The sequence below is a fragment of the Paenibacillus woosongensis genome, from assembly GCF_030122845.1.
Lineage (GTDB): Bacteria > Bacillota > Bacilli > Paenibacillales > Paenibacillaceae > Fontibacillus > Fontibacillus woosongensis_A.
This window is the reverse complement of record NZ_CP126084.1, coordinates 4,033,237-4,494,609: the sequence shown is the minus strand read 5'-3', so window position 1 is coordinate 4,494,609 and position 461,373 is coordinate 4,033,237. Positions and strand designations below refer to the sequence as shown.

At 50.5% G+C, this 461,373-nt stretch carries 431 protein-coding genes, 20 tRNA genes, 3 rRNA genes, 9 pseudogenes, 4 riboswitches and 2 other annotated features (2 of these 469 cut by a window edge); of the genes and pseudogenes, 329 read left to right on the top strand and 134 right to left on the bottom strand.

The window, feature by feature from the left end:
• A protein-coding gene (locus QNH46_RS20775; protein WP_283925846.1) for a ring-cleaving dioxygenase crosses the window boundary here: on the top strand, positions 1-265 show its 3' end. Its footprint begins 707 nt before the window's first position; only the last 265 of its 972 coding nucleotides appear in the window; its start codon lies beyond the left edge, outside the window; it ends in the stop codon at positions 263-265.
• A 233-nt stretch (positions 266-498) separates the two neighbouring features.
• Positions 499-1,392, top strand: coding sequence for an SDR family oxidoreductase (locus tag QNH46_RS20770; RefSeq protein ID WP_283928517.1), 894 nt, complete (start codon positions 499-501; stop codon positions 1,390-1,392).
• 103 nt (positions 1,393-1,495) lie between these two features.
• Here QNH46_RS20770 and QNH46_RS20765 read toward each other — a convergent pair whose 3' ends face one another.
• Positions 1,496-1,912, bottom strand: a complete 417-nt coding sequence (locus QNH46_RS20765) for a DUF2500 domain-containing protein (protein ID WP_283925845.1) — start codon at positions 1,910-1,912, stop codon at positions 1,496-1,498.
• Positions 1,913-2,372: 460 nt separating this feature from the next.
• Between QNH46_RS20765 and hflX the strand changes: the two genes are divergently transcribed.
• Entirely contained in the window at positions 2,373-3,644 is a 1,272-nt protein-coding gene (gene hflX, locus QNH46_RS20760) for a GTPase HflX (RefSeq protein ID WP_283925844.1), read from the top strand.
• Positions 3,645-3,716: 72 nt separating this feature from the next.
• Here hflX and QNH46_RS20755 read toward each other — a convergent pair whose 3' ends face one another.
• Positions 3,717-5,297, bottom strand: coding sequence for a sensor histidine kinase (locus QNH46_RS20755; RefSeq protein WP_283925843.1), 1,581 nt, complete (start codon positions 5,295-5,297; stop codon positions 3,717-3,719).
• The gene (locus QNH46_RS20750; protein WP_283925842.1) at positions 5,294-5,977 is read right to left on the bottom strand and encodes a response regulator transcription factor; all 684 of its coding nucleotides are present in this window, start codon (positions 5,975-5,977) and stop codon (positions 5,294-5,296) included. Before QNH46_RS20750 ends, QNH46_RS20755 begins: the two co-directional genes overlap by 4 nt.
• Before the next feature lie 190 nt (positions 5,978-6,167).
• On the opposite strand from QNH46_RS20750, the gene QNH46_RS20745 reads away from it, so the two are divergent.
• The gene (locus QNH46_RS20745) at positions 6,168-7,100 is read left to right on the top strand and encodes a manganese-dependent inorganic pyrophosphatase (RefSeq protein WP_283925841.1); all 933 of its coding nucleotides are present in this window, start codon (positions 6,168-6,170) and stop codon (positions 7,098-7,100) included.
• Between the two features lie 135 nt (positions 7,101-7,235).
• On the opposite strand, the gene QNH46_RS20740 is transcribed toward QNH46_RS20745, so the two are convergent.
• Positions 7,236-8,504, bottom strand: coding sequence for an MFS transporter (locus QNH46_RS20740; protein WP_283925840.1), 1,269 nt, complete (start codon positions 8,502-8,504; stop codon positions 7,236-7,238).
• Between the two features lie 183 nt (positions 8,505-8,687).
• On the opposite strand from QNH46_RS20740, the gene QNH46_RS20735 reads away from it, so the two are divergent.
• Both QNH46_RS20735 and QNH46_RS20730 read left to right on the top strand, forming a co-directional pair.
• Complete coding sequence (locus QNH46_RS20735) at positions 8,688-10,973, top strand: PAS domain S-box protein (protein WP_283925839.1); 2,286 nt, start codon at positions 8,688-8,690, stop codon at positions 10,971-10,973.
• 88 nt (positions 10,974-11,061) lie between these two features.
• A pseudogene (locus QNH46_RS20730) lies at positions 11,062-12,111 on the top strand (SulP family inorganic anion transporter); the annotation flags it as partial.
• A gap of 175 nt (positions 12,112-12,286) precedes the next feature.
• Here QNH46_RS20730 and QNH46_RS20725 read toward each other — a convergent pair.
• Together QNH46_RS20725 and QNH46_RS20720 are read right to left on the bottom strand one after the other, a co-directional pair.
• Positions 12,287-12,589: a hypothetical protein gene (locus tag QNH46_RS20725; RefSeq protein WP_283925838.1), complete on the bottom strand. Its 303-nt coding sequence runs from the start codon at positions 12,587-12,589 to the stop codon at positions 12,287-12,289.
• Between the two features lie 22 nt (positions 12,590-12,611).
• Positions 12,612-13,229, bottom strand: coding sequence for a TetR/AcrR family transcriptional regulator (locus QNH46_RS20720; protein ID WP_283925837.1), 618 nt, complete (start codon positions 13,227-13,229; stop codon positions 12,612-12,614).
• Between the two features lie 105 nt (positions 13,230-13,334).
• On the opposite strand from QNH46_RS20720, the pseudogene QNH46_RS20715 reads away from it, so the two are divergent.
• The 3 genes and pseudogenes from QNH46_RS20715 to QNH46_RS20705 form a co-directional block, all read left to right on the top strand.
• Positions 13,335-14,444 (top strand): annotated as a pseudogene (locus QNH46_RS20715) (MMPL family transporter); the annotation flags it as partial.
• 104 nt (positions 14,445-14,548) lie between these two features.
• Positions 14,549-15,265 carry an MBL fold metallo-hydrolase gene (locus QNH46_RS20710; protein ID WP_283925836.1) on the top strand — a complete coding sequence of 239 codons (717 nt, stop codon included), beginning with the start codon at positions 14,549-14,551 and terminating at the stop codon, positions 15,263-15,265.
• Positions 15,266-15,286: 21 nt separating this feature from the next.
• A complete protein-coding gene (locus QNH46_RS20705; protein WP_283925835.1) occupies positions 15,287-15,850 on the top strand; it encodes a TetR-like C-terminal domain-containing protein in 564 nt (187 codons plus the stop codon).
• Between the two features lie 404 nt (positions 15,851-16,254).
• Here QNH46_RS20705 and QNH46_RS20700 read toward each other — a convergent pair whose 3' ends face one another.
• On the bottom strand, positions 16,255-16,824 hold the full coding sequence (locus tag QNH46_RS20700; RefSeq protein WP_213593894.1) for a type II toxin-antitoxin system PemK/MazF family toxin: 570 nt from the start codon (positions 16,822-16,824) through the stop codon (positions 16,255-16,257).
• Between the two features lie 225 nt (positions 16,825-17,049).
• Between QNH46_RS20700 and QNH46_RS20695 the strand changes: the two genes are divergently transcribed.
• Both QNH46_RS20695 and def read left to right on the top strand, forming a co-directional pair.
• A complete protein-coding gene (locus QNH46_RS20695) occupies positions 17,050-17,307 on the top strand; it encodes a YqkE family protein (RefSeq protein WP_213593892.1) in 258 nt (85 codons plus the stop codon).
• Between the two features lie 50 nt (positions 17,308-17,357).
• Entirely contained in the window at positions 17,358-17,939 is a 582-nt protein-coding gene (def, locus tag QNH46_RS20690) for a peptide deformylase (RefSeq protein ID WP_283925834.1), read from the top strand.
• A gap of 69 nt (positions 17,940-18,008) precedes the next feature.
• On the opposite strand, the gene QNH46_RS20685 is transcribed toward def, so the two are convergent.
• Positions 18,009-18,932: an AEC family transporter gene (locus tag QNH46_RS20685; RefSeq protein WP_283925833.1), complete on the bottom strand. Its 924-nt coding sequence runs from the start codon at positions 18,930-18,932 to the stop codon at positions 18,009-18,011.
• A gap of 188 nt (positions 18,933-19,120) precedes the next feature.
• On the opposite strand from QNH46_RS20685, the gene QNH46_RS20680 reads away from it, so the two are divergent.
• From QNH46_RS20680 to QNH46_RS20640, 9 genes are all read left to right on the top strand, one after another.
• Positions 19,121-19,765, top strand: a complete 645-nt coding sequence (locus QNH46_RS20680; protein ID WP_283925832.1) for an ATP-binding cassette domain-containing protein — start codon at positions 19,121-19,123, stop codon at positions 19,763-19,765.
• Positions 19,726-19,962, top strand: a complete 237-nt coding sequence (locus QNH46_RS20675) for a hypothetical protein (RefSeq protein WP_283928551.1) — start codon at positions 19,726-19,728, stop codon at positions 19,960-19,962. Before QNH46_RS20680 ends, QNH46_RS20675 begins: the two co-directional genes overlap by 40 nt.
• Before the next feature lie 40 nt (positions 19,963-20,002).
• The gene (locus tag QNH46_RS20670; protein ID WP_283925831.1) at positions 20,003-20,284 is read left to right on the top strand and encodes a hypothetical protein; all 282 of its coding nucleotides are present in this window, start codon (positions 20,003-20,005) and stop codon (positions 20,282-20,284) included.
• A complete protein-coding gene (locus tag QNH46_RS20665) occupies positions 20,254-20,541 on the top strand; it encodes a hypothetical protein (protein ID WP_283925830.1) in 288 nt (95 codons plus the stop codon). Before QNH46_RS20670 ends, QNH46_RS20665 begins: the two co-directional genes overlap by 31 nt.
• 311 nt (positions 20,542-20,852) lie before the next feature.
• Entirely contained in the window at positions 20,853-22,145 is a 1,293-nt protein-coding gene (locus tag QNH46_RS20660) for a homocysteine synthase (RefSeq protein WP_283925829.1), read from the top strand.
• A gap of 105 nt (positions 22,146-22,250) precedes the next feature.
• A complete protein-coding gene (locus QNH46_RS20655; protein WP_283925828.1) occupies positions 22,251-22,400 on the top strand; it encodes a hypothetical protein in 150 nt (49 codons plus the stop codon).
• Positions 22,401-23,290: 890 nt separating this feature from the next.
• Complete coding sequence (locus QNH46_RS20650) at positions 23,291-25,234, top strand: heavy metal translocating P-type ATPase (protein WP_283925827.1); 1,944 nt, start codon at positions 23,291-23,293, stop codon at positions 25,232-25,234.
• Between the two features lie 183 nt (positions 25,235-25,417).
• Complete coding sequence (gene trxB / locus QNH46_RS20645; protein ID WP_213593865.1) at positions 25,418-26,371, top strand: thioredoxin-disulfide reductase; 954 nt, start codon at positions 25,418-25,420, stop codon at positions 26,369-26,371.
• Between the two features lie 72 nt (positions 26,372-26,443).
• Positions 26,444-26,692 carry a glutaredoxin family protein gene (locus tag QNH46_RS20640; RefSeq protein ID WP_283925826.1) on the top strand — a complete coding sequence of 83 codons (249 nt, stop codon included), beginning with the start codon at positions 26,444-26,446 and terminating at the stop codon, positions 26,690-26,692.
• A gap of 112 nt (positions 26,693-26,804) precedes the next feature.
• Here QNH46_RS20640 and QNH46_RS20635 read toward each other — a convergent pair whose 3' ends face one another.
• Positions 26,805-27,002 carry a hypothetical protein gene (locus QNH46_RS20635; RefSeq protein WP_213593861.1) on the bottom strand — a complete coding sequence of 66 codons (198 nt, stop codon included), beginning with the start codon at positions 27,000-27,002 and terminating at the stop codon, positions 26,805-26,807.
• 280 nt (positions 27,003-27,282) lie between these two features.
• On the opposite strand from QNH46_RS20635, the gene QNH46_RS20630 reads away from it, so the two are divergent.
• Positions 27,283-28,425 (top strand): transglutaminase domain-containing protein, encoded by a 1,143-nt coding sequence (locus tag QNH46_RS20630; RefSeq protein WP_283925825.1) that lies wholly within the window; start codon positions 27,283-27,285, stop codon positions 28,423-28,425.
• A 120-nt stretch (positions 28,426-28,545) separates the two neighbouring features.
• On the opposite strand, the gene QNH46_RS20625 is transcribed toward QNH46_RS20630, so the two are convergent.
• Complete coding sequence (locus tag QNH46_RS20625; protein WP_283925824.1) at positions 28,546-30,006, bottom strand: amino acid permease; 1,461 nt, start codon at positions 30,004-30,006, stop codon at positions 28,546-28,548.
• A gap of 95 nt (positions 30,007-30,101) precedes the next feature.
• A riboswitch (Lysine riboswitch) is annotated at positions 30,102-30,296 on the bottom strand.
• 134 nt (positions 30,297-30,430) lie between these two features.
• Positions 30,431-31,579 (bottom strand): virulence factor, encoded by a 1,149-nt coding sequence (locus tag QNH46_RS20620; protein WP_283928516.1) that lies wholly within the window; start codon positions 31,577-31,579, stop codon positions 30,431-30,433.
• Positions 31,580-31,749: 170 nt separating this feature from the next.
• Between QNH46_RS20620 and QNH46_RS20615 the strand changes: the two genes are divergently transcribed.
• The 7 genes and pseudogenes from QNH46_RS20615 to QNH46_RS24640 all read left to right on the top strand — a co-directional run.
• Complete coding sequence (locus QNH46_RS20615) at positions 31,750-31,977, top strand: hypothetical protein (protein WP_283928550.1); 228 nt, start codon at positions 31,750-31,752, stop codon at positions 31,975-31,977.
• A complete protein-coding gene (locus QNH46_RS20610) occupies positions 31,910-33,259 on the top strand; it encodes a cytochrome ubiquinol oxidase subunit I (RefSeq protein WP_283925823.1) in 1,350 nt (449 codons plus the stop codon). Before QNH46_RS20615 ends, QNH46_RS20610 begins: the two co-directional genes overlap by 68 nt.
• Complete coding sequence (locus QNH46_RS20605) at positions 33,256-34,287, top strand: cytochrome d ubiquinol oxidase subunit II (protein ID WP_283925822.1); 1,032 nt, start codon at positions 33,256-33,258, stop codon at positions 34,285-34,287. The genes QNH46_RS20610 and QNH46_RS20605 overlap by 4 nt, the downstream gene beginning before the upstream one ends.
• A gap of 8 nt (positions 34,288-34,295) precedes the next feature.
• On the top strand, positions 34,296-34,397 hold the full coding sequence (gene cydS, locus QNH46_RS24645; protein WP_413773754.1) for a cytochrome bd oxidase small subunit CydS family protein: 102 nt from the start codon (positions 34,296-34,298) through the stop codon (positions 34,395-34,397).
• A 106-nt stretch (positions 34,398-34,503) separates the two neighbouring features.
• Positions 34,504-35,454, top strand: a complete 951-nt coding sequence (locus QNH46_RS20600) for an MBL fold metallo-hydrolase (protein WP_283925821.1) — start codon at positions 34,504-34,506, stop codon at positions 35,452-35,454.
• 164 nt (positions 35,455-35,618) lie between these two features.
• A complete protein-coding gene (locus tag QNH46_RS20595) occupies positions 35,619-37,244 on the top strand; it encodes an ABC-F family ATP-binding cassette domain-containing protein (RefSeq protein ID WP_283925820.1) in 1,626 nt (541 codons plus the stop codon).
• A gap of 455 nt (positions 37,245-37,699) precedes the next feature.
• Positions 37,700-37,885, top strand: a pseudogene (locus tag QNH46_RS24640) (transposase); the annotation flags it as partial.
• Positions 37,886-37,983: 98 nt separating this feature from the next.
• Here the strand turns inward: QNH46_RS24640 and QNH46_RS20590 are convergent.
• Positions 37,984-38,172, bottom strand: a complete 189-nt coding sequence (locus QNH46_RS20590) for a hypothetical protein (RefSeq protein ID WP_283925819.1) — start codon at positions 38,170-38,172, stop codon at positions 37,984-37,986.
• Between the two features lie 194 nt (positions 38,173-38,366).
• On the opposite strand from QNH46_RS20590, the gene QNH46_RS20585 reads away from it, so the two are divergent.
• The gene (locus tag QNH46_RS20585; RefSeq protein ID WP_283925818.1) at positions 38,367-39,239 is read left to right on the top strand and encodes a cation diffusion facilitator family transporter; all 873 of its coding nucleotides are present in this window, start codon (positions 38,367-38,369) and stop codon (positions 39,237-39,239) included.
• A 236-nt stretch (positions 39,240-39,475) separates the two neighbouring features.
• Complete coding sequence (locus QNH46_RS20580; RefSeq protein WP_283925817.1) at positions 39,476-40,516, top strand: C40 family peptidase; 1,041 nt, start codon at positions 39,476-39,478, stop codon at positions 40,514-40,516.
• A gap of 94 nt (positions 40,517-40,610) precedes the next feature.
• Here the strand turns inward: QNH46_RS20580 and QNH46_RS20575 are convergent, their stop codons facing one another.
• Positions 40,611-40,934, bottom strand: coding sequence for a hypothetical protein (locus QNH46_RS20575; protein ID WP_283925816.1), 324 nt, complete (start codon positions 40,932-40,934; stop codon positions 40,611-40,613).
• A 128-nt stretch (positions 40,935-41,062) separates the two neighbouring features.
• Between QNH46_RS20575 and QNH46_RS20570 the strand changes: the two genes are divergently transcribed.
• Positions 41,063-41,647, top strand: coding sequence for a hypothetical protein (locus QNH46_RS20570; protein ID WP_283925815.1), 585 nt, complete (start codon positions 41,063-41,065; stop codon positions 41,645-41,647).
• A gap of 83 nt (positions 41,648-41,730) precedes the next feature.
• Here the strand turns inward: QNH46_RS20570 and QNH46_RS20565 are convergent, their stop codons facing one another.
• Positions 41,731-41,895, bottom strand: coding sequence for a DUF1328 domain-containing protein (locus QNH46_RS20565; RefSeq protein ID WP_283925814.1), 165 nt, complete (start codon positions 41,893-41,895; stop codon positions 41,731-41,733).
• A gap of 262 nt (positions 41,896-42,157) precedes the next feature.
• Here QNH46_RS20565 and QNH46_RS20560 point away from each other — a divergent pair, with 262 nt between their 5' ends.
• From QNH46_RS20560 to QNH46_RS20505, 12 genes are all read left to right on the top strand, one after another.
• Positions 42,158-42,664, top strand: a complete 507-nt coding sequence (locus QNH46_RS20560; protein ID WP_213593839.1) for a DUF948 domain-containing protein — start codon at positions 42,158-42,160, stop codon at positions 42,662-42,664.
• Between the two features lie 48 nt (positions 42,665-42,712).
• Positions 42,713-43,240: a hypothetical protein gene (locus tag QNH46_RS20555; protein ID WP_283925813.1), complete on the top strand. Its 528-nt coding sequence runs from the start codon at positions 42,713-42,715 to the stop codon at positions 43,238-43,240.
• A gap of 116 nt (positions 43,241-43,356) precedes the next feature.
• Complete coding sequence (locus QNH46_RS20550; protein ID WP_283925812.1) at positions 43,357-43,701, top strand: YflT domain-containing protein; 345 nt, start codon at positions 43,357-43,359, stop codon at positions 43,699-43,701.
• Positions 43,702-43,842: 141 nt separating this feature from the next.
• A complete protein-coding gene (locus QNH46_RS20545; protein ID WP_283925811.1) occupies positions 43,843-45,015 on the top strand; it encodes a PP2C family protein-serine/threonine phosphatase in 1,173 nt (390 codons plus the stop codon).
• Positions 45,012-48,680 (top strand): response regulator, encoded by a 3,669-nt coding sequence (locus QNH46_RS20540; protein WP_283925810.1) that lies wholly within the window; start codon positions 45,012-45,014, stop codon positions 48,678-48,680. The genes QNH46_RS20545 and QNH46_RS20540 overlap by 4 nt, the downstream gene beginning before the upstream one ends.
• Before the next feature lie 80 nt (positions 48,681-48,760).
• The gene (locus tag QNH46_RS20535) at positions 48,761-49,633 is read left to right on the top strand and encodes a CheR family methyltransferase (protein WP_283925809.1); all 873 of its coding nucleotides are present in this window, start codon (positions 48,761-48,763) and stop codon (positions 49,631-49,633) included.
• A gap of 29 nt (positions 49,634-49,662) precedes the next feature.
• Positions 49,663-51,357 carry a response regulator gene (locus QNH46_RS20530; protein ID WP_283925808.1) on the top strand — a complete coding sequence of 565 codons (1,695 nt, stop codon included), beginning with the start codon at positions 49,663-49,665 and terminating at the stop codon, positions 51,355-51,357.
• Between the two features lie 54 nt (positions 51,358-51,411).
• Positions 51,412-51,750: an STAS domain-containing protein gene (locus QNH46_RS20525; protein ID WP_283925807.1), complete on the top strand. Its 339-nt coding sequence runs from the start codon at positions 51,412-51,414 to the stop codon at positions 51,748-51,750.
• Positions 51,751-51,768: 18 nt separating this feature from the next.
• Positions 51,769-52,221 (top strand): anti-sigma B factor RsbW, encoded by a 453-nt coding sequence (gene rsbW, locus QNH46_RS20520; protein WP_283925806.1) that lies wholly within the window; start codon positions 51,769-51,771, stop codon positions 52,219-52,221.
• Complete coding sequence (locus tag QNH46_RS20515; protein ID WP_283925805.1) at positions 52,218-52,991, top strand: sigma-70 family RNA polymerase sigma factor; 774 nt, start codon at positions 52,218-52,220, stop codon at positions 52,989-52,991. Before rsbW ends, QNH46_RS20515 begins: the two co-directional genes overlap by 4 nt.
• Positions 52,992-53,204: 213 nt before the next feature.
• Positions 53,205-53,864 carry a magnesium transporter CorA family protein gene (locus QNH46_RS20510; RefSeq protein ID WP_283925804.1) on the top strand — a complete coding sequence of 220 codons (660 nt, stop codon included), beginning with the start codon at positions 53,205-53,207 and terminating at the stop codon, positions 53,862-53,864.
• Positions 53,865-53,867: 3 nt separating this feature from the next.
• A complete protein-coding gene (locus QNH46_RS20505) occupies positions 53,868-54,029 on the top strand; it encodes a hypothetical protein (protein WP_283925803.1) in 162 nt (53 codons plus the stop codon).
• A gap of 92 nt (positions 54,030-54,121) precedes the next feature.
• Here the strand turns inward: QNH46_RS20505 and QNH46_RS20500 are convergent, their stop codons facing one another.
• The 3 genes from QNH46_RS20500 to QNH46_RS20490 form a co-directional block, all read right to left on the bottom strand.
• The gene (locus QNH46_RS20500; RefSeq protein ID WP_283925802.1) at positions 54,122-54,346 is read right to left on the bottom strand and encodes a hypothetical protein; all 225 of its coding nucleotides are present in this window, start codon (positions 54,344-54,346) and stop codon (positions 54,122-54,124) included.
• A gap of 53 nt (positions 54,347-54,399) precedes the next feature.
• A complete protein-coding gene (locus QNH46_RS20495) occupies positions 54,400-54,720 on the bottom strand; it encodes a DUF5665 domain-containing protein (protein WP_283925801.1) in 321 nt (106 codons plus the stop codon).
• 97 nt (positions 54,721-54,817) lie between these two features.
• The gene (locus QNH46_RS20490; protein WP_283925800.1) at positions 54,818-55,186 is read right to left on the bottom strand and encodes a YtxH domain-containing protein; all 369 of its coding nucleotides are present in this window, start codon (positions 55,184-55,186) and stop codon (positions 54,818-54,820) included.
• Between the two features lie 195 nt (positions 55,187-55,381).
• On the opposite strand from QNH46_RS20490, the gene QNH46_RS20485 reads away from it, so the two are divergent.
• Both QNH46_RS20485 and QNH46_RS20480 read left to right on the top strand, forming a co-directional pair.
• Entirely contained in the window at positions 55,382-56,395 is a 1,014-nt protein-coding gene (locus QNH46_RS20485) for an asparaginase (protein ID WP_283925799.1), read from the top strand.
• 146 nt (positions 56,396-56,541) lie between these two features.
• Entirely contained in the window at positions 56,542-57,261 is a 720-nt protein-coding gene (locus tag QNH46_RS20480; RefSeq protein WP_283925798.1) for a pirin family protein, read from the top strand.
• 134 nt (positions 57,262-57,395) lie between these two features.
• Here QNH46_RS20480 and QNH46_RS20475 read toward each other — a convergent pair whose 3' ends face one another.
• Entirely contained in the window at positions 57,396-57,623 is a 228-nt protein-coding gene (locus QNH46_RS20475) for a DUF1128 domain-containing protein (RefSeq protein WP_155611993.1), read from the bottom strand.
• A gap of 134 nt (positions 57,624-57,757) precedes the next feature.
• Between QNH46_RS20475 and yyaC the strand changes: the two genes are divergently transcribed.
• The 6 genes from yyaC (at position 57,758) to QNH46_RS20445 (ending at position 63,616) form a co-directional block, all read left to right on the top strand.
• Positions 57,758-58,303 carry a spore protease YyaC gene (gene yyaC, locus QNH46_RS20470; RefSeq protein ID WP_283925797.1) on the top strand — a complete coding sequence of 182 codons (546 nt, stop codon included), beginning with the start codon at positions 57,758-57,760 and terminating at the stop codon, positions 58,301-58,303.
• Between the two features lie 101 nt (positions 58,304-58,404).
• Positions 58,405-59,205, top strand: coding sequence for an alpha/beta fold hydrolase (locus QNH46_RS20465; RefSeq protein WP_283925796.1), 801 nt, complete (start codon positions 58,405-58,407; stop codon positions 59,203-59,205).
• A 167-nt stretch (positions 59,206-59,372) separates the two neighbouring features.
• Positions 59,373-60,020 (top strand): DUF6483 family protein, encoded by a 648-nt coding sequence (locus QNH46_RS20460; protein WP_283925795.1) that lies wholly within the window; start codon positions 59,373-59,375, stop codon positions 60,018-60,020.
• Positions 60,021-60,079: 59 nt separating this feature from the next.
• On the top strand, positions 60,080-61,246 hold the full coding sequence (locus tag QNH46_RS20455) for a class I SAM-dependent methyltransferase (protein ID WP_283925794.1): 1,167 nt from the start codon (positions 60,080-60,082) through the stop codon (positions 61,244-61,246).
• 128 nt (positions 61,247-61,374) lie between these two features.
• On the top strand, positions 61,375-62,733 hold the full coding sequence (locus tag QNH46_RS20450; RefSeq protein WP_283925793.1) for an O-antigen ligase family protein: 1,359 nt from the start codon (positions 61,375-61,377) through the stop codon (positions 62,731-62,733).
• Positions 62,734-62,740: 7 nt separating this feature from the next.
• Positions 62,741-63,616, top strand: a complete 876-nt coding sequence (locus tag QNH46_RS20445) for a tetratricopeptide repeat protein (RefSeq protein ID WP_283925792.1) — start codon at positions 62,741-62,743, stop codon at positions 63,614-63,616.
• On the opposite strand, the gene QNH46_RS20440 is transcribed toward QNH46_RS20445, so the two are convergent.
• Positions 63,613-63,915: a dehydrogenase gene (locus QNH46_RS20440; RefSeq protein WP_430691952.1), complete on the bottom strand. Its 303-nt coding sequence runs from the start codon at positions 63,913-63,915 to the stop codon at positions 63,613-63,615. The genes QNH46_RS20445 and QNH46_RS20440 overlap by 4 nt on opposite strands.
• 165 nt (positions 63,916-64,080) lie before the next feature.
• On the opposite strand from QNH46_RS20440, the gene uptA reads away from it, so the two are divergent.
• The 18 genes from uptA (at position 64,081) to QNH46_RS20350 (ending at position 78,351) form a co-directional block, all read left to right on the top strand.
• Positions 64,081-64,695 carry an undecaprenyl phosphate transporter UptA gene (gene uptA / locus QNH46_RS20435; RefSeq protein ID WP_283925791.1) on the top strand — a complete coding sequence of 205 codons (615 nt, stop codon included), beginning with the start codon at positions 64,081-64,083 and terminating at the stop codon, positions 64,693-64,695.
• Between the two features lies 1 nt (position 64,696).
• Positions 64,697-65,263 carry a thioredoxin family protein gene (locus QNH46_RS20430; RefSeq protein WP_283925790.1) on the top strand — a complete coding sequence of 189 codons (567 nt, stop codon included), beginning with the start codon at positions 64,697-64,699 and terminating at the stop codon, positions 65,261-65,263.
• 1 nt (position 65,264) lies between these two features.
• On the top strand, positions 65,265-65,891 hold the full coding sequence (locus tag QNH46_RS20425; RefSeq protein WP_283925789.1) for an MBL fold metallo-hydrolase: 627 nt from the start codon (positions 65,265-65,267) through the stop codon (positions 65,889-65,891).
• 91 nt (positions 65,892-65,982) lie between these two features.
• A complete protein-coding gene (locus tag QNH46_RS20420) occupies positions 65,983-66,312 on the top strand; it encodes a hypothetical protein (protein WP_155611984.1) in 330 nt (109 codons plus the stop codon).
• A gap of 143 nt (positions 66,313-66,455) precedes the next feature.
• On the top strand, positions 66,456-66,986 hold the full coding sequence (sigY, locus tag QNH46_RS20415) for an RNA polymerase sigma factor SigY (protein WP_283925788.1): 531 nt from the start codon (positions 66,456-66,458) through the stop codon (positions 66,984-66,986).
• Positions 66,976-67,311, top strand: a complete 336-nt coding sequence (locus QNH46_RS20410; RefSeq protein WP_283925787.1) for a DUF5345 family protein — start codon at positions 66,976-66,978, stop codon at positions 67,309-67,311. Before sigY ends, QNH46_RS20410 begins: the two co-directional genes overlap by 11 nt.
• Entirely contained in the window at positions 67,308-67,550 is a 243-nt protein-coding gene (locus QNH46_RS20405) for a hypothetical protein (RefSeq protein WP_283925786.1), read from the top strand. The genes QNH46_RS20410 and QNH46_RS20405 overlap by 4 nt, the downstream gene beginning before the upstream one ends.
• Before the next feature lie 4 nt (positions 67,551-67,554).
• Entirely contained in the window at positions 67,555-67,749 is a 195-nt protein-coding gene (locus tag QNH46_RS20400) for a PLD nuclease N-terminal domain-containing protein (RefSeq protein ID WP_430218696.1), read from the top strand.
• Positions 67,750-68,667: an ABC transporter ATP-binding protein gene (locus QNH46_RS20395; protein ID WP_283925785.1), complete on the top strand. Its 918-nt coding sequence runs from the start codon at positions 67,750-67,752 to the stop codon at positions 68,665-68,667. It abuts the gene before it with no gap.
• Complete coding sequence (locus QNH46_RS20390; protein WP_283925784.1) at positions 68,664-69,449, top strand: ABC transporter permease; 786 nt, start codon at positions 68,664-68,666, stop codon at positions 69,447-69,449. The genes QNH46_RS20395 and QNH46_RS20390 overlap by 4 nt, the downstream gene beginning before the upstream one ends.
• A 118-nt stretch (positions 69,450-69,567) precedes the next feature.
• The gene (locus QNH46_RS20385) at positions 69,568-69,951 is read left to right on the top strand and encodes an ATPase (protein WP_155611977.1); all 384 of its coding nucleotides are present in this window, start codon (positions 69,568-69,570) and stop codon (positions 69,949-69,951) included.
• A 191-nt stretch (positions 69,952-70,142) separates the two neighbouring features.
• The gene (gene gatC, locus QNH46_RS20380; RefSeq protein ID WP_155611976.1) at positions 70,143-70,430 is read left to right on the top strand and encodes an Asp-tRNA(Asn)/Glu-tRNA(Gln) amidotransferase subunit GatC; all 288 of its coding nucleotides are present in this window, start codon (positions 70,143-70,145) and stop codon (positions 70,428-70,430) included.
• A gap of 118 nt (positions 70,431-70,548) precedes the next feature.
• Positions 70,549-72,003 carry an Asp-tRNA(Asn)/Glu-tRNA(Gln) amidotransferase subunit GatA gene (gene gatA, locus QNH46_RS20375; RefSeq protein WP_283925783.1) on the top strand — a complete coding sequence of 485 codons (1,455 nt, stop codon included), beginning with the start codon at positions 70,549-70,551 and terminating at the stop codon, positions 72,001-72,003.
• Between the two features lie 43 nt (positions 72,004-72,046).
• On the top strand, positions 72,047-73,486 hold the full coding sequence (gatB, locus tag QNH46_RS20370; RefSeq protein ID WP_283925782.1) for an Asp-tRNA(Asn)/Glu-tRNA(Gln) amidotransferase subunit GatB: 1,440 nt from the start codon (positions 72,047-72,049) through the stop codon (positions 73,484-73,486).
• 46 nt (positions 73,487-73,532) lie between these two features.
• Positions 73,533-74,009: a GNAT family N-acetyltransferase gene (locus tag QNH46_RS20365; RefSeq protein WP_283925781.1), complete on the top strand. Its 477-nt coding sequence runs from the start codon at positions 73,533-73,535 to the stop codon at positions 74,007-74,009.
• A gap of 119 nt (positions 74,010-74,128) precedes the next feature.
• Complete coding sequence (locus tag QNH46_RS20360) at positions 74,129-75,982, top strand: DUF4097 family beta strand repeat-containing protein (protein ID WP_283925780.1); 1,854 nt, start codon at positions 74,129-74,131, stop codon at positions 75,980-75,982.
• An 83-nt stretch (positions 75,983-76,065) separates the two neighbouring features.
• Positions 76,066-76,491, top strand: coding sequence for a Fur family transcriptional regulator (locus QNH46_RS20355; RefSeq protein WP_155611972.1), 426 nt, complete (start codon positions 76,066-76,068; stop codon positions 76,489-76,491).
• A gap of 153 nt (positions 76,492-76,644) precedes the next feature.
• Complete coding sequence (locus QNH46_RS20350) at positions 76,645-78,351, top strand: glycosyl hydrolase family 18 protein (protein ID WP_283928513.1); 1,707 nt, start codon at positions 76,645-76,647, stop codon at positions 78,349-78,351.
• A gap of 58 nt (positions 78,352-78,409) precedes the next feature.
• Here QNH46_RS20350 and QNH46_RS20345 read toward each other — a convergent pair whose 3' ends face one another.
• Positions 78,410-78,787 carry a YgzB family protein gene (locus QNH46_RS20345; protein WP_283925779.1) on the bottom strand — a complete coding sequence of 126 codons (378 nt, stop codon included), beginning with the start codon at positions 78,785-78,787 and terminating at the stop codon, positions 78,410-78,412.
• 121 nt (positions 78,788-78,908) lie between these two features.
• Here QNH46_RS20345 and QNH46_RS20340 point away from each other — a divergent pair, with 121 nt between their 5' ends.
• The 23 genes from QNH46_RS20340 to QNH46_RS20230 all read left to right on the top strand — a co-directional run bounded on the left by QNH46_RS20340 (position 78,909) and on the right by QNH46_RS20230 (position 88,396).
• Positions 78,909-79,796, top strand: coding sequence for a nucleotidyltransferase-like protein (locus QNH46_RS20340; protein ID WP_283925778.1), 888 nt, complete (start codon positions 78,909-78,911; stop codon positions 79,794-79,796).
• 330 nt (positions 79,797-80,126) lie between these two features.
• A 16S ribosomal RNA gene (locus QNH46_RS20335) occupies positions 80,127-81,682 on the top strand.
• Between the two features lie 83 nt (positions 81,683-81,765).
• A 5S ribosomal RNA gene (gene rrf, locus QNH46_RS20330) occupies positions 81,766-81,882 on the top strand.
• A gap of 45 nt (positions 81,883-81,927) precedes the next feature.
• A tRNA-Ile gene (locus QNH46_RS20325) sits at positions 81,928-82,004 on the top strand.
• Between the two features lie 41 nt (positions 82,005-82,045).
• Positions 82,046-82,121, top strand: a tRNA-Ala gene (locus QNH46_RS20320).
• Positions 82,122-82,523: 402 nt separating this feature from the next.
• Positions 82,524-85,451: ribosomal RNA gene (locus QNH46_RS20315) — 23S ribosomal RNA — on the top strand.
• Together the 16S, 23S and 5S rRNA genes with 18 tRNA genes alongside form the textbook arrangement of a ribosomal RNA operon.
• 145 nt (positions 85,452-85,596) lie before the next feature.
• Positions 85,597-85,672: transfer RNA gene (locus tag QNH46_RS20310), tRNA-Asn, on the top strand.
• 3 nt (positions 85,673-85,675) lie between these two features.
• A tRNA-Ser gene (locus tag QNH46_RS20305) sits at positions 85,676-85,767 on the top strand.
• 42 nt (positions 85,768-85,809) lie between these two features.
• Positions 85,810-85,884 (top strand) — tRNA-Glu (locus QNH46_RS20300).
• 216 nt (positions 85,885-86,100) lie between these two features.
• Positions 86,101-86,176: transfer RNA gene (locus QNH46_RS20295), tRNA-Val, on the top strand.
• 12 nt (positions 86,177-86,188) lie between these two features.
• Positions 86,189-86,262, top strand: a tRNA-Met gene (locus QNH46_RS20290).
• A gap of 16 nt (positions 86,263-86,278) precedes the next feature.
• Positions 86,279-86,355 (top strand) — tRNA-Asp (locus QNH46_RS20285).
• Between the two features lie 122 nt (positions 86,356-86,477).
• Positions 86,478-86,553: transfer RNA gene (locus QNH46_RS20280), tRNA-Phe, on the top strand.
• 23 nt (positions 86,554-86,576) lie between these two features.
• A tRNA-Thr gene (locus QNH46_RS20275) sits at positions 86,577-86,652 on the top strand.
• A gap of 3 nt (positions 86,653-86,655) precedes the next feature.
• Positions 86,656-86,741, top strand: a tRNA-Tyr gene (locus QNH46_RS20270).
• A 12-nt stretch (positions 86,742-86,753) separates the two neighbouring features.
• Positions 86,754-86,827 (top strand) — tRNA-Trp (locus QNH46_RS20265).
• Between the two features lie 27 nt (positions 86,828-86,854).
• Positions 86,855-86,930: transfer RNA gene (locus QNH46_RS20260), tRNA-His, on the top strand.
• 23 nt (positions 86,931-86,953) lie between these two features.
• Positions 86,954-87,029, top strand: a tRNA-Gln gene (locus QNH46_RS20255).
• Positions 87,030-87,035: 6 nt separating this feature from the next.
• A tRNA-Gly gene (locus QNH46_RS20250) sits at positions 87,036-87,110 on the top strand.
• Between the two features lie 11 nt (positions 87,111-87,121).
• Positions 87,122-87,195: transfer RNA gene (locus tag QNH46_RS20245), tRNA-Cys, on the top strand.
• An 11-nt stretch (positions 87,196-87,206) separates the two neighbouring features.
• A tRNA-Leu gene (locus QNH46_RS20240) sits at positions 87,207-87,292 on the top strand.
• A gap of 26 nt (positions 87,293-87,318) precedes the next feature.
• A tRNA-Leu gene (locus QNH46_RS20235) sits at positions 87,319-87,400 on the top strand.
• Positions 87,401-87,568: 168 nt separating this feature from the next.
• Positions 87,569-88,396 carry an aldo/keto reductase gene (locus QNH46_RS20230; RefSeq protein WP_283925777.1) on the top strand — a complete coding sequence of 276 codons (828 nt, stop codon included), beginning with the start codon at positions 87,569-87,571 and terminating at the stop codon, positions 88,394-88,396.
• 144 nt (positions 88,397-88,540) lie between these two features.
• Here the strand turns inward: QNH46_RS20230 and QNH46_RS20225 are convergent, their stop codons facing one another.
• Both QNH46_RS20225 and QNH46_RS20220 read right to left on the bottom strand, forming a co-directional pair.
• Positions 88,541-89,035, bottom strand: a complete 495-nt coding sequence (locus QNH46_RS20225) for a cation:proton antiporter regulatory subunit (protein ID WP_155612604.1) — start codon at positions 89,033-89,035, stop codon at positions 88,541-88,543.
• Positions 89,036-89,153: 118 nt separating this feature from the next.
• Positions 89,154-89,504: a hypothetical protein gene (locus QNH46_RS20220; RefSeq protein WP_283925776.1), complete on the bottom strand. Its 351-nt coding sequence runs from the start codon at positions 89,502-89,504 to the stop codon at positions 89,154-89,156.
• Between the two features lie 580 nt (positions 89,505-90,084).
• Here QNH46_RS20220 and QNH46_RS20215 point away from each other — a divergent pair.
• From QNH46_RS20215 to QNH46_RS20155, 13 genes are all read left to right on the top strand, one after another.
• The gene (locus tag QNH46_RS20215; protein WP_283925775.1) at positions 90,085-92,976 is read left to right on the top strand and encodes a Na+/H+ antiporter subunit A; all 2,892 of its coding nucleotides are present in this window, start codon (positions 90,085-90,087) and stop codon (positions 92,974-92,976) included.
• A 2-nt stretch (positions 92,977-92,978) separates the two neighbouring features.
• On the top strand, positions 92,979-93,317 hold the full coding sequence (locus tag QNH46_RS20210) for a Na(+)/H(+) antiporter subunit C (protein WP_283925774.1): 339 nt from the start codon (positions 92,979-92,981) through the stop codon (positions 93,315-93,317).
• Positions 93,310-94,791 carry a Na+/H+ antiporter subunit D gene (locus QNH46_RS20205; RefSeq protein ID WP_283925773.1) on the top strand — a complete coding sequence of 494 codons (1,482 nt, stop codon included), beginning with the start codon at positions 93,310-93,312 and terminating at the stop codon, positions 94,789-94,791. The genes QNH46_RS20210 and QNH46_RS20205 overlap by 8 nt, the downstream gene beginning before the upstream one ends.
• Positions 94,792-94,796: 5 nt before the next feature.
• Positions 94,797-95,273 carry a Na+/H+ antiporter subunit E gene (locus QNH46_RS20200; protein ID WP_283925772.1) on the top strand — a complete coding sequence of 159 codons (477 nt, stop codon included), beginning with the start codon at positions 94,797-94,799 and terminating at the stop codon, positions 95,271-95,273.
• A complete protein-coding gene (locus tag QNH46_RS20195) occupies positions 95,270-95,563 on the top strand; it encodes a Na(+)/H(+) antiporter subunit F1 (RefSeq protein WP_283925771.1) in 294 nt (97 codons plus the stop codon). The genes QNH46_RS20200 and QNH46_RS20195 overlap by 4 nt, the downstream gene beginning before the upstream one ends.
• Positions 95,547-95,954, top strand: coding sequence for a monovalent cation/H(+) antiporter subunit G (mnhG, locus tag QNH46_RS20190; protein WP_283928512.1), 408 nt, complete (start codon positions 95,547-95,549; stop codon positions 95,952-95,954). Before QNH46_RS20195 ends, mnhG begins: the two co-directional genes overlap by 17 nt.
• Before the next feature lie 197 nt (positions 95,955-96,151).
• Entirely contained in the window at positions 96,152-96,451 is a 300-nt protein-coding gene (locus QNH46_RS20185) for a hypothetical protein (RefSeq protein WP_213593104.1), read from the top strand.
• Positions 96,452-96,503: 52 nt separating this feature from the next.
• Positions 96,504-97,178, top strand: coding sequence for a PspA/IM30 family protein (locus QNH46_RS20180; RefSeq protein WP_283925770.1), 675 nt, complete (start codon positions 96,504-96,506; stop codon positions 97,176-97,178).
• A gap of 5 nt (positions 97,179-97,183) precedes the next feature.
• Entirely contained in the window at positions 97,184-97,672 is a 489-nt protein-coding gene (locus tag QNH46_RS20175; protein ID WP_283925769.1) for a PspC domain-containing protein, read from the top strand.
• Between the two features lie 2 nt (positions 97,673-97,674).
• On the top strand, positions 97,675-98,382 hold the full coding sequence (locus QNH46_RS20170) for a PspA/IM30 family protein (RefSeq protein ID WP_283925768.1): 708 nt from the start codon (positions 97,675-97,677) through the stop codon (positions 98,380-98,382).
• A 124-nt stretch (positions 98,383-98,506) separates the two neighbouring features.
• Positions 98,507-99,157 (top strand): cell wall-active antibiotics response protein LiaF, encoded by a 651-nt coding sequence (gene liaF, locus QNH46_RS20165; protein WP_283925767.1) that lies wholly within the window; start codon positions 98,507-98,509, stop codon positions 99,155-99,157.
• Between the two features lie 21 nt (positions 99,158-99,178).
• Positions 99,179-100,252 carry a sensor histidine kinase gene (locus QNH46_RS20160; protein ID WP_283925766.1) on the top strand — a complete coding sequence of 358 codons (1,074 nt, stop codon included), beginning with the start codon at positions 99,179-99,181 and terminating at the stop codon, positions 100,250-100,252.
• Positions 100,242-100,886, top strand: a complete 645-nt coding sequence (locus QNH46_RS20155) for a response regulator (protein ID WP_373870990.1) — start codon at positions 100,242-100,244, stop codon at positions 100,884-100,886. Before QNH46_RS20160 ends, QNH46_RS20155 begins: the two co-directional genes overlap by 11 nt.
• Before the next feature lie 18 nt (positions 100,887-100,904).
• Here QNH46_RS20155 and QNH46_RS20150 read toward each other — a convergent pair whose 3' ends face one another.
• From QNH46_RS20150 to QNH46_RS20140, 3 genes are read right to left on the bottom strand one after another with little or no spacing between them, the layout of a single operon-like run.
• Positions 100,905-102,065, bottom strand: a complete 1,161-nt coding sequence (locus QNH46_RS20150) for a Ger(x)C family spore germination protein (RefSeq protein WP_283925765.1) — start codon at positions 102,063-102,065, stop codon at positions 100,905-100,907.
• A 3-nt stretch (positions 102,066-102,068) separates the two neighbouring features.
• A complete protein-coding gene (locus tag QNH46_RS20145; RefSeq protein ID WP_283925764.1) occupies positions 102,069-103,559 on the bottom strand; it encodes a spore germination protein in 1,491 nt (496 codons plus the stop codon).
• The gene (locus QNH46_RS20140; protein WP_283925763.1) at positions 103,556-104,647 is read right to left on the bottom strand and encodes a GerAB/ArcD/ProY family transporter; all 1,092 of its coding nucleotides are present in this window, start codon (positions 104,645-104,647) and stop codon (positions 103,556-103,558) included. Before QNH46_RS20140 ends, QNH46_RS20145 begins: the two co-directional genes overlap by 4 nt.
• Positions 104,648-104,781: 134 nt before the next feature.
• Between QNH46_RS20140 and QNH46_RS20135 the strand changes: the two genes are divergently transcribed.
• The 6 genes from QNH46_RS20135 (at position 104,782) to QNH46_RS20110 (ending at position 111,929) form a co-directional block, all read left to right on the top strand.
• Entirely contained in the window at positions 104,782-105,627 is an 846-nt protein-coding gene (locus tag QNH46_RS20135; RefSeq protein WP_283925762.1) for a hypothetical protein, read from the top strand.
• Between the two features lie 183 nt (positions 105,628-105,810).
• Positions 105,811-107,358 (top strand): glucose-6-phosphate dehydrogenase, encoded by a 1,548-nt coding sequence (gene zwf / locus QNH46_RS20130; RefSeq protein WP_155612620.1) that lies wholly within the window; start codon positions 105,811-105,813, stop codon positions 107,356-107,358.
• 194 nt (positions 107,359-107,552) lie between these two features.
• Complete coding sequence (locus QNH46_RS20125; RefSeq protein WP_283925761.1) at positions 107,553-109,151, top strand: FAD-dependent oxidoreductase; 1,599 nt, start codon at positions 107,553-107,555, stop codon at positions 109,149-109,151.
• Positions 109,148-109,480 (top strand): 4Fe-4S dicluster domain-containing protein, encoded by a 333-nt coding sequence (locus QNH46_RS20120; RefSeq protein WP_283925760.1) that lies wholly within the window; start codon positions 109,148-109,150, stop codon positions 109,478-109,480. Before QNH46_RS20125 ends, QNH46_RS20120 begins: the two co-directional genes overlap by 4 nt.
• A 72-nt stretch (positions 109,481-109,552) precedes the next feature.
• The gene (locus QNH46_RS20115; protein ID WP_283925759.1) at positions 109,553-110,194 is read left to right on the top strand and encodes a nitroreductase family protein; all 642 of its coding nucleotides are present in this window, start codon (positions 109,553-109,555) and stop codon (positions 110,192-110,194) included.
• 151 nt (positions 110,195-110,345) lie between these two features.
• The gene (locus QNH46_RS20110) at positions 110,346-111,929 is read left to right on the top strand and encodes a peptide chain release factor 3 (RefSeq protein WP_283925758.1); all 1,584 of its coding nucleotides are present in this window, start codon (positions 110,346-110,348) and stop codon (positions 111,927-111,929) included.
• A gap of 138 nt (positions 111,930-112,067) precedes the next feature.
• On the opposite strand, the gene sspI is transcribed toward QNH46_RS20110, so the two are convergent.
• Positions 112,068-112,301, bottom strand: coding sequence for a small acid-soluble spore protein SspI (gene sspI, locus QNH46_RS20105; protein ID WP_155612625.1), 234 nt, complete (start codon positions 112,299-112,301; stop codon positions 112,068-112,070).
• Between the two features lie 126 nt (positions 112,302-112,427).
• On the opposite strand from sspI, the gene QNH46_RS20100 reads away from it, so the two are divergent.
• Positions 112,428-113,102, top strand: a complete 675-nt coding sequence (locus tag QNH46_RS20100) for a potassium channel family protein (RefSeq protein WP_213593129.1) — start codon at positions 112,428-112,430, stop codon at positions 113,100-113,102.
• 20 nt (positions 113,103-113,122) lie between these two features.
• Positions 113,123-113,920 carry a TrmH family RNA methyltransferase gene (locus QNH46_RS20095; RefSeq protein ID WP_283925757.1) on the top strand — a complete coding sequence of 266 codons (798 nt, stop codon included), beginning with the start codon at positions 113,123-113,125 and terminating at the stop codon, positions 113,918-113,920.
• A gap of 161 nt (positions 113,921-114,081) precedes the next feature.
• Here QNH46_RS20095 and QNH46_RS20090 read toward each other — a convergent pair whose 3' ends face one another.
• Complete coding sequence (locus QNH46_RS20090; protein ID WP_283925756.1) at positions 114,082-114,723, bottom strand: S-layer homology domain-containing protein; 642 nt, start codon at positions 114,721-114,723, stop codon at positions 114,082-114,084.
• 12 nt (positions 114,724-114,735) lie between these two features.
• Positions 114,736-117,468 carry a S8 family serine peptidase gene (locus QNH46_RS20085; RefSeq protein ID WP_283925755.1) on the bottom strand — a complete coding sequence of 911 codons (2,733 nt, stop codon included), beginning with the start codon at positions 117,466-117,468 and terminating at the stop codon, positions 114,736-114,738.
• 326 nt (positions 117,469-117,794) lie between these two features.
• Between QNH46_RS20085 and QNH46_RS20080 the strand changes: the two are divergent.
• The 4 genes and pseudogenes from QNH46_RS20080 to QNH46_RS20065 form a co-directional block, all read left to right on the top strand.
• Positions 117,795-118,415: pseudogene (locus QNH46_RS20080) on the top strand (MBL fold metallo-hydrolase); the annotation flags it as partial.
• A 211-nt stretch (positions 118,416-118,626) separates the two neighbouring features.
• Positions 118,627-118,845: a copper chaperone CopZ gene (gene copZ, locus QNH46_RS20075; protein WP_283925754.1), complete on the top strand. Its 219-nt coding sequence runs from the start codon at positions 118,627-118,629 to the stop codon at positions 118,843-118,845.
• A 172-nt stretch (positions 118,846-119,017) separates the two neighbouring features.
• Positions 119,018-121,438, top strand: coding sequence for a heavy metal translocating P-type ATPase (locus QNH46_RS20070; protein ID WP_283925753.1), 2,421 nt, complete (start codon positions 119,018-119,020; stop codon positions 121,436-121,438).
• A gap of 19 nt (positions 121,439-121,457) precedes the next feature.
• The gene (locus QNH46_RS20065) at positions 121,458-122,273 is read left to right on the top strand and encodes a DUF8832 domain-containing protein (protein ID WP_283925752.1); all 816 of its coding nucleotides are present in this window, start codon (positions 121,458-121,460) and stop codon (positions 122,271-122,273) included.
• 93 nt (positions 122,274-122,366) lie between these two features.
• Here the strand turns inward: QNH46_RS20065 and QNH46_RS20060 are convergent, their stop codons facing one another.
• Positions 122,367-123,347 (bottom strand): cation diffusion facilitator family transporter, encoded by a 981-nt coding sequence (locus QNH46_RS20060; protein WP_283925751.1) that lies wholly within the window; start codon positions 123,345-123,347, stop codon positions 122,367-122,369.
• Between the two features lie 151 nt (positions 123,348-123,498).
• Between QNH46_RS20060 and QNH46_RS20055 the strand changes: the two genes are divergently transcribed.
• Together QNH46_RS20055 and nadE are read left to right on the top strand one after the other, a co-directional pair.
• Entirely contained in the window at positions 123,499-123,870 is a 372-nt protein-coding gene (locus QNH46_RS20055; protein ID WP_283928511.1) for an ArsR/SmtB family transcription factor, read from the top strand.
• Between the two features lie 398 nt (positions 123,871-124,268).
• Complete coding sequence (gene nadE / locus QNH46_RS20050) at positions 124,269-125,096, top strand: NAD(+) synthase (RefSeq protein WP_283925750.1); 828 nt, start codon at positions 124,269-124,271, stop codon at positions 125,094-125,096.
• A 76-nt stretch (positions 125,097-125,172) separates the two neighbouring features.
• Here the strand turns inward: nadE and QNH46_RS20045 are convergent, their stop codons facing one another.
• Together QNH46_RS20045 and QNH46_RS20040 are read right to left on the bottom strand one after the other, a co-directional pair.
• On the bottom strand, positions 125,173-126,129 hold the full coding sequence (locus QNH46_RS20045; RefSeq protein WP_283925749.1) for a hypothetical protein: 957 nt from the start codon (positions 126,127-126,129) through the stop codon (positions 125,173-125,175).
• Entirely contained in the window at positions 126,095-126,784 is a 690-nt protein-coding gene (locus tag QNH46_RS20040) for an ATP-binding cassette domain-containing protein (protein WP_283925748.1), read from the bottom strand. Before QNH46_RS20040 ends, QNH46_RS20045 begins: the two co-directional genes overlap by 35 nt.
• 694 nt (positions 126,785-127,478) lie before the next feature.
• On the opposite strand from QNH46_RS20040, the pseudogene QNH46_RS20035 reads away from it, so the two are divergent.
• Both QNH46_RS20035 and yunB read left to right on the top strand, forming a co-directional pair.
• Positions 127,479-129,724 (top strand): annotated as a pseudogene (locus QNH46_RS20035) (ATP-dependent helicase).
• Positions 129,725-129,824: 100 nt separating this feature from the next.
• Positions 129,825-130,586: a sporulation protein YunB gene (yunB, locus tag QNH46_RS20030; protein ID WP_283925747.1), complete on the top strand. Its 762-nt coding sequence runs from the start codon at positions 129,825-129,827 to the stop codon at positions 130,584-130,586.
• 34 nt (positions 130,587-130,620) lie between these two features.
• On the opposite strand, the gene QNH46_RS20025 is transcribed toward yunB, so the two are convergent.
• Positions 130,621-131,682 (bottom strand): M23 family metallopeptidase, encoded by a 1,062-nt coding sequence (locus QNH46_RS20025; RefSeq protein ID WP_283925746.1) that lies wholly within the window; start codon positions 131,680-131,682, stop codon positions 130,621-130,623.
• Between the two features lie 175 nt (positions 131,683-131,857).
• On the opposite strand from QNH46_RS20025, the gene lipA reads away from it, so the two are divergent.
• Together lipA and QNH46_RS20015 are read left to right on the top strand one after the other, a co-directional pair.
• Positions 131,858-132,757, top strand: coding sequence for a lipoyl synthase (gene lipA, locus QNH46_RS20020; RefSeq protein WP_213593156.1), 900 nt, complete (start codon positions 131,858-131,860; stop codon positions 132,755-132,757).
• 25 nt (positions 132,758-132,782) lie between these two features.
• The gene (locus QNH46_RS20015; protein ID WP_283925745.1) at positions 132,783-133,154 is read left to right on the top strand and encodes a YutD family protein; all 372 of its coding nucleotides are present in this window, start codon (positions 132,783-132,785) and stop codon (positions 133,152-133,154) included.
• 154 nt (positions 133,155-133,308) lie between these two features.
• Here QNH46_RS20015 and QNH46_RS20010 read toward each other — a convergent pair whose 3' ends face one another.
• The 3 genes from QNH46_RS20010 to ylbJ all read right to left on the bottom strand — a co-directional run bounded on the left by QNH46_RS20010 (position 133,309) and on the right by ylbJ (position 137,109).
• Positions 133,309-134,760 (bottom strand): S41 family peptidase, encoded by a 1,452-nt coding sequence (locus QNH46_RS20010; RefSeq protein ID WP_283925744.1) that lies wholly within the window; start codon positions 134,758-134,760, stop codon positions 133,309-133,311.
• A 137-nt stretch (positions 134,761-134,897) separates the two neighbouring features.
• Positions 134,898-135,701: an NAD kinase gene (locus tag QNH46_RS20005; protein WP_155612642.1), complete on the bottom strand. Its 804-nt coding sequence runs from the start codon at positions 135,699-135,701 to the stop codon at positions 134,898-134,900.
• 124 nt (positions 135,702-135,825) lie between these two features.
• Complete coding sequence (gene ylbJ / locus QNH46_RS20000) at positions 135,826-137,109, bottom strand: sporulation integral membrane protein YlbJ (protein WP_213593161.1); 1,284 nt, start codon at positions 137,107-137,109, stop codon at positions 135,826-135,828.
• Between the two features lie 390 nt (positions 137,110-137,499).
• On the opposite strand from ylbJ, the gene QNH46_RS19995 reads away from it, so the two are divergent.
• Positions 137,500-137,877, top strand: coding sequence for a globin domain-containing protein (locus QNH46_RS19995; RefSeq protein ID WP_213593163.1), 378 nt, complete (start codon positions 137,500-137,502; stop codon positions 137,875-137,877).
• 59 nt (positions 137,878-137,936) lie between these two features.
• Complete coding sequence (locus tag QNH46_RS19990) at positions 137,937-138,635, top strand: DUF2225 domain-containing protein (protein ID WP_283928510.1); 699 nt, start codon at positions 137,937-137,939, stop codon at positions 138,633-138,635.
• Between the two features lie 101 nt (positions 138,636-138,736).
• On the opposite strand, the gene QNH46_RS19985 is transcribed toward QNH46_RS19990, so the two are convergent.
• Together QNH46_RS19985 and QNH46_RS19980 are read right to left on the bottom strand one after the other, a co-directional pair.
• Positions 138,737-138,970, bottom strand: coding sequence for a hypothetical protein (locus tag QNH46_RS19985; RefSeq protein ID WP_283925743.1), 234 nt, complete (start codon positions 138,968-138,970; stop codon positions 138,737-138,739).
• Positions 138,967-139,143 (bottom strand): YycC family protein, encoded by a 177-nt coding sequence (locus QNH46_RS19980; RefSeq protein WP_155612647.1) that lies wholly within the window; start codon positions 139,141-139,143, stop codon positions 138,967-138,969. Before QNH46_RS19980 ends, QNH46_RS19985 begins: the two co-directional genes overlap by 4 nt.
• Positions 139,144-139,230: 87 nt before the next feature.
• On the opposite strand from QNH46_RS19980, the gene QNH46_RS19975 reads away from it, so the two are divergent.
• Positions 139,231-141,033, top strand: coding sequence for a M3 family oligoendopeptidase (locus tag QNH46_RS19975; protein WP_283925742.1), 1,803 nt, complete (start codon positions 139,231-139,233; stop codon positions 141,031-141,033).
• Between the two features lie 439 nt (positions 141,034-141,472).
• Complete coding sequence (locus QNH46_RS19970) at positions 141,473-141,883, top strand: O-methyltransferase (protein ID WP_155612649.1); 411 nt, start codon at positions 141,473-141,475, stop codon at positions 141,881-141,883.
• Between the two features lie 108 nt (positions 141,884-141,991).
• Here the strand turns inward: QNH46_RS19970 and QNH46_RS19965 are convergent, their stop codons facing one another.
• Positions 141,992-142,213: an alpha/beta-type small acid-soluble spore protein gene (locus tag QNH46_RS19965; protein WP_019635874.1), complete on the bottom strand. Its 222-nt coding sequence runs from the start codon at positions 142,211-142,213 to the stop codon at positions 141,992-141,994.
• 171 nt (positions 142,214-142,384) lie between these two features.
• A complete protein-coding gene (locus QNH46_RS19960) occupies positions 142,385-143,359 on the bottom strand; it encodes an aldose 1-epimerase (protein ID WP_283925741.1) in 975 nt (324 codons plus the stop codon).
• Positions 143,360-143,818: 459 nt separating this feature from the next.
• On the opposite strand from QNH46_RS19960, the gene trpS reads away from it, so the two are divergent.
• From trpS to QNH46_RS19945, 3 genes are all read left to right on the top strand, one after another.
• Complete coding sequence (gene trpS, locus QNH46_RS19955) at positions 143,819-144,802, top strand: tryptophan--tRNA ligase (RefSeq protein ID WP_213593488.1); 984 nt, start codon at positions 143,819-143,821, stop codon at positions 144,800-144,802.
• A gap of 221 nt (positions 144,803-145,023) precedes the next feature.
• Entirely contained in the window at positions 145,024-145,962 is a 939-nt protein-coding gene (gene cyoE / locus QNH46_RS19950; protein ID WP_213593174.1) for a heme o synthase, read from the top strand.
• 37 nt (positions 145,963-145,999) lie between these two features.
• Complete coding sequence (locus QNH46_RS19945) at positions 146,000-146,599, top strand: SCO family protein (protein ID WP_283925740.1); 600 nt, start codon at positions 146,000-146,002, stop codon at positions 146,597-146,599.
• A 4-nt stretch (positions 146,600-146,603) separates the two neighbouring features.
• Here QNH46_RS19945 and QNH46_RS19940 read toward each other — a convergent pair whose 3' ends face one another.
• The 3 genes from QNH46_RS19940 to QNH46_RS19930 form a co-directional block, all read right to left on the bottom strand.
• Complete coding sequence (locus QNH46_RS19940; protein WP_213593178.1) at positions 146,604-146,951, bottom strand: toprim domain-containing protein; 348 nt, start codon at positions 146,949-146,951, stop codon at positions 146,604-146,606.
• A 150-nt stretch (positions 146,952-147,101) separates the two neighbouring features.
• Complete coding sequence (locus tag QNH46_RS19935) at positions 147,102-147,224, bottom strand: sporulation protein YjcZ (RefSeq protein WP_155612655.1); 123 nt, start codon at positions 147,222-147,224, stop codon at positions 147,102-147,104.
• A gap of 149 nt (positions 147,225-147,373) precedes the next feature.
• Positions 147,374-148,540, bottom strand: a complete 1,167-nt coding sequence (locus tag QNH46_RS19930; RefSeq protein ID WP_213593489.1) for an MFS transporter — start codon at positions 148,538-148,540, stop codon at positions 147,374-147,376.
• A 253-nt stretch (positions 148,541-148,793) separates the two neighbouring features.
• Between QNH46_RS19930 and QNH46_RS19925 the strand changes: the two genes are divergently transcribed.
• The 12 genes from QNH46_RS19925 (at position 148,794) to QNH46_RS19870 (ending at position 162,197) form a co-directional block, all read left to right on the top strand.
• The gene (locus QNH46_RS19925) at positions 148,794-149,234 is read left to right on the top strand and encodes a hypothetical protein (protein ID WP_155612657.1); all 441 of its coding nucleotides are present in this window, start codon (positions 148,794-148,796) and stop codon (positions 149,232-149,234) included.
• A gap of 20 nt (positions 149,235-149,254) precedes the next feature.
• Entirely contained in the window at positions 149,255-150,406 is a 1,152-nt protein-coding gene (locus QNH46_RS19920; protein WP_283925739.1) for a transglutaminase domain-containing protein, read from the top strand.
• 99 nt (positions 150,407-150,505) lie between these two features.
• Complete coding sequence (locus QNH46_RS19915; protein ID WP_213593182.1) at positions 150,506-152,557, top strand: peptidoglycan D,D-transpeptidase FtsI family protein; 2,052 nt, start codon at positions 150,506-150,508, stop codon at positions 152,555-152,557.
• A gap of 182 nt (positions 152,558-152,739) precedes the next feature.
• A complete protein-coding gene (locus QNH46_RS19910; protein ID WP_283928509.1) occupies positions 152,740-154,758 on the top strand; it encodes a peptidoglycan D,D-transpeptidase FtsI family protein in 2,019 nt (672 codons plus the stop codon).
• Between the two features lie 204 nt (positions 154,759-154,962).
• Positions 154,963-155,937 carry a metal ABC transporter solute-binding protein, Zn/Mn family gene (locus QNH46_RS19905; protein ID WP_283925738.1) on the top strand — a complete coding sequence of 325 codons (975 nt, stop codon included), beginning with the start codon at positions 154,963-154,965 and terminating at the stop codon, positions 155,935-155,937.
• Between the two features lie 48 nt (positions 155,938-155,985).
• A complete protein-coding gene (locus QNH46_RS19900; protein WP_155612661.1) occupies positions 155,986-156,744 on the top strand; it encodes a metal ABC transporter ATP-binding protein in 759 nt (252 codons plus the stop codon).
• Between the two features lie 6 nt (positions 156,745-156,750).
• Positions 156,751-157,710, top strand: coding sequence for a metal ABC transporter permease (locus QNH46_RS19895; RefSeq protein ID WP_283925737.1), 960 nt, complete (start codon positions 156,751-156,753; stop codon positions 157,708-157,710).
• A complete protein-coding gene (locus QNH46_RS19890; RefSeq protein WP_283925736.1) occupies positions 157,710-158,591 on the top strand; it encodes a metal ABC transporter permease in 882 nt (293 codons plus the stop codon). Before QNH46_RS19895 ends, QNH46_RS19890 begins: the two co-directional genes overlap by 1 nt.
• A 152-nt stretch (positions 158,592-158,743) precedes the next feature.
• Complete coding sequence (locus tag QNH46_RS19885) at positions 158,744-159,193, top strand: GNAT family N-acetyltransferase (RefSeq protein WP_196427261.1); 450 nt, start codon at positions 158,744-158,746, stop codon at positions 159,191-159,193.
• A 111-nt stretch (positions 159,194-159,304) separates the two neighbouring features.
• Positions 159,305-160,021 (top strand): Cof-type HAD-IIB family hydrolase, encoded by a 717-nt coding sequence (locus QNH46_RS19880; protein ID WP_244996718.1) that lies wholly within the window; start codon positions 159,305-159,307, stop codon positions 160,019-160,021.
• 7 nt (positions 160,022-160,028) lie between these two features.
• The gene (locus tag QNH46_RS19875) at positions 160,029-160,514 is read left to right on the top strand and encodes a DUF456 domain-containing protein (RefSeq protein WP_283925735.1); all 486 of its coding nucleotides are present in this window, start codon (positions 160,029-160,031) and stop codon (positions 160,512-160,514) included.
• 48 nt (positions 160,515-160,562) lie between these two features.
• A complete protein-coding gene (locus tag QNH46_RS19870) occupies positions 160,563-162,197 on the top strand; it encodes a putative polysaccharide biosynthesis protein (RefSeq protein WP_213593192.1) in 1,635 nt (544 codons plus the stop codon).
• Here QNH46_RS19870 and QNH46_RS19865 read toward each other — a convergent pair.
• Positions 162,194-163,450, bottom strand: coding sequence for a DUF2515 family protein (locus QNH46_RS19865; protein WP_283925734.1), 1,257 nt, complete (start codon positions 163,448-163,450; stop codon positions 162,194-162,196). The two genes, QNH46_RS19870 and QNH46_RS19865, sit on opposite strands and share 4 nt — an antisense overlap.
• A 111-nt stretch (positions 163,451-163,561) precedes the next feature.
• On the opposite strand from QNH46_RS19865, the gene QNH46_RS19860 reads away from it, so the two are divergent.
• The 6 genes from QNH46_RS19860 (at position 163,562) to QNH46_RS19835 (ending at position 168,954) form a co-directional block, all read left to right on the top strand.
• Complete coding sequence (locus QNH46_RS19860; protein WP_155612668.1) at positions 163,562-163,933, top strand: thioredoxin family protein; 372 nt, start codon at positions 163,562-163,564, stop codon at positions 163,931-163,933.
• Between the two features lie 221 nt (positions 163,934-164,154).
• A complete protein-coding gene (locus QNH46_RS19855; RefSeq protein WP_213593198.1) occupies positions 164,155-165,135 on the top strand; it encodes a COX15/CtaA family protein in 981 nt (326 codons plus the stop codon).
• A gap of 83 nt (positions 165,136-165,218) precedes the next feature.
• Positions 165,219-165,953: a Cthe_2314 family HEPN domain-containing protein gene (locus QNH46_RS19850; RefSeq protein WP_283928508.1), complete on the top strand. Its 735-nt coding sequence runs from the start codon at positions 165,219-165,221 to the stop codon at positions 165,951-165,953.
• A gap of 93 nt (positions 165,954-166,046) precedes the next feature.
• Positions 166,047-166,203: riboswitch (SAM riboswitch) on the top strand.
• Positions 166,204-166,326: 123 nt separating this feature from the next.
• Positions 166,327-167,343 (top strand): methionine ABC transporter ATP-binding protein, encoded by a 1,017-nt coding sequence (locus QNH46_RS19845; protein ID WP_213593200.1) that lies wholly within the window; start codon positions 166,327-166,329, stop codon positions 167,341-167,343.
• Positions 167,343-168,011, top strand: a complete 669-nt coding sequence (locus QNH46_RS19840) for a methionine ABC transporter permease (protein WP_155612671.1) — start codon at positions 167,343-167,345, stop codon at positions 168,009-168,011. Before QNH46_RS19845 ends, QNH46_RS19840 begins: the two co-directional genes overlap by 1 nt.
• Positions 168,012-168,093: 82 nt before the next feature.
• Positions 168,094-168,954, top strand: coding sequence for a MetQ/NlpA family ABC transporter substrate-binding protein (locus QNH46_RS19835; RefSeq protein WP_283925733.1), 861 nt, complete (start codon positions 168,094-168,096; stop codon positions 168,952-168,954).
• A 202-nt stretch (positions 168,955-169,156) separates the two neighbouring features.
• Here QNH46_RS19835 and QNH46_RS19830 read toward each other — a convergent pair whose 3' ends face one another.
• Positions 169,157-169,420 (bottom strand): hypothetical protein, encoded by a 264-nt coding sequence (locus tag QNH46_RS19830; protein ID WP_283925732.1) that lies wholly within the window; start codon positions 169,418-169,420, stop codon positions 169,157-169,159.
• A gap of 49 nt (positions 169,421-169,469) precedes the next feature.
• Here QNH46_RS19830 and QNH46_RS19825 point away from each other — a divergent pair, with 49 nt between their 5' ends.
• Positions 169,470-170,243 carry an SDR family oxidoreductase gene (locus tag QNH46_RS19825; protein ID WP_283925731.1) on the top strand — a complete coding sequence of 258 codons (774 nt, stop codon included), beginning with the start codon at positions 169,470-169,472 and terminating at the stop codon, positions 170,241-170,243.
• Positions 170,244-170,404: 161 nt separating this feature from the next.
• On the opposite strand, the gene QNH46_RS19820 is transcribed toward QNH46_RS19825, so the two are convergent.
• On the bottom strand, positions 170,405-170,650 hold the full coding sequence (locus QNH46_RS19820) for a NifU family protein (protein WP_055105863.1): 246 nt from the start codon (positions 170,648-170,650) through the stop codon (positions 170,405-170,407).
• 82 nt (positions 170,651-170,732) lie between these two features.
• Between QNH46_RS19820 and QNH46_RS19815 the strand changes: the two genes are divergently transcribed.
• Positions 170,733-170,975 (top strand): YuzB family protein, encoded by a 243-nt coding sequence (locus QNH46_RS19815; protein WP_373870989.1) that lies wholly within the window; start codon positions 170,733-170,735, stop codon positions 170,973-170,975.
• Here the strand turns inward: QNH46_RS19815 and QNH46_RS19810 are convergent.
• Positions 170,972-172,033 (bottom strand): NAD(P)/FAD-dependent oxidoreductase, encoded by a 1,062-nt coding sequence (locus tag QNH46_RS19810; protein WP_155612675.1) that lies wholly within the window; start codon positions 172,031-172,033, stop codon positions 170,972-170,974. The two genes, QNH46_RS19815 and QNH46_RS19810, sit on opposite strands and share 4 nt — an antisense overlap.
• An 81-nt stretch (positions 172,034-172,114) precedes the next feature.
• Positions 172,115-173,221 (bottom strand): aminofutalosine synthase MqnE, encoded by a 1,107-nt coding sequence (mqnE, locus tag QNH46_RS19805; RefSeq protein WP_155612676.1) that lies wholly within the window; start codon positions 173,219-173,221, stop codon positions 172,115-172,117.
• A 244-nt stretch (positions 173,222-173,465) separates the two neighbouring features.
• Between mqnE and QNH46_RS19800 the strand changes: the two genes are divergently transcribed.
• Positions 173,466-173,822 (top strand): HesB/IscA family protein, encoded by a 357-nt coding sequence (locus QNH46_RS19800; protein WP_155612677.1) that lies wholly within the window; start codon positions 173,466-173,468, stop codon positions 173,820-173,822.
• A 129-nt stretch (positions 173,823-173,951) separates the two neighbouring features.
• On the opposite strand, the gene QNH46_RS19795 is transcribed toward QNH46_RS19800, so the two are convergent.
• Together QNH46_RS19795 and QNH46_RS19790 are read right to left on the bottom strand one after the other, a co-directional pair.
• The gene (locus QNH46_RS19795) at positions 173,952-175,178 is read right to left on the bottom strand and encodes an AI-2E family transporter (protein ID WP_213593211.1); all 1,227 of its coding nucleotides are present in this window, start codon (positions 175,176-175,178) and stop codon (positions 173,952-173,954) included.
• Between the two features lie 157 nt (positions 175,179-175,335).
• Complete coding sequence (locus tag QNH46_RS19790; protein WP_155612679.1) at positions 175,336-175,551, bottom strand: hypothetical protein; 216 nt, start codon at positions 175,549-175,551, stop codon at positions 175,336-175,338.
• Between the two features lie 196 nt (positions 175,552-175,747).
• Here QNH46_RS19790 and QNH46_RS19785 point away from each other — a divergent pair, with 196 nt between their 5' ends.
• Positions 175,748-176,410: a YheC/YheD family protein gene (locus QNH46_RS19785; RefSeq protein ID WP_283925729.1), complete on the top strand. Its 663-nt coding sequence runs from the start codon at positions 175,748-175,750 to the stop codon at positions 176,408-176,410.
• A gap of 283 nt (positions 176,411-176,693) precedes the next feature.
• Positions 176,694-176,834, top strand: a complete 141-nt coding sequence (gene sda / locus QNH46_RS19780; RefSeq protein ID WP_148499871.1) for a sporulation histidine kinase inhibitor Sda — start codon at positions 176,694-176,696, stop codon at positions 176,832-176,834.
• Between the two features lie 28 nt (positions 176,835-176,862).
• Here the strand turns inward: sda and QNH46_RS19775 are convergent, their stop codons facing one another.
• The gene (locus tag QNH46_RS19775; protein WP_213593215.1) at positions 176,863-177,111 is read right to left on the bottom strand and encodes a hypothetical protein; all 249 of its coding nucleotides are present in this window, start codon (positions 177,109-177,111) and stop codon (positions 176,863-176,865) included.
• Between the two features lie 72 nt (positions 177,112-177,183).
• Complete coding sequence (locus QNH46_RS19770) at positions 177,184-178,119, bottom strand: NAD(P)/FAD-dependent oxidoreductase (RefSeq protein WP_230873930.1); 936 nt, start codon at positions 178,117-178,119, stop codon at positions 177,184-177,186.
• 486 nt (positions 178,120-178,605) lie between these two features.
• Between QNH46_RS19770 and QNH46_RS19765 the strand changes: the two genes are divergently transcribed.
• On the top strand, positions 178,606-179,799 hold the full coding sequence (locus QNH46_RS19765) for an NAD(P)/FAD-dependent oxidoreductase (RefSeq protein ID WP_155612683.1): 1,194 nt from the start codon (positions 178,606-178,608) through the stop codon (positions 179,797-179,799).
• 1 nt (position 179,800) lies between these two features.
• The gene (locus QNH46_RS19760; RefSeq protein WP_155612684.1) at positions 179,801-180,043 is read left to right on the top strand and encodes a hypothetical protein; all 243 of its coding nucleotides are present in this window, start codon (positions 179,801-179,803) and stop codon (positions 180,041-180,043) included.
• A 69-nt stretch (positions 180,044-180,112) separates the two neighbouring features.
• Here the strand turns inward: QNH46_RS19760 and hemQ are convergent, their stop codons facing one another.
• A complete protein-coding gene (hemQ, locus tag QNH46_RS19755) occupies positions 180,113-180,859 on the bottom strand; it encodes a hydrogen peroxide-dependent heme synthase (protein WP_213593219.1) in 747 nt (248 codons plus the stop codon).
• A 207-nt stretch (positions 180,860-181,066) separates the two neighbouring features.
• Between hemQ and QNH46_RS19750 the strand changes: the two genes are divergently transcribed.
• Entirely contained in the window at positions 181,067-181,360 is a 294-nt protein-coding gene (locus tag QNH46_RS19750; RefSeq protein ID WP_155612686.1) for a YuiB family protein, read from the top strand.
• A gap of 79 nt (positions 181,361-181,439) precedes the next feature.
• Here QNH46_RS19750 and QNH46_RS19745 read toward each other — a convergent pair whose 3' ends face one another.
• From QNH46_RS19745 to QNH46_RS19730, 4 genes are all read right to left on the bottom strand, one after another.
• Entirely contained in the window at positions 181,440-181,790 is a 351-nt protein-coding gene (locus tag QNH46_RS19745) for a helix-turn-helix domain-containing protein (RefSeq protein WP_283925728.1), read from the bottom strand.
• A 144-nt stretch (positions 181,791-181,934) separates the two neighbouring features.
• Positions 181,935-182,528 (bottom strand): TasA family protein, encoded by a 594-nt coding sequence (locus QNH46_RS19740; protein WP_283925727.1) that lies wholly within the window; start codon positions 182,526-182,528, stop codon positions 181,935-181,937.
• A gap of 78 nt (positions 182,529-182,606) precedes the next feature.
• On the bottom strand, positions 182,607-183,197 hold the full coding sequence (gene sipW, locus QNH46_RS19735) for a signal peptidase I SipW (RefSeq protein WP_283925726.1): 591 nt from the start codon (positions 183,195-183,197) through the stop codon (positions 182,607-182,609).
• A gap of 24 nt (positions 183,198-183,221) precedes the next feature.
• The gene (locus QNH46_RS19730) at positions 183,222-183,941 is read right to left on the bottom strand and encodes a hypothetical protein (RefSeq protein ID WP_283925725.1); all 720 of its coding nucleotides are present in this window, start codon (positions 183,939-183,941) and stop codon (positions 183,222-183,224) included.
• A gap of 702 nt (positions 183,942-184,643) precedes the next feature.
• On the opposite strand from QNH46_RS19730, the gene QNH46_RS19725 reads away from it, so the two are divergent.
• The 3 genes from QNH46_RS19725 to dnaI all read left to right on the top strand — a co-directional run bounded on the left by QNH46_RS19725 (position 184,644) and on the right by dnaI (position 187,517).
• Positions 184,644-184,844, top strand: a complete 201-nt coding sequence (locus tag QNH46_RS19725) for a hypothetical protein (RefSeq protein ID WP_283925724.1) — start codon at positions 184,644-184,646, stop codon at positions 184,842-184,844.
• 141 nt (positions 184,845-184,985) lie between these two features.
• Positions 184,986-186,515, top strand: a complete 1,530-nt coding sequence (locus tag QNH46_RS19720) for a replication initiation and membrane attachment family protein (RefSeq protein WP_213593231.1) — start codon at positions 184,986-184,988, stop codon at positions 186,513-186,515.
• Positions 186,516-186,563: 48 nt separating this feature from the next.
• Complete coding sequence (dnaI, locus tag QNH46_RS19715; protein WP_213593233.1) at positions 186,564-187,517, top strand: primosomal protein DnaI; 954 nt, start codon at positions 186,564-186,566, stop codon at positions 187,515-187,517.
• 129 nt (positions 187,518-187,646) lie between these two features.
• On the opposite strand, the gene QNH46_RS19710 is transcribed toward dnaI, so the two are convergent.
• Entirely contained in the window at positions 187,647-187,802 is a 156-nt protein-coding gene (locus QNH46_RS19710; RefSeq protein ID WP_213593234.1) for a YqzM family protein, read from the bottom strand.
• Positions 187,803-188,059: 257 nt separating this feature from the next.
• On the opposite strand from QNH46_RS19710, the gene trxA reads away from it, so the two are divergent.
• A complete protein-coding gene (gene trxA / locus QNH46_RS19705) occupies positions 188,060-188,377 on the top strand; it encodes a thioredoxin (protein WP_213593236.1) in 318 nt (105 codons plus the stop codon).
• A gap of 104 nt (positions 188,378-188,481) precedes the next feature.
• Positions 188,482-190,377: an excinuclease ABC subunit UvrC gene (gene uvrC / locus QNH46_RS19700; RefSeq protein WP_213593492.1), complete on the top strand. Its 1,896-nt coding sequence runs from the start codon at positions 188,482-188,484 to the stop codon at positions 190,375-190,377.
• Here uvrC and QNH46_RS19695 read toward each other — a convergent pair.
• Positions 190,346-192,070, bottom strand: a complete 1,725-nt coding sequence (locus QNH46_RS19695; protein WP_283925723.1) for a CPBP family intramembrane glutamic endopeptidase — start codon at positions 192,068-192,070, stop codon at positions 190,346-190,348. The two genes, uvrC and QNH46_RS19695, sit on opposite strands and share 32 nt — an antisense overlap.
• Positions 192,071-192,346: 276 nt before the next feature.
• A riboswitch (cyclic di-AMP (ydaO/yuaA leader) is annotated at positions 192,347-192,510 on the top strand.
• Positions 192,511-192,621: 111 nt separating this feature from the next.
• Between QNH46_RS19695 and QNH46_RS19690 the strand changes: the two genes are divergently transcribed.
• Positions 192,622-193,956 carry a TrkH family potassium uptake protein gene (locus tag QNH46_RS19690; RefSeq protein ID WP_283925722.1) on the top strand — a complete coding sequence of 445 codons (1,335 nt, stop codon included), beginning with the start codon at positions 192,622-192,624 and terminating at the stop codon, positions 193,954-193,956.
• A 15-nt stretch (positions 193,957-193,971) separates the two neighbouring features.
• Positions 193,972-194,640: a potassium channel family protein gene (locus tag QNH46_RS19685; RefSeq protein WP_283925721.1), complete on the top strand. Its 669-nt coding sequence runs from the start codon at positions 193,972-193,974 to the stop codon at positions 194,638-194,640.
• Positions 194,641-194,708: 68 nt separating this feature from the next.
• On the opposite strand, the gene QNH46_RS19680 is transcribed toward QNH46_RS19685, so the two are convergent.
• Both QNH46_RS19680 and QNH46_RS19675 read right to left on the bottom strand, forming a co-directional pair.
• The gene (locus QNH46_RS19680) at positions 194,709-195,233 is read right to left on the bottom strand and encodes a hypothetical protein (RefSeq protein ID WP_283925720.1); all 525 of its coding nucleotides are present in this window, start codon (positions 195,231-195,233) and stop codon (positions 194,709-194,711) included.
• A gap of 137 nt (positions 195,234-195,370) precedes the next feature.
• On the bottom strand, positions 195,371-196,276 hold the full coding sequence (locus tag QNH46_RS19675) for a LysR family transcriptional regulator (protein ID WP_283925719.1): 906 nt from the start codon (positions 196,274-196,276) through the stop codon (positions 195,371-195,373).
• Between the two features lie 321 nt (positions 196,277-196,597).
• Here QNH46_RS19675 and QNH46_RS19670 point away from each other — a divergent pair, with 321 nt between their 5' ends.
• From QNH46_RS19670 to QNH46_RS19625, 10 genes are all read left to right on the top strand, one after another.
• The gene (locus QNH46_RS19670; RefSeq protein WP_283925718.1) at positions 196,598-197,269 is read left to right on the top strand and encodes a succinate dehydrogenase cytochrome b558 subunit; all 672 of its coding nucleotides are present in this window, start codon (positions 196,598-196,600) and stop codon (positions 197,267-197,269) included.
• A 250-nt stretch (positions 197,270-197,519) separates the two neighbouring features.
• On the top strand, positions 197,520-199,265 hold the full coding sequence (gene sdhA / locus QNH46_RS19665) for a succinate dehydrogenase flavoprotein subunit (RefSeq protein WP_283925717.1): 1,746 nt from the start codon (positions 197,520-197,522) through the stop codon (positions 199,263-199,265).
• A 12-nt stretch (positions 199,266-199,277) separates the two neighbouring features.
• Positions 199,278-200,042, top strand: coding sequence for a succinate dehydrogenase iron-sulfur subunit (sdhB, locus tag QNH46_RS19660; protein WP_283925716.1), 765 nt, complete (start codon positions 199,278-199,280; stop codon positions 200,040-200,042).
• A gap of 657 nt (positions 200,043-200,699) precedes the next feature.
• Positions 200,700-201,827 carry an ABC transporter substrate-binding protein gene (locus QNH46_RS19655; protein WP_283925715.1) on the top strand — a complete coding sequence of 376 codons (1,128 nt, stop codon included), beginning with the start codon at positions 200,700-200,702 and terminating at the stop codon, positions 201,825-201,827.
• A gap of 59 nt (positions 201,828-201,886) precedes the next feature.
• On the top strand, positions 201,887-202,759 hold the full coding sequence (locus QNH46_RS19650) for a branched-chain amino acid ABC transporter permease (protein WP_213593254.1): 873 nt from the start codon (positions 201,887-201,889) through the stop codon (positions 202,757-202,759).
• Between the two features lie 9 nt (positions 202,760-202,768).
• Positions 202,769-203,734 (top strand): branched-chain amino acid ABC transporter permease, encoded by a 966-nt coding sequence (locus QNH46_RS19645; RefSeq protein ID WP_283925714.1) that lies wholly within the window; start codon positions 202,769-202,771, stop codon positions 203,732-203,734.
• A complete protein-coding gene (locus QNH46_RS19640) occupies positions 203,734-204,510 on the top strand; it encodes an ABC transporter ATP-binding protein (RefSeq protein WP_213593259.1) in 777 nt (258 codons plus the stop codon). The genes QNH46_RS19645 and QNH46_RS19640 overlap by 1 nt, the downstream gene beginning before the upstream one ends.
• A gap of 17 nt (positions 204,511-204,527) precedes the next feature.
• A complete protein-coding gene (locus QNH46_RS19635) occupies positions 204,528-205,235 on the top strand; it encodes an ABC transporter ATP-binding protein (RefSeq protein WP_283928507.1) in 708 nt (235 codons plus the stop codon).
• A gap of 366 nt (positions 205,236-205,601) precedes the next feature.
• Positions 205,602-206,159 (top strand): L-2-amino-thiazoline-4-carboxylic acid hydrolase, encoded by a 558-nt coding sequence (locus tag QNH46_RS19630; RefSeq protein WP_283925713.1) that lies wholly within the window; start codon positions 205,602-205,604, stop codon positions 206,157-206,159.
• Positions 206,146-207,381: a Zn-dependent hydrolase gene (locus QNH46_RS19625; protein ID WP_283925712.1), complete on the top strand. Its 1,236-nt coding sequence runs from the start codon at positions 206,146-206,148 to the stop codon at positions 207,379-207,381. Before QNH46_RS19630 ends, QNH46_RS19625 begins: the two co-directional genes overlap by 14 nt.
• Before the next feature lie 181 nt (positions 207,382-207,562).
• On the opposite strand, the gene QNH46_RS19620 is transcribed toward QNH46_RS19625, so the two are convergent.
• Entirely contained in the window at positions 207,563-208,348 is a 786-nt protein-coding gene (locus QNH46_RS19620; RefSeq protein ID WP_283925711.1) for an IclR family transcriptional regulator, read from the bottom strand.
• A 226-nt stretch (positions 208,349-208,574) separates the two neighbouring features.
• Between QNH46_RS19620 and QNH46_RS19615 the strand changes: the two genes are divergently transcribed.
• The 5 genes from QNH46_RS19615 (at position 208,575) to QNH46_RS19595 (ending at position 212,404) form a co-directional block, all read left to right on the top strand.
• Entirely contained in the window at positions 208,575-209,345 is a 771-nt protein-coding gene (locus QNH46_RS19615) for a YwaF family protein (RefSeq protein WP_283925710.1), read from the top strand.
• Between the two features lie 74 nt (positions 209,346-209,419).
• Entirely contained in the window at positions 209,420-209,968 is a 549-nt protein-coding gene (locus QNH46_RS19610) for a mismatch-specific DNA-glycosylase (RefSeq protein ID WP_283925709.1), read from the top strand.
• 142 nt (positions 209,969-210,110) lie between these two features.
• Positions 210,111-210,905: an amino acid ABC transporter substrate-binding protein gene (locus tag QNH46_RS19605; protein WP_283925708.1), complete on the top strand. Its 795-nt coding sequence runs from the start codon at positions 210,111-210,113 to the stop codon at positions 210,903-210,905.
• 77 nt (positions 210,906-210,982) lie between these two features.
• Complete coding sequence (locus QNH46_RS19600; RefSeq protein WP_283925707.1) at positions 210,983-211,642, top strand: amino acid ABC transporter permease; 660 nt, start codon at positions 210,983-210,985, stop codon at positions 211,640-211,642.
• Positions 211,643-211,657: 15 nt separating this feature from the next.
• A complete protein-coding gene (locus tag QNH46_RS19595) occupies positions 211,658-212,404 on the top strand; it encodes an amino acid ABC transporter ATP-binding protein (RefSeq protein WP_283925706.1) in 747 nt (248 codons plus the stop codon).
• Positions 212,405-213,058: 654 nt separating this feature from the next.
• Here the strand turns inward: QNH46_RS19595 and QNH46_RS19590 are convergent.
• Together QNH46_RS19590 and QNH46_RS19585 are read right to left on the bottom strand one after the other, a co-directional pair.
• Complete coding sequence (locus tag QNH46_RS19590) at positions 213,059-214,690, bottom strand: response regulator transcription factor (protein WP_283925705.1); 1,632 nt, start codon at positions 214,688-214,690, stop codon at positions 213,059-213,061.
• Between the two features lie 6 nt (positions 214,691-214,696).
• Positions 214,697-216,499, bottom strand: a complete 1,803-nt coding sequence (locus QNH46_RS19585) for a sensor histidine kinase (protein ID WP_283925704.1) — start codon at positions 216,497-216,499, stop codon at positions 214,697-214,699.
• Positions 216,500-216,621: 122 nt separating this feature from the next.
• On the opposite strand from QNH46_RS19585, the gene QNH46_RS19580 reads away from it, so the two are divergent.
• From QNH46_RS19580 to QNH46_RS19535, 10 genes are all read left to right on the top strand, one after another.
• Positions 216,622-217,503 (top strand): carbohydrate ABC transporter permease, encoded by an 882-nt coding sequence (locus QNH46_RS19580; protein ID WP_283925703.1) that lies wholly within the window; start codon positions 216,622-216,624, stop codon positions 217,501-217,503.
• On the top strand, positions 217,503-218,333 hold the full coding sequence (locus QNH46_RS19575) for a carbohydrate ABC transporter permease (RefSeq protein WP_213593295.1): 831 nt from the start codon (positions 217,503-217,505) through the stop codon (positions 218,331-218,333). Before QNH46_RS19580 ends, QNH46_RS19575 begins: the two co-directional genes overlap by 1 nt.
• A 60-nt stretch (positions 218,334-218,393) precedes the next feature.
• Complete coding sequence (locus QNH46_RS19570; RefSeq protein WP_430691951.1) at positions 218,394-219,692, top strand: ABC transporter substrate-binding protein; 1,299 nt, start codon at positions 218,394-218,396, stop codon at positions 219,690-219,692.
• Positions 219,693-219,865: 173 nt separating this feature from the next.
• On the top strand, positions 219,866-221,866 hold the full coding sequence (locus QNH46_RS19565; RefSeq protein ID WP_283925701.1) for a beta-galactosidase: 2,001 nt from the start codon (positions 219,866-219,868) through the stop codon (positions 221,864-221,866).
• A gap of 158 nt (positions 221,867-222,024) precedes the next feature.
• Positions 222,025-223,374 (top strand): GH1 family beta-glucosidase, encoded by a 1,350-nt coding sequence (locus QNH46_RS19560; protein WP_283925700.1) that lies wholly within the window; start codon positions 222,025-222,027, stop codon positions 223,372-223,374.
• A gap of 130 nt (positions 223,375-223,504) precedes the next feature.
• Positions 223,505-223,777, top strand: a complete 273-nt coding sequence (locus QNH46_RS19555) for a DUF2207 domain-containing protein (RefSeq protein WP_283925699.1) — start codon at positions 223,505-223,507, stop codon at positions 223,775-223,777.
• Positions 223,778-223,829: 52 nt separating this feature from the next.
• On the top strand, positions 223,830-224,048 hold the full coding sequence (locus tag QNH46_RS24455) for a DUF2207 domain-containing protein (RefSeq protein WP_430691950.1): 219 nt from the start codon (positions 223,830-223,832) through the stop codon (positions 224,046-224,048).
• Between the two features lie 64 nt (positions 224,049-224,112).
• On the top strand, positions 224,113-224,493 hold the full coding sequence (locus tag QNH46_RS19545) for a hypothetical protein (protein WP_283925697.1): 381 nt from the start codon (positions 224,113-224,115) through the stop codon (positions 224,491-224,493).
• A 104-nt stretch (positions 224,494-224,597) separates the two neighbouring features.
• A complete protein-coding gene (locus QNH46_RS19540; RefSeq protein WP_283925696.1) occupies positions 224,598-225,353 on the top strand; it encodes a hypothetical protein in 756 nt (251 codons plus the stop codon).
• Between the two features lie 69 nt (positions 225,354-225,422).
• On the top strand, positions 225,423-225,587 hold the full coding sequence (locus QNH46_RS19535; protein WP_283925695.1) for a hypothetical protein: 165 nt from the start codon (positions 225,423-225,425) through the stop codon (positions 225,585-225,587).
• A gap of 455 nt (positions 225,588-226,042) precedes the next feature.
• On the opposite strand, the gene QNH46_RS19530 is transcribed toward QNH46_RS19535, so the two are convergent.
• The 3 genes from QNH46_RS19530 to QNH46_RS19520 form a co-directional block, all read right to left on the bottom strand.
• A complete protein-coding gene (locus tag QNH46_RS19530) occupies positions 226,043-226,771 on the bottom strand; it encodes an HAD family hydrolase (protein ID WP_283925694.1) in 729 nt (242 codons plus the stop codon).
• A gap of 75 nt (positions 226,772-226,846) precedes the next feature.
• Complete coding sequence (locus tag QNH46_RS19525; RefSeq protein ID WP_283925693.1) at positions 226,847-227,653, bottom strand: TPM domain-containing protein; 807 nt, start codon at positions 227,651-227,653, stop codon at positions 226,847-226,849.
• Positions 227,650-228,309 carry a LemA family protein gene (locus QNH46_RS19520; RefSeq protein ID WP_283925692.1) on the bottom strand — a complete coding sequence of 220 codons (660 nt, stop codon included), beginning with the start codon at positions 228,307-228,309 and terminating at the stop codon, positions 227,650-227,652. Before QNH46_RS19520 ends, QNH46_RS19525 begins: the two co-directional genes overlap by 4 nt.
• A gap of 358 nt (positions 228,310-228,667) precedes the next feature.
• On the opposite strand from QNH46_RS19520, the gene QNH46_RS19515 reads away from it, so the two are divergent.
• Entirely contained in the window at positions 228,668-228,841 is a 174-nt protein-coding gene (locus tag QNH46_RS19515) for a hypothetical protein (RefSeq protein WP_196427170.1), read from the top strand.
• 738 nt (positions 228,842-229,579) lie between these two features.
• Here the strand turns inward: QNH46_RS19515 and QNH46_RS19510 are convergent.
• The 3 genes from QNH46_RS19510 to QNH46_RS19500 all read right to left on the bottom strand — a co-directional run bounded on the left by QNH46_RS19510 (position 229,580) and on the right by QNH46_RS19500 (position 231,346).
• The gene (locus tag QNH46_RS19510; RefSeq protein WP_283925691.1) at positions 229,580-230,029 is read right to left on the bottom strand and encodes a threonine/serine exporter family protein; all 450 of its coding nucleotides are present in this window, start codon (positions 230,027-230,029) and stop codon (positions 229,580-229,582) included.
• A gap of 24 nt (positions 230,030-230,053) precedes the next feature.
• Positions 230,054-230,815, bottom strand: a complete 762-nt coding sequence (locus tag QNH46_RS19505; protein WP_283928506.1) for a threonine/serine exporter family protein — start codon at positions 230,813-230,815, stop codon at positions 230,054-230,056.
• A 192-nt stretch (positions 230,816-231,007) separates the two neighbouring features.
• Positions 231,008-231,346, bottom strand: a complete 339-nt coding sequence (locus QNH46_RS19500) for a L,D-transpeptidase (RefSeq protein WP_283925690.1) — start codon at positions 231,344-231,346, stop codon at positions 231,008-231,010.
• Positions 231,347-231,527: 181 nt separating this feature from the next.
• Here QNH46_RS19500 and QNH46_RS19495 point away from each other — a divergent pair, with 181 nt between their 5' ends.
• From QNH46_RS19495 to QNH46_RS19445, 11 genes are all read left to right on the top strand, one after another.
• Positions 231,528-232,841 (top strand): extracellular solute-binding protein, encoded by a 1,314-nt coding sequence (locus QNH46_RS19495; RefSeq protein WP_283925689.1) that lies wholly within the window; start codon positions 231,528-231,530, stop codon positions 232,839-232,841.
• Between the two features lie 72 nt (positions 232,842-232,913).
• Positions 232,914-233,789, top strand: a complete 876-nt coding sequence (locus QNH46_RS19490) for a carbohydrate ABC transporter permease (RefSeq protein ID WP_283925688.1) — start codon at positions 232,914-232,916, stop codon at positions 233,787-233,789.
• A 15-nt stretch (positions 233,790-233,804) separates the two neighbouring features.
• The gene (locus QNH46_RS19485; RefSeq protein WP_155611338.1) at positions 233,805-234,647 is read left to right on the top strand and encodes a carbohydrate ABC transporter permease; all 843 of its coding nucleotides are present in this window, start codon (positions 233,805-233,807) and stop codon (positions 234,645-234,647) included.
• Between the two features lie 78 nt (positions 234,648-234,725).
• The gene (locus QNH46_RS19480; RefSeq protein WP_347342929.1) at positions 234,726-236,471 is read left to right on the top strand and encodes a cache domain-containing sensor histidine kinase; all 1,746 of its coding nucleotides are present in this window, start codon (positions 234,726-234,728) and stop codon (positions 236,469-236,471) included.
• On the top strand, positions 236,452-238,032 hold the full coding sequence (locus tag QNH46_RS19475; RefSeq protein ID WP_283925686.1) for a response regulator transcription factor: 1,581 nt from the start codon (positions 236,452-236,454) through the stop codon (positions 238,030-238,032). Before QNH46_RS19480 ends, QNH46_RS19475 begins: the two co-directional genes overlap by 20 nt.
• 43 nt (positions 238,033-238,075) lie before the next feature.
• The gene (locus QNH46_RS19470; protein ID WP_283925685.1) at positions 238,076-240,634 is read left to right on the top strand and encodes a beta-mannosidase; all 2,559 of its coding nucleotides are present in this window, start codon (positions 238,076-238,078) and stop codon (positions 240,632-240,634) included.
• Between the two features lie 572 nt (positions 240,635-241,206).
• Positions 241,207-242,289: a diguanylate cyclase gene (locus tag QNH46_RS19465; RefSeq protein WP_213593323.1), complete on the top strand. Its 1,083-nt coding sequence runs from the start codon at positions 241,207-241,209 to the stop codon at positions 242,287-242,289.
• 176 nt (positions 242,290-242,465) lie between these two features.
• The gene (locus QNH46_RS19460) at positions 242,466-243,770 is read left to right on the top strand and encodes a spore germination protein (protein WP_244996703.1); all 1,305 of its coding nucleotides are present in this window, start codon (positions 242,466-242,468) and stop codon (positions 243,768-243,770) included.
• 14 nt (positions 243,771-243,784) lie between these two features.
• A complete protein-coding gene (locus QNH46_RS19455; RefSeq protein ID WP_283925684.1) occupies positions 243,785-244,075 on the top strand; it encodes a hypothetical protein in 291 nt (96 codons plus the stop codon).
• Positions 244,075-244,884, top strand: coding sequence for a hypothetical protein (locus QNH46_RS19450; RefSeq protein WP_283925683.1), 810 nt, complete (start codon positions 244,075-244,077; stop codon positions 244,882-244,884). Before QNH46_RS19455 ends, QNH46_RS19450 begins: the two co-directional genes overlap by 1 nt.
• The gene (locus QNH46_RS19445) at positions 244,881-246,053 is read left to right on the top strand and encodes a Ger(x)C family spore germination protein (protein ID WP_283925682.1); all 1,173 of its coding nucleotides are present in this window, start codon (positions 244,881-244,883) and stop codon (positions 246,051-246,053) included. Before QNH46_RS19450 ends, QNH46_RS19445 begins: the two co-directional genes overlap by 4 nt.
• Positions 246,054-246,180: 127 nt before the next feature.
• Here the strand turns inward: QNH46_RS19445 and QNH46_RS19440 are convergent, their stop codons facing one another.
• Entirely contained in the window at positions 246,181-246,537 is a 357-nt protein-coding gene (locus tag QNH46_RS19440) for a hypothetical protein (RefSeq protein ID WP_213593332.1), read from the bottom strand.
• A 150-nt stretch (positions 246,538-246,687) separates the two neighbouring features.
• On the bottom strand, positions 246,688-246,864 hold the full coding sequence (locus tag QNH46_RS19435) for a hypothetical protein (RefSeq protein ID WP_196427172.1): 177 nt from the start codon (positions 246,862-246,864) through the stop codon (positions 246,688-246,690).
• A gap of 194 nt (positions 246,865-247,058) precedes the next feature.
• Here QNH46_RS19435 and QNH46_RS19430 point away from each other — a divergent pair, with 194 nt between their 5' ends.
• From QNH46_RS19430 to QNH46_RS19390, 9 genes are all read left to right on the top strand, one after another.
• Positions 247,059-248,063 (top strand): LacI family DNA-binding transcriptional regulator, encoded by a 1,005-nt coding sequence (locus QNH46_RS19430; RefSeq protein ID WP_283925681.1) that lies wholly within the window; start codon positions 247,059-247,061, stop codon positions 248,061-248,063.
• A gap of 126 nt (positions 248,064-248,189) precedes the next feature.
• Positions 248,190-251,417, top strand: a complete 3,228-nt coding sequence (locus tag QNH46_RS19425) for a cellobiose phosphorylase (protein WP_283925680.1) — start codon at positions 248,190-248,192, stop codon at positions 251,415-251,417.
• Positions 251,418-251,673: 256 nt separating this feature from the next.
• On the top strand, positions 251,674-252,273 hold the full coding sequence (locus tag QNH46_RS19420) for a hypothetical protein (RefSeq protein ID WP_283925679.1): 600 nt from the start codon (positions 251,674-251,676) through the stop codon (positions 252,271-252,273).
• Complete coding sequence (locus tag QNH46_RS19415; protein ID WP_283925678.1) at positions 252,270-253,682, top strand: phage baseplate assembly protein V; 1,413 nt, start codon at positions 252,270-252,272, stop codon at positions 253,680-253,682. The genes QNH46_RS19420 and QNH46_RS19415 overlap by 4 nt, the downstream gene beginning before the upstream one ends.
• Positions 253,679-254,308 (top strand): hypothetical protein, encoded by a 630-nt coding sequence (locus QNH46_RS19410; protein ID WP_283925677.1) that lies wholly within the window; start codon positions 253,679-253,681, stop codon positions 254,306-254,308. Before QNH46_RS19415 ends, QNH46_RS19410 begins: the two co-directional genes overlap by 4 nt.
• A 16-nt stretch (positions 254,309-254,324) precedes the next feature.
• Positions 254,325-254,849 (top strand): imm11 family protein, encoded by a 525-nt coding sequence (locus tag QNH46_RS19405; protein WP_283925676.1) that lies wholly within the window; start codon positions 254,325-254,327, stop codon positions 254,847-254,849.
• Between the two features lie 106 nt (positions 254,850-254,955).
• Complete coding sequence (locus tag QNH46_RS19400) at positions 254,956-255,282, top strand: DUF4280 domain-containing protein (protein ID WP_430691849.1); 327 nt, start codon at positions 254,956-254,958, stop codon at positions 255,280-255,282.
• Between the two features lie 80 nt (positions 255,283-255,362).
• Positions 255,363-258,179: an HNH endonuclease gene (locus QNH46_RS19395; protein WP_283925674.1), complete on the top strand. Its 2,817-nt coding sequence runs from the start codon at positions 255,363-255,365 to the stop codon at positions 258,177-258,179.
• 17 nt (positions 258,180-258,196) lie between these two features.
• The gene (locus tag QNH46_RS19390) at positions 258,197-258,664 is read left to right on the top strand and encodes a DUF6985 domain-containing protein (protein ID WP_283925673.1); all 468 of its coding nucleotides are present in this window, start codon (positions 258,197-258,199) and stop codon (positions 258,662-258,664) included.
• A 311-nt stretch (positions 258,665-258,975) separates the two neighbouring features.
• Here QNH46_RS19390 and QNH46_RS19385 read toward each other — a convergent pair whose 3' ends face one another.
• Positions 258,976-259,179: a helix-turn-helix domain-containing protein gene (locus tag QNH46_RS19385; protein WP_283925672.1), complete on the bottom strand. Its 204-nt coding sequence runs from the start codon at positions 259,177-259,179 to the stop codon at positions 258,976-258,978.
• 427 nt (positions 259,180-259,606) lie between these two features.
• Between QNH46_RS19385 and QNH46_RS19380 the strand changes: the two genes are divergently transcribed.
• The 4 genes from QNH46_RS19380 (at position 259,607) to imm48 (ending at position 263,338) form a co-directional block, all read left to right on the top strand.
• A complete protein-coding gene (locus tag QNH46_RS19380) occupies positions 259,607-259,885 on the top strand; it encodes a DUF6809 family protein (RefSeq protein ID WP_283925671.1) in 279 nt (92 codons plus the stop codon).
• A gap of 149 nt (positions 259,886-260,034) precedes the next feature.
• Positions 260,035-262,365 carry a hypothetical protein gene (locus QNH46_RS19375; protein ID WP_283925670.1) on the top strand — a complete coding sequence of 777 codons (2,331 nt, stop codon included), beginning with the start codon at positions 260,035-260,037 and terminating at the stop codon, positions 262,363-262,365.
• Between the two features lie 24 nt (positions 262,366-262,389).
• Positions 262,390-262,872 carry a hypothetical protein gene (locus tag QNH46_RS19370; RefSeq protein ID WP_125084753.1) on the top strand — a complete coding sequence of 161 codons (483 nt, stop codon included), beginning with the start codon at positions 262,390-262,392 and terminating at the stop codon, positions 262,870-262,872.
• Positions 262,873-262,897: 25 nt separating this feature from the next.
• Positions 262,898-263,338, top strand: a complete 441-nt coding sequence (gene imm48, locus QNH46_RS19365; protein WP_283925669.1) for an Imm48 family immunity protein — start codon at positions 262,898-262,900, stop codon at positions 263,336-263,338.
• Between the two features lie 285 nt (positions 263,339-263,623).
• Here imm48 and QNH46_RS19360 read toward each other — a convergent pair.
• Positions 263,624-264,774 (bottom strand): IS3 family transposase gene (locus QNH46_RS19360; RefSeq protein ID WP_283925668.1). Its coding sequence is split into 2 segments (ribosomal slippage): positions 263,624-264,519 and positions 264,519-264,774, totalling 1,152 coding nucleotides; the frame shifts between segments, so codons are not numbered across the junction.
• Positions 264,775-264,878: 104 nt separating this feature from the next.
• On the opposite strand from QNH46_RS19360, the gene QNH46_RS19355 reads away from it, so the two are divergent.
• Positions 264,879-265,316 carry a hypothetical protein gene (locus tag QNH46_RS19355; RefSeq protein WP_283925667.1) on the top strand — a complete coding sequence of 146 codons (438 nt, stop codon included), beginning with the start codon at positions 264,879-264,881 and terminating at the stop codon, positions 265,314-265,316.
• Between the two features lie 407 nt (positions 265,317-265,723).
• On the opposite strand, the gene QNH46_RS19350 is transcribed toward QNH46_RS19355, so the two are convergent.
• A complete protein-coding gene (locus QNH46_RS19350) occupies positions 265,724-266,947 on the bottom strand; it encodes an IS256 family transposase (RefSeq protein ID WP_283925666.1) in 1,224 nt (407 codons plus the stop codon).
• Between the two features lie 549 nt (positions 266,948-267,496).
• Between QNH46_RS19350 and QNH46_RS19345 the strand changes: the two genes are divergently transcribed.
• The 6 genes from QNH46_RS19345 (at position 267,497) to QNH46_RS19320 (ending at position 274,930) form a co-directional block, all read left to right on the top strand.
• Complete coding sequence (locus QNH46_RS19345; RefSeq protein ID WP_283925665.1) at positions 267,497-267,799, top strand: toxin-antitoxin system YwqK family antitoxin; 303 nt, start codon at positions 267,497-267,499, stop codon at positions 267,797-267,799.
• A gap of 481 nt (positions 267,800-268,280) precedes the next feature.
• Positions 268,281-269,081, top strand: a complete 801-nt coding sequence (locus QNH46_RS19340; protein ID WP_283925664.1) for a response regulator transcription factor — start codon at positions 268,281-268,283, stop codon at positions 269,079-269,081.
• Positions 269,082-269,221: 140 nt separating this feature from the next.
• Positions 269,222-270,616 carry an ABC transporter substrate-binding protein gene (locus QNH46_RS19335; protein ID WP_283925663.1) on the top strand — a complete coding sequence of 465 codons (1,395 nt, stop codon included), beginning with the start codon at positions 269,222-269,224 and terminating at the stop codon, positions 270,614-270,616.
• A gap of 63 nt (positions 270,617-270,679) precedes the next feature.
• The gene (locus tag QNH46_RS19330; RefSeq protein WP_283925662.1) at positions 270,680-271,651 is read left to right on the top strand and encodes a carbohydrate ABC transporter permease; all 972 of its coding nucleotides are present in this window, start codon (positions 270,680-270,682) and stop codon (positions 271,649-271,651) included.
• A gap of 3 nt (positions 271,652-271,654) precedes the next feature.
• Positions 271,655-272,509, top strand: coding sequence for a carbohydrate ABC transporter permease (locus QNH46_RS19325; RefSeq protein WP_283925661.1), 855 nt, complete (start codon positions 271,655-271,657; stop codon positions 272,507-272,509).
• A gap of 531 nt (positions 272,510-273,040) precedes the next feature.
• Positions 273,041-274,930, top strand: coding sequence for a sensor histidine kinase (locus QNH46_RS19320; RefSeq protein WP_283925660.1), 1,890 nt, complete (start codon positions 273,041-273,043; stop codon positions 274,928-274,930).
• Positions 274,931-274,977: 47 nt separating this feature from the next.
• Here QNH46_RS19320 and QNH46_RS19315 read toward each other — a convergent pair whose 3' ends face one another.
• From QNH46_RS19315 to ytaF, 5 genes are all read right to left on the bottom strand, one after another.
• Entirely contained in the window at positions 274,978-275,223 is a 246-nt protein-coding gene (locus QNH46_RS19315) for an NHLP leader peptide family RiPP precursor (RefSeq protein ID WP_283925659.1), read from the bottom strand.
• 70 nt (positions 275,224-275,293) lie between these two features.
• On the bottom strand, positions 275,294-276,244 hold the full coding sequence (locus QNH46_RS19310; protein WP_283925658.1) for a hypothetical protein: 951 nt from the start codon (positions 276,242-276,244) through the stop codon (positions 275,294-275,296).
• 210 nt (positions 276,245-276,454) lie between these two features.
• Complete coding sequence (locus tag QNH46_RS19305) at positions 276,455-276,754, bottom strand: spore coat protein (RefSeq protein WP_283925657.1); 300 nt, start codon at positions 276,752-276,754, stop codon at positions 276,455-276,457.
• A gap of 121 nt (positions 276,755-276,875) precedes the next feature.
• Complete coding sequence (locus tag QNH46_RS19300) at positions 276,876-277,643, bottom strand: class I SAM-dependent methyltransferase (RefSeq protein WP_283925656.1); 768 nt, start codon at positions 277,641-277,643, stop codon at positions 276,876-276,878.
• A 128-nt stretch (positions 277,644-277,771) separates the two neighbouring features.
• Entirely contained in the window at positions 277,772-278,383 is a 612-nt protein-coding gene (gene ytaF / locus QNH46_RS19295) for a sporulation membrane protein YtaF (RefSeq protein WP_283925655.1), read from the bottom strand.
• Positions 278,384-278,541: 158 nt separating this feature from the next.
• On the opposite strand from ytaF, the gene tatA reads away from it, so the two are divergent.
• Positions 278,542-278,748: a twin-arginine translocase TatA/TatE family subunit gene (tatA, locus tag QNH46_RS19290; RefSeq protein ID WP_213593387.1), complete on the top strand. Its 207-nt coding sequence runs from the start codon at positions 278,542-278,544 to the stop codon at positions 278,746-278,748.
• 106 nt (positions 278,749-278,854) lie between these two features.
• On the opposite strand, the gene QNH46_RS19285 is transcribed toward tatA, so the two are convergent.
• The 3 genes from QNH46_RS19285 to QNH46_RS19275 all read right to left on the bottom strand — a co-directional run bounded on the left by QNH46_RS19285 (position 278,855) and on the right by QNH46_RS19275 (position 282,149).
• On the bottom strand, positions 278,855-279,409 hold the full coding sequence (locus QNH46_RS19285) for a hypothetical protein (RefSeq protein WP_283925654.1): 555 nt from the start codon (positions 279,407-279,409) through the stop codon (positions 278,855-278,857).
• Positions 279,410-279,760: 351 nt separating this feature from the next.
• Positions 279,761-280,924 (bottom strand): multidrug efflux MFS transporter NorA, encoded by a 1,164-nt coding sequence (gene norA / locus QNH46_RS19280; RefSeq protein WP_283925653.1) that lies wholly within the window; start codon positions 280,922-280,924, stop codon positions 279,761-279,763.
• Between the two features lie 634 nt (positions 280,925-281,558).
• On the bottom strand, positions 281,559-282,149 hold the full coding sequence (locus tag QNH46_RS19275) for a beta-galactosidase trimerization domain-containing protein (protein WP_283925652.1): 591 nt from the start codon (positions 282,147-282,149) through the stop codon (positions 281,559-281,561).
• A 101-nt stretch (positions 282,150-282,250) separates the two neighbouring features.
• Here QNH46_RS19275 and QNH46_RS19270 point away from each other — a divergent pair, with 101 nt between their 5' ends.
• The 5 genes from QNH46_RS19270 to QNH46_RS19250 all read left to right on the top strand — a co-directional run bounded on the left by QNH46_RS19270 (position 282,251) and on the right by QNH46_RS19250 (position 285,095).
• Positions 282,251-283,300 carry a glycoside hydrolase family 88 protein gene (locus QNH46_RS19270; protein ID WP_283925651.1) on the top strand — a complete coding sequence of 350 codons (1,050 nt, stop codon included), beginning with the start codon at positions 282,251-282,253 and terminating at the stop codon, positions 283,298-283,300.
• Positions 283,221-283,466 carry a glycoside hydrolase family 88 protein gene (locus tag QNH46_RS19265; RefSeq protein WP_283925650.1) on the top strand — a complete coding sequence of 82 codons (246 nt, stop codon included), beginning with the start codon at positions 283,221-283,223 and terminating at the stop codon, positions 283,464-283,466. Before QNH46_RS19270 ends, QNH46_RS19265 begins: the two co-directional genes overlap by 80 nt.
• An 82-nt stretch (positions 283,467-283,548) precedes the next feature.
• A complete protein-coding gene (locus QNH46_RS19260; RefSeq protein WP_213593407.1) occupies positions 283,549-283,938 on the top strand; it encodes a DivIVA domain-containing protein in 390 nt (129 codons plus the stop codon).
• Positions 283,939-284,188: 250 nt separating this feature from the next.
• The gene (locus QNH46_RS19255; RefSeq protein WP_283925649.1) at positions 284,189-284,653 is read left to right on the top strand and encodes a Dps family protein; all 465 of its coding nucleotides are present in this window, start codon (positions 284,189-284,191) and stop codon (positions 284,651-284,653) included.
• A gap of 91 nt (positions 284,654-284,744) precedes the next feature.
• Entirely contained in the window at positions 284,745-285,095 is a 351-nt protein-coding gene (locus QNH46_RS19250) for a DUF488 domain-containing protein (protein WP_283925648.1), read from the top strand.
• Positions 285,096-285,144: 49 nt separating this feature from the next.
• Here the strand turns inward: QNH46_RS19250 and QNH46_RS19245 are convergent, their stop codons facing one another.
• On the bottom strand, positions 285,145-285,480 hold the full coding sequence (locus tag QNH46_RS19245; RefSeq protein WP_283925647.1) for an iron-sulfur cluster biosynthesis family protein: 336 nt from the start codon (positions 285,478-285,480) through the stop codon (positions 285,145-285,147).
• Between the two features lie 380 nt (positions 285,481-285,860).
• Here QNH46_RS19245 and QNH46_RS19240 point away from each other — a divergent pair, with 380 nt between their 5' ends.
• The 5 genes from QNH46_RS19240 to QNH46_RS19220 all read left to right on the top strand — a co-directional run bounded on the left by QNH46_RS19240 (position 285,861) and on the right by QNH46_RS19220 (position 289,431).
• Positions 285,861-286,403 (top strand): nitroreductase family protein, encoded by a 543-nt coding sequence (locus tag QNH46_RS19240; protein WP_347342927.1) that lies wholly within the window; start codon positions 285,861-285,863, stop codon positions 286,401-286,403.
• A gap of 260 nt (positions 286,404-286,663) precedes the next feature.
• The gene (locus tag QNH46_RS19235; protein WP_283925646.1) at positions 286,664-286,960 is read left to right on the top strand and encodes a transposase; all 297 of its coding nucleotides are present in this window, start codon (positions 286,664-286,666) and stop codon (positions 286,958-286,960) included.
• Between the two features lie 11 nt (positions 286,961-286,971).
• Entirely contained in the window at positions 286,972-287,832 is an 861-nt protein-coding gene (locus QNH46_RS19230; protein WP_283928504.1) for an IS3 family transposase, read from the top strand.
• A 747-nt stretch (positions 287,833-288,579) separates the two neighbouring features.
• Positions 288,580-289,002: a V4R domain-containing protein gene (locus QNH46_RS19225; RefSeq protein WP_283925645.1), complete on the top strand. Its 423-nt coding sequence runs from the start codon at positions 288,580-288,582 to the stop codon at positions 289,000-289,002.
• Between the two features lie 90 nt (positions 289,003-289,092).
• The gene (locus tag QNH46_RS19220; RefSeq protein WP_283925644.1) at positions 289,093-289,431 is read left to right on the top strand and encodes a cupin domain-containing protein; all 339 of its coding nucleotides are present in this window, start codon (positions 289,093-289,095) and stop codon (positions 289,429-289,431) included.
• A gap of 76 nt (positions 289,432-289,507) precedes the next feature.
• Here QNH46_RS19220 and modB read toward each other — a convergent pair whose 3' ends face one another.
• Both modB and modA read right to left on the bottom strand, forming a co-directional pair.
• Positions 289,508-290,185: a molybdate ABC transporter permease subunit gene (gene modB, locus QNH46_RS19215; RefSeq protein WP_283925643.1), complete on the bottom strand. Its 678-nt coding sequence runs from the start codon at positions 290,183-290,185 to the stop codon at positions 289,508-289,510.
• Positions 290,182-290,964, bottom strand: a complete 783-nt coding sequence (gene modA, locus QNH46_RS19210; protein WP_283925642.1) for a molybdate ABC transporter substrate-binding protein — start codon at positions 290,962-290,964, stop codon at positions 290,182-290,184. Before modA ends, modB begins: the two co-directional genes overlap by 4 nt.
• A gap of 154 nt (positions 290,965-291,118) precedes the next feature.
• On the opposite strand from modA, the pseudogene QNH46_RS19205 reads away from it, so the two are divergent.
• The 6 genes and pseudogenes from QNH46_RS19205 to QNH46_RS19180 all read left to right on the top strand — a co-directional run.
• Positions 291,119-291,810 (top strand): annotated as a pseudogene (locus QNH46_RS19205) (PAS domain-containing protein); the annotation flags it as partial.
• Positions 291,797-292,242 (top strand): annotated as a pseudogene (locus QNH46_RS19200) (molybdenum cofactor biosynthesis protein MoaE). The pseudogenes QNH46_RS19205 and QNH46_RS19200, both read left to right, overlap by 14 nt.
• 32 nt (positions 292,243-292,274) lie before the next feature.
• The gene (locus tag QNH46_RS19195; RefSeq protein WP_430691949.1) at positions 292,275-292,469 is read left to right on the top strand and encodes a MoaD/ThiS family protein; all 195 of its coding nucleotides are present in this window, start codon (positions 292,275-292,277) and stop codon (positions 292,467-292,469) included.
• A gap of 52 nt (positions 292,470-292,521) precedes the next feature.
• Entirely contained in the window at positions 292,522-293,538 is a 1,017-nt protein-coding gene (gene moaA, locus QNH46_RS19190) for a GTP 3',8-cyclase MoaA (protein ID WP_283925640.1), read from the top strand.
• 33 nt (positions 293,539-293,571) lie between these two features.
• Entirely contained in the window at positions 293,572-294,297 is a 726-nt protein-coding gene (locus tag QNH46_RS19185) for a YwiC-like family protein (RefSeq protein WP_283925639.1), read from the top strand.
• A gap of 313 nt (positions 294,298-294,610) precedes the next feature.
• The gene (locus tag QNH46_RS19180; protein WP_283925638.1) at positions 294,611-294,832 is read left to right on the top strand and encodes a KGG domain-containing protein; all 222 of its coding nucleotides are present in this window, start codon (positions 294,611-294,613) and stop codon (positions 294,830-294,832) included.
• 115 nt (positions 294,833-294,947) lie between these two features.
• Here the strand turns inward: QNH46_RS19180 and QNH46_RS19175 are convergent, their stop codons facing one another.
• Complete coding sequence (locus tag QNH46_RS19175) at positions 294,948-296,642, bottom strand: methyl-accepting chemotaxis protein (RefSeq protein WP_283925637.1); 1,695 nt, start codon at positions 296,640-296,642, stop codon at positions 294,948-294,950.
• Positions 296,643-296,788: 146 nt separating this feature from the next.
• Here QNH46_RS19175 and thpR point away from each other — a divergent pair, with 146 nt between their 5' ends.
• Positions 296,789-297,358: an RNA 2',3'-cyclic phosphodiesterase gene (gene thpR, locus QNH46_RS19170; RefSeq protein ID WP_283925636.1), complete on the top strand. Its 570-nt coding sequence runs from the start codon at positions 296,789-296,791 to the stop codon at positions 297,356-297,358.
• A 251-nt stretch (positions 297,359-297,609) separates the two neighbouring features.
• Positions 297,610-298,371 carry a cell wall hydrolase gene (locus QNH46_RS19165; protein WP_283925635.1) on the top strand — a complete coding sequence of 254 codons (762 nt, stop codon included), beginning with the start codon at positions 297,610-297,612 and terminating at the stop codon, positions 298,369-298,371.
• Here the strand turns inward: QNH46_RS19165 and QNH46_RS19160 are convergent.
• Complete coding sequence (locus QNH46_RS19160) at positions 298,362-299,516, bottom strand: MGDG synthase family glycosyltransferase (protein WP_283925634.1); 1,155 nt, start codon at positions 299,514-299,516, stop codon at positions 298,362-298,364. The two genes, QNH46_RS19165 and QNH46_RS19160, sit on opposite strands and share 10 nt — an antisense overlap.
• Positions 299,517-299,812: 296 nt before the next feature.
• On the opposite strand from QNH46_RS19160, the gene QNH46_RS19155 reads away from it, so the two are divergent.
• Both QNH46_RS19155 and QNH46_RS19150 read left to right on the top strand, forming a co-directional pair.
• Positions 299,813-300,388: a TetR/AcrR family transcriptional regulator gene (locus QNH46_RS19155; RefSeq protein ID WP_283925633.1), complete on the top strand. Its 576-nt coding sequence runs from the start codon at positions 299,813-299,815 to the stop codon at positions 300,386-300,388.
• Between the two features lie 67 nt (positions 300,389-300,455).
• A complete protein-coding gene (locus QNH46_RS19150; protein ID WP_283925632.1) occupies positions 300,456-302,633 on the top strand; it encodes a YhgE/Pip family protein in 2,178 nt (725 codons plus the stop codon).
• Positions 302,634-302,707: 74 nt separating this feature from the next.
• On the opposite strand, the gene QNH46_RS19145 is transcribed toward QNH46_RS19150, so the two are convergent.
• Both QNH46_RS19145 and QNH46_RS19140 read right to left on the bottom strand, forming a co-directional pair.
• Positions 302,708-303,121, bottom strand: coding sequence for a bactofilin family protein (locus QNH46_RS19145; RefSeq protein WP_283925631.1), 414 nt, complete (start codon positions 303,119-303,121; stop codon positions 302,708-302,710).
• Between the two features lie 34 nt (positions 303,122-303,155).
• A complete protein-coding gene (locus tag QNH46_RS19140; protein ID WP_283925630.1) occupies positions 303,156-304,133 on the bottom strand; it encodes a M23 family metallopeptidase in 978 nt (325 codons plus the stop codon).
• Positions 304,134-304,269: 136 nt separating this feature from the next.
• On the opposite strand from QNH46_RS19140, the gene cls reads away from it, so the two are divergent.
• Positions 304,270-305,700, top strand: a complete 1,431-nt coding sequence (cls, locus tag QNH46_RS19135) for a cardiolipin synthase (RefSeq protein WP_283925629.1) — start codon at positions 304,270-304,272, stop codon at positions 305,698-305,700.
• 39 nt (positions 305,701-305,739) lie between these two features.
• Here the strand turns inward: cls and ligD are convergent, their stop codons facing one another.
• On the bottom strand, positions 305,740-306,624 hold the full coding sequence (gene ligD, locus QNH46_RS19130) for a non-homologous end-joining DNA ligase (RefSeq protein WP_283925628.1): 885 nt from the start codon (positions 306,622-306,624) through the stop codon (positions 305,740-305,742).
• Positions 306,625-306,839: 215 nt separating this feature from the next.
• On the opposite strand from ligD, the gene QNH46_RS19125 reads away from it, so the two are divergent.
• A complete protein-coding gene (locus QNH46_RS19125; protein ID WP_283928503.1) occupies positions 306,840-307,787 on the top strand; it encodes an ATP-dependent DNA ligase in 948 nt (315 codons plus the stop codon).
• Between the two features lie 3 nt (positions 307,788-307,790).
• Here the strand turns inward: QNH46_RS19125 and ku are convergent, their stop codons facing one another.
• Positions 307,791-308,714, bottom strand: a complete 924-nt coding sequence (ku, locus tag QNH46_RS19120) for a non-homologous end joining protein Ku (protein ID WP_283925627.1) — start codon at positions 308,712-308,714, stop codon at positions 307,791-307,793.
• A 250-nt stretch (positions 308,715-308,964) separates the two neighbouring features.
• On the opposite strand from ku, the gene tsaE reads away from it, so the two are divergent.
• From tsaE to tsaD, 4 genes are read left to right on the top strand one after another with little or no spacing between them, the layout of a single operon-like run.
• A complete protein-coding gene (gene tsaE, locus QNH46_RS19115; protein ID WP_283928502.1) occupies positions 308,965-309,453 on the top strand; it encodes a tRNA (adenosine(37)-N6)-threonylcarbamoyltransferase complex ATPase subunit type 1 TsaE in 489 nt (162 codons plus the stop codon).
• Positions 309,450-310,340 carry a tRNA (adenosine(37)-N6)-threonylcarbamoyltransferase complex dimerization subunit type 1 TsaB gene (gene tsaB / locus QNH46_RS19110; RefSeq protein WP_283925626.1) on the top strand — a complete coding sequence of 297 codons (891 nt, stop codon included), beginning with the start codon at positions 309,450-309,452 and terminating at the stop codon, positions 310,338-310,340. Before tsaE ends, tsaB begins: the two co-directional genes overlap by 4 nt.
• A 21-nt stretch (positions 310,341-310,361) precedes the next feature.
• A complete protein-coding gene (rimI, locus tag QNH46_RS19105; protein WP_213593474.1) occupies positions 310,362-310,886 on the top strand; it encodes a ribosomal protein S18-alanine N-acetyltransferase in 525 nt (174 codons plus the stop codon).
• Entirely contained in the window at positions 310,877-311,932 is a 1,056-nt protein-coding gene (gene tsaD, locus QNH46_RS19100) for a tRNA (adenosine(37)-N6)-threonylcarbamoyltransferase complex transferase subunit TsaD (protein WP_283925625.1), read from the top strand. The genes rimI and tsaD overlap by 10 nt, the downstream gene beginning before the upstream one ends.
• A 90-nt stretch (positions 311,933-312,022) precedes the next feature.
• Here the strand turns inward: tsaD and QNH46_RS19095 are convergent, their stop codons facing one another.
• Both QNH46_RS19095 and QNH46_RS19090 read right to left on the bottom strand, forming a co-directional pair.
• Positions 312,023-312,451, bottom strand: coding sequence for a bactofilin family protein (locus QNH46_RS19095; protein WP_283925624.1), 429 nt, complete (start codon positions 312,449-312,451; stop codon positions 312,023-312,025).
• Positions 312,451-313,473 carry a M23 family metallopeptidase gene (locus QNH46_RS19090; protein ID WP_283925623.1) on the bottom strand — a complete coding sequence of 341 codons (1,023 nt, stop codon included), beginning with the start codon at positions 313,471-313,473 and terminating at the stop codon, positions 312,451-312,453. Before QNH46_RS19090 ends, QNH46_RS19095 begins: the two co-directional genes overlap by 1 nt.
• Before the next feature lie 295 nt (positions 313,474-313,768).
• Here QNH46_RS19090 and QNH46_RS19085 point away from each other — a divergent pair, with 295 nt between their 5' ends.
• The 3 genes from QNH46_RS19085 (at position 313,769) to QNH46_RS19075 (ending at position 315,981) form a co-directional block, all read left to right on the top strand.
• Positions 313,769-314,599, top strand: coding sequence for a VanW family protein (locus QNH46_RS19085; protein ID WP_283925622.1), 831 nt, complete (start codon positions 313,769-313,771; stop codon positions 314,597-314,599).
• 91 nt (positions 314,600-314,690) lie between these two features.
• Positions 314,691-315,107, top strand: coding sequence for a DUF6157 family protein (locus QNH46_RS19080; RefSeq protein WP_283925621.1), 417 nt, complete (start codon positions 314,691-314,693; stop codon positions 315,105-315,107).
• 70 nt (positions 315,108-315,177) lie between these two features.
• Entirely contained in the window at positions 315,178-315,981 is an 804-nt protein-coding gene (locus QNH46_RS19075) for an AAC(3) family N-acetyltransferase (protein WP_283925620.1), read from the top strand.
• Positions 315,982-317,187: 1,206 nt separating this feature from the next.
• On the opposite strand, the gene QNH46_RS19070 is transcribed toward QNH46_RS19075, so the two are convergent.
• The 4 genes from QNH46_RS19070 to QNH46_RS19055 all read right to left on the bottom strand — a co-directional run bounded on the left by QNH46_RS19070 (position 317,188) and on the right by QNH46_RS19055 (position 323,591).
• Entirely contained in the window at positions 317,188-320,817 is a 3,630-nt protein-coding gene (locus QNH46_RS19070) for a glycosyl hydrolase 115 family protein (RefSeq protein ID WP_283925619.1), read from the bottom strand.
• Positions 320,818-320,957: 140 nt separating this feature from the next.
• Positions 320,958-321,812, bottom strand: coding sequence for an SDR family oxidoreductase (locus QNH46_RS19065; protein WP_283925618.1), 855 nt, complete (start codon positions 321,810-321,812; stop codon positions 320,958-320,960).
• A 1-nt stretch (position 321,813) separates the two neighbouring features.
• Complete coding sequence (uxuA, locus tag QNH46_RS19060; RefSeq protein ID WP_283925617.1) at positions 321,814-322,905, bottom strand: mannonate dehydratase; 1,092 nt, start codon at positions 322,903-322,905, stop codon at positions 321,814-321,816.
• An 11-nt stretch (positions 322,906-322,916) separates the two neighbouring features.
• Positions 322,917-323,591, bottom strand: coding sequence for a GntR family transcriptional regulator (locus tag QNH46_RS19055; protein WP_283928501.1), 675 nt, complete (start codon positions 323,589-323,591; stop codon positions 322,917-322,919).
• A gap of 141 nt (positions 323,592-323,732) precedes the next feature.
• Between QNH46_RS19055 and uxaC the strand changes: the two genes are divergently transcribed.
• From uxaC to QNH46_RS19010, 9 genes and pseudogenes are all read left to right on the top strand, one after another.
• Positions 323,733-325,142 carry a glucuronate isomerase gene (gene uxaC, locus QNH46_RS19050; protein ID WP_283925616.1) on the top strand — a complete coding sequence of 470 codons (1,410 nt, stop codon included), beginning with the start codon at positions 323,733-323,735 and terminating at the stop codon, positions 325,140-325,142.
• Positions 325,143-325,210: 68 nt separating this feature from the next.
• Positions 325,211-326,815, top strand: coding sequence for a response regulator (locus QNH46_RS19045; protein ID WP_283925615.1), 1,605 nt, complete (start codon positions 325,211-325,213; stop codon positions 326,813-326,815).
• Entirely contained in the window at positions 326,812-328,566 is a 1,755-nt protein-coding gene (locus tag QNH46_RS19040; RefSeq protein ID WP_283925614.1) for a cache domain-containing sensor histidine kinase, read from the top strand. The genes QNH46_RS19045 and QNH46_RS19040 overlap by 4 nt, the downstream gene beginning before the upstream one ends.
• A 154-nt stretch (positions 328,567-328,720) precedes the next feature.
• On the top strand, positions 328,721-330,424 hold the full coding sequence (locus QNH46_RS19035) for an ABC transporter substrate-binding protein (RefSeq protein ID WP_283925613.1): 1,704 nt from the start codon (positions 328,721-328,723) through the stop codon (positions 330,422-330,424).
• 220 nt (positions 330,425-330,644) lie between these two features.
• Positions 330,645-331,508: an ABC transporter permease gene (locus tag QNH46_RS19030; protein WP_283928500.1), complete on the top strand. Its 864-nt coding sequence runs from the start codon at positions 330,645-330,647 to the stop codon at positions 331,506-331,508.
• Between the two features lie 27 nt (positions 331,509-331,535).
• Entirely contained in the window at positions 331,536-332,474 is a 939-nt protein-coding gene (locus tag QNH46_RS19025) for a carbohydrate ABC transporter permease (protein ID WP_283925612.1), read from the top strand.
• Positions 332,474-333,514: an endo-1,4-beta-xylanase gene (locus tag QNH46_RS19020; RefSeq protein ID WP_283925611.1), complete on the top strand. Its 1,041-nt coding sequence runs from the start codon at positions 332,474-332,476 to the stop codon at positions 333,512-333,514. The genes QNH46_RS19025 and QNH46_RS19020 overlap by 1 nt, the downstream gene beginning before the upstream one ends.
• Before the next feature lie 36 nt (positions 333,515-333,550).
• Positions 333,551-333,996: pseudogene (locus tag QNH46_RS19015) on the top strand (family 43 glycosylhydrolase); the annotation flags it as partial.
• A 96-nt stretch (positions 333,997-334,092) separates the two neighbouring features.
• A complete protein-coding gene (locus tag QNH46_RS19010; RefSeq protein ID WP_283928499.1) occupies positions 334,093-334,746 on the top strand; it encodes a beta-xylosidase family glycoside hydrolase in 654 nt (217 codons plus the stop codon).
• A gap of 93 nt (positions 334,747-334,839) precedes the next feature.
• Here the strand turns inward: QNH46_RS19010 and QNH46_RS19005 are convergent, their stop codons facing one another.
• The 4 genes from QNH46_RS19005 to QNH46_RS18990 all read right to left on the bottom strand — a co-directional run bounded on the left by QNH46_RS19005 (position 334,840) and on the right by QNH46_RS18990 (position 339,967).
• On the bottom strand, positions 334,840-335,217 hold the full coding sequence (locus QNH46_RS19005; protein WP_283925610.1) for a rhodanese-like domain-containing protein: 378 nt from the start codon (positions 335,215-335,217) through the stop codon (positions 334,840-334,842).
• 50 nt (positions 335,218-335,267) lie between these two features.
• Complete coding sequence (cysK, locus tag QNH46_RS19000) at positions 335,268-336,191, bottom strand: cysteine synthase A (RefSeq protein ID WP_283925609.1); 924 nt, start codon at positions 336,189-336,191, stop codon at positions 335,268-335,270.
• A 177-nt stretch (positions 336,192-336,368) separates the two neighbouring features.
• Positions 336,369-337,256: a hypothetical protein gene (locus QNH46_RS18995; protein ID WP_283925608.1), complete on the bottom strand. Its 888-nt coding sequence runs from the start codon at positions 337,254-337,256 to the stop codon at positions 336,369-336,371.
• Between the two features lie 743 nt (positions 337,257-337,999).
• Positions 338,000-339,967, bottom strand: a complete 1,968-nt coding sequence (locus tag QNH46_RS18990; RefSeq protein WP_283925607.1) for an ABC-F family ATP-binding cassette domain-containing protein — start codon at positions 339,965-339,967, stop codon at positions 338,000-338,002.
• 222 nt (positions 339,968-340,189) lie between these two features.
• Between QNH46_RS18990 and QNH46_RS18985 the strand changes: the two genes are divergently transcribed.
• The 11 genes from QNH46_RS18985 (at position 340,190) to QNH46_RS18935 (ending at position 352,328) form a co-directional block, all read left to right on the top strand.
• Positions 340,190-340,861 (top strand): 5-formyltetrahydrofolate cyclo-ligase, encoded by a 672-nt coding sequence (locus QNH46_RS18985; protein ID WP_283925606.1) that lies wholly within the window; start codon positions 340,190-340,192, stop codon positions 340,859-340,861.
• On the top strand, positions 340,831-341,325 hold the full coding sequence (gene moaC / locus QNH46_RS18980; protein ID WP_283925605.1) for a cyclic pyranopterin monophosphate synthase MoaC: 495 nt from the start codon (positions 340,831-340,833) through the stop codon (positions 341,323-341,325). Before QNH46_RS18985 ends, moaC begins: the two co-directional genes overlap by 31 nt.
• A 98-nt stretch (positions 341,326-341,423) precedes the next feature.
• Positions 341,424-341,909: a MogA/MoaB family molybdenum cofactor biosynthesis protein gene (locus tag QNH46_RS18975; protein WP_055105663.1), complete on the top strand. Its 486-nt coding sequence runs from the start codon at positions 341,424-341,426 to the stop codon at positions 341,907-341,909.
• Positions 341,910-342,051: 142 nt separating this feature from the next.
• A complete protein-coding gene (locus QNH46_RS18970; RefSeq protein ID WP_213594361.1) occupies positions 342,052-342,279 on the top strand; it encodes a twin-arginine translocase TatA/TatE family subunit in 228 nt (75 codons plus the stop codon).
• Positions 342,280-342,331: 52 nt separating this feature from the next.
• The gene (gene tatC / locus QNH46_RS18965; RefSeq protein ID WP_213594363.1) at positions 342,332-343,090 is read left to right on the top strand and encodes a twin-arginine translocase subunit TatC; all 759 of its coding nucleotides are present in this window, start codon (positions 342,332-342,334) and stop codon (positions 343,088-343,090) included.
• 317 nt (positions 343,091-343,407) lie between these two features.
• On the top strand, positions 343,408-343,689 hold the full coding sequence (gene groES / locus QNH46_RS18960) for a co-chaperone GroES (RefSeq protein ID WP_110931659.1): 282 nt from the start codon (positions 343,408-343,410) through the stop codon (positions 343,687-343,689).
• Positions 343,690-343,755: 66 nt separating this feature from the next.
• Complete coding sequence (gene groL / locus QNH46_RS18955; protein ID WP_213594365.1) at positions 343,756-345,375, top strand: chaperonin GroEL; 1,620 nt, start codon at positions 343,756-343,758, stop codon at positions 345,373-345,375.
• 318 nt (positions 345,376-345,693) lie between these two features.
• Positions 345,694-346,392, top strand: a complete 699-nt coding sequence (locus QNH46_RS18950; RefSeq protein WP_283925604.1) for a response regulator transcription factor — start codon at positions 345,694-345,696, stop codon at positions 346,390-346,392.
• Between the two features lie 254 nt (positions 346,393-346,646).
• A complete protein-coding gene (locus QNH46_RS18945; RefSeq protein ID WP_283925603.1) occupies positions 346,647-350,981 on the top strand; it encodes an SGBP N-terminal domain-containing protein in 4,335 nt (1,444 codons plus the stop codon).
• 521 nt (positions 350,982-351,502) lie between these two features.
• On the top strand, positions 351,503-352,060 hold the full coding sequence (locus tag QNH46_RS18940; RefSeq protein ID WP_283925602.1) for a hypothetical protein: 558 nt from the start codon (positions 351,503-351,505) through the stop codon (positions 352,058-352,060).
• Positions 352,061-352,121: 61 nt separating this feature from the next.
• Complete coding sequence (locus QNH46_RS18935; RefSeq protein ID WP_283925601.1) at positions 352,122-352,328, top strand: BC1881 family protein; 207 nt, start codon at positions 352,122-352,124, stop codon at positions 352,326-352,328.
• Between the two features lie 167 nt (positions 352,329-352,495).
• On the opposite strand, the gene QNH46_RS18930 is transcribed toward QNH46_RS18935, so the two are convergent.
• From QNH46_RS18930 to QNH46_RS18890, 9 genes are all read right to left on the bottom strand, one after another.
• Positions 352,496-353,419, bottom strand: a complete 924-nt coding sequence (locus QNH46_RS18930) for an AEC family transporter (protein WP_283928498.1) — start codon at positions 353,417-353,419, stop codon at positions 352,496-352,498.
• Positions 353,420-353,557: 138 nt separating this feature from the next.
• A complete protein-coding gene (locus QNH46_RS18925; protein ID WP_283925600.1) occupies positions 353,558-354,184 on the bottom strand; it encodes a hypothetical protein in 627 nt (208 codons plus the stop codon).
• A 251-nt stretch (positions 354,185-354,435) separates the two neighbouring features.
• Entirely contained in the window at positions 354,436-354,852 is a 417-nt protein-coding gene (locus QNH46_RS18920; RefSeq protein ID WP_244996837.1) for a Na+/H+ antiporter subunit G, read from the bottom strand.
• A complete protein-coding gene (locus QNH46_RS18915; protein WP_283925599.1) occupies positions 354,830-355,114 on the bottom strand; it encodes a Na(+)/H(+) antiporter subunit F1 in 285 nt (94 codons plus the stop codon). The genes QNH46_RS18920 and QNH46_RS18915 overlap by 23 nt, the downstream gene beginning before the upstream one ends.
• A complete protein-coding gene (locus QNH46_RS18910) occupies positions 355,114-355,596 on the bottom strand; it encodes a Na+/H+ antiporter subunit E (protein WP_283925598.1) in 483 nt (160 codons plus the stop codon). The genes QNH46_RS18915 and QNH46_RS18910 overlap by 1 nt, the downstream gene beginning before the upstream one ends.
• Positions 355,597-355,637: 41 nt before the next feature.
• The gene (locus tag QNH46_RS18905) at positions 355,638-357,116 is read right to left on the bottom strand and encodes a Na+/H+ antiporter subunit D (protein WP_283925597.1); all 1,479 of its coding nucleotides are present in this window, start codon (positions 357,114-357,116) and stop codon (positions 355,638-355,640) included.
• Positions 357,109-357,447, bottom strand: a complete 339-nt coding sequence (locus QNH46_RS18900) for a Na(+)/H(+) antiporter subunit C (protein WP_283925596.1) — start codon at positions 357,445-357,447, stop codon at positions 357,109-357,111. The genes QNH46_RS18905 and QNH46_RS18900 overlap by 8 nt, the downstream gene beginning before the upstream one ends.
• 4 nt (positions 357,448-357,451) lie before the next feature.
• A complete protein-coding gene (locus QNH46_RS18895) occupies positions 357,452-357,874 on the bottom strand; it encodes a Na(+)/H(+) antiporter subunit B (protein WP_155611440.1) in 423 nt (140 codons plus the stop codon).
• Positions 357,861-360,263: a Na+/H+ antiporter subunit A gene (locus QNH46_RS18890; RefSeq protein WP_283925595.1), complete on the bottom strand. Its 2,403-nt coding sequence runs from the start codon at positions 360,261-360,263 to the stop codon at positions 357,861-357,863. Before QNH46_RS18890 ends, QNH46_RS18895 begins: the two co-directional genes overlap by 14 nt.
• 402 nt (positions 360,264-360,665) lie before the next feature.
• Here QNH46_RS18890 and QNH46_RS18885 point away from each other — a divergent pair, with 402 nt between their 5' ends.
• The 6 genes from QNH46_RS18885 (at position 360,666) to QNH46_RS18860 (ending at position 369,277) form a co-directional block, all read left to right on the top strand.
• On the top strand, positions 360,666-361,364 hold the full coding sequence (locus QNH46_RS18885) for a universal stress protein (protein WP_213594387.1): 699 nt from the start codon (positions 360,666-360,668) through the stop codon (positions 361,362-361,364).
• Between the two features lie 291 nt (positions 361,365-361,655).
• Positions 361,656-363,110: a polysaccharide deacetylase family protein gene (locus tag QNH46_RS18880; RefSeq protein WP_283925594.1), complete on the top strand. Its 1,455-nt coding sequence runs from the start codon at positions 361,656-361,658 to the stop codon at positions 363,108-363,110.
• Positions 363,111-363,145: 35 nt separating this feature from the next.
• Positions 363,146-364,459 (top strand): nucleotide sugar dehydrogenase, encoded by a 1,314-nt coding sequence (locus QNH46_RS18875; protein ID WP_283928497.1) that lies wholly within the window; start codon positions 363,146-363,148, stop codon positions 364,457-364,459.
• 37 nt (positions 364,460-364,496) lie between these two features.
• A complete protein-coding gene (locus QNH46_RS18870; RefSeq protein ID WP_283925593.1) occupies positions 364,497-366,365 on the top strand; it encodes a glycosyltransferase family 2 protein in 1,869 nt (622 codons plus the stop codon).
• 30 nt (positions 366,366-366,395) lie between these two features.
• A complete protein-coding gene (locus QNH46_RS18865) occupies positions 366,396-368,171 on the top strand; it encodes a polysaccharide deacetylase family protein (RefSeq protein WP_347342925.1) in 1,776 nt (591 codons plus the stop codon).
• A 38-nt stretch (positions 368,172-368,209) separates the two neighbouring features.
• A complete protein-coding gene (locus QNH46_RS18860; protein WP_283925592.1) occupies positions 368,210-369,277 on the top strand; it encodes a glycosyl hydrolase family 18 protein in 1,068 nt (355 codons plus the stop codon).
• A 162-nt stretch (positions 369,278-369,439) separates the two neighbouring features.
• Here the strand turns inward: QNH46_RS18860 and QNH46_RS18855 are convergent, their stop codons facing one another.
• Genes QNH46_RS18855 through QNH46_RS18845 form a run of 3 tightly spaced genes read right to left on the bottom strand, consistent with a single transcriptional unit; the run spans position 369,440 to position 372,404 of the window.
• Positions 369,440-370,360 carry a glycine betaine ABC transporter substrate-binding protein gene (locus tag QNH46_RS18855; protein WP_283925591.1) on the bottom strand — a complete coding sequence of 307 codons (921 nt, stop codon included), beginning with the start codon at positions 370,358-370,360 and terminating at the stop codon, positions 369,440-369,442.
• A 3-nt stretch (positions 370,361-370,363) separates the two neighbouring features.
• On the bottom strand, positions 370,364-371,206 hold the full coding sequence (locus tag QNH46_RS18850) for an ABC transporter permease (RefSeq protein WP_155611448.1): 843 nt from the start codon (positions 371,204-371,206) through the stop codon (positions 370,364-370,366).
• Positions 371,190-372,404, bottom strand: a complete 1,215-nt coding sequence (locus QNH46_RS18845; RefSeq protein WP_213594398.1) for a quaternary amine ABC transporter ATP-binding protein — start codon at positions 372,402-372,404, stop codon at positions 371,190-371,192. Before QNH46_RS18845 ends, QNH46_RS18850 begins: the two co-directional genes overlap by 17 nt.
• A gap of 251 nt (positions 372,405-372,655) precedes the next feature.
• On the opposite strand from QNH46_RS18845, the gene QNH46_RS18840 reads away from it, so the two are divergent.
• Positions 372,656-373,204, top strand: a complete 549-nt coding sequence (locus QNH46_RS18840) for a GbsR/MarR family transcriptional regulator (RefSeq protein WP_213594400.1) — start codon at positions 372,656-372,658, stop codon at positions 373,202-373,204.
• A gap of 94 nt (positions 373,205-373,298) precedes the next feature.
• Here QNH46_RS18840 and QNH46_RS18835 read toward each other — a convergent pair whose 3' ends face one another.
• Positions 373,299-375,539, bottom strand: coding sequence for an alpha/beta hydrolase family protein (locus QNH46_RS18835; RefSeq protein ID WP_283925590.1), 2,241 nt, complete (start codon positions 375,537-375,539; stop codon positions 373,299-373,301).
• A 251-nt stretch (positions 375,540-375,790) separates the two neighbouring features.
• Positions 375,791-377,083, bottom strand: coding sequence for a lytic polysaccharide monooxygenase (locus QNH46_RS18830; RefSeq protein WP_430691948.1), 1,293 nt, complete (start codon positions 377,081-377,083; stop codon positions 375,791-375,793).
• A 518-nt stretch (positions 377,084-377,601) separates the two neighbouring features.
• On the opposite strand from QNH46_RS18830, the gene QNH46_RS18825 reads away from it, so the two are divergent.
• The 8 genes and pseudogenes from QNH46_RS18825 to QNH46_RS18790 all read left to right on the top strand — a co-directional run bounded on the left by QNH46_RS18825 (position 377,602) and on the right by QNH46_RS18790 (position 388,271).
• Complete coding sequence (locus QNH46_RS18825; protein ID WP_213594404.1) at positions 377,602-378,570, top strand: AraC family transcriptional regulator; 969 nt, start codon at positions 377,602-377,604, stop codon at positions 378,568-378,570.
• Between the two features lie 81 nt (positions 378,571-378,651).
• A complete protein-coding gene (locus QNH46_RS18820) occupies positions 378,652-379,650 on the top strand; it encodes an N-acetylglucosamine kinase (protein WP_213594406.1) in 999 nt (332 codons plus the stop codon).
• Entirely contained in the window at positions 379,640-380,950 is a 1,311-nt protein-coding gene (locus tag QNH46_RS18815; protein ID WP_213594408.1) for a 6-phospho-beta-glucosidase, read from the top strand. The genes QNH46_RS18820 and QNH46_RS18815 overlap by 11 nt, the downstream gene beginning before the upstream one ends.
• A 206-nt stretch (positions 380,951-381,156) precedes the next feature.
• The gene (locus QNH46_RS18810; protein ID WP_283925589.1) at positions 381,157-382,125 is read left to right on the top strand and encodes an ABC transporter permease; all 969 of its coding nucleotides are present in this window, start codon (positions 381,157-381,159) and stop codon (positions 382,123-382,125) included.
• A 27-nt stretch (positions 382,126-382,152) separates the two neighbouring features.
• On the top strand, positions 382,153-383,046 hold the full coding sequence (locus tag QNH46_RS18805; RefSeq protein WP_283925588.1) for a carbohydrate ABC transporter permease: 894 nt from the start codon (positions 382,153-382,155) through the stop codon (positions 383,044-383,046).
• Between the two features lie 85 nt (positions 383,047-383,131).
• Positions 383,132-384,805, top strand: a pseudogene (locus QNH46_RS18800) (extracellular solute-binding protein).
• A gap of 100 nt (positions 384,806-384,905) precedes the next feature.
• Positions 384,906-386,480, top strand: a complete 1,575-nt coding sequence (locus tag QNH46_RS18795) for a response regulator (RefSeq protein ID WP_283925587.1) — start codon at positions 384,906-384,908, stop codon at positions 386,478-386,480.
• A 27-nt stretch (positions 386,481-386,507) separates the two neighbouring features.
• Positions 386,508-388,271, top strand: a complete 1,764-nt coding sequence (locus tag QNH46_RS18790) for a sensor histidine kinase (protein WP_283925586.1) — start codon at positions 386,508-386,510, stop codon at positions 388,269-388,271.
• Here QNH46_RS18790 and aspA read toward each other — a convergent pair.
• Both aspA and QNH46_RS18780 read right to left on the bottom strand, forming a co-directional pair.
• On the bottom strand, positions 388,247-389,686 hold the full coding sequence (gene aspA / locus QNH46_RS18785; RefSeq protein WP_283925585.1) for an aspartate ammonia-lyase: 1,440 nt from the start codon (positions 389,684-389,686) through the stop codon (positions 388,247-388,249). The two genes, QNH46_RS18790 and aspA, sit on opposite strands and share 25 nt — an antisense overlap.
• 97 nt (positions 389,687-389,783) lie before the next feature.
• On the bottom strand, positions 389,784-391,040 hold the full coding sequence (locus QNH46_RS18780) for a GNAT family N-acetyltransferase (RefSeq protein WP_283925584.1): 1,257 nt from the start codon (positions 391,038-391,040) through the stop codon (positions 389,784-389,786).
• A gap of 208 nt (positions 391,041-391,248) precedes the next feature.
• Here QNH46_RS18780 and QNH46_RS18775 point away from each other — a divergent pair, with 208 nt between their 5' ends.
• The gene (locus tag QNH46_RS18775; protein WP_283925583.1) at positions 391,249-391,410 is read left to right on the top strand and encodes a hypothetical protein; all 162 of its coding nucleotides are present in this window, start codon (positions 391,249-391,251) and stop codon (positions 391,408-391,410) included.
• A 16-nt stretch (positions 391,411-391,426) separates the two neighbouring features.
• On the opposite strand, the gene QNH46_RS18770 is transcribed toward QNH46_RS18775, so the two are convergent.
• The 5 genes from QNH46_RS18770 to QNH46_RS18750 all read right to left on the bottom strand — a co-directional run bounded on the left by QNH46_RS18770 (position 391,427) and on the right by QNH46_RS18750 (position 394,795).
• Positions 391,427-391,594, bottom strand: coding sequence for a hypothetical protein (locus QNH46_RS18770; protein ID WP_283925582.1), 168 nt, complete (start codon positions 391,592-391,594; stop codon positions 391,427-391,429).
• The gene (locus QNH46_RS18765; RefSeq protein ID WP_283925581.1) at positions 391,552-392,118 is read right to left on the bottom strand and encodes an ABC transporter permease; all 567 of its coding nucleotides are present in this window, start codon (positions 392,116-392,118) and stop codon (positions 391,552-391,554) included. Before QNH46_RS18765 ends, QNH46_RS18770 begins: the two co-directional genes overlap by 43 nt.
• Entirely contained in the window at positions 392,119-393,054 is a 936-nt protein-coding gene (locus tag QNH46_RS18760; protein ID WP_283925580.1) for an ABC transporter ATP-binding protein, read from the bottom strand.
• A gap of 71 nt (positions 393,055-393,125) precedes the next feature.
• Positions 393,126-394,088, bottom strand: a complete 963-nt coding sequence (locus QNH46_RS18755; protein WP_283925579.1) for a sensor histidine kinase — start codon at positions 394,086-394,088, stop codon at positions 393,126-393,128.
• Positions 394,085-394,795 (bottom strand): response regulator transcription factor, encoded by a 711-nt coding sequence (locus QNH46_RS18750; RefSeq protein WP_213594424.1) that lies wholly within the window; start codon positions 394,793-394,795, stop codon positions 394,085-394,087. Before QNH46_RS18750 ends, QNH46_RS18755 begins: the two co-directional genes overlap by 4 nt.
• 160 nt (positions 394,796-394,955) lie before the next feature.
• On the opposite strand from QNH46_RS18750, the gene QNH46_RS18745 reads away from it, so the two are divergent.
• Both QNH46_RS18745 and QNH46_RS18740 read left to right on the top strand, forming a co-directional pair.
• Positions 394,956-396,203, top strand: a complete 1,248-nt coding sequence (locus QNH46_RS18745) for an MDR family MFS transporter (protein WP_283925578.1) — start codon at positions 394,956-394,958, stop codon at positions 396,201-396,203.
• A 93-nt stretch (positions 396,204-396,296) separates the two neighbouring features.
• A complete protein-coding gene (locus QNH46_RS18740; RefSeq protein ID WP_213594565.1) occupies positions 396,297-396,557 on the top strand; it encodes a hypothetical protein in 261 nt (86 codons plus the stop codon).
• Positions 396,558-397,302: 745 nt separating this feature from the next.
• Here the strand turns inward: QNH46_RS18740 and QNH46_RS18735 are convergent.
• Both QNH46_RS18735 and QNH46_RS18730 read right to left on the bottom strand, forming a co-directional pair.
• Positions 397,303-398,070, bottom strand: coding sequence for a methyl-accepting chemotaxis protein (locus tag QNH46_RS18735; RefSeq protein WP_283925577.1), 768 nt, complete (start codon positions 398,068-398,070; stop codon positions 397,303-397,305).
• A 21-nt stretch (positions 398,071-398,091) separates the two neighbouring features.
• Positions 398,092-398,298: a hypothetical protein gene (locus QNH46_RS18730; protein WP_283925576.1), complete on the bottom strand. Its 207-nt coding sequence runs from the start codon at positions 398,296-398,298 to the stop codon at positions 398,092-398,094.
• Between the two features lie 61 nt (positions 398,299-398,359).
• On the opposite strand from QNH46_RS18730, the gene QNH46_RS18725 reads away from it, so the two are divergent.
• The 9 genes from QNH46_RS18725 (at position 398,360) to QNH46_RS18685 (ending at position 406,202) form a co-directional block, all read left to right on the top strand.
• Positions 398,360-398,545, top strand: coding sequence for a hypothetical protein (locus QNH46_RS18725; protein ID WP_283925575.1), 186 nt, complete (start codon positions 398,360-398,362; stop codon positions 398,543-398,545).
• Between the two features lie 113 nt (positions 398,546-398,658).
• Positions 398,659-399,756 carry a LolA family protein gene (locus QNH46_RS18720; RefSeq protein WP_283925574.1) on the top strand — a complete coding sequence of 366 codons (1,098 nt, stop codon included), beginning with the start codon at positions 398,659-398,661 and terminating at the stop codon, positions 399,754-399,756.
• Positions 399,757-399,980: 224 nt separating this feature from the next.
• Complete coding sequence (alr, locus tag QNH46_RS18715) at positions 399,981-401,165, top strand: alanine racemase (RefSeq protein ID WP_283928495.1); 1,185 nt, start codon at positions 399,981-399,983, stop codon at positions 401,163-401,165.
• A gap of 256 nt (positions 401,166-401,421) precedes the next feature.
• Positions 401,422-401,703: a CopG family ribbon-helix-helix protein gene (locus tag QNH46_RS18710; protein ID WP_019638235.1), complete on the top strand. Its 282-nt coding sequence runs from the start codon at positions 401,422-401,424 to the stop codon at positions 401,701-401,703.
• Between the two features lie 3 nt (positions 401,704-401,706).
• On the top strand, positions 401,707-402,057 hold the full coding sequence (locus QNH46_RS18705) for a type II toxin-antitoxin system PemK/MazF family toxin (protein ID WP_125082509.1): 351 nt from the start codon (positions 401,707-401,709) through the stop codon (positions 402,055-402,057).
• Positions 402,058-402,262: 205 nt separating this feature from the next.
• Complete coding sequence (locus QNH46_RS18700) at positions 402,263-402,625, top strand: DUF4190 domain-containing protein (protein ID WP_283925573.1); 363 nt, start codon at positions 402,263-402,265, stop codon at positions 402,623-402,625.
• 134 nt (positions 402,626-402,759) lie between these two features.
• Positions 402,760-404,988 (top strand): Tex family protein, encoded by a 2,229-nt coding sequence (locus QNH46_RS18695; RefSeq protein WP_283925572.1) that lies wholly within the window; start codon positions 402,760-402,762, stop codon positions 404,986-404,988.
• 141 nt (positions 404,989-405,129) lie between these two features.
• On the top strand, positions 405,130-405,849 hold the full coding sequence (locus tag QNH46_RS18690; protein ID WP_244996863.1) for a hypothetical protein: 720 nt from the start codon (positions 405,130-405,132) through the stop codon (positions 405,847-405,849).
• Positions 405,850-406,128: 279 nt separating this feature from the next.
• A tRNA-Arg gene (locus tag QNH46_RS18685) sits at positions 406,129-406,202 on the top strand.
• A 122-nt stretch (positions 406,203-406,324) separates the two neighbouring features.
• On the opposite strand, the gene QNH46_RS18680 is transcribed toward QNH46_RS18685, so the two are convergent.
• Positions 406,325-408,196, bottom strand: a complete 1,872-nt coding sequence (locus QNH46_RS18680; RefSeq protein WP_283925571.1) for an arginine--tRNA ligase — start codon at positions 408,194-408,196, stop codon at positions 406,325-406,327.
• Between the two features lie 52 nt (positions 408,197-408,248).
• Positions 408,249-408,468 (bottom strand) — a binding site (T-box leader).
• A gap of 197 nt (positions 408,469-408,665) precedes the next feature.
• On the opposite strand from QNH46_RS18680, the gene QNH46_RS18675 reads away from it, so the two are divergent.
• The 5 genes from QNH46_RS18675 (at position 408,666) to QNH46_RS18655 (ending at position 415,495) form a co-directional block, all read left to right on the top strand.
• Positions 408,666-409,703, top strand: coding sequence for a LacI family DNA-binding transcriptional regulator (locus QNH46_RS18675; protein WP_155611484.1), 1,038 nt, complete (start codon positions 408,666-408,668; stop codon positions 409,701-409,703).
• Between the two features lie 135 nt (positions 409,704-409,838).
• A complete protein-coding gene (locus QNH46_RS18670) occupies positions 409,839-411,170 on the top strand; it encodes an ABC transporter substrate-binding protein (RefSeq protein WP_283928494.1) in 1,332 nt (443 codons plus the stop codon).
• Positions 411,171-411,253: 83 nt separating this feature from the next.
• Entirely contained in the window at positions 411,254-412,192 is a 939-nt protein-coding gene (locus QNH46_RS18665; RefSeq protein WP_283925570.1) for a carbohydrate ABC transporter permease, read from the top strand.
• Positions 412,192-413,031, top strand: coding sequence for a carbohydrate ABC transporter permease (locus QNH46_RS18660; RefSeq protein ID WP_283925569.1), 840 nt, complete (start codon positions 412,192-412,194; stop codon positions 413,029-413,031). Before QNH46_RS18665 ends, QNH46_RS18660 begins: the two co-directional genes overlap by 1 nt.
• 31 nt (positions 413,032-413,062) lie before the next feature.
• Positions 413,063-415,495, top strand: a complete 2,433-nt coding sequence (locus tag QNH46_RS18655) for a hypothetical protein (protein WP_283925568.1) — start codon at positions 413,063-413,065, stop codon at positions 415,493-415,495.
• A gap of 86 nt (positions 415,496-415,581) precedes the next feature.
• Here QNH46_RS18655 and QNH46_RS18650 read toward each other — a convergent pair whose 3' ends face one another.
• Complete coding sequence (locus tag QNH46_RS18650) at positions 415,582-415,959, bottom strand: PilZ domain-containing protein (protein ID WP_283925567.1); 378 nt, start codon at positions 415,957-415,959, stop codon at positions 415,582-415,584.
• 138 nt (positions 415,960-416,097) lie between these two features.
• Between QNH46_RS18650 and QNH46_RS18645 the strand changes: the two genes are divergently transcribed.
• On the top strand, positions 416,098-416,247 hold the full coding sequence (locus QNH46_RS18645; RefSeq protein ID WP_283925566.1) for a hypothetical protein: 150 nt from the start codon (positions 416,098-416,100) through the stop codon (positions 416,245-416,247).
• Here QNH46_RS18645 and QNH46_RS18640 read toward each other — a convergent pair.
• The 4 genes from QNH46_RS18640 to QNH46_RS18625 all read right to left on the bottom strand — a co-directional run bounded on the left by QNH46_RS18640 (position 416,244) and on the right by QNH46_RS18625 (position 418,415).
• Entirely contained in the window at positions 416,244-416,735 is a 492-nt protein-coding gene (locus tag QNH46_RS18640) for a glutathione peroxidase (RefSeq protein WP_283925565.1), read from the bottom strand. The genes QNH46_RS18645 and QNH46_RS18640 overlap by 4 nt on opposite strands.
• Positions 416,736-416,740: 5 nt before the next feature.
• Positions 416,741-417,322, bottom strand: coding sequence for a thioredoxin family protein (locus QNH46_RS18635; RefSeq protein WP_283925564.1), 582 nt, complete (start codon positions 417,320-417,322; stop codon positions 416,741-416,743).
• A gap of 241 nt (positions 417,323-417,563) precedes the next feature.
• Positions 417,564-418,031 (bottom strand): hypothetical protein, encoded by a 468-nt coding sequence (locus QNH46_RS18630; RefSeq protein WP_283925563.1) that lies wholly within the window; start codon positions 418,029-418,031, stop codon positions 417,564-417,566.
• 310 nt (positions 418,032-418,341) lie between these two features.
• Positions 418,342-418,415, bottom strand: a tRNA-Arg gene (locus tag QNH46_RS18625).
• 296 nt (positions 418,416-418,711) lie between these two features.
• Between QNH46_RS18625 and QNH46_RS18620 the strand changes: the two genes are divergently transcribed.
• The 24 genes from QNH46_RS18620 to murC all read left to right on the top strand — a co-directional run bounded on the left by QNH46_RS18620 (position 418,712) and on the right by murC (position 455,467).
• Positions 418,712-419,536 (top strand): hypothetical protein, encoded by an 825-nt coding sequence (locus QNH46_RS18620; protein WP_283928493.1) that lies wholly within the window; start codon positions 418,712-418,714, stop codon positions 419,534-419,536.
• A gap of 201 nt (positions 419,537-419,737) precedes the next feature.
• Positions 419,738-421,081 carry a trigger factor gene (gene tig / locus QNH46_RS18615; RefSeq protein ID WP_213594469.1) on the top strand — a complete coding sequence of 448 codons (1,344 nt, stop codon included), beginning with the start codon at positions 419,738-419,740 and terminating at the stop codon, positions 421,079-421,081.
• 266 nt (positions 421,082-421,347) lie between these two features.
• Positions 421,348-421,938: an ATP-dependent Clp endopeptidase proteolytic subunit ClpP gene (gene clpP / locus QNH46_RS18610; RefSeq protein WP_155611494.1), complete on the top strand. Its 591-nt coding sequence runs from the start codon at positions 421,348-421,350 to the stop codon at positions 421,936-421,938.
• A 12-nt stretch (positions 421,939-421,950) separates the two neighbouring features.
• Complete coding sequence (gene clpX / locus QNH46_RS18605; RefSeq protein ID WP_155611495.1) at positions 421,951-423,207, top strand: ATP-dependent protease ATP-binding subunit ClpX; 1,257 nt, start codon at positions 421,951-421,953, stop codon at positions 423,205-423,207.
• A 120-nt stretch (positions 423,208-423,327) separates the two neighbouring features.
• On the top strand, positions 423,328-424,452 hold the full coding sequence (gene ispG, locus QNH46_RS18600; protein ID WP_155611496.1) for a flavodoxin-dependent (E)-4-hydroxy-3-methylbut-2-enyl-diphosphate synthase: 1,125 nt from the start codon (positions 423,328-423,330) through the stop codon (positions 424,450-424,452).
• Between the two features lie 945 nt (positions 424,453-425,397).
• Positions 425,398-427,107 (top strand): ATP-dependent protease LonB, encoded by a 1,710-nt coding sequence (lonB, locus tag QNH46_RS18595; protein WP_283925562.1) that lies wholly within the window; start codon positions 425,398-425,400, stop codon positions 427,105-427,107.
• A 159-nt stretch (positions 427,108-427,266) separates the two neighbouring features.
• Positions 427,267-429,603, top strand: a complete 2,337-nt coding sequence (lon, locus tag QNH46_RS18590; RefSeq protein WP_283925561.1) for an endopeptidase La — start codon at positions 427,267-427,269, stop codon at positions 429,601-429,603.
• Positions 429,604-429,617: 14 nt separating this feature from the next.
• The gene (yihA, locus tag QNH46_RS18585; protein ID WP_283925560.1) at positions 429,618-430,235 is read left to right on the top strand and encodes a ribosome biogenesis GTP-binding protein YihA/YsxC; all 618 of its coding nucleotides are present in this window, start codon (positions 429,618-429,620) and stop codon (positions 430,233-430,235) included.
• A 210-nt stretch (positions 430,236-430,445) separates the two neighbouring features.
• Positions 430,446-431,033, top strand: coding sequence for a non-ribosomal peptide synthetase module (locus tag QNH46_RS18580; protein ID WP_155611500.1), 588 nt, complete (start codon positions 430,446-430,448; stop codon positions 431,031-431,033).
• 310 nt (positions 431,034-431,343) lie between these two features.
• A complete protein-coding gene (gene speD, locus QNH46_RS18575; protein ID WP_155611501.1) occupies positions 431,344-431,742 on the top strand; it encodes an adenosylmethionine decarboxylase in 399 nt (132 codons plus the stop codon).
• Positions 431,743-431,985: 243 nt separating this feature from the next.
• Positions 431,986-433,398 (top strand): glutamyl-tRNA reductase, encoded by a 1,413-nt coding sequence (hemA, locus tag QNH46_RS18570; protein WP_283925559.1) that lies wholly within the window; start codon positions 431,986-431,988, stop codon positions 433,396-433,398.
• A 225-nt stretch (positions 433,399-433,623) separates the two neighbouring features.
• A complete protein-coding gene (locus QNH46_RS18565; protein ID WP_283925558.1) occupies positions 433,624-434,316 on the top strand; it encodes a precorrin-2 dehydrogenase/sirohydrochlorin ferrochelatase family protein in 693 nt (230 codons plus the stop codon).
• A 2-nt stretch (positions 434,317-434,318) separates the two neighbouring features.
• Complete coding sequence (gene hemC, locus QNH46_RS18560) at positions 434,319-435,278, top strand: hydroxymethylbilane synthase (RefSeq protein ID WP_283925557.1); 960 nt, start codon at positions 434,319-434,321, stop codon at positions 435,276-435,278.
• An 8-nt stretch (positions 435,279-435,286) separates the two neighbouring features.
• Positions 435,287-436,831 (top strand): uroporphyrinogen-III C-methyltransferase, encoded by a 1,545-nt coding sequence (gene cobA, locus QNH46_RS18555; protein ID WP_283925556.1) that lies wholly within the window; start codon positions 435,287-435,289, stop codon positions 436,829-436,831.
• A 454-nt stretch (positions 436,832-437,285) separates the two neighbouring features.
• Entirely contained in the window at positions 437,286-438,293 is a 1,008-nt protein-coding gene (hemB, locus tag QNH46_RS18550; protein ID WP_283925555.1) for a porphobilinogen synthase, read from the top strand.
• Positions 438,294-438,364: 71 nt separating this feature from the next.
• Complete coding sequence (gene hemL / locus QNH46_RS18545; RefSeq protein ID WP_283925554.1) at positions 438,365-439,666, top strand: glutamate-1-semialdehyde 2,1-aminomutase; 1,302 nt, start codon at positions 438,365-438,367, stop codon at positions 439,664-439,666.
• On the top strand, positions 439,663-440,571 hold the full coding sequence (locus QNH46_RS18540) for an RluA family pseudouridine synthase (protein WP_283925553.1): 909 nt from the start codon (positions 439,663-439,665) through the stop codon (positions 440,569-440,571). Before hemL ends, QNH46_RS18540 begins: the two co-directional genes overlap by 4 nt.
• Before the next feature lie 171 nt (positions 440,572-440,742).
• Complete coding sequence (locus QNH46_RS18535; RefSeq protein ID WP_283925552.1) at positions 440,743-442,104, top strand: LysM peptidoglycan-binding domain-containing protein; 1,362 nt, start codon at positions 440,743-440,745, stop codon at positions 442,102-442,104.
• Positions 442,105-442,588: 484 nt separating this feature from the next.
• Positions 442,589-444,769, top strand: coding sequence for a glycoside hydrolase family 6 protein (locus QNH46_RS18530; protein WP_430691848.1), 2,181 nt, complete (start codon positions 442,589-442,591; stop codon positions 444,767-444,769).
• Between the two features lie 96 nt (positions 444,770-444,865).
• Entirely contained in the window at positions 444,866-447,073 is a 2,208-nt protein-coding gene (locus QNH46_RS18525; protein WP_283925551.1) for an endo-1,4-beta-xylanase, read from the top strand.
• 46 nt (positions 447,074-447,119) lie between these two features.
• Positions 447,120-449,468, top strand: coding sequence for a glycoside hydrolase family 9 protein (locus QNH46_RS18520; protein WP_283925550.1), 2,349 nt, complete (start codon positions 447,120-447,122; stop codon positions 449,466-449,468).
• A 93-nt stretch (positions 449,469-449,561) separates the two neighbouring features.
• Positions 449,562-449,836: a binding site (T-box leader), on the top strand.
• 82 nt (positions 449,837-449,918) lie between these two features.
• On the top strand, positions 449,919-452,591 hold the full coding sequence (locus QNH46_RS18515) for a valine--tRNA ligase (protein WP_283925549.1): 2,673 nt from the start codon (positions 449,919-449,921) through the stop codon (positions 452,589-452,591).
• A gap of 120 nt (positions 452,592-452,711) precedes the next feature.
• Positions 452,712-454,088 (top strand): bifunctional folylpolyglutamate synthase/dihydrofolate synthase, encoded by a 1,377-nt coding sequence (locus tag QNH46_RS18510; RefSeq protein ID WP_283925548.1) that lies wholly within the window; start codon positions 452,712-452,714, stop codon positions 454,086-454,088.
• Positions 454,089-454,147: 59 nt separating this feature from the next.
• Complete coding sequence (gene murC, locus QNH46_RS18505; RefSeq protein WP_430691847.1) at positions 454,148-455,467, top strand: UDP-N-acetylmuramate--L-alanine ligase; 1,320 nt, start codon at positions 454,148-454,150, stop codon at positions 455,465-455,467.
• An 82-nt stretch (positions 455,468-455,549) separates the two neighbouring features.
• Here the strand turns inward: murC and QNH46_RS18500 are convergent, their stop codons facing one another.
• From QNH46_RS18500 to QNH46_RS18485, 4 genes are read right to left on the bottom strand one after another with little or no spacing between them, the layout of a single operon-like run.
• Positions 455,550-456,359: an energy-coupling factor transporter transmembrane component T family protein gene (locus tag QNH46_RS18500; protein ID WP_283925547.1), complete on the bottom strand. Its 810-nt coding sequence runs from the start codon at positions 456,357-456,359 to the stop codon at positions 455,550-455,552.
• Positions 456,356-458,134 (bottom strand): ABC transporter ATP-binding protein, encoded by a 1,779-nt coding sequence (locus tag QNH46_RS18495; RefSeq protein ID WP_283925546.1) that lies wholly within the window; start codon positions 458,132-458,134, stop codon positions 456,356-456,358. Before QNH46_RS18495 ends, QNH46_RS18500 begins: the two co-directional genes overlap by 4 nt.
• Positions 458,134-458,733 (bottom strand): ECF transporter S component, encoded by a 600-nt coding sequence (locus QNH46_RS18490; protein ID WP_283925545.1) that lies wholly within the window; start codon positions 458,731-458,733, stop codon positions 458,134-458,136. The genes QNH46_RS18495 and QNH46_RS18490 overlap by 1 nt, the downstream gene beginning before the upstream one ends.
• Positions 458,734-458,735: 2 nt before the next feature.
• The gene (locus tag QNH46_RS18485) at positions 458,736-459,371 is read right to left on the bottom strand and encodes a YkoF family thiamine/hydroxymethylpyrimidine-binding protein (protein ID WP_283925544.1); all 636 of its coding nucleotides are present in this window, start codon (positions 459,369-459,371) and stop codon (positions 458,736-458,738) included.
• A 130-nt stretch (positions 459,372-459,501) separates the two neighbouring features.
• Positions 459,502-459,615: riboswitch (TPP riboswitch) on the bottom strand.
• A gap of 137 nt (positions 459,616-459,752) precedes the next feature.
• Between QNH46_RS18485 and QNH46_RS18480 the strand changes: the two genes are divergently transcribed.
• Both QNH46_RS18480 and QNH46_RS18475 read left to right on the top strand, forming a co-directional pair.
• Positions 459,753-460,871, top strand: coding sequence for an SPOR domain-containing protein (locus QNH46_RS18480; RefSeq protein ID WP_283925543.1), 1,119 nt, complete (start codon positions 459,753-459,755; stop codon positions 460,869-460,871).
• 161 nt (positions 460,872-461,032) lie between these two features.
• Positions 461,033-461,373: the 5' portion of a Maf family protein gene (locus QNH46_RS18475; RefSeq protein ID WP_283925542.1), read on the top strand. 277 nt of this gene lie beyond the right edge of the window; only the first 341 of its 618 coding nucleotides appear in the window; its start codon is at positions 461,033-461,035; its stop codon lies off the right edge, out of view.

The following is a 461,373-nucleotide window of genomic DNA, read 5'->3' as shown; positions in this document are numbered from 1 at the left end:
GAATGAGGAGGAGCTGCGCGCCTGGGTCACCCAGCTGAAAGCGGCGAGAATCGCTAGCTCCGGTTATGTGGACCGCTTCTACTTCCGGTCGCTGTATTTTAGAGAACCGAACGGCATATTGTTCGAGATCGCTACGGATGGCCCGGGCTTTGACACAGATGAGGATATCGAGCATTTAGGTGAATCCCTTGCTCTTCCGCCCTTTCTGGAGGCGAAGCGCGAGCAGATCGAGGCTCATCTGAAGCCGCTGGATACCGTACAATAACCGTTGCTTATAAGCCTGATAAATAGATTGTTAGCACGACCCAAGAGAGACCCGCGGGCATGGAAATCATGCTGTCTGAGGGTCTTTTTTGGCTTAGATTTCTTTCGTTCGTGATATAAGACAAAAGATGTCATATATACTGGGGTAACCTATAGAGGAATACCGTACAAATCACCGGGAGGGAATGATTGAACATGAATACGAAACTGGAGAGGGAACGGCTGGACAGCTTAATGACGAGCGTAAATCGAAATTCTTTGCAAGGAAAGGTGGCCGTCGTGGCTGGTGCGACAAGAGGGGCTGGACGAGCAATAGCGGTGACGCTGGGAACAGCAGGAGCTACCGTATACTGCACAGGGCGAAGCGTTCGCGGGAATCCATCCGATCTGCAGCGCTCCGAGACGATCGAGGATACGGCCGAACTGGTTACGGCTTGCGGAGGCAAAGGAATCCCCGTCCGGACGGACCATACGGTGGAAGAAGAAGTGAAAGCCTTGTTTGAGCAGGTTCGCACAGAGCAGGAGGGACAGTTGGACATTCTTGTGAATGATTTATGGGGCGGCGAGCATTTAACCGAGTGGGGCGTTCCCTTCTGGGAATCCTCCTTGGCGAAGGGGCTGCTTATGCAGGAACGGGCGGTCAGAGGCCATATGATTACGAGCTACTATGGAGCGCCGTTAATGGTTGCACGGCAGTCGGGGCTCATCATTGAGGTTACGGATGGGATAAGCTACAACTATCGCGGTAATCTGTATTACAGCCTGGCCAAAATATCCCCGATCCACTTGGCAGCCGCCATGAACGAAGAGCTGCGCCCCTATCATGTGACTGCATTAGCGGTAACGCCGGGATTTCTGCGGTCGGAGCAAATGCTGGAGCATTTCGGCGTAGAAGAGGAAAACTGGCAGGACGCCATCGCCCAAGAGCCGCATTATGCCGAATCGGAAACGCCGTATTTCCTGGCGCAAGGAATCGCTGCGCTTGCTGCCGATCCTCAGGTTGCTGCGAAAGCGGGACGGGTATGGTCAAGCTGGAGCCTGTCCGACGAGTACGGCTACCGCGATATCGACGGTCGCAAGCCGCATTGGGGCAATTATGCCCAGGCTCAGGGGTTGCCGGTCAATTGATTTTTATAAGCCTGCCTTAGTTATCGCAATCCGCTTGAGCTCTCTTTGATCCCGAAATCATCGGAGGCGGGGCAGCTAGCCCCGCAATCCGGTTATTGTAATCCTAATAAGCTCTCTCCCGGCTTCTCTCCATACTTCGCTCGAAGGCGACAATCCATTCGCCCTGCACAAGAGCATATCCGGTATCACCTTCGGCGACGAGCCCGTACAGGTTCTTGACGTCAAGATACTCTTTACGGTCTCCATTGTCGAATTGCAGGGTGATGTAATAGTGGGTCCGCGATGTAGAGGAGTGCATGTGATCGTCCGCATGGTGGCTGGAATGATGCTCTACGTATGTGCGCTTTGATACGACGGTGGCAAAAACCGATTCCTGGGGCGAGCGCTTGTTTTGGACGTATTTGACTCCGTTTGAGATGAATACAGCGATGATTATTCCAAATATAATGATGAAAATAATGGGGAAAAGAGTGGACATCGTATTAAAAAATCCCATAGGTGAAAAACCGAAATCAGACATATGGCAAGCCTCCTTCACAATATAAACGCAACTAAAATGCAAATGGTTTCGCTATATTGTTTTACTATTCCAAAATGGTTCGGCTTAGACGCTGCTCCGCAATTTTCTCTTCATTGTGCCCTTTTGTAAATTATGTTAATATGAAAATACTTCTTAACAAGAACGGAGGGTTCCCTGTGATTTACATTAAATTCCGTTATACCACTTTGCGCGGCTAATTGAATAGTGCTCAAAGGCTCTGCCCTGTGCAGGGCAAACGGGATAGGTGTGCTATCATAAAGGGGATCTTTATAATAGAATATGCCGATCGCTGCTTGCTGTCCGCTGACGGTGAGCGCTATTTGCCGTAGGCGGGATGCCGCGGCAATCTTGTTTGCATGACACAGGGGGATGCCTGTGTCTTTTTTGTCATATCATAATTCAGTAACTCGGCATCAATGCCGGAGGAGGTCATGCATATATGGAACAATTGCAGCAGAAGGCGATTCTAGTAGGAGTGAACCTGGATCATCAGGAGGACTTTGAATATTCCATGGAAGAGCTGGCGAATTTGACGGAGGCCTGCCATATTGAAGTTGCCGGCACGCTAACGCAAAATTTGCCCAAGATCAATAAATCCCACTACATCGGAACAGGCAAAATCAGCGAAGTCCGCGGGCTGGTTGAGGGGCAGGAGGCGAATCTCGTCATCTTCAACGATGAGCTGTCCCCTTCGCAAATCCGCAATTTGGAGGCGGATCTGGAGTGCAAGGTCATCGACCGGACGGTGCTCATACTTGATATTTTTGCCCAGCGGGCCAAGACGAGGGAGGCTCAGCTCCAGGTCGAGATCGCTCATATGAAATACATGCTGCCGCGTCTTGTCGGGATGAGGGAGTCCCTCGGCCGCCAGAGCGGCGGCGTAGGCACGAAGAACCGCGGGGCAGGGGAGACGCGGCTTGAGCTGGATCGCCGGCGGATCGAGGAGAAGATCACGGTGCTGAGCAAAGAGCTGGAGGAACTCGTAGCCCACCGCCAGACCCAGCGCAAGCAGCGCAAGAAGAAGGAGCTGCCCGTCGTGTCTTTGGTAGGGTATACCAATGCCGGCAAATCGACGATTATGAATGCGCTGATGGAACGGTACAACCCAGCGCAGGAGAAGCTGGTATTTGAGAAGGATATGCTGTTCGCCACGCTGGAGACCTCGGTACGGAACATACCGCTGCCGGACAACAAGGCTTTTTTGCTTACAGATACGGTCGGCTTTGTCAGCAAGCTCCCGCATCATCTGGTCAAGGCGTTCCGCTCCACGCTGGAGGAAGTGGCGGAGGCCGATCTGCTGATTCACGTTGTCGATTTCAGCAACCCGGAATATGAGCGGCTGATCAAGATTACGAACGAAACCTTGAAGGATATCGGCATTACCGATCTTCCGGTGATCTATGCGTACAACAAAAGCGATTTGACCGATCATTCCGTACCGAAGGTTGAAGAAGACCGGATCTATATGGCCGCGAAGCCGCGAATCGGCATCGAGGAATTGGTGCAGTCTATCCGGAAGTCCATTTTCAAGGATTATATCCGCTGTGAGATGCTGATTCCGTATGATCAGGGGGCGATCGTATCCTATTTCAATGAGAATGCCAATATTGAATCCACCAGCTATGAGGCTGAAGGCACCAAGCTGACGATGGAATGCAAGCAAAGCGATTACAGCAAATTCAAGCAGTACATTATTGAAGCGGATAGCTAGAAAAATAAACCCATCAGCAAGGCCCGGACAGACACTCCATGAGTGCTGTCCGGGCCTTGTGCCGGGTTCGGCTTAATTACGCAGCTCCCGCCTCGCATTCAACGGCAATCTTACCTCGAATGCGGTGCCTTCTCCGGGCTGGCTCATAACGTGAATTTCGCCGCCATGCGCTTCTACAATCGACTGGCTGATAGAGAGGCCAAGGCCAGCACCTCCTTGGCTTCGCGTCCGCGAAGCGTCGCTGCGGTAGAAGCGGTCGAATACGTGCGGTAGGTGCTCGGGCGGGATGCCGCAGCCGTTGTCGCGAATGGACAGCAGGGCTTCCTTCGGCGTAGCGGTCAGCGTGACGGTAATCAGGCCCTGCCCAGGATCGGTATGCTGCACCGCATTGCTGAACAGGTTGAGGATGACCTGTTTGATCGCGTTGCCGTCATACATCCCCATAACTCCTCCAGTCAGGACGAAACGGGTCGTCCGCTCCTTGGCGAGCATTCGCAAATGGGGCTCCATCTCCGAAACGAGGGAATCCAGCCGCGTCTCCCGCAGCTCCAGCTCGGGCTGGCGGTCCAGCTTGGCGAGCAGCAGCAGATCCTCGACCAGCTTCTTCATGCGTGTCGATTCGCCAAGCATGCTCTTCAAGGAGGCCTGCAATTGCTCCGGATTTGCCGCCGCTCCGCGCAGAAGCACCTCCAGAAAGCCGTGGATGGAGGTGAGCGGCGTCCGCAGCTCATGCGAAGCATCCGCGATGAAGCGGCGCATTTGCTCCTTCGCTTCCCGTTCGCCTTCGAAGGAAATCTCCAGCCGCTCCAGCATTCCGTTAAACGACTGGGCGAGGGCGTCGATCTCCGTCTGTCCCTGCCTGGAAGGGAAGCGGATGCTCAGGTTGCCGGCATTGATGTCCTCGACGGTGCGAACCATGCGGTTCAGCGGATGCAGCGTCCGGCGCAGCAGGGGCAGGTAGAGCATCAGGCCGCAGGCCAGGGCAACCGCCGACAGGCCGGCGAACGTCAGCAGCTGGCGCAGGACGATACTCTGCAGCGGCGCGGTGTCCTTGCCGATCTGGATCAGACCGTATTGGGTGCCGGGTCCACCTGCAGGACGGAAGACGACGAGCTGCTCCCGTCCGGTCTCATCCTGAACAACCTCATAGCCGCTGTGCACCATATGCTTCAATTGCTCCAGGAGAGCGGCGTATTTCACGGCAGATAACCGCGGCGAGACCATACCCGCAGCACCAGTCAGGTCAGTGAACATGCCGCTCTCTGAAATATAGGCGATCGACATGTCGGGCAGGAACAGCAGCGGCCGATCGCCGGAATTGTCCGAGCTGTTCTTCTCCGCAGTCGAGGCCGCAGGGTCGGCAGGAACTGCAGGAACTGCAGGGGCTGCTTCCCCGCTGAACCCCTGCACGCGAATGTTCAAGCGCTCGGCGCCGGGACTGCCGAAGAGCTCCTTCGGCAGTCCCCGCATTTGGAGCAACGTTTCCGCCTGGTTCTTGTACAGGAAATCCTTCATAATAACGTACTGCAGCGCGCCGATCAGCAAAAGCAGCGCCGCGAGCACGAGCAAGGAACGGGACAGCAGCTGGATCCGGAGAGAGCGAGGGGCTGCCGCGCTTCGGATGCGGCTCTGAATGAGCTTCAGCCTGCTCATATATCGACCCTGTATCCGGCTCCGCGCAGCGTCCGGATGAGGCGATGCTCTTTATCATGCAATTTATCGCGCAGCGACCGGATGTACACCTCGACGATATTTTCTTCGCCGCCGAAGTCATAGCCCCATACTTTGTCCAGAATGGTCGTCTTGCTCAGCACGATGCCGTGGTTGATGACGAGATATTTAAGCAGCTCGTACTCCGTGGGAGAGAGCTCTAGTACCTGATCGTGGTACAGGATTTCTTTCTTCTTGTCATTGACGCGGAACGGGCCGATCGCCACTTCGCCGATCAGCGCAGGGAATTGGTTGCGCAGACGGGCGGCGATGCGAGCCAGCAGCTCCTCGAAGCTGAACGGCTTGATGACGTAATCGTCGGCCCCGATCGTCAGTCCCTTGACCCGGTCTTCGACTTCATCTTTTGCCGTCAGCATAATAATGGAGGCGTGCAAGCCGCTTTTTTTCAGCATCCGGCAGACCTCCCAACCGTCCATGCCCGGCATCATCACGTCCAGAACAACGATATGCGGCTGGAATTCCGCGGCCAGATTTACCGCGCTTAGTCCGTCGTGTGCGCTTTGCACCTCATAACCTTCGTTGATGAGTCCGAGCTCCAGAAATTGAACGATGTGGGGCTCGTCATCGACGAGCAGAATTTTTATGCCTTTCAAGTGAGTCATAAGGTTGAAGCCTCCTCTTGTAGCGACTGGCAGTTTAGTTCTTACTTAATTATAGGGGATGTTGCTGAAAGTACGCTGAAAAAAACGATTTCGATGTAAAATATTTGAATCTAGGACTCTATCATCTTGATTGTCCGAGGCCTTGTAGGATATACTTTTCTAAGCTAATGAGTAAAAGGAGAGTATTGAGATGGACAAAGTATTGATTTTCGGTCACAAAAATCCGGATACGGATACAATTTGCTCCGCCATCGCTTATGCGGACCTGAAAACCAAGCTGGGCTGGAATGTCGAAGCCGTTGCTCTTGGCAGCGCAAATGGGGAAACTCAGTTCGCTTTGGATCGTTTCGGTTTCACAGCTCCCCGCATTGTGGAGAGTGTAGCGGACGAAGTGAAGGATGTCATTCTCGTTGACCACAATGAACGCCAGCAGAGCGTTGCGGATATTGATCAGGTGCGCGTAGCTGAAGTTATCGACCACCACAGAATCGCCAACTTTGAGACCAGCGGGCCGCTTTATTACCGCGCGGAGCCTGTCGGCTGCACGGCAACGATTCTGAACAAAATGTATAAAGAGAACGGCATCGAGGTTCCAGCGAATATTGCAGGCTTGATGCTGTCGGCGATCATTTCCGATTCCCTGCTGTTCAAATCTCCGACCTGCACCGAGCAGGACGTTGCGGCTGCTCGCGAGCTGGCTGCTATCGCCGGCGTGAACGCGGAAGAGTACGGCCTGGACATGCTCAAAGCGGGAGCGGACTTGAGTGACAAATCGATCGAGGACCTGATTTCCCTCGATGCGAAGGAATTTGAAATGGGCAGCTCCAAGGTAGAGATCGCCCAGGTTAACGCGGTTGACGTAAATGACGTATTGTCGCGCCAGTCCGAGCTGGAAGCAGCGCTGGCAGGCATCGTGGAGAAGAAGGGACTCGACCTGTTCCTCTTCGTCGTGACGGATATCCTGAACAACGACTCCGTGGGACTTGCTGTTGGTAAGGATGCTGCTGCGGTGGAAGAAGCTTACGGCGTTAAGCTCGTTGACAACAAAGCGGTGCTTAAGGGCGTAGTGTCCCGCAAATCGCAAATCGTACCGGTATTGACGGACATTTTCAATAAACGCTAATTTACGCAAAGAGCCCGGAGGCTGAATTCTGCCTCCGGGCTCTTTTTACATATTGACAATAAGTTTGCCATCATTGCCGGCATTGGTGCTGCGTCACTTTGCCGATTGCGGTTTAAAATAATAGAATGAGGAAGTTTAAACCGAATCCATGGCTGAGCCTGCATCCGCACTCAACGGGTTAGGGTCAGGCTTGTGTTTGAAGATCGGGATAAGGATCAGTGCTCCGATCAGCATGACTACTCCCGAGACGGCATAAATTTCGACGAGCGGGAACGTTTTTTTCAGCAGACCGGCCAGGGACATCATGATGACCATCATCCCCATGAACATTGGACTGAGCACGCCGTTCACCCGGCCGACGTAAGACTGCTCGGTCCATTGGAGAATCAGCGTGTTGATGCCGATTTGGATGCACGGGAAGGTGAGGCCGTTGATGAATTGCAGTGTTAGCGTTAGCGGAATGCTGGTCGAGAAGCCCATGCCGGCGATACATACGGCACTGACCGTCATTCCGAAGGCAAGCAGCAGCTGAGGCGCGAATTTCTTCGTTAGTGTCATGATCAGGATGCCGCCGAGAAGCATGGCACCGCCGTTAACCATGAGCAGGAACTGCAGGAACTCTTTAGGCTGCCCCAGTCTTTCGGTAACGACGAAGAGCCCCAAGGTTTGAATGGTGCCGACCGCAAAGCCTGCAATCGCAAAGGTAGCACCCAGCACTTTCAGGACTTTGCTGCGCCAGACGTAGCGGAAGCCATCGGCCAGCTCCTGGCGGATGTTGGACGTGCGTTCCTCTTTGTGTTCCGGCTTCTCATCCGCAGGCAGACGGAACAGGACGAGGGCGGACAGCAGGAAGGCTACGCCCATAACGGCGATTGAATTTTCAATCCCGAATTGATGGTAAGCATAGATGCCGAGCGCAGGTCCGATGATCATAAAGATTGCAACGAGCGATTGGAACAGAGCCATGCCTTGCTGCAATTGATCGGGGTGAACATGCTGTTTGAACAGCTTCATGACCGAAGGCTGCGAGAATTGCGATAGGATCGCTGATACAAAGGTAGCCAGGTAGATCGTTTCCCAGGAACCGTACAGCAGTGTCAGCAGAACGACAAATACGGATATCGCGGACAGGAAATCACACCAGATGATCGTGCGCTTCGGCAGCCATCTGTCAGCGAAGGCCCCGCCGATAAAGGAGAATACAAAGATCGGGGCGAATTCGACGACGGAGATCAGTGAAATTGCGAGCGGATCCTCATTCGTCATATCTGTGACGAACATCAGGATGGCGAAATTCCTAACCCAAATTCCAATCTGCAGCAGGACATTTGAGATGAGGATGGTCTGGTAGAACCGATTGCGAAAAAGGCTTCCGTGATTCGAAGCTTGCCCAGCTGTGGACATGATTTATCACCTCAAATATGGTTTCTCTTTAGGTGGGCACAGAACGCCCCCTAGCAACAATAATGCATTTCAGTCTTCTTGAAAAGAGAAAATTCAACTATAATTATTTTCTGTATATCTTCATTTTTTTTCGATCGTGAACTCACTTGATGTACGAACACCCTACTGGACGGAGGCAGAGACATGAGCATCAGGGAAGATGGACAGCTGTCTACTCACGGGCACCGGAAAGAGAACTCAAATCAGCGTGAAATTGGCCAGTACTACTACAAGCAAATCGTCAACCATGCGGGAGATATCATTTACTGCTGTGATGAAGAAGGGATATGCGAATATATCTCGCCGTCCGTAGAGCCTTCTCTCGGCTACGTCCCGGAGGAATTGCTGGGCCGCCGTCACACCGAACTATGCCATCCTGATGACCGGGAGATGCTTCGCGGCGGGGGCAGAATCGAGCTGCGCCTTAAGCATAAAGATGGAAAATACGTATGGTTCGAATTCAATATTACCCGGCTGGGCACCCGGGAAGGGCTGGAGAAGCCGGTCATTCTCGCCGTCGGCCGCGACATTTCAAAATGGAAATACGAGCGGGCGATTCTGTCTGAAACGATGCGCACCGCGTTAATCGGCAGCTGGGAATGGGATCTGGCAAGGGATGAGATCGTCTTGTTCGATTACGTATATGAAATGTTCCACATTAAAAAGGGCTCCGTAGTCACAACCACCCAGCTTGTAGAGCTGATACAGGAAAATGAGCGGAAGCAATTCATAGAAGCGATTCGGCGAGCGATGGAAGAAGGGAAGCTTGATTTCGAATTTCAATATAAACACGGGGATGGCGCGACAGGCTATTATTGCTTAAAAGGCATCGTAGCCTATGATGAGGATAAGAGGCCTGTCAAGATGAATGGAACCGTGCAGGACATTACGGAACGCAAAAATATCGAGCGTAAAATCCAGGAAACGGTTGAACGTTATACTTCATTGAAGAAGTACAATCATGACGCCGTATTCTCTCTTGACCTGGAGGGCAATATTATCAATGCGAACGTCATGGCTGTGAAGATGACCGGTTACGAAATTGAAGAAATGGCCGGCAAAAGCTTCTCGCGTTTTATCGGGGAGAAGTACGTCCAGCGCATCCTGAAAGAGGCGATCAGCGATCCGAGCATCGAAAAGCTGATTGATAAGCTTCATACGAAGCAGGGCGAGACGGTAGAGGTATTGACGACGATCGCGCCGATTATTATCAACAACGAGAACGTAGGCTTCTATATTATCGCCAAAGATATTACCGAGCAAAAAAGACTGCTCATCGCCAAAGAAGCAGCCGAAAGCACGAACAAGGCCAAAAGCGAATTTCTGGCCATGATGAGCCATGAAATCCGCACGCCGATGAACGGGGTCATTGGCATGACGGATCTGCTGCTGGAAACGACAGAGCTGGATAACACCCAGAGGGAATACCTGGGTATTATCCGCAAGAGCGGAGATACCCTGCTGAGCATTATCAACGATATCCTCGACTTTGCCAAAATCGAATCGGGAAAGACCGTGCTGCACAAGGAGCTGTTCGATATCCGCAAGTGTATCTCCGAGACGCTGGACGTGCTTACCCCTAGAGCTTATGAAAAGGGGCTGACGATGAAGTACGACGTCCATCCCGACGTTCCGGACGCCTTGATCGGCGATCCGGATCGCCTGAAACAAATATTTCTCAATTTGGTCGGGAATGCGGTGAAGTTCACCTTTAACGGCGGAGTATCGATATCGGTGGAGCTGCTGGAGAGGCAGGATCAATACGTCAGATTGAAGGTTATCGTGAAAGATACCGGAATCGGCATTCCCAAGGATAAAATATCGCATCTGTTCGAACCGTTCTCCCAGCTCGATCATTTCATGACGCGCAATTATGAGGGCACGGGGCTGGGGCTGGCAATTACGAAACGGCTGATTGGTCTGATGGACGGTGATATTTGGGTAGAGCCTGCAGATGGGTTGGGCGCTACTTTTGTATTTCATATTATGCTGAAAGAGCCCCCAAGGCAGACGGCAGCCGGCAAAGGAACGGACGGAGCTGGCCAGGACGGAACCCACGCGCAAAAGCTGAAGATTCTTGTGGCTGAAGATAATGAGATTAATCAGATCGTGCTGAAGAAAATGCTTGAACGGCTCGGCCATCACATCACGATCGTTTCGAACGGCATAGAAGTTATACAGAAAATTGCCTATGAACCGTTTGACCTTATTTTTATGGATGTGCATATGCCTGAGCTAAACGGGCTTGACGCGACACGGGTCATCAAGGAGACTGTACCTGCAGACAAATGGCCGGTGATCGTCGCCGTCACCGCTAATGCCTTGAAGGGCGACAGAGAGAACTGCCTGAATGCGGGGATGGATGATTACATCAGCAAACCGATCAAGAGCACGACCATTGCGGAAATTATCGCCAAGTATTTCGGATAATCAGACTAACTGAGTCGCATATAGTGAACAACGCCTTGCATACGAACGATGCAGGTTTTTTTTTATGAAGGACAGAGAAGGGGAGCAAATGGCTCTATTTTGCAGGAATAATATAGGAGGATTACATCATTTATTTAAAACATCAAATATTCGTGCGGCTTGGTTCTCGAACGTACGTGCTGATTTGCTGTCCGGCCTGACGGTTGCTTTTGCTTTAATCCCCGAGGCAATCGCCTTCTCGCTATTGGCTGGAGTGAGCCCGATGGTAGGGCTGTATGCTTCATTTTTCATCGCCGTAGTGATTGCTTTTGCGGGGGGAAGGCCGGGAATGATCTCGGCAGCTACTGGGGCAATGGCGCTGTTGATGGGCGGCCTCGTTCGCGACTATGGCATCGAGTATCTCTTTGCAGCTACAATTCTCGCCGGCGTCATTCAAATTATTCTTGGCGCGCTGCGGCTTGGAAAATGGATTACCTTTTTGCCGCATTCCGTCATGGTGGGATTCGTAAATGCATTGGCGATCCTGATCTTTATGGCCCAGCTTCATTATTTTGCGGGCGAAGGCTGGGTGATGTATGCCCTAGTTGCACTGACTCTAGTTATTATTTATGTATTTCCCCGGATGACGAAGGCATTTCCTTCGGCCTTGGCAGCAATGATCATCGTATCCGTCATTACCATGCTGCTTGGCCTGGACGTCAAGACGGTGGGAGACATGGGTACGATCACGAGCGCTTTGCCGGTGTTCCATCTTCCTGAGGTAGGCTTGACGTGGGACATGCTCAAGGTGATTTTTCCGGTATCTTTATCATTAGCCGTAGTTGGGCTGCTTGAGTCATTGATGACGGCGACTTTGATCGATGAGATTACCGATACGCCAAGCGATAAGCACCGCGAGATGAAGGGGCAGGGACTGGCTAACATCGTTCCGGGCTTCTTTGGCGGGATGGCGGGCTGTGCCATGATTGGCCAGTCGATGATTAACGTCAAGTCAGGTGGACGAACCCGGTTGTCTACACTGGTGTCGGGTGTTGGACTGTTGTTCCTCATCATCGTGCTCGGCGATGTCGTCAAAGCGATCCCTATGGCAGCCCTGGTTGGCGTAATGTTCATGGTTTGCATAGGCACGTTCAATTGGGGTTAAGTCATTGCGAAATACCAGGAACAGGGCAAGAAGGTACAGATCGTTGGGCTAAACAGGGAAAGTTCAGAGCTCGTTGACCGGGTTGGATTATTCGTTCCCGGAGAACAGGGTTAATGTACAGAAAAAAGGCAGATCCTCATAACATGAATGCGGCCTGCCTTTAATATTTTTATAGGAGACTAAATCTTTCAAGCTGATCCTGGAGTCCTTCCCGGGTTAGAATTTCCACCTGCTTCGGCCCGATCAAATCGAAGTGAGGATAAGTGTCCCGGCGATGAATGTATTTCGGGTTCAGCCCGTTATCCTCGCACCATACCGCCAATCGCTCCAAATCATTGCACCCGACTTTGGTGACGGTCGTAATGCCCGGAAAGCGCGGATCCAGCCAGTAATGCGTCAAGTATGCAATTTCTCCTCGCGAGGCTCGCTGTTTCCAGGCGTTCAGCTCGTCCCGGGTGATCCCAAAGGCCATGGCTTTCATCCCTTTGCTGTCATTATTTGTGAATGCCCCTCCACAGAAAGGCTACGATTTTAGCTGCTGCTTCCTCATGCGTCTCGAACAAGTACGCATTATTCGAATAGAGCCGTTCACCAATCCTTAGCATGGACACATATAAATGCGCCGTAAGAAAAGGGTCATCGCAGTGGATCTCCCCCTGCCTGGCGGCATCGGCGAAGCCGGTCTCCAGCGCCTCGTACAGGGCGTTCTCATGCTGGTTCAACTGATTATGCTGCTCCTCGGTCAAATGATGCTTCACCTTTTCCGCCATGTCGTCCATATGTATCTGCGGAACGCGCAAATAATTTTGGGCAATGAGCTCAAGCCGTTCCCGAAAAGAGCCTGGCTGAGCAAGCAGCGTCTCGATCCGCTGCCTCACATTGACGAGTACAGCGACCATCGAGGCCACGAACAGTTCGTTTTTGGTTGGAAAGTAGTAATAGACGGAAGCTTTGGTTACGCCCGAATGCTGCGCAACCATATTCATGGAGACGGATTCGAAGCCTTTCTCCATAAACAGCTTAGAGGCTATGAATAAAATATGCTGCGAAGTAGGCAGCCCTTCCTGCTGCACGGGAGGCCTTCCCAAGGGCTTCTTGTTCGGTGCTTTCATTAAGGTCACCTCAAATTACTTTACTGACGAATCATTATACCATAAGAAGCTGTTCAAATAATCCTCTTTCCTTGGACAGGCAGCCAATGAAAATAGACGATTGCAGGTATTTCCATTGATGCGGTCGGATTGTTCTCGAGCGCGGACGTATCGCTGCTTATTGCCACGGTGCTGCTCGTACTCGTGCTGCTGCTGCTTATTTACAGATCTCCGATATTGGCGATGATTCCTTTGATCGGGGTAGGCTTTGCCTACGGGGCGGCCAGCCCGATTCTCGGTAAAATGGCCGACATGGGCTGGATCACCGTCGATTCGCAGGGAATTTCCATCATGACGGTACTGCTGTTCGGCGCGGGAACGGACTATTGCTTGTTCATGATTTCGCGTTTCCGGCAAGTTCTCGGAGAAGAACGTGATAAGACGAAGGCGCTTGTCCGCGCATTCAAAGACTCCGCCGGAGCGGTCGCAATGAGCGGCTTCACCGTCGTCATTGCCTTGCTTGTGCTTTTATTCGCCAAATACGGCGCGGTTCACCGGTTTGCGGTGCCGTTCAGCTTATCGATCCTGATCATGGGCGCAGCCAGTCTGACGCTTGTTCCTGCGCTGCTGGCTATCTTTGGTCGGGGCTCCTTCTATCCGTTCGTGCCCCGTACACCGGAAATGATTGCCGAAAGAGCCCGGAAGAAGGGCAAGCCTGTTCCGGCGATTTCCCCGGCAGCAGCCAAGCAGCAGGGGGGCCTGATCGGCAGGGCGGTAACGCGCCACCCGTGGCTTATCATTACAATCACCGTCATTTTTCTGGGCACCTGCGCACTGAATGCCACCCGGATCGAATATACCGTGGACTTATTGTTGACGTTTCCCGAGAGCAGTCCGTCACGGGAAGGCTTTGCTGTTATCGGCGACAAGTTTACTCCAGGCGAGCTGGCCCCGATTAAGCTTATGGTCAATACGGAAGGGAAGGACGTGCCTCTAAAAGAAACGTTCTCCGCTCTCGCTTACGTTAGTAAAGTGTCGGAGGCGGCAGAAGGGAGCGGCAACCCGGATATTAAAGCTATAGATATCGAACTGAATCTGAACCCGTATTCCAATGAAGCGATGGCGCTCCTTCCAGAGCTGCGGGAGACAGCAGAAAGAATGCTCCAGACAGCTGGCATTACTGCACCGGAGGAGCAGGTATGGATCTCGGGGCAGACGGCGGCCCAATATGATACAAGGTGAGCCGTATTCGGCAAGTTAAAAAATAATGCTTGAAAAACTAATACCATTAGTTATAATAAAAACTAATGGTATTAGTTTATGTGGAGGAGCGTGTGCGGATGAGGATCATTCAGCGTGAATATTTAAGGCAATTAACGTTTATGCCCAGAGTGTTTCCGGTAAATTGTTACCTGGTTGAGGAGGAGGAGAGCCTTACTTTAGTAGATGCCGCTCTTCCCTATAGTGCGGCCGGGATCATGCAGGCGGTCAAGGATAGCGGCAAACCGCTGGTACGAATCGTATTGACCCATGCCCATGATGACCATGTAGGGGCTTTGGATAAATTGAAGGCGAGCTTTCCAGAAGCAGAGGTTTATATATCCGAGCGTGATGCTCTGCTGCTTGCCGGCGACCGGAGCCTCCAGCCTGGCGAGCCGCAGATGCCGATCCGGGGCGGGGTGCCCAAATCCGTCAAGACCCGGGCGGATCATCTCGTCCGAGAAGGAGACAGCATCGGCTCCCTGCAGGTCATTGCTGCTCCCGGCCACACACCGGGTTCGCTCTCGCTGCTCGACATGAGAACAAGGACACTGCTCGTCGGCGATGCTTTCCACACAAGAGGAGGGCTTACCGTATCGGGGCATCTGCGTCTAAGCTTTCCTTTCCCGGCGCTGGCTACATGGAATAAAGAGGCCGCAGTCGCAAGCGCGGTCAGGCTGGCGGAGCATCGGCCCGCCCTGATTGGGGCAGGGCATGGAGAGATGCTGAATGATCCGGACAGGGCGATGCAGGCAGCAATACTGGCGGCGCGGCGCCAATTGGAGCGAAATAATTAGAACTTATGAGGAGTGTTCAACATGCCACCAAGACCTGGTCTTGATACCCATACAGTATTGATGGCTGCGGTGGAGATTGCCGACCAGCAGGGCGTTCAGGCCGTAACGATCGCTTCGGTCGCAGCCGCCCTAGGAGTTCGTTCTCCATCGCTGTATAACCATATCCGCGGGCTCGAAGAGCTGAAAGCTCTGCTTGCCCTGTATGCTCTGGAACAGCTCTATAGCAGTGTTCGTGAAGCAGTGGAAGGGCTGGCGGGAAAGGAGGGGCTTGTATGTTTTGCCCACGCCTATATCCGCTTTGCCCGCCTGCATCCCGGACTGTACGAGAGCGCCCAGCTCATGCCGCAAGGGATGAACCGGGAGGAAATCGGGCTGGCGAAGGAACGTGTTGTTGATCTGGTGCTGCAGCTTCTAGAGCCTTACGGGCTTCCGCAGGAGGATGCCCTGCATGCAGTTCGCGGACTGCGGAGTTTGATTCATGGCTTCGCCGCGCTGCAGAAACTCGGCGGCTTCGGCCTGCCGCTATCTGTGGAGGAGAGCCTGGACTTCAATTTGCGGGTTTTTCTCAAGGGGCTGGCGCAATAATTTGGTTAGAGTACAGCGGGTTTGGTTAAATATTACACAAGGGAGAACACAATAATCCCCGCAAGGAAGGAGCCTCCCTGCGGGGTGAATTTGCCCACGACCAGGTGGGCGACATAGATTATTATGTGCAGAACACAGGCGCAACATGACACCTGTGGATAAGATTCCTAATAATACGAAAGAGGAGCCGAGGCTCCTCTTCTGACTCAATACACGTAGAACGTGTGAGTTTATCCACGACGAGGTGGATGACATAATAAAACTCTACGAACAAATCACTTGTTTAAATAATAACCTTTTTCCAGCCGTATGTCAATTTTTTTGGATTATTTTCCCCCTCCATTTTCACTCATTGCGTCTAATTGCGTCCTGCAATCGTGAGCGCAAAGCGCCCCTACAAGCCCCTAAAAGCCCAGCGTCCATTTCAGCCGGTTTTCCAGGCGGTTCATATCCTCTTCATCCAAATTACCGAGGTGCTCCTTTAAGCGTATTTTGCTGACAGACGTAGCTTCTTCCGTTTTGGCAGCGGAATCGAAGGCAAGGAAGTCATATTTGCTTTTGAACAGAAAATAATGACTTTGAAAACGCGGAATCGGTTTGCCTTCCTTCGTTAAAACCGGTTGGCCGGTTTTCGGACTGGTGCGTGTTTTTAAATTTTTGGTGAGCGGTACGACGATGACGTTGCCAGACGTAGAGTTTACCGTATTGTTCGATACGACGACGACAGGCCGCTCTTCGTTTTGCTCGCAGCCGATATTTTCTCCGAAATTGCAAAAATGTACTGCACCCCGGGCCATTCTCCGTTTCATTTGCACCTTCTCATGCTCAATCCAGTATTGCGCCATTTCGATTTTAACGGGCTTCCAGGCGTTGATTTGCTCCTCTTTCAATTTTTGCAGCGCTCTGACGCGGGCACTGGGCTGGGATGCGGATCTATTCACAGCATGATGATTGTTTTCCTGCTCGTTTCTCATACGTTCTCTCCTCCAAGCCTTGGGAATGGACATATTGTAGAATTACACACGTTTGCCCTGATCCTAAACAAATATTGTCAAAATTTTTAATAAAGATGGAATCGGAAGAAAATCAACTTGAAGCCGGGGAGAAGGATTGTTGACAAATAAATTTGACCGTATGATACTTTAGGCAGGCATGAACCATGAACTTAAGAGGAAGTCAGAAATAGAGGTGAACCGAGAATGGCCAAGAGAAGAGATTCCAAGCCTTCGACTGCTTCCAAGGGAGATAAGCCCGCGACGCTTAAAGATCTGCTTGGGGCGGATACGATCAGCAAGCTTAAAGAACAGGCCGCGAATCTGGAGCGTGAGCAAGAGGAGCGGAAGGCTGCTGCCCGAAAACAGGCGGAAGAGGCTCGTCGGGCGGAGCAGAAAAGATTGGAGAGCGATTTTGAGTATTTGCTGAATAACAGCGACATGGATTGGCATAAATACAAATAAGCTCAGATTGCGCATAAATCTGGTAATAAAGGTGGATGAGTGGTTCATTTATGAGTAAATTCAATAGAGACTATTTGATTACTATGGACGATATCGTAAGAGAGGGCAGTGATATTCTCCGGGTGGTCACCGAGCCTGTTAGCATTCCGCCGACGAAGGAAGACCAAGAAGAGATGGCAGCGATGCTGCAATTTTTGAAGAACAGCCAGGACCCCGAAATGTCCAAAAAATACAAGCTTCGGGCCGGTGTTGGACTATCGGCTAACCAGATTGGCCTTAATAAACGGATGTTTGCGGCCTATCTCACCGATGATCACGGACAATCCCGGGAATATGCCCTCTATAATCCGAAAATTATCAGCCATTCCGAAGCGATGATCTATTTGCCGGAGAGCGAGGGCTGCCTGTCCGTCGACAGATCCGTTCAGGGATTCGTCCCCCGCTACGAGAAGGTGCAGGTCAGGGCCTATGATGGGGAAGGCAATGAGGTGAAGCTGCGGTTCAAAGGCTTCGACGCGATCGTCATGCAGCATGAAATCGATCATTTGAACGGCATTATGTTCTACGATCATATCAATAAAGAGCATCCTTACAAGCTGCCGAGCGGCGTGCCTATCGCGAGCTTGTATTAGAATCTGCTTCAGCATTTAACGAAGACCAACCCGTTTTGCGGGTTGGTCTTTTGGTATTTCCCCTTGGCTTTACTGCAGCAGGACGATCAGTACCGGCAAAGTGACAAAGGAGGCGATCGTCGTCCACAGTACGCATTTGGATACTGTCTGCGGCGAGGCGCCGAATTTCTCGGCGAGCGCTGAAGCGTTCACTGCAGCAGGCATGCAGGCGAGGATGAACAGTACGGCGAACAGCACGCCGTCGATTTGCAGCAGCCAAAGGGCGAGCAGGGCGACTATAGGCGACAGCAGCATCCGGGTGGCGATACCGGCCCGGAATGCCCGTTTGGAGCCCGCATTCATCGGAACGCCGGCTACACCAACCATTTGCGCGCCGAGGATGGCAAGCACGACGGGTGAATAAGCGGCTGCAGCCATCGATATGCCCTGAGCGATGCCGAAGGGCAGTGAGAATCCGGTAGCTCTGAGCAAAATGGCGGCAGCGGCTGCATATATGGATGGCAAGGTAAATACCGATTTCACCGCTTGCTTCATGGAAAAGCTGGAGCGTGCCGCCAAATACACGCCTATCGTATTGACGATGATCATTTGGCCGATGACGTAGACGGAGGCTTTGTCCAGTCCGAGCTGGCCGAAGGCGAGCAGAACGAGCGGCAGGCCGTAGTTTACACTATTTGTAAACGTCGCAACGAGAGTGAGCCCCGCTTTTTCATCGGACGGAAGCTTTAGAAGCCGGCCTGCCGCGGCGGCGACCAGCCAGAGCAGTATAAGATTCAGCAGCGAGAAGCCAAGCGTCTGGTAAATGTCTTGATATGAAATATCCGCCTTGGCCAGCGTCTCAAGGATCAGGGCCGGGTTCAGGAAATACAGGTAGAGCGTAACCAGCGGTCTGGTATCGAGCTTCTGAAATCGCTTGAGGAGTGCCCCCGAAATGACGGGAATTGAGATCGGCACGATGACTTGCAGCATGGTGTTTAGGACAGAATACAGCATCAATAATCTCCCTCCAGCCGAGTAGGGACGGCTATATAGACTCTAGCAAAAATTCCGCCGGCGGTCTAAGAAAAAAATAAATCTGCGCGAAACGCGAACTTTTTGATCCGCTATCCCGTTACAGTAGCAGAAGCCAACCGCGCGGGGTTATTCATTACATTACCGTTATGAAATGAGGAAATGATGGCATGATCAAGATCAACCATTTGTATAAAATGTACCGGAAGGGCCATATGGCGCTGGATGACGTCAATTTGACGATCGGCGAGGGCATGGTCGGCCTTCTCGGGCCTAATGGTGCAGGCAAAACCTCGCTGATGCGCATCCTGGCTACATTAATCCGTCCGAGCTCGGGAGACGCATTGATTCATGGAGTATCGCTGAAGAACGCGGAGGACATCCGGAAAATGATCGGGTATTTGCCGCAGCAGTTTCAAGTATATCCTCAACTGACTGGAGCGGAATTTTTGGATTATGTCGCCGTAATGAAGGGAATGAGCGATCCGCGCAAGCGCAAGGCGGAAATTTCCCGCCTGCTGGAGGAGGTCAACCTTGCGGAGAAGGGAAATAAGCGCATCCGCACGTATTCCGGCGGCATGAGAAGGCGCCTTGGAATTGCTCAGGCGCTGCTCGGCTCCCCTCAGGTGCTGATCGTTGACGAGCCGACTGCCGGATTGGACCCGGAGGAGCGCGTGCGCTTCCGCAATCTGCTTAGCGGTTTAGCCTGGGCCGGATTGTGCTGCTGTCCACGCATATCGTTGCGGACATTGAGAGCAACTGCCGGCAGATCGCCGTGCTTGATCGGGGGGAAGTACGGTTTTCTGGGGATTTAACGCGCTTGCAGACCGCCGGCGAAGGCAAGGTATGGGAAGGGATCGTTGAAGAGAGCCTGTTCGCTAAGCTGGACCCGATGTCCATCGTATCCACCCGGCGCACGGATGATGGGCTGCTCTGTCGGATCATCGCCGATACCCCGCCTATAGATATGGATGCGTCCGTAGTTCGTCCTACCCTGGAGGATGGCATTTAGCGCTGCTAAGGTCTTCTCAGGAGGAAGGAGCGGGGCAGCGATGATGAAATGGAAGCGCCAATTTGCGCTGGAATGGAATCATATTTTCCGCAATCCTTGGCTGATGGGGCTGCCGGCCCTTTACGGGGTACTGTATACATGGTTTCTGTCGGCGGTCTCGCCGCTGAACAATCTTTTTAACGAGGCCTACAGCTTTCATGCTCTGGTTCATACACTTACGCTGGGTATCGTCATGCTCCTGGGCATTCTGGCCATTCGCCGCGACATTAGGCGGGAGTTCTGTCGTCTTCTTTGTTTCCGGTTATCACGCCGCTCATGCTGATCGCATCCATGCTGTTCAGCTACCGGACCTGGAATCCCGGAATGCGTTCGATCGAGAGCATTACTCCTTATCCTCCGGCACTTGTCATGTACAGCCGCATGCTGATGGTCATCGCCCTGATCGTCGTATGGGCCTTCATGAGCTCGGTGGTCGTGAGCGTACGCATCTTCCAGGTCGGCGAATTTGTCCTGCCGCTGGGCCCTTTTCTGCTGCAATATTTCATCCGCAAATTTTCTGTGAATTCCCAGAGCAGATAACTGTCCACATGTGTATAACCCTAATCTGGCTGGAATCATGGGTGCTAACGGGTCGATAATGTGAATATGTTGACGGTTCCTGCCCCGTTCTTCGGAAATTATGAACAGTATGCACATATCCATGCACATATGAACAAATTAGCCGCGGTTTTCAGCCGTCGGCTTATTTGTTGTCTACAGCAAATCGAGAAAATGAATAATTCATAGGAATTTTATCGGATTTGGTATTTTCAAACGCTTCATTATGTGAGAGAATATGAAAAAAACAATGACATCCTTTTGGGTATGCAAATTTAAAGGAGGATTTAACTATGTCTGAAGAGCGTCAACTCGGTCTTGAAACACTTGCGGTTCATGCGGGTCAGGAAATTGATCCCACTACTTATTCTCGCGCGGTACCGCTGTATCAAACAACATCCTATGGCTTCCGCGATACGGAGCATGCGGCCAATTTGTTCGGACTGAAGGAATTTGGCAACATTTACTCCCGTATCATGAACCCGACGAACGATGTGTTCGAGAAAAGAATCGCGGCGCTCGAAGGCGGCGTTGGCGCACTTGCCACGAGCTCCGGTCAGGCAGCGATTACGTTCTCGATCCTGAATATCGCAGGTGCCGGGGATGAAATCGTCTCCTCCGCAACGTTGTACGGCGGAACGTATAATCTGTTCTCTACTACGCTAGCGAAGCTGGGAATCAAAGTGACTTTCGTGGATTCGTCCAACCCGGAAAATTTCCGCGCGGCGATCACAGATAAGACCAAAGCTCTGTATGCAGAGACGATCGGTAATCCGAAGGGCGATGTCCTTGATATCGAAGCGGTAGCCGCGATTGCTCACGAACACGGCATTCCGCTTATCGTAGACAACACCTTCCCAAGCCCGTACCTGCTTCAGCCGATTAAGCACGGGGCAGACATTGTTGTGCACTCAGCAACGAAGTTCATCGGCGGACACGGCACTTCCATTGGCGGCGTCATCGTTGACGGCGGGAAGTTCGACTGGAAGGCCAGCGGCAAATTCCCGGGGCTGACCGAGCCGGATCCGAGCTACAACGGCGTTGTCTATACGGAAGCGCTTGGCCCGCTGGCTTACATTATTAAAGCCCGCGTACAACTGCAGCGCGACCTGGGCGCATCCTTGTCTCCATTTAACGCTTGGCTGCTTCTTCAGGGTCTGGAGACGCTGCATCTGCGCGTAGAACGCCATAGTGAGAACGCGCTTAAGGTAGCGAAGCATTTGGAAGCACATCCGAATGTCGAATGGGTCAGCTATGCTGGACTTCCTAGCCATGAATCCTATGCGCTTGCCCAGAAATATCTGCCAAAGGGCCAAGGCGCAATCCTGACCTTTGGAATCAAGGGCGGCGTAGAAGCTGGCCGCAAGCTGATCAACAGCGTGAAGCTGTTCTCGCACTTGGCCAACGTCGGCGATTCCAAATCCTTGATCATTCATCCGGCAAGCACGACGCATCTGCAGCTGTCTCCGGAGGAGCAATTGTCGGCAGGCGTTACTCCTGGACTCATTCGCCTGTCCATCGGCACAGAGTCGATTGAAGATATCCTCTATGATCTCGATCAAGCGATTGCGGCAAGCCAGGCCTAATCATCTGTTTATATCCTGTTAGAGCTATGCGAGTTTGAACGCTGCTCCCGAAGGTTTGTCAACAAGCTTTGGGAGCAGTTTTTTTAATTGGCAATAGCACCGTTTATGAGTTTTGCGATTATTGGTGGTGGCAGCGGCGGTGGTAACAGTTGGGCAACAGCGGTGGCTGCAACGGCAGTGAAAGTATCGGGCAGTGACTACGGCGATTGCGGTGGCTATTATGGCTGCAACGACTATAGTGACTACAGTGACTAGTAGCTGCAATGACTGCAATGTCTAAAATAGTGACTGAGAGTGACTAAAGTGACTGTAGGTGAATTTAACGACTCCAAATGACTGTAAGGACGGTAGTAGCTCTAGTGGCTGCAATACTCCATGACTATAGCAGCAGCTATAGCAGCTTTAAGTAGCTCAATGGCATAAGTAGCTGAAAAAGCTTAACTGTCAACGGTGGTACTGTTAGTGAGGTTGAGTAATTATCGTGACAGGAGTTTATAGTGGTAGTGATCGACTGGGAATTACGATACTAACTGCATTTGTTGCAATTAGAATGAGGTACTCGTCATGCGGCGCTATAACTAACTGTATTTCTTACAATTAAATTAGCCAATTACGGGTTGCGATGGTGAAAAGGGACATTTCAGATGTAAGAAATACATTTATAATGCAATATTGCTCGGAATGAAGCTAAATAGATGTATGAAATACAGTAAGTCTCAATGAAGATCCGCCTCAGCTAAAACCCACCGCCAGCCAACTCTCTACCTGCTAAAGTTCACTACCCAAACACCCCAAACACCCAAACACCCAAACACCCAAACACCCAACATCCCCCTACAAGCCCGGCTCACCCATCGTTCTCCCCGCTAAAAACCTACTCAACAGCTATCAGAATGATGGAGGGAGGACAACGGGTCGTCTTTCACAAACGAATTTGTCTACTCACCTATTTACACAAAGCGAAAAAAGGCTTAAAATGAATCTAAAGTTTCGCTGAGGAAAAATTATTGTTCTGATCCAAAAATGATTATCGTTCTCAATTACATGCTGCTCCGGGATTTTCCCGGGGCAGCATGTGCCATTTTAAGGGCATTAACAATAGTATTCATTCTCAATTAGATACCACATCAAGGGAGGAGATTTATATGCAAGCGATACACAAAAGAGTTAACGCAATTCAGCAATCCGCGTCCGCAAATTCGCCGGATCCGCGGAGACGGCGGCGCCAGTCGCTGCTTCACATGCTGAAGCATCGGGAGATTATTATTGCGCTGGGCAGTGGCGTGCTTATGTTAACGGCTTGGGGAGTAGGATCGTTCTCGCAAACGATATCCGTGCTGCTCTACATTGCCGCTTATTTTACGGGAGGATTCATGAAAGCCAAAGAAGGGCTAGAGACGTTAATCAAGGATCGCGATCTGGACGTAAACCTGCTGATGATCGCCGCGGCGCTGGGAGCTGCCTCTATTGGCTATTGGAATGAAGGCGCGATGCTCATCTTCATTTTCGCCTTGAGCGGCGCGCTGGAGTCCTTTGCCAGCGAACGCAGCCATAAGGATATCTCCGAGCTGATTTCCTTAAAACCGGAAACTGCGGTAAAGGTGGGCCAGGACGGGATGAAGGTCGTCCCTGTGGAAGAATTGGCGATCGGCGACCTTCTGCTCGTGAAGCCGGGCGAGGTAATTCCCGCGGACGGAGTAGTGCAAAGCGGCAGTTCGGCCGTCAACCAAGCTGCCATTACGGGGGAATCGATACCGGTGGATAAAGCGCTAGGCGACAGCGTGTTTGCCGGAACATTGAACGGAGAAGGAGCTCTGTATGTTGAAGTAACGAGCCCGGCTGAAGGAACTCTCTTTGCCAAAATTATCGCACTCGTCGAGCAGGCGCAGAATGAGACGCCGGAGTCCCAACGCTTCATCAAACGGCTGGAAGGCATTTATGCCAAAACTATCGTGGCAGCGACAGCAGCGCTTATTCTGCTTGCTCCGCTGGTGCTCGGCTGGAGCTGGTCGTTTACTTTTTATAAAGCGATGGTCTTCCTCGTCGTGGCTTCACCTTGCGCTCTGGTCTCTTCTGTGATGCCAGCGATGCTATCGGCCATGTCCAAAAGCGCTAGAAAGGGCGTCCTCTTTAAGGGGGGAGCGCATATGGACAATTTGGGCAACACGAAGGTAGTGGCTTTCGACAAGACGGGCACGTTAACGGCTGGGCAGCCGGTCGTCACCGAATTGTTCGTGGCTGACGGCTATGACCGCTTGGATGTGCTGGCGGCTTGTGCTTCCGCTGAAAGCTTGTCTGAGCATCCGCTTGCCAAGGCGATCGTAAACAAGGCAGTCAGCGAAGGTCTGCAAATCAAGGAGGCCGAGGATATGAGAGCCATTACTGGCTGGGGCATCGAGGCCAGAGTGAATGGACGGATGTGGCGCATTGGCAAGGCTAGTGAGCAGGACGCCGCCATGCCGGCCGCATTGATGGAGCGGCTGAAGATATTGGTAGGAGAGGGCAATACCGTCTCGCTGATTATGCAGGACAATGATTATGTGGGCCTGGTTGCTCTGCAGGATGTCATTCGCCCTCAGGCGGTTGCTGCAATCTCCAAGCTGCGCGAGATGGGGATTGCCACGGTGATGCTGACGGGAGACCGTAGCGGGACGGCCGAGGCTATAGCGAGAGAGGCTGGCGTGGATCAGGTGTTTGGCGATTTGCTGCCGGAGGATAAGGTAAATCATGTTCGAAGCCTCCGGGAAAAGCACGGACATATCGTGATGGTCGGCGACGGCGTCAACGATGCCCCAGCCCTTGCATCCGCCACGGTCGGCATGGCTATGGGCACGGGCGGAACAGGAGCCGCACTTGAGGTGGCGGATGTCGTGCTGATGAACGATAATTTGGAAATGGTTGCGGAGACCGTAGCATTGGCTCGCCGCGCCCGCAGAATCGTGAAGCAAAATCTCGTGTTTGCCGCGGCCGTCATTCTGACGTTAATCGTAGGCAACTTTGTTCAAGGCATATCGCTTCCGCTCGGTGTGATTGGGCATGAGGGCAGCACGCTTCTCGTCATTTTGAACGGGCTGCGCCTGCTTCGTTGAAGCAGGGCAGTTCCTTCCCGGATTCATAGATCCTTCATGCAACCTTCACGGAACACGGCTAACGCAAATATTGACCTTAATTAATCATTACTTGATAATAAAGATGAGGTACTGTAATGAAAATGAATGAATAGATATGCGGCACTCATGTAAAATTATTGCCTTGAAGGAGGATGTAATAAGATGTATAAATCCATTATTATCGGAACGGGCCCGGCAGGGCTGACCGCGGCAATTTACCTGGCCCGCGCGAACCTGAAGCCGCTCGTTATTGAAGGGCCTCAGCCTGGAGGCCAGCTGACCACAACGACGGATGTAGAGAACTTCCCCGGCTTCCCGGAAGGAATCATGGGGCCTGAGCTGATGGATAATATGCGCAAGCAAGCGGAGCGTTTTGGCGCTGAATTCCGTATGGGATGGGTGAACTCGGTCGATATGAGCAGCCGTCCGTTCAAACTTCAAGTGGAGGGCATTGGGGAGCTGGTGTCCGAAACACTAGTAATTTCGACGGGAGCTACCGCCAAATATCTTGGAATTCCGGGCGAGCAGGACAATGTGGGCCGTGGCGTAAGCACCTGCGCAACCTGCGACGGCTTTTTCTTCCGCGGGAAGGAAATCATCGTCATCGGCGGGGGCGACTCTGCGTTGGAAGAAGCAGGCTTCTTGACAAGATTCGCCTCCAAGGTAACGCTGGTTCACCGCCGGGACGAACTGCGCGGCTCGAAGATCATGCAGGACCGCGTGCGGGCCAACGAGAAGGTGGAATGGGCGCTGAACCGGACGCCGATTGAAGTCCTGACGAACGAAATGGGCGTAACCGGGCTTAAAGTACGCAATAATGCGACCGGGGAAGAGGAAGTTATCCCGGCCAGCGGTGTATTCGTAGCGATTGGGCATCATCCGAACACCGGCTTCCTGGGTGGTCAGATCGATACGGACGAGAATGGCTATATCATTGTGAAGCCGGGAACGTCCGAGACGAACGTACCGGGCGTATTCGCTTGCGGCGACGTTCAGGATACCCGTTACCGCCAGGCTATTACGGCTGCGGGAAGCGGCTGTATGGCAGCGATCGATTGCGAGAAATTCATAGAAAGCCTGGAGCATGAGGCTGCTGCAGCTGCAGCTGCGAAATAACAGATAACTACTAGATAATAGATATAGATATATAGAATAGATAAACCTGGGGTAGGGAAGAGGATAAATCATATGAGTCAAGTTATCGTATATACAAGCACGAACTGTCCGAACTGCCATCGGGTCAAGAGCTATCTTGCGGAGCGTGGCGTTTCTTACGAGGAGCGCAACGTGCAGAGAAACAAGGAGTTCGCTCAGCAGGTATTGGATATGGGAATACAAGTCGTCCCGGTCACGGTTATTGGCGAGCAGCGCATTCCCGGATTGAACAAGCTTCAATTTGATAAGGCATTAGCCGAGCATGCATTGCTTCAAGCCTAAGGCTGAAAGCCATGGCTTCCAATTCATCGAAATAAGAACAAGAAGAGGAGAACGGTTAGCCCGTTCTCCTCTTATATTCCATAGATGCGAAGACAAAGTTGTATAAGTATTGTTAAACAATCAAGCCGGCAACAAACTGGAATACGATATAACTAACAATTCCGCTGCCGATCAGAATGAGCCCGCTCTTCTTCCGCCCTTGGAACAGGCGCAGTAAACCTAAGCTGCCTAGTGGGGCAATGATCAGGATAAAAAACATCACAGTAATAAAAAGTTCAACGGAAATGTCCGATATATTTACTATAGTCATATACATGTCTCTCCGTTCCTAATATGGCTGATCGCGCAATGATATTTATCACACTATTTAATATGTTTTATATTATACCTAAACTGCTATCCATTTAAAAGGAAATCGTATAGGAAAATAAGGCATTTTAGCGTCTTTTTTGTCATGAGGACACAAAGTCGAAAGCGGCGGTAGGAGACTGAGGATTCGACAAAACTAGAAGCCCTTTTCATATTAGGTTATGTTACAATGGGCTTGAACTAACGGGAAAAGCTATATTTTTATGCAGAAGGGTTGGGATATGATGAAGCAGCAAATCGCAAAACGATGGATTACGGCTGGGATTGCATGTGCAATTGTGTTTGGTGCCGTACCGCCGGTCGTCGGTTATAGTGAAGTATACGCGCAATCGGAAATCGCTGCAGAGAACGTAGCCGTAACCTCTTCAACGGAGCTTCAATCCGTATTAGCCGAGCTTATGGGAGCCAGGAAAACGAGCATCACTTTGAAATATCAGGGCGCGACGAGCAACCTGAAGGATATTTTGAAGGAAGCTGTGAACGGGGCGCTGGAGAGCGATCCTTACACCAAGTATGTCGTTGACCGTTATACATATTCGTGGAAAGGTACCTCCGGTTCGGCCAAGATCACCTTTCAAGTATACTACCGGGAGACGGCAGAGCAGTCGGCTTACGTTGACGAGAGGGTAAAGGCGATTTTGAAGGAAATACTGAAGCCCGGCATGAATGAACATCAGAAGATTAAAGTGATTCACGATTATGTCGTGTTAAATATGAAATATGATGAGAAGCTGCAGAAATATACCGCATATGAAGGCTTGAAAACAGGCGAAGCGGTATGCCAGGGATATACGCTGCTAACGTACAAGCTCCTGCAGCAGGCGGGAATCAACAATCGAATCGTCGAAGGCAGTGCTGGGGGCCAATTGCATGCCTGGAACCTCGTATATTTGGGAGGACATTGGTACCATCTTGATACGACGTGGGATGATCCTGCTCCGGATATGCCGGGTGTCGTTAAATACGGCTACTATATGCGGACGGACGAGCAAATGAGAAAGACGCATACCTGGAATAACGTATATCCGGCTGCAAAGCAATCCTATCGTCAGACGCTCGGATCGCTAATTGCAGCAGGCGGCCAAGCGGCTGCCGGACTGCTGGAGCTGGAGAAGCAGCTGGAATATACGCTCTACCGCCCGGATGCTGCCCTAAGCACGGCCCAGGGAATTCAAGCTCAGGTCAAGCAGGCGAACGCCAGCAAACAGCAGACGGTAACGGTCCGCTATGCCGGCTCAGAGCGGCAGCTCGTCGATCATTTGGGAAGCCTGTATGATCTTGGCCTCAGCCATATTTCTTATCTGGCCGAGCCGCTGGAAGGCACTCATGATCTGCGGGTCGAAATTCATTGGGAGAATAATTGAGTTAGCTATTATTGAGTTCATTTGCCTATAAGAAAGGAGCTGCCCCCGAGTAGATTCATCTACTTCGGGGCAGCTCCTTTTTGCACGTACACCTGTTTCTAACGTATGGATCGATCGGTCTTATTTTCGTGCTGGCGGCTCCAGCTCGCATTCCTGCAGGGGAACTACTTTGGTGCGTTTAATCCATTTGTACCCGAGCCAGATGACCAGGAACAAGGGAACGCTGATATATGACACAACGACACCGTACCAATCGATCTGCCCTCCGGTGAAGGCCGACAGATTTTGCCCCAGAATGACGACAATACATAGTACAAAGGCAAAGATCGGACCGAACGGGAACCATTTAGCCTTGTAGGGAAGATCGTTCAGGTCCCGGCCTTGGGCAATATAGGCCCGCCGGAAACGGTAGTGGCTGATCGCGATGCCGAGCCAGGTAATAAATCCGCACATCCCCGAGGCGTTAAGCAGCCACGTATACACGATCCCGTCTCCGAACAGGGAGGCCAGGAAGGCGGTCATTCCAACCAGCGTCGTCAGCAGCAGCGCATTGACCGGCAATCCCCGGCGGCTGAGCCGCGCGAGGAACTTCGGCGCTTTGCCCCGCTTGGCTAGCGAGTACAGAACGCGGGAGGACGCATACATGCCGGAATTGCCTGCGGACAGAACGGAGGAGAGAATGACCGCGTTCATCACCGAGGCGGCGAAAGCCAGTCCGGCTTTTTCGAAGACGAGCGTGAACGGGCTGACGCCAATGCTCTCGATGCCATCCTTCAGCAAATTAGGATTCGTGTAAGGAATGAGCAAGCTGATGACGAAAATCGCCAAAATGTAAAAAATAAGGATGCGCCAGAATACCTGACGGATCGCACGGGGAACGTGTTCCCGCGGGTTGTCGCTTTCGCCGGCGGCGACGCCGACCATTTCTGTTCCCTGGAAGGAGAAACCCGCGGCCATAAATACGCCGAGGAAGGCGAAGAATCCGCCGTGGAACGGCGCATCGCCGATCGTGAAATTTTTGAAGCCGACGGCTTCGCCGCCGATAATGCCGAAGATCATCAGCACGCCGACCGCCAGAAATATAATGACTACCGCAACCTTAATGGTGGCAAACCAATATTCCGATTCGCCGTATCCCTTAACAGATAGAAGGTTGAGACCCAAAATGAGGGCAAGGAACAGAACGCTCCACAATAGGGATGAGCTGTCCGGGAACCAGTATTTAATAATCAGCGTTGCCGCTGACAGCTCGGCCGCAATCGTAATCGCCCAGTTATACCAGAAGTTCCAGCCCATGGCGAAGCCCAGAGATGGATCGACGAAACGCGAGGCGTAAGTCTCGAACGAACCCGAATCCGGCATATACGTAGCCAGCTCGCCCAGGCTCGTCATCAGAAAATAGACCATGATTCCAACGGCGGCGTAAGCGAGAAGGGCACCACCGGGGCCCGCCGAGGCGATCGCTCCTCCACTGGCGAGAAACAAACCGGTCCCAATTGACCCGCCGAGGGCGATCATCGTCATATGGCGGGCTTTGAGTCCCCGGTTCAATTGAGATGTGTTTGTCTTGTTGCTATCCATTGTCTGCATCCTCTCAGTTTAAATCAATAAAAAAAGAAAAAGACCGCCGGAAAGGTTCCGCGGTCTTATCGTTATACCGTGACCCCATAAACAATCCTCAAGATAGCACAACACGGCTTTCCGCAGGAGTCAGCCGTGACAGTTCTGTCCCTTTCGGCAACAGCCCCAGCATGTCCGTCCATGGGAAGCAGGACGTTCACGCTTCGGCGATGCTGCCTTTCCATCCGGTTCATCGGCGGCTTCCAGCCTCCCCGGACGTACTGATCAACATCGCGACCTCTACCTCATCCGAAATGCCGATGAGGCTCTTATTAAATTGTCAGATGAACTGATTACTCAGTATATAACAGCGGCCTGCCAAGGACAATCATCAAATATTGACATCAAGGCCGATGGATCAAACAGAGCAATTGGAATCAGGCAATCAGGCGTCCTTAGCGCTATTCTGTCTGTGCTGCGCCATTTGCTGCCAGATCGTACCCGCAGCCTGCTCTCCAGATTCGATCCGCTCGAGCGCCATCCGCGCCTGAAGGCCAACCTCGAATTCCGGGTCATCCGAGGCAGCGCGGAGCGCGTCGCGCGCCTCATCTGTGCCGACCTCGTAGAGGAAGCGGGCCGCCCGCCAGCGAACAAGCTTGCTCGAATCCTGCAGCGCGGCAATCATTGCCTTCGTCGCCGCCGGATCGCCGATGTCCGACAGCGTATCGCCTGCCGTGCGGCGCACCGCCGGGGACTTATCGCGCAGCGCCTCATAGAGCAGGTCCATGGCCGGCTTGCCGATATCGCCGAGGTAGACGACGGCCAGGCGGCGCACCTGCATTTGCTTGTCGCCAAGCGCCTCGGCAAGCAGCGGCAGCGCTTCGGCATCCGGCTTCAGCGCCTCCAGGCCTGCGTAGCGAACGCGCCAGTCGTCGCTCTGCATCCGCTCGCGCACCTCGTCCAGGCTAAGCTCGCGGCGCTGCTCGACGAATTCGCCTTCGCTGCTGCCGTGCTCGATCGCCTGCGCCACGAGCGCCCGCAGCCGTTCCGGCGGGTATGCCGCCTCCAGCTCCTGCTCTACCTCGCGGGCGATATCCGCCAGCTCGCCGTAACGCACGCCGTAGTCGGTCAGCTTGCGTTCCTTGATCAGCGTCGCGCTGGACACCTCGGTCACCGCGGCCACGAAGCGCTCGCTGAGGCCGATCCGCTCCTCCTGGCTGCCGGATTTCACGCGGATCTGCATCGGGATGCTGCGGAAAAATTGCACGAAGACCTGCGCTTCGCCGTAGCCTTGCGCAGCCTCCGAATCGCTCTGCTCCCATGCGGAAGCAATGCCCTCCTGGCCGAACTGCGATTGAACCTCGGTCAAGATCGCCGACCAATCGGCATTGCCCTTCCGGTCAAGAGCAACGAAGTCGGCGGTATGAAAGACGCTCTTCACCCCCGGGATATGCAGCATTCTTGCAATCCATGACGGGGCTGAGCGTTCGTTGTCTAGCGTATATGTTTTGCGGATGCCCGGCTCCAGACTTTCACTCAGATGGAGCTTCATCGTATTCGGGCTCGGCGTCGGTTCGATAAATACAATTTTCATCATTTGTTCACACTCCTTTCAATTTATTGTACATCAAGGAAAGGGTTAACCCAAGTCTCGGAAGCAAGCCCGGAAGAACGGTATGCCCAGGACCGGTCAGGAATAAAAAGGAACCCGGGCGGCACACTACAGGTAGACAAATCGATTCAAAGGGGAGGCGCATCGTTATTATGTATCAGCGGCAGGAACGGATACTTATCCTTGTCTGCTTCGTCGTAGCAGTCATTATGCTGTATGCCACCATCAAGAGCGCCTTCCGGTATTTGGGCGCGCCAGCGGAGCCGGAACCCGGGCGCTGGATTATGACGAGAAGGGAGCCGAGCCAGACCCATGTTCTCTATGGACCCAGTCACATTGAGCCGGATTCTAACCGGCCTCACTTTGTTTGTACATATTAATTTCGCCTCAATCGGAGTAGGCGTCCCGCTCATTATCGCTTTGGCCGAATGGAGGGGGATTACGCATAAGGATCCCCATTATTCCCTGCTCGCCCGCAGATGGGCCCGCGGATTTGTTATTTCCGTCGCAGTTGGCGTTGTCACGGGCACATCGATTGGCCTGCAGCTCAGCTTGCTGTGGCCCAGCTTCATGCGCGTAGCCGGGCAGGCGATCGCTCTTCCGCTGTTTATGGAGACGTTTGCTTTCTTTGTCGAAGCGATTTTTCTCGGCATATACTTGTATACATGGGAGCGGTTCAGACGGCCGATCCTGCACCTGCTGCTGCTGATCCCGGTCGTGCTTGGGGCATTTTCTTCGGCATTTTTTATTACCACGGTCAATGCCTTCATGAATACGCCCCAGGGATTTACGCTGGAGAACGGTGTTTTTACGAATATCGACCCGCTTAGAGCCATGTTTAACCCGGCTACGCCGACCAAGGTATCGCACGTGCTGGCGTCTTCGCTGACGATGAGCTCGGGGCTGCTGGCGGGCATTGCCGCTTACAGCTTGCTTAAGGGGCGCAATCACCCCTATTTCAAAAAAGCACTCAAGCTCACGGTAACATGCGCGTTCGTCTTTGCGGTATCCACGGCGGTCATTGGGGACTTCTCCGGCAAATTTCTGGCGAAGTACCAGCCGGAGAAGCTGGCGGCAGCGGAGTGGCACTTCGAGACGATGGAGAAGGCTCCCCTCATTTATGGAGGGATTCTGGATGAGAACCATGAGGTGAAATATGCGCTGCGGATTCCTTACGCGCTCAGCATCCTGGCGGGCAGCACCCCAAGCACCAAAGTGATTGGCCTCGAGGAATATCCCCAGGACGACTGGCCGCCGCTGCTTATTCACTACATGTTCGATATGAAGGTGACGATCGGCATGCTGCTCGTTCTCATTCCATTCCTGTTTCTGCTGCGCCGCTGGCTGCCTGGCCGCAACAAGGGCTATCCAAAATGGCTGTTGATCGGCATTCTTACGCTGGGGCCGTTTGCGATGGTGTCGATCGAGCTAGGATGGATGTTCGCCGAAATCGGGCGGCAGCCCTGGATCGTTCGCGGCTACATGAGAGTCGTTGATGCGGCGACGACTTCGCCGAATGTCGGCTCGATGCTCCTGCTGTTCATTATTTTGTATCTCGTCCTTTGCGTATCGTGCGTTTACGTATTAGCCAAGCTATTCCGCAATAAAGACGTGTTTACGGAAATGAGAGAGCGGGGAATCGAGGAAGGAGGTCAGGGATGAGCTACGAAATCATCGGAATTACGGTGCTCTGGACGTTTCTATTTGGCTATTTGATCGTGGCATCGATCGATTTCGGAGCCGGTTTTTTCAGCTATTACAGCGTCATAACCGGGCAGAAGAACCGAGTTCACCATATTATTCAGCGTTATCTATCCCCCGTCTGGGAAGTGACGAACGTATTCCTGATCTTCTTCGTCGTCGGCCTTGTCGGCTTCTTTCCGATTTCAGCGTACTACTACGGTACGGCGCTGCTCGTTCCGGGCAGCCTGGCCACGGTGCTGCTGGGGCTTCGCGGGGCTTATTACGCCTACAACACCTACGGAAGCAGCAGGGAAGACAACAAGGTTTATATGGCGATCTATGGGGCGACGGGATTGCTGATTCCAGCGGCACTATCGACGGTGCTGGCCATATCCGAAGGCGGCATCATCCGGGAAGAGGGCGGCCATGTTGTCCTGAATTGGGCGAGTTTCTTCGCTAGTTCCTACACCTGGTCCGTCATTGTGCTGGCGCTCGTCTCCGTGCTGTACATTTCCGCCATGTTCTTGACCTATTACGCAAAAAAAGCGGGAGACCGCGTGGCCTTCGAAGTGCTGCGAGGATATGCGCTCTTGTGGAGCGCACCCACGATTGCCGCTTCTGTGCTGGCTTTTTTTCAGATCAATCGGCATAATCCCGAGCATTTCCAAAATATGCTCAGTATGGCTTGGATGTTTATTGCATCGTTCCTGTGCTTTCTGCTCGCCGTCTATTTCGTTTGGAAAAGAATCCGTCTGGGCTGGTCCTTTCTGCTCGTGATGCTGCAATTCGGCTTTGCCTGGTACGGATACGGGCGATCCCATTTGCCCTATATTCTCTATAAACAGGTCAGCATTTACGAAGGCTTCACGAACGAAACGATGGCGGTGGCGCTCATTACGGCGTTTATTGCCGGGCTGTTCATCCTGATCCCTTCGCTTGTGCTGCTGATGCGTTTGTTTCTATTCGACGCCAAATACATTCGGGGAGGATCGCCGAAGAAGGGGTGAGCTAAGCCATGGAGCATTTTTTGATGATGAGGGCGCCGCAGCTGGTCCTGATCGCCGCGGTCGTGTTTTTATTCGTTTACGCCTACCGTTATAAAGATCCTATCGACTGATTTGATTCAATCCTTTGCTTTTACGGGTGTATATGTTCTAAATATAGTAAAATAAAAAACGCAAAGAACAAACTGGAGGGGAGATAGAAGGAGGGTATCCTCAAGCATGGCCAAGAAACGCTATACGAACATCGACAATGTCAACACTGACAAAACCTTAAAGCAGTTCAGACAATGGCGGGAGGAGCGGCGCAGCAAGAAGAAAGACTACTCCTACATCATTCCGAACTCTACGCCGCAGCTTGATTTTTTGCGGGCCAATACAACTGAGCTTACTGTGACCTGGATAGGCCACGCTACATTCCTGATTCAATACAAGGGCCTGAATATCGTGACCGATCCCGTCTGGGCCGGGCGAATGGGATTTCAGCGCAGGCTTGGAACGCCGGGAATACCGATTGCTGACGTACCTGAGCTTGATGTTATTCTTATTTCCCATTCCCACTATGATCATATGCATATTTCTTCCATCCGCAGGCTGTATGGGGCAAACACCCAGCTCATCGTGCCCATCGGCTTAGGACGCAAGCTGCGGCGCAAAGGGTTTAAGCGCGTTCACGAGCTGAGCTGGTGGGAGCATCTGGAGATCGAAGGCGCCAAAATTTCGTTTGTGCCGACCCAGCATTGGACGCGGCGGACGCCGTTTGATACGAATACGTCGCATTGGGGCGGATATGTTCTGGAACCGGCGAGGACAACGGAAGGACAGCAGGAGCATGTCGTTTATTTCGCCGGCGACAGCGGTTATTTCCGCGGCTTTGAGGAGATTGGCAGGCGCTATAAGATCGATATAGCCTTATTGCCGATTGGCGCCTATGAACCGGAATGGTTCATGACCTCGCAGCATACGACTCCGGAGGAGGCGCTGCAGGCATTTCTCGACGTGAAGGCCAAGCTGATGATTCCGATGCATTACGGGACGTTTCGGCTTGCCGACGATACCGCGCGGGAGGCGCTTGATCGCTTGGAGGAGGACCGGAAGCGCAGGGGTATCGCGGAAGAGGCTATCAAAATCCTGCTTCATGGCGAGACGCTCCGATATCCGGGAAGCGGATAGCGAACTCCGGCCAAGACCGCACGAAGGATATACAGTGACTGCAAAGACGCACATGACGTGCGTCTTTTTTTGCGGGCAAATCGTTTTCGACTGGGGCGGGCGGCCATGATTTATGCTATAATGTTGACCAGTGTGTATTATTGATAAAGGATGGTAATGCCGAAATGATAAGTACTACTGGTGTAACGCTCCGCTATGGAAAACGAGCACTTTTTGAAGATGTGAATATAAAATTTACGCCGGGGAACTGCTACGGCCTCATCGGCGCGAACGGGGCGGGGAAATCCACCTTCCTGAAAATCTTGTCTGGAGAAATCGAGCCGAATCAGGGCGAGGTGCATATGTCGCCGAACGAACGCCTTGCGGTGCTGAAGCAGAACCATTACGAGTATGACGAGTACCCTGTCCTGGAGACGGTGATCATGGGGCATACCCGTCTGTATTCCATCATGAAGGAGAAGGACGCCCTGTATGCGAAGCCTGATTTCTCCGAAGAGGACGGCATGCGCGCTGGCGAGCTCGAAGGAGAGTTCGCGGAGCTGAACGGCTGGGAAGCCGAATCGGATGCGGCTGCGCTGTTGATCGGGCTGGGCATTCCGCGCGAGCTTCATGACAAGAAGATGGCTGAGCTGAGCGGCAACGAGAAGGTGCGGGTATTGCTGGCTCAGGCCTTGTTCGGTCGCCCGAACAACCTGCTGCTGGATGAGCCGACGAACCATTTGGATTTGGAATCGATTCAATGGCTCGAGAACTTCCTCATGGACTATGAAGGAACGGTTATTGTCGTATCTCACGACCGTCACTTCTTGAACAAGGTTTGTACGCATATCGCGGACATCGACTTCGGCAAAATTCAGCTGTACGTCGGCAACTACGACTTCTGGTATGAATCTAGTCAATTGGCGCTGCAGATGCAGCGTGATGCGAACAAGAAGAAGGAAGAGAAGATCAAAGAGCTTCAAGCGTTTATTCAGCGTTTCTCCGCGAATGCTTCGAAATCGAAGCAGGCTACATCCCGGAAGAAGCAGCTGGACAAAATCACGCTCGACGATATCCGTCCTTCGAACCGGAAATATCCGTTCCTGCACTTCAAGGCGGAGCGTGAGGCCGGCAAGCAGCTTCTGAGCGTAGAAGGCTTGACCAAGATGGTGGAAAGCGAGAAAGTACTGGATAACGTCAGCTTCGTTGTTAATAAAGGCGACAAAATTGCTTTTGTTGGGCCGAACGGCCTGGCGAAGACGACCTTCTTCCAAATCGTAATGGGCGAGCTGGAAGCGGACGCTGGAGAATACAGCTGGGGCGTAACGACGTCGCAGGCGTATTTCCCTAAAGATAACTCTAAATATTTTGACGGCGTTGACCTCAACTTGGTCGAATGGCTGCGTGAATATTCGCACGACCAGGATGAGACCTTCCTCCGCGGCTTCCTGGGCCGGATGCTGTTCTCCGGGGAAGAGGCGCTGAAGAAAGCGAGCGTCCTGTCCGGGGGCGAGAAGGTTCGCTGCATGCTGGCGAAAATGATGCTGAATGGCGCGAACGTGCTTCTGTTTGACGAGCCGACGAACCACCTGGACTTGGAGTCCATTACGGCACTGAATAACGGCTTGATCGATTTCGACGGCACGATTCTGTTCACGTCACATGACCATCAGTTCATCCAGACGATTGCCAACCGGATTATCGAAATTACGCCAAATGGCATCATCGACCGCGTTATGACCTACGATGAATACCTGGAGAGCGAAGAGATTCAAAATCTGCGCAAGCAAATGTATCCTGAAGATAAATAATCGCCAAACCTGGCGCTAAATGCAGAAGGGGCTGTCCCAGAAGTCATCATAGATGACTGAGGGGCGCCCCTTTCTCCGTTTCTGTGGAACCGACTTTGTGGAACCAACTTCTGTGGAAGCAATTTCTCCCTTGCCTGCATCCCTTCTTAAGCTCATCCTATATAACTGGTAGACATAAGCTGTCCGACACTAAATGGAATTCATGTATCTAATAATGCTCTAAACGAATGGTTCAATGGATTAGATGGATTTTATGCACCTAAAATCAAGAATCCCGCCCATGATGGACAATTCCCTTTTTCTAAAGACATAAAATCCATTTAAATCTACTTTTCTTTCTTTACCGCGGAAACTAACTACTATAATTCCAATTAGAACGTGAAATCCGCGATTCATGCTCGGCGTAAGGGGTGGAGCGTATTTGGTCTCATCAAGGGGACCGGAGATAGAGCGCGCGCATGATCGAGCCGGAGTCTGTGTTTGGCGATATGAAGAACAACCGGGGCTTCAAAAGGTTCCTGCTTCGAGGCTGATCAACAGTAAATCTGGAGCTCGGGTGGCTTTCCCTTGCCCACAATCTGCTTAAGACAGCAGCCGTTGATGCCAAAAACCAAGGAGCTAAGCGAGAACAAACCGCTTAGCTTCTTGGTTTTTTACGATTTCTATCCTATTTTGCTGGTGAGGGTGCTCCAAGGATTACTTTTGGGATACCCTCTTTTGCGTCTTGGAGCTGCTTCTCCTATGACCCGCCTGTACGGCGACGCTGGTTATTCGGCTTTTTATTGTTCTGGCTCTTCAATGTTTTTGTTTGTTGATTTCCGGAGAATCCTGGCTTATTCGCCGCAGCCTGCTGCTGTTTTTTCTGCTGCAGCTTCTGGCGCATCGCTTCGGCCAAGTCGATTTTCCGCGGTTCGTTGCTTTCTGTCATGTCGATCATCTCCTATAGGGAAAGGGGTTGCTCTTATTCTATACGTTTTTAAATTATTGGACAACGGGAATAATGAATAACGTTCGCTTTAGCCCGGGGCAACACTGTTTCTCTAGACTCACACGAAGTTCATTTGCTACGATGATATAACCATATTTTGTTTTTCAAATAGAGAAGGAGCTGGAGGTGCAGATTTGGACATTTATAAAGATATACGCAAAGGAGAGCGGGGAGCCTGGATCAGCATTTCCGCTTACCTGGTTCTATCTGCATTCAAACTGATTTGCGGATATCTCTTTGCATCGAGCGCCCTTTTGGCAGATGGCTTCAACAACGTAACCGATATCGTGGCTTCGCTTGCGGTATTGATAGGATTGCGCATATCCCAGAAACCGCCTGATTCCGATCACGCTTACGGGCATATGCGAGCGGAGACAATTGCTGCTTTAGTGGCCTCTTTTATTATGGCGATGGTGGGAATTCAAGTCATTTACGGTTCGATTCGTTCACTTGTGGCAGGAACAGAGACTGAGCCGGATATTCGCTCGGCGGGGGTTGCATTGATCTGTGCGGCAGTGATGTGGCTCGTTTATGCCTATAATCGCAGGCTGGCGAAGCAGATTAACAATCAGGCGCTAATGGCAGCGGCCAAGGATAATTTTTCTGATGCATTGGTGAGTATCGGGGCGGCCATCGGAATTATCGGCGCGCAATTCGGGCTTCCGTGGCTGGATACCGTTGCCGCCTTTGCAGTCGGCCTGTTAATTTGCAAGACCGCCTGGGATATATTCAGGGACTCAACGCATCGGTTGACCGACGGCTTCGACGAGAGCGAGCTGGGAGATCTGCGGAGCTCCATTTCAAGAATCCAAGGCGTAGAAGGGATACGGGACGTGAAGGCGCGCGTCCATGGCAATCATGTGCTGGTTGACGTCGTCATCGAAGTAGACCCGCTGCTTACCGTGATGGAGAGTCACGAAATCAGCGATCGCGTTGAGGAGCAGATGCGGCGCATCCGCAATGTCATGCATGTTCACGTTCATGTTGAACCGAAGACCGGGACGTAGAAAAGAACCGTTAGAGTGTACATGCTCTGACGGTTTTTTATGTTGGGGTGAAAAGGTACTAAGACCTATTTTCGGAATTTATACTAGGTATTTCGTAGCCCAGTCAAATACATAACACGAAAATCGACTTATTTAGACATTTATCGACAAAGGATATAATGGTTAGAAGTTAAAAAGAAAGGAGGAATTAACAGAATACCCCATATTTCCAACTACATCTAGGAGGTTTTTCATCAATGAAACGGAGTGTGGCGATTTTATTATCGAGTGCCATGGCATTATCCATTTATTCTTCCATGCCGGCGTTGACTTCGGCAGCGGCTTCATCCCAGAGTGCCGTGCAGTCTACGGGCCAGATCGTGGCAGGCGTCAATTTGCGAGACAAGCCGTCTCTGTCAGGAAAGGTCATCGGCTCATTGAAGAAGGGGACGTCGGTGCAAATTCTGGAACAAAGCAACAGCTATTTCTATAAGGTGAAGGATGCCGCAGGGAATGTCGGATATGTGAGCGCGGCGCCAAAATATATCACGGTTAATGGTACGGCTTCTGCACCGGGGTCAGCGGAGACGAAGCAAAGCGGCCGCGTTATCTACGGAGTGAATCTGCGCACAGCGCCGTCCACGTCCGGGGAAATCATTACGATGCTGAAGAAAGGCACTGGCGTCACTATTTTGGAACAAACCAACAAATCATTTTACAAGGTAAAGAGCGAGAATGGTCTGACCGGTTATGTCAGCTCATCGAGCAAATATATAGAGCTCGCCAAGGGCGGTACGTCCCAAGGGAACGGCGGTTCATCTGCTCCTGCTCCTCAGCCATCCATTCCGGCGAATATCAAACAGCAGGTGGATAAAGTGATCCAAACGGGCAAGCAGTATATGGGCACGCCTTACGAATTCGGATCCAACCGAAATACGACGACTACCTTCGACTGCTCCGATTTCGTAAAACATATTTATAAGAAAGCCCTTGGCATTACGCTGCCATCTGATTCCCGGAAGCAAGGAGCGTGGATCAAGGAGAACAGCCAGCCGGTCTATCAGATTAGCGATCTGAAGGCTGGGGATCTGGTCTTTTTTATGAGCTATAAAGGTTCGTCCGCTTCCGCTTACGCGGGGATCGACAGGGACAAGGAACGGATTACACATGTTGCCATGTATATCGGAGACGGCCAGCTGCTGCATACTTATTCCGTCAAATCGGGCGGCGTCCGGATTGATAAGTTCGATGGTTCGTGGGAACGTCGTTTTCTATACGGGGGCAGTGTGCTGAAATAGTTTAGCCCCAAACTAAAAATCGCTCCGCAGAACCCGGGAAATCCCTGGCTCTGCGGAGCGATTCGTGCATGAAGGCATAATCCTATGGTATATATTAGCTATAGTCCGGCACATAGTTTGGAACGTAAATCCAGGCCTTGCCGAGCCAGGTGTATATTTCCACCCAATCGTCGATGATTTGGCCAGTCGGATGTACCGATTGCGGGGCAAGGGCGCTTAGCATATCGCCGTTCGGAGCGCTATAGAAGCTAGTAATGCTTAACAATTCAATCGGGTTCGGAGCGATCACCGTGTATTCAGCCTGAATGATAGGTTCGTCAAGAACCGGCACGACAGGATCGGCTTCAGCTGCTGAGGCTCCGGTAGCCAGGGCGGCAGAAATCATGACGGAAGCGGTAATGGCTGCAAATTTTTTCAATTGAAACTCCTCCTTGAACATATTTGGTTGTATTCTTTGTCGTACTTATGTAATAAACAATCAAGCAACTTCAGAATCATGATAAATGATAGATTTTAATAAATGGGTTGTTAAAGGAGCGATTTGGCGTGAACAAAAGACGGTCATGGGGGCGGCTGCTGCTCTTGCTTCTGCTGGTATTCGCTTTGCTTGCGGCTGCTGCAGTCTGGTATATCCGCCCGGAGCGCAGCCTCGATTTAAATTACTCGGAAATACGCTGGAAGGACAAGCTGGAAAGGATGATCGAAACCCGCAGGCCGGAAGTGGAGCTGACGGAGAAGGAAGTGAATGATCTGGCCAAGCAAAATTTGATCCGCGCCCTGCAGAGCCGTGGCGAACTCCCCGTTAAGATTACAGGCACGGAGTTCGAGCTTGGCGGCAATCGGCTTACGGTCTATTTGAACGGTGCATGGGGGGCATTGGAGTTCGGGGGCGAAGCCCGGTATGTTATGGAATATTCGCGCGACCGGTTAGTTTTGACCCCGGAAGAAGTCAGAATCAGAAGTCTGTCACTTCCACCGCAAATCTTCGGGCTGGGGAAGGTGGAAGTGGATCCCGGCCCCTTTGTACCTGAACCGGTTGTCATACGGGACATAGTCTTCCACGATCAGCAAATAACGGTTAAGCTTACACTGGATTGGCTTGAAATCGCACGGTACTTGTCTTCCTACTAATGCAACAAAAAGGCGGCTGCTTCGTTATGAAGCGCCGCCTTTTTCAGCAGGGATTTGCCGAACGGATGATAGTCCTTATCTATTTAAAGTGAATGGCTGCGTCCGGTGAAGAGAGAAATCACGAACAAGATGAGGAAAATGAAGAAAAGCACTTTAGCGATCGAAGCAGCTGCTGCTACAATGTTAAAAAATCCGAAAATTCCTGCAATAATCGCTATCATCAGAAAAATAACTGACCATTTCAACATGATAATCACCTTTCCTTCATAGTAAAATAGTGTAGTATGAGGCTTAAAGCGACAAAGGCTGGATGTGTAAAATGTCCTATGCGAAGTGATTCCAAAATTGCTGTTCCGTCGCTTGTAGTTGTCATTAACCGGGTGAAATCTGGATGAAACAGAGGGCCCTTATGCAGAAAGCTCCCTAAAGACAGACGTTGTTTCGTCCAGAAAGGCCAAGGGTAACTAAGGAATATCGACGGAAGTCAGGACAGGAAAGAGAGGGAATGGTATGATTTGGCAGATTAGTGTTGCAATCATTGCCGCAGCATTTGCGGTACTAGTCGTTTTTCTAGTAAAAACTTTGCAGGCTGCGGAGAAGTCTCTGGATAAAACGACCCAGACGCTGCAGGAAATCCAGAAGACGGTGGATGAACTCAGCTATGAAGTCAAGCAGGTCGTTAGGCAGGCGAATAGCATTACAGAGGATGTCGAGCATAAGATGAAGCAGCTCGATCCCGTGCTGGAATCCGTGAAGAATGTAGGAGATGTATTAAACGAGGTGACCCTTGCGGCTAAGCAGGTATCCTCTTCGCTAATCGGCAGGGTGAAGAAAACCGCGCATAAAGCGAAAAGTACGGCTGGACCGGAGCAGGGCGCAAGTGAAGAGCATCCGATCGACCGTTCTATGCATACTTATGGCTCGGCCTACGATGGTCCGGCCAATTCCAAGCCGGATCCCGGTTGGATGAAATGGGTGGATATCGCCTCTGGCGTTTGGCAAAAATACCGCTCGTGAACATAGGATAGGAACGGATCGGCAAGTTTCCAAGAAGAGGTGAGAATGATGCTGAACATGATGTTATTGCTGCTCGGGCTCTTAACAGCATTTCCAGACCATACTCCAGCAACCGTGGACAGCATTCCGCGGCTTCCTGTGAAACTTGCCCAGGCGCAGCAATCCAATCTCAAGCCGATTACGGAATTTGAGTCGATGGGTGAGGTGAGCCTTTTCGACGACCGCGACAGCGTCATCCGAAAGAAAGGCAAGCCGCTGTCGATCAACAAGGATGTTTATTCGGGCTATACTGAATATCAGTACAAGGACATTACTGTCGGATTAAGTGAGGATTTTGTATATTATGTCCATGTGGACGTGGACGCAAGTGCGGAGGGCTGCCCCGGAAAAATCCAATTGAACGGACAATGGCTCCCGCTGCAGAAGCAGGAGATTGCGCAGGCTCTCGGGGAGCCTGACTTGAAGGCGGAAGACGGAGATGTGTATATCCGTGATTTGGCGGCGGTAAAAATATATCGCCATCCTGCGACAAAAGCTATCGTAGGCGTCGACATGTTCGATACGATCGCATTTTAATCATGTTGAAATAAAAATATGAAATATACGGTTTCAAACGATGCGGAAAAGGGTAATAACAGCCCGTGGCGACAGAGAAGGATAGGATTCATTATAGACAAAGGAGAGTGCTGACAATGAGTATGACGGACAAGAAGTCTTATGCCAAGGTGGTTCAGAACGGAGTTCAGGCGGTAGAAGCCGTAAATGAGCTGCGCTCGGCCGGATACGCGAAGGACGATATCTTTGTGCTCGCCCATGAGCAGGACCGTACGGAACGAATTGCAGACACATCCGATGCGAATGAAATCGGCATTAAGGAGGAAGGCATCTTCGATGCCATCGCCAACCTCTTCCGTTCGCGCGGCGACGAACTCCGCGCCAAGATCGTATCCTTGGGATTCACGAAATCAGAGGCTGCCTTTTACGAGAAGGAGCTGGATTTGGGGAAAGTACTAGTTATAGCAAGATATACGGCTTAATGAAGAGGAACTCTCGCCCTGAAGCTATAGGATCAAAACATGGATAAGGAATGGGGAACCGCTCTCCCCCATTCCTTATCTATGTTTTTTTACGCAGAACGAGGAGTTTAGGGCCTATTTTTCGTTGTGAGGAGAATTCAGGTGAAAATATTAATCGTGGATGACAATCCGACTAACATAATTATCATTCGAGAAATATTAAAAAAGGAAAATTATAGAAAAACGGTTGCGGCTTCTTCCGCGGCGGAGATGTTCCAACGGCTGGGAATTGAAGAACCAGGAGGCGAGCTGATGCCTGGGTCTTCTTCTGATATTGATTTGATATTGCTGGATATGATGATGCCGGAAATGGACGGTATTACGGCCTGCCGCATCATTCAGAAATATGAGAGGCTAAAGGATATTCCCATCATTATGGTTACCGCAGTCGGCGACTCCAAGAAGCTGGCTGAAGCTCTTGACGCCGGGGCGGTCGATTATGTGACGAAGCCGATCAATAAAGTAGAGCTCATGGCGAGAATCCGCCTGGCGCTCAGGCTAAAGCAGGAGAAGGATTGGCATAAGGAAAGAGACCAGCGAATTCAGGAGGAATTGAAGCTAGCCGCGCTGGTGCAGCATGCCGTTCTAAGCTCCGCCATCGACGATCTGCAGTTCGCAATCGATGCCATGTACAAGCCGTCCTTTGAGCTGGCCGGGGATTTGTATTCCTGGTATCCGCTCGGTGAAGGGCGGTACGGTGTAATACTTCTGGATATGATGGGTCATGGAATATCTTCATCTTTGTTCTGCATGTTCATCGCTTCGGTGCTCAAAGATACGGTCAGCACCTACGTTGAACCTGAGAAGGTCGTGCAGGAGCTGAATCGGCGCTTTAATCAGCTTCATATCGAAAATCAGCTTGTGCAATATTATTTTACGGCCATTTACCTTGTCGTCGATACGAAGCATAAGAAGATCGATTACGTCAACGCCGGACATCCTCCAGCGCTGTTCTTCCAGAAGGGGAGAGAGGTGGTCAGGCTGGAAACGGTATGTCCGCCTGTAGGATTGTTCGACAAGATGGAGACCGAGACTCATACGATTGCGTATGAAGGAGAAGGCCATATCGTCCTGTATACCGATGGTTTAATGGAAGTGGTGGAAGGGACGCAGGAAGAGCAGATCGGATACCTGGAACGGACCTTGGACGGGAGCCGCAGGCTGGACAAGGATTTGATGCAGCGGTTATTTTTTGACGAGGGACACCTGCAGGAGCGGGAAGATGATAAGTGCCTGGTTTGGATCACGCTTAAAGAAGGAGAGGTTAGCGAATGAAAATCAGGAGCAAGTTAATTATCGGCTTCAGCTCACTTCTGATCATCATGCTGGTATTGACTTTTGCCAGCTACGAACGGCTGCATTTTATGAATACCCAGCTGGATCACGTGTATCAGGACGGCTATATGAAAGTAAAGGCTTCTACGGGAATGCGCGGCGATGTGAACGATATGGCCCGGATCCTTACGAATATGGTTCAGGTGAAAAACCAGGATTATTTTGTGCAAGAGAGCGGCAAGCTCGAGAAAAGAGCAGAGTCAGCGCAGCAGAATATGCAGCTGCTCCGTAACAGCCTGACGAACGGGGATGAGCGTCAGCTCATCAAGAAGATTGATGAGGCAAGCCTGGACTTTACAAACTATCAAGCGCGCATTATAGCGCTTCTGAGCAATGAGCAATATGATCGTGCGAACGAATACCGGATTTCCTCCGGACAGGATATCCAGGATCGTTTGCTGGATACGCTGAATGATCTTAAGGATTACCTTGATATTCAGATTGAGGCCGAAATCAAGGAGGCAAATGATGCGTATAAGAGCTCGATCCAGATTACGGTCGCGACGATGACGTTCGGCCTGCTCTTGGGGCTTGGTATCGTGCTGTGGGTGCTGCCAAGCATTACCAAGGGGCTTAGCGTCGTTAATGCCATGATCAAGCACTTCGGCAAGGAGCAGTTCGAAGAGATCCGAAACATATCGTTCCAATCTAGAGACGAGATAGGCAGCGTAGCTCGTGTCTTCCAGGAGCTGAGCGAGGATCTGCGGGAGAAGCAGGAGCTTGAGAGGAGGTTCGTGCAGCAGCAGAAGGATTTGAACTGGATTAACTCGAACCTGGCGCGAATAACCGAACTGCTGCATGGCATCAATTCGCTGGAACAGATATCGCAGATGTTCATCAATGAGTTTACCCCGGTTCTTGGCGGAACAGTCGGCGCCATTTATATCCGGAAGGAGAGCGAAAACCCGGACGAGCTATATCTGGCGGGAAGCTATGCCAAGGAAGGCGAATTGAACTCTCCGGCCATGTTTAAGGTTGGCGAGGGACTTATCGGCCAGGTTGCCCTTGATCATAAGCCGATATCCCTTAGCGAAACGCCGGCCGATTACTTGTCCGTCCGCTCGGCATTGGGTGAAGCGAAGCCTGCCCATGTGCTTATTTATCCAATCCTGTTTGAAGACGAGCTGCTGGGCGTCGTCGAATTGGCCTGCCTGGATCAATTTACATCACTTGAGGAGCAATTGCTTGGAGAACTGACGGTGAATTTGGGCGTCGTATTAAATAACGTCAACCGCAGGCTTCGTGTCGAAGAGTTGCTGCGCGAATCGCAGGCTCTGACGGAGGAATTGCAGGTGCAGTCGGAAGAGCTGCAGACGCAGCAGGAAGAGCTTCGCCGCTCCAATGAAAGCATGGAGAAGCAGACAGCGGCGTTGAAGCGCTCTGAGGAACTGCTGCAGCGGCAGCAGGAGGAGCTGGAGCACTACAATACGGAGCTGATCGCCAAGACCCGCGCCCTCGAGGAGCAGGTTCAGGAAGTTAAGGAGAAGAACGAGGAGATCGAGAAAACGAAGGAAGAACTGGAGCGCCATGCCTCCCAGCTTGCTGTCACGAGCAAATACAAGTCGGAGTTTCTGGCGAATATGTCGCATGAGCTGCGTACTCCCCTGAACAGCCTGCTTATTTTGTCACAGCTGCTGTCGGAGAATAAGGACAATAATTTGACGCCAAAGCAGGTTGAATATGCCCAGACGATTCATATGTCTGGAACGGATCTGCTGAAGATGATCGATGAGATCCTCGATTTATCGAAGGTGGATGCCGGCAAAATGGAAGTAAATCAGGAGTCGGTCAGCATGGAGGAGCTGGAGCGGTTCGTCGAGCATAATTTCCGTCCCGTTGCAGAAAGCAAAGGCATCCAGCTGCGGCTGGAAGTAAGCCCCGAAGTGCCGGAACGAATTATGACCGACGGCCACCGCGTAAAACAGATTTTGCGAAACCTGCTCTCGAATGCATTTAAATTTACAAATGAGGGCGAGGTTGCATTCCTGGTCAATATGGCCTCCCCGGAACAATTGCCTAGCTACCTCGAGGACAACCGCGAGTACTTGGCGTTGACGGTCAGGGATACCGGAATCGGTGTGCCGGAGGATAAGACAGACTTGATCTTTGAGGCCTTCCAGCAGGTGGACGGGACGACGAGCCGCAAATACGGCGGAACCGGCCTCGGTCTCTCGATTAGCCGGGGTTTGTCCGCGCTGCTTGGCGGCGGAATCGGCCTTGTTACCAAGGAAGGGGAAGGCAGCAGCTTCACGCTGTATTTGCCGAAGGAACCGGGATCCAAGCTGTTTGGGGCATCGAAAGAGGCGGCTGCAGCTGCCGTCATTGGATCTCCGGGGCTGAGTCAGGTGGCCTTCGCGCTGCCTGCGCCGGCAGAGGAGCAAGCTGCTGCGCCCCATCCGATTGAGGATGACCGGGAACTGATCGCAAGCGAGGACAAAGTACTGCTTATTATCGAGGATGACGTCGTATTTGCCAAAATCCTGCTGGAAATGTCACGGAATCACGGATTCAAAGGACTCGTTGCCGTTCAAGGCGACGAGGGACTGCGCCTCGTTCATAAATATTTGCCGGATGCGATCATTCTGGATATTCAGCTGCCTGTCATGGATGGCTGGTCGATTCTGAACGAGCTGAAGAGCGATGCCAAGACAAGGCATATTCCGGTACATGTCATTTCTGTCGTCGATGACGTGAAGCAGGGTTTAATGATGGGAGCGATCGCCTACTTGCGCAAACCATCCTCAAGAGAGCATCTCGAACGAGCCTTCACTTATATTGAGTCCTATACGGAGAAAAGCTTGAAGCATCTGCTGATCGTGGAGGATGATGAAATTCAGCAGAAATCGATTATTGAATTGATCGGCCATGACGATGTAGCCATAACGGCTGTGTCTACTGGAGCAGAGGCTCTCGAAGAACTGCGGACGAAGCATTACGACTGCATGGTGCTCGATCTGATGCTGACGGATATGACCGGCTTTGAATTGCTGGATCAAATCCGGGACGACGAGAAGCTGAACGACCTGCCGATCATTATTTATACCGGCAAGGATTTGGATAAGAAGGAAGAGACAAGGCTCCGCAAGTATGCCGAGTCGATCATTATCAAGGACGTTAAATCGCCGGAGCGGCTGCTCGACGAGACGACACTGTTCCTGCACCGCGTGGAAGCGAACCTGCCGGAGGACAAACGGAAAATACTTCAGAAGCTGCACAACAAGGAGGAGCTGTTCGAGGGTAAGAAGATTCTGCTCGTAGACGATGACGTCCGGAACGTATTTGCGTTATCCAGCGTGCTTGAAGGCTATCGGATGAACGTGGTTTATGCCGAGAATGGCCGGGAGGCGCTCGAAATATTGGAGGAGCAAAACGATTTCGATCTTATTCTGATGGATATGATGATGCCTGAAATGGACGGCTATGAAGCGATGCGCCGCATTCGGGAGAAGCCGGAGTTCGCGAAGCTTCCAATCATTGCCTTGACCGCCAAGGCGATGAAGGAGGATCGCTCGAAATGCATCGAGGCCGGAGCGTCCGATTATGTGAAGAAGCCGATCCAAACGGATCAATTACTCTCATTAATGCGCGTATGGTTGTATTCGTAAGCAGAATAACGGGGTAATAATATTTTAGAAGGCTGTCCAGGCAGCAAGCTGTATTTCATTGAGAAAGCGGAGTTGAATTCATGTCATCCAGTGATTCTATAGACTTTGAAGATGATATTCCTTATGACCCTAACCAGATCGAGCGTGAGAATATCGAGATTGAGCTGCTGCTGGAGGGAGTCCATCGTCTTTACGGTTATGATTTTCGAAATTATGCCGCTCCCTCTCTGCGCAGAAGGATTTGGCATCATGTGCATTCCGAGCAGCTGCAGACGATTTCCGGATTACAGGAGAAAATATTCCATGACCGGGAGTGTTTTGAGCGTTTTGTGAACAACCTGTCGATTCCGGTGACGGAAATGTTTCGCGACCCGAATCTGTTTCGGGTATTTAGGGAGAAGGTTATCCCCCTGCTGCGAACTTATCCTTATATTCGCATTTGGCATGCGGGCTGCTCCACGGGAGAAGAAGTGTACTCCATGGCTATATTGCTTCATGAGGAAGGTCTCTACGATAAAGCCCGCATTTATGCTACCGATATGAACGACAGATCGCTGCAAATGGCCAAAGAGGGGATCGTCGGGATCCAGAAAATGAAGCAGTATACGAAAAATTATTTGGAGGCGGGCGGGACGCGCTCGTTCTCCGAATACTATACGGCGAAATATAACTCGGTTATTTTTCAGCCGTTTCTGCGCAAGAACATTATTTTTGCTGAACATAACCTCGCGACAGACCGCTCCTTCAATGAGTTTAATGTGGTATTTTGTCGTAACGTGATGATCTATTTTGACGAAACGCTGCGAAACCGCGTTCATTCCCTAATTCACGAAAGCTTAAGCCACTTTGGCGTACTGGTGCTGGGTGCTAAGGAATCGATTCATTTTACGGACTTCACGGACTGCTACGAGGCGTTGGATCGTGCAGAGAAAATATATCGAAAGGTCAAGTGAGCTTTCGACAGAATTGGCAGGAGGATTTCATGGGGGTTGAAGAACCGATTCACATTTTGTTGGTAGACGACCGTCCTGAGAATTTAATGGCCCTGGAAGCCGTGCTGGGCAGCGAACAATATAAGCTCGTACTGGCCACATCGGGCCAAGAGGCGCTCAAATATTTGCTCAAGGATAATTTTGCCGTGATCGTGCTTGACGTGCAGATGCCGGGAATGGATGGCATTGAGACAGCCAGGCTGATCAAGGCCCGGGATAAGACGAAGGATATACCGATTATATTCATTTCGGCGAACAGCAAGGATGCAGAGCATTTATTCGAGGGCTATTCGGCGGGTGCGATCGATTATATGGTCAAACCGTTTATTCCGCAAATTTTAAAATCGAAAATCGATGGCTTCGTGGATATGTACATCACGAACCAGCGCCATAAGACACAGAGCATGCTGCTGCAGCAGAAGACGCAGGAACTGGAACGGATCAACGATGAATTGGTGAAGGCCAAGGAGGCAGCGGAGATTGCCGCGAAGGCCAAGACGGAATTTTTAGCGATGATGAGCCATGAGATCCGTACCCCGATGAACGGTGTCATCGGCATGATCGATTTGCTGCTGGAAACGGAGCTGCAGGATGAACAGAAGGGATATGCCGAAATCATCCGCAACAGCGCGAATACCTTAGTGACGATCATTAATGATATACTCGACTTTACGAAAATGGAATCTGGAAAAATGGAGCTGGAGGAGAGCCCGTTTGAGCTTCGAGCCGGCATCCAGGAAGTGTTTAACCTGTTTTCGGTCGATGCCAGCCGCAAGGGCTTGGAACTCGTGTACTTTATGGATGATGGCATTCCCCAGGTCCTTTATGGGGATATGGGGCGATTACGTCAGGTGCTGATTAATTTGATAGCCAATTCCATTAAGTTCACCGACCAGGGCGGGATTTATTTGGTCGTATCTTCAAGCCGGGACAAAGACGATCCGGATAAGCTCATTCTGGAATTCACGGTGAAGGATACCGGTATCGGCATTGCTCCCGACAAGGTCGACAAGCTCTTCAAGCCGTTTTCGCAATTGGATTCGTCCATGACGAGAAAATACGGGGGAACCGGCCTCGGCCTCGCCATATGCCAGACGCTGGTACAGTTGATGGGGGGCGAAATCCGGGTGGAGCCCCAGGAGGAGAAAGGGGCTGCCTTTACCTTTTCGGTCCAGGTGCGCAAATGTGTAGACGAGGATGAAGAGCCGAATTATTGCGTCTGTCCTCCAGTGGAAGGCAGGCTCCTGCAGCCAGAGCGGATGCTTGTTGTCGATGACCATCCGATCAATCAGCGCCTCATGGTCAGTATGCTGAACAAGCTGGGTTATGAAGCCAGCGTAGCTGAAGACGGGGCCGAGGCTGTCCGTATGGCTCTGGAAGGGGACGGGTATTCAATGATTTTCATGGATTTGCAGATGCCCGTCATGGACGGGCTCGAAGCTACAGAACGGATTCGTGAAGGCCAGTGCCCGGACAGGCAGCCGCCCGTCATCATTGCCATGACGGCGAATGTGATGGAGGGCGTAAGGAGCAAGTGCCTGAAGGCGGGGATGAACGATTACATCAGCAAGCCGGTGAAGCTCAGCTCTGTGAGGAAGATGATCGCCAAGTACAGCAGCGGAGCTATTCAGGGATCGATGAAGCAGCTGCAGGAGACGTACCGGGAAAGCGTGGTTGATTCATAACTCGTCCTTTCGGGTTATGAATAGAGAAAACATTTTTTCAGGAGAGAGTGGTCTATGAATACAAATAAGAATGATAAGTTTTCAGCTACATCGCAACTGGAGAATGGCACCTGCACGGTGTACTTACGAGGAGAGCTGGATTTGTCTGTAGCTCCTGATTTCCGTCAAGTGATGGAGCCGCTCGTCGGAGATGGGGAACTGCATCTGATCATCAACATGAAAGACTTGAAATATATCGATAGTACGGGTATCGGAATTCTGTTGTCTATCCTGAAAGCACGACATGGCATGAAGGCGGAGTTCCTGGTAGTGGAAGTACCTGATCAAATCCAGAAACTCTTCGACATGACTGGGATTGCCAAGTTTTTTACCGCACAAGAGAATTCCCAATAGGAAAGGATCGAAGTAAGAATGAAAGACGAAGTTCAGAGAGTAGTTATCAGTTTGCCGGCGACTGCGGATTATGTGGATATCGTCAGATTGAATCTTTATGGCGTAGCCTCTAAGATCGGATTTTCCTATGAAGAGATCGAGGATATGAAGGTTGCAGTCTCGGAAGCCTGCAATAATTCCGTATTGTATGCGTACAAGCAAGAGCCAGGAATAATGGAAGTGACCTTTGAAGTGCACAAGGATGCTTTATCGATTACGGTTAAAGACGAAGGGGAAAGCTTTGATTCTTGGGGAATTGCTGCAAATCGGGCATCGTTACACGACAAGGAATTGAGTGAGGCTCAAATTGGCGGGCTGGGCTTTTATCTCATGGAGGCGCTTATGGATGACGTAAGCGTGGAAAGTGCGGCCGGCCAAGGGACCAAGGTTGTTCTTACGCGTCGGCTCGTAAAGAGCGAGGAGAAGGTATGAGCGATAAAATGACTCCCCCCGAGTCTTTGAATGAATCAACCAGCCTGATCTGGAAATATCAGCAAACGAAAGACAACGAGATTGTGACGGTTCTCATTCAGAAATACGAGCCGATGGTTAAGATGGCAGCAGGCAAAATCGCCCGCAACCGCCCTGACCTGTATGAGGATTTATATCAGGTCGGACAGATGGCGCTGATTCGGCTGCTGCAGCAGTATGACATCGAACTGGGCATCCCGTTTGAGCCTTATGCCATGAAAAGCATGATCGGGCACATGAAGAACTTTCTGCGGGACAAGTCCTGGTACATCCAGGTACCGCGCCGTATCAAGGAGAAGGGCGCCCTTGTCCAGCAGGCAATCGATGAGCTGACAGTGAAATTGGAACGTTCCCCCGACGTGAAAGAAATCGCCGAATATTTGGATCTTTCGGTGGAGGAAACGGTCGAAGTACTCGCTGGGCGGGAATGCTACCACTATGTATCGCTGGATTCTCCTTTATCCCAGGACGAAAGCGCGGCTACGCTCGGTGAACTAATCAGCTCGGAAGCCAATGATTATGACACCGTAGAGAAGCGGATGGATTTGCAGCAGGCGCTTAGCCAGCTGAAGGAGCAGGAGCAGCAGGTATTGCTGCTGGCCTTCCAGGAGGGGCAATCCCAGCGTGCCATCGCCCAACAGTTGGGGGTTTCGCAAATGAGTGTTTCCCGGATCCAGAAAAGAGCGACAGAGAAATTGAAGCAAATTATGTCAAACTCTAATCTATATTAGTGGTTTGCATGGGATAGGACATAAAGGCACGCTTTCTTCCGAAAGGAACGGCGTGTCTTTTCGATGAGAGGGGGACGAAGCTTGAACCACGAGAAGCGGGGGCAGCGCCTTATTACAAGCGGGCAGGGATGGAAGTGGCATGACCTTGAAATTATTCAGGAGCTTCGTCAGTAAATACCTGATACAGAGGAATGGCTGGATATTATACCTTCCGTGGACACGAATTATTTATCGGTGCGGTTTCCTGACGGAAAGAATGCGATCATGTTCGGCTCGCTCGTCTATTCCGTGGAAGAGGAAATGCAGGAAATCAAGGACTGCGTGCATAGCCATTTTTTTGTGAACAAGGATTGCTTCATTACCCTTAATCTGGACGCCCATACCCGGGAAAGAATGCAAATGCGGGAGAAAATGCTGATGCTGCACGCCTGCAGGCTGCCGGTCGAGGGCATGTTCGTATTGATTCGCACGATTCTCCACTATATTCATATCGGCATGGACCGGTTTGAGCAAAATCTCCGCAAGGTCGAAGAGATGATGCAGAAGCATAACAAGAAGCATTTAATGGACCAGATACTGAATTCCCGTTTTGAGCTGCTATATTGGTCTAACCTGTTTATTCCCTTTCAGGAAATCGTGACGGCAGCCCGGGAGGCATATTCGGCAGGAGAACTGGAAGACAGCGTATATTTCAAACACCTGGTGTTCCGGACGGAGCGTATGCACGTGCTCTTCAAGCATTACGAGAAGGAGATTGATACGCTGATTTCCATCGATGAGGCCGTTTCCGCTTTTCGCGGGAATGATATTATGAAGACGCTGACCATTATGACGGCGATCTTTACACCAGCAACGGTGATTGGGGCCATTTGAGGCATGAATTTCGACTTTTTGCCTTGGGTCAAGACGGGCATCACCGGGTTTTTAATCATTAGTGCGATAACCATTTTCAGTACCCTCGCCTTTTATTTATGGATGAACATGAAGGGGGGGACAGGGGATCTGCTGCAGGTGGACAAAGAGGATTCACATCTGTAAATAAAACAAAACGGTGAAAGAACCTGGCGCGGAGGCGTCAGGTTCTTGTGTTTGTCCGGGCTCTGGTTACCGTCCTGAGCGGCTTGCCCAGGCTATTGTTCCGGATCGGGGCTAAGTCCCCGCGCTTCATCCTCGCTGTTGGTCGACATTTCATCCATATCCTCGCCAAGCTGCTTCAAGTCCTCCATATCGTTGACCATGGAGCCGTTCTCGGCTTCGCGGATGCTCTTATGCTCCGGATACTCGCCTTCGCGCGCTTCCCTGATTTGCTTATTCACATATTTCTCTTGCTCCTGCTCCGGACTGAATCGGGCCATCATCATCATCTCCTCTTTCGTAATAGGGCTTCACGCCTTATTACAGTGTGCCGTTACGGCTTGGATTTAATGTAATCCTGCAGCTCTTTGATGTAATCGCCTACCATAGGGATATCTACGAACAGACTCAGCACCCAGCCCAGCAGACCAAGCACGACAAAGGTGCCGACGCTCAGGCCGAGGCCGCGCGACAGGCCGGCCATGAAATTAGTAAGTATACGCTTTTTGGGGCTTGTATAGTTCTCGAGAATATCTTTGAACTCCGCTCTTTCCAGCAGATCGGCAATATAGTCCAGCCTGCCATTCAAGCGTTTGACTTCGTGCCTCAGTTCAAAGGGATGCTCCTGAGGATCGAATGGTTGAGTGCGCGCCATGACGTTCCCTCCTCGAATGTGGCATGAATTAGTGCTTCATAGGATGAAAAAATAAGTAGCCAGCTCTAAGAGCTGGCTACTTCAGAGGACAGCCCCGTCATGATTGCTTGGCTTCATTCATCACATCATCGGAGGCGCGTTTGACATCCTCGGCTACATCGGCGGATGCTTCTTTGGCGCTGTTAAAAATTGTTCCCGCACTTTCGCTGACCGTTTTGGCGAGATCCGTCGTTTTCTCGGTCACATTCTTCGCGAGGTCAGTCGCTTTCTCGCCTACGACGGCGGCGACCTCCTTCGATTTATCCGTAGCTGCGCTCAGCTTCTCGGTCAAATCGCTGCGAAGCTCGCGTCCCGGCTTGGGCGCGTATAGAAGAGCGGCGGCCGCTCCGAGCAGTGCGCCGATGACAAGGCCTTTAGTAAACGTAGAACCGCTTTGAACCTGGCAGTCCATTTCTTCTTTATTCATGTCTCATCGCTCCTTATATGTCCGTTTGTCGTCATTGACAGAAGTTGTTCAGCTTACTTCCTATATAAACGTCAGAAGAAGGAGTGAAACAAGAAATCTCCCTGCTGGGCCGCTCAAATTGCCCGATATGGCACCAGCGAAGCCGCTGTACTATACTGGAATGGCACGGGTTCATGAAAGGGGAGTATAAGAGCGATGGACAGCTTGAGAGATACATTATTGATTGAGGAATATCGCGCAGGCATTCTGGAATGCAGTCATCGCGGGAATATATGCGTAGTGGATGAAGAAGGCCGGGTACTGATGCATGTCGGCGATCCGCACGCCCGGGTATTTACCCGTTCGGCCGCGAAACCATTTCAAGCCATTCCGGCCATTCGGGCCGGCATTAAGGATACTTATCGTTTAACCGATGCCGAAGTAGCGGTGATGACCGCCTCTCATCGCGCAGAGGATGTTCATATTGATGTGCTGGAATCCCTGCTCTCCAAGATCGGGGTAGAAGAAGAGGGCCTGGTATGCGCTCCCAGCCTGCCGCTGGACGGCAAGTCCCGGGAAGCGCTTCTTCGGTCCGGGGGGCAGCGGCGCAGACTATACCATAATTGTTCGGGTAAACATCTGGGTGTGCTCGCTTATTGCAAAATGAAGGGCTTTGACTTAGGGAGCTATCATGAGCCGGACCACCCGGTTCAACAGGAAATCGTCGAAGCGCTGGCCCGGCTTGCCGGTATTTCGGCGGAACATATCGGACGGGGAACGGATGGCTGCGGCTTTCCGGTATTCGCTTTGCCCTTGTCGTCATTAGCCGCCGCTTACATGAAACTGGCTTGTCCCGACCGGATTGAGGACGAATGCACGGCCGAAGCCGTACGGCAAATTACCCGCGCTATGAATGCCCATCCCGAGCTTGTCGGAGGCAGCGGGCGCATCGATTCCGCCCTGCTGGAAGATGACAATATTATCGCCAAAGGCGGCTTTAAAGGCGTATATGGCTTTAGTCTCAGACGGGAACGGCTGGGCGTCGCCTTTAAGGTATCCGACGGTTCTGAGGAAGAATGGGGAAGGATTGTCCTGGAAATCTTGAAGCAGCTCAATTATAGCAATCGGGAGCTGATGCTCAAGCTGGAGGAACAATTCCCAGCCCGCATTTTGAATGACGAGGGGAATGCCGTCGGCCAAACGGAGACTGTATTCACATTGAAGAATTAGTGTTCTGCTCCAGACTCCGGCTCTTTCAGACGTACTTTGATTAGTGTTTTTGCGTTAAGGGTAAGAAATATTCAAACCATCTCAAACCGCCATCTTAACGCCATGAATCCAAGTATTGATCTTGATAGAGAGCGAGGAGGATAACGATGATCAAAGTGGTCACCGCAGAGGAACGCCATACTTCGGACAAGGGAGCCATTCATAGCGAATTCAGCTTCTCCTTTGCCGATTATGATGATCCGAGCAATGCTCATTTCGGCTGTCTGCTTGCTTTAAATGACAACGTCGTTCAGCCTGGCCAAGGGCTGGCACCCCATCCGCATCATGACCTGGAGATCGTCACCTATGTAGTATCAGGGACGCTGCGGCATGAGGATGATCTCGGCAATAGGCAGGATCTGGCGGCAGGGAGTGTACAGGTCATGAGCGCCGGAGCAGGCATTCGCCACGCCGAGAGCAATCCATCGCCCACAGAGCCTGTGCGCTTTATTCAGATGTGGTTCCTGCCTGTCCAGAGGAATTTGAGGCCGGCATGGGATAGCCGATGGTTTCCTTGGCAGGAACGGGAGGGGCTGCTGAAGCCTGTTATTGAGCCTGGGGGGAGCGGTGGCAGCCTGCGTATGAATCAGGATGTCCGGCTGTTCATTCCGAATCTGCAAACGGGCGAAGAGCTGGTTATCCCGTTCGGCCGCGAGCGCCGAACGCATTTATTCATGCTCGCTGGCCATATTGATTTGTACTGCGGGAAGCAAAAGTTCCCGCTGCGCCCCGGTGATGCAGCCCGCATACGGAATGCGGAGGAGCTCTCCGTATGCAGCACCGGCAGCGAAGAGGCAGCCGAATTCATATTGATCGATCTGCCTTAATATAGGAACAGCGTCTACGGACGTATTTGCACAAAGACAGAAGAGTCCGGTACCCGCTAGCGCGAAAGTGCGAAAGCGGATGCCGGACTTTTCTTTAGTTCTGACATGTTCTTTGGTAAAAGTCAGCAGGAATATTAATTGCCTCTAAGCTGGCCGAGCTCCTTAGCGAGTGCTTCCACTTCCGAGATGCTCAGCCGTTCTTTGTTCATCACGATTTCATATACTTCCAGAATGTCGTCGTAGCGGTCGACATGGAAGGCCGAAGCCGACATGGCTGCCCCTGTTGCCATCCGTAATTTCGCTTTAATTGCTTCGATCATATATTCCACGTTCTCCTGGGTTTTCTGTGTCAAATCTACCATGATCGCTCATCCTCTCTTTAAAATGCTCGTTCTGACCTCATTGTATTGTATCACGGCCGTCCGTCCGGTTCTATGTTTTGCGGTGAAAGGACGGTTAGGGTACAATCAAAATACGTTCAAGAGGGGGGATGAAGATGAGGTTGGAAGGCCGGAGGCTTCCTTATGACTCTTCCTTTAGCGAAAGGAAGCTTACAGGCAAGGAATTGCCGCAATTTATGCGCAGCATTCGCCAGAAGCATCCGTTGGACCATGTTACGTTTCTATGCATCGGAACAGATCGCTCCACTGGGGATGCGCTTGGCCCCCTTGTTGGCACCCGGCTGGAGGAGCTGGGGTTTTCCTCGGTTGTCGGTTCGCTGCGGCATCCCTGTGACGCCGATAATTTGGTGCACCGGATGAATGCGATCCCTAAGGAACATGTCATCATCGCAATTGATGCTTGTTTAGGCGTTCCTGCCTCAGTAGGCAGTTATATCGTATCGGGAAAGCCGCTGCTTCCCGCTCAATCGGTAGGCGGCGGATTGCCGGAGGCTGGTCATTACAGCATTGCTGCCGTCGTAAACGTAAACGGACCGAAGCCTTATTGGACGCTGGGGATGACTTCGTTGTACAAGGTTATGCAAATGGCGGATGAAATCGTCCAGGCGGCGGCTTACGGTTTTGGCTCTGGAGACGAATAAGGGCGGCAGGTCATATATATTATGGTCAAGAGGCGTTTCAGACGGGCGATATTAGCTTAATTATATATATTCAATACATAGACAAGAAAGAAGGATGAACGATGGAAAAGCTAACGATAAACGGGGCAATGATCGCATACGAGGATCAGGGTGAAGGAGAAGTTCTCGTGCTATTGCACGGCTTTTGCGGCAGTTCTGCATATTGGGAGCATGTGATGCCGCTGCTATCCAAGCAATATCGCGTCATCGCTCCCGATTTGCGGGGGCATGGCTTGTCTGAAGCCCCGCTTGGCGCCTATACGATAGAGCAGATGGCTGATGATGTTGCCGGCCTGCTGGAGGACTTGGCGGTTGACCGGTATACGCTGCTGGGCCATTCGATGGGCGGTTATGTCACGCTGTCGCTGGCGCAGCGGTATGCGGGCCGCTTGAACGGCTTCGGCTTGATCCATTCGACAGCTTACCCAGACAGCGAGGAAGCTAAAGAGAAGAGGCTGCAGGCGGTGTCGGTGATTGGCACTGAAGGAATTACGCCGTTCGTGGACGGCCTCGTACCCGGCCTGTTCGCTCCGGCGAACGCCGCTTCGCATGAAACGGCCTTGGATCGGGTGAAAGAGATCGGCTACAAGACGCCTCCGCAGGGAGCGTCCGGCGCCGCGCTTGCGATGCGCGAACGGATCGACCGCCGCGACGTGCTGTCGGCTACGACTTTGCCTGTCCTGTTAGTAGCAGGAGAGGATGACAGGCTTATTCCGATCGAGCGGACGTTCACAACCGAGGGCAGCAATGTCACCAAGGCTGTCATCAAAGGGGCCGGGCATATGAGCATGTACGAGGCTCCGGAACAGCTGGCGGTCGTCATCAACGATTTTCTGCGTCAAATCCATGAAGTGAAGGAATAAAGCTGATCTGTCTTCCGGGCTCTCTGAGCTTCGGGGCAAGCGACCGGATGTCTGCTTATGCAGGCTCCGGTTTATTTGCGTGCTCTGCATTCGAGGGGGATCGCTGGAAATAGAGGTTGAAATACTATAGAATATTATCCATTTAGAGCAGGAAAGGAGTCTTTTGCATGTTACGAAAAGATTACCTCGTCCGAGCCATCGAAGAAATTACCGAGATGCTGGGGACGATTGTTGGCTTGAAGCAGCAGAAGAAGCATCCCGAAGCCCTTCAAGAGCTGGATGAACTGTATCGGGCCCAGTTTCGACTGAACTCTCTGCTGCTTGGAACGCTGTCTTCCAAGGATATCGCCGAATTATTCCGCAGCGGCGGAATCATCGAGGCGGACCGGCTGCAGACATTGGCCCGGCTGCTGCGGGAGGAAGGCGATCTGCTCCTGGATAGCGGGAAAACCGATGAAGGCAGGATGAGGCAGCTGAAGGCGCTCCATTTATTTCTTGAGGCCAGGCAGCACGGCGCCGATCCATCCCTGTGGCAGCTGGACGAGGAAATATTCAGCCTTATGGCGAAGCTTAAGGGCTGTCCCCTTGATCCGGATACAGAGCGGATGGTATTTGGTTTTGCTGAGGACAAGGGCAGGTATGATTTGGCCGAAAATGCTATGTATCGCTTGATGGATCAGCAGGAAATGGACGTGCATGAAGGGATTGCTTTTTACGAACGCCTAGCTGGCGTTGCTCCGGATCAACTGGAGGAGGGCGGGCTGTCTGCAGCCGAAGTCCAGGAGGGGCTTGCCGAACTGCGCCATCGCTTGTAAAATGGCTTAGTTAGCGATGAGGAACAATTATTAGAGAAGCGAAAGAGAGTTGTCTAACTATGGAGTCTTTGCGGAATCTTGTTCATCAACTGGCGGAAGAAGGCACCTTGATCTCCGCTACGCTCAGCCAGGTACGCAAGGCAGGAGACGTCAGCTATACCAAAGTGGTCGTCAAACCCGTGGAATTGAAGAAGAGCCTTCATTACCAGCTGGCGTATCATTATGCCAATAAGGTCACCCATGAGAATATTGAAGCTTCGCTATTCGAGGCGAAGATCATGGAGCTGTTCGAAAACAGGTTCCGGCAGGGGCTGCTCTGTACCCCACAGGCCGACTATCAAGTGCTGATCAGCAAAAAATACAAAGTATCGATCCTGAAGAAATCTCCTTCCAAGAAGCCCGGCGCACTGACGCATAATCGGCAGAAGCAGTACATTCTGGAGGAGGGGACGCCAGTACCGTTCCTAATTGAGCTGGGCATTATGAACCCGGACGGAAAAGTGTACGCCAAGAAATACGACAAGTTCCGGCAGATCAATCGTTTCCTGGAGATGGTGCAGGACGTCATTCCCCATCTTCCCGAGGACCGTCCGCTCACGATCGTCGATTTCGGCTGCGGCAAATCATATTTGACGTTTGCGTTATACCACTATTTGTCCGTACAGCAGCGACGGGAGCTGAATATCGTCGGGCTAGACCTGAAGGCGGACGTCATCGAGCATTGCGGAACGCTCGCGCAGAATTTGCAATACGATCAGCTGCGCTTCCTCGTAGGAGATATCGCGGATTACGACGAGCTCAGCCAAGTGGATATGGTCGTTACTTTGCACGCGTGCGATACGGCGACGGATGCTGCGTTGGAGAAGGCGGTACGCTGGGGAGCGTCGGTGATCTTGTCCGTCCCTTGCTGCCAGCATGAGCTGTTCAATCAGATCAAGAGCCCCGTGCTTGAGCCGCTGCTGTCGCATGGTATCCTGAAGGAGCGCTTCTCGGCGCTGGCAACGGATGCCATTCGCGCCAAGCTGCTGGATATACTCGGCTACAAAACACAGCTGCTTGAATTCATCGATATGGAGCATACACCCAAAAATATACTTATTCGGGCCGTCAAATCGTCCGGCGGCGATACGGAGCGGCTGTGGCGGGAATATACCGCCTTTCGTGATTTTGTACATGCCGATCCTTATCTGGAGAGGGCCTGCAGGGACCTGCTGCCCGGCAGCTGAGAACCCGCCCGGAAATATAGCGCGGCATGCCCCGGCTTCCCTGGTTTGAAGCCGTCTTCTAAGGTCAACACTTGAGGTGTTGGCCTTTTTGTATTACGGCGAAGGCGAGATTAGAAGGCTTGTCATCGATGGGAAAGGGGGGCGGCAAAGACGGTATGGATGCAGGCGGACTGAAGGGAGAGGAAGCCGTTAAGGACAGGATCGGAGTGCTGGCGGCAATCGCCTGCATCGCGGCGGGTTGCGCTGCTTGTATGAGCCAGGGACTATATTTTAATGATACGATAACGGCTTTGGGGCTGATGACGTGGGGGACAGCCATAACGGCCATCATCGTGGCGGTACGGGCGGCAAGGGGACGGCGGACGGGACGTGCCATTACTGTGCTGATCAGCGGCGGCGGAAGAAAGGCGGAGCGGTTCGAGCGGTTCGGTTCGTTCCCCATGGCCCATCATCCCCTTGAGTTGCGGCATGCTGCTTTGCTTGCCGCTGCTCCGTCTATGATCGCTTTGCTCTATGCCGCACATCTGGCCGCCGGCCCGTTATCCGTGCAGAGCACCGGGGAAGCAGTGCTCGGGTGGAGTTTTTACGGCTGCTTCGGATTATCAGCTTATTATGCTGCGAGAAGCGCCGAGGGCAGGAAATTGCTGCAGGCAGGCTGGAGTACCATCGGATTGGTGCTCGGCGTAACCGGGCTTGCATCGGTTTACGGGCTATTTCCGTACCCGGGTGCCATTTTTCGTACAGGTGAGACGGACCTTGCTGCAGGCGGTGCGCGGTTAGGCGGACTGCTGCAATACCCGAACGCCTTCGGGGCGGTGATGGGAGCCTATCTCCTGGAACGCCTGATGCTCCTGGCCCGGCTGAGAGCGGCGGACTTTACCCGCGGGTGCCACTGGAGAGGGTATATTGTTTCAGGCAGCGCATTTATTTATATGCTAAGCCTGCTGCTGACAGAGTCGCGGGGAGCTAGCCTGGCGACCGCTGCTGCGGGGATTGCCGGGCTGTGCCGGCTGCGGCCCGCTGACCGGCTCCGCTTTGCAGGGCAAAGCGGTATACTGCTGCTTTGCGGTGCGCTTGCCGCAGGCCCATTGGCCGCCTCGTCGCTTGCGCCGCCGCTGCTCCCCGGGCTGGTTCTGCTCGTGGGCACAGCAGGCGCGGCCATCGTTGCGGCGAAGCATTTGGCAGGCCTGGGACGGCGCAAGAAGCAGGGAAATGTACATAAGCGTAGACACGGATATCGAAATCGCTCCCGATTTCTGCCCGCAGGCGGCATGCTGCTCACAGCTGCCCTTCTTGGCGCAGCGCTGAGCCCGGGACTGGTTGAGCGGTCAAGCCGGCTGGCGACCGCTTCCGCCCGTTTCCACATGTATCGCGACGGAGCGAGCCTGTTTCTTCTCTCGCCGTGGTTCGGACAAGGGGGAAAGACATGGGAAGCGTCGTTCCGGAGCATACAGAGTTCTCCTTACGTCGGGGGGGGAAGTGCATAGCGGCTATTTGAACATCGCGCTGGATACGGGGCTGCTCGGGCTGGCTATTATACTGCTCTGGCTTGGGGCGATCGGCGCTGCCTTGGCCCGTGCGCGCAGCAGGATGCTGCCGCCCTTCCTAGCGGTGCTCCTGCATAGCGCGGCCGACTTCGATATGAGCTACGGCCTGACGTGGCTGCTCATCATTTGGATGGCCGCCGCTGGCATCACCCGCAAGCCGGGTGGCGCCGCGCAGCCTGCCCGCCCGCCGGCACTGCGCTTGCTGCCCCGCGGCTCCCTTATCGCCCTGGCCGGGCTGCTTCTGCTCGCGAGCGCGACGGGTGCGCGGCAGGCCGTCAGCCTGTCCCGCGAACGGCAAGCGCTGGCGGCCGCCGCCTCGGGCAATATCGGGCAGGCCACGGCTCTGTTGGAGCAGGCTCTGGCGCTGTACCCTGCCCGAACCTCGGCCCGGCTGCACCTCGCCAGCCTGTCCGGTGCTGCAGCGCAGGCTGGCATGCTGCGGCAGGGGCTCGCCTATGACCGGGCCGATCCCGAGCTGTGGGCCGCCTTGGGGCAGGCGCTCTCCGGCTCGCGGCCGATGGAGGCCGTTGCCGCCTGGGAGCAGGCCGTGCAGCTCGATCCTTACAGCCGGAAAAGGCAGACGGAGGTGCTCAGTGCTCTTGCTACCCTCGCCGGCAGGCTGCGAGAGCACTACCCGCAGGAAGCTGCCGCTGCCGCCGCGGCTGGATACAAGCTGTACGTCCGGTACGAAGAGCTCGCCAGGCGGCTGGCGGACACCGCTAACCTGCGCAATGACCGGCGCTTTACCGTGACGGCGGAAGCGAAAGACCGCGGGCGTGAGCTGGGAGAGTACGTGCTGCGCTACTCTCCCGTTCATCGCTAGCCGCCGAAGGCAGCCCGGAACGCCTTGCACAGCGCTTCGGTGTCCAGGCCCCACAGCTCGGCGAGCTCGGGGCCGACCTCCTTATCCCACCAGTCCGCCAGAAGCTTGCGGTTGCTGCTGTTTTCGCCGATCCAGAGGAGGTTGGCAATGACTTTTTTATAGTACAGCGCTTCTCCTTCCTTGAGCAGATCCTCGGGAATGTATACACCGAGCCGTTTGATCGTTCGGTATAGCTCTTTGCTGCATCCACGGCGGATTTTGCGCGGCGTCGGGAGGGCGGTTTGGTGCTTGCCTTGCAGCTTGTTCAGAATGATCGCCTCCTTTGTTACAGCATATGCGCCCCGATTCGGGCGGGACACTCAGTGTATGTAGGCCCGGGCCGAACTTGACCCAACTAGAAGGCATGTCTCAGGCTATGATAGAATAGACTTGGTATTAAGAAGATTTCGAGGAGAGGACGAGTATTGGAATGGTTGTCAAATATAGTCGGAGCCTTGTTTGAGTGGATACAGCAGCTTGGGTATTTCGGCATTATGCTGGGGCTCATGATCGAGGTCATCCCAAGTGAAATCGTGCTTGCATACGGGGGGTATCTCGTGTATGCAGGGCGGATCAGCTTTATCGGCGCAGTAATCTTCGGCGTTATCGGCGGCGTCATCGCCCAGTTGTTCGTATATTGGATTGGACGCTATGGCGGCCGGCCGATTCTGGAACGGTATGGCAAGTACATTCTGATCCAAAAGAAACATATCGACTTATCCGAGGCATGGTTTCTGAAGTATGGCTCAGGCGTTATTTTTACCGCCCGCTTTATCCCGGTGGTTAGGCACGCCATATCCATTCCGGCAGGCATGGCCAAGATGCCCGTAAGCAAGTTTCTATGGCTGACGACGCTTGCCGTCATTCCTTGGTCGATATTGTTTGTCTACTTAGGCATGGTGCTGGGAGAACAGTGGCAAGCGATTGATGAGAAGGCCGGGCCGTACATCATGCCGATTCTGCTCGTTGCCCTTGCGCTTTTGATCGGGTATTTTATCGTAAAATGGTATGGGGCGAACAAGAAGAAAGGAGAAAAGTAATATGAGCGTAAATTTAAAGGATAAGTTGGGCAAAGGCATTTCGCCGCAGCAATTCATGGAAGGAATGCAGCGTAATCAAGAAGCGTTCCAATCCGGTTATGATGGCTTCAAATGGGTGAACGAGGATGACCGCCTGTTTTTTGAAGGCTTGCAGAAACGGGATGATCTCCGCGTGCTAATTCTTGCGGCAGACTGGTGCGGCGACGTCATTCGCAGCGTCCCGGTCATTTTCCGGGCGCTCGAGACAGCGGGAATCCGTACGGAAGTCCTTATCCTGGAGGAGCATCAGGACGTCATGGACCATTTCCTGACCATGGGCGGCCGCGCCGTTCCCATTGTGATCGTGGCGGACGCGGAAGGGCATGTGCTTGGACATTGGGGGCCGCGCCCGGCTGACGTACAGGAGCTCATGATCCGCTTTAAGCAGGAGAACCCGGATCGTGAAGCAGCGGACTATGAGGAGAAAATCGCCGTGGTTCGCAAGGAAATGGCCGTGAAATACGAAGAAGGAGCGGGAGTTAACGGCAAGGTCGTATCTGAACTGCGCGCGCTGCTCTCGAAATTTTAAAATGCTGAACATCGAGACATATTCCCTGGGACCGCTGGAGACCAACGCTTATTTAATTCGCGGAGAAGAGGAAGGGAAAGCGATTATTGTCGATCCCGGAATGAATCCTGCTCCTTTGATCCGCAGAATTGAAGGGCTTGATATCGAAGCGATTCTGCTCACGCACGCCCATTTCGACCATATCGGCGGAGTGGATGAGATTCGCCGCTTGAAGCAGTGCCCCGTTTACCTGCATTCCCTGGAAAGCGATTGGCTCACAACGCCGGCGCTTAACGGTTCGCTTCGCTGGGCGGAGGTATCGCCGCCCATCCAGAGTGATGCCGCAGAGTATGAGCTTGCCGAGGGACAGAAGCTGAAGCTGATTGGTCATGAGTTTACTGTATTCCATACGCCAGGTCATTCTCCCGGAAGCGTCAGCTTCCTGTGCGGAAACGACCTATTCTCCGGAGATGTGCTGTTTCGCATGAGCGTAGGCCGCACGGATTTGCCGGGAGGCCGGGAGGCCGACCTGTATAATTCCATCCGCGGCAAGCTGTACCGTCTGCCAGACGAGGTGACGGTATATCCAGGTCATGGTCCAAAAACGACGATTGGGTTCGAAAAAGCCAATAATCCGTACGTTTCCTGACCAGGGGATGCGAATTATTGAGAATTTGCTACAAAAAGTACAAAAATACTAGACAAAACTACATTCCTTTGCTAGGATGTATATTAATTAAATGTTTGTAACCTTTGCGAAGCACGCAAGCTGTGGAATAAGTCCCGGTTTGCGTTCTTTTTTTGTCTTTTTCGGGTTGTGCAGCAATGCAGAAAAGCAGGCGAGCCGGCAGAATCAGGAAGGAGAGGGCAAGGTGAAGCGCAGTGTATCCTATATTACGGATGAAGGCTTTGGCTATGAAATGGGAAAGAATAAGGAGGACATAGCGATTGCAGAGTCTTCGGCATCCGACATTTTCCGTTCATGGCGTCAGGTTGTCATTGCTGCGGGGCTGATTAACCAGCCCTGGCATCATAAGCTGAGGCAAATACGCAAGGAACGATATGAATAGTCATGCTCGGAGGAGCTGAATGAGAGGTGCGGCATACCATCATTTAGCTCTATTTTTTTGGAAATCATTTTTTTATTGTCCGTATTGAACGATTTGTGCCGCCTGGGCGTATTATAGGTGTTATCGACAAAAGGGGTGACGCGATGCCTCAGGAGAGGGAATGGATCAAACGAGCTAAACAAGGAGATGCCGCCGCTCTCGCCTCACTAATACAACATCATTATTCGTATGTGTATAAATATTTGGTGAAGGTAACCATGGAGCCTAAAACGGCCGAGGATTTGACCCAGGACACGATGCTGAAATGCATGGAAAATATACAGAGATACGATGGAACCTCCGCTTTCTCCTCATGGCTGATGACGATCGCGACGCGGCTGTTCATCGATGTGACCCGCCGCCGGAAGAGGGAAAGGCAGTGGCTGGCGGAGGAAGGCCGACCCGATCGGCTGAAATGGCATTTCGAGGCCAATCAGGAGGAATGGAGCGATTTGCTGGAGCTGCTCTCCAGGCTGTCTGCTGAGCACCGGATCGCTATACTGCTGAAGCATTATTACGGATATAGCTATGATGAAATCGGAAGCATGCTGAATATTCCCGCAGGGACGGTCAAATCCCGAGTCGCTTATGGATTGCGAGAATTGCGAAAGGAGTTGAATCCCCATGAATCATAATGGACAAGACAGGGAGTTCGAGGACGAGCTTATTCATGAGCTGCTGAAGGACTTGCAAACACTGGACCGCGTCGTTCCCGAGAAGCACGGGCCTTCGGCGGAGTCTTGGGAGTTGGTCGTGAAAGAGCGCTGGCGCATGCTGGCCAGGATGAGAAGATGGGAAGTGTTGCTGTTCTGCATCGTCGCCCTGCTAATGGTTAGCGGCGGATTCCTGTTCGCGCTGTCGACGCCAGTCATTTATGGGCTGCTGCAAGGACTTGGAGTCATTGCAGCCGTGGTAGTCGCCTTGGCGCTGCGTCCGGTCGGAAGGGGGCGGACGGAATGAAATGGAATTGGCCGACCGTTAATTCCGAGCCGCTTCCTCCGTGGTGGGTGCTTTGTTTGCTTGCCCTGCTGCTGCTTGCTCAAGGAACGTGGATGTTTATCGATGCCCGCAAACGGGGGAGAAAAGCCTGGTTCTGGGGGTTATGGGGGGTTGTCAATCTTCCCAGCCCGCTAATCGTATACCTGCTTGTCGTCGTGTGGGGCGATTATCGCAAAGCCAAAAGGAAAACGGGGGAATAGAAATATGGACATCGATATCAATTGGGGTTTGCTTGCGCCCGTAATCGCGCTGCAGCTCATTCTTATGATTACGGCCCTGGTTTCACTGCTCAGGGCACAAACGGTACGGGGGACAAAATGGATCTGGGCTCTGGTCATTATTTTCGGAAATATGATCGGAAGCATCGTTTATTTTATACTCGGAAGGAAGGAGACCTAGATGTCATTTCTTCAAGTTGACCAATTGACGAAGAAGTTCGGTTCGCGCATTTCGGTCAATGGGATTTCCCTCCATCTGGAACGCGGAAGCTGCACCGCGCTTCTCGGGCCGAACGGGGCCGGCAAGACGACGACGATGCGCATGATTGCCGGATTGATCTCGCCGTCCGCGGGACGGATTGCCGTTCAGGGACGGCAGCACTCCAGCGGGGATTACCGCTCGTTGATCGGATACCTGCCGCAGCATCCTGCATTTTACGGCTGGATGACCGGGGAAGAATTCGTAATGTATGCAGCAGGCTTAAGCGGCCTGAGCCGCCAAGATGCCCGGAAGCGGACGCTCGCGGTGCTGGAGCGGGTCGGCTTGCACCAGGCGGCAAAACGGCGGATCGCGGGATACTCCGGGGGAATGAAGCAGCGGCTTGGCTTGGCACAGGCGCTGGTCCATCAGCCGCAGCTGCTGCTGCTCGATGAGCCGGTATCCGCGCTTGATCCGATCGGTCGCCGCGAGGTTATGAATTTGCTGCAGTCGCTCCGGACGGAGACGACAATCTTATTCTCGACGCATGTGCTGCCTGACGCAGAGGAGGTCTGTGACCGGATCATGATGATGCGGGACGGAGAGATCGTGGAGAATGGAGAACTGCAGGTGCTTGCCGATAAATATCGCAAACCGCAGCTTATCATTCAGGTAGAGCGGAATAATGCCGCAAATGAATGGCTCCAGTCGCTCCGGAGCCGGCCGTTTGTCCAGAATGCGCAGATTCAAGGCAGCACTGCCCAGTTAACGGTCAACAATATGGAGGATGCCAGACGTCTTATTTTGGGCGAGGTCGTTTCGCGGAATATTCCTTTGCTAAACTTTGAAACGGGAGCAACCTCGCTGGAAGAGATGTTCATGAAGGTGGTGACAGCATGAGGCAGGCGTGGTTAATATATCGCAAGGAACTGCTCGGCATGGCTCGCAGCTATCAGCTGCTGTGGGTTCCCGTCGTACTGATGCTGCTCGTCGTCATGCAGCCGGTCACTTCGTATTACTTGCCGGAGATATTGGCTGCTTCAGGCAGCATGCCCGAGGAACTGATTGCGGGCTTCCCGATTCCCGGGTCTGCCGAGGTAATGGCGGGCGTGCTTGGACAGTACAGCACGATCGGTGTGCTTATTCTGGTCATTGCCGGAATGCAGGCTGTAGCCGGCGAGCGTTACGGGGGAACTGCAGCCTTGGTGCTTGTCCGGCCCGTAAGCTCGGCTTCCTTCATTTCTGCGAAGTGGGCCGGGCAGATGACTCTGATGCTTCTCTCCTTTACGGCAAGCTACGCAGCTTCCTGGTATTATACCGTGCTGCTGATTGGTCCCGTGTCCTGGCGAGAGGGAATGATTGCCGGAGGGCTGTATATTCTGTGGCTGACGTTTGCGGTATCCTTGACCATACTGCTTAGCACTTTATTGCGCGGCAGCGCCGCCGCCGTCATTTCGCTGCTGCTCATGGGCGCACTATCGCTAGGATATAGCCTAGCTCCCGCTTGGTTTTCCTGGAGTCCGGGCCGATTGCTCGTGGAAGGGACTGCCGCATTCGGGGATTCGCCGCTTAAACCGGCAATTTTTCCTAGTATAATGACCGCATTACTAAGCTTTGTTTGCATAATTAGTGCCGTATGGAGCCTGCGCCGGCAATCCATCCCTGATCTTAGGGGAGACTGAACCTTGAATTTCGCATTTTGCCGCGGAAGTCTATTAAATCCTTGAAACGCTTGACCAATCTCGCTTGTTTTTAGTAGGATAGTAAAATAACTGAGAGTAAATATCAGGGAGGTAGACGATGCTGCAATTGGGAGAGAAGGTTGTTATCGTCGGTGATGCTTTTGAGCAGAATCTTCCTGTTGGGGAATATGGCTATATTATTGCTTATGACCGTAACCCGGACAATGTGTTTGATTACGTTGTGCGGTCTCCAAAGACGGGGCGGAATTATTTTGTCCCATCCCAGGATGTGGAATCTGAAGAGCGGCTGATTGAGCAAGAAGTAGAGCGCACCACCCAGGAAGCGTTGATCGACTACGCACTGGCTACGTACAACGAGAAGCTGTTTCATCAGATCATCAATGGAGAAGATTCTCAAGCGGAGGAGCAAGAAGAACCAACAAAGGAAGTTATGTCTCAGGCGGAATTCATCAAACAGGTGAATTTGCGAGCTTGGATTTAGAGAAAAAGGCCGGCTATGCCGGTCTTTTTTGAGTTTTGTTGTGCTTTGCGGCCGCTGTTTAAGTTTATTCATGCTTCGCGTTAACGGATTGAATTGTCGGATAATCTACAATATAATTTTAATCATCTATGCGGACATGTTAGAATGGACAAATCAAGTCCCGTCAGGGAAGGTACGAGGAGGATTACAGTATGAGCATCGAGACTAAAGATGTTGAGCATGTGGCCAAGCTGGCCCGTTTGAATTTAACGGATGAAGAGCGGGATATGTTCACAGAACAGTTGAACGCTATTTTACAATATGCGGAGAAGCTGAACGAGCTGGATACGGAGGGCGTCGAGCCGACGACTCACGTGCTGCGCCTCAGCAATGTCATGCGTGATGATGTCGTCCAGGACAGCTTGACGCAAGAGCAAGTATTCCGCAATGCTCCTGAGGAAGAGGATGGGCAGTTCAAAGTGCCTGCCGTTCTGGAGTAAGCGGAGCTTATGCATAGGCTTAGTTCTGCAGACGAAGAGCAAGCGCGTTTGAAAGTGCTGCCAACAAATGTGCTGTCCCAGAGGACGCACTGCCAAATTACGGAAGGAGGAAGCGGTTGTGACGCTTTTTGATTTACGTTTACAGGATATACATAACCAGCTCCGCAGCAAGGAGTTATCGGTTACCGACCTCGTTAATGAAGCTTTTGCCAAGATCGGGGAAAGAGAGGAACGGATCGGCGCTTATTTAACGCTGAATGAAGCAGGCGCGCGCGCGGAAGCGGCGCGGCTGGATGACAAACTAGCTCGTGGAGAGGATCTGGGGCTTCTGTTCGGTCTGCCGATCGGCGTGAAGGACAATATGGTAACGGAGGGACTGCGTACAACCTGCGCAAGCCAATTCCTGTCCAATTATGATCCGATTTACGACGGTACGGTGATTTCCAAGCTGAAGCAGGCAGAGTCCGTAATGATCGGCAAATTGAATATGGACGAGTTCGCAATGGGCGGCTCCAATGAGAATTCAAGCTTCCATCCGGTACGCAATCCTTGGGATTTGAATCGGGTACCGGGCGGCTCCAGCGGCGGTTCAGCTGCTGCCGTGGCTGCGGGCGAAGCTTATTTTGCTTTAGGCTCGGATACCGGCGGCTCGATCCGCCAGCCGGCCTCGTATTGCGGGGTTGTTGGCTTGAAGCCAACCTATGGCCTCGTCTCCAGATATGGTCTGGTGGCCTTTGCATCGTCGCTCGACCAAATCGGGCCGATCACCAAAAATGTGGAGGATGCCGCTTATCTGCTGCAGGCGATCGCCGGATACGATCCGAAGGACTCCACATCGGCCCAAGTGGATATCCCGAATTATGCCAGCGCGCTGACCGGGGATATCGCCGGGCTTCGCATCGCCGTGCCGAAGGAATACCTGGAGGGTGTTGATCCGCAAATCAAGGCTTCCGTGATGGAGGCATTACGTCTGCTCGAAAGCCTGGGCGCCGTGTGGGAGGAAGTTTCGCTTCCGCATACCGAATATGCTGTAGCTGCGTATTATTTGCTGGCTTCTTCAGAGGCATCTTCGAACCTGTCGCGCTTTGACGGCGTTCGCTACGGAGTTCGGGCCGACCATGCCGGCGGCCTGCTTGATCTTTACCACGAGTCCCGCAGCCAAGGCTTCGGGCCGGAGGTGAAGCGGCGTATTATGCTCGGAACTTACGCTCTTAGCTCCGGATACTATGATGCTTACTATTTAAAAGCACAGAAAGTGCGCACTTTGATCAAGCGCGATTTCGACCAGACCTTTGAGAAATATGATGTCATCGTCGGACCGACGACGCCAACGACAGCGTTCCAGTTAGGCTCCCAGGTGGATGATCCGCTGACGATGTATTTGAATGATATATTGACGATTCCGGTCAGTCTTGCCGGAGTGCCGGCGCTGAGCGTGCCATGCGGCTTTGCGGACGGGCTTCCGATCGGTCTGCAATTTATCGGCAAAGCGTTCGATGAAAGCACGATATTGCGGCTTGCTCACGCCTTTGAAGCCAATAGCGACCATCACAAGCGCCGCCCGGCGTTGTAAGGGATAGCAGGATTGTTTCACTAAAGTGTTCAGGAGGATCAATATGTCAACATCCAAATATGAAACGGTAATTGGGCTGGAAGTGCACGTGGAGCTGCATACGAAATCGAAAATTTTCTGCGGCTGCTCTACTGAATTCGGTGCTCCGCCTAACAGTCATACATGCCCGGTGTGTCTTGGACATCCCGGCGTGCTGCCTGTGCTTAACCGCCAGGCTGTGGATTACGCGATGAAAGCTGCGATGGCTCTCAATTGCGAAATTGCGGACGTCAGCAAATTTGACCGGAAGAATTATTTCTATCCCGACTCCCCGAAGGCTTATCAAATTTCCCAATACGACCAGCCAATCGGGGAAAATGGATATATCGACATCGAAGTTGACGGCAAAACAAAGCGCATTGGAATTACCCGTCTCCATTTAGAGGAGGACGCGGGCAAGCTGACCCATATTGATGGAGGTTATGCCTCGCTTGTCGACTTCAACCGCGTTGGTACTCCGCTGGTGGAGATCGTCTCTGAGCCGGATATTTCCTCGCCGGAGGAGGCGAAGGCTTATTTGGAGAAGCTGCGTGCGATTATGCAGTATTGCGACGTCTCCGACGTAAAGATGGAAGAGGGCTCGATGCGCTGTGATGCGAATATCAGCCTTCGTCCGGTAGGCCAGAAGGAACTGGGCACCCGGGCTGAGCTTAAGAACATGAACTCGTTCCGCGGCGTGCAGCGGGGACTGGAATATGAGCAATACCGTCAGGCTGAAATATTGGATGAAGGCGGAGAGGTTGTTCAAGAGACGCGGCGCTGGGACGAAACTCAGGGCAAGACGTTCTCTATGCGCGGCAAGGAAGAAGCGCATGACTACCGCTACTTCCCGGATCCGGATTTAGTTACGCTCCATATCGACCAAGCATGGAAGGATCGCATCCGGGCATCCATTCCTGAGCTTCCAGACGCCCGCAAGGCGCGTTATACCGAGCAGTTCGGTCTTCCTAGCTATGATGCAGAAGTCATTACCTCATCCAAAGCGCTGGCCGATTTGTTCGAGAGCAGCCTAGAATTTACGAAGGATGCCAAATCGGTGTCCAACTGGATTATGGGCGATTTGCTCGGATATTTGAATACGAACGGGCAAGAGCTGTCCGATGTGAAGCTGACTGGCCAAGGTCTGGGCGAAATGATCGGCCTGATCGAGAAAGGAACGATCAGCTCCAAGATCGCCAAAACGGTGTTCAAAGAAATGCTGCAGAGCGGGAAGCTGCCTCAGCAAATCGTCGAGGAGCAGGGGCTTGTCCAAATAAGCGACGAAGGAGCTATTTTGGCGATCGTTAATGAAGTCATTGCTGACAATCCGGCTTCTGTCGAGGATTACAAGGCCGGTAAAGAGAAAGCGATCGGCTTCCTTGTAGGTCAAGTGATGAAGCGCAGTAAAGGAAAGGCCAATCCAGGGCTTGTTAATAAACTGCTTGTCGACGTTTTGAAAGGCTAGAGGTGTGCGGTTCCTACACGTCTAAATGAAGAAAGGGGACGGAAGCATGATTACACCGCTATCGCTGCGGGATCCGGAAATCGCAGAACAAGTTTGGAGCTTACAGCATGCGGCGTACCGACTTGAGGCGCACGCGGTAGGAGTTAAGCATCTGCCCCCGCTTCCGGACACCTTTGAGTCTTTGAAGAACAGCCCTGATACTTTCTACGGGGAAGTAACCCCGGAGGGTGAAGTTCTCGGTGCGATTGCTGTTATCCTTAAGAAGGACGGGGCGGTTGAGATTACGCGACTTATGGTACACCCTCAGCATCTCCGGCAGGGCATCGGCAGATCATTATTGCGGCATGTCATTGGAAAATATCCAAATACGGCGCTATTTGAGGTAAAGGCTGGGAAGTTAAACACTCCGGCCGTCTCGCTGTATGAGCAGCAGGGCTTCGTTGCCGCTGGTACATTAATGGCGATACCGAATGTAGAATTAACGATATACCAGCTAGAACCTCTGAAACTCTCCTCTTTATAGGAGAGTTTCTTTTGCTTCCCTGACCAGCCCATAATGCTGATACCTGGCCTTCGCCAGTACCTTCCAAGTTACGAACAGTGCCGAAATCGGTTATTATTAGTCAAAAGAGGAGGATGGATATGACACCGGATCAAATGACCGCCAGCGACACAGCGCGGCACAACAAAAAGTCCGTGCCAAAGGGAAAGATCAGACGTTACAGACCTCGACGCCTCAAGCGGAAATTCATGGCCTGTATGCTCTCGGCTTTGCTTCCGGGTCTGGGCCACCTTTATTTACGAATGTTCTGGCGCGGCATAGCTATTATATATTTTCTAATCCTGGATGCTTCGGCATTGATTTATTTCTCGTCTGTGCGCATGACCATTAATATTCCTTTTCTGTTCCTGCTTGGAATATTAATCCCAATGATGTATTTCTACAGCATCTATGATGTGCTGCAATCTACGGATGTCGTCAATGCGAGAGTAAGAAGTGAAACTACTCAGAGAGAAGAGGCAGCCGGGGCGAAAGAGCATGTGTGGAAAGGGATTCTGTCGGGACTTTTGCTGATGGCGGGCGGCGGTCTGATCTTTCTGCTTAGCCAGAAGCCGCCATGGCTTGCTGCTGTCATTCAGGCCAGTGCGGGTTATGCGGCAGCGGTGCTGCTTATTCTAAGCGGTGCGGCATTGATAGTTCGGGAAGGCCGCCGCCGCCGGTTTAGAACCGGTCGGATGACCGCCTCGCTGCTGCTTATAGGGATAGGAATCATTCTTCTGGTTGATGTCGCTACGGGAAGCAACTTTATGCTTCATTTGCTGAAGTGGTGGCCGCTGCTGTTCGTTGTCGCCGGATTGGAGCAAATCTACGTGTTCCTGTGGAATCGCCGAAAAACAGCTTATCCTTTGCGGCTGCTTCGCGTTGATCTCAAAGGGCTTTTGCTATCGCTGTTTGTGGCGTTCTCCGTTTTTGCGGTAACCCAGCAGGATCATTATATGCATTTATGGAACAGGGTCAGTCTTGATTTAACGGCGGCCGGCACGGATTTCAGCGCAGAGGAAGGCTACTCCCTGATCAAGGATCAGCTGGAAATCCCCATTGATCTAAGCACGGAGCAGATTGTCCTTAATGGCATTAATGGAAACATTGACGTCAGGAGAGCGGAAATTGAAGGGATTCGCGTAGAGAGCACGGTATGGGTGGATCAATTGCCGGCTGAGGAGGCCAAGTTAGTGGCGGAGGAAACCGAGCTTCAGGTAACCGAAGGGAAAACGTTGACCCTGAATGTGAAGGATAAAGTCTACGGCGCTTCCGGGAAAAGGCATCCTCGCATGAATATGACTGTATTTTTGCCGGAAAACCGTTTTTTGGATATCGATATAAGTACCTCTAACGGTAAAATCAAGATGAGCGGGATTCGTGCCTTGAAGCAAATCAAGCTGCAGACGGGCAACGGGGATCTGAAGCTTTGGGACGTCAATGGCGATGTGACGGCAAAGACGCTAAACGGCGATGCGGAAATGTACCGGATATTCGGCAATGTCAGCGTGGATACTCAAGGCGGAAACATGATGGGGAATATGATCACGGGACAGGTGTCGATGTCCACGCTAGTCGGCAATATTGCGCTAATGAACGTGGATGACGACATCCATGCGGCGACAAAAAATGGCAACATCGTTATCCATGGTGTTGCCGCGGCATTAAAAGCCGAATCCTTAAACGGTAAAATCCAGATTGAATCGCCGCAGATCGAAGGGGATTGGAATGTGTACAGTGCGGTAGGTGAAATGACAATAACCATTCCGGAGGAAGGAGACTACACGCTGGAAGGTTCCAGCGGATATGGCGATATTATAACAGAGCTGCCTTTTTCCGTTGATAATAAAACCATCCATGGCATTGTCGGATCCGGGGAATATTTGGTCAAGGTCGAAGGAAACAGTAATTTATATGTGAACCAACGGATAAGCGATGAATCCGCACTCCGTTGACAAACGAATTATTGTAAAAGTACAATAAAGTTGTAAGAAGAAGAAGAGGGACTGTAAACGACCTCTTAAAGGCGGTGGACATAATGACTACGCGGGTACAGCATGCTCTGGATCAATTGAAACAGAGCGGGGTTCGAATTACGCCGCAGCGTCATGCCATTTTAACGTTTCTTATGGAATCGATGGGCCATCCGACGGCAGATGAAATCTACCGTGCTTTAGCGCCCCGTTTTCCGAATATGAGCGTGGCAACAGTTTATAACAATCTTAAGATGTTTATAGAAGCTGGCATGGTTCGGGAGCTGACCTATGGGGATAACTCCAGCCGTTTTGACGCGGACGTCTCGAATCATTATCATGTAATATGTGAGAAGTGTGGAAAAATAAAAGACTTCACTTACTCCTCGCTGGAGGATGTGGAACAAAAGGCCGAGGAGATGACCGGCTTCCAGGTGCACGGTCACCGATTGGAACTTTACGGGGTTTGCGGCGATTGCCGGAAACAATAATCATTTGACCTGCGGGTTTGGAAGAACGTGACGGATTCCTTCGTGAATTCTTCACGTTTTTGTTTTTTAGCCCCATACGATGGTGCTGTATCGCAATTATTATTTCTTTACTAATGGAGGTACTGAGGATTGAAGAATAGAAGAACGGCTCGCATGAGGCGCAAGCGCGGGGGCCGATTCAAGTGGTTCATCGTGCTTGTGCTGTTTGTGGCCGGGGCGTATTGGGCCGTGTCTGAGCTTCTGCCGAGCTGGGAGCATGCCGACCCGGACTGGAAGGGGAAATTCGATAAGCCGATATTCGTAGCAGGCGAAGTGATGGATTTGCCCGCCTTGGATAGCGGGGAGGGACTTAAGCTGCCTTTTTCCGTGATCCAGTCGGAAATTGACCCCAATGTAAGATATGAAGAAGAGACGAAGTCAGTCATTTTGACTACGCAGCGCAAGCTTGTCTTGATGAAGGCGGACGATATGAACGGAAAAATCAACAACAAGCCGGTTCAACTGCTGTTTGCTCCAGTCGAAAAGGAAGGGAATTTATACCTGCCTGCCTATTTACTGAAGGAGTTATATGGCATCGAGGTACATGAAGATACCGTTTCCGGTACAGTGCTGGTATATCGGGCCGGGGAGACGATACGGATGGCTCAAGTTCACAGTACCAGCCGGAGGAAGGATGCCACGGTGGCTTTAAGGCAGAGCGATAGCATTCATACTCCGATTTTAGCGGAGATGAAGCCGGGAGAGCAGCTGCGGATTTTGGACGAGACGGATAACTGGTATTATGTCCAGCTGAATAACGGCTATGCCGGATATGTGAAGAAAAAAAATGTCGCTCTGGAAGAGCAGATCGTGGTTCCACCCTTAGAGGAGCAGGCGGTTCCTCCGGCCAAGCAGAAATGGCAGTCCAAAGCCGTCAATTTGACCTGGGAGGCCGTGTATAACGTAGCGCCAAAGCCTTCATCCATCGGTGAAATGCCTGGCGTGAACGTAGTCAGTCCGACTTGGTTCTCGCTTGTGGACGGCAAGGGAAATGTGCAAAGCAAGGCCGATCACGCTTATGTGAAATGGGCCCACGGCCGGGGCATGCAGGTGTGGGGGTTGTTCAGCAACAGCTTCGAGCCGGAAATTACGTCAGAATCCTTATCCACATTTGAACGGCGCATAACGACGATCTTGCAAATGCTGCATTATGCAAAATTGTACGATTTAGACGGCATTAATATCGATTATGAAAATGTTTATACGAAAGACGGGGCCAATTTGACCCAATTTATGAGGGAATTATGGCCGCTGGCACAGGAGCAGGGATTGGTAGTTTCCATAGATGTGACTCCGAAGTCGAATAGTGAAATGTGGTCTGCGTTTCTGGATCGCAGAGCTTTGGCGAAGGTTACGGACTATTTGATCGTGATGGCTTACGATGAACATTGGGCAGCAAGTCCGGTTGCTGGTTCTGTAGCATCCTTGCCGTGGGTCCGTTCGTCAATGACGCGGATTATTGATGAGGATGATGTCCCCCCAAGCAAGCTGATTCTTGGCATTCCGTTATATATGCGGGTATGGACCGAAACCGTAGAAGAAGGGGCAACCAAGGTGAAGTCCAAAGCCATCGGCATGAAAAAAGCCCAGGAGATTATCAAGGAGAAGTCCCTGAAGCCTGAGTTTTCGGAAGAGACCGGACAGAATTACGTCGAGTATCGGGAAAACGGAGTTCTCCAGCGAATTTGGCTGGAAGACAAAGATTCACTGGCTCGCCGGGTAGAATTGGCGAAGTCGCTGCAGCTCGGAGGGATAGCAACGTGGAATCGGAGCTTTGCATCGAGCGATGCCTGGGACGTGCTGAGCAGAATCGCGGAATAGGTTTAACACAAAGAAAGGCGGGAACCTTGGGAGGCTCCCGCCTTTCTTTGTGTTATCATCAGTCGGCTGATTGTGCCGCAGTTTTTTGTTGTTGCAGTTGATCCGCTGTGATGTTTGCCCGTTCTGGATCTAAGGTTAGCATGGTTCTGCAGAACATGCAGCGATCCGTTTTACCCAGCATTTTGGTTAATTTATGACATTCCGGGCATTCCAGCTGTACGGCAGAGGTGGAGAGCATCCCGGCAATGAAATAAATGGCCAAGCTTCCGAGCATAGCGATAAGTCCGATGACAAGGCCGATCCCGGCAATGACTTTACCGGATTGTCCCCAGAAGACGATGCCGGCTGTTCCGAGGACCATAAGCCCCATGCCTATCATGGTCAGGAGTAGGCCCCATAGTCTGAATTCATTGATTTTGCTTGACTTGAAGAACATTTGAGCAAACCTCAATTCATGTTTTTTTAGGACGCTGCCTTAAAAAAAGCAGGAAACTTTAATATAGCGTAGAACTATATTATAACGAATTGGTTGAGTAACGCCAAGGTAGGGGGATATCGTGGAACCAACTATTTTTTCATTGGTTGATGAAGACAGCGTCGGCCGGCAAGCCTTAGGCGCTATCGGATACCGTCATGACAAAGGGGAATATCGCAGTTCGCTAGTATACGACTTTGAACTGGTTGTTATTACGGTATGTGAAGGGCGAAATGAAGCTGGCATCGAAATTGAACATTGCACGAACGGAGATATTCAATACCAGTTGCTCTATATCGGTAACAATGATTTAAAACGCTGGGTAATGACCGGTGAGAACCGGGAAATTCTACAGTGTTTTTTACATGGAGAAATTATTTGGGATATTGAAGGGGAATTGGCTCGATTGCGCAAGGAAATAATTGATTTTGGGGAGGATATGAAGGAACAACGCAAGTTTATTGAGTTTGCCAAGTTTCTGAAAGTGTATATAGAAGCGAAGCGTTATACCCAGGATCTTGATTTCCTCGATGCTTATTACCATGTTCTTCAGGCTTTGAAGCATTATGCTAGGATCGAATTGATCGAACAGGGAATGCTGCCGGAGAATAGCGTGTGGGAACAGGTGCGTCCCCTTAATTCCGTCGTTTATAAATTGTTTGACGAATTAACGGATAATAAAGAGACGTTGGAGCAGCGCATTCAGCTGGTGCTTCTGGCCTGTGAGTTCACAATCATATCCAAAATGGCCGACTGCTGTGCGGTGCTGCTTCGCATATTATCAAGCCGCAAAGAGGGTTGGAGCATTCAAGAGCTTAGACAATTGCCCGAGCTAGTTCATGTCCGTGAGGAAGTTCCGATGATACTGCGCAAGCTGGTGCACCACTCCTTGGCGAAAGAGGTTACAAGAGATCCGAAAGGATGCGGCGGCGAGGACCGTGAGATCAAGTATTTAGCAAGTAAATTATGAAGTCATTCATTTCCAATAAAATAAATATAAATAGAGATTGACTCTTCTGTATAATCTGTGTTAAATTAAATCTCGCCCCTTCAAGGCACCAAGTTATGAAGAAACATATACAGGCAACAGCCTAAAAAAGTTTTTTAAAAAACTTGTTGACTTAATCCGGGTGAACGTGATATATTATAAGAGTCGCTGCTGAAACAACGGCGACACGCGAAACAAGGTTGATCTTTGAAAACTGAACAACGAGTGAGCGGGTTTCACGGAAGTGAAATCTAAACAATAGAGTCAGATGCAAATCTGATCTCGTCAGATTCAAAATGAGCAAGTCAAACTTTATTGGAGAGTTTGATCCTGGCTCAGGACGAACGCTGGCGGCGTGCCTAATACATGCAAGTCGAGCGGAGTTATTTTGGAAGCTTGCTTCCGAAATAACTTAGCGGCGGACGGGTGAGTAATACGTAGGCAACCTGCCTGTAAGACTGGGATAACTGCCGGAAACGGTAGCTAATACCGGATAAATCATTTCACCGCATGGTGGAGTGCTGAAAGACGGAGCAATCTGTCACTTACAGATGGGCCTACGGCGCATTAGCTAGTTGGTGGGGTAAAGGCCTACCAAGGCGACGATGCGTAGCCGGCCTGAGAGGGTGAACGGCCACACTGGGACTGAGACACGGCCCAGACTCCTACGGGAGGCAGCAGTAGGGAATCTTCCGCAATGGACGAAAGTCTGACGGAGCAACGCCGCGTGAGTGATGAAGGTTTTCGGATCGTAAAGCTCTGTTGCCAGGGAAGAATGTCTTGGAGAGTAACTGCTCTGAGAGTGACGGTACCTGAGAAGAAAGCCCCGGCTAACTACGTGCCAGCAGCCGCGGTAATACGTAGGGGGCAAGCGTTGTCCGGAATTATTGGGCGTAAAGCGCGCGCAGGCGGTCATTTAAGTCTGGTGTATAAACTCGGGGCTCAACTCCGAGTCGCACTGGAAACTGGGTGACTTGAGTGCAGAAGAGGAGAGTGGAATTCCACGTGTAGCGGTGAAATGCGTAGAGATGTGGAGGAACACCAGTGGCGAAGGCGACTCTCTGGGCTGTAACTGACGCTGAGGCGCGAAAGCGTGGGTAGCAAACAGGATTAGATACCCTGGTAGTCCACGCCGTAAACGATGAATGCTAGGTGTTAGGGGTTTCGATACCCTTGGTGCCGAAGTTAACACATTAAGCATTCCGCCTGGGGAGTACGGTCGCAAGACTGAAACTCAAAGGAATTGACGGGGACCCGCACAAGCAGTGGAGTATGTGGTTTAATTCGAAGCAACGCGAAGAACCTTACCAGGTCTTGACATCCCTCTGACCGGCGCAGAGATGTGCCTTTCCTTCGGGACAGAGGAGACAGGTGGTGCATGGTTGTCGTCAGCTCGTGTCGTGAGATGTTGGGTTAAGTCCCGCAACGAGCGCAACCCTTAGGTTTAGTTGCCAGCACATGAAGGTGGGCACTCTAGATCGACTGCCGGTGACAAACCGGAGGAAGGTGGGGATGACGTCAAATCATCATGCCCCTTATGACCTGGGCTACACACGTACTACAATGGCCAGTACAACGGGAAGCGAAACCGCGAGGTGGAGCGAATCCTATCAAAGCTGGTCTCAGTTCGGATTGCAGGCTGCAACTCGCCTGCATGAAGTCGGAATTGCTAGTAATCGCGGATCAGCATGCCGCGGTGAATACGTTCCCGGGTCTTGTACACACCGCCCGTCACACCACGAGAGTTTACAACACCCGAAGTCGGTGAGGTAACCGCAAGGGGCCAGCCGCCGAAGGTGGGGTAGATGATTGGGGTGAAGTCGTAACAAGGTAGCCGTATCGGAAGGTGCGGCTGGATCACCTCCTTTCTATGGAGTACCTCGCTTCCGTAGCGAAGCGGTACAAATACAGCTCACTCGTTGGTCAGTTTTGAGAGTTCAACTCTCAAGCGTTTGGTGGCAATGGCGGAGGGGTTCCACACGTACCCATCTCGAACACGACCGTTAAGCCCTCCAGCGCCGATGGTACTTGGACCGCAGGGTCCTGGGAGAGTAGGACGTCGCCAAGCGCACCCCGTTTTATGGGTGTTATTTAAATTGAACATTCCCTGTATGGGCCCTTAGCTCAGCTGGTTAGAGCGCACCCCTGATAAGGGTGAGGTCGGTGGTTCGAGTCCACTAGGGCCCACCATACAACTCCATATTTGCTTACGTTTCTTATTGGAGTGATATGGGGCCATAGCTCAGCTGGGAGAGCGCCTGCCTTGCAAGCAGGAGGTCAGCGGTTCGATCCCGCTTGGCTCCACCATACACAATATCTCTTCCATAACTTACCGCTTGAATGGTGAGCGCGGATTTGATAAGATAGTCTTCCGCCGGTAAAATGGTGGTTGGACAATTTGCTGAAATTTTGAATGTCACTATGCGTGGACGTTACAAATTTCATCGTTGCTGATCATTACAACCTCACGAAGTGATGGCTGCACATGATCGAGCATTTGATCCTTGAAAACTGGATAACGAAACGAAATTTGCGTTTTAGAAAATTCCTTTTAGCTGAAACTTGTGTCTAACAAGTTTTGAATTAAAAGTGGCTAGCGTAGGTTTTGGGAATGGAGATTCTTTGTGAGACGATTTCTACCTTGTATGAATTTACTTGATCAAGAAATCGGCGAACAACAGAGCACCAGGCGCAAAACCGAAGCATTATGGTTAAGCTACTAAGAGCACACGGAGGATGCCTAGGCGCTAGGAGCCGAAGAAGGACGTGGCGAACAACGAAACTGCCTCGGGGAGCTGTAAGCAAGCTTTGATCCGGGGGTGTCCGAATGGGGAAACCCGGCTGTGTTCATACGCAGTCACTCACATCTGAATACATAGGGTGTGAAGAGGCATACCAGGGGAACTGAAACATCTAAGTACCCTGAGGAAGAGAAAACAAAAGTGATTCCGTCAGTAGCGGCGAGCGAACGCGGATTAGCCTAAACCAGAGAGCTTGCTCTCTGGGGTTGTGGGACGTCTCACATGGAGTTACAAAGGAACCGATTAGACGAACAGGTCTGGAAAGGCCGGCCATAGAAGGTAAAAGCCCTGTAATCGAAAGTCTGTTCCCTCCGAGACGGATCCCGAGTAGTGCGGGGCACGTGAAACCCCGTATGAATCTGCCAGGACCATCTGGTAAGGCTAAATACTCCCTAGCGACCGATAGTGAAGCAGTACCGTGAGGGAAAGGTGAAAAGCACCCCGGGAGGGGAGTGAAAAAGAACCTGAAACCGTGTGCTTACAAGAAGTCAGAGCCCTATTTATGGGTGATGGCGTGCCTTTTGTAGAATGAACCGGCGAGTTACGTTCCCGTGCAAGGTTAAGGTGAAGAGCCGAAGCCGCAGCGAAAGCGAGTCTGAATAGGGCGACTTAGTACGTGGACGTAGACCCGAAACCGGGTGATCTACCCCTGTCCAGGGTGAAGGTGCGGTAACACGCACTGGAGGCCCGAACCCACGTATGTTGAAAAATGCGGGGATGAGGTGGGGGTAGCGGAGAAATTCCAATCGAACTCGGAGATAGCTGGTTCTCCCCGAAATAGCTTTAGGGCTAGCCTCGGTGAATAGAGTCGTGGAGGTAGAGCACTGATTGGGTGCGGGGCCCGCCAAGGGTTACCAAGCTCAGTCAAACTCCGAATGCCATAGACTTATAACCGGGAGTCAGACAGTGAGTGCTAAGATCCATTGTCAAGAGGGAAACAGCCCAGACCATCAGCTAAGGTCCCCAAGTGTGTGTTAAGTGGGAAAGGATGTGGAGTTGCACAGACAACCAGGATGTTGGCTTAGAAGCAGCCACCATTTAAAGAGTGCGTAATAGCTCACTGGTCGAGTGACTCTGCGCCGAAAATGTAACGGGGCTAAACACACCACCGAAGCTATGGCTTGATGCTTTGCATCAGGGGTAGGGGAGCGTTGTATGCGGATTGAAGTTGGACCGGAAGGACTGGTGGACTGCATACAAGTGAGAATGCCGGTATGAGTAACGAAAAGATCAGTGAGAATCTGATCCGCCGAAAGCCCAAGGTTTCCTGAGGAAGGTTCGTCCGCTCAGGGTAAGTCGGGACCTAAGGCGAGGCCGAAAGGCGTAGTCGAAGGACAACAGGTTGAAATTCCTGTACCACCGTAATCCGTTATGAGCGATGGGGTGACGCAGTAGGGTAGTGACGCGAGCTGATGGATGCTCGTCCAAGCAGTGAGGCTGATGTGTAGGCAAATCCGCACATCGTAAGGCTGGGCTGTGATGGGGAGGGAAAATTTACAGTACCGAAGGTCATGATCTCACACTGCCAAGAAAAGCCTCTAGCCAGGAGAAGGTGCCCGTACCGCAAACCGACACAGGTAGGCGAGAAGAGAATTCTAAGGCGCGCGGAAGAACTCTCGTTAAGGAACTCGGCAAAATGACCCCGTAACTTTGGGAGAAGGGGTGCCCCGGTAGTGTGAATAGCACGAGGGGGCCGCAGTGAAAAGGCCCAAGCGACTGTTTAGCAAAAACACAGGTCTGTGCGAAGCCGTAAGGCGAAGTATACGGGCTGACGCCTGCCCGGTGCTGGAAGGTTAAGGGGAGCGGTTAGGGGTAACCCGAAGCTGTGAACCGAAGCCCCAGTAAACGGCGGCCGTAACTATAACGGTCCTAAGGTAGCGAAATTCCTTGTCAGGTAAATTCTGACCCGCACGAATGGCGTAACGACTTGGGCGCTGTCTCAACGAGAGATCCGGTGAAATTTTAATACCTGTGAAGATGCAGGTTACCCGCGACAAGACGGAAAGACCCCATGGAGCTTTACTACAGCTTGATATTGAACTTTGATGCGATTTGTACAGGATAGGTGGGAGCCTAGGAATCCGGAGCGCCAGCTTCGGTGGAGGCGCCGTTGGGATACCACCCTGATCGTATCGAAGTTCTAACCTGGGACCGTGATCCGGTTCGGGGACAGTGTCAGGTGGGTAGTTTGACTGGGGCGGTCGCCTCCTAAAGAGTAACGGAGGCGCCCCAAGGTTCCCTCAGAATGGTTGGAAATCATTCGCAGAGTGCAAAGGCAAAAGGGAGCTTGACTGCGAGACTGACAAGTCGAGCAGGGACGAAAGTCGGGCTTAGTGATCCGGTGGTACCGCATGGAAGGGCCATCGCTCAACGGATAAAAGCTACCCTGGGGATAACAGGCTTATCTCCCCCAAGAGTCCACATCGACGGGGAGGTTTGGCACCTCGATGTCGGCTCATCGCATCCTGGGGCTGAAGTAGGTCCCAAGGGTTGGGCTGTTCGCCCATTAAAGCGGTACGCGAGCTGGGTTCAGAACGTCGTGAGACAGTTCGGTCCCTATCTGTCGTGGGCGTAGGAAATTTGAGAGGAGCTGTCCTTAGTACGAGAGGACCGGGATGGACGCACCGCTGGTGCACCAGTTGTTCCGCCAGGAGCATAGCTGGGTAGCTACGTGCGGATGGGATAAACGCTGAAAGCATCTAAGCGTGAAGCCCTCCTCAAGATGAGATTTCCCAATTAGTAAGACCCCTTGAAGACGACGAGGTTGATAGGCCTGAGGTGGAAGTGCAGCAATGTATGGAGCTGACAGGTACTAATCGGTCGAGGGCTTATCCAAACTTTACCCCAAAAAGTGAAGCGGAGGTTTCGAAGAGTATACCGAATACTTTTCGGGGGCCCCGGTGAACCAAGTAAGGGCTAACACGCAAATGAAGTTTCGTATCCAGTTTTCAGGTGATCAAGTCATCTGAATATGATAATGTTCCCTGATAGCTCAGTCGGTAGAGCACTCGACTGTTAATCGAGTTGTCACAGGTTCGAGTCCTGTTCGGGGAGCCATATGGAGAGGTGTCCGAGTTGGCCGAAGGAGCACGATTGGAAATCGTGTAGGCGTCACAAGCGTCTCGAGGGTTCGAATCCCTCTCTCTCCGCCATCATTATTTTCTTAGTATCATAGCAGTGTGTGATACATATGTGGCCCGTTGGTCAAGGGGTTAAGACACCTCCCTTTCACGGAGGTAACAGGGGTTCGAATCCCCTACGGGTCACCATTATTTAACTAGATTTAATTGGGGATGAGAATCCCTTGGGGGTTCGTCGGAGCTTAAGCCTCGTTAGCAATAACATCGCAGTCTCGAACGAAGTGAGAGTATCCCCTACGGGTCACCACTTAATTCATATGCTTCGGTAGGGGTATACCTATAAGAATTCAAGAAAAGCTTGATTTCTAACCGGGTAATATGATACAATAGAAATTGTCTTTCCTCGGAGGCTTAGCTCAGCTGGGAGAGCATCTGCCTTACAAGCAGAGGGTCAGCGGTTCGATCCCGTTAGCCTCCACCATATTATAAATGACGCGGGGTGGAGCAGCTCGGTAGCTCGTCGGGCTCATAACCCGAAGGTCGCAGGTTCAAATCCTGTCCCCGCAATTGCAATATCTAGTGTGGAGCCGTGGTGTAGAGGCCTAACATGCCTGCCTGTCACGCAGGAGATCGCGGGTTCGAATCCCGTCGGCTCCGCCATTATAACCTCAAGCTAAGAGGTGAGAATCCGTAAGGGTTCACAGCTTGCTCTGGAAACCGTCACTTTAATGAGCTGGTCGCAGCGGAATAGGTGAAGAGGATCCAACGAACTATTCCTATAAGGCTCGGTAGCTCAGTCGGTAGAGCAGAGGACTGAAAATCCTCGTGTCGGCGGTTCGATTCCGTCCCGAGCCACCATGATTCACCTGATAATTGAAAACGCCGGTGTAGCTCAATTGGTAGAGCAACTGACTTGTAATCAGTAGGTTGGGGGTTCAAGTCCTCTCGCCGGCACCACATGGAGGCTTAGCGAAGTGGCCAAACGCAGCAGACTGTAAATCTGTTCTCGTACGAGTTCGGTGGTTCGAATCCATCAGCCTCCACCAGTTTTACCACATAGGGGCATAGTTTAAAGGTAGAACAGCGGTCTCCAAAACCGTTAGTGTGGGTTCAATTCCTGCTGCCCCTGCCAGTAAAACAATAGAATATTTATATTATGGCGGTCGTGGCGAAGGGGTTAACGCACCGGATTGTGGCTCCGGCATTCGTGGGTTCAAGTCCCATCGATCGCCCCATTTTTATCTTAAAAATCACATATTGGGGATTAGCCAAGCGGTAAGGCAACGGACTTTGACTCCGTCATTCCATAGGTTCGAATCCTATATCCCCAGCCATATGTTGCGGACGTGGCTCAGCGGTAGAGCATCGCCTTGCCAAGGCGAGGGTCGCGGGTTCGATTCCCGTCGTCCGCTCCATTTTTATATACGGCGCCATAGCCAAGTGGTAAGGCACAGCTCTGCAAAAGCTTTATCCCCAGTTCGAGTCTGGGTGGCGCCTCCATTTAATTCCCTGCGGGAGTGGCGGAATCGGCAGACGCACAGGACTTAAAATCCTGCGGTAGGTGACTATCGTACCAGTTCAAGTCTGGTCTTCCGCACTTGTTAAGTGATGGATTTATAGTGTGCCGATGTGGTGGAATTGGCAGACACGCCGCACTCAAAATGCGGTGCCGAGAGGCTTGCCGGTTCGAGTCCGGCCATCGGTATTATCGATAAGAAGGTATATGAAATTGTTTCTAGGAGCAATTTCATATACCTTCTTTTTTTGTGGCTAATATTCAGAGAAACGAAATTTGACATTAAGGATCGTAAGGTTTATTTTGGTTAGGGAGACGATGGGCAAACGATTCAAATTAAAGGAGGCGTCATACGAGATGAATCACATTCAATCTATGGTTACCTTGTCCAATGGAAGACAAATGCCGTGGCTGGGCCTCGGTGTCTATAAGATGAGTGAAGGCCAGGAGGTCATTGCTTCTATAGAAGCTGCCATCCGCAACGGTTATAGAAGCATTGACACTGCTGCTTTATACCAGAATGAAGAAGGGGTAGGCCAAGCGATTAAAGCATCCGGCATTTCCCGCGAAGAACTGTTTATTACTACGAAGGTCTGGAACTCCGATCAAGGCTACGATAGTACGCTGAAGGCTTTTGACGCGAGCATGAGTAAGCTTGGCCTCGATTATCTAGATCTCTATTTGATTCATTGGCCAGTCAAGGGCAAATATAAAGAAACGTGGAAAGCGCTTGAGCAGCTACATAAGGACGGGCGTGTTCGCTCTATTGGCGTATCGAACTTCCAGGTTCATCATTTGGAAGACCTGCTGGCAGACGCAGTGGTAAGACCGGTAGTCAATCAGGTTGAGCTGCATCCGCTGCTTAGCCAAGTGGAGTTGAGGGAATACTGCAAGTCACAAGGAATCCAAATCGAAGCCTGGTCCCCTCTTGCCCAAGGCAAACTTCTAGATAACGAATTACTGAAGGCTATCGGGGCAAAATACGGCAAATCAACGGCTCAGGTTATTATCCGGTGGGATCTGCAACATGGCATTGTAACCATTCCAAAATCATCTAATCCAGAACGGATTGTTGAAAATGCTAATGTTTTTGATTTCGAATTGACTGCAGAGGAAATGAAGCAAATTGACGGCCTGAATCAAGATCAGCGCGTTGGTCCTGATCCGGATCATTTCGATTTCTAATACTCCGTTCAGCAGCATTTATAATGCTAGAAATAGTAAGAAGCGCCCTAAGTTCAATTGAAACTTAGGGCGCTTTTTCATGCCGTCAAAGAGGCAAGGCGCTTCTTATTATAAACTTAAAATGGATGCTGTTAAAGAGAAAACTTAAGCACTTCCGTTCAGCAGAATCTGACGGATCTGCTGCTGATGCAGACGTTCGCCGATTACGACAACCAATGCGCCGGCAGTAAGGAGCAAATCCGGTCCAGGATTGATATGTTTGGAATGATTGCTCTCAACGACAGCAATGATCGTAGCGCTGGAGCGTTGACGTACGCGCAGCTCGCCGATCGTCTTGCCGATCGCCTTGTAGTGAGGTTCAAGTTTATACCATTCAATAATGAGATCGCCTAACGCGACTTCGATATTCTCCAATGGTGTAGGTTTGTAAGTAACTCCGCCAATAATGGCAGAAACATACCGGGCTTCCTCGTCGGTTAAAGATATTTTAGAGATGCTGTCGTCCGGGTTATCCGCTCCATAGTGATAAACTTCACGACGACCATCATCATGGATAGTAATAGTCAATTTCTCACCGCTGCGTGTTTCGATTTCAAATTTTTTGCCGATGCCCGGCAATTCGGTTTCTTTAAGATTCATTAGCTTCCGACCTCCAATATTAAGAAGTGTTATTTGTATAAGGTGTGTTTAATACAACCGCCGATCTTCCTTCACGAGCATGGGCGATAATTCTAGTTACTTATCATTTACATGTAAATCAAGCAGCATAAATGCTAGTAAATTTGATGGGTAACAGAAGGATTCGCTTCATGAATTGATAGAAAAATGGACGGAAATAGATCCCTGCCAAAGCAATTATACTACTGATTGCGGCGGGGATGACTAACAGGTAAAACGGGGATAGATCGTTGCCAAGCTTGACATGTGCTGGCGTCAGAAGGGCTGCCTTGTTCTCCGATTTGCGGAGGGGCTGTTCAGCTTCAACGGCCGTATGTTCGAAACTTGCGACATTTCCTGGATTTAGAGCTGGATGAGGAATAAAGAAAATCATGATTAGCGCAAAGACAGAGGCAGTAAACCATACCATCGTTTGCCGAATATGTATCATGATGCTTATCCCCTCTCTAAAATAGCTGCTAACCTTAAGGATAGCACACAATCCTTAGTATCTCAAAAGAATGATGATAAATTATTCGCCCAATTTCAAGGAAATCCTTCCGGATGAGAGGACGGTACGATTCGGATGTATTCCCGGGGCTGAAACGCAGCTGGGTTTCTTAATCCGATATTTAATTGCTGGAAGTACAAGCGTGATTGCTCAAGGGACATGAGTGGCGACAGCTGGCGGGCAAGAAACGCGGCACTGCAAATAATCACGAGAAATATGGATGAGCTGACGAGGATTTGGCGGACCGGCATGGAAATCACTCTCCTTCACTATAGAAAGTGATTTCCTTAATGAGCTATATATATACAGTTAGATTCGTGTTTACAACCGCTCAAAAAAAGGATATACTTTTGGATGTGCTTTATGTAATTATAACTTTAACCACATATTGATTTATCGGAGGAGCCTGCCAAACGCGGGCTCTTTTTGTGTTTTTTCAGCTATACCCTATTTATGTTCCGATGTGAATATGGCAAAGCTGATGAGACACAGGTTACACCGCGATGAAGGAGGAAAACTGTTGTCTACATTGCACGCAGCAATCATTTTACCATTTCTGCTGGCTGCAGGAGTTCCGCTGCTGAAGAAGCTGCCGGGAAATCCGCATCCGGGCTGGGCTGTTCTCTTAGGGCCTGCCGTTCTCTTTATTTATTTTCTGAGACAAATTCCGCTCGTTCAATCGGGTAACGGTTTGGCAGCCACCGTTCCTTGGATATCTTCTCTGGGCATCGATTTTACCGTGCTGCTTGACGGGTTGTCTCTGCTGTTCGCTTTACTCATTTCGGGGATCGGAACGCTGGTCGTACTTTATTCTATTTTTTATATGAGTCAGGAAAAAGAGGCTGTATACCGTTTCTCCGTCTACTTGCTTCTATTCATGGGGGCGATGCTAGGCGTCGTTTTATCAGACAATCTGATCGTTCTTTACGGATTCTGGGAGCTGACGAGCATCTCTTCCTTTTTGCTGATCGCTTTCTGGCATCACCGGGAACGCTCAAGATACGGGGCGTTCAAATCCATGCTCATTACCGTGTTTGGCGGTCTGGCGATGTTGGCTGGCTTCGTGTTGATTTATATTATGACCGGCACGTTCTCGGTGAGAGAAATCATTCAGAGCTCCGATATGATCATCGGCCATTCCCTGATGCTGCCTGCACTGCTGCTGGTGCTGCTCGGGGCCTTCACGAAATCTGCCCAGTTCCCGTTCCATATTTGGCTGCCGGATGCCATGGAGGCGCCGACCCCAGTGAGCGCATATTTGCACTCCGCAACGATGGTTAAGGCCGGGCTATACCTCGTAGCCAGATTTACGCCGGTGTTTTCAGGGCAAGCGGCCTGGTTCTGGCTTGTGTCTGGCGTAGGGCTAGTCACGTTGATCTTTGGTTCCTTCAAGGCAATCAAGCAGACCGACTTGAAAGCAATGCTGGCCTTCTCCACCATTAGCCAGCTGGGATTGATCATGGCTTTGCTCGGTCTCGGCTCGGCCTCGGGGTACTACACGGACGTCCATCAGTCCCTGTTTTATTCCAAGGCAACGATGGCTGCCATATTCCATCTGATGAATCACGCGGTATTTAAGGGAGCATTATTCATGGTCGTGGGGATCGTAGATCATGAGACGGGAACAAGGGACATCCGCAAGCTGGGCGGGTTAATGCGGCTTATGCCCGTAACGTTCTCGGTCGCTGCTATCGGGACATTGTCGATGGCCGGCATACCACCGTTCGGGGGCTTCCTCAGCAAAGAAATGTTCTTTACCGCAATCCTGAACACGCTTGAGATGGGTATATGGAGCATGGATACCTGGAGCACACTGTTTCCCCTGATTGCTTGGACAGCCAGTGTCTTTACATTTGCTTACAGCATGGTGCTGCTGTATAGGACATTTGCAGGGAAATTCAAACCGGAGCAGTTGACAAAACAGCCGCATGAGGCTCCGGCCGGCATGCTTGTACCGCCGGTTGTTTTAGCTGCTCTTGCACTCGTATTCGGACTGTTTCCCGGCCTGCTGTCGTATTCGTTAATCGAGCCGGCAATGGCTGCGATCCTGCCAGACTTGCTTGCGCCGGGCGAGAAGTTCCTCGTGTCCATTCAATTCTGGCATGGCTGGACGCCGGAGGTATTCATGACACTGGGCGTTATCGCTGCGGGCGTTCTGGTAGTTGCGGTTCAGCCTAAACTCAAAGCGTTGAATAGCCCTTGGTTTGCCCGCTTCTCCCTGAACGGTGTTTACGATACGGGACTCAGAACGATGGAGCGGTCGTCGCAGGGGCTGACGAATAAATATATGACCGGCTCCGTACGGCATTACTTGATTTATATTTTTACATTTTTCGTACTTGCACTAGGGGCCATTATGCTTGCATTTGACGGCTTCAGCCTGGATAGCAGCAGCTACGCTCCGGTCACGGTATACGAGGCAGCTATTTTGCTTGCCCTCATTATAGCCGCGATCGCGGTGCCCTTTGCCAACTCGCGTTTGCTGGCGATTATTTTGACGGGGGCCGTGGGCTATATGGTGTCCTTGTTCTTCGTCATTTTTCGGGCACCGGATCTTGCGCTTACCCAGCTTATCGTGGAGACGGTATCGGTCACACTATTCCTGCTCTGCTTCTATCATTTGCCGAAGCTTAAGAAGGAGCTGTCCGTCCTTAAATTCAAGCTTGCGAATTTCCTGGTTTCCTTGGGTGTGGGCGCAATGGTTACCCTGATAGCACTTAGCGCTTTAAGTGAGGGAAGCAGCCATCCCTTTGAATCGATATCGAAATTCTTCCTGGAGGCTAGCTATACGCTGGCTGGCGGCAAAAATGTCGTCAACGTCATTCTGGTGGACTTCCGCGGCTTCGATACCATGCTGGAAATCGTGGTGCTTGGCATCGCCTCGCTTGGCATCTTTGCGCTGATTCGCTTGAATTTGGACGAAAGCCATGAACCGCTCGCTTCGCGCATGAGCTCGGGGAAACGACAAACTGGAGGCAAGCTTCCAGCGATAAGAAGCAATGATGTTATTTTGCGGATGACCTCAAGGGTAGCCATGTTCATTATCCTGACCTTCTCCCTGTATTTGTTTTTTGCCGGCCATAATAACCCGGGAGGCGGGTTCATCGGCGGACTGATGACTTCGGCAGCGCTCGTGCTGCTTGCTATCGCCTATGGACAAGAGGTTATGCGCAGCATTGTCCCGCTTGACTTCCGGAAAGTCATGGCCTCGGGCTTGTTCATTGCCTTTTTGACGGGACTAGGCTCGCTTTGGTTTGGCGTACCCTTCCTCAGTCATGCGTTTGGACATGCACATTTGTCGATTCTCGGAGAGGTCGAGCTGGCTACGGCGGTCATTTTCGACCTGGGCGTGTATTTAACCGTCGTGGGGGTCACGATGACGATTATTCTTGAGATCGGGAGGGATCGGTAATCATGGAATTAATGATGTCAATAGCCGTCGGCATCCTGTTCATGGTCGGAGTGTATCTGATCCTTACCAGGAGCTTGCTGCGCATCATACTCGGGACGTCCCTGCTGACGCATGCGGTGCATTTGCTGTTGTTAACAATGGCCCGTTTGAAGAAGGGGGCGCCTCCGCTGCTTGGCGAGCATGCCTCCGCCTATACGGATCCGGTTCCCGCGGCTCTTATATTAACATCTATAGTAATTAGCTTCGGAGTCACATCCTTCTTCTTTGTACTCGCCTATAAGGCGTATCAAAAATTGAAGACGGATGATATGGAGCAGTTAAGGGGGGAAGAAGGTGAATAATTTGCTTGTATTTCCACTCATAATTCCTCTGCTGACTGCAGTTGCTCTTATTTTTGCCCATAGCCGGGTAATGCTGCAAAGATGGATCAATGCCACAGGGGCAGTGCTGAATATTCTCGCGGCGGTCCTCATCGTCCGAGAGGTTAGACTGAACGGTATCCAGACTTTGCATATGGGGGGCTGGGCTCCGCCGTACGGGATCGTGTTCACCGCGGATATGCTGGCCGCGCTGCTTGTCCTAACGACAACGGTGCTCAGTACGGCATGTTTGTTCTATGCCTTCGGCAGCATTGGCAGGGAGAGGGAGCGGCATTATTTTCATCCGTTCTTTCAGTTTCTGATCGTAGGCGTGAACGGTTCGTTTTTGACGGGGGATCTGTTCAACCTATTCGTCTGCTTTGAGGTGATGCTGATCTCATCCTACGCTTTGATCGTGCTTGGCGGCACGAAACGGCAGCTGAGGGAGACGCTGAAATATATTCTGGTCAATATCGTGTCCTCCACCTTCTTCGTAGCTGCGATTGCCTACTTATACGGTGTCGCGGGAACGCTGAACATGGCACATTTATCGCTTCGCATAGCCGAGGCGGGACAGGGCGGGATAATTAATGTCATCGCCGTGCTATTTCTCATCGTATTTGCACTTAAAGCGGGCCTGTTCCTGTTCTTCTGGCTGCCGGGCTCATACAGTGCCCCGCCAACGGCGGTAAAGGCTTTGTTCGGCGCATTGCTGACCAAGGTCGGCATTTATGCGATTGCCCGAACCTTCAGCCTCATATTCTATCATCAGCCGGAGCTTACCCATTCGCTAATCGGTTGGATGGCTATGCTGACGATGATATTAGGCGGGATCGGTGCAGTCGCTTATTCCGATATCCACCGGATCATCAACTATAACGTTGTGATCGGGATCGGCTTTATTTCCTTCGGAATCGCCACGGCGACCAAGACATCTATGGATGGCGTCGTCTTTTATCTGATTCATGACATGATCGCCAAAGCGCTGCTGTTCCTGCTGGGGGGGATGCTCATCAAAGCTGCGGGCACCAGTGATTTGCGGCAAATGGGCGGACTGATGAAGCGTTATCCGCTACTGGGCTGGATGTTCTTTAGCGTAACGTTTGCGCTCGTGGGCGTGCCTCCGCTCAGCGGATTTACGGGCAAGCTGCTGATCATTCAGGGCGGGTTTGCATCGGGGCATTATTTATGGACAGGAATTGCGCTTGCATCCAGCCTGATCGTACTTTATTCACTGATGCGTGTATTTATCGGAGCTTTTTATGGCGACGAAGAGCAGCCTGCTGCTGTACAGGAGCCTGTCCGGTTAAAAGGGCTGGTATCCGCGGCTGCTGCCTTGCTCGCCCTTATCCTAGTTATTGGCATAGGCTCGGAACGGGTATACTCGTATTCCTCTCAAGCAGGGGGTGTGCTGGTGAACCCCGCCATTTATACTGATGCCGTGTTGAAGGAGTAGATGATATGGCGCTTCAAATATTATTAAATTTCCTGATCGCCGTGATCTGGATGTTCTTGAACAATAACTGGTCGGCCTCCGGGCTGATTGTGGGTTATATGATAGGCTTGGCCTTGATAGGCCTGTTCGGCCGCTTTTGGCCGCAGGGCTTCTATATGAGGAAGGTGTGGGCGATGATCAAACTGCTTGCACTGTTCATTAAAGAGCTCTTTAAATCGAGCTTTGTGGTCATCGGACAGGTGCTTTCTCCGAAGCTGAATATTCGTCCCGGTATTTTCGCTTATAAGACCGAGCTGACTGGTGATTGGGAAGTCACGATTTTAGCCAACCTGATTACGCTGACGCCGGGAACACTGACGCTTGATGTATCCAGAGAAGGTTCTACCTTGTATATCCATGCGATGGATATAGGTGATGTTGATAAGCTCTGCAGCGAAATCAGAAGCACGTTCGAAAAAGCAATCCTGGAGGTGACGAGATGATAAACGGAATATTATTCGCTGCGCTTGTTATTATATCGTTGGCGATACTAGGATGCTTGTACCGTTTGATGAAGGGGCCTTCCATGGCTGACCGCATTACGTCGCTGGATACGATCGGCATCAATCTGCTGGCCATGGTAGCCGTACTCTGCATGCTGATGAGGACGGAAGCATATTTCGAAATCATTCTTCTGATCGGTATTCTATCTTTCATCGGAACGACCGCTTTTGCCCGGTACATTGAGCGTGGCGTTGTCATTGAGCAGCGAGGTGATGATGATGATCGGTGAGCTTCTGATCGGCTTGCTCGTACTGTTTGGGGCCGTAGTCAGCGCGTTAAGCGCCTTTGGGCTGATACGGCTTCCCGATGTATATTTGCGGTCGCATGCGGCCACAAAAAGCACGACGCTCGGCGTATTATGCATATTGAGCGGGGCCTTCCTGTACTTCATGTTCTATCTGGATCATGTCAGCGCCAAGCTGCTGCTCGGCATCGTCTTCGTCTTCATTACCTCGCCGGTGGCAGGCCATCTGAACGGCAGGGCTGCTCACCGGACCGGAGTGCCTTTATGGAAGGGCAGCGTTCGGGACGACCTGAGCGAGGCCATGAGACGGGAGGAGCAGGGACGGCAGGTGCAGCAGAAAGACGGAAGCAAGCTGGAGCAAGACAATAGGAATTAAAGATGTGCAGCCTGCCCAAGTTACCCGGGCAGGCTGTTGCTATTTATCCAGTAGTCGGACAACTGGTCTTCAGGGTCTTAAGGCCACCTCGACTTAGGTCTAGGAAGAAAAACCGTCCGTAGTCCGTTTTGAATAAACGCTTTTCCACCTACAATAAGGACATAAGGTTGATACTTACGAAAGGCGGTGACTAATAAATGAGAGCAAATCGATCAAGCGGGTTCGCAATCGTACTTATTGTCCTGGGGGGATTAATCCTGCTGGGCAAGCTTACCCCGCTGCTGGGCAGTCTATTCGGATTGTTGTTCGCAGTAGCATTGATCGGTCTTGGTTACTATGGTATTCGCCGGGGCAACGCTTTTTTTGGATGGATTGTCCTCCTCTTTGGGATCATATCCTTAATGAACAAGTTGGCGTGGCTCATCGTACCGGCAATCGGGATCGGCTTGATCGTCTTCGGCATTTATTCACTGAATGGAAGACGGCGGGGATATTGATCACATATATCGAATAATGATGAACCGATTTGGTTAGGAGGGATGGGATGTCATGAGTGTATTTCGTCGAGTACGGGATATTACGGTAGCTAATTTAAATGAACGGTTGGAGCAGTCTCAAGATCCGGTGCGGTTAATCGATCAATTCCTGATTGAGACCCGCCAGGAGATCGCCGAGGCAGAGAAGCTGCATCAGCAGTATGCAGGGCATACGAAGCAATTGAAGCAGCAGGTGGACCAGGCCAAGGTGATGCGCGACCGCAGGGAAGAGCAGGCGCTGCTTGCCCTTAAAGCGGAGGAAGAGCGTCTGGCGAAGCTGGCTCTGCAGGAAAAAATGCTCTATGAAGAGAAGATCGAGCAATACTCTGAACTGTACGCGCAAAGCCTTGAGTCTTTGCAGGAATTGGAAAGCCAGCTGAATGAATTGAAAACAGAATATCAAGTGGTATACAGCAAACGGCAGTATTACTACGCAAGAATGGAGACGCTCCGTCTGCAGCAGCGTATGAACCAGCGGATGAGTGGGTACGGTACACAAGACGTGCCGAAAATGTTCCACCGCCTGGAAGACCGGGTGTCCGATATGGAATGGGAAGCCCGCAGCCTGCGGGAACTGAGAAGATCAGGCCAGGATTTCCTAAATCAGGCTGGATCGGCTCTGCAATCGACATTGGAACAGGAGCTCTCCCGTTTGAAGCAGAAGCTGAATAACAAAGGAGAGGAGTAGGATCGATGGGAACTCTATACCGTTCCAGACGTGATCGTTGGTTCAGCGGTCTGATCGGCGGACTTGGCGAATATTTTGGCATCAGCGTAACCGCGCTTCGGCTGCTGGCGATTATCAGTGTATTCATTACAGGCGGAACTACCATCGTGATTTATTTGATTGCAACACTGGTCATTTCGAAAGAGCCTTATATTCCCCGCGATCCATACTACAATGGAGGCTGGCAAGGCGGCGGGCAGCATAACCACGGGTACGGCAATCCAGGCAACCCGGGCAATCCGGGCAATCCGTACCGCGACCCGCAGTATGCCGATCCGCGTTACGCCGGACCCAGCTATAACGATCCGCGTTACCAGCAGCAATCGGCATTCGGCAGCAGCGCATCGAATTTAGATTCGATGATGGAAGATATTGAGAAGAAAGCGATGGAGAAAGAGCTGGAGGAGCTTCGCAGAAAATTATCCAAATACGAGAACGAGAAGGGAGATAAATAACCATGGGAGTATTCAAAAGAATTAAAGATATTACGAAAGCATCCATCAATGACATGCTGGATAAAGTAGAGGATCCGGTAGTGATGCTCAATCAGTACCTGCGCGACATGGAGACTGAAATCCGTGACGCAGAGGTAACGGTGGCGAAGCAAATGGCGAACGAGCGCAGAATGAAGCATCGTCTGGAAGAGGCGATCCGCATTTCCGCACAAAGAGAGAGCCAAGCTGAGGCAGCGCTCAAGAACGGGCAGGAGGAAGTAGCCCGCAAGCTGCTGGAAGAGAAAATTATGTATGATCAGAAGCAACTGGAGTTCAGTGATCTGCATGTCCAAGCGGAAGCGCAGGCTCAGGAGCTCAAACAGCAGCTGCATGACATGAAGGATGAGTATTACAAGCTGCGCAACAAACGCAACGAGCTGGTCAGCCGTGCACAAATGGCCAAAGCCAGAAAGCAAATGTCGCAAATCAATACACTCAATACAATTGAGAGCGGCAGCGCGTCCCTCGGCTTCCACCGGATGGAAGAGAAAATCATGCAGCTTGAGGCAGAAGCTGAAGTAGCCGGAATCGGTTACCGCGGAGTCGGCAGCTCCGGTTCATCGTACATCAGCCCTGCTGATGCCGAGAAGCAGGTCAAGGTGGATGAGCAGCTGGAGGCCCTGAAAGCTAAGCTGAACCCTTCGGCTAATCGGGCAGAAAGCAAGGAATAACAGCTACACGACTACAGGACATTGTGATATGCTATGTAATGGTTAAAGCCATGCGGTATGATTTATATACTGTTATGGCTTTTCCACTTACATTCTCACATATGAACTGATCTGGAGGTGCGGCATGGATAGGCATAGAAGCTTATTGGCCATCGGATTGATCGGGCTGGGCATATTTATTATTTTCGGCCAGGGGCTGGGCTTTTTTACCATCGTCGCGATTTTGATATTAGGCTATGGCATTTATAAAATCCGTCTTGGTGACGACGTAAAAATCGGTTATATTTTACTGGCGATCGGCGGAGGCATGATTCTGCTGCATCATTTTATGATCGTGGTCGCCATTGTCATGATTTCGCTCGGGTTGTATTATGCGAAGATGAAGAAAGTGCATCCGGCAGGCAACCATGTTCAGAAGCAAAACGTTACATCGAGCATTCACTGGGATCGCGACCCGTGGACGCTGCGGAATACAAGCATGTGGCATGTGCTTGGGGAAGTGAACATCGATCTGTCGCTTGCCATGGTGGAAGACCAGAATAATGTGCTTATGTTCCAGGGAATTGTCGGCGACATTGATTTGGTCGTATCCGAGGATTACGGCGTGGAGGTTGAGGCCTTCGCTCTCTTCGGGCAAATTGATTTAGACGATGAGAAGGAGACGGGAATGCTGAATCGCGTATACTGGAAGTCTCCGAACTATGAGCAACGGGATCAAAAGGTGAAAATTATAATTTCCTACCTTGTAGGGAATGTCGATATACATTTGACTTAATTACAGGAGGATTGACCTGCCATGAGAAAGAAAAAGCCGTCCAACATGGTATCTCGCAGTATGCGGGATGGGATCCTCCTGTCTTTTGTGCTGCTTGCGGGAATCATTTATATTTTGTATACATACGGGTATTTCTTACCATCAACATCCTGGAAAACCGGCATTCAGGCCGGATTGACCTTATTTACACTGCTCCTTGTCATCGGGGCGGTGTACGGGTTCCTTCAGGGCTACCGCGCCAAACGAAGGATCGATTTGCTTCGTGATTCCCTGCTGCAATGGGAGAAGGGGAATCAGACAGGAATGGTTCCGAAGCTGGGTGAGGATGAGTTGGGCCGGCTCGGGGAGCAGCTGGAGAGGATCGGGAAACGCTGGGAGGAGCAGGTAACCTCCTTGCAGCGTTTGTCTACGCATAATGCTCAGCTGGCCGAGCAGGCGAGGGTATCGGCGATCGTCGAGGAGCGTCAGCGGCTGGCCCGCGAGCTCCATGATGCGGTCTCCCAACAGCTGTTCGCGATATCGATGACGGCGACGGCGGTAGGCCGTACCTTGGAGAAGGATTTCGACAAGGCCCAGCGCCAGGTGGAGCTGATCGAGGAAATGGCCTCGGTGGCCCAGTCGGAGATGAGAGCTCTGCTGCTGCACCTCCGTCCGGTTTATCTGGAGGGCAAGGCGCTGTCTCAAGGGCTGCTGGAGCTGGTACGCGAGCTGAAGACGAAGGTTCCTATGGATTTAACGCTGGAAATCGATGAGGATTTGAAGCTCAGCAAGGGCATAGAGAATCATTTGTTCCGCATTATCCAGGAGGCCATGTCGAATACGCTGCGGCACGCCAAGGCCGATAAGATGGAGATACGCATTCATAGAAAGGCGGAGACGGTCAAGGTTATTCTCCGCGACAACGGGGTAGGCTTTGAGCTTGACGAGAAGAAGCAGGCGTCCTATGGCTTATCCACAATGCAGGAGCGCGTACATGAGATCGGCGGCTCGATTCAATTCATTACCGCCCCGGGCAAAGGGACGCGGATCGAAATTACCGTACCGTTAATGACCGAAGAGAGTGGAGAGGAGGAGTATCATGGAGATGGACAATGATATCAAAGTACTGCTGGTGGACGACCATGAAATGGTCAGGATCGGCCTGGCTGCCGTGCTCGGCACGGAAGAAGGCATTGAAGTGGTCGGCGAGGCAAGCAGCGGAGAGGAAGGCATCAGGCTCGCCCAGGAATACAAGCCGGACGTAGTACTGATGGATCTCGTCATGGAAGGGATGGACGGAATCGAGACGACACGGCAGCTGCTGAAGCTCTATCCTGATTGCAAGGTTATCGTCCTGACGAGTTATCTCGACGATGAGAAAATGTACCCCGTCATCGAGGCGGGTGCGTTCAGCTATCTTCTAAAGACGTCGCGGGCTTCTGAGGTAGCCGACGCTATTCGTGCTGCGGCGCGAGGCCAGTCTGTTCTCGAATCGCAGGTCGCTTCCAAAATGATGAACCGGTTCCGACAGCCGAAGACCGAGACGCCGGCCCATGAGGAGCTTACAGAACGGGAGATGGACGTGCTGCGCTTGCTCGCCCAAGGGAAATCCAATCAGGATATCGCTGACGATCTGGTGATCGGCATTAAAACCGTAAAGTTCCACGTCACGAATATTTTGGCCAAACTGGGTGTAGAAGATCGCACTCAAGCCGCTATCTATGCTTACAAAAACGGGCTGGCGGAATAGGCGCTAACTGTTGCATGGCTAATGATATTTGAGCTTGTAGGTGCTGGAATGCATCAGCTTCACATCTACGTCCGCATCCTCAAGCTGAAACGATGAGAGAAGATGATCCTGGCCACCGGGTCCGGCGGTCATCTTTTTCCATTGGCGGTTGAACCTTCGATACAACATGTCCTCTAACCCGTAAATGTCGATATTTTTTGCCTTGGCGGCATGGAAACTGCCGGTGATTTGTTGTTTGATTTGAGCGGCTGCGGCTTCTTTGATTTGGAGGGAAGTCGGCACCGGTTGTCCAGCCACCTCGGAAACCGCCGCGGTTACTTTGAGTTTTACGGTAAACTTCACTTGCCCTCCGTCCAAACGCACTTTCACCAATGGCTCAGAATTTAGAATATTGATCTGAGCCTGGCCGCCGTCCTTTATTTTTAGCAGCAAAGGATATCTGTGCATGTTCTTGAAGGCCACCCACCTCGCCCCGTTTAGCAGCCCGTCATCCAGATATCCCTTGTTCTCACCTTTGGAAATAACATAAGCCCCATCCAGTCTGACCAGAGAAATGGGCTTCTCCTTCGATGACCATACCTTATCCGTCAGCTTAATGGATGGGAGCAACACGGTCGCAGCAGGCTCCCTAATCCCGTTTATCAGCTTCATGAGACGCAATGGCTCTATAGTAGAGAGCTGCTCGTATACCTCCCGCGGATCCATCAATTCGGAGTTCAGGGCGGACTGATTCAATAGCGATACCCCCGATAAAATAGAAGGAATGTCCTGCTCGGTTCCGTAGACCCAAGGCGTATAACGCAGCTCGCTGGAACGCAGGAGCGAGTTCAGGCACTCGCCCAGATTGCTGTTAAGCAGCGATTTGGAGAAGACGATGGCTTTGACATGAGTCCATAACGTTTTCTGCTGCGAAGCCGGGTAGATGCTCATAAGAGCCTTCGAGATCGTCTCCCCTTTGCCAGTAGCAATCCATACTCCGGTCTCTTCCGTGTTGACAGAGCTTTCCTGCTTGGAAATGTCGCCGAAGGCGAGAACCTGCGCATAGATCGTGTATTCTCCTTTAACATAATCGATGCCTAGTGCCGTAATGAAATTGATGCTCTGGGGTTCTTTGGCGTCCCAGCAGCCGGATAACAGGACAGCCTTGCAAGCGGCGATGAGGGCAAACTTTCGTTTCACCGGTTATTCTCCTTTCGAAGTATTATCCTTAGGCTGAAATGTCTCTGCCCGCTGATTGCTGCTGCCAGACGGCCTATTGATTAGGGCTTGCATGATATCCTTCTTGTGGAAAGGAGAAAAAGGTGACAAATAGGGAACGCCGTATGATTCAAGATAAGCCAAATAAAAGACGAGACCGATGACGCTGACCAAGAACCCGAACATGCCCATGATAGAGGAAACCAACAGGATACACAAGCGAAATTGTGATACGGTTCCTGTAAGCGATTGGTTCACAAGGGTGTATGTCGCTACCGTTGCGATGGCGACCGCTACGATGATCGTCGGTGAGGTGATACCCGCCCGAATCGCGGAGTCGCCGATGATCAGCCCTCCGACTACGGTCACTGTCTGTCCTACAGTTTTGGGTAAACGGCGTCCAGCTTCATTGAAGATTTCAAATAAAAACAGCATGATGAAGGCCTCCATCTGAATGGGAAAGGGAAGGCCATGCCGTGAATTGCTGATCGTTGCCAGCAGGGGAAGCGGTATCTGCTCCAAATTAAAGCTTGTGAGTGCGACATAAAACCCCGGCAGCAGCATGGAAATTAGCAGGCCAAGAACGCGAAGAATTTTTTGCATGGCTACAACGTAGCTGGAAGTATTCTCGTCCTCAGGCGAGGTAAAAAGGGTGATGATGGTCACGGGGGCCAGAATGGCCATTGGAATGCCGTCCACGATGACGGCAAATTTCCCCTTCAGCAGGGCATCAACGGCAAAATCAGGACGCCCGGTGTAATCCGATAGGGGGAAAAAGGCATTTTTTTTATTCGCTACGATGCTCTCAATGTAAGATGTGCCTACAATCGCGTCGGTGTCGATTTTGCTTAAATATTTACGGATTTCCTGTAATATGTCTTCGTTAATAATATCCTCAATATAAAAAAGGCCGATCTTATTCTCGCCGCGCCTCCCGGCAGTAAAATGCTCTACACAAAGGGATTGCGTCCGCAGACGTTTGCGCAATAGTCCCGTATTCGTAGTCAGCTCCTCGGTGAACCCGTCTTGCGGCCCTTTGATGGAGGGTTCTGTCGTAGGCTCCTCGGGGGTGCGGGCCGGCAGGGCGGCAATGTCGAGACTGAAGAAGGCATTCTGCTTCTGAAAATAGATAATTAAGCTTCCGCTGTACACCTTCACGGTCAGATCCCGCAGCAAAGTATTTTTGGGCAGTAGGCTTAGAGGAAGATGGCGGTTACGCTCGATATTTTGGACTGTTGGTTCGGGGTATTCCTCGAATAGTGCTGTTAGGCCGGGCAGGGCAGTCTGATTCAGCTGCTTCGTGTCCGTTACGGCTTCGCAATATATGATGGTGACAGGCTGGTTTGCCTCTTTGTCCCCCCCTTCCAGGTCGTGAACGAGAACATCGGCCGATTTCGAGAAATATTCCCGCAAAAAAGAAGTGTCGATATGCTCGCGTTCTCTCAGTGCCCGTGATGACGATGGATCAAGTATCATGTGCCGGATTCTCCTTTCTTATGGGCTGAAATAAAGACGGCAAGGGCTAGCAGCAGGGTAACGATCAGAATGAGGCCCGTATTGAACGGAAACATGAACCGGATCATCAGATGCTGAAATTGGATATCCGTAAAGGTGATAAGGCACAGCAGGGTCAAGCCAACGGCGTAAAGCAATAGCAGTGCACTGCGCTGGCGCTTCTTGCTGATGTTCCATATGTCCGTCGCGATGAATAAAGCTACGGCAATACGGACAGTTACTCCGGCCAGCCATTGGTAGATCGAGAAGAAATCGGTCTGGGAGACGTATTTTCCAAACCCAGCGATCCTCCACTGTTCATAGGCGGGATAACGCTGCAGGGACGCTTCGTGCGGATTGAATTCCGCGATGGAACCGGTGAGCGGGCCAAGTGTCAGACCGACAAGAATGAAGCCAACGATCACAAAATGCTTGTTTGTCAAAGGTGCTTTTAAATAAGGCTGCAGAAACAGAAGAAAGAAAATTTCGAACAATCCCGTACATGCGTAAATGATACCCTTTAGGGGTGGAGCCCAGCCATGCTCCAGAAGCGGCAGCAATTGGTGGTAATCTTTGTATTGAACATTAACCGTCGCTACATAAAATCCCAAAAGAACAACGAACGGCAGCAGGATGCCGGAGGCATAGGCCATGGAGTTGACCCCCAGCCGAGCAGCAATCAAGCAGATTAGCATTAACACGGCCGCAGTGATAATCATCGGCGTGTAGGGCAGAAAGGTTACTTTGGTCCACATGATCGTGTCAAACAGGGCGAACCAGGCTGTACCGAGAAAATAGGCAGCAGAAATGAATTTGAACGGAACAGACAGCATTTTTCCATAATGGCTTTCGAGCCAGTCTGGCAGGGATTTACCTTTGGTACGGGCAGAAATATACGCAATCAGCAGGGTAAGCAGGGCAAGTGGCACGATCGATAGAATGACGGAAAACCAGGCATCCCTCTTAGCGACCTGAAGCAGCGCGGGAATAATAAAAACATGGTTCGTGATGCCGACCGTGAGCATGATGGTCATGATGGCTTGCAGGGCCGTAGGTTTTGGGGGATTCATTCGCATCAGCCTCCAGTCAGGTTCAGGTGCGCTTAGTATTTTCCAGGCAGAGGAAGGATATGCAGATGTATAAAATTCTCTCTATCTGGCGAATCTATTGATAGATTCGTAGCATGCTTGGGGAGAGATGATGCGTGAAAAATCGTTGGGGAATTCTCATGATGGCTATTATGGTCGGAGCAATCATTATCAAGTCGTTGTACACAGCTGGCACAGCCGCTATGGCGGATGCCGCTTATTCGGCCGAGGCTGCATCATCCCGGATGCAGCTCAGACAACTGCTGGCTGCAAGCGAAGGTTTAATCCAGGGCAGCAGGCAGGCCACCGTAAAGTGGCAAGGGGAATGGCATACGATGTTGTCCTTGGAGGCAGCGGGGGAGCGGCTCGCTGATCGTTTGGGACTGGCGGATCGTTATACGGAAAAAGTGCATGGAAATCAGGTGTTTTATGCTGAGGGAGCTTCCGGAGTGGCGGAAGACGTTATCCATGGCAAGCTGGCGTTAACGCTGCAGGAAGAAGGGAGCTATTATGTCATTCTGCGGCTGGAGAATGGAACGGACGAAAGCTTGCAGCGGCTGCCAGAGGCCGGAGAGTCCTGGGGAGAATTGCTCCTCAGAGAGGGAGTACGCGCTAAATGGAATGCCGCCCTTCAGGGGGAGGCTGCTGGGGTCGTTAGTGCGCCGGACTGGCCAGATTTTTGGCAAAATGATTCCGCCGGAGCAGGAGAGGCCAATCCTGTGCCAACCCTGGCTGCCTTTGCCAAGCTTGAGTCGCGGATGAAGGAGCAGTTGAAGCTGCGGGCGGCGGAGAGTTTTGCGGACGAGCGGACGGTTAGCAGAACTTATACTGCGGAGGATTTGCCGATTAAGGCGCGAAGTGCCGGACAAGAGATCAGCCTGCAGCTTGCACTGCATTGGAATACAGAGTCGGAGCGTTATGACGTATCCATCGGTGCGCCGTTGTTGACTGTCGAATATTAACTGATCTTAGATAAATATTAGATGAATTTTCGATGGACATAACTAAATTTGATATGAATTTGATGGCATCCTTGTAGTGAATATGCTAAAATATCATCACATGCTTTGATGCTGTATAAGGTTAAGGCATTGATGGGAGAATGAATAAATATACACTATATTACATAGAAAGAATGAGGAGCCATGACTGAAATACAAAATCTAGATTCAGTGAAGACACCAGGGGCGGTATATTTCATTTTTGGAGCAACCGGAGATTTAGCTCGGCGCAAGTTGTTTCCCGCAATATACTCGTTGTATCGCGAAGGGAAGCTCGGTGAAGATTTTGCGGTTATCGGCGTGGCGCGACGTCCCCGCTCAGGAGAAGAATTCCGTGATGATGTATATCGTTCCATTCAGGAATTTTGCCGTTATTCGGTCGAGGATGATGCGGAGTGGAGTCGTTTTGCAGAGCATTTTTCGTACAAATCACTCGACATTAACAATATAGACGGGTACCGGGAGCTTTTGCAGCAGACTGAGGAAGTAGAGGCGCGCTTCGGCATCCCTGGCAATCGTCTGTTCTATCTGGCGCTTGCTCCGGAACTGTTCGGCAACGTATCCTTCAACTTGCAGAAGGGCGGCATGCTGGACAGCAGCGGATGGCATCGCCTTGTGATCGAGAAGCCGTTCGGCTACGATTTGATCTCTGCTCAGAAGCTGAACGAAGAGTTGAACCAAGTGTTCAAAGAGGAAGAGATCTACCGGATCGACCATTATCTCGGTAAAGAGATGGTACAGAATATCGAAGTGATCCGCTTTGCGAATGCATTCTTTGAGCCGCTTTGGAACAACAAGCATATTTCCAATATTCAAATTACGCTGAGCGAGACTGTCGGTGTCGAAGAGCGTGGCGGGTATTACGACAATGCTGGGGCGCTGCGGGATATGGGGCAGAACCACATGCTTCAGCTGCTTACGATGATTGCCATGGAGCCGCCAAGCCGACTGCTTGCTGAGGATATTCGCGATGAGAAGGTGAAGGTGCTTCGTTCGCTTCGTCCTTACGCATCGGCGCAGGAAGTGAAGGAGAACGTGGTGCGCGGACAATATGCCGAAGGCGAAAGCGGCGGCAAGACGCTGCCGGGCTATCGTCAGGAGGATAAGGTAGATCCGAATTCCAATACGGAAACGTATTTCGCAGCCAAGGTCTATGTGGACAATTTCCGCTGGGCTGGGGTTCCATTCTATATTCGCACGGGTAAACGCCTTCCAGTCAAGACGACAGAGGTCGTTGTCGAATTCAAGCAAATGCCTACCAACGTATACTTGGGCCAGAAGCACAAGCTTGAGCCGAACCTGCTCGTTATCCGCGTCAACCCGATGGAAGGGATCTATATCAAGATCAATGCGAAGAAACCGGGAACGGAATCGCAGATCAGCCCGCTGGCAATGGAGTTCTGTCAAAGCTGCCAGGTCGGCATCAACTCGCCTGAGGCTTACGAGCGACTGATCCATGATGCCGCCAACGGCGATTCGACCTACTTTACCCGCTGGGACGAAGTAGCTACCGCGTGGGCGTTTGTAGACCGCATCGCATCTGCCTGGGCACAGGAGTCCGGCGATATCAGCACCTATGCGGCAGGATCCTGGGGACCGGAGGAAGCCGATCAGCTGCTTGCGCAGGATGGTTTCCACTGGTGGCCGGTTAACGGACAGGAAGAAGATAACGTCATCTGGATCAAGGGTTAACATAAAAGCCGTCTGTCAGCTTTAGGCTGATGGGCGGCTTCGTTTATTGACAAATGCAGGGTGTCTTGTTATTGTAGAAAATAACAAAGTGATTATTCTCATATGAATAGTAAGAATTATAGTCGACCATTCGAATGGAGGCATTCCCGGAATAAGGGGATGCCTCCATTTTGTTTGGCCAGGAGGTGAATGGCATGCGGGAGAAGAGATTGGATTTATCAGCGGACGTATTGGTTATCGGCGGCGGACCGGCTGGTGCCTGGGCGGCAATTACAGCAGCAAGGAAAGGAGCTCAGGTCGTTCTGGTCGATAAAGGGTATTGCGGTACGAGCGGGGCGACAGCCCCGTCAGGTACGGGCGTATGGTACGTCAAACCAGAGGCGGCCGCCCGGGAAGAGGCGAAGCGCAGCCGTTACTTTCTGGGAGGGCAACTGGCCGACGCACAATGGATGAACCGCGTGCTTGATCAAACGTATGACAACATGGGCATGCTCGCCGAATGGGGATATCCTTTTCCCGAAGATGGGCAGGGACAGCAGCATCGGCGGGGATTGCAGGGCCCGGAGTATATGCGCTTAATGCGTAGGACGGTGAAACGGGCGGGAGTGAACATATTGGATCACAGTCCCGCCCTTGAGCTGCTGGCCGATGAATACGGCGTGGGAGGAGCTGCAGGGGTTCGCACCGGGACTGGGCAGACCTGGTCCGTTCGGGCTGCCGCTGTCGTCATTGCCACCGGAGGATGCGCCTTCTTGAGCAAAGCCCTGGGCTGCAACGTACTGACAGGAGACGGTTACCTGCTGGCCGTGGAAGCCGGAGCGGAGTTCTCGGGCATGGAGTTTTCCAATGCTTATGGGATTTCGCCTGCCTTTGCTTCCGTAACCAAGACGGCTTATTATCAGTACGCCTCGTTCTACTATGAAGACGGGTCGCTGGTCGAAGGGGCCGGATCAAAACAGGGGCGCTCCATCATCGCCCAGAATTTGCTGGCTGGCCGGCAGGTGTATGCACGGCTTGACTTGGCGCCCGCGGAGATACGGCCGCTGCTGCGGGTAGGTCAGAGCAATTTCTTTCTGCCCTTTGACCGTTGCGGGATCGATCCGTTCCAGGATTTCTTTCCCGTCACGCTGCGCCTGGAGGGTACAGTCCGCGGAACCGGGGGCATTCATATTGTCGACGCATCATGTGCGACGAAGGTGCCCGGGCTGTATGCCGCCGGAGATGCGGCGACCAGGGAGCTCATTTGCGGCGGGTTTACCGGCGGAGGCAGCCATAACGCCGCCTGGGCAATGTCGTCTGGCAGCTTTGCCGGAGACGGCGCTGCCGAATATGCCCGGCGGCTGGGGCCGCGTGCTGCTCAGCGGCGGGTTAAGGGGCTGTCAGCCCTCTCGCTGCCGCTGGACAGCCGTATCTCAGAGAGAAGAGGGAATACTCCGGAGCAGTATGCAAAGATGGTACAGGAGGAGGTCATGCCTTACGACCGGAATCTGTTTCGCTCTGAGGCGGGGCTGCAGGCATCGCTTGCACGGCTGGAACAGGTGTGGCATACACTCCGGAATGACCGGGCCGGATGGGATCGTGAAGGCGTGAAGCTGCGCGGGGCGGCGGCGATGACGGCTACGGCACGATGGATGTACCAGTCCGCGCTAGCCCGCCGTGAGTCGCGGGGGATGCATAAGCGCGACGATTATCCCCAGCAGGACCAGACCCAGCACCACCGCCTGATCACCTGGGGATTGGATGAAATCAGCGTCAGGCCGGAGCCGATCGGCAAGGAGGCTGTGCTGCAATGATCGAGCTGATTAGCGAGAGCCGCTGTGTGAAATGCAATCTTTGTGTCAGCGTCTGCCCAACCGACGTCTTCGATCAAGGAGTTGATGGCACTCCGGTAATTGCCCGTCAGGACGATTGCCAGACCTGCTTCATGTGCGAGCTGTATTGTCCCGCCGATGCGATGTACGTATCGCCCTTTGCGGAGGGACGCGAGGAGGTGCGGGAACCGGCGCTGGAGGAACGCGGGCTGCTTGGCGGCTACCGCGAGAAGGTCGGATGGGGCCCGGGGCGCAAGCCGGTGTCATCGCATGAATACATGCATCAATTGGCCGTTCGCGCGATTCCATAGACGCATTCATTTGAATCCTGCAAATCGAAAAGTAAAATAAATAACCTATAGCCATGAGAGGAGTATCAAAACATGAGTCATTCGGAACTAACAACCATACCTGTATCGGCAAATTCTATTAAGGAAGAGGCTCTGTCCCGCATAGCGGATCATGGAGCCGACCCGTTATTCATTAACCGCTGGTCATCCCGCGCATTTGCCGCCCGGCCGGTGGCAGAGCAAACGCTGCTGGCGGTCCTGGAGGCTGCGCGTTGGGCACCTTCCTCAAATAATTTTCAGCCGTGGCGTTTTATCGTAGCCAGGGAAGAAAGCCAGTTGAAACTGTTCCATGAGTTTATTGTTCCCGGCAATCTGGAGTGGGCGGCTCAGGCGCCTGTGCTTATCCTTCTATTATCCTCCGTGCAAGAGGATGGGAAGCTGAATGGGGCGCATGCTTTCGACACAGGGGCAGCATGGGCAAGCATTGCACTGCAGGCCTCCTTGCTAGGACTGAACACCCGGGCCATCGGCGGATATGACCGGGTAAAGGCCAGGGAGCTGCTGAGCATTCCGGCGAATTTTGAGCTGCATGCTGTAGTTGCACTCGGATATCCGGGCAGCACGGAGCTGCTCCCGGATAAATTCAAGGATAGAAATGTGCCGAGCGGCCGCCGTCCACTGCGGGAAAGCATCATTTGGGGAGATTTTTCTACCGAATCTCGAACCGATAAGTGACCATATAGCGTCTGCAAGCATAAGCTAATATCGGGCAAGCACAAAAGCATCCTCGACATCTCCCAAGATGTGAGGGTGTTTTTGCGTACAAAGAGACAAAATATGTTACAATATACAACGTGAATTTGTGGAATGAGAGGACTAGTGATACATGAGCAAAGCATTGGGGCAAGTGCTGCAGGAGGAAGTGAATAAGCGGCGGACGTTCGCGATCATTTCCCACCCGGATGCCGGGAAAACCACATTAACCGAGAAATTATTGCTGTTCGGCGGCGCGATCCGTCTGGCAGGGTCCGTCAAGGCTCGCAAGGCAAGCAAGCATGCGACAAGCGACTGGATGGAAATCGAGAAGCAGCGCGGAATTTCCGTCACTTCTTCCGTCATGCAGTTTGACTATAACGGCCATCGGGTCAACATACTGGATACGCCGGGCCACCAGGATTTCAGTGAGGACACCTATCGTACATTGACTGCTGCAGACGCAGCTGTCATGCTGATTGACGTGGCCAAAGGCGTCGAGGTACAGACGATCAAGCTGTTCCAGGTTTGCGCCAAGCGGGGCATTCCGATTTTTACCTTCATCAACAAACTGGACCGGGAAGGCCGGAATCCGTTTGATCTGATGGAGGAGCTGGAGCAGGTGCTGGGCATCCGCTCAGTGCCGATGAACTGGCCAATCGGTTCGGGACGCGAACTGTCGGGCATTTACGACCGGATGAACAATCAGGTTGAATTGTTCCAAGGGAATGATCATTCCCAGATCCAAGTGAAGAAGGTCGAGAATTATCATGACCCTGTGATCCGTGAATTGGCCGGTGAATACCTGCATGATCAGCTATGCCAGGACTTGGAGCTCCTTGATGTTGCGGGTGATCCCTTCGATATGGAGAAAATCAGCCGCGGTGAGCTGACTCCGGTCTTCTTCGGCAGCGCCGTCAATAATTTCGGTGTCCAGACGTTCCTGGAAAACTTCCTGCGTCTTGCTCCAAAGCCGGAGCCGCGCCATAGCTTGACCGGATTGGTCGAGCCGACGAACGAGAAATTCTCCGGCTACGTGTTCAAAATCCAGGCGAACATGAACCCGGCGCACCGTGACCGCATCGCTTTTCTACGCATCGTGTCGGGCAAATTCGAGCGAGGCATGTCGGTGAAGCATGTCCGGGCAGGCAAAGAGATCAAGCTGTCCCAGCCGCAGCAATTTCTGGCTCAGGATCGGGATATCGTCACCGAGGCTTACCCTGGCGATATTATCGGGCTGTTCGATCCCGGCATTTTCCGGATTGGCGATTCGCTTAGTCAAGGAAGCGAGATCGAATTTGATGAGCTGCCGACCTTCTCGCCGGAGATTTTTGCCAAAATCACCGTGAAGAATGCTTTGAAGCATAAGCAGTATCAGAAGGGGATCGATCAGCTGACGGAAGAAGGAACGATTCAGGTATTCACGACGGTAGGCTTCGAGGACATGCTGCTGGGTGTCGTAGGCCAGCTTCAGTTCGAGGTGTTCGAATACCGCATGAAGGCGGAATACGGCGTCGATGTGCAGCTGCAGCGGATGCCGTTCCAATTCGCACGCTGGATTGTCGCGGATAAGGTGGATCCTTCGAAATTCCGGATTAATTCGACGCTGGTGACGGATAAGAAGGGCAATTATGTCGTCTTGTTCGAGAACGAGTATGCAATGAGAACCGCGATGGAGAAAAATCCGGATGCGAAATTCCTGGAGACAGCGCCATAAGGAAAAAACGAGCCGGAAAGGCTAATGCTATAAGCCGAGGCTAAGCTTAGTTTCGCTCCAGTACGATACAACAAAGAAGCCTCCTTACAGGATCACAGGTAAGGAGGCTTCTTGTGTTGCGATGATGGCGGGCTATCCTTATTTCAATGGCTTCAGCTCGGCAGAAGCAAGCTCTCCGCTCAGGAGAGAGATCAATTCATCTTTCTTGGCGTCGTCGATATGCTTCCAGATGATCTCGAAAACGACGCCAAGGCCGGGAAGCGCAGTTTCCTGGGCATCGATCGAGCCCTCTACCATATCCCGCAGGCCTGCTTCGTTTTTGCCATGCATTTTATGCACAACCGCTTGTCTAAGGTCAAGAGTAATTGGCATATCTATACCTCCTTGAAATAGTCATTGCCCGGTGTTAATGTTCCCGGCTCGTGCTCTGAAAATACAAGTTTGGGACGGGTTGTGGTATACTATTTCGCATAAATATGGACTCGGGTAGGTGGAAGCATGGCACAATCCGCAAAAAAACAATACGCTGTCATCGGCATGGGCCGCTTTGGGCTCAGCGTGGCCAGCGCTTTAAGCAATATGGGCTTCGATGTCCTGGCGATCGACGCCAACGAGCAGCGCACGCAGGCCGTATCCAATATCGTGACGCATGCCGTATCCGCAGACTCTACGGACGAAGAGGCGCTTCGTGCGCTGGGCATACGTAATTTCGATGTCGTGGTCGTGGCGATCGGCGAGAATATTCAAGCCAGCATTTTGACGACGCTGATCCTTAAAGACCTAGGCGGGCCGATCATTATTGTTAAAGCCCAGAATGAGCTGCACGGCAAGGTGCTGAACAAGATCGGCGCTGACAAGGTGATCTATCCGGAGCGGGATATGGGGCTTCGCCTGGCCCATCACTTGACCTCGCCGAACATACTCGACTACATCGAGCTGTCGGACGAATACAGCATCGTTGATCTGCAGATCACGAAGGCGATGGTTGGCAAGAACCTGAAGGAGCTTGATATTCGGGCCAAGTTCGGCTGCAACGTCATGGCGATCAAGACGGGCAGCAAAATGAATATTTCGCCGGCGGCCAACGACCGGCTTGAAGAAGGCGACGTGCTTGTCATTGTCGGCGAGAAGAATGATTTAACGAAGCTTGAGCTGGCTTATTCGGAATCATAATCGAAGGGGTTGAACGATTGATGCAGCAAATTACTTCTCCGAACAATCCCCGCGTGAAGGAATGGGCTGGGCTGCTTGAGAAGAAAAACCGGGACAAGCACCTGAAATACGTAATTGAGGGCATTCATTTGGTGCAGGAAGCGCTGAAGGCGCGAGCCGATCTGGAATGCGTATGCTATGAAATTGAGCGGGGGATTCCCGCCGAACTGTCAGAGGCAGCCGCCGCCTCGCTGGATGTGGAGTGGATCGGTGTAACGGCCGCTATCATCGCCAAATGCACCGATGCAAAGACGCCGCAGCCTGTGTTCGCGATCGCCCGCAAAAACCGCGGCGAGCTTGAGCCCCTGCTGACAGAGGAACGCAGCCTCGTCGTCGTGCTGGACGGTGTGCAGGACCCCGGGAACGTCGGCACGATCATTCGCAGCGCGGATGCCGTTGGTGCGAACGGCGTGATCGTCGGCCTGGGCTGCGCGGATATATACAACCCGAAGGTCATTCGTTCAACAATGGGCTCCTTATTCCATTTGCCCGTCATTGAAGGTGATCTGGCCGACATTCTGCCCCAGGCCAAAGCCCGGGGGATCCGGCTGGCCGGAACGAGCCTGCAGGCAGCGGCGAGCTGCTACGCATATGACTTTACGGGGCCGGTATGGCTGCTGTTCGGCAGCGAAGCAAGAGGCCTGAGTGCGAACGTGCGTGAGCTGATGGACGACGGGCTGCTTATCCCGATGCGGGGGCAGGCGGAATCGTTGAACGTAGCCATGGCCGCTTCGGTGCTGCTGTTTGAAGCGCAGCGGCAGCGGTATTATAAACAATGAAAATGCTTTTTGCATCATAAAAGGGCTGGGGCGTAGACGATTCTAGAGTGTGTAGTTGGACGCCGGATTATTTTCCACCCTAACTTATGCTTATGTAAATTTCATATCAGTAAAAAACGCCCAACCTCTATTGAAGTAGAGGTTGGGCGTTTTGCGGCAGATTATAGCTCGGGAAGATCCTCTGGATTATTCTTCTCATCTGGTCTTTCCAGCAATCCGCCGATGCCGTATTCGCTGACATTTTTGATGAACTGCAGAGCTTCAGCGCGCGTTAAGGCGCTTTTGCCTTCATAGCTGTCCACGCTTACGATATTCGGGTCTTTACCCGTAGCGAGCCCGAAGGCAAGCACGTAGTGGATGGCATGATCGCCGCTGAAATTGACGCCTTCCGTGGCGGTGACCAATTCGGCAACCTGCTCCCGGGAAATCGGTTGATTTCTAGATAAAAGCTCTTTGTAGCCGATGACCGGATAATTTAGCTGCTTCGCCCGGTTATAATAAGCATCCGCCCAATGGCCTTGCTGGGCGGAGGTGGCCAGCTCCGGCTCGAAAGCCCGCAGCAGCATAGCGAGGAATTCGGCTTCGCTTACCGTTTGATGCGGTTTGAATGTCCCGTCAGCGTACCCTTTGACCATATCCTTGGAAACGGCCCATTGCACCGTCTCTTCATACCAGGAGCCCTTCTTAACGTCCGTGAAGGAAATCTGCTCTGCAGCATGAAGCCCTGACGGTAGGGCTGGTCCGAGAAGAGACAGGCCCATTGCAGATGTGATGACTAGTTTTGTAAGTGTTCGAATTTTCATAGTTGCAAACCCCTATCTTGTTGTGAACTCTAAAATCAACGGGTTTTTCAGTTCAAAGCTGTCAGACGAACTCGGATCCGGCTTGCCTTTTACTGTCGTGTCCATAATGATGGTGTAGGTTTCTTTGGCAGCGAACTTGCCCTTCTTCGGCGTTACATGAATTCGATTGAACAGTATTTTGATCTCTACCGTATCGTGTACGGCTTCCCCTTTGCTGTTCAAGACGAAAATGTTCTCGCCAGGCTTTAGGGACGATGGATCAATGAATTTATAGTTTGCGCTTTTCATGGCCACTTGAAGACTGATGCCGATCGGTATAGTAGAACGAACCCCTTGTTTGGACGGCAGATCCTTAATGCTCAGCTCTTCCTTGAGGCGATTCAATTCCTGCCGGAACTCTTCGCGCTTCTCTTGGTCAGTCAGCTTTTGAACGGCCATTTTAGCCTGGACGAAGTCACCGATGGTTAGCGTCTGCTTGGCTTTATCTAGCGATGCTTTGGCTTCTTGAAGCTGGTTCCCTGCAGCTGCATCCGCTTCGTCCTGCTCCCCGACTTGTGCCGTATTTCCTGCCGGGGCGGGTGTTACGTTAACCGGCACCTGAATGATACCGCCTCCCGGAGCCGATGGTCCTCCTGACGCAGGAGGGGTCGAAGGTGCGGGATGATTTACGGCCGGAGCGGGTTGCGTCCTTGCCGTTAGCGAAGCTCCATCAGATACGTTGCCATGGGTGTCTACGGTCTTGACCACGATGTTGTAGGCAGTGTCCGCAAGCAAACCGTTGAATTGGTATGATGAAGCTGCTGTATCCGTAATGTAATTATTGTTGATGTATAGCTTGACCTTGGCAAAATCGGGATCTGTCGGGTTGCTCCAACCGACCTGCAGCGATGAGCTTGTCGCTTTAACCAGCGCCAATTGAGTTACTTCTGCTGGAGCCGTCGTATCCGCTGCAGGCGGCTCATGACCAGGGCCTGCTGGATCAGTAGCATCTGCAGCTAGGGTGGAAGCAGTAAGGCTCAAGCCGGGTGAAATATTACCAGCAAGGTCTGCTGTTTTTACCCCAAAGCGATAGCTAGTATTCGGGGTCAACCCTTCGAATTTATAAGATGTTCCGGCAGTCTCATATACCTTGGTTCCGTTAAGGTAGAGATGGACTTTTGCAAAATCAGGTTCTGCAGGATTGGTCCAACCTAGCTTCACGTAGGTGGAGGACGTTGCCGTGACCATGAGATCTGATACTTCTGCCGGGGCAGCCGTATCCGGAATTTGAGGAATATTGTCTGTAATGACCGTGACTGTTTCCCCAGAGGATTCGTTTCCGCTCCAATCCGCCGATTTAACGGTAATTGAATAGGACGTGGTTGGCTGCAGTTGGGTCAAGGTAAACGTTTGGCCCGCTGCGCTGCCTGCATAAACGCCATTGGCGTAGATGTTATTGGTTGCAAAGTCCGAATTCACCGGATTATTCCAAGCAATCGAAATCTCTGAATCCGTTTTTCCTAGGACTTGAAGATTCGTGACATTCGCAGGCGGAGTCTGATCAAGTGACCGATCGAAGGTCACCATACCATAACCATATTCGATATCCCGTCCGGCAGGTCCCAGATCCATCACATATTTTTTGATTTCCTCGCGAAGCTGTACGTTGGTCATTCCGGGATCTTTCTGTTTGAGCAGGGCAATCATGCCGGAAACATGCGGAGCGGCTTGCGATGTTCCGCTGGATAACGCATAAGCGGGAGCGCCGCCGCTGACATAAGTCGATAGGATGTCAACGCCAGGTGCTGCGATTTCAACTTCATCGCCGACAGAGGAGAAGTCGCCGCGCGCGTTATTGGCATCCACCGCCGCAACAGCAATTACGCTGTCATATTTAGCGGGGTAATTGATTGTATAAGTGCTTAAGGGAACAGGGACGATATTGCCGTTCGCATCTTCCGTCGTCTGGCTGTTGCCTGCCGAACCGACGACGACGATACCTTGTGCATTCGCTAGGTCTACCATATCTTTTAACAGCTGGGAATGCGTATCCGTTCCGAGAGAAAGGTTAATGATATCCATATGGTTTTGAATCGACCATTCGATGCCTTCAAGGACGTCTTGAAGCGTTCCTTCGCCATTCTGATCCATCGTTTTTACGGCATAGAGCTGGACGCCGGGCGCAATACCTACTGTTCCACTGCCATTGCTCATGGCGGCAATGATCCCGGCGACATGCGTCCCGTGTCCGTTATCATCCGTATAACTATTCGTGTAGTCTACGGTTGATATTCCTCCCGCTATAGCCAATTCAGGATGCGGAAAAATCCCCGAATCAATGACGGCTACTTTTACGCCTGTGCCCGAATAACCTGAGTTCCACATTAGTGTCGGCTTCACAGCCTGAAAGCCCCATCCGCTTTGCTCCGTGGAAATGGAAGTTGTTTTGAATTCACCGCCCGTTATCCGGAAGGTGATATTGCGCTCGATCAGCGCGATATTCGGATCAGCTGCCAAGGCAGGCAGATCGCGATGGGTTACCGTAGCAGCTACGGCAGGAATGGTATCGAACTCATGAAGAATATCAACGCTTTCGTTGTATACCGCATCTCGGCCATCCTCGTTTTTGTAAACAACAATGACCTCCTGCTGCATTCCGGACAGGGAGTCGTTGGCGTTGGCTGAATCCAGCCCCAGGGCTCCCAAATGGAACAGCAGAGATATGGCGAGAACAGATGCGATAATCTTGTTTGTCAGTCTGCTCATAGAGTACAAATCTCTCCCTCTTATTTATCTGTTAATACTAAGAAGCAACTGAAGCAGAGCCACCCCTTTCTGTCTGATTATGCGGTCTATCATTATATCGGCAGGCAAATGAATGTTTTTAATAGAACAAAAGACTTTAGACCTATGGAAAAACATGACTATTGACCTTCCTCTCCTTATGGAGCTAGTGCTGCTTTTTCAGCAACAGACAGCTCCCGTCCAACGCTCAAATAACTGTCCTTAAAAAGCAAAAGTTGCCTCTGCGCATAATTTTATAAAGGGCTGGGATACTATTCTGTAGCACTAACTGTCAGCGGGACTCGAAGCAATTCGTATTAATTGATACCGGAATGCCGGAATCAGCTGGTGAAATCAGTGCTGTCGCTGAAGAACGTTTCGGCGTAAATAGCCGTCCTAAGGCAATTGTTTTAACGCATGGTCACTTTGATCATGTGGGAGCTGTGGTTGACCTGGTAAAACATTGGAATGGCGGGGCGGTAGCCAAGATGTCTCCCTTCTTTCCGATTGAACCGGTCAATCTAGGGGATCAGGTCCAAGCCCTTCCTGCTGACGGAACTGTACCTCATTTGACTGATTTTCGCTGGATTCACACCCCGGGCCATTCACCAGGACATGTGTCATTGTTTAGGGATAAGGATCGCTCCCTTATTGCAGGAGATGCCTTCGTAACAGTAAAACAGGACTCGCTGTATAAGGTGTTTACTCAAGAGGTAGAGATTAATGGCCCGCCAAGATATCTTACGACAGACTGGCCAGCGGCATGGGATTCAGTTAAGAAATTGGCGGCCTTAAAGCCATCTGTGGCAATTTGCGGTCACGGAATGCCTGTGTCTGGCGAGCTATTGTCCAGAAATCCTGAAAAACTGGTGAAGCAGTTTGACCAAATTGCGATTCCCGATTACGGCAAATACGTAAATAAGCATTAGACAGCAAAGGTAGTGGCGCTGAGGGCTGCAATGAAGCAGTCCTTTTTTATTGTGTTTAAAGAATTAATCCCTATATCGGGATTGCCAAAATAAATGAAGCAGATAGCCTGCTGCTTGGATGATAACTCTATTGAAATACCCTACGGGGGTATGGTAATATGTAAATGTAATTAGTTATAAAATTAATATTCATTTTTTGGAGGGAGAAGCCATGGAACAAACAACACTCCATGTTAAAGGGATGTCCTGTGGACATTGTATCAACTCTATAGAAGATAATGTCGGAAAAATGAACGGTGTGGAGTCCGTCAAGGTAAATTTGAATGAAGGAACTGTGGCTGTATCATTTGATCCTAAGGCTGTGTCCTTGAAGGAAATTAAAGCGGTAATTGACGAGCAGGGTTACGAGGTGGATGGAGCGCCTGTCTAAAGGCAATCTCTATAAACTGCGGTAAGAAGCTGTGCATTGAGAGTGGTAAATGGAATTCAGAAAATAAATCGTGCTGCCAAGGCACGATTTATTTTTGAAACTCTTTTCATCATAAAAATTAAAGCTTGTAAGCAGAGCTTGGCTCATACATGACCATAAAGGAGTGAAAAGCATGAGCGATACCAAAGAAATCAATCTGCAGATTTCCGGCATGACCTGCGCGGCTTGTGCGGTAAGAATAGAAAAAGGTCTTAACAAGCTGGAGGGCGTAGAAGAGGCTAACGTGAATTTTGCCCTTGAAAAAACGAAAATCAAATATGACCCAAGTAAGACGGATGTGAGTAAGTTTCAACAAAAGGTCGAGTCGTTGGGCTATAAAGTTGTGACTGAAAAAGCAGAGTTTGATATATCCGGTATGACCTGCGCGGCATGCGCAGCTAGGATAGAGAAGCGGTTAAATAAACTGGATGGCGTTAACAAGGCGGCCGTAAACTTTGCCGTTGAAACAGCCCTTGTAGAATACAATCCTGATGAAGTATCCACTGCAGATATGATGGAGGCTATTACAAAGCTGGGGTATTCTCTCATCCTGAAGGAGGAGAATGCTGAGAAAGGCGACCATAAGGAACGAGAAATCCAGCAGCAAAAAGGAAAGTTTATCTTTTCGGCTATTCTGGCCTTCCCGCTGCTATGGGCAATGGTAAGCCATTTTGAATTTACATCCTTCATCTGGCTGCCGGAGATGTTCATGAACCCGTGGGTTCAGTTAGCGCTTGCCACACCGATACAGTTCATAGTAGGGGGACAATTCTATATCGGTGCCTATAAAGCCTTGAGAAATAAAAGCGCCAATATGGATGTGCTGGTGGCTCTCGGCACATCTGCGGCTTATTTTTACAGTCTCTATTTGAGCTTTGCTTCCATCGGGTCGAACTCCCATATGGTGGAGCTCTATTATGAAACAAGCGCTGTGCTCATCACTTTGATCATTCTGGGGAAATTATTCGAAGCCAAGGCCAAAGGACGATCCTCTGAAGCCATCAAGAAATTAATGGGGCTGCAAGCCAAGACTGCCACAGTCTTAAGAGACGGCCAAGAAATAAGCATTCCCATCGAAGAAGTGCTGACCGGGGATATCGTATATGTTAAGCCAGGCGAGAAGGTGCCTGTAGACGGCATCATTACTGAAGGCCGCTCCGCTTTGGATGAGTCGATGATCACCGGTGAAAGTATACCTGTCGATAAAACGATTGGCGACACGGTCATAGGCTCAACCATTAACAAAAACGGTTTTCTCAAAATCGAAGCAACGAAGGTTGGCAAAGATACGGCTTTGGCGCAAATTATAAAAGTAGTGGAGGAAGCCCAAGGCTCGAAAGCTCCGATCCAGCGTCTGGCCGATACGATTTCCGGAATATTTGTACCGATTGTTGTAGGCATAGCCATGGTTACTTTCTTCATCTGGTATTTCTTTGTAACACCTGGCAATTTCGCTGAATCCTTAGAGAAGTTCATTGCCGTTCTCGTTATTGCTTGTCCTTGTGCCTTGGGCTTAGCCACTCCAACGTCCATTATGGCCGGTTCAGGCCGGGCTGCGGAGTACGGAATCCTATTTAAAGGCGGCGAGCACCTGGAGACCGCTCATCGGATCGATACGATTATCTTGGATAAAACAGGAACGATTACAAAAGGCAAACCAACGCTGACCGATGTCATTCTGGCCAATGAGCACAATGAGCCGGAATTTCTGCGGCTGGTCGGGGCAGCTGAAAAAAGCTCCGAGCATCCGCTTGCTGAGGCCATTGTGGAGGGAATTAAAGAGAAGGGAATTCCGCTTGGGTCCTCCGAAAGCTTCGAAGCCATCCCAGGGTTCGGTATTCAATCACGGGTAGAAGGGAAAGATTTATTCATAGGAACGCGCAGGCTTATGAAGAAACACAACATTTCAATTCCAGATGCTCATTTAGCCCGAATGGAGGACTTGGAGAAGCAAGGGAAAACGGCGATGCTAGTGGCCATAGACAACGAATGGGCCGGAATCGTAGCTGTAGCGGATACCGTGAAGGAAACCTCCAAGGAGGCTATTGCCCGCCTGAGAAGATTGGGGCTGGATGTGGTCATGATTACAGGCGACAATACGCAGACAGCCAAAGCCATTGCACATCAAGTCGGGATTGACCATGTGATCGCCGAAGTTCTGCCGGAAGGAAAGGCAGAGGAAGTGAAGAAGCTTCAGAAGGCCGGGAAAAAGGTGGCAATGGTAGGCGACGGCATCAATGATGCTCCTGCATTGGCAACGGCCGACATCGGCATGGCTATCGGGACAGGAACGGATGTGGCGATGGAGGCGGCAGACATTACACTAATACGCGGAGATTTGAACAGTATTGCCGATGCCATTTACATGAGTAAAATGACAATCCGGAATATTAAACAAAATCTGTTCTGGGCGCTCGCCTATAACAGCCTCGGGGTGCCGATTGCAGCACTAGGCTTCTTGGCTCCGTGGGTTGCCGGGGCAGCCATGGCATTTAGCTCTGTATCTGTAGTTCTGAATGCCTTAAGATTGCAGCGAATCAAATTGATAGCTTAACATGAAATGGGGGATAGCCATGAAGCCAAAGACGGTTCTATACTGGACTCTTTCCGCCGTCCTGTATCTTGGGATAGTTATCGGAGGGTACAGCATTTATGCTAGCGCCAGCACCTCATCTGACACCCACGAGATGGACGAAGTATCCGGTCATTCAGACATAAACGATCATGAGCATTCGTCGAACGGAACAGGTGCGATTAGTGAAGTGAATGTAGATGTCAGTTATCAAGATCATGTCATTACGATTGATTTGAAAGATGCCAACAATAGAGCGCCACAATTGGAAATCAGCCATGAGAAGGTGATGCATCTTATTGTTGTAAGCGCAGATCTGGAGGATTATTATCATCTGCATCCAGCCGATGAAGGAAACGGGGTATTCACACAGGAGGCTGACTTGAAGGATAATTTATATAAAGTCTTTGTAGACATTAGCCCCAAGGACTTAGCTTACCAGGTTAGCCCTGTAGAATTGCATGTAGGTGAGCGTACCGGTCTTCATGAAGGGAACCAGCTTGAAGCCGACACTGTAATGGAGAAAACGATTAACGATAAAACCGTCGAATTGAGGATCGATTCTCTGGCAGCCAATCACCCCACGACGCTGACCTTTGTGAGCAAGGACGGAACACCGGATCCTTACCTGGGCGCTCTGGGACATGTTGTTATTCTTGACGAGGAGGGAGAGCAGTTTATCCACGTTCATCCAGTCTCTGATGATGCAACAGTCTTTAGCACGCAATTTAATCAGCCGGGCATCTATAAACTCTGGGCAGAGTTCAAATTTGGCGATCAGGTTAACGCCTACCCGTTCGTTATCCAAGTAAATTAACCTGTAATGGGAGAAGCCGTATTTGAGGATAGATTAGAAAAACGCAAATGGCAGGAGCTGTTCGGCCCCTGCTATTTGCGTTTTTTCTTTGTTTTAATGCGGATGGGCATGCGCATGGGCATTTGGCGTATCTGCTTTGGTGGTGCAGAAAATGGAGTTTTCATGATTATGCTTTTCCGATTCGGCTTGCAAGGTCACGTGCCTAATCTCTTTATGCTCTAAAATATGTTCAATTTTTTGCATAATGGCTTCTGTCTCATAAATGGTCTTGTCTCCGTCGACCACGATATGGGCTGTAAGAGCATTCAGGCTGCTTGTAATCGACCAAATATGAACATCGTGAACTCCCTTTACTCCGTCTACCTGCTGAATAGTATCCGTAATCTCATTTAAATTTATATTTTGAGGCGTCCCTTCCATCAGGACATGCAAGGACGATTTAGTAACAAAGTAACCGCTTCGCAATACAAGGGCAGCTACGATCACACTAGCCAGCGGGTCCGCCCAGCCCCAGCCGAAGAAGATCATCAATAAAGCCGCGGCAATGGCACCAACAGAACCAAGCATATCGCTGATGACGTGTAAAAAGGCGCCGCGCATATTCAAGTTGTTCTCCGTGTCGCCTCCGCGCATCATCATCCACGCGACCAGTATGTTGATCAGCAAACCGATAATACTAATAATCAGCATACCTGTGGTGGCAACCTCTGGAGGATGACTAAAGCGCTGAATGGCTTCATAAAAAATATATACCGAAATGCCAATCAACGTTATGCCGTTAAGGGAGGCAGCTAAAATTTCGAAACGTTTATACCCGTACGTTTTCCCTGTATTTACAGCCTTTTCTCCGAACCAGAAGGCCAATAAAGCAATGGCTAGAGCAATGGAGTCGGATAGCATATGACCCGCATCGGAGAGCAAGGCCAAGCTATTGGTAACCATGCCGCCAACGGCCTCTACGATCATATAGAGGGTAATGATGAGGAATGAAAAAAACAGTGTTTTCTTATTATTGGTGTGAACATGGCTATGCCCAGCATCGTGACTGTGGCCGTGGTTGTGGTGTTCAGACATATTCGACAACTCCTTTTATATATCAATATATGATCACTCATTCATATGTTTTATTACTTTTATTATTATCATGTTCAAAAACGAATGTCAATCAAGTTTCTATTTTTGGAAGCAGAATATATAATAAGCCCTATAGGCGGTGATTGAAAAAATGGACAAACCCGTTAAAACAATTAATAAATACGATACGGCCTGTCCGGAAGAAGAGGCGGATCTGCAATCCCTGCGCACTTCGCTTATGGATCAGGAGACCTCTTCGGAGATGGCCAACTGGTTCAAGACCTTTAGTGACCCCACTCGTCTTCGTATTATGGATGCGCTGCTGCAAAAGGAATTATGCGTGCATGATCTCACGGTGCTTCTCGACATGGGGCAATCGGCCATTTCCCATCAACTGAGAACACTCCGCAACATGCGAATTGTTAAGAGGCGGAAGGAAGGCAAGACGGTGTTTTATTCCCTGGATGATGAGCATATCGAGCAGATTTTTCTGCAAACGCTCCAGCATATTAAACACGGCTAGCTCATTTTTCGGATGCACTGTGGGCAATCCTGTGAAAAGCTTGCTTTAAACATATATGCATAGTACAAAAGCTGCGGGATGCTGTTCCGGCAGCTTTTTATATTCCATTGAATACCTACCAGGGGGATGTTATTATACATGAAAATGACGAATTAGAATTAACCACTTTTCAGCAATAATATATTGAAAATATATACCATGCGATCATAGGTTCAAATCCCCAGTAACTGGGGACTTTTTATGCTGCGGTTTGAATTTTATTGAAGATGATCATGGTACAATAAACGGACAGACAGAGGGCAAATCTGACTTGGGGAAGTTTCTACGAAAGATGGCTTTTCAAGCCGTTTGGGGTAATGATAAGTTTATAGACAGGTAGAAGGGAGTTACGTATTAAAATGTCAATCAATAATACTCAGAAGCAAATCACTAAAGCATTACACGTCAAGCCGAGCATTGATGTAAAAGCGGAAATCCGCAGCCGGATCGACTTCTTAAAAGCTTATTGCAAAAAGGCCGGTGCGAAGGGTTATGTTCTAGGCATTAGCGGAGGCCAGGACTCCACGCTGGCCGGCCGGCTGACGCAATTGGCGGTAGAGGAGCTCCGTGCCGAGGGGTACGAGGCTACGTTCTATGCGGTGCGCCTGCCTTATGGGGTGCAGAAGGATGAAGCCGATGCCGTGGCGGCCATGGAATTCATTCAGGCAGACCGGGAATTCGTCGTAAACATTCAGGAGCCTGTCTTGGCTCTGGCTAACGTGGTAGAACAGAGCACCGGCCAAAAATTATCCGATTTCAATAAAGGCAACGCCAAAGCGCGTATGCGCATGATTGTTCAATATGCCATCGGCGGAGAAACCGGCTGCCTGGTCGTAGGTACAGATCATGCCGCTGAATCGGTCACGGGCTTTTTTACGAAGTTCGGTGACGGGGGGGCTGACGTGCTGCCGCTGGCCGGACTGACCAAGGGGCAAGGACGCGAGCTTCTGATGGAGCTCAAGGCAGCTGAACAGCTCTATCTGAAAATACCGACGGCCGATCTGCTGGACGACAAACCTCTGCAATCCGACGAAACCGAGCTCGGCATCTCCTACGAGGTGCTGGATCAATATTTGACGGGAAATGCCGTTGATCCGCAGGATAAAGCGAGCATCGAGAAGCGGTATGCCATTTCCCGGCATAAGCGGGAGCTTCCGGCCACGCCTTTCGATACGTGGTGGAAATAGGTGAACGCAAGTTACCTAGCGATCTTTCATGCTCCCTCTACAGGCTGATTAATCCTGCAGAGGGAGTTATATGTGTTTAGACACTATACTTACTCTGTCTCCAAAAGAAGAAATAGGATAAGGATAAACATAGGGTAAATACAAAAAACAATAACGATAATGAAGTGAAGTAATTAATCGGAACGGGCTTAAATAGTTGGAATCTGCCTTTAAAATCAAATATTTGATGAGCAATGACGGAGATCATGTTTCTAATATCGTACTTCCCTATAATTGGAATTATTAAGTCGTACACCAAAAATATTATTATAGGCAACAGAGCGGCTTTAAATAAAAGGCCAAGAACAAACCCTATAGTGGAAAACAGTAGGCTAATCGCAAGACTAAAAATGATTTGCAGAAAAAGCCGATTATTCGTTATATTTAGATTCATTTTGAGAAGATCTTCAGAAGACAGGCTGCTGATTATTCCATTATATAATAAGTTGCCAACTGCGTATGATATGAGAAGAGTACATGTAAATATGATGAAGACTCCCGCATATAGGGAGAAGAGTTTTGCCGATATAATTTTTGGCCAGCTAAATTGAGCTGCCTTTATTTTTATAGTTTCATATTTATAATCATAGGTTGAAATGTATATCGAATATAGAGCAAAGATTATAGGAAAAAAAATAAAGGTCATCCATTCCAATGTTTGTGTGATTGTTGCCCCACCCTTTAATAATTGAATAGCCTTCTCTGCTTCTTCAAATCGATAACGAACAGGATTATCAATCATCTCTGTATTATCACTTTTTATAATATTTAGGGGCATTTCCATCATGCTCTCTACATCCATACCTTCCTCTTGGTATAGGTTATAGGTTCTGATAAATAAATCATAGGCACCTTCGGCTTTGGTCTGTAATCCGTATAAATTAAGTAGAGATACAAAGATAGAAACAAGTATAGACACCGTTAGAAGGTGGGAGTACCATTGATATTTTAATTCTCTCCTACTCATGCTTAAGATACTGTTTGTAAATCTCACGAATATCACCACCTTCCACTTGCTTGAAATTATCTATTTGAACTGCGGATTGGTCATTAAGAATGATAAGCTTATCAATAATAGGAGAATAGTATTCAAAATGATGCCCTATTGCTAAGATCGTAGTATCGACGGAAAGCTCACTTAGTAAGCTTTGTAGTTCCATAAGAGAATCATAATCCAAGCCATTAGAAACTTCATCTAAAAAAAGGAATTCGGGGCGATTAAGTAACGCGATCATTATGCTTAATTGTTTCTTTTGTCCGAAAGAGTAGCTTTTAACCTTCTTTTTTAATATTTCCGGTCTAAGATTGTTGGATAATAATTTCTTATCTAATAGAGATATATCGTTATTAAATGCAGGAGCAGTTTTAACCAATAATTTTATATTCTGATAACCTGTCAAATTAGGATATAGAGGCGAGCTATCGTAAATAACGAACACCTTCTCTCTTACAGCATTCAATGGCTGGTTTTCATATTTAATATCGCCATCGAAGTCCTCTAAATGGAGCATACACTTGAGCAGTGTAGTTTTTCCTGAACCATTAGATCCCGTTATAAAAGTTATCTTGTTCTTAGGAATTTGCAAATTAATATTCTGTAATACCGTCTTCTTTCCATATGCTTTTGTTAATCCGCTTATAGTGATCATTAAGTTCCTCCGTACGCAAAACAACGACCATTTCGTTTAAAATGGCCGATGTTTTTGCAATTAGATTTATTATTAATAGTTTGTTGCTGATCCGTCTTTATACACTTTTAAGTAGTCGGAAAAGTCAGTCTCATATACAGTAACATCACCCCATGGGGTAACGACACCCGCACCAATTGTCGTTTCAGATAGGTAGATATGATATGAGGCAGCGGAAGACTTTTGCTTGGTAATCCCATTTGTCCTTACAATATTAGGAAATATATATCCTGATTTTTGGTGAGCATCGCTAGATGTTATTTGAGTTGAATTTGCTGTCCAGTCTACAATAGCATCAGACCACGCTAAAAAGGAGCCTCTCGATAATTTAAAACTATAAGAGGATACAGAACTTGCAGCGGAAGCAGATTAGAAAATTTGCCTAAATTCACAATTTTTACCTCTTTTTTTGTATTATGTTTCCTACCATACCATATAATATTTATTTTGTGTTACACATTTGTAAATAATTACAATATTCATAAAAATAGGTAGATCAAGAAAGATGCTGAATAGACTATAAGGTCGATTTCTCATTCTGAATATGATAAGAACTGGGACAGAGGTAACAAAATTGGGCTTGGATAGCTTTATCTACTGTTTAAAAATTGGTTGTAATATTGCGAGAAATAAAGAGATTTTGAAAGGAACGATCATGCAGCAAGAACATCCCTTTTTTATACGCAAAAAACAGCAAATTGCTGTTCATCTCAATGAAGTGCAGCAGCAGGCGGTTCTGCATACGGAGGGCCCCTTGCTGCTGCTTGCTTCGCCTGGCTCGGGAAAGACCACGACGCTGCTGATGCGGATCGCTTACCTGATCGAGGAGAAGGGAGCACAGGCTTCGCGAATTAAGGCGATTACCTTCAGCCGGGCGTCGGCCGGGGATATGAAGGAGCGATATCAGCGATTTTTTCCGGAGCTGCCGCCCGTTGATTTTTCCACGATCCACAGCCTGGCTTTCGAAATTGTGCGTGAGTCCTTCCGAATTCAAGGATTATCCTTCCAATTGATCGAGGGGCATGGGGCGAATCATGATGTAGAACCGAGAGAGGCAGATGATCTGGCAGCTCCCTACTTGCATAAGAAATTGATATTGCGCGATATATTCAGGGCAGTCACGGGAGAGAACATTACAGATGACCAACTGGAAGAGTTAACGACATATATTAGCTATATTAAAAATAAAATGATCCCGGAGAACAAGCGGGGCGATGTGTCCTGCGGCGTGCGCCATGCAGAGCAAATCCTCAGCGAATACGAAAAATATAAGATAAAGCATCCAAGCGGCTTGCTCATCGATTTCGATGATATGCTGACGATGGCTAATGATATTCTTGGCAAAGATGCAAGACTGCTTCGCAAATATCAGCGGCGCTACGATTACATGCTCACCGATGAAAGTCAGGATACGTCGCTGGTGCAGCATGCGATCGTTGAAAAGCTGGTAGCGGTGCATCGGAACTTATGTGTGGTAGCGGATGACGACCAATCGATTTATAGCTGGCGAGGGGCGGAGCCGTCCTATTTGCTGGAATTTCAGCAGATGTATCCGGAGGCGCGGATTCTGTATATGGAGCAGAACTATCGTTCCTCAAAAAATATTGTCGAGACAGCCAATCAATTTATCCAACGGAACAAAAGCCGTTATAACAAGCAAATGTTCACACACAACGCTGAGGGGCAGCCGATCTCTATCAAGCTCTTGCCCGACTATAAGCAGCAAACCAAGTATTTAGTCGAAGAAATTCGCAAGCTGGGCAATTTGGGCGAGGTAGCGGTACTATATCGGAACAATGCTACCTCCATTGATCTGATGAATCAGTTTGACCGCGCCGGGATTCCGTTCTACATGCGTGATGCGGATAATCGTTTTTTTTCGCATTGGGTGGTGCAGGATATTCTCAATTTCATGAGGATGTCGTATACGGACCGGAGGCCGGATATACTGGAAGCCATTCATACGAAATTCAACGGCTATATTACAAAGCAGCAGATGGCTGCATTAAAGGAAATAAACAACAATGAATCCGTATTTGATAATTTGTTGAATTACGTGCCATTGCGGGATTATCAGCAGAGGCAGCTGCCGCAGTGCAAGTGGATTTTTGAACAGATGAAAGGCATGCCGCCTTTAGAGGCGATAGATGTCATTCGGGCGAAGCTGGGTTACGCAAGGCTCTCGATAAAATGTGCGAGCGTCTCGGCTTCCGGAAGGAATATTTGCTGGGCATCCTTAATTCGCTGGAGGAGATTGCGGAGTCCTTGAACACGATGGAGGAATTCGCGCAGCGCCTCAAGCATTTGGAGGCCTTGTTGAAGTCCTCCAAATCTAGAAAAGGTCAGCATGCCGTCACGTTTTCGACCTTCCACAGCGCCAAAGGCCTGGAATTCAAGCATGTATATATGATCGATCTGATTAACGGCATTATTCCATCCAAAGAGGATTTGAAGGGAGGCGACCGGAACGGCGCGCTCATGGAGGAAGCGGCCCGGCTGTTCTATGTCGGCATGACAAGAGCCAAGACGCAGCTTGAACTGCTGACATATCAGCAAAGGGAAGGGGAGAAAGCGACGGAATCTGTGTTCCTTACCGAGGTTCGGACGATTCTGCATCCTCCGCAGCTTCGTGTGAGCCTGGACTCCGGGCGGCAAATAGCCAGCGGGGCTGTTGCTGCAGCTCCCTCGATGAACGCGAATACAATCCGGTCGGCAGAAGAACTGTCCCCTGGAATGCAGGTTCTTCACCGGGCATTTGGGTCGGGAGAGGTGATCAGGGTATCCGGTCCTGCCGATCTGATCGAAATGCGGTTTGCTGCTGGAACCAAGCGGCTTTCCGTTCGGACATGCCTGGAGATGGGCCTGCTTGAGCTTCTGGAGCCTGTGGAGATTTCGGGTTAATGGAGAGAAGGTACAAACCGGGAGTTAGTCCTTCTTTTTCACGATCGTCCTGCATAAACTGGGTGGTGAAGCAATTGAGCGCTGCCTGGGGGGATAGAGAATGCGGATCAGAAGGGGATGGCACAGCCGAAGAAGAAGAGGAAAGCTCAGCAGGAGAAATATCTGGTTTATTGTTTTCGTCTTTTTGGTTACGGCCTTCGTGCTGTTTGGCCAATATGTGGAGCGCAATATGATCGGTCCCATCAAGCACCTGGCTCAGATCCGGGTGAAACAAATTGCCACTGAATCGATCAATGAGGCGATTACGGCCCAAGTGGCCAACCGGGAGCAAATCGATAACCTGATCGATTGGAAGACCGATTCCTCCGGCAAAATCACCGGCTTCATGCTGAATTACTCCGCGCATATGCAGATTACGTCTGATACGATTCAGACGGTTCGAGCTACGATTGACGATGTGTCTAGGCTATCGGAGCATATCCCTTTAGGACAGGCGCTGGGCAGTCCCATTCTGGCCTCCTTCGGCCCCAGCATCCCCATCCGCATCGAGCCGAAGGGCGACGTAAAGGTCGATCTGAACACGCGCCGCCAGGAGGCGGGAATCAATATGATTCTCGTGGAGGTGTTCCTGCGGGTGCGGACGGAGCTGGCGGTCGTCGTTCCATTCGATATGGGAGCTCAGGCCGTGGAGACGGAGATTCCGGTATCCTATATGCTGGTAGTCGGAGATGTCCCGATGTATTACTACGATAGCAAAGGCAATCCTGTCGGAGAGAACGGCGTGAACGCGCCGAATATCGCATTGCCTTCGATCCCGGAGCAGCCAGGAGCAAGCTCAGGCACGGAACCCGGGCATGAGTGAAAGAAATAAAATGTAGGAAAATAAGGGTAGCCCGTCAGGAGGCTCCCTTGTTGTTTTTATTCCTCACTCTTTCAGATTTTTCCCATTGCTGGAGCAGGGGAAAGGGGTTGAACGCCCATTCCCTCGTTCCTGTATCTTTATAGATGCCATAGTGAAGATGGGGCGGGAATCTTCCCTGTGTACCCGGAGGGCCGTAGCCGCTGCTGCCTACCCAGCCAAGCATCTGGCTAGGGCTGACCGTGTCGCCGATATTGATTTTCTTATCGAAGCCTTGTAAATGTGCGTAGTAATGGTAGCGATTGTTCAAGTCGCGAATTCCGATTCTCCAGCCCCCATAAGGATTCCAGCCTTTGGTTTCGACGATGCCGTAGCAAACGCTGCGAACGGGCACGCCATAAGAGGCGAACAGATCCGTCCCTTCGTGCGTGCGCAGTCCGCCCCAGCCGCGCCGGTCTCCCCACGTGTCCCGGTATGTATAGGTGCTGGTTACGGGAAGCGGAAAAGCGTTATCGGAAAGGTCAATGCGGTTAAAGCTTTTGTATATTTTAGCAAACTGGCGAATCCGCTCGACGGACGAATCGTTCTGGTAATAGCGCCAGAGGGCGATGCGGATATCGTCGTCGCTATAACCGAAGTGAAGCAAATAAGCCGCCATCGTATATAAAGCATCCCGATCATTTGTGGGGTCGGCTTTTGCGTCTGACGAAGCATCTTTGCCGATGCCGCCGAACAGGGCGATCGTTGCGGGATTGATATCATTGGGGTTGGGGTTTAAGGGACCCGCCCACACGGCTTCCTTAAAGCGGATTCGGATCATTCTATGATTCATCTCCGCCTGCTGGCTGCGCGGAGTGATCGATCGCTCATACTGATCGATCGCGGCCAGCCAGTGCCAAGGAATCTGCGTCAGCAAACCAATTTCTTCGTACAAGCTCCGTCTAAGCTCATAATCGTTTTTGGGGAGAGACGAGCCCGGCTTGCCGGGGGCTTCTGCCGCTGATGCGCCAAAACCGGGAATGTTCCATAATGACGTCAGTACCGTCACCCCAACGAGGCAAGGAATAATCCTGCTGACGAAGAATAAACTCGACCTCAAGATGAGATCTCCTCCTTTAAAAATCCGTCGCCGATTCCCCATAGAGGAAACAGCGTTTTTTTAGGTTGGGATAAAAGATGTTTTTTTATTCCATTTGTCAATGAGGTTTTTCCATAGGATTCATGGTATAATAATGGCGCTATAGCCTATTCCAAGAGAAGGAAGGTCTCTATTCTTGTCCAAACTAGCTAAAGAACCGAAACCGGATTGGATTCGAATCAAACTGACGACCGGCGATAATTATCAGGAAATCAAAGAGATGATGCGTTCCAAGACGCTGCACACGGTATGCGAAGAAGCGCGTTGTCCAAATATATATGAATGCTGGGCCAACCGTACGGCTACATTCATGATTCTTGGCGATATCTGCACGAGAGCCTGCCGCTTCTGCGCAGTCAATACCGGGTTGCCTACGGAGCTGGATTTGCAGGAGCCCGAGCGCGTTGCCGAGGCTGCAGAGAAGATGGGGCTGCGCCACTGCGTAGTTACCAGCGTCGCAAGGGATGACTTGAAGGACGGAGGGGCATCTATCTTTGCGGAGACAGTCCGCGCTGTGCGGAAGCGCATGCCGTTCTGCAGCGTAGAGGTGCTTATTCCCGACTTCTTAGGCGACGAGGATTCGCTGCGTATCGTCATGGACGCGAAGCCGGATATTTTGAACCACAACATTGAGACGGTCGAACGTCTTTCGGATCGTGTACGCGCTAAGGCTAAATACCGCCGTTCCCTGGAGCTGCTTCGGCGTGCCAAGTCGATGCAGCCGGATATACCTACGAAATCCAGCATTATGCTGGGGGTAGGCGAGGAATGGTCCGAGATTTTGCAGGCGATGGACGATTTGCGGGCCGTGGACTGCGATATTTTGACGATCGGTCAGTATTTGCAGCCTTCGCCGCAGCATTTAAATGTGGAGAAATACTACCGGCCGGAACAATTTGCCGAGCTGAAGGAAGAGGGCATGAAGCGCGGCTTCAGTCATGTGGAGTCCGGCCCGCTTGTACGCAGCTCTTATCATGCCCACGAGCAGGTGAAGTCGGCGAAGAGCCGTCAGGAAGTCGTTCCGGCAGAAATTTGAGGGCAAGGCAAGAGGGGGATACCGAATGATCCAAATCGGTGGCAGAACATACGAACTGATTCAGAATTACAAGAATGCTTGGGATGCCGAAGCCTTCAAGCAGAGGTACAGCGAAGTACTGGATCGGTACGATTACATCCTTGGGGACTGGGGTTACGAGAAGCTGAGGCTCAAAGGCTTTTTGCGCGATAACCATCCCAAGGCGAACCGGGATACCGCTTTTTCGGGAATCACGGATTACATCAATGAGTACTGCAATTTCGGCTGCGCTTATTTTGTACTTCAGAAGACAAAGGACGCAAGGGACAATAAGGAACACAAAGAGCCAAGAGAGCAGAAAGGCAGCTCCAAGGCATCCGCTTCCCCGAGTCCAGAGAATGCCTCTGAGCAACTGTAGGACAGGCTCTTGCAGAGCAGCTGCATATTATTTACAACCCAACGATGAAAGACGTCCTTCGAAATTCGAAAGGACGTCTTTTTTTTGCTGCCGATATAGCGTAGCAGGGATCATCTTAATCCATCTGTAGAATTGCATGATATGCCGGGGACTGTTACTTCGTTTTCACCTTCAGCTTCAATAGTCCCTGCTGGTAGCTCCAATCGACATTAGGATAACTTTTCTTGAATACGCCAAGTTCGATAAAGGTTTCGTCGTTAAGAATTTTGACGCTGCCCGCATCCCGTTTGAATTGCTGTTTTTTCCCCGAGCCCTCGGTGATCGTCAGCACGCCGGTATTTGCTGTCCAGGATACCTGGCCTTGAACGAGCGCAGCGAGCACACGGGAGGATGCATAGACTTTGCTGCCGTCCTGTATCACGTCAAGATAGCCGCTGAAGGATATGTTGTTAATGTTCAGCTCCCAGGGATTTCCGCTGATTTCCATGTTTGTAAGACCGATTTGATGCATCGCTGTAATGAGTTGGGCGGTCTGATTGAGATTCACTTCTACGTCCGGCTCAAGGCCGATATAGTTGAAATCCTCGCGCTTTGGCGTTAAGTATTTCATAATTGTCATCTTCAGTGAGCCGCCGTTTGACAATGAGTAAATGTTCTGGATCCGCGCTTTGCCGTAAGTCTGGGTCCCTACGACCTTGGCGATGCCATTATCCCGCAGCGCTGCGGTCAAAATCTCCGAGGCGCTGGCCGTCCACTCGTTGGTCAAAATGACGACCGGCATGTTAAGCGAACTGCCTTCCGAAATTTTAATGGCTTCCAGGATGCCGTTCTGGCTCTCGATATACATAAGCACGCCGTCTTTAATAAAATGCTTGGCGATGTTTTGCGCCGATTCCACGTATCCCCCCAAATTATCCCGGAGGTCCAGAACAAGAGATTTCATGCCTAACTTGCGCAGCTTGCTCAAATGAACAGCGAACTCTTCATCCGCTTGGTCAGAGAACGAAGATATGGCGATGTACCCGATATCTCCCGCCGATATCATGCGGCTGGAAACGGCCGGAAGAGCGAAGTGGGATCTTGCAATCTGAAAGGAGAGCTTGCTGCCGCCCCGGTTAATCGTGATGCTAGCCTTCGTATTCTCTTCGCCTTGAATGAGGTAAATATCATCCACACTGGTCACGGGATAGCCGTCTACGCTGGTAATGACATCCCCTTTGCGCACACCTGCCGCTTTCGCCGGAGAGCCGTCGAGCACCTCAGTGACGTAGAGCTTGCCTTGGACATACCGGAGCAGTACCCCGATGCCGACGTATTCCTGATTAAGATCATTCTCAAACTCCTGGAGCTCTTCCTCCGTGTAATAATCCGAATAAGGGTCATCTAAAGTGTAAACCATGCCCCGTATGGCGTTTTCAATGAATTCTTCCCTTTGAATCCCCTCAAGGTTGTTGTCATTCAATAATTGCAGAACCTCTTGCAACACCTCGAGGTCACTGGCCTCCGCCGCCTCAATTGCGCTGCCGTCTGCATATACCGCCTTAGGCAGGCAAAGCGCAAGAAGAAGGAGGGTGATTACAGCTGACTTGTACCATGATTTCAACATAATCATAAAAACGTCCTTTGCTATGTATTAACTGAAATATAACTCTATCATACAGGTAAAAAAAAGAAATTTATATAGGAAAACGGATGTTTCTGCAACATCCGTTTACTGGTGGCAAGGCGCCTATGAGTAGTATCTTATCCGAGGAAGGCGTTGCGGACGCGGTTCCAGAAAGGAAAAGGACGATAGCGTACGAAGCTGACGCTCTGCTTCGCGACTTGGCAGCGAACGGAGATAAGGTCGCTGATCGGGTAATTAATATGATCCAGAGTAAGCAGCAAATTCTGTTCCTTCCGCGAATAAATATCGCAATGATGATGCTTCGGCAGCACCAGGGAAGACCCGATCGTCCGGAAAACCCGGTTGTTGATCGAGGCGATTTCGGAAATTTGCAGGGCTTTGATCGAGGGATGGATGATGGCTCCGCCCAGGCTCTTATTATAAGCCGTGCTGCCGGAAGGCGTAGAGATGCAAAACCCGTCTCCCCGGAACATTTCGAACATTTGATCATTGATATCAACCTGGGCGACAATCGTGCCGTCCACGCCCTTCAAGGTGAATTCGTTCAGGCAAATATACGAGGAGGTCCCTGATTTCTTCTGAATCTCCAGCTCAATAAGCGGATAATGCACAATCCGGGGCTTGAGCAGGGATTCATCTTTGTGCCGGGTAATCATATCGACGAGCTCCGGAATTTCATTGGCTTGCCAATCAGCGAAAAAACCGAGGTGCCCGGTATGTACCCCCACAAACGAGATCGACGGTATACGGTCAATGAACGTATGGAAAGCGTGGAGCATCGTCCCGTCTCCTCCAATGGAAACAACGATGTCCGGTGACTCTGCATCCAACTGAAGACCTTGTTTTGCGGCCAATTGGTGGAATTTTTCGCTCAATTCAACCGACAATTGATCGCCACGGTCAAGAACGTAATATCTCAAGATGACAGGCTCCTTTGTAATAGATATCAGAAAGAATAACTTCGAAGCAAGTGCTTCCTGGTATCGCAAGAAAAAAACTACCGTTCGTAAAGATCATAATCAATTCTGGAGCAGAACACAACGTTCATTTCCTTGTTCTCCCTTCGGTTCGGGCAAGTATCCAATGAATGATTCGGGCGAGCAGAGATAAAATAAGAAGAACCGCTATCCATTTCAGAAAAATGACAAACGCGTCAGGAACGCTGCTCCATCCCACCGATATTTCTTCTTCCGGCGAGACCGGCAGCATGGCTGCCGAGCCGGTGCCCATCATTGGAGTCCAGAGGAGCAGCAATAAGGATGCCGCCAGGATGCCGTGGATCAGGCGAGCGGCCAAAAAGGGGAGATAACGCAAATCCGCTCCGTTCAGAATGCTGGCCACCTGAGCGTGGACGGACAATCCTCCCCAGGATAAAATGAATGCCGCCGCTGCGGCTTTATACATGAGCGGAACGCCGGGCGGAGCCGCGGCTGCTTTGGCGCCGAGGGTTACCTCGAACATTCCGCCCACGAAGGGCTCGGCCAGATCAGCTGGCAGGCCGGCCGTAACTAGCAAGGATTGAATGCCTGCATAAAGCAGGCTCATGATGCCGGAAGCGGTGAGCAGCTTCAGGACGACCGAGAAGAAAACGACGAGACCGCCGACCACGGCCATCAGCTGCAGGGAGGAGGAGACAGCCTGCTTCAGCAGCTCGCCCAGGCTGCGCCCGTCATTTAACCGGGCCTCGTGCATCGCTTGAAGCGCGGAACGCAGGCTGAACTTTGCCGGGGAGGAGGACATTCTGCCGGACGGAGCGGAGCCTTGATCCGGTATCATGTCTATGGCGCTTCCCTGAAGCAGGCTCTCCTCCTCCCTGGTACCGTAAAACCTAAGCAGGATGCCCAGAAGGAGGGCGCTTCCGTAATGGGCAAGCGCCAAAATGCCCGCCAGCTGGGAGCTGCCAAAGAAGCCGACCGATACGGCCCCGATGAGAAAAATCGGGTCCGAGGAAGTGGTGAAGGCCACGAGCCTTTCCCCTTGCACGCGGCTAATGAGGCGCTGCTCCCGAAGCTTGGTCGCCAGCTTGGCGCTGACCGGATAGCCGGAGGCAAAGCCCATGGCCGCCACGAAACCGCCGCTGCCCGGAATTCGAAACAATGGCTTCATAAGGGGATCCAGTAATTTTCCTAGAAAATGGACGATCCCGAACCCAAGCATCAGTTCGGAGATGACGAAGAAGGGAAAGAGGGAAGGAAATAAAACCTCCCACCAGATCGCTAGCCCTGTCACCCCGGCTTCCCAGGAAACGGCGGGATAGCATACCATCAGGACGCCGAGCGACGTCATCGTCAATATAATGAGCGAAATGGCAATTCGCGTCAGGTTCATGAATAACGCCTCCACAAAGTTCATAGTGGAAGTGTATGATTAGATTAGGACAAACAGCACAAAAAAAGCAAGAAAGCGATTACAATTTATACTGTATTTTTGAAAGAGATGTGTTAGAATAAAAATCACAGATGTACACGTCACGGGACAAAAATCTCTGATGGATGGAGTGTTGGCTATGAGTTTTGTAGCAGGTGTGCTTGTATGCGCCTTTGTGTATGTGATCCGCGCTTCTCGCGTCCATTCCAGTGAAGAGGATTGGCGAAGTTATTGACATAACAGACAGGTTAATCCAGTTGGTACGTAAGGGCTCCGGTAGGAGCTTTTATTTTTTTTTGCTATACTTAATAGGAGCACCAAAATACAATGTGGAAGTTGGAGAGGAATCCCGTGAATCCAAGTTTAAGCATTTATGATAACCTGGGCGGCGAGGAGGTCATCCGTCAAATCGTGGAGGCCTTTTATCCCAAAGTGAAGGCGAATCCTCTACTTGGGCCTTTGTTCCCGGAGGATATTAACCCCGTGATGGAGAAGCAGTTTATGTTCCTGTCGCAATTTTTTGGCGGCCCCTCCCTGTTCTCGGACGCCTACGGCCACCCGATGATGAGGGCGAGGCATCTGCCATTTCCGGTCACGCGCGAAAGGGCGGAGGCTTGGCTGGCGTGCATGACGGAGGCGCTGGAGGAAGTTGGAATTGAGGAAGAATTAAAGGATTTTGTCATTAAACGGTTGTCTGGACCTGCTTTTCATTTCGTAAACACGCCCTAAGGATAAAGACGAAAGTGATGATATAACGTCTTACAACGGCGATGAAAGGAAGTAATCGTGTGGAACTGGAACCTCTTTACAAAATCAAGGTGACCTGCGCTTATTGCCAGAATGAATTTTCGACATCGCGAGTCAGGCCCAGCCTGAAGCGGTCGATCCGGACGGATACGGACTTTTGCGGCTATTACCGCGATGAGAATCCCGATTATTATGTGGTGCGAGTGTGTCCATCTTGCGGCTTCGCTTCGACGGAGAACTCGAATGACCGCCTGACGGAACGGCAGCGCCGCGAATTCGAGCAGAATATTAGCAACCGGCTCGTAAAACGGAGCTACGGCGGAGCAAGAACCTGGGAACATGCGCTGGAGACCTACAAACTCGCCCTGCTCTGCGCGCAGACGATCGGCGAGAAGGAACGGATTATTGCGAGCTTGCTTCACCATATTGCCTGGCTGTACCGTTATCGAGAGGATCATGAACAGGAGCAGCGATTTTTGAAACATGCCTTGAGTTCTTACATAAAGGTATTCGAAAATGAAGGGATTAGCGGCAACGATGCGCGCCTCATGTATTTGATTGGTGAATTAAACCGCAGAATCGGGGCATATAATGAAGCTGTCAAATGGTTCTCGAAGGTGATCAACGATAAGAAAATCATCGATGCCTCAATGATTCGCGCCAGCCGCGAGCAATGGGCGCTGCTGCGGGAAGAAATGCTCAGCAAAGGGGAAGAGCTGACGGAAGAGATTACGGGGTAAGCCCGTTGAAGTGTTTTTTGATCTTAAGCTTATAGCACCGAACTACGGGGCCGTTCACGGGGAAGAGGGAACGGCCCCTTCTGCCCTTTGAAGGCTGCTGCTCACCTGCGCACGACCGTATCGGTCAGCAAGTAATCGGAGTCGCTGTCCAGCAGCGTCAGCTTGTTCTTGCAGCATGGAAAGACGAGCAGCTTCTTCTTTCCTTCGTGCACGCTTTGCACTTCACGAGGCTTCAGGGGAAGAAGGACGTTCTCTTGTCCACAAAAAGGGCATTTTGGCGCATATACATCGCCCATTAAGATGTCGTAAGGCAGAGCCCTTTCAAAAGGTATCATGAGGACGCACCCGAATCGTCCGAAGGTGAAGGCTTGCTCGTTTCCTCTTTGGCAAGCTCCGCGATTTTTTGCATTAAAATATGCTGCGGCATATGCATAAGGTGCTCGAGAGGCACCTTTAATTTTTCGGCTAGTTTAACGGCAGTTTCCGGTGAGACTTGCAGTGGTTTCAAATGATCCCCTCCTGTCGATCTGGTTTCTATATCATACACTTTTAATGCCGGTGGCATCAACATTGGCATAAGGAAAGGATGCGTAATATGGCAGAATTGACAAATCCGGTACAACAGACCTGGGAGCTGGATTCTATTTTTGCGGGAGGCTCTTCATCGGCAGACTTTGAGGCATTCCTGCAGCAACTTCAGAAGGATATCGCGGCGATGCACCAGGAACTGCAGCAGTTGGGCGCCCCAGGAAGCCTGGAAGAGGCAGCTGGCCTGGATCGGCTGATTGCCGGGCTGCAAAGCGCAGCAGGCAGAATCGGCGAAGCGAGCAGCTTCGTGGCCTGCCTAACGGCAGAGAACCAGCATGATAAGAAGGCTGTTCAGCTCTCCAGCAAAGTAACTACCTTGCGTGCCGCCTATGAGAACGCGATGACCCTGTTTCAAAATGTGCTGCGCAACACAGATGACGAGCTTTGGGAGCTATGGATGTCTCGCGAGGAGGTCGCCCCGATTTCGTTCGTGCTGAATGAAAAGCGCGCCGCTGCCCGTGAGAAGCTCGCTCCGGAGCTGGAGAGCCTGGCATCCGATTTGGCGATCGACGGTTATCACGGCTGGGGACAGCATTACGACACTATCGTGTCGAAAGTAGCGGTCCCTTTCGAGGATGAAGACGGCAGTCAGACGTCCCTGTCCGTAGGCCAGGCGGCCAATAAGCTGGGGGACAACAGCCGCGCAGTGCGGGAAGAGACATTCAAAAACTGGGAACAGGCCTGGAGCGATGTCGCGGACTATTGCGCTGATACGCTCAATCGGCTGGCAGGCTTCCGCATTAAGCTATACGAAAAACGAGGCTGGAGCGATATCCTGAAGGAACCGCTGGACATTAACCGGATGTCCAAAGCGACGCTGGACATGATGTGGCAGGTCATTGAAGAGAATAAGCCCGTGTTCGTGGCTTATTTGAACCGCAAGGCCAAGCTGATGGGATTGGAGCAGCTGTCCTGGAGCGATGTCGATGCGCCCCTCGGAGAGTCTGCGGACAAAATCTCCTATGAGGCGGCCGCAGAGGAGATTGTGAAGCAATTCCGCAATTTCAGTCCGAAGCTGGCGGATTTCTCTGCCGAGGCGTTCAACAAGCGCTGGATCGAAGCGGAGGATCGTCCAGGCAAGCGCCCGGGCGGTTTCTGTACGTCGCTTCCGGTCAGCGGACAGACGCGCATCTTCATGACCTTCGGGGGGACGGTATCCAACGTCTCTACGCTGGCGCATGAATTGGGCCACGCTTATCACCAGTATCTGATGGATGAACTTCCGCAGTTCAATCAGGATTATGCGATGAACGTAGCGGAAACTGCTTCGACCTTTGCGGAAATGATCGTGGCGGATGCCCTCGTGAACAATGCGGCGGACGACAAGCAGAAGCTGAGCCTGCTCGCCGACAAAATCAGCAGCAGTGTCAGCTTCTTCATGAACATCCATGCGCGATTCCTGTTCGAGACGCGCTTCTATGAGAGAAGAAAGCAAGGGGAGCTTAGTGCCGGCGAGCTGTCAGCTTTAATGGAGGAAGCGCAGCGTGAAGCATACCATGGGGCGCTAGCCTCCTACCACCCTCACTTCTGGGCGTCCAAGCTGCATTTCTATATTACCGATGTGCCGTTCTATAACTTCCCTTACACGTTCGGGTACATGTTCAGTACCGGGTTGTATGCAAGAGCGCAGCGGGAAGGACAGAGCTTTGCAGCGAAATATGATGCTTTGCTTCAGGATACGGGACGAATGACTGTTGAAGAGCTGGCCAGCAAGCATCTTGGAGTCGATCTAACGCAGCCGGACTTCTGGCGAGAGGCTATGGCCCTGGCTGTAGCTGACGTCAAGGCGTTCTTGGAACTGACAGAATAAATGAATTCAGCGGGGCGGGGCTTTTGAACAGAAGCCCCGCTTTTTTTTGCCGAAAATCATCATTTTGTCGGAATCATCAGAAATAACAGCTAAATGGATGGGTATAAAGAACTAGTTTATGCCATGTTGATTTTACATGTTGACATTCTGTAGTGCAAAATATGTCACTGCTTATACTGAAATTTACATCAGGCGCATGAATGCAAAATCGACTTTGTCCCGAACAGGGAATAAGCGCGAAAACCCTGAAAAATAAAGGGAAGAAAGCTGTCGTAAAAGTGTGTAATTTGGCGAACAAGCTAATTTATAATTGTTGAAAAAACTATAGATATAGTAATAAATAACCATTTTTGTTTTATATTGTTGATCGGCTAGTCATATTGGAATATAATGAGGCGTAAGCCCTAGATGGGGAATTATATGTGAAGGGAGGGTGGATATGCTGAAGACGGACCAGCTTTCACTTGCCAGGCAGGTTGACATGGTGTTTAAGGAGCTTGAAGAAGAATTATCCGGCATGACCTCGGGAACTGTTTTTATTCAAATTCGCAATAATGCCATTGGGAAATTCGGTATCCGCCATAATCCGATTGCAGGTCGTAACGGACAATTGTCTGAGGAGGATAGAGGATTAACAAATCAGCAGTTGAAATCGTTTAAAGCGATGGCTATTGAAGCCTTGAGGTTCAAACGTTACTGGACGCACGGGGAAATTAGCTATGAGTTTGCACTGCGGCAGGATACGATTATTGTGGATGCTATCTTGGAATCCAATTACAACATGGCGAATTTGATGATACAGCGCTATTCGAGAAAGGACCCGGCGAGTACATATCATGATATCTCATAACATGCCTGTAATAACGTGTGTAATCATACGCTTGAAACGATGGGAAAGGCAGGCGACCTGCTAAATTGCAGACCGCCTGCCTTTTTATCGGCGAATAGAACAAGCTAATTACTGGTTAGAACGACCCGACAATTGCTGTTCAGCGATTTGAACCAGACGTTTTGTAATATAACCTCCGAGAGACCCGGTCTCGCGGGAAGTATAGTTACCGTAGTAACCATCTTGTGGAATTTGAACGCCCAGTTCTTGTGCAGCTTCATATTTCAGCTGCTGCAGAGCAGCGTTCGCTTGAGGAACGACAAGGTTGTTGGAACGGCTTCCGTTTGCCATGTTTGTCACCTCCTTTGCCTTTGTGAATTTAGTATGGATTTCGTGAGCTAAAATATGCAGTCTTGTTTCTAGCTATAGCTCTGGTAATTATTGCAACGCACAAAAAAGCAATTCTCCGCAGAGAATTGCTTGCTTCATTCCATAGATCCCGTTCAAAGCTGCAGATAGAACTTAATTAGGTTCGGGGTGGATCATTTCCAACTGCAGGTTAAGCTCCAGACTTTGCTCGGGCTGAAGCTCGATGAGCCCTGTATCTTCGTTGGGCAATCCCGAGTTAGGCGCATCCGGGAGCCAGGTATAAGGTTCGATGCACAGAAACTGGTCGGCTGTCCCCTTCGTATACAGCACCCAATGCTTGAAATAAGCGGGGTCGGCCGAGTAGATCAGGCCATATCCATCGTCATGCATAAGCGTGGCCCGGACAGGGTTGTCGCCGATCCTGAACATCGTATCGAAATCCATCCCCTGCAGCTTCAACCCACCGGTGAGCTCCTCAAGCTCGCCGAGCGGCTCGACTTCACCAGTTGTAATCAGTTCCTCGTCTAATTTATATTTCCCGGAGACGGGCAGCGTAATCGTCCACTTATCAGGCTGGCCATCCAATAAAAACCAGGTATGCAGGCCAAGCCCGAAAGGAGCAGGACGATCTCCCAAGTGGTGAATCCGGAACGTTTGCATAAGCTTCGCCCCTTGCAGGCGTAATGTCATTTCCAGCTTAAGCGGTACTGGGAACTGCCGAACCCAATTCGGGTCGTCTGAAGTGATGAATTCCGTAGTAATCGAACAGCCCTCATCGTCTTCTTCGATGTCGCTGACGCACCAGGCTTGCGTACGGTGAAGACCGTGAATATGGTTGTCATTGGCCGTATTGCGGTCAAATTGGTATTCCTGTCCGGCATAAGTAAATTGTCCCCTACGGATTCTTCCGGGCGGAATCAACAGAGGAATCCCGAAATGATACGGCTTTTGCAAGTAGAAATCGAGTTCACTTTCGTCTGGGCGGCGAAGTACATCGCGTTGCTGGACATGATCCCATATGCGGATGACATTATTGCCAAGGCGGGGCAGCAGCGTGACATCAAGCTCACGGCTATGTAACGTATAAGTATCGTAACCGTTCCATTGCCCTTTGGTCACTTTTTTCATATCGATGCTCCTTTTCCCACAAATAATCGAATTCAAATAACTAGCCTTATCATAACACTTTTTCCTGGGGACGAGAAACGGAAGTTGACACGTAAGACGTACGGCGAGTATCATTGGACATATAATTTTAACAATAGTCAACGCGATGACAGGGACAAGTAAGCGAAGCGGACTTCTTCCGCAGAAAGCCGGTGGGTGATGCGAACCGGCGGAGCTGCTTAGGCTGAATGGACCCTGGAGCGCCGAGCGTAAAAGACAGTTCAAATGATCCGTCCCAATAAGCCGGCCGATTATGCTCCACGTTACGGAGCTCTAAGGTCAAGACTCTGCTTGTCAGCGGCTAGCTGCCGCTTTACAGGGCTTGACGAATAAGGGTGGCACCACGGTCTCACGTCCCTTGCGGGCGTGGGATTTTTTGTGTTTCTGCCTAAATTACCAAATAACGAGGAGGAAGTTATGATGAAAAAAGTTCTTTCCGGCATTCAGCCCAGCGGAAAATTAACTCTAGGGAATTATATTGGCGCACTGAGAAACTTCGTAAAACTGCAGCATGAGCATTTGTGCAACTTCATGGTCGTCGATCTCCATGCGATTACGGTGCCTCAGGATCCGGCTGCTTTGCGGGAGCAGTCCGAACAAGTGGCGGCATTGTTCGTTGCGGCCGGTATTGATCCAGCTAAAGCAAATGTGTACCTGCAGTCCCATGTCCTGCAGCATGCGCAGCTGGGGTGGATCCTGACTACGCTGACCGCCATGGGAGAACTGGAGCGGATGACTCAGTTCAAGGATAAGTCGGCGGGCAAGGAATCCGTCGGCGCGGGGTTGTTCGTGTATCCTTCACTGATGGCAGCGGATATCCTCGTATACAATGCAGATTTGGTGCCGGTAGGTGATGATCAGAAGCAGCATTTGGAGCTGACCCGCGATTTGGCTGGACGCTTCAATAGCAGATTTGGAGAATACTTTACCATTCCTGAGCCGTATATTCCGGAGGTAGGAGCCCGCATTATGTCGCTGGATGACGCTTCGAAGAAGATGAGCAAGAGCAATCCGAATCCGGGGAGCTATATTTCGCTCCTGGACTCGCCGGCCGATATCCGCAAGAAGATCAGCCGCGCGACGACCGACTCGGGCAGCGAAGTGAGATTCGATCGGGAGAACAAGCCGGAGGTAAGCAATCTCATTTCGATTTACAGCCAGTGTGCTGAAATTCCGGTGGCTGAAGTCGAGCGTCTGTATGAGGGCAAAATGTACGGCGCCTTCAAGAAGGATCTGGCTGAAGTCGTAGTTGGCCTCATTGAACCGCTGCAGCAGCGATACCGTGAGATCAGGGAGACTGGAGAAATTTTCGATATTTTGAAGCAGGGAGCAGAGAGAGCATCGGAGATGGCGGAGCAGACGCTTTCAGACGTTCAGCGCATGATGGGGTTTATTACTAAATAAGCAACAAGCTAGGTGAAGGGCCAGGCTGAAAACAAGAGAACCCGGATGAAAATCCGGGTTTTCTTTGCTGTCGTCACGGAATTGTCATAATAACTTGATCATTATGTAACGATTGTCAGAGACTTCGATGTTTTGATATGATAAAGTTTATAGCAAGAGGGTATATTCATTAGAAATTTAATTGATCTTATATATATAAGCATAGGAGGAAGATATAACGCATGGAAAAACCACTAGGCTATACTGCTCCATCGGATTCCCCTGCGTTGTCCGTGAGACCAACTCCTCCGGGAGAAACGGCAACTTGGAAAGATTTCATAGCCTTAACGAAACCGGGGATTATCCGCTCTAACGTCATTGCGGTATTTGCCGGGTTTTGGCTGGCCTCTCAATGGGATTTGCAATATGGGAAATTAATCTGGACGATACTGGGAGCCGTTCTTGTAATGGCTTCATCTTGTGTGTTCAACAATTATTTCGACCGTGACTTCGACATGAAGATGGAGCGGACGAAGAAGCGGGCTTTGCCTACCGGCAAACTGTCGCCGCGAATCGTATTATGGTATGCGATTATTCTCGGCATATTTGGTTTAGCAGTGTTGTTCAGCTTCTCCGGCCTGCTCGCAGGATTATTCGGCGCTGTAGGGATGTTCGTCTACGTCGTCGTGTACACGCTGTGGCTGAAGCGTACGTCAACCTGGAGCACCTCGATTGGTGCAATATCAGGAGCAATGCCGCCGGTGATCGGCTATGTGGCCGTTACAGGCAAGGTGGATCTGGGAGCCTGGCTGCTGTTTGCGCTCCTGTTCTTGTGGCAGCCTCCGCACTTCTGGGCACTCGGCATCCGCCGGGTCGAGGAATACCGGGCAGCCGGTTATCCGCTGCTTCCAGTCGTCAAAGGAATTCCAAGAACAAAGCTGCAGATGATTCCATATCTTGCACTGCTGCTACCCATACCTGTATTAATGTACGTTTACGGTTATACGGGGATCTGGTTCCTGATTATCGGAGAGGCGCTGTCCGTCATCTGGCTGTATATGGCGCTTAAGGGCATTCGTTCGCAGGATGATGATACCTGGGCTAAGAAAGTGTTCATCTTCTCCGTGAATTATTTGACGATCAGCTTGATCGTGATGATTCTGGACACCGTACGGATTTAACCGGTCTGACAGCAAAGGAAATGATGGAGGCACTGTAATGACCTTGTTAAAAAAATATAAATGGACATGGATCATGCTGGCCATCTGCGTGATTCTGGCCGGATATTTGCTATGGAGCTCCTTCGCAAAACCAAAGCTTCCGGTAATCGGCACCGTTGCTCCGTTCTCGCTGGAGAACGTGGACGGCAATAACGTGGCGCTTGAGGATACGAACGGGAAGGTAAGGCTGTTCTATTTCTTCTTCTCCAACTGTCCGGACGTATGCCCGGTTACGACCTTAAGGCTTTCCCAGGTGCAGGATGAACTGAAGGAGAAGGGATTGTTCGGCAAGGATGCGACGATCGTGTCGGTGACCTTTGATCCGGAGAGGGATACGAGGGAGCGGCTTAAGGAATTTGGCGACAAATTCAAGGCGGATTATTCCGGCTGGTATTTTTTGCGGGGAGATCAGCAGCAGGTTATCGATTTGGCAATGAACTCATTTAAAATACTAGTGAACCAAGACAGGGACGGCAACTTTGTCCACATGGATCTAATAGGGCTTGTCGACCGCAAGGGGAACATTCGCGAAATGTTCCGTCCTGACGCTACCGCGGAGGAAATTGCGAGTGTCGTGGCGAGATTGGCGAAGGAATAAGGGCTCATGCGAAGCCGGGCGGGGGATAGTTGATGTAATCCTCCAGCCCGGCTTTTTCTAATTGCGCGATCAGGTATTCTTCCGGCGTTCCTTCCACCCCGGCGTAACCCCTTCTAGTATAAATATGCCCGGCATCGGGAAACGCATCGCGAAGTATTCCGCGAATTCGCTTGCCGGAGGAATCGTTATCCATAAACAAGAATACCTCGTCATCCTTGATTTGCTTGCGAAGCGACTCCAATTTCAAGGAGTTCAAAGTGCCGAAAGTGCACAGGATCGTTATTTCCTCGCTGAGTATGCGCCGCAGCTTGCTCCGGTCGTTCTTTCCTTCAACAATGATGTAGATCGACAATGAGATCACCTCTGGCAGGATGTTATCGATAAGAATGGCTGGATAGTATCAGATCCCCTCTAGTGTATACCGCAACAACAGATCATGCAAAAACGAACCAAAGCAAACGGCCTGCCAACGGCAGACCGCCAATAGTGAAGCGCAATTGTTTTAGAACAGAGGAGCTCGCAGGATGATCACCAGTAAGATGTACAGTACAAGGATAACGCCCGTTGATGTCCAGAAACCGCCGGGTGCAATCGGTCCGGGTCCGCAAGCAGCGATATTGCCCATTTGTTTCACCTCACTTTCGCCAACTGTCGGTGACTACACGTTATACTATGTGCATTCGTCGCCATTGCACTGTGCAGCAGCCTAAAGCTTGGAAAAGAAGCCATGGGAAACACGGAGTCGCATCCGCCAAGCACCGCTGCCATTCGAAATTAGCGGAGGTTTGTCGGCGTGGGCAGCGGCGGAAGGCTTAGACCCTTTTTGCGCGCTGGCGGCACCAGGATAATGACGCTCATCAAGAGCAGGAAAGCGGCAAAATAGGGAGAAAACGAGCCGTGAATCGCCCCGGCGGCAATGGGACCAACGAAGGAACCTACCGACATGGCGATCGATTGCAGGGAGAATACCGTTCCTAGCCGCTCTCCGCCGCTCAGATCAATGAACAGGGATGACATCGCAGGATACACAACGCCTTTGGCAATCCCGAGTGCGAATAGCGACATAGCGAGCGGAACGGTATCCAGTGCCGCAAGGGAGAAGAAAGACAGGGCGAGGCCCAATATTCCTAGATGTGTCCGCAAATAGGGGGAGTAGTGGCTTAGGAACAACATTGACAGGGTGACCAAGGCTCCCAGGCTGATAATCGAAAAATGAATGCCAGTATGCATAATCCCTTCTGTGCCCCCGAGCTGCAGCGGGAGCTCGAAGAACAATATTCCCTGCGAACAGGAAACGGCGAAGGGCAATAAGAAATACCTGAAGGGAATTACCTGAAATACCGCGGGCCCGTGTTCGTTCTTGAGAACGGCCCCTGTGCTTCGAATGCCTGTAGGGCGGGGCTCATGAACCATAAATATGGCGATGATCCCCGTAACGATCAGCAGCCAGCCCAGGGACTGGAAGGTCATAGCGTATCCGCTTTGCGCGACCAGAAAGGCGCCAGCTGCAGGGGAGACAACGGAGGCGAGCGTATGCACTACGCCATGTCCGGCCATCAGCTTGCCTTGGCCGACGGGATCTTTAGATAGCGAAGCGAGCAGAGCCAGACAGGCCGGTGATAAAAACGCCAGCACAAAACCGCTGATGGAGCGGAGAACGAGGAGCTGCCACGGCTCAGTAACCTGAGCCTGCAGCAGCAGGATGATTCCGGCGGAGATCAGGCTGAAGATCATGTAGCCTTTGCTACCGTGCTTGTCGACCCCCTGTCCGGCAATCAGGTTGCCGGGCAGATGCGTGAGCGCGTAAATTCCCATCATCCAGCCGATGAACACGGGAGCTGCGCCTATGGAAAGGGCGAAGGGGGTTAGAATCGGGTATTGCGCATGCAAATCAAAGAAAGCGAGGAACAAAAAAAAGTAGAGCCAAAATGCCATTTTCATCATACCTTGCCTCCTGAGTAATTCCCTTATGCTCTACTTGTACGTTGCAGGGGACGAACTTATACCCTTTTAAATCAAAGGCAGTCCGTAATCCTGGAATACTTGGAAATATAACGAGGGTTAGCTGACATCGCTTAGGCCGATCATGTATAATAACTTACACTGTGGAATCCTACAAATTTGAGATGAAACTAAGTGCGGGTTTGATACGTTTAATTTAAGAGAAAATGAGACGGTAGAGGTGCGGAAAATGATGGATGTACAGGTATGGACTGAATTTCTGAAGCAGAATTGGCTCGTGATTGTCATTGCGCTGGTCGTTTTGCTTCTCGTCGTGAATTTAGTAAAGACGGTTGTGAAGTGGGCGCTGGTTCTCGTTATCGCTGCTTTTATAGTCATTTACAGCGGCATTTCGCTGAAGGATATCGGGGATGCCGTTAGCACGGTAAAGGATCAGGCGGTGGAATACAGCAGAAATGAAGTGCTGAACGCGATGAAGAACGAAGCCAAGGACGCCAAATGGGTTCAGAACGGCGACGGAACCTTTACGATCACTACCCCAAACCTGGAAGTGACCGGGACGCTGGGGAAGGACAAGGTGAAGGTCGCGTTTCGCGGTGTCTCCCTAGGCGAATGGAAAATGAACGATACGCTTGAAGCCTTCGTCCAAGAGGCACAGAAACACGCAAAATAATATGACGACAGGGGGCGGACATGACGGAAATCTGGATAGACGGGTTGCGGGAATACAACATGATTTCCGCCTTGCTCATGCTCATTATGGCTATTTCAATACTGCAAGGCCTGCTGCGGGGGGCTTCCCGCTCGGCAGGCCGGCTCTTTACGCTTTTTAGCGGCGGGCTGCTGTCACTGCTCAGCTTGGTGTTCTCTGTTCCGTTCACGATGTGGATTGCTCCGAGGGTGCAGCAGTGGCTAAGCGGCTATACCCCGCCTTTGCGGGAGCTCTCGAAATGGGAGCAGCTTTATTATACGTTAGTTACGGCGGTAAGGGATTTTCCGTTAATGCGCTTTGCCGTTGTATTCATACTCAGTTACTGGCTAATTCGTTCGATCATGGGGCTTGTCTGCGCCTTTGCATTCGGGAGCGATTCCTTATTCGGACGGATTGCTTCGGGCCGTGAAGGAACTGCATCGTTGCTCAGCCGCCTAGCGGGAGCTGGAATCGGCGGGGTCATAGGAGCTGCGCGCTGCCTGATGGTTATCGCAGTGTTGTTCATCCTGGTGACCTTGTTTCCGAACAGCAGCTTCAGCCGCTACGTTGAGGCCTCTCCCGTATACCAGCAAGGAGCCCGGACCGTTATCGAGCCTCTTACCGGTGAGCTGATCAAGGACAAGCTTCCGGTATTTACCCGGGGAGTCGGGGAGGGGCTAGAGGGGATTCACCAGTGGCGCTACGAGGTTATCGATGCAGAAATTCCCCGCGACATCGAACAGACTGCAGCCGCAATCACGGTAGGGGCAAGGAGCGACGAGGAGAAGGCGCGCCTGCTCTATGAATGGATCGGGACAAGAGTAGCCTATGATTACGATAAGGTCCGGGATTATGAGGAGAAGGGCATTTGGAACGAGCAGACGCCGCAAATGACCTATGACAGCAAGCGGGGAGTGTGCATCGATTATTCCCGGTTGTATGCGGTGATGGCCCGTTCGCTGGGGCTGCAGGTCAAAGTCGTAACAGGGCTTGGATATGACGGCCGCGGCGGCTATGGCCCTCATGCCTGGAACGAGGTATATCTGTCCGAGAAGGACGTTTGGGTTCCGTTGGACGCGACTTGGGCAAGAAGCGGGGACTGGTTCAATCCGCCCGCATTTAATGATACCCATATCGCGGATAAAGTAATTTAAGAGAGAAAGTCCGGACCGGCCAGCACTTGAAATGACTGCAAGCCGGTATGTTACAATAAAGGTATCAATGTTCGAACATAAGAAAGCGAGACTTCGGCCATGAAAAAAGTGTATTCAGATGATCCGCGCGAGCAGGAAATAGAGCTGCAGCGTCATTTTAATATTCGCCTCAATTTATTTTTTTTCAGCGCGTTTGCGATTTTTACGGTGATCATCGTCCGGCTGGCTATTCTGCAGTTTGTGGAAGGGCCAACGCTGGCCCAGCAGGGAACAGGCCTTAGAGTGAAGGATGTTCCGCTGCCGCCGACGCGGGGAACGATCTATGCAGCCGGCGGCGAGAAGCTGGCTTATTCTACGCCGGTGCAATCTTTGTATATCACGCTGCAGAAGGACTACAGCAAGAACTCGACACGGGGGAAAGAGAATCGTCCTGAAGCTATAGCTTTGGCAGAGAAGCTGAAGGAGGCCTTTGATAAATACGGCGATCCGAACGGTACGCCGATGACGCTTGATGACATCGTCGATGCCATGGATTTGGAATACCGGCGCGCCAACGGCTTTGCGCCCCGCCGGATCAAGATTGATCTGACGGACCAGGAGATCGCTTATTTCCTGGAGCGCAAGGATCAGTTCCCGGGACTCGATATTGTAGAGGAGAGCATTCGCCATTATGACGAGGACCGGGTTGCCGTCCAGACGATCGGCTATCTGCGGAAGTTCAGCTCTACGCTGGACGTATCCTGGTACGATTCGGTCCGGGAAACGATGGCCGCCGAGAACAAAGATCCCGGGCTGGAGTATACGGCGGAGGAATTTGTGGGCTTCGACGGATTGGAGATGCAGTACCAGCATGAGCTCCGCGGCAAGAACGGGTACAAAAGCGTTCCCATTGACCCGCGAAACATGGCGACGGGCATTCCGGAGCTGACCGCTCCGCAGAAGGGGTATGATTTGCATACGACGATCAACAAGAATGTCCAGTTAACCGCCCAGCAGGCCATCACCGACCAGCTGAAGTGGCTGCACACCAATCCGGTATCCGGCAAGCTGCACCCTAATGCAAAGACAGGTTATGCCGTAGCTATGGAGGTAGAGACTGGCAACATCATCGCGATGGCCAGCATGCCTGATTACGACTCGAACGTATGGAAGAGCGGCGGCGTGAGCGGCGAGGTGTGGAAGGAAATCGAGAATAGCTATAAGAACGGGACGATTACTCCGTTCGGTTCAGGCCGCTCGGGCCACAACTTCGAATCAACCATCCTGCTCGGATCAACAATTAAGCCGCTATCTGTGCTGATTGGATTAAATGAAGGGTTGTTCACAACGAATACAACCTACAATGACAGAGGGATCGCCTATTTTGGGCGTAACGACTCCTCCAGAGTAAGAAACTCCGGAAGCCATGCTTATGGCTCGATGGACCCGTCTAGAGCCATTTATAAATCCTCGAACACCTTTATGGTCGATATGGTCGGGAAGAGGCTGTACAACAAATACGGTGCTGAAGGAATCGACGTATGGGATAAGTACATGAAGGATTTCGGACTTGGCGTATCAACCGGCATCGATTTGCCCTCCGAATATTTGGGCAAGCTCGAATACAAGGATGAGAACGAGACGCCGCTGGCGAGACTGGTCTATGCTTCTTTTGGCCAGCAGGGAAAATATACCGCCATGCAGCTGGCTCAATTCACGGCTACCCTGGCGAGCCGCGGCAAGCGGATGGAGCCGCATCTCGTCAACAAAATTACCGATTCCGATGGCACCATCGTCAAGAAAATCGAGCCTAAGGTGCTGAATGAATTGAACTTCAAACAGGAGCACTGGAACGAGGTAATCAGCGGGATGAAGACGGATGTCTCCGCATTCAACGGCTTCCCTTATGATTTTGCCCGCAAGACTGGAACATCAGAGCAGAGCTATCGTGGCAAAATGATCGATAATGGTGTATTTATCGCCTTTGCACCGCGGGAGAATCCTAAGCTTGCTGTAGCAGTTGTTGTACCTGAGGGCGGGTTCGGCTCAATGAGCGCCGCGCCGATCGCGCGGAAAATCTTCGACGCGTACGATCAGGAATACGGATTGGACGGCGTACCGAAGAAAGCAAAACAAACGGAAACGGAGCAGAATTCGCCTGTTAACCCGTGATTCTATGAAGATATGGCAGGCTCAATGAGAAGATAGAGCGGCTTCCCGGCTATAAGCCAGGCGAAGCCGCTTTTTTATTTCTGGATCTATTGTTCGCTGCAAAGATAGCTGGCTCTTTTCTCAACCGTCATGTTACAATTATTTCATATTATGAGATATTAATGAAAGTTGAGAGCGATGCGATGAAGAGGTATTACTCGGAGGATGTCCTGGAGCAGGAGAGCAGGCTTCAGCGGCACTTTAATATTCGCCTGAATTTTTTCTTTTTTAGCACATTCCTGATTTTTACGGTGATGATCGTCCGTCTGGCTATTCTGCAATTTGTTGAGGGGCCATCCCTGGCAGAGCAGGGGGTGGATTTGAAGCTCAAGGATGTTCCGCTTCCGCCGATTCGGGGGACGATCTACGCTGCCGGGGGAGAGAAGCTGGCTTACTCTATGTCGGTGCAATCTCTGTACATTACGCTGCAGAAAGATTATAGCCAGAGCACGGAGCGTGGGAAAGAGAATCGCCCTGAGGCCATAGAATTAGCGAAGAAGCTGAAGGCTGCTTTCGATGCGCATGGTGATGCAAACGAAGGAGCGCTCACGCTTGACGAAATTATCGATGCTTTGGATTTGGAATATCGGAAGGCTAGCGGCTTCGAGCCCCGGCGGATCAAGATGGGGCTCACCTCAAGGGAAATCGCTTATTTTTTGGAGCGGAAGGATCAATTCCCGGGGATCGAGGTGCTGGAAGAGAGTGTCCGTTATTATGACCCGGATCAAGTGGCCGTCCAAACGGTCGGATACATGAGGAAGTACGCGAATGCGTCAACGAATTTGGACTTCTACAAGGAAATTAGAGCATCAGGCGAGTCCAATCCGGCTTTGCAGTATACGGAGACCGAACATGTGGGATACGATGGGCTGGAGCTGTATTATCAAAACGAGCTGCGTGGCAAAAACGGCTTCAAGCAAATTGCTGTAAATTCACGGAACATGGTCAAGGGGATTCCAGAATGGACTGCACCCGAGAAGGGGTACGATCTGCATACGACCATTAACAAAAGTGTACAGCTGGCTGCTCAGCAGGCTATAACCGATCAGTTGAAATGGCTGCACAGCAACCGGGTCTCCGGCAAGCTGCATCCGGATGCCAAAACGGGATATGCGGTAGCCATGGAAGTGGAGACCGGGAATATTGTGGCGATGGCCAGCATGCCCGACTATGACGCAAACGTATGGCAGAGCGGGGGGATATCAGCCGAGGATTGGAAGCGGATCGAGAATAATTACCAGAACGGGACGGTTACTCCCATCAGCTCGGGACGCTCCGGGCATACTTTTGACTCTACCGTATATTTAGGATCGACGGTCAAGCCGTTGTCGGTTCTTATCGGGTTGAATGAGGGCCTGTTCTCGGCAAATGCTCAATACAATGACAAGGGGATCGTTTATTTCGGAAAAAACGACTCCTCCAGCGTCCGGAATTCCGGTCGTGCTGCCTACGGCCCGATGGATCCGTCCAAGGCGATATACAAATCCTCGAACGCTTTTATGGTTGATATGGTAGGCAAGAGGCTTTACAGAAAGTACAGGAGCAAAGGAATCGAAGTATGGGATGAATATATGAAAGAATTTGGCCTTGGTGTGTCGACCGGCATCGATTTACCGAGAGAATTCTATGGTATACTGGATTACCGGGACGAGGGGGAGAGTGAACTGGCAAGGCTGGTCTATGCCTCTTTCGGCCAGCAGGCGAAATATACTCCTCTGCAATTAGCTCAGTATACTGCTACCTTGGCGAGCCGCGGCAAACGGATGGAACCGCACCTGGTGAGCAAAATTACCGATTCAAACGGCAATGTGGTTAAAGTATTCGAGCCGAAAGTACTGAATGAAGTGAACTTTAAAAAGGAGCACTGGGATAAGGTCATCGCTGGGATGAAGACGGATGTGTCAGCATTTAACGGCTTCCCGTATGATTTTGCCCGTAAGACGGGAACCTCGGAGCAGGACTATAAGGGCCGTAAGATCGATAACGGGGTGTTCATCGCCTTTGCTCCCCGGGAGAAACCGAAGCTGGCCGTGGCCGTCGTTGTCCCGGAGGGCGGCTTCGGGTCGACGAGCGCCGCGCCGATTGCCCGCAAAATTTTTGAGGCATACGATTGGGAATACGGGCTGGACGGCGCGCCTAAGAAGCAGGGCCGGAAGGAATAACCCACGCCGAATCAGGCGTATAAGCCGGAGGATGGAAGCAAGAGAAAATTTTTCTCTTGCTTTTTTGTATGGGTATGCCTTAAAATTTGCACTAGGGAAACTTTATTTTATAGGGCAAACAATTGAGGCGACGGGAAACATATGTTTCCCCGCTCAACAACACAAAAAATAATAAATTGACCGGGATATTTGGGAGGGAATGGAATGGATCAGTTAAAAGTCAAGAAGGGTCCGCTGCAGCGCTTGAAAATGACGCTTAGCGTACTGGCATTGATCATAGTGGCAGCATGCTCCAAAGTCGAGGGGGGGATGATTCATGCCTTGCGGGGAGAAGAACAGGAGATTATTCAGGTTGTGGCAACAACGGGCATGATCGCTGACCTCGTTCAGCAAATTGGCGGTACGGAGGTTCAAGTCACGGCACTGATGCGTCCGGGGGTTGACCCGCATTTATTCAAGGCTTCTCAAGGAGATATCCAGAAGCTGGATAAGGCGAACATGGTGTTTTACGGCGGGCTGCATCTCGAAGGGAAAATGACGGAAATTTTGGAGAAGCTGGGACGGCACAAGTACACGGTTCCGGTCTCGAAGGATATTGATCAGGCTCTGCTTCGATCTGGGGCGGATATCAATGGCACGCAATTCGATCCGCATATTTGGTTTGACGTCAAGCTGTGGATTTCTGCAGCGGGGACGGTTCGGGACACGCTTGCCGCTTACGATCCGAATCATGCAGAGCTGTACCGGAAAAATGCCGAGGCATACATCGAAGAGCTGAATGCCCTGGACGCCGAAATCAAGGACAAAATTAACGAAATCCCGGAATCCGGACGGGTGCTGGTCACCGCACATGATGCCTTCGGATATTTCGGGGACGCCTATGGCATGAAGGTTATGGGTTTGCAGGGCATTAGCACGGCAGCCGAATACGGCTCCAAGGATGTCAGCAATCTGCGGGATTATTTGGTCGAGAATAAAATCAAAGCCGTGTTCGTGGAATCGAGCGTTCCCCCTAAGGCAATGGAAGCGGTCATCGCGGGGGCGAAGGAGAAAGGGCATGCCGTCATCATCGGCGGCGAGCTGTACTCTGATTCGCTGGGCGAACCGGGTTCGGGTGCGGATACGTATATTACGATGGTTCGCCATAATGTTAACACCATTGTTGAAGCGTTGAAATAAAATGTAGGATGTCAGCGATTGCCTATGGAAATAAAGGAGCGATAGCAGATGAATTCATATCCGTTGGAAGTACAGCATTTAACGGTGGCTTATCAGAAGAAACCGGTTTTGCGCTCCGTATCTTTTCAAATTCCCTCCGGGAAGCTTATTGGGGTACTCGGGCCAAACGGGGCGGGGAAATCCACACTGCTTAAGGCGGTGCTCGGCCTGATCCCGAAGGTGGACGGGGAAGTGAAAATTTACGGGAAGCCCTATGAAGAACAGCGCAAACTGGTCGGGTATGTTCCCCAGCGGGAGTCGGTGGATTGGGATTTTCCGACGAATGCGCTGGATGTCGTGATGATGGGGAGGTACGGCCACTTAGGCTGGTTCCGCCGTCCCGGGGCAGAGGAACGGAGGATTGCGTTGGACTGTCTAACCAAAGTCGGTATGGCCGACTTTGCCGACCGTCAAATCAGTCAGCTCTCCGGAGGCCAGCAGCAGAGGGTGTTTCTCGCCAGGGCCCTTGCCCAGAATGCTCAGCTGTATTTCATGGATGAGCCCTTTGCTGGAGTGGATGCGACGACGGAGAAGGCGATTATCGGGCTGCTTCACGAATTAAAGGAGCAGGGCAAAACCGTATTGGTCGTCCACCACGACTTGGCTACGGTCAAGGAATATTTCGACCATGTTCTCCTTCTTAATGGAGAGCTGGTTGCGGAGGGGACTACCGAGGATACATTCACCCCGCAAAATTTGCAGAGAACGTACGGAGGGCGGATTGCCATGATCCAGGACTTCGCCGCCGTACCGATAGAGATGGAGTGATTAAGGATGCTGGTATCTATACTCGGATGGTTCAGCGATCCAAATATGAGATGGATCCTGATGGGCTCCCTGCTGCTCGGTTTAGGCAGCGGAGTGATCGGTTCCTTTACGTTTCTGCGCAAACAGAGCCTGCTCGGAGATGCGCTGGCCCATGCAGCATTGCCTGGCATCTGCATCGCCTTCATGCTTAGCGGCGTGAAATCGGTGGGACTGTTCATGATTGGGGCAATCTTGTCAGGCATGCTGGCAACGTTCGGCATCCATTTCGTGACCCGTTACTCCAGAATCAAGCAGGACGCCGCATTAGGCATCGTTCTTACAGTCTTCTTCGGCATCGGAGTCGTCCTGATGACGAAAATTCAGCATAGCGGAAACGGCAATCAGAGCGGTCTTGATAAGTACATGTTTGGGCAGGCTGCCTCGATGATGCTATCCGACGTTTATTTAATGGGGGCTGTCTCCCTTGCGCTCGTCTTGGTGTGTCTGCTGTTCTTCAAGGAATTCAAGCTGGTCAGCTTCGATCCCGGCTTTGCCCGGGGGATGGGACTGAAGGTCGGCTTGTATGAGCAGTTGCTGCTCCTGCTTACGGTTGTCGCCGTAGTCGTCGGCATTCAGGCGGTCGGCGTCGTACTCGTAGCGGCCTTATTGATTACCCCAGCGGTAGCTGCGCGTTACTGGACGGATGCGCTTGGCGTCATGGTCATTCTAGCCGGTCTGTTCGGCGCCCTGTCGGGCGTTACGGGCACATTGATCAGCTCGACATTGTCCAATTTGCCGACAGGACCTGTAACAGTGCTTGCCGCAACAGCTTTATTCGCTGTATCGCTCGTATTTGCGCCGCGAAGAGGGCTGCTTGCGAAATGGATACGGCATAGGCGCACGCAGAAGGATGTGCGCGAAAGACTGGAAATTCATACGGCTACTGCGACGATTAGCCAGCATACGGCCGAAAAGGGGGCGGAATGATGTCCGATTTCTGGATTATTCTAACCGGAACGCTTGTTGCCGCCACCAGCGGCATTCTTGGCTGTTTTCTCGTATTGCGCAAAATGTCGCTGGTCGGCGATGCGATCAGCCACTCCGTACTGCCGGGGATTGCGATCGCCTTTATGGTGGGCGGCTCCAGAGACTCGCTGCTCATGATGATCGGCGCGGCCGTGCTCGGCCTGATTACGGTATTTCTCATTCAGTTGCTGCAGCAGGGTGGGCTGCAGTCGGATGCCTCGATTGGCATCGTCTTCACGGCGCTGTTTGCCATCGGCGTTATATTGATTAGCAGGAACGCCGCGAATATCGATCTCGATCTGGATTGCGTCCTGTTCGGGGAAATTGCCTATGTGCAATGGGATATTCTCATTATCAACGGCTACAACATGGGTCCTGCCGCGGTTTGGTTTCTCGGCATAACCTTGTTTATTGTGCTGCTTGTGATCGGCTTATTCTACAAACAGTTCAAACTGTGCGCCTTCGACCCGGCGCTGGCCGCTGCTCTAGGTATCCCTGTCGCGCTGTTCCATTATCTGCTCATGGGGCTTGTGTCGCTCTCTACGGTGGCTTCCTTTGAAAGCGTGGGCGCCATTCTCGTCGTCGGCATGCTGATCGTTCCGGCGTCGACGGCCTACCTGCTTACAGACCGTTTGAGCCGAATGCTGCTGTACAGCGTAATCATCGGTGCGCTTAGCTCGGCTGGAGGATATTATTTTGCCAAATGGCTCGATGCATCTATTGCCGGCTCCATGATTACCGTAGCGGGTCTGCTCTTCCTGCTGGCTTTTCTGTTCTCCCCGCTGCATGGCCTGGTTGCACGGCATAATAAACGGCGCCGCATGAAATCCATGACGGTATAAAGGCATAATAAGGCGTAACGGCCTGGCTTCAGAAGCTGCAATTCCGAATTTTACGGAATGCGGCTTCTTTTGCTTTTTAAAAGTGTTGAATGTTGATCAAGGAGTAATGTAATGTATTAATAAATACTGTGGAGCAAAGGAGTTGTTGGCGCTTGCTGATCAAGCTGGACGTTGCGAATTACGATACAGCCAAAAAAATGATTGATATACAGATTCCTGCCTACAAGGTTGAAGCTGAGCTGATCGGTTATGACGGCATTCCTCAATTGCAGGATACCGTAGAAACGATGATGCAATGCCGGGAGAAGTTCGTCGGATATTTGCTGGGCGGGGAGCTTGTGGCCTTCATCTCTTATGAGGAGACGGAGCAAGAGGTCGAGATTTGCCGGCTGGTCGTGCATCCGTATCATTTCCGCAAGAAAATCGCCACCATTCTCGTTGAGCATATCGTGGAGACGATCTCACAAGGCCGTTCGATTCGCGTAAATACGGGAGCACTGAATTTTCCTGCCAAGGGATTGTACCAAATGTTCGGCTTCCGGCAGGTCAAGGATATCGAGGTTGCCCCAGGAGTATTCATTACCGAGCTTAGGAGAAATTAGGCAAACCGTATGTCTTGATGGGGATTATGGTAGAATGGCGTATATATAGAGAAAACATTGCATCTAGGATTGGAGGAGCAATAATTGAAGTACAAATTGCTAGCACTGGACATGGATGGAACCTTGCTGAACAGCAATCATGAGATTTCCCCGAAAACGGAGGAATGGCTGCGCAAAGCGATGGCTGCGGGCGTTCATGTTTGCTTGTCGACGGGAAGAAGCTACGATGAAGCCGTCTCCTACGGTGAGCAGCTGGGACTCGATACCCCGATGATCACCGTCAACGGCAGCGAGGTATGGCGAACGCCCCATGAGCTGTATCATCGTGAATTGTTCGACTATCGGCTGATTGGCCAAATGCATGAAATTGCCAGAAAGAAAGACGTTTACTTCTGGGCATATGCCGTGGAAGGCCTATATAGGGAAGATAATTGGGACCCGAGCCTGCTGGAGCGCAACCAGTGGCTTAAATTCGGTTATACGACGAACGACGATCAGCTTCGCCATGAGATTAACATGGAGCTGCAAAATTTAAGCGGGCTGGAAATCACCAACTCCTCCCCTTATAATCTTGAAATCAATCCGGAGGGGGTCAACAAAGCGAGCGGGGCGGCCATGGTCTGCAAGCTGCTTGGCCTGCAAATGTCGGAAGTCGTCGCAATCGGCGACAGCTTGAATGATCTGGCGGCCATTCAGGCCGCAGGCCTTGGCGTAGCCATGGGGAACGCGCAAATCGCGGTCAAGGAGAATGCAGACGTGGTTACGGCTTCCAACGATGACGACGGCATTGCCTTGATTATTCGCGATTATATTTTGACGGAGGAGTGATCCGCCTTTGGATATACTCGGCTGGATTATTGTTATCGCGCTGTTCGTAACCGGGATGGCCGGGGCGGTGTTCCCCGTGCTTCCGGGCGTACTGGCCATTTATGCGGCCTTTTTCGTCTACGGGTGGTTTTTCTCGTTCGAGGCATTGGGCCCGGTCTTCTGGATTGTCCAGACGCTGATCGTTGTGGCTCTGCTTGTGGCGGATTACGCCGTCGGCGCCTGGGGCGTCAAGAAATACGGGGGCAGCAAGCTGTCGGTCTGGCTGAGCACGATTGGAATTATTATCGGCCCGTTTGTCATTCCGGCGTTTGGGCTTATTCTTGGCCCGCTAGTTGGAGCGATGATCGGGGAACTGATTAAGGGCGAAAGCCTGTCCAAGGCGTTTAAGGTTGGAATCGGCTCTGTCGTCGGCCTGCTCAGCAGCATGGCTGTGAAGATCGTGCTGCAGCTTGCGATGATTATCCTGTTCGTGATATGGATCGCATCTTTTTAGGGGGAAGGCTAGATTCTTGCCTAATCGAGTGGAAAGAAGGAAAAATCGTTGTCCAAGAAGGAATCATTTGTTAAAGGAACGTTGATTTTAGCTGGTGCCGCGCTGATCGCAAGGCTCCTTGGCCTATTTCAGCGCGTACCGTTAGAGCATATATTGGGAGACGTCGGGAACGCATCTTATGTCCTTGCTAACGGGATTTATTTTATGCTTTTGCCGCTCGCTACCGCGGGCCTGCCAAGTACGCTAAGCCGAATGGTCTCCGAACGCCATGCCCTTAACCGGCCAGCCGAGTCGGAGCGGATATATCAGGCGGCGCTCTGGTTTGCTGCTGTTACCGGCATTGTTATGTCTTTGCTGCTATATTTTGCCGCGCCTTATTATGCGGCTGCTTCCCGCGTGCCGGAGGCGGCTATCGCGATCAGGACGCTGGCTCCTGCCTTGCTGATTTTTCCACTGATTGCAATCATGCGCGGTTATCTGCAAGGGCGCAATATTATGATTGCGGGCGGCATATCGCAGGTCATTGAACAAATCGTACGCGTGGGCTCGGGAATTTCGCTGGCCTTTGTGCTGTACCATATGAACGCCAAGGGCGAGGAGATTGCCGCGGCGGCGACGTTTGGAGCTGTGCTTGGGGGCGTGGCTGCGCTGATCGTCATGCTGTATTTCAACGCAAAGACGAAGCGTCAGGACAAGAAGGACGGCTTGCTGCAGGCTAAGGATGATCCCAACCGGCTGCCTTTCTCCAAAATTTATTTGGAAATCTTCAAGCTGTCGATTCCGATCGTGCTGTCTTCGCTGACCGTGCCTGCGGTCAATTTCATCGACGGCTCGATTCTGAAACCGCTGCTCAGCCAGCATATCGGTTCGGAGCAGGCGACATATATTCTCGGTATCCTTGGAAACCGCGCCCAAATGATCGCGGGCATTCCGCCGATTCTGGCGATCGCGCTCAGCACGTCGCTGCTGCCGATCATTTCGGCTGCATTTGCCCGGAAGGACGAGGAGCATCTCCATCAGCAGGTCACGCTCGCGATGCGAGTGTCGGTATTGACGGGGATGCCTATGGTCATCGCGCTGACTACAGCGGCTTATTCCGTCAATGGGTTGCTGTTCAGTACACGTGACGGCAGCAGCATTATCGCGATGCTGACCTTCGGGACGATCTTTCAGATCACGATGATGATCAGCAATTCCATCCTCATCGGGGTCGACAAGGTGAACCTCTCTATGGTTCACGTTGGCATCGGCGTAACGGTGAAGCTGGCGCTCAGCTTGCTGCTTGCCCCGCTGCTGGGGATTTACGGCATCATCCTCGCAACGATTCTGTGCTTCCTGACGATTACGCTGCTGAATGTCAGAACGATGAAGAAAATCGTGCCTTTCTCCATCATGGGCGGCCGCTGGACGGGCTTCCTGTTAACAGTCGCCCTGCTGTCCGGCGTCGGCTACGGCCTCAATCAGGCGGGCATCCACCTGGTATCCGTGCTGCCGGACCGTCTGGCCTTCTTCATTACCTGCTGCATCGTCGGTTTGGCGGTCGTCGGCCTGTACCCGGTGCTGCTGGTCGTGCTCCGCGTTGTCCGGAAAGACGAGCTTGCAACTTATCCGGGGCCGCTGCGCAAGCTGCTGTCCCCGCTGATGCGTCTGCAGCGCGGCGGACAGCCGAGCCAGGGCCGCTAATCGGCCTTGATGGATTCGGCGGCATCATGGGCGAGCGCGGTCTTCAGCACGCCCGTCCGGTGCTCGCGGCTGATGTCGCAGAGCAGCGGCGTCTGAGGCGCGCTGATGCCGTCCAGCGCGCTCGTGTCCTTGAGCCAATCCTCACGGGATATTGGCTCATAGGGCGTGTCGCCCCAAGCATCCAGGAGCTTGGGGCTGTAGAGACGCTCGCCGGGCGGCAGCGTCTCGCTCTCAAGAAGCTCTGACCCCTGCAAGGGTGTGGTCAGAGCTTCTTCTTTATTGGCCGTGAAGATGTCCGGCCAATAATCGGCGCGCGAGCCGCTGTGCGGCACCGCTCGCGCGAAGGCCTCGGCGCCGCTGCGCACGGCGCCAAGGCCCATGAGCATCGCGTACAGGCTTTTGCCTAGCGCGATGCGGGCGGGGAGGCTGCCGAAGTCGGTGACGGTTCGGCCGGCCAGGCGGGTCACGCTCGTCCCCTCGCGAAGCGGGATGATCAGCTGGTTGAGGCCGGACAAACTATATAGATGGAAGTTTGATTTCTCGGTGACATGCCGCTGGTAGAAAGGGTGACGGATAACCCGCTGCTCGATATAGTTCTGCTCATTGATGATCAGGCCGACGGTCAGCAGCGCGCTGCCCCGGTCAATCCAGAAGCGCTCCCAGAAAGGCCTCATGAACCGCGATACGCTGAAATACCGCAGCAGATGGAACTGGCTTGCGCCAAGTTCGCGGCTTTTCCGGTACAGCAGCAGCTGCGGGTAGGCATCTTGAAAAATAAGCGCATTGCTGCGCTCCAGAAACCGGTAAGTGGCCCGCTTGCCTTCTTCGCTCAGCATATCGGCGACCCGGCTCCCGCGGAGGTCGGTCATATTCCAGCCCGCGTTCCGGGATACGATGTGGGCCAGAAAGGCCCAGTGCAGCTCCGGGCAGGCCTCATAGCATTCCAGATATGCGGCGGTGCGCGTAATGTTGCTGATTCCGGCGCGGCTCGTAGCCGTCTGAATATCCTCGGCCAACTCCCGGTCGGTTCGGGTTAGTTCCTCGTCGTCCTGATTCCGGTAAGCCGCCCCCCGCTTCAGGAGTTCCTCGATCTCCCCGGAGACGGTGCGGGCGGCTGCTTCGTTCCAATCCAGCGGGAGAGGGTCCCCGCGGAGCTTGGTGGAATTGGCGATGTCCTCCGCTTTGCCGCGGATTGCATCTCTGACCGCAGAAGGCAGGTTCACCAGCAGCTGTGTAAGACGATTCTGCTTCATGTGAGTCCCTCGCTTTATTTTCACACGTTGTTATTACAAAGTATGGCCTAAAGATTTGACTTCCACTCTTCATTTTGATTGACTTAATTAAAGAACGATACACAGAAGGGAATGGTCCAAGTGAAACAAGTGGCATCCGCCGCAGAATTCAACGTCAGCATTCAATCCAGCAATTTGGTCGTCGCCGTGTTCAAAGCGGACTGGTGCGGCGATTGCAAGTTTATCGATCCTTTCATGCCGGAGGTCGAGGAGAAGTATGCGGATCGCTTGACTCTCATCGAAGTCGACGTAGACAAAGTGGGTGAAGTCAGCCAGGAGCAGAACATTCTGGGCATTCCAAGCTTTGTGGCCTATGCCGATGGAAGAGAGCTGGTCAGATTCGTAAACAAGCTGCGGAAGTCGCGCGAAGAGATCGAGGATTTCCTGAACAAAGCGCTGGATGTATATCACACGCTTCATGATACGCCCGAAAGAAAAGAGTAGGCAGCCGCGGAGTTATTCAGTTCAAACAGCTAATCTCAATAACAAAAATCACATCGCCCTTCGAAATCACCGGGGGGCGATGTTTTATTTTTGAATATTTTGTCACAGTTTCACTATGTCGTCCCGTTCCTTATCGGTTATAATGAAGAATGATTTATGGGAAAACGAATAATTGATAAGAAACACGGTTCTTATTATCCTAAATTGCAGGTGAGAAACCTTTGAACACGAAGCAACTGAAATGGATCGCTTATATTTCCTGTTTTGTTATGTTTTTGGCTACTTTGGGAGGAAGCGTTGTCACCAAGACGGAATCGGGCCTTGGCTGCGGCAACGAGTGGCCGCTCTGTCATGGGAAATTCGTTCCGGCCCACACGGTAGCCTCATTGATTGAGTACTCGCACCGGGCGGTCAGCGGGGCTGCCGGCCTGCTTGCCGTCGCGGCGTTCGTGGCCTTCTGGAGGTACCGCAAGAATCGCAAAGACCTGCAGACCTACGCGCTGCTGGCCCTAATATTTGTAATGGTTCAGGCTTTTATGGGCGCGATGGCCGTCGTTTATCCGACGTCGTCGGCGGTCATGGCGCTGCATTTCGGCTTTTCGCTGATCGCCTTTGCCAGCTCGATCATGCTGGCGCTTGGCATCCGCGAGGATGAAGCCAGGCAGGGACGGGCTCCTTCGGCTCCGGCCGTCCGGGTGTCCAAGGCCTTCCGCAACCTCGTATGGGCGGCGACAGGTTATACTTATATCGTCGTATACATTGGCGCATACGTGAGCCATACCGATTCCGCAGGCGGGTGTCTGGGATGGCCGCTTTGCAACGGTCAACTGGTTCCAGAACTGACGGGCGGCGTGGCGATTGCCTTTATCCACCGGGTGGCCGCTGCACTGCTGATGATCCTCATTGCGATCATGGGGCATATTGCCTACTGGAAGCATCCGGGCAACGGCGAGGTGCGTGCTTTGGGATTGACGGCGACGATTCTTGCAGTCATTCAGATATTTACCGGGGCAGGCATCGTCTTTACGATGAACAATTATCACGTTTATTTGTTTACGTCGCTAGCGCATATCGTCGTGTTGGCAGCCCTGTTCGGAGTGCTATCCTATTTATGCGTACGAACCTGGCAAATGAGCCGCCTGCATAGCGAGCAGGCGCAGGGACAGAAGCAGGAAACAGCGATCAAACCCGGCCAATCGTAAGCTATTGAAGCACGGTCTTATGAGTTAGTTCAATGCCTGTCACACTAAAGCTGTGATCTCATCCAGGGAAGCGAGGAATGGATATGCTGCGCGCACTGCTTGGCGAACCACCGAGACGGAATGAAGGAATATTGGCGGATACGATGGAAGCCATGGACAAGACAATCAAGCTGCTTCGAAAAGAAATGGAGCTGCATCAAGATCCCTCGCATGATTTTCGCAAGCTGGAAATATGGATTTTCGGCTTGGTTTCTTCCCTTGATGAGCTGGAGCAGTGCAAATATGCAGCTAATTATTTTCGGCGGAAGGTTACGCATGATTATTTGGAGGATATGCCTCCCGCTGAGAAGAATGATTATGCCCGGTACGTGTACTTCTACAAGGATGGGTTCATTCGCGTTTTCTCCATATTGGACAAGCTGGGAACGGTGCTGAACGAGCTGTTTGATCTGAAGACGTCCAAAGTGAAGGCGCATTTTTCCTATTTCACAGTGCTGCGTCAATTCAGGTATTTGAAGGTGCATCCGGAGCTGGCGAACGACCTGTTTGCTATTAAGGACAGGCACAAGGAAGCGATGAGCGTGCTGCGCCGCCGCCGCAATACCGAAATCCACTATATGAACGCGGAAATGCAGGATGACTTGTGGCAGCGGCATCAGGGGCTGAACAACAAGCTCGAGCTAGAAGACCTCGACAAGAATCTGGAAGATTTGGAGCATGGGTATAGGATGGTGTGCGAGACATTGCATACGGTATTTGTTTACACGAACCAAAGATGGAAAAAAGTTAAACAGATTCAGCGCCTAGATATAAAGTAATTTCCTTTGACAAACGCAAGGAAAGAATCTATACTCTATTTCTAGAATAGTTTCAGAAAAATTCAATGATGTTCTTTCATAAAATTTCATATTTTCTTATCAAGAGAGGCGGAGGGAAAGGCCCGATGAAGCCCAGCAACCGATTTGCAAAGAAGTGTGGCATGGATACCGCAGCTTTCGGCAAATGTCATGGTGCTAATTCCTTCAAGATCGCAGGCGTGAAAGAGCGAGCGGTTTTGGTAGATGAGAAGGCATTGTCTTTACGTAAAGAGAGCCCTCGGAATCTGCAGGGCTCTTTATTTATATGATCGGCAGTACGCGGAAGGGTTAATTTTATAAGGAGTCTATTTATGTGTAACGGGGGGACACTAGCTTGATTGAACTCAAACAGCTCACTAAAACATACGGCAACAAAAAAAAAGCGACCACTGCTTTGTCCGGGCTGAACCTTACCGTGAAAAAGGGCGAAATATTTGGGGTCATCGGTCATTCCGGGGCCGGCAAAAGTACGCTCATCCGCTGCATTAATTTACTAGAGCGGCCGACGGAGGGCGAGGTTTGGGTAGGCGGCGTGGAGTTGACCAAGCTGAAGCGGAGAGAGCTTCAGCAGCAGCGCCGGAAAATCGGGATGATTTTTCAGCATTTCAATCTGCTGTCCTCGGCGACCGTATATGATAATATCGCATTTCCGCTGAAGCTGATGGGCGTTCCGAAATTGCAAATAGCCGCTAAAGTGAACGAGCTTCTGGAGCTCGTCGGCCTGACTCAGCATCAGAAAAAATATCCTGCACAGCTGTCCGGAGGCCAAAAGCAGCGGGTCGGCATCGCCCGGGCGCTCGCCAGCGACCCTGACGTGCTGCTCTGCGACGAAGCGACGTCAGCCCTGGATCCGCAGACGACGGATTCCATCCTGAATCTGCTGCTGGAGATTAACCGCAAATTTCATCTGACCATTCTGCTGATCACGCACGAGATGCATGTCATTCAGCGTATCTGCGACCGGGTTGCCGTCATTCATCAGGGCGGCATCGTTGAGGAGGGGCCGGTGACCGAAGTGTTCCTGAAGCCGCGGCATACGGTTACGCGCGAATTCATCAGCCGGGAGCTAGCCGGCGACGAAGGCTTTAGACAGACCTCCTCGGTTCCGCTGCCAGCATGGGCGCGATTGGTCAGAATCACGTTTCTGGGCGCCAAAACCTATGAATCCGTACTGTCTCAGGTCGTCCGGGAGACGGGGGTCAACTTCGCCATCCTGCAGGGCACGATTTCAACGATTAAGGATACGCCATACGGTCAGCTGACGGTATCCTTCGAAGGAGACAATGCCAAGGTAGATGAGACGCTGGAGCTGCTGCGGCAACGCGATCTTGATGTGGAGGTGATCGGGTAATGTCGAATTTGGATTTTTCCAAAGTGAACTGGGACGAGATGCGCGTCGCCACGGGCGATACGCTGCTCATGATGGGCTATGCGACCTTGTTTACCTTTCTGATCGGCCTGCCGCTCGGGATTCTGCTGTACAGCTTCTCGCGCTCGAACCATTGGTTTATCGGCCTGCTCTATAGAGTTCTGTCGCTGATCGTCAACATTCTCCGGTCGGTTCCATTCGTCATCCTGATCGTGGCGCTTATTCCGCTGACCCGGGCTATCGTTGGGGTATCGATGGGCGTACAGGGAACGATCCCGCCGCTGGTCATCGGAGCTGCTCCGTTCTTCGCACGTCTCGTTGAGACTGCGCTGCGTGAAGTCGACCGAGGCGTTATCGAAGCCTCCCAAGCGATGGGAGCCTCCCCGCTGCAGGTCATCCGCAAGGTGCTGCTGCCTGAGGCGCTTCCCGGCCTGATCGCCGGAATGACGATTACGGCGGTAACGCTCGTCTCCTACACGGCGATGTCCGGGATGGTCGGAGGCGGCGGACTTGGCGACCTGGCGATCCGGTACGGTTATTACCGCTACCAGATGGAGGTTATGATCGTATCGGTTGTCTTTATGGTCATTCTCGTGCAGCTGCTGCAAATGATTGGCGATCGTTTTGTCATTTATTTTACGCGGAAATAAGGAATTACAATATATATCGTGCTGCTACAGATCTAGCACATCCTTATTCAAAAAAACATATTCATTAGGAGGGCATACTGCAATGAAAAAATGGACATTATCTTTCTTGACGCTGGCGCTTGTTCTGGTACTTGCTGCTTGCGGAAATGCCAAAAACAATGGCAACGGTGCGGCAGAGGCTCCGCAGAACAACGCTGGAAACGCGGAGCAATCCGCACCGGCAGAATCGGTTAAACTGGTTGTGGGCGCTACTGTGCCGCATGCTGACATTCTGAAGTTCGTCGCTCCGAAATTGAAAGAGGAAGGCGTAGAACTGGAAGTCAAAGAATTTACGGACTATGTTCAACCGAACGTGCAAGTGTTCGAGAAGCAGCTGGATGCAAACTACTTCCAGCATCAGCCGTACCTGGATGATCAAAACGAGAAAAACAGCATGGATTTGGTTCCTGTAGTAGGCATTCACGTGGAGCCGTTTGGCGCTTACTCCAAAAAGTATACATCCGCTGATGAAATTGCCGACGGAGCGAAGGTTGCTATTCCCAACGATGCTACAAACGGCGGACGCGCGCTCCTGTTGTTGGAGAAACAAGGTTTGATCAAGCTGAAGGAAGGCGCTGGCATTGCGGCAACGAAAGCAGATATCGTCGAGAACTCTAAAAATCTAGATATTAAAGAGCTTGATGCGGCTATGCTGCCTCGCCAATTGGATGAAGTAGACTTCGCTTTGATTAACACGAACTATGCGATCGAAGCAGGCCTGAACCCGGTTAACGATTCCCTCTTCATCGAGGATAAGGAATCTCCTTACACCAACCTGCTGGTAGCACGTCCAGACAACAAGGATTCCGATGCGATCCAGAAGCTGGCGGCAGCTCTGACTTCAGATGATGTAAGAAAGTTCATTGAAGAGACGTATGAGGGAGCATTGGTTCCTGTATTCTAAATCGTCCTTTTGTATAATATCCAAGTCCCGCCTCCCTTTATGGGAGGGCGGGATTTTTTAGTGTTCCATATGATCCGGCATCGAATCTAACAGGATAAATGGATTTTTGGTATTTAAGATTTGAAAACTGGCGTAAAATGTACATCTAAATGGATCGCTTGTCATTAGAATGAATGCTGAGGCAGGATGACACGAGTCAGCCTTATTTTAATGCATGGTTTCCATTTAATTCTCTGAATATGAATATATGCGCTAAAATAAATACAGAGGATCCAACTAAACCCGTATCCCCATCACCTTCATCCTGCTCTCGTTCCTTTGTCTGAAGAAGCTGCTTTAACACGATAAGGGATTGTAGTTGGAAGCTGCTCTTTTCCGTTACATCATGATTAGCTGTAGCTTGATTAGCCGGAGCTTGAGCTTCTGCTTTATGGTCTGAACCTTGTTGTTTGTGGGAATGCTTCAAATCTTTTATACTTGATATATGTGTATGTAGGATGAGGAGGAGAAGGACATTGAAGGGAAAAGTCGCCCTGATCACCGGAAGCGCCAAAGGACTCGGAAGAAGGACGGCGCTGACGCTTGCGGAACAAGGATGTCATATCGCACTGAACTATGTACATAGCGAAGCTGAAGCATTTGACCTGAGAAGGCAGATCGAAGGGCTGGGGGTATCCTGTATTGCCATAAAAGCCGATATTTCGCAGCGCGAAGAAATCGAGGCGTTGGCCAATGAAGTTGCGGCCAAATTGGGAACCGTCGATATTCTCGTCAATAATGCAGGTCCGTTCATTCGGGAACGGCGTTTGTTTGCGGACTATACCCAGGCTGAAATATTGTCCATGATTGAAGGGAATCTGGTAGGAACTATGCTGCTGGATCATTTCGTACTGCAGGGGATGCGGAACAAGGGCTGGGGGCGAATCATTCATTTCGGCTTTGGACATGCGGCGGAGTCACGGGCCTGGCCGCATCGCGCAGTATATGCCGCGGCCAAAACGGGGCTCGTATCCTTTACGAAGACGCTTGCGGTAGAGGAGGCGCCTTATGGAATTACCGTGAATATGGTCTGTCCAGGCGACATTCGCGGGGATAATAAAGAGATGTCGATCGAAGAAGCACGCCAAATGAAGGACGGGGAAACGCCCTTGGGGCGGCCGGGCAGCGGCGAGGATATTTCCAGGGTTATCGCCTTCTTATGTCATAAAGATTCCGATTTCATTACGGGCAACATTATGGATATTTCCGGCGGACTCGATCCGATCCGGCCATGGATCAAGCCCACCTGACGATGACGGTCCTGGCGGACAGATTCGCCAAATAAAAGAAAACTCGGCCTTTCCGGGGATCCGGAGAAGCCGAGTTTCTTAAAATTATGGAAGCTGTATGTCAGCAGAGCCGACGATCCCATAATTGAATTCGAGTTTGTATCTGAAGGAGTTATTTGCGTTTAGAATACTTGGACGACCTCTTGTACGCCTTCCACTTCTTCAAACAGCGCGCGCTCGATACCCGCTTTCAGGGTGATGGTGGAGCTTGGGCAGCTGCCGCATGCGCCTACCAGCTTCAATTTAACGATGCCATCTTCAACATCGACGAGTTCAACGTCGCCACCGTCACGTTGCAGGAAGGGGCGAAGTTTATCCAGAACTTCCAATACTTCGTCATACAATTTATCTTGTACATTTTCGCTCATTGTTTTCAACTCCTTTCCTCTTTATATTATAGTACAAATAAGGTTAAAATTAAATGGTTCATAAAATGGGGGGATGCCCAGATTGAAGATAATCCTAGAATTTTGCGCGAACAATGCCCATTTCGGAACGGATGAAATTATGAAAAGGCTGGAGCAGCATCCGGATTGCGAGGTTTACGAATACGGCTGCCTCACCGGCTGCGGCATGTGTTACATGACGCCTTATGCGCTGGTCAACGGCGAGACCGTGGAGGCCGAGACAGCCAGCGCTTTATATGATGCCATCATTCGCAGGATAGCTGACGTGAAATCGGATAACGGCTAGCCAATATGATGCCGGGACAACCAGAGAACACCGCTCTTCAGAATACGCGGAACTCTTCCGGTTACTTGCCTTTTGCCCATCAATCCGAAGCCAGCCTTTTTGCCCAGCGAACCAAGGGTGCCTTTCAGCTTCAGCTTCTGGAGCTTCGGCTGCTCACCGCGCCATAACGCCGAGGCGATCTGGGCGATTTGCTGGCCTTGCCCTTCGGCTGCTTGAGCGCTCGGAGCAAAGGGAAGGCTGGCGCAGTCGCCGCATACGTAGACTTCGGGATGCTCGGGAATTTGATAGTATTCGTTCAGCAATACCCGTCCCTGACGATCCTTGCCGACTTCCAGGTTTCGCACGAGAGCAGGGGGCTGGATCCCTGCGGTCCAAATGGTTACGTCGGAAGCGATCTCGCCGTCCGCATGATAGATGACTCCCTTTTCCAGCCCGGTTGTGGAAATGTTTGATAATGTCTCTACATCATGCTCCTCGAACCAATTGGTAACATAGCCGGACACTTTGGGAGGGAACGCTGACAGTACCCGTGCGCCGCGGTCGATGATGCTGATATTGAGATCCGGGCGGCTCTCCCTCAGCTCGGCGGCAATTTCCACTCCGCTAAGTCCTCCGCCTACCACGTTCACTTTGCCGTAGGGCTTGATGTTGTTAAGCTGCAGGTAGGCTTCACGCACAGCGGAGAAGGACTGAATGCCATAGGAGTGCTCCTGTGCTCCAGGAATGCCATGATAATTATCGGTACAGCCGAGGGCGATAACGAGCTGATCATATTCCAGCGGGTCGCCCTCTTCAAAATGAATGAAACGGCTGTCTAAATCGATCGAGCTAATTTCCCCATATTTGATCTGTAATCCCGAGTAGCTCGGAAACGGTACACGCAGCTCATAATCGGAAGCCGTTCCAGCGGCTAAAGCATAATATTCGGTCTTCAAGCTTTGAAACGGCATCCGGTCTACTAAAATGACTTGAACGTCGGAGGGAATAAATCCCTTGAACAGTTCATGAATAACGGCAGTTCCACCATAGCCCCCACCAAGAATAACGAATTGTTTCATCTCACCGATGTCCTTTCTAGTCCGGTTCTTCAGAGCGCTCGCTGTGTTGCATCGTGAAGCCTGAAGGCTGTCAGTGATGCTCTATTCGTAAATCTGAATCTCGTTATAGAAGGTATCCCGTTCTACCGGTATGCGTCCGGCCCCTTGAATCAGCCAAATCAGCTCTTTGCGGGTCAGTCCTTCCGGAGTGAGTGCCCCCGCAGCATGGCTGATCCGTTCTTTAATGATCGTTCCGTGCACGTCCGAAGCGCCGAAGGTTAGCGCGACTTGGGTCAGCTGTACGCCGATGTTGATAAAATAAGCTTTGATGTGCTGAATGTTATCAAGCATCAGCCTGCTGATCGCGATCGTCTTCAAATCCTCATAGGCCGAGTTGCGGCGGGTAATGCCGGCATTTTTGTTCCGCGGCTGCATCGACAGCGGGATGAAGACCATGAAGCCGTTCGTCTCATCCTGAAGATCGCGAATCTGCAGCATGTGGCGGATGCGGTCCTCGTGGGTCTCGATAGCTCCGTAGAGCATTGTCGTATGTGTCTTCATGCCAAGCTGGTGCGCTGTACGGTGAACATCGAGGTATTGGTCAACGTTCGCTTTATCGACTTTCATTTTTTCTCGGTATTGGTCGGATAGGATTTCCGCTCCTCCGCCTGTCAGGGACTGAAGCCCGGCCTTTTGCAGTTCTATTAATACTTCCCGTGTACTCAGGCCGCTGATTCGCGTGAAGAATTCAATTTCCGCTGCGGTATAAGCTTTGAGCGTTACTTCCGGGAAGCGCTCATTCAGCGCTTTGAGAGAATCTACATAATATTGAAACGGCACATGATTGTTGTGGCCACCAACGATATGGAATTCACGGATGCCCGGGTGAATGTGCTGCTCTACATAAGCGACCATCTCTTCGCCGGATAGTGTATAAGAGCCTTCCTCTCCTTGATCCTTGCGGAAATTACAAAAGGCGCAGTAGGATTCGCATACGTTCGTAAAATACAAGCTCATATTTTCGATAAAATAGACTTTGCGGCCGTTCTTCCTGAGATTGACCTCGTTAGCTAACTGACCGATGGTCAACAAATCATCGCTTTCATATAAATATACCCCATCCTCCAGCGTCAGACGCTGTCCTTGCCGGACCTTCGCTACGATGTCCGCCATTTTGCTGTCGATATTCGGGCTGATTGCAATAGACATGAAATAATAACCTCCGTTTCCATAAGATGACTCCGGCGGCGCTGGCATAATCGGATGAGAGACCCGACCGCCGGCTTCGGCGCAGCTGGAGAGCATCCAATTAGTCAGTATGTACCACCACCTCCCCTATTATAAACTTCCCATTGTAAGTGGGCAACAAAATGTAATAAAAATCACATATCTTGAGGGGGACGATGATGTGGAGTATACTTTAATAAAGTAAGGATAAGGAGTGTGAAGACAGATGATTAACATTTCAGATAGCGCAATGGCCCGCATTAAGCAGATGCTGGAGCAGGAGGAGACACCGGATATGTTCCTTCGTCTTGGTGTGAATGAGGGCGGATGCAGCGGTTTCTCATATGGAATGGGCCTGGATGACCAGGAGAGCGAGGAAGATGTGCATATGGATGTTAACGGCCTGAAGGTCGTTGTGGATAAAGACAGCATCCGCTACTTGAACGGGCTGGAGATCGATTTCAAGGAATCCGGCATGAGCGGCGGCTTCACGATCCATAATCCGAATGCGATAGCTTCCTGCGGCTGCGGCCAGTCGTTCCGCATGCGGGACGAGGAAGGCAAACCGGAAGTTTGTGATTGATAGATAGGTTTAACTACTCTCATATATTGCAAAACGCTCTAAAGGACTATCTTGGTGTCAGTGACCGGAAAAAGCCGCGATAAGCGAAACAAACAAACCGCTTTCCTCGAGGAAAGCGGTTTGTTTGTGTTATTCCTGCTCTTCCTTGCCTGTGCCTTGGCCGGCTGGAGCACCTACGTTAACGGTTACCTCTACATTCGCTAGGTTCTCGCCGGCATCCTCTTCCTCTTCATAAAGCTTAGAGCGATGTTCAAACCATTGGAAGAGATGGGTGCAGATGACCTTTAGCACAGCATAGCCAGGAACGGCAAGGATGACGCCGAGCACGCCGAACAGATTGCCCGCCGTCAAGATCACGAAGATGATCGTGATCGGATGAACCCGCAGCGTTTTGCCCATAATTTGCGGGGAGATGAACTTCCCTTCAATCAGCTGGACAACGGTCCATACGATAATCAGCTTCAGAAGCATGAACGGGGAAGTAACGATCGCGATAATCAAGGCAGGCGTAATCGCGATGGCAGGACCCAAATACGGAACGATGCTGGTAAAGGATGCGATAATCGCCAGCACCAGGGAATAATCGAGCCCGATAATGAGGAAGCCGATATACAGCAGCACCCCGATACAGAAGCTGACGATGATTTGCCCGCGAATGTAGGAGCTGATTTGCCCATTCGCTTCCGTCATCACACGATGGGTCTGCTCGCGGAGCTTCACTGGCACGAAGCGAAGGATATAGTTGGGCAGCTTCTTCCCGTCTTTCAGCAGATAGAACAGGATGAACGGCACTGTCACCAAGGTAAGCACGATGTCGACGACTGCACCGACAAACCCGCCGATACTGCTGAAGGCATTCTGCGCAATCGAGGACGCCCGCTCGGACAGCTTCTGGGCCACATCGGTCAGATTGAAGCCGGTGGACTGCTGAAATTGATGATAGAAATCGCTGCCGATAAGGGCCTCGAACTGAAGCTGCACTTCATAGCTGTATTTCGGGAAGTTTTGAATCAGGCCGTTCACCTGCTCTTGAACGAGCGGGATAACGGAGATGATCACAATAGTAATTATCCCGATAATGAACAAATATAGCGCTACGATCGTATAGGCGCGCGGAATGCCTTTGCGTTCCAGCCAATTTACGAGCGGATTCAGCAAGTAGAAGATCGCTCCCGTCAACAGCACGGGAATCAGTACGGTCTTCAGCAGTACAATCAGAGGTTTGAATACGAATGATATTTTGGTCAGAACGAAGATATTCAAACCAATCAGCAGCAGCACAAGCAAAAACAATACGAAGCGATTATTAATGAAGAACTTCTTGAACCGGTGATTCCAGCCTTCCGTACTACTCATGAAAAAATGGCCCCCCTGTCAGCAACCTAGTTGTTTCTATTATTAGTAATACGTATAAATAAAATTTGGTTTCAGCAAAATTCAAAAAAAAAAGATCCATGCCTCTGCCTTGGTAGAGTTAGAGCCGCATGAATCCACTGGCGCATGGAGCTTTTAATTAAAAAAATTGCCTCTTTACCATAACTATGATCATGGCTGCGGCGATGAGCGAAAACAAAATGGAGCCCCCGCCCAGCAATTTACGCGAGCTTTTGATAAATTTAATGCCTATGGCGAATACCGCAACAGTAATTGCAATGAGTACGAGTGACATCGCAATCATAGCAACCCAGTACAATACCCCGAACAGCGACGCGGTAAAATCCGTTTCCAAAACATGATCCTCCTTTTCCCTTTCCGAAATAACACTGCACCAAAATTACTATACGTCAAAACCTGGATTTTGCAAAGAAAAAACGGCTCTGATAAAACAGGCGTCCGCTGTCGGACAATCATACAAGAACAACAGCCTTGTCCTGAATACGACTATAGTATAACGCCAATATAAACGCCAGAAAGGGGAGAGTGTCATGGCGGGAAGACAGTTGGCCGATAAATGGTTGAAAACCGAAGCACTGCTAAGAAACCCCGAGGTAGCGGTTCATGTGCCGCAGACTCGGATATATAGTGGAGAAGCTCTGCGGAGCGTGCTGCAGCAGTTCGGGATGGCGGTTATTAAACCGGTTCGCGGCGGCGGCGGATACGGAGTTATAAAGGTTACCCAAAAGGGTGGAATCTACGGTTTCACCTATATGTCCCAAAGCCGATATTATAAAAGCTTTGACGCCATGTTTCAAGCGTTGAATAGAACTAGAGTTGGCCGAAAATATATCATTCAGCAGGGCATCCATCTCGCGAGAATCCAGGGAAGACCTATCGATTACCGGGTCAAGGTTGTCAAGCAAAACGGAAAGTGGGTATATCGCTCCATGCTGGGACGGCTTGCCCGTCCGGGGCTGTTCGTAACGAATCTATCCAAAGGCGGCACTCAGCTTAGCGCGGGAGAAGGCTTAAGACGTTCTCTCGGCAATGTCTCTACCCGCAAAAAACGCGCAGAAATGCGTTCCTTGACCAATAAGTGCATTGCCATCATGGAGTCGGCTTTCCCTGGCGTTGGACAGCTGGGCTTTGATTATGGCATTGATACAAGCGGCAGGATTTGGATCTTTGAAGTTAACACTCGTCCACAATAACATTACAAAAATGTGTTTATTTGGGTAATATTTTAGGTAAGTATTAATAGAGTGTTTATTTACAATTAAATTTTTTTTGACGAAAAAACGGGCTGTGTAACCTGTGAATAACTTTTATCCCCATTACCCCAGTATATAATTCAACTGTTTTAGACAATTACACACATGTTATTCACAGGATTTCCACAGCTGTTTGTGGATAACAGAACGCTTGTTCCACTCTTCATTTCTTGATATGATCTTTATATGAAATTAGGAAAAAAATAGAAGGGATGTGTTACCAATGGCGATGTTAACAGACGAAATGCTTCTCGAATCCTATCATATGGCTACAGAATTGCAACTAGACATGGAGTTCATTGCTCTTCTGTTGGCAGAAATCCATAAGCGCAACCTGGAAATCAATCTAACGATAGTACATTAATCGACCAATCTTGTGGCAAAGCGTTATCTTAAGGCGCTGGCCATGCGTTGACATGATAAATATAAGCTTCATGACATTGCGGACACTGCACGACATGCTCACAGCCCTCGGGCTGGAGAGAGGAGATGACCGAGTTGTACTGGTCGGCTGAGCCATAGGGACTGTAGGGACCAGCGTAGTCCTGCTTCCTTCCGGCATGCTCCAGCGTGCTGCCGCAGTCGGGACAAGCTGCTGTCAGTGGAGCTAATCCGTTGCATAACGGGCATATATAAGACAAAGGGTATCCCTCCTTTACGGCATGATGTCATCCGTATAGGTAAGATACCCTTTGTGGACCGTTGTTATGACTCTACAATTTCAAATTGCTGCTGTGACCTGGGGATAACTTAGCTTCCGGGTCGACGTAAACTTTGGCGTTATTTACAGCCGTAGGGGCTTCGCCGAATCCGACAGCAATCAAGTCAAGCTTGCCGGGATAGGTCGTAATGTCGCCAGCGGCAAATATGCCAGGGATCGAGGTTTCCATTCTGGAATCGACAACGATGGAATTAGATTCGATTTCAAGCCCCCACTCGGCGATCGGACCGAGCGCGGATACAAATCCAAAGTTGACGACGACATCGTCCACTTCGATCTCCTGCGTCTCTTTTGTTTTCGTATGAGCCAGAGTAACGCGTTCGATGTGTTCGTCTCCGTGCAATGCCACGATTTCGGTAGGGGTAATGACGCGAACTTTGGAGTTCATCAGATTTTCTACACTGTGCTCGTGCGCCCGGAATTTATCACGGCGATGGATAAGCGTAACCTGCTCTGCGATCGGTTCGAGCATTAGCGCCCAATCCACAGCGGAGTCCCCGCCCCCGCTAATGAGCACCTTGCGTCCGCGGAACCGGTTTAAATCGCTGACGAAGTAGTGCAGGTTGGTCTGTTCGAAACGCGGAGCCTCTTCAAGCTCCAGACGACGCGGCTTAAACGCCCCGACGCCTGCTGTAATAATGATGGCCCGCGCGTAATGAACGTCTTTGTCTGTTGTAACGACAAAGTGGCGTTCATCTTTTTTCTCGATGCGCAGCACTGTCTCCCCTAGACGTACGTCTGGGTTGAACAGTTTGAGCTGTTCATTCAGATTGTTAACGAGCTCCTGGCCGGTTACTTTAGGAAAACCAGCGATATCGTAAATATATTTCTCAGGATAGAGGGCGGCTACTTGTCCCCCAAGCTGAGGCATACTTTCGATTAATTTGACCGATGCTTTTCTCATGCCGCCGTAAAATGCGGCAAACATGCCTGCCGGACCTCCCCCGACGATAAGCAGGTCTGTAAATTCACTCCCGGAATTCAAGGATGACACTGGCAAACACCTCCAGATAGTATTCAAACATTCATAATGTCAATTCTACTTTATTATAAGCGTCCGCCTTACTGTTGCAAAGTGAACGCATTATGGCAGTTTTTTCAGCTCGATTTATGACTAAAAACCCGCTAAAACCGCGTAAAATAAGACTTGATCTTTTATAGAAAAGTGGATATCATTCAAATTGTGTGCGCACATAAATGTGACGAAATAGGTAACTATTATGATTAGGAACATATTTTTTTTGATAAAACGGTGATAAAGGTTTAAAATTAATGTGACAAATGTCGCATTCCTCGTCGCGTATAAGTTATGGATAATTACCAGAGACTATAATTTTATGTGTTAATTTTCACATTTTCAGTTTTTGGTTTTATTTAAAATATAGAGTGTCCATACTGGAAGGAGAACAAACTCATGAGTACCATACCTAAAATTGTTATTCTTGGAGCAGGCTATGGCGGTATCCTGACGGCTCAGCGTTTGCAGAAAGAATTAAACTACAATGAAGCCGACGTAACGCTGGTCAACCGTCATGATTATCATTATTTCACGACGCATTTGCACATGCCTGCAGCAGGAACGGATTCGATCGAGAATACCCGCGTTCCGATCTCCAAGCTGATCGACGAGTTCAAAATCGATCTGGTCAAATCGAATGTTCAGGAAATTCGCATCGCGGACAAGAAGGTCGTGCTTCAAGACGGAACCCTGTCTTACGATTACCTGGTTATCGCGCTTGGCGGAGAGCCTGAATCTTTTGGTATTCCTGGACTTGGCGAATATGCCATGCCAATCCGCAGTATTAACTCGGTTCGCTTGATCCGTCAACATATCGAATACCAATTTGCACTGTACAAAACAGACGAAAGCCGTACGGACCGCTTGAACTTCGTAGTAGGCGGCGCAGGCTTCAGCGGCATCGAATTCGTTGCCGAGCTGGCCGACCGAGTGCCTGAATTGTGCAAGGCTTATGATGTAGATCCAAATCTGGTTAACGTATATAACGTAGAGGCAGCTCCTACCGCTCTTCCGGGCTTCGATCCTGAATTGGTGGAATATGCCATGGATGTACTGCGCAAGAAAGGTGTTCAATTCAAAATCGGCGTAGCGATCAAAGAATGTACGCCAGACGGTGTTATTCTTGCTACAGGCGAAGAGATTAAAGCAGCGACCGTCGTGTGGACCGGGGGGATCCGCGGTAACCGCCTGATCGAAGCAGCTGGTTTCGAAACCGCTCGCGGCCGTGTGAAAATCGATGATTACCTGCGTGCGCCGGAGCATGACAATGTATTTATTATCGGAGACAACTCGCTGATGTTTAATCCGGAGGGCCGTCCTTACCCGCCAACGGCTCAAATTGCCATGCAGCAGGGCGTAACCTGCGCACAGAATGTCGTGGCTTCGATCCGCGGCAAAGAGCTGAAGAAATTCGTGTTCAGCAACAAAGGTACCGTTGCTTCCCTAGGTAAAGGCGAAGCCATTGCTTCCGCATTCGGCAAGAAATATAAAGGCTGGGTAGCGGCTCAATTGAAAAAGGCAGTGGACATGCGTTACCTCTTTACGATTGGCGGCATTCCGCTCGTTCTGAAGAAAGGCAGATTCCTGTAAAATGCGCCATTGCAGTGTTCAGGTGCGAGGTCTGTTGACGCGCGATGAGCTTGACAGGTACAATGCCTTGATGGAGGTCGGCTCTTATTTGGAGTCGCAGCAAAAATACGATCTGGCTTATCATGTGCAGAAGGAAGTCGATATTCTCATTCTTCCGGCGATTGAAAGATTGAAGGAGAAGGGGAGAGCCCGTGACCGTGCGACGGCGGAGTTTCTGGAATCGCTGCGGGATGCAGAGGAATAATCATTTACAAAAAATAAAAGGGGTGTTCCAGCATTGCTGGAACACCCCTTCTTACGTTTATCGCCTGAATCACAGCTTCAGCATTTCCTCGAAAAGCTGCTCATTCAACAAATTGCCAACGTAGAATGAGCCGAACTCGCCGAAACGGGCGCTAACTTCGTCGAAGCGCATTTCGTAGACGAGTTTTTTGAACTGCAGAGCATCGTCGGAGAAAAGGGTAACTCCCCATTCCCAATCATCCAGTCCGACGGAACCGGTAATGATCTGCTTCACTTTTCCGGCATAGCTGCGGCCGATCAGACCGTGGCTGCGCATCATCGCCCGGCGCTCATCCATCGAGAGCATGTACCAGTTGTCGCTTAGATCGCGTTTCTTATTCATCGGGTAGAAGCAGATATATTTCGATTTAGGCAGAATCGGCTGCAATCTCGCCATAACCTCTGGATTGGCTTTAGGGTCGCCGCCTCCGGATGCCAGGTAGTTGCTAAGCTCAACAACGCTGACGTACGAATAGGCTTTGACTGTATACTCTGCAAAAGTCGTCTTGTTAAAGGCGTTCTCCAGCGCGTTAAGCTCTTCGAGCGTCTCGCGGAGATGCATGAATACAAAGTCTGCTTTTTGGCCTACAACGGAGTAAACCGCTGTGCTTCCGTTCTTGGATTGTTCCACGCTGCTCCATTCCTGCAAGAAAGCGTGAAGCTCCTCCAACGCGACAGCGCGCGTCTCATCGTCGGCCTCTCTCCAGGCCGTCCAGTTCATGGAGCGGAAATCGTGCAGGGCGTACCAGCCCTCCAGGGTTAATGCTGCTTCATTCATTTATGATCACTCCTAAGGTTTCCTATAATTCCAAGTGTAGAATACATTGATCTTATTGTATCCTATGGCTGGCAAGGGGGCAAATCCATTCACAATCTATTCACGCAAAGTTCGTTGCTTCGCAACATTTTTTCTAGTAAACTTACTACTAGTGCAAAAAGATGTGATCTAGCTTATTGAGCTTGTTGAAGAAGGGTTGGGGAAACAATGGGTTGGCTAGTCGTATTCATACTGATGGTGTTATTTTTCGTGATGATGTTCGGTATCGGTTTCATTCTTAATATGCTGATGAAAACAACATGGTTTCCGGCCTACGTATTCATTATTGTCATTCTGCCGATCGTGGTATACTCGCTATGGAACCATGAGCAGAACTTCTGGACTTATGTCGCCTCCTATCGCCTCGTCGATTATTTGACGGCGATCGCCGGACTGCTCGGCGCGATCCTGAGCGGCTGGACGATCCGCAAGCTGCGCCAGGGTGGGTACAAAATGTTCTAGCCGCCGCTTCTGACGGCAAGATGCAACGTCTTATAGAGAAGCCCCGGGCTATAGCCCGGGGCTTTGTTTTTATATCATGTTATTTCCACTCTGCGTTCCTGCCTTGCCCTTGCTTCCACTTCTGAAACTCCAGAAATTCCTTGAACTCCTGCTTGCTGATCCCTGAATCTATCGCTTCCTGCACAAGCAGAGACCACTCCGGATCGAGCAGAGGTTCAGCGGGCTGATCTTCAAACAGCAGCATGGGAATCGTAACATTCAGCGCGCAAGCGACCTTCTCGATGAAGTGAATGGAAGGATTGCCCTGTATGTTCCGTTCAACGTTGCTTAAGTAGGACTTGGCGACATCCGCTTTTTCGGCTAGCTCCGTTAACGACATTTTCTGCTTCAGGCGGAATTTTTGAATGCGCTCTCCAATGTGTTCTGCCATAAGGACGACGCCTTTCTATCTTAATAGAAGATATTTCTCAAATCATTATAACAAAATGTGCAGCAGCCGACAAAAACGGACGGCAAAAGGACACCCTGATCCGCGGATGACGGATAAAGGTGTCCGGGACCGGGGAGAAACGGACTATTTAGCCGTGCCGGTTCCTTGCCGCGCCTCAAAGATCCATTTCAGCTGGAGGGCGTCCCCTTGGAACTGGTTTTGATCCTCGTTGTTATCCACGAATTCAAATTTAACGATGAGATTATCCGAGGTGCCGGCTTTTAGCCCGCCCCGTTCTTCGAACCACTCCTGCCATTTGTTATCTACCGCGTCCGGCGCCAGGGATTGCAGTTCGTAAAGCGTCGTTTCATAAATGACGTCTTCCTGTTTGTCGAGATTGGTTAAAAACATCACCTTAATGTGTTTTCCGAAGTCGTCTGTATTTGCCGGGGCTCCCGCCATGTTGGTCACACTGTAGGAAGTGCGGAGAAGGACCTTTTCAATATCCAGCGTACCGTTGTTAAACAGCTTGAAGGTCCGGATCCCATAGTCGCCAGGCTTGATGTTGTCAAGGTTGATGACTACGGTAGGCTCCGCATTCAAGTCAAGCGTCCCTGAAGCGAAAGTCCCCGACGTTTCCACCGAATCGCTGAAGTAAGCGAACGTCCCTCCGCCAATCAATGCCAGACCTAAAGCGGCCGTTGCCATACCGAGACCTAATGTTTTCTTGATTCCCATAATCAAGCTCCTCCTTAAGGATAATTGATATATTGCGGCCTTATGATGGGCATAAGGACAACAATCAGGAGATAAAAATCATTCTGGCGCGTCAGCCCCTGAATCGGCTTGAACGACGGAGCCTTGCTCCAGCTGGGAGATGGCCTTCCATATGGAGCAAGCGCCATAGAGAAGGAGTATCAGCCCTGGAACGATAAGGAGGAGAAGGCTGCCGGCTTTGCTGCCGGCAAAGTGAAGCAAATATCCAGCGTACGGGATGGTGAATCCGGTATAAACGCCGACGATATTGGCCGGGACAACGAGCGCGCTGTCGGGAGCATCATTGTTGTCTCCCTGGGTACGGTACAGTATCTGACCGCCGGCTTCGCTGGTTATGACCTCTATGATCCTATGGGTAATTAGCCGCTGTTCATCGGCCCGGTACGTGATGATATCCCCGTCCTGGATAGGAATCCCCGTTCCAGCATGATGTGGAGAAATGGCGATAACGGATCCCGTTCGAATCGTGGGTTCCATCGAACCGGATAATACTGTTTTTAGCTGATATCCGTAGAAATTCGGCTCACCGCCAGTTATTCTGGACAACAGTACTGAGCCGAGAACCGTCAGGCAAATCGCAGCGGTCGAGTAATAAACCGTTTGAGCAGCCAGCTTCCATAGCAGCTTCATTGATCCTTCCTCCAATCCACCCCATTATTTGTTTTGTAATACCTCTTGGACCGAGGCGTCCTCCGTACTCTCCTCAGCGGATTGACCTTCATCACTGAACTGTTCTTCCGTCAGGATTATTGGAGCTGCCGCGAATTCAGCCTCTTCAGCTTCTTCTGCTTCCATCTCAGGACGGTCCTCTTCTGAAGTTACAAAATGATCGGGTTGTTCCTCGACAGCTGCCAAGTTCCCCTCCTCCTGGACCGTCTTTTCGCCATCCTGCAGACGATTCTCCTCAGCGGCGGCTTGGATCGCGAATAAGCGCGATTTCAGTATGTGAAGCTCTGCCGCACTTTCCCGTAACTCGGCTTCCAGCGAACGCTGCGAGGCTTCGTAGCATTGAAGCAGCTCCTGGCTTACCGCATCGCCGGTTGCTTCTCTCGGCATGGGATAGTAATCTTTCGCTAACTCTAGTTGATTTGTGAGCGAATTCGGGACGTTCTGAACCGCAATCCCGGCTTCATATACTTGTCGCAAGTATTCGATGAGATCGGCTAAGGAAGCAGAGAGCGGGGGGGATAACGAAGTATCCGCTTCAGAGAACCATTCTAGCTCCTTGAGCAAGCCCATCCCGGAGATCCGGGCACAATTGGCCGGAATATCCCTGACTAGCCGAACCATTTGGTTCAAGGCCGCGGATCCGGACGCAAGTTCATACTTAAGTTCGTGGAAGGAAGCGGATGAGCTGGCAAGGCTGTCATTCATTGCACTAATCTTTTCCTGGAGGATGCTTATCTTCAGAGATGTATTCTCCACAGCAGTTTCAAGTTCAGGGAGACTTAATCGGCTTAAGGAATTCTGTTCCGGTTCCAGATAGGTAGCGTTTGTTGCGGATGTAATGAGGACAGGTGCAGCCGTAACGGGTGTGTCCATAGCAGGTTCAAAAAAAGACGAGGGGGTCGAAGATTGGAGCCGACTAGCGAGAACGCTTGCATTCCGAAAATGAGCATGCATATCGGAGAGTCCATTCTCGACTGCGCTGGGGAATACAGGGCAGGCCTCAACACTAAAAGCAGTGTCGCTAAAGCTTGAAAACTCGCCATAGGTGGCACCGATTTGATCTGGGAGGTAAAGTAAAAGCCCGGAAAGAAGGAGGAGCGTTTTCAGCAACGGTCTATTTCGCGGCTTCCTTCGCTTGCAAACCGTGGGAGCCTTAGTGCTGCGCAAAAGGATTCCTCCTTTCCAGAAGTTTGTTTCGCACCATTTGTTCGTTATTAAGAACATCGATTGAATTCAATATATACGGTTTAAGGCAAAATATAAAACTGTAAAAACTGCCAAATGTTCTTTATAAAGAATGGAATGATCATTATTTCTCCATCAAGCTTTTGATATCTTCAAATTTCTGGAATTTAATGGATGCTGTATGTAAACGAAAAGTCCATCATGATTAGGAGGCGATGGGTGATGAACAAGGCTGTGCAGGTTGCGGGAAGCGGGGAAGTAGCCGAGCATGAGGCAGCGGAATGGTTCAAATTGCTCGTGACGGCCAAGGAGGCGGGAATTCCGATTGAAGTGGTGCGTTCCTTCCTGCAGAGAAAGTTTCCTTCTGCGGCGGAGCAAGCCGCATTCCGCAAATTTATCGGCAGCGGAAGCATTCAGGAATAAGAGGAAGAAACATCGTCTACCGTGTTGAGAGACTATGCTTTTCGGCGAAATTTGTAGGGTATTCACGATTCAGGGAGAATGCTTTTGTGATAGAATAGAGAAAGTCTACACGTACGTGAGCTGGGAAGGAGCGAAGAAATCATGCGCATCAACAATATGCTGCACTTTACCGAGAACCACCGTTATTGCGTATACCGCGACTTCGGCCTCAGCGCTGTCGACGGCAGAATGCTTAGTCTGGTTTATCAGCCGATGGCTGGCGCGTTTGCCATCGGCTTTTATCGCCTGCTTGCCGAACGCGTCTCCTTGGAGCAGGTCGGATATTCCCCGATCGAGCAGCAGCGGGAGCTGTTTCTTACGCTGGGTCTTGAGCCGAGCGAGAAGGGGCGAAAATATTTAATTGAACAGGCATCAAAGCTGGAGGCGGTTGGGCTCCTGCAGACAAGTCGATTGTACATACCGGAAAGGGATGACTACATTTACGAGTACGAGCTGCAGGCCCCGCTTTCTCCTGCCGATTTTTTCCGTACCCAGCATTTGACCTTGCTGCTCCGCGACAAGATCGGCAAGTTCGCCGTCCTTGCGCTGCGGGAGCGAATGTTCTGCGAGGAGCCGCCTGAGTGGACTGGAATGGCCTACAATAAAGAGAACATATCGGTGCCTTTCTATGACATATTTGAACTGAACACGCATGCGATCGATTACGAGCTGGAACAGGCGATTGCTGAATCTTCCATGTCCAGGCAATCCGGGGGATTGCAGGGCGCAGAGGAAGAAGCGATCAATTATGCCGACATCATTATCCGTTTTCCGCGGGAATCAGCGAACCGGGCTTTTGTGGAGGGGCTGCGATTCAATTCCGAAGGAATGGGAATCGCCAATTATGTCGCCCGCAAATATGAGCTTAGCGTGCAGGATCTATGCCGCCTGCTGGATGAAGATGGCGTATTTGCCCCTGACGGCAGCCTGCTGCTGGAAAGCCTGCAGCATAAAGCGAATCTTCATTTCAGGCAAGGCAAGCGGCGGAGGGACGAAAGAGAGGTCGCTTATGCCAAGGTCGTAGCTCTGCGCGCCTCCGAAACGGCTGCCGGCGAAGGGATGCCGGAGGAGGTTGCCGTTCAAATGGAGTATTACGTCGAAGTTCCTCCGCAGTTCCGCAGCAAGTGCGATATACATCAGTACAATATGATGCTGCGCAATGAGCCGTATACCCGGCTGCTGAAGACGTTTTTCCCGGGCTCCGTGCCCGATAATCTGCTGGATATTTTTGAGAAAATCGATCTGAACTACAAGCTGCCCGGCGAAGTCATTAACGTGCTGATCCATTACTTGATGGAAATGCTCACTTCGGGCGGAGAGCAGCGGATCAACCGCAATTTCGTGGATGCGATCGCTGCCAATATGCTGCTTAAGCGCATCGATTCTTATGAGAAGGCCGTTCAATATATTCGCAATCAAGCGAAGGTCCGTAAAGAGAAGAGCAGCGGGGCAGCGCCCCAGGCCGCGGCGGGAAGAAGCCGTGCTTACGGCAGAACTGGTACGGTCAAGCCGGACATTCCGATCGTGGAGAGCTCAGCGAACGGGGATGCCGTCACCGAAGAAGAATTTGCTGAGCTGCTCAAAATGGCTGAGCAAATGCAGGCCAGCAAACAAAATAAAGCAAGCAAATAAGGAAATATGGAATAAGAAGCATGTCATAAGGAAGGTGAATGTTAGCTTATGGAATCACTCGGAGAACTGCTGACGCAGATGAAAAGCCCGGTGCTGCGCCGGCGTTCGGAGGAATTGACGGCGAAGCTGATGAGCGATCCGCTGGTGCTGGAGCTAAGAGCTCGTTATCCTGAGCTGAGGGACGAGCAGCTTACGCTAAATATGGCCAAGCTCTACCAATATGTGCGAAGTTCGCGTCACTGTGACAGCTGTCCGGGACTTGATCGCTGCCCGAATGATTTTCCCGGCCATTATACAAAGCTAACGGTCGATACGCTCTACGGGGATGCTGCGATCAGTGACCGGCAAGTGCCCTGCAACCTGCAGATCCAGCGGGAACGGGAGCTCGCCATCAAGAAGCGGATCCATAGCTTCTACGTAGATGAGCGGGCGCTGGAGGAAGGCTATAGCGAAGTAGAAATCATGACCAAGGATTTGGATCGGGCACCTGCGGTAGGCCGGGTATTCCAATACATCAATGAGGTGAAGGAGAACGGATTATCGCCTCGCGGTTTGTATTTGGAAGGCCATTTTGGGACAGGCAAAACATTTCTGATGTGTTATCTGCTGCATGAGCTGGCCAAGGCGGGATATTCCGGGGTTATCGTCTATATGCCGGAATTCGTTGAAGATTTGAAGTCGATGTTCCAGGACAGCCAGAAGCTGAAGGAAACCGTGGAAGTGATGAAGCAGGCTGACCTGCTCATTTTCGACGATATCGGCGCTGAGAATTTGAATCCTTGGGTCCGTGATCATGTGATGGGTTCGATTCTGAATTTCCGCATGAACCGGAAGCCGACCTTCTATACATCGAATTACTCGCTCGCAGGACTCGAGAAGCATCTTAGCTTTACGAGCAAGGAAGGGGAAGAACTTCACAAGGGACAGCGTCTTATGGATCGTATTGCGCCGTTCGTGGAGGTAGTTCAGGTTCGCGGCGTGAACAAGCGGGGACAGAAGTAAGAAATATCAGGGTAAAAAAATAGCAGGCCGGAGCGGTACGCCCGGTCTGCTATTCTTCATGCTGCAAAGGGTTCCTTATGTATAAGTTTGCCTAGGAGACCCGTGCTGCCATTGATGATTCACTCATCATTAGCCGGCTAGAAACTTAAAAATGACCATGCCGAAGAAAATAACGGCCATGACCGTCAGCATGCCAAAAAAGCCATTCATCAGGTCAAACAAATCGTTGCGCGGTTCTTCGTTGATATGCTCCCGCGGGTCATTTACGTGCGTATTTGCGTCCATGGCGATGGGGCCTCCTCGAAAAATAATATTTATCAATGAAATACGTCATAGACAAAACGGTTTTGGGTTATTATTAGTATAACCAAACGTTCAACAGTTTGTAAAGAACAAGCAGGGAGTACGATTTTTCATTTGCTATATATTTGTGGTATACTTTGAATGACGCTAATTTTTAGCGGCATTATCCAATATGTATGACACAAACCATGTTTAATGAACATGTTATACATGCCCTTAACATGAAGGAGGAGATTTATATGGCAATCGTTAACGTATCCGATCAAACTTTCAATAGTGAAGTGGAAAGCACAGGAACCGTTCTGGTTGATTTCTGGGCTCCATGGTGCGGTCCTTGCAAAATGATCGCTCCTATTCTGGAGGATCTGGCATCTGAAGTAGGCGATTCCGTCAAAATCGCTAAAGTCAATGTTGACGATAATCCAGAATCGGCTTCCCGCTTTGGCGTGATGAGCATTCCGACGCTTATCCTCTTCAAGGACGGACAACCGGTCGATAAAGTGGTCGGTTTGAACTCGAAAGACGCTCTGAAGAGCCTTATCGCTAAGCATCAATAAGCTTTGGTGCAGGGATCGTGCTTTTTCACGCCTCCGGAATCTCCGGGGGCGTTTTCTATGTCATACCTTAGTGTAGTATCATGGGGAGAGGGGGGAACATGGGTATGGATGAACCGGTGAAGGGGCTTCAGGAATTAGATCAGGATAAAGAGAAGGCGCTGGAAAACATTCGCCACAAGCTCGCGCTGCTGCCAGACTTGCCCGGCTGCTACTTAATGAAGAACAGCAAGGGCACGATCATCTACGTGGGTAAAGCCAAAGTGCTTAAGAACCGCGTGCGGTCTTATTTTACGGGCAGCCACGACGGCAAAACCCAGCGGCTTGTCTCAGAAATCCGTGATTTTGAATATATCGTAACGGCCAGCAACATGGAAGCGCTCATTTTGGAATGTAATTTGATCAAGCAGCATCATCCGCGTTATAACGTTCTGCTTAAGGATGACAAGACGTTTCCCTATTTGAAGATCACCAATGAACCTCACCCAAGGCTGGAGGTTACCCGGCGGGTGCTTAAGGATAAAGCGAAGTATTTCGGTCCTTATCCAAACGCATATGCGGCCCAACAGACCAAGAAGCTGCTGGACCGCATGTACCCGCTGCGCAAGTGTAACGTGATGCCTAAAGAGGTCTGCCTGTATTACCACATCGGCCAATGCATGGCGCCGTGCGTGGAGGAGGTGCCGCAGGAGAAATACGATGAAATTACGCAGGAAATCCAATCTTTCCTGAGCGGCGGCCATGAAGAGATCAAAAAAGAGCTGCAGCGCAAAATGCAGGAAGCGGCCGAGGAGTTGTATTTCGAACGGGCCAAAGAGCTGCGCGATCAAATTATGAGCATCGATGCGCTGATGGAGAAGCAGAAAATTACGATGGCCGACGCCAAAGACCGCGACGTGTTCGGTTATGCTGTCGATAAAGGCTGGATGTGCGTGCAAATCTTGTATATGCGCCAGGGAAAAATGATCGAACGGCATGCCTCGGCATTTCCTTTCTACGGCGAGGCCTACCAGGACTTTCTATCGTTTATAACGCAATATTATAGCGATAACCCGGCATTGCCCCAGGAGATCCTGCTTCCGGCGGAACCAACCGGCACGGAAACGGGAGAGGACGGTTCAGAGGCGGATGCCAAGGAAGGCGCGGACGCGATCAGCGGGGCCGCGGAACTGCAGCAGTGGCTTGGCGTCAAGACGCTGGTGCCGCAGCGGGGGCTGAAACGGCAAATGATCTCCATGGCCGAGGAGAATGCCCGGGTGTCCCTGGAGGAGAAGTTCCGGCTCATAGAGCGGGACGAGGAGCGCACCTCGAAGGCAGCTGAAAATTTAGGCGCTGCGATCGGGTTAGAGTCGCTGTCGCGGATCGAGGCGTTCGACAACTCGAACATTCAGGGAACGAACCCGGTATCCGCCATGGTCGTATTCATTGACGGGAAGCCGGCGAAAAAAGAGTACCGGAAATACAAAGTCCGCACCGTAGAGGGTCCAGACGATTACGAGACGATGCGGGAAGTGATTCGCCGCCGCTATGAGCGGGTGCTCAAAGAGAATTTGCCGCAGCCGGATCTGATCGTCGTGGACGGCGGGAAAGGCCAAATTTCAGCAGCGGTTGACGTGCTGGAGAACGAGCTGGGCTTGTTCATTCCCGTGTGCGGACTCGTCAAGGATGATAAGCACAGAACCGCCCAGCTCATGGTTGGAGATCCGCCGGAGCCGGTGCATCTGCCTCGTGACAGTCAGGAGTTCTATCTCCTGCAGCGCATTCAGGAGGAGGTTCACCGCTTCGCGATTACGTTTCACCGGGAGCAGCGGGCCAAATCGATGGTGGCCTCGCGGCTGGACGCGATCCCGGGGATCGGAGAGAAGCGGCGCAAGCTGCTGCTGAAGCATTTCGGTTCGCTCAAAAAAATAAAAGAGGCCTCCGTCGAAGACTTTCGGCCTCTTTCGATCGGCGACAAGCTCGCCAATCAGATTATAAATGCCCTTCGGGATGAGGAGTCGTAAACTGCGGCTCCTCTTCTTTGCGTTGTACCGGCGGAATGCTCTCCGTCCGGCCCGGCGGGTTGAACAAATATATAACATAGGCTACGATCGCCGGCAGAGCGATGTAAACAATCCCTGCGGTCCAGTTCAGCACCCCGCCCATCAGCATAAGGCTGAGCGACATGAGGATGCTGTTGAAGATGACATGCGTGAACATGGCGGTAATATAGCCGTAGCGCAGAAAAACAAAGCTGAACAACAGCCCGACAATCGTCAATTCAATCGGGCGTGAATAGACGGGATAAATCGGATACAAGGAATGTCCGAACGCCCAAATCATCGATGAGATCAAGCTGGCTACGAACGTGCTGCGGAATATTTTCTTCAGCATCGGGATGCCGAACAAGCGATAGACAGCTTCCTCGCCGATCCCTGCTACCCAGGCGAGCAAGGGGAACAGGATGGGATAGAGCATGTTGTAGGCCGACTGGGTGGCATCAGTCGTTGACCAGGTGCCGATCGTGTGTCCAAGGACAAAGAAGATGACCGATTGCGCCCCGAGCAGGATCAAAGCCCACAAATAGGCGCTTTGCATCGAGAACAGGACATGCTGCCCGTATCCCGGCTCCTTGGCTCTGGCCCATAAATTAAGCCCCTGTTTGCGCCAGAGTCCGTCTCCTCCGATCAGGGAGAAGTAAATAGAGGCCGATATTACCAAAGTGAGTGCGCCTTGCACGATGAAGCCGAGGATCAGGACCTCTGTTCCGAGCCCGTCCTTCTCCAGCATCGGAAGCATATTAACCGCTCCGACCATCGTAAAAATAAAGTAAGCAGTGGACAGAACCAGGCCGCGCAGAAAAGAAGAAAACGGTCTGGTCTTCACACTATAGATGATCGCCAGAATGCCGAGCACGAAGGTGAATAGGGCGTAGCCAACCCAGGTGAACCAGCTGGCCAGCTTCTTTTGGCCTTTTACATAGTCCAGATGAGCGGCAGGGGGATCGAAATATGCTTCCATGGAGGACACGGTTCCGTCTTGGAAGCGAAATTCGATTAGCCCGCGGGATTGACCGGCTTCATAGCCCGGAATTTCGTAGATCAGACCCGATTCGTTTTCGGCGCTCTCGATCTTCAGTTGAGCGGGATCGAAGTCAAATGCCTTAAGATACGGAGCAGCCAGGCTTTCTTTGTCCTCGGGCGTCAAGTCTCCCTCCGTGACCTGCAACCCCCTGCCGCCCGTGATGCCTTGCTTCTGCAGCAGATCCCTGGTGGCGTTGCTGTAGGTTTCGACACGTTCGAATCCGGCCACTCTGCCGCCATACATGTTAACGTCTACGGTTAAGGCGCTAAGGATGCCGTCTGGCTGCTCGAAGCGAACGCGAAATATCTCGAGCGGAAACTGTTCATCGTAATTTTGCATATAAGTTTTCATCAGGCCCGCTCGGGTTAAGTAACCATATATGTCCGATCGAGATTCATATGTAACCAAAACATCGTCCAATGCTACAGGCAGCTCCAGTGTCGAAGCGGCGAACTCGGCAGCGATTTCCTTCGCCTGCTGCTTTGTGATCGTCTTCTGAATTTGCTGCAATGAATCCGGCGTGGCCATCGGCAGAACCTGCAGGGCCAGAAAAAGGAGGAAACCTACGGCGGCCAGCACCCGAAGCGTGGTGCGCTTCGGCGTTCGCCCTGCGGACGAAAAGTTGGATAACATTCAAAAACCCCTTTGCTCTAGTGTAAATGGATATCATTGTAAAGATATCATAAGCATGGAGCAATCGCCAGAATCGAACGAGCCAAGCGCAGAAAAGAGGCAATAATTCCGCAAAAATACAGTATGGCTCAGAGAATGAAGGATGGCAAGCTCCGTTTCAGGCGGCAAAGGTGATTTTCATGGTATTTCGGGTAAATCAAGCTTTGTGGTGGACGTTAATTAAGCTTATAATCCAATTCATAAAGATGGAATGAAAATGTGAAATGAAAGAATTGAAAAGAATATCGGCCGAATTTCCAATGGAAAACGGGGGAACCAATTTTTTTGGGTGAATTTCTCAGGCCCTGCACGGACGGGAAAGTCCGGCGCAGGAGGCGAATAGGGCTGCTCTGCAGGCCCGAGCCCGTCAGCTAACCTCGTAGGCGTATTGCAGCAGGAACCATTACCGAAAGGGCTCTGGATTTCCAGTGCTTTTTTCTTTTGCCAAAGTGTCCATAATAAAGGGGTATAAATGTGAGGAACGCAGATCAAGGAAAGAGGAGGTGAGCACGATGCCGTCCCAATGGTTTAAATTATCTCCACCGCGTATATTGGTGCTTGGCTTTGCGGCGATTATACTGGCCGGAACACTCCTGCTGATGACGCCGCTCGCCACCACAACCGGGGAATCTCTTCCTTTCGTTGATGCGTTGTTTACGGCGACCTCGGCCACTTGTGTTACGGGGCTTGTCGTTCGCGATACAGGGACTTATTTCTCGTCATTCGGCCAAATCGTGATTATGACTCTTATTCAGATTGGGGGTCTAGGCTTCATGACCATGGCGACCCTCTTCTCCCTTGTGTTCAAGCGGCGGATTTCGCTGCGCGACCGCCTTCTGCTGCAGGAGGCGATGAATCAGAATACGATGGAGGGCATCGTGCGCCTCATACGCAAGGTACTGATGTATTCCCTGGTCATTGAAGTCAGCGCCGCCCTGTTGTTTGCGATTCGCTGGGCGTTTGACATGCCGCTAGGGCAGGCCGCCTACTATGGAGTGTTTCATGCGGTGTCACTGTTCAATAACGCCGGCTTCGATTTATTCGGGAAATTTCACAGCCTCACGGGGTATGTAGACGATCCGCTCGTTAACTTCGTAGCGATGTTCCTGATCGTATCGGGCGGGCTCGGTTTTATTGTGTTGTCCGAGCTCGCGGATTTCCGCCGCAGCCGCAAGCTGTCGCTGCATTCCAAAGTGGTTCTGTCCATGACCGGATCGCTTATTTTCATCGGGGCGCTCGTCATCTTTATATTCGAATTTACGAATGCCAAAACGATGGGCTCTTTGGATTGGGGCGGGAAAATATGGGGTTCATTATTCCAGTCGGTCACGACACGGACGGCGGGCGCGAATTCAGTGGATATCGGGACTCTTCGCCAGGCCACCCAATTCTTCATAATCATCCTGATGTTTATCGGCGCTTCCCCGGGCTCGACGGGCGGCGGGATCAAGACGACGACGTTCATGATATTGGTTGGCGCGGTCATTTCTATGATTCGCGGACGCAATGATATGGTGCTCTTCCGCTATCGTTTGTCCCAGGAGCGGATTTTTAAGGCCGTCACGATTACGATGCTGGCGCTGTTTCTCGTCATAGCGGCGGCAATGATATTATCCACGACCGAGGAAGCGGGTTTTCTGAGCATTCTGTTCGAGACGACGTCTGCTTTTGCCACGGTCGGTTTAACGATGGGGCTGACCCTGGATTTGACCGATATCGGCAAAATTATTTTATGCTTCATGATGTTTACCGGCCGCCTGGGTCTCTTGACGCTGGCTTATGCGCTTGGTCCGAAAAAGGGTAAGGAATTATACCGTTATCCCGAAGGGAAAATGATTATAGGATAGGAGTTCGACCAATCAATGAAAATGCAGCAGTTTGTGGTGATCGGCTTGGGGCGCTTCGGCTCCAGCCTGGCGCTTGAGTTAATGGATCTGGGATACGAGGTGCTTGGCGTCGACCTGAACGAAGAGTTGGTCAACGATATGAGCGCTTATTTAACCCATGCCGTCGCGGCTGATGCTACGGATGAAGATGTACTGAAATCGCTCGGCATCCGTAATTTCGATTGTGGCATTGTGGCAATCGGCAGTGATATTCAGATGAGCATCCTGACGGCGATTCTGCTCAAGGATTTGGGCATCAAAACGGTCGTCGCAAAGGCGATTTCCGTCCTGCATGGCCGGGCGCTGGAGAAGCTTGGCGTGGACCGGGTTATTTTTCCAGAGAGGGATATGGGGGTTCGCGTGGCGCATCAGCTGGTGACGCCGAATTTGCTCGATTACATCGAGCTGTCGAAGGAGTACAGCATCGTCGAGCTGAGTGTGCCTGCATGCCTGGCCGGCAAAACGCTGGGCGAGATCAATCCGCGTGTGAATTACAGCTGCAGCATCGTTGCGATCCATAAACAGACGGGGGTCATTGTCGCCCCGACCGCGATGGATGTGCTGAATGCCGGAGATATTATGGTCATGATCGGTTCTAATGAGAATATCGAGAGATTTGAAGCTGTCATTAACGAGGACGAGTGACGGATACAATGGCAAAGGAAGCTGAGTCAGCCGGGAGGGGCGGATACAGCTTCCTTTATATTTGGCTCTTATAGACTCAGAATATAAACAACGATTAATCCGACGCCCCAGAACAAACCGAACCGGTACATCAAGGTACTCGTCAGAAAAAACACCATGGCCAGAAGGAAGAAGACTGCAGTCTGCGAATACCATAGCATGCCATATGAAATGACGGCAATGCCCGGATCGAAGGTGATCAGTGGGAGCAGTTGCCTGAGCGCCGCGATAAGGAGCGTCTGCGCAAGGGATACCGCTATGCTGAAGGCAGCGAAATAGATCAGGCTGCTCCAATAGTATTGCTTGCGCGTCCAGCCCAAGCCCATGAGCAGCGGGAAAGAGCTGGCGGCAGTAACATAAGCGGTTAGGAGGATGAAAATTGAAATTGCGGCAAAATTATTATTCATCACCAATGCGATTGCATAATCGGGCTCATATATGCCGTATCCGGCAATCAGCCAAAAATCAAGGAATAGGACGATAGCTCCAAACCATAACAGCCGCTTGCGGTGATTATGCCAATGGAAGGTGAGCTGGGTACGAAACGTTCTCATGGATGGACACCTCCGAACTTAACTGGTTCTTTGCGGATGAAATGTATTCTCAAGGAAGGGCTCAACTCGTTGTAATACCCCATTTCCACCCTCGTGAATCATCGTAATCAAGGCAAACGTTAGAAGAATACGTAAAATCACTCCAGCTCCAGGGCATGGATCAAGCTGCCCTTGATATCATTAATCCACTCTTTGGTCTCTTGAGTCAGCTCCGAGCTGCTGCCATAAATGAGACAGGTCTCACGACGCGTTTGCTCCAGCTCTTTCATCGGCAGAGCCACCAGTTCATTGTCTTTCAGCAGCTGGGGCCTCAGATACGATTGCGGCAGCAGCGCAGCGGCCCGGCATGTCGGGAGGAGACGCACAATGGCTTCGAAGGAATCGATTTCCATGCGCACATCCGGTATGATGCCGTAGCGTCCGAACAGGTCATCAATCAGCTTCCGGTACCATGTCCCTTTGGAGAAAATGATCATAGGCAGGCCGTTTAAATCCTCCATGGCGGCCGGCTTTCCCCCGGCCAGGGCATGATTCCGCGGGACGACCAGCTCCAGATGATCCTGAAACAGGGGGATGCATTTCAAGCCCTGCTCGGAAATCGACGAAGCGACGACGCCGAGATCAATTCTTTTGTCACGGACATAAGAGACGATTTCATGGGTTTTGCCAGTAACAAGCTTCACTTCGATGTCCGGCAACTTGTTCATCAGTGCGGTCACGAGCGAAGGGAGAGTCGTCTGAATCGTTGTCAGGCTCGCTCCGAGCGTGATGACCCTGCGTTCAGCCGTTTTAAAGCGGGAGACCGATTGCAGGAAATGCTGATGGCGCTGGCGCTGCTCCATGGCGTAGATATAAGCCTCCTGGCCGACGCGGGTCAGCTCAAGCCGCTTTCCTTTCCGCTCGAATAGCGCGACGCCCCATTCCTCCTCGAGCTTGGCTATTTTGCGCGACAGGGCCGGCTGCGACAAATTCAGCAGCTTTGAGGCTTTGTTTAAGCTGGACTGCTCGACAACCGTAGTGAAGACGAGTAAATCTTCCATCATAGGTTACATCCCTCCGATTGTTAGACGTATAGTTATATTGAAAAAGAACGAGTTCTTAACTTGATCACCTATTCATAGAAACTATATGCTTGTAAATGGATATGCATAAATGTTATAACGATTAATACGTATATTGCAATTCCATTATAAGATAAAAAGGAGTAACATTAAAAGTGACACAAGATGTTCACATGTTATTAAAATCACATGCGAATATGGCCGTTTTGATGTGGAATATGTCATAGTACTTTCCTGACGGCCGGTGTCGAACGATGTTATTGAATAGGGAACGATGGAAACGAGAAAGGGGAACACGCACTTATGAAAGGGTTTTATTCCAGAAAGCTGCACTCGCTCCTGGGTGTCATTCCGCTAGGATTTTTTATTCTGGAACACATGATTACGAACTTTTCAGCCGTTGAAGGCGGAAGGCAGGGATTCATGGATGCCGTGGCATTACTGAACAGTCTGCCGCTTGTTATTGTTATCGAAGCGTTATTTATTTGGCTGCCGCTGCTGTACCACGGCGTATACGGCATGTATATCGCATTTCAGGCGAAGCCGAACAACGGCAGATTCCGCAATGAACGGAACCTTCGCTATTTGCTCCAGCGGATTAGCGGGGTTATTGTATTTGCGTTTGTAATCTGGCACGTTTGGGAGACTCGGGTACAAGTCGCATTGGGTAACGTGACGCACGAGGAGCTTGGTGCAGTGATGCACGGAATCGTTACGCAGCCGATTTTCTTTATTGTTTACTTTATCAGCGTGATCGCGGCCTCGTTCCACTTTGCCAACGGCATGTGGTCTTTCCTTGTTAGCTGGGGAATTACGGTCGGCCCGCGTGCGCAGCGCGTTTCTTCGAACATTTTCATGGGGCTGTTTGTGATCGTGTCCGTGATGTTTATCTGGTCGTTGTTTGCATTCCGCAACGTAGAATTTGCTGCGGAAGGGACGGCTTTGCTGCAGACGCTGAAGTCGTTTGTCGGCTAGGATCGATAAATTAAATGATAGTAATGCCGAACAAAACTAAGCAAATGCTTTCGAAGCAGTTTTGTTACGGAGTAATTCCAAGAAGTAACGCTCAACAAAACTAAGCAAATGCTTACGAAGCAAGTTTTGTTACGGAGTAATTCCAAGAAGTAACGCTCAACAAAACTAAGCAAATGCTTTCGAAGCAGTTTTGTTACGAAGTAATTCCAAGAAATATAGCTCAACAAAACTTTTAGGAGTTGAAACATATATGGCTAAACAAAGCATTATCGTCGTAGGCGGCGGGCTGGCGGGGCTCATGGCTACGATCAAAGCGGCGGAGGCCGGGATTCAGGTGCATTTGTTCTCCCTTGTTCCGGTCAAGCGTTCGCACTCCGTCTGCGCGCAGGGCGGAATTAACGGCGCCGTTAACACGAAGGGCGAAGGCGACTCCCCATGGGAACATTTCGACGATACCGTATACGGCGGAGACTTCCTGGCGAATCAGCCGCCGGTTAAAGCGATGTGCGAAGCGGCTCCAGGCATCATCCATCTGATGGACCGGATGGGGGTTATGTTTAACCGTACGCCGGAGGGCTTGCTGGATTTCCGCCGTTTCGGGGGAACGAAGCATCACCGCACGGCGTTTGCCGGAGCGACGACAGGCCAGCAGCTGCTGTACGCGCTCGATGAGCAGGTGCGCCGCTATGAAGCAGCAGGCCTTGTGACGAAGTATGAGAGCTGGGAGTTCACGTCCGCGGTGCTGGACGACGAAGGCGTATGCCGCGGGATCGTGGCGCAGAACCTTCGCTCGATGGAGGTCGTTACCTTTGCTTCCGATGCTGTGATTTTGGCGACGGGCGGCCCGGGGATTATTTTCGGAAAAACGACGAACTCGGTAATCAATACAGGTACTGCGGCTAGTGCCGTGTACCAGCAAGGTGTGTACTACGCGAACGGGGAGTTCATTCAAATTCACCCGACGGCGATTCCAGGCGACGACAAGCTGCGCTTGATGTCGGAATCGGCTCGCGGCGAGGGCGGACGGATTTGGACTTACAAGGACGGCAAGCCCTGGTATTTCCTCGAGGAGAAATATCCGGCGTACGGCAACCTGGTGCCTCGCGATATCGCTACCCGGGAAATATTCAATGTCTGCGTAGAGCAGAAGCTGGGCATTAACGGCGAGAACATGGTATATCTCGATTTGTCTCACAAGGATCCGAAGGAGCTCGATATTAAGCTCGGCGGCATCATCGAGATTTACGAGAAGTTCATGGGCGATGACCCTCGTAAAATTCCGATGAAAATATTCCCGGCAGTCCATTATTCTATGGGCGGCATGTGGGTTGATTACAACCAAATGACGAATATTCCAGGCCTCTTCGCGGCTGGAGAATGTGAGTATCAGTATCACGGAGCGAACCGCCTGGGAGCGAACTCGCTCGTCTCGGCGATTTACGGCGGCATGGTGGCCGGACCGAAGGCGGTCGAATACATCCGCGGCCTGAAGAAATCGGCGGAAGATCTTAGCCCGGCGATCTTTGAGAAGAATCGCAAGGAGCAAGAGAGCAAGTTTGAGGCTTTGCTGGCGATGGACGGCACAGAGAATGCTTATGTTATCCATAAAGAGCTCGGCGAGTGGATGACCGACAATATGACGGTTGTGCGCCATAACGATAAGCTCGAAGCGACGATTGGCAAAATCAAGGAACTGAAGCAGCGCTATCAAAAGATCAACATTAACGATACGTCCCGCTGGAATAACGCCGGTGCCGCTTTTACCCGTCAGCTCTGGAACATGCTGGAGCTCGCGGAAGCGATGACGCTGGGCGCATTGCTGCGCAACGAGAGCCGCGGGGCTCACTACAAACCGGAATTCCCGGATCGTAACGATGAAGAGTTCCTGAAGACGACGAAGGCAAAATGGACGCCGGAAGGACCGCAAATCTCATATGAAGAAGTGGATGTATCGCTGATTACGCCGCGGATTCGCGACTATTCGAAGGATAAATAGGAGGGGAATGTCATGGCTACTGCGGAAACAACAGCCAAAAAGGTGAAGTTCATTATAACGCGCCAAGACAAGCCGGATTCGGCTCCCTATACGGAAGAGTTCGAGCTGAACTATCGTCCGGGCATGAACGTGATCAGCGCCCTGATGGAAATTCAGCGCAACCCGGTAAATCTAGACGGCAAGGACACGGCTCCAGTATGTTGGGATTCCAACTGTTTGGAGGAAGTATGCGGTGCTTGTTCGATGGTAATTAACGGTAAGCCGCGTCAGGCTTGCGCTGCATTGATTGATAATTTGGAGCAGCCGATCCGGCTGGAGCCGATGAAGACGTTCCCGGTTGTCCGGGACTTGGTCATCGACCGCAGCCGCATGTTTAATGCGCTGAAGCGCGTCAAAGCTTGGATTCCAATTGACGGAACGTATGATTTGGGTCCAGGGCCGCGCATGGCGGAGAAGAAACGCCAATGGGCATACGAGCTGTCCAAGTGCATGACCTGTGGCGTCTGCCTGGAGGCCTGCCCGAACGTGAACGAGAAGACCGATTTTATCGGTCCGGCAGCGATCTCCCAGGTAAGGCTGTTCAATGCTCATCCAACGGGCGAAATGAACGCGGAAGAGCGTCTGGAGGCGCTGATGGGCGACGGCGGAATCGAGGGCTGCGGCAACTCGCAGAACTGCGTGCGCGCCTGCCCGAAAGGCATCCCGCTCACGACATCGATCGCCGAAATGAACAAGGCGACGACCAAGCATATGTTCAAGTCTTGGCTAGGCGTGTAACGGCGAACCGGTCTTGCATCCGAAATTAACAGAATCTAGAGAAGCCAGCTTTTCCCCATTTATTTTGGGAGAAAGCTGGCTTCTTTTTTTGGGGAGGAGGACGATAGGCTGCTGGTGAATGATAGAATAATGCTATGATAAGGCAGCAATAACCAGATGCTTAGTCCCTTCCATGTCATATACTCTGCTTACTAAAAAGATCTTTCGCAATAATGCTGTGAAATGATGCAATATATGTTTTATAAGACTCCGGTTCAAATCAAGTTAAGGGGCCGTGTAAATAAGTCAGTTCTTGTTAGCACTTTATTGTTGGGATGGTGTTGGATGGTGGCTTATTTATTAGAATGGTTAGAGTGTTGGTGGCGACCCTTCAGCCCTGAATATAATAAGGTAATTTAAAATCGGAATGTATTTTATACATCTAGTTAGGCGGTTTTATACAAAAACCATGCGTTAAATGCAAAACATGCAGTTAGTTTACCTGAATGGAGCGAATTCGTCGAAAGAATACTGTCCTCATCAAACTCAACCTGATTTTGACATTATCAAAACCGATTCGACAATACAAAAATAAGTGTTGCTTTTTCGAAAAAATGCCCTATAATTAAATCCATACTTAACTTATAGGATTAATTTTAGTATTTGAGGGGGATCAATATGAAGAGGTCTTTTTTGGTAGTTATATTGGCAGGATTGCTTGTCGGTCTGTTGGGCGGTTGCGCCGCAAACGACGGATCGCCGGCTAAGAGCGATACCATTCGGATTGGCCTTGCGGCACCGATTTCCGGAACGCAGGCTCAATATGGACAGGCCTTCAAGAATGGCGCTGAACTGGCCGCAGCCCAAATCAACGACGCAGGCGGAATCGATGGCAAGAAGGTGGAGATCGTCGTTCAGGACGATAAAGGCGATTCCAACGAGGCTGTCAACGTAGCGAACAAATTCGTATCGGACAAGAGCATCCTGGCTGTCGTTGGCCACTTCAACAGCTCGGCTACGCTGGCAACGGCACCTGTATACAACAAAAACAAAATTGTTGAAATTTCCCCGTCCTCCAGTGCGCCTGGCGTAACGAATGCGGGTGAATACACCTTCCGGGTAATTACGACGGATGCGTTCCAAGCCGACTATTTGGCAAGCTGGTCCAAGGAGCTTGGATACAGCAAGGTTGCTTTAATTTATGAACAATCTGACTTTGGCCTCGGACTACTGGACGTTTATCAAAAATCTGCTCCAGCCAACAATATCGAGGTTGTGGCGGCAGAAGCCTATAACCCTGGCGAAAAGGATTTCAGCACCATCCTGACGAAGATTAAGGACAAGCAGCCAGAGGCTATCTTTATCGGCGGATTCTATAACGAGGCGGCTCTCATCTCGCAGCAGGCGAAGAAGTTCAATTTGAGCGTTGATTTTATCGGTGTTGACAGCCTGTATTCCGAAGCTCTGCTTGAGCTTGGCGGGGAATCCGTGGAAGGCTTCAAGCTGATCGGCTTCTTCTTCCCGGGCGGAGACAATGAGGAGGCAACGAAGTTTGCCGCGGATTATGAAGCGGCGTACAGCAGCCAGCCGGATACCTATGCAGCTTATTCCTATGTCGCTACTTCGGTGGTCATCGAGGCGATCAAGGAGAAGGGCGCAGACAGAGAGAGTATCAAGACCTACCTGGAAACCTTGAAGGATTACAAAGGAGCGACCGGCGTGCTGAGCTTTGACGAGAACGGTGACGTCGAGACGATTCCTTCCAAACTGACGGTGCAAGGCGGAAAGTTCGAACTTTATAAATAAGCGCTTCTGGAGCAGGATTGAATTTCATTCCTGCTCCCTGGCTTTGAAAGGATGTTACTATGCTCCTTCAACAACTAACCAACGGATTGACGATCGGGATGATTTACGCCCTGATTGCGCTCGGCTATACGATGGTCTACGGCATCCTAAAAATCGTGAACTTCGCGCACGGCGATATTTTCATGATGGGCAGTTTCCTGGGGCTTTTTTTCATGAAAGAACTGGATTTGCCGTTATATCTCGCATTTCTGCTGTCTGCGGTCGTGACCTCCGGGATCGGAATCCTGATTGAGCGGCTTGCTTACCGGCCGCTGCGGATGGCAGACCGGATCGTTCCCTTGATCAGCGCGCTGGGGGTATCCACGTTTCTGATCAGCTTGGCCCAAAAATTATGGGGGACGGAAATGCGTCCTTTTCCGACGGCGTTTGGCAGCCGTACTTATACCTTGGGCAGCATTACGTTTTCCGAAATTCAAATTTTAATTCTGATTCTGTCTTTTATTCTAATGCTTGGCCTGCATCTGTTCGTCACGAAGACGAAGACCGGCACGGCGATGCGGGCGACCTCCATGAGCCTGACCAACGCGGCTTTGATGGGCATCAATACGAACCGGATGATCAGCCTGGCCTTCGGGATCGGCTCCGCGCTTGCCGCCTGTGCAGGCATCATGGTCGGTATTTACTATAACGCGGTATACCCGACGATGGGGTATATGGCAGGGATCAACGCCTTTACGGCGGCGGTGCTCGGGGGAATCGGCAGCATTCCCGGAGCGATGTTAGGCGGCGTATTGCTCGGGCTGGTGGAGACGCTGGGCGGCGCTTATATTTCCACGCAGTACAAGAGTGTCATTTCGTTCGCGATCCTTATCATTGTGCTGCTGATCCGGCCGTCCGGCATTCTCGGCAAAAAAGATATCAACAAAGTGTAGGTGATGAGCTTGAGCTTAAGAAAAACAACGGCCGTAGGAGCGGCGGCTGCCGTATTGATCGTTCTGCCTTTGGTACTGCAGCAGGTCAACGATTACTGGATGCACATCGTGATCATGATCGGGATTTTCTCCATCCTGTCAATGAGCCTCAACGTCATTATCGGATATGCCGGACAGTTCGCGCTCGGACACGCTGCTTTCTATGGCATTGGCGCTTACTCCGCAGCCCTGCTCATGATACATTTTCAAGTTTCATTCTGGATCGCACTGCCTGCCGCCGCTGTGATTGCAGGATTTTTCGGCTTTTTGCTGGGAACTCCGGTCATTCGCCTGAGGGGGGACTATCTCGGGATCGTAACGCTCGGCTTTGGAGAAATCGTGCGGCTCATCTTCGTCAATTGGGTGGATGTGACGCGCGGGCCTATGGGCTTGCCGGGGATTCCTGCGCCGACTTTGTTCGGCTACACCTTTAGCGGCAAAACGGAGTTTTATTATTTGATTCTGGCGCTTGCGCTGCTGACCTTTTTCGTCATTCACCGTATCGTTCATTCCGGCGTAGGCCTCAGCCTAATGACCCTGCGCGAGGATGAGACGCTGGCGCAATCGATTGGAATTCGTCCGAATAAATACAAGCTGCTCGCTTTTACAGTAGGAGCGTTTTTCGCCGGTATCGCCGGAGCGTTCTGGGCTTCCTATATTTCCTTCGTCAGCCCTGACGCCTTCCGTTACTTGGATTCGGTCAATATACTGGCGATGGTGATCCTGGGAGGATCAGCCAGTCTGCCCGGCTCCGTGCTCGGCGCGGTCATTCTCGTACTCGCTCCTGAACTGCTGCGGTATATGAGCGACTATAGAATGATGCTGCTTGGACTCGCGATCGTCCTGATGATGATCTTTAAGCCGACCGGGTTCTGGGGAGAGAAGCACCGCAAGTATAATTTCTACGGCATGGTGCGGAAAGGTGAGGGCAAGTGATGGAGAACGTACTGGAGCTGGAGAAGGTGTCGGTGAAATTCGGCGGGCTGGTTGCATTGAATAACGTGGATATGACGGTACGCCGGGGCGAGATTCTGTCGATCATTGGACCAAACGGGGCAGGGAAAACAACGCTGTTCAACCTGCTGACGGGCATCTATCAGCCGACCTCCGGCAGGATCATTTACAAGAGCCGGGTCATCAACAAGCTGAAGCCGTTCAAGCGGGTTGGCCTGGGGATTGCCCGAACCTTTCAGAATACACGATTGCTGAAAAATATGACGGTGCTGGAAAATGTGCTTGTCGCGCATGCGGAGTGCAACGGGGAAGGCCTGCTGCAATCGATTTTTGCCCGGAGTTCTACGGCTAAGCGGCGTGCTGCCATCGTTGCGGAATGTACTCAGAAACTGGAAGTCGTAGGGCTGGCTCATAAGTTGGACGTCTTAGCCGGAAGCCTGCCGTACGGAGAGCAGCGGCTGCTTGAAATTGCAAGGGCGCTGGCTACGGGCTGCGAGATTCTGCTGCTGGATGAACCGGCGGCGGGAATGAACGCAGCGGAAAAAGCCGAGCTCGTGAAGAAAATCCGGCAGCTCTCCAAGGAATTCAACATCGAGATCATTTTGATCGAACACGACATCGGCATGATCATGGATATTTCCGACCGCATCGTGGTCCTGAATTACGGTCAGAAGATCGCCGAGGGCAGCGCGGAGGAGATACAGAACAACCCTGATGTCATTCAGGCCTATTTGGGCGGGGAGGTCGAGGAGCTTTGACAAGCGGCAGCCAAGCTATTTTGGAAATAAAAGATCTAAGCGTAAATTACGGTGTAATCGCGGCCGTAAAACAAATGAATCTGCATATTCGGCCAGGAGAAATCGTGGCCTTGATCGGGACGAACGGCTCGGGGAAAACTTCGGCACTGCGCAGCATTTCTGGCCTGAATAAGAGCATTCAGGGACAGATTCGCTTCGAGGGACAGGAGATCACGAAGCTGGAGCCCCATCAGATCGTGGAGCGGGGCATCTCACAGGTTCCTGAAGGACGGGGGGTATTCCCCGATTTGACCGTGCTGGAAAATCTAAAGCTCGGCGCCTATGTTCGGAACGACAAAACGGGGATTGCCGCAGATATTCAGGGCATGTTCGAGTTATTTCCCCGGCTGGAGGAGCGCAAGAAGCAGCTCGCCGGGACGATGAGCGGTGGGGAGCAGCAGATGTTGGCCATCGCCCGCGCTCTAATGGCCAGGCCGAAGCTGCTGCTGCTGGATGAGCCTTCGATGGGCCTTGCGCCGCTGATCGTGAAGGAAATCTTCGCGGCGATCCGCAAGGTGAACGAGGAAGGCGTATCCATATTGCTGGTGGAGCAGAATGCTACCATGGCGCTTGCGACCGCCCATCGCGGCTATGTGATGGAAACGGGCAGCATCGTCGTGGAAGGCGATGCTGCGGAGTTACGGAATAACGACGTGGTCAAATCCGTCTATTTGGGCATCGGCTAGCAGCGAAAATAGACAGAGTTCAAATTTTTTAAATGGATTAATAGTAGTTAGTTTCTGCGATAAAGAAGGAAAAGTAAATTTAAATGGATTTCATGTCCTTAGAGAAAGGGGAATGGCCAATTATGGGCAGGATTCTTGATTTTAGGTGCATGAAATCCATCTAATCCCCTGACTCATTCGTATAGAGAATAATTAGATACATGAATTCCAGCTTGTGTTCGACACAACTAATATAAAATCAACTATGAGACTATAGGTTACTAAATCTACACTCATTTTAATAGTCAATTTTTGTAGTTAGATCATATTGCAATGATTTTAGTGTTGAAGCCAGCACAGATAGATTAATCAAGGAGGCGTCTGAAGATGAGCCGAGAAAAACAGGACAAACTACAAGAGGAATCCCAGCAAAAGCTGAATCATGACGAAAGCCTGGAGCCGGTATCACCTTATACGATCATGGCGAAATTGTTTGCCCATCTCTCCAAAGCGGTCGTTGACCGTTTCGGAGAAGAAGGGAAGGACGCGATCCGCGAGGGAGTACGCACGTTTGGCGAGGAGCGTGGCCGGGATATTGCCCGCCGTGCCGCAGCTGCCGGACAGCCGAATGATATTCACAGCTATTTGCCGAATTATGATATGGGACGCAGCGATCTGTTCGAATATGAAACGGAATATCATCCGGTGGAAATCGAGCAGAACTTCACGAGATGCGCGTTCGGGGATCAGTGGAAAAAAGACGGCATGGAGGAGTACGGCATCCTCTACTGCCAGATGATCGACCCGGCCATCGCGAAGGGCTACAACCCTAATTTCGAAGTCGTGCACGATAAATATTTGCTTAAAGACGGACACTGCCATTTCAGGTTCCAGATGAAATCATCGGAGAAGGAGCCTGGGGGTGAGGAGAATGGAAATCAATAAAGATCGCCTGTGGGCGAGACTGATGGAGCTGGGGGAAATCGGAAAACAGTCTAGCGGGGGAGTCACCCGCTATTCTTTTACCCGCGATGAATCCCGTGCGAAGGACCTCGTTATCGCTTATATGAAGGAGGCCGAGCTAGCCGTACGCGAGGATGCGGCCGGGAACATCATCGGCCGCCGGGAAGGGACGAATCCCGCCGCCTCCGTAGTCCTGACAGGGTCCCATATCGATACGGTTCCCGATGGCGGGATGTTCGATGGGGCGCTCGGCGTGCTCTCGGCGATCGAAGCGCTGCAGCGCATGAATGAGCTGGAAATCCGGAACGTCCACCCGATCGAAGTCATCGCTTTTACGGATGAGGAGGGCTCCAGATTTGGGTTCGGGATGATTGGCAGCCGGGCCGTGGCTGGGACGCTGCGGCAGGAGGACTTGGAGCAGCGGGATGAACAGGGCATAGCGATTGCCGAAGCGATGCGCTCGGCAGGTCTTGCGCCTGAGCGCGTAGGGGAAGCAGCAAAGCCGCCGCACGAAGTGCAGGCTTATGTAGAACTGCATATTGAGCAGGGCCGGGTGCTGGAGAATCTGGATGAGCCGGTAGGCCTCGTGACAGGCATTGCCGGTCCGCTTTGGCAGCAGTTCACCCTGATCGGTCAGGCAGGCCATGCCGGGGCGACCCCGATGCATCTGCGGCGAGATCCGCTGCAGGCAGCCGCGGAGATCCTAAACTACATTTACGCGGAAGCGAAAAAATACGAGAACGCAGTGGCCACGATAGGGAAGCTCCGGACTCTGCCGGGCGGAGTAAACGTCATACCGGGCGAGGTCCAATTCTCGCTCGATTTGCGGGACATCGATGAAGCCGAGCGGGACCGGCTGGAGGCAAGCATACACGCTTATAGCCAGCAGGTATGCGAGAAGCTGGGGATCGAGCTGCGGATCGAGCTGCTGCAGCGGGTCGCTCCGGCTCCCAGTTCTCCTGCGGTGCAGGAAGCCGTAGCTCAGGCCGGCAAGCTCGCTGGATTGTCAGATCTGCCGCGATTGGTGAGCGGCGCCGGTCATGATGGAATGCAGTTCAGCTCCCTGTGGCCGCTGGGCATGATTTTTGTGCGTTCCCGTGGCGGCATCAGCCATAATCCCGAGGAATGGAGCTCTCCCGAGGACTGCGCGGCGGGAACGGAAGTGCTGTATCATACTTTGCTGGAGCTGGCGAACAAAAGCTAAGGTTCAAGCAGTTTAGGAAGGCTCTGAACTACTTCTGCTATAAGAGCGGTTGGCTGGATGAGTTACAGAAATAGACCGTCACCCTATCAAGGACGGTCTATTTCTTTGCGTTTTGGCTAATAAGCGCTACAACGATGGTAACGACCAGCGTCAATAGCGCAAAGATGAGCCTTACTTCGCTTTAAACGGGTTTGACCGGGTAGCCGAACTGGCTGGAGATCGCTCTCGCTGCTGCCAACAACTCCGCGAGAACTTGCTTTTCGTTCTCTTTGATTCGGGACAGCGAGCCGATGATGCTGATCGTGCCAACCGTTTGTCCGGCGGCATCCTTTACGGGTGCGGCGATGCTGTAGGCCCCCGCCTCAATTTCCTCGTCCTCTATGCTGTACCCCTGCTCCCGGATTTGCTGCAGGTTATTCAGGAGCTTCTTTTTATCGGTTATTGTCTTCTCGGTCAGTCTGGTTAATTTGTAATTTTGCAAAAAGCTTTGCAGCTCGAGCTCCGGCATATGGGCTAAGAATATTTTACCCGAAGCGGAGGCGTGCATCGGCAGCTTGCTGCCTGCCCGCGAGCTAATGATGAAATAGTTATTCGGTGATTCCACCTTGTCTACGCAGAAAATCTGACCATGTTGATAGACGTAAAGATGGGAAGTCTCGTGAAATTTCTTGGTCAGTTCGGTAAGATACGGATGGCCAATCTCTTTGAGATCGAGGCTCTGCGACACCAAATTGGCCTTTAATAGAAACTCGAGGCCGAGCCGGTATTTGCCGTTGTTCGGATTTTTATCGATATAGGAGTATGCACATAACGTATTGATAAGACCGTACACGGTACTTATGTTCAAATTCAGCTTCTCGCTGATTTCGGTGAGCGACAGCTGGGTATGCAGCGAATCGAAGCAATTCACAATATCAAGCGCCCGTTTCACGGATTGAATCAGGCGGGGATTTTTCTCGTTCAACACTATAACCTCCAACGATATAAACCAGTAATTTTTTCCTCTAATCACTATGTTCGGGGCTTTATCCGACAATGTCAATAGGACTTTGATATAATTGCAATTACACTCTCGCAGCGGAAAATACCTAATAGAAAAATCCTTGGATATACACTTGACCGGTCAATTGTTCCGGTTCATATTATAGACATTAACATCAAACACCTGAAAAATGAAGGAAAGGAAAATGTTGATGGATGTGTCCGGTTTTTTTCGAGTCGAGGCTACCCCAGATTTCGCGGTGTATTCCCCATCGCATTGGGTAGTCTTAGGGCTGCTCCTATTGCTGATTGTCGCGCTGTTTGCGTGCAGGGGCCGAATTCGTTCCAGCGTGCTGGCGGTGAAAGTCATACGCTACGGGTTGCTTGGCGTGCTGGTATTGACCGAGATTGCCCTGAACCTGTGGTATGTGCTCGCAGGACAATGGGATATTAAGGATACCCTGCCGCTTGAGCTGTGCAGCGTGTCGCTGCTGCTGTCGATCGTGATGCTGCTGACCGGAAGCCGGCTGCTGTATCAGATTTTGTTCTTCGCCGGCATTGGCGGGGCGCTGCAAGCCTGGCTAACGCCTAGCCTCGATTTCGGTTATCCACATTTTCGTTTTTTTCATTTTTTTATTGCGCACGGAGCGATCATTCTTGCTTCTCTCTATATGACATGGATCGAGCAATACAGGCCAACGTGGAGGTCCATCGGCTGGGCTATGCTGTTTCTCAATGTACTGGCATTGGCGGTCGGTACCCTCAATGTTGCGATTGACGCGAATTACATGTTCCTGCGCAGCAAGCCGAGCACGCCATCCATTCTAGACCTGTTCGGGCCTTACCCTTATTACCTGCTAGCGGAGGAGATCATTGCCCTCACGATGTTTATAGTGATGTATGCGTTGTTCTTCTGGATTCCAGAATGGCTTAGAAGAGTAACTGGGCAGCCTAAGGACAGGGGAGAGGCCATGTCTGATTAATCAGAATATGTGGCAGGGACAGCAAGAGGCTTGTATGAACTATAGACAATCAACCAAAGAAGGAGGCTGAAGTCATGCGCGAAGGAAATGAATCCACAGAGCTGAAGGAAATTGCGGATCATTTGGATTTCGGGTTAAGCATCGTGTTCATCGGCTTCAATCCCAGCATCCGTTCCGGTCAGGTTGGCCACCATTACGCCAATCCGCGCAACAACTTCTGGCGCATTCTGCATAGCTCCGGTCTAACGCCAAGGCTGTATCAGGCCTCAGAGGACGGCGAACTGTTAAAGATCGGATACGGTTTCACGAACATAGTGGCCCGTCCGACGAGAGGAGCGGAGGATATTACCCGGGAAGAATATGCGGAGGGCCGGAAAATATTGCGGGCGAAGCTGGAGAAATACCGTCCGAACGTGGCGTGCTTCGTCGGCAAGGGAGTCTATACAGAATACAGCTGTAAATCCCAAGTGGAGTGGGGATTTCAGGAGAATCCCGTCGTGGAAGGAATTCATGAATTCGTTGCCCCTTCCTCCAGCGGCCTGGTACGAATGCCGATGTCTGAAATCGTGGATATATATAAGAAGCTGAATGCGTTTGTTACCGGTATTTCAACCCCCGAATAACAAGAAAACTTCTACTATGGAAATTTATGACAGACTATCATTTCCCTCGACTCTTTCAGGGTGATATGTTATGATATAACCTTGATAACGTATTAACGAACTAAAGCGTTTCGGTTGTACGGAATAGATGGGGAGGGTCAACATGAAGAGAAATAGATGGGTTATACTAGGGGTAATTATATCGATATTGATGGTTACGTTAGCAGGGTGTGCCGGTACCAGCAGCAGTAGCAGCGGAGCCAAAGGTGAGAGCAAGCTGGTTATCGGAGTAGACGATAAATTCGCGCCGATGGGATTCCGGGACGAGAAGAACGAACTGGTCGGCTTTGACATTGATTTTGCGAAGGCTGTTGGCGAAGAAATGGGCATGGAAGTCACCTTCCAGCCCATTGACTGGAAAGCGAAGGAATCCGAGCTGAACAGCGGGCGGATCGATCTGATCTGGAACGGCTATACGATCACCGAGGAGCGCAAAGGCAAAGTCCTGTTCACGAAGCCTTATTTGGAGAACAGCCAGATCATTATCACGCTAGCAGATTCTGATATTCATTCCATCAAGGATTTGGCTGGAAAGAATGTAGGTCTGCAATCTTTGTCCTCGGCGGCGGACGCGCTGAATGCCAATCCGATCCACTCCGAAGTGAAGAGTGTTACCGAGTTCGCGGATAACGTGCTGGCTCTTACGGATTTGAAGACAAAGCGCCTTGATGCGGTAATCATTGACGAAGTTGTGGCCAGATACTACATGTCCAAGGATGAGGGAACTTTTAGACTGGTTGAGGAGACCCTTGCTCCAGAACAATATGGCATAGGCGTCAAGAAAGGCAACGAAGCCTTGCTGGAGAAGCTGCAGCAAGCGATCGATACGCTGAACGCCAACGGCAAAGCCGCTGAAATTTCGACGAAATGGTTTGGCGAAGACAAGGTTTTGAAATAACGTTGGATTGAGAAAAGTCATCATACGATAACCGGATCGCTAGTTATCCGGTTTTTGTTTTTGGGGAGACGAATGATATGAGTATAAGTTACCTATGGGACATCACGATACCGATGCTGCAGGGGGCCAAAACGACGATTTTGCTGTTTTTGCTGGTTATCCTGCTCTCGATTCCGCTGGGCTTCCTTGTTACGTTAATGATGAACAGCCGTGTGAAGCCGGTTAGCTGGCTGGCTCACGGTTATGTTTACGTCATGCGTGGAACGCCGCTCTTGCTGCAGCTGTTGTTCTTCTGCTTCGGTCTGCCGATGCTCCCGGTTATTGGCGAATATCTCGTGCTGGACCGTTTTGCGGCGGCTGGGCTTGCTTTTATTCTCAACTACGCCGCTTATTTCGCGGAGATTTTCCGCGGAGGCCTGCTTGCTGTGGATAAAGGGCAATACGAAGCCGCCCAGGTGCTGGGATTGAGCCGCTGGCAGACATTAACGCGGATTATTATGCCGCAAATGTTCCGGGTGGCACTGCCTGCGGTATCCAATGAATCGATTACGCTCGTCAAGGATACAGCCTTGCTCTATGCGGTATCCGTTCCCGAATTGCTACACTTCGCCTATACGGCGGTGAACCGCGATTTCACCATCGTTCCGTTCATCGTTGCGGGGGTTGTTTACTTGCTCATGATTTTATTGCTTACCGTGTTGTTCAAGAACCTTGAGCGAAAGTTCAAATTCGAGTAAAAGGACTGTCTAGCTATGGCAATCATTGAAATTAACAATTTGAAAAAAGTGTTCGGCCAGCTTGAGGTGCTCAAAAACATCTCCTTCAGCGTGAATCCAAGCGAAGTCGTAGCCGTCATCGGCCCCTCCGGCTCAGGAAAGTCGACGATGCTGCGCAGCCTGGTTCATTTGGAAGAGGCGAACGGCGGCAGTATCCGGATCGGTGATCAATATCTCGTTCGCGACGGGGCATATTCCAATGCCCAGCAGATCAAGGCGATTACCTCACGTATGGGCATGGTGTTCCAGCATTTCAACCTGTTTCCGCATTTGACAGTGAAGGGAAATCTGGAGCTGTCGCCGAAGCTGGTTAAGGGAATGTCGGCAGCAGAAGTATCCCGGATGAGCCTGGAGCTGCTCGACAAGGTCGGCTTGGCCGATAAGGCGGACGTCTACCCGTCCAGTCTCTCTGGAGGCCAGAAGCAGCGGGTAGCCATCGCCCGCGCTCTGATGATGAACCCGGAGATCCTGCTGTTCGACGAGCCGACTTCGGCCCTTGACCCCGAGCTGACGGGGGAAGTGCTGCAGGTTATGAAGCGTTTGGCCGGAGAGCAGATCACGATGATCGTCGTGACGCATGAAATGGGCTTTGCCCGGGAGGTGGCCGACCGCGTCCTGTTCATGGCCGACGGCGAAATCATCGAGTCCGGCACGCCGGAGCAAATTTTCGGAAATCCGCAGCATGAGCGGACGCAGGCGTTCCTGAACCGGGTACTAGCTTGATTTAATCGACGAAATTGTATTAGAGGGCTGTTCCTAAGTCATGGTTGCATGACCTGGGAACAGCCCTCTTTGTGTACGCGTACAGTAAAGGCAAAGCCTATAAATCAATTTGACTTATTCCTGCAAAGCTGCTGGTAAAGCTGAAGGCAGGCATTCTATATTTATATCTACACTAAGAGCATACACTAAGGTGTGTTTACTAAGCTGGGTACACTAAATGGAGTTCATGTATCTAATTATGCTTTTAAACGAATATGTTCAATAAATAGATGGATTTTAGGCACCTAAAATCAAGAATCTGGGCCATGATTGAGAGTTTCCTTCTCCTAACGACATGAAATCCATTTAAATCTACATTTTCTTCTTTATCGCAGAAAATAACTACTATAAATCCATCTATATAAACTGTTCCTGCGACCACCGTAGCTCTCAGATGTTTGGATGATAAAGGTTCATAAAAGAGGCGTGAATCCGCTCATAAGGCGACCAGAAGCTCATGCGTCCGAAGCAGCCTTCTATTAGAAAGTTTCCCGTTTCTTCGAAATTATGAATCTTCTTTGCTGCGTGGTTCGCTTTATAATATTTTCCCCCGAGTTTACATTACATTTCCCTCAAATTGATGCAGGAAAATATTATTGCACGTACTGGCTCGCCTTAGACCTCCAGCTTGCTTCGATAATCCTTCGGAGTCAAGCCTTCCTGCTTCTTAAACACTTTGCTGAAATACTTAACATCGCGAAAGCCGACCATCTCGGCAACCTGCACAATTTTCAAATGGGGGTTGTGCATGAGCTGCTTCGCTTTAGCGATCCGGTAAGTGGCCAGATAGTCGGAGAAATTAATGCCGAACTCCTGTTTGAACTTGCGTGAAATATACTCCCGGCTGACAAAAAAAGCGCTGGCAATGTCAAGCAGGGACAAGTCGTCCATGTAATGCTGCTCGACGTATTTGACGATGTCGTCGATCGTCCGCTTATCTTTGGCTTGCCGTTCGTTGATTGCCCGGGCCAGCTCGGTCATTAGGCCATAAGACCAGTCCCGCCAGGCGTACAGCGTAAAAGCATAACTGCCCGGGAAGGGAGGCTGATTCTGCCGGTCGCTCTGCTCCAGCGCAGCCAGGGCATTCCCGGCGGCATCGCCCAATGTCTCCCGCAGAAGCTGGGCGCGAAACTGGATGGCGGCGGATGTCCAGTGCTGAAGCTGCTCTGGCGTAACGACTCCGATTCGGCCAAGCTCACCGGTCCATTTCTGGGCGGCGGCGGAAATTTGCCCGTCGTTTCCGCTTAGGACAGCCATCTTCCATTCCTCTCTAACCGAGCTGAAGGTGAACTGGCCGTGCCTTTCCGCCGGGTCCTCGCTTCCTGCTCCTAGCGAATGCACATAGGCATCGCTCCGCAGCAGGTTCCGCCTGGCCAGCGCCGATTTAGCTTCAGCATATTGCGCCGGAAGGCTGTCCGGGAGCAGGCCGGCCGGGCCGATCCCAAAATGCATTCTCCGCTGCAAAGTATGGAGCAATCCTTCGTTGATGCGGGAAATCAGCTTCTGGATGTCGCCAGCTGGCTCCCAGGTCAGAATAATGATTTCCCAAGGAGCCCCCCAATATTTAAAGGCGATACCGGTGCGCTCCTTGGCCAGGAACTCATTGCAAATATTAATGATGGCAAAATGCATCAATTCGCTGTCATTGCCGAACCGCTGGATGAGCAGCGCGTCGCTGGCATCCAGCTGCAGCAGCGCTAGCTGCACGGTATCGGCCTCCATCGGAACGGCGCCCTCATTGCGCAGACGGCGAATGGAAGCCTCCGCGGCGTTTTGGTCATCAATGAGAGAGGAGAGCAGTTTCTCCCCGTAAACCGGTTTGAATTCATTCAACTGGATATTTTGCCGCTGCATATCGATCCGTTCCCGTTCCTCTTCGCGCCATTCCGTCACCGCCTTATGAACCGCGGCATTGATGGCTTCCGCGTCAATCGGTTTAAGGATATAGTCGATTCCGCCGTGGCGGACGGTGTTGCGGACGAAATCGAAATCATTATGCCCGCTGACGACGATGAATTTAATGCTGCCGGCAAATTCGCTGATCCATTCCATCAGCTCCATGCCGTGACCGGAGGCCATCATCATATCCATGATAACGAGTCCGGGCTTGGACTCGCGGATGAGCTCCATCGCTTCGTTGCCGCTCCCCGCTTCCATAATTTCATCGATGCCGTGGGCATCCCAATCCACGAGAAGACGGACAGCTTTACGGACTCTGGCTTCATCGTCAACAATTAGTGCTCTCATCTTTTATCACGCTCCGCTTCTGTTCTGATCAGGAATAATCAGGGTAATTTGTACACCGACCGGATCAAGATTGCTGATCGTCAGGGCGGCGCTGTCTCGATTGACAAGCTGCAGCCGGGCCAGAACGTTGGCTAGACCAATTGAAGGGCGGCTTGCCTCATCGCCCTCATCCACGGGATGATGGATTCTGTCGGCCGATAAATCGCTCAGCTTCTGCTGCAGCTGCTGCAGTCTGCCTTCCGGAATTTGCGCTCCATTGTTCCGAACGACGATCTCGACCTGACCTTCGCCCAGCCTCCTTGCGGCCAGCGTCAGTTCCCCGTCCGAAGCCGTACGGTCTAGACCGTGTTTAAAATAGTTCTCGATAACCGGCTGCAGAATCATTTTCGGCATGGGAAGATCAAGCAGCGAATCATCCACATCATATTGGAACTGAAAGCGGCTTTCAAAACGTTCCTTCTGCAGTTCGATATAGGCTTTGACATGTTCCAGCTCCTCCCGCAGGGTTACGTTTTTATCCTCGAAATGCATGCTGTAGTGCATCATCTTCGCAAGGGCCGACAGCAGCGCATAGATTCGCGGCATCTTCAGTTCCAGCGCCAGCGTGCCGATAATTTGCAGCGTATTGTTCAGGAAATGAGGGTTAATCTGCGCCTGCATTGCCCGCAATTGATTCGTTTTGTTGGCCAGCTCCAGCTTGTATTCGCGCAAAATCAGGTTGTTGAGCGTGTCCATCATACTGCGGAAACGTAGCATGACGGCGCCGATCTCATCATTGCTGGCCGGCTGAATATCCACATTCAAGTTACCGGATTGGATCTGGTTCATATATTTGCCGAGCTGCTTGATCGGAGCGGTGATACGCACCGAGATGATGATGGTCGCCGCGGCAATGACTATTAATGAAACAGCGAGCAGCAGCAGGTTGATCCCTGCGGCATGATTCGCTTCCCGGACCAAATAAGACACGGGGATCTGTTTTACGATCGTCCAGTTCATGCCTTTTCCCGCCATCCGGTTGTAGATGAACAAGCTGCCGTCCTGCTCGAAATTTCCGCTCGTTCGGCCCGAGGCGGAGATCACCTCCGAATACCAGCTCTCCTGCAGCGGCTCGCCGAGCATGCTCTGCTCATCGGTATAGATTAAATCCCCATTTTCGTCAACGATGAAAATTTTCTCTCGTTCCTTGTTATACAGTTGGTCGACGATGTCGGTCAACGCCGTCAAGCTGACGTCGATAGATAAATATCCGATCACCTCGCTTGAGGGTACATTTTCGATTCTTCGATGAAGCGTAAATACCGGCCGCGAAGGGTAGCGCGGCTGCAAAGCCTTAAGTCCGTAAGTATGGCTCATATGGCTTGTTTGCACCCATACGGTAGGACGGTCTTCGGTCAGCACATCGGTATAAACGTCGGTGTTGTAATTGCGCTGCGGGGTGTTGAGCGTCACCAGCGTTGCTTTGCGGTTACCGTTCTCGTACAAATACACCTGGAAAATATCCGGTACGGACGTCGCGATATTGGATAACACGGCGTAAACGCGGGAATCGCTCTGCACATCCTCGTACCCGGCCTTGAGCTGATTGGAGATGGAGAATACATTGGAAGAGCTGCGGTTCAAATCCTCCACCAAATTAACGATATGCCTTCCGCCTTGGTACAGCAGCTTCGTATCTTCTTCAGCGACCCTTGTTCTGAGTGAATGGGCCGTATAGGAATAAGTAACAAACATCGTGGTCACGATCGGTATGACGGTAGCCAGGAGTAGAAAAATGATCAGTTTAGCGCGTATGCTGTTCCACTTCAATATTTTTTCCCCCGATCAATAAATTGCACCTGAGTGTTCACCTCTGTCGGTGTTTATCGTAGCCAATTCAAGTCATAATGACAATACACTAGTTTTTCGGTATAAAGAAAGGGGGCTGCGCCATGAGTAAGAGAAGATTGTCGGGATGGGGGCTGCAGTTGTTTTTTGTAGGACCGGTCCTGCTGTTCTTCACAGTCATCATGGTTATTCCGTTCTTCCTCGGCATGTATTACTCGCTGACAGACTGGAATGGCGTGGCGGGAACAGTCAATTGGGTAGGCTTGGCCAATTTCAAAACGATATTTACGAATGATCCTGATTTCTGGTCATCGTTCTGGTTTACTACCAGATTCACCTTGGTCGGTATCGTCTTAACGAACGTTGTCGGATTTTTCCTCGCTTATTTTTTGACAAAGGCGTTGAAGCTGCGCAATATTTTGCGAACGATATTTTTCATGCCTAACGTCATCGGCGGTTTGCTGCTCGGATTTATTTGGCAGTTTATTTTTATCAAAGGCTTTAGCACAATGTATGACGTTACGGGCTGGTCGTTCTTCGGCCTTCCGTGGCTGGGAGATTCCGTTACCGGCTTCTGGGGCATTACGATTGTGTTCATATGGCAAACCGCGGGTTACCTCATGGTCGTCTACATTTCCTCGCTGACGAATGTGCCGACCGAGATTATGGAGGCCGCGGAAATCGATGGGGCCAATCGCTGGCAGATGCTGCGCAGCATCATTGTTCCGCTCATCATGCCTGCCGTTACGATTTGTTTGTTCCTGGCGATTTCCTGGGCGTTTAAAATGTTCGACCTTAACCTCTCGCTGACCAAAGGCGGACCATTTAAATCCACCGAATCGGTCGCCATGAACGTTTATGCGGAAGCCTTCCAGAATAACCGGTACGGTCTGGGTACGGCGAAGGCCATGCTGTTCTTCGTGATCGTCGCGATTATTACGATCGTTCAGGTGGCGCTGACGAAGAAGAAGGAGGTCGAGGCATAATGCAAAAAAGATATTCCGGTCGCCTGTTCGCAACGGAGATTATCATGGTTATCGTTGCTCTGCTCTTCTTGTCGCCGTTCTATTTCCTGCTCGTCAACTCCGTCAAGACGTTTGGCGAGATTATGTCGAACTCGGCCAGCTGGCCGACGGCGTTTCAATGGAGCAACTTTACGAAAGCATGGGAGCTGACGCGGTTTCCCCAAGCGTTTACGAATTCATTGGTCATCACCGTGATCAGCGTAGTCATTCTGGCTTTGTTAAGCGCCATGGGCGCTTATCGCATGGTTCGGGCCAACACCTTGTTCAATCGTCTGTTGTTCTTTCTGTTCATCGCCGCGATGGTTATCCCGTTCCAATCGATCATGATTCCGCTCATGAGAATCGTGAATGAATTGGGCGTCAATAATAGCAAGCTGGGTCTGATCATCACTTATCTCGGGCTGGGAGCTCCGATGTCGCTATTCCTGTTCCATGGGTTCGTCAAATCGATTCCCCTGGAAATCGAGGAAGCTGCAACGGTAGATGGCTGTACTTCTATAGGCGTATTTTTTCGAATGGTATTGCCGATGCTGCGGCCAATGATTATGACGGTCGTTGTCCTGAACTGCTTGTGGATCTGGAACGACTATCTCCTTCCGTCGCTGATCCTGCAGCGGCCGCATATGCGGACGATCCCGCTGGCTACCTTCTCCTTCTTCGGGGAGTATACCAAGCAATGGGACATCGCGCTGCCGGCGCTCGTGCTGGGAATTACGCCGATTATCGCTTTCTTCTTAATGCTTCAGCGCTACATCGTTGAGGGAATTGCAGCGGGATCCGTCAAAGGTTAGACGGCTCCCCTGTTCCAAATACTTATTAAGTCTAGATCAAGGGGGAACATGGCAATGAAGATGAAAAAATACGTTGTCTTACTATCCGCGCTTATGATTTTGTCCGTCATTCTGTCGGCTTGTGGCGGAAGCAGCAACAGTCCTGCTAACAATGGCAGTGCCAGCAGCAGCGGAGGCAGCGGCAAGCAGGAGCAAAAAACGGTTACCATTTTCCAATTTAAAACGGAAATCGTAGAAGGACTCAATGAGCTGAAGGTAGAATTTGAAAAAGAGTATCCAAACATCAAACTGGACATCCAGACAGTTGGCGGCGGCGCTGACTATGATGCGGCCCTGAAGACGAAATTCGCTTCCGGCGACGCTCCGGATATTTTCTCCAACAACGGTTATTCGAAACTGGATATGTGGCAGGACAAGGTTGAGGATTTGTCTGACCAGCCATGGGTACAGGATCTGGTTCCGCTAGCTGCCGAGCCGATTACGAAGGATGGCAAAGTTTACGGCATGCCGCTGGCTCTCGAAGGTTTTGGCTATATCTATAACAAAGATTTGTTCCAGCAAGTCGGGATTACTGTTCCGCCAAGAACGTATACCGAGCTTGAGGATGCAGCTAAGAAATTGAAAGCGGCGGGCATTACGCCGTTTGCTAACGCTTATCAGGAATGGTGGCTCGTCGGCAGCCAAGGCATCAGCGTGGCTTTCGCGAACCAAGACGATATCGATGGCTTCATTAATGGACTTAACCAAGGCACAGCTTCTATCGTAGGCAATGAGAAGTTCGAGAATTGGGCACGCCTGATGCAGCTTACGGTAGACTACGGCAACAAGAACCCGCTGACTACAGACTATAATACACAAGTGACCATGTTCGCCAATGGCGAAGCAGCGATGATGCAAGAAGGCAACTGGGCGCAAACGATGATCGACGGAATTACTCCGAACATGAACATTGGCGTTCTGCCGATGCCGGTGAGCGATAACGCGGAGCAAACGGGCAAAGTAACGATCGGGGTGCCTGTGAACCTGGTAGTTAACAAGGATTCCGATGCCAAAGAAGAAGCGAAAGTTTTCTTGAACTGGCTCGTGACCTCTGACATCGGTAAAGAATATATCGTGAAGAAGTTCAAATTTATCCCGACGATGAAGAGTATCCAATCGACGCCAGAGGATATGGGCGCGATCGCGGCAGATCTGTGGAACTATATCGAAGAAGATAAAATCATTCTGCACCAGGCCGGTAAATACCCGGATGGCGTAGCCCAAGAGTTCGGCAGCGTGATCCAGCAATTCATCGCCGGAAAGAGCGACATCAAGACCTGGACGGAGAACATGCAGGCGGCTTGGGATAAATTGAAATAATACGAGCCTGATGAGCTAGTATACAGGCAGATGATAGGAAAGTGAAATAGGCTGCTTCTGAGACTTGTCGATAAGGATGAGCGAAGGAGCAGCCTATTTGCTTAGGCCGCGCTCAAATCAAGACCAACTCACGATCAATTTACGATCAATTCAGGGTCAAAGGAGTCATTGCCATGAATAAGTATGCGAATCACGTGCAAGTGGGCGTCGTTTATTATCCGGAGCATTGGGATCGGTCTCTGTGGGAGCAGGATGTGCAGCTCATGAAGGTGACGGGCGTGCGGGTCGTCCGGCTGGCAGAGTTCGCCTGGAGCCGGATGGAGAGCGGCTCGGGGGTCTACCAATTCGAATGGCTTGATCAGGCGATTGATCTGTTCCATAAATACGATATCCGCGTTGTTCTTTGTACGCCGACCAATACGCCGCCCCGCTGGCTGACCGAACTGAGGCCGGATGTCCTGCCAAGAAATGCGGACGGGAGCATGACTTATCCGGGCGTCCGGGGCCACCGCTGCTATAACAGCAAATCGCTTCGAGTCTATGGCTCGCGGATCATTGAAGAGATGACACAGCGTTATGGCCGTCATCCGGCGGTTATTGGCTGGCAGACGGATAACGAGTACTGGGTGATCGATTGCCATTGCGATGCCTGCAATGATAAATTCCGGGAATGGGTCAAGCGGAAATACGGCACGCTCGAAGCGGTTAACCGCGAATGGGGTACGGTCGTCTGGAGCGGAGAATACAGCGACTGGTCGCAGGTTAGCGTGCCATACGGAGGCTCCAGGCACCAGAACCCGTCCTATCTGCTGGACTTTGCCCGGTTTCAGTGGGATTCGATAGAGGAATTCCAGCGGAGTCAGACGGATATTATTCGCAGGAACTGCCCAGGCCATTTCGTGACTCACAATTTTCATACGTATCCGCAGAGGCTGAATCTGTATCAGACCGGCACCGATCTGGACTTCGCTTCCTTCGATTATTATCCGAACACCGCGCCGGACAAGCAGTCGACCGGGCCGTACAGCGGAGCGCTGGCTCTGGATGTCACCCGCGGGATCAAGCGGCGGAATTTCTGGATCATGGAGCAGCTGAGCGGTTCGCCGGGCTGCTGGTTTCCGACATGGCGGGCGCCGTATCCGGGATTTATCCGGGCATTCTCCTGGCAGGCGATTGCCAAAGGCGCCGACACGGTCGTGCATTTCCGGTGGCGCACGGCGGCCATGGGGGCAGAGCAGTTCTGGCACGGTCTCATCGATCCCAGCAATGTTCCCGGGCGGAGGTTCTCCGAGTTTGCCGAGCTTTGCGGAGAGGTCAACGCCTTATCCGGCAAGCTGCAGGGCACCGCTCCACAGCATGAAGCGGCAATCCTGTTGTCTCATGAGCAGCTTGAAGCGCTCCGCATCCAGCCTCAGGCCGAAGGCATGGATTATTATGAGAACGTGAAGGATTATCACCGGGCACTGACGAAGCTGGGGATCGGCTGCGATGTCATCGAATGGACCCAGCCTTTGGACGGCTATAAAATCGTGATTGCCCCTAGCTTCTATCTGCTGAGCGAGAAGTCAGCGGCTGCGCTGGAGCGTTTTGCCGCCGCAGGTGGAACAGTGATCATTACAAGCCGCTCGGGTGTTAAGCATATGAACAATCAAGCGGTCATACTGCCGCTGCCCGGATTGCTCGCGAACTGCACAGGAGTCCGAGTGGAGGAGTACGATCCGATCGGGCTGGATATGCACCGGGTTATTAATAGCGAAGGGCGCGCTTTCTCCTGCTCGCAGTGGTGCGATATTCTAAGTCTGCATGGCGCGGAAGCGATCGCCTGGTATGACGAGGATTTCTATAGCGGCGTGCCGGCTGCAACGGTGAATTCCTTCGGCGGGGGGCGCGTGTATTATCTGGGTACGCATTTAGAAGAAGCTTATTTGCTGGAACTGTTCGAAAAGGAAGCAAAGGCGCATGGCATGCTGATGTTCCCAGGTTTGCCGGAGGGTGTGCAAATCGCGATGCGCAGCGGGAAATCCGCAGCTTATCTGTTCGTGCTGAACCTGAGCCGTCAGCCGCATCAAGTGACATTGCCGGCGTCATATCACAGCGTCCTCTACGGCAAGAAACGACAGAAAACGCTAAGTATGGAGCCTTACGGCATCGATATTTTGGAACTGCCGCATTAGCTGAAGAGAATCATACCTGAATCTTGATTTATTCGCCTTTACGGCGGCTTGGGGTTTATCTAGTATAAGTTACAGACTGATCGATATATGATCGAAGAAGCAGCAATATATTTTAAATACAAAATTTAAATCTATTAACTTGGCAGGGGGAATTCACGGTGACCATCATACAATTTCCGGAAAACTTCGTCTGGGGCGTATCCACCTCGGCTTATCAAATTGAAGGCTCCTTGGATAAGGACGGGCGCGGCCCGAGCATCTGGGACGTCATGGCGGCAACGCCAGGCAAAATCTATCAAGGCGATGACGCAAGTATCGCCTGCGACAGCTATAACCGCTACGAGGAAGACATCCAGCTTATGAAAGAGCTTGGCGTTAAGGCCTATCGTTTCTCAGTATCGTGGCCGCGTATTTATCCCAATGGCTTCGGCGAGGTGAACCGCCAGGGCATCGAGCATTACAAGCGCATGGTGAACAAGCTGCTCGAGAACGGAATCGAGCCGTTCTGCACGCTGTACCACTGGGAGCTGCCGCAGGCGCTGCAGGAGAAGGGCGGCTGGGAGAACCGGGAAACGATCGACGCCTTCGTCATGTTCGCCGAAACGATGTTCCGCGAGTTCGACGGCCTCATCAAGCATTGGATGACCTTTAATGAGCCTTGGTGCACCGCAATTAACGGTCATTTGCTCGGCAGACATGCGCCATGCATTATGAATTGGCAGTCCGCGATCCAAGTCGGGCACCACTTGCTGGTCGCGCATGGCAAGACGGTAGCGAAGTTCCGCGAGCTCGGGACAGCGGGCGAGATCGGTTATGCGCCGGATATTTACTGGTATGAGCCATTCTCCCGCAAACAGGAGGATATCGACGCAGCTTACCGGGCATTTTCCATTTACACCTGGTTTGTAACTCCAGTATTTACAGGCAAATACCCGGAGGAAATGGCCGCTTGGATCAAGACCAAGGGCGCGGAGCCCGTCATAGAGCCGGGGGACATGGAAATCATTTCGCAAAAAATAGATTTCCTCGGCCTGAACTTCTACGGCGGCAATATTGTGCGCCATAAGGAAGGCAACAACTACCTGGACCTGGAGCATGTCGATCTCGGCTACGATAAATCAGATAAGGGCTGGTTCATTTTCCCGGAAGGCCTGTATCTAACCTTGAGCTGGCTGACCGAGCAGTTCGGGCCGATCCCGATTTACATTACCGAGAATGGCGCCTGCTATAATGACGAAGTAGTGAATGGGAAAGTCAACGACATCCGCCGTATCAAATTCCTGGAGAGCCATATTGCCGAGCTGGGCCGTGCGATCGAATCCGGCGTGAATTTGAAAGGGTATCTCACCTGGTCGCTGATGGACAATTTCGAATGGGCGTTCGGATATTCCTGCCGCTTCGGCTTAATCCATGTCGATTACAGAACACAGGTGCGCACACCGAAAGAGAGCTATTACTGGTACCAGAAGCTGATCCGCAAAAACTGGCTTGAGCTGGAGAGCCGTTAAATTAGACGAAAAATTCATAAAATCTCTGAGCAAGCCCGCCCTTGGTATGAAGGGGCGGGCTGTTTGTCTGATTTATTTTAAAATGAATTGGTTTATAATAGTTTGAAGATTTTACAATCGAGGTCACATCATGAGGAGATGGTTGTGGCTCCTGCTGGCTCTGTTCATCGTGACGCTGGCAGGCTGCGGGGGAAGCAAGAAGTATACGATGGAGCACGTAGATGTGCTGGCGAAGATTATGCCGGACGGCGATCTGTTCGTCCAAGAGCTGTTCACCTACCGGTTCGAGGGCAGCTGGAACGGCATGACGCGGTATGTTGATCCCAAAGGGCATGAGGGGATCGAGTTTTTTGAAGCATATATTCCGTCTGAGGGACAGCATTTCAAAGACTTTTACATATGACGATTAGCAGCGGCTTGCTGTAGATTTCAATAAAGATAACGATACTTACTTTATACATGCGCCTTCCGCGGATGAGACGAAGCGGGTCTATTACCGTTACCGGATCAAGGGGGCTGCTGTCCGCTATACGGATACAGGCGAATTGGCGCGGAGCTTCTTCAAGAACAACAATGATGACATCCATAACGTGACGATCGATCTGCAGCTTGGAAAGCCGCTTGATGAGGAGCGCACTTCCTACATGACCGGTTGGGCCGCCAGGTTTCGTTGATTTCTGGTGGAAAAGGCGAGGTATCTTATCTTCGTACTCTAATGCGCTGCTTGATCAGTATGGGATGGCGCGCTTAAGAGTGCTGTTTCCGGCAGAGTGGATCAGCGAACAGGCGGCACGCTCGGGGACGCTTCCGCTCGACACGGCTATTGCCGAGGAACGGGAGCGGGAACTGCGGTTAGCCAAACGGACGGAGCATTTGGCCATCGCTGACGCTGTGCTGAAGCTGCTAGCATATGGAGCCCTTCTACTGCTGGGGCTGCAAATTTTACCTTTCCGAAGGGTTGCGGGATGGCTGCTGCGAAGCAGAATAGCTCCCGGTAAGCTGGAGGAGATCGATCCGCTGCTGGCGGTATATATTTACCGTAAAGGGCGGCTGCTGGAAGACAAGAAGGCGCCTGACATCCTGCCGGAGTTCGTCTTCACGGAAGGCGCTCGGCCTTAAACGAAACGGAGAGGTTTTTCCTGGATAAGTTCTTCTATGGCAAAAAGCTGGAGACCGAGCGGTTTACCGGCCCTACGCGGAAGGAGAAGAAGGATGCCAACGAGTTGAAGCGGTATCGGCGCCTGTCCGAACGCCTTCACGCCGATTTTAACCAATGGCGGGTGCTGCTGGATCACAGGGAGGATTATCATGCGTATGTTTACCCGAATCGGTTCCAGCGGACCATGAAGCCGGCTATGATCCTTATTCATTTCCTGACGATCCTTGCCCTGTTTGTCATCGATGTCTCGAAGTCCTCAAGTATCATCTGGGCGGTTCTGATTCTTGGAACGCTGGCCGGATTTGCGCTTGCCTATCCGAAGAAGAGATGGCTTTCTGGATTGTATTACTTCGGCTGCTTCGCAGCGGCGGGATTTCTGCACGACAGCTCTGCCACAGGCACGTATGCCGTGCTGATCGTCATTACATTTATACTCTCGCTCACTCTGCGCCCCTATCCTTTGACGCTGGAGGGCTGGAAGCTTCACGCTGGTTTTCTTTCTTGGCGCAGGCGGCTAAAACGGGGAAAGTGGTATTCGAAAGAGGCTCATCGCTACGATACGGAATCCGGTCTCAGACTCGCTGAATTCGCGCTCGTGCTGGATGCGGGGCCACAGCTCCTAAAGGCGATGAAGCGCCGCTCCGGCGGCGAAGCATTGCAATCTGTCACGGCGCGGATCAGCCAGTCTGCGGTGGAGGGCCTGGTCTATTCCCAGAAGGGATGGCCTATATGCCTCCGGATTCTTCCTCCGGGAGCAGCAGCTTCTCCGGCGATGGAGGCGGCGGAGGAAGGGACGGCGGGGGGAACCGGAGCTTTTTAGGAAAGCGATGGCGACATAAGAAAGACCTGTTTATTTAAGGCGGTTATCTCGTCAGCTAGCATATGTGCTATGCGCTGCCAGTGGAAGATGACCGGCCGCAGCCCCGTCCTCAGCCAAGCCGGCAATCGCGAGCTGGTACGCGATTTGCAGAACGAGGGCGGAATCGTGAAAAGCTTCTTGCTTAGGCCCTTCCGTTCGACAGCGTCTTCATTAATAAGAGGAGTAATTGAGTAACTGCGGGGCTTAGGAGTTTGGAAGCTCTGGTGCTCTATAGCTGAGTAATTAAGGGCAAGTAGCATGGTGCAGTCGTGGTATCGTGTATCTGAATGCTGAAAAGCCGGGTAACCCTGTTGCCGTGAGGTTTGATGTACCGAAGGCTGAGTAATTGCGCGACGCTCAGGGGCTTAGGAGCTGCTAACGGACATGAGATCAGCTATTGTGGTGATACTCCTTTTTTACATCTGCTAACGGACAGAGAAGCCTTTATTGGGAGTCAATCATCTCATTTTCGCTCCATGTTAGCGATATAGAGAACCCTATGTCCGTTAATTTCGATTTTGCAGGTATTTTCGCCGAATAGCGGAACCTCGGTCCGTTCATAATGCCAAGACAGGGCCATGAAAAAGGGGCTGTCCAGAAAGTCATTGAAAACAGACTGCTGGGCGCCCCATTTCTGTTGATAAGGTTGTTTATACGTAATCTGACAGCAGCACCTTAGCGATGTCCGGATAACCAGCTACTTGATGATGCGGCTGATGATCCGATTCCGGCTGAACGCTGCGGTGGTTGAACCACAGCACCTTCCAGCCCGCATCGAGCGCGCCGACAACGTCGTTGCGCCAGGAGTCGCCGATATAGCAGCAATGCTCGGGAGCCAGGCCGAGCTGATCGGTCACGTGCCGGAAGAGGCGCACGTCCGGTTTAGTGAAACCAACGGCTCCCGAGACATAAATCAGTTCCTCCGGGATTAGCCTTGTCAGGTTCAAGGCTCTGACCTTGTTCATTTGATGATCGGGCGGACCGTTCGTTATAACGCCGACCACGAAGTTTCTGGCCTTCAGCTCCAGGATCAGCTCTTCCACCCCGTCGAACAGCCTGATTGCATATTGCAGGCTGAGGTACTCGTCCTGGACAGCCTGCGCTTGCTCCGGTGTAAGCGAAAGGCCGAATTCAGACAAGGAGAGCCGGAAGCGCTGCCGCCGCATTTGGTGCAGCTCCTCGCCATGCGTTGGCGTTCCTCCAAGCTCTGCGGACAGAGCGTCGCTGAAGTAACGCATCCGGTGGTAGGCTTGTTCGTACGGAAAATCCTCCGGCGTCGACAGAATGTTAATCAGCGCAGCGCGAAAAGGAATGAGATGATCGTACAACGTGTCGTCGAGATCGAAGAATACAGCCCGCTGCCGCGAAATAGATATCATGAAAGCAGTTCTCTCCCTTGTAGTTGATCATTCGTATTAGTTACTATTATACCTCCTACCAGAAGAGAACTGGGATTAAAATCTTCTGCTGGCTCCGCCCCCGCCGGAGGAACCTCCGCCACCGCCGCGGAATCCCCCGCCTCCGCCGCCGCGGAACCCTCCGCCCCGGCCAAGGATGGACAGAAGGAGCATGGTGAATGTTCCGCGGAAGAACACGATGTCGATGATAATGAACGCCACGATGAGAATGACCCATAACGGGGACAGGCCGCCGCCCTCCGCAGAAGCGGCTGAGTCCAGCAGGGCTACTTCCTGAGGGTTCAGTTCCTGGTCTACGCCGTATTCCTTGGCGACTTCGTTATACAGGACTTTGTACGTTTCGACGATGCCTTGTCCGGGCTGCTGATTTTCGATATATGGAATCGTGACCTGGTCGAGAATCCGCCCGGTTTTGCCATCGGGCAGCGCGCCCTCCAGGCCATAGCCGACCTCGATACGGACCTGTCGGTTGCCAGGCTGGTTGTCGCCTAAGGAGACGAGCAGCAGGACGCCGTTATTCAGCTTAACATCGCCAAGCTGATAAGTTCGCAGCGCCTGGAGCGCATACTCCTCGATGGGCTCATCGCCCAAGGAAGGCACGGTCAGTACGGCGATTTGCGCCTTCGTGCGGTCTTCGAGCGCCCTGCCGAGAGAGAGGAGATATCGAGACTGCTCGGGCGTTAGAAGCTGCTCGAAATCCTGTACATAAATATCCCCTTGAGGTTTCGGAATCTTCGGAACAGCGGAGACGCTGGGGGAGGAGGCCGCAAATATGAATATAGTCAGGATGAGAAGCGGGAACAAGCTGCGGATGATTCGTTGCCGGCAGGCCGATGGGCTCATGCCCATTCCCCTTTTGGCTGCAACCTGAGATGCTGAGAGCCGGTTCCCGGCAGCGCAGGAATCTGCGAAGTCTCATCCGTGCCGAAATCGACCTCCGGATTCGTTCTGGATTCCGGTGTCGTCTCGAAGTACCGCTTCTCATCGAATCCCATCATCCGTGCGATAACAACACCGGGGAAACGCCGGATCAGTTTGTTATAGTCCGCGACCGCATTGTTGTAATCGGTGCGGGCGACGGCAATCCGATTCTCCGTTCCGGCCAGTTCGTCCATCAGTTGGGTGAATTGGGCATCGGCCTTCAGCGTTGGATAGTTCTCAACGATGACCAGCAGCCGGCTGAGCGCGCCCTGAAGCTGTTGATCGGCCGCGGCCAGCTCGTCGGGTGTGCGTGCTCCGCCCAGCGCGGCCCTCGCATCGGTAACCTCTTTAATGACTTCCTTCTCATGCTTGGCATAACCTTTGACGGTGTTCACAAGATTGGGAATAAGATCGTATCTCCGCTGCAATTGCACGTCGATTTTGCTCCATTGCTGGTTGACCGTTTCTTCAGAGGTCATGAACTTATTGTAATTTCCCGCGAACAAGGCAATGCCGATAATGACAACCGCCGCAATAATAATGATGGGAATCAGACAGCCCTTTCCCTTTAAATTCATTGGCTATATTCCTCCTGTTCATGTCGCTATTACTTATCTTTATACCCTTTGCTTTATTTCTAAAAACTAAACAGGGTTTTACAAATTCGCTCTAGACAACATCATGGATCAGACTCAGAGCTGGATTTGGCGCGCCAATTGCCATCGATAACCATGGCGGTTTACATGAAATGGGAGGAATATGGACGATGCGAGAGCATTCGGGAGGATGTTTACGAGCGCCAGGTGCCGGGTTCATGAGCGTTAGCGACATACCCTATCACCTAGGAGGATACGGACTCTCCGCGGTTTCACTTCGGGTCCTTACATTCTATAATTAGAGATGTTTTTCAAATAATATCGAGGAGTTGACTTGAACTTGGCTTATGATGAAGTGTTGGAGCGCCGTAATGAGCTGTTGAAGAGACAGGTAGGTGAGATGCTCGTCAAGGAGAACCAATATGGATTGAAAGATCAAGAGAGTCATTTCCTCCGGCGGATGATTAAAGAGCTGCATCAGACGGAATTCGAGCTAAGCGGCAAATCATTGTAATCATTGAATTGGATACGATTATGGGAAGTTATGACGACGGTAGAGGATATGCACCAGGTGCATATCCTCTATTGTTTTGAGCAGGGATCATTGAAAGGATGCTTGCAAGCGGAGGACGGAGGGGAGGGGCGATCCGTATCTTGGAAGCAGCCCGTGGAAAGACACTGGGCAAGCAACCTGTACCCTCGTATATGTTTCTTTGCCTTCCAGAAACCACCTATTGGGAAATTAAAACTAAGTGTATTTTATATAGCTAGTTGAGCTCTTTTATCAAAAAAACATGCGCTAAATGTAATACATGCAGTTAGTTTGCCTGAATGGAGCGAATTCCCGAAATAGCTTAAATCTAAATGTAGGTTTTGCAGTTAGTTCCCTCTAACAGGGTCAAAACCGATGAACTAACTGTGTGAAATACAACTAGTTACTTACAACTAGTAACCTTACCTGATTTCTGACCATCAGATACTTACCACCTGATCCTGACCATCTAGTCATAAATCCGTAGTTTATTGGAGAGAAACATTCCAGTTCAATGAAGGCACCGTAAGGGGTAAATACAGCAATCCAGCTGAAAATGTCCAAACTGACCCTAAAGCTGTATTTTTACGGTATGGCTCAGCAAGCAAAGTTTCCAGCAGGATGAGTATTGCGCTTCATGATGACGCTGGGTGCGCGCTGCTCCCTGAGTGCACGAAGCGGGCCCGGTCCGATTACATGGCCTCTGCAGTGCCGGTAATGCTACCTTCTGGATAGCTTAAGCACCATTTGATTCAGCACTTCGGACAATACGAGTCCGATGGCGATGGAGCCCGAGATCAGAAATGCCTTGGCGGCAAGCTGGACAGCCAGGTTATATTCGCTCACGACGAACTGTCGCATGGCATCGTAGGCCAGCCCCCCGGGAACAAGCGGTATGATTCCAGAGACGCTGAAGAGGATGACCGGCTTCTTGTACAGCCTGGCTAGCGTTTGGCTAATGCCCCCGACAATGAAGGTCGCCACGACAGTGGCGAAGACGGCATCAAGACGCGGGGACAGCAGGACATAGGCGATCCAGCCCATCATTCCGGCAAGCCCGCATTGCAGGAGCATCCTTTTCGGGGCATTAAACAGAATGCCAAAGGCAGCGGAAGCGATGAAGCTCGTTATAAGATGGAGACTGAGCGATATCCATTGCGGCGATACCATCCTATGATCAAACCTTCCTTCCGGTTAGAAAAATGTGACGACAACGGCAATTCCCACGCCGATGGCAAAGGCGGTCAGGAAAGCTTCGGCCCCTCTGGACAGGCCAGAGACCAAATGTCCGGCCATTAAATCGCGGACGGCGTTGGTGATCAGCAGCCCGGGTACGAGCGGCATGACGGAGCCAATCACAATCTTGTCCAGCACTTGCCCAAATCCAAGCTTAACGAACAAAACGGCCAATAACCCGATTACAAAAGACGCGGAGAACTCCGCAAAAAATTTGACCTTGACCAGTCGCTGCAGCGCAAGAAACATGGCAAAGCCGGCTCCGCCGCATAAGACGCCGGGCAGGATGTCGGCCATGCTTCCCTGGAACATATATGTAAAACAGCCGCTGGCGGCGGCTGCCGTGACGATCTGCAGCCAGATGGGGTACTGGTTTCCGCTTCGTTCAATATCCGTCAGACGGGCACGGGCATCGGCTGGCGTCATGTCTTTGCTTGCCAGCTTGCGCGATACGTCGTTGACCGCAGCGATTTTCGCTAAATCAGTCGTCCGTTCGACGATGCGAATCAGCTTGGCTGGCAGCGAGCTGCCTGGCTGGAACATGATTACCGTAGGGGTGACATAGCTGTGGGAGCCTCCCAGACTCATTGCCTCAGCCATACGGGTCATCGTATCCTCGACCCTGTACGTCTCCGCTCCGCTTTGCAGCATCATTTTGCCGGCCAGAAGACAAAGTTCCGCAGGGTCGATATGGCCTTGTCCGGCGGCGCCTGCAACCATATAGCCAGGTGTCTCTAAAGACTCCATCCCGAAAGAGCTCTCCGCTCTGCCAGCCGCTTTAAGATTTTCACGTCCATCCGCGTTATCCATGTGTATTCACCCCTGGTTCATACTGCGTCCATTATATCATGATTGCCTTGAGCGGGCGGTGATTCGTCTTACAGTGGCATTGCATCAGCACTTCCCACGCTATTATGGCCGAATCGTCACTCTCGTTCCTACAGGCACAAGCTTCGACAGGGCCAGCACGTCCTGATTATACATACGTATGCAGCCATGGGACACTTCGTGGCCAATCGAAGAAGGATCGTTAGTCCCATGAATGCCATAGTGGGGTTTGGACAATCCCATCCAGAACGCTCCGAACGGCCCGCCGGGATTAGGCTGTTTATTAATGATGACATAATCCCCGGTTGGAGTCTGGGTAAGCATTTTGCCGATTCCCACGGGAAAAGTTCTTACGACGGTATCTCCGTCAAGCAAGTGCAGCTGCCGTTCCGATAAATCTACGATGATCCGGTAATTGGGCATATATCATTCCTCCTGCTCGGATGTATGATGGATTCAACGAAACACAGAATATGTATATTCCGGCCCAGGTCCAAATGTCCGACGACCTGATCATATTCTACCCTACAGCTTATAATTATCCCCTTACGAACTGAAAACGCTGACACTACAATGGGATTATACAAATAAGGGAGGTCATGAAATGAAGAGAATTTTTAAATTTGCAGCATTAGTATCCATTCTAGCGATGGTACTGGCAGGCTGTGGAGCGAATAATGCAGCCAATAACGGGCAGGCTGCGCCGGAGAAAGTGAAGCTGACCATCTGGCATAACTGGACTGGTCAGGATGCCAAAGCCGTCACGATGAGACAACTGCTGGAGGATTTCAGAGCAGCTCATCCTGAGATCGAACTGGAGGACGAAGGGCTTCCGACAGACGGCTTGAAGACGCGGCTCAGAACAGTAGCGGCCGCGAATGAAATGCCTGACCTGTTCGTCATGTGGCCGGATGCGATGACGAAGGAATTCGTAAAGGGTGATTTGCTGCAGCCGATCAATGAATTCATCGACAGCAAGCCAGAGTGGAAGGACAATTTCATTCCAAACGCGCTTGACGGCTTTACAGTAGACGGCGGGATTTATGCCGTGCCGATGAACCTGGCGCCAACCTCATTCATTTACTACAACCAGGCTATTTTTGACGAGCATGGCGTGAAGGTTCCGACGACATGGGCTGAATTGGAAACGGCGATCCAGCAATTCAACGAGAAGGGCGTCATCCCGATTGCGCTGGGCAACAAAGCGAACTGGGTAGCACAGTCCACCATCTTCAGTGCAATTGCTGACCGTGTCACTGGGACAGAATGGTTCCTCAAGGCCGTTGAACAAGACGGCGCCAAGTTTACTGATCCTGAATTTATCGAAGCTCTGAAGGTACTGCAGAATCTCGGCAACATCGGCGCATTCCAGGAAGGGTTCAACAGTATCGATGAGACGCAAATGATGCAGCTGTATTCTCAAGGCAAATCGGCGATGTTCATTAACGGCGGCTGGGCGCTGGGCAACCTCGTCAACAATACGCCGAAGGAAGTGCTTGATCATACCCATATCACGATCCTGCCAGCAATCGAAGGCGGCAAAGGCGAGCCGAATTCGACATCGGGCGTCGTAGGCACAGGCCTTGGCGTCAGCAAGAAATTGACTGGTGCTAAGAAAGACGCCGCACTGGAATTGTTCTACGCTTTGGGTGGCCCAGAGGGACAAAAAGCGACGCTGGACAGCAGCACGCTGGTCAGCTACAACATCGAGCTGGATACGAGCAAAGCTCATCCGCTGTTCGTAGAACTGCATGAGCTGATGAAGAACGTGAAGATTCACCCGGTATATGACTCCAAGCTGAGCTCCGCTGCGGTTGAAGTGATCAACAATGGACTGCAGGAGCTGCTGATGGGCGGCAACCCTGAGGATATCGCGAAGAAAATTCAAGATGCCCAAGCAGGCGCACTCGGCAAATAAACGAATAGACGATGTATCGGCCCTCCTATCCAAGGAGGGCTCATATTTACCCTTAAGGAAGTGATACTCGCAATGAATATAAGAAGTCACCGGAATTTTATCGTTTTTGCGCTTCTGCCCGCATTACTGATCTATGCCCTGTTTGTGTTCGTGCCCGTGATCTGGTCGGCGTACTACGGTTTTTTCAACTGGTCGGGGATCGGAGAGGCGAAGTTCATCGGGGTTAAGAACTATGTCGAAATTTTGCAAGACCCCGTCTTCTGGCGGTCGCTCAAAAACAATTTCATTTTCGTGCTCGCCGCTGTATTCGGTCAGGTGCCGATCGCTCTCGTGCTTGCAGTTCTGCTGCATAAGAGCAATATGATTCAGCGATTTTTACGCTCCGCTATTTTCCTGCCTATGGTGTTATCCACCGTTGTTATCGGGATGATCTGGCAGTACATCTACCACCCGCAAATCGGCATTCTTAATTTTTTGCTGGAATCGTTAGGGCTGGAGAGCTGGAAGCTGCAGTGGCTGTCGGACAATAAAATCGCGATTTATTCGCTCCTTCCGCCGTTGATTTGGAGCTTCGTGGGGCTGTATCTTATCATCTTCATTTCCGCATTGCAAAATATTCCGGGGGAAGTGCATGATGCTGCCAAGATTGACGGAGCCTCTGGTCTCAGAAAACTCGTCAGTATTTCCATTCCCATGATTTGGGGAACGATTCAGGTGGCGATTATTCTGTGCATCTCCGGCAGCTTGAAGTCGTTCGACCTCGTATATATCATGACCAAAGGCGGCCCAGCCCACGCGACAGAGCTGCTGGCTACCTACATGTACAACTCTACCTTTACCTCCTATCGTTACGGATTCGGGAGTGCCATATCGACGACAATCGTCGTGATAAGTCTGCTGCTCATCGGCACGAGCCAGTGGCTGACCAGCAGAAGAGGCAAAAAATAAGGAGGGGGAGAGAAAATGAGCAGTACCATGCTTAGTATAAGAAAAATAAGATCGTCAATTTTTTGGGCAATTTTGATTGGTTATGGTATCGTTACGATATATCCTTTCTTTTGGCTGATTATTAGCGCATTCAAGACGAATGAAGACTTTTACAGCCGCCCGTTCGGCCTGCCGATGAATTGGCAGTGGGAGAACTTCACCCGGGCCTGGGAGAGCGCCAAATTAGGCACGGCATTCATGAACTCGCTAATCGTATCGCTGGGTTCGCTGGCCGTTACATTGTTCATTGCAGCGCTGGCCTCCTTCGTATTGGCCCGGTTCCAATTTCGCATGAAAGGCATGATTATGGCCTTCTTTGTGGTCGGCATGCTGATTCCGATTCACAGCACGCTGGTTCCGCTATTTATTCTAATGAAGCAAATCAAATTGCTGAATACGTATTGGGCGCTGATTTTGCCATACACGGCATTTGCGCTGCCGACGGCGATCTTTGTGCTGTCCGCTTACTTGATGTCGATACCGAAAGATATTGAGGAGGCTTCTTTCATAGACGGGACCGGGGTATGGGGCCTGTTCCTCAAAGTCATTCTGCCGATGTCATTGCCGGCTCTGTCTACGGTTACTATATTGAGCTTCCTGCATTCGTGGAATGATTTTTCTTTTGCTCTCGTGTTCATTAGCAAGACGAGTCTGAAAACTCTCCCGCTAGGCATCGCGAATTTTGCCGACGGCTATCAGACCGACTACGGGCTGACGCTGGCGGGAATGACCATATCGGTAATTCCAACGGTGATCATGTATTTGATTTTCCAGGAGCAAGTTATGAAAGGTATGACGGCGGGAGCTGTCAAAGGATAGATTGGTAGAAGATTCTAGGATGAACAGACTGACAACATGGGATGGTGGATGGGAATGACTTTACGGCGAAAACTTTCAATGATGATGTTGGTTTCCATCCTGATCCCTTTGCTGTTTTTAGGTTCTTTTGCGTTTATTACCTCATCCCGTGTTACGGAGGAGAAGACGAAGCTGTCAGGCATCGAAACCTTAAGGCAGATGGACGGGAATCTCAAATTCATTATACAGGACGTGGAGAATATATCGCTGTTCCTGATCAGCCAAAGCGATGTGCAGCAATACTTGAGCTCGGCAAGCGAGGATGAGAAGGTGAGGTCGCGCATCGTGGGGATGATGATGAACCTGGCCAGCTCAAAAAAATATATCACCGATATTTCGATTGTATCGCGGAAATTTCCAACCACGATGTCGACGGCGACGTTATATGATTCCAACCTGCCGCAGCAGGTCGATATTCAGAAGGTAACGGATAAGATGTGGACGGGCGTGTACCAAGTCAAAGACTATTCGGGTCTCAAAAATGTCATCACGTTTATCCGTCCGCTGCGCAGCACCCATCACTATGGCGATCTCGGCTGGCTGGCGATCAGCATTGACGAGAAGGCGATATCCCAATATTGGTCGCAGCCCAAGCTGGGCGAAGGACGGGGGCAGGTCGCGCTCGTCAATGAAGAGGGGCTTATTTTGTCGGCGACCGAGAAGGATTGGCTGGCAAAGCCGCTTGAGGAGCTGTATCCTGGCTTGACTCGCGAATTCAGCGCGAACCTGTACGGGAGTATGACGTATGGCGAAGGGGCAAACAAGCAGACGATGCTGCATTTTCGCGAGCCCAGCGTCGGCTGGATGCTGATCGGTATGATTCCGTATGACCAGTACAGCGCACAGAACCGCTACATTTTGCTGCTGACGATTGCAGCTGTAGCACTTGCGGCCATGATCAGCGTCGGGCTAATCCTGTTTGTCGCGCAGCGCGTGACGAACCCGCTGCGGCTATTGACCCGTTTGCTGGCCAAGATCGATCCGGATGCCCCGCTTCCGCTGTTTCCGACGAATTCGAGCGACGAAATTGGCAAGCTCGGGGCGAGCTATAACATGCTCGGCAGGCATATCGAGAAGCTGAAGGCGGAGCTGATCCGCAACGAGGCAAGGAAGAAGGAAGCGGATATCCTGGCGCTGCAGGCCCAGATTAATCCGCATTTCCTCTACAATACCTTATCCTCCGTACACTGGATTGCACTCATGGCCGATGAGAAACGCATCGCGGATATGGTGGAGGCGCTAAGCGACTTTTTACGGATCAGTCTGAACCAAGGCAAGGAATTTTATCCCGTGCGGCAGGAAATTGCTCATATTCAGAACTACGCCCAGGTGCAGGCGATCCGCTTCCCTGACAAGTTCAATATCGATTTCATCATCGATGATAATTTACAGGATAAATATATGCTTAAACTGCTGCTGCAGCCTCTGGTGGAGAACGCATTGATACATGGCATCCAGAAAAAAGAGGGGGCCGGCACGATCACCGTTTATCTGGAGCAAAAGGGCGGAATGATGTGCTTCCTGGTGCTGGATGACGGCATCGGCATGACCGAAGAGCGACTTGCTGCCGTAAGGGCCAATCTGCTGCCGAATGCGAATCGAGAGCAGAAGGAGCTGCATGGTTCTACGTCTGTAAGCTACGGACTTCGCAACGTGAATGAACGGCTGATTCTGCATTACGGTCTGGATGCGGGGATTGAGATCGAGAGCAGGCTGCATGCCGGAACAAGGGTATCCTTTTCTATTCCGATTCTGGAGGAACGCGATGAGAATCATGATAGTTGATGATGAAGTGATCATAAGAACCGGGCTTGCCAAGGTGATAAGATGGCAGGAGATCGGCATTGAATTGCTGCCGCCGGCAGCATCGGCGGAAGAGGCGCTGGAGCGCATATCGCAGGAACGGCCGCATATTCTGCTTACCGATATCCGCATGTCAGGCATGACCGGCCTCGAACTTGCGGAGGAGGCGAGAAGAATCAGCCCGGATATCGAAGTGATCATCCTGTCCGGGTATGATGATTTTGTTTATACCCAGCAGGCGATCCGTCAGGATGTTTGCGATTATTTATTAAAGACAAGCAGACCCGAGGAAATCATTAAGACGGTGCTGAAGGCGAAGCGGCGTGTACAGGAGCGCTGGGCAGCGGAAAGCCAAAATTATCATTACAAAAAGGAAGAGGTCAGCCGATCCTTCGGGATGTGGGTTGTTGACGGAGATACGCAGGAAAGCAGAGGCATGCCGCCTGTCCCGCTATTCCTGCCGGCTTTGATAGATGAACAGCAGATCGGCGACTGGAAGAAGCAGGTGCTGATCATTGCCGCCGACGGCTGGAACGATTCGCGTGCGGAAAGCCTGCTGCTGTTCGCTGTGGAGAATATGCTATGCGATCTGCTGACTTGCACGACGATAGTGCAGAAGAACAGAATCGTGGCCGCCATTTACCTCGATCCGCGCCATAAAGACGAGGAAGCTCAGTATCGTCAGGTCATTCGCCATATTGAATCGATGATGAAGTGTACGCTTTTCGTGGCTGCCGGCGAGCAGGTATACGAGCTGGAGAAGCTTCATGAGTCTTATTTGACTGCCGACGAGGCTTTCGGCTATCAGATGATCATCGATAGCAAAATGTGCAGCTACGAGGAGATCAAGCGGCGCAAGGGCGGCAAAACCGTGTGCACATACGAGGAAGAAATCGAGCTGTCGGCGATACTGCTTGAAGGCGATCCCGTAGCCTTGAAAAGCTGGGTGCAGAGGTTCATCAAGGAGCAGCGTCAGGATCCGCAGGCAACATTGGAATCACTGTCTGCATGCCTGCATTCGGTAGCGATCGCTGCACATCGCTGGCTTGAGCGGGTGCTTACGGCTACCGGGAGGGAGAAGCTGCTCGACGGGACCCCTGCACCATTCCAATGGAGGCGCGGCGATGTCATGATTCCTCAGGATGCGCTGTTCCAGCATTTGTATACGATTATGAAAATCTATCATACCCAGCATGCAGAAGGGCAGACAGCTCATGTCCATAAGGCGATGGCTTTTATCGAGGAGCAGCTTGAGCATGATGTCAGCCTGCAGCAGGTGGCAAAGCATGTCCATCTGCACCCGAATCATTTGAGCGAGGTGTTTAAAAAATCGACGGGGATGACCTTCGGCGATTTCGTCATCCGCAAGAAGATGAGCCGGGCGATGGAAATTTTAGCGGTATCCCCGGCCAAGGTAAGCGAAGTCGCCTCTCAGGTCGGGTATGAGGACGTGAAGTATTTCAGTAAAATTTTCAAAAAATATACGGGGAAAACCCCGAGCGAATTCCGCGATGAACCCACGCTGGAATTAAAGCCGCAGTGAAGAACAGGATATTGCGTTATTTTGCCGGAAGGGGAGAAGGAGTATGGAGCTTACAGGATTATGGAAACTTCAGCATTATGACGTCGGCCAAGTGAAACCAATGGAGATCGCTGCGCCGGGCTTGGATGATCGCTTCTGGATCACGGCACAGGTACCGGGCGACGTTCATTCTGCGTTAATCGAACGGAACATCATTGACCATCCGTATTTCGGGCATAACGATGCCAAGAGCCGCTGGATCGAGCAGAAGGAATGGTGGTATCGTACCCATTTTGATTATACCTGGCCGGAAGGGGAGGACGATCATCAGCTGGAGCTGACGTTTGAAGGATTGGACACATTCGCGACGGTTTATGTCAATGGGCATGAAATCGGGACGACCCGCAATATGCTGATGGCGCATTCGTTTGATGTCACTCGCATCCTAAGGCGCGGCTGGAACTGTATTGCGGTGAAGTTCGATCCGCTCTATTTGCACCATAAGGACAAGGAGCAGTTTCAGTGGTCGTCCTATACGAAAGAGCGTCCGTGGATTCGAAAAGCAGCGATGAATTACGGCTGGGACTGGGGGCCGCGGATGGTTACGGTCGGTATCTGGGGCAAGGTGACGATCGCGCGGAGAGTGCGCGCCAAAATTGACAGTGTATATGCGAGAACGACTGCGGCTGCCCAGGATAAGGCGACTGTGCGGGTTGAAGTTGACGTGAAGTCGTACCGTAAAAAGCAGCTGTCCTACGACCGCGAACGGGAAGAGCTGCAAAATGGCGGCATGCCCCGGATCGAATGCGAAGTCCGGTTGCTTAGCAAGGATGGCCAGGCTGTTGTCAGTTCGCGTATTCCCGTGGAAGGCAAAAGTGCTTCGATAGATTTATTGGTGCCCCAGCCTTATTACTGGTGGACGCATGATTTGGGCGAGCCATATTTGTATGAGCTGGAAGTGCGGCTATTTGCAGATAGCCTGCAGGTGGATATGTACCGGCAGCCGTTTGGGATCCGCACGATTGAGCTGGAATTGCACAATGAGGCTGGGGAGCCGTCTTTCGCTTTCCGGCTGAATGGCGTAAAGCTGTTCGCCAAGGGAGCCAACTGGATTCCGGTCGATCATTTTATCGGATCGGCTCCTGATCTGAGGTACCGTCATCTGATCGAGCTGGCCGTGGAGTGCAATATGAATATGCTTCGCGTTTGGGCGGGCGGTATCTATGAGAAAGACGTATTTTATGACGAATGCGACCGGCTCGGTGTGCTGGTGTGGCAGGATTTTGCTTTCGCAAATGCGCTGTTCCCGGATTTTAACCGGGATTTCATGGACAATGTCCGGGCGGAGGTCGTCTATAACGTGAAGCGCCTGCGTAATCGGACCTCGCTCGCGTTATGGTGCGGCAATAATGAAATCGATTGGCTGTACGACATGAAGTCGTCTGGCGGAGACATTACTTGCCCTTTCTATGGAGAGAGTATCTACCACGAGCTGATTCCCGAAGTGCTGGAGGAGCTCGACCATAACCGGGCGTACTGGCCGTCTTCCCCGTTTGGCGGCAATGATGCGAATGATCCGGATATCGGGGACCGTCATAATTGGCAAGTCTGGCACGGCTCTGTGTACCCTCGCAAATACGGGGAGGCGCCGCTGCTGGATTACAGCGTGGAAGGCGTCACGTTTAAAAATTACAAGAAGGATTTCACTTTGTTCAGCAGCGAGTTCGGCATGCACGCTTCCGCCAACCGGTACACGCTGGAGAAAAATATCCCAGAAGGCGAGTTCTACTGGGGCAGCGTGGAAATGGCCTATCGAAACAAAGATACGAACCATCAGAAGGGCATTCTGCTGATGGAGGGATTTACCGGCGTTCCGCAGACGATCGAGGAGTACATGAAGTTCTCGATGCTGACGCAAGCCGAGGGTTTGAAATATGGCATCGAGCATTACCGCCGCAACAAGCACCGTACGAGCGGTTCCTTGGTCTGGCAGCTCAATGACAGCTGGCCGGGTACAAGCTGGTCTGTCATCGACTACGAGCTGCTGCCAAAGGCATCGTATTACTATATGAAGAAATTTTATCATCCGCTGCTGCTGTCAATCGATCATGATGCCGGGCAGCCGCTCCATGTGTGGGCGGTCAATGATACGCTGCAGGCTTATGAGGGCAAGATCATGTTGAAGGTGTATGATTTTGCAGGGACAGAGGTGTATGCCCGCGAATTCGCTGTAACGATTCCGGCCAACGCAGCTGTTCAGCTCGGCAGCTTGAAGGAGAGCGAGGTGCTCGGCGGCAAGGGAGCGCAGGAGGTTGTAGTGCAGCTGTCCTCCGAGGGTTTTGCTGCTCCAAGCAATCTGTATTACCTGCGAGATCAGAAGGATTTGGACATGCCGGCCGCAGCGCTAGAGGTTCAGGTTGACGAGCAGGAGCAGACGGCAAGCATCACAGCGCATAATCATTTGGCACGGATGGTCGTTCTTGATGTGCCGCAAGGTCATGTGTCGTTTAGCGACAATTTCTTCGATCTGCTGCCGGGTGAGACGAGGACGGTTCACATTCGGCATCTGGACGGTGACAGGGTAAGCTTGGAGAAGCTGCAGGTTAGCGCGCTGAATGTCTGAGCAGCAAGGCTGGACGAGCAGCAGGTCAGTGTGCTGCATTGAACGGGACACTAATCCAACTACAAGCTAGTATGCGATTGGGGTTAGCCGTAGGATATACCGATAATCTGATATAGTTGGGGCCGGGGATATGCCTCAAATGAAGAGACCAGGAGTCGATCCTGGTCTCTTTTTATTTAGGATTGGACAGCCGACCTATGAACGGACAGAGGTTCCTCTATTTTCAATAAAAACAGCAAATTCGGATGCTAAAGGACCGAGGTTCCGCTAATACAGCAAATTTGGCCCATGATAGGCTTGAATTGGATCATAAGGTTCGCTGTGTCCACAAGGTTTGTGAATAAGGGGAAAAAAGTGGAAATAATACCCTCGGTGTTTGTTACACCGTAGAGCTGTGGGGCCCTAGAATCCGCCCTTGATATAATGGTCCATGCATGTTTTGTCGAATTATAGCGATTTTTAGCGAAAATTAATCTTTCATCCTTAAATTATATGGTATGCTTACATCAATCAAGGGTAGGGTATTGCATTGCTCGGGACGTCAATTCTGTCAATCCAGCGAGGGATGTTCGATGTTTGAGAGTTTGTTTAACAATTTTACGACTCTAACGACCTTTTTATTTTTTGGAAATATGATTCGAACCAAATATTTGCTGAACAGCAGCCTGGAAGAAAGAAGCAAACGCGTAGTGCTGGGAATTGCTTTAGGTTTGTTTGGCGTAGTGCTCATGTATTTTACCTTTCCGATCACGGATAATGTGTTCGCCGATTTCCGCCAGCTTCCGATACTGATCTCGGTTTATCTGGGCGGGATGACCTCGGGAGGGGTCGCGACGCTGATCATCTCGGTTTATCGGATGTTTTTGCTCCATGGGGTCGATCATGTATCGATTTTCGGGGGAGGGTTAAATGCAATTGTTACGCTGCTCTTCGCGCTCCTGCTGCTGCGCATCCCCAGACTTTCATTGAGCAGATGGCTTGCCGCGCTTGCTCTATGTATCATTGCTTCTGACCTCGTCTATTATTGTACGCTGGAAGGAAGTGACCGCAGGGAAGCGATAGTCATGTTCAGCATCGTATTTGCCTTTGGCGGGCTCTTCACTTTTTTCTTGCTGCGATATATGAAGAAATCAGGAGATTCCCTTCGCACCATGCGCGAGGCGGCTTACCGGGATTTTCTCACGGGATTGTATAATGCCCGGGCCTTCGAGGTATTGCTGCAGCAAAAAATAGAATCCTTCAGCCGGTATAGCATCCCCTTTACTCTGCTTTTGGTAGATATCGATCATTTCAAACAGGTGAATGATACATACGGGCATGCTGCTGGCGATGCGGTATTGTCCCAGTTTGCCGATCTGCTGCGCGATACGTTTCGTCCGGATGATAAGATTGCCCGCAAAGGCGGGGAGGAGTTCGTCGTTCTTGTCGATCACTGCGACAGGGACAAGATCGCAAAAATCGCCGAGTGTTTGCGGAGCAATGTGGAGGAACAGCCGTTCTTGCTGCCGCAGGGGTTAATTATTCATTTGACGATTTCCGCAGGCAGCGCGTCATATCCTGACATCGGGGAGGAGCAGCTGCTGGATATGGCTGATCAAGCATTATATAAAGCAAAGGAATCAGGAAGGAACCAGGTCTGGCGTGCGGAACGCTAGGCCTTTTTTTTGTCGAATACAAAGCTGCTGGGGCCATGAGGCACAAACTGAGAAAAGCAAATGTATGATTTATCCGTTTCGTTGGAACAATAACCCGGACTGAGAGGAATGCGTAAAAAGATTTGCAAAACGAAAGGATATTATTCGATATGCCAACGATACGAAATGAGCAAAGGATGGAAGCATGGTTAGCCGAGCAATTGACCGGTCTGATGGATTTCGAGGAGAGGTCCCTGGGAAATTCCGGCGACATTAAAATGATCTACTTGAGAAGCCTGACCGATTCAGATACGGTTAAACGCTTCATTGTCGTACCCAGTTATGAGATGGACGTTCAGGAATATGAGAACTACATCTTTTCTTTTCCGGGGTGCGAGAAAGCCAAGGATAAGCAGCAGGTTATCGAGTTTGTGATGAAAGGCTATATTTTTATTCGGATCAAGGACAGCAGTTATTTGTTTGACGCGATGAAAATAGAGTTTAGCGGTATTTCCTCCAGCATAACGGAGGCAATCGTCCAAGGGCCGAATGATGCCCTGACCGAGAATATTGAAATCAACGTCAATTTGATTCGCCGCCGCTACCAGTCCAAAGAATTGAGGATCGAGCCGCTAACGATCGGCGATGTGTCCCAAACCACGGTTGTCGTGATGTATGACGATTCCCGGGTGGATAGGGATGTATTGCAAGAGATGAAGCAGCGGCTCTCTGAAATATCGGTTGATATTTTGCAATCGGCGGGCGAACTTGAAAAATATATCAGCGAGCGGAGGTATCAACTTTTTCCAACAACGATCGTAACGGAAAGGCCTGACCGGGTCGTATTCAACTTATCGGCAGGCAAAGTTGCCGTACTTATGAACACGGTAGGTTATGCAGTAATAGCCCCAGCCATGTTCAACGACTTCTTCACGGCAATGGATGACAAAATCCAGCTTACGTTAGTCGGCTGGTTTATGAAGCTGATCCGTTACATCGGCCTCTTTATCACGGTTACGCTCCCAGCCTTCTATGTTGCTTTTACATCCTATAATCCGGAAATATTAAAAATTCAAATCACGCTTCTGATCGCGGGAAGCCGCGCTGCCGTGCCTTATCCGTCTTTCGTCGAGGTTGTCTTGATGCTGCTCATGATGGAATTTCTCATAGAGGCGAGCTTGAGGCTTCCAAAGGCGATCGGGCCGACGGCGACGACGGTAGGAGGTCTTATTTTGGGGCAAGCGGCAACGCAGGCCGGTTTGGTCAGTAATATCATGATCATTATCGTATCGGCAGTCGCGATCTCCAATTTTGTCATCCCCTTGAATATGATGGCTTTTACTGTGCGTGTACTTAAATATTACCTCATATTCTTTGCGGCAACGTTCGGACTAATCGGCATCGTGGTGAGTACGGTGGGAATTGTGATGTATCTGTCGGGCATGCGCAGCTTTGGAAAGCCTTATATGGAAATATTTTCAGCGAAACGCCAATCAAGCTAAGGGAGACAAGCAGAATGGTTAAGGAAAGGTATTTCTATTATTTATATTTGATCAACGCGTTAATTAATATCATAAATTTCGTACCCCGCGTCTTGATCGACAACCGATTTGAGGGAGCGCTGCTGTCCATCTTGATTTCGGTTGTGCTTGGGTCGACGCTGTTGATCACCTTTACGAAAATCATCAGCCATTTTCCCGGGGAGGGATTGCCAGAAATTGTGGATTCCACCCTTCCCCGGTTTATAGGCATCCCTTTACTTTGCATTTTTGCTTCCTTTGGTATGGATCCGGGGCTATCACTCTAGTGTCTTTTGTTGATATTACACTCCGCTTCATAAGTCCAGATGTCTCTCCTTTCTTTGCTCTCATCGCTTTTTTATTGCTGGTTACGATTAGCAGCCGCCTAAAAACAGAATCTATCCTGTATGCGCTCGAGACGACCCTGATCATTAACTGTCCACTGGCTGCTTATATGCTGCTTAAGGCGCTAATAAATCCGCATTTCAGCTGGGATGCGGTCATGCAGGTCATCACCCATCTATGGACTATGCCGAAGTACAACTCTATTGCGGGGGCTTCTTTTATTTTTACCGGATATGTGAACCTGGCCATTTTCAACCGCTCCTTTAAAAGCTTGAAGCCTAGACATTTGTGGATGATCCCGGTATCCGGACTGTTGATCCTGCTAATTACGCTGCTTGTTCCCATTGGCTATCACGGGACGATCGGCGTAGAGGACCAGGTATACACCTGGTTTTCTACGGCGGATGCCATTCGCAGCGAGTTTTTTATCGTGGAGCGCGTGCTGTTTATATTCTATTTCACTTACTTAGCCTTGTCGCTAGTTAGCGCCGTCATTCATTGGCATATTGCATTGGAAATATTCAAAGGATTTTTTATGAAGAAGAAGACAAAGGGATTAAAAGCAGCTTCGAATAAGGACTGGTGGATTCTTGGTGTGATGACGGCAGTAACGGTTTGGATGGGATTCTATTTAGATCAGGTGAAATTAACGGTGCTTGGACAGTGGTTTCTGAATGTTCGCCTGCCCGGAGAGTTTCTGCTGATAGCTACGATCATTGCCGCATACCGGAGGAGGAAGAAGAGGGCATGAGAAAATGGCAGTACCCGAGGCTTGTATTCCTGTTATGCCTGGTATCCCTGCTGCTAGCAGGGTGCCAATTCAAGGACGTGGACCGGCGCGCGTTCGTATTGAGTTTCGGAATTGATTCCGTTCAAACGGAGGAAGCGGGCGGAGAAGGCGGAGAAGGAAAAGAGGGAGAAGGCAAGGGTAAGGGTAAGGGTAAGCATTTGATCGAGGTTTCGCTTAAACTGGCTATTCCCGAAGGTGATCCGACAAAACGTAATCAGGAAGCCATTGTCATTTCTCAGATTTCAAGCAGCATACCGGAGGCAATTCGCCTGCTGAAATCAAAGGTGGATAAGGAGCTGGATTTCAGCCTTTGCAAGACGCTATTGTTCGGAGAGGGATATGCCCGGAACAATATTTCCGAAATGACCGATTGGATGGTCAGGCGCAGGGATATTCAACTAGTCGCCTATAACGGAGTGGCCAGGCCTACGGCCAAGGAAGTGCTTGGCGTACGTCTAAAAAGCGAGCGGGTCCCCGCTTATTACCTCATTTTAAGCTTGGGGAAGGAAGGAACTGAATCGCCTTTCATCGTCAGCACGTTCTCCTATAATTTACGGCGTCATTTGACGGAGCAAGGCCTGGATCCTGTTCTGCCTCTCGTGGAGAAAGAAGGGGAGGATACTCTTCTGATTAATAAAGCAGTGCTGCTGGACAATCAGAGAATACGCGCTGAATTAACGCCCGACGAGGCAAGACTGCTTAATTTGCTAACCCAGCGAGGGCTGCGGACCAGCTTCAATGTAGAAATGGATGGTAACATATATAGTTACAATATGGAAACTAACCGATCCAAATTCAAATTGGCTAAATCGAATAAGGGTAACATGGTCGTGCAGTATACCGTCGGAGGCAGGGCATCGTTGGAGGATAACACGGGCGGAATCGAGATGACAGGGCCCATTCTCAGAGCCGTTTCCAAAGCGGCCAGCGAGCAGTGGGAAAAGGAAATTAAGCAATTCCTTGTCAAAATCCATGGAACCGGGCTAGATCCGTTCGGATGGGGGTTAAGATACAGCGCCATGAATTGGAACAACGCTACGGAGCTTGAAGAGTGGAGAAGGATATATCCGAATTTGGAATTCAGCGTCAAGGCGGATGTGCAGGTTAGATATTCGGGCATGATCCGCTAGCTGGAGGAATTTGCGAAATTTATATCGCCAATAAAGAACCTCTCTCCCTGAATTTGCGGGGAGAGAGGTTCCTTTGTGAAGGTATTACAACGGTTCGGACCTGTCACTTCATCGTAACCGGCATGGCTCACTCATCCCCGTCATCCCCATCATAGCCGTTCAGCACATCAATGCCGGGTACCGCGTTCGGGTCAGGGGCGGCAGGATCTACGGGGCTGTTTGCGGCAATTTCATCGGCATCGGGCACATCAGGAAAATCGCTGCTATGCCGCACATCGTCCGCCTGCTTGCTGGAATGGGGGTCATCCTCGCTAAGCGCTTGGGTGATGCGTGTATCATGCGGGAGCAAATCGTCGCCGGGAATGTCGTTCTCCGGCCGATACTCTCTCAATACCTGGTATCTCTTGTACTCGTGATCAGCGGCCTCAGTCTTGGGATTATCGCCGTGTTCTAAATGTTCTAAATGTTCTAAATGTTCTGGCAAGGGGAATCTCCTCCTCATTATGATGTACAGGCTTGAAGCTGATGCTTAATTGGAGTTTACCCCGAATAGCCACATTCAAACGGAAGAAATAACAAAAAAACCGGGACGCCTTCTGGCGTTCCGGCAAATGCGCAAAGATTTCCAACTGAATTAGAACATTGGAAATACGTATTTTACAAGGAAGTACAGAAAGCCGAAGAACAGCACGATATAAGCGGCATATTTAATAAACGTCGAAGCAACCATGCTTGGCTCGGATTTCTGCTGAATGTCTCGTCTTTCTACGTCTACGTTACTCACTTCATTACGTTCGCGAGGCTCATACATGGACTTTACCTCCTTATCCTCTCAAATTGGGGATGCGTTTTGCTGCTTGTGTAATTTTTAAACGTCGGCCAGGAGGTTGAAACAAATGCAATTGTCACATTTGTAGTTGACTTGTTGCCGCTGGGACGACTACAATTTGCTTGACACGTATGAGACCATGCTCGGATGAATGTACCAGGAGATGAGTAAACGCTTTGACTACGATTTATGATATTGCCAAGTTAACCGGATTTTCGCCGACCACGGTGTCCAAGGTGTTCAACGGCTATTCGGACGTTAGCGAGAAGACCCGCCGTAAGATTCTCGAGGCCGCGCAGCAGCTGGATTATGTTCCGAACGCCCATGCCCGGTCGCTAACGACCAAGCGTTCCTGGACGATCGGCGTGCTGTTCAATGAATCGTCAGGAGCCGGAATTTTGCATCCTTATTTCGGCGGCGTCATTGAAGGCTTCAAGAAGGTGGCTACCTCGAAAGGCTACGATCTGATGTTTATCACAAAGGATATCGGGGGCAAGCCCAGCGGGTATCTGGAGCATTGTAAAATACGCGGCGTCGATGGTATCGTCGTGATTTTGCCGGACTATGATGACCCTTATTTCCACGAACTGGTGGAGGCGGATATTCCTTGCGTCCTGCTGGATTCCGAATCGGAGCATGCCAGCACGATCTATTCCGACAATACGATGGGCAGCGAGATGGCCGTTGATTATTTATATTCGCTCGGACACCGCTCCATCGCTCATATTGGGGGCGGGCATTCCTTTGCCGGCGAGAAGCGGACTCAGGGCTTCATCGAAGCCATGCAGCGGCGGGGCTTGTCGCCTAAGCCGGAGTTCATCGTGCAAGGCAGCTATGACTTTACCGTAGACAGCGGAAGGAAGGCAATGGAGCAGCTGCTTCAACTGCAGGATCGCCCCACGGCGGTGTTCGCGGCCGGGGATAATCTGGCTGTCGGCGCAATGATTGCGATGAGGGAGCAGGGGGTATCCGTTCCAGAAGACATCTCCGTCATCGGCTTTGACGATATTGAAATGGCGAAATATTTGACGCCAGCCCTGACGACGATCCGCCAGAATACATATGGACTTGGCAGCAGGGCCGCAAACATGTTAATCTATTCGATAGAAGGCCATAAAGAATTACAGCGAGATATGCTTCCAGTCGAGCTGGTTATACGCGATTCATGCCGCCCTTTGTAGTTGCCTGCTTCATGGGCCGGCTTGTTTTTTAACATAAATCGAAACCGGTTTCGACCCTTTGCAGATGGGGGAATATCTTGTAAACCGATGGATTGAGAAACAATAATGATAAATGGAGGTAACAGCATGTCTAACTATTCATTTGATCAGAACGCTTTCGTCATCAAGCAGTTTGATAAAGCCAAGCCTTTCTCGAGCTTTCTCCCTGGTTTGGCAGGCCTGAAGGGAATTCCGATGTGGACGTTCTACGTCAACCGCGGCCAGGCGGTATGCAGCTTCGGCATTCGCGACAAGAAAAGCCCGATCATGGAATTCTCTCCGGCGAGCATCACGTACCAGTCGGTATCATCCAAAGGCTTCAGAACCTTTATCAAGCGGGAAGGCGCGAAAGGAATCTATGAACCGTTTCAAAGCGCGGCTCCAGATGCCGCTGCCGAGCGGAAAATGGTGATTCTGCCGAATGAAATCGGCATTGAGGAAGTCAACAAGGAGCAGGGAATCGGAATCAAGGTGACTTATTTCCAAGTGCCAAACGACGACTATGCCGCCCTGGTGCGGAAAGTGGAGATCACTAATATTTCCGGGGAGCCCATGAAGCTTGAGGTGCTGGACGGTCTGCCGGAAATTCTGCCATACGGTGTAGACAACGCCGGATACAAGGAAGTCGGAAACCTGCTGCGGAGCTGGATGGAAGTATACAATCTGGACAACAGCATTCCCTATTACCGCGTACGTTCAAGCACAAGCGACAGTGCGGAGGTCAGCGAGGTGCAGAGCGGCCATTTCTATCTTTCGTTCGGCCAGGACGGCAAGGTCGTCAAGCCGATTGTCGACTTCCAGATCATTTTTGGCGACAATACGTCCCTGGCGTACCCGGACCGTTTTGCCGAGCGTTCCCTCGCCGAGCTGACGGCGGAGCAGGAGTACTGCACGAATAAGGTGCCTTGCGGTTTTACGGGATTATCCGCGCAATTGGCAGCTGGCGAGACGACTACGCTGTATACGTTAATCGGCCATATTGAGAGCATGGAGCGTTTGAATGAAAAAGCGCCATCCATTGCTAGTCCTGCTTACATTGCCGTGAAGCAGGCGGAAGCAGGTCAATTGACGGAGGAGCTGACCGATGATATCGCGACCCGGACATCATCGCCGCTCTTTGATGCATACTGCCGTCAGAGCTATATGGATAACTTCCTGCGCGGCGGCTATCCGTTCCTGTTCGAGAACGGCCGGGAAGGGTTTGTCATTCACTTATATTCCCGCAAGCACGGGGATTTGGAGCGCGATTACAATTTCTTCTCGATCGCGCCGGAGTATTATTCTCAAGGGAACGGGAACTTCCGCGACGCCAACCAGAACCGCAGGAACGATATTTACTTCAATCCGCGGGTAGGCACGTTTAATATCGTGACGTTCTTCAGCTTAATTCAGGCGGACGGTTATAACCCGTTGGGCGTAGAGGGCACGAGCTTCACGGTGCAGGAGCAGCGGGCGGCCGGCCTGCGGGAATGGGTGGAGACTTCGGTATCGAACCCGAAGATCGCCGAGAAGTTGCAGGCCCTTTGCCTAGGCAAATTTACGCCAGGTAAAGTGATCTCCCTGCTGGCGGACAAGGACGCAGGCCTGCGGCGGAGTGAGGAAGAGGTACTGACGGGGATTCTGTCCCTAGCGGAGCAGAATATCGAAGCCGCCTTCGGCGAAGGGTACTGGTCGGATCACTGGACGTACAATATGGATCTCGTCGAGGGATATCTGGATATTTTCCCGGATCGCAAAGAAAAGCTGCTGTTCGGGGAAGAGGTCTACACATTCTTCGACAGCCCGGCACGGGTGCTCCCGCGAAGCGAGAAATACGTCATCAACGGGACGAAGGTGCGCCAATACGGAGCGCTGGAGCATGATGAGGAGAAAATGCAGAGGTTCGGCCTGTCCCTTAATGATACGAACTGGCTGAAAACGAAGCATGGAGAAGGCGAGATATTCCGCACGAATCTGTTCGTCAAGCTGATCTCGTTGTCGCTGAACAAATTTGCGACGCTTGACCCTTATGGCATGGGCGTGGAAATGGAAGGCGACAAGCCGGGCTGGAACGATGCGATGAACGGCCTTCCAGGGTTGTTCGGCTCCGGCATGAGCGAGACGTTCGAGCTGAAGCGGATCGTGAAGCTGGTCATCGAGGCAAGCGAGCTGTATGGCGATCGGCAGGTGGGCCTTCCAGAAGAGATGCATGAGCTGCTTGAACGGGTAAGCTTGTTAATGGAGCGTCAATTCGCCGGGGAGCTTGAACAGTTCAATTACTGGGACCAAGTGGCTGCCGCTCGCGAGCAGTACCGCGACGAGATCCGCTTCGGAATCAGCGGCGAGCTGAAGCAGATTTCACTTGCTGAGCTAGGATCCATTTACAAACAAATGCTGAAAAAAATCGATCAAGGCATCGAACGGGCTATTGAATTGGGCCATGGCCTGACGCCGACATATTTCGTCTTCGAAGCGGTGGAATACGAGCCTGTTATAGATGCTCAGGGCAAACCTGTCATTAGCGGCTATGGTCTGCCGAAGGTCATCGTGAAGAAATTTGAAGCGAAGCCTTTGCCGCATTTCCTTGAAGGGCCGGCCCGCTGGCTGAAGACGATCGACGACAAGGCGCAAGCCGAGAAGGCGTATGAGCTGATCCGGCAGAGCGACCTGTTCGATAAAGAGATCCAGATGTACAAAACCTCGGTGAGCCTGGATGGCGAATCCCAGGAGATCGGCCGGATTCGGGCCTTTACGCCAGGCTGGCTGGAGCGGGAGTCGGTATTCCTCCACATGAGCTATAAATATTTGCTGGCACTGCTGAAGAGCGGGCTGTATGAGCAGTTTTTTGCGGAAATGAAGACGTCATTGATTCCGTTCCTGGATCCTGCGGTATACGGCCGCAGTACACTGGAGAACTCGTCGTTTATCGCTACAAGCGTCAACCCTGACCCTCATGTGCATGGCCGTGGCTTTGTTGCCCGATTAAGCGGCTCGACTGCCGAGTTTATCAGCATGTGGATTAAAATGATGATCGGCAGCCAGGTGTTCAGCATCAAGGACGGCCAGCTGCAGCTTGCCTTTGAACCGACTTTGCCGGGATGGTTGTTCGATGAGCAAGGGAAAGTTGGATTTAAATTCCTTGGCAGCACGGAGGTGACCTACCATAATCCGCGTAAGGCGGATACGTTTGGCGCAGATAAAGCGATGGTAGAGCGAATTCAGCTGACGAAGAAGGATGGCTCCACAGCCGATATCGCCGGTAGCGTCATTGGCCCCGAACTGGCGCATGAAGTCCGGAATGGCCAAGTGGCTGCAATCGATATCTACTTGAACTAATCCATAAAAGATGAAATCAAAAAATGATATAAAGAAGCAACGCGCGGGCCGTTGTCCGCTACAGGCTGTCGAGTAAATCTCGGCAGCCTTTTTACGTCCTCATGAATGAAATGTACGAACTATGACCCGGGGGGGGGGAGCTGCCCGGCAATTATATTTTTTTGGGCTAAATGGATGCTTTGTATGAATATGGCTTAATTACATCGATTAAGTTTCCGAAATATAGGTATAGGTGGTAAAAGGAGGAGGAAAAGTTATGTCGTTTATGGATGAGAAGATTACGCAGATCATTAATGAAGCAGAGCAATCGATGGTATCCCGTTCGATTACGGATGGGCCGGTGAAAATTGGGAACCGGTATTATGAATTTACCATGCAGTCTTTCTACGAGGACAAAATCTCTCTCTACCTTCCTGCTGACTTTGAAGAGATGCCTAAGGAGATTCGTTCTATTAAGTATCCCTATGAACAACGGCCTGAAATCATTAGAAGCGATGAGACGGGAGCCATTAATTTCACTCTCAACCGAATAGATCATGAGTTAAAGGATGAAATGGTAGCGGAACTGTCTGATGGCATGAAAACGATGATTCAAAAATCGAATCCCTCCCATGTTTTCTATGAAAGCGGGGTAGAGACTGTAAACGAGAAAACGTTCGGATACTTTGAGTTCAAAAATATGGTGATCGACGGAGCCTTGTTTAACATCATGTATTTCCTCGAATTTGAAGGCAAAGTCCTCATGGGAACCTTCTGCTGCCGATATGAGGATTATCCCGATTGGAGAGATGTGGCGTATCAAGCCATTCGCAGTCTCATTGTCCATGTTGAAGAAGAGGGAGGGGAACAAGCATGAGTGAGATCATCTATACGTCTGCAAATATTAAGGTATCAAATTATAAGTTTGAGAGAATTACGGAACTCGTCATTGAAAAACAAGTGAACGAACATGCCAAGCTGAAACTTAGCGGCATTATTTCCGAAGACATGCAGGATAAGTATATTGAACAAGCCAATGCGAGCGATACCATTCGGGTTGCGGTCCAGGATGAGGATAAGGCAATCCCTCTGTTTCACGGTGTAATTACGAATATATCCGTACAAGCTGCGCGTGGTGTAAGAAGCATTGCCATTGAAGCCCATAGCTTATCCATCCTTATGGATATCCGTAAGGAAACTGGATCGATCCAAAACAAAGAACTATCTTATAAAAGTTTGTTCCATCGAATTATCGCCAGCTACCCTGATTCCGATGTCATTGACGAAGCATCGCAAGGCAACAAGACGGGGGGATTGCTGGTCCAATATCAAGAAACCGACTGGGCATTTATGAGGAGATTAGCCTCGCATTTCCACGCTCCTCTTATTCCTGTCAGCTCTCAAACCGGTATCAAACTGTATGTCGGATTGCCAGACGCTGATAACCCACAGAAATTAGATGAATACAACTACTCTGTCAATAAAGATTTAAGAGACTATAAGCTGAAGTCCGAGAATGGTGTCAAGGATATATCAGAGCAAAATAGCATCAGTTACACGGTTACAAGCCACAAGGTGTTTGAGTTGGGCCAGGCGGTTACCTTCCAGAAACGGACATTGTATGTCAGCCGCGTGGAGACGAAACTAGAGAACGGCATACTGAGCAGCTTGTATGACCTAAAGGATGCCAAAGGGCTGCGCTGCCGAACGGAATATCCTTATGCCTTAGCAGGAACGTCGTTATTCGGAACGATTCTTGATGTGGCGAAGGATAAGGTCAGGGTAAAGCTGCATATTGATCGGGATCAACCTGTCAATGAAGCGATGTGGTTTGCTTATTCCACGGTTTATTCATCCCCGGATGGGAGCGGCTGGTACTGCATGCCGGAAAAAGGGGATGAAGTGCGGCTTTATTTTCCCGATGAACAAGAGAAGAACGCTTTTGCCGCGAGCTCGGTAGATACCGACTCCTCTAATCCTGAGAAACGAAGCGACCCGTCAGTGAAGAGCATCAGTACCAAATATGGCAAAGAAATTGTGTTTAAACCCGGCGCGGTTGAAATTATTGGCGGGGGCCAATTGCTGATGAAACTTACCGATGACGGGGGGATTGAAATTAACAGCGACAAGAAGATTTCCCTGTCAGCCATGGAAGATATCGAAATTAACGGCGGTGCCAAGATTCTTATCCAAGGGGAGTCGGGCATTGAATTCGTGCAAGGGAATGCTTCGCTTAAAGTGGAGGATGAGGTCACGCTTAGCGGGGGCCGGGTGAATATCGAATGAGTTCTGTCATGAGTCGTGAAGAGGCGTTGGGTCATTTATTGGAACATCATGTGTTTGATCGCTGGCAGGGCGACTTGGATATTATTTCTGATAGCTATATCCAGAATCAAGAAGCTACGATAACAGAATTTGTGAGTTCTGTGGATACAGCGTGTAAACAGGCGGCCGAGCTTCAAGAAGCAGGGGTGAAGGGAGATATTCAATACATCTACCTCTCTTTGCTGCGGACAAGCTTAATGGAGCATAAGGCTAGTTATCGCATTGATATTCATGACGAGCGTTGGTTTCTTGATCCCGTAGAGTGTTCTTCTCACTGGCAGGCCAATTTTATATTCGATCCTCTATTTCAGAGAATGCGGGAGTTGGAAGCTGTAAAAACAAGTTATGCCCGGAAAATCTCAACGATGGATATTGAACGAATCTTGCAAATTGAAGCGATAAGATATCATTTGTTCACTATCGAGTTTATGAGAAGTATGATTCCTCCTATTTTGGAATGTGAGGGCTACAACCTGCTGAGGAAGAAAGCGAATATTTGCATTCTGGCCGGGGAATACCGGGATCGCAGTGAGCTGCTCTATGGCCAGCCGGAAGCCGAACAGGAAGAAATCACGGCAGGGCAGTGAATGGAGGAGGGATGTCATGGATTACTTTGTGATGCAGCAGGATGAACGCTATACCGACACGCCAGTCATACAAAATATTCGGCAAAAAATCGATATACGCCATATGAATCGCTTACGTTCTCATCAGATTGCAGATACGACGATTTTTCAGGTTAAGGCATCTACCGATACAGAGTACTTGGATCTATTAAGCAATCAGCTCTACTTGTTGTCAGAGAAGCTGAAGAAATTGATCGCCATGTACGAGCCGGATTGTATTTTTAAGCATATTCCTCTGATGGACCAACTCAATAGTAAGCAAAGTCTTTACTTCCTGCCTTTTTTTGAGGAAGTCGAAGCTCTAAGTCCAAGCAGTGAGTTTAATGCGGATCGAAGCGTCATCAAGAAGCTGGTGCTTCAAGGGGAGAAGGTGGCGAAGAAACGAATTTTCCGCGTGCAAGAAAGTGAGAAACCTCTGATCATTGTCCGCTTAGATGTAGCTGAGAGCATACTCCGCCGGGATATGATCGGAGTTAGCTTGAAGAAAGTTCTTGTGGAGTGATGGAACGAAAGCTGGGGAAGGGCGTGAACGAATGGATAAGTATGAGTACGTTGTACGTGGTGCTAATATTTTTTGCGATTGTGGATCACATTTACGGAAATTGAATTTGCCGAATAGCCACGGGGCCTATGTCAATGGCAAACCGATGATGAACGAATCGGACTCGATTCCCGAAGTAAATATTTCGAATTTTGGGATCTGCAGCAGTCCGGAAAATCAGAGTGGCGAGACGGTTTACCTAATCTCGATGGATGGACAGGAAATACAGGGGAAGCCATGTCTGCTAGCTCTGTTGGCCGGCAGCAAATGGGAGAAGACCAAAGAGCAGGCAAAGGTAGAAGGGAAATCGGCTCTGACCACGGAGTCAGAACTGCACTGCTCATTAGGCGGAGTCATCCGTTTTAACAGTAGTGGTCAGCATGAAGAGGAGTAGGATGATATGCCAAATATGAAGGAGCATAAGCGGAGGCGACCGGACAGCATGAAAAGTTATGCGATCGGAGGCTAGTGGATATGATAGGGTTTGAAAGCATAAGCGTAACATCACCATACCGAATCAAGGTAGTTCAAGACATTCAAATGGAATGGAAGCCAAACGAGCATGGGCGATTATTCATTCGTGGCCTTCTCGATGAGCAAGAGCAGGTTAACGCCGTACTCAAAGCGTCGACCGATGACGAGGTTCAGGTGTATGACGGGGAAACCAAGATTTTCAGCGGACTCATTGCCAACGTACAAACCAAGCATTACAACGGGATTTATAGCATAGAGCTGGAAGCCATTTCCGGCACAAGCCGGCTGGATGCCCAGAAGAGGCGCCGATCCTTCCAAAATAAGAACATGACGTACGGCGAACTCGTCAAAAGCGTGTTGAAGGCTTACGCCGGGTATGATGTGATTCAACTCGTGGGTGAAAACGAGCCTATTGGCGAGCCGATCATCCAATATGACGAGACCGACTGGGAGTTCCTCAAACGGATGGCCAGTCATTTACAGAGCGTGGTATTCAGTGATATTTACGAAGCCAAACCACGGATGTACATCGGCGTGCCGAACAGGAACAGCATCCAGCTTCCAGATGACTTGCCGTATACGGCAAGCAAAGATTTACTAGCGTATCAAGAGGCCAGGTCAGGAGCTGCCTCGGTGCATCATACCGATTTTTTTACATACGAGATTCAAAGCGGCACACGTTATGCTATCGGCGATGAGGTTCTGTTCCGAGATAAACCGATGGTGATTAGTGAAATGAAAGCCGCCATGGATCAGGGCCAACTGATCTATAATTACCGTTTATCGAGAAGAGATGGCATACGTCAAAATCGGATACATAACTCCAAGTTAGTCGGCGTCTCGATGAACGGGAAGGTGCTAGATGTCAAGGGTCAGCAGGTTAAGCTGCATTTGGAGATCGATCAGGAGCAGTCGCCCGCATCAGCCTATTGGTTTCCCTTTGCCCCGCCTACGGGCAGTGTCATGTATTCGATGCCCCAGAAGGGAACGAATGCGAGCCTGTACTTCCCGGATGATGCAGGAAGCAAGGCCAAGGTCATTGGCTGTGTGCGAACGAACGGAGAGGATTGCAGCAAAACCGGCGATCCCAACAATCGCTACTTCGGCACAGAGCATGGCAGTGAGCTAGAAATTACGCCGACAGCGATTAATGTGGTCAGTGGTTCCAAAGAGCCGCTCATGATTAGCTTTGATGATGCTGCAGGTGTCATCCTGACAAGCCACCGAAAGCTCACGATGAACGCGGGCGAAGATATTTCGCTGTACACTCCGAAGCGTGTGGTATTCCGAACACCGAACATGATCCTGGCCAAGAAATTAAGCAAGCTGAGCGGATTTACAGTTGAAAGTGAGTATCACCTACTCGGAAGCCAGGTCAAACTGGATGGTGCCGACCGAACAAGCTATCCGAAGTATAACGATGAGATCGAGACTTATACGCCGAAGGAAGAAGAGGAGAAGAAGTTTAGCTGGGGCAAGCTCTTTAAGAATGTAGTGGCGGGGCTAGCTGTGGTGGCAGCGGTCACTGCGGTAGCGGTGCTGTGTGTGGCCACTTTAGGAGCTGGAGCAGTTGTCATTGGAGCCGTGGCTGCTGGAGCTGCGATAGCAGGAACCGCCGCCGTAGCCAGTATGGCCGTTTCGGATATTGTAAAAGGCGAAGTCAGCGATATGGGAGATTATATGCAGGCTGCCTTTAGAGAATCCGTGATTGGAGCTGTATCTGGAGCCGTTTTTGGACCGTTTGGAACTATGGCGACCATTGGTGGGAAAATGGCTTTCGGCGCAACAACGAATACTTTTGAAAGTATTATGCGCCAGAGTATGGAGGGTAATGGATTTAGCTTCACTACATTACTCATGGACGCAGGAATTGGTGGCATAACCGGCGGATTATTCGATGCGAGAGTTCTAAAAGCTATCGGGAACGCAGGGAAAAAAGGATTCCAGAAATCAAGTGAACTTGTCCAAAAGGCAGTTGGAGCTTCCACAGCATGGCTAAAACAAGGAGTTAAGAGCGTAGAAGAAGGCTTTAAAGAGAGCTTGAAGGATTTAGCGGCAGCAGGCAGTCAATTTGCTCAAATGTTTGCGGTGAGACAGCCAGCACTGGCAAATGGTATCCCGTCGCCAAATGTTAGCTTCTTCGAGAAGTGGATGCCGGATAAAGTTCCTCAACGGACTGAAGTGCAGATTAATTATGACAAGGTTATGAAGGAACTCGAGGAGGAGGCGGCGAAGAAAATAGCTAAGGCTGTTGAAATTCCACCTGCTTTTAAACAAACTGAATTTGCCAGTTCGTACGAAGCAAGGCTTAATCAAACACCTGCACTTGATAATAAAAAGGTTGGTTTTGAGGGGATAAGGGGTGAATCTATATGTACTCTTAAACCACCACCAGACCCAGAATTGAAAAAAATATTGGATGAATTCGGTATTGATGGTATACAGTACAAAAATGCCGTTCCGGATTTATCACCAGTAGCAAAAGCACAGTTAGAAATAGATTATATGTTAGGTGGGAAGGGGAAATATGGCTCAAAAGCTAGAGCATATAATTTTGTTCAAGCAGACCAAAAATTAGCTGATCAGCTCAATAATTCTCCTGAGTTAGCACGTCAATTTGGGATGGAACCTGGTGGGATTACTTCAAGGGACATTGAAAAATACCGAGACAAAAACAAATTAACATGGCATGAATTAAATGATGTCACAACGATACAACTCGTACCAACTAAAATAAATAGTACATTTGGGCATCTTGGCGGTGTAGGAGAAATAAATGCAGGGGCTTTTGAACCTGGAGGATTTGCCCAAAAATAAAAAAGGAGATTTTAAAAATGACAATTAATGATTCGATTTTTGGTGAACTCGAATATGATTTTATTTGGTCTAAGGATACTACTATTAATTTCCTAGGGAAAGAAACCGAGATAACTCTAATAATTAAAGGGGATGAAGACGGTAATTTTGATGAAGAACAATATACAGCTTATCAATCATTAATGCAAAAATGGGAGCAATTGCAGGAAAGCTTCTTGCAACCAATCTTAGACTATTACCAACAAAAGAGACATGAACTGGGTTATGACATTGCTTTTAATGAGAATTATCCCTTAGTTGAAACAATCGACCAACTTATGGAGATGATTACTTTAGATGGAATTGTTGTTCCGTACGGAGATATTCGTGAGGGCCGCGATATCGGAATACTATTTAATTGTACATGGGATGCAGAAAATGGACTGGGACTTCGTTTATTAGATGAAGAGGTGGTTGAAGTAGGCTATCAGGATATTACAATTTGATAATTAGGGTAAGATTATTTCAGCAGTGAATGCGTTACATCATGCAACTAAAAACATGTTTAACCCAGAAATAGAGTAATAAATCGGATCTACTCTTGACAGTAAGATCGTAAAAACCAACAAACACAAAACACTTGATAAAGCTCTTTCCCACTTGCACCTTGAGGAGGAATGAGCTTTTTTGCACGCTCAAAATCAAAAGGAGGAGAAAACCAATGGCAAGTAAGTGAAGTGAAGGGAATTATATAAACTGTAAAAAGTCCAGACTGAGTTAAATCCTTAACGGGCTCAGTATCATATAGGAGAAACGCTCAATCTTCCATATCAATTAATTCATGAATGTGTATATTCAATGCTGTGCATATCTGTTCTAGAGTGCTGATATAAATTCTGTCTGTGGTTCCTCTGCAAAGGGCATTTATTGTTCCAGGACGCATATTAACCATAATCGCAAACTGACGTTGAGAAATATTTCGTTCATCTAAAAGATGTTGCAATTTAATTTTGATTTTCATTGTAGTCCTCCCAAAACCTATATAAAACAATATACCATGAATTAATATAAAATCATTGACCGTTACGCTGTAACGTCATATAATTATTTGTGTGACGCTACAGCGTAACGATTAGTGAGACAATCAAGAATAATTACACTTTAAAAGAGACTACGAGTAGTTCCAAAGGATAATTGAAATCTATATGAAAGGGGGACGAAAATTAATAAAAAATGCTGTGAGCAAGAAAGAAATTCTTTTGCGGCATATATAGATGCGACTGCGCCTATTTTGGAGTTCGGATTTTACTTATCTAGCGGCTGAAAGAAGATGAATAAATGATACGGAAGTGGCATGCCTTTGCAAAAGAAGTGTTTTTACTGCGAACCGCACCATGTACTAATTTTTCTTTTAAGGAGCTGCAAATCTTGATGAAGGGAAGAGGAAAATGAGAAGCATTTTAGAAGCGTTATATCGTGGAGACATTCGCCCTGTAGAAACGATTGTGCCAACCGATCCCGAATATCGTGAATTGAACCGGAGAATATCCGAAGCCATAAAAACGTGGGAGAAGAAGTTATCGGCAACAGAATTTAGTCAGTTTGAAGAATTACTTGATTTACGTAGTAAATCAGGTTCAATGCATGCTGAAGTTTCTTTTGTACATGGATTTCAGCTCGGTGCATTAATGATGACAGAAGTATATACAACACGGAATGAATATTAGTTGTTAAATTGTTCCATACAATAATGTGCATCAGAAAAAACTGTTATTATTAAAGGCTTGTTTCTACCTAAATGTAGGAGGGGGGAACAAGCTTTTTTATTGCGGAAGTTGCTGCCACTGGATTGAAACTAAGACTCGTCAAAAGCGTGTTGAAAGCTTACGCCGGGTACGATGTGATTCAACTTGTGGGTGAAAACGAGCCTATTGGCGAGCCGATCATCCAGTATGACGAGACGGACTGGGAGTTTCTTAAGCGGATGGCGAGTCATTTGCAGAGCGTGGTGTTCAGTGATATTTACGAAGCCAAACCACGAATGTACATCGGCGTGCCGAACAGGAACAGCATCCAGCTTCCAGATGACTTGCCGTATACGGCAAGCAAAGATTTACTAGCGTATCAAGAGGCCAGGTCAGGAGCTGCCTCGGTGCATCATACCGATTTTTTTACATACGAGATTCAAAGCGGCACACGTTATGCTATCGGCGATGAGGTTCTGTTCCGAGATAAACCGATGGTGATTAGTGAAATGAAAGCCGCCATGGATCAGGGCCAACTGATCTATAATTACCGTTTATCGAGAAGAGATGGCATACGTCAAAATCGGATACATAACTCCAAGTTAGTCGGCGTCTCGATGAACGGGAAGGTGCTAGATGTCAAGGGTCAGCAGGTTAAGCTGCATTTGGAGATCGATCAGGAGCAGTCGCCCGCATCAGCCTATTGGTTTCCCTTTGCCCCGCCTACGGGCAGTGTCATGTATTCGATGCCCCAGAAGGGAACGAATGCGAGCCTGTACTTTCCGGATGATGCAGGAAGCAAGGCCAAGGTCATTGGCTGTGTGCGAACGAACGGAGAGGATTGTAGTAAGACAGGCGATCCCAACAATCGCTACTTCGGCACAGAGCATGGCAGTGAGCTAGAAATTACGCCGACAGCGATTAATGTGGTCAGTGGTTCCAAAGAGCCGCTCATGATTAGCTTTGATGATGCTGCAGGTGTCATCCTGACAAGCCACCGAAAGCTCACGATGAACGCGGGCGAAGATATTTCGCTGTACACTCCGAAGCGTGTGGTATTCCGAACACCGAACATGATCCTGGCCAAGAAATTAAGCAAGCTGAGCGGATTTACAGTTGAAAGTGAGTATCACCTACTCGGAAGCCAGGTCAAACTGGATGGTGCCGACCGAACAAGCTATCCGAAGTATAACGATGAGATCGAGACTTATACGCCGAAGGAAGAAGAGGAGAAGAAGTTTAGCTGGGGCAAGCTCTTTAAGAATGTAGTGGCGGGGCTAGCTGTGGTGGCAGCGGTCACTGCGGTAGCGGTGCTGTGTGTGGCCACTTTAGGAGCTGGAGCAGTTGTCATTGGAGCCGTGGCTGCTGGAGCTGCGATAGCAGGAACCGCCGCCGTAGCCAGTATGGCCGTTTCGGATATTGTAAAAGGCGAAGTCAGCGATATGGGAGATTATATGCAGGCTGCCTTTAGAGAATCCGTGATTGGAGCTGTATCTGGAGCCGTTTTTGGACCGTTTGGAACTATGGCGACCATTGGTGGGAAAATGGCTTTCGGCGCAACAACGAATACTTTTGAAAGTATTATGCGCCAGAGTATGGAGGGTAATGGATTTAGCTTCACTACATTACTCATGGACGCAGGAATTGGTGGCATAACCGGCGGATTATTCGATGCGAGAGTTCTAAAAGCTATCGGGAACGCAGGGAAAAAAGGATTCCAGAAATCAAGTGAACTTGTCCAAAAGGCAGTTGGAGCTTCCACAGCATGGCTAAAACAAGGAGTTAAGAGCGTAGAAGAAGGCTTTAAAGAGAGCTTGAAGGATTTAGCGGCAGCAGGCAGTCAATTTGCTCAAATGTTTGCGGTGAGACAGCCAGCACTGGCAAATGGTATCCCGTCGCCAAATGTTAGCTTCTTCGAGAAGTGGATGCCGGATAAAGTTCCTCAACGGACTGAAGTGCAGATAAATTTTGAACAGGCTATGAAGGAAATTAAGGAGGAGGCGGAGAAGAAAATAGGAGGGGCTGCTGATCCTGATAAGATAGTTGTTGATGAATATGGTAAGCTTAAAAAAGATAAATCAATAAAAGGACAGGCTCATCATTTAAATCAAGATGCAGCATTTAGAAGTGTAATTCCTAAAAATAAAGGATTGGCGATTAAATTAGAAGGAAATGCTTTTAAAGATGCAGGAACCCCGCATTTTAATGCACACAAATCATTAGAGGAATTTTGGTCTCAATTTCGTAAAGGCGGTACTAGGTATAAAGAGAAACCTACTTGTGGTGAATATACAAAAGCTCTTTATCAATCTCTTCAAGATGCAGGGTTATCGAAAGAAAATGCATTTTACGCTGTTAGGGAAGCCATAAAACAAAGAAGAGCTTTTGGATTAACGGCTGATATGCCAGTACCAAGGATACCAGGGCCAATGAATAGTTTGAAAAAGTATTTATTTAAATAATTAGATTGTGAAAGGAGTACGCATATGGATGAGCAGTTTATCAGTAGAATTACAAAAATAAATTGGTTTGCTAATTGTGGTAAACTACCTGAAGCGAAAATAAGTTTTGAATATACCACTGTTGAAAATTGGAAAAAGGCATTAAAACAATCTGATGGGAAGTATTGGGAGCAAATTACCCAAGAAGTGGATAATGAATTGTCAGAATACTTGTTAATTAATCATCCTAAAAGATATAAGGAATGGAACAAGTATGCTAAGGAAGGTAGAGACATTATTGACAAATTAGTAGTTCCTAATGTTACTAACTATTTAAACGATAACAAACTTCCGCAATCTTTGCTAAATAATGTTAAGTGGGATATTATTGGTGCATTAATGGAAAATAATTATCGAAACGAACGACAGCCAGCCTTTTTTATGGAGTTATTTAAAGTATATGAATCAGGTAACTTTCCATGTGGATGGAAAGGAAGTTGGCCTAATGGAAAGTTAATTGTATATTAAACTTTTTGGTGAATGAGGTATGATTATGTCTAATTTTTATGAGTTGAGTGAAGAAGAAAAACAAATAATTGAAGATACAAAAGGTAAAGTTGCAGAAATTACATCTGAGATATTTATGTTACTTAACAAGCAGTTTGATGATACAACTGAGCTTGAAAGGCAAATACTTGCAACTTTTTGTTTTGGTATCATAAATGGAATTGTTTTCGAAAGAGATATCCCCCCTTTGCAAGCACACTCTATAACTCATAGTCTTTTAGTTGCAAGATTTAATTATAGTGAGGATCAAGCAGAGGATTTTACTCAGGAATTAATTAACTCAACGGATGAAGAATATCATCCAGTTATGTTTTCTATTATTCGCAGAGGGATAGATGGATACCGTCAGTACCTAAATGATGATAAGGCACAGCTTAGAGCAAATATTATAGAGGTTCTTGATATTATTAATAGTGAAAGTGATTAGACAGAAGGTTGTTAAGAATTAAGATGTCATCTTCAATTGATTTTCCGTTATAGCTATTTTATGTTTATCAACTCAAAGCCTGTTTCTATACGATAATTAGAAACAGGCTATTTCTATGTTTGAGTATTAATGGTGAATAAGGAGATATCGTTTCGTAAAAAGATAAAAAGGCTGAATTGTCAATAGAAAATCAGACAACTGTTTATTGTTATGCTATCTGGATAAGAGTTCGTTGAAATAAAATTGTACCTCTGTCAATAGAGTAGACACATAAAACCGAGAAAATTACGATGCAAAACGGTACAAACGTTCGTATTGATTGGGTGTGTGATACCCTATGGATGAGTGGATCCTTTTTCCATTGTAGAAGCATGTAATATATTCGAAAATGCGCTTTCGAGCCTGCTCTCGCGTTTTGAACTTCTCCAGGTAGATCAGTTCCTTCTTGATTACACTGTGAAAAGACTCGATGCACGCATTATCATAACAATTTCCTTTGCGGCTCATGCTGCCCTTCATGCTATATTCCTTTAACCGGGCTTTATAGTCGTGGGAAGCATACTGGCTGCCGCGATCAGAGTGATGCAGGATGCCTTGCGGCTTTCCTTGTTGCATGTAGGCGCGCTCTAAGGCTTTTAACACGAGATCCTTGGTCATGCGCTCGTCCATATGAAACCCAACGATTTTGCGGCTGTACAGGTCCATGACGCTTGCGAGATACAACCAGCCTTCATCGGTTGGCACATACGTGATGTCAGTAACCCAGGTCTTATTGGGAGCGAGTACCTGAAACTGCTGATTCAACTCATTATCAAACACCGTAAAGTTGTGTTTAGAGTTCGTGGTAGCCTTGTACTTCTTTACGGTCCGGGACACAAGGCCCAGCTCCTTCATGATTCGAGCTACGGTCTTCTCAGACACCTTGGTTCCTTGCTTTTGGAGTACCTTGTGGATTTTCGGGCTTCCGTAGAGACGACGGCTATCTAGAAAGATCCGTCGTATACGCCGCTCCAGCTTCTTCCGACGCTTCTCGCGTTTACTCTCTTTACGTTTGGTCCACTTATAATAACCGCTTCTGGATACTTCCAGGGTTTCGCACAACTTCGCGATACGGCACTCGAAGCGATGATCATAGATGAATGAATAGATCAGCGCCGGTCTTTGGCGAAGTAGTGCATGGCCTTTTTTAGGATATCGTTCTCCTCTTCCAGATCACGGATTCGTTTCTGGAGGTCACGCACAGCCTTATCTTCCGGCTTAAGTTGGCCACTGCCGGGGAAGGCTTGGCTGCCGTCTTGTTTAAACTCGGCCATCCACCGGTAGATCGTATTCTCGTGCAAGCCCATTTCGCGAGCTACCTGTGCCACCGATTTTCCTTCTTCTTGAATGAGTCGAACAGTCTGCATTTTAAATTCTTTGTCATACTTTTTTGTCATGTCGGACACCTCGAATAAAGATATTTTAATTCTATCTCATTCTCGGTTCTCCGTGTCCACTTTCTAGTCTAGCAGCAAATATATTTAATGGAAATTCAAAAAAAGTGTTTGGTGATGTAAAAGGTAACAATAATAGGTTTGAAGTTATTACAGTTAGTGAGGTTAATTTTGAATGTGGTATAGCTTATTATGATTGTGGTATAAAGCCACATATAGTAGTAAAAGATAAAAATAATAAATTGTTTTTGGGATTTGAGAAAAATATTATATGCGTTGATATGTCCCTAGACAACATTGTTTTTGAAAAAAAGTTAACATCAATATTTTATGAATTTATAGAAGTGCAGTCACAGAATGCTGTTATTGCAATTTGTGAACTTGATATCTATGTTTTTAATTATGAAGGAAAGATTTTATGGGAAATGGGACTTAGAGAAGTTATAAATGAATTTTATGTAATTGAAGATGAGAAGTTATGCATTGTATATGATGATGGCGACGAATTAATTTTCTCAATTACAGAGGGAAAAGTAATAAACTAAAGAGGTTGAAGTTTATAAATATTTAAGAACAGCGAATCAAATTTTGCTGAAATTTTTAGAAACCGATGTTATTGAGTGTTAATGATGTCTAAAAGGAGTCTAATTTCTTTAGAGGTAAAGTTACGTTTCGTAAAGCGATGCCTTTAGAATGAATCAAATCCAAGTTATGAGGCGAAGCAGTTGGGGATAGATAAAAGCACCATTACAGATTGTACTTGGCAGGTGTTATGAAGGGTCAAAGGAGGCCAAAGCATGTAAGGTCTACTCCGAAGATCTGCAACTGACTGTAATCAGGGATGTACTATCTGGTAAATGCAAGATTAACTAATAATTCTAAGATAGATAGTGTATTAATGAGGAAATGATCAAGTCCCTAATTATGTGTAAATTCCCTCAGCTAGATTCGGTTACATCATACGGGTTACTTTTGCTGTAGTATTCGGCTTGTTCTCACGCCATTTGAGATACTCGGCCATATCGAGATACTTCCTCCCAGCTGCCCACTTTTCGTCTTGTTCCATAAGCAGCGCACCGATCAAACGAATGACAGATTCACGATTCGGGAAGATGCGAATCACTCGTTCCCGACGTCGCACCTCCTCGTTTAAGCGTTCCACGCTGTTCGTTGTACGAAGACGTTTACGGTACTTCTCAGGTAAGCTCAGAACGGCTGTAGCATCGTCAAAGCCTGCTTCTAATGTTCTCATTGCTTTGGGTGCTTTGTCGCCATAAGCGCTAATGGTTTGGTTAAGCAGCATACGAGCGGTGTCTGGATCAGGAGCCTCTAGAATCGCCCTTACATGACCATGAATTTCTTCCTTTAAAGCCTTTGGAGAGGCGTCCAAAACATTGCGCATAAAATGCGTCTGACAGCGTTGCCAAGCGACTCCTTGAAGTTGCTGCCTTATGGAACGGACGAGCCCGCCATGATCGTCAGAGACGATGAGATCCACACCGCGAAGACCACGTTGTTTGAGCCAACTGAAGAACTCCGTCCAGCTTTCTTCCGACTCGGTATCTCCTAGCATCAGGCCTAACACTTCACGTTGGCCGTCTGTATTCACGCCAATGCCTAACATGACTCCACGAGATCGGACTCGCCCGTCTTCTCGCACTTTTAAATACAAGGCATCCACCAGAACAAAGGGGAACCGACTGTCGGATAGAGGACGGTTATTCCACGCAGTAACGATCGGATCAAGACGTTTGCATAGATCGGAAACGGTAGATTTGGAGAATTCGGTACCGCAGAGTTCTTCTGTGACTTGAGACACTTTCCGCGTAGAGACACCATTGATGACCATTTCCATCATGGCAAGAATGAGTGCTTGTTCACTTCGCTGGTAACGCATAAACAGCTCCGTTGTGAATTTACCGCCACGAATACGTGGAACACTCAGGGTGATGGTTCCAACACGTGTATGAAGTTGATGCGGATACGTGCCATTGCGGTATCCCTGTCGATCTTCCGAACGTTCATATCGGTCTGCCTCCACTTGTTCCGTCACCTGCGCTTGTAAGACTTGGTTCAGTACAGATTCAAGCAACTTAGCGACACCTGAATCCTGCGAATTCCCTAAAAAAAGTTGCTGTAAAAGTTGTGAATCTACGGTAATCTGATATTGAGCCATTTCAATTCCACCTCGTGTATTTAGAGTGATGATTCGACAACACCATTCTAACTGAGGGTTTTGAATATGGCTCCCTTTATTTTTGGAAGTCTATCAATTTACACAATTATACGGACTCAACTTGAGGAAATAACAAACTTAGAAAAAGCTTATTCCAACTTAATTATGAGTTAGGAATAAGCTTTTGTATTCCCAAACGAATATAATAAAGAAAGCCCCAGAGATATAGCACCCCTTGACTTTTCGGCAGACATTGGGGGATGAATCTATAAATTCTTCTATAGGGGCATAATGGAAATATCGAATTGATGCGGTTAATGAGAAAATGTGATTAATGAGTCTTATTTCAGGAAAGATGTTGCCATTCCAATCTTTGCAGCGGGTATGGGAGATATTATTACTTGGGAAGAAATAGATACTTAAGAATGATTAATTATAGGAAGGGTAAAATCCAAGGGATCTCAGCAGGTTGTGATTTCTTTTTTTAAGATTTTGAGGAAGAATCTTTTTGTGAAAAATATTTAGATTGGTCGCCATATCCTAAAGCAGTTGAAGAATATTAAAATACTAAAAAAAGGTCATGTTCTAGAAAATGGTAGTTTGTTCGATGAGACATTTGGCTATGGAGGAGACGAATATGATTCTTTTATAGTGCAATATGATCAAGAGGGTACCGAACATTTATTTACCGGAATAATCTATGATTGTTATGAGAATGGTAATTTAGCAAGTTACTACGTAGTTAAAGACGGCATTAAGCATGGGGAAATGGTGCAATATTATCTGAATGGACAAGTCAAAGAAATTAAGTATCTCAACAATAATTTACTAGAAGGTCCGCAAAAGGAGTAGTATGAAAATGGTTGTATAAAGTTAGTTGAATATAGAGTTTTAGGCAAAATATTAAGTTTTAAAAAATGTGACGAGCAAGGATGCAATTATGCTTTACACTAGAGATGCTCCCTTAGGAAAAAAGTATAATATGATAATGAGGGATAAAGATGAATATTATCGAAAGATCTCAATTACTTTAAACAGCTGGATTATGCCCGGATCATAATCGGCCTCTTTGTGTTGCGTTCGTGCTGTTACATCAGCATTTCAGAAGATTATCGCATAGGAATTCAAGAATATTTTAAACTTGATCTTGTGATTATTCAGTGATAAAAAGGAGGTACTTGAATCACAAGATAATACAATTCCATACCAACTAGAGGGTAGTCTTAATATTGAATATTAGGGGCTACCCTTATTTTTATCTTGGGATGAGATGATGATTAGAGGCCAGGACAGAACGAGTAAATCAAATGAATGGGACAGGGGGGGAAATGCCATGAGGAGCCGAACGATCCTTATCGTCGACGATGAACCGAGATCGAGAGAAGGCATGAAGAAAATACTTAGAGTATGGGCAGCAGGCCAATATGAGATCCTCACGGCAAGCAGCGGTGGGGCCGCTTTGCAAATTCTTGAGGAGACTCCCGTGGAGCTGATGATAACGGACATTCGTATGCCGGAGATCAGTGGTCTTGCTTTAGTTAGCGAACTGAGGAAGAAAAATATGCAGCGTCAGCCATCTGTTATTCTCGTCTCCGGCTATGCCCAGTTTGAATACGCCCAGGAAGCGCTTCGTTTGTCCGTAGTGGATTATTTGTTAAAGCCGATCGGCCGTGACAAGCTGATTGCCTCTGTAGAGGATGCTCTGAAGGTCGTGGAAGAACAGGAAGATATCGTCTATATGCGGAAGATGGCCGATCCGAAATTGATGGCCATCAGGGATGAAGAAGCCGTATTAAGCGATCCGATCCGCAAGGCGATGCACTACGTGGAAATGCATATAGAGGAGGCGATCAGCCAGCAAGAAGTCGCTGCGCATGTACATCTGAACGGAAGCTATTTCAGCTCGCTATTCAAAGAACAATGCCAAATGAATTTTAGCGAATACGTCACCCGCAGAAAATTGCAGAAAGCGAAAGAGCTGCTGCTGAAAACGAATCTGACCATAGTGGAAGTCGCATGCCGTACCGGTTATCAGAGAGTCAAATATTTTAATAAGCTGTTCAAGGAATACGAGGGAATGAGTCCGGGCCAGTATCGATCCATTAGGAACGGAGTGGAAGCCCACATTCAATAATAGCTCGAACAAACCTAAAAAAAAGAGGAATCTTTCCTAAAAAGTGGTTCCTTATGTCTTATGACCATAGGCTCTATAATATGTATGCGGTTACACAAAACCGAAGAAATAAAGAAAAGGGGAGGCAAAGTATGAAAAAAATGAAACGTGTTTTAGTGGGACTTTCTTTAATGCTCGTAATGTCGTCTGTTCTCGCAGCGTGTGGTGGCGGAGGCTCGAAGGAACCCAACTCACCAAACAATACGGCCCCAGCAACTAACAATGGTTCGGCTTCCAAAGGCGGAGAAAGCCCGAAAGTTACTATCAATCTTTGGAGCTTCACGGATGAGATTCCGAATATGACCCAAAAATACTTAGAAACCCATCCTGATGCAAATGTGGAATTCAAAACTACGGTTATTGCAACTACTGATGGCGCTTATCAACCGGCACTTGACCAGGCACTGGCCGGCGGCGGTAAAGATGCCCCGGACATTTATGCAGCTGAAGCTGCGTTCGTGCTCAAATATACACAAGGCGACGCATCCATTTATGCGGCTAATTACGCGGATCTGGGCCTTGACGATCAAATGGTTAAGGATGCGGGCATCGCTCAATATTCCGTTGATATCGGCAGCAAAGACGGCGAACTGAAAGGCCTCGGTTACCAAGCCACAGGCGGAGCCTTTATCTATCGCCGCTCCCTTGCGAAGGATACTTTTGGAACGGACGATCCAGCCGCAATCAAAAATGAAATTGGCCCTGGCTGGGATAAATTCTTTGCAGCAGCTGCGAAGCTGAAAGCTAAAGGATACGGGATCGTATCGGGTGACGGCGATATTTGGCATCCGATTGAGAACAGTTCTGACAAGGGTTGGATTGTTGACGGGAAGCTTCATATTGATCCGAAGCGTGAACAGTTCCTTGATCTTGCCAAGGAGCTCAAAGACAAAGGCTATCATAATGATACGCGAGACTGGCAGGAAGCATGGTACGCAGATATGTCCGGTACTGGCGCTCAACCGATCTTCGGTTTCTTTGGACCAGCATGGCTCATCAACTACGTCATGAATGGCCAAGTCAAGGATACGAATGGCGACTGGGCTGTTACCGAGCCGCCGACAGGCTTCTTCTGGGGAGGCACATGGCTGCTGGCCAACAATGAAGTTACTAAGGACGAAGCCAAGAAGGCGGCAGTTGCAGACTTTATTAAATGGGTTACCCTCGACACTTCTGACACGGGCCTCCAAACTTATTGGGCTAACGGTACGATGAAAGAGGGCGAACAAGGTACGAAGGATAGCGTTGCATCCTCTGTCGTAATGTCGAAGTCCAACGGCGAAATAGAACTGCTCGGCGGACAGAACATGTTCGACGTGTTCGTTCCAGCCAACGCTAACGCATCTGGTAAGAACCTGACTCAATTCGATGAGTCGATAAATCTGCTCTGGCGCGATCAAGTACGCGAGTACACCTCAGGCAACAAGGACCGCGCAAGTGCGATTGCAACCTTCAAACAGCAGGTCAAAGACCAGCTTGACATTGATAGCGAATAAGAAGGAAGCGGAAGGGGCGGGGGAGTTCCCCCGCCTCTTTATATCAACAAGTGAGGTGAGGACATGCGTCGCAAGGTTGTCAACTATTCGAAATATGGTTATTTTTTTACCTTCCCGTTTGTGGTTGCATTTGTGATTTTCTCGTTGTATCCCATTCTATACACCGCGGTCATTGGGTTTACAGACATGAAGGGCTTAGTGCCCAAGCCAATTCATATTCTGGATAACCCATTTCAGAACTTTAAGGATCTCATTTTTAATAATCCCTCGTTCAGGAAGTCTCTGTTCAATACAGGGCTGCTCTGGATAGTCAATTTCATCCCTCAGATCGTTCTCGCGCTTTTGCTTACGGCATGGTTCACGAATCAGCGCCTTAAAATAAAGGGACAAGGTGCATTTAAGGTTCTGTTCTATATGCCTAATATTATTACTGCAAGTACCATCGCCATACTTTTTAGCACGATGTTTGCCTATCCGATGGGCCCAATCAACAGTTTGTTTCAGTCACTGGGATTGTCCGATGCTCCGATCTATTTCCTTCAGGATAAGACGACAGTGCGCGGCATTGTATCATTCATTCAATTCTGGATGTGGTACGGCAACACATTGATCATTCTTATTGCAGGCGTTATGGGTATAAATCCCGCTCTATTCGAGTCTGCGTCAATCGACGGTGCGAACGGAATTCAAACCTTCTTCCGCATCACACTGCCGAGTCTGCGTACAATATTGCTGTTCACGCTGATTACATCGATGGTCGGCGGTTTAACGATGTTCGATATTCCACAGTTGTTCCTTTTGGGAGGGCCAGACGATTCCACGCTTACCACGACCATGTTCATCTATGGGCAAGCGTTCAAGGGCAGCTATTTATATAATCGCGCTGCAGCGGCGAGTATGATCCTGTTTGCGATTGCGGCGTTCCTGTCTGCAATACTGTTCTACGTAATGCGCGACCGTGATGCGGCAAAGTTGAAGAAAGCGGAAAAGGAAAATAGAAAGTCTGCCCGTGCAGCAGTAGAGAGAGAGGTGTAATACATGGAAAAAACTCAGAAAAGGGGAACCGCCGGTCTAAAGTTTACCAAGGCGATCATCTATGTTGTCTGTATTTTTCTGGCGATCCTCAGCATCTTTCCGTTTTGGATCATGTTTGTAAACGCTACACGCTCTACAGCTGAAATCCAAAGCGGTCTTTCGCTGCTTCCTTCCACTCACTTAATAAGCAACTTGCAAGTGCTGCTCGGCAAGAGCTTTGATCCTATTCAAGGATTCCTGAATTCGTTCATTATCTCCAGTTCGGCAACCATCTTAACGGTCTACTTCTCGTCCTTGGCGGCTTATGGACTAGTGACCTATAATTGGAAGCTGCGCAACGCATTTTTTACTTTTATCCTTTGTGTAATGATGATTCCTGCTCAGGCAAGTGCGATCGGATTCTATCAGTTCATGTATAAATTGCAATGGACGAATAATTTCCTTCCGCTGATATTGCCTGCCATAGCAGCACCGGCGGTAGTGTTCTTCATGCGCCAATACTTGCTAGCAACGCTGTCGCTAGAAATCGTAGAAGCCGCGCGTGTAGACGGATCTGGAGAATATAAAACATTCAACCGGATCATTCTGCCGTTGATGATACCAGCAGTGGCGACGCAGGCCATCTTTGCCTTTGTAGCCAACTGGAACAACCTGTTTATGCCGCTCATTTTGCTAACCAAAAAAGAGATGTATACGATGCCGATCATGGTAAGTTTGCTTCGCGGTGACATTTACAAGTTGGAATTCGGCTCGATCTACCTGGGGCTGGCCTTGACGGCATTACCGCTGTTTATCGTTTACTTCCTGTTATCTCGGTATATTATCGCAGGGGTAGCCCTGGGAGGCGTGAAAGAGTAACCCATCAGACATTGCTGCGATGCAGACCTGTTGTGCAGGTTCGAGAATGAAGCTTAAAGCTAAGCTATTACATGGGATCGCCTCATTTCGGAGGTTTGTAGGAGTACAAACCTTTGACCGGATGAGCGATCTTTTTCTTTTTGCCGGACGGGTCGGAGTGCCCGTAATTATAGGATGCATAGGCCCAGGGGGGAGCCGCTGTTTCGAAGGCCTCTACCTTGGCTTTTTCAGTTATTGGATAAACTTCAGAAGTTTTCCCATGCTCTTCCTCTGGCGTCTATCGCCGGAAGTCAGGTCATGGTATATTAAGACTTTGGAGCCATTTTATCTATACGATTGGACAGCCCATTGTAGCCGGATCATGACGAAAAATGACAAATAGGAAAATCTGCAAAAAGTACCGGGCAAATGACAATATATGATAAAAAATTTTAGTGGTTTCCAGAATATTGAAGGTTTAAGAGAGATTATATCGAATAATATAATGTAGGATTATCGAAGTTTTTTTATTTTAATGGCAGGGGTGCTGTAATGAAGGGGTTATTCAAGGCCATAGCCATCTTTTTTGGATTATTACTCATTGTATATTGTGTTTTTCTATTAGAGAATTCTGGTGACAAAAAATCAACTGAACAAACGATAGGGCATTGGGAAATTGCATGGACAAGCGATAAAGAATTGGATCTTACTGAGCAGAATTTAAAAAAACTTGAATGGATTCAGGTTTCTACACAGGCTCCGGCACCTGAAAGACCCAAGGATGCAACTGCCCAATGGATAAAAATTGATTTACCCGAACTTAGTCTAGAATCATCTACGGTTCTTATTAGTAAGATCTACGGAAAACATATTTTAGCGATTTATAATGGGGCTAAAATTTATGAATCTGATCGCAATTATAACTATGAAATCAATAGCGTGATTTTGCCCGTGGATAAGGTTGATGCTGAGCAATCTCTTTACATTGGGGTATCATCTCAAAGGAGAATAGGCATTCCAAACGAAATTCAAGTCGGTGAATATCAGGAACTCTTAAAAAAGTATGTTAAAGGAAATATTTCTGATTTCATTTTGGGCAGCACGCTTATATTTATCGCAGTGATTATGTTAGCTTGTACGGTATTTTTAAGATCAGATAATCTTGTAATCTGGGTATCTCTCTGTGCTGTGTTTTTATCTAGCGGCGTAATTGTAATCACGTACTCATCCTTCTTATACTGGTTATTTGAGGATTTGGGTAAGGTGTACGTAACATTATTTGATGCTGCTTTATTTATCCTACTTCCGGCATTTACATTTTTCTTTGAGAAAGTTTTTGGACCAGGTTATTACTCAATAATTCGCAAATTTAGAAACTTTCAAGTAGTTTATTCAGTAATTTGTGCATTATTGCTTATTCTTAATGAATTGACATCAGGCAGAATTTTTCCGATTTATAATTTAATATCACAAGAATTTCTCGGGTTTATAATGATTACCCAATTTGTATTGCTATTGAGCATTGTGACTATATATACAATTCAAAAGAATAAAGATGCGGTTATTTTTAGTATAGGATTTTTAATTTTAGCAGTGTTTGGAATTGGTGAACTAGTTTGGTTTTATTCTCAAAATTCGTTTTATGATTTGTACTTGTGGAAGTGGGGTGTAATATGCTTCCTGATTTCCTTAATTATTATTTTAGGAAGAAGATTTGCTGAAAATCATGAACAAGTGGTCGAGTACTCAAAGCAGTTAGAGATGTTTAACAACGAACTGCAGCGTTCTGAGAAAATGGAGATTATCAGCGAAATGGCTGCTTCAGTGGCTCATGAAGTGAGAAATCCATTGCAAGTCACTAGAGGATTCATTCAATTATTGGCTGAAAAGCACGAGAACTCCGAGAAAGTCTATTTAAATATGGCTCTGGACGAACTTGACCGCGCATCGAATATCATCACTGATTTTCTTACTTTTGCTAAGCCGGAAGTAGGAAAGGTGGCCACACTAAATTTGATGCAGGAATTCATACATATTGAAGGAATCTTGGTTCCCATGGCTAATTTACAGGGTGGAAAAATCGCAGTTAATATCCCGGATAATTTATTAATCAAAGGAAATTCATCAAAATTTAAGCAGGCTATTATTAATATCATTAAAAATAGTATCGAATCTCTTCACGGAGAGGGAGATATCCAGGTATGGGGGTATAAAGAAGATGATTGGGTCTTTGTTCATATTAAAGATAACGGTGAGGGAATGGATTCTGATGTGTTAGCCCGACTTGGTGAACCGTACTTCTCTAACAAGACAAAGGGAACAGGGCTCGGCCTTATGGTAACGTTTAGAATAATAGAAGTTATGCAAGGGGAAATCACTTTCTTGAGTGAAAAAGGAATAGGTACTGAAGCAATTATTCGCTTCCCGTCAAGAGAAGATTGACGGGAAGCTTTTTTTCGTAGTGTTTGTTTTCTATGAAAGATATGAGGCTAGCTCCACACAGCATTCGGCTTGATGTCACTTTTAATTACGTCCGACGGATTTGGGGGAAGCACAAGATAAAATTCGTCGGAATGTTCTTCAACTGTTTTAACCTGGATGTGATCCGGAATTATAACCCCAAGCGCCTCCTGGATTGCCGCCTTCGGATCGGCTAGCAGTTTTGCTTTGAAACTAGGATCTTGCCAAGCTTTCTGAATAATCTGTGTTTGAAGGAGAGCTCCTGATGTTGTCATAAAGATCACCCTTTCTCAGAAAAAATGGTTATAAATACTTACATATTATAACATTGGTCACTGTTTTAATCTAGGAATTCGCCATTTTTTTCGACAGCCAATACTCTAAACCGCCATTTTCCAACAATTTCCTATCCTTCACGATTTGCTCAGCAGCTTGGCGAATATTAAGTACCAGGAATTCATGGAAATCATATAGATGTGGGGCATAACAACGAACATTACTTAAGGATTGGTGGTGAGCCTCTGCTTGCTGTGCATACTCTAGTAAGATGTCTTGCGTGTAAATCGCTTGTCTAATCTCGTCCGGCGCAGGTCGGCGCTGCTCCGTCAATTGCTGTTTCGTTTCAATCAGCCCAACGAGACAGTTATAGCTCCCTTCCGTTAAATCCTTCTCCCAGTCCATCCAATCATCCAGCATTTGCAGTGTAATAAGGACGGTGTCCACGCTATCCTCCAAGGTGGGAATATTCTCCTCCTGATTAGAGAGCAAGCAAACGGCGGCAACTGTCAGTTTGACGGGCGCTGCTTTGTGTGCGATTCTGATGGGATTCTCCAGGAAGAAGTTGCTGCTGTTCTCGTGGGTGACGGCATCGGCCCATTCAGCGATGTATTTCCGGAAGTAGGACCAAAATGGTGAGCCAGTGGGGAAGTATTCTCGGTAGATGCTCATGAACTCGAAGTGAATCATATCGGCTAAGGGGAGCTGATGCTTAAATCTTGCTTCAGGATTGTCCATCAAGTCGTCGAGCAAGTGATAATACATCATCCCGAAAATATTTGCTATCGCGATTTGGCGGCAATCCGTGATCTGTACTGCGGATTTCTCCTGCAGCCAGTACGGCAGAAGGTAGCAAATATAATTTTTCGAGCGATTCTCCTTCAATACATGAAACTTGTCGAGGAAGTCACGAGCAGGTTGGCAAAAAGAGGGGGGGAGGTCAGACAACAACTTGTCCGCTGCAGCGAACGCTTGCTGCAAATCTTCTTCATAACTTGAAAGCCAGCGCAAAATAAACACCTCTCATCATAATGGAAGCCCGGTATACCAATAACATAATCCGTTTGGCAAAGAAGACGAGAGTAATCCGGTTACTAATATTATAGCGTATATGAAAAGTTCTAAAAATACAAATCTGTGACTTTTGATCTAAATGAAGGTTGAGCTTGTCTGGCCATTTAAAAATACCGCCAAAAGCTTTTCTTGGCGGCATTTTCAGGAGAAGCAGATTTATGCATTCGGCAAATTTAAGGCGTTGTCGGCATTCTGTATATCCATCTGAATTTGCTGGTCTGGGTCGTAAGCATTATAATAGCCGTTATCCTTCATATAATTGAAGATTTGTTCGTGAAGGTTGACAGCTTTACTCAGTTGATCACACAATACGTTTCTAACCTCCGGAGTAGCTGCTTCGGAGAGTGCGGCTGCATAGTTCTTGATTCCGCTTTTGGCGGCGATTAACAAATCGGCGGCAACTACCTGGTCGGTCATTGCGTTCATTCCGGTCGTGTTCTTCATTGTGGTATTCATTTGCGGCCTCCTGTTATACGAGTAGGTTTCTTAGTTGTTGAATATCCTCAGTTCCGCTGCGCACGTCATTTTCCAAAATTGTTCTAAGGTTTGGATCATCCTGTACAACGGGGATTTATGCTTACTTAAACGCAACGACACGGATCCGTTTGTAGTCTGCGAACCAAACGTTGTCCTGATACAGCTTGGCTCTGGCAGCATTACAGATTTGCTGAAATGCTCTAGCTCTATTCGTATCCGAAAGGTCTTGAAAGAATTCATCCGCGCCTAGACCACTTAGCCAATGAAATAAACCATTCTCCCCGTCTTCAAGTGGGGTAGGCCTGTCAAAATGTACAGCATAGGTTACGCGAAAGCCCTGTGCCTCCAGCAATGAGCTATACTCGCCAATACTAGGGAAAAACCACGGGTTGCGCTGTTCCCCATCGATGCCGTAATGTTCAGATAGTACTTTGCAGGTGCTCTGTATAATGGTATCTACGTTGCCCCGGCCGCCGAATTCGGCAACAAACCGTCCTCCCGGCCGAAGAGCTCTCCACACGCAAGCGGCGACAGCCTCGGCATCCTTGATCCAGTGCAGGGCCGCGTTGGAGAAGACGGCATCCATGCTTTGATCCAGGGAGAAATCCGCCGCATTGCCGACGATAAAATCAAGGCTAGGATATTTCCGTCTGCCCTGCTCGATCATGGCAGGGGAGTAGTCCATCCCGAGCACCCTGGCCCCGCTGTTCTGAATTTCAAAGCTTAAGTCGCCGGTTCCGCAGCCCAGATCAAGAATCATCTCTCCCGGCTGCGGTTGAAGCAGACGAAGTACATCTTTCCCGTAATCGGATACGAATCCAAGCTTCTGATCATACAGTTCCGGCTTCCAGTCATGAATCGATCCCATCATGTCATCCTCCTAATTAGGCCTGATTGTTATTTTTTGCTATTCCCATCATGGCACAATCGACCTAATTAGTTAAATATATAATTCCAATCTGCGTGATAGATATCACCTATGAGAAGGGGGTTCCTTTAGAACATTTGGCGAAAACCGATAAAGATCAACAGCAAGCCGGAAACTACCGTTGCCCGATGGCCCAATTTCTCGGCTGCGAACTTCTCCCCGAATCCGGCGCAAAGGGCCAACAGTATAAAGCTGAATAAGCCTACAGACAGAGAGGTGTACCATACATTTAATTGAGTAATGCCTGCATTGAAGCCACCAGCTAAAGCGTTCATCGCCAGGGCGATTCCAAGAATGATTGATTCGGGTATGCTAAGCGACTTGGAACTGTCGATATCGGCTTCCTCCGGACTTTGGAGCAGCCGTGTTAAAGAATTTGCCGAGGGTTCTTTGGGGGCAGGCTTCTTCTCCAAGTAGGGCTGGATGAGCACCCATATGCCGACACCGATAATGACGATCGTGCCGATCAACTGGCCGATCCAAGGGGGCATCCAGGTGGATATCAAATTTCCAAATAAGCCGGAAACGAGGGTAGCCAAAAAGGAAATGAAGGCAATGGTTAAATTGGAATACCAGGGAATATGGATTTTTCGAACACCGTAAGCAATTCCGACCCCAGCGTTGTCTAAATTGGACGCCACACCGATCGCGATGATCGCTAACAGACTGTAGGAACTCAACGAGGTTCACTCCTTTGCATCGCTTTGCTCACAGCATATGCCCAGGACTGCATTTTGGTTTCTCCCATAATAATTTGCTGAAAGTGAAGAGAAAAACTCCCTTTCTACCGTATAAAGTAGTATAATTTACAATAAGATATATCTGAGGAGTGATAAATGTGCTTGAAAACTTGTTGCGGCCAACGCATCTGCTGTTGCTGGTCATTGCCGCGCTCCTGTTGTTCGGTCCCAGCAAACTGCCGGAACTTGGACGCAGTTTTGGCACGATGTTAAGGGAATTCAAGAAAGGCGCCCGCGGAGATTTCAAAGAAGAGGAAGACAAGCCGCAGGAAGTCAAGTCCATCGAAGAAACAAGCAAGTCCTAATGATAGAAAATGGGGGCGCCGAAGGGTGCCTTTTTTTGTTGCATGAATAATCATTGCAGCTAATAAAGCGGCCCTCTAAAAAGAGGGCCGCTTATAAAGAATATAGTTAATACGCCTTGATTAAATTGTATGTCGTAGTCCCGGCAAAGGTAGAGGAGCTTTGGATCATCCAGCCGGAAGGCAAGTTGTAGATCGAGGTTACCTGTTCCGTGCTTCCAGTAGGCAGGCCATTTAAATTAACTAGATTGTATGTCGTTGTTCCCGCAAACGTGGAGGAGCTCTTGATCATCCATCCAGCAGGCATGTTATAGGTAGAAGTAACCTGCTGCGTTGCGCGTGCAGGGCCGTTGTTGAGGTTGACAATGACGTAGGTGGTTGTCCCGGCAAAGGTAGAGGAGCTTCTGATCATCCAACCGTAAGGCATATTATAAGTAGATGTGACCGTTTGTGTTGCTCCATAAGGCGCTCCGTTTAAATCAACAAGAACATAAGTTGTCGTTCCCGCAAATGTAGAGGAACTTTTAATCATCCAGCCGACAGGCATGTTATAGGTGGAAGTGACTGTGATTGTGTTCCCGTAGGCTGCGTGAGCCAAGCTGTACGAATTGGCAAAAATCAGAAGGAAAACGAGTAGAACGGCACATTGCTTCAGTTTTTTCATACAAAACCTCCTAAAAAATTTAATATATTACTAGATTTATTATATAATGGAAATTACATCCTTAACAATAGCTTGTTTAAAATTAATACGAAAAAAAGCAGAATGAGATTTCTACGGTTAGGGTTTGGTTTAAGATAGGCAAGTTACAAGTTACTGAGGGGGCTTGATTAGTATCATAGATTAAATGAAGACATAGGAGGCATTGGAGGCGATTGTAGAGGAGGACAGGCCGCATTGGATAAAGGCGGTAAACAATGCGGCCTCCAACAAGATTGGCGAACAGGGGGCATGGCTCGAAGAAGGAGAAAATACGGACGGCAACAGTTTTGATGGCGCAATTGATACACCCATCTATCCTTCAGCAACCTCCGGTTTCTTCCAGAACAGCGCAATTACCGTACCGATCAACAGGACGATGGCCGCGAAATAGTAGGGATAGTTCAGATTAATATCGAACAGCGCACCACCCACAATCGGGCCAAAAATATTGCCGATGCTAGTAAATGTCGAGTTCATGCCGCCCACAAAGCCTTGCTCGTTCCCGGCAATCTTTGATAAATACGACGTGATGGCCGGACGCATCAAATCGAAGCCGGTAAAGAGGACGAAGGTGGTCAGCAGTATGATGAAATATGTGCTTACATATGTCATCAGGAGTACAAGAACCGTGGAAATCCCCAGGCAATAACGGATGACATTGATTTCGCCTAAACGCTTGATGAGGTGGTCAAACAGCAGGATCTGGGCAATCGCGCCGACCAGTGCCCCGCCGGTAATGACGATAGCAATATCCTTCGGCGTGAAGCCGAACTTATGGTCAACGAACAGGCTGAAGAGCGACTCAAACGCAGCCAGGCCGAACGACGACACGAAGATCAATATGAATGCAATGGAATACATCGGAAGGAAGACGCGGCGCAGACCAGTCGTTTGCCCTGGTTTTGTGGAATCCTCAACTGCACGTTCAGGCTCTTTCAGCAGAACCAGGGACAGAATCGCAGCGAGCCCACCCAGCAGCCCGGCAGTATAGAAAGGAAGGCGCGTGCCGATTTCCGCGAGAAATCCGCCAAATCCGGGGCCGATGATAAAGCCTGTGCTGATGGCAGCAGACATATAGCCAAGCGCCTTGGGCCGGGTTTCGCTTGTTGTAATATCCGCGATAAAAGCCGTTACCGCTGGCATAATGAACGCTGCGCTGATTCCGCCAAGCATGCGGGACACGAACAATACTTCAACCGTTTTTCCGAGTCCGAACAGAAACTCTGAGAAGCCGAAAATGAACAGGCCAAGCACAATCATGACCTTGCGTCCGTACTTGTCCACCCAGCGTCCGGCAAACGGCGAACTGATCAGCTGTGTAATGGCAAAGACCGATACCATATAACCTACGACTTTCCCGCTAATATTCAGCTCATTCATAATGGTAGGCAGCACCGGAATAACGAGCCCGATCCCGAGGAAGGCGATAAATAAATTCGTTAGCAGGATGGCCAAGGTGATTTTTGGATTTTTCATAAACAAGACTCCTCTAAATCCATACTGTAAGAACAGTAGATGATGGATAACTCTATAATGTAAGGTTGATCCGCAGAGTTATTATTATACAGTAATAATAACTCTGTTGCAGTATAGGATGTATTTGCTGGTCACGTACTGATTATGGCGCGAGGCCAGTAGAATATGAGAGATGTCCCGTGCAATAACTGGATTTGTTGCAGTTAAAAGTTGTTCTTACCTTCAGAATGTATATTTAACTGGATTTTGTGTAATTAAATGAGTCGGAAAGCCCAAGTTGGTAGGAAAACGAAGCGTTAGACACACTAAATACAGCTATTTCGTCTAATCGTGGAAAAAGTAAAAAATAGAATCAAGAAATCCACCTAAATCGAGCGTGGGTCTGGGTCTGCTGAAGAAGTACGCGAATTGGGCGAATTGGGCGAATTAGGTAGCGGAGGCAAAGGCCTGAAGAAGTTTCTGGGCTGGGGGAAAATGATGGCCCAAACATCGCATCGCAATATGTTAAGGAGTTCACGGATGAGGCGGATGGTATGCGTAGTGCAAGATGCAGCCCCCCAGAAGGACACTTTGTACAAAGTTCCATCTTGGGGGTTACTTGTCGTTTTTTAATGTAGAGAAATTAAACAAGGATTTAAAAGAGCGGCAGGTTCAAACGGATCGCCTTGTATCCGAAGGGTTCTACAGCCACTTGGCCTGGCGGAAACTCGTCTCCGGTTAAGGCATCCGTACCCTGGCAAGGCAGGGTGACGCTTCCGCCGCGGCCATCCATATTGACGATGAACCATACTGTTTGGCCACTAGCTCCACATCTTGGCGCGACAAGCGTCCCAGGGGTCACGTCGCTCCTGACGGTGACCCCTGCTTCATCCGCATAATGCCGGATAAGCTGGCGAAGCATGGCGTCTCCCTCCTCGCCGCTTGGCATCGAGCCCAGCATGACGATCTTCCCCAGTCCATGACGGTGCTCGGTCACGAACGCCAGACCGGGCGTCAGTCCTTCGCTGATCTCGCCCACCACGGACGCGCCGCTTTCCAGCGGCTGGAATACCGCGCTCCAAAGCGAAAGCGGAGCCGATACGCCGAAAGCGCGTCCGATTGATCCCGTACCGTCCATAGGGTACATATAGACCGTCTTCACGCCCGCTAATTTCTCCAACTCGCCCAACCCTGCATCCGTCGGAATCGTATGCTCCTCCGTGATGATTCTAAGCAGGGGCTGCACAAGCTAAAGCTGAATCATACCGATCCCTTTGCTCCCCTTCTGCTGGATCGCGACGGGGTTCCAGCCCCTGATCGTTTAAATGAATGCGGTGAATATACCGCATGGTACCCGCAGGACGAGTGGACGCCTGTGGAGCTTTTTCAGCAGACAATGCCCCCTCGGCTGCAGAGGTGCCGGCGATAGATCGGTTGTTTGGTCAAGGGCAGGAAGCGACTTATTGGCGGGTGGATCGGCCGGAATGCTGGGTGAGGCCTTATCTGGAAACTCCCCTATATGGCAGATGGAATTATCCACTGGGCGTAACGCTTTATGGACTGCTGAGAACGGGAGTGGCCTTGTCAGCACCGCACTATACGGAATATGCCACCGGGCATATCGAGCAATGCAGCAAGTGGCATGATTATGCCGAGTGGGATCGCAAACAATACGGGGCGCCGGGATTGAACCATCAGCTGAGCTTGATCGACTCTCTGGACGATTGCGGTTCCTTTGGCGCGGCGATGCTGACGGCAAAAAAGCTGCGTCCCATATTGGGAGTGGAGCACGCGGCCGCCCATATCGCCCATTACATCACGAACGTACAGGATTGTTTGCCGGATGGGGCGTTCTACCGGACTCGCGGTACCGTTGATTTCATGAAGGGTACGATGTGGTGTGATGATTTATATATGAGCACCCCATTTCTGTCCAAATATGATGAGCTTACAGGAGACGAGCGTCATTTGGACGATGCGGCTTCCCAGTTTTTGCGGTATAAAGAGCGCTTATTCATTCCTGAGCTAGGAATCATGCATCATGTGTTTGATCATAAATTCGGCAAACCAAACGGTGTTCCCTGGGGGCGGGGGAACGGCTGGGTCATCTTCTCGCTGACCGAGCTGCTGATGATCATGCCGCCAGAGCATAAGCTGCGGCCAGAGCTGCTGGAATTTTACCGCGAGCTTAGCGAGGGCTACCGCAAGCTGCAAAGCGCAAACGGGATGTGGCATCAGGTGCTGACAGACGGCGAGTCATATGCCGAGGCTTCCTGTACGGCGATGTTCATCTACGCTTTTGCTCGTAGGGTTCGGCATGGCTGGCTGGAAGAGCCGGACTTATATTTGGGAGGCGGCCGTAAGAGGCTGGGAGGGACTAACCGAGACATGCATTGATAAGCACGGCAACGTATACGGCGTATGCCGCGGATCAGGGTATTCGTTTAATAAGCTGTATTATAAGGAAGAGCTCGACTGGCAGCTGAATGATACGCATGGGATCGGCATTGTGCTGCTGGCGGGCATAGAAATTGTACAATTGGAGTCCGAGCTTGTTGAATAATGATAATTGCTTGCAAATATGGTACCATATTTAATGGCTGTTTATTACGCATGCTCAAGCCTTTAGGTGTGGAGGGATCATTATGCAAGACGAATATACGCGCAAGCTGGAGGACCAGAAAGGCCTGTTCAAGCAGCTTGGCATCAAGCTGGACGCCCTGACGATCCATGAGAAAGATTTTGACGTGAAGATGCGCGGGTATGAGAAAGAGGAAGTAGACCGTTTCCTGGATGATATTATCGTTGACTATGAAAGATTTTACGATATCATCACGGATTTGTTGGATAAATATAAGGAGCTCCAGCGCCGCCAGGCTTATCTTGAAGAAGAGAAGAAGGCGTTGTCGGTCCGCAAGGTGAATACCGATTCCGGCAGCGTGATTGAGCGCCAGCTCGTAGAGGACGGCATCCGGCAAATGGAGCGCAGCCTGGAGCAATTCAAACTGCATATTCGCAAGGAATTTGATGTATAAGAGGGACTGGTGCTCGGAGCGCCGGTTCTTTTTTTGTATAAAAAAAGCCCACTTTGCGCAACATTTCACTAAAGAGTCGTTCCATTCACAGGATGTTCATGCATTCTTCATTGCACAAAATGGGGGGACGTGGTATTATATATTTAAGATTTAGATCTAGTCTAAATTTAAAATAGTTTAAAAATGAAATTCTTAGGGCTAGGCTGACGAGAACCGATCCTATTTTGATGATTGAATGGAGGAATTACTAATGTCAAACCAAGTACTGACTGAAACTAACCAAACCCTGCATCAACAATTGAACCTGCAAATCGCTAACTGGACGGTGTTGTATACAAAGCTGCATCATTTCCACTGGTACGTGAAAGGTCCTCAATTTTTTACGCTGCATGAGAAGTTCGAGGAGCTGTACAATGAAGCGGCTGGCTACGTCGATGAAATTGCTGAGCGGCTGTTGGCGATTGGCGGCGAACCGATTAGTACGCTAAAGGATGCTTTGGCGCACACGACGATTTCCGAAGCGGCAGGCAGGCAGTCCGCAGAAGAGATGGTTGCGGCTGTGGTCGCTGATTTCGAATCGATTAGCCAAGAGTTGAAGAGTGGAATGGAAGCCGCAGAGCAGGCTGAAGATGAAGCGACCGGGGATCTGCTGCTTGGCATGCTGTCGGCTTTAGACAAGCATATATGGATGCTGAACGCATATTTAGGTAAGTAAGTTCATAGGCACGCAGATGGAACCTGTTCGATTAGGATCATATCCTAATCGAACAGGTTTCTTCGGGTGCTCTGTAAAGGGGGAATATACCGTGCTCAAAATCAAAAGAATTTATGAGAATCCCGCTTTCGAGGATGGCAAGCGCATACTAGTGGACAGAATATGGCCTCGCGGCATCAGCGAAGCCGAAGCTCAGCTCGACTTATGGATGAAGGAGGTTGCCCCGAGTACCGGGCTGCGGAAATGGTTTGCCCACAAGCCTGAACGGTATGCCGAATTTTCCAAGCGTTATGAGCAGGAGCTGGCTGCGCAGGAAGTTAAAGTGTATGTCGAGCAATTGCGTTCCTGGATGGAGAGCGAAACGGTCACTTTACTGTACGCAGCTAAGGATCAGAAGCATAACCATGCACTTGTGCTGCAGGGCGTGCTGGAACGTAAATGATGTGCCGCGATCACACAGCTCCTGGCTATCTTTAGTAGGCTTTTGCAGGCTATTGTGCGGCCAAATGCCGCATGTCCCGAAGCTGGACATTCGAGCTGTAAGTTGCCGATTTGCTTCTTAATTTGAAGGCGGGATAGTTCTCTTCTGCATCAAGCCACAGTGTATCCTCATAGAAAATTTGATGCTGTTGATCGACGACAAAGGACAAGCCTCCGGCATCGATCGGAAGGTCAAATTGACCTTTCTCGTTTTGGATTAGCAGTGTATTTATTCCGTCACAGCCGCAGCCTTCCGTGTCATAATACAGCTTGATCACACCGGGCTCTTCCCCTAATTTCTCCTGAAGTCTGCGTTCCGCCAACGGCGATAATTCCAATTTTATCATTGTTGCTGCTCCTTTTTTTATATAAGATGAACTTTAAAAAGGGATATAAGCAAGGGAGGGAAAATGATCCGAAGAAGCCAAAAGCCGTCTGAAAGAAAGCTGCTTCGAAAGCGACAAGCTTGCGGCGTCTTTGTGATCAGATTTCTACCCTTTATGAATCTATACCATCCAAGAAATCTGGGAACAACAGCGATCGTAGGAACATTTTACGTACTTGCCTACATCCCTTTTTATAGTTTAACTATATCATCCACTCCCTTGTCCCTTGTTTTGATTATAGATATTATTTTTTATTCCATCAAATCCCCACTTTTTACAATGTTAAATTATAATAGTAAGCAGATTGGATTTATTGCCTATGGGGCGAATTTTTGGAATGGATGGTGATTGTAATGGACGTATTGTCAGCAATTGAGAAACGGAGAGAGATTACGGCGTATAAGGAAATTCCGATTTCCGAGGAGGATTTGAGCAAGCTCAAGACGGCCTTGTATCAATCTCCTACCGGAAACAATTTGCCCTCAAGGGAATTTATTCTGATTACGAATAAATCGCTGCTGGCGCAATTGAGCAAGACAACGCCTTATATGCGGTGGCTGGAGCAGGCTGCTGCTGGAGTAGCTATTATCGGCCGCGAGGAAGTGAGCAAGTATTGGCTGCAGGACGCCTCCATCGCGGGAGGGTACTTGTGGCTGGCCGCGACATCGCTTGGACTTGGGGCAGCCTGGGGAGCGGTCTATCATGCAGAGGATCAGCAAGAATCTGCCCAGCGGGAAAGCTATGTGCGAAACTTGCTCGGTATCCCGGAGAAGTATCGTGTAGTAGCCATCCTGGGATTAGGTTATCCGGCCAGCGATCCGCCGCCGAAAGAAATGTACGCTAAGGATGCGGTGTTCCATTCGAATGGCTTCAATGTACGGTAATCGTAGGCACACATAGGGGCACATAGGAGCACATAGGAGCGCATAGGTGTACATGGAGCAAATGGAGCACATAGGAGCACATAGGAGCACATAGGAGCGCATAGGAGCGCATAGGAGCGCATAGGAGCGCATAGGAGCGCATAGGAGCGCATAGGAGCGCATAGGAGCGCATAGGAGCACATAGTGCAGTTAGAATAAAAAGTGGACATCTCTTAATGCAAAAATAGATAATGAGTCTAATAAGATGAAGAGGTGTCGAAATGAGTGAGACGAGACAACGGTATAACGAAACATTTAAACGTGAAGCCGTAAAGTATGTGCAAGAACAAACCAAGTCACTCGAGGAGATCGCAAACGAGTTAAACATTAATCCCGGTACATTACGAAACTGGGTCGGAAAGTATCGAGAATTTGAAAATGAACCCGTTAACCAAGGCGAAACTCTTCGCCAGCAATCTCAAATGATCGATGAACAACAACGGGAAATCGAAGATCTTAAGGAAGAGATCGCAATCCTAAAAAAGGCCATGCACATCTTCAGCAAAGAAAGGAACTAAGGTTCCAATTTATCGAAGATCACCGCTCCGATTTTCGACTGGAGAAGATGTGTAAAGTACTGCAGGTATCTAGGAGCGGTTATTACAAATGGAAAGCAGCCGAGCCTTCCCAAAGAGAGAAGCGCAGACAGAAGCTTTCAGAGCGTATTCAATGGCACTTCTACGACTCGGATGAAACCTATGGCAGTCCTAGGATACACAATGAACTTGTGAAGGAAGGATGGAGCATATCGGAACGTACGGTTGGCCTTATTATGCGAGAGCAAGGACTGCGTTCGTGCATGTCAAGGAAGTTCAGGGTTACCACCACAGACTCTAGTCACGATATGCCGATAGCCGAAAATGTCCTCGAGCAAGATTTTAAAGCTACGAAACCGAATGAAAAATGGGTAGCCGATATCACCTACATTCCTTGCCGTCAAGGAAAACTCTACCTGGCCAGCATCTTAGACTTGTATACGAAACAAATCGTCGGATGGAAATTAAGTGATAGAATGACGTCTAACCTTGTAATGGATGCCCTGAAGCAAGCCTACCTCGCAAAGAAGCCAGGAAAAGGGCTGATCCACCACTCTGACCGTGGTTCCCAGTATGCCTGTAAAGAATACCGCAACCAACTGATGCAATATGGAATGAAGCCAAGCATGAGCCGTAAAGGAAACTGCTATGACAACGCCTGTATTGAGGCTTTCCATAGTATCTTAAAACGCGAGTTGATCTACAGCAAACCTAAGTTCAAAACTAAACAAGAAGCCCAACAAAGGCTTTTTCGATATTTGGAATTCTTCTACAACCGAAAGAGATCTAACAGTACGATTGGATATATGTCACCGGTTCGCTTTGAGCAGCTGTATTACGAAAGGGTTGCTTAGTTTAGCTGTGTCCACTTTTTTGACAGAAGAGCATAGGAGCACATAGGAGCACATAGGAGCGCATAGGTGTACATGGAGCACATGGAGCAAATGGAGCACATGGAGCACATAGGAGAACAGCTTCCAGCATGCGGTGCTTCATTGCATGACGGCGGCTAATGCATAGGCTCCTCGTTTTTTTCTTGGTCGACTACGTTGACGCGTAAGCTATCCATGGGGAGTGATGTATGGGAAGCTTACGCTTTTTGTTGTTTTTTTAAAACTGCCCTCTTGCCCAACAAGTTTAAATGGAATTTTGGTATTTAAAATATGCAACCTAGCGTAAAGTGTACAATTAGCTGGATTTTGTGTCATTAATATCAGGGTTTTTAGCCAGATGATGTTGTTGAAGTGTTTTTTAATACATGAAATCCATTTAACTCTATAAATTGTCCCATTACACTATAATTAAGTACACAAAACGCAACTAAATCGGATCCGGGGTACACACAGAGCACAGAGCACAGAGCACAGGGCACAGGTTACAGGTTAAAGGATAAAAGATAAAAGATAAAAGATAAAAGATAAAAGATAAAAGGAACTGGCTGCCTGATGCAGTGGGGTGAATCTAGTCCTTTTTATTTGTGACGAAAATCACAATCTGAATATATAAATCCTCTACAATAAAAGTAAGGATTAGTTCAAATGAAGAAACGAGGTGCTTGTATGGGGAGCGTAGATACTTTACAGGAATTCTCTTTTGATGATATGAAGAAGATTTCAAGGACAGCTTTGGGGGAGGCGGTGCCCATTGAGCTTTACAGAGCTATTCGTCTCATCGGCATGTATCAAGGCCTTCCGATGAAAGGGAAGGGAACCACATTGACGGTTGGCCGGAAAATTGGCGAAAGCCTGCCCGTACATTCCGTTCAAGAGCTGCTTGATTTATTCCGAGAGCTGAAGGTGGGTGATCCGCAAATTGTTCTTGAAGAAGAGAACAAGCTTCATATTGCGGTGAAGGATTGCTTTTGCGTAGGACTGCCTGAAATCGAAGGAAATCTGGTTTGCGATTTGGAAGGAGCCATTATGGAGGGAGCGCTTAGCAAAATGATGGACAAAAGAGTGTCCGTCAGGAAAATCAAGTGCAATGTCAATGGCGACGATTGCTGTGAGTATGAGGTGCGACTCTAGAGATGATACAAGCAGCGCCTAATACAGCATTCAATGCAGTTTTAAATGCTGCTTCAATGCAGCTTCAAAATTATAAGGAGGATGATTACGATGGAGAAGAAAAATCTTGCTCAGTATCAAGAATATGTGGACAACAAATTTACGAAGCGTATCCTTTTTAAGGAAGAGGACAACGTTATTTTCGTATTGAATTTTGCTCCTGAGGCGGAACTGCCGACACATAAGCACCCAGGGGCCAACGTGTATATATTGGTACTTGAAGGTGCTGGCGAAGTAACGTGCAATGGACAGCCATCGGTGGTTGCCAAAGGGGATGTCCTTCATATTACCGGGGACAAGGATTTCTCTTATCGCGGCGGGGAGTCAAAATCTAGCCTGTATGTTGTGTTGACGAAGACTCCAAACGAAAACTACGCCAAGAACGTTTAAGGCAGTGCCAACCTACTTGAACTGATATCGATAGAGCTGGTTCCAAAAAAATGGTGAACATGAGGTTTTCCTCTGTTCACCATTTTTTATTTTTTTGCCGAGTGAACAACAGCATCAGGAATGATATGAAAATGATCGTAATGGTCCAGGCCCAGGCTAAATCGGTATTCCCCGTATCGACCGCGACATAGATGGCTGTGGGAAGCGTCTGGGTTTTGCCTGGAATATTGCCAGCGAACATGACGGTGGCTCCAAATTCTCCTAATCCCCGAGCAAACCCAAGAATATAGGCTGTAATCAGAGATTGCTTGCTAAGCGGCAGTGTAATATAGCGGAATACTTGCCACTCGCTGGCCCCGCTGGATCGCCCCGCATCCTCCAGCTCTCGATCAACCGAAGCGAACGCAGATTTCATCGTCTGGTAAACGAGCGGAAACGAGACGACGATGGAGGCAATGACCGCTGCCCACCAAGAAAATATGAGCGGTGAGGCGAATAGCCATTCGACGAAACGGCCGATCCCGCTCCTTCTGCCCAGGAGGACAAGCAGCAGAAACCCTATCACCGTAGGGGGCAGCACGAGCGGAAGCATAAGAACAGTCTCTAGTGCAATTTTACCCTTCCACGGTCGGCTGGACATCCAGCGGGCCATGGCTGTGCCGAGAATCGTGACCAGCACGCTGGACAGCAGGGCGACTTGCAGGGACAGGCGGATCGGCTGCCAAAATTCATGCCAAGGTATTTGCATGCTCATAAGGACTGTGCTGGAGTGAAGCCGTATTTAACAAAGACATCCAGCGCTTCTTTGGATTGAAGATAGTTATACAGCTCGGCAGCTTCCTTGTCATGCTTCGTGGACTTGATAACGCCGATCGGATACTCGACAGGAGTATAGATCGCGGGATCAACGGGTAAGGCGATCTTTACCTTGGCAGAGGTCAGCGCGTCAGACTGATAGACAAAACCAGCATCAGCATTGCCCGTCTCTACATATTGCAGAACCTGCCGAACATCCTTGGCTTGAACTACTTTAGGCTGAAGGATGTCCCATAGCCCGGCGAACATTAATGCTTCTTTGGCATAGCTTCCGGCAGGTACGCTTTCTGGAATTCCTACGGCGATCATTTTAACGTCGTTGCCGTTCAAGTCTTCCAGTCTCTGAACCTCATCTGAATGGTCCACAGGGACAATAACGACAAGTTTATTTGTCAGCAAACTCATATGCTGCTTGGTATCAATGATGTCTTGATCTAGAAGGAGATCCATATTTTTAGCAGCTGCCGAGAGAAATAAATCAACAGGCGCCCCTTGCTCGATCTGTTTCTGCAAGGCGCCGGAGCCCCCGAAATTAAACGTGAGCTTAACGGCAGGATGCTGTGCTTCATAGGAGGCTTGGATTTCTTTCATAGCGTCGGTAAGGCTTGCTGCCGCTGAAATGGTTAATTCCACCTGCTCATCGGAAGCGGTGCTGCAGCCGGTAAATACGAGGGATATGAACAGGAATAAGGCGGGAAAGATTCGCAGGCTTCTCATACATACAAACTCCCTTTCAAGTAGTGATCCAGTATCGTTAGACGATTTGCGTTTCATTATAAGTGGTTGCGGCCCGGGGAGTAAACCCTTTATGCCCCCGAAAAGGCGATTCCAGAGAGAAAGAGGGATATTAGGACTTCCCCTTATAGGAAGGACCGTAGGCAGCTTAACTATAGCGGTCTGTGCAGGGCTGGGGAATGGCGTTATATTTAAGCTTGTCCCGCAATACTTCAACAAGCAGGCGGGAACCGTGAATGGTATCGTATCGATGATGGGGGGGGCTAGGGGGCTTCTTCCCGCCGCTCATGCTCTCTATGATTTATTCCATGACCGGCCAGTACTCCATCGGGTTTATGGCTTTATCCCAGGTTGCTTTGGCAAGCTTGATTCTTGTCATATGGATGTATTATCAGGATCGGCTTGTCATGTCCAGCAAAGTGTTCCGCTATACGGGGCAAGGCATTCTAGTTACCGATTCCAAGGGAAGGATTAGAAGCGTGAATCCGGCCTTTACCAAGCTGACGGGGTATGCCGAGGATGGTTGTTGGCCATAAGCCGAGTATTTTAAAATCAGGAAGGCAATCCAAACCATTTTACGAGGAAATGTGGAGGACAATTAGAGAAACAGGCCAATGGCAAGGAGAGATTTGGAACCGCCGGAAGAACGGAGAGGAATACCTGGAGTTTCTGACCATCAATGCAGTTAAGGACGATTCCGGGGAAGTCGTCCACTACGTTGGGTTGTTCAGTGATATTAGTGTATGTGAAATAAGGACGACTGGTCATCCGGCCGGTTGCTCTTCCCTATTTTGGCGTATAAGGTGGCTGTATAATGAAAAGGTATGAGATTGTTGACGGGCCTATCCATATTCAGAATGCTATAGATTTGGTACTGCATCCAGGTGCAGGTGCGGTAACGACGTTTACGGGGCATGTAAGGGAATGGACACACGGCGTCAGAACGTTATACTTGGCTTATGAAGCTTATATTCCGATGGCGGAAAGAAAGCTGGCGCAAATCGGCGCCGAAATTGAAGAGAAATGGCCGGGTACACGTGTGGCGATGGCCCATCGCATCGGTGAATTGCATATTTCCGACATTGCCGTTGTCATTGCCGTATCGTCACCGCATCGGAAGGCGGCTTACGAGGCCAATGAGTATGCGATTGAACGCATCAAAGAAATGGTGCCGATCTGGAAGAAGGAATATGGGAAGATGGCGAGGAATGGATCGGAGATCCGAGGAAGAAGCCTGAACGAGGGGGGAGTGCGGAATGATACGAGTGCTCTATTTTGCAGGTCTTCGCGATTTGACGGGGAAAGCGGAGGAGCTCATTGACCGCCCGGAGTGGACGGTGCGGGAGCTTATAGACTGGGCTAAAGCGGTTTACCCGGAATTTCATCGAACCGTATTTGTTGCTGTCAATGAAGAGTATGCTCAGCAAGAGCATGTCATTCTGGCGGGGGACACGATTGCTATGATACCTCCGGTGAGCGGCGGTTGACCGAAGCAGCAATATAGGATTTGCAGGGAGAATAGAGAGGGGCAAATGTGAAATGACTACTGAACCTATCCGCGACCAACTGAATCGGCCTATCCGCGATTTGCGCATTTCAGTAACGGATCGCTGCAATTTTCGCTGCACCTACTGTATGCCCAAGGAAATTTTCGGAGACGATTATCCATTTCTGCCCCAAAACGAGCTGCTGACGCTGGAAGAAATCTGCGATGTTGCGCAGTTGTTTGCTTCGCTTGGGGTGAAGAAGATTCGGTTAACAGGCGGGGAACCTTTGCTGCGCAGAAATTTACCGGAACTCGTTGGCAGGCTGGTGAATATGGAAGGGATTGAGGATATCGGTCTGACTACAAACGGCCTGCTCCTGAAGCAGTATGGCCAAGCGTTGTATGATCAGGGGCTCCGAAGAGTGAATATTAGTCTGGATGCCCTAAATCCGGAGCTGTTTGCATATATGAATGGGCGCGGAATTAAACCGGCTGCTATTCTCGACAATATCGAGCATGCTAGACAGCTAGGCTTTCAAATCAAAGTGAATATGGTAGTGCAAAAAGGCGTAAACGATCAGGAGATTCTCCCTATGGCCGCCTACTTCAAAGAGAAGGGGATTACGCTATGCTTCATCGAATTTATGGATGTGGGCAACGATAACGACTGGAGTCTGGAACGCGTTGTAACCAAAAGAGACATCTATGATAGATTGACCAGGGTGTACGAGCTGGAAGCCCTGGAGCCGCATTATTTCGGTGAGGTGGCGCAGAGATATCGTTATAAAGACGGCGAAGCCGAGATCGGTTTTATTACCTCGGTGTCGGAGTCGTTCTGTTCGACCTGCACCCGTGCAAGACTGTCATCGGAAGGGAAATTCTATACCTGTCTGTTCGCCTCACAGGGATTTGATTTGCGCGAGCTATTACGGGGAGGCGCGTCTAAGGAAGAGCTGCTCGCCGCAATTCGGAGCGTCTGGGAGCAGCGGAGCGACCGTTATTCAGATGAACGAACGGAGCAGCGGGCCCTGCAGCGCAAGAAAATCAATATGTCCTATATTGGCGGTTAAAAGAAATGCAATGAGAAGAAGAGGTCTAGGCGTGTGAAGAAGCAGGGGATCGTAATCCCCCATGAACATGGGGGCTGGGCCATGGTCAGCGTTCCATTCGTGATCGGAATGATGGCGGGGCGGCCGCAGTGGATGCATCTGCCACTATTTCTGGCATGGCTCTTGCTATACTTATCGTCGTATCCGTTTCTGCAATCGGTCAAGCGCAAAAAAGAGCGCAGGCGCTTGATCACTTGGGGCGTGATTTATATCGCCATTGCGCTGGTGTGTCTGATACCGGTTCTGCTCAGCTTCCCGAAGCTGTTCTATTTCGGGCCGATATTGCTAGTCTTGCTGATGGTCAATTTATGGCATGTGAAGCAAAAATCAGAGAGGGCTGTGTTGAATGATCTGTGCGCTGTTCTGATCTTTTCGATCGGCGGGGCCGCCGCTTATTGGCTTGGCGGGGGCGGATGGGATCGCACCATGCTGCTGGTTGTTGTGTTCAACGTGCTTTTTTTCATGGGCAGCGTATTCTTTGTGAAGTCGGTATTCCGCGAGCGAACCAATAGGCGCTGGATCGCATGCGCCAAAGGATTTCATGTACTCTTGCTGATCATTCCCTGGTTGCTGGGCTTGCCGTGGATGATGATCGCCTATTTGTTTCCTTTGGTCCGTACTATGGCTTATGCGGGAAAAACTTTGCGTCCCATGAAAGTGGGAATCATAGAAATTATCAGTTCTGTCCAATATTTGCTGCTTACGATTGCTGTGCTCTAGGCATGCTTGCTGTTTCGATGATCTCTCGGCGGGTTAATTTGTACCGTCAACGCAAATCGTATCGATAGATAAGGAGAGAACGCGAAATGAAACCCAAATTGCAAACAAAAGAACTGGATCATAATTTAAAAAAATTACGGTGACCGTAAATGGAGAATCGCTAGGTTACGACATCCTGCTGGATAATGTCACCTATGTTCCGGTTGCCAAATCGTATATCATCCGCCGCTGATGTTTTGATTTCTTTAGAGCGGGTAATACAATACCGTACCCGATGCGGTACCTTACAAATACGATAAGGAGTGAACCAACCATGGCTAACAACAATCGTGACGGTAAGATGAGCTTGGAGGAAGCAGGACGCAAGGGCGGCGAGGCTACAGCCCGCAATCATGACAAGGAGTTCTATCAGGAGATCGGGCAAAAAGGCGGAGAAGCCCGCAGTAATTCCGATAATGATGATGGAAAGATGAGCCGTGAGGAAGCGGGTCGTAAAGGCGGGGAAGCCCGCGCTCGTCAGCGCAGAGACAAATAATAGCGTGCAATTTTTAGATCGAAAGATAGTTTATATATGAGTACGACATTGGCCTAGGGCCAAACAAGATGACCTCTGAACAGCTCGGAGGTCATCTTGTTGTTTTTAGCACAGATTATATTTTGAAGCGTTCGATCATGGTGTGCAGCTTCTCAGATAAGCCAGATAAGAAACTGGCTGACGCTCCGACCTCTTCCACAGCGGCGAGCTGCTCTTCGGATACGGCGGACAACGTTCGCGCCCGCTCGGCATTATGATGGGCGACGGCGACAATTTCTTCTACCGTTCCCACCAGGTGGACGGATCGGTCAGAGAGCTCCTTGACATTCGCGGCAACGCCTTCGATCGCTGCAGCGGTGTCTGTGGCGGACGATTCGATTTCAGCAAAAGATTGTCCCGCCTGGCGCACGAGTTCGGTGCTGTGCAGCGTTTCATGCAGGGCTTCCTCCATCATTGCCCCGCTCAGCTCCATCTGCTGGACGATATGGGCAATCAGGCCGGAGATCTGATTCGCCGAGTCCATCGAGCGATCTGCCAGTTTGCGGACCGATGCGGCGACAATGGCGAAGCCGCGTCCCTGTTCCCCTGCACGAGCGGCTTCAATCGAGGCGTTCAAGGCCAGCAAATTCGTCTCCGCGGAAATCTCGGTCATGATGTCGAGAATGCTTTGAATTTCTTGGGAATGGCTGCCCAACTCTTCGATAATGGAGGAGAGCTGCTGAATTTTCTGTTCCATAAGCTCCATTTGTCCTATGCCATGCTGAACTGTATCGCGGCCTTGCCGGGAGGCTTCAGAGGACTGCTGAGCCGATAGGGCGACAAGCTCAGCACGGCGGCTGATTTCAATAGTGGCCGAGGACATGCTCTTGATGACGTCGGAGCTGTCTGCCAGTTTATCCAGCTGTGAATCCGTCCCTCCTGTCAACTGCTCCGACATTTCCGCAGCTTGCTCACTTGCTCTGCCGGTCTGGTCTGCGCTGGCGGAGAGCTGCTGCGAGGAGGCCGCGACCTGCATCGACGTTTCATTAACCCTGGCGATAAGCTGCCGCAAGCTTGCGGTCATATTCCCGAAATCGCGGGAGAGCTGCCCTACTTCATCCCGGCTGTGGAGAGCCGGGGGCTGTATGCTCAAATCTCCGACAGCAACTTGATTTACCTGGCGGGAAAGCAGCTCAAGCGGCAGGATCATCCGGTGGATGAGGAAATAGACGCAGACGGCTCCGAGCAAAAAAACGGCGGCGCCGATCGCGAAAGGCAGCGTAATGATTTCCCATGTTCGCTCATGAATGATGGAGGCGTCAAAGTTAATCGTCATCAATCCGACGATCGGACCAGAGGGATCATGGTTGAGGTAAATCGGCGCATAGCCTGACAGTAACTGGGCGCCATCGTATGTATATACATCGCTGTATACGGAGTGCTTCATATTCCGGATCATGTCCTGATCATTCTCCGCTAAATAGAAGGAATCCCCTGCGGAGTAACCGCGTGCCTTCATATATTTATCGGCGGCAAGGATTTTGCCATCCAAGGATAGGATGAAGCTTTCCTTAAACAAGGATTTATGGTCTACCGTCCAATTCAGCTGTTCCTCGACGATGGACAGGACGGACTGGTCACCCTGCAGCAGTTGTTCGATCATGCGGGGATCGATGAGCCCCGTAGTAATGTTGGCGCAGCCCAGCACCTCGATACCGACCGATTTTTGAATTTGACTGTGGGCAGTTTGGTAGCTGAATACGCCGATCAGAGACCCGATCACCAGAAGCAAGCTGATGATCGCTAATGTGATTTTGCGAGCTAATCCCATGCTGTAGTAGTTCTCCTATCATTTAATTTGTATGATTGATATATATAATACATTATAAATCTGAAATGTTGGTTGAATAATAACGGCAAGTATGCAAATGTGACAAAAAAACAAATATTGAGAAAAAATTCACAAGGAGGATGAGCATGTCTGTGGAAGAGGAGAAATGGCGCCTGTTTGTTGCTGTGGCATTGCCGGAATCTGTCAAAAATCAGCTGCACGCCTGGTGCCTGGAGCGTCGCAAGGACTGGAAATTCCGTAAATGGGTGCATCCGGCGGATTATCATATTACCTTGCAATTTTTAGGAGATACGCCCGTTACTCAAGCTCAGGCCCTATTGGGCGGTTTGCGGGAGGCTGCTTCTGAAGCCCGGCCCTTCCGGCTGGAAGCAGCCGGGGTTGGAGCCTTTGGGCGGCCGGATCAGCCTCGGGTACTGTGGTGCGGCGTAGATGGCGACGTAGACGCTCTCCGCCATCTTCACAGCCGCGTTATTGCGGTGAACGCCAGGCTGGGATATGTGCCAGAGGAGCGGCCATATGCCCCGCATATTACACTGGCCCGCAAATTTTCAGAAGGAGAAAAACTGCGCGAGCCGCTGGCAAATAAAGGATTATCCTTTGGAGATTGGACAAATGACACCATTATGTTGTATCGTACTAGGGTAACCGTAAGTCCGATGTATGAGGTAGTAGGGATCGTATCCATGCGGAAATGAATCCCATGTTTCTCCGTTAGCCGCAGAACTTTAATAAGGAGAGCCTTCCCTTTCGGAAGGCTCTTTATGTCGAATAATTAAGAGATATTATTCAAAACCTCTTTTTTCGGTTACATAGTTGAAGGAGTCATTTCAGAGATATTGTAATTGTAGGAGGCCATATGTATATTTTCAGACAGAATCGTTACGTCGCGCTTTTAATTAGTGCTATTCTAGTATGTTCAGGGTCTATTTCTTTATTATGGGGCCGCATGGATAATAGTGAGAATCGTGCTCGGCCGATCGAGCTTTCATCAAATAGTATTTCCGTAATCGTAAAGCAGCAGGATCGGAATCTCCTTGCCGCAACATCTGACGCATCCCTGTCTCAGGAGAGGCGTATTTATCGACCCATTGTGCCGCTAATTTCCATGCTGCCGATGAAGAAGCAAGGTGAAACCAAGGCAAGTCAGCCATATCAGCTTTTGTTTACACGCAATTGGATTGCAGCGGAGCAGGCTCTGGTGCAAGAGAATACGGCGAAGGCTGAGGCGTCTGCACAAGCAGCAGAAGCAATAGATATGTCTCATCCCCCCAACCAAATATACTTCACCCGGACAGAACTGCTTAGTCAGGCAGACAAGGATCAGGCAACCTGGCACTACGTTCTGACGGATGAAGAGCTGCATCTCCTTCATAAAATTGTGATGGCAGAGGCAGAGGGCGAACCTTACGAAGGCAAGGTGGCAGTTGCCAACGTTGTCTTAAACCGGCTGCGGTCCGCCAATTACCCCGACACGATTAAGGAAGTTATATATCAAAAATCGCAATTTAGTCCTGTGCAGAACGGAAGAATGGATCGTGTTACTCCGAACGAGGATTCTATTCGTGCTGTAACGGAAGCTTTGCATGGACGCAAGGAGGTGTCCGACGACACCTATTATTTCCTGGCGTTATCTTTGGCTACGGATTTAACGGTTGCTCATACGAAGAGTAAATCGAAGGAAATCGGAAATCATACTTTCTATAAATAAGCATATCCGAGCTCGGGTTGAATGGAATTTTCCCGGAGCAGCTTAATCACGTTCTTGGCGCAGCAGTCCGGCTCATAGGCTTGAGGGCGAAGCTGGCTAATTTTGTCATGAAGCAATGTGTTGCGCGAAGGCTTCGTAATCGCAGAGAACCATTGATCGATAATCTCTGGAGAAGACATATCCATGCCGTATCCGTGGCTGACGAAATATTCGCGGTTCTTCTCCTCCTGACCAGGAATCGATTCAAAGAACAGCATGGGTATGCCTTTAGCCAGTCCCTCGGTACATGTCATGCCGCCGGGCTTCGTAATCAGGATATCGGAGGCATCCATCCACTTGCTGACTTCATGGGTGTGTCCGATGATCGTAATATTCTCGTGCATCATCTCCGGACAAGCGCGCAGCTTCTCTGTCAGCTTGCCGTTGCTGCCAGTGCAGCAAATGATTTGTACCTTGTCGCGCCAGGCGATGAGTTTGTCGATAAGCTCTTCCTTGAAGTGCAGCCCCCATCCGCCGCCCATGACGAGAACAGTAGGCATTTGCTTGATGCCGAGATCTCTTCTGGCGGACGCTTTGTCCTGGATGCTCCAGAAATTGGGATGAACGGGAATTCCGGTGACCTGGATGGTATCCGGGTTGACCCCACGCTGCTGGAGCAATGTTTTTACTTCCAGTGTGGACACGAGATATTGATTCACCTCAGGACTAATCCAGGCGCCGTGGGCGTCGTAGTCCGTAATCAGGGTATACAGCGGTATGCGAAGGCCTGACGCACGGAGTCTCGCGACGACGGCATTTGGAATCGGATGCGTGCAGACGATGACATCCGGCTGAAGCTGTCCGATTACCTCGGATGCATGCTGATAGAACATTTTATGCAGGGCCAGCCGGGTTAACCGCCCGACTGGCTTTTCGTATTTTTTCCGGTAGAGCATTCCGACCAGGGAAGGGCTCGTATTTACGGTAACCCGGTAAGCAGACAAAATCCACGGGGCGATAATCGGATTAAGGAACGAGCCCAGCTCCATCACCTTCGTCTTTGCGTCCGGCCACAGCTTTCGGATGCCGGCAGCCAGCGCATGACCGGCTTGGGTATGGCCGCTTCCGAACCCCTCCGATAGAATCAGCACTCGTTTTTTGGACATGTGATCACCTGCTTTAAGAATAGATCCGTCCCGAGCGGGGCGGTTATTTGCGTGTCTAAATAGCTTCGTAATGTTAATACCTGGTTATAGTTTATAAGGTTGCGGCCGGAAACAAAAGAGTCCGCAGACTGGCCGGCAGCTGGACTTAAGTCGGGGAAAAAAGCTGGCGCCAAAAAAATGTTGCAAAGCAGTAATCGAAGTGCTAAAGTGAAAAATGACCGAATGACCGGAAATGATTTTTGGTCAGTTTTGAAGCGATGACCGGTATAAACATTGCTATAAAGGAGGTGATGATCATGGCAATAGACCGCAGACAGCAGGTGATCGAGGCGGCGGAGAAATCCTTTGCCTTGTTCGGCTACAAGGCAACGACGATGGATCAAGTAGCTAAAATCGCGAATGTGGGGAAAGGGACGATTTACACTTTTTTTACGAATAAGGAAGAGCTCTTTGATGAAATACTCCGATCCGTCATTATGGAAATGAAGCGGATCACCGAGACAGAGGTGAGCGAGGATAAATCCTTCTTCGAAAACGTGTACCACTCCATGGACCTGCTCCTGGAATTCAGGAGGGAGCATGAACTGCTGATCAAGCTGTTCCAGGAGGTGCGCGATTTCGGCACGCCGCAGGCTCGCGAAGGCTTGCAGCGGATCGAGGATGAAATACTCCGCTATCTGGAGAGCAAGGTGGCGCGTGCTGCCCAGCGCGGGGAAATTCGGGCGCTCGATCCGAAGGTTGTCTCCTTCGTGATGTTCAAGCTGTATATTGCGCTCACCTCGGAATGGAATAAACGGGAAGAGCCGTTAAGCAAGGAGCAGATCAAGGAATTTGTTCGTATTTTCCTGGCAGGGGGGCTATCCCCGGAGTAAACGATAGAGCCATGCATAGACAGATAAATATTAAATAGAGATAGAGATCTAAAGGAGAGAAGCTAAAGTGAAATCGATGTCGGTGTTTTTCAAGGATTTGGGAGCTTCTTTCAAGAAACCAAAAGTGATTATTCCTATATTGGTCGTCCTGTTCATTCCTGTCCTTTACAGCGGGATGTTCCTGTCGGCTTTTTGGGACCCTTACGGTAAGATGAACGAGCTTCCTGTTGCAGTAGTTAATGAGGATGCCGGTGCTGAATATGAAGGCAAGTCGCTGCAGGCCGGCAAAGACTTGGTCGAAGAGCTCAAGAAAAACGATGATTTCTCCTGGAGATTTGTCACCCGTGAGCAAGCCGACCAAGGGATGAACAATAACGAATACTACATGAAGATCGTCATTCCAGAGGACTTCTCGTCCAAGGCGACGACCTTGATGGATGAGCAGCCTCAGCCTGCCAAGCTCATATTCGAGCCGAATGAAGGTTATAACTTCCTGGCTTCGCAAATCGGCGGCACCGCCGTGAAGGAAATCAAATCGAAGGTGTCGGCTAAAGTTACGGAAGCTTATACAGAAACTTTGTTTGACCAGGTTGAGAAAATTTCCGGCGGCCTAAGCGATGCCGGTTCTGGAGCAAGCACAATTAGCGACGGTGCTGTACAGCTGGATGAGGGAGCATTAAAGCTCAAAGAAAACTTGGCCAAGCTGGTCCAGGGCACAAGCCAGCTGCAAAACGGCGTAACGCCTCTGGAAGAAGGCGCCGTCACGCTGAGCAAAGGCGCCAAGGATCTTCAAGGCGGAGCCTCCAGCCTGGCCAGCGGCCTGAGCCAGCTGTCTGCCGCGCAGAAGCAGCTGGAGAACGGCGCGGTGAAGGCACAGGAAGGCGGGGCGCAGCTGAATACGGGCCTGCAGGCTTCTCTGCAAGGCGCCGAGAAGCTGCAAGCGGGCCTGACGGCCGCGGAGCAGGGCAGCGCGAAGCTGCAAACAGGGCTCGAAGCCTCGCTGCAAGGCAGCGGCCAAGTGGCCGATGGCGCCAAAGGCGTAGCCCAAGGCTTGGAGCAGCTCGCGAAGGCAAGCCCCGATTTGGCTGCCAATCCCGAGCTGCAGAAGCTGATCGCGGCGAGCAAAGCGGTGGCTGAAGGCAGCCAGCAGGTTGCTGCCGGACAGCAGGAGCTGGTGCAAGGCGCGCGTGAATTGCACGGCGTCCACGGCCAGCTGCTGCAGGGCAGCGGGGAGCTGGTGCAAGGCCAGCAGCAGCTCGCACAGGGCGCTCGCCAGCTGGCCAGCGGGCAAGAGCAGCTGGCGAGCGGGCTGAAGCAATTCGGCGCGAAGCTGTCGGAGGCCGCGACGGGCGGCCAAAGCCTGGCGAGCGGCGCGGCGCAGCTGAGCGGCGGGGCCGAGAAGCTGCAGGGTGGCGTTGGCCAATTGTCCGGCGGCGTCAGCACGATAGCGAGCGGCTCCAAGCAGCTGGCGGGTGGCGCCGGAGAGCTGAAGGACGGCATGGATAAACTGGCCTCCGGCACCGGCGAGCTGGCAAGCAAGCTGAACGAAGCCGCCGAGCAAACCTCCGGCGTGAAGAAAAGTGATGAGCTGGTCAATATGTACGCGAAGCCGATCGAAATCGAGGAGCATAAAATCAATGAGGTTCCGAACTACGGCACCGGCTTCTCGCCTTACTTCCTGTCGCTGGGCCTGTTCGTCGGAGCATTGATCTCTACGCTTGTCGTACCGACCAGAGGTTCTTCGGTATCGGAGGCGACGGGATGGAACCGATTCGTGAGCCGGGCACTCGCCTTTACGGGCATGAGCTTGATCCAATCGCTCCTGTCCGCCGCGCTCATGCTTTACGTACTCAAGCTTGAGGTGCAGAGTGTGCCGCTGTTCTATCTCTTTACTTTCGCAACCAGCCTAAGCTTCATGTTCATTATTCAGGCTCTAGTGACCTGGCTGGATAATCCGGGACGCTTCCTGGCCATTCTGATGCTGATCTTCCAGTTGACGACTAGCGCAGGCACATTCCCGCTAGAGCTGATTCCAGACTGGATGAAGGTTTTTAACCCGCTCTTGCCAATGACTTATAGCGTTACCGGCTACAAAGCGGTCATTTCCAGCGGGGAGTTCGGGGTTGCTTGGGAGAATATCGGCGTCCTGGCGGGCTTTGGTGTTGCGTTCCTGATTCTCACCATGCTGTATTTCCTGCGCCGCGAGCAGCCGAGCACCGCGAGCATGACAACCGCCGAGGCTTAAGCGGATTAGGCCGAACTAGACTAACTAATTTTATTCACTTATATCTGATGAAAAGACAGCCCAAAGCGGGGAATTCACCCTGCTTCGGGCTGTGCTGCTTTTTTGGACTTCTTGTTCGAACTCGGAACGGGCACCGTCACGGCAGCCGGCTGCTCCATCTGGCTCGAGCCGTTCAGCAGGCCGCCTTCTACAATAACAAGCTTGGCTACATGCACGTTGCCTTCTACCAGCCCGCTGCTCGTAATCGTCAGCCGCCCTTGCGAGGCGATATCTCCGACGACCTTGCCGGCTACGATAATGTCCGCGCCTTTAATATTGGAATGCGCCTCCCCGGTTTCGCCGATGACGACCTGCCCCTGGCAGTCAATTTCCCCGCGGAACGAACCTTCGATCCGGAGGCTCGCCTCGCACTCCAGCTTTCCCTCGGCTACGCTGCCCTGGCCGATCAAAGTCCCCTGCCAGCCGGCTACTTTTTTATGATCCTTCAACAATTTTTTATCCTCCGTTCATAAATGGGATGTATTATTGCAAATAAGACAGCGGGTTGACTTTCTTGTCCCCTTTAACGATCTCAAAGTGCAGATGGGGGCCCGTGCTTCGGCCCGAGTTGCCCAGCTTGGCAATAGTCTGCCCTTTCTTGACCGTATCTCCCTCGGATACCTTGATCTCGCTGAGATGCATATACCAGCTTTGCAGTCCGTTCGGATGTTGAATTATAATGTATTTGCCCCTGGAGCGATTGCTTTCCGCGGCAATGACTTTACCGGCCGCCGCAGCATAGACCGGGTCGCCGATTTTGCCGGCAATATCAATCCCGGCATGAAAGGCCGCCTTTCCGGTAAACGGGTCGGTCCGGTACCCGAAGTTCGAAGTGAGGCGGGTAGACAATGTCGGCCACTCGGAAGGGGTTCCCGAAATGGAATACTGCGTTTGCTTGGCCTTTTGCAGTGTTGTAGGCACATTTTTCTCGATTTCATCCAGCATCGCGCTGATCTCCAGGAAATCGTCGCTCGTCTCCTGAGCCAATTCTTCAATTTCCTGATCGTGTACGGCAATGAACTCGCCGCCCCTGCCTAAGGATTCATCCCAGGACAAGGAGGAGAGGGAGGACAGCTTGCCGGCATCCCCCTTGCTTCCATATTTATCTATAAAACTTTGCAGCTCTGCTTCCAGTTCGCTTACCCGTTCCATGCGATCCATCAGTTCTTTGGATTGTCCGGACAAGGTAATGACCTGGTTTTGCAGCCGCTCGATCGCTTCGTCTTTGTCGGTGACGATGGCTTCGAATTTAAGATTTTGCAGCCTTAGCGTATCCTCTAGGCGTGAAATGGTGTGCCCTGACTGCATTTGCAGGCTGATAATCAAACCGGAGATGGATAACAGGGCGGCGATCGGCACAGCAATCACAAACGGTTTCGATACCTGGATTTGCTTGACAGGCTGATTCGCTTCCCGCAGAACAAGCAGTGTCATGCGATGGGGTAAACTAGCACTTCTCATGGCATCTCCTTCCCGTAGATTTGATAGCTTCTATTACTTTATCTATTCCCGCGTCTCTTAAAACATGTCAAAAAAATCATCTTGTCTCATATAGTTAGTGTTTATTGTCAATGCTGAGTGGAGGAAGGTGAAGTGAATGTGGTGGCTGGCTCTCGTACTTATCGCGTTTATTTTTCAAATCGCTACGATTCTTATTCTCGAATTTCGCAACCCGAGTAAGGCTGTAGCCTGGATGGTGATTCTGTTCCTGTTCCCGGTCATCGGCTTCATTCTGTATTACTTCGTGGCTCAGGATTATAAGAAGCGGCGAAAGCTGCGGCGCCGCGGGTCCAGGGTGTTTCAGGAAATCAGGGCCAAGCTATGGCAGCAGGCCGCCATCATCGAGAGCATAGAGGAGATGGGCAATCCGGATTATCGCCATCAGGAACGGTTATTCGGCCTCCTTACGCATATTTCGGAGAGCCCTATTACAGGCTGCAACGAAACCAAGGTATTGACGGATGGCGAGAAGACTTTTGCGGCGATGCTGGCAGCAATGGAACAGGCGAGGGATCACATACATATGGAGTCTTATATTTTTCGTGCGGATGGTATAGGACAATCGTTCAAGCGCATGATGCTCAGGAAGGCCGGGGAGGGCGTGAAAGTCAGGCTGATTTGCGACGGACTCGGCAGTTATCAATTGAACAGCTCCTTTGTCAAAGAGCTTCAGGACGGCGGAGTGGAAGTGTACTTTTTTCTGCCTCCGCTGATTGCCACGCTGGATCGGAGGGTCAATTACCGGAATCATCGAAAAATACTTGTCGTCGACGGGACGGTCGGCTTCGTCGGCGGGCTTAACGTCGGGGATGAATATTTGGGACTGGACGGTAAGCTTGGCTTTTGGCGCGATACGCATTTGCAAATCAGCGGAGACGCGGTGTATTTTTTGCAAAATGCATTTCTGGCCGATTGGCGGCTGGCCTCGGGACAGCGGGTCAATCATCCTGAGCTGTATCCGCAGCATCACTGCCGGGGCAGTGAACAGGTGCAGATCCTGACCAGCGGCCCTGATCAGCACTGGGATGCGATACAGGAAATGTGCTTTGGTGCAATCGCTGTCGCTAAACGCCGCATTTGGATTACGTCGCCTTATTTCATTCCCGACCCCAGCATCTATAATGCGATTAAGACCGCAGCCGTTAGCGGAGTGGAGGTGAACATTATTATTCCGCACGAATCGGACAGCCGGATCGTGAAGCTGGCATCGCTCTCTTATGTTGAGGAACTGCTTCAATCGGGAGTAAAGTTCTATCAATACGAGAAAGGGTTCATACATGCGAAGGTGATGATCGTGGATGACCTGCTGGCCACGGTGGGAACGGCAAATATGGACATGCGCAGCTTCTTCTGCAATTTCGAAATGACGGCAATTCTGTTCGATCAAGCGCCGATTTCCCGTTTAAGCGAGGATTTCTTGAGAGATCTTGCCGAGAGCAGGGCTATCGATTTGAAGGCATTTGCCCGCCGGCCGAAGCTGCAGAGGGGGCTGGAGCTGCTGTGCAGGCTGCTCTCCCCGCTGCTCTGACCGGGGCCGGAGAGCGAGAAGCAAGCCCCTAAAGCGCCTTTACCGCAGATGCTGAAGGATCAGCTGGACGGATTGCGGCGGAACCTCTGCAAGCAAATCGCCTTTTTGCTTCAAACGCTCCCCGATATTGTGCAGATTGAAATCGGAGGGCAGCGGATTGCTGCGCACCTCGTCCCAGGTTAAAGGCGTCGATACGTTGGCCGTAGGACGTGCCCGGGGAGTATACGGCGCAGCTAGCGTCTTTCCGCCATAATGCTGCAAATAGTCGAAATAGATTTTGTCTCCCCGATCCTTCTTGAGCCGTTCGATGGTGAATAGTTCCGGGTATTTCTCCGTAGCATAGCGGGCTACGAACTGTCCGATCAGCCGCAGCTCGTCAAACGTTACGCCGTATTCGACCGGCACGATGATTTGCACGCCGGTAGCCCCGGAGGTCTTCGGCACCGACTGAAGCCCCAAAGAGGCCAGAATGTCTCCGACATAGGCCGCGGCCTCCATAATGCGCGGCTCCTCCTCCCGCGATGGATCCAAATCGATCATCCATTCGCACGGCAGCTGCTCGTGAACATAATGCAGCGACGGATGGAACTCAATGCACGCCAAGTTGCCGAGCCACAACAGTACCGGCAGGCTGTCCAGTACGACGTAGTCGACTCCCTCATGCATCGAGGTGCGGACGAACGACGGCAGCGGTTCAGGGGCATTTTTCTGGTAAAAAAACTTGCGCCCCACCCCGTCCGGATACCGGATCGTCGTAAGCAGGCGGTTCCGGCAGTAACGGAGCAGATAGGGAGAGATTTCAGCAAGCTTCTCCAAATAGAGCTTCTTCGTAATTCCCGCCTCGGGCCACAGCAGCTTATCGGGATTGGATATGGTGACTTCCTCACCCTCTACGAGAATCGTACCTTTCGTCGTTTTGGACATGAGCATGCTCCTTGTCATGAATGGATTTCCTTATTTTCTATTAGGCTTACCCAATTTAAACGAACTTAACACCACTAGAAGCGGTACCCTTTACATAAGAATGGAAGTAACCCGGCATGGGCAGACTTGGACAAAGAAGCATAGAAACGGCGGTACGCTGCCGCCGGTTTGTATCAGTGACCGGATCGCAGAACAAGGGAATGGAGGAATGGAGGATGGAGCTGAAGCCGGTAGTCCCTTTTGAACCAGTACGTACGGAAACCCTTCCGGCAGGGCCGGAATGGATAGCGCAGGTGAAATGGGATGGGGTGCGTATACTCACCTACTACGACGGAGATATGACGCGCCTGATTAACCGCAAGGGCAATGAACGGAGCAAGCAGTATCCCGAGTTTATGAATGTCTCATCCTATTGCCGCGCGGATTCGGTCATTCTTGATGGAGAAATGATTGCGCTTGCCGGAGACAAGCCGTCCTTTCATGAGGTCATGAGGCGGGACAGCCTGCGTCGCGAGGCGGAAATACGGTTTGCCGTCAAGCAGATCCCAACCATATATATGATTTTTGATGTGCTGTATCACAACGGAGAGTGGGTAACAGGCCGTTCTCTGGCCGACCGGCAGGAGCTGCTGCAAGAGATGATTATTCCCAGCGGGACGATTCAGCTTGTTCCGAGCTACACCGATGGAGAGCGGCTGTTTGCCGTCATGAAGGAGCGGGGCTGGGAAGGAGTCGTCAGCAAACGGCTGGATAGCACCTATGCCTTGGGCGGCAAAGACGGGCGCTGGCAAAAGCTGAAGCTCGGCTATGATTTATATGCGGTGATCGGCGGTGTAACCTATCGGGATGGTGTGATGAATGCCCTGCTGCTGGGTGTGTATGATGAAAACGGGCAATTTGTGTATATAGGTCATACGGGCAGCGGCAAGCTGAATCAGCCGGCATGGCGCAGCCTGGCGGAGCAAATATCCGTCCTGACGGTGAAGGAGCGCTTCTTTCACAACATCCCGCAGCGGATAAAGGGAGCGGTCTGGACCCGGCCGCTGCTTACAGTGAAGGTGCAGTTCATGGAGTGGACTCCCGGCGGAACGATGCGCCACCCCGTATTGCAGGGGATGGCCGACGTGCTGCCGGAGAGCTGTACGGTTACGCAGGGGATATAGTGTTCAGGAGATGGTTTTCTTCGCTTTGCTTGATGTTCTCTTCTTCGGCTTTGGAGCAAGCTCGTCGTTTCGCGGAGCATCTTCACCGCCTGCCCCCGCGGCTGGTTTCTTGGCCGCCGTTTTGCGGGTACGCTTGGCCGGTCCAGGATCGGTGACGACGGGCTTGACCGCCTCGATGCTCGCCTGCAGGGCCGCCATCAGGTCGATGACATTGGTTTGCGGTTTGGCTGGAGCGAGGCTGATCTCTTCACCGGCGATCTTTTGCTCGATGAGATGCAGCAGGGACTCACGGTAATCGTCGGTATATTTCGCCGGCTCAAAAGGTGTGGACAGCTGTTCAATCAGCAGCTTGGCCATGGACAGTTCTTTATCGTTAACACTGATGTTCTCCGGCAGATTGGGCACTTGCGCGATCGGCCGGATTTCATCCGGGTAGAAGATCGTCTCCACGGCCAGGCACCCTTCCATGACGCGAATAGCTGCGAGACTGCTTTTGGAGCGGATTGCGATTTTGGCAATGCCGATTTTGCCGGACTGGTGCATCGCTTCCAGGAGCAGCTGATAGGCGTTCGACCCCGCTTGATCCGGGGAGAGATAGTAGGTTTTCTGGAAATAGATCGGATCGATTTCGGTCAAATCTACAAAGTCCAGAATCGTGATCGTTTTTTCGGTCTGGGCCGACAGCTGCTCCAGCTCCTCTTTGTCAAACAGGACGTACTTGCCCTTCTCGTATTCATAGCCCCGGGAAATCTCCTCCCAGGTTGTATCCTTGTCGCAGGTTGGACAACGCCTTACATAAGAAATCGGGCTGCCGCAGGCGGTATGAATGTATTTCATGGAGATGTCTTTGTCCTCCGTGGCGGAGAACATTTTGACCGGGACATGTACAAGCCCGAAGCTGATCGCACCCTTCCATACGGTATGCATTTTGTGATTGCTCCTTTCTGTGTTCGATATTTATTTTTTGATGGGCTGGCTGGTGTATGATGATGACGAGTTCGACGGAAATATGCGCGTAGTACCAAGGAAACTGACGAACTATCTCTATCATAGTATGGTCCAGTTTGGCTTCTCATAACCGGGCGGCTGCGGCCTAAGTTGTTGCGGGTCATGCGGCAGACCGATATAATGGGGACATACATTTTGCGTATGTAAAGGTGGTTGTATCGTAGTGGGATTGGATCAAGCTTCGGCCGAATGGGTGTACGAGGCGAAGGATTTGGAAGGGACCGGGCAGCTCGCAGCTTTCCTTGCCGCGCGGGCGACGCCGGGAACGGTCATTGCCCTGGACGGTGATTTGGGTGCGGGGAAAACGGCTTTTTCCCAGCTGTTCGCGAAGCATTTGGAAGTTCGGGATACGGTAAACAGTCCGACTTTTACCATTATTAAAGAATATGAGGGCAGATTGCCTTTTTATCATATGGATGTGTACCGGCTGTCGCTGGAGGAAGCGGAGGAGCTGGGACTGGACGAATATTTCTACGGCAACGGCGTGACGCTGGTGGAGTGGGCTAGCATTATCGACGAAATTATGCCGGAACAGCTGCTGCGCATATATATAGAAGCCGGACCAGGCTCGGAGCGTAAAATGCATTTGACGGCCCAGGGAGAACCTTATGAGCAATGGATCACGACCTTGAGACAGAATGGAGCTGTACCTAAATGAAGCATACGATAGAGCCGCGCCAGCGGTTATTGGCGCTGGATACGTCGACGTCGTCGTTAGCCGTCGCCGTGATGGAGGGCGGCAAGCTGCTGGCTGAACGGAATATTAAGGCGGAGCGGAATCATTCCGCTTATTTAGTGACGGCGATGGAGGAAGCCATCGCTGCTGCGGGAGTAGGCAAGCAGCAACTGGACGGCATCGCCGTCGGAGTGGGACCGGGCTCCTATACCGGAGTCCGCATCGCCGTTACGACGGCCAAGACGCTGGCCTGGTCCTTGGGTTTGCCGGTATCCGCCGTATCGAGCCTGGCGGCGATTGCGTTTGGCGCTTTGGCCAGGGGAACAGGCCAGGCTCCAGAGCAATTTGCTGAGGTTATTGCTCAGATAGCCGATGATGCGGATGCCTGCAATGAAAATAAATCAGCGTACGGGCGCGATGACGATGATAATCTATCGGCTGGTGCAGAGGCGGCGGATTATTCCGCCCAGCACTGGATTGTGCCGCTGATCGATGCCCGGCGCGGACAGGCGTATACTGCGCTGTTTAGCGCAGCAATCGGGCAAATACCGCGCCGCCTGGACCCGGATGCGATCCGGCTCGTGGCCGATTGGCGGGACGAGCTCGCCGCCCGGCTTCAGGAGCTGCCTTCTGCTCAAAGGCCGGCTGGCGTATGGTTTGTTGGGGACGTGGCGGTCCATGAGGCTGCGGTTGAGGAGCTCCGGCCTTTCTTGGGAGACGCGCTGCATATCGTCGGCTATGAGCTGGAAGGGGCCTGGCTTGGCCTTATCGGTTCGGAGCAGCTTCTCCGCGGAGCCCATGACGATGTTCATGCGCTGGAGCCGAATTATACCCAGTTAGCGGAGGCGGAAGCGAAGAAGCTTCGTTAGCATTTCATGAGGGGGCCGGACATGGAGTCAGCAAAGTCGATACAAATGGATAAGGTGACCTTTCGTCAGATGACGCTTGAGGATATTCCCGATATTATGGTCATCGAGCACGAATCCTTCACTTTGCCCTGGAGCGAGGAGGCATTTCGCAGCGAAATGACACTCAATCATTTCGCCAAATATCTGGTGATGGAATACGAGGGGAGCCCGATCGGGTATGCCGGCATGTGGACGGTTCTTGACGAGGCGCATATTACTAATATCGCCGTGAGAACGGCTTACCGCGGTCATCATTTGGGCGAGCTGCTGTTCCGCAGGATGATCGATTGGGCAGGCGAGCTAGGCATGCGCCGGATGACGCTGGAGGTGCGCGTTACGAATCATTCCGCCCAGTCTTTATATAGGAAGCTTGGATTTCATTCTGTCGGCACCCGCAAAGGGTATTATTCCGACAATCAGGAGGATGCGCTCATTATGTGGTGCGAGCTGCCTGAGCGGGAGCCGCAGGCAGGCGAAGAGGAAGGAAGCGAGGAAGATTGGATTTGAAGCAGGATTGTTATATATTGGCGGTCGAGACAAGCTGTGACGAGACATCCGTAGCCGTCGTGAAAAATGGGACCGAGGTGCTCTCGAATTTAATTGCGAGCCAGATCGAGACACATCAGGCATTCGGCGGAGTCGTGCCGGAGGTGGCGTCCCGGAAACACGTGGAAAGTATCACGCTCATGCTGGAGGGAGCCGTCCGGGAGGCCGGCATTTCCCTTCAGGACTTATCAGCCGTGGCTGTGACGGAAGGTCCCGGACTTGTCGGCGCTTTGCTGGTTGGCATTATGGCGGCCAAGAGTCTGGCCTTTGCCATCGATAAGCCGCTGATTGGCACGCACCACATTGCCGGGCATATTTACGCGAACCGGCTGGTGCAGGAAATTCAATATCCTTCGATTGCGCTTGTCGTGTCCGGCGGGCATACCGAACTTGTACTGATGGAGCGGGAAGGCAGCTTCAAGCTCATCGGCCGCACAAGAGACGATGCTGTCGGGGAGGCTTATGACAAGGTGGCGAGAGCGCTTGGCTTTCCTTACCCCGGCGGCCCGCATGTCGACAAGCTGGCGCTTGAGTCGGAGACCGTCGAGGTGCTTCCGCGGGCCTGGCTGGAGCCGGATTCCTGTGATTTCAGCTTCAGCGGGCTGAAGTCGGCTGTGCTGAACGCGGTTAATCAGCATAAAATGCGCGGGGAGGAAGGCTACGGCCCGGCCATAGCCCGCGGTTTTCAGGAGTCGGTTATCGAGGTGCTGGTGGAGAAAGCAATTCGCGCGGTACAGTCGACAGGAGCGGTACAGTTATTGCTCTGCGGCGGGGTTGCCGCGAACCGGGGGCTGCGGACGGCATTAGCCGAGCGGTGCGAGAAGGAGCGGATCGATCTGGTCATCCCTCCTTTGAAATACTGCACAGACAACGCCGCCATGATCGGGGCCGCAGCCTACTTGAAATGGAAAAGCGGCGAGTTCTCCAGTTGGGAGCTTAAGGCGGAGCCGTCAATTACACTGGAGTCCTGGTCTGTGGGCGCCAGCCCCGAGGAAGGCAATGTTTAGCCTGATGGAGGAGCACGAATGTAAATGAAGAAACACAAAAGGGCTGTCCTTTTTGAATGGGACAACCCTTTTTTTGCGGCCGAACGAATATTAAGATTTCTTCTCTGATTTCTTTTCTGAAGTGGCAGCGGCCTCCTTACTGGCGCTTGGTGCGGTATCCGTCTGGCTGCTCATGCGGCTGCTGCCTTCAAAAACGCTGCCTTCCTCGATAGACAGGCTGGCGACCTCGATGTTGCCGAACAGTTTTCCCGTTGACGTAATGGAAAGCTTGCTCTTCGTCTGAATATCCCCGGTCACAGTACCGGCAATAATAACGTTGCGCGCGGAAATATTGGACTGCACTTGCCCTTTCTCTCCGATCGTCACATCGCCCTTGCACTCAATATCCCCCGTTACCTTTCCTTCGATCCGGATGCTCGCATCCGATTTAATATTGCCTTCGAAGCTGCTGCCTTCACCTACCAGTGTATCGGTCGTATCGGGATCTAATTTCACGGGAACGGCCTTGCTTTTGAACATTATTCATCCTCATCCTTTTCCGGTTTGATTAAATATATTTCAGGGTCGACCATTACACCGTTTTTCACCACTTCAAAGTGCAGATGGGGACCCGTGCTGCGTCCGGTCGAACCTAGCGTGCCGATCACGTCGCCCTGCTTCACTTTTTCTCCTTTTGCCGTTGAAATCTCATGAAGATGCAAGTAATTTGTCGATAAGCCAGACGGGTGGCTAATGGTGACGTAATTGCCGCGCGAGGTGCTGTATCCGGCATCGGCAACGGTTCCGTCAGCCGCGGCGTAAATCAAATCGCCGATGTTTCCTTTGATGTCCAGGCCGTTATGCAGCGTCAGCTTGCCAGTAAACGGATCGAGCCGCTTGCCGAACGGCGAGGTGGTTGTCAAAGAATCCGCAGGCCAGTACGTCGGTAATATGCGCATCATTTTTTTGTACTCTGTTACAGCTTCTTTGGTTTGTTCCAGCCTTGCCTGCAGAGCGGGCATTTCCTCCAAAGAGGCGGATATGCTCTCCCTCGTCTCTTCAATAAGGGAGTCGATATCCTCTTCGCTCAGAGGGATGAGCTCGCCGCCCATGCCTTCCGTACTCCATCCGGCGTCGGAATTTTGCCATGACAAAGCCGAAGCGGACTGGATTCCGCTCCCTGCGCGTTCTCCGTTCGTAATGGATTTCAGCTCGGCCTCCAACCGCTCAAGCTCCGTCATTTTCGTTTCCAATGTTTTGGATTTCTCGGAGAGCTCTACCAGTTGAAGCAGCAAGCGGTCGATTTCCTGCTCCTTATCGCTGACGGTCGCTTGTAGCTGCTCCGAGGACGCCGTAAGCTTGGCTTCCAAAGCGGCGATCTTAAAGGCATGGCTCCGGTTCAGCGTGAAGAGGACGAGCGCTGTAACGAGCAGCACGGCGGCGGCGACTAAGCCGGCAAGCAAATATGTGGAAGTCATTTTCAGACGAAAGACCGGCTGGGAGCCTTCAGGAACGACGAGAACAGTATAACGTTGGTTCTTGCGTTTAAATCCGAACTTCATAGCTTCCTCCTGAATCTTGTACATTAGGTTTCACGGAACATAACATAAAATCACAATCTCAAAAGAACGAGAGACGGTCGTCTTCGTTCACCAAAAGGTACTATTCGGCAAATCATTCCAATAATCCTGTCGGTAAGGAAAATATTATCGAAATTTTTTGCGAAACTGTGAAAATTGTCGAAAGTGTTGCGAGTGAATCTGGAAAACGGGCAGGTTTGCAACTTTTTAGGTGAAAGGACTGTTTAATAAAGTAGATTGTGCTGGAATACATACGGAGCCAGGGAGGGAAGGCAGAATGAGTGAAGCGATGAAGCCTGTAAGGCGATCTAAACTGCGGGTCTGGCTTGGCACGCGATATTATCGTTTTAGGCGGTATATGGAATGGTATCTGGGCGAAGACAAAATAACCGGCACCCGCAGCCGTGATTTGCTGCCGCATGTCATTTCCGAGCATCAAAGCCCTTTGCTGAGACAGCTGAAGGATGTCGATATGTGGCTGCAGCACAATAAAATCACGAATCTCAAATTGGCGGTAGCCCGGATCGACGGTTTGATTTTGCAGCCTGGAGAGACGTTCTCTTTTTGGAGGGGGGGAGGCAAGCCTTCCCGGCGAAAAGGCTACGTTGACGGCATGGTCCTCCATTATGGTAAATTTAAGCATGGGATAGGCGGAGGGCTGTGCCAGCTTACGAATTTGCTGTACTGGATGGCGCTTCATTCTCCTCTCGAAACAAGGGAGCGGCATCGCCACAGCTATGATGTATTCCCGGACTCCGGCCGCACCCAGCCGTTTGGCAGCGGGGCGACATGCTCGTACAATTATTTGGATTTGAAGCTTTACAACCCAAGTGATGAGCCTGTGCAATTGCATGTATTTCTAAATAATGAGAATCTTGTGGGAGAGCTTCGCGCAGCAAGTCCTTCCTTGTACCGTTACGAGGTCTACGAGAGGGAACATCGGATTACGCGCGAATACTGGGGCGGCCATATTAGGCATAATTTGATCTACCGCCGTGTCTACAACTTGGACGCCGAATTGATCGAAGATTGTTATATTACCGAGAACCATGCGCTGATGATGTATGAGCCGCTGCTTGAAGCCGGGGATGTTACCAAATGCGAATAGGAGACGGCCTGAAGTGCTAATTCGCTATGAGCGGATGCTACTTTATACTATTGGATGCTGAAGCAGTAAAAAAAGGAGCGATTGAAAAACGATGAGCTATAAGAATACTTTCATTAAAGTATCGCCGGATTGTCCCGTAACCAGCAGCGTCGTTCCACAGCATAAAACGAGCTATAAGCCCATTCACGTTATCCAGTATGAGCTCTTAAGCCGTTATCCTTACCGGTATACGCATGAGCAGCTGTTGTTCGAAATTCATATTAGGCATAAAAACATCCCGGCCGATGAGCTTGAAACGAACCGCCAGCAGATTTGGGATGCGCTGTTCAGCAAATCGCATGCCTGCCTAAGGGCTTCCCAGCTTCCGAAAAAATACGGCTTTGGTGTTCATTATGACGCTGAAGGCCGGATTGCCATTTATGGCATGGAGACGCCCGAATACGAACGTTTCGTACAATCCGGCGATGAGATTACGCTGCTGAACGGGATGAGAAGCCGGCGCGAATAGGCCGCGGAAATATGATTTCGGAGATGTTCAAACGGAAATAAGCGGTTGAATTGGGAAAGGTGAAAATACAATGGAAGAAATCAAAGGAACATTAATTACAGTTGAAACGCTGCTGCAGGATTTAAAGCAGCTCGGCGTGCAAGAGGGGATGACGCTGATCGTGCATTCCTCGTTCAAATCCCTGGGGCAATGGGTGCTCGGGGGGCCGGTATCCGTCATTCTCGCTCTGGAGAAGGCGGTAGGGATGGGCGGCACGTTGGTTATGCCGACGCATACTCCGGATTTAAGCGATCCTTCAGGCTGGGAGAATCCGCCGGTCCCGGAGTCTTGGTGGGAGACCATTCGGGCAGAAATGCCCCCTTTTGACGAGGACATGACGCCATGCAAATGGATGGGCGTGATTCCGGATACCTTTCGCAAGCAAAGGGGTGTCATGCGCAGCAGTCATCCTCAGGTTTCTTTTGCGGCCTGGGGAGCAAATGCTGGCGATATTGTGACGGGGCATGATCTTGACAACGGACTTGGCGAGCATTCACCGCTGGCCAGGATCTATGACCGCCATGGCTGGGTGCTGCTGCTGGGCGTTGGACATGAGAGAAACACATCTCTTCATCTTTCAGAGCACCGGGCAAGCTATCCTGGCAAAAAAATAGTGGAATGCAAGGCTCCTGTTACGAAGGAAGGCGTAAGAGAATGGATTAGCTACATGGATCTGGACTACGAATCGGCTGACTTTGACCGGCTGGGTGCAGATTTTGAGCGTTCAGGCGGGCGGATCATTCGCGGACAAATCGCCGGTGCCAGCGTGATGCTAATGCCGCAGAGAGAGCTTGTGGATTACGGCGTCCAGTGGCTGGAGCAGCATCGTCGCTAGCGCGGGAAGGCAAGCCTGCTGCAAACTACAGGATGAAGCTTGGAGGAGTGGGCACAGTTCGGATTGGCGGCAGCACATAGCGGGTGTCTGCTGAAGCGCCGCGGATTGGCTAGCAAGCAGTGTGAAGCAGTGTGCTTATTTGTGGGCGGGCCTGTAGTAGGCAGGGTGAGTAGTGTGCACATGTGTGGGTGAGCCGACAGTCGGTGAGCGATGAGCTCCTGCGTGAGTGAGCCAGTCGTGGGTAGGCTGATAGTGTGACCTTTGCGTTTGGCGAGCCAGTCGTAGGTAGGCTGATAGTGTGACCTTTGCGTTTGGCGAGCCAGTCGTAGGTAGGCTGATAGTGTGACCTTTGCGTTTGGCGAGCCAGTCGTAGGTAGGCTGATAGTGTGACCTTTGCGTTTGGCGAGCCAGTCGTAGGTAGGCTGATAGTGTGACCTTTGCGTTTGGCGAGCCAGTCGTGGGTAGGCTGATAGTGTGACCTTTGCGTTTGGCGAGCCAGTCGTGGGTAGGCTGATAGTGTGACCTTTGCGTTTGGCGAGCCAGTCGTGGGTAGGCTGATAGTGTGACCTTTGCGTTTGGCGAGCCAGTCGTAGGTAGGCTGATAGTGTGACCTTTGCGTTTGGCGAGCCAGTCGTAGGTAGGCTGATAGTGTGACCTTTGCGTTTGGCGAGCCAGTCGTAGGTAGGCGAACGGTGTGCATGCCGGGTGGGTGTGCAGTCGTGCTGGCTGCGGATTACTAACGGACACAGGTTCCGCTATTTCAGAGAAATTGCCCAAAATAAAGGACTAACGGACGCAGAGGACCTTATTTGCTTACAAGCAATCAAAATTTAGCTGATTATTGCCTAATAAGGCCCCCTGGGTCCGTAACAATCCGAAAATCGCCGAAATGATCGAAATAGCGCCTTCTGTGTCCGTTAGCAATTTGACCACCGTCATGTAACGCCGGCCACCGCTAGCTGGATCATTACTCAGCCTACTACACTAGGCGAAGGTGTAAAGACGCCGAATTGGGAAAAGTACCGAAAAATCGTGGAGCAATATCATTCTGGACCCGATGCCTTCGAGGAAAGGGAGCAAACGTCGATCCGAAACCAACAAACCAACAAACCAACAAACCAACAAACCAACAAACAATCATGCTTAATCACAAATAGCTGCCGGGGATCCCGGCAGCTATTTTCTCTGCAAGCCTATATAAGAAAATCAAAGAATCCAGTTCGAGCAGTGCGTCCGCGTGATGCCGTCATAAGTTACGGCAAGCTTCAGCTTGTAGCGGGAAGCTGCATGGCAGTTCCCCACTTCGTCGCCGTTTAGTGAATCGCCATGATCAAAGGCTTCGCTGCTGCTCATCGCCTGGCCACTAAAACCAGGGGACTCGTTCCTCGGCCGTGAACCGGCTAGGCAGACGCGCTGCACTTCTTCGCCGCTGCGCGGTACAATGCCCGTTACGGTTGCCTCGTCCAGCAGGTGATCGTCTTCGCTGTAGAGCGAGATGGTCAGCGCATAGCTGCAGCTGCAGCGCCCGTCGATGCCGAGCAAGCCGACCTGGGCGACTAGCGGCTTCTCCGGCAGCAGCCCGCCGCGCTGCAGCGATGGCCGAATGCGCAGGCGATCCGGCGCAGCGAGCTCAAGCTGCATCTCCCCGTTCAGGGCGCGGCAGCGCTCGGCCGTAAATTGCAGCGAATGCCGGCCCGCCTCGAGCGGGATATTCTCTGCGACATAGCGCAGGGATCCGCTCCCGTTCTCGGCCGGCGTCAAGCAGATCGGCCCAGGCAGCTCGCGCCCGTTGATACGGAGCCGGAGCATCGGCTTATCGCCCGGCTTCACGATGGCCGCAAGCTTCAGCGTGTATAAGCCGCTCTGCTGCACAAAAATATCCAGCTTCTCTTCGGGGGAGGTGCAGCAGCCGCCTAGAACGCCGGGCACAACGAACGGATCGAAGCCATCCCGGTCGGCCTCCTGCGGGGACCATGGCGCCGTTCCTGCGGGCAGCCCGTTGTAATAGCTCTCCGGCGGGCCGAGCAGGCTTGGCTTCTGACCGCCGGTGTCGATTACGAGCTTCTGCAGGACGACGATCGGATCAACCATCCAAAGCCGCAGCGTATGATAGCCCGGCTGCTCGATAAGGTGCCGCGTTGTTCCGATACGGATGTTATAAATGACGCTTTGCTCCCAGTCGCGTTCATCGAATCCCCCGTCAGGCAGCTTCGCGATCAGTTCGGCAATGTGCACGGGTCCGTCATCGAAGGAGACGCCGATCCGCAGCCCCTGTCCAGGTACAAAATCAATGGATGGAGCAGCATACAGCGTGACGCTAACCTCCCCCGTACTTGTCATGTACACGGGATATTCCAGGCTCGGCGAGTTCCCGGCATTCGGCTGCTCTGCACTAGGCCCGGTTACCGGGAATACGGCAACCGAGGATAAGGTGCGTCCGTAGCCTGCAATCGGCTGCCACTCCGCACCGTTTGCACTGCGGCTTGCGGAGTAATGCTCCGCCTCGATGGCGATAACGCCGCCCGTTTCGATATGGCCGATCAGCGAGTCGCGGGTTGGCTCGGCAGGATGGAAGACGACGATTTGCACCGCGACTTCTTCCCCCGTTGGGCCGCTGATCATAATTTCGCTTTGCACATCATGGCCGACTGGCGCAGCAGCCCAGTCGATATCGACCCAAATCCGTTTCTGCGAGACGACCTCTGCTGCGGATAGGGACAGCCTGATCCAGGGAGCTCCTGCTGCCGCGCGGAAAGTGAACGGCTCGCTGCCTTTATTAAAGACATCGATGTACCGAGCTTCCCGGGTAAATCCGTCGAATACGGGCAGGCGGCATGCTGTATTCGCTTCTGGCCATACGTCGGCCGAGCCCTCGACAGCGATCCCCATTTCAGCGTAATCCTTGGCGTCAACCGTGCCCGTCTCCGGCATCGCATTGACCGAGGGCTGGTTCCAGTAGGTGTATCCGATATGGGTCTGATCCATCAGGTGATCCCATTTGCCCTGCGAGAGCATTTTATTGTAAGCCAAAGTCAGCTCGCGATCGGCTTCAAAGATCAGCTCCGCCTCCCGAGCGGCGATGTTGGCCGCCCTTCTTCCTTGACGGGCATACAAGCGGCTTCGCGCGGCCTGCAGATGCAGCTCCAGCATTTGCGCGGAAGCCTTGGCCGGATAGAGGGCTAATTGGAAAAAGGCGTTTCGCAGCGGTTCCGGCAGCTCTTCATGCAGCCGCTCTGCTTGGCTGGAAATGGCCTTCAGCTCTGTAACCGCCAGTTCCGCTTCCTTGTAATCCGTCAGACTGTACAGCTCCACAGCGTTCAGCAGCTCGGGCTTGATTCTGCCGTTGAACTTGGCATAGCCTGTCAAAATCTCCGCTACGGCTTCGCCATATTTGGCGCCGAATTGCTGCTCTGCCCAATGGACGGTGCAATCCCAGGCATTGTCCTTCGTAAATTGGGAAATATCCCAGGCCATGCGCAGGAAATATTCCATCGGAAATTCCATCGGCTTCAGATCGCCTACGTTCACGATCCAGATGCGATCTGCACCGTATTCGTGGGCTTTGTGCATTTGCTCCCAGATCTTGGGCACCGGCACAGTGTTGATCCATTTATAAGAACGCGGGCCGCCGACGTAATCAAGGTGATAATATATGCCTGCGCCTCCTGAGCGTTCCCTTTCCTCTGAAGTAGGGACGCGCCGCAGGTTGCCGTGATTGTCATCGGACCAGAGCAGCGTAACATCATCGGGCACACGCATGCCGTGCTCGTAATAATCCTGTACTTCCTTGTACAGCGCCCACAGCTGCGGAACTTCAGACGCGTCGCGGCCGGTTTGTTCAGCAATGATCTTCCGCTGGTCGCTGACGATTTTCTCCAGCAGGGCGATTTTTTCCTCAAAGGTCAAATGCCCGCCCATCGCTTCGTCCCCATCGCCGCGCATGCCGAGCGTGACGATGCTCTCGAAGTCCCGGCTGCGACGGATGCCTTCCTCCCAGAAGCGGTAAAGCACCTCTTCGTTCATTGAATAATCCCAAGGGCCCTGCTTATGCTTCTTCCAGTCCCCGTGCGGGCGCAGCATCGGCTCGTGATGGGAAGTTCCGATGATGATGCCGTACCGGTCGGCCATTTCGGCGTTCAGCGGGTCATCCTCGTAAAACGTGTTGTCCCACATCGCCGGCCATAAATAATTCGCTTTCAATCTAAGGAGCAGTTCGAATATTTTCTCATAGAATTCATGGGTAAAATCACGGAAATTCCCCCGTACCCAAGCCATGAGGGACGGCCCCTCATCATTGAGGAATATTCCTCTGTATTTTACGGATGGTTCTCCCTGTTTATAGGTGCCGGGTTGGATGTAGAGACTGCCGCGCCGGGCGACAGGAACATCAGCCCACCAGTACCAGGGCGACACTCCGATTTTTTCAGACACGTCGTAAATGCCGAAGATGGTTCCCCTTTTGTCACTGCCGGCGATGACCAGCCCTTGCTCGATGCCTGGCAGGGGGCTGGCTACCGTCTGGATGACGAAGGATTCCCATTTCCCGGCAACCTCGCCTGCATCCAGCTTGCCTTTCGCGATCAGCGCGTCAATGACCGGGCTTTTGCCGATCGTACCTATTAGGACGGCGTGCCCAGCCAGCAGCTTGTGATCATGCATAAGCATGGGGCTGCGTCCGGACACCCGTTCCACATCTGCCTGAAGATCCTTCGCCGCCCGAATGACACCGGCATGATCCTCATCGGACACGTAGATGTCTGCGGACGCTCCCTCGTGGACGAGCTGAAAGGCGCCGTCGCCGCTAGATTGCTGAATAACATAATTTTCGCTGAACATGATACTCCCCCTGCATACAAAATGGTATTCATCCGAGTCCGGAATGTGATTCAGTATATAAGATCCCCGCATGGGTCCGGGAGGTTTAAGAACAACATGTTTAATTGCATGGGGAAAGTGCTATAGTTTTCAAAGCTTGTTTATACTCCCGAATAAGCCATGAAGCCGCCGTCCACCGGAATGACTGTTCCGGTAACGAAGCCGGACGTATCCGCATCGGCGAGCCAGAGCAGCGTGCCGAGCAGATCCTCCGGTACGCCGAAGCGCCGCATCGGCGTGTGCGTAATGATTTTGTGAGAACGCTCGGTCAGCGAGCCGTCCTCATTGGTAAGCAGGTTGCGGTTCTGTTCCGTCAGGAAAAACCCGGGCGCAATCGCATTGACGCGGATGCCCGATTCCGCCAAATGTACGGCGAGCCACTGCGTAAAGTTATTGATCGCCGCTTTCGCTGCACTGTAAGCCGGCACTTTAGTCATTGGGCAAGGTGCGCTCATCGAAGAAATGTTCAGCACGACTGCTCCTGGGCGGCCGAGCATGGTTTTGGCGAACACCTGCGTAGGAATGAGGGTGCCGACGAAGTTCAAGTCGAATACCGTTCTTACTCCAGGAATGCTCAGGTCGAAGAAGGTCGTGATGTCCGGATTTGCCAAATCCTCGGAGCGGAAAATTTCGTTTGTCGTATTGGCGCTAGGCTGATTGCCGCCGGCTCCATTGATCAGAATATCGCAAGGGCCCAGCTGCTCCCGGACGATCTTCTCCGCTTCGCGGACACTGGCCTCGTCGGTAACGTCGCAAGCGACGGCGATCGCCTGGCCGCCGCTCGCTTGAATCGCTGCTGCAACCTCTTCTCCCTTCTCCTTCGTGCGGTTAAGAATGGCGACCTTGACTCCCTGCCGGGCGAGCTCCTGCGCCATGGCCCGGCAGAGCACGCCGGAGCCGCCGGTAATGACCGCGGTTTTCCCTTCAAGGGAAGAATGCTTAGGCAATGCACACATGTTAAATCCCCTCCCCAGCTTTAGGGGATTGTGCCTGCTGTCTCGAATAGGCATCCCATAGTCCCCATAAGTACATGATTCCGAGAGCGCGGTCATACAGTCCGTATCCCGGACGGCATTGCTCGCCCCAAATATGTCTGCCGTGGTCAGGACGGCAGTAGCCTGTGAAATCGGTGTCATAATACGCTTTCACAACGCCGCTGATATCGACCGTGCCGTCAGAGGTTTTATGGGAGGTCTCGATGAAATCCCCATTATCCATGACGCGAACGTTACGGATATGCGTAAACGGAATCCGCCCCTGGAATTCGTGGATCATGGAGATGATGTCGTTGCTTGGCTTGGCTCCGAGCGACCCGGTGCACAGTGTAATGCCGTTGGCCGGGCTGTCATGGAGCGACAGCAGGCGGCGGAAGCCGGCCTGGTCATTCAGGATTCGCGGCAATCCAAAGATCGCAAATGGCGGATCATCCGGATGGACGGCCATTAATATGCCGTTCTTCTCCGCGACGGGCACGATTCTATCCAGGAAATATTTAAGATTATCCCACAGATCCTCCTCTGTAACGTCCCGGTAGGCTTCGAACAAGGAAGTGAGATGTGCGAGACGTTCCGGCTCCCAGCCTGGCATCGTAAGATCGCTGTTCTGATTGATGATTTTTACGAGTTCGAATGGATCTACCCCGTCTATTTTCTCCTTCTCGAAGAATAGAGCGGTTGAGCCGTCTTCCAGCTCTTTGAACAAATCCGTTCTCGCCCAGTCGAATACCGGCATGAAATTGTAGCAAATGACCTTAACGCCGATTTGGGCCAGATTCTCGATTGTGCGAATGTAATTTTCGATATATTGATCCCGGGTCGGAAGCCCAAGCTTAATATCCTCGTGGACGTTCACGCTCTCGACGACTTCCGTATGCAAGCCGTACTTGCTGGCTAAGTCGCGGATTTCCTGAATCCGCTCGAGCGGCCATACTTCTCCGGCGGGCACATCATGAAGTGCCCACACGATACCCTCTGTTCCAGGGATTTGTCTAATTTGATCCAGCGTAACTGTGTCGTTGTTCTCGCCGAACCAGCGAAATACCATACGCATGCCTTCACCGCCTAATGAATTTTTGTTTGGTTATTAAAATAATCGGGAAATTTCTCCTGCAGCAGGCCGAGATTATAAATGCTAAGAGCCAGATGGGTCTGCATCAGGCGCTCTGCCAAGGCTTCATCCTTTAGGCAAATTGCTTCATATATACCGCGGTGCTGCTCGAATAAATGATCCCAATGGGGATCGGTTCTCATCCACAGGATTCGGCTCCGGTTCAAATGAGCGTTCATTTGTTGAATGACGCCCCAGGTCCCGAGCTTGTTCACCCCTTCGAACAAGATACGGTGAAATTGCTCATCCAACTCGAACATGGCCATCCCATCGTGCTTCATCAGGGATTCCCGCTGCAGGGACAAGTTGTTGCCGAGTTCTTCGAGCAGCTTCTCAGGGAATTGCTTGCAAGCCAGCCCGACCACGGCCCGCTCCAGCTGCTCCCGCATAAATTGGGCTTCCATAACGAGGTCCGGATCAATCAGGGACACCCGCGTGCCGCGCTGCGGAAGCACTACCACCAGTCCTTCCTGGGCAAGCCGGACAAAGCTCTCCCGCACGGGAGTACGGCTCACATTAAAAGTGATCGACATTTCCTTCTCAGACAACGTAGTTCCCGGAGCCAGCTCCATATTGACGATTTGCTTCTTTAATTCGTTGTACACGGTATTCCCGGCCGATTCTTGCATAGGGGGATTCCATCCTCTCAATCGATCACCTCCTTACTCCTTCCATACTACCACACTTGTATGGTAGTATGGAACTGGTATTCATCAAGAATTATCATAATGATTAGGAAGCAACGAATATATTTTGTCAGGGGGATGGAAATGACACATTTTTACACGGAAAACTTACTGCTCACGAACAATAGTGCAAAAAAGCTGTACTTCGAATATGCAGCGGGAATGCCGATTTACGATTATCACAATCATTTGAATCCGGCAGATGTGGCGGCGAACAAGCAGTTTCGCAATTTGACGGAGCTATGGCTGGATGGGGATCATTATAAATGGCGGGCGATGCGCTGGCTGGGCATCGATGAATCGCTCATTACGGGAGAGGCTGGGGACCAGGAGAAGTTCATGGCTTGGGCCCGTGCTGTTCCACGGCTTGTCGGCAACCCGCTCTACCATTGGAGCCATTTGGAGCTCGCCCGTTATTTTGGCATTGAGGAGCGGCTGAGCGAAGAGAATGCCGAGGAAATCTGGCATCGCTGCAACGAACGTCTGCAGGAGAAGTCGCTTCGCGCGGCAGGCATACTAGAGCAGTTCGACGTACGGGTTGCGTGTACGACGGATGATCCAGCCGACACATTGGCGGCGCATGGGCAAATTGCAAACAACGAGGAGATTGCAGCCAAGGTTCTGCCGACTTTTAGACCGGACCGGGCCTTGAATATTACGGCTCCGGGATTCCAGGAATATATGAGAGAGTTAGGTCAGGCAGCCGGCTGCACGGTTGGGAGCTACGAGGATCTGTTAGAAGTGCTGAAGAATCGAATCGATTATTTTCATGCGAAAGGCTGCCGCTTGTCAGATCATGGATTTGGGGCTTTCCCTTTTGAGCGAACGACGGAACGGGAGGCCGGACAAATTTTTGCCAAAGCGCTCCGCGGAGAAATGCTGACGGAATCGGAAGAAAATCGCTATCGGACGTTTACGCTGCTTCGCTTGGGTGAAATGTATTATGACCGCGGCTGGGCCATGCAGCTGCATATTGGCGCCATCCGCAACAATAACGACCGCATGCTGAAGACGATCGGCAAGGATAGCGGGTACGATTCCATCCTCGATTATCATTTGGCGGCATCTTTGAACGCTTTTTTGAATGAATTGGAAACGGGCAATCGCTTGCCTAAGACGATCGTTTACAGTCTTTATCCTTATCATTATGAGATGCTTGCGACAACGATCGGCAATTTCCAATCCGGCGAGAGCGCTGGCAAGCTTCAGCTTGGCTCAGCCTGGTGGTTTAATGACCAGAAAGAGGGAATGCTGCAGCAGTTGAAAGCGTTATCCTCAATTGGGGTCATCAGTACCTTCGTCGGCATGCTGACAGATTCGCGCAGCTTCATGTCCCTGCCAAGACATGAATATTTCCGGCGCGTCCTATGCCGGTTATTCGGGGAGTGGATCGAAGAAGGAGAGCTGCCGGCGGATTATGATTATATTGGCGGCATCGTTCAGGACATCTGCTATCATAACGCGGTCCGTTATTTTGGAATTTCCTTGTCATAACGTTGACAGCACCACCAGCATCATGTGCCGGCTGTATGGATTGCAGCCGGCAGAGAGGAGGCATACCGATGGAACTTCATCGTGTCATTCTTGTGGATGATGAGGTGTTTACGAGGAAGGGATTAATCAAGTTAATCGATTGGGAGGCTAGCGGCTTCCAGATATCCGGCGAAGCTGACAACGGGGAGGACGCGCTGGAGCTGATTCGGTCCCAGCGTCCCGATCTGGTTATCACCGATATCCGCATGCCGGTATTGGATGGACTGGGGCTGATCCGTCAGCTGATCGAAGAGGATGAGGAGCCGCCTGCGTTTGTCATTATTAGCGGTTATGACGATTTCAGCTATGCCCAGCAGGCCGTTCGCTACGGAGTTCATGATTTTATTCTCAAGCCGATCGATGAGGGCGAATTCACTGAAATGCTGCGTAGGCTGAGCGGCCGGCTTCAAGAGGAGCGGGAAGGGAAGGAGCGGGAGCAGCGGCTGGAGAATCAGGCGATGATCGAGTCGATTATCAGGAATGAAGCTGGGGAGAAATTCATCTCGAATTGGGAGGAGCAGCTGAACCTGACTAGCGGCGATTGCCTGTATTATATGTTCGTGGAACTGAATGATCTGCATCCGTGGCGGCAGGGAGGGGAAGAGCTGCCTCTTTACCAGTTTATGGAGCAGGTGGAGAAAACGCTGCAGGAAATCGTAGGTGAAGAACAGCCGCTCTACCTTCATGAGCACCGCAGCCGCGTCGGGGTGATCGTGCCTGAACGCCTGCTCAAGCCGTTCCATAACAACATCCGTTCGTTTGCAGAAGCGCTTCACACCAGGATAAAGATCCGGGAGGGGCGCGTCTTTATATATGCCAGCTGCCCGGTTCAGGGATTGGCTGGCCTTCGCCGCGCGTATGAAAGCGCCAAAGAGGCATTGTTATATAAATATGTTCACGACCATGACGGCATCGTGGTTCATAGCCAAACGAGCGAATGCACGGTCCAGTATGTGCCGGTCGATCAGGAGCTATACCATCGCTTGATTGAGCAGATTGAGGAATATCGCCTGGAGGAGCTTGGACGTTCGATTAAGCAGATGTTCCGGCGTTTTCAGGAGAAGCGATATGCTCCTGAGGCTGTGAAGATGAACATTCATCAATGCGTCCTCGGCGTAATCGACATTATTCGCGGCATGGACGGAGACGAACGGTCGCTTGTCTCGCTGGACCCGATTGTCGGCTGGCATGATTTGAACTTGTCCCTGCAGGAGCTCCAGCGTCTTTTTACCGCTTTTGCCGAGGAGAGCGGCCAGTATATCAGCGTCTTGCGCAAAGAGCAGCAAAAGGGCGGTATCCATAAAATCCGCGCTTATATCGAAGAGCATTACCACGAGAATATTAGTTTGAAATCGATCGCTGCCAAATTCTACATGAACCCTGTTTATTTAGGACAATTGTTCCGCAAAACCTATGGCGTGTATTTCAACGATTTCCTGCTGCAATTAAGAATAGGTGAGGCCAAGCGGCTGCTTCGCCAAACGGATATGCGGATATATGAGGTCGCCGACCGCGTAGGCTTCAGCAATCCCGATTATTTCGTGACGCAGTTCGAGAAGCTGGAGAAGCTGACGCCGAGCGAATACCGTTCGCGGCTAGTGAAGGGAGGGGCGTCCGTCAGGACGGGCCGATGATACCCAATTTGAATAATGTCCGGCTGCGGGACAAGATGCTGCTGCTCTATTTTCTATGCGTGTTCGTGCCGATACTGCTTACGAATTTCATTTTCTATAACGTGACTACGACGAGCGTAAAAAATCAGCGGATGCAGGACATTTCCCGGGCACTGGAACAAGTCAAGAACGAGTTTCTTCAAGAAGTGGAAGATACCCTGCAGGTATCTTCCGTTTTTTATACCGATCATCTCCTGAACGAGATCATTGAGACGGAATACGAGCATCCTGCCGAGTATGTGGAGGCCTACGACTCTTATTTGCGGCGGATTATCAACACCTCCAGCCCGGCTTATAATTCCGTGGAGGCAATCACCGTATATGTCGATAATCCCACGCTGCTGTACTCGGGCGGCATTGTCTACATTGATCAGAACGTCAAGGAGCAGGATTGGTACAAAAAAATATCCACGGCCAAGCAGTCTGCGCCGATTTTTATGCGCACGGGTCAAGATGGCCAGCTGGATACGTTCAGCGTCATCCGCCGGATGGATTACTATTATTTTTCGCGGCAAGAGAACGGGCATTTCCTGAAAATCGATTTGCGCATGTCGGTCATCCGGCAAATATTTAATAATTTGAATTTGCAGGGTCGCCTTTACCTGCTGAATGAACGTGGGGAGGTTGAATATTCTAACGACGCCAATCTCGATTTGCATGCAGGCGCTATCCCTTTCGATCAGGTCGTCGCCCCGGAGAGAACGATCGAATTTCACAAAGATTACGGGCAGAGCAATAATTTGAACGGCTGGAGCATTGTAGGGAGAATTTCCGAGGATGAAGTATTCCAGGAGGTCAGGCAGAACCGAAATTTCATCGTGCTGCTGACTTGCCTCAATATTCTGCTGCCGACCTTGATCATCGTCTGGATCACCCGATGGCTCAATGTAAGGCTTATCCGTATTTTGAAGCATATGAAGAAGGTAAAAAACCAGCATTTCGAGACGATCCAGGATGAAGGCTCCCGCGATGAAATCGGCCAATTAACCGGCGAGTTCAACCGGATGACCCTGCAGATCCAGAGTCTGATCAATAACGTATACGTAGCTGACATCCAGAAGAAGAATCTGGAGCTGGAACGCCGTCATGCCCAATTGAATGCGCTGCAAAGCCAGATCAATCCTCATTTTTTATTTAATGCCCTGGAGACGATCCGTATGCGGAGCTTGATGAAGGACGAGGAGGAGACCGCGAGGATCATTCACAATATGGCGAAGATTTTCCGCAATTCTCTCGTATGGCGGAAGGATATGGTTACTTTGAAGGAAGAGCTGGAATTCATTTATTGCTTCCTGGAAATCCAGAAATACCGGTTTGGCGAGAAAATTGAATATACGGTCGTGGCGAACGAAGCTGATTCTTCGATATTGATTCCCAAAATGTCCATCGTTACCTTCGTAGAGAACGCAAGCATCCACGGAATCGAACCTTTGAAGCAAGGCGGAAAAATCGAGGTGGAAATCAAGCAGTCCGGCGACGAGTTGATCTGCGCGATACGGGATAACGGCGTTGGCATGTCCGACCAGCAGGTCGAGAAACTGTACCGCTACCTGGAGGGCGAGGAAGAGATGGGGGAGCGCATCGGCATTCAGAACGTCATCTATCGCCTCAGAATGTTTTACAAAGACCAGTTGACTTTGGATATTCGCAGCAGGCTGGGCGAGGGAACGGAGATTCTGTTCATCATTCCGGTAGAGAAGCGGCTGATGTAGAAATCTTAGAAATCTTAGAAATCTTAGAAATCTAAACCGGGCTCCTATAGTTTTCAAAGTATCAACTTTAGATTGACGGGTAAAAGTCGCCGTCTGGCTCTCTTATAATGAAAGTGCTTACAAAAATGAAAGTCTGAAAGGGGAAGTCAAAAGCATGAAGAAAAGACGGTTTTGGCTAAGTTGTCTGACCATCGTAATGCTGGCATCGCTATTGTCTGCTTGCTCGGGCGGCAAAGACAATGGCAAGGTGGGAAGCAATACGTCAGCGGGCAGCGGCAATGGAGCCCAGGAAGAGAAGCTGGATAAAGTAACTTTTACTTACTTTAACGCAGTAGCAGGCAAGGACATTAATACCAATGAAACGACAATTGGAAAAATCCTTGAAGAGCAAACTGGCGTGAACTTTAAAATCGAGCATCTGGTTGGCGATGAGAATACGAAGGTAGGCACGTTTATAGCAAGCAACAGTTACCCGGACGTTCTTGTGCCAGGCGGCTCGATCGATAAGCTGTTAAGCTCGGGCTCTTTTATTCCGCTAAACGATTTGATCGATCAATACGGCCCGAATATCAAACGGGTATATGAGCCTTACTACAACTTGATGAAGGCTGAAGACGGCAACATTTATTTCCTCCCGATGAGCGCCGTAGTAGGCGAATACATTTCCGCTCCGAATATCGAGCAGGGAGCCTTCTGGATTCAGCGCCGCGTGCTGAAGGAAGCGGGTTATCCAAAGATCAAGACGTTTGATGATTACTTAAATCTGATCCGCGAATATGTGAAGAAGCATCCGGGTGAAGACTTGACGGGATATATTGCTTTGACTACACAAGATCAATTTTTTGCCTTAACGAATCCGCCGATGCACCTTGCAGGGTATCCGAATGACGGCGGCGTCATTATCGACATGGAAACTCACGAAGCGAATGACTATGCGGATGACGATATTACCAAACGTTATTTGCAGGAGCTGAATCAGCTAAATGCAGAGGGATTATTCGATAAGTCGTCTTTTGTGGATAACCGTGACCAGTACCTGGCCAAAATCGCGTCCGGTAAAGTGCTTGGCTTCTTTGACTATAGATGGCAGGTAGGCCAATCGATGAACAACCTGCGTGAAGCGGCGCAGCAAACGGGCAATGATGATTTGGAGTATATGGCATTGCCGATCGTTTTTGACGAAAACATCAAAGACCAGTATCTTGATCCGCCTTCTTTTGTTAACAACCGTGGAGTAGGTATCTCGGTTAGCGCGAAAGATCCTGTGCGCATTATCAAATATTTCGACAACTTGCTTACCGATGAGAACCAAATTTTATCGAACTGGGGCATTGAAGGCGAGACCTATTCGGTAGATGAGAACGGCCGTTTCTATCGGACCGAGGAACAAATCAATCAGACGAATGCGGAAGCCTTCCGCGAGTCCTTCGGCTTCAAGTACTTCGAATACAACTGGCCGCGTTACGGGAACGGTTCTTCGCTGCCGGACGGCAACTCCGTGGGGGCGGGCCGTCAGCCTGAGGTAGCTCAAATGTCTTACTCTGACAGCGATAAGAAGCTGCTGGAAGCATACGGCATCCAGTCGTTCTCGCAATTGTTTGCAGCACCTGACGTGCGTCCTTGGTACCCGGCTTGGAGTATTCAGATCGAACAAGGTTCGCCGGCCCAAATCTTTACGCAGAAGAAGAGTGACCTGCAGCGTAAATACTTCCCGAAACTCGTTCTTGCCAATCCGGCAGAGTTCGACAAAATCTGGGATGAATACGTAAAAGAGTTCAACAAACTTGGCGTGAAAGATTATGAGCAGCTTATGACAGACGAAGTTGCGAAGAAAGTCGATCTGGTTCAAGGAAAATAATAAACCGAGAATTTGAAATGGAAGGGCCGGCTGATCTGGGCAATGAGAGGATTTCCGGCCTTTCTGTTATCTAAATTCCCCCATTATTGGACAGGGAGGAGAAGAAACCGTGGATAATGTGACTCAATTAAGACCGGCAGAGTCGCCTGAGGCTAATAAACTGGACGGCGGCTCGAAAGGTTTCTTCCACAAACTAAGCAAGCAAAGAGTGCTCGTCTTCATGTCGGTGCCTTTTCTGATTTGGTTGATTATCTTCAAATATTTGCCCCTATGGGGTTGGAGTATCGCGTTCCAGGACTATAAGCCGGCAAAAGGGATGTTCGACCAGACCTGGGCCGGTCTGAAGCACTTCAAGTTCCTGTTTCAGGACGAGCATTTCGTCCGGGTTATGCGCAATACGCTCGCGATGAGTTTTATCAATCTGGTTCTAGGTTTTGTTACAGCGATTACTTTGGCGATTCTTCTCAATGAGCTTCGTAAAGTCGTCTTCAAGCGCGTTGTGCAAACGATCAGTTATTTACCGCACTTTATTTCATGGGTTGTAGCCTCAAGCATCATTGCGACGGCGTTGTCTGCGGACGGCGGCATCATTAACGATGTGCTGATGTGGCTCGGCATTATCAAAGAGCCGATTCTCTGGCTCGGGGAAGGGAAATATTTCTGGGGAATACTCGGTGTTTCTGAAGTCTGGAAAAACGTAGGTTGGAACACCATTATATATTTGGCGGCGATGACCAGTATTGATCCGTCTCAGTATGAAGCCGCGGAGATCGATGGAGCGGGACGGTTCCAGCGCATTTGGAATATTACGCTGCCGGGCATTAAGTCTGTTGTCGTCATATTGCTGATTATGAACATCGGAAACCTGCTGGAGACCGGCTTCGAACCACAATACCTGCTCGGCAACGGCATGAACGTCGACTATTCCGAGAACCTGGATATCTTTGTGCTTAAATACGGGATTCAGATGGGGAACTTCTCCCTCTCGATCGCGGCGGGGATGTTCAAGACGGTGGTCAGCTTCATTCTGTTGTTTACAGCTAACCATATCGCGAAGAGACTGGGCGAGGACCGGCTGTTCTAAGGTCGTATTTCTGAAGGAGGATTCAATATGGCTAAGTCGCTATCGAAAGCGCCTAAGATGCATGCCCGGTTCAAATCGCCAGCGGACCGGCTGTTCGATACGTTTAATATCATCTTCATGATTTGTCTTATGATCGTCACGCTGTATTCGTTTCTCAACACGCTCGCCGTGTCGCTTAACACGGCCAACGACTCCATCAAGGGCGGCATTTATTTATTGCCGCGGGAATTTACGTGGGAGAACTACAAATATGTATTTGAAGAAGCGACGATTTTCCATGCAACGCTGATTTCGGCGCTGCGTACCGTGATCGGTACGGTGCTGTCCGTGTTCTGCTGTACGATGGTCGCCTATACGATCGCCCGGCCGGAATACGTGCTGCGCAAGTTTATTTCGATCGCGTTTATTCTGACGATGTATTTCAGCGGGGGGCTTATTCCCAATTTTCTGCTTATCCGGGAGCTCGGCATGATGAACAGCTTCTGGGTCTATATCATTCCGGGTCTGATCGGTGTGTTTAACGTCATTATTATCCGTTCTTTCATCGAGAAGCTGCCGGAAGGCATTCTGGAATCTGCCCGTATCGACGGCGCAGGCGAGTTCACGACGTTTCTGCGGGTAGTCCTGCCGCTCTGTTTGCCGGTTATCGCTACCGTCTCCCTGTTCTCGGCCGTAGCACAGTGGAACTCCTGGTTTGATGTGTTCTTATACAACTCATCCAATGTGAACCTGAGCACCCTTCAGTATGAGCTCATGAAAATTCTGCAGAACTCGAATACCTCCCTCAACAGCGGCAACGACTATGCGAGCATGTTCTCCGGCTCGGAAGCCGCCATCAACCGGGTAACACCGACATCTATCCGCGCAACGATGACGATTGTGGCAAGTGTGCCTATTATTTTGGTATATCCGTTCCTGCAGAAATACTTCGTACAAGGGATGATATTAGGAGGGGTTAAAGGATAATGAGCAGCGCTATGAACCGAAACGAACCGAAGCTGAAGGAAGTTTTCGCGGACTGCTTCCCAATTGGGGCCGCTGTGAACCCGCGGACGATTCAAACGCAGGAGGAACTGCTCGCTTATCATTTCAACAGCATTACTGCGGAAAATGAGATGAAGTTTGTCAGTCTGCAGCCGGAGGAAGGGAAGTTCACGTTCGGGGATGCGGATGCTATCGTGGACTTCGCCAAACGATACGGCATGCAGGTCAGAGGGCATACGCTGGTCTGGCATAACCAGTCGACGGATTGGCTGTTCGAGGATCGGGCTGGAGGCCTGGTCAGCAAAGAGACGCTGTACGCGCGGATGAAGGAGCATATTCACACGGTGGTAGGGCGGTATAAAGAGCATATCTATGCCTGGGACGTGGTGAATGAGGTCATCGCTGACGAAGGGCAGGCGCTGCTCCGGGAATCGAAATGGACGGAAATCGCCGGAATTGAATTTATCGCCAAAGCGTTTGAGCTTGCGCATGAAGCCGATCCGAACGCCCTGTTATTTTACAATGACTACAATGAATCGAATCCGCTAAAAAGAGAAAAGATCTACAGGCTCGTCCAGCTTCTGGTGGAGCAGGGTGCCCCTATTCATGGCATCGGCCTGCAGGCCCACTGGAATCTGTACGGGCCATCGCTGGACGATATTCGCGCAGCGATCGAGAAGTACGCTTCACTCGGGCTTCAGCTGCAGTTAACCGAGCTTGACGTATCGATGTTCGTCTTCGACGACAAGCGAACGGATTTGAAGGAGGCGCCGGCCGAGCTCATCGAGCTTCAAGCGCAGCGGTATGAGCAGATGTTCAAACTGCTCAAGGAATACAAAGACGTAATCAGCGCGGTGACGTTCTGGGGAGCGGCCGACGATTATACGTGGCTTGACAATTTCCCGGTTCACGGGCGCAAAAATTGGCCGTTCCTATTCGATGACCGTCATCAGCCGAAGCCCGCTTATTATCGGGTGGCCGAGGTAGCCTGGCTCATAGAACGAGAACTTCAGGGTCGATAGGTTACTGCCGATCCTGCCGGACCGTGGAGCGATCCGATACGTATCCCTTACGGGAACATCGATCCGTCGCTAATGTTCGACGATGATGGAACAGTGTACGTGACCGCGCAAATGGGGGCGGACAAGGATTCGCATATTATCCAGTATGAGATCGATATTGCAACGGGCGCGGCGCTAAGCGAGCCTGTCGTCGTGGCCCGTGGCGACGAGGAGTATGGACGGAAGGGCCGCATCTCTATAAAATCAAAGGCCGCTATTATTTGACTTGTGCCTGCGGAGGCACAGGCCGGGATCATCGCGTCCTCGTCTACCGGGGCGATGCGCCTTACGGGCCGTTCGAGATGATGCCTTATCCGATGCTGACTCATAACCGCCTTGCTGATGATCCGATACAGAACGTCGGTCATGCCGACTTGGTCGAGGATTCGGAAGGAAGATGGTGGGCAATGTTCCTTGGCGTCCGTCCCGTAGACGGGCAGTACAGTGTGCTCGGGCGGGAAACCTTCCTGGCTCCCGTGCAATGGACCGGGGATGGCTGGCCCGTGGTGGACAATAATGAGGGAACGGTCAGATTGGAGATGACAGCGGAAGGAACATTCATCCCGCTGCCATCCTTGGCATCGGCGGCTGAGCCGTACTGGCGGGATGATTTTACGGATGACCAGCTAGGGCCCCGCTGGGCATTTCTTCTGGCCCCACAGGAGGAACAGGTACTGCTGGGCACGCGGCCTGGTTACGTGATGTTGATGGGGAACAGTCTTGCTTTGCGGGATACAGGTCCTGCCTTGTTCCTCGGCGTCCGTCAGCAGCACCGAATTGTGGCGGTGTCTACGGAGCTTCATTTCGCTCCAGAGAACGCAGGCGAAGAGGCTGGAATTGCTGTCAGGCTCAATGAGCGGGGAAATCTGACGCTCGGAATCCGCCGGGAGGGAGAAGCTCAGCTCCTGATCGCTATGATGACGGATCAGGGACAGACGACTGTCTTGGCAGAGAAGCCGGTTCCTGCGGAGCGTGTGTGGCTTCGCGCGATCGCCAAGGAAAGAGAGTATGTGCTGCTGTACTCCTTGGACGGGGAGGCATGGCACGAAACGGGAGCGGCGCCAGCCCGGGCATTGTCCCCGGAGGGCAACGGCGGCTTTACCGGGGCGTTGCTCGGGATGTATGCGACCGGGAACGGCCGGGATTCCAAGACGCCAGCGTACTTTGACTATTTCAGCTATCAGGCGGAATAGAATAATACAAGAAAATCTCTCCTTCGAGGAAGGAGAGATTTGTTATTAATACTTCATACTATTCATCATTCATCGCAAGGGCAACGCTTCGCATTATCTTTCCAGCTTCTTGGGATCCAAAGGATGCTCAATGACGTTCTCTAGGCCCGTGGCCATTTCTCCGTCCCAATCAAGCATGCCTCCGGCATAATTATGCACTGCGTCGAATCCATTCTGCTGGAAATACTTAGCTACATTAAAGCTCCGCTGCCCGCTCCGACATATGAATACGTATTCCCGCTCCGGGTCCAAATCGTCCATATAGCCGATAATCTCCCCCATAGGAATGAGCGGTACGCCTGGAATATGGGCCTGAATGTACTCCTCCGGTTCTCTCACGTCGATTATAATAGTTCGGTTGCCGGGATCCTGCAGTATATCGCTCAGTTCTTTCGTGTCGATATGGGATACTCCCTGAATGACTTCGCTCATGGTTGGGCACCTACCTCATGTTTTGTACTTGGCTGGTTTATTATACCTCTTTAATTGAAGATGTCCATGCTTAAATATCGTTCGCCCGTATCCGGCGCAATACATAATATGCGCTTGCCCGCTCCAAGCTGGTGTGCGAACTGAATCGCCGTCCAGACGGAGGCTCCCGCAGAGGGGCCAACCAGAATGCCTTCCAAGGCGGCCAGGCGGCGAGTCGTCTCCAGCGCATCCTCGTCGGATACCTGAACGATCTCGTCATAAACGCCGGTATTGAGAATAGGCGGGACAAAACCCGGACTCGTGCCGACAAGCTTATGCGGTCCCGGCTCTCCGCCGGACAGCACCGGCGAACCCATTGGCTCAACGACGGCGATCCGGATGCCGGGAATATGCTCTCGCAAATATTCGCCAGTTCCCGTAATCGTACCGCCGGTTCCGGACGTGGCGACGAAAACATCGAGCCTGCCATCCATTTGCTCCACGATCTCAGGCCCGGTGGTCAGGCGGTGGATTTTCGGATTCGCCTCGTTCTGGAATTGCTGCGGCATGAAGCTGCCGGGGGTTTCGGCAAGGAGCTGCTTCGCTTTTTCGATGGCCCCGGGCATCCGTTTGGCTGCGGGCGTGAGCACTACCTGCGCGCCATAAGCCTTCAAAATGTTAATGCGCTCTTTAGTCATATTATCGGGCATGACAAGGATCGTCCTGTAGCCTTTGGCTGCGGCGTTCATCGCCAGTCCGATGCCGGTGTTGCCGCTGGTCGGCTCGATGATGGTTGCCCCCGGCTTCAACTTGCCGGCTTTTTCCGCTTCGCGGATCATATGGGAAGCCGCGCGGTCCTTGACGCTGCCGCTCGGGTTGAAATATTCCAGCTTGACATAGACCTCAGCGTCCTGCACGCTGACCAGACGGTTCAGCTTCACGGCTGGAGTGTCTCCGACGAGCTCGGAGATGTTGTTAACGACTTTGCGGGTCATGGCGCTCCCCTTTCTTTAGCCCTGTATGACAATATATTGTAGCGGTTGGAAGAGCCGGATTCAAGTTGCGACAACAGGAAGAACCTTGGCAAGAGGCACTGGGCGCCTCTTTGGCCAAGGTTCTGAATGCTGCTTCTTGAGATATGAGAGAGTATAAACATGTCTGGTGATTAGCCGTTACCAGGATGAGAGCTCCGTCCGTTTCCAGGTATCTTTGGCGACGCAAACGTAAATGTAATTTTCGTCCCAAGCAATGTCTCCTTTATTGCCCGGAGCGCTGGAGGAGGCAGGGGTCTTCGCTTCGCGAATGGATATACCGTCGCCGTTCACATCCAGCTTGCTCTGGGGTTCACTCGTCCCCACGCCGATCTTACCGTCGCTTCGTTTCATGAATAATGCGCTATCGATTGCCTCACCTTCGTCTGAATAGCGCACGACGTTGAAATCCCCTCCTGTGTTATTGCCGGCAAGTTCGGAGCTGTCGGCTCTCAGGCTCCAGAGCGGAGTCGTTTCGTTTTCTTCCCCCGTCTTGGCAAACTGCAAGTCCCGGTGTCCTTCACCTGCCACTCTTAAAATGCCATCCATCACATTAAAGTTGGAGGAATGGGTGCGAATTTCCGATACGTCGGTATCGTAAGGAATTTCAAGGCGCGTGAATAACTCGTCCTTATGCTCCCCGTCCGGGGACATCGTCGTTTCGATCGAAATATGTTTATGGTCATGCTGCTCAGGATTGTTGGCTTTGTCATGGGATACGATGGCCGTCTTGTCCATACCTTTCTCATCGGCCCAGGCAATGGCTGGCTTGGCGCGTTCGGCCGTCCACTGCAGGCGGATCAGATCCGATAAATGCCCTTCGCTGGCCACCCATTTCTGGTCAGTTGACAGATGTATCCGTTCATTATGCGGAAATGCGATGCCTCCTCCCGGAAGGGTAGAGGACTGGAATGCCGGTGTCTGTGCTCCCGTGGAAGCTTGTTTGGAAGCGCCGCTGGCCTGGCAGCCCCCTAAATAAATCAAACTTAGACTTAAAATGAAGAGTGCGGCGGTTTTTAAGGTTTTCATTTGACTCTCTCCTTTCATGATTAACACAAGATCATGATCCCGTCCAAAATGTTATTCTTTTCTCTCTTTAATTTAATTCTAAGCTGCCATGTTGCGACAATGGCTTGTCGGAAAGATGGACGCGAAGGCTATTAAAGATGATAAAGAGTGTCGTCTGGTTCTAGCAATAGGCTGTTAGATGGGTTTGGTCTTTGCCAGGAATGCCTGCGTACTTGCAAGATTAGGCAGATAGAAGCAGGAGCCAAGGTTATTGTGTCGCTAGAGCAGAACCCGGTTTGGAGCGAACTGGGGTATCGTTTTTAATTGATATATCGGTAGTTATGCCGAGCATAGTGCTTCTGGAATTCAATTTTGGAATTCATGGGACGGGTAGAGGATAGCAAACGTGAAATTAGGGAACGAAGCACTAGAAAAAGAAAGTGAATACTTCTACAATAAAACAGAGCTCCTTGTCAAGATGTGGACAAAGTTATCCACAGCTTGTAGACTAACTTCATGAAAAATGGATGAAAACTTATGTACCAAGAGATTGATCGGTTTACGAAATTGAGAAATGATTTTTTCTGAAAACTGTGGATAATGTGGATAGTTCGGTGGATAATCAGCGTTATTTCACAAAAACACTATTTTAAAAGGAAAAAAACGGCCTATGCGGCCGTTTTTTATGGTTAGTCAGCAGTGGAATTGTGGATAAGCCTGTGCACAACTAGTGTCGTTTGTAAATGCCATGTAAAAAATATTTTTTAAGCTTCAGCCAGTGTTTCCCATTCCTCATAGGCTGCTGTCAATTGCAGCTTGCGCTCGTCGATGAGAAGCTGCCGCTCTTGCACGGCCGTATAGTCCTGATAAACCTCGGGCAGAGTTAATTCCGCTTCAATGGCCGCGATCTGCTCCTCCAGCTCGGCAATCGACTGTTCGAGCTGCTCCAGACGGCGCTGTCTCATGCGTTCCTCGCGCTTTGCTTGTTTCTCCGCCTCGAATGTTGCCGCTCCATTTTTGGCCGCGGCAGCGTCGGCTCCAGAGGAGCTGTCGTCCGCTGGTGCGGGATTGGGTGTTTGGCTTGTGGCGTTTTCGTCAGCCAGCTCCGCAAGCTCTTGTAATTTCGCTAAATAGTCGTCATAATTCCCCAGGAAATGATGGGCCCCGCCAGGGTGCAGTTCGACGATCCGTTCCGCCATTTTATTAAGAAAATAACGGTCGTGGGAAATGAACAGCAGCGTTCCGTCGTAATCGAGCAGAGCAGATTCAAGCACCTCTTTGCTGAATAAATCAAGATGGTTGGTCGGCTCGTCGAGAATGAGGACGTTGGCCTTTTGCAGCATCAGCTTGGCTAACGCAACCCTTGCTTTTTCGCCGCCGCTCAGCGCGGCTATTCTCTTCTGAACGTCATCGCCGCTGAACAAAAAATTGCCCAGCACCGTGCGGATTCTTGCCTCCTCCATATGGGGAAAGGCGCTCCACACTTCCTCGAGTACGGTATTTGTGGCATTGAGGTGGGTCTGCTCCTGATCATAATACCCGATTTTTACTTTGCTGCCCCACACGAGCGACCCGGAAGAAGCCTTCAGATCGCCGGTTAAAATTTTGAGCAAGGTCGACTTGCCGATCCCGTTCGGTCCGATCAGGGCAACAGTCTCGCCGCGCCGCAAATAGAAAGATACATTACGAAACAGCGGATGCTTATCGTCGGCAAAGGAATAGGATAGGCCGTCAACCTGCAGCACATCCTTGCCGGTCATGTACTCTGCTTCAAAGGAAAAGCTCGCCCGCTTCAAATCCCCGGTCGGCCTTTCCATGATGTCCATCTTCTCCAGCGCTTTGCGGCGGCTTTGCGCCCGTTTCGTCGTCGAAGCCCGGACAATGTTGCGCTGAATGAAGGTTTCCATACGGGCAATTTCGTCCTGCTGTTTCTCGTACATTTTCATCTGGCTTTCGTATTCGGCCGCCTTCAGTGCGATGTAGCGCGTGTAATTGCCTGTGTATCTTTTCGATTGATGGCGTTCGATTTCGACGATGGCCGTGACGAGCCGATCGAGGAAATAACGGTCATGGGACACGATCAGCAGCGCCCCGGAATAGTTGCGGAGGTAATCCTCCAGCCAGGTTAACGTCTCAATGTCCAAGTGGTTCGTTGGTTCGTCAAGCATGAGCAGATCGGGAGCCTGGAGCAAAATCCGGGCCAAAGCGAGACGGGTTCTCTGCCCCCCGCTCAGCGTGGAAATGAGCGTATCCGGCGGGAAGCTGCCGAAGCCCATGCCGTGAAGCACACTGCGAATGCGAGTTTCGATCTCGTAACCGCCATTATCCTTGAACCAGTCTTGTTTTCGGGCGTACCGCTCCAGTAATTCCTCGTAGGCCTTGTCATCGTCATGATGTTCGGCCAGCGCGGCGATTTCTTGCTCCATGCTGCGCAGCTCGCGCTCTGCATCCAGCAGGGAAGTGAAGACGTTCAGCATTTCCTCCCAGATCGTGAGCTCCGACTGCAGCCCGCTATTTTGAGCGAGATAACCGATCGTGGTTTCCTTCGCTTTATAAATCTGCCCTTCATCATATGACAATTCCTGAGCCAATATTTGCAATAGCGTCGATTTTCCGGCCCCGTTGACGCCAACCAGGCCGATGCGGTCCCGCTCTAAAACCTGCAGGTTAATGCCATGAAGTATTTCGGTAACACCATATCGTTTCGTAATATTAGTCGCTTGAAGTAGCATAACTTCTGAATCCTCCGCTTATTCTTTCTACATTAAGTGTACATGAAACGGCAGCGCATTGCATCGCTCTTTATGCAAGTCCCCTGTCTTATAAAATCATAGAATTTCCGATGCTATGAAAATGTGCGTATTTATGATATTTTTTCAGAAATCGCTTTAGTTTTCATTTTGCTTCAACAATGATAAACTAGATGAGAATATATCATTCTATGAGGGATTTATATGACGGATATCCCAGATCTTAAACATCAATTGCGCTGTGCGATGAGAGAACGCCGGTCCCAAATTCCGGAACCATTGCGGCAAGAGCAGTCGCTGGCAGCCAGCTTGCTGGCGGAACGGGAAGTTCTGGGACCCTTGCGGCACGAACGGAACAGACCGCTTACAGTATTCATTTATGCTTCCTTTCGGGACGAGCCCGATACAAGCGAGTTGATGAACAACTGCTGGAGGCAGGGTGATCGCGTATTGGTTCCGAAGGTCGCCGGAGCTGGGCGGTTTGAGCTGTATGAATTGAAGGGAGCCGGCGAACTGCTGCCTGGTGCGTGGGGTATTCCCGAGCCAGCTGAGCATACGGGCATTTGGCCCGAGAACCGCTGGTCTGAAATCGACCTCGTTGTGGTTCCTGGCCTTGCCTATGACAGGACAGGAGGCCGGATCGGCTTCGGGGGAGGATTTTACGACCGTTTCATGGACGCTTTGCAGCGTTCAGAGGGCGGCGGGGCAGGCGCTATTATTGGAGCGCTCGCTTTTCAAGAGCAAATATTGACGGACTGTATTCCGATGGAGCCCCATGATTTTAGGGTGGATCTGCTGTTTACAGCCTCCGGTACGATATATATCCATGAAAGTAGTGAAAATTTATGTCTTCGGAATCCCAGGAAGGGAAATTGACTCATTTTAATGAACAGGGCAGAGCAAATATGGTCGATATTTCAGGGAAGCAGGCAACAGCCCGGACTGCGGTGGCCGTATCGACAATTACGATGCATCCGGACACGCTTCGCGCCATCAAGGAAGGCCAGGTTGGCAAAGGGGACGTGCTTGCCGTGGCGCAAATTGCCGGAATTCAGGGAGCTAAGAGGACCTCTGACTGGATTCCCATGTGCCACCCATTGCCATTAACCGGAGTTAACCTCATTTTTACAGATAACGGGCATAACGAGCTGTATATTGAGGCAACTGTGAAAACAGAAGGCAAAACGGGCGTGGAAATGGAGGCGCTCACCGCTGTTTCAGCCGCGGCGTTAACGGTGTACGACATGTGCAAAGCGCTGCAAAAGGATATGGTTATCGGCCCGACCCTGCTCCGCAGCAAGACGGGCGGAAAAAGCGGAAACTATCTATCTGGGTTTTAATTATTGCTTCTATAATAATGAACATAAGTCGTCAATTTAAAAGGATTTAATTCAGACATTAAAAACGGAGTTCCTATGTGGATGAGGAGGGTGACTTCATGGTTTGGAAAACGGCGATCCTGACGGCAAGCGATAAAGGCTCCCGGGGAGAGCGCGAGGATACGAGTGCCCAGGTTATCCGGGAACTTGTAGAGGAAGAGCTCGGCGGAGAAATTATAGAATACCGCATCGTTCCTGATGAACCGGATGAAATTATCGCGGCTTTAATTGAAATGACAGATTATTTTCAGGCAGATTTAGTGCTTACTACCGGAGGTACGGAGCTGGCTATCCGGGACGTGACCCCAGAGGCGACGCGGCGAGTGATTGAACGCGAAGTGCCAGGGATGGCGGAAGCGATGCGCTATTCGGTCATGCAGAAGAATCCTGCAGGCATGCTGTTTCGCGGGATCGTCGGCATTCGCGGCCGGACGCTGATCGTGAACCTGCCGGGCACGCCAAAAGGAGTTCACGAAAATTTGGCGGCCATTATGGATCAGCTGCCTGAGGCGCTGCTGATGGTTACGGGGCAATTTCGGCTATAGGCGAAAGAAGGGAAGGAGTGCCGCTAATTTGACTTAGAGCGGCACTGTTACTGTGATATTAGTTATGGTATGATGTGGGCGTATGAATGAAAACGGTTGTGCAAGCCTATATTTTTTAAGTGCATTTGGAAGGGGAATCAGCATGAGTGCAGGCGGATTGTTATTGATTATCATCGCAGCGCTATTAATATTCGGGCCGAATAAACTGCCAGAGCTTGGCCGTGTCGTAGGCCGCACCTTCAAAGAATTCAAGGATGCGACGCAGGATATTATGGAGGATCGGCCTCAAGGGGATAAGTCTCAGCCCCAGGAGCTCTCAACTTCTGTGCAAGAGTCGTCCAAACCAGACGAAAAACGGCTGCCGGAGTAAGTGTGGTAGTTTGTATGCTCACCAGTAATTTAGAAGTCAGGGAGGACGGCATATGGCTGAAGAGACGCAGCAAAGTGTGGTCGAACATTTAACGGAACTTCGCCGCCGGTTATTTTGGGTACTGCTCGTATTTGTGTTCGTGCTGGTCGCGGCTTTCTTCGTAGTCAAACCAATATACAATTATGTCACGGTCAACGCCCTTTCAGGCGTGAAGATTAACCTGAATGCCTTCTCTTTCTGGGACGGCGTTGGCGTATATATGAAAATAGCAATGATGGTAGCGCTAGGCGTTACCCTGCCCTTCACGCTGTATCAAATATGGGCTTTCGTAAGTCCCGGACTCAAGCCTGCGGAACGGAAGGCTACGCTTAAATATATTCCTTACGTATTCCTGTGCTTCTTGATCGGGATTTCTTTCGGTTATTATGTCGTATTTCCGCTGGCCATGGCGTTTACCGGAGAGCTCAATGCGGAGCTTGGACTGATCGAAACCTATGGAATGGCGGATTATTTCAAGTTTTTATTTAATATCATCATCCCGATATCGCTGCTATTTGAGCTGCCGATCGTTATATTGTTTCTCACTCAGCTGCGGATTCTGACCCCAAGGCTCCTGCGGAAAATGAGAAGGGTGGCGTATTTTGCCCTTGTAGTGATTTCCGTAATGATTACGCCTGCGGATTTTCTTTCCGCGTTTCTGGTGCTGATTCCGCTCATTATTCTGTATGAAATCAGCGTGCTCCTATCCTCGCGTATTCATCGCAAGCTGATGGCGGCGGATGCCGAGCGGGAAGCCCAATATAATTCATAGAGGCATTCTGCCATGACAAACACATCTTCAACAGGGAAGATGTGTTTGTTGCTTTTTAGGAACCGTTTCTATAAATGGGAAGGAATCCATAGATTCGAAAGAGCTAATTGGAATATTTATAGATATATGAGGATATCATGAAAAGGGCCCATGGAACGATTCTGCCAAACTTACGAAAAAAATGCAGCAGGGAACTTGAAATCTGGATTCATTTTGAGTATCATAAAAAGTGGTTGTTAGCACTAATGTGTATCGAGTGCTAACACATCGATAACGTTATTAAAATCAACAAAACATATTTAAAGGAGGACATTTTCATGATCAAACCTTTAGGTGAACGCGTACTGGTAGAACCGATTGAGCAAGAAGAAACGACTGCATTTGGCATCGTCCTGCCAGATACGGCGAAGGAGAAGCCGCAAGAAGGTAAAATCGTTGCCGTGGGCAGCGGAGCACTGAAGGACGGGGTGCGTGTTCCATTGGAAGTGAAGGAAGGCGACCGCGTACTGTTCTCCAAATATGCGGGAACGGAAATCAAATACGAAGGCAAAGAATACTTAATTATGAAGGAAAGCGACATCCACGCGATCGTGGGTTAAGCGTACATCAGCCTGACCTTGTGAATAAAGAGCAAATCAACAATCATTCAGGGAGGTAATTGAATTATGGCAAAAGAGATTAAATTCAATGAAGACGCTCGCCGTGCGATGCTGCGCGGGGTAGATGCTTTGGCAAATGCGGTAAAAGTGACTCTTGGACCAAAAGGCCGCAACGTGGTATTGGAGAAAAAATTCGGCAGCCCGCTAATTACGAATGACGGGGTAACCATCGCTAAGGAAATCGAGCTGGAAGATGCATTCGAGAACATGGGTGCCCAACTGGTTAAAGAAGTAGCTACGAAAACTAACGATGTAGCTGGTGACGGTACGACTACTGCAACGGTATTGGCTCAAGCGTTGATCCGCGAAGGCTTGAAGAACGTTACGGCAGGTGCTAGCCCAATCGGTCTGCGTAAAGGGATCGACAAGGCGGTTCGCGCTGCGGTAGAAGAGCTGCAGAAAATTTCCAAATCGATCGAGGGCAAGCAATCCATCGCTCAAGTTGCGGCAATTTCCGCTGGCGACGAAGAAGTGGGCGAACTGATCGCTGAAGCAATGGAGAAAGTCGGCAAAGACGGCGTAATCACCGTTGAAGAATCCCGCGGCTTCTTGACTGAGCTTGAGGTTGTAGAAGGAATGCAGTTCGACCGCGGTTACATTTCCCCGTACATGATTACGGACACAGACAAGATGGAAGCAGTTCTGGATAACCCGTACATCTTGATTACAGATAAGAAAATCAGCAGCACGCAAGAAATTCTGCCAATCCTGGAGAAAATCGTACAGCAAAGCAGACCGCTTTTGATCATTGCTGAAGATATCGAAGGCGAAGCGCAAGCAATGCTGATCGTGAACAAGCTGCGCGGTACGTTCAACGCTGTTGCGGTGAAAGCACCAGGCTTTGGCGACCGTCGCGAAGCCATGCTGCAGGATATCGCTGCGTTGACTGGCGGACAAGTGATTACCGAGAAGCTCGGATTGGATCTGAAGAGCACCAGCGTAGAGCAACTGGGTAACGCTCGCCAAGTTATCGTTACGAAAGAGAACACAACCATCGTTGACGGAAGCGGAGACAAAGCTGACATTACAGCTCGCGTGAACCAAATCCGTACGCAATTGGAAGAAACTACTTCCGAATTCGATAAAGAGAAGCTGCAAGAGCGCCTGGCTAAGCTGGCTGGCGGCGTAGCCGTAGTTAAAGTTGGTGCAGCTACCGAGACCGAACTGAAAGAGCGCAAGCTGCGCATCGAAGACGCATTGAACGCTACTCGTGCGGCTGTTGAAGAAGGTATCGTATCCGGCGGCGGCGTAGCCCTCGTGAACGTATACAATGCTGTAGCTGCGCTTGATGTGGAAGGCGACGAGAAAACGGGCGTGAACATCGTATTGCGTGCTCTGGAAGAGCCCATCCGTACAATTTCCGCGAACGCAGGCGAAGAAGGCTCCGTTATCGTTGAGCGCCTGAAGAAAGAGCAAGCAGGTATCGGCTTCAACGCGGCTACCGGCGAATGGGTGAACATGATCGAAGCAGGTATCGTTGACCCTGCCAAGGTTACTCGTTCTGCGCTGCAACACGCTGCATCCGTAGCTGGATTGTTCCTGACTACTGAAGTGGTTATCGCAGACAAACCAGAACCAGAAAAACCAGCTATGCCAGACATGGGCGGCATGGGCGGCATGATGTAATAAAGGGCTGAAAGGCCTTGTGGGGCAAGGGTTTCTCTTCGGAGAAACTTGGATTGACCATATCGAATTAAAAATAGGCTTCTCATGAGTTCAATTCGAACTTTGTGAGAAGCCTATTTATTATGCATTGCGCAGACCATCATCTATGTTGCGCACATTTTCCTTTGATTGGTGTGTATTATCTGCTGTGGTTAGTTTGCGCATGAAGCAAAATCTTAAAGATTCCTTTACATTTCATATCTAATCCGTTCTTAGATGCTAAGATAGTTATTAAATTACAATAGCCTATCGATTGAGCAGAAGGAAGGTGACGATAGGATGGTTACACACAAAATTATGATCGTCGATGATGATCCCCATATCTGCGAAATTGTTCAGGCGTATTGTGAGCGGGAGGGCTTCCTATCCGCATGCAGTCATAACGGGGAAGATGCTATGAAGCTGCTTGCATCGTTCGAGCCTGATTTGATTGTACTGGATGTGATGCTGGCTAATGATAACGGGATAGATTGGTGCAGGAACGCACGCTGCTATAAGAATGCGCCGATCGTATTTCTGTGCAGTCATGAAGAGGATGAGGTCAAAATCAGCGCGTTATCCTATGGCGGGGACGATTATGTTACCAAGCCGTTCAGTCCAGGGGTGCTGATGGCCAAGATCGAGGCACATCTTCGCAGAGTGTCGACGGGCAGAAGGGAACAACTGCTGGAATTACCGGGATTGACGCTAGATTACAACGTACAGTCCGTCATCATGGGTAGGGAAACGATCTTTTTATCGAAAAAAGAGTTCGGTCTCCTGTCCTATATGGCACAAAACGTCGATCGTGTCGTCAGTGTCGATGCGTTGTTTCAGCTCATCTGGGGAATGGAGAGTTTGGAGGATACGAGAACGGTCGCTGTACACATCAGCAATTTACGCAAAAAAATCGAGGCTGATCCTGCTAAACCTGAGAGAATTGTTACGGTTCGAGGCACAGGCTATATGCTGGTTGCTGAGGGTGCGTTGCAAGAGTAAGCGTAAAATATTCTTTAAGTTTCAGCTTGTGGACAAAGTCTAACGAATAGCCGATGTCTACAGGCTTTTTTTTGCTGCCTGGAACTTAAAGTTTTCTTTAAACTTCGCAAATGGGCTAATCTACCGTGATAGAATAGGAGAAATATTTGTAGGTTTTTGACAAAGATAAGCAATCTGTCAAGGCAGTTCGTGTCAAATATTTTAAAATCAATGCAATTATAGCACTTTGCGATTATTGACGGGAGAGGATAAACATGGATACACGGATTCAAAGGCGAAGCATCGCACTAATGCTTGTTTTAGCATTAATTTTAAGTATGATATCGGGGATGGTAACGACGAAGGCATTTGCCGCAGGGTTACCGGATGGGACGCAAGATTTCACAGGATATACAGTATCAGGGAGTGTTCGAAACAGTCCGGATGGATTTTTTACGCTTTCTGCGTCCAGATCAGAGCTTATGGCAGATGGGTATGGGGCTTATATTAATGCTAACAACAGCTTAACAGGTCCTGAAACGGTTTATTTTGAAATAACAGCAGCGGGTTCTTTGGGCAGCTTTGAATTAGACAGGCTATATGTAGGTGAATATGAGGATGGAAGCTTTTCTGATGTTACAGTGAAAGGTTATGCCTCCGGCAATGAACAATTCTCAACCGTACCGTATTCACAAGCAAAAGATTTATCAATAACAGCTGATTTCCCTATCGATTATTCTGTTGCACATGGAAAATCCATTGATTCCTTCCGGGTTTATTATACGAAGGAATTTGGAACGAAACATGAAGATTTTAACTTAATTACGTTTACTATTAATAATGCTTCTGTAAATCCCCCTTCGCCTACTGTAAGTACAGAGAAGGCGATAACCGGCTTCTCATTTGACGGTTTGACGCCGGCGGTGACAGGTTCCGTAAATGAGGCTGCGAAGACAGTGGCGTTGACGGTTCCATACGGGACGAACGTAACTGCCCTGGTGCCGACGATTACCCATACGGGAGCAAGTGTGTCACCTGCAAGCGGTACAGCGCAGGATTTTACGAACCCTGTGACATATACGGTAACAGCAGCAGACGCAACAACACAGCAGTACGTGGTGACTGTAGTGGTGGCAGTGAATCCGGCAAAGGCGATAACCAGCTTTGCGTTTAATGGCCTGACGCCAGCGGTGACAGGTACTGTGAATGAGGCTGCGAAGACCGTGGCGTTGACGGTGCCGTACGGAACGAACGTGACCGCACTAGTCCCGACGATTACACATACGGGAGCAAGTGTGTCGCCGAACAGCGACGATGCGCAGGATTTCACGAACCCGGTGACATATACGGTAACAGCAGCAGACAGCAGCACGCAGCAGTATGTGGTGACGGTAACCGTGGCAGCAAATCCGGCGAAGGCGATAACCGGCTTTGCATTTAATGGCCTGACGCCAGCGGTGACGGGAACGGTAGATGAGAGTGCGAAGACCGTGGCGTTGACGGTGCCGTACGGAACGAACGTAACCGCACTGGTGCCGACGATTACACATACGGGTGCGAGTGTGTCGCCGAACAGCAACGTTGCGCAGGATTTTACTAACCCTGTGACATATACGGTAACAGCAGCAGACAGCAGCACGCAGCAGTATGTGGTGACGGTAACCGTGGCAGCGAATCCTGCGAAGGCGATAACCGGCTTTGCGTTTAATGGTCTGACGCCAGCGGTGACAGGAACGGTAGATGAGAGTGCGAAGACCGTGGCGTTGACGGTGCCGTACGGAACGAACGTAACCGCACTGGTGCCAACGATTACACATACGGGTGCGAGTGTGTCGCCGAACAGCAACGTTGCGCAGGATTTCATGAACCCGGTGACATATACGGTAACAGCAGCAGACGCAACAACACAGCAGTACGTGGTGACTGTAACCGTGGCAGCAAATCCGGCGAAGGCGATAACCGGCTTTGCGTTTAATGGTCTGACGCCAGCGGTGACAGGAACGGTAGATGAGAGTGCGAAGACCGTGGCGTTGACGGTGCCGTACGGAACGAACGTAACCGCACTGGTGCCGACGATTACACATACGGGCGCGAGTGTGTCGCCGAACAGCGACGATGCGCAGGATTTCACGAACCCGGTGACATATACGGTAACAGCAGCAGACAGCAGCACGCAGCAGTACGTGGTGACTGTAACCGTGGCAGCAAATCCGGCGAAGGCGATAACCGGCTTTGCGTTTAATGGTCTGACGCCAGCGGTGACAGGAACGGTAGATGAGAGTGCGAAGACCGTGGCGTTGACGGTGCCGTACGGAACGAACGTAACCGCACTGGTGCCGACGATTACACATACGGGCGCGAGTGTGTCGCCGAACAGCGACGATGCGCAGGATTTCACGAACCCGGTGACATATACGGTAACAGCAGCAGACAGCAGCACGCAGCAGTATTCTGTAACGGTCACTGTTGCAGCTATGAATGCACCCTCCGCACCGGTTATCCAATCCGCAATCGGTGGCGATGCACACGCAACCATTACATGGAATCCTGTCACTACAGCTGCAGGATATAACGTATATATGAGCACAACGCCTGGAGCGTATGGAACTGCGCTGGGATCTGTGGTCAGCACCGTATACAGTTATACGGCGTTAGATTTGACAAACGGAACGACATATTACTTCATGATTAGAGCAACGAATGCCGGAGGCGAAAGCCCTGATTCGAATGAGGCAAGTGCAACGCCGCAAGTTCCAGCACCAGGAGTGCCGAACCTGCTCACTGCTGAGTCAGGCAATGCGGCCATTACCCTTACTTGGGCCCCAGTTAGCGGTTCAACAGGCTATAACATCTATCAACGGTTGGGTTCCGACACCTATGGAGCAGAAGTAGCAACAGTGACCGGCTCTGTATATAACTATCAAGTAACGGGTTTAACGAACGGTACGATGTATTATTTTGCAATCAAAGCAGTCAACCCAGGAGGAATAAGTGATCCATCCAATGAGGTCAGCGCAACGCCAATGACTGTTCCGTCAGCGCCGACAGGGGTACGAGCTGTTGGTGGTAACGGTCAGGTTACGATCACCTTCACTTCGCCTGATGATCAGGGCGGAAGTCCAATTACGGGATACGAAGTGGAGATATTGCCGGATCATCGCACAGTAACAGGTGTTTCAAGTCCGATTACGGTTACTGGATTGACGAATGGCAGGGCCTACACATTCGTGGTCAGGGCAATAAACAGCGTGGGAAGCAGTGTGGCTTCAGTGGAATCCAATGCAGTTACACCGCAATCGCCTCGAAGTGATTATATCGAAGTAGAACGACAAGTACCGAATGAACCTAATCGGTCAACAACGGAAGTGGAGGTACTGGTTAACGGCAAGCGGGAACAAGCTGGAATTGCAGCAACGACAGAGAAGAATGGTCGTACGATCATGACGATAACGCTTGATCCGAAGAAGCTTAATGATCGGCTTCAAGCGGAAGGCAGTCGTTCTGTCATTACCATTCCGTTTAGCACTCCATCTGATGTGGTGATCGGCGTACTGAATGGACAGATGATTAAGGATATGGAAGTCAAGCAGGAGACGATTGAGATTAAGACAGAGAAGGCGACTTACACCCTCCCTGCACTGCAAATCAATATTGATGCCATCTCTGAACAGATCGGTCGAGAAGTGGAACTGGAACAAATTCAAATTGAAATTGAAATATCCGAACCTACAGAGGAACAATTGAAGGTAGTGGAGAATGCGGTTCATCAGGGAGCGTATACACTCGTGATACCTCCGTTGAACTTCTCAGTCAGGGGCAGTTACGGTGATATGACCGTTGATGTGTCGAGGTTCAACGCTTACGTAAAGAGAACGTTGGCCATTCCAGATGGCGTAGACCCGAATAAGATCACAACGGGGGTTGTGATAGATTCGGATGGAACGGTTCGACATGTACCTACCACAATCGAACTGATTGACGGCAAGTATTATGCTACAATCCATAGTTTGACAAACAGCATGTACGCTGTGATCTCGAATCCAGTGGCGTTCAAGGATGTAGCTGGGCATTGGGCAGAGGAAGCTGTGAATGAAATGGGATCACGGATGGTTGTTAGCGGAAGCGGCAAAGATCTTTACAATCCTGATCAAGCGATTACCCGTGCAGAGTTTGCGGCGATTATGGTGCGGGCATTGGGGCTTAAAGCAGATAGAGGGGCAACGTCATTCTCCGATGTGCGTTCATCGGATTGGTATAGTGGTGCAGTGCAAACTGCGCTTGCTTACGAACTGATCCGTGGTTATGAAGACGGCACCTTCGGTCCACAGCAGCAAATCACACGCGAGCAGGCGATGGTCGTGATCGCAAGAGCGATGGAAGTGACGGGACTTAGGAATAAACTCCCTGATAAAGATGCGAATAAGATCCTGCAATCCTATGTTGATGCAATACAAGTTTCGGTATGGGCGAGGGACAGTGTTGCCGATGTGTTGCAGGCAGGAATTATTACAGGAAGAAGCAACTCACAGCTTGCTCCACAAGCATTTATCTCACGAGCAGAAGTTGCGGTGATCATCCAGAGACTTCTTCAGCAGTCTGAGTTAATCTGACCTATTACATCAGCCACTTTCCTTGACGGTGCTTGGGTACCGCAAAGGACGGTGGCTTTTTGTTTACAAAATATCTCCGGAGGTGTGCGTAGGTTAACGCCGTTCCAGCTTCTGATAAAAACGATGCATCACGCTCACCCGACGCGCATTTGATCACCCGCATTCGAAACATATACTTGAATAATTCCATGCCCACAACAAGCCCACATTTTGCCCACAAACTCTACCCACACATCATACTCATACGGAATTATCGAACTGATTTTTCAAGAAAAACGGACAAATAACCCACAAAAAGACTTAAAAAACCTAAAAAACGCATTTGTCTCATGGGCGGCATGATGTAATAAAGGGCTGTAAGTCCTGTAATAGCGCTTGATTAAAGGCTCCCGAGAGGGAGCCTTTTTATATAGAATCACATAAAAGTCTTTTTATTGATGTTTTTTAGAAGTCTATCTCTACGTACCCTCCTGTTATCTATTATGATAGAATAATAGGAAAATATTGGGGAGGGTCTTTTGTTGAAAAAATTTATATCCGGTTGCATTGTAGGCGTCTGTCTCATGTTGGGAACCACGGTTTATGCAGAACAAATTAAGCAGTTCATATTGACTCCTGTCACTTATCCAATAATTGTCGATGGCGTAGAGTATAAGGACGCTAAACGGCCAGTGTTAAATTATGAAGGCAGCACTTATGTTCCTCTTGCTAAGTTAGGCGACATTACTGGTGTAGACTATGTTTGGAATGATCAACTTGGAAGAGTGGAAATCAACACTGGAAAGGGACAATTTTATTCTGAATACAATGGTGATATTCCTAATTATGCAAGTGTAAATGGTATCTCATCCGGAAAAAGAATAGAGCTATCAGACGGAAAAACTGTGGTGTATGCATATGATGTTACTGATGCGACTGAAGGATATATCCAAAAGTATGTTAATGAATTGGAAAAGCAGGGGTATGTTTATGAAAGTGATACATCCGATGATGAGGTTTCCTATTATTCCAAAGGGGATATCGTTGTAGCACTTACTGTAATGGGATATGACTTCAATGTTATTATCTCTAAGGATTAATATATCTATATTTATGGAAAAGCGCTCTTTATAGAGTGCTTTTTTCTATGCCAAAAAGCAGGTGAACTTGTGGCCACTGTTTCAACGGGACTGGCAATATATATATCAATGTCTAATTGTTCTTAACAAAGAACCCGCAGCTCGCGAGGGAATTGAGGTTATTGAAGTAAACCCTCAAAAGGAATTTAAAATAACAACCGGCCAGAAGGAAATGAAGCCAACTGGACCGGCTATTATTCTAATCAACCAAGACCAAGCTCGACGGTAAGATAGCTTCCACATGAGCGGCCAAATAACTACTATGTTCGGACATTTATTCATGATGAAAGGCAGACGGAACGTTCCAATTGAGGAAATTATCGAGAATCGCAGAGCATTCGCCGATCGACATGTTATGGGAATAGGCAGGTTGATCAAATAGCAACGCCAGATAGATTACCCCACGAATTTGGATAACGAGATCAGTGCCGTTACGGTTATGACGTTCAGCAGCGTAGAGATGAGTACAGTCTGGGACGCGAAGTCTGGCTCGTTATCATACTCTTCAGCAAGAATCGTACTGTTGACGCCTGTCGGCATACCGGAGGCGATGAGCAGCGCTTGAGCCGGGATGCCTTTCAGGCCAAGCGCGAGAATAAGCAGCAGCCCGATAGCCGGACCGACTAGCAGCCTTAAGAAGGCGCTGATGTATACATCTAACCGGTCCAGGCGAAGCGGATATTGGATAATTTGCGCCCCTAACGTCAGTAAAGCGATGCTGACCATGGAATCTGCGATATAGCCCAGCGGCTTTGCTGCGAACTCTGGCAGCGGCCAGTGAAAGACGTGAAAGACTAGGCCAAGCACGAGCGCGTACGGAACCGGCATTTTTAGAAAACCAATTAATGCTGCTTTCAATGTTCCTCCTGATTTAGCGCGTTGAACCGAGATTACGCCATAAGTAAAGGTGACGAGGCTTTGAAAGGTCATGACCAGCGCCTGGATCGAAGTCGCTAGCGGATCGCCCTTGAATGCGAGCTGATTGATAGGAAGTCCATAGTTGCCCGAGTTGTCGAGAATGAGGCTGTTCGTGAAGGCGGCCTTCATGCCTGGTTTGAATCCCCTTTTCCAGCTGACAATAGAGCTGACAATATACTGGAGTGAAATATATAAAGCGTAGAACAGAGTAACGCTGCCCAATAATAAGGGGGACATTTCCGAATTGTACATGCTCAGGAACACAACAGCGGGAGTGATATAATAAAAGTTGATTTTTGCCAGTGTATATAAATTGAGCTGAAAAGCACGATGCATCAGCGCTCCAAGTCCAATCAGCACAAAGATGGGCAGTACCACATCCGTTACGATTTCGATAATCATCTTGATGTCCAACTTCCTTCTAATAATGAAATCCGAATTGACAAGCAGTGTTATTATACCATGTTTACGGCACTAAATTACTAATTCAGATTACATACGAAAACCTCGCCATAAGGGCGAGGCTCATTTAAGGGCATGTTATTTATTCTTAATGCTCTCTAAATCAGCTTCCAGCTTGAGCTGGCGGCGGTTAATAATATCAATGCTGTATTCATGGGTGTTGAGCTGGTTGGTCACTTTTCTCTCAAATGATTTTTGGGACAAATCAAGGCGCTTGGTAATTTCCAGCGTCTCCAGGACAGCCTGTCTAATTAACGGAATATCCGCAGTGTTCGCTTTGATCTCTTTTAGTTCGGCCTCGAAGCTAACTTGCCTAGCTTCCAGAGCCTCTTGCCTGGTGAGTAAAGCCTGCTGTCCACTCTCCAGAGCTTCTTGCCTGGTGAGTAAAGCCTGCTGTCCACTCTCCAGAGCTTCTTGCCTGGTGAGTAAAGCCTGCTGTCCACTTTCCAGAGCTTCTTGTCTGGTGAGTAGAGCCTGCTGTCCACTTTCCAGAGCTTCTTGCCTGGTGAGTAGAGCCTGCTGTCCACTCTCCAGAGCTTCTTGCCTGGTGAGTAAAGCCTGCTGTCCACTTTCCAGAGCTTCTTGCCTGGTGAGTAAAGTTTGTTGTCCATTTGCCAAAGTCTCTTGCTTGTCTTCCAAATTGCCCATGCGATTGTTCAGTGATTTGAGTTCATGGAGAATTTGCGTTAGAATCTGATCGCTCATCCCGATGCATCCCTCCTTTTTTGAAACTGTGATGGTGTAATGCTATATATTGATTCGCTTCTAGTTGTCCATAATTTAGGTAATAAGGCATGAGAGCGGCTATGATACTTGCCTTTGAATAAGTATAACTTAATGGGTAGTAGGCCGCAATTGAAATGTAAAATATGTCGATTTAAGGAATTAATCGAGGTGTTGTTAACGAAAAAGGCCGAGCAGAGATCAATATGATTCCCTTGCCCGGTCTTTTAAACTTACAGGCTGCCTTGTGGCTGCTCTGTTCCTTGTTCATGTTCATTACTTTGTTTCTTCTTCTGCCCGCTTCCGTGCAGGACAGGTTTTAATTCATCTTCAATCGTTGAATCCGCCAGCTTGACGTTGGAGCGATAGGCAGCGCGAATAATGAGATGCCCGGACACAGGAGCCGTAATGAATACGAACAGAATACCCAAGATAACCCTCACGCTGATAAAAGCGTCGCTGAACCATATATATAGAAAGGTTCCGATAAGGGTCAGCAGAACGGCCAGCGTAGAGCTTTTGGTAGCGGCGTGCGCTCGTGTATATACGTCCGGAAAACGGATGATACCGATGGCGCTGATCACACTAATAATGCTGCCGATAAGAATCAAGGCGGCTCCAACGAATTCACCCACTGCGTTTACGTTCAATAATAACACCTCTCTCGATAAATCTGGAGAGCGAAATCGTACTGATAAAAGCCAGTAAGCCCAAGACGAGTATAACCTCCAAATACGCTTTGGTTCTCAGCAGTATAGATACCGCGGCGATCCCCGAGATCAGGTTCACGCCGATCATATCCATCGCGATAACGCGATCGGGAAGGGAAGGCCCCTTGATAATGCGATACAGGGAAATGGCAATCGCTACGCTGAACAGGGTAAGGGAAACCCCCAGTATTATTTTGATCATTATCGAGTCACCTCCATGATTGCTTTTTCAAACCGGCCTAAAGAACGGATTAAATCGTTTTTGTAGCGCTCAATATCGAGTGCATGGATATAGAACGTATCTCCTTCGGGTGAAACCTCCATAACGACCGAACCTGGAGTAAGCGTGAGCAGCAGCGCCAGCGTGGTTACTTCCCAATCGCTTTTCAGGGCAGTTTTGTAAGTGAAAATCCCCGGCTTGATATCTATTTTTGGACTGATAATATGTTTCATTACGACAAAAGCCGACTGGAGCAGCTCGGAAATGAAAATCAGGATTAACTTGACGACCCGGTAGAAGCGATGCAAATAAAATTGTTTTCCGAAAAAACGCTGCATCACAAAGATGATTGCGACCCCGACAAGGAAGCCGGCAAAAAACGTCGTAAATCTCAACTCGTCTTCATCATTGAGAACCATCCACAAAAAAGCAATAAATAAATTCAGCAGAAACTGAGCAGGCACCTATTTCACCCCTTTTTTCATATCGTGCATTTCTAATTTCATTATTTGTTTAGGACCGCATCAATATAGATGTAGGGATTCGTTAAAGTTGCCGCCGCGTCAGCGATGTAAGGCGATATATATTCCGCCCCGAATCCAAGAGCGATAGAGGCAGCCGTCAGTAGAGCGCAAGGGATGATCCAGCCTTTGCTTAGAGGAGCCGAATCTTCCTCGCTGGTTGTAGATTCTCCCCAGAAGCAGTTCAGGAAAATACGCAGCAGGGAATATAGCACGAATATGCTGGAAATCAGGGAAAGCGCGAGCAGGATATACGACCCGCTTTCAATCGCCCCTTGACCAATGAGGATTTTCCCCATAAAACCGCTTAGCGGCGGGATACCAGCAAGAGCCAGCATAATGATGAAGAACGACCAGCCTAATATCGGATAGTGGCGAATCAATCCGCTCATCCGGTCGATCATCGTCGTACCGGTAAGAGCCGCCATGGAACCCGCGATCAGGAACAAGGCTGCTTTGACAAGCATGTCATGCACCAGGTAATAAATCGACCCCTCGATCGCTGCCGGAGTGGCGACGGCAAGACCGACCAGGATAAAGCCTACCGCGATGACTACGTTAAAGGATACGATTTGGCGGATATCTCTATAAGCTATTGCCCCGAAGGAGCCCCCGATCAGCGTAATGCCAGCCATGATGCCAATGATCGTATGTGTAATTGAAGGCTCATGATAGAAGAGCAAGGTGAACATCCGAAACATGGCATATATGCCGACCTTCGTCAGAAGCCCTCCGAATAATGCGGCTACGGCCGTCGGCGGGACGCTGTATGAGCCAGGCAGCCAGAAATAGAGCAGCAGTCCGGCCTTTAACCCGAATACAAGCAGGAACAAAATGCTAATGACGGTGAGCAGCGGAGTTTGTCCCGCTTCCGCAATCCGTTCGGATAAATGAGCCATGTTCAACGTGCCTACTGTTCCGTACAAGTAAGCGATGGCTACAAGAAAGAACCAGGAAGAGAGCACATTAATGGCTACGTATTTAATGGACTCTTTCAACTGGGCTTTGGTGCCCCCAAGTGTAATGAGCGCATAGGAAGCTAAAAGCATAACTTCAAAGCACACATACAGATTGAACAAATCTCCTGTCAGGAAGGAGCCGTTAACGCCTGCAACCATGAGCAGGACAAAGGGATAGAAGAACATTCGCTCCCGCTGCTCCCCGATGGAGTAGAAGGCGTAAATCAAGCAAATGGCGGCAACGAGGCTTGTCGTTAGCACCAGTAGCAGGGAGAAGGAATCACCGACAAAAAGGATGCCGAACGGCGGCTGCCAATTCCCAAAGTCGAGGCGGATGATTCCCGCATTTTGAATCATGTTCAGAATATAGATGCTGATGCCTGTAACCGACAGGATGGCAGCCAGGCTAAGCCATCTTTGAATCTGAATATGCGACCGGAAGAACACAAGCAGAATACCGGCCAGTACCGGAATAACGACGGGGAGTACAAGGATATTATTCATTCAGCATACTCCTTAACACGTTTAAGTTATCGCTTCTGCTCTCCTGGTACAACCGGTAAGCAAGCACAAGAAGAAAGGCGGTAACCGCAAAGCTGATCACGATGGAGGTCAGGATCAGGGCTTGCGGCAGAGCATCGGTAAAGGTAGTCGTTTCTTCTCCGAGCACGGGCACGCCGCCGGTCTTTAGCCCGCCCATCGTCATAATCAGCAAATGTGCCGCATGCGTTAGCACGGCTGTTCCTAGAATGATCCGAATAACATTCCTGGAGAGAAACAGGTAAGTCGCAACGGACACCAGCACTCCCGTCAGGATGATGATCAACGTTTCCATACATTTACACATCCTCGCTAATACTTAGAATAATCGTGACGACGACGCCGACTACACCCAGGGCTACACCGAGTTCAAAGATCGTGACCGTAGCGAGCCCGGTTTTGCCAAAGACGGGAAGATTGAAATAAGAATAAGCGTGGCTCAAAAAAGGAATATCCAAAAACAAAGAAGCGGCTCCCGTTGCTACGGCAATGAAGGCTCCCACGGCAGCGACCATTTTGAAGTCCAAAGGGATTCTTTTCATGATGGTTTCCGTATCGAAGGCGAGGAATAACAGCACCAGTGCGGAAGCGAGCACAAGTCCCCCGATAAAACCGCCGCCGGGGCTGTTATGTCCGGACACGAACAGATAGACCGCCATCGTCAGAATAATGAAAACTACGATTTTCGTAACGGTTTGTAAAATGACGTCATTGATCTTCAAGGTTCTGCTCCTCCTTCGTCGACTTTAGTTTGATCAATGTGTATACGCTCAGGCCACCGATGAAGAGGACGATGACCTCAAGCATCGTATCGAACGCGCGGAAGTCGCCGAGGATGGCGTTAACGATGTTCTTTCCGCCCGCCAGCTCATAGGCGTTTTCAAAGTAGCCGGAGATCGTATCGAACAGTTTGCCTCCCCGTACAGAGAGAGCAACCAAAACGAAAATGATTCCTACGGCTATGGAAATGACAAGGTTGGTGCGCTTCGTGCGGCGAGGCGTCTCTTCTTTCTTCCATTTTGGAAGGAAATAAAAGCAGAGCAGGAACAACGCTGTCGATACCGTCTCCACCACGAGCTGGGTTAATGCCAAGTCAGGCGCACGGAATACGACGAAGAACAGAGCCATGGAATAGCCAAGCGCTCCATTGAGCAGAATGGCGTTTACGCGCGATTTCGCCAAAGGGATGGCAAGCGCAGCAGCGACCATGACTAGCACCAGAACGATTTCATATACGCTGATCGGAGCATCGCCCGCAAAATCAAAGGCGTAAGCTCCTGTAAACAGCAGCGTTCCTCCTACAGCGGCGATAAAGAACAGGAAAATATAAATCGAATAACTTCGCAAATAGCCTGTCATATAGAAGGAGGTGATCCGGTTTGAGATTTTCTCCATTTGGATCAGACTATTGTTATACAAGTTGTCCAGCGTCCAATTCTCGGGCAGAAGCGAATAGATTCCTTTCCACCGCCGGATCGACAGATACATCAAGGTGCCGACAGCAATGACTCCGAGCGTCATCCATAAAGCGGGATTGAATCCATGCCAGGCTGAAATAGGTTCAATCATGCCTTCGAGTTCTATCGAAGGGAGGATGCTGGCCATCGCCGGACGCAGCAGATAATCGCCCAGCACGTTAGGGAAAAAGAAGATCCCTACAACCAGAACTGCTAGAATGATCGGTGAAATCAACATGCCTGCCGGAGCTTCATGGGCTTCATGATCGAGCTTCTCCGGCTGGTATGGCCCCAGAAACGTCTTGAATACGATGATCATGCAGTATATGAATGTGAATACACTGCCAACCCAGGCGACGACAGGGAATAGTACCTTGGATACATGCAGGGAGAAAATTCCGGACTGACTTACGCTGACAACGGCTTGAAAGAACATTTCCTTGCTCAGGAAGCCGTTAAATGGCGGCAAGCCAGCCATGGAAAAGCTGCCGATTAAAGCGATGGTGAATGAAATCGGCATTAACGACATCAGTCCGCCAAGGCGGCGAATGTCACGAGTGCCTGCTCCATGGTTTACGATACCGATAACCATAAATAAAGCGCCTTTGAACGTAGAGTGATTAACCAAATGGAACAGGGCCGCAAAGGTCGCCTGCGTATAAATCACGGTCTCTTCACCGGCCCCCATGGACAGTGCCGCCGAACCAATACCAAACAGGGTCATGATGAGACCGAGCTGGCTAATGGTCGAGTAGGCGAGCAGTGCTTTAAGATCCGTCTGGCGAACCGCGTTGAAGGAGCCCCAGAAAAGCGTGATGATGCCGACGCTGCTGACGAGCCAGAACCAGGATTCATGGCTGCCGAAAATGGGCGTAAACCGGGCCACCAAATAAATGCCCGCTTTGACCATCGTTGCCGAATGCAGATATGCACTGATTGGCGTCGGCGCTTCCATAGCGTCAGGCAGCCAGATATGGAACGGGAATTGAGCGGATTTGGTAAAAGCGCCGAGCAGCAGAAGGAGCATTGCCGGAATAAATAGCGCATGGCCGTAATCAATAGTAGAAATAATTTCCCGGATGCTCATTGTGCCAGTCATGACATAGATCATAATGAAGCTGGTCAGCATGGCGATTCCGCCGGTCACCGTAGTTAATAGAGCTTTTTTTGCGCCGTATCTGGATCTTTTCCGGTGGTACCAAAATGCAATCAGGAGGAAGGACGAAATGCTGGTCAATTCCCAGAAAGCATAAAACACCATCAGATTGTCGGAGAAGACAACGCCAAGCATAGCTCCCATAAACAGCAGCAGGTAAATATAAAAGTGGCCCAGCGACTCTTCTGCGGATAAATAATAAATGGAATAAATGATGACCAGGCTGCCGATCCCGGTGATCAATAGGCCGAAGATGATGCTCAGCCCGTCAAGATACGTGGTAAAATGGATGCCGTAGGAGGGAATCCACGCGATCGTGCTCAAGTAAGTCTCGCCCCCGGCGACAGACGGAATGTAGCGAGCTAGAGAAACAAACAGGACAATCGGCACGATCAGGACGAACCAGCCGATATGTTTGCGTGAAACTTTGGCGTATAAGAATGGTACGAGTATAGCGGCAAGAAAAGGGATCAATATGGCTAAGTTCACGGATAACAAAGTCAAACCTCCATTTTCATGATGATGGTGATCTTCTTTATATTTGAGCAAAAAACAGCCTTATAAAGAAGGATTCCCGCAGGACTTGACTCCTATGTCAATAAGCGGGATAATAAGAAGCCATAAGTCTTATGATCGCCTATGGCGTGAGAAGTGAGGACTTCGCTTAGGAAGTGAATTGGGAGTTCTGGAAAAGCAGCCGGCAGCTTTAAAGCGGGCTGTTCGAAACAACCCTGTTGGCGTATTGCGTATATCGGCCAAACGATAAGGAAAAATTATAATAATAATCTAATTATACAATATAAATCGTGCCGATGTACAATAAATACATTCCATGTATAAGCTTTTCTTATAGAGAATGATATAAATACAATGAATTATTTAACGAGGTGAATTTTCGTCATGAAGAAGGTAAAGGGTCGTATGGATGAGAGTATTCTCGTTTGCGTATATTACGGTCCCAATGGTGAGCGGTTGATCAGACGCGGCCATAAAATGGCGAGTATGTTGAATTGCCCGCTATATATCCTGACGGTGGATCCGCTCCCGTACGATGAGTTTGATGCCGAAAAATCGGGATACATCGAACGCTGGAAGGAACTGGCTGAGGAATGTGATGTTGAGGAGTTTATTCTCCTGGATAATGAAAAGCGGCCTACAGCTAAAATGATTGCCGAGGTTGCCCATAAATACAACGTCACGCAAATCATTATCGGACAAACCGCCCAGAATCGCTGGGAGGAGATCACGAAGGGTTCCTTCGTCAACGTGCTTCTTCGCGAAATCACTTTCGTTGACCTTCATATTGTATCGCTGGATCGCACCATCAAGAGCGAGGACGAAATTGAGTATGAGGCCGGCGTTCGCGGTTATCTGCTGAAGGAAGGGGACAGCTACAGACTATGCTTCTCCTGCCAAAAGAACATGAGCTATGAAGGCATATTCTATAAAGAGATCGGTACGGATTTTAACAACGGCATGTTCAAATTCGTTTGCAATGGCATAACCCACCAGGTCCATGTCGCCGATGACAAAGTGACCGAACCGATCGATGCGCCATCCAACGTAAAGTATGAGCATAAGGCCCATGATTTAATCTAAAATATAAATAGCGAAATAAGCCCCAGTGCCTGTAAAGCACTGGGGCTGTTGTGTTTTGCCAAGGGGCTTATGCAATGGGGGAAATGTCCTGATTTTGCTTCGTGCTGATGGTTCCTTCCTGAATATTCGTTAGGTTATAATACCTATAAATAATTACAAGTAACTTCCTTGTAATAGATAGATTGGACAAATCTGTTTAGAAAATGTATAGAACGTCCTGATATATTATTGGACGATTCAGGAGTTTGATACACAGGTATTCTATTATTTGGTAAAAAGAGGGGCTAGAACATGAAGAGCAATGACAGGTTGAATAGAGAACGAGCGCTGATTCGAGTTACGGCTCTGTTCATGAGCCTGGTCTTGTTGGCCAGCTGCGGAATATTTGGCTCCGGCGGCAGCCCGGCAGATCCTGCGGAGGGCCAGATGCAAGGCGAGCAGGCCATCGAGCGCTTTAATGGGGAGAAGAGCAGGGTAATCACCTCTGTGTATACGGCCCGAAAAGAGCTGAGCCTTACCTTTAACGGTATGGGGGATGCGGAAACGATGGAACGGCTGCTGAACGAGCTGGACAAGTATGGTATCAAAGCGACGTTTTTTCTTCCGGGAATACGGGTAGCGGAGGAGCCGGATATTGCGAAAAGCATTATCGAACGGGGGCATGAAATCGAAAATAACACGTTGAATCACCTGGATTTAACCAAGCTTGGCTATGAGCAAATCTATAAGGAAATCGAGTTGGCCAACGAAGTGATCGAAAAAGAAACGGGCGTAACTCCAAAATATATACGAACGAAGTCTGGCGACTACTCGGACGATATTCGGCTTGTAGCCGCGCAGCTAGGAATGGAGGCCGTCGTCAATTACAACATCAACCCGAAGGACCGCGATATGAAGAACGCGAAAGAAATTGGCGATTATGTGGCCAGATACATGTCAAGGGGAGGCGTCATCTCGCTGAACACCGACATTAATCCGGAAGTCGTGCCGGCGATTGGTTTTATCGGCGAGGCAGCAGAGGAGCTCGGCTATAAACTGATTACGCTGAGCGAGCTGGTCAAGAACGGTGGAGTTCGAAAACCGCTGGAGGAAATCCCCGGGTACGATGCAGCAAAACTGAATCCCGACTACAAAGGCACTCCTTATGAGCTTGTATATAAGGCCAATACGAGGAAAAAGGAAATCGCTCTTACCTTTGACGATTGGGCGACGGACAAGACGGTTACGCGAATATTGGACATATTGGCCGAGCATGATGTCAAGGCAACGTTTTTCTTGCGGGCGCAGGGCGTGGAGCAGAATCCGAATCTGGCAAGGGCCATGATTGAAGAGGGGCATGACGTAGCCAATCATTCCTATGCCCATCAGGTTGTAACTACGCTGACTCCGGAGGAGCTGCAGGAGGATGTTGTTAAAGCCCATCAAGTAATTACGGAAGCGATCCAGCAGCAGCCGTTAATGCTGTACAGGCCGCCAACGGGCGTGGTGGATGAGAAGACGGCAGAAATTATCGCGGCTACGGGGTATCCGCAAATTGCGATGTACGACGTGACCACGCTCGATTGGGATGTAAAGAACAGCGCCGACGATATTATAAATGGGGTTATGAAGCAGACGCAGAACGGAAGTGTTATCCTGCTTCATATTCTTGACGGCATTCATACGGCAGAGGCGCTGCCAACCGTTTTGGAGCGATTGAAGGAGAAGGGTTACACCTTTGTGAAAATGAAGGATTTGATTCAATAAAGAGGCGGAACATTTTGACGGACGGGGATGGAGAAATGGGATTGTACGAAGATATCGTTAATCGGCGCGAAGGAATTGCCGTCATTGGACTCGGGTATGTCGGCCTGCCGATCGCAGTCGCTTTTTCGAGAAAAACCAATGTGATTGGATTTGATGTGAACCGCAGGAAAATAGATAGTTACCTGACGGGAATCGATGTGACAGGCGATGTGGGCGACGACGTCATTCGGAAATGCAGCGTGAAGTTTACCTCCGAGGAGGAGATGCTGGAAGGAACTCGTTTCTTTCTCGTGGCCGTACCAACCCCGATTCAAAGCGGAAATGTGCCGGATTTGAAGTATGTGCAGAACGCCAGCCGAATCGTCGGAAAGAAGCTGACCCAGGGGGCGGTCGTCGTATATGAATCCACGGTATATCCCGGCGTCACGGAGGACGTATGCATACCTATTCTCGAAGAGGAATCGGGTTTGAGGTGCGGAGTCGATTTTAAGGTAGGCTATTCGCCTGAACGGATCAATCCGGGCGATAAAGTCCACCGTCTGGAGAATATTGTGAAGATCGTATCCGGCATTGACGATGATGCGCGGGAGTTGATCGCACGGGTATACGAGCTTGTAATTGAAGCCGGCGTATACCGGGCGGAGAGCATCAAGGTCGCCGAGGCAGCCAAGGTTATTGAAAATGCGCAGAGGGACATCAATATCGCCTTCATGAACGAACTATCGATGGTGTTTCATCGCATGGGTATCGACACGAAGTCCGTGCTGGAGGCGGCGGGGACGAAGTGGAATTTTCTGCATTTCACCCCTGGTTTGGTAGGCGGGCACTGTATTGGCATAGATCCTTATTATTTAACTTATAAAGCAGAGGATACGGGCTACCATTCGAAAATCATCTTGGCAGGGCGGCATATCAACGACAGCATGGGAGCCTACATTGCGGACAGTATTATTAAAATATTGGTCCGGCAGCAGCTCGATATCCGGAATACGAGAATCGGCCTGCTGGGCCTGGCTTTCAAGGAAAATTGCGCGGACATCCGGAACACAAAGGTCACGGACATTATTAACGAACTGAAGGATTATGGGGTGACGACATTAGTCGCCGACCCGCTGGTAGATCCGCAGGAGGCTTACGAGGAATACGGCCTCGAATTAGCGGACATGTCCTCCTTCAAGGACTTGAACGTTGTCATTGTCGCGGTTCCGCATACGCCTTTTGCCGAAATGGGAATTGAGGATTTTAAGAAAATGTACAATGGCAGCCAGACGAAGATCATGATTGATGTCAAAGGGATATACTCCAAAGCGGAGTATGAACACAGCGGTTTCTACTACTGGAGGCTGTAGGCTGCAGGTATACCAATAATGATTGGGGACGCAAATAGTGATTAAAAGTAAGAAGAAAAAGGAAGAAGTACTGACAATACCTAAAGTTGACAGGCGTACATTGTCGCATGTGCCTGATCCTGAGAATATTCGGGGACGGCTCGACCGCAGAGGACTGAGGGGCGATGGGCTGGAGCCGGAGCTGGACGGCAATGATTCGGATTCCCGGGAGAAGCTGCGGCTGCTCAGCCTTCGTTATATCGCGGATTTCGACGTTCTGCTAATTCCCGAGGGAGAAAAGAAAAAGGCAGGCATTCAGGCCCGGGCCGTCGATATATCGTCAACGGGTATATTGATTGAATTGGGTACTGAAGCGGGCAAGTTTGAGGTAGGCGACCGTTATGAGCTTCGCTGCCATATCCCGCCGGGAACGATGCCAGAGGGCTTCGAGTCTTCCGTCAGGCTAGGCACGGACGTTGTCCGCCTGTTTACGCAGGAGGCGGAGGGACAGATTAAACAGAGGGTTGCCCTGCAATTTGCAAAGCCGCTGACCGAGTATTTCCAGAAGAAACGCTGGGGGTATTCGATTTATACGGCGAGCGGAATGCTGTTCATCGCCGTCGCCATCATTATGCTGATGCGCGTGGAGAGCGTCATTTATTTTAAATACAATTTCTGGCTGTATTTATATAGTTTGATCGCGGCGATCTTTTTGCTGAGCCGGTATTTGTTTGGGGCGTTTTACCGGGACGTGCCGGTCAATCCGGATTATACGCCGGGCGTGAGCATCATTATCCCGTGCTTCAATGAAGCTGAGTGGATTCACCGGACGATACTAAGCTGCATCAACCAGGATTATCCGGTCGATAAGCTGGAGGTGATCGTCGTCGATGACCGGTCGACCGATCATTCCGCCGAGGAAATCCGCAGGACGATAGAGATGGTTCACCAGGAAGCAGAGCGCTACGCCACCAAGGAAAGGCTGAAGATGGTCGTGTTGCCGGAGAACGGGGGCAAGCGGGTCGCATTGGTGAAGGGCGTGGAAATGGCGAAGCATGATCTCGTCGTCTTCGTGGATTCTGACAGCTTCCTGGAGCCGACGGCCATCAAGCATTTAGTACAGCCGTTCCAGGACCCGCGTATGGGCGGCGTCGCCGGTCGTACGGATGTCGAGAACAAATATACGAATTCGATCACGAAGCTGCAAACCGTACGTTATTATATCGCGTTTCGCATTATGAAGGCAGCGGAATCGTATTTCGATAGCGTCACCTGCCTGTCCGGCCCGCTGTCCTGTTATCGCAAGGACCTTGTACTGCAGCATTCCGAAGCGTGGCTGAACCAGAAGTTCCTGGGACAGCCGGCGACCTTTGGCGATGACCGGAGCATGACGAATTTTATTTTAAAGACGCATCGTACTGGCTACCAGGATAGTGCGATTTGCTCCACGATTGTGCCGTCGAAGATGAGCGTGTTCCTGAAGCAGCAAATGCGCTGGAAGCGTTCATGGCTGCGCGAGTCGCTGCGGGCCTCGGGGTTTATTTGGCGTAAAGAGCCTTTTATGTCGCTATTTTTCTACGTCGGGGTTATCGTGCCGATCGCGGCGCCGGTTGTCGTGCTGTACAACCTGGTTTATGTCCCGCTAGCTTATCAGATTTTCCCGGGCACGTTTCTGATGGGACTGCTTCTCATGGGACTGCTGATGAGTCTGGCCCATCTATTGTTCCGCAAGAGCAGGCTGTGGGTATACGGACTGATATTCTGCGTATTTTACGAGGCAGTGCTTCTGTGGCAGATGCCGGTGGCTTGGGTGACGTTCTGGAAGTCTACCTGGGGGACAAGGGAGACGCCGCAGGATATTGAAGCTAGAGAGAAGAAGGAAGCGCGAAGGCAAAAAAATAAAAAAAGAATCGGATTGCCGTTCTAAAGCAATCGCCTGAAGATTCATAGAGTGAGGATGGCAGAAATGTTAAAGAAGAACCGGAACTCTGCCCTGGATTATCGCAAGAAAAATCGCAGAAAATGGATCAGGACCATCGTGCAAAGTGCGATTTTGCTGGCCGTGGGCGTATTGCTGTTCGACGCCTTGTTCGGAATCCGGCGATATGAGGAGCCTGACAAATCCGAATGGCGCAATCATAAAGGTTTTATCGCCATATCTTATTTCGGTGTAGGGCGTTCAGCCACGCCGAAGCTGGTGGCCAAGAGCGAGCTTGATCAGCAGCTGAAGGCGCTATATGCCCAGGGCTACGTGACGATATCGCAGCAGGATATTTTGGATTTCTATTTTCATCACAAACCGCTGCCGGACAAAGCGCTGTACTTATCGTTTGAGGACGGACGAAACGACTCCAGCCTGTACTCCCAACCGCTGCTGGAGAAATATAATTACAAGGCGACGTTTTTCTCTTATGCGAACAAAATGGGAAAGAGCGAGCGCAAGTTCGTGCAGCCAAAAGAGATGCTGAACATGATGAAGTCAGGCTATTGGGAGCTGGGGACTAATGGAAATCGGCTGACATACATCAATATTTTTGATGATCAGGGCAGCTTCATTGGGATGAAGGAAGAGAACGAATTAACCAATAAGGAGCATATCGAGTATTATAACCATTATTTGATGGATTTCATTCGGGACGAGAATATGATCCCGGCAGAGAATCGAACGGAGATGGAAGCGCGGATTCATAGCGATTATGCCGCGATGAAGGACATCTACACCAGCAAGCTGGGATTTGTGCCTCAAGTATACATGATCATGCACGCAAACGCCTTGAACAACGGAATGAACCCGCTGGTTGCTCACGCAAACAACACGAACATCGAGCAGCTGTTCAGCATTCATTTCAATCGGGAAGGCGAGGCCTTCAACTCTGCTGACGCAGATGTGTATGATTTGACGCGGGTACAGGCGGCGCCGTACTGGTACACCAATCATTTGCTGATGAAAATACAGAAGGATACGGGAGAGAAGATGCAGTTTGTCCGCGGTGACGAAAAGCTTGCCGAACCTTGGCAGCTCGTTGGCGGAGCGGCGCAGTTTGCCGACAATCGGATTATTCTGACTTCCCCTCCGGCAGCCCCGGGCATGCTGTACTTGAACAATAGCGAGAACAGCGAGAATACGGTAATCTCCTACAAATTAGCGGGGAACGTGGTCGGCAAGCAGACCGTATATGTCCGTTATGACCGTCGGGCGGGAGCTTTTCTAAGGGTGGTCGTCGAGAACAACCAGCTGCACATCGAACAGCAAAAAGCAGGCGGCAAGGCCGAGCGCGTATTCTCCAGCCCGCTGCAGCCGATAGCTTGGAGCGAAGAGGATCTCGCTTTCTCTAAGGCTTCGGTATACACGAAGGAACAAATTGCCGCAAGCGCCGGGCCGAAGGAGGAAGAGTACCCGACGAATATTCGGCAGATAAGGCAATTGCAGGTGGAGCTGAGCGGAGACCAGCTGACCATCATAGTCGACGGTGATCGTATTGCTGACGGAATGGCGCTTGACGGTGTGGTGAAAAACGGCGGCATTGCCCTTGAAGCGGAATACAGCGGGCAAAATAAGAAGGACGATATTTACGACGGCGTATTCGAGGATTTTGAAGTGGCGCGGATAACGAAGGAGGACGGCAGCCCTGATGTTGTGTTCAGCCATAGAATCACTGGCTTTCAGGGTATCGTTCACGGCCTCAAAAAAGGGTTGGACGCCTCCATAACTTGGGTGATGGACACCTTCTAATAACGGAATAGAAAGAAGAGAAAGGTGTCAGAGCATAGATGACGAGACGATGGGTATATATTATGGCTGCTGTAATTATAGTCATTATCGCGGGTATTATATGGTTTTACAGGCAGGAGAATGAGGAGCAAACAATCCGGGCGGTGGACGTGGAGCAGGATTTGGAAATGTCCGCATGGGTCGTGGATTGGAAATGGGAATCCGGTGTGGCCGATTTACAGCAGATCAGCAGGAATCTCGACCGGCTGCAGGCGTTTGCCGCTTACTTCGACAGTGAGAACCATCTCTATTTTACCGACGACATGCATAAGGCGCTTCCGCATATATTCCAGACGGCGCGGAAAGGCGGCGTAAAGTACGTGGATTTGACGATCGTCAATGACCGCTGGAACCCGGATGGAACGGCAGTGCAGAAGGATCCGGGCATTGTTTCGCGTATTTTGGCCACGCGGGAAAGTCAGGAGCAGCATATCGAAGAGATCATCGACACCGTGGAACGGTACGGATTTGACGGCGTTGAGATGGATTTTGAGAAGATCGGGGATGCGGACTGGGAGAAGCTCTGCATTTTCTATGCAAAATTGTATGAACGCCTGCACGCCAAAGGGAAATCGCTCCGTGTCATATTGGAGCCGCGTACCCCTATAGAGCGGCTGGCGCTGCCTGAAGGGCCGGTGTATGTAATGATGGCTTACAATTTGTTCGGCAGCCATAGCGGTCCAGGTCCGAAAGCGGATCATGCATTTATTAGGAAGCTGGCTTCCCGCATGAAAGTACTGCCAGGCGAAGCGGCGATCGCATTCTCGGTGGGCGGCTTTGACTGGACGGACGGCGGGGGGGTGACCTCCTTGACGGAGAAGCAGGCGGCAGAGCTGCTGCGGCAGAGCCGTACGGCCGTACCGATGAGGGATAAGGCTAGCGGAAGCCTCTATTTTTCTTATAAGGATGAAGAAGGTCAGAAGCATACCGTGTGGTATGCGGATGGGGAGACAATATCGCAATGGATTCACATAGCCCAGCAGTCGGGATACGATAATATTGTTTTATGGAGGCTGGGCGAGTTCGAACAGGGTACGCTCAATAAGCTGAAAAAAAACCATTTTTAATTTCTTTTTCAGGTTATGATAATGTGGCATTAAGGAAGGGCAGTTAAAGTATAGATACTCCCTTTTTTATAAAGGAACCCATCCCGCTGAAGCGGGATGGGTTCTATGCCGTTAGGCCAAATGAATAGCCGCAAGATTGAGTTGTATTTTACATAATGAGAATTATTTCAAGTCTTCGATGGAGTTGGCTTCTACATAGGACGGAACGACAAGTCCGGTACGGACTCCGGTCATATTTGCACCAAGATCCTCTACCTGATCCTTGTACTTATCCCAGTAATCAGCATGGGTCAGCGGCAGCCAAGCTGCAGCCGTTGCATCCACATCGCCGTTGGCTACGCCCGTCCACATAGGGCCTGCTTCTACCTGAAGCGCAGTTACCTTATATCCAAGGCGGCTCTCCAAAATGTATTGAATCAGATTCGTGCTGGCGATCTCGGAATCCCATGCTACATAGCTGAGTTTAAAGGTGTCGCCGTTGACCGGCTGAATATCCGCCGTCCAAACGTCAACACGGTCGCTGTGGCTTTCGGCCCAGGCTTTGGCCGCTTCCGCTGGATCCTGTCCTTCCTGGATGGCCGTCATAATTTCGCCCATCTCGTCCGAAGTCCACTCGAAGCGTTCAAGGAATTCATAGGCTTCCGGATGAGCTTCCTTCAGTCCTTTGCGAACGACGGTATGGATTTCCTCTGCCTCTCCAAATACTTTCTTTGGGTCTTCCAAATATTTCAGATCATATTTGGCGAACATCCAGTGGGGCGTCCAGCCCGTAATAATGATCGGCTGCTCGGATTTGATCGCCTTGGCCAGTGTTGCCGTCATGGCCGCGCTGGAACCTTCGATCAATGTCCAGTCGGATAGTCCGTATTCCTCGATGGCTGCGCTAGCCGCCTTCATGATGCCGGCACCAGGATCAATGCCGATGATTTCATGCTTTACTTGGTCGCCGAGCGACTTGCCTCCGGCATTCCCAGCTGTATTGCCGGCGTTACCCCCAGCATTTCCTGAATTTCCGCAGGCAGACAGCAGCAGTACGGCTGCCAAGCTTAACAACATCCATATATTAGTTTTCCTGTTCCTCATGAATTATGCACCTCTTTTTTTGGATTTGAATAAATTTTGCGAAAAGCGGTCCAGCACAATAGCAAGTACGACGACAGCCAATCCGGCTTCGAAGCCCTGCCCGATCTTAAGCTGAGTCACCGCGCGGTATACCGTCGCTCCAATTCCTTGCGCACCGATCATCGAAGCGATTACGACCATCGAAAGGGACAGCATAATCGTCTGATTTATGCCAGCCATCATCGTAGGCATTGCCAGAGGCAACTCCACTTTAAACAGCTTCTGCCACGAGGTCGAACCGAAGGCGTCGGCAGCTTCGGTAAGCTCGCCGGATACCTGCTTGATACCGAGATAGGTCAAGCGGATTGTCGGCGGAATCGCGAAGATGACAGATGCGATTACTCCCGGCACTACCCCAAGACTAAAGAAAGTCACGGCAGGCAGAAGATAGACGAAGGCAGGCATCGTTTGCATGAAATCAAGCAATGGTGAAATAATGCGGTGAGTAGTTTTGCTATAGGCACTCCATATTCCGATAGGGATACCTAAGACCACTGAAATAATGCCGGAAGTGACTACGAGGCCTAACGTATTCATCGTTTCCGTCCAATAGCCGAGATTGTCGATCAGCAGGAAGCCGATCACTGTAAATAACGTGAGCGGTACTCTTCCGATCAGGTAGGCCAGGACACCGAATATAGCGATGAATAGTAGCGGGTGCGGTAAGAGAAATAGCCACGAGAAGAACTCGACAACACTTTCAATGATCTTGGACAGCCCCTCGAAAAAGCCCCCCAGGTTGGATTCCATCCAATCTACGATTAGTTCGATCCAATCCGCGAGAGGAATTTTAGGAATGAAGTTCATGCTGCTTCACCTCCATCTCGCGCACATCTCCTGCAAGCGCGCCTAACACGGCACCCCGTACAATAACGCCCAGCAGCCGTCTCTGCTCATCGACAACAGCCAGCGGCACCTTAGTGGAACTGGTCGCTTCGAATAAGTCGCTAAGAACAGTATCCGGCGGTACTTGCGGGCTATCGCTGATCAGAATATCCGAAAGCGTTTTGCCTGTCTTGTTCGCGTCAGATGCATCTTCCGCGGTAATGACGCCAAGCAAGCGCATGGAGCGATCGACGACGAAAAGATTTGAAATTCCCCGTTCCCGCATCAACTGCAAGGCTACCCGCGGACCGCGATCCAGCGTAATCGTCTCGGGTCTGCGCATCACATGCGAAGCAGTCAGCACCTTCGAGAGATCCACATCTTCAATAAATCGTTCGACATAATGGTTAGCCGGCTGAGTGAGCATTTCTTCAGGCGTGCCAATTTGGATGAGCGAGCCATCCTTCATCAAGGCGATCCGATCCCCGATCCGCAAGGCCTCATCAAGGTCATGCGTAATAAAGACGATCGTCTTCTTCATTTTCTCCTGCAGCTCGATCAGCTCATCCTGCATATCCCGGCGTATTAAGGGATCGAGAGCGCTGAATGCTTCATCCATCAGCAGCACCTCGGGGTCATTGGCCAAGGCTCTGGCGAGTCCAACTCTTTGCTGCATGCCGCCGCTGAGTTCATCCGGCATTTTGTCACCCCAGCCCTTTAGCCCGACAAGTTCCAGAGCTTGTTCTGCTTTCTGTTTCCGGGTATTTGCGTCGATTTTTTGGATTTCCAGGCCATACTCAACGTTTTGCAGCACCGTTCTGTGTGGAAACAGCGCAAATTTCTGAAATACCATACTAATGCTCTTTTGACGTATTTTCCGCAGTTGGGCTTTGTTCATTTTCAGCAAATCCTGACCGTGAATGAGAATTTGACCTGAGGTCGGCTCGATCAGCCGGTTCAGCATCCGGACGAGGGTCGACTTACCGCTTCCCGATAGTCCCATAATGACGAAGATTTCTCCCTGACGGATGTCCAGGCTGACCCGATTCACGCCAACGGTGATGCCGCGGCTAGCCAACTGTTCTTTCGTTTGTCCCTGCTCAAGCAGCTGAAGTCCCTGCTCTGCATTCGGGCCAAACAATTTAGTAACTTGCTTTACTTCTAGAATGGGTTCATCCAAATTATCCACTCCTTTTCTAATGAAATTCTAAGGTTGCACGGGCCTGCAGCCTCACATGGTACTTAGTCTAACAAAAAAAAGGGAATCTAAACAACCGTTAATACGGTTCGTATAGAACGTACAGAAAAAACTGTACAGAGTGAATGGTATATATACTCCCTTATCCTTACAAATGCTCGCTAAGCCGCCACTTTACTTTTATCTGGCCTTTTTTTAAGATATAAGAAGTATCGTGATAGGAGGTTGCAAGCATGGGCTTGGACCAGCTCACCCCAGAGCAGCAGGCGGATATAATGAAAGTTCGTAAACGGGTTATTGAAGCCATTGGCAGAAACATGGATTTATACGGGATTTCGTTGTCGACAGGTCATCTTTACGGTCTGCTTTTTTTTGCAGATAAACCGATGACACTGGATGAAATGGGTCTGGAGATGAAGATGAGCAAGACAAGCATGAGCACGGGCGTGCGGACTCTGCTTGATCTTAAAATGGTGAACAAAGTGTGGGAGAAAGGCTCCCGTAAGGATTTATATGAGGTCGAGTACGACTGGCATCAGACATTTACAGATTATTTCGCGATCAAGTGGAGAAAAGCGGTGGAATCCAACATCCTCATCCTGCGCAGGTCGATCGAGGAGATAAATAAATGGCTGGCCTCTGAACCGGAAGGAGCCATTGCGGCTATCCTTGAGGAGGATCGCAAAAAAATGATTGATGCCGTTAAGTACTACGAATGGCTTGACCGTTTGATTGATGCTATGGAAAGCGGCGAGATTTACCAGCTTGTTCCGAAAGAGTAGATCACATCGTTAAAAGCCGGCTATCAGCCGCCGCAACAAAACCGCCATCCCCGGCAGGGATGGCGGTTTTTGCATGTTGTTGCCGCATTGTTGCTTAGTATATACCGATATCATCGAGCATGATCTTGCCCGGGCCTTCGGAAAAATAGAAAGTAATTCCCTTAAGCGCGGACAAATCCAGCTGGGGATTGATTTTGGCGAACTCCGCCAAGTCTAGCATTACCGTCTGAAATACCGCCTCCTGCGGATATTTGTATTTGCCGTCGGACAGGCGCTTCTCTACCCAAGGAAGGATGGTAAAGGCAACATCCGGCGGGGGTGCAATCTTTATATAGTCGGCTAGTGATATACGGGCCGTTTCGCCGTTAGTGCTCTGCAGTTCCACCTCAGCCTGCAGCCCGGCGGAGGATGCCGCCGGTTCAGTGAGCTCGAAGCTGCGGTCAGCTATTGAAAACGAAAGGATTTCGGGAGGTGTGCTCATCTTCCTTGGCAGGAAGGAGGAGTTCCATGATAACGAATAGGAAGCAGGCTCCTCGTTATTTGCTCTATCTGCCCATTCCAAGGTTATGGCCCGGGTTCCTTTGTTTACGGATTTGCGGTTTGTGACCTCTTCTTCCACCCAGGTTAAATGATTGCCTTGAGCCAAACCGCCATTTGGAAGCGTGCCCCGGTTCAAATCTTCATCGTGCCAGGCCATCTTGTGGAAAAGGGCGCTCTCAAAGCGGCCGAAGTATCCGGTGTCCGCGGGAAGCCAGTGAAGTCCTGTCCTGTAATCCTGGAATAAAGGCAAGTAGCTCTCATTCCCGTGAAGCGTTGACTCCAGGAAGGCTGAGACGTATATCTTGGCAATCTCCCGCTGCTCTTTGGGACCGATGATCGCCTGCTGGTTCAAGAAGATTCCCTTCGGAAAGCTGATATCCCGAAAGCCCCATTCGGTGTTAAATTGGCTGTGATTGGCGTCCGTGATATATACGGAAGACTTGAAGTGAGCGGATGGTTTCGTGAAGGAAGTCCTAATATACTGACGGTCGCCATCAAAATCGTTCACATCCGCGTCCCGCGCCCCTTGCAGAGCCAAGTAGCTGACGTCCTTGATTCTGGCAAACTCTCCGTCCACCTTCTTGTCCGTGGGCGAAATCGCTATGATGGCCTGAATGTTGTAACGCTCCAAGTCGCCTAGCGTCTCGTCCGCACTGAACCAGCGTCCCGCGTCCTTCGCCATGGCGACCGCCTGACCGCCCCGGGAATGTCCGATTAATCCGATTTGCGCAAAATTCACTTTCTGGTAAAAAGGGGTTGCTGCATCGCCTGCATAGCTTTCGATCTGTTGCAGATGCTTCAGCAGGATCCAGGCACGGACTTTCATGTCATTGTCCGGAATCCCCGTCCAGACGGAATAATTCAAATAATTCTCATCAACCGATACAGCGATGAAGCCTCGGCTGGCCAGGAGCTCGCCTAAATAGCCATAGCCCTCATCAGAGAAATCCTCCATCAGGTGATTGCCGTGGACCATGAGCACCAGCGGAAAGGAGCCGTTTCCTTCGGGCATCCAAACTCTGCCGTTCAGGGGAAGCGAGCTTTGATCGAATCCCCAATAGCGGGTACGGAAAGCAGGCCATTTCTTAATATATAGGGAGGCGTCTACTGAAGTCGAAACAAGATCGGCCTCCTTGCCGTATTCTGTCCGCCAATAATCGTTTCCGCTTCCGTAGTCGAACGTAGTATAGCTGTAATGTCCCGGTCTGGCCGGATTCTCCGCTTCGATGGGTGCTGCGTGTTTCGCTATGCCCGGGTATGCCGCCGGGTTGTCTGCAGGCCATACCGCCGCGGACACGCATAGGAGCCCAAGCACGGCAGCTGCATAGAATCTCAGCCGTCGGCTAAATCGGGTACGAAGCATTCCGGCGCCGATTCCCAGCGCGATGCCCGTCAGCGTGAGGACAATTGCAGTAACCGCGGAGATGACCGTATCATGATCCTGCCAAAAAATAAAGAAAATGACCGTAAGCGCATATATCACTGTGCCGGCATACAGCCGGGGAAGCGGCAGGCCGATTAGCGCGAGCAGTACGGCAGCCAAATGGGCGGCGATAAACAGCCCTGTCGTCCCCACGGAGATAAAGGCCAGAATATCCGCCAAAGCGCCAAAGCCGGTAGGCATGCCCAGCGCAGCCAAAGCAAATACGAACATCGCCGCTCCCCATGGACCGACGACAGCCATTCGCCAAAAAACGCTATCATAGCGATAGGTGTCGCGGATTCTACGGCCAAGCCGCGCGCGCAGCGGCGGCTTTGAGGGAATATATTCGGTTTGAAGCTGCTGAAGTTCCATGGTTTCTCCCACCCGGTTATTGATCTCTATTTATTGTAACATGCTTCGCCTAGCTGGAAAGCTAGTAGTCGCTGGATTAAACCTGATGTTAGAGGAATGTTGGATTTAGTTCAATTTATAGGATATGTATTCCGCCATAAACGGCGCAAAGCCCCTTTAGCTGCCGATGGATCAACCTGGAGGTTGTTGACCGGCAGTTTAAAAGGGGCGAGGCTGGTTCGGCTATATCATGCCGGATCAGTCATCCGGTTCTACTTCAAAAGCCATAAGGCTGGCGTATTGTCCGGTTCCCATCCTTGCAGGGAAGTATGGGCCTGGCGGCATTCATATACCGAGCCGTTATACGTTACAAGCGTTCCAGCTGTGTAAGCCGTATTCGGCTCCCATGCCTGGGCTGCCGGCGCTTCGGCCGTCTTGGCGCTGACCGAATTGCTTGCCGCGGATTGGTTGCCAGCAGCGTCGAAGGCTCGAACTGTGAAAGTATATGTCGAATTTGCGCCAAGTCCTGTAACGACATGATCGGTGGTCGCGCCGGAGACCGTCGCAACCAGAGCCGTACCGTTGTAGATGCGATAACCTGCTACGCCCACGTTATCCGTGGAGGGACTCCACATCAAAGAGACGCTGGAAGAAGTGGGCGTACCCATGACATGCAGATTGCCGGGAGCCGAAGGGGCTTCAGTGTCCGCAATAACTCCTTCCGTCCTTACGGTAACCGGATTACTGGCATTCGACAGGTTGCCAGCGGCGTCTTTAGCTTTCACGGTGAAGGTATATGAAGTATTTGCGGTTAATCCCGTAACGGTATAGCTCAATGCAGAGCCGGGAACCGTTGCGACAAGCGAGCTGCCGTTGTAAATTTCATATCCGGTAACGCCCACGTTATCCGTAGATGCATTCCAAGCCAAGGACACACTCGTTGAAGTAGTTCCAGTAGATGTTAGAGCTCCAGGCGCGCTTGGGGCAATCGTATCGGAAGGGGGATTGCTGCCGCCGAAATTGACATCGATGACATTGTAGAAGGCATTCGCCGTATCAGCGACTTCCCAAACTGCCAGGATGACATGGTATCCGCTGCGCTGCGGAACATTGCAGGTATTCGAATATTCGAATGGAGGGCGTGCACCACCATAGTCTACGGAGCAAAAAGGAGTCAGATCAAAGGAGTTTCTGGAAAGAGGCGCATTCGGATCCCAGTTGTCTTTCGTGATATAGTATTTCCAGCTGGCGGTTGCATGAGCTGCGGTAAGCTTCCAATTGAACGTATTCGTACCCGCATTGATGTTCACCTTTGTCCAGCGCGTAGCGGACTGCTCGTCCAGTTTAGGGAAAATTCCGCCCGCGCTGGCAATCTTGCCGTCCGCAGGTCCCGCATGAGGGAAGCCTTTTGGCGCTTCTAGGCTCTGAGGCTCATACACAATTGCACCGCAGTCCTTGTTTTGCCCGTTTTTACAGAGAATTGCCCGGCTGCCCGGACTGTCTACATAACCGTGTGCCGATGCTTGTTCGGCAAACAAAATCATCAAAAAGGACAAAAGAATCATTACGCCCAAAGAAGTAATCGCTTTCAAAACAACCGAGTGAGATATACGAATAGCTGACATTACGTTAGCCCCTTTCTCAAATTGAATAATACCCTCTGTGTAGCTGTGCTTGAGTATGGTTGACAACGCAGGACTACCTCCTTATACAATGAATTTGCAGGTCGTCTTTACTTAAGATCACCTCCTTGCGAAGTTGATTTTATATATAAACTCTAGTCCAGGTACTGTTCCAAGGAGCTCCGATTGGCAACAGCTTGTGACAGAGTTCATACCTAAGTTAGAGGCAAAGCATGACGAAAATCAGCATAAATCACCAAAAAGAACCAAAAAACCACCATGTAGAATTATGGTTTTAATTCCGAATATAAACAGTTATTACAAATCGTTAACAAATTTAAGTAACATAGTAACGTTCTGGATGCTGCTCGTCAAGCCTATTTTTTTTGCAAAATTTTAACGGGAGCTTACAAGCCCCCTATTTATCAAGAACGTGAACCCGACAACAGGAGGTAAAAAAATTGAAGCCGTCATCCATTTCCATTCAGCGAGATCAAATCAATCTGCCCCTGCAATTTCCGCTGCATGTCTCGAAAACAGAAGGGGTATCCCCGCTGTTCCAGCGGCTTCATTGGCACCGGGCGCTCGAGATCAACTGGATTACCCGCGGCAGCGGAATTTATGTCATCAATGGGCAGGAATATCCGTTCAGCGCGGGCGATATTTTCCTGATCAATTCGGATGACCTGCATCGTGCCTACGAAGGGAAGGACCTGGAGATGGTTATCCTGATGATGGAGCCGGCTTTGCTTGCCACCGAGCAAAGGTATGATCCGGAAATTTTGCTGCCGTTCCGCGACACCGGGTCTCATTTTTCAAACCATATTTCACGTGAATTGCCAGGAAGCAAGCGGCTGGCCGGATACATCGAGACGATCTATACCGAATTTGCGGCCCAAAAGCCGTCGCATGCCTCGATCATTCGCGGTTTATTGCTGCAGCTGCTGGGCGAGGTGAATCGCAGCTTCAGGCTGCAAGACATCATTCCCGGCGGAGCCATTGGAGCGGGTGAAGCTACAAGCCTAAATACAAGCGTAAAAACAAGCCGCTCTGCTTCCGGCCGCAGACAATTGGAGCAGATGAGAGCAGTCATTTTGGCGTTGGAGGGTGATGTTTCCCATCCATGGACGCTGAAGGAGATGGCGGAGATCGCTCATTTGAGCCCGTCCCGCTTCAGCGTGCTGTTTAACCAGGTGGTCGGGACCTCGCCGCTGCACTATCTCCTTCAGCTTCGGCTCGATCACGCGGTCGAGCTGCTGGAGCAAGGAGAGCGAAGCGTACTTGAAATCGCCGGGCAGTGCGGGTTCAGAAATCTCTCGAATTTTAACCGGCTGTTTATGAATTATTTGGGCGTAACCCCGACCGCCATGAGAAGGCGGCTGCAGGGGGAAGAGGTCCCCAAATCTTCTGCAGGCGATCCAAAACAGTAAGATTGTATCAGTTTTAAGCTTGATTACAGAAGAAATCGGCAGGTTATCCTCGTATCCTAAAGGGAGAAGGAGAGATGACCTATGAACATCTTTTTGGGTGTCGACGCTGGCGGCAGCAAGACATACAGCCTTATCGTCAACGAGAAGGGCGAGACACTCGGCCGCGGTGCAAGCGGGAATGGAAATCATCAGACTAACCCGGCCCACGCGGAGAATAATATTGCTTCAGCCTGTCATCAGGCGCTCCGGGAAGCAGGCTTATCCACGAAAAATATTACGCATGCTTATTTCGGTCTCGCCGGAGCGGACCGCGAGCCTGATTATGCGGTGCTGCGTCCGATGATCCGAAGGTTAGGCTTCCCGCAGCATTCCATTGCCTGCGATACGATGATTGCGATGCGTTCGGGCACGGCACGTTCTTACGGGGCTGTCGTCATCAGCGGCACGGGATTCAATGCCGCCGCTCGTAATCTTGCCGGCGACGAGGTACAGTATGGCGGGTTCGGATATATTTATGGAGATGGCCAGGGCTCGGGAAGGGATCTCGCGAACTTCGCGTTTCGTTCTGCAGTACGGGCCTGGGATTTGCGAGGCAAACCTACGGCACTCCATGATCTTGTACTGAAGGCTACAGGCTTCCAAAGCGTACCGCAAATGCTGGACGCGGCGCTGGATCAAGGCTATGTTCCTCCGCTATCTCTGGCGGAGGTTGTATTTGCTGCGGCTGAGCAAGGCGACGAGGTTGCTGCCAGTCATTTGGCTGAGCAGGGCAGCGAGCTGGGAAATGCCGCCGCAGCGCTGATTCGCCGGCTGGGCATGGAGAAGGATGAATTTGATGTCGTGCTCGGCGGCAGCATCCTGGCCAAGGGCCGGAGCACGATTATGACCGAAGCGCTGGCCAGGACCGTCCGCCTGACGGCTCCCCGGGCGAAGGTGGCCCGCATTACGATGGAGCCGGTGGCAGGCGCGGTATTAAGTGCAATGGATAAAGCGGGACATGTGGCGAGTGAGGAAATCATGAGCCGTTTGCGTAATACAAGCTTCAGCGATCTGAAGGGAGTGGCGGAGAATGAAGGATAAACGCGGTCTTAAAATAGCTGTCATCGGCGGGGGCTCCTCATATACCCCTGAGCTGGTAGAGGGTCTGATAAATGGCTATGGTGAAATGCCTATAGCTGAAATTTGGCTGGTCGATATCGAGGCCGGAAAACGCAAGCTGGATATCGTCGGCAATCTCGCCAAACGGATGGTCCACAAGGCTGGGCTGCCTATACAGGTGCACCTGACCCTGAACCGACGGGAAGCGATTAAGGACGCGGACTTCGTATCGACACAAATGCGCGTAGGCATGCTGGAAGCGAGAAAGCTCGATGAGCATATCCCGATCCAGCATGGCGTGATCGGCCAGGAGACAACCGGTCCCGGAGGGATGTTCAAGGCGCTGCGCACGATCCCTGTTATTTTGGACATCTGCCGCGATATCGAGGAGCTGGCTCCGCATGCATGGATGCTGAACTTTACAAACCCGGCAGGCATGATCACCGAGGCGGTTCAGAAATATTCTCGCGTTCGGACGATCGGTCTGTGCAACTCGCCGATTAATTTCAAGAAGTCTCTGGCCACGGCCTATCACGTGCCGGAGGAGAAGGTGCTGCCGGAATTCGTCGGCATCAACCATCTGCACTGGGTAACCTCCGCCCTTGTGAACGGCAGGGAGGTTCTGCCCGAGCTCCTCGCGGGGGAGGGCGGCGAGTATACCGCATCGAATGTTCCCACTTTCGGCTGGGATCCGGAGTTCCTGCAATCGCTGGCCGCCGTGCCCACCTATTATCTCAAATATTTTTACATGCAACATGAGATGTTTGCGGAAATGAAGGAATCGCTGCGGCAGAACGGAACACGCGCCGATATCGTCAGCCGGGTAGAGAAGGAATTGTTCGAGCTGTACGAGGACGAGACCCTGGAAGAGAAGCCGAAACAGCTGGAGCAGCGCGGCGGAGCTTATTATTCCGAGGCAGCCGTAAGACTGATGCAGTCGCTCTATCTGGGGCGCAACGACATTCAGACGCTGAATGTGGCCAATGGGGGAATCTATGATTTCTTGCCTGAGGATGCCTCCATCGAGGTAAACTGCGTAGTGACCTCCGGCGGGCCGGTTCCGCTCGTTCCGGGACATGTCCCGCCTCATATCAAGGGCCTATTGCATGCGGTGAAGACCTACGAGAGCTTAACGATAGAAGCAGCGGTTACCGGCAATCGGGCGCTGGCGCTACAGGCATTGGTTCATCACCCGCTCGTGCCATCCGTCTCTACGGCCAAAATACTCCTGGATGAAATGCTGGAAGCACATCGCCATTATTTGCCGAACTTTTTTGCCTAAACCTTAAGATAATCAGGGGGGTGTCCCAATAGTCATCAACGATGGCGAAAGGGGCCTCTCTTTTTTTGACCACAGAATTTATAAAGACAGTGATTTTTATCAGATTTAGTTGATTAGGCAAGTAGTTAATACCCTCCGGCTTTTTTAAGATAGAAGTGTGGATTACTTCAGTGACGTTGGAAAACGGAGTAGGAGGGAACAACAATATGTCACAGCTTTCCGTTGAGAAAAGTATGCAGCCAAGCCTGCCGCAGACCCAAAAAAAGAAGAGTGGGCTGATGCGCTTTTTGAAACAATGGGATTTGCAGTTAATGGTTATCCCTGCTTTGGCGCTCGTTTTTGTCTTTTCGTACATTCCCATGTACGGAATTTTAATCTCTTTTCAGGATTATAAAATCGGCAGCAGCTTCACGAGCAGTCCCTGGGTAGGATTCAAGCATTTTAATTATTTTTTCAACTCGCCGGAATTCGGTGTGGTCATGCGCAACACAATCGTCATCAGCTTCCTTAAGTTCCTAATTGGATTTCCAGCGCCAATCATCCTGGCCTTAATGCTGAATGAAGTCCGGAATATGGCATTTAAAAGAACCGTCCAAACCGTGACTTACTTGCCATACTTTATGTCCTGGGTTATTGTTGGCGGTCTGGTGAGCTCCTTGCTGTCCGTAGACAGCGGTGCCATCAATATGCTGCTGGAGCGCTTTAACCTGATCTCTCAGCCGATTAATTTCTTGTCCTTGCCTGAGTACTTTTGGGGAATTCTCATAACTACGAATGTGTGGAAAGAGATTGGCTTCGGCTCGATAGTGTACTTGGCGGCGATTGCCGGAGTAGACCCGCATACCTATGAGGCGGCCTCCATCGATGGGGCAAGCCGCTTTAAACAAATTTATTTGATAACGCTTCCTTCGATCATGCCAGTCGTTACGATCTTCATGATTTTGGCTATCGGCAATCTGCTCAGTGCAGGCTTTGAAGATATTTTGATCCTCGCTGCAGATAAATCGCTTAGGGACGTCTCCGATGTTATCGACACGTATGTCGTGCGGGTGGGTATTGAAAACTACCGTTACTCCTTCGCTACGGCGGTCGGTTTGTTCAAAGCAGTAGTAAGCGTTGGACTTTTGACATTGGCGAACCTAATAGCTAGAAGATCCGGCAATAGTCTATGGTAATCCTGACACAATTGGAGGAATGCGGAAATGGCACGTGAAAGCTTCGGCGATCGGCTCATGGTAATTATCATTTATGTTTTCTTGAGTTTACTGGCAATTACAACCTTGTATCCATTCCTGAATGCGCTGGCAATTTCCTTTAACGAAGGAATGGATACTTCAAGAGGCGGAATTACGCTTTGGCCTAGAGTATTCACATTGGAGAATTATGGTGTGGTGTTTAAGGACGAAAGGCTGATTAACGGCTTTGTTATCTCGGTTCTTCGTACAGTGGTCGGTACAATCGGATCGATTTTATGTACAGCCATCTTTGCATATGGCATGTCAAAAAGGGAATTAATCGGCCGTAAATATTACATGATTATGTGTATTATTACTTTATACTTCTCGGGCGGCCTGATTCCTTCATTCCTGCTCATCCGTAATCTTGGACTGATGAATTCCTTCTGGGTATTTATCATCCCTTCCCTGGTCGGCGTCTGGAATATGATTATATTCCGTACTTTTTTCCAGGGGCTTCCGGCAGGGCCTGAGGAATCGGCGCGAATAGACGGCTGTGGAAACTGGGGGACGTTCTTTCGCATCGTAATTCCGCTGTCGGGTCCGGTCATAGCGACTTTGTCCTTATTTACGGCGGTTACGCACTGGAATGAATGGTTCCTGGCGGGGATTTATATTTCGGATGTAGAAAAATATCCGATCCAGACCATCCTCCGGCAGATTCTTCTTTCGAATATTGTAACGGATCAGGGAGGGCTTGATTCCTCGGCTTTGGCGCATATGGCCAAAGTGAGAACGATTACAAGCAAATCCTTGTCCATGGCAACGATGATGGTAGCCACGCTTCCGATCATTACTGTATATCCATTCGTACAGAAGCATTTCGTTAAAGGGGTTCTTGTAGGTTCGCTGAAAGAGTAGATCGGGCAGAGCTGCTCGTATGCATAGCGTTTAGAGCATCATGCTTTAAACATAAATTAAGAATTTGAAAGGGGAAAGCAGCAGGATGAAAAAAAGAAATTGGCTGATCAGTATCTTGTCTGTGGTGATGGTCTTCTCGCTCATAGTGGGTTGCTCCTCCGGCAATGGGGGCAACAAGGGAGCCGCACCGAGCAACACTGGGGGAGAGCAGCAGCAAGAGGGAAATACACCTCCTGAGGAATCCAACCTGTATGAGCTTGGCAAAGAGCCTCTTGAAATCTCAATCTTCGGCAACTATGAGTGGTACACGATGCCGAAATGGGGAGCAGATCCCATGACACAGTGGGTTCAAGACAATAAAAAAATCACAATTAAGGAAATTCCAAACGGTGGCAATAACGCTTAAAAGCTCAATACGATGATTGCTTCCGGTGACTTGCCGGACATCGTTTGGGGAGAACGTGGTGCAGACGTAGAGCGTCTTCGGGAAGCTGGGCTTCTTGTGCCGCTTGATGATTACCTGGAAAAATACCCAAATTTGAAAAAATGGCTTGACCCTGTAGCCTTAAATATGCTGCGTTCACCTGACGGGAAGCTGTATCAATTCCCGAACTGGTATACGAACCGTCCGAATGGTAATGCGGGCTGGGTAGTGAACAAGAGAATCTACGAGGAACTCGGATCTCCTAAGCTTGAGACGACTGACGATTTATACAACTATTTGAAAATGGTTAAAGAGAAATATCCGAACGTCATCCCGCTGGAAACAGATCTAGCCGCAGAGGGACATGGTCTAAGCCAAATTTATTCTGCATTTAAAGAAAACAACTTAAGTGCCGAAAGATATTATGCCGTTCCTGTCGGCGATAAGATGGAATCAATTTATAAAGACGAGGCGTTCCGTGAATCTGTGGTCTATACGGCCAAATTGTTCCGCGAGGGTCTGATCACACAGGATGCTATGACACAAACCCGTGACCAGGTTCAAGAGAAGCTCGTATCCGGCCGCGTAGCTGTGTATGCTTCCGGGAACCCAACGGTATTCGCCATGGAAGCTGACGTAGCGTTAAGAAAGAAAGATCCGAATGATGGTTACTTTATGATTTGGCCGATCCACAAGGAAGGCCTGGATAAGAACAAAATTTATCCGGGCACTTATAATAAATTGGGCTGGAATGCTGCGGTAATTACGACCAGCGCGAAGAATCCTGAGGCTGTATTTGCATTCCTTGACTGGTGGACTGGACCTGAGGGCATGGTCTTGCAATACTACGGAGTTGAGGGAGAGTACTGGCAAGGATGGCAGGAGGATGGAACTACGCCGATATTTACGGAAAAATACGTCACGCAAAGAGATCAGCTGGCCGAGTATCAAAAAAGCACGGATCCGTTCCAGTGGGTGGGCAATACCGTATACCTGGATGATATGAAAGGGAAATATGAAGAGACCTTGAAGGAAGAGGACCGCAACTGGGCCACTTACTGGCAATATAAAATCACATGGAAAACGCAAGGTGACTATACGGAGTTTGTAAACATGCACCCGATGCCGGATACCGAGGAAGGAATTGCCTTCCAGCGGGTTAAGGATATATGGCTGAAGGCAAGACCGCAGTCCATGTATGCTAAGACGGATGCAGAAGCGTTAACAATACTGGATAAGGCCCATGAAGATTCGATGAAAGCTGGATTCCAAAAGGTGCTCGACTATTATACAATGAAGTGGGAAGAGAACAAGGCCATGATTAATAGAAATTAATAATTGTGTTTGAGGGGGCCTGCGGGACCCCTCATTGTGTTGCCTATTTGCTGAGAGGATCATCATAAAACCCAAGACGATGACTCGGAGGAGGGGCATCATGTACAAAGTACTGTTAGCTGATGACGAAATGCTGGATCTTGAAGGCATGAAGCGGTTCATTCCTTGGTCTGAGCTGGGGCTTGAAGTGGTTGATGCCGTGAGTAATGGATTCGCTGCCTGCGATGTTATCAAGCATCGGCCAGTGGATATATTGGTGACGGATATCAATATGCCCAACATGTCAGGGCTGGAGCTGGCACGAAAGGCCATCGAGAAGAAGCCGGACATTCGCATTGTATTTGTAAGCGGTTACCAGGATTTCCACTACGTAAAGCAGGCGTTATCGATGAAGGCCTGCAGCTATGTGCTTAAGCCGGTGGATGACGATGAACTGATCGCATCCCTCCAGACGATCAAGCAGGAGCTCGAGCTCGAAGGTAAACGAAAGGAAGCCGAGAAGCATTACCAACGCATGATTCCGATGGCCAAAAATGAGCTGCTCATTCGTTTGCTGGAAGGCGAGCTGCAGGGGGATGAGTCTGAGGCTTTGACCAAGCTAGCTGCAGCCAATGGTTTATTTGCGCTTCAAGGACCGCTGCGGGCGGCCGTTATTGAAACGGATGAGTTGAATTGGAAACAGCTGAGCATGCCAGATGAGGCTGGACACTCTGATCATTTGCTGCAGAAAATCAATAAGCTGCTGCAGGAGTGCGGCATGGAGCATGCCTGCAAGCTGTCCAAACGGCGGTTAGCCGTCATTATGCAGGGAGATCGAGTGAATGAAAGTTTTACGGCATTATATGATGCGGTTAACTCGAAACTGGCCGTTTCCGTAACGATCGGTCTTGGAGAGCCGGTTCAGGAAATATCTCTGCTCCCGCAATCCTATAGGCAGGCGCTTGAAGCGCTGGATGGCAAAATGTTTATTGGCCGGGGGCATCTCATTAAATATGAAGAAGTTCGCCGTACTACGGAAATGAGGGATGCAAAAACGCTGGACATTCGTCTGGATGCTTTGTTCAAGGCCATGTCCAATTACGAGCTCGTTCAAATACATGATGAAATCGATAATTTGTTCCAATCGGTATCGACGCTGCGCTCCAAATTTACGATCTACAATCTGGCAATGTATATCGTCTTCAAGCTGGAGCATTATTTGAGCACGCTGGATGAGGATCTGTCCAAAATGCTTGGTTTCGAGCTTTCTAGTCTGGATATTGTATTGAAATTCGAAATGATGGACGATATTCGCTCCTGGCTTGTTCGTAAAGCTTTTGAAATTTCCGAAACCTTGCGGCAAAGGGAGAACTCCCAGTGCAGTAGGCTGATCCGCGATATATTGAGCACGATGCAGGAGCAGATGCATGAGAATATGACGTTGAAGGATATCGCTCACAAATTTTCCTTCTCGCCGAATTATTTGGGCCATCTATTTAAGGAAGAAGTAGGAAAGACCTTTAGCGAAATGCTGGTTCAGCTCAGAATGGAAAAAGCCTGCGAGCTGCTGCGAAATCCGACGCTCAAAATTTATGAGGTAGCCGATCAGGTTGGATATCGTTACATCCCTTATTTCAGCAGGCAATTTAAAGAAACCTACGGGATGACGCCAATGGAGTTTCGCAAACGAGAGTAATGCAGGAGGGAAGACATGCTGGTCCCTATGAAGGAGAAAAAAAGCCAGAGGCCGTATATCCCGTTCGGCTATAAGCTGATGCTCACATATATGTTCTTTATCGTCATTCCTGTCATCGCCATCGGCTATTTCTCGAATGCCATGTATCAGGAGTCGATCCGCAAGCATGCCCGGACGAATACGCAGGCCACGCTGCTGCAAATTCGGGATAATATCGAATATAAACTGGAGGATGTGGAACGAGTTTCTTCTATTATATATGATGATTATTCCCTGGTTTTGCAGCTGCGCCATTTTGACAACGGATGGGATACCTATGACAGGACGATGAGAACTCTCAGGCCCAAGTTCCAAAACGCGATGCAGGCGGCACGGATCAATATTGCCATGTTTATTTTTTTGCAGAATCAGCATTTTAACGAAACCTATTATGGCTCCTTCGAACAAGAGAACCTGGATATGCTGGAACGCAAATACAACATATATCATTTGGACCGGTTAGTTGATCAAGAGTGGTACAGGACCTATCCCGAAGAGGAATACGGGAAAACGATGGTCTGGAAAAAAGTGCAGCGCGATGAGGAATTCGGGCGGATATCTCTGTTGCGGCGCATGGTTGATGTATTCCCGCTGGAAGTCAAGGAAGTCGGATTTATGCGTGTTAGCGCTCGAATTCAGGAGCTGTTCGAAGCGATGGACTATTTAAAAATCGGGGAGGGCAGCGTGCTGCTCCTGAAGGATGAGCAGGGGAAGATTCTATATCAGTCGGGCGAATTCCCCGCTGGCCGGAGAGTGGAAGAACTGTCGGAGAAGGATTATTTAACCATTACCGAAACCTTGAATGACGGGAATTGGAAGCTGCATGCCTATGTGCCAATGACGATTATGGAGCGGGACTCTGTGCGGGTCAGCATGTTTATATTAGGGACATGTGCTGTTTTACTGATCGTATTCTCGGTCGCGGGCATGTTCATTTCGCGGTATTTCTCGGTACGCGTCAAGAAGATCGTCTCTGTATTAAACGCTTTCCGCGAAGGCGACCTGCATAAACGGATGCGCTACAAGGGCAAGGATGAATTCTCGCAAATCGCCTCCGCGCTGAATGAGATGGGACAGAACATTGATCATCTCATCGAACAGGTGTATCTGACGCAAATCGAGAAGAAGGAGGCGGAGCTGGAATCCTTGCAGGCGCAGATCAATCCGCATTTTCTGTATAATACGCTGTCCTCTATCAGCCGGCTGGCCAAATTTGGCGAAATCGACAGGCTGCAGAAGATGGTGCTTGATCTCGCCAAGTTCTATCGTCTTTCTTTAAATGAAGGAAGGACGGTGATCCCGATTCGCCATGAGCTGGAGCAGGCTGAGGCCTATCTCAATATCCAGAGGACGAAGTACGGGGACAAGGTGGCGATTTCCTATGACCTCGATCCGGAGATCGTGCGTTATGTGACCATTAAATTGATTTTACAGCCTTTCATTGAAAATGCGCTGGAGCATGCCTGGTTTGGCGATGCCCTCCATATTCGGATTGAGGCAAAGAAGATCGGCGACAATATCGTCTTCAAGGTGATCGATAACGGCCTTGGCATGCCTCCTGCGCTTATTCGCCGCATCTTCGACCCGGTGGAAGGCCAGAACGTCGGCTTCGGCATCCGCAACGTAAATAGCCGCATCCAGCTCCATTTTGGCGCTGAATACGGCGTAACGATCGGCAGCAGGCCGGGAATGGGGACGACGGTGCAGATCGTCATCCCGGCCACCCCTTACTTCCCGGAGGAAGGGGTATGATGCAGGAATCTGGCCCCGGCAATTCCCGGCGAGGTCATCTCATGGGGGGCGAGGATTTCATCGAGCTCCTCCGGGGTCAACACTTTATATTCCAGGCATAGCTCGCGCACAGAGCGGCCTGTCGCAATGGCCTCGGCAGCGATTTTGCTGACCGTTTCGTAACCCAGATGCGGGTTGAGCGCGGTAATGATCCCGACGCTCCGGTCCACGTAAGCTTTGCATTGCTCCTCGTTCGCGGTGATTCCTTCCAGGCAGTATTTCTGGAACGATTGGAAGGCGTTGTTCATGATGCTGATGGACTGCATCAGGTTGAACACGAGCACGGGCTCCATGACGTTCAGCTCGAATTGGCCGGCTTCGGCCGCCATGCTGATGGTGGTGTCGTTGCCGATGACTTGGAAGGCCACCTGATTAATGAGCTCGGCCATGACCGGATTGACTTTGCCCGGCATGATCGAGGAGCCGGGCTGGCGGGACGGCAGGGAAATTTCCCTGAACCCCGCTCTAGGTCCAGAAGCCATCAGCCGCAAATCGTTGGCGATTTTGGACATGTTGATCATGCAAAGCTTGAGCGCTGCCGACGTCTCCGTATACGCATCGCAGTTCTGGGTGGCGTCGACGAGCTGGGCTGCTGAGAACATTGGATAACCGCTTAGCTCGGCCAGCAGCTTGACGACCCGTTTGATATACTTCGGATCCGCATTTAGGCCGGTGCCGACCGCCGTAGCCCCCATATTGATTTCGAACAAAGCTTGTCTCGTCTGGTCCATTCTGCGAATGTCCCTTTCCAGCACGCGCCGGTAGGCTTCGAACTCTTGTCCGAGGCGGATCGGCACGGCATCCTGCAAATGCGTCCGTCCCATTTTGATGACGCTGTCGAACTCCTGAGCCTTCTTCTTGAACGTATCGGCCAGCGAGCGAGTCGTCTTGATCAGCCGGTCGAGCAGGTTCAGAATCGCGATATGATTCGCCGTCGGGAAGGCGTCGTTCGTCGATTGGGACATGTTCACATGGTTGTTCGGGCTGACCGAGGCGTAATCGCCCTTCTCTTTGCCGAGAATCTCCAGCGCACGGTTCGCGATCACTTCATTGGCGTTCATATTAATCGAAGTACCTGCGCCGCCTTGAATCGGATCGGTAATGAACTGATCATGATAATGTCCGCCCATAATTTCGTCTGCTGCCTGGATGATTGCATTGCCGATCATAGGGTCGAGCTGGCCGATATCCATGTTCGCCTGGGCAGCGGCTTTCTTCACCAGGGCGAGCGCATGAATGAGCTCGGAATATATCCTGTATCCGGTAATGGGAAAATTCTCTACCGCACGCATCGTTTGGACGCCGTAATAAGCCTCCCTCGGAACTTCCACAGAACCGAGAAAGTCCTTTTCGATTCGGAATGAGTTGTTTGGCATGATTCTTCCACCTCTCCTTATGTCTACAATTATATTGTAACCTTTTTCAACAGCAGGATATCCAGTCAAGCGCCTGTTTTATATCCAATGGTTCGGATCAGAATTTATCCGTTAAATAAAATACGGAGTTCTGAAACGGAAACATAACCTGCAGCAGTTCGTCCACCGGAGGGTGCGGTTTCACTTGTACTCCCGGGCAATCATCGACCGGTATTTCGCTATGGTAGCCATGCAGCAGCATCGTCACCAGCTCCGGTTGCCGGAGTTCCAGGGAAGCAGCCTTGCTGGAATCGTAGTTCGCAGCAATTGCTAAATGCTCCTCTTCATAAATGAGCAGGGCGGACTGCCCTGCGCAGCGTAGAGCTAATCTGAAGCTGCCAATGGACTTGTCACGCAGTCTTCGCTCCAATACCGGCTTCAGGATCTGCAGGGTCTCGGCCAGCCGGATGATTTTCCACATCATCAGATCCGAGGCTGTCTGCTCCGCATCCCATTCCTTCAGAAGCGGCAGCAAAGCGTGATCCGGCGGCAGCCTGAATTTCCATGTCTTTATATCCGGGTGCTGTGCAGCCAAATGGGACAGAATCGGCAGGATGGCAGACTCATGCCCCGGCAAATAGCAGAGCTCCTCAAGGGTGATGGCTTCGTTATCCCACGGATTTCGCCGCCCCAGGCGGCCGTAAGCGGCGATAGCCCCGTCCAGCAGAGCTGCGGACCAGGTGCCTTCCAGCCATTCCGCCGACTGCCGCACGTCCTGCCAGTAGATGGAATCCCGCACCCGTGATAAGGTGCGTTTCTGATTGGTTTGCTCATAAATGGCGGCGACCTGCTTCAGATCGCCGGACAGCTCTAGAGGCTTGACCCAATAAGGGGAATGCGCTGCCGTATCCGAATCCGGCGATGCTAGACTGATTTGGGAAGAGAATTGCTCCGCAGGCAGCCGATATTCCGTTTCCGGGACGATGGTCCAGCCCAATTTTTCATAAAAAGGATGGATGCTCGAGAAGAGCAACGATAAATCGTAACCTTCCTGCGCCATCCATTCCGTTAGCTTTTGCAAAATTTGCAGACCTAGTCCTTGCCCGCGGTATTCTGGTTTTGTCGCAACGCTGCCGATGCCGGCCACCTTGAGTGTTACATCCTCTACGCGGCAAATATAAGGGAAAATTTGAACCGTTGAAGCGATGACGCCATCCACAACAGCTACCCAGGTGGTATCAGAGCGGTAAGCGGTATAGTGGTCAAGACGGGATTGAAAATAAGATTTGCTGATGGGAAAACAGGTTTCCAGCAAATTATAGACCTCTTCCAGCTCGGCGCGGCTCTGAATCGGACGAATCTCCATATTCGACATCTTAGGTCACATCCAATGCTCCAATTAGTTAACTAGATAAGTCTAATGTACCATGTTCCACAATATACCTACAATACAGATAAGGCGGAACAATGAATTATCCACGTCCGCCTGAACTGCAACTTTATTCCCTTTTATCACGTAATAAGTTTAAAGCATGCGGTAACGGGTTAAGTTACACCAAAGCAATGAAAGGAGCGAGAACAGTATGGACATCATCGTTCATGGCGCATTGCCCTATTACTCCCAGCATCCAAGATCACCGATCATGCCTCTTTCCAGGAAAAATGACGATCCGCGCAAGACTGTTCGGTTCAAGGATGTGCTTCACGAGAAAATGAAGGCAAACCGTGACAAGCAGCAGCAGTAACCGGTATTCAGGTAATTTACCCGACGTCGGCTCTTTCCACGTTGCGAATCGTCCAAGCGGCTATAAGTACGCCGATAACAGCCAAGGCCAGCGGGACGTAAACGATCGAGGCGATCGAGAACTCCGGATTGTGCGACCCGATCAGCGCAACGATAAGAATGGCGGATACGATCGTCGCAGGCACGGAATGCTTTTGCGCATGCCGAAATACAATGGGATCAAGCTGGTGCCTGCTGTGGCGACCGAGAAGGTGAGTATGGATAATAGCTGCTTTAGCAAGAAGCCTGTGTCTACGTTACCGGGAATGAAACGAAGATAAGAATTCAGCAGCACAAGCAAGCCTGCCGATAATAAATTGGTAACAAAGACGGTGATGAAAGTTAAGATCGCGATGAACAGCAGCTTCGCGCCGAGCAATTTTTTCCGGCTGATCGGGTAAGAGAAAAGGATGAAAATAGTTTTGCTCTTGTATTCTTCAACGATTAGTTTAGCTACTAGCACCCCGCCTAGAATGACGCAGGTCACTCTTGCAACAGCTCCGACGACAACCAAGGCTTCATCTAAATCTCTTAGGGGAACTTCATGGGGAGCTTCTACATAATTAACCAATATGAGTATTGCTATGATGCACAGGCTGGCGATAAACGCACTGCTGAAATACCACCCCAGCGAATGCTTTTTCAGCTCCAGCTTCATAAGCTTGATCATTTACGATGCCCCCTTCATATGGTTGTTGCTGCGTTGGATCAGATCCAGGAAATATTCCTCCAGGGACATCGATTTCTTGTTGATAGCCTCGATTTCGATGTTCTGTTGCACTAACGCCCGAACAATCTCCCCTTGACCCATCGACGGATCGTAAACGCGAATGATCCGGTCATGCAGCACTTTGAAATTGGAAATCCGCAGCTGGTGATCCAGAATGGCGGCCGCCCGGCTGGGTTCAGCTGTAATTAGCTCGATAAACTCCGTATTTTGTCCCCGAATGCTTTCCATGGACACTTCATCAATTAGCCGGCCGTCGCTGATTACACCAATCGTATCTGCAATCTGCTCGATTTCGGCCAGCAGATGAGTGGAGATTAACAGGGTAATCCCGTACTCCCTGCTCAAGGTTCGGAACAATTGCCGCATTTCCTGAATTCCTAACGGATCAAGCCCGTTTATCGGCTCATCCAGAATGAGCAGTTCGGGTTTGGTCATGATCGCCCTGGCAATGCCGAGCCGCTGCTTCATGCCCAGAGAAAATTCCTTCACCGGTTTCTGGCCGGTATCTCTTAAATGGACCATATCCAGAGCTTCTTGAATGGCCTGCTTGTTATGGTAGCCCATATATTCGCCATGCAGCTCCAAGTTTTGTGCAGCTGTCATTTTCTCATAAAATATCGGGTACTCGATGATGCTGCCGAGCCGTCCCAACACTTCATAGGAAGCAGCCGTCAATCGTTCGTTGAACAGCAGAATCTCCCCTGTCGTGGGTTTTACGAGATTGGTCAGCATCTTCATAATGGTGGTTTTACCTGCGCCGTTTGGCCCGAGGAAACCGTAAATCTCTCCCTGTCGAACCTTCATATTTACATTGCTGATGGTTTCTTTCCCTTTGTAGGCTTTGCTCAGCCCGCGGGTCTGAATAATATATTCCATTGGCATGGCTCCTTCCGTGATCTTACGAACTCATTCTAGCTGCAGAAATTATCTTATTTGTGATATAAATCTTAAGAAAATCTTACATTTGTCTCGGCCGCGCGCTGCAGCATGATTGTGAATACCGTCTTCTGGAAGGGCACGCTGCGCAGCGTAATCGACCCGTCCATCGCTTCCACCAGCCTTTTGGTAATCGTCAGGCCCAGTCCGCTGCCTTGGAAGGCACGATTCCTTGATTCCTCGAGCGTAAACATGCGCTCAAATACGCGCTCCAGATTTTGCTCCTGAATGCCTTTGCCCCGGTCCCATACTTCTATCGTCACGTGGGTTTCGTCCGCAGCAAGGGCCAGACCAAGCACTCCCCCGTCATGTCCGTAGCGGATCGCGTTGGAGAGCAGATTGCTTAAGACTCTCTCTAGTGCTTCCTCATTTCCATAGGCATATATAGGATGGTCGGGAATGTCGATAACGGCTTCCATCCCGCTGGATTGAACCCACTCGTACAAGGACAATATATTTTTACGGCAAATTTCATTCATATGTACTTTCATGTTCTCAATCTGCCGGTCCCCGGATTCCAATTTCGCCAGGTCAAAAAAAGAATGGATCAACGCAATGATTTCGGTCGTTTTGTGCTGTACGTGGCGAAACAGGCGGCCTCGTTCGGCTTCATCCATGGCAGGATCGGCTTGAATCATTTCGACGTATCCCAGAATGACGGTGAGCGGCGTCTTTAAATCATGCGAAATATTCGCCAGCATTTTTCGCATGGACTGCTCGGTTCTGGCGTAGCGAACCGCCATTTTCTGGCTGCTGGACAATACCCCCTCGATGTCTTGGACCAGCTCTTGCAAATATTTATCATCGGTAAAGAGCAGCAGCCGTTCAGAGGTTTCATTAGCGACAATGCGTCTTAACTTGCTGGATATCTCCGCTAGGCTGGCATCACGCTTCTTCCGCGCGGCATATTGAATCAGGTTCCAGCCGATCGACCCGGCAAGAAGGGCGGTCAAAAGCCACAGTAAAGCGGTCATTCCTGAAAATCCCCCAATTTGTAGCCGATGCCCCATATGGTCTTGATATATTGCGGGGAGGAAGGATGGTCCTCGATTTTGTCGCGCAGCCGGCTTATATGAACGTTAATCATGTTCTCATCGCCGTAGTACTCGTCTCCCCAAACGGAGCGGTAGATCTGCTCTTTAGTGAATATCTTTCTCGGATAGGTAAACAGCAGCTTCAGGATGCTCCACTCTTTAGCGGTCAGATGAATTTCACGCCCATGTTTGGTCAGCCGGATATTGTCGATATCCATGGTCATGTCCTTCACGGTGATGATCTTCGGGCTGTGGGAAGCGGAGCCTCCCGCATCCGAATACTCCGTCGCCCGCCGAATTGCGGCTTTGACGCGGGCGGTCAATTCAATCAAGGAGAAGGGCTTGGCGATGTAATCGTCCGCTCCAAAGCCAAGTCCCAGCGCTTTATCTACTTCGCTATCCTTCGCTGACACAATGAGCACGGGGACGCGGCTATGCTCCCTGATTTTCTTGAGGAAATCCATGCCGTTTAAGTAAGGCAGCATGAGATCCAGCAGCACAAGCGCGTAGCTCTGCTCGCCGAATAAGCGCAGGGCCTCCTCCCCGTCGCGGGCGAGCGTAATAGAGAACCCTTCTTTCGACAAGCAATTAATAACCATTTCGCTGATCGAACCATCGTCTTCTACAAGCAGTATGTTTTGATTCATAGCGGTTACCTTCCTATTCTTTTAGTTTCCAGGAATTGGACTATCGATTGGACTTCATTTTACCACATTCGCAGTCTGGCATAGATCTTGACAGTTTAAAAAAATAAGAGTTAAATGGTTGAATAGTTTTGAATAAATTGTAAATAAAGAAGGCGCATAAATGAACGCTCATTTGAAACAAATTCACCCGTTGTCCTGGACGATCATCATCGGCACGATTTTTGGCCGTACTGCAATTTCGATGAGCATCCCGTTCTTGTCGATTTACCTGATCCGCTCCATGGGAGCTACGCCGGCAGAGACAGGGATCGTCGTAGCCGTTAGCTCGCTGATCGGCGTATTTGCCAGCTTTAACGGCGGTTATATCTCCGATGTCATCGGGCGCAAAAAAGTGCTCTTCATTGCGATTTTCGGTTGGGTGCTCGTGTTTGTGGGGTTTGCATTTGCGAATAAAATATGGATTTTCTTCATTATGAATGCTTTAAACGGTCTGTGCAGGGCGACGTTCGAGCCTACTTCCCGCGCGCTTCTTGCCGATATTACCCCCAAGGAAAGCAAGCTGCTCGTATTCAATCTGCGATATGCGGCCATTAACATCGGGGTTGTCATTGGACCGCTGCTCGGACTGCAGGTAGGCGCTTCCGATTCGAACAGCGTGTTTTTAATAGCGGCTGTAGTATACGCCTGTTACGGCATCTGTCTGGTCGTACAATTTTGGCGTTATCATGAGCTTGGACAGGCGAGCACAGAAAATGAGCAGCGGCTTAGCATCGGCGGGGCTTTGAAAGCGACGAGCGGAAACCGGACATTTATGCTGGTGCTGATCGGGATGATTTTCTGCGTGCTCGGTTATGGACATTTCGACTCGACACTGGCGCAGTATATGGAGATGAGCCCGCGAATCGAGGAGGGAGTCAAATGGTTCAGTTACCTGATATCGCTCAATGCGGTAGTCGTGCTGGCGGTTCAATATCCTCTCGTTCGGCTCGCTGCCCGCTTTGCGCCGGCACTGCCGATTATTGCTGGTAATTTATTCACAGGAGCAAGCCTTATTTTATTCGGGATGTCGGATACACTTCCTTTTTTAATGATATGCGTCGTTATATTTACGGTTGGCGAAGTGCTGGTATTCACGGCAACGGATGTGCTTGTCGATCGCATAGCGGAGCCTGAGCTGCGGGGAGCGTACTTTGGCATGTTTGGTTTTAATAATCTGGGAATGGTATTGGCGCCTTTACTGGGCGGCTTTCTGCTCCAGGGCCTGGGGGTTGCCTCGTCGCAGCTTATCTTTGCTCTCCTTGGATTGACGACCTTTGCCGGCGTCCCATTTTTGTATTTGGCCCATCGGAGCATGCTGAAGCTGGAGCAGGCCCGTGCCGAGCGGGAAGGACAAGCCGTTTCCTCTTGAGGATAATATAACTTGTATGTTGGGCAATCGTCCACACTCCCCCGGCAAATGACGCGTATATTGTGTCATGAGCCGGGGAGGTGATATAGCTTGGTGAAGATCAGTGATCAGGCGAGGAAGCATTTGAATAAGCGGGTCAAAATCAAAACAAAGACCGGGGCGGTGCTGTACGGTAAAATCGTCAAGGTAAGCGGGAATAAGCTGTACCTTCAAGTGTCATCCGTCCATGAGCGGGGCAGCAAGGCCCATGCCGCGTTTGCTCCGTTTATCATTCCGCTCGTGCTGTTTGATTTGCTTGCCATCTTGCTGCTGGAAAGACGGAGAAGACGGCGGCGCAGGCTGGTAACGCTGTAAGATGAACATAGTCCTTATTTATGGGAGCCCGGGAGGCTCTTTTTTTTCTCGAAATTGACGAGGATTTTTACGCTCAGAATCTATTAGGCTAACCGTTTTAGTTTATAATGAGGTATATCACAGTTAAAAAGGATTGTAGCGTAATGATCAACATTCCCGGTTACTCGATCACACGGACGGTTTACGAGGATTCTTATCTTTTAGTTGCATTCGCCGCTATAGAACAGACGTCTAAGCAGGTGTTATTAAAAATCGTTAAAAATCTGTTTTCCATCCCATTTTTTTGTATTGAGATTTTGATCAGGAAAGCAGCAAGGCGGATGCCTGCTAACTTCCTCACTGCCATACCCATTTTATTTGACCCATCTAAATGGATTTATAGTAGTTAATTTCTGCGACAAGGAAAGGAAAGTAGATTTAATTGTATTCCATGTCGTTAGATGAAGTAAGAAAGCCATCATGGGCTGGATTATTAATTTTAGGTGCATAAAATCCATCTAATCCCCTAAAACATGCGTTTGGACCATACTTAGATGCATGAATTCCATTTAGTGTAGACGACATAGCTTAGTACGTGGCATCTCATCTTGGTGTCGACACAGCTTATATAAGATGAGCTACAGAATCGGATATCAGGCAAGGGAGAAAATGGATTCCGCAGAAACGGAAAGTCTTTCTGAAAAAAAAGGGCGCTCCTCAGTCATCTAGGATGGCTTTTGGGAGAGCCCTTTTCCTGCTGCACAGTTTAGAGTTTATCCGCCGATAAGCTCCTCTCAATGCTGCCGACAATCCCGCCTAGCTCGGCAACGAGCGATTCCAGGTTCAAGGCGATATCATGAACTGCATCGGAGGATGCGGATTGCTCCTCTGCGGCGGATAAAATTTTCTCAAGGTTTGAGAAAAAAGCCGACGTTATTTCGGACACCTGAATCATCATGTCATTGGTCTGTTTGGAGTGCTGGAGCAGTAAATCGGTCGTGACGGAGATGTCATTAATTTGCTGATCGACTGTTTTTGAAGATTCGGAAATTTCAGCAAAGACGCGCTGCATCTCGGTAATCTGCTCCTTGCCTTTCTGTACCTCGCGTAAGCTGACATTCATTTCACCGAGCACCTGATCAATGCGGCTTTGGAAAGATTGAACGTTCCTGTGAATTTCGGCAGCCGAATCATTGGATTGTCCGGCCAGCTTGCGAACTTCCGCGGCGACCACGGCAAATCCGCTTCCATGTTCTTCGGCCCGGGCTGCTTCGATCGAGGCATTGAGGGCCAGCAAATTAGTTTGATTCGCGATGGACGATATGTGATCCACGAGCTTGTTGATTTCCTGAGAGCTTTCGGCCAGCTGCTGGATCACTTCGTTCACATTATTGACGGCACAAGTAATGACGTGAATCTGGCTCGCCAGCAGATGAATCCTCTCTTGTCCATAAACGACCTGCTTTGAGGTTGCCAGGGAACTCTCCGTAACTACACTGGCATTTTCGTTAATGTGACCGACCTGATCCACCATGCTTTGAATGCTATCGCCCCCTTAGCCCAGCTTATTCGTCTGCTCGTAAGCCCCCGCAGAGATCGTTTCAATGGATGTTACGATTTCCTGGCTGGCCTTGGCCGACTGGCCGGCACCGGACAAGAGCTGGCTGACAGCCTCCAGCACCGATTTGCTGGAATCGTTCATGTTTTGCAGAACTTCATCCAAGGCTTGCTGCTGGGAAGTTACTTTTTTTCTCGTATCCACTAGTGTGTATTTGCTTGGAATAGACGAACCAGATCGTTTAAATCCGGATCATATTGTCCTGATGGAGAATGTAGAGGATACAGCCAAGAGCAGGTTAGATGAATTAAAGAGCCCGGCACTGTGGAAAAACATTAAAGCGGTTCAAAAAGATCAGGTATATATCGTTGAACAGCAATTGTGGAATCGAGGCATTGCGCCGATCGGTTCTACTCCAATCATTGACCAGGTTCTGAAAATTGTGAAATAGCGCGCATTTTTAAGCCGAGTTCCTGCTTGTCAAACTAGTCCGCATAATCGGCCAAGTTCCCTCATAGACATGTTATCAGTTTAGGAAATCAATCTGCAGAGGGGATGATCTTCATGCGACGGATCACTTGGGCGCTAGTCATTGTGATATGCTTGAGTGCTGTGTTGGGCGGGTGCGGCAAGAAGGATGCTGACGGTGTCGTCAAGGATTTGGACAAAATCGTTACCAAGCTGGAGAGCTACCAGGGCTCGGGAACGATGACGCTTTATACGGGGGATAAGCCCCAGGAGTACAAGGTTGAGGTGTGGTACCAGAATCCGTCTTATTATCGGATTGCTCTGACGAATGCCCAGAAGGACATTACGCAGATCGTCCTTAAGAACGATCAGGGCGTTTACGTGTTGACGCCGAGCCTGAACAAGAGCTTCCGGTTCCAAAGCGATTGGCCGGAGAACCAAGGTCAGGTCTACTTGTATCAGACGCTTGTGCGCAGCATCCTGAGCGACAACACGCGCCAATTCGTAAGCGATAAGGACAGCTATGTATTCGATGTGGCCGCAAACTATAATACTCATGCGCTTGTACGTCAAAAAATATGGCTGGACAAAGACGACTATGCGCCGAAGCAGGTGCAGGTCTCGGACGCCGAAGCGAAAGTCGTAGTCGAGGTCAAATTTGACAAATTTGATTTCGGTGCGAAGTTTGATGATAAATCATTCGACATGCAGCATAATCTGGACACGGCTGGCCAACGGGCCAAAGGGACGCTGCTCGAAGTTGATGAGAATGGGATGCTTGTGGAGAGCACGGACGCTTCCGAGACCGGAGCGAATGCAGCTGAGAGCGATGGTTCTGCCGCACCGGCGCTGAACGAGCCATTTGGGGTGATTGTTCCGACATATTTGCCTGAAGGTGTAGTGTATAAAGATGACAAAGTCGTAGATGATAGTGATAGAAGCAGCGTATTGCTCCGATATGACGGTACATATCAATTTACGGTAACCGAATCCCGTTCACCGGATCGCACGGTTTCGCTAGTTGCCGGAACAGTCGTTGATCTCGGCTTTACTGCCGGCCTGCTGACAGGGGATGAGCTGCAGACATTAACCTGGACTGTGGATGGAATGGAATTCCGTATTACAAGCGACAATCTTCCAGTGAGCGAAATGGTTAAAATCGCCGCGTCTATGGAGGAACAAACGGGTAAATAAGAAGAGGCTGGCGGACTTGCGGTACTTCAGATAGACTGTAGAAGCTATCGAACCCGTCAGTCTGTCTCTTCTTTTTATTTGGATAAAACAGGATTATGGGTTAAAATGACTTCATATGCACAATATGGCTTATTCTGTATAATTGACAGCCGCCTTCTAGAACATTACGATTAATGTATTGTTTGATGATGGATTTTCACTCATTAGAGAAGGTGACCTACAAAGTGCAAGTGAAGTATCGACCTACCCGAGCAGAAATCGATTTGGACGCGCTTTATGCCAACTATACTGCTCTACGGAGAAGAATACCGGCGGACATGAAGCTGTTGGCATGCGTTAAAGCAAATGCATATGGACATGGAGCTGTGCCCATCGCCAAAGAACTTGAGCAATACGGTGCCGACTATCTTAGCGTAGCCTTCCTGGACGAGGCGCTGGAGCTGCGCCAAGCTGGTCTAACCATTCCTATTCTGGTTCTGGGCTATACCCCTCCGCACGGAATACGTGCGGCATGGGAGAATGGGATTACGCTTACTTTGTTCAGCGGAGAGGTGCTTGACGAGATAAAGGCTATTGATCCTGTTGAGTATCCCGGCAAACTGAAAGTTCATATCAAAATCGATTCTGGTATGGGGCGTCTCGGACTCCTGCCCGGGGATGAGGCGCTGGATTTCATCCGCCATGCTATGAGCTTGCCGCAATTGGAAGTGGAGGGCATATTTACCCACTTTGCAACAGCGGATGAACAAGATAAGAGCTATACATTGGAACAGTACCGACGTTTTCAGAATGTGGTTCATGCGCTGAAGCATTATGATTTGGATATCCCGATTATACATACAGGCAACAGCGCGGTTGCAATTGATTTACCGGAGATTTCGTGCCAGATGGTGCGGATCGGCATCGCATTGTATGGTCTCTACCCGTCCGATGAGGTTCACAAGGAGCAGGTTCCGCTTCATCCGGTTCTGTCTCTTAAGACGGAAACCGTTCATGTGAAGACTTTGCCGCCGCATTCCTCCGTAAGCTACGGAGCGAAATATGTGACGGACCGGGAAGAGATTATTGCAACGCTGCCCATAGGCTATGCCGACGGATATTCACGGATGCTTAGCGGTAAAGCGCAAATGCTTATTCGCGGACGGCGCGTCCCTGTCGTGGGAACGATCTGCATGGACCAATGTATGGTTTCGCTACAATCTTTAGCTGAAGAAGCTGAAGAAATCCAAGTCGGTGAGGAGGTTGTTCTCATCGGCCGGCAGTCCGGTGCAACGATTACAGCGGACGAACTGGCCTCCATGCTCGGTACCATTAACTACGAGTTGATTTGTATGTTGGCTCATCGTGTGCCCCGTCTATACATAGGCACAAATAGACCGCAAATTTTGGTTAACCCGTTGTTTGCCTAATACAGGCAGACAAAAAACTACAAAACTCTCTTCCTATATGGAAGGAATTTATGCTAGGTCCATCGAATGATATACATTATGATCGAAAAGATGGAAATGATCAGGTATGTACGCTCATGCCAATTTTGGTTATAATGAAATGCAGCATACTTGATATACACTTAGCATATATTCTTTTGTATAAATATCCTTGAATATTGCTATACTGAGTCACAAGGATCTGGGTCGACAAGGTTTTGGGGGTGGATGTTTAACGATGGCCAATATGCAGAACACCAAAAGGATTATGATCAGCTTACCGGATCATCTGTTACAGGAAGTGGATGGAATCGTAGCTATGGAGAACTCCAATCGTAGTGAGCTTATTAGGCAAGCCATGAAACTGTATTTGAACGAACGGAAGAAACGCTTCATCCGGGAGTCTATGCAGCGCGGCTACATGGAAATGGCCAAAATTAACTTAACCATGGCCTCTGAAGCTTTCCACGCGGAGGAAGATGCAGACAGCACTCTGGACCGCCTAGTTAGCGGGGTGTGACCATTGATTGTAAAGCGCGGCGACGTATTTTTTGCAGACCTTTCCCCTGTGGTCGGTTCTGAACAGGGCGGGGTAAGACCTGTGCTTATCATCCAGAACGATATCGGCAATCGATTCAGCCCTACGGTAATCGTTGCTGCCATTACCGCTCAAATTCAAAAAGCGAAGCTCCCGACTCACGTTGAGATTGAAGCGGCTACGCATGGATTTGACCGGGATTCCGTCATCTTGCTTGAACAGATACGAACGATTGACAAGCAAAGATTAACGGACAAAATTACCCACCTGGATGATGAGACGATGAAAAAGGTTAACGATTCGCTGCTTATTAGTCTGGGATTAATCGATTTTTGATGAAAAAGGGGGAGAAATCTTCCTTAGGCGCCCTGCCTCAAGGGCGTCTTTTTTCATGCAGATGGTATGCTTCCGTTCCTGCAGATGACGTCGGGTGCGTGATTTTCCATTTATAGTTAGAATGAATTTTTTCGTTTTCGCATATCTTCATTGGCTGAATCTGGTATAATAATCATATCTATTTCTCTGAGGAGGACCGTTTTTAATGGATTATAATTCTTCCGGGCAGTACAACTACAATTATCCGCCCGCACCGCCCCAGCCGCCTGCCCCGCCTGCAGAGCAGGGAACGAATAGCAAATCAGTTACAGCGCTGGTTTTGGGAATTTTGTCAATTGCTATTCCGTATATTGGATTTATTTTAGGTATCGTGGCAATCATTATTGCTTCTCTTTCCTTTAAGGAAATAAAGGCTACCCAAGAGAAAGGGCATGGCTTTTCCGTAGCAGGATTGGTTTGCGGAATTATTAGCACCGTAATTTACGGACTTCTTATCCTGTTCTTTGTCATCGTAATTATCGCTGCCGTATCTACACCGGATAACTACTGGAACTACTCGAACTTCTAAAATTCGACGATCGGACACCGTACCTCGTGTACGGTGTTTTTTGTTGTTCATTCACAGCAAAGAGTGGTTCCGACTGGCACTCGGCCATAAATTTTGTGATAATAGGAGCAGTGCAATCTGAGGATGAAAGAGGGATGACTTTGTCACAAACTGAAATCAATCCGGAAACGAATACAAGCGAAGCGCAAATCGAGGCTAAGGTTCAGGAAAGAATTGTGGTTCAGGTAGCTAAAGAGCTAGGGCTGCCTTTAAAAGGGGTACGGACGACCGTCCAACTGCTGGATGAAGGCAATACGATTCCCTTCGTAGCCCGTTACCGCAAAGAGATGACCGGGGAACTGGATGAAAACCAGCTGCGCGATATCGACGACCGGGTGCAATATTTGCGGAATTTGGAGGTCCGCAAGCGGGAAGTGATCCGCATTATTGGCGAGCAGGACAAATTGACCCCGGAGCTGGAGTCTGCCATCGTTCAAGCGGTAAAGCTGCAAGAGGTGGAGGATTTATACCGTCCTTACCGGCAAAAGCGCAAGACAAGAGCCAGCGTCGCCAAAGAAAAAGGCCTGGAGCCTCTGGCAAAATGGCTGCTATCACAGCCTAAAGACGGCATGCCGCTGGAGGAGTCCGCCAAGTATGTAAATGCGGAGCTTGGGGTAGAGACGGCGGAGGACGCATTGCAGGGCGCTATGGACATCGTGGCCGAGGAGATCGCGGACGAGGCGGCAATCAGAGCCTGGGTACGGAAGTACAGCATGGATCATGGCGTGATCGTGTCGGAAGCGAAAAACTCCGAGGAAGAATCCGTATACGAGATGTATTACGACTATCGTGAGCCGGCCAAGAAAATGCCGCCCCATCGCATATTGGCGATTAACCGGGGAGAACGCGAGAATATTCTGAAAATATCGCTGGAACTGGACGCCGAGGCCATCCATCGCCATATTGCTGGGCGGACGATTAAAGGGCGTTCCGTCACTGAGGGCATCCTTCAAAGCGTAATTGAAGATGCTTATAAAAGGCTGATCGCCCCCTCGATCGAACGGGAGGTGCGCGCGGAGCTGACGGAGAAGGCTGAGCGGCAGGCGATTTCTATTTTCTCGGCGAATTTGCGCAGTTTGCTGCTTCAGCCGCCGGTAAAAGGGAAAATCGTGCTCGGCGTTGACCCGGCTTACCGTACAGGCTGCAAGCTGGCCGTCGTGGACGAAACAGGGAAGCTGCTTGAGGTCGCTGTAACCTACCCGACGCCGCCGAACAACAAAAAAAGGGAAGCAGCGGTTAAATTTAATGAACTTATAGATAAATACGGCGCGGAGCTGATTGTCATCGGCAATGGAACGGCTTCCCGGGAGACCGAGCAATTTGTGGCCGAGATCATTGCGGAACGCAATGATCCTAACCTGGCCTATCTGATCGTGAATGAGGCGGGTGCCAGTGTCTATTCAGCCTCAAAGCTGGCGCAGCAGGAGTTCCCTGATCTGGACGTCGCTGAACGCAGCGCGGTTTCGATCGCCAGAAGGCTGCAGGATCCGCTGGCCGAGCTCGTAAAGATCGAACCTAAAGCAATCGGCGTAGGCCAATATCAGCACGACGTATCCCAGAAGCATCTGGACGAGAGTCTTACGGCGGTAGTAGAGTCTGCGGTTAACCATGTCGGTGTAGACGTGAATACGGCATCTCCTTCTCTTTTGTCCTACGTTTCTGGCGTTAATGCAACCACTGCCAGGAACATCGTGAAATATCGGGAAGAGAATGGAAAATTTACGAGCCGCAAACAGCTGCAAAAGGTTCCGCGCCTTGGCGCAAAAACGTATGAGCAGTGTATCGGCTTCTTGCGGATCAATGATGGGGAGCATCCGCTTGACCGCACGCCGATTCATCCAGAGTCTTATGGCGTGGTAACCGAATTGTTCAAGGAGCTTCGCGTAGAACTGAGTCAGCTTGGAACGAAGGAATTGGCCCAAATGCTCTCTACGCTGGAGCCGGAGAACCTGGCCGTACAGCTCGGCGTAGGAGTTCCGACATTGCGGGATATTCTCGACAGTCTGCAGCGACCGGGCCGTGACCCGCGGGAGGAGCTTCCGCCGCCGATCTTCCGCACGGATGTTCTGAAGATCGAGGATTTATCCCCAGGCATGGAGCTTCAGGGTACCGTCCGCAACGTCATTGATTTCGGCGCATTTGTCGATATCGGCATCAAAAACGATGGTTTGGTGCATATATCCCAGCTTAGCAATGGCTATGTGAAGCATCCGATGGACGTGGTATCGGTTGGCGACAATGTGACAGTATGGGTGCTTAACATTGACATTAAGAAGGGACGAGTTGGTTTGACGATGCGCAAGCCCTCTGAAGTAAAATCATAACGCAGGAACCCAATAAATTGCCAGTCTGAGTGTTCTCAGGCTGGCGATTTTATTTTATGGTGCTGACAGCGGCTCGACGTGCATGTTTTCTTTCACATTGCACACAATGGTAACTATGGCAAGCTTAGAGGAGGGGTGACGATGGGTAAGCGTTACTATGTGTCCATACCGGGACGCTCGGTTCTGGAAGAGCAGGGCGCCACAGCTTATGAATGGACGATTGAAGCGTCTTCTGAAGAGGCAATCAATTTGAGATATATGCTGGAGCGGATTGGAGAGAAGGAGGATAGCTCCTTTGTGGCCTACATGTATCCTTGGCCGGATACGCCGGAAGATGTCGTAAACAGCGGGTACCAGAGTCAGATTGACAAGGTATACCGGGAAATCTACCGGTTGGGCACGGAAGAGACCAGGCGTGAGCTGGCCCGGATCGGTTATGGGAACGGGGTTGAAGACAAACACCAACTACAGAATAACGAGGTGCGAAGGAATATGTATTATATTAAGGAAGCCAAATTTCGCCGGTTGGCTGAACATGATGGCCGGGAATGCGCCGAAATTCAAGTATGGCCCGGTGCGGCCGGTGATCCGGAGCTGTTTGTGTACGTAGCCCGCTCCCAGAATGGGAACGAGGATTATGAGATCATCCGGATGATTCGCAGTGATGCCGATTTTGAGATCGACTGGTATGATAACAGTCTTCACGAGGCTTATGCCGAGATCGCTGAAGAGAACTTTGGCGATACTGGCTGGCCTGAGCCTGCAAAGCAGCGTGCTGATTTCAAGGAGCAGCTGCTCGCTTACGGCGACATCGCCGACAAGCTCAGGGAAAAATTGAGTGGTGAAAACGGCCAGCATTAAACACATTAAATGTGCTTTCTCGACAGCTTTAGAGCAACCTTATCGGTTGCTTTTTTTTGGGTTGGAGAGGGAAGCGCTAGGCCGTTTTTCTCATTTTAAGTACTGCGGAGATGGGGCAGCGAATCGGATACGGAACAATACTTCTGTTCCAAGTTCAATGGCCTATCTTCTGCACTTCTTGATTGCTAATTAAAACTGCTCCGAAACAACAGATATATCAGTTTAAGGTCTTGAAAAAAAGACTCGATGCGGTATAATAATACTGTTGCGTTAAAATGTGTCCCAGTAGCTCAGCTGGATAGAGCAACGGCCTTCTAAGCCGTCGGTCAGGGGTTCGAATCCCTTCTGGGACGTAGCCAAAACTCTCCATAGGAGGGTTTTTTACGTTTTCCAGAGGATGAGAACCCCTCGGGGGTTCGTCGTAGTGAGCCCGCTGAGCGCAGCGGCAGGTCGAACGGAGTCTCGCGCCCATAATCTACATACGGCTAGGCGCAGGCAAACCGAGTACCTGCAGCGCATCTCCTAACGTCTCCTGGGCTTTGGCCGTCAACCATATGCGAAATGGCTGCAATGCGCTCTCCGCTTTTAGGACAGGGCAGGATGTATAGAAGTTATTAAACAACGTAGCCAGCTGGTAGGCATAGCCGCATATTGTATTTGGCGTCAATTCCTTACTCGCGCTGTACAGAGTGTCAAACCAGCCGCTGATATGCCTCAGCAAAGCCCTTTCGGCCGGTTCCAGCGAAGTGATTTTGACCGTGTTGAGATTCGGCTGAAGATTTCGTTCCTGCGCCTTCCTTATCACACTATTGGCGCGGGCGTAAGCGTATAACAAATAGACGCCCGTATTTCCTGAAATTTCAGTGGCTTGTTGCAAATCGAACACCACCTCCGTTTGAAGGCTGAAGCGGAGTAAATAATATCGTATCGCTGCGGCCGCAATCACTCTGCTGGACAGCCCGCTTTGCTCCGTACGCTTGCGCTCGATCACGCTCTCCATGATATTCAGCAACTCGGTTACTTTAATTCCAATTCCCTGGCGTCCGGACATAGCATACGAGCTCTTGCCCTCGGATATGTCGATTCCTAGTTCCAGGGCCGAAGAAGGACTCAATGAGACTACCCCGTAGCTGACATGATGCAGCTTTTCTGATTCTTTCCAATAACCCAGCGCCTGCTTAACCATGGTCTGAGGATATTCCTGCCGATAATCAATGACATTAATAACTGAATCGGCATGGCCGAAATTAGTGTTCTCGACCCCAGAAGAGCGGGTTATCCATAAATCACCAGAAAATTTCTGATACGTAAAATTTTTGTCCAACAGCCCGTATTTCCACAAATGGTAGGCAATATCTTTGGCTGTATAGGTTAAAATGCCGTTGGAACGCACCAGAACTTTATCTGCGGCATGATCGGTCGCTGCCTTCTGCATACTGTCCACAACCTGTTCTTCAGCGCTTTGCTTCAAAACCCAACACCCAGCCAGCCGGCCTTCGGTTTCTTGGTAAAATAAAGAGGTTTTCTGCAGCAGTTGAAACGCCGAATGCCAAAATCCTTCTCTTACGATACTGCTCTCCCAGACGAGCAAATCGTATTGAATTCCGAATGCGCTCATATCCTCAAGATGCTCACGAACGATGCGTTCCGCCGCAAGCATGCCTACCCAAGATATGTTGGAGCTGCCGCTTTCCAGGTCATGAAGCACTTCGATTCGCTTCTCGGCCAGTTCAGGTTGAATGGCATATGCTTTGTTGGTTGTTGCGTAGAGATCCCAGCAATAATCTCCGAAACGCTCGTGTTCTCCCGTTAAAGGAATGTGCAGCAGCCCAACCACGGTGTCCGCTAATTGATTGCCTAAATCATCGATATAATTATGAACTTCGACCTTATAGCCGACTCTTCTTAGCAGCCTTACTAACGTATCGCCAATACATGAATTCCTTAAATGGCCGATATGCGCTGACTTGTTCGGATTGATGGAGGTATGTTCGATCACTACTTTTCCAGCGGAACATTCTGGCAGAACGAACTCACACTGCATCCATGTTTCCCAGTTAATATATAAATTTATAAAACCGGGAGAGACGATCTCGATTCGGCTCAATAAATTTTGCATACTCCCCTGCTGGACGAGCTTGGCCTTGATAAGCTCTGCGATTTGCAGAGGAGATTTTCTAAGTGCCTTTGCCAATTGCATCGCAATACTGCTGGAGTAGTCGCCATGCTCAAGGCTTGCGGGTTGTTCAATTTTGACAATGGGCACTGTAGTGCCCACCACGTCTAGCTCTTCACACAGACTCTGAACAGCATCGGTTATATGCCCCACCATCCAATGACTTAACATGCAATCCCCCCCAATAAAAGTTTGTTGTAAAAAATAAAAAAGCCCACGTCTCATAAGAGACGAGGACTGATCGTACTCGCGGTACCACTCTTGTTGTTAAACATAAATGTCTAACCACTCATAACATAACGGTGTCTGCCGGGCCTTCCTACTTTAACTGTTCAGAAGACCATCTCATGGATCCGTTTCATTATTGACTCCGGCCGGCTCTCACCCTCCCGGCTCGCTTGGACATAGAGGACAATAATTACTCTTCCAATCATGGATGCACATATGAAGTTTGAACTATTATAACCAATTTCCTCCATAAATATCCACCTTTTTTTTAATCATATTTACCTGAGTGAAAATAATATTTTAGTTAAATGACAAGAAAACGCTTGCAGAACAAAAATGGATATGGTATAAAAAATATAAATCTAAACGTTTAGATCTCTTGAGAATAGTGATTATGTCGAGGAGGTGGAGTATGTCTAACATTAGCATTAAAGATATAGCAGCCAGGGCGAATGTGTCTACGGCTACCGTCTCCTACGTCCTCAATGGCACGCGGAATGTCCGTCCCAAAACGCGTGAACGGGTATTGGCCGTGATCGAAGAGCTCAATTATAAGCCAAATGATATTGCTAAAAGCCTCAAACGAAGACGTACCGATACAATTGGCGTCATTGCCGAAGACGTTACCGTATTTAACACGCCAGAAATTATTGACGGTATTAACGATTATGGCGACCGCCATGATCTGCATATTTTGCTGACGAACCTGCGTCTGGATAAACGGATCGGCCGCGACTTCGACAACGTCGACAAGTACAAAAAATATGCTACAAGCGCCGTATCCGAACTGCTCAGCAAGCAGGTGGACGGGATCATTTATGTAGGCGTACATACCCGGGACTTGAGTGGTTTGATCGATACGGAGGGCAAACCGATCGTTTACACGTACGGCTATACCCAGAACGATATCGCCATTCAATATAACGATGAACAGGCATCATATGAAGCAATGTCCTATTTAGTTCAGAAAGGACACCGGCGAATCGCTATCATCAGCGGCTTGATGGATTCGATTCCTTCCCGCCTGCGTTTGAATGGATATTACAAGGCCGTAACAGAGTTCGAACTTCCCTTTGACCCGCTGTATATTAAAATGGGGGATTGGGAACGGGAGTCCGGCTATCGATTAACGAAGGAATTGCTGGCTTTGCCGGAGCCGCCGACAGCGATTCTATCTATGAATGATGTTATGGTCGTCGGGGTTCTGGAAGCGGCAAACGAAGCCGGAGTAAAGGTACCGGCGGACTTGTCTGTGATCGGGTTCGATAATCGGGAATTCAGCGATTATTTGACTCCCCGCATTACAACCATGGATATTCCGTTGCATGAAATGGGATACCAGGCGATGGAGGTTCTCCATAACCTTATGCAAGGAAAGAAAAACGAGCCTGTGAATATGCCGGTCTGCCGGTTGATTGAGCGTGATTCCGTAGCTGCCCCGAAGAAATGAGAGAATTTTTCGAGACAGCTCCTCTTTTCCAATAAAATCTAAACGTTTAAATTTTTGACCAAATGGTGACAACTTGCCGATGGAGGCAAGCTCACATATACATGTACCACACATTAGGGAGGGGTCAATGTGAAAATGAGCATGAGTAGAAGCAAGGACAACAGCAGGAACAAAAGATGGTTTATGCTATCTCTGGTAGCTGCGTTGTGTCTCAGTTTGCTGTCCGCTTGCGGCGGCAAAAGTGAAAGCGGTGCCAATTCGCCGGGGACAGCAGCTAATGGAGGCAATAAAGGTACTGAAGGAAATGAAGTGACGCTTCGTTTTATGACCTGGGACTCCGGACAGACGCTTCAGCCTTACCAGAATGCAATTAACGCTTTTATGGAAAAAAATCCTGGCATTAAAGTCAAAGTCGAATCCGTACCGGACAACTATGATCAGAAGCTGTTGACATCTCTTGCGTCAGATACCGCTCCTGATGTGTTCATGGCCTGGAACTATCCGCTGTACGTACCGGGCGGAGCGCTTGAAGATATGCAGGCCTGGGTAGATAAGGACAACTATGATCTCGGCAAATATTATCCGATCTTAATGGATTACATGAAATATGACGGCAAACTGTGGGGACTCCCGACAACGTACTCTACCCGTGCCATTTACTACAACAAGAAGCTGTTTGATGAAGCAGGCGTACCCTATCCGCAAGACGGATGGAAGTGGGATGAATTCGTCGATACCGTCCACAAGCTGACCAAGCCCGGACAATACGGATTCATTATGACGCCGGATGATGTGATGACAATGCAGCCATATGTTTGGAGCAACGGCGGGGACATGGTGAGCGAGGACGGGAAAACGGTGGAAGGCGTCTTGAACAGTGCGGAGAACGTGGAGACGATGACCTTCCTGAAACAACTGTACGATGCTTCCTCCAAAATCAACTCCGCAGGCAAATTCAGCACGAACAACGGTTTGGAATCGTTCCAGACAGGGCAAATCGCCATGTTCGACAACGGGATGTGGCCGCTTGGAGATATTCTGAAGGAAGGTAAGCTGGATATCGGAACTGTGACGCATCCTCTGCCGGAGGGCGGAAGTCTAAAAGGCATAATCCATACGTCCGGCTACTCGATGCCGAAGTCCGGCAAGAACAAAGAGGCGGCATGGGAATTGATCAAGTTCATGTCGGGTGAAGAAGGCATCAAAATCATCACAGCGAATAAGTTCGCATTCTCACCAGTGATTTCCGTGGACGAAGAAAATGGCTACGCCGCGGATCCATATCTGGAAGCCTTCGCCAAAGAATTAGAGGGCAGTGACAAGCTGATTGCGAGCATGCGGAACGAAAAATGGAGCGAGGCCGAGGATATGATTCGTGCCGGGGTACAGGCGATCTTCTATAACAATGCCGACATTCAGAGCACTTTGAATGATGCGGCCAAGCAGGCTCAAGCGGTTTTGAAATAAAGGGTTCAAGTACGGATTCACAGTAATGGAAGGATGGGAGGCTGAAAGGCTTCCCCTTCTCCTCAAATTGAGGTGATGACAACATGGCACAATCCAGCGCAGATCAGACTCTATTGAAACGTTCCTTCAGAAGGAAAAGGCTTCGTGAAAATGCGGCGGGTCTATTCTTTATCTCGCCGTGGCTCATCGGCTTTCTTCTGCTGATGTTCGGCCCGATGGTTTTCTCTTTGGGGATCAGCTTCACCGAATGGAATATGGTGGGCAGCCCGAAATTTATCGGCCTTGAAAATTACGTCCATATGTTCACGAGCGATCCTTTCTATTTTAAATCGATGATCGTCACATTTAAATACGTGTTCATTATGGTGCCCTTGCAGGTCGTGTTTGCGATACTTATCGCTGTCCTGCTCAACCGGGCCACCTACGGCATTAAATTTTTCAGATCGATTTTTTATTTGCCATCCCTCATTCAAGGGGTAACGCTGGCGCTAATTTTTAGCTGGATGCTGAACGACGATTTTGGGCCGGTCAATTACATGCTGGAGCTTGTCGGACTTCCACGAGTGCACTGGCTGACCGATCCAAACGTTGCTCTATACGCGCTCATATTCATTGCTCTATGGGGCGTCGGCTCCCCGATGGTGCTGTACCTGTCAGCGCTTCGTTCGGTATCCTCTGAATATTACGAAGCAGCAGACATTGATGGCGCAGGTCCCGTACGCAAATTTTTCAATATTACGATTCCGCTGATTACGCCGACGATTCTATTTAATATGTTGACGAGCCTGATCTCGGCTTTTCAAACGATTGTTCTTGCGTTCGTGCTGACAGGAGGCGGGCCGGCAAATTCAACGTACTTCTATTCTCTGCATGTGTATCGCAATGCGTTTACCCACTTCAAAATGGGCTACGCCTCGGCCATGGCCTGGGTGATGTTCATTCTGATCGTGCTGCTGACCGGCCTCGTTCTGGCTTCGTCCAAATATTGGGTTCATTATGAAGACGACGGAGGTGGACGTTAATGCATGCGCTAGAGAGTAAAAAACGTACCCAAACAGTCCTGGTTTTTGCTTTGACGGTACTCTGTGCAGCAGCATTCCTCTTTCCGATCGCCTGGATGCTGTCCACGGCGGTGAAAGCGCCGGAGGATATTTTTACAGCAAAGCCAGAGCTTATACCGACAAATTGGCAGCTGCATAACTTTGCCGATGCTTGGAACGCGCAGCCGTTTGGCCGCTTCCTTCTGAATACGCTGATTGTAGTGGGCGTATCGACTCCGTTTGCCATGCTGTCCGCTACGATGGTCGCCTTCGGATTTGCCCGGATCAATTTCTGGGGCAGGAATGCTCTGTTTCTTTTCGTGATCGGTACGATGGTAATTCCTTGGGACGTAACGGCGATTCCGTTATATATCCAGTACAACAAAATGGGACTCATTAACACGCTTTGGCCTATGATTTTGCCGGGGGCGTTTGGCTCCGCGTTTTTCATCTTCCTAGCCCGGCAGTTTATTATGGGAGTTCCGCGAGATCTGGACGAAGCGGCTGAAATTGACGGGTGCAACCGCTGGCAAATTTATTGGAGCATTATTCTGCCGTTATGCCGCCCGATCGTGGTCGTCATTGGCGTGTTCCATTTTGTCTGGTGCTGGAATGAATTTTTAACGCCGCTCATTTTTATCAATGACCAGAGCATGTACACGCTGCCGCTTGGAATCAATTTATTCAAAAATGCTTTTAATATTGAATACGAGAAACTGATGGCGGTATCCTGCTTATCGGTTCTGTTCCCGGCAACGCTGTTCTATTTTACGCAAAATCTTATTCTAGGGGGCATTTCGCTCAGCGGAGTCAAAAAATGATAAAGGTGACAAGACTGAGGGGTGGAGACATATGAACATACTGAATAGTCCAAAGTTTGAACTTGCCTTTACAGAGCGTGGAGCGGTAAAGTCTCTGAGGATGAAGGATGATCCTTACGCGATGAACTGGGTCATTGATCCCGATTATTTGGCCGAGGCGGGTTATGATGATGTTGATAAGCTGTTCGGGGAATGGACAGCGGTAGTGAACGGACGTACAATACGAAGCTTCGATCTGATCCCGGCGATTAGAAAGGTCAGTGAGCGCTGTGCTGAAGTCTCTTTCGATACAGGGGGGCTGACGATCACACTGACTTACCGGCTTGAAGAGGAGCGGATGATCTGGCAAATTGAAAGCTTCAATTCTACGGACAAGGAGCTGCGGGTCGATGGATTCCATCTCTGGTTCTCGTTAGCCTACGTGATGTTTCGCGATGATAACGTCGTACGCAACATCCGCCAATCCTGTGCGGTATTCGCACATATGGGAGGGGACTTCTCCAAGTTTGCAGCAATCCGGCGCAGTAATGAGGCACCCCATCTCGGTATTTATGGAAAAAAGGGGCGTTCCGCGGCGTTCGGTTCATTTTGCAGATATGAAAATCGCTTTCTGGAGCAGGTGTCGCCATCGCTTGACGGGCTGCTGTTCCATCGCTTATCGCTCGTCGAGAATGGCAGCTCGATGCCGGAATCGGCAGCAGTCGATTGGATTTACGGGGATGAGTATGATCCGCTGATTTTGGATGCCGGGCAGCGGGTGCTGTGGGAATATGCGTTCGCTGCTTGTGAAGATCAGGAGGATTTCTATCACCAGGCATTAGAGCACGGGCATCCCCGCTGGACGTATACTCCCGTGCTGACGTCAGGCGGGTTATTTCAAGCGGAACTGGAGCTTCCGAATGGGCAGCAGGTCAGGCAGGTTAGATTGCTTACTTCGTCATCACAAGGTATGGTCCAGGAGGAAGACATTACTTCCTTTTTCGCAGCGGATGGGCAGTGCCCTCAGCGATTCCAAGCCGCCTTGCAGCGAACGGAGCCAGGTGAGCATAAGCTTGAGCTGCTGCTGGAGGATGGGCGCAAGGATATCCTGGTGTGGAACGTGCTTGAACCGATCGACCGTATTTTGGAGAAGCGTGCGGAGTGGCTCTGCCGCAACAACTACGACGCAGAGGGGACGATGGGAAGAGCGCATGCATTTTTACCGCTATCGAATCAGGGGGAATCGCTGGGGAAGCTTACTTTTCTGCTTATGAAAAATAGTCTGACGACCCCCGTTCGGGAGCAAGTGGAAAAAGCGGAAGCATCCGCAGTGCTCGATATGAAGCGTCATTGGTTTGAACACGGCAACTTTACTAAGCCACGTGCTTTATATGGAAGCTTCTATCGCATATTTGATTTGGATTATATCGCCCATGTGTTTTACTTGCTCTCTCGCATGGAGGCTTCGCTGCTAAAATTGAATACACCCCATACTTATTTAGAATGGGCGGCGGAAGTGCTTGCTGTCCGGTTGAATCCGGACTGTCACCAAGGTCAGAGGGAGAAGGATGAAACAGGTTTAAGCGGCGTGTTTATATTGTATATCGACGACTTGCTCAAAGATTTATCGGAGACTGGGATGCTGGTGTGGCACCAGCGCTTGACCCGGCTGTGGCAGGAGTTTGGGATAAGGCTGGAACGTAACGAGGAGCCGTTTGCCGGTGCAATTACAGAGCATTTCTATGATAATGCCGGCTTCGGGCCGACATGCGAGACGCTGCTCTCGGTCGGACTGCGGGATGAAGCGGAGAAATACGGTCAGTTGATCCTGGCTAATATCGGCTTCAGCAATGATTATCGGGCGCAAAATCCGGATCGCTGGTGGGAAGCCTTGTCGTACATGATCCATTCCTTATGGGGAGGTCTGGTAGCGGCTTCTTCCCGGGTAGCTTACGAGCATCTTGGAAATCCGCAGTATTTGGAGGCCGCCTATCGCGCGGCGATGGCAGTCTTCAACTGCTATGATTGGAACGTCACATCTACGCCGCGCCGCTTGCAGCCCGGAGAAGCGGCTTCGACCTACAGCGTGGCTGCCCCGAACCTGAACATGCCGTCCCTGTCGCGCGATCGTTTCGGGCAATCCGTGTTCCGGAACGCGAGCGATCCGTTATTTGCTTCCTTGTTCGCTAATGCGACAGGGGACGATTGGGATATGGGAGAAGAGCTTGTGGCCTACTTGCTCGGATTCGGCACGACGACTTATTTATATCGCGATGCAAAGGGACAGCTGCGTTGTGTCAACGGGTATATTACGGAGGACGGGGATAGCTGGATCATAACCAGCTATGCAGCTTATCCGATGAGATATGTTGTCCAGGAAGAAGGGCTGGTGCTTGAGGCGAGCAAAGGCGAAGTGCTGAGGCAGGCTCGGTTCTGGGAAGGAAAGCTGTCGGCGCTGGAAGCCGTGCGTAAAGGTGAACGATAAACGGATTTGATGGCCACAGAGAACAGTAACCGCAATCGCAGATCGATTCAGATTTGCAGTTGCGGTTACTTTTTAATATGTATGTATTACAGTACTACGATTCGCCGAGAGGCGGCCAGGGACCGCAGCTCAATATTAAGGCTTTCCTTCATGTCTTCGGTCAAATTTAGCGCAAGGCCATAATGGAATACGGCGTTCTCATGCTCTTTCTGCCAGCGAATGCTGCCCGGAAATTTATGTAGATCCTCATTGAGTCGCACATGAACTGTAGCTTCAATCTGATGGGTGGATGCTCTAAGATCCAGCTTGGTCTGGATTCGGCATCCTGACTTGCTAATATTGATCAGCTCAATTTCTGCTAATTTACTGTGAACAGGAACAGCGTTAATTTCCCTGATTTCAATCCAACAGGGCAAGGGTGTGATCATTGAGTAACGGAAGGGATCCGTTCTTCGTGTTGTCATAGTTACGTCCTCCGCAAATAGGAATATAATCCGGTAATCCAGGATATTTCAGGTAAATGATATTATAATATATTATATCGGGTTTAGTTAATTATTTGATGAGCTTCAAAAGCTCGATTAAATAATAGATTTGCAGTCATGGATATTTCAAAAGAAGAAGGGACTCAGGGGTTGTATGGAGGGGAAGGCCTCAAAGAGGGAGCGGCAATGACGGAAGCAAAAATAAAGGCTGTTCATAGAGCGTTGGGCTCTTTGAACAACCTCAGTTTAGTGTTCCCGGGCGGTTAATCAGCATGGATCAACGCTTGCCGGATATCAGACTCTAGAGCTGAAGGCTCCGTACGCGCGCTGTACTGCTTAATAATGTTTCCGTTCCGGTCAACAAGAAATTTGACGAAATTCCATTCAATGTCCCCTGTCCGGTAAGGAGCCGGGACGTGGCTGACAAGATATTTATACAACGGGTGGGCGTTTTCGCCTTTGACATCGATTTTGGCGAAGAGAGGGAAGGTAACCCGGTAATTCAAATCGCAGAAACTTTTGATTTCCGCTTCCGTACCTGGCTCTTGCCCGGCAAACTGATTGCAGGGAAAGCCGAGAACGACCAATCCTTGTTCGCCATACGTATCATATAAATGCTGCAATCCCTGATATTGCGGTGTTAATCCGCAAGCGCTGGCCGTATTAACGATTAGCAGCACCTTATCTTTGAATTGCTCAAGCGTGACAGTTTCTCCCGCGATGGTCTGAACTTCAAATTGATATAATTGTGACATTAACGTTATACCAAATCACAGGCTTCCGCTGGCATCCAGTGGGCGTCCTGTCCTTCCCATTTGACATTGCAGCCGATCGGATTCGTTAACGGCACGCTGACCGGCTGGCCTGAGGTAAGCTCCGTCAGAGCCCTTTCCAGATCATTGGTGGTCATTTTTGAAGTTTCGCGAGGGTTGTCCACTCCACGGCCTGTATAAACAAGGCGGCGCTGTTTGTCAAATACAAAGAAATGAGGTGTGCGCAGCGCACCGTAAGCTCTGGCTGCGTCTTGGTCCATATCCCGGAGGTAAACCCAAGGGAAGCGGTGCTCTTCCATTCTAAGAATCATATGCTCAAAAGAATCATCGGGATGCGTGTTTTCACTATTTGCGTTAATGCCGACAAAGGCCACGCCTTTGTCTTTAAATTTCTCCGCCGTTTGGCGAGTGACTTCGTCGGAACCGACCACGTAAGGGCAGTGATTGCAAGTGAAGAAAACTACGAGATAATCGGCCCAAGCGAAGCTGTCCAATGAATACAACGCCCCATCTGTCGCCTTAAGTTCAAAATCGGGAGCCTGCGCTCCAAGCTGTAACGTAAAACTCATGTAATACGGACCTCCTCATCAATAGTTTGATAGATTGCGTTTCAACATGAGCAGAATTTGGTAGACAGCCAGACGTCTTTATTGTACTTCATTTTGCTTGAGATGCCTAATTGAAAAACAAATGAAAAGCGAGTTCTTCGACATATCAAATGCAGATATTTGTCGAAAAAACTCGCTCGGTTATGTACTCGAAACTATAAAAAAAGAACCTCTTAAATATGCCCTCTTGATGAATTAATTGCTACTGAAGCAGTAAGTGAAGGGTGCTTGCCAGGAACATTAACAGGCCGGTTGCGACCAGGTCGATCAGCAGAGTTACAATAAATTTCACGATCAAATTGGTAGGCAGCCGGAACACGCTCATATTGGCTGCCGCAGCAAGTATGCCGATCAGGGCGCCGATCGCTCCCCCGATAAAAATAAATACCAACGGCAGGAAACACCAAACCTTAGCTGCGACAGGAAGCGGCTTAGCAACCTGAATGAGCGAGCCGTCAATAATGATATTGGGGACGTCGATTCCGAATAAATCCTTTTTCCACACAGCCTCTACTTCCTGCCCGTCATCCCGGCGCAGCATCATCGGCTGCCTCTTCTTGGCGATAACCAGCTGGTTATTCACCATAAGCTTGGCATTGCCGCCAATGCCTGAAGTCACGACTTCCAGGGTTTGATTGGCAAAGCCCGTGGGGGTAATAATGTAACGCATAATTTTCCTCCTTCATTAAATGAAAAATTACATCTTTATTTATATCGGAGGAATGGGATATTTTTCATAGGGATTGTATGGGATAAATGCAAATTTTGCGGTATTTTAGCGGATTGTGTTGTAAAATATTTATTTTTAAAACTCTCCGAAGGAGAGTTTTGACTTGCGTCCCAGAAGGGATACTCGCGCTCCAAGCGCGAGACTCCATTCGTCCAGCCGTTTCGCGCGGCGAACTCACTCCGACGAACCCTCAAGGGGTTCTCATCCTCTGGGAAACGTAAAAAACTCTCCTAATGGAGAGTTTTGACTACGTCCCAGAAGGGATTCGAACCCCTGACCGACGGCTTAGAAGGCCGTTGCTCTATCCAGCTGAGCTACTGGGACATAAAAAATATTAAAAGTAAAAACGCAAGCAAAAAATATTTTAACACACGAAATGCTTTGAATCAATAGGTAAATCAATAAAAATATTCCTTCATTAATAGTATTCACAATCCGCCCCTAAATAAAGTCTTGAATACAAGTATTTTTATCTCGAATACGTCTATGCTATAATCTCAATTAATTGCAAATACGGAATAAAGGAGGTTGCGCATATCAGCAATTCTCGACCCGATGAAAAAGACAACATCGTTTTATTTCCCAAAACGTTGGATTATTATCAAATCGAGCTGACGCGGATGCTGGAAACGGAACGATACCGTGAGGCCGCGGAGCTCTTGCAATTTTTGCTGCAATGCCAGGGGCAGGATCCCCGCCATTACGAGGAATGGCAGGCTCTGCTTGATTGGCTGAACAGCGCTTTTCCAAGCTTTGACCAAGGCGAGATGCCCGAAGAGGACGATTATGCCGAAGAAGATATGGCCAGGCAGCATGCTGAAGCCAAGCTGGCGGAGGATCATCTTTACGTCGAGAAGCTTCTTCATGCCGTAACCGAGAAGCCTTTATCGGAGCAGACCTTCCTTGCGCTGGAGCAGCTGGTGTACCTGGATAGGCCAGAAGTGGACGAGGTGCTGATCCGCTGGATTGAGGGCACGGAATTGCATCCGCTGCTGCAATTCCGCGTGTTTCAAACTTTGCAGCGCCGGGGCACGCAGGGAACGCTGATCTTGAAGCGCGGCGGCGAGCCGGTCGAAATCGATATCGAAGCTGTTCCCTTGAAGCCGGAACAATTTCCGGCGCCGATACAAGCAGTGTTGGAACGGGTAGGGAACGAGACGCAGGTGCATGATCCGACGCTGTTTTATTTTGCCCAGGAGCTCTGGTCGCAGTTTATAATGGCGATCTACGGGACGAAGAAATACTACTCGATCCTGAGCGAGGAGGATGCGATTATCGATATTTGGGCGGCCGCTCTGCATCTTATGGTCTCGGACAGTCTTCCCGGCGGGAAAAGCGATGAGGAATTGAGGACGCTTTATGGTATAACGGATGATCTCCGGTTAAAGTTTGAGCAGGCCTGCCGTATGATGCGGCAGTTCGTGGCAGCGGGCGTGGGGGGGTAATCGAGACACGGGGTAGCCGATGGTCTCCAAGAACCCTCTCGTTCTGCTCTTGTAAAAACATGTATTGTTGTTTATAATATAGTGGTTATTCTGAACGTGGAATAGAGACAGCTATACTGGAACCATGGTAGCTGCTTTATCGCGATTCGGTTTCAGTATTTCAATATAGTAATATGTGAAATTTGGAGGGGAAGGCATAAAATGAAAGCAACTTGGGAAAAAATAGAGAAGAACCTCGGTGTTCTTGAGGTTGAAGTTGAAGCAGAACGTGTAGCTGCTGCACTAGATAAAGCGTTTCAAAAAGTGGTAAAGAAAGCAAACGTACCTGGATTCCGCAAAGGTAAAGTACCACGGCCGATCTTTGAAGCGCGTTTCGGCGTTGAATCCCTTTATCAAGACGCGATCGATATCTTGCTTCCTGAGGTGTACACTGAAGCGGTTGAACAAACGGATATTTTCCCGGTGGACCGTCCTGAAGTGGACGTAGAGCAATTTGCTAAAGGACAACCATTTAAGTTCAAAGCGAAAGTAACTGTTAAACCGGAAGTTACGCTTGGCAACTATAAAGGCCTCGAAGTGCCTGTAGAGCCGGTAGAAGTAACTGAAGAAGAAATCAACCAAGAGCTTGAGCGTTTGCAGCAGCGTCATGCTGAACTCGTTGTTATCGATGAAGAAGCAGCCCAAAACGGCGACACTGTTGTCATCGATTTCGACGGTTCCGTAGACGGCGTTCCGTTTGAAGGCGGCAAAGCTGAGCGTTATTCGCTGGAGCTTGGCAGCGGCACATTTATTCCAGGTTTCGAAGAGCAAGTTGTCGGCTTGGCGACGGGAGATTTCAAAGATGTAACTGTGACTTTCCCTGAGACATACCATGCCGAGGATCTGGCTGGCAAAGAAGCCGTTTTTAAAGTAAAAGTACATGAAATTAAACGCAAACAACTGCCTGAGCTGGATGACGAATTCGCGAAAGATGTCAGCGAGTTCGATACGCTTGCTGAATATAAGGAAGATCTGAAGAAAGAACTTCTTTCCCGCAAAGAGAAAGACAGCAAAGCAGCGCGCGAAGGAATCGTCGTTGAGAAAGCCAGTGAGAACGCTGAAGTTGAAATTCCTCAGTCGATGGTTCAAAGCGAAGTTCAAAACATGGTGCGCGATTTCGACAACCGTCTGCGCTCCCAAGGCATGAACCTGGAAATGTTCCTGAGCTTCTCCGGCCAAAGCATCGAAGATCTGCAGGAGCAAATGAAAGCTGATGCCGAGAAACGCGTTCGCAACAACCTCGTTCTGGAGCAAATCGCGAAGGAAGAAAATATCGTAGCTACCGAAGAAGAAGTCAATAAAGAGCTTAACGATATGGCTGAAGCGTACAAGCGTACTCCAGAGGAGATCCGCAACATTCTTGCGGCTAACGGTTCGCTGGGCACCTTGAATGAGGATGTAACTCTTCGCAAAACGATCGAATTCTTGCTGGAGAACAGCAAAGAGGTTCCAGCCGAGAAGAAAGAAGAAGCTAAAGAGGAATCCACAGAAGCAGCAGCTGAATAATAAGCCGGGAGCTTAACCCGCTTTAAGCCGCTGGATCTTCAGGATAGAACATTGGACAATGTTAAGGCACGTATATAAGATGCGTGCCTTAATTTTTAACTTTTTTGAAATACATATATTGGAATTACCTTGCAGGACAAGTCTTTGGTTATATAATACGTTCAGAAAGTCATACACTGTATCGAATGAAAAATGACATGCGCCTTTGAACGTGATAGAATATTTCTGTAAGCGTAAGAATTTGAAAAGGAAAAGAGGTTGGTCGCATGAGTCTGGTACCTATGGTCGTAGAACAAACAAGCCGGGGAGAACGGTCTTACGATATTTACTCGAGACTTTTAAAGGATCGAATTATTTTTCTCAGCAACGCGATTGACGATGATGTTGCCAATCTCGTAATAGCCCAGCTGTTGTTCTTGGCAGCGGAAGATCCTGAGAAGGATATCCATCTGTACATCAATTCCCCTGGTGGTTCGGTTACAGCCGGGATGGGTATATATGATACGATGCAATATATCAAACCAGACGTTTCTACAATTTGCGTAGGAATGGCTGCCAGCATGGGTTCGCTCCTGCTTACAGCGGGTGCCCCGGGCAAACGATTTGCACTTCCGAACAGTGAAGTGATGATTCACCAGCCGCTTGGTGGAGTACGCGGTCAAGCCGCGGATATCAAAATCCATGCTGAATGGATCATCAAGACGAGAGAGAAGCTGAATCAGATCTACGTGGATCGGACGGGTCAACCCCTTGAAAAAATCGAACGCGATACAGACCGCGACTTCTTCATGAGCGCGGAAGAGGCTATGGCCTATGGGATCATCGACCAGGTCATTAGTAAGCCGATTAAACCATAAAGGGGTGTTTACATGTTTAAGTTCAACGATGAAAAAGGACAATTAAAATGCTCGTTCTGCGGCAAATCGCAGGAACAGGTCCGCAAGCTTGTTGCCGGACCGGGCGTTTATATATGTGACGAGTGCATCGAATTGTGCACGGAGATTGTAGAAGAGGAACTCGGACACGAAGAGGAACTCGATCTGAAAGAAATTCCGAAGCCGAAGGAAATTCGCGACATCCTGGATCAGTACGTCATTGGCCAGGAACAGGCGAAGAAATCGCTGTCTGTTGCGGTATATAACCACTACAAGCGCGTTAATATCCAAGGCAAGGTTGACGACGTCGAATTGCAGAAGAGCAATATTTTGCTGCTCGGTCCTACGGGTTCCGGTAAAACATTGCTTGCGCAGACGATGGCGAGAATTTTGAACGTACCGTTTGCGATTGCGGATGCGACTTCCCTAACAGAAGCAGGGTATGTCGGCGAAGACGTCGAGAACATTTTGCTGAAGCTGATTCAGGCGGCAGATTATGACGTGGAGAAGGCGGAACGCGGCATCATTTACATCGATGAAATCGATAAAGTGGCCCGCAAATCCGAGAATCCTTCCATTACCCGCGACGTATCGGGTGAAGGCGTACAGCAGGCCCTCCTCAAAATCCTGGAAGGCACTGTAGCGTCTGTGCCTCCGCAAGGCGGACGCAAGCATCCACATCAGGAATTTATCCAAATCGATACGACGAATATTTTGTTTATTTGCGGCGGTGCGTTTGACGGCCTGGAGCAAATCATCAAACGTCGGATCGGCAAGAAAGTGATCGGCTTTAACGCGGTGAGCGAAGGACAGAAGGACCTTAAACCGGGCGAATATCTTTCCATGGTGCTTCCAGAGGACTTGCTGAAGTTCGGTCTCATCCCTGAGTTCGTCGGCCGTCTGCCGGTGATTTCGACGCTGGAGCCGCTTGACGAGAAGACGCTTGTACGTATTCTGTCCGAGCCGAAGAATGCTCTGGTGAAGCAGTATCAGAAGCTGCTTGAGCTTGACAACGTGAACCTGACTTTCGAAACAAAGGCACTTGAAGCGATTGCCCAGGAGGCGATTAAGCGGAACACGGGCGCGCGCGGACTCCGTGCGATCATCGAAGGCATCATGCTGGATCTGATGTATGAAGTGCCTTCGCGTGAGGACATCACGGACTGCGTCATTACGGAGAAAGTCGTTCAAGACAAGACGGTGCCCGAGCTTGAGCCTAAGAAGAACAAGAAGCAAGAAGAGAGCGCATAAGGCTTAGCGGCCGAATACGCCACAAAATAGATGTCGGGTTCTCCACCTTTGCAAGGGCGCGTGGTAAGTGACGTGCTTGCTTGCGGGGGTGGAGCTTTGACGTTATGGGAGAGACCTGAAATGACATTCTTGAGACAAGATACCCGGCCGGTCAAAGTCGGCAATCTGACGATCGGCGGCAGTAACGAAGTAATCATTCAGAGCATGTGTACGACCAAGACGGCAGATGTCGCCGCTACGGTGGCGGAAATTCACCGGCTGGAGGAAGCAGGCTGCCAATTGGTTCGCGTGACCGTGAATAATGAAGAGGCTGCAGCGGCGATCAAGGAAATCAAGAAGCAGATTCATATACCGCTTGTGGCAGATATTCATTTCAATTATAAGCTGGCCTTGCTTGCGATTGAGAATGGCATCGACAAGGTGCGCATCAATCCGGGGAACATCGGCCGCCGGGAAAAAGTTGAAGCCGTCGTTAAAGCCTGCAAGGAGAAAGGCATCCCGATCCGTATTGGAGTCAATGCAGGTTCTCTTGAAAACCATCTGCTCGAAAAATACGGCTATCCTACGCCAGAGGCGATGGTGGAGAGCGCATTGTTCCATATTGGGATTTTGGAGGAACTGGATTTCCACGATATTATCGTGTCGCTCAAAGCATCCGATGTTCCGATGGCTATTGCCGCGTACTCTAAAGCGGCGGAGGTCATTCCGTATCCGCTGCATCTTGGCATTACCGAAGCCGGTACGCTGTTCTCGGGAACCGTCAAAAGTGCGGCAGGCATCGGGGCACTGCTTTCCATGGGCATTGGCTCCACGCTGCGGATTTCATTAAGCGCCGATCCGGTGGAGGAAGTCAAGGTTGCTCGTGAGCTGCTGAAGACCTTCGGATTAATTTCGAACGCGGCCACATTGGTGTCCTGCCCGACCTGCGGCCGCTTGGACATTGATTTGTTTGCAATCGCGAATGAAGTGGAAGAATATATCGCCAATCTGAAAGTGCCGATCAAGGTTTCCGTGCTCGGCTGCGCCGTAAACGGGCCGGGCGAAGCCCGCGAAGCTGATATCGGCATCGCCGGAGCGCGCGGTGAAGGCCTGTTGTTCCGTTACGGAGAAATGATCCGCAAGGTGCCGGAGGCCGAATTAGTATCGGAGTTAAAGAAAGAAATCGACCACATCGTCGAGGTCTATGAAGCAACCGGGGAAATCCCGGGGCGCAAAGAGCACCGGGCCGCCAGTGCTCAAGCATAAGCGATGAGCATGAAGCACGTTTAAGCATAGGGATTATATTACGTAAGCAGCGGGAATAACGCATATGTGCGGTGTGAACCGTGAAATAATGAAACCGCAAGCTGTACGCAGGTGCAGTTTGCGGTTTTTGTTTTTCATTTTTGGGCGAATTAACAGTTGTGTCGGTACGGTGTCAAGATTGCGATAGCTCACTAAGGCATGAGTGGGTGACAGTTGAGGTGTTATGTCAGTCGATTGACGAAGATTGACGAGTTAGAGATACATTGTCAGCTGATATGCTATATCGTAATTGGTGGGTTTATCGTTTGTTGTAACCTGTATTGTTTGTTAGCAGCCTATATTCTTTGCTGGTATACTACATCGTTTGTTGGTGTGCTTATCCTTTTTTTGGTACTCTGTATAGTTTGGTTTGAGTCCCCCAAGTTACGCAAAATCCCCGGGTTACCTTGCTTTCTATAGTCGATTGGAATACTAAATGCACTATATACAACTAGTTTCCCTCATTTTATAGAAGTTACCTATACTAAATGTAAAACATGCAGTTAATTCGCCTGAATTGGACTGAAATGCCGTAATAGCCCTAAAATAAATGCAGGTTCTGCAGTTAGTTGCCTTCGACTTAGCTAAAAGCGTTGAACTAACTGTAGGAAATACATTTAGTAACCTTTACCATTAACCGTTTCTTTTCTATAGTATCTCCACGATCCACGTTCAGTCTTCTTCCACTCATATTTCCTTGTGACTAATAAAAACCAGTTTGTTTACATTCCCAATGGGCCGTATCTGCAAACCGACTAAAAAATTCCTTAAGCAGACCTGAATTCTATAGGAAATAACGTCAATCGACGGTTTTCTTAATGACATTTTAGCTTTTATTTGCGTTTTATGATGAGTGAATAGGGCAATACTACCATGTATCAGTAAAAGTGTGGGAGGCTCTGTATAATGGAACTGAATGTAGTTTTGATGTCTGTTCAAATGTTTTTCGCCGTGGTGATTGGCCTTTATTTCTGGAATCAGCTTCGCAGCCAGAGGGGGAACCGGACTGCGGTGGACAAGGAGTCGCGCAAGGAAATGGAGAAGCTGCGCAAATTGCGGGCGGTATCGCTGACGAAGCCGCTTGCTGAGCGTACGCGTCCGGCGACTATGAATGACATCGTTGGCCAGAAGGATGGGCTTCGGGCTTTGAAGGCTGCATTATGCAGCGCCAATCCCCAGCATGTCATTATTTATGGCCCGCCAGGCGTCGGCAAGACGGCAGCGGCCAGAGTGGTGATGGAGGAAGCGAAGAAAAACCCGATATCGCCCTTTAAGTCAGACGCCAAGTTTGTTGAAATGGATGCGACGATTGCCAGATTCGATGAAAGGGGCATTGCCGATCCGCTCATCGGGTCGGTTCATGATCCGATTTACCAAGGCGCTGGCGCCATGGGGGTGGCGGGAATTCCGCAGCCGAAACCGGGAGCGGTGACGAAGGCGCACGGCGGTATTCTTTTTATCGATGAAATTGGTGAGCTTCACTCCATTCAAATGAATAAAATGTTAAAGGTGCTGGAAGACCGCAAGGTCTATCTGGAAAGCGCCTATTACAATTCTGAGGATTCGGGGACTCCAGCGTATATCCATGACATTTTTCAAAATGGATTGCCAGCCGACTTCCGCTTGGTTGGGGCAACGACACGTTCTGCGCATGAAATCCCTCCAGCCCTTCGTTCACGCTGCATGGAAATTTATTTTCGCCCGCTGCTGCCGGACGAGATCGCCCAAATCGCCGAGGACGCGGTTAAAAGAATCGGCTTTCAGCCCTGCCCCGAGGCGATCGAGGTCATCAAGAAATTCGCGACGAACGGTCGGGAAGCAGTGAACATGGTTCAGCTTGCCGCAGGGCTGGCTCTAACCGAGCAGCGCGATCATTTGCTCGCATCGGATTTGGAATGGGTGGCTACGAGCAGCCAGCTGGCGCCGCGTCCTGATCGCAAAATCAATGAACAATCGGAAATCGGCGTTGTCAACGGTCTTGCGGTATACGGTCCTAACATGGGCACGCTGCTGGAAATTGAAGCGACGGCTGTCCCCGCCCAGAAAGGGAAAGGCTTATACACGATCACCGGCGTAGTCGATGAAGAAGAAATCGGTGGCGGCAACCGAACGCTGCGGCGCAAGAGCATGGCGAAAGGCTCGGTGGAAAATGTACTGACCGTGCTGAAGAGCATCGGCCTTCATCCGGCGAATTATGACCTGCATATCAATTTTCCTGGGGGAACGCCGATCGACGGCCCTTCCGCAGGGCTCGCAATCGCAACGGCGATTGCTTCCGCAATCAAGCGGGTGCCTGTGGACAACCGGATCGCGATGACCGGTGAACTGGGCATTCACGGCAAAGTGAAGCCCGTGGGCGGAGTCGTCGCCAAGGTTGAGGCGGCTTTTCAGGCAGGGGCGACGACCGTGCTCATCCCAAAGGACAATTGGCAGACACTGTTTGAAGGCTTGCAGGGGCTCAAAGTGATCCCGGTGGAATCGGTATCCGAGGTGTTCCGCCATGTGTTCGGCCCTGAAGCCGAGAAGAACTTTGACCTGTCCTTGGGAAGCGACTCTTTCGTACCGGCTCCAGCCCCGTTTTTGCATGCCGAGTCTCCGCAGAGCGGAACACTGTAAGGCTGTACAAATGGAATCTGAAGGGATTTGACGAAGCAATCCCCCAGGGCTTTTCAATGGGGCGGCTGCATGGAGCAGTCGCTCTTCGTTGGTGTTTTCAAGAAACATTTGCTAAAATAGGACTAATATCTTACGAGAACGTTTGGAGGTGCGAAAGCGATGGGATCCCATAAATCCAAGAGCCGTCGTTTTCCTTTGTTGCCCTTGCGCGGCCTTCTCGTCTATCCGAGCATGGTGTTGCATTTGGACGTAGGCCGGGAGAAATCGGTAAAGGCGCTGGAAAAAGCGATGGTAGACGACAATTTAATTCTCCTCTGTTCTCAATCCGAAGTGAACATAGAAGAGCCGACCCAGGAAGATATATTCCGCATCGGGACAGTAGCGAAAGTTCGGCAGATGCTGAAACTCCCTAACGGTACGATTCGTGTATTGGTCGAAGGGGTAGAGCGCGCCGAAATAATTGAATATTTGGACAATGACGAGCATTACGAGGTGCTTGCTCAGGAGCGTCCTGAAGAGGAAGTGCTTGATCCTGAGGTAGATGCCCTCATGCGTACCGTACTGAACCAATTCGAGCACTATATCAATTTGTCCAAGAAAGTGACGCCGGAGACGTTGGCTGCCGTGTCTGATATTGAGGAAGCCGGCCGCCTGGCGGATGTCATTACGAGCCATTTGTCGCTAAAGATCAAGGACAAACAGGAGATTTTGGAGACAATCGACGTAAGGAAACGGCTGGAGAAGCTGCTCGATATATTGAATAATGAGCGCGAAGTACTGGAACTGGAGCGCAAAATTAGCCAGCGCGTCAAGAAGCAAATGGAAAAGACGCAGAAGGAATACTATTTGCGCGAACAGATGAAGGCGATTCAGAAGGAGCTAGGCGAGAAGGAAGGCCGGGCTGGCGAAGCGGAGGAGCTGCGCGCCCAGCTGGAGGAGAAGAACCCGCCGGAGCACGTCCGGGAGAAGGCCGAGAAAGAAATCGACCGCCTCGAGAAGATGCCGGCCAGTTCTGCAGAAGGCGGCGTCATTCGCAATTATGTGGATTGGCTGCTCAGCCTGCCTTGGAACGAGAGAACCGAGGATGACCTCGACTTGGCCAAAGCGGAGCAAGTGCTCAACGAGGATCATTACGGCCTTGATAAGCCGAAGGAGCGCGTGCTGGAATACTTGGCGGTACAGAAGCTCGTGAAGAAGCTCAAAGGACCGATCCTCTGCCTAGTAGGGCCGCCGGGGGTAGGGAAAACATCGCTAGCCCGTTCGATCGCCCGCTCGCTCGGCCGGGAGTTCGTGCGGATTTCACTGGGCGGCGTTAGGGATGAAGCTGAAATTCGCGGCCATCGCCGCACTTATGTAGGAGCGATGCCGGGACGGATCATCCAGGGCATGAAGACGGCGGGGACGCTGAATCCCGTATTTTTGCTTGACGAGATCGACAAGATGGCCTCCGATTTCCGCGGGGACCCTTCTGCTGCGCTGCTGGAAGTGCTGGATCCCGAGCAGAACAACACGTTCAGCGACCATTTCATCGAGCTCCCGTTCGATTTGTCGAATGTCATGTTCGTAACGACGGCGAATGCAGTGCATAACATTCCGCGTCCACTGCTCGACCGGATGGAAATGCTCTATATTCCGGGGTATACCGAGCTTGAGAAGCTGCAAATCGCATCGCGTTATCTGCTTCCGAAGCAGAAACGCGACCACGGGCTCGAGCCGGAGCAGCTCGAGATCGGCGAAGAGAGTCTGCTGCGGACGATCCGGGAATACACCAGGGAATCGGGTGTGCGTAATCTGGAGCAGCAGGTTGCGGCGTTATGCCGGAAAGCGGCCAAGATTATCGTCTCCGGAGATGCAGAACGTATCGTAATCGGGCCGGATGACATCAAGGACTATTTAGGCGTGCCGAAATACAGATACGGTGTAGCCGACCTGGAGGATCAGATTGGGACGGTAACCGGCCTCGCCTGGACGGAAGTCGGCGGCGAAACCCTCGTCATCGAGGTCACCGTCGTTCCGGGTACCGGCAAGCTGACCTTGACCGGGAAACTTGGCGACGTCATGAAGGAATCGGCACAGGCAGCCTTCAGCTATACGAGATCCAAGGCGGCTGAGCTGAACATTCCGCTTGATTTCCATGAGAAGAACGACATTCATATTCACATTCCGGAGGGCGCCATACCGAAAGACGGGCCTTCCGCAGGCATTACGATCGCTACGGCGCTGATCTCCGCGCTGACGAACCGTTATGTCTCCAAAGATGTGGCGATGACTGGCGAGATCACGCTGCGGGGACGCGTGCTGCCGATCGGCGGCCTGAAAGAGAAATCGCTGGCGGCCCATCGCGCAGGCTACAAGAAGATTTTGCTCCCTAAAGATAACGAGCGCGACCTGCGGGATATTCCAGACAGCGTGAAGGAAGAAGTCGTATTTGTGCCTGTGTCCCATATGGACCAGGTACTGGAGCACGCTCTTGTAGACCAATCCGGGATCCATTAGAGAGGAATTCACCTATGAAAGTTACGAATGCAGAATTTGTGATCAGTGCGGTACGCCCTGATCAATATCCAGGAGACGCCCTGCCGGAGATTGCTCTGGCCGGGCGCTCCAACGTTGGCAAGTCATCCCTGATCAACCGGATGATTAACCGAAAGAACCTGGCGCGCACCAGCTCGACGCCGGGCAAGACGCAGCATTTGAATTATTATCGCATTAATGATCAGTTGTATTTCGTTGATTTGCCGGGATATGGCTATGCCAAGGTATCGAAGACGCAGCGCCAGGTATGGGGGCAGATGATCGAGAAATATTTGCTCGAGAGGGACCGCCTAAAGCTGATTCTTCTCGTTATTGATTTAAGGCATCCCCCAACTAAGGACGACGAAATGATGTACGATTGGCTGAAGCATTACGATCTGCCGGTTTGCGTGGTCGGAACAAAAGCGGATAAAATTCCAAAATCCCGCTGGCAGAAGCATATTAAAATTATTAAGGATTCACTCGTCCTTCGGGCTAGGGATGAGTTTGTCATGTTCTCTTCCGAAGAGGGAATCGGCAAGGACGAGCTGTGGAGCCATATTAGCCGTCATATTCTTGAGGAGCAGCCGGCCGAGCAGGATGCCTCCGAATGAAAAAATTATAAGAATCGATGGATAGCAAAGGGATTTGAAGGAGTTACAGCAGGAAAGTGAGCATGCAGGGGGATTTTTGCAGCTGAGAACGGCTAAATCCGTTTTTTTCTGAAAAATGGCAGGAATTCACGTTTTGGACGCTGAGCAATACCTTGAATGAGTAGTGTATAATTATGATTAAGGATTGCTAAAAGAATTGAGGAGATTTTTATGGCTCAGCGGTTAGCCACAGAATATGTTAATGCCAGTTTACGATTGTCGGAAGTTCAGATGTCCCAGTTTATTCACAAGGTATACGATCCTCATGTGCGCCAGCGGGTGAAAGTGCTCGATAATGGCGGCCAAGAGGTGGTGCTGGAGGATGATAGCGGAGAAGAAGTCCATCTGCCTTTTGACCGTAAGGACGGATATTATGTCTGTGAATTGTCTTTCCGCTTGGAAAAACCCCATTTAACGAACGTCATGCGACTGTTGTTTGCCGCCTTCAAAGGCTCGGGAATGGTTACGCGCATTTATAACGGATTCATGATGATGTATTATTATCAAGAGGGCCGCGTACGCAAAATCGTAGAGTATTCCCGTGATTCCTACAAATTGGTTTATGAACATAAGGATACGGTTGGCGAGCTGCAGCGGATTTACCGCAACAATGATGTGGAGCGGGAGATTGAACAGATTCATCGCGAGGTGAACGTTCTTCTGGATCAGCGCTTTGTCGCTGAGGACGCCAAGGTTGTACAGCGGATCGATAGCGAACTTCGCAAGCATACTCGCCGTTTGTTTGTTCTGGAAGCCTGAAGAGGCTATAAATATTTTTCTAGACGGCTGTCACCATTGACGAGACAATGACATAAAGTGGTAAGGAAAACTACCCTAATGCTAGGGTAGTTTTTTTTCCGGGCCAACAAATAAACTTTTTTTGCGAAAAGTGTTGCATTTGTCACGGATAGATGGTATTTTTAATCTCGTTGAAAAGAATATAGGAACCAGGATTCACTCAGGACATGGAGATGTTGCGAGAGATTTTTCCCTCGGGAAGTGAATGACGTAGGTCCTAGCGGATGAAATTTTTTCAAACATTTTATTCCTAGGAAGGGGGAACCGAAGGATGGAATATTCAACTTTCGGAAGACACGTTGCTGTTGATACTTGGGGAGTCGACTTTGAGGTACTGAACAATGCAGAGCTATTGCAAGCTCATTTGGTGGAAGCTGCTGAATCTTGTGGAGCAACGGTATTGTCCGTGCAATCCAAACAGTTCGAACCGCAAGGTGCGACGGTACTTGTGTTGTTGTCGGAGAGCCATCTCTCGATTCATACGTATCCTGAGAGAGGGTTTGCTGCTATTGATTGCTATACTTGTGGAGAAACGGTTGATCCGCAATTGGCGATCGATTACCTGGTGTCCGTATTAAAGCCGGAGAAGATGTACGCGAAGAAGCTCATTCGCGGCCTGGGCGAGCTTGAGGTCGTAACGCCGGTTATGAATCAAGTGGAGCTCGTATAAAGAAGAAATTAAAGACTCAGTGGTTTCGTAGCTCATAGTTTGCGGAAAATTGGGTAGAATAGGATAACCATGGAGCAATTCCATGGTTATTTGTTTTTTGGCGAAATTTTTTTGGTTATCTTCATAAAGAGTTCATAAAACGCTCATTAAAACCACCGGGGAATCTGCCAGTCCTGTGATATAATTAACATAGTTTGTTTTCGATCGATGCTATGACATCTTAACAAGGCAGGTGAACTTGCAATGCACATCGTCGTAGTCGGGTTGAACTATCGAACAGCGCCTGTGGAAGTCAGGGAACGTTTTACTTTTGCCGAACGGGATTTGCCGCAAGCGTTGCAAGAGTTGAAACGCACCAAGAGTGTATTGGAAGGCGTCATTATAGCAACCTGCAACAGAACGGAAATTTATGTCGTGGTTGACCGCTTGCATATGTGCGGTTATTTTATCCGCAGCTTCATGGAGCAGTGGTTTGGCATTCCTCGACAAGAGTTTACCCAACATTTATACATGTATGAGGACGAACAGGCCATCCGCCATCTGTTCCGGGTCGCATGCGGCCTTGATTCAATGGTGCTTGGCGAGACGCAAATTCTAGGTCAGGTTCGGAGCGCTTTTTTACTCTCGCAAAAAGAGAAGGCTACGGGTACTTGGTTTAATATGCTATTTAAGCAGGCGATCACGCTAAGCAAGAGAGCCCATTCGGAGACAGCGATCGGCGAAAGCGCCGTATCGGTAAGTTATGCAGCTGTTGAACTGGGCAAGCGGGTATTCGGCAGCTTCGAGGGGAAGAAGGTGCTTATCCTCGGCGCCGGCAAAATGAGCGAGCTGACGGCGAAGCATTTGAGCGGAGGCGGGGCGGCAGAGGTGCTTGTGGCTAACCGTACCTTCGGCCGTGCACAGGAGCTGGCAGCCAAGTTCGACGGTATCCCGTGCTCGATGCAGGAAGCGATGCAGCGATTGCTGGACATCGATATTTTGATCAGCTCTACCGGGGCGGACGGTTACGTCATAACGTCGTCTCAGGTGCAAAACAGTATGAAGCAGCGGCCGGACCGGCCATTGTTCATTATAGATATAGCGGTGCCTCGCGATATCGATCCAGCGATCGGGGAGCTTGACAATGTGTTCCTATATGATATTGACGATCTGGAAGGTATTGTGGAGAGCAACATGGAAATGCGCCGCAGCGAAGCTCTCAAAATCGATTGGATGATTGAAGAGGAGATGGGCGCGTTCGCCAACTGGCTGCAAACGCTTGGCGTCAGACCGGTCATTCGCGCACTGCAGGAGAAATCGACTTCGATTCATGAGAGCACGATGGAGAGCCTGTTCAATAAGCTGCCTGAGCTGGATGAGCGGCAGCGGAAGGTCATACGGCGTTTGACCAAGAGCATCGTGAATCAGATGATGCATGATCCGATTAACCGGATCAAGGAAATGGCCGGAGAGGAACATGGAGTGGAGGCGCTCGAAATGTTCACGCAAATTTTTGCGCTGGAGCAGCAGCTCGAAGCTCTGTCTGAATCTTCTACGGCTGCGGATCAGCAGAATAGCGCGACTCAGGAAATTTCTACACAAGAACAAAAAGAGAAGAAGAAAGAGCCGTCACTCGAAACAGAGACCGAGCTTCCGCTCGTGAAGGTATCTGTTTAAAGCGGTGAGCCGCTTAGATCTTCATCTTTGAATATATGCCGGGATCATCATTGTATGCCCTGAGCCTTCTGTTTATTCTCGTATTGCATTAGGGTGCAATCTGTATAACGGAGGGTGCAGGGCATTTTTTGGCGCTATGGGAGGGCATAGATTATGTTTTGGCGGCGGACGTGGCAAAATAAAGGATGGTAGGTTATGCTATTATCAATGTAAAATGACGTATGTATGATCCGCCGGCCATGGCTGGATATGGGAGTGGTGAGCATGAACGTCCCGCATTATATTCCCGTGATGCTAAACTGCGCGGGAAGACGCTGCGTCGTCGTTGGCGGCGGGATAATCGCCGAAAGGAAGGCTGGCGCGCTGCTGGCATCCTCTGCAGAGACGATCGTCATCAGCCCTTCGTTAACCCCTTACTTGATGTCTTGTTACGAGAAGGGGCAGCTGCACTGGATAAATCGGGAATATCGGGAGGGTGACTTAAGCGGGGCTTTTTTGGCATATGCGGCAACGAACAGCAGTCAGGTGAACGAAGCCGTCGTTGCGGAGGCGGAGAGCCGGGGCATGCCGGTGAACGATACCGGCGACGGAGCCCGGGGCAACTTTATAACGCCGGCCTCAATCCGCCGGGGCGGCCTGATCGTGGCCGTATCGACCTCTGGAGCAGGTCCAACAGTTTCCCGCAGGCTTTGTGAGGAAGTCGACGCGCTAATCGGGGAGCACTACGAGACATATATCGATTTTTTAAGCGAGATCAGGGTAAGGATTAAAGAACAGGTGCTTGACCGGGGCAGACGCCAGCTATTGTTTAAAGCGTTAGCCGAAATGGATATATTGACGGAAATTCGTGAAGGACGATTTCAGCCTTGGAGCGAGGAGAAGCTAGCTGCATGGATTGATGCATATCAGGAGGAATAAAGATGAAAAAACGTACGATTGTCGTCGGAACTAGACAGAGCCAATTGGCGCTGACGCAGACGGGTCAGGTTATTGATGCGCTGAAAGCGATATGCGAGGAGCATGCGCTGCCCTATGATTTCGAAATTCGCAAGATCGTGACGAAGGGCGACCGTATTCTGGATGTAACGTTATCGAAGGTAGGGGGCAAAGGCTTGTTTGTGAAGGAAATCGAGCAGGCCATGCTGAGCGGGGAAATCGATATGGCGGTACATAGTATGAAGGACATGCCATCCGTGCTGCAGGAAGGTCTCGTAACCGGTGCGGTTCCGCGGAGGGTCGATCCTAGGGATGCGCTGATTTCAAAGAACGGCCTGAGCTTGGATGAGCTTCCGCAAGGAGCAAAGATTGGTACGAGCAGCCTGCGCCGCTCGAGTCAGCTGAAGAAATACCGTCCGGACCTGAAGCTGGAATGGATTCGGGGCAATATCGATTCCCGGCTGCGCAAATTGGAGACCGAGGGCTTCGATGCCATAATCCTTGCTGCGGCGGGCTTGTACCGGATGGGCTGGGAGGATCGGATCACCTCATTTTTGCCGATTGAGGTATGTTTGCCTGCTGTCGGCCAGGGCGCGCTGGGCATTGAATGCCGTGAAAGCGATGAGGAGGTGCGTCATCTTCTGTCGCTGTACAATGACCGGGATACCGAGCTGACCGTCGCTGCAGAGCGCCAATTTCTGCGCGTATTGAACGGTGGCTGCCAGGTTCCGATCGGCGCATATGCTACCTTGGTGCAGGAGGAATCCGGGATTGGAACGGGAGGAGCGCGCATCGAATTGACGGGGCTGGTCGGAACGCCGGACGGACGGCTTGTTCTGAAGGATGTCCTGACTGGCGAGGATCCGCTGAAGCTGGGCGATGAGGTTGCAGCTAAGCTGATTTCTAGAGGAGCGGACGAAATTTTGGCGGAAGTCAGGGAGTGAGTGATGGGATGGCTGGAAAGGTATATTTAGTCGGGGCGGGACCCGGCGATGCTAGATTGATTACAGTAAAGGGATTGCAGTGTCTGGAAAAGGGGGATGTCGTCGTATACGACCGGCTGGCCAATCCCAGCTTGCTGAGGAAAATGAAGCCCGGTGCAGAGAAGGTCTATGTAGGCAAGCTGCCGGACCGTCATACGATGAAGCAGGAGGAGATTAATCAACTCCTCGTGGACTTGGCGCTGACGGGGAAGACCGTTGTCCGTCTGAAGGGCGGCGATCCGACGATTTTCGGCCGGGTCGGCGAGGAAGCCGAGCTGCTTCGCAAGCATGGAATCCCTTATGAGATTGTGCCGGGAATTACCGCGGCAATCTCGGTTCCTGCTTATGCGGGCATTCCGGTGACGCACCGGGACATGGCTTCCTCCCTGTCCATCATTACCGGACATGAGAGTCCTGAGAAGCTGGACAAGTCCATCAATTGGGAGAAGGTCACGAATGCGACGGGGACGCTCATTTTCATGATGGGCGTAGCCAAGATCGGGTACATCAGCAGGCAGCTGATAACGTACGGAAGATCTCCCGATACGCCCGTCGCTCTCGTGCGCTGGGGGACGCGGGCAGAACAGGAGACCTTGACCGGCACGCTGGAGGACATCGAGCGCAAAGTGCAGCAGGCGAACTTCCAGCCACCGGCCGTCATCGTCGTAGGAGACGTCGTGACACAGCGCGAGCATTTGAAGTGGGCGGAGACCCTGCCGCTGTTTGGCACGCGCGTGCTAGTTACCCGCGCCCGCAGTCAGGCCAGCGAGCTTGCTGCGCAGATCGAGGATTTGGGCGGTGAGCCGTACGAATTCCCTGTCATCGATATTCGATTGCCTGAGGACGAGGAACAGATCGCTTATGCGGATGCGGCTTTAAGCCGATTGGAGACGTATGACTGGGTGTTCTTCACAAGCGTCAACGGGGTGGAGTATTTCTTCAGGCGCTTGGAGAAACTGGGACAAGATGTCCGCTCACTTCATCGAGCGAGAATTGCTGCAGTCGGGCCGGCAACGAAGGAAGCGCTGCGCGCCCGCGGCATTGCCGCAGAGGAGCTGCCAGGACAATACCAGGCCGAAGGCATGTTCGAGGCGTACGGCGCCGAAATGCACGCCGGACAGCAGGTGCTGCTGCCGCGGGGAGACCTTGGACGTAATTGGCTGCCAGAGGTTCTGCGGGAGAAGGGCCTGACCGTCACCGATGCCGTGATGTACGAAACCGTGCCTGCCGGTGAAGAGGACGATGAGCTGCTGAAGCTCGTCGAAGAGGGCGGCATTCATGTCGTGACCTTCACCAGCTCGTCGACAGTAAAGAACCTGGTTGCAGCCCTGAAGGGAATGGGGCTTGCAGACCCCGTTCAAGCCTTGTCTGGCGCTGCCATCGCCTGCATTGGCCCGCTTACCGCGCAAACGGCTAGGGACCTTGGCTTCAACGTCGATATGGTGGCTGAGGAATCGACGATCAACAGCCTTGTCCAATCCCTTTGCGACTGGCGTGCAAGCAATCGTGATTAGCTATGGATTAGCCCTCATAATTTATATATTTTGCGCCGCAGTGAGCGTATCCCCGCAGGGGACAGCGCCCCTTACAGCCAGCCTAACTCAATACAGCCAAATAAACTCCATCCACCCAGACAGCAGGAGCGTCTAACGTAGAGCGGGCCCGTCAGGGCGGCAAGCGACTGGTTGTACGCAGCTTGCCCGGGAGCGTCGACCGCTGCAGGTTTGAGCAGAATGTTTACCCAGGGTGACCAGGGGCGCCAAAAGTAAGACGTACCCGAAGGGGGAAAAGCGTTCCACGCACCAAACCTAAGCGCATCCCCGCCAGGGGACAGCGATGCAGGAGCGCCTCTGCCCCTCCTACGTTATTCCGATTGCGGGAGTCCAGAGGGCGCAGCCCTTGGAGCCCTCCCTTACGACAAGGGAGGGTTTGGGTGGGATGGGATCAATTGAAAGGACGACACCAACTATGACATTTCCAATCGTAAGACACCGCCGTTTGCGGCAATCGGCTGCGATTCGCGGTATGGTGCGCGAAACCGTGATTACCGTCGATGATTTCGTACAGCCGATATTCGTCACCTATGGCAGCAATGTAAAAAATGAAATCTCTTCGATGCCGGGCGTGTTCCACTTCTCTTTAGACCGTCTTCAGGAGGAAGTGAAGGAGATCGTGGAGCTCGGCATTCCGGCGGTGCTGCTGTTCGGCATTCCTGAACAGAAGGACAGCGTAGGCACGTCGGCCTTCGTCGAAACTGGCATCGTACAGGAAGCCACCCGGCTCATCAAATCATGGTATCCCGATTTGCTTGTGGTCGCGGATACTTGCCTATGTGAATTTACGGATCACGGCCATTGCGGCATGGTACACACCTTTGAACGGGATGGCCATGTCTGCGGGGACGTGTTGAACGACGAATCATTGGAGCTGCTGGTGAAGACGGCAGTGTCACAGGCGCAAGCGGGAGCTGACATCATCGCTCCATCGAATATGATGGACGGCTTCGTCCAAGCGATTCGCCACGGACTAGACGAAGCAGGCTATACCCATGTGCCAATCATGTCGTATTCCGTAAAATACGCCTCGGCCTTCTACGGCCCATTCCGGGAAGCAGCAGATTCGGCACCGCAATTCGGCGACCGCAAGACGTATCAGATGGATCCGGCCAATGCCCGCGAAGCGCTGCGCGAAGCGGAGACAGATGTGCTAGAGGGTGCAGATATGCTTATGGTTAAGCCGGCGCTAGCCTATATGGATGTGATCCGCATGCTTCGGGACCAATTCGACCTGCCGATCGTGGCCTACAATGTGAGCGGCGAATATTCCATGGTCAAGGCGGCGGCCCAGCAAGGCTGGATTAACGAGCGGGCGATCGTGAGCGAAATGCTGCTGGGCATGAAGCGCGCGGGAGCTGACATCATCATTACGTATTTTGCCAAAGATGCGGCGCGCTGGCTGCGCGAAGGACGCAATTAGCATACCTGAATTATGCTTCGGAATTCGAGGACAGACCATAGATCAATGACAAAGCAAGGAGCGTGACGTCAATGAGTACAACTATCGGACGCAAAGGGGAAGAACGGTCCTATCAGGCATTTGAAGAAGCGAAAAAAGTGCTGCCGGGCGGAGTTAACAGCCCGGTACGCGCATTCAAGTCCGTTGGGCTGACGCCGATTTATATGGACCACGGTATTGGTTCGCACATTTACGATATCGACGGCAACAGCTATATCGATTATGTGGGATCATGGGGCCCGCTTATTATGGGACATGCCCATCCGGAGGTCGTTAAGGCGCTGCAGGAGACGGCTGCCAAGGGCACCAGCTTTGGCGCGCCTACACTGCTTGAGACACAGATGGCCAGGCTCGTAGCAGAGCGCGTGCCGTCTATTGAAGTCGTGCGGATGGTCAACTCCGGCACGGAGGCGACGATGAGCGCGATCCGCTTGGCTCGGGGTTACACGGGACGCAGCAAAATTATGAAATTTGAGGGCTCCTATCACGGCCATGCCGACAGCCTGCTCATCAAAGCGGGTTCCGGCGTAGCAACACTGGGGCTGCCGGACAGCCCGGGCGTGCCGGAGAGCATCGCAGCGAACACCATTACCGTTCCGTATAATGATCTGGAATCCGTTCAACTGGCCTTCGAACGCTTCGGCGAAGAAATTGCCGGCGTCATTGTGGAACCGGTCGCAGGGAATATGGGCGTCGTACCGCCGCAGCCTGGATTTTTGGAAGGACTGCGCCGCATTACAACGGAATACGGCAGCCTGCTTATTTTTGATGAAGTCATGACCGGATTCCGCGTTCACCTGCACTCTGCTCAAGGACTGTTTGGCATTACTCCGGATTTGACCTGCCTAGGTAAAGTCATCGGCGGGGGACTGCCGGTTGGGGCTTATGGCGGCAAACGCGAAATTATGGAGCAAATCGCTCCTTCGGGCCCAATCTATCAGGCGGGTACGCTAAGCGGGAACCCGCTGGCCATGATTGCCGGCTTCACTACATTGTCGCTGCTTACGCCTGAGGTTTATGACCGTCTCGAGCGCTTGTCGGCGAAGCTTCAGGCAGGGCTTGAATCGAATGCGAAGGAAGCGGGAATCCCTAGCGTGATTAATCGCGTAGGTTCCATGGTATGCCCGTTCTTTACGAATGAGCAGGTCGTTAATTATGATACGGCCAAGAGCAGCGACTTAGATCTGTTCCGCCGCTATTTTGCCGCGCTGGTGCAGGAGGGGATCAATATCGCCCCGTCTCAGTTTGAAGGCATGTTTGTTTCCGGCGTTCATACCGACGAGGACATTGATGCTACGATCGAGGCGCATCGCAAAGCGCTGCAGAAGCTGTGAGTTTACGGATCGCAGGCGCTAGACGGGGAGAGTGGCTGGAGCTGATGCCCGGCAGGCTCCCCAGGCCGGCGAGCGGTGACCGCTATGAAGCGGCGCTTGCCTGGCTGGAAGGCGAACTGGACCTTCCTGCCAAGCTTCGGCGCACACTTGAAGCCGAGCAGGGGATTAAGCTGGCGGGAGATCGTCTGCGCCTGCGGCTTTTTCCGCCAAGGATATCGCAGTATGAGCCTATGCAGCCGGAGCTCCCGCTGCAAATTTTGTACGAGGATGATTTTTGCCTCGTTGTACATAAGCCTGCAGGGGTTAAAGTACATCCCGATGGACATAGCCCGCAGCCGACTTTAGCCAATATGGTCGCAGCGATTTACTCGGAACGCGGCGAGCCCGTTGCGCCCGAGCATATACACAGGCTGGACGAGAACACGTCCGGTCCGGTGCTATATGCCAAGAATACTTATGCCAAGCTTAAACTGGACGCGGCGATGGCGCGCAAGGAAATCGGCCGGGTCTATGTTGCGCTGGTACAAGGCGCAGTAAGTCCGGCGCTCCGCGTAATTGACCAGCCAATCGGCAAGGATCGGCATCATAGAGCTCGAAGGCGCGTATCTCCGTCGGGCCAGCATGCAGTAACACGCGTAGAGCTGCTGGAGGCCTATTCGGATGCCAGCCTCGTGCGCCTCACGCTGGAGACGGGACGAACGCATCAGATTCGGGTTCATATGAGCTATGCGGGCCATCCTCTTATCGGGGACGCTTTATATGGGGGCAGTACCAAGCTGACGCCCCATCAAGCGCTTCACGGCGAGAGCTTGATGTTTGCCCACCCGCTTACGGGAGAGACCTTGTCCGTGCAGGACCCTTGGCCTGCAAGCTGGAAAGCGCTGCTTAAGCAGCTTCGGGCCTAGCCAACGCAGGAATTGGATAAAAGCCAAAGCCATGATGAGCGGTGTTCGATCGGCAAAAACCAGGCATGCACTCCTTTTTCAAGCATATAAATAAAACGAGCGATGATTTGGACCATGTCATCCATGGGATGCGAAATCATGTTTGGAAATGCTGAAAGGAGGTATCTTTTCTTGGCTGATCAATCCTACGGTCTGAGGTTTGATATTTATGAGCGTGTTCATTTATCGGAAGATGTGGTTGGAATTGAGGAATTGGAGGAAATAGAGCTCATTCCGAAAATCCAGGTGATTCCTGGCGAGGAGTATGCCGCGCTTCGCGGGCATTTGCTGTTGTCCGGACTATACCGGGGGCAGGGGGAAAGCTGCAAGCTGGAGCATTGGATCCCGGTTGAAATCACGATTCCGCTAAGCCGGGTTAACAAACTGGAGGAGATCGCCGTCGAAATTGACAATTTTGATGTAGATCTGCTGAGTGCCCGCAGTTTGAATATTACCGGGGTTTTGTCGCTTAAGGGGATTGAGACGACTACGTTAACGGGGAGCGAAGAATGGAATGACAGGGAATTTATAGCTGCACATGAATCTCATCAGGATGAACCGGACGAGGTTGGCCTGACAGAGCAGCCATTACCAAAGGACACATTGCGACAAGAAGAACACCAACTGGCGGAGCAGATCTCCGAGGGACCGTTGTCTGGAGACAGGGAGAATCAAGCTCCTCAGTGGCAAAGTTCTTTGGAGGCTGCCGAGGTTCCGGGTCTGCCGGATTTTCCAGAACCCCCCCATCAGAACGTGATCTCCTGGACGGACGATTCGCTGCTCTCATCCCCATCGCTATGGAAGGACAAGGCGGCGGCTTCTGAAGATGAGATCCGGGAGGCTGTGCAGCAAGCGGAAGAGAATTTAGCTTCGTTCAAGGAAGAAGAAGGCCGTGACGAACTGGAGGAGTATCATTTTGAAACTCCGTCTATAAGCGAACACGAGGGTGATGCCGCCGAGGTCGTACAGGCTGTGTCGAGGGAAGCGGACCAAGCGGCTTCTTCGGAGCAAGGCGCGGAGTCTGAGCCGGTTTTGTCGGCATCCACCGAACCAGAGGCTGCTGGAGATGTGGCTCATGAAGATTCGGAGCCGGAAATTCGCCCTCAGCCCGAGGAGAAAAAAGAGCTGAAAATTGCCCTCAACAGCAAGAAGGTGGATGAAACGGTACAGGGAAGCGATATTGGCATCACTAAGCTGTTATCCGCTCAACGGCCCAATAAAGAGCCGGAAGGCTCGTTGGAACAGGAAGAAGGCAGCGTACAGGCAGCCGCCGAAGAACACGGGGACGAGGAAGAAGTTCGCTGGAAAAACTTATTCATCGGCAATGCGGAAGAGCAGACCCCCTTTCGGAAAATCCGGCTCGTTATCGTTCAGCGCGAAGAGACCTTGGACGAAATTGCCGAGCGGTACAATCTCAGCACAAGGGAGCTGCAGCTTTACAATCGGTTAGCTGAACACAACTTAGCGGAAGGGCAAGTTCTATATATTCCGTAAATTGATTGTGGGAATCATATATATTAAAGAGCAGACTGCGCGTAATTCGCGCAGTTTTTTTTGGTAAGTCCACGACAGCAATCTCCCCTCGCTAACAAAATTTACTTTGTTAGTGTAAATTTTAAACTTAATTAAAATAAAATTTCCGTTAAATCTTGTATTATTTTTACTATTTATGGTATATTTGTGTCTAGATGGCGAACATTCTCTTTTTTTAAACATTGTTTGTCGTCGGCTATTCTATCTTTTACGTCATTTCGTCGGATTTTCTCGGCCTAATGACAAAATGTTTACGGAAGGAGTGAAGAGCAAGGGTCAATCAGTTAACTTCCATGAGATATTTCGGGATGACTCAAGAAAGGAGAGCAAGGGCAGAAGGGAAAACAACAGGAACTGCATATTCGATCGGCTACATTTTGAGAGCGCATACATTTCCCAAGCGAATGGTTTAATTTAATAAAATTTATAACAGGAGCTGAAAGAAATGATAAAGTATTTGCCCAAACGCACTGCGATGCTTGCGTTGATCTCGGCACTGGTTGTCACGATGTTAACCCCTTTTGGGAATCAAAACGCTCAGGCGGCAGAGGCCCATGTAGACAACCCTTACGTTGGCGCGACAAAATATATCAACCCCGACTATGCTGCATTGATCGATACTTCGATTGCTAGAGTCAGCGACAACACGTTGAAAGCGAAAATGGAAACGATCAAATCCTATAATACCTACGTGTGGCTTGACCGCATCGCGGCGATTTACGGCGGCGAGGATAACGGCAACCGCCGCAGTCTCGAGGGACATCTGGACGCTGCATTGGCCCAAAAGCAAGGCAATACGCCAATTGTTGCGGAGTTCGTCATCTATGATTTGCCTGGCCGGGATTGTCATGCCCTGGCTTCTAATGGGGAGCTGCCATTGACACAAGCGGGCCTGCAAACGTATAAGACTGACTATATCGATGTGATTGCTGATATTTTCTCCAAGCCTAAATACCAGGATATCCGGATTGTTACTGTCATTGAGCCGGACAGCCTTCCGAACCTGGTTACCAACCTTAGCACTCCGGCATGCGCTGCAGCCAACTCCAGCGGAATCTATGTCGATGCTATCAAATATACGCTCAATAAGCTGGCTGTCATCCCTAACGTATACACTTATCTAGATATTGGCCACTCGGGCTGGCTCGGATGGGATGATAATCGTCAAGGCACCATCCAGTTATATACACAAGTGGCCAAAGCTACGAATGCCGGTTTTGCCAGCGTCGACGGCTTCGCTTTGAACACGGCGAATACGACACCATTGGTAGAGCCGAATTTACCGGATCCGAACCAAAATGTAAATGGTACGCCGCTCAGATCCGCTAGTTTCTATGAGTGGAATCCATACTTCAGCGAAGCTGATTTTGCTGCGGGTCTGTATTCGGGCTTTGTGTCCGCCGGCTGGCCAAGCAGCATTGGCTTCCTTATTGACACATCCCGTAACGGCTGGGGAGGCCCGGATCGGCCAACCAGTGCGATTGGCTCTACGGTTGACCAAATCGTAAATTCGGGCCGTGTGGATCGCCGCGGGCATCGGGGACTGTGGTGCAACAACAGTGGCGCCGGCATGGGAAGAGCGCCAGAGACTGCTCCAGCAGGATTCCCGGCTTCGCATATCGACGCTTTTGTCTGGGTTAAGCCTCCCGGCGAATCCGACGGTTCCAGCTCTGAAATTCCGAACAACGAAGGAAAGGGCTTTGACCGGATGTGTGATCCGACTTACCAAACCCAGTACGGTATTTTGACGGGCGCGCTACCAAACGCTCCTGTATCCGGCCATTGGTTCCATGATCAATTTGTCATGCTCGTCCAAAACGCATATCCGGCCATCCCGGCAAGCGGTGGGGGACCAGTTGACCCGCCTCCGACGGCTCCGGCTGCACCAACCGGACTCAGTGCTACGGGTGGTAACGGACAAGTCTCCTTAAGCTGGAATGCTTCGCAAGGCGCGACCAGCTATACGGTCAAACGCTCCACGACAAGCGGCGGGCCATACACTTCACTAGCAACGATTAGCGGCACCAGCTACACAGATACCGCGGTCACGAACGGAACGACTTATTATTATGTGGTCAGTGCGGCCAATAGCGTGGGTACCAGCGTTAATTCCCCTCAGGCCTCTGCGCTTCCTCAGGGCGGCGGCACGACTCCGAATCCTGAGCCGACCAGCGATTTGGTCGTTCAGTATAAGGCTGGGGATTCGAATGCAACCGACAACCAGCTCAAACCGCATTTCAACATCGTAAATAACGGTTCAACGCCTGTTGAGTTAAGCGAATTGACTCTCCGTTATTACTTTACGGCGGACGGCACACAGCCGCTGCAATTCAACTGTGACTGGGCGATGGTTGGCTGCTCGAACCTGACAGGCACGTTTGTCAAAATGAGCGATAGTAAAACAGGAGCCGACACTTATTTGGAAATTAAGTTCAATGCGTCGGCTGGAACGCTCGCTCCTGGAGGAAGCACTGGTGACATCCAAACGCGCAGCAATAGCAGCGATTGGACTAACTTGAATGAGAGCAACGATTACTCCTTCGATGCTACAAAAACCTCCTATGCCAGCTGGAACAAAGTAACGCTGTACCAGAACGGAACTTTGGTATGGGGAATTGAACCTTAATAACTAACCAGGAACGGCGTCTATATGGCGCCGTTCCCTTTAAGTAAGGAGGATTCGGCATCTAATTTAAAATTTAATAGGAAATGAGGGAGTATGATGATTGCTGCAAGAAGACGCATCAGTTTGGCGATTGTATTTGTCTTGCTTGCTACGATGGGAATCAGTCTGTTCCCTGGAACCCAGGCATTGGGCCGGGCTGCAGCCGCATCTGCAAATTTATTGGACAATCCCGGCTTCGAATCCGGAATGATCACCGGCTGGGCAGGAATGGCCGGGACAGAAACGTTAAGCACTGTCAGCAGTCCTGTGTACGAAGGCTCCTACAGTGCTCTCGTATCTGGAAGGCAAAGCGATTGGCACGGCATCGCTCAAAGTCTGCAAGGCAAGCTGACGGCTGGGCGTACGTACGATATTTCCGCCGCAATTCGCCTTAACAACGCCAGCAGTGGGCGAATCCTGATTACGATGCAGCAGAGCGATGGAAGCGGCGATAACTATCTACGTGTGGCTGAATCGCCGGTAACGGACAGCGCATGGATGACATTGAGAGGATCGTTCCTGTATGAGCCTTCGGGTGAGGTCACATCGTTAAAGCTTTATTTTGAGGGTCCCGATGCAGGCGTAGATTTTTACGTTGATGACGTTATAGTTACCGAAAGAGCAGACATCGATTGGAAGGCGGAAGCCAATGCACGGATTGAGCAGCTTCGCAAAGACGATGTGCAAATTCTGGTGACCGATGAGGAGGGCCGTCCCGTATCAGGGGCAAATGTTGAAGTACGGCAGACCCGACATGGTTTTCCTTTCGGTTCGGCGATGAGCAGTACGGTGCTGTCCAACGGCCAGTACAGTGATTTTTTCAAGGAGCATTTCAATTGGGCTGTATTCGAAAATGAATCCAAGTGGTACTCCAATGAGACCAGTAGAGGCAATGTCAACTATAGTGTGGCTGACCGCATGATGGAATTTGCCGAAGCCAATGACATTACGGTGCGGGGGCATACGGTACACTGGGAGGTTGACCAATATCAGCCTGGCTGGGTCCAAAGCTTACAGGGCAGCGAACTTCGCAAGGCGATGGATGACCGGATTACCAGCGTCGTGAATCATTTCAAAGGCAAATTCGTCCATTGGGACGTAAATAACGAAATGATGCATGGCAGCTTTTTCAAAGACCGGCTGGGTGCCTCGATTTGGCCATACATGTACCAAAGAACAAAGGAGCTTGATCCGGACGCTAAGCTGTTTGTCAACGATTATAACGTGATTAGCCAGCCCGGGGACAACGATTACAAGCTTCACATCCAGGAGCTGCTCAGCCAAGGCGCGCCCATCGACGGCATCGGCGTGCAGGGGCATTTCGGTGCAACGATCGATCCAATCGTGGTGAAGCAGAGACTGGATAATTTGGCGACTCTGAATTTGCCTATCTGGATTAGCGAATATGACTCTACCCAGCCTAATGAGAGTATCAGGGCGGACAATCTCGAAGCGCTCTACAGAACAGCCTTCAGTCATCCGGCCGTAGAAGGGATCATGATGTGGGGGTTCTGGGCCGGTAACCATTGGCGGGGCGCGGATGCGGCGATTGTGAACATGGACTGGTCCCTGAATGCGGCAGGGCAAAGATACCTCGCTCTGATGGACGAATGGACAACGCATCAATCCGGGACGACGTCGGCTAATGGCCAATACGCTTTCCGGGGATTCCATGGCACTTATGACGTAACAGTAACAAAAGGCAATCTCCGCGCGACCAAATCTTTTGAACTGGCACCGGGAAGCGGCGTGCTGTCAGTCGCCGTCCAGCTGAAAGACTCCGGCGGCGAACCCGGTCCCATCCCTACAGGAGATTTGAAAGTGCAATATAAGGCCGGAGATACGAATGCCAACGACAATCAGTTCAAGCCGCACTTCAATATTGTGAACAACAGCAATGCTGCGGTTCCGTTAAGCGAGTTGACCCTTCGCTACTATTTAACTACGGACGGGGAAGATTCTCTTGTGTTCAATTGCGACTGGGCGGTCGTTGGCTGTTCGAATGTTAGCGGTAAATTCGTGAAGCTCGGGACAGCCAAACCGAACGCTGACGCTTATCTGGAAATTAGCTTCAAAGCTTCGGCAGGCTCCCTTTCCGCGGGAGGAAGCAGTGGAGAAATTCAGACGCGCAGCCATAGAAGCAACTGGACGAATTTAAATGAGAGCAATGATTATTCTTTCGATTCAACAAAAACGCTGTTTACAAATTGGGAGAAGGTAACGCTGTACCGGAACGGGCAGCCCATTTGGGGAATCGAGCCTTGATTAATGAAAATGAAAACGAAAATGAAAACGAAAAGAGGGAGCTGGAATGACAAATTTAATGAAGAGTTCGGGAAGCAGTGTACGGAACCTTGCAAAACTAACCGCGATCATGCTCATTTTCATGCTGGCGATATCCGGTTTGTTACCGGCAGGAATTCATGCGGACAACGATCCTAGCCCAATTCGGGTAAACCAAATCGGTTACTTGCCCGGGGCCGATAAAATAGCCACGATTGTCAGCAGCTCGACATCCCCGCTTGCCTGGGAGCTGCGCAAGGCAGAAGGCAGCGTGGCGGCTCAAGGACAAACGCATGTTTATGGCCTGGATCAGGCTTCTGCCGATCGCATTCATCATGCCGATTTTTCGTCTGTCACGGAACAAGGCACTTATAGACTTTGGGTTTCCGGACTAGGAGAAAGCGTGCCGTTTGCCATTAACGGCAATTTATATCCGGACCTGCCCAGCGAGGCAATGGAATATTTCTATTTCCACCGGATGGGCGTAGATATTCAGGCGCAATATTTGAGCAATCCGGCCTTTGCCCACAAAGCGCTCCATCCGGGGGACAGCTCGATCGGCTGTTATAACAGCTGGTGCGGAAGCGAAAGACTCAATGTGAAAAATTCCTGGGCGGATGCAGGGGACTTCGGAATCTATCCCGTGAATCAGGCGATATCAGCCTGGACGCTGTTGAATCTATACGAGCGTTATCCCGGGGCCTTCCCGGACGGCTCCCTGAACATCCCGGAGAGCGGGAACGGCATTCCCGATGTCCTCGATGAAGTCCTGTTCGGTTCGACGTTTATGAAGGGAGTTATGCCATCGACCGGGCTGGCCTCGCACAAAATTCATAATGACAATTGGAGCGCGTTTCCGGTGACGAATATTGACGCCGAGAACAGCATGAACCGTCAGGCTCAGCCGCCTTCCACGAATGCGACCTATGCGGTAGCTCGCAACCTGGCGCATCTGGCTCGCCTGATCAAGCCGTATAAAGAAGCAGAAGCCGCAGAGATGTGGGGGATTGCCAAGGAGGCCTGGGCACGGGCCTCAGCAAATCCGAACGTTCTCTATACCTCGCAAACGCCGGATGCTCCGGGCGGCGGGGATTATGATGACATTCGCACAAGCGATGACCGGTATGCGGCGGCCGCAGAGCTATACTTGACGGCCTATGCGCTCGGCGACAGCAATGCATCGTCCTACAAAGCAGCGTTAACTTCGTCACCACATTACCGCGAGGTGTCCCAGTTCGACTGGCAGTCTACTGCTACAACAGGAACGCTGTCCATACTGTCGGCCCAGAACGATCTGCCAGCCTCCGATCTTCAGGCCATGAAGACGAATGTGCTGAACCAGGCGAACGATACACTGGCGACGCTAAATGGGGAAGGGTACCCTGTGCTGCTGCCGGGGAACAAAGGTTATGACTGGGGCTCCAACTCCGCCATTGCCAATAAAATGATAATGCTCGGGTACGCCTACGATCTTAGCCAGAACCTGAGTTATTTAAAAGCGATGAACCGGGCGATGGATTATTTCATGGGCAATAATGCAATGAGACTATCCTATATTACGGGATACGGCCAATACTTCGAGACTGATACGCATGACCGCTGGGCCTGGGGCAAGTACCAAAGCGGTGTGCCGTATCCGAAGGGCTGGCTGTCTGGCGGGCCGAACAATACGGTGATCAACGATTCGGCGACACCGACGGGAATGCCTGCAGCCAAATCGTATGCGCCGAAGAATACGGCTCCTGATGCTTGGGTGTCCAAAGAGAATACGATCAACTGGAATGCGCCGCTGGTATGGATTTCCAAATACATTCAAGACCATAGAGAACCTTTAGGCGGAGGCGCGAACGAGAATCCAAACCCTGACCCGGGCCCAAATCCTGATCCGGGACCTGGACCAAATCCGAACCCGGGACCTAGCGGAGATTTGGCCGTTCAGTACAAAGCCGGAGATACGAATGCAGCCGACAACCAGTTCAAGCCTCATTTCAATATCGTGAACAAGGGGGCTGCGGCTGTGCCTTTAAGCGAGCTGAGTCTGCGATATTATTTCACAGCTGACGGCAATGACCAGCTGCAATACAATTGTGACTGGGCCATGGTAGGCTGCTCCAACGTGAACGGGGCTTTCGTGAAAATGAATCCGGGCAAAGCGAACGCCGATACCTACCTGGAAATCACATTTAAAGCCGCAGCGGGTTCGCTGCAGCCCGGCGGGCAGACGGGGGATATCCAGACGCGCAATCACGCGAGCAACTGGGCGAACCTCAACGAGAGCAATGACTATTCTTTTGATCCAACCAAGACCGCGTATGCAAATTGGGAACGCGTCACCTTGTACCATAACGGTACACTGGTGTTCGGAAACGAGCCTTGATCGCCGGCTTGTTCTCGCAGCCATTCAGACCAAATATTGACTCCCCGTTAATTTCACGCTATGATAATATGGATTAACTTAAAAAAACCGTGTGAAAAGACATGGAACGGGAAGAGTAGGCAGTGAGCCCTTCAGAGAGCGGGATTGCAGCGCTGGAAGATTCCGCAGGATGCAGCTGGCCGAAGTCACCCGGGAGTCGCTTGTTTGAGCAGCTATGCAGTTTGTAGTCGTTAGAACGGGCCGGTAGCAGCCGTTATCTGTATGAGTGTTGCGAGTTTCTCGGCGATTCCGCGAGTGTAGCGGTTTCGGGCTGGGCCAACCCGCAAAACAAAGGTGGTACCGCGAAAGTAAAGCCTTTCGTCCTTTGAGACGAGGGGCTTTTTGTATTTTTTGAGCAAGACTATCCTGATTACGCTAAGGCAATGCTGAATTGTAACGGAGGTTGAAATTATGTCAGAGATCCAAGAGCATTCGTCGGCAAACAACATGCCGACAACGTATGATCCCAAGGCTGCAGAACAGAAATGGTATCGCTACTGGATGGAGGGCGGCTTCTTTAAGGCGGGCCAAGTACCGGAAGCCAAGCCGTACACGATCGTCATTCCCCCGCCAAACGTAACGGGCATGCTTCATATCGGGCATGCGCTGGACTTTACGCTGCAGGATATCCTGATCCGCACGAAGCGGATGCAGGGGTATGATGCTTTATGGCTGCCGGGCTCCGACCATGCTGGAATAGCGACGCAGACGAGAGTGGAGCAGACGCTCCGGGCAGAGGGAATTTCCCGCTATGATCTCGGCCGCGAGAAATTTCTTGAGAAGGTATGGGAATGGAAAGAGCATTATGCGGATACGATTCGAGAACAATGGGCGAAGATGGGCTTCTCGCTGGACTATTCCCGCGAGCGGTTTACTCTGGATGAGGGGCTGTCCAAGGCGGTGCGCGAGGTATTCGTCAAGCTCTATGAAAAGGGCCTGATCTATCGCGGTAAATATATTATTAACTGGGATCCTGCAGCCCGCACGGCCCTCTCGGATATTGAAGTGGAATATAAAGAAGTCAACGGTCATTTGTACCACCTGCAGTATCCGCTTAAGGATGGTAGTGGATTCATTACAGTAGCTACGACAAGACCGGAGACGATGCTTGGGGATACGGCTGTGGCTGTTCATCCTGAGGATGAGCGGTACCGTCATCTAATCGGCCAGCCGCTCGTGCTGCCCATTGTAAATCGTGAAATTCCGATTATTGCCGACGAATATGTCGATAAAGAATTCGGCAGCGGAGCGGTGAAAATTACGCCTGCCCATGACCCGAATGACTTCGAGGTAGGACTGCGTCATGATTTGCCGCAAATTACCGTCATGGATGAGAGCGGCAAGATGAATGAGGCGGCCGGCAAATACCAGGGGATGGACCGCAGCGAGTGCCGGAAGGCCATCGTGGCCGATCTCAAGGAATCCGGCGTTCTCGTACGGATCGAGGATCATGTTCACCAGGTCGGCCACAGCGAGCGTTCTGGCGCTGTAGTCGAGCCTTATTTATCGACGCAATGGTTCGTTAAAATGAAGCCTCTGGCGGAAGCGGCGATCGCTGCCCAAAAATCAGGCAAAGGCGTTCATTTCGTGCCGGAGCGGTTCGAGAAAATTTATCTGCACTGGATCGAAAATGTGCGCGACTGGTGCATCTCCCGCCAGTTGTGGTGGGGCCACCGTATTCCGGCTTGGTATTGCGAATCCTGTGGCGAGCTGCATGTCGCTAGGGAGGCCGTGGATACCTGCGCCAAATGCGGAGGTCATGAACTGGTGCAGGACGACGACGTTTTGGACACGTGGTTCAGCTCGGCCTTGTGGCCGTTCTCCACACTCGGCTGGCCGGATGAGGACAGCGAGGACTTCAAGCGCTTTTTCCCGACGGATGTTCTCGTTACCGGGTACGACATCATTTATTTCTGGGTAGCGCGGATGATCTTTACCGCCCTTGAGTTTACTGGAGAAATCCCATTCAAGGATGTGCTGATCCACGGGTTGGTTCGGGACAGCGAAGGACAGAAAATGTCCAAATCGCTGGGGAACGGCGTTGATCCGCTCGATGTCATCGAGAAATACGGCGCGGATGCCATGCGCTACATGATCTCTACGAGCAGTACGCCTGGCCAGGATCTGCGCTTCCATTGGGAACGCGTCGAGCAGGCCCGCAACTTTGCGAATAAAATCTGGAATGCCTCCAGGTTTGCGTTAATGAATCTGGAAGGCGTAACGTTTGAAGATATCGATATTCAAGGAGACCTGTCGACTTCCGACCGCTGGATTCTCCACCGCTTCAATGAGACGGCCCGCAACATTACCCGCCTGATTGATGCTTATGAATTTGGGGAGACAGGCCGGGAGCTGTACAACTTCATTTGGGATGACCTGTGCGATTGGTATATTGAGTTCGCTAAGCTGTCGTTCTACGGCGAAGATCCTGTTGCCAAAAGAAAGACGCAATCCGTTCTTGCCTACGTGCTCGACCGGACGCTGCGCCTGATCCATCCTTTCATGCCGTTTATTTCCGAGGAAATATGGCAGCATTTGCCGCATCGCGGCGAAACGATTACGCTGGCTGAATGGCCGCAGTTTGATCCGTCGCTGGAGGCACCGGATGCTGTGCGCGAAATGAATTTGCTGATCGACATGATCCGCTCTGTTCGGAATATCCGGGCAGAAGTGAACGTGCCGATGAGCAAGCAAATTGAATTGATTGTGAAGCCAGGCTCCGCCGAGCTGCTGGACATCATCGAGCGGAACAGCCACTACATCCGGCGTTTCTGCAACACTTCGCAATATGAGGCCTCACTGAGCGCCGCTGTCCCGGAAAAAGCGATGACGGCAGTGGTGACCGGGGCCGAGCTGTACTTGCCACTGGCAGGACTGATCGATATCAGCCAGGAGATCGCCCGCCTGGAGAAGGAGCTCGGGCACTTGAACAAAGAGGTTGAGCGCGTAGAGAAGAAGCTGGCGAATGAAGGCTTTGTTTCCAAAGCCCCTGCCAAGGTCATCGAGGAAGAACGCGCCAAAATGGCCGATTATGCGAGCAAACGCGACAAAGTGCTGGCACGGATCGCTGAATTAAAAGGTTAGAAGCAAAGGTAATAATCGCAGTACAGCAGGAGCCTGATTCGCTTTATTTGGCTCTTGCTGTACCTTTCCATATTATGAAACAGCATTTTAGTTCATTACATTAACGAAGGTGAATATGACATGGGGGTTAATCTTTCGGAAGAAATCCAGCTGCCGCTGGCAAGTTACACAGATGCGGTAGAGTGGATTAACAGCTTGATACCGTTTGGCATCCGTCCGGGTCTGGAGCGTATTCAGCGGATGATGGAGCATTTTGGCAACCCGCAGCGAAGACTCAAGTTCATACATGTGGCCGGAACGAATGGCAAAGGCTCTTCTTGTGCTTTTTTAAGCTCAACGCTTAAGGAGTGCGGATATGACGTAGGGATGTTCACATCCCCTTACATTACGAAATTTACGAACAGATTCCAGTTTAACGGAGAGGATATTCCAGAGGAGACGCTGTTAAGCTTGGCTAACCGGATTGCTCCTGTTGTGAAAGAGATCGCTGCCAGCGAGTTAGGATCTCCAACGATGTTTGAAGTGAGTACGGCCCTTGCGATTCTCTACTTCGCGGAAGTATGCTATCCCGATGTCGTAGTATGGGAGACTGGGCTCGGGGGCAGAATGGATGTTACGAACCTGGTTACTCCGATCGTGTCCCTTATTACGAATGTTGGCATGGATCATACCGACATCTTGGGAAATTCCCTAGAGGAGATCGCCCGTGAAAAAGCAGGCATTATCAAGCCAGGCGTGCCGGTAATCAGCTGTGCCAGCCAGCCTTCCGTTATCGCCATACTGAGAGAAACGGCAAAAGCGAAGGGAGCGACGCTCTATTTGCTCGGAGAGCAGTTTCATTACGATGGCGGCGGCTTAAGCGGGCGGACCCAAAGCATTCATTTTAAAGGGCCGTTCCGCAGCATGGACATCGAGCTGTCGATGCTTGGAAGGCACCAATGCACGAATGCTGCCGGAGTGATGATGGTGCTGGAGGTACTGCGCCAATATATGGCCTTCGTTCTCGAGGATGAGCTGCTGCTGTCCGGCTTCAAAAACGCCTTCTGGGCAGGCCGGCTGGAGCAGGTGTCAGATCAGCCGCGTATCGTTCTGGACGGTGCCCATAACCCGGAGGGGGCGGAGGCGCTTGCGAGAAGTCTTCCGGAAGCTTTCAGTTACCGGAAGCTGAATTTGATGATGGGTATGCTCGCTAATAAGCATCATCGCGAATACTTGGAGCATATATTACCAATAGTGGATACGCTTATTCTGACCGAGCCCGATTTTCGCAAGAAAATGGATGCGGATTCGTTGTATCAGCTCGTAGAGCAAATCCGGAAGGATATGGCGAAGGCGGATCTGGAAGTCATTGTGGAGCGTGACTGGAAGCGTGCGCTGGCACTGCTGCAATCACGGACGGAACGGGAGGATCTTGGGGTCGTCACTGGCACGCTTTATATGATTTCGGACGTGCGGGCAACCCTTTTGCATCAAACCGATTCTGAAAAAGGCTGGTGACCATATTGTTGAATACGACAGAACAACATGTACATTTTATCGGGATCGGTGGCTATGGAATGAGTGCTATTGCCCGCGTTATGCTGGAAATGGGCTACACCGTAACCGGATCGGACGTAGCTTCCCAGGAGTTGACGGAGAAGCTGGCGGCCAAAGGAGCTAAAATTTATATCGGACATACTAAAGAGCAGGTGCATGGGGCGGATTTAGTCGTGTATTCGACTGCGCTGCCCAAGGATAATGTCGAACGGGTAGCCGCGGAGGAACAGGGAATTCCGGTCCTGCATCGTTCGCAAATGCTGGCAAGGCTGCTGAACGAACGTACAGGCGTGGCTGTTGCCGGAGCACATGGCAAAACGACGACCTCCTCCATGATCGCTCTGGTGATGGAACAATGCGGGACGGACCCTACCTATATTATTGGCGGCGAAATTATGGATATCGGGACAAATGCCAAAGCAGGGCAGGGCAAATGCGTCGTCGCTGAGGCCGATGAGAGCGATGGCTCATTTCTTCAATACCATCCTTCGCTTGGCATCGTTACAAACATCGAGGCGGACCATTTGGAGAATTACGGCGGCGACTTCAGCAAACTTAAAGAGGCCTACGTGCAGTTCCTGAATCAAATCAAACCAGGAGGCAAAGCGATCGTATCCGGAGATGACCGGAACATCCGTGATTTGCTGCCGAAGCTGCAATGCGAGGTCGTGACCTATGGCATCGAAACAGCATGCGATTATACGGCAACGGATATTGAGCTTGGAGACCGGAAGGTCGCGTTTACGATGAACCGCGGCGGGCAGCCCTTGGGCCAAGTCAAGCTTTCGGTTCCCGGAAGACATAATGTCCATAATGCCATGGCCACGGTAATTGCATGTCTTGAGTCGGGTATTCCTTTTGCAGAGATCGCCGAGGCGATTCAGCATTTTCATGGCGCGAAACGCCGATTCCAGGTGCTGGGCGAGAGCCGCGGCATTCTGGTTATCGATGATTATGCCCATCATCCGACGGAGATCGAAGCAACGATTGCGGCAGCTAAAGCGACCGGCAAACGGATCATTGCCGTATTCCAGCCCCAGCGGTATTCGCGAACCTTCTTCCTATTGGATGCGTTCAGCCGCGCGTTTAGCGGAGCGGATGAGGTGATCATTACGGATATCTACTCGCCTGCGGGAGAGAAACAGATTGAAGGCATCAATTCGTCGAAGCTGGTAGAGCTGATTAAAGTGAACAGCAATGCCGGAGCTAGGCACTTGCCGACAAAGCAGGATGTCCTCGATGATTTGCAAGGACGTTTGCAGCCAGGCGACCTTGTCATTACGATGGGGGCCGGCGATATATGGAAGGTTGGGCATGAGTTGGCCAAGAGCTTGGCCTAAAGCAAGCTATAGAGAAGGAGCTGTTCCCAGTGCAGATGTTGTCTGCGGCGGGACAGCTCCTTTGCGTTATGCTTCATATGTTCTATAATTGGCCCCCATACCACGTCAAGGTGCCTAGCGCATAGGATACCGTGTATCCCAGAGCGATGCCGGCCAGCACGATGACCATGAGCATCCAATCCCGCGGACGAATGGTCATTCGGTAGTAGAAATCCCGTTTGCCGCCGGTAAAGCCGCGCGACACCATGGCTACGGCAACCCGCTCGGATTTGCGTATGGCGCTGGCCAGGAGCGGGATACTGTAACGCTTGAAAGCATGGAGCGCCGAGCGGATATTGCGCTTCTCCCGCCATATGCCCCGAATCCGGTGGGCCTGCTGCATAATGAGAAGCTCCTCGCGGAACAGGGGGAGGAAGCGGAATCCGGCCAAGATGCCGTACGCCAGCTTCGGCGGCAGCTTGCATTGCTGCATGAGACTAAGCATAAATTTGACGGGTTCGGTCGTCAGGACGAACAGGAGCGACAGCGCCGAGAACATCAAGGTACGCAAGGCGAGCGAGAGGGCCAGATTGAACCCGGCCACCGTCAGCTTCAGCGGTCCCCACGATAAGAGCAAAGGGGAGTCCTGCGGCAGATCGGAACGTGGAAAAAGAGCAGCTGTCCAGAAATAACCGATCGCCAGTATAAAGAAAGGCACAAACAAGAACAGCCATCTGCGCCAGGAAATCCGGCCAAATATGACAGTAATCATCAATATATAAATGAGGCTGACGGAAACGGTAACCGGATCGAAGGCAAGCGACATTAAAATGACCCCTGTAATGACGGTGAGTCCTTTGATGGAGGGATTCATATCATTTAGGAGCTCCCCCAATGCGCCTGATCTTATCATACGATAACCTCCCCGCAGATTTCTTGTGTTCTCCGGAGCGCCCATCTTAGCTTATTCTTCAAATGGGCTGAGAGCGGCGGGACGAGCTTATGCGCCCGAAGCTGCTCCTCCGGCCAATCCCATAATGCATCGGGGCGTCCGTCCCATTGAATGCTTCGCTCGCCGAGTACGATGACCCGATCGGCAAATTGCTGGACAAGCTCCATATCATGGGTAATCATGATGACGGTTAGTCCACGGTCTACCCGGGCGCGCAGCGAGTTCATCAGCTCCAGGGCAGAGTAAGCGTCCTGGCCGAAGGTCGGCTCGTCGCAGAGCAGCACCTGCTGCTCCTCAGACAGCATCGCGGCCACGCTTAATCGGCGTTTTTGTCCCTGGCTCAGGGCGAAGGGACTGAAGCCGCGACGGTGCTGCAGGCGATACTGCTCAAGCAGCGACTCGACCCGATCGGATACAGCCTCCTCAGACAGCTTCTGCAGCCGCAGGCCGAAGGCAAGCTCGTCGTAGACGGTATCAGTGACGAATTGATGCTCCGGATGCTGGAAAATGAGACCAACGCGCTTGCGCAGCTCCTTCTCCGGCCAGTCCGGCAAGGGTCGGCCAGAGAAGGTGATTCTGCCGGAGGATGGCTCCAATATGCCCGACAAGAGCGCGGCGAGGGTCGACTTCCCCGCCCCGTTCTGGCCGACGAGGGCAATGAACTGCCCGGCAGGGATCGACAGTGACAGCCTGTCGAGAATCTTCTGTCCTCCGCTGCGCTCGAAGGAAAGGCTATCGACCGACAGCAAGGCTTCCTTGCCGCTAGCATCGGCAGCCCCTTCGTCCGGCAGCTTGGATCGGGAGACATCGGTTTGCTCCAACTGCTGAAGCAGCGTTCTTTTTACGGAATCGGGTTTGCTCAGCCACAGTTCGGCCAGCTCGTCCCTGGTGAGCGGCTGCCATGAAGGTTCTCTGTCTATCTGCAGCTGCTCATGCAGGCGGACGGCCCCCGGCATCCATATTCCCAAATGCTGCGCCTCTTCTTTAAAATTGGCGAAATAGGTTCGGGGCTCCCCTTCGTAAACAAGTTTACCTTCTGTGCCCATCACGGCAAGGCGATCGACATAAGGCATCCAGGCATCGAGCTGGTGCTCGATCAGCAAGATGCTCATTTGCCGCTGCTTGCGGATGGAATGAATGAGATCGGCCAAGTGCGAGCAAGCCAGCGGATCCAGATTGGATGTGGGCTCGTCAAGGATGAGTACATCCGGATTCAAAGCCAGAGCGCAGGCTAGGGCGAGCCGCTGCTTCATTCCACCGGATAAAGTATGGATATGCGCGCTCCGCCAGTCGGTCAGATCGACAAGCCGCAGCGCTTCGTCGATTTTCGCGCTGATTTGTTCCCGTGGGCAGCCGATATTTTCCAGGCAAAAAGCAAGCTCCTCCTCCACCTTAAGCATGCAAAATTGGCTGTCCACGTCTTGGAACACAATGCCTACCTGCTGCGCAATTTCACCTGGATCCTGTCCCTCTAGGGATTTGCCATACAGATAAACGCCGCCTGTCACCAGGCTATCGATGGCTGACGGGTACACCCGGTTCAGGCAGAGGGCCAAGGAACTTTTCCCACAGCCGCTTGGACCAAGGAGCAGCAGCAATTCGCCTTGATGCAGCCGGAGGGAAATCGAGGAGAACACCTGCTCCTCCCCGTCCTCGCTGAAAGCCAGGGATAAATTTTTTGTCTCCAAGACCATCGGTTTATCCATCGTTTCTTGATTCGGGAGCAACGTATTCATTACTGCTTCACCGAGGTTCGTTGTTGATTGGCGCTTTGGACAGCGGCCTTCCCGATGGGAAAGCTCCTCAATACGCCTGTCCGGGCCAGCGCATCGGATATCCATTTGCCTAGCAGGCCGGCGATCACTGCACCGCTGATAACCCGGACGATGAACATCGAGATGACTAGACCCGTGGACAAAGCGGCGAAGCCGGATTGAAAGAAGCCCCAGCCAAAGCTGAATACGGCCGCGCCTACGCCTGCGCCCATGAGCACTGCTGTGTTGTAGTAACGGTATCTTACGGCGGCGAATACCGCTTCCGCGCCGAGGCCTTGAATAAAGGCCGACAGAATCAGGATCGGGCCGGTGACGTTGCCGATCAATACCTCGATCGTCCCGGCGATCGTCTCGGACAGCAGGGCTGCTCCGGGCTTGCGCAAGATATAGGCTGAAATGATCGAAACGATAAACCATATGCCGAAGATGACCTCATATCCCATCGGACCCATAAAGCCGACGAGCACATTGCCTATCTGCAGGAAAATCAAATAGACGACAGCAAACACGACGGACAGCGAGCTGAGAACGATAATGTCGCGAAGCTTCCAGGATGACATCCTTATTCCCCCTTCCTCTGCACATGCTCCGGTTTGGCTGACGGGCTGTTGCAGGAGATTGTGGCCGTCATGACTAGATGGGAAGTCTTGGTGCTTGACGTGACAAAGGCATTTTCGAGTGAACGAAACACCTGTTGGGCGGTTCCATCCAGGCGGCTAGCGTAATGAATTCCGCCGGAGAACGTTCCCTCGGCTTCCGCCGCTTTGACCGCATCATAAATGACGTCCATGTAGTGGGGCACCCCCATCGGGTAAAGGGCGAATTGAGCTGCGGTATCAACCGATGTTTTGTTCCCTTCGTTCAAACGGACATCGTCCTCAGACATGAAGACATCTCCTTCCGTATCTCCCGGGCAGCCTACGGAAAAGGTTGCGCTAAGAACGACATGCTCACCGCTTTTTGCCGCCTGCAGGAAAATGGATTTAACTACGTCGAACACATGCTCATGGCGGCCGCGCACGCAGGTGCTGACGTCATCGCTTTGAACCCAGACCTTGGACGTATCGGTATGCTCCAGCGCTCCAAGAATGATCGGAACGAACCGGTCGCTCATCGGAAACAGAGAGAACCGGCAGCCGACGATGCGGCTGGTGCCGCAGGCCGCGGCTTGAATGTTGTGGTTGAATGAATTGGTCATGATGCTTTTCCTCCCCTGGTTAATTTAAATTATCGCTGATAACGACAAAAAAACCGCACCCGAAGAGTGCAGTTATATCGATACAGCCTGTGTCTGCTTAAACATTTTAAAGCAAGCACGCAGCGCTATTTATCGTTTCCCCGCACTTCCCCACGCTAGTATGATCTAGATCGGGTGTAAAGGGTTAACCGTTCCTCAAGCGGGAACGATCTCTCAGCCAGCAAAGGCACCCCTAGTGCATTTTTTCGTGATGCGGTTGTCAATGGTTCCCATTATACAGAGTTCCTTTCAATTGTAAAGCCTTGTTTAAATGAAGTGGTCTATATTCTCGCAAATATTCATATTGTAACGGTAGAAGAGAGGACAAGGAGCGTGCGGATCGTGAACAAGGCAAAGATGACATTCCGGTTCGATGAACATGGGCAACAAGCGCACAGTGCACAGAAGGCTGGAGATCGCCAGCGGCTGGAGGCCACCCCCGCTTCAGGGCATGACAAGCCGCCCGAGCGATCAGAACAGGAACCGAAGGATACTCCTATAACTTACCGTGCGGTGGAAACGATAGATTATTGGGGAGATCCCTTTACAGACCATACAGGAACAGGGATTGCCCTATTGCCAGAGCATGCCGAGCCAGGCGGCGGAGATTATTATTTTCGTAAAACGCGGACCTCCTGGTGGAAGGTTGCCGGCTCGCTGACCGGCGCGATCGTGACCGGAGCGCTCTTTGGATTCGTCGTTCTGTCCATGTTCGACCAGGAAATGACGGTGCCGATCCCTGGAATTAGCGTGCCGAAGCAGGGGGCGGCCGGAGAAGCGGCCGATATTCCCGTACTGGGCAGTGTCATTACGGAGGAACAGGTTCCGCTCGTACAGGTCGTTCTGCCTTCGCAGAGCTATCATTTCCTGCAGTACGGCGTGTTCAGCACAGCGGAAGGCGTTGCCCTGGCCCAGGAACAATTGCGCTCCGCGGGAATTGCCGCCGCGCGGGATACCTTGGATGAGAAGCGGGTCTATGCGGGAGTCTCCCCGGACCGTGAGGAAGCTAAACTGCTGAGCGGGAGGCTGAAGACAGGAGGCGTTCACCTCATTTTGCATGAAATTGCCTTGCCTGAATCGGCTACGATGGAATATAAAGGGGATGCGGCATCCCTCCAGCAATATTTGGCGCAGAGTGCGGATCTCGCCTATATGCTCAGCTCCTCCTCGGCAGCTCTTCTGGGAGAAGCTTCTCCCGGGCGCCAGAGCCAGGAGGAAATCGGCCGGCTAAGGGAGAGCCATCAGCTGTGGACCAAAAGCGCCGCCGACGTTCGAGGCAAGCTGACGGCAGCCGCGGAGGCTGAAGCAAAGGAGATGGAGAAGGCGATGAACAGTGCGGTTGAGGCGATGGAGGAATTTAACGAGAAGGGCGAGCAAACCATGCTCTGGGAAGTGCAGAACGAAGTGATGCGGTTCATTCTGGCGGAACAAAAGCTGGTCGGAGGCCAAGAAGGGCTGTAAATGAACCATCAAAAGGCAGGGAATTGGAAATAGTTGCCCCTGCCTTTTTTATGTTTGTATTGCCGATCAATTAACCTTATAATAATGAAGTGCAAAGTGTCAAAAAATGGCGAGGTTAACAGCTCTGAACTTATTCGGGCGACAGCCGGGCAAAGGAGCATATGAACTTGGAAATTGCAGCTTCATCATCGCAGTATGTCATATTGGCCTCGACTTCACCGCGCAGACGGGAATTGCTGGCTTCCTTACATATTCCGTTTGAGGTGATTCCAAGCGAAGCGGACGAAACTACGCCGGAGCAATGGGAGCCGGAGCGAATCGTGATGGAGCTTGCGCTGCGCAAGGCCAAGGCGGTTCAGGCAACGCTTGAGCCAGCAACGCGCGAAGCCGTTATCATCGGCAGCGATACAATTGTCGTCTTGGACGGACAAGTGCTTGGCAAGCCCAAGGATGAAGCGGAGGCAGCTTCCTTGCTCCGTTCCCTGCAGGGACGAAGCCACGA

Bases quoted from the DNA above. Each gene is read 5' to 3' on its own strand.
- QNH46_RS18950 (WP_283925604.1), top strand. From the start codon at position 345,694: ATGGTTACACACAAAATTATGATCGTCGATGATGATCCCCATATCTGC.
- QNH46_RS19915 (WP_213593182.1), top strand. From the start codon at position 150,506: ATGAAAAAAGTGTATTCAGATGATCCGCGCGAGCAGGAAATAGAGCTG.
- QNH46_RS19565 (WP_283925701.1), top strand. From the start codon at position 219,866: ATGAATAAGTATGCGAATCACGTGCAAGTGGGCGTCGTTTATTATCCG.
- QNH46_RS20465 (WP_283925796.1), top strand. From the start codon at position 58,405: ATGGAAAAGCTAACGATAAACGGGGCAATGATCGCATACGAGGATCAG.
- aspA (WP_283925585.1), bottom strand. From the start codon at position 389,686: ATGCCAAACAACTCATTCCGAATCGAAAAGGACTTTCTCGGTTCTGTG.
- QNH46_RS20220 (WP_283925776.1), bottom strand. From the start codon at position 89,504: ATGATACATATTCGGCAAACGATGGTATGGTTTACTGCCTCTGTCTTT.
- gatB (WP_283925782.1), top strand. From the start codon at position 72,047: ATGTCAACATCCAAATATGAAACGGTAATTGGGCTGGAAGTGCACGTG.
- QNH46_RS19760 (WP_155612684.1), top strand. From the start codon at position 179,801: ATGCGCCATTGCAGTGTTCAGGTGCGAGGTCTGTTGACGCGCGATGAG.
- lonB (WP_283925562.1), top strand. From the start codon at position 425,398: ATGGAACTGAATGTAGTTTTGATGTCTGTTCAAATGTTTTTCGCCGTG.
- QNH46_RS18720 (WP_283925574.1), top strand. From the start codon at position 398,659: ATGCGACGGATCACTTGGGCGCTAGTCATTGTGATATGCTTGAGTGCT.
- cobA (WP_283925556.1), top strand. From the start codon at position 435,287: ATGGCTGGAAAGGTATATTTAGTCGGGGCGGGACCCGGCGATGCTAGA.
- QNH46_RS19785 (WP_283925729.1), top strand. From the start codon at position 175,748: ATGGCGGGAAGACAGTTGGCCGATAAATGGTTGAAAACCGAAGCACTG.
- QNH46_RS19610 (WP_283925709.1), top strand. From the start codon at position 209,420: ATGCGCGAAGGAAATGAATCCACAGAGCTGAAGGAAATTGCGGATCAT.
- QNH46_RS19270 (WP_283925651.1), top strand. From the start codon at position 282,251: ATGGTACCCGCAGGACGAGTGGACGCCTGTGGAGCTTTTTCAGCAGAC.
- QNH46_RS18840 (WP_213594400.1), top strand. From the start codon at position 372,656: ATGGGCTTGGACCAGCTCACCCCAGAGCAGCAGGCGGATATAATGAAA.
- QNH46_RS18565 (WP_283925558.1), top strand. From the start codon at position 433,624: ATGATCCGCCGGCCATGGCTGGATATGGGAGTGGTGAGCATGAACGTC.
- QNH46_RS20100 (WP_213593129.1), top strand. From the start codon at position 112,428: ATGGCACAATCCGCAAAAAAACAATACGCTGTCATCGGCATGGGCCGC.
- QNH46_RS20580 (WP_283925817.1), top strand. From the start codon at position 39,476: ATGAAACGGAGTGTGGCGATTTTATTATCGAGTGCCATGGCATTATCC.
- QNH46_RS20480 (WP_283925798.1), top strand. From the start codon at position 56,542: ATGATCAAAGTGGTCACCGCAGAGGAACGCCATACTTCGGACAAGGGA.
- QNH46_RS20705 (WP_283925835.1), top strand. From the start codon at position 15,287: ATGCCACCAAGACCTGGTCTTGATACCCATACAGTATTGATGGCTGCG.
- QNH46_RS20055 (WP_283928511.1), top strand. From the start codon at position 123,499: ATGGACAAACCCGTTAAAACAATTAATAAATACGATACGGCCTGTCCG.
- QNH46_RS19325 (WP_283925661.1), top strand. From the start codon at position 271,655: ATGGAAAAAACTCAGAAAAGGGGAACCGCCGGTCTAAAGTTTACCAAG.
- tsaB (WP_283925626.1), top strand. From the start codon at position 309,450: ATGAAGCATACGATAGAGCCGCGCCAGCGGTTATTGGCGCTGGATACG.
- QNH46_RS19730 (WP_283925725.1), bottom strand. From the start codon at position 183,941: ATGAATGACAGCCTTGCCAGCTCATCCGCTTCCTTCCACGAACTTAAG.
- QNH46_RS20385 (WP_155611977.1), top strand. From the start codon at position 69,568: ATGCTGCAATTGGGAGAGAAGGTTGTTATCGTCGGTGATGCTTTTGAG.
- speD (WP_155611501.1), top strand. From the start codon at position 431,344: ATGGAATATTCAACTTTCGGAAGACACGTTGCTGTTGATACTTGGGGA.
- QNH46_RS18990 (WP_283925607.1), bottom strand. From the start codon at position 339,967: ATGCTACTTCAAGCGACTAATATTACGAAACGATATGGTGTTACCGAA.
- QNH46_RS19985 (WP_283925743.1), bottom strand. From the start codon at position 138,970: ATGATACCTTTTGAAAGGGCTCTGCCTTACGACATCTTAATGGGCGAT.
- tig (WP_213594469.1), top strand. From the start codon at position 419,738: ATGAAAGCAACTTGGGAAAAAATAGAGAAGAACCTCGGTGTTCTTGAG.
- QNH46_RS20345 (WP_283925779.1), bottom strand. From the start codon at position 78,787: ATGTTCTTCAAGTCAAGCAAAATCAATGAATTCAGACTATGGGGCCTA.
- QNH46_RS18925 (WP_283925600.1), bottom strand. From the start codon at position 354,184: ATGAGCGATCAGATTCTAACGCAAATTCTCCATGAACTCAAATCACTG.
- QNH46_RS20710 (WP_283925836.1), top strand. From the start codon at position 14,549: ATGAGGATCATTCAGCGTGAATATTTAAGGCAATTAACGTTTATGCCC.
- QNH46_RS19035 (WP_283925613.1), top strand. From the start codon at position 328,721: ATGAAGAAAAGACGGTTTTGGCTAAGTTGTCTGACCATCGTAATGCTG.
- QNH46_RS19025 (WP_283925612.1), top strand. From the start codon at position 331,536: ATGGCTAAGTCGCTATCGAAAGCGCCTAAGATGCATGCCCGGTTCAAA.
- clpP (WP_155611494.1), top strand. From the start codon at position 421,348: ATGAGTCTGGTACCTATGGTCGTAGAACAAACAAGCCGGGGAGAACGG.
- QNH46_RS20595 (WP_283925820.1), top strand. From the start codon at position 35,619: ATGATAAGTACTACTGGTGTAACGCTCCGCTATGGAAAACGAGCACTT.
- QNH46_RS18490 (WP_283925545.1), bottom strand. From the start codon at position 458,733: ATGTCATCCTGGAAGCTTCGCGACATTATCGTTCTCAGCTCGCTGTCC.
- hemQ (WP_213593219.1), bottom strand. From the start codon at position 180,859: ATGAATGAAGCAGCATTAACCCTGGAGGGCTGGTACGCCCTGCACGAT.
- QNH46_RS19740 (WP_283925727.1), bottom strand. From the start codon at position 182,528: ATGGGAATCAAGAAAACATTAGGTCTCGGTATGGCAACGGCCGCTTTA.
- QNH46_RS19520 (WP_283925692.1), bottom strand. From the start codon at position 228,309: ATGAATTTAAAGGGAAAGGGCTGTCTGATTCCCATCATTATTATTGCG.
- QNH46_RS18995 (WP_283925608.1), bottom strand. From the start codon at position 337,256: ATGAAAACCTTAAAAACCGCCGCACTCTTCATTTTAAGTCTAAGTTTG.
- imm48 (WP_283925669.1), top strand. From the start codon at position 262,898: ATGTCTAATTTTTATGAGTTGAGTGAAGAAGAAAAACAAATAATTGAA.
- QNH46_RS19650 (WP_213593254.1), top strand. From the start codon at position 201,887: ATGCTCCTTCAACAACTAACCAACGGATTGACGATCGGGATGATTTAC.
- yyaC (WP_283925797.1), top strand. From the start codon at position 57,758: ATGAGGTTGGAAGGCCGGAGGCTTCCTTATGACTCTTCCTTTAGCGAA.
- QNH46_RS19160 (WP_283925634.1), bottom strand. From the start codon at position 299,516: ATGTCCAAAAAACGAGTGCTGATTCTATCGGAGGGGTTCGGAAGCGGC.
- QNH46_RS20500 (WP_283925802.1), bottom strand. From the start codon at position 54,346: ATGGCCCGATTCAGTCCGGAGCAGGAGCAAGAGAAATATGTGAATAAG.
- QNH46_RS18530 (WP_430691848.1), top strand. From the start codon at position 442,589: ATGATAAAGTATTTGCCCAAACGCACTGCGATGCTTGCGTTGATCTCG.
- QNH46_RS20125 (WP_283925761.1), top strand. From the start codon at position 107,553: ATGCGGGAGAAGAGATTGGATTTATCAGCGGACGTATTGGTTATCGGC.
- QNH46_RS19005 (WP_283925610.1), bottom strand. From the start codon at position 335,217: ATGAGCGAAGTCATTCAGGGAGTATCCCATATCGACACGAAAGAACTG.
- QNH46_RS19600 (WP_283925707.1), top strand. From the start codon at position 210,983: ATGAGTATAAGTTACCTATGGGACATCACGATACCGATGCTGCAGGGG.
- rsbW (WP_283925806.1), top strand. From the start codon at position 51,769: ATGAAAGACGAAGTTCAGAGAGTAGTTATCAGTTTGCCGGCGACTGCG.
- QNH46_RS19040 (WP_283925614.1), top strand. From the start codon at position 326,812: ATGATACCCAATTTGAATAATGTCCGGCTGCGGGACAAGATGCTGCTG.
- QNH46_RS19140 (WP_283925630.1), bottom strand. From the start codon at position 304,133: ATGAGAAGTGCTAGTTTACCCCATCGCATGACACTGCTTGTTCTGCGG.
- QNH46_RS20555 (WP_283925813.1), top strand. From the start codon at position 42,713: ATGCTGAACATGATGTTATTGCTGCTCGGGCTCTTAACAGCATTTCCA.
- ligD (WP_283925628.1), bottom strand. From the start codon at position 306,624: ATGTCCAAAACGACGAAAGGTACGATTCTCGTAGAGGGTGAGGAAGTC.
- QNH46_RS20120 (WP_283925760.1), top strand. From the start codon at position 109,148: ATGATCGAGCTGATTAGCGAGAGCCGCTGTGTGAAATGCAATCTTTGT.
- QNH46_RS19545 (WP_283925697.1), top strand. From the start codon at position 224,113: ATGGCGCGCTTAAGAGTGCTGTTTCCGGCAGAGTGGATCAGCGAACAG.
- QNH46_RS18495 (WP_283925546.1), bottom strand. From the start codon at position 458,134: ATGAATACGTTGCTCCCGAATCAAGAAACGATGGATAAACCGATGGTC.
- QNH46_RS18915 (WP_283925599.1), bottom strand. From the start codon at position 355,114: ATGATCAAAATAATACTGGGGGTTTCCCTTACCCTGTTCAGCGTAGCG.
- QNH46_RS18525 (WP_283925551.1), top strand. From the start codon at position 444,866: ATGATTGCTGCAAGAAGACGCATCAGTTTGGCGATTGTATTTGTCTTG.
- QNH46_RS18855 (WP_283925591.1), bottom strand. From the start codon at position 370,360: ATGAGGAACAGGAAAACTAATATATGGATGTTGTTAAGCTTGGCAGCC.
- def (WP_283925834.1), top strand. From the start codon at position 17,358: ATGAGTAAATTCAATAGAGACTATTTGATTACTATGGACGATATCGTA.
- QNH46_RS19070 (WP_283925619.1), bottom strand. From the start codon at position 320,817: ATGTTCAGCGAAAATTATGTTATTCAGCAATCTAGCGGCGACGGCGCC.
- uxaC (WP_283925616.1), top strand. From the start codon at position 323,733: ATGACACATTTTTACACGGAAAACTTACTGCTCACGAACAATAGTGCA.
- QNH46_RS19495 (WP_283925689.1), top strand. From the start codon at position 231,528: ATGAAGAGAATTTTTAAATTTGCAGCATTAGTATCCATTCTAGCGATG.
- QNH46_RS19960 (WP_283925741.1), bottom strand. From the start codon at position 143,359: ATGAAAAAAGTGACCAAAGGGCAATGGAACGGTTACGATACTTATACG.
- moaC (WP_283925605.1), top strand. From the start codon at position 340,831: ATGTCTTCGGAATCCCAGGAAGGGAAATTGACTCATTTTAATGAACAG.
- QNH46_RS19890 (WP_283925736.1), top strand. From the start codon at position 157,710: ATGTCCGATTTCTGGATTATTCTAACCGGAACGCTTGTTGCCGCCACC.
- QNH46_RS20565 (WP_283925814.1), bottom strand. From the start codon at position 41,895: ATGTTGAAATGGTCAGTTATTTTTCTGATGATAGCGATTATTGCAGGA.
- QNH46_RS19045 (WP_283925615.1), top strand. From the start codon at position 325,211: ATGGAACTTCATCGTGTCATTCTTGTGGATGATGAGGTGTTTACGAGG.
- yunB (WP_283925747.1), top strand. From the start codon at position 129,825: ATGCGGATCAGAAGGGGATGGCACAGCCGAAGAAGAAGAGGAAAGCTC.
- QNH46_RS20420 (WP_155611984.1), top strand. From the start codon at position 65,983: ATGTTTGTAACCTTTGCGAAGCACGCAAGCTGTGGAATAAGTCCCGGT.
- QNH46_RS20155 (WP_373870990.1), top strand. From the start codon at position 100,242: ATGGACAATGATATCAAAGTACTGCTGGTGGACGACCATGAAATGGTC.
- QNH46_RS20485 (WP_283925799.1), top strand. From the start codon at position 55,382: ATGGACAGCTTGAGAGATACATTATTGATTGAGGAATATCGCGCAGGC.
- QNH46_RS18645 (WP_283925566.1), top strand. From the start codon at position 416,098: ATGGATATTTCAAAAGAAGAAGGGACTCAGGGGTTGTATGGAGGGGAA.
- QNH46_RS19795 (WP_213593211.1), bottom strand. From the start codon at position 175,178: ATGAGTAGTACGGAAGGCTGGAATCACCGGTTCAAGAAGTTCTTCATT.
- QNH46_RS19895 (WP_283925737.1), top strand. From the start codon at position 156,751: ATGCTGGTATCTATACTCGGATGGTTCAGCGATCCAAATATGAGATGG.
- QNH46_RS19125 (WP_283928503.1), top strand. From the start codon at position 306,840: ATGGAGCTGAAGCCGGTAGTCCCTTTTGAACCAGTACGTACGGAAACC.
- QNH46_RS20640 (WP_283925826.1), top strand. From the start codon at position 26,444: ATGAGTCAAGTTATCGTATATACAAGCACGAACTGTCCGAACTGCCAT.
- QNH46_RS20745 (WP_283925841.1), top strand. From the start codon at position 6,168: ATGGACAAAGTATTGATTTTCGGTCACAAAAATCCGGATACGGATACA.
- QNH46_RS20115 (WP_283925759.1), top strand. From the start codon at position 109,553: ATGAGTCATTCGGAACTAACAACCATACCTGTATCGGCAAATTCTATT.
- hemA (WP_283925559.1), top strand. From the start codon at position 431,986: ATGCACATCGTCGTAGTCGGGTTGAACTATCGAACAGCGCCTGTGGAA.
- QNH46_RS20700 (WP_213593894.1), bottom strand. From the start codon at position 16,824: ATGAGAAACGAGCAGGAAAACAATCATCATGCTGTGAATAGATCCGCA.
- hflX (WP_283925844.1), top strand. From the start codon at position 2,373: ATGGAACAATTGCAGCAGAAGGCGATTCTAGTAGGAGTGAACCTGGAT.
- QNH46_RS20450 (WP_283925793.1), top strand. From the start codon at position 61,375: ATGGGAAAGGGGGGCGGCAAAGACGGTATGGATGCAGGCGGACTGAAG.
- QNH46_RS20110 (WP_283925758.1), top strand. From the start codon at position 110,346: ATGAGCAAAGCATTGGGGCAAGTGCTGCAGGAGGAAGTGAATAAGCGG.
- QNH46_RS19010 (WP_283928499.1), top strand. From the start codon at position 334,093: ATGACAGCGGAAGGAACATTCATCCCGCTGCCATCCTTGGCATCGGCG.
- QNH46_RS19745 (WP_283925728.1), bottom strand. From the start codon at position 181,790: ATGGCAGAACACATTGGAGAGCGCATTCAAAAATTCCGCCTGAAGCAG.
- QNH46_RS20765 (WP_283925845.1), bottom strand. From the start codon at position 1,912: ATGTCTGATTTCGGTTTTTCACCTATGGGATTTTTTAATACGATGTCC.
- QNH46_RS20225 (WP_155612604.1), bottom strand. From the start codon at position 89,035: ATGAATCTTAAAGAAACCGAATTGCCGGGCATCGGCAAAAAATTTGAA.
- QNH46_RS19405 (WP_283925676.1), top strand. From the start codon at position 254,325: ATGGATTACTTTGTGATGCAGCAGGATGAACGCTATACCGACACGCCA.
- QNH46_RS18665 (WP_283925570.1), top strand. From the start codon at position 411,254: ATGGCACAATCCAGCGCAGATCAGACTCTATTGAAACGTTCCTTCAGA.
- QNH46_RS19300 (WP_283925656.1), bottom strand. From the start codon at position 277,643: ATGGGATCGATTCATGACTGGAAGCCGGAACTGTATGATCAGAAGCTT.
- QNH46_RS18805 (WP_283925588.1), top strand. From the start codon at position 382,153: ATGGCACGTGAAAGCTTCGGCGATCGGCTCATGGTAATTATCATTTAT.
- QNH46_RS20550 (WP_283925812.1), top strand. From the start codon at position 43,357: ATGAGTATGACGGACAAGAAGTCTTATGCCAAGGTGGTTCAGAACGGA.
- QNH46_RS20350 (WP_283928513.1), top strand. From the start codon at position 76,645: ATGAGGCGCAAGCGCGGGGGCCGATTCAAGTGGTTCATCGTGCTTGTG.
- mnhG (WP_283928512.1), top strand. From the start codon at position 95,547: ATGATGATGATCGGTGAGCTTCTGATCGGCTTGCTCGTACTGTTTGGG.
- QNH46_RS18930 (WP_283928498.1), bottom strand. From the start codon at position 353,419: ATGATTATCGAAATCGTAACGGATGTGGTACTGCCCATCTTTGTGCTG.
- ispG (WP_155611496.1), top strand. From the start codon at position 423,328: ATGACATTCTTGAGACAAGATACCCGGCCGGTCAAAGTCGGCAATCTG.
- cyoE (WP_213593174.1), top strand. From the start codon at position 145,024: ATGGAAAAACCACTAGGCTATACTGCTCCATCGGATTCCCCTGCGTTG.
- QNH46_RS19630 (WP_283925713.1), top strand. From the start codon at position 205,602: ATGAGCCGAGAAAAACAGGACAAACTACAAGAGGAATCCCAGCAAAAG.
- QNH46_RS19720 (WP_213593231.1), top strand. From the start codon at position 184,986: ATGCGCATCAACAATATGCTGCACTTTACCGAGAACCACCGTTATTGC.
- QNH46_RS20460 (WP_283925795.1), top strand. From the start codon at position 59,373: ATGTTACGAAAAGATTACCTCGTCCGAGCCATCGAAGAAATTACCGAG.
- QNH46_RS19460 (WP_244996703.1), top strand. From the start codon at position 242,466: ATGGAAGCATGGTTAGCCGAGCAATTGACCGGTCTGATGGATTTCGAG.
- QNH46_RS20360 (WP_283925780.1), top strand. From the start codon at position 74,129: ATGACACCGGATCAAATGACCGCCAGCGACACAGCGCGGCACAACAAA.
- QNH46_RS20195 (WP_283925771.1), top strand. From the start codon at position 95,270: ATGATAAACGGAATATTATTCGCTGCGCTTGTTATTATATCGTTGGCG.
- QNH46_RS19920 (WP_283925739.1), top strand. From the start codon at position 149,255: ATGACGGAAATCTGGATAGACGGGTTGCGGGAATACAACATGATTTCC.
- clpX (WP_155611495.1), top strand. From the start codon at position 421,951: ATGTTTAAGTTCAACGATGAAAAAGGACAATTAAAATGCTCGTTCTGC.
- QNH46_RS19305 (WP_283925657.1), bottom strand. From the start codon at position 276,754: ATGAATACCACAATGAAGAACACGACCGGAATGAACGCAATGACCGAC.
- QNH46_RS20490 (WP_283925800.1), bottom strand. From the start codon at position 55,186: ATGAATAAAGAAGAAATGGACTGCCAGGTTCAAAGCGGTTCTACGTTT.
- QNH46_RS20070 (WP_283925753.1), top strand. From the start codon at position 119,018: ATGAGCGATACCAAAGAAATCAATCTGCAGATTTCCGGCATGACCTGC.
- QNH46_RS20695 (WP_213593892.1), top strand. From the start codon at position 17,050: ATGGCCAAGAGAAGAGATTCCAAGCCTTCGACTGCTTCCAAGGGAGAT.
- QNH46_RS19485 (WP_155611338.1), top strand. From the start codon at position 233,805: ATGAGCAGTACCATGCTTAGTATAAGAAAAATAAGATCGTCAATTTTT.
- QNH46_RS18580 (WP_155611500.1), top strand. From the start codon at position 430,446: ATGGCTCAGCGGTTAGCCACAGAATATGTTAATGCCAGTTTACGATTG.
- QNH46_RS18700 (WP_283925573.1), top strand. From the start codon at position 402,263: ATGGATTATAATTCTTCCGGGCAGTACAACTACAATTATCCGCCCGCA.
- QNH46_RS20175 (WP_283925769.1), top strand. From the start codon at position 97,184: ATGGGAACTCTATACCGTTCCAGACGTGATCGTTGGTTCAGCGGTCTG.
- hemB (WP_283925555.1), top strand. From the start codon at position 437,286: ATGACATTTCCAATCGTAAGACACCGCCGTTTGCGGCAATCGGCTGCG.
- QNH46_RS19725 (WP_283925724.1), top strand. From the start codon at position 184,644: ATGAACAAGGCTGTGCAGGTTGCGGGAAGCGGGGAAGTAGCCGAGCAT.
- QNH46_RS18750 (WP_213594424.1), bottom strand. From the start codon at position 394,795: ATGAATCAAAACATACTGCTTGTAGAAGACGATGGTTCGATCAGCGAA.
- mqnE (WP_155612676.1), bottom strand. From the start codon at position 173,221: ATGTCTATTGCAATCAGCCCGAATATCGACAGCAAAATGGCGGACATC.
- QNH46_RS19680 (WP_283925720.1), bottom strand. From the start codon at position 195,233: ATGAGAACGTTTCGTACCCAGCTCACCTTCCATTGGCATAATCACCGC.
- QNH46_RS20610 (WP_283925823.1), top strand. From the start codon at position 31,910: ATGTTCTCTATGGACCCAGTCACATTGAGCCGGATTCTAACCGGCCTC.
- thpR (WP_283925636.1), top strand. From the start codon at position 296,789: ATGTCTGTGGAAGAGGAGAAATGGCGCCTGTTTGTTGCTGTGGCATTG.
- groES (WP_110931659.1), top strand. From the start codon at position 343,408: ATGATCAAACCTTTAGGTGAACGCGTACTGGTAGAACCGATTGAGCAA.
- QNH46_RS18835 (WP_283925590.1), bottom strand. From the start codon at position 375,539: ATGGAACTTCAGCAGCTTCAAACCGAATATATTCCCTCAAAGCCGCCG.
- QNH46_RS19065 (WP_283925618.1), bottom strand. From the start codon at position 321,812: ATGTGTGCATTGCCTAAGCATTCTTCCCTTGAAGGGAAAACCGCGGTC.
- QNH46_RS19555 (WP_283925699.1), top strand. From the start codon at position 223,505: ATGAGGAGATGGTTGTGGCTCCTGCTGGCTCTGTTCATCGTGACGCTG.
- QNH46_RS20680 (WP_283925832.1), top strand. From the start codon at position 19,121: ATGATCAAGATCAACCATTTGTATAAAATGTACCGGAAGGGCCATATG.
- QNH46_RS19420 (WP_283925679.1), top strand. From the start codon at position 251,674: ATGTCGTTTATGGATGAGAAGATTACGCAGATCATTAATGAAGCAGAG.
- QNH46_RS19265 (WP_283925650.1), top strand. From the start codon at position 283,221: ATGGCTGGCTGGAAGAGCCGGACTTATATTTGGGAGGCGGCCGTAAGA.
- QNH46_RS20395 (WP_283925785.1), top strand. From the start codon at position 67,750: ATGTCATTTCTTCAAGTTGACCAATTGACGAAGAAGTTCGGTTCGCGC.
- sigY (WP_283925788.1), top strand. From the start codon at position 66,456: ATGCCTCAGGAGAGGGAATGGATCAAACGAGCTAAACAAGGAGATGCC.
- QNH46_RS18500 (WP_283925547.1), bottom strand. From the start codon at position 456,359: ATGATAAGATCAGGCGCATTGGGGGAGCTCCTAAATGATATGAATCCC.
- QNH46_RS18815 (WP_213594408.1), top strand. From the start codon at position 379,640: ATGAAGGATAAACGCGGTCTTAAAATAGCTGTCATCGGCGGGGGCTCC.
- QNH46_RS19580 (WP_283925703.1), top strand. From the start codon at position 216,622: ATGAGTAAGAGAAGATTGTCGGGATGGGGGCTGCAGTTGTTTTTTGTA.
- QNH46_RS19615 (WP_283925710.1), top strand. From the start codon at position 208,575: ATGGATGTGTCCGGTTTTTTTCGAGTCGAGGCTACCCCAGATTTCGCG.
- QNH46_RS19260 (WP_213593407.1), top strand. From the start codon at position 283,549: ATGCAAGACGAATATACGCGCAAGCTGGAGGACCAGAAAGGCCTGTTC.
- QNH46_RS20145 (WP_283925764.1), bottom strand. From the start codon at position 103,559: ATGATACTTGATCCATCGTCATCACGGGCACTGAGAGAACGCGAGCAT.
- QNH46_RS19670 (WP_283925718.1), top strand. From the start codon at position 196,598: ATGAAAGGGTTTTATTCCAGAAAGCTGCACTCGCTCCTGGGTGTCATT.
- QNH46_RS18830 (WP_430691948.1), bottom strand. From the start codon at position 377,083: ATGATTCTTTTGTCCTTTTTGATGATTTTGTTTGCCGAACAAGCATCG.
- sda (WP_148499871.1), top strand. From the start codon at position 176,694: ATGGCGATGTTAACAGACGAAATGCTTCTCGAATCCTATCATATGGCT.
- QNH46_RS19410 (WP_283925677.1), top strand. From the start codon at position 253,679: ATGAGTTCTGTCATGAGTCGTGAAGAGGCGTTGGGTCATTTATTGGAA.
- QNH46_RS20495 (WP_283925801.1), bottom strand. From the start codon at position 54,720: ATGGCGCGCACTCAACCATTCGATCCTCAGGAGCATCCCTTTGAACTG.
- QNH46_RS18880 (WP_283925594.1), top strand. From the start codon at position 361,656: ATGAAGAGCAATGACAGGTTGAATAGAGAACGAGCGCTGATTCGAGTT.
- sspI (WP_155612625.1), bottom strand. From the start codon at position 112,301: ATGCCAATTACTCTTGACCTTAGACAAGCGGTTGTGCATAAAATGCAT.
- QNH46_RS19350 (WP_283925666.1), bottom strand. From the start codon at position 266,947: ATGGCTCAATATCAGATTACCGTAGATTCACAACTTTTACAGCAACTT.
- QNH46_RS19490 (WP_283925688.1), top strand. From the start codon at position 232,914: ATGAATATAAGAAGTCACCGGAATTTTATCGTTTTTGCGCTTCTGCCC.
- QNH46_RS19935 (WP_155612655.1), bottom strand. From the start codon at position 147,224: ATGGGCAATATCGCTGCTTGCGGACCCGGACCGATTGCACCCGGCGGT.
- QNH46_RS18710 (WP_019638235.1), top strand. From the start codon at position 401,422: ATGGCCAATATGCAGAACACCAAAAGGATTATGATCAGCTTACCGGAT.
- QNH46_RS20670 (WP_283925831.1), top strand. From the start codon at position 20,003: ATGATGAAATGGAAGCGCCAATTTGCGCTGGAATGGAATCATATTTTC.
- QNH46_RS19030 (WP_283928500.1), top strand. From the start codon at position 330,645: ATGTCGGTGCCTTTTCTGATTTGGTTGATTATCTTCAAATATTTGCCC.
- QNH46_RS20160 (WP_283925766.1), top strand. From the start codon at position 99,179: ATGAGAAAGAAAAAGCCGTCCAACATGGTATCTCGCAGTATGCGGGAT.
- yihA (WP_283925560.1), top strand. From the start codon at position 429,618: ATGAAAGTTACGAATGCAGAATTTGTGATCAGTGCGGTACGCCCTGAT.
- QNH46_RS19710 (WP_213593234.1), bottom strand. From the start codon at position 187,802: ATGGACGCAAATACGCACGTAAATGACCCGCGGGAGCATATCAACGAA.
- QNH46_RS20430 (WP_283925790.1), top strand. From the start codon at position 64,697: ATGAGCGTAAATTTAAAGGATAAGTTGGGCAAAGGCATTTCGCCGCAG.
- QNH46_RS19655 (WP_283925715.1), top strand. From the start codon at position 200,700: ATGAAGAGGTCTTTTTTGGTAGTTATATTGGCAGGATTGCTTGTCGGT.
- QNH46_RS19910 (WP_283928509.1), top strand. From the start codon at position 152,740: ATGAAGAGGTATTACTCGGAGGATGTCCTGGAGCAGGAGAGCAGGCTT.
- QNH46_RS19685 (WP_283925721.1), top strand. From the start codon at position 193,972: ATGAAAATGCAGCAGTTTGTGGTGATCGGCTTGGGGCGCTTCGGCTCC.
- QNH46_RS19965 (WP_019635874.1), bottom strand. From the start codon at position 142,213: ATGGCAAACGGAAGCCGTTCCAACAACCTTGTCGTTCCTCAAGCGAAC.
- QNH46_RS19020 (WP_283925611.1), top strand. From the start codon at position 332,474: ATGAGCAGCGCTATGAACCGAAACGAACCGAAGCTGAAGGAAGTTTTC.
- QNH46_RS18900 (WP_283925596.1), bottom strand. From the start codon at position 357,447: ATGGAAACGTTGATCATCATCCTGACGGGAGTGCTGGTGTCCGTTGCG.
- QNH46_RS19640 (WP_213593259.1), top strand. From the start codon at position 203,734: ATGGAGAACGTACTGGAGCTGGAGAAGGTGTCGGTGAAATTCGGCGGG.
- QNH46_RS20400 (WP_430218696.1), top strand. From the start codon at position 67,555: ATGGACATCGATATCAATTGGGGTTTGCTTGCGCCCGTAATCGCGCTG.
- QNH46_RS18790 (WP_283925586.1), top strand. From the start codon at position 386,508: ATGAAGGAGAAAAAAAGCCAGAGGCCGTATATCCCGTTCGGCTATAAG.
- trpS (WP_213593488.1), top strand. From the start codon at position 143,819: ATGAAAAAAGTTCTTTCCGGCATTCAGCCCAGCGGAAAATTAACTCTA.
- QNH46_RS19865 (WP_283925734.1), bottom strand. From the start codon at position 163,450: ATGAAGCAGAATCGTCTTACACAGCTGCTGGTGAACCTGCCTTCTGCG.
- QNH46_RS19445 (WP_283925682.1), top strand. From the start codon at position 244,881: ATGAGAAAATGGCAGTACCCGAGGCTTGTATTCCTGTTATGCCTGGTA.
- moaA (WP_283925640.1), top strand. From the start codon at position 292,522: ATGACTACTGAACCTATCCGCGACCAACTGAATCGGCCTATCCGCGAT.
- copZ (WP_283925754.1), top strand. From the start codon at position 118,627: ATGGAACAAACAACACTCCATGTTAAAGGGATGTCCTGTGGACATTGT.
- modA (WP_283925642.1), bottom strand. From the start codon at position 290,964: ATGAGAAGCCTGCGAATCTTTCCCGCCTTATTCCTGTTCATATCCCTC.
- murC (WP_430691847.1), top strand. From the start codon at position 454,148: ATGAGTGCTATTGCCCGCGTTATGCTGGAAATGGGCTACACCGTAACC.
- QNH46_RS20720 (WP_283925837.1), bottom strand. From the start codon at position 13,229: ATGAAAGCACCGAACAAGAAGCCCTTGGGAAGGCCTCCCGTGCAGCAG.
- uvrC (WP_213593492.1), top strand. From the start codon at position 188,482: ATGGATGAACCGGTGAAGGGGCTTCAGGAATTAGATCAGGATAAAGAG.
- rimI (WP_213593474.1), top strand. From the start codon at position 310,362: ATGGAGTCAGCAAAGTCGATACAAATGGATAAGGTGACCTTTCGTCAG.
- QNH46_RS18635 (WP_283925564.1), bottom strand. From the start codon at position 417,322: ATGAGTTTTACGTTACAGCTTGGAGCGCAGGCTCCCGATTTTGAACTT.
- QNH46_RS18885 (WP_213594387.1), top strand. From the start codon at position 360,666: ATGAAGAAGGTAAAGGGTCGTATGGATGAGAGTATTCTCGTTTGCGTA.
- nadE (WP_283925750.1), top strand. From the start codon at position 124,269: ATGTCAATCAATAATACTCAGAAGCAAATCACTAAAGCATTACACGTC.
- QNH46_RS19075 (WP_283925620.1), top strand. From the start codon at position 315,178: ATGGAAGAAATCAAAGGAACATTAATTACAGTTGAAACGCTGCTGCAG.
- QNH46_RS19370 (WP_125084753.1), top strand. From the start codon at position 262,390: ATGGATGAGCAGTTTATCAGTAGAATTACAAAAATAAATTGGTTTGCT.
- cls (WP_283925629.1), top strand. From the start codon at position 304,270: ATGTGGTGGCTGGCTCTCGTACTTATCGCGTTTATTTTTCAAATCGCT.
- QNH46_RS19340 (WP_283925664.1), top strand. From the start codon at position 268,281: ATGAGGAGCCGAACGATCCTTATCGTCGACGATGAACCGAGATCGAGA.
- QNH46_RS19810 (WP_155612675.1), bottom strand. From the start codon at position 172,033: ATGAAACAATTCGTTATTCTTGGTGGGGGCTATGGTGGAACTGCCGTT.
- QNH46_RS19220 (WP_283925644.1), top strand. From the start codon at position 289,093: ATGGAGAAGAAAAATCTTGCTCAGTATCAAGAATATGTGGACAACAAA.
- QNH46_RS19750 (WP_155612686.1), top strand. From the start codon at position 181,067: ATGGGTTGGCTAGTCGTATTCATACTGATGGTGTTATTTTTCGTGATG.
- QNH46_RS18850 (WP_155611448.1), bottom strand. From the start codon at position 371,206: ATGAACTTCATTCCTAAAATTCCTCTCGCGGATTGGATCGAACTAATC.
- QNH46_RS19335 (WP_283925663.1), top strand. From the start codon at position 269,222: ATGAAACGTGTTTTAGTGGGACTTTCTTTAATGCTCGTAATGTCGTCT.
- QNH46_RS19675 (WP_283925719.1), bottom strand. From the start codon at position 196,276: ATGATGGAAGATTTACTCGTCTTCACTACGGTTGTCGAGCAGTCCAGC.
- QNH46_RS18905 (WP_283925597.1), bottom strand. From the start codon at position 357,116: ATGAATAATATCCTTGTACTCCCCGTCGTTATTCCGGTACTGGCCGGT.
- QNH46_RS19970 (WP_155612649.1), top strand. From the start codon at position 141,473: ATGCTGAAGACGGACCAGCTTTCACTTGCCAGGCAGGTTGACATGGTG.
- QNH46_RS18975 (WP_055105663.1), top strand. From the start codon at position 341,424: ATGGTTTGGAAAACGGCGATCCTGACGGCAAGCGATAAAGGCTCCCGG.
- QNH46_RS19690 (WP_283925722.1), top strand. From the start codon at position 192,622: ATGCCGTCCCAATGGTTTAAATTATCTCCACCGCGTATATTGGTGCTT.
- QNH46_RS19605 (WP_283925708.1), top strand. From the start codon at position 210,111: ATGAAGAGAAATAGATGGGTTATACTAGGGGTAATTATATCGATATTG.
- QNH46_RS19255 (WP_283925649.1), top strand. From the start codon at position 284,189: ATGTCAAACCAAGTACTGACTGAAACTAACCAAACCCTGCATCAACAA.
- QNH46_RS18760 (WP_283925580.1), bottom strand. From the start codon at position 393,054: ATGGAATATATTATTCAGACCCGCGGGCTGAGCAAAGCCTACAAAGGG.
- QNH46_RS20365 (WP_283925781.1), top strand. From the start codon at position 73,533: ATGATTACACCGCTATCGCTGCGGGATCCGGAAATCGCAGAACAAGTT.
- QNH46_RS19575 (WP_213593295.1), top strand. From the start codon at position 217,503: ATGCAAAAAAGATATTCCGGTCGCCTGTTCGCAACGGAGATTATCATG.
- QNH46_RS20515 (WP_283925805.1), top strand. From the start codon at position 52,218: ATGAGCGATAAAATGACTCCCCCCGAGTCTTTGAATGAATCAACCAGC.
- QNH46_RS20600 (WP_283925821.1), top strand. From the start codon at position 34,504: ATGGCCAAGAAACGCTATACGAACATCGACAATGTCAACACTGACAAA.
- QNH46_RS20425 (WP_283925789.1), top strand. From the start codon at position 65,265: ATGCTGAACATCGAGACATATTCCCTGGGACCGCTGGAGACCAACGCT.
- QNH46_RS19455 (WP_283925684.1), top strand. From the start codon at position 243,785: ATGGTTAAGGAAAGGTATTTCTATTATTTATATTTGATCAACGCGTTA.
- QNH46_RS19475 (WP_283925686.1), top strand. From the start codon at position 236,452: ATGAGAATCATGATAGTTGATGATGAAGTGATCATAAGAACCGGGCTT.
- QNH46_RS20095 (WP_283925757.1), top strand. From the start codon at position 113,123: ATGCAGCAAATTACTTCTCCGAACAATCCCCGCGTGAAGGAATGGGCT.
- QNH46_RS18515 (WP_283925549.1), top strand. From the start codon at position 449,919: ATGTCAGAGATCCAAGAGCATTCGTCGGCAAACAACATGCCGACAACG.
- QNH46_RS19500 (WP_283925690.1), bottom strand. From the start codon at position 231,346: ATGCCCAATTACCGGATCATCGTAGATTTATCGGAACGGCAGCTGCAC.
- QNH46_RS19850 (WP_283928508.1), top strand. From the start codon at position 165,219: ATGCTGCGCGCACTGCTTGGCGAACCACCGAGACGGAATGAAGGAATA.
- QNH46_RS19175 (WP_283925637.1), bottom strand. From the start codon at position 296,642: ATGGGATTAGCTCGCAAAATCACATTAGCGATCATCAGCTTGCTTCTG.
- QNH46_RS20605 (WP_283925822.1), top strand. From the start codon at position 33,256: ATGAGCTACGAAATCATCGGAATTACGGTGCTCTGGACGTTTCTATTT.
- QNH46_RS18765 (WP_283925581.1), bottom strand. From the start codon at position 392,118: ATGATCAAGCTTATGAAGCTGGAGCTGAAAAAGCATTCGCTGGGGTGG.
- QNH46_RS20210 (WP_283925774.1), top strand. From the start codon at position 92,979: ATGGAATTAATGATGTCAATAGCCGTCGGCATCCTGTTCATGGTCGGA.
- trxB (WP_213593865.1), top strand. From the start codon at position 25,418: ATGTATAAATCCATTATTATCGGAACGGGCCCGGCAGGGCTGACCGCG.
- QNH46_RS18735 (WP_283925577.1), bottom strand. From the start codon at position 398,070: ATGGTGGATCAGGTCGGTCACATTAACGAAAATGCCAGTGTAGTTACG.
- QNH46_RS19435 (WP_196427172.1), bottom strand. From the start codon at position 246,864: ATGTATGAGCCTCGCGAACGTAATGAAGTGAGTAACGTAGACGTAGAA.
- QNH46_RS20090 (WP_283925756.1), bottom strand. From the start codon at position 114,723: ATGAAAATTCGAACACTTACAAAACTAGTCATCACATCTGCAATGGGC.
- tatC (WP_213594363.1), top strand. From the start codon at position 342,332: ATGGCTGAAGAGACGCAGCAAAGTGTGGTCGAACATTTAACGGAACTT.
- QNH46_RS20405 (WP_283925786.1), top strand. From the start codon at position 67,308: ATGAAATGGAATTGGCCGACCGTTAATTCCGAGCCGCTTCCTCCGTGG.
- QNH46_RS20475 (WP_155611993.1), bottom strand. From the start codon at position 57,623: ATGGTAGATTTGACACAGAAAACCCAGGAGAACGTGGAATATATGATC.
- QNH46_RS18725 (WP_283925575.1), top strand. From the start codon at position 398,360: ATGGAGAATGTAGAGGATACAGCCAAGAGCAGGTTAGATGAATTAAAG.
- QNH46_RS19800 (WP_155612677.1), top strand. From the start codon at position 173,466: ATGATTAACATTTCAGATAGCGCAATGGCCCGCATTAAGCAGATGCTG.
- QNH46_RS20140 (WP_283925763.1), bottom strand. From the start codon at position 104,647: ATGAATCCCCCAAAACCTACGGCCCTGCAAGCCATCATGACCATCATG.
- QNH46_RS19285 (WP_283925654.1), bottom strand. From the start codon at position 279,409: ATGAAAAAACTGAAGCAATGTGCCGTTCTACTCGTTTTCCTTCTGATT.
- QNH46_RS19080 (WP_283925621.1), top strand. From the start codon at position 314,691: ATGAGCTATAAGAATACTTTCATTAAAGTATCGCCGGATTGTCCCGTA.
- QNH46_RS19905 (WP_283925738.1), top strand. From the start codon at position 154,963: ATGGATCAGTTAAAAGTCAAGAAGGGTCCGCTGCAGCGCTTGAAAATG.
- QNH46_RS20355 (WP_155611972.1), top strand. From the start codon at position 76,066: ATGACTACGCGGGTACAGCATGCTCTGGATCAATTGAAACAGAGCGGG.
- sdhB (WP_283925716.1), top strand. From the start codon at position 199,278: ATGGCTACTGCGGAAACAACAGCCAAAAAGGTGAAGTTCATTATAACG.
- QNH46_RS18680 (WP_283925571.1), bottom strand. From the start codon at position 408,196: ATGTTAAGTCATTGGATGGTGGGGCATATAACCGATGCTGTTCAGAGT.
- QNH46_RS20065 (WP_283925752.1), top strand. From the start codon at position 121,458: ATGAAGCCAAAGACGGTTCTATACTGGACTCTTTCCGCCGTCCTGTAT.
- QNH46_RS20590 (WP_283925819.1), bottom strand. From the start codon at position 38,172: ATGACAGAAAGCAACGAACCGCGGAAAATCGACTTGGCCGAAGCGATG.
- QNH46_RS19055 (WP_283928501.1), bottom strand. From the start codon at position 323,591: ATGCAAGAATCGGCCGGGAATACCGTGTACAACGAATTAAAGAAGCAA.
- QNH46_RS19320 (WP_283925660.1), top strand. From the start codon at position 273,041: ATGAAGGGGTTATTCAAGGCCATAGCCATCTTTTTTGGATTATTACTC.
- QNH46_RS19770 (WP_230873930.1), bottom strand. From the start codon at position 178,119: ATGTTTGCCGCATTTTACGGCGGCATGAGAAAAGCATCGGTCAAATTA.
- QNH46_RS19390 (WP_283925673.1), top strand. From the start codon at position 258,197: ATGACAATTAATGATTCGATTTTTGGTGAACTCGAATATGATTTTATT.
- hemL (WP_283925554.1), top strand. From the start codon at position 438,365: ATGAGTACAACTATCGGACGCAAAGGGGAAGAACGGTCCTATCAGGCA.
- QNH46_RS19930 (WP_213593489.1), bottom strand. From the start codon at position 148,540: ATGAAAATGGCATTTTGGCTCTACTTTTTTTTGTTCCTCGCTTTCTTT.
- QNH46_RS18795 (WP_283925587.1), top strand. From the start codon at position 384,906: ATGTACAAAGTACTGTTAGCTGATGACGAAATGCTGGATCTTGAAGGC.
- QNH46_RS18520 (WP_283925550.1), top strand. From the start codon at position 447,120: ATGACAAATTTAATGAAGAGTTCGGGAAGCAGTGTACGGAACCTTGCA.
- QNH46_RS18695 (WP_283925572.1), top strand. From the start codon at position 402,760: ATGACTTTGTCACAAACTGAAATCAATCCGGAAACGAATACAAGCGAA.
- QNH46_RS19840 (WP_155612671.1), top strand. From the start codon at position 167,343: ATGTCGAATTTGGATTTTTCCAAAGTGAACTGGGACGAGATGCGCGTC.
- QNH46_RS19235 (WP_283925646.1), top strand. From the start codon at position 286,664: ATGAGTGAGACGAGACAACGGTATAACGAAACATTTAAACGTGAAGCC.
- QNH46_RS19530 (WP_283925694.1), bottom strand. From the start codon at position 226,771: ATGATATCTATTTCGCGGCAGCGGGCTGTATTCTTCGATCTCGACGAC.
- zwf (WP_155612620.1), top strand. From the start codon at position 105,811: ATGACTGAAATACAAAATCTAGATTCAGTGAAGACACCAGGGGCGGTA.
- QNH46_RS19570 (WP_430691951.1), top strand. From the start codon at position 218,394: ATGAAAAAATACGTTGTCTTACTATCCGCGCTTATGATTTTGTCCGTC.
- QNH46_RS19860 (WP_155612668.1), top strand. From the start codon at position 163,562: ATGGTCCAAGTGAAACAAGTGGCATCCGCCGCAGAATTCAACGTCAGC.
- lon (WP_283925561.1), top strand. From the start codon at position 427,267: ATGGGATCCCATAAATCCAAGAGCCGTCGTTTTCCTTTGTTGCCCTTG.
- QNH46_RS19480 (WP_347342929.1), top strand. From the start codon at position 234,726: ATGATGATGTTGGTTTCCATCCTGATCCCTTTGCTGTTTTTAGGTTCT.
- QNH46_RS20180 (WP_283925770.1), top strand. From the start codon at position 96,504: ATGAGTGTATTTCGTCGAGTACGGGATATTACGGTAGCTAATTTAAAT.
- QNH46_RS20725 (WP_283925838.1), bottom strand. From the start codon at position 12,589: ATGGCCTTTGGGATCACCCGGGACGAGCTGAACGCCTGGAAACAGCGA.
- QNH46_RS19525 (WP_283925693.1), bottom strand. From the start codon at position 227,653: ATGAGCCCATCGGCCTGCCGGCAACGAATCATCCGCAGCTTGTTCCCG.
- QNH46_RS19505 (WP_283928506.1), bottom strand. From the start codon at position 230,815: ATGGTTGCAGGCGCCGCCGGACAAGGCCATATCGACCCTGCGGAACTT.
- QNH46_RS18620 (WP_283928493.1), top strand. From the start codon at position 418,712: ATGCTGGAAACGGAACGATACCGTGAGGCCGCGGAGCTCTTGCAATTT.
- QNH46_RS20635 (WP_213593861.1), bottom strand. From the start codon at position 27,002: ATGACTATAGTAAATATATCGGACATTTCCGTTGAACTTTTTATTACT.
- QNH46_RS18780 (WP_283925584.1), bottom strand. From the start codon at position 391,040: ATGTCGAATATGGAGATTCGTCCGATTCAGAGCCGCGCCGAGCTGGAA.
- uxuA (WP_283925617.1), bottom strand. From the start codon at position 322,905: ATGCGTATGGTATTTCGCTGGTTCGGCGAGAACAACGACACAGTTACG.
- QNH46_RS20230 (WP_283925777.1), top strand. From the start codon at position 87,569: ATGAATCACATTCAATCTATGGTTACCTTGTCCAATGGAAGACAAATG.
- QNH46_RS20015 (WP_283925745.1), top strand. From the start codon at position 132,783: ATGATCCAAATCGGTGGCAGAACATACGAACTGATTCAGAATTACAAG.
- QNH46_RS20655 (WP_283925828.1), top strand. From the start codon at position 22,251: ATGAGTTTTGCGATTATTGGTGGTGGCAGCGGCGGTGGTAACAGTTGG.
- QNH46_RS19165 (WP_283925635.1), top strand. From the start codon at position 297,610: ATGGATAATAGTGAGAATCGTGCTCGGCCGATCGAGCTTTCATCAAAT.
- QNH46_RS18970 (WP_213594361.1), top strand. From the start codon at position 342,052: ATGAGTGCAGGCGGATTGTTATTGATTATCATCGCAGCGCTATTAATA.
- QNH46_RS19225 (WP_283925645.1), top strand. From the start codon at position 288,580: ATGAAGAAGATTTCAAGGACAGCTTTGGGGGAGGCGGTGCCCATTGAG.
- cysK (WP_283925609.1), bottom strand. From the start codon at position 336,191: ATGACCCGCAAAGTCGTTAACAACATCTCCGAGCTCGTCGGAGACACT.
- QNH46_RS19315 (WP_283925659.1), bottom strand. From the start codon at position 275,223: ATGACAACATCAGGAGCTCTCCTTCAAACACAGATTATTCAGAAAGCT.
- QNH46_RS20535 (WP_283925809.1), top strand. From the start codon at position 48,761: ATGTCATCCAGTGATTCTATAGACTTTGAAGATGATATTCCTTATGAC.
- QNH46_RS19245 (WP_283925647.1), bottom strand. From the start codon at position 285,480: ATGATAAAATTGGAATTATCGCCGTTGGCGGAACGCAGACTTCAGGAG.
- QNH46_RS19085 (WP_283925622.1), top strand. From the start codon at position 313,769: ATGAGTGAAGCGATGAAGCCTGTAAGGCGATCTAAACTGCGGGTCTGG.
- QNH46_RS19510 (WP_283925691.1), bottom strand. From the start codon at position 230,029: ATGGTATCGCCGCAATGGATATCGCTCAGTCTCCATCTTATAACGAGC.
- QNH46_RS18755 (WP_283925579.1), bottom strand. From the start codon at position 394,088: ATGACCGCTTTACTGTGGCTTTTGACCGCCCTTCTTGCCGGGTCGATC.
- QNH46_RS19330 (WP_283925662.1), top strand. From the start codon at position 270,680: ATGCGTCGCAAGGTTGTCAACTATTCGAAATATGGTTATTTTTTTACC.
- QNH46_RS19595 (WP_283925706.1), top strand. From the start codon at position 211,658: ATGGCAATCATTGAAATTAACAATTTGAAAAAAGTGTTCGGCCAGCTT.
- QNH46_RS19465 (WP_213593323.1), top strand. From the start codon at position 241,207: ATGTTTGAGAGTTTGTTTAACAATTTTACGACTCTAACGACCTTTTTA.
- cydS (WP_413773754.1), top strand. From the start codon at position 34,296: ATGGAGCATTTTTTGATGATGAGGGCGCCGCAGCTGGTCCTGATCGCC.
- QNH46_RS18875 (WP_283928497.1), top strand. From the start codon at position 363,146: ATGGGATTGTACGAAGATATCGTTAATCGGCGCGAAGGAATTGCCGTC.
- QNH46_RS20750 (WP_283925842.1), bottom strand. From the start codon at position 5,977: ATGACTCACTTGAAAGGCATAAAAATTCTGCTCGTCGATGACGAGCCC.
- QNH46_RS18485 (WP_283925544.1), bottom strand. From the start codon at position 459,371: ATGACCAATTCATTCAACCACAACATTCAAGCCGCGGCCTGCGGCACC.
- ylbJ (WP_213593161.1), bottom strand. From the start codon at position 137,109: ATGAACCTGACGCGAATTGCCATTTCGCTCATTATATTGACGATGACG.
- hemC (WP_283925557.1), top strand. From the start codon at position 434,319: ATGAAAAAACGTACGATTGTCGTCGGAACTAGACAGAGCCAATTGGCG.
- QNH46_RS20085 (WP_283925755.1), bottom strand. From the start codon at position 117,468: ATGAGCAGACTGACAAACAAGATTATCGCATCTGTTCTCGCCATATCT.
- QNH46_RS19945 (WP_283925740.1), top strand. From the start codon at position 146,000: ATGACCTTGTTAAAAAAATATAAATGGACATGGATCATGCTGGCCATC.
- QNH46_RS19975 (WP_283925742.1), top strand. From the start codon at position 139,231: ATGGCAGAATTGACAAATCCGGTACAACAGACCTGGGAGCTGGATTCT.
- QNH46_RS20505 (WP_283925803.1), top strand. From the start codon at position 53,868: ATGAATTTCGACTTTTTGCCTTGGGTCAAGACGGGCATCACCGGGTTT.
- QNH46_RS19880 (WP_244996718.1), top strand. From the start codon at position 159,305: ATGGATGGAACCTTGCTGAACAGCAATCATGAGATTTCCCCGAAAACG.
- QNH46_RS18675 (WP_155611484.1), top strand. From the start codon at position 408,666: ATGTCTAACATTAGCATTAAAGATATAGCAGCCAGGGCGAATGTGTCT.
- QNH46_RS20040 (WP_283925748.1), bottom strand. From the start codon at position 126,784: ATGATCACTATAAGCGGATTAACAAAAGCATATGGAAAGAAGACGGTA.
- QNH46_RS18985 (WP_283925606.1), top strand. From the start codon at position 340,190: ATGACGGATATCCCAGATCTTAAACATCAATTGCGCTGTGCGATGAGA.
- QNH46_RS20660 (WP_283925829.1), top strand. From the start codon at position 20,853: ATGTCTGAAGAGCGTCAACTCGGTCTTGAAACACTTGCGGTTCATGCG.
- QNH46_RS19535 (WP_283925695.1), top strand. From the start codon at position 225,423: ATGCGCTGCCAGTGGAAGATGACCGGCCGCAGCCCCGTCCTCAGCCAA.
- QNH46_RS18650 (WP_283925567.1), bottom strand. From the start codon at position 415,959: ATGACAACACGAAGAACGGATCCCTTCCGTTACTCAATGATCACACCC.
- QNH46_RS20740 (WP_283925840.1), bottom strand. From the start codon at position 8,504: ATGTCCACAGCTGGGCAAGCTTCGAATCACGGAAGCCTTTTTCGCAAT.
- QNH46_RS19415 (WP_283925678.1), top strand. From the start codon at position 252,270: ATGAGTGAGATCATCTATACGTCTGCAAATATTAAGGTATCAAATTAT.
- groL (WP_213594365.1), top strand. From the start codon at position 343,756: ATGGCAAAAGAGATTAAATTCAATGAAGACGCTCGCCGTGCGATGCTG.
- ku (WP_283925627.1), bottom strand. From the start codon at position 308,714: ATGCATACCGTATGGAAGGGTGCGATCAGCTTCGGGCTTGTACATGTC.
- gatC (WP_155611976.1), top strand. From the start codon at position 70,143: ATGAGCATCGAGACTAAAGATGTTGAGCATGTGGCCAAGCTGGCCCGT.
- QNH46_RS19425 (WP_283925680.1), top strand. From the start codon at position 248,190: ATGTCTAACTATTCATTTGATCAGAACGCTTTCGTCATCAAGCAGTTT.
- QNH46_RS18690 (WP_244996863.1), top strand. From the start codon at position 405,130: ATGGGTAAGCGTTACTATGTGTCCATACCGGGACGCTCGGTTCTGGAA.
- QNH46_RS20735 (WP_283925839.1), top strand. From the start codon at position 8,688: ATGAGCATCAGGGAAGATGGACAGCTGTCTACTCACGGGCACCGGAAA.
- QNH46_RS19900 (WP_155612661.1), top strand. From the start codon at position 155,986: ATGAATTCATATCCGTTGGAAGTACAGCATTTAACGGTGGCTTATCAG.
- QNH46_RS18510 (WP_283925548.1), top strand. From the start codon at position 452,712: ATGGGGGTTAATCTTTCGGAAGAAATCCAGCTGCCGCTGGCAAGTTAC.
- QNH46_RS18630 (WP_283925563.1), bottom strand. From the start codon at position 418,031: ATGCGTTACATTATTACCCCCACGGGCTTTGCCAATCAAACCCTGGAA.
- sipW (WP_283925726.1), bottom strand. From the start codon at position 183,197: ATGAAGCTGCTATGGAAGCTGGCTGCTCAAACGGTTTATTACTCGACC.
- sdhA (WP_283925717.1), top strand. From the start codon at position 197,520: ATGGCTAAACAAAGCATTATCGTCGTAGGCGGCGGGCTGGCGGGGCTC.
- QNH46_RS18655 (WP_283925568.1), top strand. From the start codon at position 413,063: ATGAACATACTGAATAGTCCAAAGTTTGAACTTGCCTTTACAGAGCGT.
- QNH46_RS20185 (WP_213593104.1), top strand. From the start codon at position 96,152: ATGAGAGCAAATCGATCAAGCGGGTTCGCAATCGTACTTATTGTCCTG.
- QNH46_RS20410 (WP_283925787.1), top strand. From the start codon at position 66,976: ATGAATCATAATGGACAAGACAGGGAGTTCGAGGACGAGCTTATTCAT.
- QNH46_RS18775 (WP_283925583.1), top strand. From the start codon at position 391,249: ATGGACATCATCGTTCATGGCGCATTGCCCTATTACTCCCAGCATCCA.
- QNH46_RS19835 (WP_283925733.1), top strand. From the start codon at position 168,094: ATGAAAAAATGGACATTATCTTTCTTGACGCTGGCGCTTGTTCTGGTA.
- QNH46_RS20615 (WP_283928550.1), top strand. From the start codon at position 31,750: ATGTATCAGCGGCAGGAACGGATACTTATCCTTGTCTGCTTCGTCGTA.
- QNH46_RS20200 (WP_283925772.1), top strand. From the start codon at position 94,797: ATGGCGCTTCAAATATTATTAAATTTCCTGATCGCCGTGATCTGGATG.
- QNH46_RS19385 (WP_283925672.1), bottom strand. From the start codon at position 259,179: ATGAAAATCAAAATTAAATTGCAACATCTTTTAGATGAACGAAATATT.
- norA (WP_283925653.1), bottom strand. From the start codon at position 280,924: ATGAAAAATCCAAAAATCACCTTGGCCATCCTGCTAACGAATTTATTT.
- QNH46_RS18640 (WP_283925565.1), bottom strand. From the start codon at position 416,735: ATGTCACAATTATATCAATTTGAAGTTCAGACCATCGCGGGAGAAACT.
- QNH46_RS20390 (WP_283925784.1), top strand. From the start codon at position 68,664: ATGAGGCAGGCGTGGTTAATATATCGCAAGGAACTGCTCGGCATGGCT.
- QNH46_RS19695 (WP_283925723.1), bottom strand. From the start codon at position 192,070: ATGTTATCCAACTTTTCGTCCGCAGGGCGAACGCCGAAGCGCACCACG.
- QNH46_RS20010 (WP_283925744.1), bottom strand. From the start codon at position 134,760: ATGTTGAAATCATGGTACAAGTCAGCTGTAATCACCCTCCTTCTTCTT.
- QNH46_RS19765 (WP_155612683.1), top strand. From the start codon at position 178,606: ATGAGTACCATACCTAAAATTGTTATTCTTGGAGCAGGCTATGGCGGT.
- dnaI (WP_213593233.1), top strand. From the start codon at position 186,564: ATGGAATCACTCGGAGAACTGCTGACGCAGATGAAAAGCCCGGTGCTG.
- QNH46_RS20525 (WP_283925807.1), top strand. From the start codon at position 51,412: ATGAATACAAATAAGAATGATAAGTTTTCAGCTACATCGCAACTGGAG.
- QNH46_RS19095 (WP_283925624.1), bottom strand. From the start codon at position 312,451: ATGTTCAAAAGCAAGGCCGTTCCCGTGAAATTAGATCCCGATACGACC.
- QNH46_RS19820 (WP_055105863.1), bottom strand. From the start codon at position 170,650: ATGAGCGAAAATGTACAAGATAAATTGTATGACGAAGTATTGGAAGTT.
- QNH46_RS19925 (WP_155612657.1), top strand. From the start codon at position 148,794: ATGGATGTACAGGTATGGACTGAATTTCTGAAGCAGAATTGGCTCGTG.
- QNH46_RS20770 (WP_283928517.1), top strand. From the start codon at position 499: ATGACGAGCGTAAATCGAAATTCTTTGCAAGGAAAGGTGGCCGTCGTG.
- QNH46_RS20620 (WP_283928516.1), bottom strand. From the start codon at position 31,579: ATGAAAATTGTATTTATCGAACCGACGCCGAGCCCGAATACGATGAAG.
- QNH46_RS20630 (WP_283925825.1), top strand. From the start codon at position 27,283: ATGATGAAGCAGCAAATCGCAAAACGATGGATTACGGCTGGGATTGCA.
- liaF (WP_283925767.1), top strand. From the start codon at position 98,507: ATGGATAGGCATAGAAGCTTATTGGCCATCGGATTGATCGGGCTGGGC.
- QNH46_RS19625 (WP_283925712.1), top strand. From the start codon at position 206,146: ATGGAAATCAATAAAGATCGCCTGTGGGCGAGACTGATGGAGCTGGGG.
- QNH46_RS18865 (WP_347342925.1), top strand. From the start codon at position 366,396: ATGGCAGAAATGTTAAAGAAGAACCGGAACTCTGCCCTGGATTATCGC.
- QNH46_RS20650 (WP_283925827.1), top strand. From the start codon at position 23,291: ATGCAAGCGATACACAAAAGAGTTAACGCAATTCAGCAATCCGCGTCC.
- QNH46_RS20170 (WP_283925768.1), top strand. From the start codon at position 97,675: ATGGGAGTATTCAAAAGAATTAAAGATATTACGAAAGCATCCATCAAT.
- QNH46_RS18860 (WP_283925592.1), top strand. From the start codon at position 368,210: ATGACGAGACGATGGGTATATATTATGGCTGCTGTAATTATAGTCATT.
- QNH46_RS20560 (WP_213593839.1), top strand. From the start codon at position 42,158: ATGATTTGGCAGATTAGTGTTGCAATCATTGCCGCAGCATTTGCGGTA.
- QNH46_RS18745 (WP_283925578.1), top strand. From the start codon at position 394,956: ATGAACGCTCATTTGAAACAAATTCACCCGTTGTCCTGGACGATCATC.
- QNH46_RS20540 (WP_283925810.1), top strand. From the start codon at position 45,012: ATGAAAATCAGGAGCAAGTTAATTATCGGCTTCAGCTCACTTCTGATC.
- QNH46_RS20455 (WP_283925794.1), top strand. From the start codon at position 60,080: ATGGAGTCTTTGCGGAATCTTGTTCATCAACTGGCGGAAGAAGGCACC.
- QNH46_RS19590 (WP_283925705.1), bottom strand. From the start codon at position 214,690: ATGAGAGCACTAATTGTTGACGATGAAGCCAGAGTCCGTAAAGCTGTC.
- QNH46_RS20755 (WP_283925843.1), bottom strand. From the start codon at position 5,297: ATGAGCAGGCTGAAGCTCATTCAGAGCCGCATCCGAAGCGCGGCAGCC.
- QNH46_RS20625 (WP_283925824.1), bottom strand. From the start codon at position 30,006: ATGGATAGCAACAAGACAAACACATCTCAATTGAACCGGGGACTCAAA.
- QNH46_RS18810 (WP_283925589.1), top strand. From the start codon at position 381,157: ATGTCACAGCTTTCCGTTGAGAAAAGTATGCAGCCAAGCCTGCCGCAG.
- trxA (WP_213593236.1), top strand. From the start codon at position 188,060: ATGGCAATCGTTAACGTATCCGATCAAACTTTCAATAGTGAAGTGGAA.
- QNH46_RS19395 (WP_283925674.1), top strand. From the start codon at position 255,363: ATGATAGGGTTTGAAAGCATAAGCGTAACATCACCATACCGAATCAAG.
- modB (WP_283925643.1), bottom strand. From the start codon at position 290,185: ATGAGCATGCAAATACCTTGGCATGAATTTTGGCAGCCGATCCGCCTG.
- QNH46_RS19155 (WP_283925633.1), top strand. From the start codon at position 299,813: ATGGCAATAGACCGCAGACAGCAGGTGATCGAGGCGGCGGAGAAATCC.
- QNH46_RS18945 (WP_283925603.1), top strand. From the start codon at position 346,647: ATGGATACACGGATTCAAAGGCGAAGCATCGCACTAATGCTTGTTTTA.
- QNH46_RS19380 (WP_283925671.1), top strand. From the start codon at position 259,607: ATGAGAAGCATTTTAGAAGCGTTATATCGTGGAGACATTCGCCCTGTA.
- QNH46_RS18670 (WP_283928494.1), top strand. From the start codon at position 409,839: ATGAGCATGAGTAGAAGCAAGGACAACAGCAGGAACAAAAGATGGTTT.
- QNH46_RS20060 (WP_283925751.1), bottom strand. From the start codon at position 123,347: ATGTCTGAACACCACAACCACGGCCACAGTCACGATGCTGGGCATAGC.
- QNH46_RS18660 (WP_283925569.1), top strand. From the start codon at position 412,192: ATGCATGCGCTAGAGAGTAAAAAACGTACCCAAACAGTCCTGGTTTTT.
- QNH46_RS18820 (WP_213594406.1), top strand. From the start codon at position 378,652: ATGAACATCTTTTTGGGTGTCGACGCTGGCGGCAGCAAGACATACAGC.
- QNH46_RS20530 (WP_283925808.1), top strand. From the start codon at position 49,663: ATGGGGGTTGAAGAACCGATTCACATTTTGTTGGTAGACGACCGTCCT.
- QNH46_RS19240 (WP_347342927.1), top strand. From the start codon at position 285,861: ATGGTGATTGTAATGGACGTATTGTCAGCAATTGAGAAACGGAGAGAG.
- QNH46_RS19470 (WP_283925685.1), top strand. From the start codon at position 238,076: ATGGAGCTTACAGGATTATGGAAACTTCAGCATTATGACGTCGGCCAA.
- QNH46_RS19180 (WP_283925638.1), top strand. From the start codon at position 294,611: ATGGCTAACAACAATCGTGACGGTAAGATGAGCTTGGAGGAAGCAGGA.
- QNH46_RS19090 (WP_283925623.1), bottom strand. From the start codon at position 313,473: ATGAAGTTCGGATTTAAACGCAAGAACCAACGTTATACTGTTCTCGTC.
- QNH46_RS20685 (WP_283925833.1), bottom strand. From the start codon at position 18,932: ATGCTGTATTCTGTCCTAAACACCATGCTGCAAGTCATCGTGCCGATC.